Raw genomic sequence first — 461,373 nt, forward strand, 5'->3', positions numbered from 1 at the left:
AGGTAATACATCATTAGCTTTATACTTATCACGCTCTGCAATAAGATCGTATTGATTCCACAAAGCTGGACGCGGTCCGATTAGACTCATCTCACCTTTAAGAATATTGATTAACTGAGGAAGTTCGTCTAGACTTGTTTTTCTTAAAAAGCTGCCTACCGGAGTAATATAAGCATCTGGTTTATCTAATAGATGAGTAGGCATTTCTTTGGGTGCGTCTGTTTTCATCGTTCTGAACTTCAGAATATGAAATTCTTGCTTGCCTTTACCGATACGCTTTTGTTTAAAAAATACCGGACCTTTAGAATCCAACTTAATAATCAAGCATAAAATAAGAAAGATGATAGAAAGGCTAGCGAGAATTAGCAGTGAAAGTGTGAAATCTACAAAACGTTTTATTAATGAGAACATACCTCTCCCCCTTTCAATTCGAATTAGCTACTACTTGCTACTAGTTTTTTAGTTTCAACATTCTTGCGGTTAGCAAGTCCAACCAACAATTCTTTAAGTTCTATATCATCCATTTCATGCAACTTCTCCATGATATATTTGAGCTCAAGTTCAGCTACCGGGTTAGCTACACCGATGAAAATTTTCGGGAAAACTTGTTTGTCTTGAATTTCATCTGAATCGAGAAGTTCTTCATACATCTTCTCTCCAGGACGAATTCCTGAAAAGTTAATCTGAATATCTTCTTCTGAGTAACCTGATAAGCGAATGAGGTTTTTCGCTAAGTCCACGATTCTGACTGGATCTCCCATATCTAAAACGAATACTTCTCCACCACGTGCTAAAGTTCCAGCCTGAATCACTAAACGGGATGCTTCAGGTATCGTCATAAAATAGCGAGTCATATCTGGATGTGTTACTGTCACAGGGCCGCCTATTGCTATTTGTTTCTTGAATAAAGGAATAACCGATCCACGTGATCCAAGTACATTACCAAATCTAACTGCCACGAAAGTAGTTTCACTGCGCTTAGCCAAATTTTGAACTATCATCTCTGCAAAACGCTTCGAGGCTCCCATCACATTTGGTGGGTTGACCGCTTTATCAGTAGATACCATGACAAAGTTTTTCACTCCAGCCATATGCGATGCTTCTGCTACATTCTTAGTTCCGTATATATTGTTCTTCACAGCTTCCATCGGGTTCCCTTCCATTAAAGGAACATGCTTATGAGCTGCGGCGTGATAGACAACATCTGGTTTGTATTCATCCATGATTGCGATAATACGTTCACGGTCTTGAATGTCTGCAATCAAAGGAATAATTTCAGTTTCATTGCCTATAGCTTTCCTAAGCTCCATATCAATTAGGTAAATGGAGTTTTCACCATGTCCAAGTAATAGAAGTTGCTTTGGACCGAAACGCGCAATTTGACGGCAAATTTCAGATCCAATCGATCCTCCTGCCCCAGTCACCAATATGGTTTTACCAGTCAATTGATCGGCAATTTTATTCATGTCCAGTTTTACTTCTTCACGGCCAAGAAGATCTTCAATTTTCACGTCTTGAATATCTGTTACCGATACCTTGCCAGTCATGACATCTTCAATAAGTGGAATTGTCTGCGTTTTAATACCAGTATCCATACAATGCTTAATCAATTCCGCAGACTCTTGCTTACTGAGTGAAGGAATCGCGAGGATAATACGTTCGATCGCATTGTCTTTTGCAATGGCATTGATGTCTTTTGTCTCGCCATGCACGACCCGTACATCGTAAATATCTAAGCCATGTTTATTTTTATCATCGTCAACGAACAATACTGGTAAAAATCCGTTTTCTGGATTATTTAATAGTTGGCGTGCAACAAGCGTGCCGGCTTTCCCCGCCCCTACAATCATCGTTCGCTTCAGCTCTTGATCTGAAGATTTTAACTTAAAAGCTCTACCGCGCATCATGCGCCAGGAAAGCCGAGATCCACCGATTAAAAGTACGTGAAGCATCCATGTGATAACGAGTGCCCGAACTAGCACATCTTGGCGATCGATAAGTTGCACAACCGCAACTGCTACAACGGATAAAGTTACCGCTTTGACAATAGAAGAAAGTTCTCCGACCGAGGCATATTCCCACACCTTTCGATATAGGCCGAAGTACATAGCGAATACGTGGTGCGCGATGAAGATCGTTAAGGCGCTTGCTAAGAGAAATTGGTTCTGGAAGATGTCTACGTAAGGGTAGAGGATATAGTAGCCGACGAAGATGGAGAAGAAAACGATTAATGAATCGACTACTATGAGTAATGACATTCTGTTTTTCAGTGACAATATGGTCCACCCTTTCACTAGGCAATACTAAATACATACGTTTTGGAAATCCGTTGCTAATTTTAACATGTATTTCCCAGTAAAGATAGAGTATATATGTAAAATTAATACTATAATATTAGTTTTTACGCAAAGATATTCCACCACTTGCCCTTTTCTATGTCTTGTGGCTCAAGAACGTGCAAGTCTTGGTCTAGGATGATTCGTTCATTGTTCTCTAATAATATGTCGATCATATTGTGGTGTCTCTTTTTTTCCAGTACATCAAGTCCTGCGTTGAAATGGAAGGGGCGTACGTCTTCACTATGTACATCTGATCCATATACATGAATTAGGTTAGCGTCGATGAGCTGAAGGGCCGTCTTTTGGATGCTTTTGCCGAAGCTGCCCGACAAAGACCCTGCTGTCACTTGTGCCATCGCGCCGTGAATCAATAATTTCTTCAAGCGCTCAGGTTTTTGAATGATACCTTGGTTGCGCTCGGCATGGGCAATGATCGGGATATACCCACTGGTGATCAGTTGCTGGATGACCGGCACCGTGTAGACAGGAATACCTGATGATGGAAGTTCAAGTAGTACATAACGTGATTCTGCTAGGGTCAAGGCTTCGCCATTTGCGAGCCACTCTGGGAGCTTATCTGACAAACGACATTCCTGCCCACTGTAAATTTCTAGCGGCAATTGCGCTTGTTTCACATAGTCTTTTACTGCTTTTAACTGTATTTGAAGCGCTGCTATATCGGTCTTGAAGTTAGGATGATGTCCGTGAGGTGTAGCGATAATGCCAGTTAAATGCTCTTCGACAGCCATATCTAATAGCCGCTTCGTCTGTTCCATTGTTGCCGCGCCATCGTCTAGCGCCGGTAAAATATGTGCATGCGTATCAATCATTCATGGTTCCCCCTATGTATGAAACACTCATTTTCAGACCCAAGTATTTTTTCTATATTGAAGGAGTCTTATGTAAACTATACAACCTACATGGATATCCAATCATTCACTTTGAAAAAATTGGGTATCGGGTTTAAAAGAAAAAGCAAAAGGGGGACATTCCCCTTTTACTCAGCGGTGCCGTAGTATTGGTAATAATAGCTATCTTTAGCGAGCTCAAAATTGTTTAATACGGCACCGATCAATTTGCTATTGGACGCTTCGATTGCTTCTTTAGCTTTGGCTGCCATTTCTTTTTCAGTGCTGCCGGAGTTGATTACCATGATCGCTCCGTCGCATTTATTGGCTAGTACCTGGCCGTCAGTTACAGATAAGACGGGCGGCGCATCGAAGATGACCATATCATATCGTTTTTTCAAATCAGCAATAAGCATGGCCATTGCATTTGATGCTAATAGCTCTGCAGGGTTCGGTGGAATTGGACCGCAAGTCATCAAATCTAATCGCTCAATTTTCGTTGGGCGAATTGCATTTTCTACGGTAGTTTGACGCGTTAGAACGTTGGATAGGCCAATTGTGTTTGGCATATGGAAAGTGTAATGCGTGGTCGGCTTGCGCATATCGCCATCCACTAATAGGACTGTCTTTCCTTCTTGGGCGAAGACTGTTGCTAAGTTCGCTGATGTCGTCGATTTCCCTTCACCAGGCGCAGCGGATGTCACCACAATTGTTCGAAGATCCTTATCGGGTGATGCGAAATTGACATTTGTTCGCAAGGTACGAAATTGTTCTGAGACGATTGAGCGAGGAGTCGTATGCGTAACGACTTTACGCGCGGTTTCCTGCAGTTGTTTCTTCTTGGCCATTCAAATTCCCTCGCTTTCTTCTATTAGTAGATGGAGCTGACTGCATTTTTGCTTCTTCTTTGATTGGTGAGATCACACCTAGTAACGGTACACCTAGAATGTCTTCAATGTCTTGTTCTGTTTTCATCGAGGTATCGAGGTATTCACGCAAGAATGCAATACCCACGCCCAACATCAATCCGACTACTGCCGCAATCGCCATATTCAAAATTGGATTCGGTTCGACCGGACTTGGATTTTCTTTCAACACTGCGGGTGATAAAATTGATACGTTATCGACGTTCATCAACTCACGAACATCACTTTCAAACACTTCTGCTGTCGTATTGGCGATTTCAACCGCTTGGGCTGGATCTTCATCACGTACTATGACATTCACCACTTGCGAGTTTTCTGCTGTATTAACCGTAATTTTTTGTGTTAATGCTTCAGCACTTATATCCAAATTCATCTGTTCGATGACTTGATCAAGAATGGCAGGGCTTTTAATGATCACGGAATATGTATTGATGAGCTGGAGATCGGTTTGGATATTTTGGTTGGTCAGCTGTGATGCTTCAGTTTGTTCTTGGTTAACCAGTATTTGTGTTGAGTTTTCGTAAATCGGCGTCAAGAACAAGAACGAAACCGCCCCTGCAATTGTGATTGCAAGAATCGTCGTCAGGGCAATAATTCCTAGGTTCTTTTTTAATGTCTTGAACAAGTCCTGTAAGCTAATAGTCTCTTCCATGTAGTGTAATGGCTCCTTCTATTTCAATTTAATTATAGACAGTTTCAAACAACATAAGACAGTATATCACAGGAATATATCATTTGTACTTCCAATTTTAAAAAGTTTTGTAGGAACAAGGATGGATTTATGCTATCTTTAATTTATAGAAATGGCTATTTTTGAAAGGAGTAAAGTATGAAACTGTATAAATTAGGAGGGTTCGTTGCAGTCCTTGTCTGCCTAGGAATTCTTGTCTATTCTTACTTATCTTGGCAGGACAAACTACAAGGAGCAGGCACACCTGAACAGGTTTCAAGCACCACAACTGAAACCCCCAATACTAAAAATGAAACTACCCAAACTGAGTCAACTAGTGACAATTCTGTGAACATTGACTTAATCGCTAATATGGATGAATCAGTTCAAGACCTTTTTCTCCAAAAGAATTCAGACGGCGAGTCACTCCAATTGTTAATCGCCGGATCTGAGGCACTTGAATCAGGGGAACCCGGTTATGCGGAACGATTGAAGACGTCATTAGAGGAAACGTATGGTGATTCGATCGAAGTGACGATCGAATCTGTAACTGGAACTTCTGAGGCCCTCCAATATGTCGACCTGACTGCAGGCTACGACTTGGCATTGCTCGAACCGCTTACTTTGATGAATAATGATCGCCTTTCTATTGAAGAAGAACGCGAAGATGTACAAGCGTTCACGTCTCGACTAGAGCAAGAAAACCCAGACGCACTTGTCATTCTGCATGCTCCTCAGCCCATCTTTGGTGCTGGTTATTATCGTGCGCAAGTACAGGCACTCGAGGAGTTTGCCAATTTGTACGGCTACCCGTATATTGAACATTGGGATGCATGGCCGGATACAGATGATATCGCTTTGAAGGAACATTTGACTACCGATGCCGTCCCAAATAGTAAGGGCGCTGAAACTTGGGCAACCGAATTAAGCAATTACTTTATCGCGAACTAACGGAGGATAAACATGAAAAAGAAACGCAAATGGCCCAAGTACTTATTGATAGGCTTTTTACTGTTATTGCTTGTCGGGGGCGTTTATGCCTATAACGTCTACTCGAACTTCTCGACAACGCTTGATACCATCCATGAGCCAGTCGACCGCAAGACCCCATCCGTCAAACGGACAGACATCGTTGAGTTTGATGAGAAAGATCCGTTTTCGGTGTTGCTACTCGGTGTCGACGAACGAGAAGACGACCGCGGACGATCCGATACGATGGTTGTCATGACCATCAATCCGGCTACACAATCGACGAAGATGGTATCGATCCCGCGTGACACATATACTGAAATCGTAGGACGCGGCACAACAGACAAGATCAACCACGCCTATGCGTTCGGCGGCATTGAAATGTCGATGGACACGACAGAAAATCTTCTCGATATCCCAATTGACTATGTCGTCCAAGTCAATATGGAAGGTTTTGAAGATATCGTCGATGCAGTCGATGGTGTCACGGTGAACAACTCCCTGGCATTCGATGGCTTCCAGGAAGGCGAAATCGACTTGAACGGTGAAGAAGCATTGGATTTCGTCCGTATGCGCTACGAGGATCCACGTGGCGACTTCGGACGTCAAGATCGTCAAAAACAAGTAATCCAAGGCGTCATGAAAAAAGGCGTATCCATCAACAGTCTCTGGAACTACAAAGACATCTTTGATGCCCTCGGACAAAACGTTCGGACGAATATGACCTTCGATGACATGGTCGATGTCCAACGCAATTATCAGGATGCTGTCATGAACGTTGACCAGATGATCGTCGAAGACGGGTACGGCGAAACCATCAACGGCATTTGGTATTATATTATGGATGATGCAGAACTTGCGGAAATCCAATCGACGTTGAAAGAGCATCTGGAATTGAATGACGCCACCGAATAATAATGAAAACAGCTGCACCTATGCCTTATTTCAGGCTGGTGCAGCTGTTTTTTTATTACGCAGTGGATGTATCTCCCTGTTGCTAGCTCAAAAGAAGCGTAGTTTGCGCTTTGGCTTTACCTTTCGCGATCGCTTCCACTTCTCTGTGTTTCCTGTGGCAAGGTTCCTACCAACTCTACTGAAGTTTGTCATTCGCCAAATTAATAAAATCTCTCATCACGACATCAATCTCAAATTGACGCGCTTTGAACTTACAGCGCTCTGCTGTTTTTCGGTAAACATTTTCTGATACTAGCAAATTTTTCACCAACTCGCCTATTTCATACGTGTCCGGCGCTTCCCAATACGATTCGCCTACTTCATAAGGCGGCAGCTGGTAAAAAAAACCTTCTGATAAAGCTTCAGCGTCATTTGCCCGCGACGTGATTCCCGGAATCCCCAAACTGCAGGCTTGGATCATCACTGCTCCTGAACCGATAAAACAAAAACTGTCGCGCAGCACCTCTTCTAAGCGATCGGCATGGGGCTTCGAGTGAAGAAAGATGTGGTCTTTCGCTTCGGATTCCCGAATGCTTTTCCGTAACCGAGATTCGTCTGACCCGCTCCCGTATATATGGTAAGTGAACGCTGGATCGATTTGAATCAACTCTTCCATCAATTCAATGACTTGCGCATAATGGGTTGTAAACGCTTGAATGGCTCCGACTGAGACGATACGCCTTGAATGCGAACTGCCGTAATCCGATTCCGGTGCTGCTTGTTCAATTGGTGGTGGCATGAATTGTTCCGGTACTTCGGTCTCGAGTGCACGCGCAGTGTAGCGACGGACCGTTGGGTTCATGAACACCAATTTCTGATGGAAGTCCTTGTCGATTGTCTTTAACGCACGGATAATTTTCTTATTGCGTTCAAGCTTATACAATTCGGGCTGATAGACGCCTGATAAGCGGACGTGTGCCGGCAAGGCGTATGACAACAGCAAACTCGACGGACTGAACGAATAGGCCAAATCGTATTTCTCTGAACGTACGAGTTGGTTGAACACCGATAAGGCGAGCGGCGGTTCTTTGCCATTTTCACGGACAATGACTTTCAGCCCGTCGATTTGTTGGAGATGCTTTAATAGCGGGCCGCCGCCGCTATAGAGATAGACGCTTACTTGGTAGCCATTATCCGACAGCCACCGTGCCATGCGGACAATTAAGGCTTCAACGCCCCCCGCTTTCATATGTTTATGAATAAGGGCGATTTTTTGGAGCCGTCCGTTTGCTTTATACGTATTTGGTTGGTTAATCGCTTCATCTGAAATCATGGGACACCTCATGGCAACTGTCGTTTGTCTTGCGTGTCATACTACTTCCCAGATTCGTTTTTTGGAAAGCATCCACTCGATTGTTTCTTGGATTCCCCGATCAACATCGGTCTTAGGAGTAAACTCGAGTTGCTGATTCAATTTGTCAGCAACTACCGCAAAACGGTGAGGCGCCTTGCCCCCTCCTGCCGGTTCCACAAAGCGGATGCGGCTTCGGTAGCTATCATTTCCCGGGAAATGACGGTCGAGCGTTTTACAAAGGCGTTCAACAATTTCGAGTGTCTTGAGCGGAGTACCTGCCGCAAGATACGTTTCTCCCGCATTCCCTAAATGGAAAACAGTATCCGCCGCACGCCAAAAATCATCGATATATAGCCAGTCGTGGACGTCTTCGCCACCCGAATACACCGGAATGGTGCTGCCGGAGAGTGCTTTTTGCATAATAATCGGAATGAGCTTATCGTCTTGCTGATGAGGCCCAAACACATTCGTTGCCTGCAAAATGACCGTATCCATCCCGTAGCTTTCGTGGAATCCGCTAACCATCAGTTCCGAACTCGCCTTGCTTGCGGCATACGGGCTGATTGGGTCGTATTTATGCGTCTCATCTGCAAACCCCTCAGCTCTCGGCCCGTAGACTTGATCTGTCGAAATATGCAAAAAGCGTGAAGCGGCAAAACCGGCTTTCGATTCATAAGGACCGTTCATCCAATGCTTGCGAGCAGCATCAAGTACATGGAATGTGCCGAGTACATTGGTCTCTGCGAAGAGGCCCGGATTACGTTTCGATTCGCCGACATGCGTTTGGGCCGCAAAATGAGCGACCTCGCTAATATCGTACTGTTCGAATACTTGCTCGACCGCCTCGTTATTGCGGATATCAACCTGGTGAAACGCATAGCGTTTGCAAGCCAGCAATGGCCTTAATAACTCCGGGACACATTCCGCTTCGTGGTCAATCGCCACTATTTGATAGGCCGGATACTTAGTCAACAATTCATGGATAAAGCGCGAACCTAAAAAACCGTTCCCTCCCGTCACCAACATCGTTCTCATAGTTGATCGCTCTCCCTTTCCACTTTTTTGAAATTTCGAAACGATTCTCATCCCGCCTCACCTCTCCCGCCGTTTTCTCTATGTTAGTAGACGGAAGTTAAATTCAAGTTAAACTTGGATTTATAATAGTGGTTTGATTATACAGAATTTTTAGGTATTAAGAAATGATTTTTATAAATTTATATAGACTTTAGTTATAATTATCCTAAAATACTATCTAATTTAATGATAATTCGTTAATTTTTTTCGCTAAATATGCTCCTCAAAGTATAGTTCTTTTGTTTAAACTGTTTTTTGTATAAGAAATTAACTAAAAAGAATTAGAAAAGTGATAATCGGGCTGATTGATAATCGATCAATAATACAGAAGAAAGCCTAGTTAGATATGTTATGGTTGGTCAAAAGAAAGGGGCGTTGACGTATCGAATTATCGATTATTATGTTTATCCTGTTAGTAGGCGGCGCACTGATTACAGGGGCTTTGGCCGCCACCGTGTTTATGGGTGTTTACCGAAAGTCTAGACGCGGCGGCGTATTGGTAGGTACGCTGCTTGTTCTTTGGATTGTCTATCAGATGGTCACGCTGTCTACTATTACCGTGCCACTTACTGTGACGGTGTTTGTGATTTATCTCTTTTTCGGGGTCGCGACGTATTGGAAGTTGAGATCTGACGGGGTTATTGCTAAGGGATAGATCTCTTGTGGTTGCTATCTACTATAGATAGCTAGTTAGTTAGATGAGACCTGTTCGAGCTGGGGCGGCTGTTTGCGGAATAGCGGTGTTTGTTTGCAGAATCGTAGCGTTTGTTTGCGGAATTGTAGAGTTTGTTTGTGAAAGTGCAGCATTTGTTTGCGGAATCGTAGTGTCCACTTGGGATTGAGCTACTTTTGGATTTCACTGTCTTGAGAGAGACAGTCTGAATTCGATGACCATCTTACATCGGTGGGGTAGCTTGCTCAGTGCTTGTTGTTTACCCTAGATAGTTAGGTAGATAAGAACTATTCGAGTTGGGGTTCCGTTTGCGGAATCGCAGTCGCCGCTTGGGGTTGAGCTTTCGCAATAAGTCAGGAAGAACGACTGTCTTATGGCTTCGCTTCACCCTGGGCGCGGAACTACTTTTACTGAGCATTGTATTTATCGAATCAGACTGGATTTGTTCAGTCTGTTGCATCGACTGGGGAGGTCGCTTAGTTAGACAGGCTTATGTTACTTGCTAGGCGGGAATGGTCGATGCATATGCTGGTAGAGTCGCAGTCGCCGCTTAGGGTTGAGCTTTCGCCATAAGCCAGGAAGAACGCCTGTCTTATGGCTTCGCTTCACCCTTGGCGCGGAACTGCTTGGAGATTTCGCTGAGCATTGATAGTGAGGTGCGATTGGTTCGATAGTTTTCACACGCCTGTATCAACGCTTAGGTTTTGGTTGATTCTCTTAAATTCTTTCTTCCGCTGCAATTTATACCAATCACCTCTCCGCTATCATGATAGAGATGTAGCGAAAGGTGGTGACGCTGGAGGGATCAGGACGAGCTGAAGACCCTGGACTGAGCATAGCGAGGGAAGCAGCTGAAGCCGCACCCCTCAGCAAGCTTCCGCCTGCAGCGGAATCTCTCTGCTACCTCTTATAGAAAACAAAAAAACAGACCCGAGAAAAAATCTCGGGTCTGTTTTGCGTTTACTGGATCGTGTAGCCATATTTCGCGAAGCCGTTTTGTGTCACTGCGATATACTGGATCGCTGGCTCGCGTTCTGCCAAACTTTTCGCTGAGTTCGATGTTTCGAACACCAGGTTCGGGTTGCCTGCGACTGGCGCAAACTGCCAGTTGCCGTCTGCCGATGGGTCGATCGTGCCGGCATCCAAAATGTAGTCTTGGAGCACTTGGCGGTTCTCATACGCAAAGTCGATTGATTCCGTCGCATTGCGGACACCTGGGAAGTTGCCGCTCGCACGGTAGTTATTCGTCACGACCAGGAATTCCTGGTTCGGGTCAATTGCTGCCCCTTCGTATTGAAGGTTTTCGATGCGTTCAGCACTTCCGTTGACCACTGCGCCTTCCCCGTCATATTTCGCCGGTTTGGTAATGTTGATGTCGTACGTAACACCATCGATGACATCAAAATTATACGTGCGGTAGTTATCGTCGATGAATCGCTGTTCGCCTGTCGCAGCCGTGTCGATTTGCTTGAACTGGCCAGCTGACATTTCGAGCCATTCTTTGACGTCTGCGCCTGTCAGTTTCAAGACGAAGACGGTGTTGTCGTAGACGTAGAGGTCTGCGACGTTTTTAATGGCGATTTCGCCGGTTTCGATATTGGTGTAATAATCGCCGCCGTTACGCCCGCCAGCTTTAAATGGTGCCGCAGCGGACAGTAGTGGCAAATCGGCATTAGCCGTTCCAGCGATTTGCTGCTCGGCGTACCATAGTTGTGCGTTGTTGACGATCTGCACAGATGGGTCATCTTGCACGAGTGAGAAATAGCTATTAATCGGAGCTGTCGTTTCGCCGACAGGGCTGCGGATGTATTCCACTGTGCCTTCATGCGTTTCTTTCACTGCTTCGATTACTTGCTCTGCTACTTCATCCGTCGTGGAATCGATGGCGCGCAGTTCTGCTTCGCCATTCGTGATACGCCATTTCTTGCCGCGCGGCTCGAGCGTCAAATCGATGACGCCAAGATGGCTACCAAATTTACCAGGCATGACAACCGGGACACCGTTGATCGTGCCTTTTTCTTGGTCGACATTTTCAAGGTCGCCGAACGATCCCGGGAAGACGTCGTGGTTATGTCCGGTGATGATCGCATCCACGCCTTCCACTTCGGTCAATTGATACGTGATGTCGTCTTCTTTATCGGTATGGACTTCATCGCCCATTCCTGAGTGGGACAGGACGACCACCACATCCGCTCCCGCTTTTTTCACTTCCGGAATGAATTTCTCCACCGTATCCGCTGCATCTTCTGCAATGACTTCGCCTTCAAGATGCGCACGGTCCCAGCTCATGATGCCAGGCGCTACAACGCCGATGACGCCGACTTGAATCGTGTGCTTTTTGCCTTTACGGTCCGTCACCTTTTTGTCCATGATCGTATACGGCGTGAAACGGTTCTCACCTGTTTCTGCGTCATAGACATTGGCGTTGAGTACTGGGAAATCCGCTTCTTCTAATGCATTGTCGAGATAGTCGAGGCCGAAGTTGAACTCGTGATTGCCGAGTGTCGATGCATCAAAATCGAGCGATTCGAGTGCGGCGTATGCCGGATGCAATTCGTCGTCTTCTAACGGGTCGACGTTGACTTTGTAGCCGCCGAACGGAGTGCCTTGGATCAAGTCGCCGTTATCGAACAACAAACTGTTCGGGTTTTCTTCGCGTGCGTCTTCGATCAAAACGCCGGTTTTCGCAAGCGATAATGAATTGGATTTAGCGTCACGGTAGTAATCGTAGTTGACGAAGTTTGTATGTAAATCAGAGGTGCCGAGAATCTGTAGTTCTACTTCTTTCGGTTTGCCGCCATTCTTTTTCCATTTGTCCATGCGTTCTTTGTAGCTTTGCCCGTTGCCTTTCACGGTTTTGGGCACTTTGTCTTTCACCACTTCGTGATAATCCCCTGCAGCAATCGCCGGAGCCCCTGCTGTTAAACTGCCAAGCGCAAGCACCGAAGCGGCGAGCGTCAAGGATAGTTTCTTGCTCATCTGTCCATCTCCTCTTTGTTCATAATGGTCAAGCAGATTCATTATACTACTTCGGAATTCGGAATAGAATGCGTTTACATAAAATTGCATCAATTGTAATATGCTTTACCTTTTGGACAAGTTTTGAAGAAGTCATGAGGGACAATTGGTCATGCAGGCGGGGATAGTTATTTGATTCGTTTTGTGAGATGGATGGTTGTTGCTGGCTCTGGATAGTTACATGAGAAGGAGTTGAGGTTGGTGTGTGGTGGTGAAATCGCAGTGTCCGCTTGGGGTTGAGCTTTCGCCATAAGCCAGGAAGAGCGCTTGTCTTATGGCTTCGCTTCACCCTTGGCGCGGAACTGCTTATACAGATCATTGTATTAATCGAATAAGACTGGATTTGTTCAGTCTGTTGCATCGACTGGCTAGGTCGCTTAGTCGGACATGCTTATGTAACTTGCTGGGTGGAAATGGTCGGATGCATGTGCTTGTAGAGTCGCAGTGTCCGCTTGGAGATTCCATTGAGAAACAATAGTCACATGCGATAGGGTTTGTAGTTTTCATACTGCAGTCTCTAAGCTTATTTGTTTGGATGATTCGCTAAAGTTGTTTTCTTCCGCTGCACTATAGAAAGATGGTGTCCCCACTATATTGATAGAGATGTAGCGTAAGGCGGGGACGCTGGAGGGATCAGGACGAGCTGAAGACCCTGGACTGAAGCGTAGCGAAGGAAGCGGCTGAAGCCGGCCCCCTCAGCAAGCTTCCGCCTGCAGCGGAATCTCCACGCCCTAAAACTACTTTGAACAAAAATCTCCAAAACAAAAAGCCCTACAGAATGGTATTGCTCCCTTAAAGTTAGAGTTCACATCTAACTTTTGGGGTGCACTACCAATACGGGGCTTTTCTACATTCTCGCTATTTATAGATCTGTTTGTAAAATCTCTTTCAAATCTTGTGTCTGTTCGGCCGTTAGCCGGAAGAATTCTTGGTTTTCTTTATGGGATAGGACATTGCGTTCGTTGGACATGATGGCACGGCCGTTGTCGCGGTACCAGACGAAGCGGCGGACTTCCTGCACGCCGTCTTCGGGCCGATCGATCGTGAACACGGCTTGCGGTTCGATGGACAAGCGGTCGAATGACTCTACTTCGGTTTCGTTATGGAGGATGGAACGGAGTGTAACAATCGAAGCGCGGTCATTGATGTCTTTTTTGAACAAGACACCTTCCGTGATTCCGTCCGTGAACGGCACCCCGACGCGAATGACTTCGTTACTTGAACATGCCGATAAGAAAATCGCTATCGCTGCGATGATTCCCAGCACAATCGACTTTTTCATGTTATCACCCCTTCCTATCCATAATCCCGGTGCAACTTACAATTAAATACAGCTTATCATGATATCTTCACCAATACGACTCTTTCTATCAAATTCATCAAATTTTTAATTACCTATCAACCGTACACAATGACACATTAATCACTCTCTGCTTCACTAAAGGAGTTACATAGGTACAGACGACAAAAATCGACAATATCTTTTGTCCTAGTTTCATCGATTTCATTTAGTTAACCGGCTAGCTTATGGCACCAGTCGCCTGATGACAGGTGTTTTTTGCATAAGCCGAATGATGACATACGACAAGAGAAAGATGACGATCCACGACAAGGGCACGCCAATTCCCACATTGATCGTCGATTCGTTGAAATTAAATAAACGGTTCAAATAGGTCTGGATCAGTGGATGGATAATGTAGACGCCAAACGTAGCCGTACTGATACGCGTGATGAGCGGCGTCGATTTCAAGTTCTTGCCGATTTGTTGGAACGCCACAAAGACGAACAGCGACACGAATATCGCATGCGGGTAATAATGCTCGTAGAAAAAGTCATCGAAGTCACCTGCTTCGCGCCCCGTATTCGCGGAGACCGTTCCATATAAGGTTACGGCATAGCCGATGATTGCCAGCACGCCAAGGGTCGGGAGCCAACGCTTCGGCAAAGGATACATGACCAAATAGGCGCCGAGCAGGAAATAGCCGATATAAGGTGCAAACAGCTCTCCTGCAAATGCCACTTCATAACCTGTCGCCCTTGTGAAGATCGGCACCGCTGCCGAGAACAAAAACCAAAACGCAAAGAAATAATGGAACATCGTCTTGTCCATATGTTTCACAAGGATGCGCAAGAACGGTGCCATTAAATACAGCCCGGTGATGATGTAAAGAAACCACAAATGGTAATAGATATCGTCGGAGATGAACGCGCCAACCATTTCCATCGGCGTGTATTGCTCTTCTAATTGAAATATATTATAGGCCATGTAGACGGCACTCCAGAACACGAGCGGCAGCAATACCTTGCCAAGTCGCTTGCGCAAGAATTCACCGATGGGTTCTTTGGAGTCGCGCGTCAACAGCAGTGCGCCGCTGAGCATGAAGAAAATCGGCACGCACCAGCGCAATGCGCTATCAATTGCATTGGCGTAATGCCATTCCCAATCGCCAGTCGTATAATTATTGATGATTTTCGATGCGACGTGGACACCGACGACCGTGACGATTGCGACCACCCGCATCCAATCCATATAGCCGTATCTTCGCGCCATTGGGTTGACCTCTTTTCACTATGATTCCTCGCTTATTTTACCGAGCCCTTGCTGTCATTACCACGACAAACGCATTACACTTCGATGACAAGTCATAACAAGCGGCATAATTTATCGAGTTCGGCACTTTGGCTATCGATCATGCGCTTGGCGACTTTTCGCAGCCGGGCGAGGTTTTCCGGCGTTACGCGGTCGAGCTGTTCGATGCCGGAATCATCTGCCGGCAGCTTTTCCTGGAAGCGGTAATAACGCTGGTCCAGGCCATCTTCTTTTAATAAATGACGCAGTTGATGGTCGACCGAGTCCGAACTGCCGTCCATCATGACTTTCAATAGCGAGCGTGCCCAGCCGTAATGAAACCAGGCGCGCCAGCCGGTCACTTCCACTTCGCGCTGCGCTTCGCCGGTTCCGAGCGACACGAGCAAAAAGTCTTCCTCTTCGTCGCCGTACAATTCCAGTCCTTCGGCATAAGCGCTGAGCCCCGGATCGTTCGCGAATACACCGCCATCGATGAACGCCGAGTCGGGATAGTCCGGAATTTCTGCCGGTGCGAAATAACTGGGTGCCGCTGTGGCCGCACGGATGATGTGGCGAATTTCGCTGTCGGGTTGACGTTCGTTCAAATTGATGACGGTGCTTTTGAAGAAATGGGCATGCCGCCCGTGAATGTCGTAGCTCGGGATGACGGCTGGTTGCAGCAAGTCGGAGAGTTTTAAGTCACGGAAGTAATGTTTGAGCACTTGTTCGAATTCTTTGTGGCTGTACTGGGTGTGGAGAAAACGGCCGACGGCGCCGAATGTGCGGTGCAGAAAGGATTTCCGGAACATGCGCTCGGCTTCGGTTTCGTAGAGCTTGAGGATGTCGTTTGCGGTGTAGCGCGGCTTTTTGCCGTCGGGGACGAGGAGACCGAGAGCCAGGATCGCGCCGGTTGACGTGCCGACGAAGATGTCGAATTGTTCGGAGACGGGTTTGCCCGTCCGTTTTTCGAGTTCGCATAGCATCATGGCCGGCAAGATGCCCCGTATGCCCCCGCCATCGATCGATAGGATCTTCTTCATATAGACCGCCTCCTTCTATAGAAATGGGTTTTGTTTCTTCTATGAATTAATGAATGATAGATGAATTGAGAGCGCTGGAAGATGGGATTCTGCGACGCAGCGCTTGGCGCTTTGGGCATGGCTTTTGTGATGAGTCCGAAAAACCACCGGTCTCATCACTGCGCCTAGCCCTTGGACGCGCCGGTGCTTGGGTCAGGTCATTGTGACATGGGTGGATCGATATGATTTCACTGAGCTTTTGGTTGTGGTGGTACTCAGTGTGCGAGAGTGCTCCCAGCGCTTCACGCTGAGTCGCGGTGAGTGGTGGTTGTAACATTTGTCGTTTTTTATGCCTGGGCTGTGATGAGTTTTTGGTGGTTGCTTCGCTTAGCGCTTTGGGCATGGCTTTTGTGATAAGCCCGGAAAACTGCCGGTCTTATCACGTCGCCTAGCCCGTGGACGCGCCGGCGCTTAGTCAGTTCTTTGTGACATGGGTGGAACGATATGATTTCACTGAGCTTTTGGTTGTGGTGGTACTCGGTGTGCGAGAGTGCTCCCAGTGCTTCACGCTGAGTCGCGGTGAAAGGTAGTTGCAATGTTTGTTGTTTTTTATGTCTGGGCTGTAATGAGTTTTTGGTGGTTGCTTCGCTTAGCGCTTTGGGCATGGATTTTGTGATAAGCCCGGAAAACCGCCGGTCTTATCACGTCGCCTAGCCCTTGGACGCGCCGGCACTTGGTCAGCTCTTTGTGACATGGGTGGATCGATATGATTTCACTGAGTTTTTGGTTGTAATGATATTCAGTGTGCGAGATTGCTCCCAGCGCTTCACGCTGAGTCGCGGTTAGTTGTAAAAACGGTTAAGCACAGCTTTAAATGTAAGTTGTGATTTGTTAAACACCACTTTCTTCTATATAAGACTGCAGAATTTCAAATTCATAATGCATTATCTATTTAGCAATGTCTACATATCAATGAGATATGACACCTACTTACTCCTCTAGAAATAGAGATGAAGCGGAAATCGGCGACTCTGGGAGGATTAGCGAGACAATTGAGACCCTGCAGGAGCGTAGCGACGAAGCGGCTCAATGCGAGCCCTCCAGAAAGCGTCCGATTGCAGCGCAACCCCCCCCACTCTCCTATTACATTCCGTATACCCCCAACCCACAAAAATCAAGCAATGAATGGATTGTTACAATTGTGTAACAAAGGTTTATTAATATAATTTTTGATTTTTCTAATAAGTATATGATTAAATCGATTAAAAAACTGCTGTAAAAGCATTGAGAGTCCCGTATTGGGAATTACAGGAACTAAAAATCGACACATATTTTGTTTGAGTGTAATATTTTATCAATTCAAACACAAAAAAATCGCGCTTATTTCCCGATTCACAAAGAAATAAACATCAACTCCCAAAAATAACCAACACCTAAAACCCTTGCTGTGACTCGCTTTATGAGCCGTCATTCACCTGTAATATTGCTGTAACATAATTGAAACTCCACAGACATTGTTTTTGAAGGGGGCAGTCTATATAGTAAGTGGCAGAGCAAATTAATGATAATCTTTATATCCACATAACATAAATTTAAAAAAACTATCCTTCGGAGGTACTGACTAAATGAAAAAAGCATTCTTTACACTACTCGCAGCAGGCGCATTGGTCTTTTCTAGTTCAGCTACAGACGCACAAAATATTACACAAGCTCAAACACAAGCTCAAACAGCAGTTGCACAAGAAACAGCAGAGCCGGCAATCGTTCAAGTTTCAAGCAGCACTTATAAATTCAAATATGCTACAAACGTTCGCAGAGATGCTGGCACAAGCCACGGCGTCATCAAAGTTGCTCGTAAAGGCGCAACGGCAACGATCACTCGTACAGCTACAATCGGCAGCGGTACTTGGCACAAAGTCCGCACTGGCGGCACGCACGGTTGGGTACACGGATCATTGATCACAAAAGTTTCAGGATCTGGCGTTGTCCAAGCTTCATCTTCTTCATCAAGCGTTTCTTCTTCAGCAGTCGTTTCTAAAGCACTAGCGCTTAAAGGCATCCCGTACCGTTTCGGCGGCACGACGCCAGCTGGGTTTGACTGCTCAGGATTTGTACAATATGTATTCAAACAAGCAGGCAAAAGCGTATCACGCACAACGCTTTCTCAATATGCTCAGTCTTACAAAGTTTCAAGCCCACGCCCAGGAGACTTGGTCTTCTTCGCGAACACTTACCGCCCAGGGATCTCGCACGTTGGGATCTACATCGGCAACAACCAGTTCGTACACTCTGGCGGATCTAAATCCGAAGTGAAAAGCTTGAACGGCCCTTACTGGGGAGCTAAATTCCACAGCTTCAGACGTTTCTAAGCTAAATATGTGATTCAGGGAGCATCCGAAATCTCGGGTGCTCTTTTTTGCGCGCTTTTTTGCATGCACGTGGTTTCTCGAGAAGCAGCCTCTCTCTTCTATTGGAGTCTATTTTAGTTCATTCTAAATAAATAGAATTATTTATTCGATAAATGTTGAATATAAGGTTTCATTCATATAGAATAAAGAAAAAGTCTTAGGAGGTTGTTGATATGAAGATGATGGATGCGGCGTTAGCGGAAGAAACGATTCAATTGGCTGTGGAACAGTCAGCGGTGTGGGAATGGTCGGTCGGGATTGCGGGCTATACTCACGGGCAATTGCGCCATACGTTTGAGATGGACGAGGAGTGGCAGCGTGATGCAGAAACCATGCCTGCTTCTCTAGTGGAATCCTTAGAGAAGATGCAAGAGACCAATCTGTGGTATGGCTTGCTGTTGTTGCAAAATAAGTTCGGGGCTCGCTCTGTTGAGGAATTTGCGGAGCGGCTGGCAGAGATTTCGGATGAGCGGTTTTACGACATTTTGCTACCGTATCATTGCCGCGCTGCGGAAGCGTTGCGGGAACAGGCAGCGCAGAATCCAAGTGACGGTGGAGTATGGGGGCCGTATGCTGATTTGTTTGAAGGGCATGCTTACCTCGCCGGCTACGTGCGTCAACTTCGCAGTCATACGAGAGCACAGCTAAGCGAATTGTTTATCGACGTTTTGACGGAGTGGCAGGACTGGATGATGCAAAAGCCGTATATCGCAACATGGCTGCAGGCCCTTGCTTTTGAGGAAAAGCAGCATCGCGGGCTCGATCCAGCGAATGCCCAAAAAGAAATCGAGCGCGTGACAGGAGCCGACTATGCGCCCGAGCCTTCTATCTGGTCGGTCAAGCTAATTCCTCACGTGTCGTATCGCCCGTGGACGCTGACGATCCGGACGGCGGATGTGAAATTATTCTTCTATCCGGTCGACGAGCAGCAGTTACTCGATCCTGAAGTGCCGCCGAATGAATTGATCCAAGGGCATAAAGCGCTCGGCGATGGGCTGCGCTTGAACGTCTTGTATCAGTTGCGCCAGGCTCCCGCTTCCCTGCAAGATTTGAGTACTCAATTTCAAATGTCCAAGACGACGCTTCATCATCAATTGGCATTATTGAAGGCCGCGAAGTTTGTTCAAGTAGAGAAAGGCGTTTATTCGATTCGTTTAGAGAAACTCGAAGCCTTTTCTGAGCTCTTGAATCGTTATTTGAATCGGAGCTAGTGAGGAGTTTGTTTGATATCATTCGTAGCTTTCCAAGTGAAAAAGTCGAGAAACTCAGAAAATCGTATTTTTCGAAGCTTATCGCTCGCTTTCCGTGGGCTCGCGCCCAAGCCTCCTCAGTCACTCTGCTCCTTGCGGGGTCTCGGTCGTCTCGCTGATCCACTGGAGTCGAGCGAACACTTCGCCAAATACTTAGAGAAATCATTGATTGTTGAATGTAGAAAAAGGAGCCTCTTTTGTATTTGTGAACCATATATTTCTTTTACATTCTGAAAAACAGCACAGGCCATCTCCTGTGCTGTTTTTCTTTGCTACTGATCAGATAGTGTTGATGCTTCCTACATGAACAAAGAGTACAAAATAATACCAGTAATTATGCCGAGTACAAAAAAAGAATACCTTTTGTTGGTTTTTTCATGGGCTCTCTCCTCTTTTACACATGTTGTGTTTAGTTTATCAAACTTCAATGGAGAATTGTCATTTTTCCCTTTTTATGTAAAGGCGGAACTTGTTATTTTTAAAAATGCGTCAGTAAATCGAATATATTAAGGTGGGATCTACATGAGCAGCTTATTATTATCTAAGAAATTCATTGCTGGCTATTTTGTTGTTAGCTTTCTTTCCAGCTGGTTATTCCGATTTCTAAGAGCTTCCTGGATTGAAGTATTCCTTCTGACCTTCGGATGCTTTTTAGTCGGAACCCTTTCATTCATCGACAACTTTATCGTTTCGCTTGGTTTAAAAAGCATCTCCTAAAGCAATTGTGCATTAAAGGATTTCGCTCTTTTCCATCGAATAGTAATGGTGAGAAGCATAATCATTTTGTGATGGGGAGGAAAACCAATGATTTCTAAAATCGTACAGGTCATGGTGTATGTCCGCGACCAGGACGCCGCTGCCACGTTTTGGACAGAGAAGATGGGCTTTACGGTCCTGCAAGATCAAGACAATGATGGCATGCGGTGGATCGAAATTGCGCCGCGTGGCGATGCGGAGACGAGCATCGTGCTGCATGATAAGAACCTATTGGAGCAAATGGATACGGGCTTGAGTCTGGAAGCGCCGTCGCTATTGTTTTATGCGGACCATTTCGAGCAAATGCACAGCGAATTAGCTGAAAAAGGCGTGACGGTCGGCGATATTATCGACATGCCAACGGGCCGCACATTTAATTTTGCGGATACAGAAGACAATTATTTCGCGGTGCTCGAAACGCGTTAAGCCACGAAAAAAGAGCTTGGAGATTTTTCTCCAAGCTCTTTTCTATGCTATCTTATTTTAAGTTTTTGCGGATGTATGCAGCGATTTTGCGCAATTCTTTTGAATGCGGACGGCCGAATGGGCTCGTTTGTTGCTGCTGGTACATAAGCTTGCCTTCTTCGTCGAGCAAGTAATACGCTGGCTCGCCGTGAATGCCGTGGTCTTCGTACAATGCATCTTCCCCGTGATGATAGACGCCGTATTGTTTTAGGATGTCTTCTGTCGCATCTGCCAAAATTGGCGAGGCCAAGCCATGTTTTTCTTTCATTTCGTTAAGGTCTTGCTGGTTGTCTGTCGATACAAACGTGAAATGGATGTCCTTGCCTTCGAAGTACGATAGATTTTCTTGGATGTCCTGCAATTCCTCGTTGCAGACTGGGCACCATGAACCTCTGAAGAAAATGACGAAGCGCCAGCCTTTACGGTCGGATAGGTCTTGCTGAAGCGAGTAGTCTCCGCCTTCAGCGCGCGGCAATGTGAATGATGGGGCTAAATCCCCTAATTGTAGTCTATTCATGAATATGCCTCCTCTATTATACAAGTAGTTTACCCCGAATAATCGGCTTTAATCATTTATGCGTTTTATTTCCATTTGAGCAAGCCGTTTAAATCGTCAAATATATAATCTGGCTCCAGGCCAAGCTGTTCAATTGGTGCTTTTTTGCGGTTGATCCACGCCGTGCGGAAGCCAAAGTTTTTAGCTCCGGAGATGTCCCAGCCGTTGGAGGACATGAACAGCACTTCGTCGCGCGCAATGTCTAGTTGGTCTAACACATATTGGTACGCGGCGGGTGCTGGCTTGAACTGCTTGATCTCGTCGACACTGACCGCTTTATCGAGTAATTCCTTGATTCCGGCGTTTTCGATCAAAGGGTCGAGCATGTCGTGCGAGCCGTTTGATAATACGATGAGCTGGTGATCTTGCAATTGCTTTAATACCGCTTCTGATTCTTCATAAAGCGGCAAATGTAAATAGGCATCCATCAACTGCCGTTCGGTGTCGTCTGTCGTTTCGAGACCCTCGTCTTCCAGTGCGTATCTCAAGGCGCTGTGGGTGACATGGTATAAGGTGTCGTATTTCCCCATCAGCTGGCGCATCATGAAATATTCGACTTGCTTTGTGCGCCAAGTTTGGCTGATGGCATCACCGTGTCCGGGGAATGCCTCCTCGCATTGCTCTTTGATGGCGATGACGTCGAATAGGGTGCCGTACACATCGAAGACGAACGCTTTGATCGGTTTGTCCATGTGATAAATCCTCCTCTAATGTCGCTACTAAATTTCGCTGCTGTCCCTTGTATCCCCGTTTGAGCTAAAAAATAACGGCATAGAAAAAAAGCATCTTCAGGCAGATGCTTTAGGACGATGTTTAATTGTCTCGTTTTTTATCATTTTCAAAGTCTCTAATGAAACTTGCATCATTTTTCTTTTCGATGAAAGTCCAGACTGCAAAGATGAGTATAGAAATAACGAGCACAAGGATTGTGGCAAAGAAGACAAAATCGAAATCCATTTCTTTCACCATTTGGTCAACACCCGCCCTTTGGGTATGGTGCATCCAGCTGCTTTCATAGTCCATGAAAGTGAACGATAGGAGGAGTCCAAAAATGAGCCCACCAGCTGTGGATAGGAAAAACTTCTTCATTTATCTGCCTCCTCTATGATCAGTCAATCCATCGAGCAGATTTTCCGACGACAGATAGCTATAGAGTGCCTCGGCATCTTTTTCTTTTAACGTATAGAGCGCGTGAGTATCGGACTCGTCCATGACGGAACCTTGATCTTCTGATATCCATAAATAGAAGGTCTTTCCTCCGAAGTCCACTTGGAAATCCGGATCGATTACGTTCGCCACGCCCTGGAGTTTATCGGCACGCGAAATGGCATCGGCGAATAACTCAATCGTTTGTGCATCTGTCACTTCGGTACGTGTGTTTTCTTTCACTTCCCCGAAACGCTCCATTTGGTGCAAGACGAGTGTGTCAGCGTCGCGTTGTTCAGCGCCAATTAAGCCGTTCTGGCAGGCTGATAACGTGAACGCTGTCAACAAAAACATCATCACGACCAGCAGTTTTTTCATGAGTCTTCTCCCCTTGCAGCCAGTTCGCAGATTTTCGAAGTGGCGGCTTCTATTTGCTGTTCAGTTGCTACCGTAAACAAATGATTCGCTTCGCCTGGTGCCGGTGTCACGCCGGGATTGCCGAGTGATTCGGCTTGCTGCCCCTTGAGCACTTCGTGGAATGAAGAAACGGTGCGCAAGATGGAAGTGTCACGCCCGGCTCGATCAATTCTCGCTTCCAATACTTCGTCTGCCAAATCAAAGTTCACCACAATCGTAGTGAAACCTTTGTCTCGGTAAAACTCCAGCAGTTTCAAACGGCCTTTGCGGTTGCGGTTGGCGTTCGACAAAATGATGTGGCAATCGGTTTGATCGACTGCGTAGTCCACAATGGTCTGCGTCAACGCGTATTTGATGATATTCGCCCCTTGTTTTGGGACCAGCGCTGGATAATAGTTCCGCAAGATTTCTGCGTGATTGTCTTGGTCGATGACGATGGCATTCGCCAGCCGCCGCTCGAGTGCTTGGGCGAACGTCGTTTTGCCGCTATGGGTTTTGCCGACTGTGAGAACCGCTAGCCTGTTCATATGCGCCACTCCTCGTATAGATTCTGACTAATTAGAAGCTGCGCGATTCATGAACGCAATGAGGTGTTCTTGATCTTCCGGGTAATCGTGAAGCGCTTCTTTTAGTTCTGCCTCTGTTTGCCACGCAATTTCTTCGATTTCGTCGTCAGGGTCCTGATAACATAGATTGCCTGAGACCACTTTGCACAGAAAATAATGGCTGGTGACTTCGTACTGGCCGATTTGCACGTTTTTCGTGTGCAGCTGTTCTTTCACATCGATGCGAAAGCCCGTTTCTTCCCATACTTCCCTCACGCACGCTTGTTGCGGGGATTCGCCTGTTTCAATTTCTCCAGACGGGATGCTCCATTTGCCGGATGTCTTAGACTTCACCATGAGGAGCTTGCCGCTCTCGATGACCACTCCAGCTGCACCCCGCCATCTTTTTTGGGTGTCATTCACCATGCTAACCTCCGTAGTATTTTATCCACTTAGACGTAATCGAGAATTTTGATGTCCATTTCATCCAGTACGCCAATTTCTTCTTTTGTGTCCCATAGCTTCATTTCCGTTGTTTCCTCATTTGGAATAAAGGGCTGCAGCTTTTCTACAATTCCAAGAAAAACAGGATTGTATTTGATTTCTTGCGTATCCGTGTGCTGAAGTTTGAGCAAGCCTTTGAACTCCAAGTCCTCAAGTTGCTGACCTGATTCTTCGTATAACTCCCGGATGGCACACTCTTTTGAGGTTTCCTGTCCTTCTCTCGCGCCAGCCGGCAATTCCCATTGCTCCCGCCATTTGTTGTAGACCATGAGCGTTTTGCCGTTGCATTTAATAACCGCAAACGATCCTGCGATGGACTCAAACTGATGGATGTCTTGTTCTTCCACAAATAAAAAATCCAGAAATTGAAACCCATGGCTTCTCGTTGTGTTCATCAAAAACTCTCCTCTTTCAGCGTTCATTCTGTCGTTAAGGCAAATTCCTCAACGTGCCCGTCCCATTTGATCTCAACTTCCAACTCTTCGTCTTGCTGGATGTCCGTACAGCCTTCGCAGGCGCTCCTGTCGACCAGCACCTCGTCGTCATCAACCGAAACATTGCCGCTCGAGGCACCGGCAGTCGATCCGATGGAATAGATAATCGTTTCAGGCGCTGGGTCTTTACCGGTGTAGACGATTTTGCCGGTTGCTTCTTTGCTGTCTTCTGAAGTCACATCCACCGTGTAAAAGACATCCCAATTATCGCTGCTGCCATCGAAGTTGTAACGGTCCGCTTCCGAACAGCCGCTGAGCATGATCAATATCCCTAGAAATAATCCGGTTTTTTTCATGAAATAGGAACTCCTCTCCTGCTTAGTCGACATGAGTTAAGAACAATTCGAGCGTTTTTGTGTGCAAATCCGCTTGTTCGGCATGAACCAGATGAGACGCGAACGGGATGACCGAAGCGCGCACATGCTCATGCTTTCCTGAGTAATACAGGACGCTTTTCAGTTCGTTTGGGTTTCCTTCACCTGCCATGCATAGAACCGGTGCGTCAATAGCCGACAGGTCTTTCGTTTCTTCAAAAGGATACCAGTCTTCAGACTGCCCCATTTCGATGAACTTGCGCCAATCGGCTTTGTGCATTTGGTTGTAGTAGGTGACAGCTTCTTCGTAATGCAAAATTTGCTGCCATTTGTGAATTTCTTGCTTGTGCAATTCCAGCCAATTGTCTGGTTTCTCGGCAATCACGCCGGAGATTACTAGGCTTTTTACTTTCGCAGGGTACCGTTTCGCGAAAAATATACCGATCAAAGCTCCAAGTGAGGCGCCGACGATATGAGCAGATTCAATGCCTAAATGGTCGAAGGTTTCTGCTAAATCGGTCGCATTGTCTTCAAAAAAATGGTCCAGTTCGTCGCTGACCGATTCTCCATGCCCCCGTAAGTCGGGCAAAATAACCTGGTAACGATCTTTAAGATGATCTCGCTGAAACTCAAAATCAGTAAGCCCCGTTAATAAGCCATTATGTAAAAACACCAGTGGCTCGCCAGTTCCAAAGCTTTCGGTATGCAAGATCATGTCATCGCCCCTTTTCGTTAAATGAAATAGATGCGCAGATCATTATCGAGATTAGATATTATTGAAAATATGGGTAATTCTAGTATAACTTACTTTAATAGATTATTCAGTAATAAGCCTTATATTTTCATCCGTTCGAGTGGTCTAATAGCATCAATAGATAGAGTGCCACCTGTATCAAACTATAGATGAGGCAGATGCAATTCGGTTCACTTGCCCTACCCTACATACGTTACAATAAGTATGTAGGAGGAATCCGCATGTACAGAGCTTTTTTATACATACTCGTTTTATCTATCTTGGCATTTGTGATATGGGGCAGCTTTTTTGAGATCCAGTTGAAAATCACCTTAAGTTTAATCGTGTTGACGGTTTTGCCGTTCATTCGCAAAAAGCTCTACAACGACGAGGCACTCTTCCGAAAAGGCAAGGCCGCCCTATACGCTTCCGTTTTTTTGACGGCTTGCGGTTTGCTTATGATTATGGGTTCAATGCTGCTAGATAAAGGGATGGATTTCGCAGCGTTTGGATTTATTTTTTTCTTGTTTGTCATTTTCTTATTTGGAAGCGTCGTTTACGGGATTCCGGTTTCATCATTTTCTGATTTGGTAACTTCCCGTACAACACGCTACCGGCTCCCGCTCGCTTTTCTGATTCATTTGGGTTTCGGCCTGTTGTCTTACCTATTTCTCGGACCGCTCATGTATTTCGCGGTGATTGTGGCGGTGGTCTTTTTCGTGATTGATGAGATTTTGCGGAAAAAGGCATCTACCCAAATTGAAATGGGAGCTTAGCGTTTTTCGTTTATTTAATAATTAAACAGCTATAGAGCCAGCCGGAACATTTCCAGCTGGCTCTTTTGCGTTTTTATTCAACGTTGTTCAGCCATTTATAGCCGACGCCCCACACGGTGAGGAAATGCTTGTCGACCGGAAATCCGGACTGGCGGATTTTCTCTCGGACGTTGCGGACGTGTGAGTCGATCGTGCGCCCTTCCGTTTCCGAATCATAGCCCCAGATGAGCAGGATCAATTGGTCGCGGGAAAACACTTTGCCGGGATTTTTCACTAATTGCCCGACCATAAAGAATTCTTTTGGCGTCAGTTTAATCGGCGTGCCGCGGAACGTCAGCTCGAAGCGTTCTTCGTTCCATTTCAAGCCGCCCACTTCGATGATGTTTTTTGGCGCTTGCCGCCTGAGCAGCGCTTCAATGCGTGCGAGCAATTCTTCTTCGTTGAACGGCTTGGTGATGTAATCATCCGCACCGAGCTTGAGCCCTTTGACGATGTCTTCTTGCTGTTCGCGCGCCGTCAGCATAATAATCGGAACGTCGGAAAAGCTTCGGATTTTCGCACACAACTCAAAACCGCTCATCTCAGGCATCATGATATCAAGCAGGACGATGTCGAACGCCTGTGTTTCCACATAGCGCAGCGCTTCCTGTGCCCCTTGAGCTTTGGTGCAAGAATATTGATGGGGCGTTAAATACAGCGACAATAAATCGAGCATGCGCCGTTCGTCATCAACCAATAGGATTTTCTGCATCGCTCTCCTCCCTTTCCAATTGAATCGTCACCGTTGTTCCGGCATTTGGCTCGGAATCGATGCTGATGCGCCCGCCGTGGGATTCGACCAGCTCCTTGGCGATGGCGAGCCCAAGCCCACTGCCACCAGATATGCGAGACCTGGATTTGTCGACGCGGTATAAGCGGTCGAAGACAAACGGCAAGTCTTTTTCCGGAATGCCCTCGCCTTGGTCCGTCACACTAATAAAGATGGATCGTTCGTCTTGGCTCCCTTTCAAGGTTACGCTGGTGTTCGGCTCCGAGTGCTTGCGCGCATTGTCGAGAATATTGAGCAGCACTTGCTGAAAACGTGCTGGGTCGATCCAAGCGATAAGGTCTGGTTCGCATTCGACTGTGAGTGAAATGTTTTTTTCATCAAATGCTGGCCGCACAAGCGACGCCACGGTATGGCATAGGGCATCAATTGGCACTTGCTCCCGTTGAATGGAAAATTGGTTATGGTCCAGCTGAGCGAGTTCGAACAATTGCTTGATGAGTACTGTTAAATGGCCGGTTTCTTCTCGAATGATGGCAAGGTATTCCTGACGTTCTTGTTCTGATAGCCCCGGCCGGCTTGCGATATCGGCATAACCTTTCATATAAGTGAGCGGCGTACGAAGTTCATGCGAGATGCTTGCCAGAAAATCGTTGCGTTCTTGCTTTAAGCGGTCCAGGTCAGTCGACAGCTGGGTAATGGCGTTCGCGAGTTCTCCCAGTTCATCGTTGCGTTCGATATCAAGCGCCACTCCGCCTTGCACTTTGCCGAGTTGTTCGGTCGCTTTTTTGATGCGAATAAGCGGCAAAGTGATCAAACGCGACAAGAGGAAAATGGTGATAATCGTCAAAACGATCGAAATAAGGCCGCCGAGAATGAATTGGTTTCTCATGCGCTCGACCATTTCCTTGATTTGACTCGTCTCTGCGAACATCAGCACATGCCCTTCGTGTCTTCCTCCAATGGTGATGGGACTGTCGGTAGCGATAAAGCGTTCGTCTTGCCAATTGTCTTCGAGGATTTCTCCTTGTTCCGGAACTTCTTCGATATCGGTATGGCCGAGCACTTCACGCATTTCCGGTTCGATCTGGTCGGAATGAGTCAATTCCTCACCCGCTTCGTCCGTGATGATAACGATAAAATCCGATGACGATTCCATCATTGCCACGTGCGACAACGTGGTGTCATTGAAACTGTCCTCGAGCACCTCACTATGCGTATTGCCCCGCGCCAATAAATTCGACATCACTTCATCGACGCGTTCATTGACGAATGTGACATAAAGCGTCGAAAACAAAAACAATTCAATACTGACGATGAACACGAAAAATAATAAACCGATTTTTAATGCCAGTTTGTTTAACATAGACTCCCTCTTTCAATTATAGCGGTAGACGTGCGCATTCTTTGGTGTGCCTATTATCTTTACTATACGGGAAAGTTCTCGATTTTTTGTGCAGAAACAAAGAAAGAAAAGAATTTCCCCACGGTGGGCAACTAAATCAAATTGTCACGGTTTGTGCACAGTTTATGCAAACATTCGGGGTAGCTTACTTAAGAAGAGATAAAAGAAATGAGGAATTTAAAATGGCAAAGAACAAAATGACAATGGCTGCAGCTTCTGTTTTCGCTGCCCTGGCACTAAGCGCATGCCAAGCCGATCCCGCCCCAATGGATATGGATGAACAAATGGATGAAAACATGGGAGAGAACCACGAGAATATGGAAGAACAGATGGATGAGCAGATGGGGGATGAAGACGGCCATATGATGGACCATTCCAGCTCCGGTGAAGTTCCGGAAGATTTACAGGAAGCCCAAGATCCAACATACCCTACTGGATCCCAGGCCGTTATCACGACCGATCACATGAGCGGCATGAAAGATGCCGAGGCAACGATTGCTGGCGCTTATGATACCACCGTTTATGCGGTCAGCTATACACCAGAGGGCGGTGGAGAGCCGGTCGAGGATCATAAATGGGTCATCCATGAAGAGTTGGAGAATGCCGGAGACGCTCCGTTCCAGGAAGGCGATGAAGTCGTACTCGACGCGGAGCATATGCAAGGCATGGACGGTGTAACGGCGACGATTGATTCGGCACAACAGACGACGGTTTATATGGTTGATTTCACTGCCACCGATAGCGGCGAGCAAGTGACGAACCATAAATGGGTGACAGAAGATGAGTTGGCGCCTGTCGAATAATTTCCAACAAACCATAAAAAAGGAGAGCGTGTGATGAACAAGTATTTAAAATTTGGCATCATGATCGGAACTTCAACCTTCATTATGTATTGGCTGATGTATTTAAATGTTTTCCAGTTGGACCATGTTTTCTATAGTGAAACACGGCTCTATATGGCGCTCATCATGGGTTCAGTGATGGCGATTGTCATGCTGCTGTTCATGTGGCCGATGTACAAGAACAAGAAAGCGAATGCCGGGATTCTTGCTGGCAGTGCGCTCGTTTTTGCCCTCTCGCTGTATCTCGTGCGCAGCCAAGTGCTTATTGAAGATACCGGCTGGATGAAAGCGATGATCCCCCACCACTCGATCGCGATTTTGACGAGCGAACGCGCGAACATTTCGGACCCTCGCGTGAGACAGTTGGCGGATGAAATCATCGAAGCCCAGCGCAAGGAAATCGATGAAATGAAACAATTGATCGAAGACTTGGAAGAGGAAGAGTGAGCAAGCAACATACAAAGAAAACCTCGGGTAATCGTATTTTCCGAAGCTTATCGCTCGCTTTCCGTGGGCTCGCGCCCAAGCCTCCTCAGCCGCTATGCGTCTTCCGGGGTCTCGGTCGTCTCGCTGATCCACAGGAAAGATAAGGTCGACCTATGGGAGACATTATCTTTGCGAAAGTAATGCGTAGCATTATTGAGCAGAAGGTTTTACGAGCGAACGCTTCTCCAAATACTTAGAGAGGTCATTGATTGTTCAGTATAAATATAGGAGACCTCTCTCGTATATTGATTGCAAACCATAAAATTTTTCAACACCCTGAGAAAGACATGCCGGGTTTCGGCATGTCTTTCTTTTTTAGGTGGTCGGCTTTTCGCCTGTCAGGACAACTTCAGCTTCCCCACTTTCTTTGGATTGCTTAAAACTCATGGCCCATAGTACTAGCGAGATGCTGCACATGACGAGGACCGAGACAATTACCACCGGCTGCACGGTAACCTGTTCCGATGCCACGCCGATGACTGCCGTCGCCACAATCACAAGTAGCGCTTCCACCAGGCTCAAGGCGCTGACGGTTCTTCCCATAATGTCGACTGGGATATGGTTTTGCGTGAAAGTATGGAATCCGGTATTGGCGAAAGCGAGCGAAAACGCTAAGATAAAAAATCCAGCCGCTGCCCCGGCGAATGAGTCCGATAATGCATAGACTAGATAGCCAAGCGACATCATCACCGAGCCGCCGCCGATCAATGCGACGAGCCCTAGTTTTTTTGTGAAGATGGTATTAACGATCGCGCCGAAAATGATGCCCGCCCCCGCGACACTCACAAGAAATCCGTATTCACCGTCTGACAGGCCGAGCACGCGTTTCGAGAACGTCGCTTCCTGTGAATCGATGGCCGTCGCCATGACCATCATGCAGTTGAACAAAAAGAATACCGTCATAACGAGCCGAGCGCTTTTACTGAAATTCAGGACGAGTCGCCAGTCAGTCCGAATTATTTCCCAGGGCTTACGATTAGCCGTTTCTGTCGCGATTGCCGCTTTTTCGAGTTTTGGCATGGAACGAAGGATGGACGCGGAAAAAACTAGCGCGGCTGCATTTAAATAAATCGCGGTTTCCGGTGTCCCCATCATGAATAACACACCAGCAACAGCCGGGCCGATCAGAAACGCCCCATAATCGATGAGGCTGCGAAGCGCATTGAAACGCTGGCGATTTTTCTCAGGAATCAGTTTGGTGATATAGGTCATGGAGGCCGGCTCGAACATCGATCCCGCCATATTGATCAACAGCACGAATGCATAGATCAGCCATAACGACGCAGCGAATGGCAGGCAGGCGATGAGCACAGCGCGCAAGAGATCGAGCGTGATCATCAGGTTGCGCTGATTGACCCGGTCGATGACGCTGCCCGACCAGAAGTTCGTCAAGACCGTAGCAAGCGGTTTAACGATGTACAGTCCTGCGACTGCAAGCGCCGACCCAGTCATATCAAGTACGATTAAGTTCAAGGCGATCAAATACACCCACGCCCCGAAGTTTGCGATGCCGATGCCTGTGAGTAAAACTATCGGCTCCCGCCAATCTTTATCTTTCCACATCCCTTTCATCTCCGCCACCACTCTCTGTTTCTTCGAGGCAAAGAAAAAAATCCCGCCCCCAAGACAATTGTCTTGGGGACGAGATTCCGGTCGTGGTGCCACCCCTGTTCGCTCATATGTCGCCATATGCGCCTCATTCGGTACATTCGATCTATACCTAAGCTCTATAACGGGAGCAAACGCCGCATCATCCCCTAGGTTCCGACGCGGTGCTCAGAGGCTTGCTTCACTCGCGCCCTTTTGCCCCGTTCCACCACCCCGGAGCTCTCTAGAAAAAGGATTCGCCAGCTACTGTTCTCTTCATCGCACTGATTTTGATTTTTACTAGATTACCACGAGACAGCCCCATTGGTACATAACAAGTTTCTGCCGGCTTCGTCACGATTCATTCAACCGTAACCCTAGAGGCAAGAAAATAAGGAATGTCCGGTGTCGTGTCAAACGGTGTCACTTTGACGCGGTCGCCTTCTTTGAGTTCCTCGAACGAGCTTACCGCGCCGATGAATTCGGTATGGTCGGTCATGAAGATTTCTTCGGTCGGGGCTTGCCGTGCATCATCGGACTCGACTTCCAGGATAAAGCTCGCCTCGGTCATTTCCGATACGGTGCCTTGTAAACTTCCGCAACCTGCCAACAACATGGATGCCATGACGACTAAACCAAGCAGCTTTTTCATCTTTCCCACTCCTCTCGCCAGAATCATCACAACCGGCATGACAATTGACTTCATCGTTTCGACTCTAGAAATTTGATATAATGAATATGGATTTTATGGAAAATATTGATAAATAAATCCTATCATATATAATCTAGGTAGAATATAGTCAATCATGAGCAATTTCACATAATAAAATGAATAGGTCTATGGAACTTTTTGGAATGATTTGCGTATAATTAAATTAAGTTCATTTCTGTGACAGCTATCTATTGAGGGAGCGGATGCAAGTGAAGAAAAGGTGGTTCATCGTTTTCGTTTTGCTCTTCTTTCTATCTTATGCTACAGCGACTTATTTCCAGTACCACATCGATAATGTAACACTTCAAGAGGACTTAACAGAATGGATCTATAAAGAACAAGCGGACACAAAGAGTATTGAAATTTTAAGGACCACCCAAGTAGATCATACTTCGTCCCATATTATCCTTTTCGAACTGGAAAGCGGAGAAATCGCTTTTGCGCACATGATGCAAGGATGGAACGGAAAATTCAAGATCGTCGAATCCGGATGGGGACCTGCGATTACGTATCGTGATATTCAAACCAAAAGCGGGGGCTATGGCGTCATCTATGGCGACAATTCGAACCTAGAAATTGATTCGATACGCGCTGATTCCTTGGAAGTATCATTCGGCTTTTCAGCGGACGTATCGAATGAATTGTATTTTATAAAGTATACGAAACTGCCTGCTTCAATCCAGAAAGCTTTTCCAGTGGAGTTGCGTCTCTATGACAACAACGATAGAGAAATTGACAGAGTGAACTAAATTTAGAACCATCTCTTTTGCCATTTTTCAATAGGATACTTACCTTTAGGAGGAATTACTGTGCCCAAAAACAATAAATCCGAAGACCAGCGCGACCGTCTTCAGTTGAAAGATCAGAAAGAACACGCAGGCAGCAATGTCAACGACTCCACCAATCGCGCACAGAGCGGCATGCCGGATACGAGAGGAATGGGCTGGAAAGATATCGGTGGCGTGATTTTGCTGCTGGTGATTTTGTTAATTGCTTATAGTCTCTACCAAGTGTTTTTCAGTTAAGAAATTGGTTGGTCGGAAAGGAGTGCGAATTTGAATAAGAAGATTTTAATCACCGTAGTCACCTTAATGGTATTTGTAGTTCTAGTCGGCGGTACGGTGATGTTCTTGAAGAACAATCCACCGCTTGAAACGAACAGCTTGGCCTATACTGAGAGCGGCCATGCCGTGACAGTCGGGTTCGGCAATAAAGGATGGGGCGACTTCCAATTAACCAAAGTGGCAGTCAATAATTTTGAAGAGCCGCTAGAAGGCAAGATCCAACTGAGCAATCCGTTAAAAGGCTTTGTCGTTACAGATGATTTTGAATCTGACGAAGCCCAGGCTTATGATTTTACAGACCTTGATGAGGTGACGATTAAAACCGGCACTTCCCCCACTGGCCTTTTGGAAAAAGTGAACAACGGCACCGCTTCTGAAGATGACGAAGCATATGGACTCACCATCAAGCACGACGAAAAAATTCACACCGTTCATATCGAATACAGCTATTTCGGCATCACATTATTTGAACAAGTAGAGGTATCTTCTTGAAAAAAGAAAACGACACAGCCGCTGATAAATGGCTGTGTCGTTTTCGTTTGCATTCGTTCAAGCAGTCCCACACTCTTAATATCGCACTCGCGCTCACACTGAACTCAGCGCCTAGATCCGTTACGATATTTTCCGAAACACATAGTTTTCAGCAGCCGCGGTGTCTTTCAGCCCTTTCATTTTATCTTTGACCATCTTCAGGTCAATTGGCTTTTCCTTTGGGAGCTTGAAGTACCGCTCCAACTCACCCTGTTCAACTTCGTTGTTGCCACTGACGACACCGATCAACTCAAAGTCGTCATCGAACCTGGCCAACGTGGCATCGCCGTGGCTGTCATTGCATAATAAAATGCCGCCCGGTTTTAAGTATTGCTTGGTTTCCTGCCCAACAAACCCGGCGTATTGGGAAATGATTAAATCCACTTGCCCGATTTCAAGCGGCTCGGTATAGTCCTGGCCGATAAAGGAAATCTCGCAGGCTTGTGGATATTCCTTGTTTTGCTCTATGTAATCCTGGATGCCGTCCATTTGTTTAAAAAACCGAATGGCTCCTTTGAAATTATCGATATATATTACTTCAGGGATGACTAAGGACGGGGAGATATCGATGAAAGAGCCTGGATAAATCGCTTGTTGAACGCCATATGCCTTCGCGACAGCTTTGTACAATGCTTTCCTATCCCCTATTTTGCGGATATATTCTTTATATTCTTCAAGAAATCTCTTCTCCATCTGCGCCATCTCCTATTCCTGTATATGATATGCTTGAGTCATTAACAATTAATTGGCAACACGCTACTGAAAGGAGCTTGCGTCATGACTTCTGTATTTCTGACTGGATTGTTCACTTGGCTTTTACCAATCGTGCTAGTGATTGCGTTGGTGGTTCTATTCAAAAAGGTAAAACGATAATTGAAAAATCGATAAATAAGTCGTTTCAAAAACTTCAACTTATTGTTGAGTCTTTACGCACAAGTTACACGTGATTGACTTAAGCCCTAAAAAGCTTGGTCACTTTCAATTTATTAAGAGCAAATTTTTTATTCAAGATGCTTCCTCATCTAAAATGAACGTTTCTGTTTTCCCATTCCATACGATTTCAACTGTAATCTTCGTATGCTCTTGAATGATTCCACAATCTATGCAGCTTGTGTCTTGCAGTGTTGCTTTTCCATCTGTCACAGGAATACCCGTCGCCGATTGGCGTTGGGTAACCGTACTCATCGAATACTCGATCATTTCCGGCGCTGTTTCTGGTCCTATATAATTTAGCATCCCCTCAACTTGCTGGCTGCCGCTTTGTGCTTCGACTACTTGATAAGTAATCCTCCAACTCTCGCTTTTCCCCGAATAACGATATTCTTCTCCACCAAGACATCCACTTAACAAAAAAGCTGCGCATACGATCGTTATCAGTTTCTTCACCGGCATCGCCCCCATATTAGCTTGTTATTCCTCTTTCCGCTCGATCCGCCACGCGATAAATTTAACGATCTCGGCAATGAAAAAGGCGCCGAGCACCCACGGAATAAACGCATATCCTGCCCCGTCCGCCCAAATTCCCGAGACGATAATCGCTATGAAGGCACCTCCAAGAAATGAGAGATAATAAGCCCAGTTATCTTTCAGAAATTCTCTCATCCGCTTCACTCCCAACGAACATGCACTTATTTGACTATCGGCAATCCCGCCTTGTCCACCCAATCCCTGATAAAACGCTCTTGATGCGAATTGATTTTCGGCAGCTCGTCCGGCTTGAAGAAACGGTGCTCGTGGCTTTCCGCTCCTTCTTGCATGAGCTCGCCTGAAAACTCTTGTGTATGAAAAATAATTTGCACGCTGTACACCTGATCGCCGTTTTGGTATTCTGCATAGCCCTCTTCCCCGGAATACAGGCCAAATAACTGGAGGTTTTCTGTCCGCAAGCCCGTTTCTTCATAGGTTTCCCGGACGGCCGTCTCGAGAAATGTTTCGCCTGGCTCCATGACCCCACCCGGGATTCCCCAAACGTCGCGGTCTTTTCGATGCTGAAGCAAAATCTGACCATCTTGTTCAATGATGATTCCACAGCCGACCGTCATCAATAAATTCGAACCGATCAACTGGCGCATGTCTTGAATGTAATTCATGGTTATTCCCCCGTTAGTTATAGTTTCTCTGAATTGATAGTTTCCCCTCTAACTCTAGCAGTGAAAAAGATAAATTTTCTCTTTCCCTTTTTGTTAAACACAAAAAAATGCCCGTAATGGAAAGGCTAAATCATTAGCTGCTTCATTACGGGCGATGTCTTTGAGATTTTATTCGGACTTCTATTTTCAATCTGAACTGTTAAATGATTTTCGTATACCGTAGAGAAGTAAGGCAACAAGCACAATCGTAAAAACTAAAGCCCAACTGTTTCCTTCACCAAACAAGCCCGTCAGTACGACTTCAAAAGAGGGCAACCCTAATGCATACAAAAACGGCAATGCCAGTAATGTCGCTACAAAACCTAAGCCGAACACCAGAATAGCTGTTTTTCTGTTTTCACTCAAAAAAACACCTCCTGGCACCAGCTTATCATAAAATCTCAAATTGACTAATTATTGTAAATACCATCAACGATGATGGATTGCTTGTTTTGGCAGCAATACCCGGTCCAAAGTTTTCGCCGTCACAGGCATGATCGCATTCAAAATCACTCCACCAAAGCAAACTGTCAGCACGGCCCCGATGCCAATTGGTCCGCTGAACGCAATCGCTAAAACGAGAAACAGCAAATAGATAGCAGTTCTCGAGACGAACAGATTGGTCTTCGCGAGTTCTTTTACAAGTAGCGTCAGACGATCCACTGGAATCGGCGCAAAATTCGTGTGAAGGTAGATTGCTGAGCCCACCCCTACCGCTAATAGGCCTGCTGTAAAATAGAGCGTCTGGCTGGTGATATTTTCAGGGGCAACGACGGTGCTCAATGTATGAAGCCATAAATCGATGCCAATCCCGACGATGACGGCGGTCATGATGCCGAGAAGCTCTGGTCTTTGGCGGCCGAGCATGGCGTTTCCGACAATCATAATGGCGGCGATGATGATCTCCCAGCTCCCGACCGTCAATCCGACGTTGAAGCTGAGCCCGACAAGCAAAGCATCAAACGGGGACGTGCCGAGATCCGATAAAATGGTCAGCGCAATGCCAAGTGACAATAATAATAGACCTGAGACATAGAAGAAATATTTCATTTTTTCGCTCTCCCTTCTTGCATTGGCTGAATGGTTTTTGTACACTCAATATAATTCATTATTGTTGTAAATGCAACATAATAAGAGGAGCAATTCTATGATAGAAATTCTGCGTGAAATCGGCATGATTGCCCGTGCCCTAGATTCCATCAGCAATATCGAATTTAAAGAGCTCGAGCTGACGAAAGGGCAATACTTATATGTCGTCCGCATTTGCGAAAATCCTGGCATCATCCAAGAGCAATTGCTCGACTTGATTAAAGTTGACCGCTCAACCGCCACACGGGCCATCCAAAAATTAGAGATCAATGGCTTTGTTGAAAAACGCAATGACCCGGACAATAAGAAAATCCGAAAAATTTACCCGACCGAAAAAGCACGCCAGGCCTATCCTTTCATCCTCCGGGAAAACGACCATTCCAACGCGGTCGCACTCGATGGTTTTACAGAGCAAGAAGCGGCGGAAGTTGAGCGTTATTTGCGCCGCATCCGCCAGAACATCGAAGTCGATTTTGAAGCGGTCAAAAAAGGCCATAAACGCGATTATTAATCATTAAAAGGAGCGAATTTCCATGGCAAGCCTACGTAAATGTACAAAAGAAGACCTTCAGAAATTGCAGGAGATTAGCATTGTCACTTATAAGGAAACCTTCGATGAACACAATAGCGAAGAAAATATGATCGCCTATCTCGAAGCGGCTTATAACTTGCCGAAACTCGACAAAGAACTCGCCACCCCAGAGTCCCATTTCTATTTCGCCATGGTCGATGGCGAAGTGGCGGGTTACTTGAAGGTCAATACAGACGACGCGCAAACCGAGCCGATGGGCAGCGAAGCTTTGGAAGTGGAACGCATCTATATCAAGAAGAAGTTCCAGAAAAACGGCGCAGGAAAAGTGCTCATGAATCAGGCGTTTGAAATGGCGGACGAACTGGGAAAAGACAAAATCTGGCTTGGCGTCTGGGAGCATAATGACAATGCGCGCGCGTTCTACGACAAGAAAGGCTTTGTTGAAACCGGCAGCCATTCGTTTTTCATGGGCGACGATGAGCAGACGGATTTGATTTTGACGAAGACTTTGTAAAGTAGAGTAAATGAAGATATTACGCAAAACCGCTGCGCTTGCCGCGGGCGAGCGCTGAGCCGCTTCCCTCGCTGCGCTCAGTGTAGGGTCTCAGCTGTCTCGCTATCCCGCAGGAAAGGTATTGACCGAAGCTTGCGAGGTCAATACCTTTGCGACGCAGTGCACAGCGCTGTGGGATCAGTAAGGTTTTTCCGCAGTTTTGCTCCATATCTTTATTCAGTAGATAAAAGTTACACAAGCTATTCTATTCGAAGATAAGAAAATATTTTTAGATAAGGCGGTGTACTATGTATATCCCAAAATATTATCAAGTGACTGACCCGGAAGAGATTCGTGAATTTATCGAAGCCCATTCATTCGGCACGATCATTACCGCAGGAAAAGACCGGCCACTTGCGACCCACTTGCCTTTCCAGTTGAAAAAAGAAGCGGATGGATATGTATTGCGCGGCCACTTCGCACGCGGCAATCCGCAATGGCATACGATTGAAGACCCGGGTGAAGTATTGGTGACCTTCCAAGGGCCGCATTCCTACGTGACGTCTTCCTGGTACGAGGAAAAAGACATCCCCACGTGGAATTACCAGGCAGCGCATGTGTACGGCACAGGGCGCTTACTGACAGAAGATGAACTGCGTGAGGATTTGGTGACCTTGCTCCAAAAGCACGAACAGCATCGCGACGAGCCGGTTCTGTGGGACACACTCCCAAGCGCGCTGCTCGAAAAAGATATCAAAGGCATCGTCGGGTTCGAGCTCCGTATCACCGATATCCAAGCTGCATTCAAATTGAGCCAAAACCAATCTGCTCGAGACTATCAACATGTGATTGATGGCCTACGCACGGAACCAGACCCTTTGTCTGAAGAAGTCGCGGAGGTCATGGACAAAAGGCGCCCATCCTCTTAAGAACCCTTATTGCTTGAAGTCCATGTATATTTCTTATATAACTAGAAGTAATTGAATGACCAAAAAAAGTTTTCTAGGGTTCCGCAGCATAGCTGGCCTGGTCCGAGAGAAAACACACAGCCATCGCTGTGACACGGAGGGACAAAAGCCTGGGAGAAACTGTTTTCACAGTTCTCCCGGGCTTTTTATTTTTTGAAAAGTACTGGAGTTGCAACAGCAGACGCTTCATAAAAACTGCTGCGAACAACTCGCTTGGATTCATTTTACTTATTAACCCGGATGAAAAAGCGGAAGGTGGCGACTCCTGCGGGAATAGCATGAGTCTTGAGACCCCACAGGGAGCGAAGCGACCGAGGAGGCTCAAGCCATGCCCGCGGAAAGCGTCCACTTGCAGCGACTCCATCAACTGATCTACTTTTCATTTTATTACTTTATTTATTATTAGGAGGAATTCCAATGAATCTTCAATGGGGAAAAGTATTAATCGCGGCGTTATTTGAAGTCGCGTGGGTCGTCGGGTTAAAGCACGCAGATTCACTCGGCGAATGGCTGATTACGGTCGTGGCGATCGCTGTCAGCTTCACTTTGCTGATCGATGCCGGAAACAAACTGCCGGTCGGTACGGTGTATGCCGTGTTCGTTGGCCTCGGGACAGCCGGTACGGTATTGTCCGAAATCGTCTTGTTCAATGAGCCTGTCAGTACCGCAAAACTGGTGCTGGTCGGGATTTTACTGCTCGGTGTCATCGGCTTGAAACTGGTTACCGCAGATGCTGCACCTGAAAGGAGTGACGCGTAATGGCTTGGATTTCACTTATATTCGCAGGGATTTTTGAAATGACTGGCGTCGCCATGATCAATAAATGGCATCACGACCGTAAATGGCAGTCGCTCGCCATGCTCATCGGCGGTTTTGTCGCAAGCTTTTTGTTCTTATCCATCGCCATGGAAAGCTTGCCGATGGGGACGGCTTATGCCATCTGGACCGGCATCGGCGCTTCTGGCGGCGCGATCATTGGCATGCTGTTTTACAACGAATCGAAAGACTGGCGGCGCATCCTGTTCATTGCGATGGTGCTCGGGTCTGCTGTCGGATTGAAGCTGGTGTCTTAATAAACAATGGAAAAACGCTTCCGCTTCCCCTACTATGAGAAGTAGAGATTGTTGGCAGAAACATCCTTTTTTGCCAATACACCCAGACTTGCATCATCTATTCAAAGGGAGTGGGATGGAATGGATTTCAAGTATGTCACGGTCGCAGGAAGCGGCGTGTTGGGGAGCCAAATCGCTTTCCAATCGGCGTATCACGGATTCGAAGTCGCAGTCTACGATATCAATGAGGAAGCGTTGACTCGTGCAAAGGAGCGTTTCGAAGTGCTCAAAAAGCATTTCCGGAGAGATTTGAAAGCGACGGATGAAGACCTCGAGGCCGCTTATAATCGGCTGTCTTTCTATACCGATTTAGGGGAATCTGTAAAAAATGCCGATTTAATGATTGAAGCGGTGCCTGAAGTGCTCGATATTAAAAAGGAATTTTACACTTCTTTAGCGAAAGTCGCACCGGAACAGACAGTTTTTGCGACGAATACTTCGACGATGCTGCCCAGTACATTTGCCGAATTTACAGGACGGCCCGAAAAATTTTTGGCGCTTCATTTTGCCAACGATATTTGGCGCAGCAATACCGCGGAAATCATGGGACATGGCGGTACCGACGAAGCGGTCTTCAATGACGTTGTTGAATTCGCTCAAGCAATCGGCATGGTCGCGCTTCCGCTCCACAAAGAACAGCCGGGCTATATTTTGAATACCTTGCTCGTGCCGTTTTTGAATTCTGCCCAGTATTTAGTTGTCAACGGCATCTCGGACCCACATACGGTCGACAAGACTTGGATGATCGCAACCGGCGCGCCGAAAGGGCCTTTCGCGATACTCGACGTCATCGGCATCAATACGCCGTATCATTTGTCTGTTGCGAAAGCTAACGCTGGTGATGCGGAAGCTGCAAAAGTCGCCGAGTATTTGAAAACGGAATTTCTCGACAAAGGCCGTATGGGAATACAGAACGGCAAAGGCTTCTATGATTACCCGAACCCGCGTTATTTGGATAAGGATTTCTTGAAGGAATAAATTAGAAAACCCGCATGGCCATGTGTAAGTGAGCACTTGGCTTTGCGGGTTTTTCCCTTTTATTCTGTGATCCAATTGATTCTGCTTTTTAAAGATCTTTGTACATATAATAATGGGTAAATCCCTTCGGAAAATCGTCTAATTTCCCCATCACTTTAAATCCTAATTTCAGATAGAAATCCGGCGCTTGAAAACTGAAGGTTTCCAGCCTCATCAGGCGACATCCTTGTTCTCGCGCGTATGACTCTGCCGTTGCCAATAATTCTTGGCCTTTTCCCATCCCTCGTAAAGAATCGTCTACCCATAGAAGGTCTACGAAAAAACATTCCCAATCCGTATGTCCTACCAGACCGCCGACTATGTTCTCTTCTTCATTCTTTAACACAAAACTCATTTTTTCTTCTTCGGTATAAGCGACTTTTTCTTTGTTATGCCTTACTAAATGATAGCGGATAAATCCCGCTTCTTCTTCGTTGTATCCTGCATGCAGGCGAATATTCGACATCCAGTTCACTCCTTCTGAAAGACAACAGTAGTCTCCTGAGATTTTTTCAGCGTGAGTGCTTTAGCTCAGCAGTAAATCCGTTAAACATGTCGGGTACCCCGTAAATGTAGAAAACTGAACCTCACCTGTTTTCCCTGCTGCTTCAATTTCCACCGTATACGTTCGGTCCCGAGGCAGCCACAGATCGATAAATCCATTTTGTGGCGTTGTCATTACTTCATCCACGTGAACTTCTCCGGTTTCATCGGTAATAACGACATTCATTTCTTTTTCGGCCAGTTCTCCTTGGCAACCCGTCAAGCTATGGATTTCACAAGGATGCGTGAATGTTTCGTAAGGGGCAATCGAGATAAAAAACTCGTCCTCCGGTAATGGATAGACCGATTTTTCTCCTTCATCTTCTACTGTCAGGTTCTGATCATCAATGGACGCAGCACTGACCTTATCACTTCCGCTCAGGTCAGCTACCAACTCTTTTACTTCAGTCTGGCTCATCGCAGATTCATCTGCACACCCTACCAATAGGCCGGCGAATATGAACATGACAAAAACCAATGGCATTTTCATCTAACCTCTCCTCTCCTCCTTACTATATCAAATTCCATTTATGTTTTATTGGCTGAATTCGTACGACTTAATGAACCCGGGCCTTCCTGTTCACAGATGCCCGATGGGTGCACACTCAGCTATTGCGCCTCTTTTCGAATATCTGAAAGCGTAATGTGAACCCTTTCTTCAAAACAAAGCACCTCACAAACCAGCGTTTAAACGCTAATTTACGAAGTGCAGTCATTTTTTTCTCGGACAATGAACTAATGTGCGCGTAAGTCCACCAATTACGATTAACTCGCTGTGGTGGATTTCATCAACTCCAGCACTTGGTTTTTTGTGGGGAGAGCCGAAATGGCCCCTTTCCCGGTAGTAGCCAGCGCACCCCCCGCATTCGCAAACGCCAGCAATTCTTCGTGATGCTCACTAAGTAGGGCCTCTAAATTGTCTGGTTTCGCTCCCCAATTTAGCAATTGGTACAAAAAAGCACCGGTAAAGGCATCTCCTGCCCCGGTCGTGTCTTCGACTGCTACCAAATATCCCGCAGCTGAATACTTATGATTCTCCACGTACAGATCCGCACCTTTTGCGCCTTTCGTCAACACGACTGCCAAGACATTCCCTGCAAACAAAGAGGCTATAGCTGTTGACTCATCTGCAATGCCGGTGATGAACTCCAGTTCGTCATCGGAAACTTTGATGACATGCGCCGTTGAAATGAACTCTTGAATAGTCTCCCGGCATTGCTTCGGACTATCCCAGAGCGGCAAGCGTACATTGGGGTCAAAACTGATAATCGCGCCATTCTTATTAGCGGCTCCGATGGCTTTGATATGGGCTTTTTTCATCGGGCTGTCGATTAAGTCCACCGAACCAAAATGCAAAACGTCCCCTTGACCGAACCAGTCTTCGTTCACTTCTGAAGCTTTCAGAAGCAAATCCGCAGAAGGGTTCCGGTAAAAGGAAAAATCCCGTTCGCCGTCTTCGCGGAGCGACACAAAGGCAAGCCCAGTGTTCGCTTCTTTTGTCCGTGGAATCTTATCGATTTTCACTCCCGCCTCGGCAAGCCGCTCCAATAGAAAATCGCCAAAGGCATCCTGTCCTACTTTGGTGATCAGGGAAGCTGTTCCGCCTAACTTCGCAACCGCCGCTGCTACATTGGCAGGCGCTCCGCCCGGCACTCGCGTAAAAGATGCTACATCCTTTAAAGCGATGCCTTTTTGGTCGGGAATAAAATCGATCAATACTTCACCAATCGAGAACAACTCTCCCATTGAGCACCTCTCCTTCTCTGAACTATAATCGTCAATAATCCCATTTCACGGCTTTAAACGCAGTGCTGCCGCCTTTTGCAAAAAAGCGGATGTCCTGGCTTCTAATATCCGGAAAAATCCGGGCCGTAAACACTTCTTCTCCGTCGTTCACAAAAATCTCCACAGACGAGGAATCGACAAACAAATGGAATTTGTACACATCCGCATCCATCCGGCATTTTCGTTCGGTTCCGTGCTTGCTGCCAATTACTTTACCCGAGGATGTGCGGTCGAGTATCACTTTCCCTTGGGCTGCATCGTATTTGATCACGGTTTGTTCTTCCTCACTAACGCGGAATTCGATGCCATATTCCAAGGCGTCCCCTGGTTCGAACTCACAAATCAGCTCATATGTGACACCTGAAAATCCCTCGTATGATTTCTTTTCGTCGACCAGTTCCTCTTGTGCTTCGACTTTGTCTTTACGCAGCGACTGCAGTTCTGGAATCGGCTGTTGGATGATCTTCCCGTCCCGAAGCGACAATTCCCTCGGGATCGTCAGGCAGTTCGCCCAGCCATTGATATCGCTCGGATACTCTATTTCAGGCAGCCCCATCCACGCCACCATGAGCCGCCTGCCTGTTGGATCGTTCATCGTATGCGGTGCATAAAAATCAAAGCCGCGGTCGAGTTCCACAAAATCTCCGTGAGTCAATTGCCGGTTTTCTAAATCGATCTTGTCCCCCAGTACATAGCCGGCTTGATAAATATTTTGATAAAAGTCCCCTCTGCCTCGAGCCCTTGCGGAGAAAATACCAGAATGCCTTTGCCGTCCATTTCGAAATAATCCGGGCATTCCCACATAAACCCAAAATTATCCAAATTGGTAGCTAGTTCCCCTTCAAACTTCCATTCCAATAAATCAGTCGAACTCAATAAACACACAGTTCCCGTTTGATCGGTTCGCTGCGCGCCAATGACCGCATAATACTGGTCGTCCACTTTCCATAATTTCGGATCGCGGAAATGCTCGGTGTAGCCATCTGGCACTTTATCGAGAACCGATTTTTTCGATTTGATGATATTTCCCTCATCATCCATCAAAGCGATGCATAGATAAGGGCGTCTCACGAGATTCTCATCCCGTGTATTGCCGGTATAAAGCAAATACAATTTCCCTTCATGTTCCACTGCACTGCCTGAATACGCCCCGTGGCTATCAAAATACTCGTCCGGCTTAATAGCGATCCCGACATTCTCCCAGTTCACCAGATCTGTCGATTTCGTATGATACCAATACTTCAAGCCATGAAAAGGCCCGAGCGGATGCCACTGGTAATACAAATGATATTCGCCGTTATAAAAACAAAAGCCGTTCGGGTCATTGAGCAGACCGGACACCGGTTGGATATGATAGGTTTGCCGCCAGGAACAACTATTGACCCGTGAAATCAAGTTATCTATATCTTCTTGATTGATCTGCTCGAGCCGAATGTAACTTTTCCCCCTTGGTAATTCCATTGTCATCATTCTCCTTTTGTGAAAGCAGAATTTTTGTTGCGCCATTCTTTAAAGTTTTGTAAGCCTCACTCCCCTGATCCCCATGTAGATGCAATGACACCAGCACGATGCTACAGAAGGCCGTTTGTTTATTAAATTATATGATTTTCAGGATGTGTAATCAATGCTCCATCACTTATTAGTCAGAGTTTTCTGTAAATTTATGATGGAAATGTGTCTGTTTTTCTTATTCCTTCCGTCGTATTCAAAGCTCATTCTAATGTTTAAGCGCTAGATCCGTAGACCGCGCAATCTATAAGCGTAAATGGATGATTTCATTGACGAAATCAGTGTTTCTAATTTCCTTAATAAATAAGATCGAAACTAATTGCTATCTTTTTCAGCACATCCATGTTACCTTTAGGAAGAGTTATTTTTGTTCGGTTTCAGATTGAGAAAATATTTTGTTTTTCGTCTAAGGTATTTGAGCAAGGATAGTAACACATTGTGTGGAGATCCACACTAGGAGGCAACAATTATGGAACAAGGTACAGTGAAATGGTTTAATGCAGAAAAAGGTTTTGGTTTTATCGAGCGTGAAGCAGGAGATGACGTATTCGTACATTTCTCAGCTATCCAAAGCGACGGTTTCAAATCTTTAGACGAAGGTCAAACTGTAACATTTGATATCGAAGAAGGACAACGTGGCCTACAAGCTACAAACGTCACTAAAGCTTAATAATAGCTTGAAAAAAGACCCTATACTATATAGGGTCTTTTTTTGTATTCAAATTTGATTGGATCTGCCGTTGACCATTGCTGCTTCTTGTAAAATGAAATTTTTTTATAGATAGCAATAACAATATGAAGCTAACTCCATTCACATTGGGTTCCATTCACTTGGATTCTTCTAAGCTCCTAAAAAGCAAACTGGAGAAAATAAACGAAAGAATTACAATAGCAGGAAGAATCACAATCCCAGATATCAATTGAGTTTGAGTGTTCAAAGGGATATACGCATTTTCTAACCAAGCAACCATATTCAATAACAAAAAGAAAATACAAAAAGTTATTACATAAAAAATCACTTTCTTAGAGATATTTTTCAATGTGTGCCTCCCTTTTTAATTTGCTGGATGAAAGTTAACTGTGATGTGTGATTTACACTTATCTCAATTGCCGACCAGTTATGTTCACGTTCCTTCGCTTTAACTGAATGTAGTCTAATTTGCAATCCGTTCCAGTCAAAACTGATCATCATCAGTTTTTCGACACATTTCAAACTTGTTTGGCATCCCTCTTCTTCTCCGCAATCAAACCAATTCCAATTCCTATTGCTACGAATATGAGCGCAGTAGATAACCGAATCAAAAAGCTGTCTGTTAAAAATAAATGATGGACAATTCTTTCTAATACTGCGGCAAAAACCACGACCCATACTACAGTCCACTTTTTCATTAGTTATTCCCCTTCTCTTTGACCTCTTATATTCATGTCTATATCAAAACTATCAAGCTTATTTTTTGAAGTAAGATCGAGCATTTATATAAAACACGCTGCCAAGTAAAAAGAGCAACACATTCATCCAAGAAGCGATGCCTGAATACTCATCGTCAAACACAAAGACGCTTAGAAAATTGACTGCCATGAACAGAATTAGAACTATGTACATTCCTTTTACAAATTTCATATGGCTTCTTCCTTTCCTATCAGTGAACCTCTACTTTCGTTTATCTAGCTATAAGATAGCTAGAACCTCAAGCATTAAGGATGAATCCCTGTGCTGAAACGAAGAAGATAAACAGAGAAATCAGGACAAACATATATCCCCAAAATTCTTTTCGATCGCTTTGAATTTTTACGAATCCCGCGACCAACATAAACATTCCAAGCGTCAGCATAACGTATGGCATTAGCGTAAAGTTTTGCGTCCATAACACGTAAGCACTAAACCCAAGTGCGGCTAGTTGCAGGATGATTCTAAGTATTTTCATGATGGTGTTGCTCCTTTAGTAGATAATAGTTTTTTACGTCGTCATTAATTGGAGAAGATACTCTACTGAACTAAGAGTCAGACGATTTCGATTCCCTCAAGTCCGAAATGCCGATAATTGGAGAAATAATCAGTGCAGCTAATAATATCCAAGTAAGTATCCAGTTATCGCCCCATGAAGTAAGTAGATAAATTAAACTGTAAGCTGCAATAAGGAGCGACCCATACTTTTCTATAAACTTGATGTAAGCCTTGAACAAATAAATTCACTTCCCATCACACTAGTAATTATTTAAACTTGAAGTTCAAGCTACTTTGGCCGATCAGTTTTTCCCCGTCTCGCCATAAATATTGAATTGCGTGTTGTTTCCCAAAATCCTGTTCCACAATATCAATGGTGATTGAAGAACTGTCAGACGAGCCAATTTCTTCGCTTACTTCTTCGCCGTCGCTGTCTATCTCAATCATCACAACTTCGCTTGGCTGTGGCTCTATCATTTCCCAGTCAACTACAATACTGTCGCCCTCCTCTACATCTCCAGTGTGTACATCGGAGATATCATAGCCACTGTTGAAAGAACAATCATTCCAGCATACTTCGGAATAGATATGATCGAACACCACGCCGTTTGGATACTCGGAATTCACCTTCGTAATCGAGGGCATTTCCATAAAGCTGTACTTCGGAAGCTCCCCAGCCTTTTGCGCTGCTGTTTCTTCAATTACAATATTTCCTGCATATTGAGCTTTATTATCCCGGTCGATAAATTCTACCGTCAACGCATAATTCCCTTCTGTTTGCGGAAAGCGAAATTCTTTCGAGTCCGTGAGTTCAAGCTTGGTTTCTTGCCCGTCTTTCCATAAAGAAGCGGTGATTTCTGGATTTGTCCAAATATCTCCGCCGTTTTCTTCATTCTCTTCAAACTCCAAATAGGCAGGCTGATTTAGAGAAACTGTCGTAACTTCTTGTGACAAACCAAACTCTTCAACGTCCTGTATTGTTTCCGTCACTTCCCCACTAGAGGAAGTCCAACTTATATTAGCTTCTGTTAATTGCATGGGCCCGCTGCGTAAACTGTCATCCGCGTGCAAATATGCTCTTGGAACCCCTACGTCATAGTCCTCAGCAAGACACCCTGTCAGTACGAGCAAACTTAGCAAAATTGTAAGTCGCATCAAATTTTTTTTCATATTCAGACACTCCCGCTTCGTGACGGCTTTACGAAAAGCCGTTCAGTTCTATTTCAATAGGCTGCATATGTCTAATCACCCTTTCGGCGTAAACTTCATCACGGCGTTGAACAGGTCGGACGTCGATTCCTGGAATCTTCTCTCCTCGCTCTTAAAGCTGTCGAGTAATGTATAGCCGAAGACGAGTCCGGCGATTGTTTGGGCTGTGGTGCTACTGAACAGGATTAAACTGATTTGATTGTAGAATTCTGGATAGGGTAGATTTTCAAGTGGAAGAAAAGGCATAATTGACAACACGATTACTACAAAGGACAGAAGACCGACTGCCAAAAACTTGCTCCAATCAAATCCGCTGATCCGTTTCTCTTTTCGTTCTAGCATGAATTTAGGTGTACGTAACAGAATGCCGATAACGATTGGGAAAAGCGTGACGTAAATCCAATAAGGAACCAGGTTGAACGTTGTCTGCATTCTTTCTTTCAATAATTCTTGCAGTTGCAAACCGAGATACACAATCAATGCAATAGCGATGCTCCAAGCAAAATAATAGAAAAATCGTTTCATTCGTTTTCCTCCTTAGTTTTTATTCGTACTAATCTATACTGTTAAATACAGAAAAGCGTTTCATTTTTTTCCCAGCTTTCAATTACTAGTTCAAAATTTCCAGTATGCAGTCGTGTCTCCCACCTTAATAAAAATGAGGATCTCCCGCTTATCTTATTCCATAATTTAACTTTAACAGTTTTCTTCCAAAATCGATATACTCTTTATAGAGGTGATTTCTGATGAATCCTATTTGTATATGCCAAGAAGATTTTAATCCTGAAGATGAATATCCTGTATTTGATACTGACTCAGTTCCCGCGAAGCTATATGTATCCCCAGTTAATGATGAACATTACGATGCCGAGACGCAGCAGATTTTAATCCATTTCATTATCTCCCAGAACAGATTTCCTGTTCATTTAACTATTGAGCTACTCTCAGGAGTATCCGATGAACTCAAAACCAGTTTTCAGAAACAAGCGATCGACCATTCGATAACGAATGAAAAGAATGGACGCACAAAGATGGTTGTGCTTCGGGCAATATTAGAGAATCAGCATGCGGTAAACTTTGCGATAGCCAAAACTTTCTGGATTGCTTGTGCTAACCAATTTTACGTTCTATCTTGCCCAGATAGCTTGAGCTATTCTAAAGTGCAATCGACAGGCTGGTTCGGTAGAGAAAAACAGATATTGCGGCCATACTTCCCCACACTTTCTCACGCCTCCTTCATCGTCGTTTGGCACGACGGGCAGGGATTCAATCTTTATACTTCTGAAGAAAAATTCGCTACATCAGAAAATCTTGTGAGTCATTTCCCCTCAGATACACAATTTGAATTTTGATAAGCAGGTTAAAACAAAACAAACCCCAAACGCGCGCCGTCTCTTCGGCACTCATTTGGGGTTCGTTGCATTTCTATATGGTCATCCTTCAAACAAAGGACTGACGGGTTTTTCGTTATGCACGTGCTCGATTGCTTCTGCGAGCAGTGGCGCGATCGATAAGATGGTGATTTTCGGAATGCGTTTTTCTTTTGGTACATCGATCGTGTTGGTGACCACGAGTTCTGTCAACGCAGAGTCTTGGATGCGCTGGACGGAATCGCCGGACAAAACGGCATGCGTGCAGCATGCGTAGACGGCTTTGGCGCCGTTTTCCACAAGCAGGTCGGCCGCATCGGCGATGGTCGCTGCTGTGTCGACAATGTCGACGATGATGACAGCGTTTTTGCCTTGGATGTCCCCGACGATATTCATTGTGTCGGCTTCGCCCGGCTGCATTTTACGCTTGTCGATAAAGCCGATCGGCACGTCTAAGCGGTCCGCAAGTCTGCGGGCTCTGCTCAATCCGCCGTTATCCGGAGCGACGACGATGGCATCTTCGAGATTTTTATCGATGAAATGCTGGGACAATTCGGTAATGCCGAGCAATTGATCGACCGGAATATTGAAGAAACCTTGTACTTGCGGTGCGTGGAAATCCATCGTGATGATGTGGTCGACACCCGCTTTCACCAGCATGTTCGCGACAAGTTTCGCCGTGATTGGTTCACGCGAGCTCGCTTTGCGGTCTTGGCGCGCGTAGCCGTAATACGGGATGACCGCCGTGATGGAGTCTGCCGATGCACGCTTCAAGGCGTCGATCATGATCAATAATTCCATGACATGCTCATGCCCTGGCTGCGAAGTCGATTGGACGATATAAACTTCCGCCCCTCGTACGCTTTCCTCGATATGGATTTGGATTTCCCCATCGCTAAAATGGGTGATGGAGTTTTTGCCCAGTTCACAGCCAAGATGCTCTGCGATTTCCTGCGCTAGTTCCTGATTTGAATTCAACGAAAATATCTTGAAATTGTCTCTTAATTGATAAGCCACCGTTCAACTCCCCTTTCAGCAAAGTATAAGTTCGTAAATGAATAGCTGACTGTTTCCCATGAAAAAATCTCATCATGCGGTGTATATCAGTTGTTTTTATGATAGCTCTTTCTAGGGGCAAATGCCACCAAAGACGGAGAATCATGCCTCTGTTCACAAGCTTTTTAGAAAATCTGCCACAATATCGAGATTCCACATCAAAAAGATCAATGCGATGAGCGAAACCGCCATCAATAAACTGATTAAGCGGAAAGCTGCGAGCTGGCATCTTTTCGGGAAAAACTTCTCGCTGCACCAGGCTAGGAAAGTAAATAGCAGCGCAAGGATAAAAAATGGCCCCTCTCCGTGTGAAAACACTTCACCCAACTCTTGTTTCTCGCCGTCCTTCACTGGCTTGATGGCCATATATATATGTTGAATCGCGATGCCACCCAATAGCACCGATAGCGCAACTAGTATCCAGACTGACACGTCTCTTCTTCTCCTCCGCTGACTATTCTCTTAGTTCGAATCGTTCGCTTGCTGTCATTCAATTTAGAATGATACATAATTTTCTAATTTTTGAAACTATCTCTCCATTATACCGTACAGTATATTAAGGGATTAACATTTTTTCCAAAAATTCCAACTGGAGGTTCAGATGAAAAACATACTTATTGTCTCACTGACCATGCTCATGCTGACGCTTGGCAATTGGCTTGCGGCCTTTTTCACACCGCTCGGGTTTTTGGATATCGCCATTCCTTTTGCCGGACTCGCTGTCGTTCTCGTGTTTTTCTTTAAATCAAAAGGCGGCATGGCGAGCCGTCATTTGGATATGTCGATTCAAGGATCGACGGGCATTCGGATGGAACAGGCCGCTCCTGTCCATGAACGTTCGTATATTTTAATTGGCGCGATTTTGTACTTAGTCTTAATGGTCGGGCTGACGTTTTTCATGTACCGCGAGTATTTTCTGAACTAAGAAATCAGTTGCCATTTCGTTGCAAAGGAGGCATTTATGAAACAGTTTTGGACGATTAGTACGAAATTTATCTTCGGCGTAGTCGGCATCATGCTGATCAGCGCCACTCCTGCACTTTTTAACGGAGCTTCATTTCTCAATTTCCGTTCGTATGTGGAAGCGTTGCGGCTTATTTTCGCGGGGTTTACAACGCCATCTGAGTGGACCTTGAGTTATCAAATTCCGTTTTCTTTAGAGACAATTCCGGTGTCTTTTTCCAAATTTTTGAGCGGCCCTTACGTCTACTCGATGTCTATTTTCTTGATGGCATTGCTGCTTGCTGCCGTTTCAGCTTTTGTGCTTTCCTTTATGGTCATCTTATCGACAGGCGCCTTCAAGCGCTTGATGCTGGAACTTATCAAACTCCTGCAGTCTTTTCCCGATTTCGCTTACATATTCTTAATTCAAATCGGCGTCATCGCCATTTTTCAGCAAACCGGGTTCTTGCTCCTGAGCTTTTACAGCTTGGGCGGCGAGGAGATTTACTTGGCGCCTGTCGTATGTTTGGCGGTCGTGCCGGCGGTCTTGTTTTTAAAACTGTTTATTTTATTGTACGAAGACGAACAGCGACATCCTTACGTAGAACTCGCGCGTTCTAAAGGCTTGAGCCGGTTTGAGGTGCTGTGGAAGCATTGCACGTCCAATGTCTTGAAAAGTGCATTTTACCAGTCCAAGTCGATTGTGTGGCTCGCTCTTTCTGCGCTATTGATCATCGAATACCTCTTCGGTGTCGAAGGCATTTTGTATTATTTGCAAAATGACTTTAGCCCGAAAGGCATTGCGTTTATTTTATTGACTGTCTTTATCCCGTTCTTCGTTTTCTATACGGCAGTGGAATTGTGGCTCGGAACATACGAAATCGAACGCAACGCAGTATTTAGCAAATTCAATTTGCGCCTCCTGGACCTGAATGAAATCCGGGCAAGCCTGCGCTCGTTTTTTTCAAACCGAAAATCGGTGTCTGCGCGCATACCCCTTTATAAAAACCCGCGTCTCTTCATCCCGTCATCCATCGTGCTCGGCTTACTGACGGCGAGTGTTTTGTACGCTGTGTTCACGGGTGACGCCATTGCGCAAACGAATTATGTGTACGATGATGAGGGCAGCATCGAAAGCAGCGCACCTCATCCGCCGTCCCAAGACATTGTGTTTGGCACCGATCCATTCGGCTATTCAATCGCACAGCAATTAATGGTCGGCATGAAATACACCATTGTCTTGAGTTTATTGATCGCCAGTTTGCGCATCGTTTTCGGCTATTTGTTCGGTATCGTTTATACCTTCTTCTTTACAGACAAGCTGCGCCATTTCGTCAATTCTATTGCAGAAGGCATGCATTTTTTGCCGCTGACTTTGGTAACCTATCTTTTGTTGCGCCCGGTCCTTATCAGTTTCGGGGAATGGGATCTCAGTTTGGCAGAGCGATTGATCTTTCAAGTGCTGATCATGTCGCTTGTCGTATTGCCGATCACCACAAGCGCCATTGGCAATGAAATGAACGAAACCTTGAAGAAAGACTACGTCATCAGTTCGGTCTTGATGGGCGGATCGATGAGTTGGATCTTGTCGAAGCATATTCAGCCGGAGCTTTGGCCAAAACTCGTATTGATGTGGGTACAGCACATCATCCAAGTGCTCCAGATGTTCGTGCACTTGGGGATCTTAAACATTTTTGTTGGCGGCGCCTTGGCCCAATCCGATTATCCGAGGCTGGTCCCGGAAATTTACGAACTGTCCGGCATGATCGCTATTTCCCGGGAAGTGTTTTCAACCAATCAATTCTGGATGATTCTCCCGCCTTTAGCTGTGTTCATGATCCTGATTTATTGCTTTATCACGATTGCCGAAGGGCTGACCAAAAAGCAGTTACCTGTCGTGCAAGCTGAACAGGAAGATGCGCAAGATTTGAAAAAAAGTTCAGATGCTGCGCCTTCTTTTTCACGTATCCGCTATGCCGAAGCCAATGAAAAATGACAAGACTCGGCAAACGACTCAATCAAGAAAGGAGAATTAGATGTCATTTCTAAAATGGACGGCGTTTCAAGTGGCCGCTTTTGCAGGTTTGGTCGCACTGGCAATTCTCGCTGAATATTATTCGCTTAGCATTGGGCACGTACTTGCTTCTGGCACCACCAGCGGGATGCTTGTCGTGTTGACTTTCCTTTTGCTGAGCACCAGCATGATTCATTTGTTTTTCGTCTTCCACAGCAAAAAAAGTGAGCGCTTCTTGTCGCACCCTTTGTGGAATAAGATGAACGTATTGTCGGGGCTGTTGCTCGCCTTTTCTATTGCGGTGTTCATTGCCATTTCCGTCTTCACTTCTTTGAACGACTGGATTACGGACAATCGCTGGATTTTGTACGGAATCTTTTACTTCTTTATGTTTCTCTATAGCTTGTTCGTGTTATCCGTCGTACATAAAGTGAAGCGTGAAAGCGCAAAAGAAACAAAAATCGAAATCTCCTTTGGCGCCACTGTCGTCAGCTTATGTCTCTTGCTGTTTCTTCTTTAATGCCATCGAAAAAGCCTCCGGTCGCTCCCTTTCTAGGGCTCGATGCAGAGGCTTTTTTAGTTCAGATTGATTCTTTAGGGCCTTGTCGCTTTGGCATGACGCCAAGCTCGGCGACGAACATCATCAACAAGCAGTAGAATGCGGTCATGCTGGCGGCATTGGCCGTGCTATAAGGTTGTGGAAACGAGTAATTATAGACAATCAAATTCACAATTAGCGCCACGACAAATCCGACATATGACAACGAAAACAAATAATGTCCAACGATGAGTCGTTTATGGTTGGGCGAATCCCATGTCACCGATTTTACAACGGAAATGGATTCTTTGATTTGCTTAAAAGCTTCGCGGGCAAACAACCCGATAATTAGGACTGGAACGATATTGATCCACCATTCCATTTGAACACCTCCGAGTAAAAATTATGAATTCGTCCGTTCGGCTGCGCGACGCATCCACTTTGCATTATTGCGACACAGAATGATGAGCAGCGTTAAGATGCCAGACAGGCCGAAAAACGCGGAAAATAGGGTGAGCCCAACAGTCGGTGAATTAAGCAGCATGGCACTCATCAACAATAAGCCTACTGACATCAGCGATAGAAAAATGATATGCAGCGTTTTGCGCTCTCTCAATAGCCATCCCAATAACTGAAGGACGATGAATAGAAACGATGCCGCCATCAGGAGCGGAAACAGTGGTTCAAACTTTGCCGCATAAACGAAATGGTCGATCATCAAAATATCGCTCGCCTCGGTCACTGGCCCGTTCAACCAGGTCGAAAAGACCGCCGAATACTTCCATTCCCATGAAATATCGCGCAGTTGTCCACCCTCATACCAGCTAGCGAGTGTCGAGAAGATCAATACGAGAAATGCGCCGATCAAGTAAACGATGTGTTTGAATTTCATGCAATTCTCCTTTCGCAAGTTAAAGTCGCAATGCTCTTTTAAGCCTTACTATTCAATTCCTCTATTTCTCAATGGAAACCAGGATATTTATCGGTTCTATTTTACGTTAATCTTTTTCATGCCTACGCATCCATAGGGCAAACTAGGGTTACTTTTTAGTCCGTTTAATCGGATTGGCTCCAGCAAGATAAGAGAGGGCTTTTAGAATGGCCAGGAAACTTTTGACTACTATCTCGGGTAAATGCTTTTGTTTAAGTGCATCCATTAAAAAAACAAGCATCTTTTTATAAACCTTCACGAAGTTCCCTCTTTTTCCAAATTCATATAGTTTCTTACACTTCCAATATACTAGTAAAGAAAACTGATTTCTACATAATTTTGGAAATATCTTAAGCTTTTCATTCTCCTTACTTTTTCTTTTATTGCTTGTAAAATTCTTAGCGTAGGGACATATGTCCTTCCATCTATTTAAAATGCCCTTTATTCTTAAACTAAGAAAAGGCGGTGGACCGGATGAAAGGAATTCTTTTTGCGCTCGCTGGCGGATTTTTTCTGACTTTCCAAAGCGTGGCGAATGCGACCATTAGCGACCACATCGGCACTTGGCAGGCTGCGGCGATGACTCAGCTGACCGGATTTGTGCTGGCGATTTTCATCGTCTTGGCATTGAAAGACACATCGATCAAACAAATCAAGCAAGTTTCGCCTTTATATGCGGCGGGCGGCTTGCCCGCAGCATTTATCCTGTTCAGCAATATTACCGCTATCCATCGCATGGGCGTAACGCTGACCATTAGCGTATTTCTGATCGCGCAGCTGGTGGCGGCGATCGTCATCGATGGCAAAGGCTGGTTTCACATGGCGAAGAAAAATGTCGGGAAAACGCAAATTGCCGGTGTGGCATTGATGATTGCCGGCATTGTCGTCTTGAAATGGTAAGGAGGAACATCCATGCAGACAATTAATGATTATCTCCATCAGTATGAATTGGCGGATTTGTTCCCCCCTGCCGTCATCGTTTCTATGCATATCGAGCATCACGCGGCAGGGAGCCGGCTGTTTTCACAGGGCGATGCGGCGGAGCATTTGTACTTATTGGTTAAAGGCAAATTGAAAATTTCCATGCTGTCGCCAGAAGGCAAACGGCTGATTTTGGCTTTTAAAACGCCTTTTGATATTGTCGGCGATATCGAATACGTCCAGAAATGCCCATTCATCAATACGGTAGAAGCCGTGACCGACCTTGTCTTGCTGCGCATCCCCCATCATGCGCTGGACCATGAGATGAGCGGAAATTCTTTGTTCCAGCAGTTTTTACTCGAGACCATCACGCGCAAGTTCGTGACGAAAGCGCAGGAATTGAATTTCAATTTACTGTATGCAGTGGATGTCCGGGTGGCCAGTTATTTGCTGTCGATGACACCGGACAAGCCCAGGCTCGATTCGCCGTCGCTCGTCGACATGGCGGACTTGATCGGGACAAGTTACCGGCATTTGAACCGGGTGCTCCAAAAATTCGAGCAGGCCGGCTGGATTCAGCGCACCAATGGCAAAATCGATTTACTCGACCGCGACGCATTATTCAATCAAGCAGGTCATAATATATACGAATAGGAGGACCGTTCAATGGCTATCGGCATTTTACTGGCACTGTCAGGCGGCGTACTCGTCTGTCTGCAAAATATCTTTAACGCCAACGTCAAGCAGCATGTCAGCGTCTGGACGACAACCGCACTTGTGCTATTTCTCGGCTTTTTCGGATCCTTTGTGGCAGGGCTTGCGGTGAACGGCATGGACTTGTTCCGCTTCCAGGCCGAGCCGTGGTTTTGGTTTAGCGGCATACTCGGTGTCGGCGTCGTCGTCTGCGTCACACAAGGCGTTCAGTCAATGGGGCCGAGCCGTGCGATTTCCATCGTCATGGTCTCACAGATTTTCTTCGGGTTGATGTGGGATACCGCCGGCTGGTTCGGCCTCGAGCAAGTGCCGTTCACTTGGCAATCGCTCGCAGGCATCGTCTTGATCAGTGCGGGCATCGTATTATTCCAGCTCGGCCCCGCTCTTGAAGGCAAATCGTTCGTCCGAAAACGCAAAACCCAACACAGCCTCTAACACATGAATTGACGAAAAAAAGCTCTATCCAGCCATTATGGTCGGATAGAGTTTTTAAGTATTCAAGAAGTGTGCAATTTGCTATGAACAAAGCAGATTCACTTTATATTATTAAAATACAATGTTTTAGCTGAGTATTTGGAGAAGCGTTCGCTCGACTCCGGTGGATCAGCGAGACGACCGAGACCCCGGAAGAAATGAATGAGTGAAGCTTAGCTGAACACATTCATTTGCGACGCATCTGCTACGCAGATGTGGGAGCACAAGGGTTTCGAAGCGGCTGAGGAGGCTTGGGCGCGAGCCCACGGAAAGCGAGCGATAAGCTTCGGAAAATACAGTTTTCCAAGTTTCACAACAATCAAAAACGTTATCCAGCCGCCATGACCGGATAACGCTTTTTTTATGCAGTAAAGTTGCCGTCGTAGCTGAGCATGATGGCGGACTGGACGCCAGCGAGCTCTGAAATGCGGGTAATGAAGCCCATATCGGTATCTTTCACACGCACTTCATAAGTCACTTCGTAATCTCTGCCGCCTTGAACGGATTTAGATTTGATCAAGTGTTTGCGGACACTTGCCGATACCATCTGTTCAAGAGACTTTTCAATGGCGTTGTCTTCGTATTTCACAATGAGCAAATACGGATTTTCGATTTTGATTTTATTCACAAAGACGATTAATACAAGTCCGATCAACAGCGAGCCCAGAATGGCCAATAAGACAAAGCCGGCGCCGCACAGGATTCCGGAGATGATGGTCCAGAACAAGTACACCAAATCCATCGGGTCTTTAATCGGTGTCCGGAAGCGAACGATCGATAGCGCACCGACCATCCCGAGCGATAACAGCACATTTGTGGAAATCCCCATGATGATCAAAGCTGTCGCCATGGACATAATGATCAGGGAAATATTGAAGCTATGCGAATAAATGACGCCAGAGAAGGTTTTCTTATAGATGGTGTAGATGAATAGCCCGATGATAAATGCGACCACCAGCCCGATAAGTGAATCGATGAGCGAGAAGCTGCTTGTGTTTTCCAAAAAACTCGAATTAAAAATGTCGTTAAACGTTATGCTTTCCATTTGTTATTCCTCCAATAAGTTAATGCCGTGCTGGGGCTTACCCATACATCCGGCTGATTTGGTATTTCGAGTACGCTCCCGCCCGCAGATCGCTGACTTGCAGCAATTGGCGGATAACCCCGGGCAAAAATTCATCGTATTTGACTTCCAGCAACACCACGCCGGGTTCCGTATCGACCATGGTGATGTTCGGATTCAATACATCATTATTGCGCAAGCTCGTGCGGATCTTGCTGTCGAACGTGACGCGGACATTTCCGTATTTATAAATGAACACTTCTCTTTCGTAATCGACGACCGTCAGCGGTTTGAGCTGAAGCATGACCATCTGCCAATACAGATCCTGCATCAACGGCCGGCTGTCCGTTTCCATCCAGTCTATGTCTCCTGAGCGGATGCGCTCGTATTCCTGTGCATCAATCGGGCATTTCTGTTTATAGGTTAAATTATTGCGCTTGCTTTTTTTCTCCAGGTTCATAAAGCTCGTGTCGCCGTCATAATAGCGGACGCGGAATTTGTCGCGTTCGAAATTGCCTTCTTTTTTCTGGTTCATGACTTTATTGTCGAAGTTGTCGAAATAGACGCTGCGAATCTGGTACGTGCCGTTTGCTTTGGCATGGTCATCTACTTCCATATAATGCTTTAGCTTATTGCGTAATAAGTAGCATTCCAATTGAGTCATTTCGTGTTTGATTTCCCGGCGGCCCTGGACCCCGTTTAAACTCATCGCTTTCATCGTTTTCTCTCCTTTATGCTGTTGCCTGTGATGTGTGAAGTTCTTAATACCGAGTATGGGCCGCTTTCCTTAAACAAACCTTAAAATAAAAAAAGACCGCCAATTGGCGATCTTTATTTCGGTAATTTCACTTGGAATGTGGTGCCAGAGGGCGTATTGGCGAATGCCGTGATTGTGCCGCCGTGGCTTTCTACGATCCACTGGGCAATGGATAGGCCAAGCCCGATGCCCCCGGTTTCGCGTGACCGCGCTTTATCTTCACGGTAAAACCTATCGAAAATGTACGGCAGGTTGTCTTCTTTAATGCCTGCGCCTTCATCGCTCACTTCGATAACGGTATTGCGCTCTTCCATATAGCTTCGGATGCCGATGCGCTCTCCGGTATCGGTGTATTTGAGGGCGTTGTCTAGCAAGATCACCAATAATTGATGCAGCCGGCTGCGGTCCGCTTCCATGCTAACATCGGCCTGGAGATCAAGCCAGAATTCCTTATCTTGCGATTCCGCAATTTCCTCATAAGGCGCCAGTGCATGGCGGATGAACGGGTCCAGGTCAATGGTTTCTTTTTGCAACTGGATTTCCGAGGAATCCGCACGAGCCAGCGTCAAGAGGTCTGTCGTGAGTTTCGACAAGCGCCGGGTCTCGGATAGGCTCATCGCGATGTTCTCGAAACGGTCCATGATTTTCGCTTGCGGTGCCGTCAGCAGCAATTCCAATTTGTTTTGGATGACTGTCAAAGGCGTACGCAGTTCATGGGAGGCGTTTTCCACAAACTCGGCCTGCTTGTTCCACGACTGGACAATCGGCTTGACCATTTTCTTCGACAACACATAACTGGCCGAAATCGATAACACAATGAAGATGAGCGAGCAAATGGCCAATAGCCGGCCGAAGTTTTCGATAATGGTTTGTTCAGGATCGATATTGACTAGCAACTGGGTATAGGCGATGTCATCTGTCGGGTCATCGTCTTCAAATAGTAAAGAGCGGTAGTCAAAGGTCTCGTCGAAAGTCGTGTTGGTGATGACACCTTCACTTTCTGTGTCGAGCGTGAGATCTTCAAAGAAGTTTTCATATAGAAGCGTGCCGATTTGTTCTTCGTTGGCGATTTCGCCTTGCTCATTCCAAAAAAGGATGGTGACACGCGGGTTCGGATTCGCGCCACGGCTGGAAAAGTTAACATTTTGCGGGTCAGCCCCAGCCGGTCGAATGCGATCTTGAGGCGCCTCTTCCACAACTTTGCGCACCTGCATTAATTCCTCATCTGTCTGAGAAAACAAAGTCGTTTGCACTTGGTTAAAAATGATAATGCCAAATAGCGTAAAAATGACCGTAAATGCCAGCAGGTTCAAAAGCATGAAGCGGGTTTGCTGTTTTTTGACGATGGCGTCTCTATTCATGGCCCGCTCCCGCATCCGCAAGCATATATCCGAGGCCACGGAAGGTTTTGATATAGCCATCGTACTGGAAAGGCTTTAAGTTTTTGCGCAGGTTGCTGGCGTATACTTCGACCACCGTTGTCGAGGTATCGGATTCAAATCCCCAAATGCGGTCAAAGATCTGCTCTTTTGTCAGGATGATGTTTTGATTGGTCAATAAATACTCCAGCAGATCGAACTGCTTGCCGTTGAGCTTGACCGCTTCCCCGTCGATAGTGGCCGTTTTGGTTTTGATATTGAGTTTTAATTCCTTAAAGCTGAGGACGTGTTCCTTCAGTTCCCCGCCGGCTCTTCTGATGATCGCTTCGAGCCTTAACAATAGCTCTTCTCTATGAAACGGCTTCACTAAATAGTCATCCGCTCCTGATTTGAATCCTTCAATTTTGTCAGCAATGCCGTCTTTGGCGGTCAGCATGATGACCGGCGTGACGTTGCCTTTTGCGCGCAATTCTTTCAGTACTTCATAGCCGTTCATTTCCGGCATCATGATGTCTAAGATAATGCCGTCGAAAATATTCTGTTCGGCTAGGTACAAGCCTTCTTCCCCATTATAGGCCTGCTCGGTTTCGAATAATTCTTCTGTCGTTTGCTTGATCGTATCGGATAATTGCTTGTCGTCTTCTATAATTAACAGCTTCATTTCCCATGCCCCATCTCCCACGTGAATAATAGATTTGATTATAGAACGAAAAAAGAAAATTGCAACCGTCTTTTGATTTTAAGGTTTTATTAAGGTAGCCCTCCCATACTGAAATCAACAAGAGACAAGCTTTCCTCTTAATTCAGAAGGAGTGAAAAAAATGATCCATAAAAATATGTTCAAAATGGCCTCGGTCGCTTTATCTGCAAGCTTATTGTTTGCCTGCAGCAATACAGATCTAGAAGAAACTGCAGAGGCGAGTTCCCCAGCACAGGAAATCGTCGAGTCAGAAATCGATTCCGTGCTCACCTACACGGCAGGCGATGAATACGAAGAGATTGAGAACGCGGAGACGATTGAGCTAAGCGGCACCGAAGCGGACTACGCTTCCTCTGCAGCGGTACTCTTCGATGAAGGCACATTAACGATCAAGGCGGGCGGCACCTACGTACTGAGCGGCAGTTTGGATGGCCAAGTGGTGATCGATTCAGAAGACGATAACCCGGTCCGTCTCGTACTCGACGGCGTGAGCATCCAGTCCTCTGAAAGTTCAGCGATTTTCGTGGAAAAAGCGGAGAAAGCAATCATTTCGCTTGAAGAAGGCAGCGAAAACCGCGTCGCCGATGCAGCCAATTATTCGGACACCGATGATTCCGATGAACCGAACGCTGCTATTTTCAGTAAAAGCGATTTGACCATCAACGGCACAGGACAATTGGTTGTCGAAGGTAATTACAATAACGGCATCGCCAGCAAAGACTCCTTGAAAATCACGGGAGGCGACTTGACGATTTCTGCTGTGGATGACGCGTTAATGGGGCGCGATCTGGTAGCCGTGAAAGATGGCTCGATCACTATCGAAGCTGGCGATGACGGCATCAAGACGACCAATGATGAAGAAAACACCGGAACGATTGCCCTTGAAGGCGGTACGTATTCAATCGTTGCGGGAGGAGACGGCATCCAATCCTCTGCTGACGCTTATATTACTGGCGGCGATTACGCCATCACGTCCGGTGGCGGAAGCCCGGAAACCGTCAAAACGAATTCACCAGGCCCAACACAAGGAACGGCCACCACTGAAGAGACAGATGACACAAGTGCCAAGGGGCTGAAAACAGAAGGCGCTCTTTCTGTTACCGGCGGCAGTTTCACCGTCGATTCAGCGGATGACGCCGTCCACAGCAATGGCGATGTGGCGATCAGCGGCGGCGAGTGGAATTTATCCACAGGTGAAGACGGCATACACGCTGACCAAATGATGGTCTTGGATGACGGAACGTTCGATATCGCGAAGAGCTATGAAGCACTAGAAGCAGCTCAATTGGCTATCAACGGCGGCGAATACACCTTGTGGGCAAGCGACGATGGTATTAACGTCAGCAACGGCAGCGTGACGACCGAAACTGCTGAAACTGAGGAAGGTTCGGCGACAAGCGATGAAGCGCTGTTGACCATTACAGGCGGCTTCCTTTCTGTCGATGCCGGTGGAGACGGACTGGATGCCAATGGCTCGATCAACATGACAGGCGGCACGGTTCTGGTTAACGGGCCGGTCACGGATATGGAAGGTTCGATCGATTATGACAACACCTTCACGCAAGACGGCGGGCTATTGATTGCCGCAGGCAGCTCGGGCATGGTACAGAGCACATCCGAAGACTCCACACAATCTGCTGTCGTGATGACGTTCCCGGATATTCAGGAAGCCGGCACACTGACCCACCTTGAAGACAGTGCAGGCAATACGGTCGCGAGCTTCGCGCCGCAAAAAGATTATCAGGCGATCTACATCAGCTCCCCTGACTTGCAAGTCGGCTCAAGCTATACATTATCAGTCGGCGGGTCATCTACCGGTGAAGAAACGGAAGGCTTGTTTACAGGCGGCAGCTACGAAGGCGGTACCGAGGTCTTAAGCTTCGTCCAAGAAGAAACAGCTACTTGGCTTAACGAAGACGGCATCACAGAAGCTGCCCCTGAACATGCTGGCGGTGGCGCTGGCGGGGCTGGGGCTGCTGGCGGCGACCGTCAAGGCGGACCGCCTCAAGGCGCCAATCCGATGGAACAGCTAGATGAGGAAACTGCCCTTCAAGTTGAAGAAATCCTCGCGCAACTTGAAGCCGGCACCTTGACGGAAGAACAAGCGCAAGCCGCTATGGCGGAACTTGGCATTGAAGTGCCGATGCGCCCAGCAGAAGACACGGTCCCAGCACAATAAAATGACCAGACGCGCCCTATCGCGCAATTATATACTTTAAAAACCGGCAGCCTGTCCTAGGCTGTCGGTTTTTAGAATGTTGAAGAAGTCGATAATCCTCTATGAAGTAAATTGGCAACACCTTTTCGATATTCAAGAGTCAATGACCTCTCTAAGTATTTGGAGAAGCGTTCGCTCGTAAGCCCTTCTGCTCAATAATGCTGCGCATTACTTTCGCAAAGATAATGTCTCCCGTAGGTCGACCTTATCTTTCCTGTGGATCAGCGAGACGACCGAGACCCCGCAAGAAATGAATGAGTGAAGCTTAGCTGAACACATTCATTTGCGACGCATCTGCCACGCAGATGTGGGAGCACAAGGGTTTTGAAGCGGCTGAGGAGGCTTGGGCGCGAGCCCACGGAAAGCGAGCGATAAGCTTCGGAAAATACGGTTTCTTAACTTTTTCGATAGCCTGCCCTAGGCTGCCGATTTTCTCTATGGTCGAATCGTGCATATTTTTTTCACTTATTATATGATAAAGCGGTAAACGTATTTCAGGATAACTTACAATGCCCATTAAGCGAGGAGAAAACAGCATGTTCAAAAATAACGAGTTGCAAATTTTTTTGCGCGAAAAGTCTAAAGGGCTGACCGAACAATGGTATTCCACATTAGACAAAACCAGCGGCGGTGTCTACGCTGAAACCGAACCCCAAGCTATCGACAAACTAAAGCAGCAAAACCAGGATTTCCATCAATTGTTCTGTTCGGCATTCGGCAAAGACGAAGACGAGTGCATCGACATCTTCCGAGAATGGGTGCTCAGTGTCGCCAATGACGAAGCGCATTTATCCACGCCTTTCAATTCCGTTATCAGGGAATTTTTCCGCACGCAAAAGCAGTATTTGGAGCTCATTGAAGAGTTCGCTGTATTGCAAGAAGAAACTGTTTCCCACGCACAATTGACTGCTTGGAACCAAGCCGTTGTCGATACGACCAATACGATCATCCTCGAGTTCATCGACCAAAACACGAAAGCTGCAGAGCGCCGTTTGAATGCACAACAGGAAATGATCGTCGAGATGAGCGCACCGGTCATCTTGCTTTCCAAAGATAGCGGATTGCTTCCATTGATCGGCGAGATCAATACATACCGCGCCAAAATCGTCTTCGAAAAAGTTTTGCAGCAATGCCACGAAAAATCGATTGAGCGCCTATTCATCGACTTATCCGGCGTGCCGATCATCGATACGATGGTCGCCCACCAGATTTTCCAATTGATCGAAGGCTTGAAAATCATCGGCGTTCGTACGGCCATTGCGGGCATCAGCCCAGAGATCGCACAGACGGCTATCCAATTGGGCGTCAATTTCGGTGAAATCGATGTCTACAATAAATTAGACCAGGCTTTGCGCTATCATAAACTCGAATTTCACCAAAACTGAAAAACCTAAAAGAACATCCACTTGCACACGCGGCAGGTGGATGTTCTTTTGGGTTTATTTACGCTCAGCGATTTTCTGCGATGCGCTTCAGCTCTGCGGCGCGTGTCGACAGGAATTCCTCCATATGGCGTTCGAGAAATAATTTATCGGCGATCCTTCCGATGAACCCTAACGGCGCGCGGTAGACAAACCAATCTACCATCAAGGTGCCGCTGCCGCTTTCTGTGAATTCATGGGTATGATGGAAAGAATGAAAAGCGCCTTTGACCATTTCGTCGCTGAAACGATACGGCCGCTCCATTTCGGTGATTTTGGATGTGAGCTTTTGGCGGACACCCAGATGCGTCGCTTTCCACGTCACCCAGTCACCGAGTTCCATCATGCCGCTCGTGGTCCCGGCAATGGCGCGTTCATTCGTTTTCGAGACGGTTTCAATGTGTACTTCAATGCTCCTGGCCAAATCGAAACAGCGCTCGATCGGTGCTTCAATATACGTTTCATGGACTATCTTCGGCATGCCGTCCCCTCTTTTCCTTGCTGCTTACAGCTTATTACTTTTCAATACCCTTTGCCCGGGGCCATTATTCCTCACGGCCATCCACACAAGAAGGAATCGGCCAGCAGTTACGAGAATGATTAAAGAACAGGAGGGGTTTAAGTGAATATAGAAATTCTGAAACAAAACCGTACAAGCTGGGATACGGTCGCTGAACATTTCAACGGCGTCGATGCGCTGCCCCGCTACGGGCCATTCGCCCAGAGCGAAGAGGAACTGCGTCTTTTCGATTCTATTGACGGCAAAAACGTATTGGATATCGGCTGTGGCAGCGGCCATTCCTTGCTTTATATGAGCAAACAAGGCGCTAAAGACATTTGGGGCGTGGATTTATCCGATCGCCAAATCGAGCGTGCGCATGAGACCTTGACCGGGCTAGACGCCCAGCTCTATTGCGCCGCAATGGAAGAAGATATTGGGCTGCCGGAAGCCTATTTCGATATCGTCTACTCGATTTATGCGATCGGCTGGACGCTTGATCTCGACCGGACCTTCGAATTGATCTATTCCTATTTGCGGCCTGGCGGAACCTTCATCTTCAGTTGGGACCACCCGCTCTATGCCCATTTGAAAAACGGGGATGGGCACCTATCACTAGACAGCTCCTATCAGGACGAAGGCAGCGTCCATTACGCCAATTTCAAAGGCGAAGACGCACCGATGACGATTCCTAAGCGCAAATTCAGCACGTATTTGAATGCTCTGGTGAAAGCCGGGTTTTCCATCGAGCGAGTGGTCGAGCCGGATGTTCCGCATGACTTGAAGGATGCAGACGCGGAAGTATCAGACCGCTATTATTCGCTTTACAAAGCGCAAAAATTCCCAACGACTTTTATTATTAAAGCACGGAAATAAGGAAAGACCGTATTTGCGCCTTCGCGTAAACACGGTCTTTTCTTATAGCTCTACAATTTCGGGATTCTCCCCATCACTACAGTATCGTAATAGTTTCCATCCGCTAAGCGCTTGTCCATTTTCAGCGTGCCTTCCACTTTAAAGCCGCATTGTTTATACAGCTCTATCGCTTTTTCATTGCTTGCAAGCACTTTTAGGCTTATCTTCTTGATTCCTTGGCCATCCGCCCACTCGATCGATGACTCCAAGAGCTTGCGGCCGATACGATAACCCCAATACTGCTTGAGCACACCGACGCCGAACTCTACTTGATGTGAGGTTCGTTTTAATGGGCTGCCTTCGCATCTTGAAAATCCGACAATCTGGCCTTCTGCTTCGGCTACCAGAAATAAATTCCGGTCGCTTTGGGTATCTTCTTCGATGAGCTGCTCGAAAGCCGCTGCATCCAAATAGGCTTCCCCGCGCTCACGGTCCATATTTTCCGTCTCGCCATCAATTTGCAACCGCACTTTCTCCAGTTGGGCTGCATCATGTATCTCGGCACTTCGGATGGCATAATCCAAGCCTTTTGTGTGAAACAGCTGTTTTGCTAATTGCATCTTTATCTTCCCCTGACAGTTTTAGAGTCCCTTATTTCTACTGTGCTGACACATCTGAACTAAAGCGAATTTTCTTTTTCTGCTTCATTTGATAACAAGCGATCGTCGATAGCACAATCAATTCCGATAGAGGAATGGCCAGCCATGCGCCCGTCACGCCGAAAAATACCGGCAAGATGCTCAGTAAAATCAGCAACACGATGATTTCACGCGCTGCGGTGATCCATGTCGCCATGCGGATTTCACCAGTCGATTGATAATAAGTCATCATAACAAAATTCGTGCCCATGAACAGGTACGCAATAAAGAATAGCTGGATGCCGGAAGTTGCAAGCTCCACTACGGCATCCGGGAAATCTCCGAATACGCTGACGATACTTGCTGCAAAGAATTGCCCGAAGACAAAGAACAGTAAGCCTGCCACGAATGCCGTCCCGATTGCCAGTTGCAGCGTCTTCTTGATCTTCGCCTGATCTTTCGCCCCGCTATAATAACTGACCAGCGGCTGGATAGCTGAGCCCATGCCGAGAAATGCGAGCAGCATGACGCTGTGCACATAATTGAGGATCGCAAATGCCGCAACGCCTTCCGTTCCCGCCAGTCGCCCAAAGACATTATTATGCGAGATGGTGAACACCGACATGCCGACTTCTGCCAAGAAGCTCGGGAAGCCGATGACGAGAATCAGCAGGAGCAATTTACGGTCGGGCTTGAAACGCACAAAGCGCAATTGATTGCCCTTTTTGAAAAAATGCGTGCACAAGACCAGCATGCCAACAAATGCGGCGAGCAAAGTCGCAGCTGCCGCCCCTTTGACGCCAAAATCCAGAACGAACAAGAACAGGTAATTCAAGCCGATGTTAAATAAGGAAGTTGTGACAAGCGACACCATCGCAAGGTTCGGGCTGCCGTCATTGCGTACCATGATGCTGAGGGCATTTTCCATCGTGAAGACAAAGCCGAACAGCAGCATCAAGTACAGATAATCGGAAACGTATGGAAAGGTTTCTGCATTCGCCCCAAGCATATAAGCCAGTTCCGTTCGAAAAGGAAAGGCCACTAGCCCGATGATTAGCGTCACTGCAAAAATCGCCGCCATCGCATGTGAAAACACAATGCGTGCTTCGCCTTCCCGCTTTGCGCCCATCAGAGCTGAAAACCTCGTGGCGCCGCCGATGCCTAGCCATAGCGACATCGCGACGAATAAAGTATAGACCGGGGCTGCGATGCCGACACCGGCCAATGCGACCGGCCCCAAGCGGTTGCCGACCATGATGCCATCTGCGACAATATTGATCGCCATCAGCAGCATGCCAATGGTCGATGGCACCAAATAGCGGACGAATGCCTTGCCGACGGATTCCGTATCTAGACGATGAACGATTGCTTTTGCCATGTTGAACTACCTCCTAGCTTTCAAAACACTGAAAACCATTTTTGTTTTTTAAGTTTTATTAGTCCGAAGAAATACTGGCTTTTAGTAGCCAGCATTTTTCCTAATCGTTTTTGACGAATCCGTCCAATAATAATTCGCTCATCGTTTCGACCGCTTCCTTGATGGAGATGCTTTGCTCTGAGAAGAATTGCTGATCCAAGGAAATATTGACGACGTTCAAAATCATTTTCATCAATAAATCGATGTTTTGGCGTTTGATCAATCCGTTGTCCATGCCTTCTTCGAGCAATTGCTTCAAGTCATCCCATTGGTTCATTTCCCGGTCGACGCGCTGCCATTGTTCCGGGTAATAACGTCTCAACTGCTCCAGGACACGCAAATCGAAAAAGTCATTATGCGTCGGGATTAAGACGATGAGCTGATGGATTTTCTCCTGCAAATCGAGTGCCTCATCTTCACGGATCGCTTGCGCGCGGCTATTGTACTCGGAAAATGCCTGGTCGATGATCGTTTCCAGGATTTCCAGCTTGGATGAAAAGTTCTCATATAAGGTACGCTTGCTGATGCCGAGCCGTTTGGCCAAATCGTCCATGGTGAATTTAATCCCGTTGTTTCGGGTCTCTTCGATAAATGCTTGGATTATCCGGTTTTTCACAGCCGAACCCCCTTTATGAAAACTAATAATACTATAATCGTTTTATTAGTTCAAGCAGAGAGATTTATAGACGTAAATAAGAACCGGCTCATAAAGCCGATCCTTTTAGAATGTTGAAGGCGTCTATAATCCTCTATTGACAAAAAGAGTTTGACACTATTTCACAATGAAAAAACCAATGAATTGTCCTAGTATTTGGAGAAGCGTTCGCTCGTAAGCTCTTCTGCTCAATAATGCTGCGCATTACTTTCGCAAAGATAATGCCTCCCGTAGGTCGACCTTATCTTTCCTGTGGATCAGCGAGACGACCGAGACCCCGCAAGAAATGAATGAGTGAAGCTTAGCTGAACGCATTCATTTGCGACGCATCTGCCACGCAGATGTAGGAGCACAAGGGTTTCAAAGCGGCTGAGGAGGCTTGGGCGCGAGCCCACGGAAAGCGAGCGGTAAGCTTCGGAAAACACGGCTTTTTACTTTCTCGACAGCCTGACAAGAATCGGCTCATAAAGCCGCTCCTTGTTTGTCATGCCAATAACTTACTGCTTTTCGTTTTTTCTAAACGGTAGACCAGTATGACGCCGAGCACTGCCCCGCTGATGCTCGATACGAGAAACGGCGGCATGAAGAACAAGGCGCCGACTTCCGTTCCCATTAATACGCGTGCATATGGTACGGCGACCAGCGAGGCGAGGATGCCGGTGCCGAGAATTTCCCCGGTTGCCGCAAAACCGACTCGCCCGCTATAACGGTAAAAGACCCCGGCAAGCAAGGCGCCGATCATGCCGCCTGGAAATGCGAGCAAGGAGCCGGTCCCAGTCAAAACGCGAACCGCGCCGGTCAATAACGCAATGGCCACAGCGGGCCCCGGGCCGAAGATGACGGCCGCGATGACATTGATGGCATGCTGGACCGGATATGCTCGCGCAATGCCTGCCGGAAACCAAACGAACGCGGAACCGGCGACAGCGAGTGCCACGAACATCGCCATCAGTACCAGTTTTCTCGTATTCATCCGACGCGCCTCCCCGGAATTGATTGCTTGAATCGCTCGATTTGCCCTGCTACATCCTCAGCTTGCGCGATCGAGGAAATAATAGCGATGCCGGACACGCCTGCCCGCCATACCATTTCGGCATTGCCCGGTTCGATGCCCCCGATGCCGATGACTGGCACATTCGGATATTGTGTTTTCACTTTTATGATTTCAGCGACGCCGGCGGGCGGTTTTGCATCGCTTTTCGTGCGCGTCCCGAATATCGGCCCCATGCCAAGATAGGTCGCGCCGCAAGTCAGCGCTTCATTAGCCTCTTTGACGGAATGCACCGATACTCCAAGAGCCATCGATGCGCCAATCCGCTTTCTTACCTGGCCGCAGCCCATATCGTCCTGTCCGATATGGATGCCATCCGCTTCGATCGTACAGGCGAGCTCAACATCATCATTGATAAACATCGGGACATTGTATTCACCGCATAAGCTTTTGCAGTTGGCAGCGAATTCTACCAGTGCATCGCCCGTGAGCGCATCGTTCCCTTTTTCGCGCAGCTGAAAATGCGTGATGCCGCCTTGAAGCGCCTCTTTGAGAAGTGCGAGCGGCTCTTTAGTACCGGCGTTTGTCGTACCCATGAGAAAATAAATCGCTGGATTCCCGAACAAGATGGACCACTTCCTTTTCCTTTGATTCGTTATACGCCGCATGATGCGTCGGGCCGTGTCCATGGCCGATGCCGAGTGGATGCGCGAGCGCCGAGTGGATAAATTCCTTGGCTGTAAATAATGCTTCTTCCACCGGTTTGCCTTTGCCGAGTTCAGCTGTTAGCGCTGCTGAAAATGTACAGCCCGTGCCGTGCGTCTGTTTTGTCTGGAGGCGTTCCGAACGCAGCAGGATGATCATTCCTTGCTGGTCCATATAAAAGTCCTCCGCAACGTCAGGGTCCGTACTATGCCCACCTTTGATAATGACTGATGACGCACCAAGCGATAATATTGCTTCTGCCGCTTTTCTTCGCGACACCTCGTCGGTAATATCGATTCCACTCAAAGTTTCTGCTTCCGGAATATTGGGTGTAATAACAGAAGCGAGCGGCACTAGCAGTGATGTGATCGCTTCGACCGCTTCTTGCTGAAGCAAAGATGCACCACCTTTTGCGATCATGACAGGATCGATGACCAGCTGCTCCCACCCGTAGCGTTTGATGCCTTGTGCAGTTTCTTCGATAATTCCTGCATCAAACAACATGCCAGTCTTGACTGCTCGAATGTCAAAGTCTGTTCCGATTGCATCAAGCTGTTGCTTGACCGCTTGCCGATCCATTGGGTAAATGCCGTGGACACCTTGCGTATTTTGTGCAGTCACCGCTGTGATGGCGGAACAGCCAAATACGCCGAGCTCTTGAAAGGTTTTCAAGTCTGCCTGTATGCCCGCACCGCCGCCAGAATCGGATCCGGCAATCGTCAATACTTGGGCTTTAGTTTCCATGAACAAGCGCCTCCTGCCGTTTTGAGAGTTCATCCAAAAAGCTCATCTGGAATGCTCCAGGGTGCAAAGCAATTTTCGCCGCGCGGCTGCCTGCATTAGCATAAAGTTGCAAGCCAAAAGCGACCGCATCAAGCTGACCACTCTCTTTATCCGTCAAAAATGCGGCAAGCACCGCGCTAAGCAAACAACCCATCCCCGTGACCGATGCCATCAACGGATCTCCGCCTGCAATATACTCGGTGCGTTTTCCGTCTGTCACCAGATCGCGTGTTCCAGTGACAGCGACAATTGTTTGGTATTCATCAGCCACTTGTTTCGCGATAACTGCCAAATCGCCTTCGCCTTCTCCGGCATCAACGCCGCGCGCTTGCCAGTCGGCTCCTGCAATCGCCGCGAGCTCACCGGCGTTGCAGCGCAGGAGCGTAACATCAAGTTCAGTCAACAATCGCTTGACGGCTTCCAAACGATAGACGGTCGCCCCGGCACCGACTGGATCCAACACAATCGGAATGCCTTTTTTCATTGCAGCATGACCAGCCGTGAGCATGCTCTGGAAAGAACGTTCCGTAATGGTGCCGATATTAAGCGATAAGGCATCGGCGTGCCCTGTAAGTTCTGCCACTTCCTGTTGTTCGTCGCCCATCACTGGAGAGACGCCGAGCGCCAGCAAGCCGTTCGCTTGGAAATTCGAGACGACGTGATTGGTGATGCAATGAATCAACGGCTTTCGTGCACGCAACTCTCTAAGCATGATGGACACGCTCCTTTTTCTCGGGCAGTTCCCAGGTTTCCATCGTCCATGCTTGCTGCCAGAACTGCCATTCGTAATAGCTGCTTCTCATGAAACGCGTCTTCAATTCCTTGCGCCGCTCTTCCGGCAAGCCTTCTGCCAAGCGGTTCATGCGTTCGATCTGTTCATTCACCAGTTCCCCGAACCATTCAGAACCGTAAGTGCCGATCCATTTCTGGAAAATCGGTTCCTCAGGCGTTGCGGTCTTCAAGCGTTCGCCGATTTCGTAATATAGCCAATAGCATGGCAGCAAGGCCGCGAGCACATCCGCCAAATCGCCTTCCGCGGAACGGTACATATGCGAAACATACGCATAGGCATGCGGCGAAGGTTCGAATAGCTTCCAGTCTTCTTCTGTCACCCCGAGCAATTCCATAAACGATTCATGGAGTGCCAGTTCTGCGGCACAGGTCTGTTCCGCGTGGTGCGCAAAGGATTGCGTCGTCTTGAGGTCTTTCGCTTTTGTGGCACCGATTGCCTGGACTTTCGCGAAATGGGTCAAATAATAGGCGTCTTGCATTACATAAAATTTAAAAACATCTAGCGGCAAATCGCCTTTCGCGATGCCTTTGACGAATGGGTGTTCAAAACTGGCGTTCCATAGGTCTGCGCATTCCAACCGGATTTCTTTGCAAAATGTCATGTCGCTCTCTCCTTTTTTGGGCAAAATAAAACACCGCTTCCCAGGTAAGGAAGCGGCGATAAAGGTCAGCTGAAGAAATTGGAGAAAAGCTCACAATTCGCCCACTTCCCTACGCTGGTATAATCCAGATCAGGTTCAAAGGGTCCGGACTCTTGTCCGTCTCAGCCAACTTGGCTCCCCTAGTGGAATAGCGATATTTTTTTATTGTCGGCAATAGAATACCATAGATGGCTCATGAATTCAAAACTTTTTGAATTCGTGTTGCCCTCCTATTAAGTAAGCTAGAGCGTCATATCCTTATTAAGATGAGTCTGGATGAGTTATCCGTTCGATAAGGGAAGCTTCGCTGAAAGGGTATTGTTGATCTTGCCCGTAAGCGATCCATCAATGGCTTTATTAGCAATTACCAGTATCTCTTTCTGCATTACTTTCTTCCTTGGTTATTGGCCCCTTCCTGTATGCTGGGAAAAAGGAACAATCATCTTCCACATTTACTTTCATGCATAACGAATTATAAACTTCCAGATCCCATATTTTCTTGCCAGTGTAGTATTCAAGCTCTTGGCTCCGACCATATTTCTTCTTGTAGAGATATAATTTATCATCCGGATCGTTCGTCCGGCCGCTTCCGTGATGAATCAGTTTTACCCCATTTTCTATCCCCCAACAGAGCAAAGCATATTGAAGGATGATTGGCGCATGCAAGTGATGGTATTGTTCCAGACTTCCGGTTAAGTGGACATGGATTGCGCCGTTGCTAATAAAATTTAAGCTCATAGCGATGACATTCCCTTCCCACATCACTTCAACAACTAGCAACTGCGGCCCCAGTAAGCGGAGGCATTGATCAAAATAGTCGTCGGTAAAATAATAGAATGCATCCGCTTTATTCCGGTCCATCGTCTGGAAGTACAATTCTTTGAATCGGTCGAGATTGCTTGGATGGATAGACACTTTATACTCCACACCTTGCTCCAATGCTTTGCGGATGTATCGACGGATCGATGGCGTGTATTCAGTCATCAGTGGATCTTCTGTGTCATGCAATCTCGTCTGAATGGTGTTGCGCATAAAATCGATAGCGTACCATTCCTCAAAATCTGAGGCGTTTTTCAATATGGGATGAAAGCGAATAAATTCACTGACGATGTTTTCCGTTTGGCAATATTTGCGAAACTCACGAAAAAACAGTTGGCATAATTCTTTCTTATCGCTTGCGTCTTCAGCTTCAACGATTGGTCCTCCATATCCGTAGGGGGTGATCAAATCATAGTACGGTCCACTGCCCGATAAATCGATAGGAATTACCCTTTTGATAAATAAATAATGGACTGATCCTAGTTTGTGAAAGAGAGTGAACGACACACATTTTCCGTTTTCCATCTTTTCATAAAGCTTCCCGTATGCTTTGCTGAAATAAATATCCCTCACTGTTCTCACCTCATCTTTTTGGTTGCAAACGTTCAAAGTTGTATTCACGTTCTAACTTTAATGGCTTCCGGTTAAAGTGAGGTTAAGTAAGCAGCCTAGCAGTAAACTTTTCACGCCCTGTAAAAAAAGAGCCCCCACAATCGGAGGCTCTTACATTTCTTCTACATATTCAATTTGGTAATCCCCGTACTCATCGATTATCACGGTGTAACGCCGTTGATGGTCGATTGTGCCTGTCTCGCCGTCCGCTTCATGGTAATTGAATACGGCCCCGGCTTCGACATAGGCACGGTCGCCATCTATTTCGACGGCACTGACTTCCGGCACGACCGAATCAAACACCCGGCCATCTGAAGAATAGTCTTTGACGACGCTGTCGACCGCTTCAACCGCCTGGCTTCCCGGCACCAAATACGTGGAGTAGTAATTGAGCTCTTCTTCGTTCATGGAATACGGCAGCAAATCATAATAGGCTTCGATGAAACTCGACAGCAACGCTTCGTCAAAATAGGCATCCTTCACCGAAGGTTCAACCAATTGCGAAGCCGGAAGCGGATCTGGGTTCGCTGCCCAGCTGTCTAAAAGCTCTTTTTTCAAATACAGCGGAATCGCATAGCCGATCTCAGGATTGTCTTCGAGCATAACTGAATTGATGCCGAGCACATTTCCGGTACTTGCATCCAGCAGCGGTCCGCCACTTGAACCTCTTTTGATGAGGGCATTCATTTCATAGAGGTCATCGTAAACAAAGACTTCCGAAAAATCGACCCCCGTGTTGGTAATTTCGCCTTCTGTTGCTGTGTTCGCCGCATTTTCAGGGCTGCCGATGGCGATGACCGGCGTCCCGCTATCCACCGGTTCCAGTTCCTGTTCGAGCGGGTCTTTCCCTGCCAAATCTTCGACGCGCACAAGCGCCAAGTCTTCATCGAGCGATATGCCGATGACTTTCCCGGCGAACTCCTGCCCATCGCTATTGACGAGTGAAATAAACGTCGCATCGCGAACGACGTGGGCATTCGTCAAAATATCCCCTTCGTCATTGTACAAAAATCCTGATCCTTGTTCGAAATCGGTATAGATGGTGTAGACATGTGTTTTGGCATTCGCAATCATGGCGCCTTTTTCTTGTGCGACCGTATCAACCGGTGAATCTCCCTGTTCTGTTTCTGTCTCCGGCGGCGCTTCGGTATCGGTTCCTCCACAAGCCGCAAGGATCATCGCTGACAGAAAAACTACCAGCCATTGCATCATCCGTTTTTCCATCGTCTCAACCCGCTTCCGTTATTGTGAGTTCATTATAGCAACCCCCAATTCAAAAAGAAAAGGCTTGGAACCCTTGTTTTGATAAGTTTTTGGCAAGAACTTTTTTTTACACAAAAAGGCTGGGGGAGCAAATGCCCTCCCAGCCTTTAATCTGTTTACTTATCTTCTGTTTTTCACCAATCGCCCTCTGTTCGTGACGACCGTGTAATTGCCGAGCTCTTTGACTTCCAGTGTGAAGGTCGAGCCGTTTTTGCTGCCTTTCATGATTTGCCATCTGCCACGCTTGTCGACGTGTGAACCGAACTGGACTCGGACACTTGCATCAGTTGCGAATCTCAATTGCACCGTGTCGTCAAATTTCATATCCAGTTTCGTACCTGAAGCATTCAATACCGCGATATCAAACTGGCTAGTCAAAGTCGGGCGGAACCCAACCAGCTTGGCATCATCAGCCTCGAATGAAAGCGTCATGCCTTGAGGCGTTTTTTGTGCCAATTGTTTCAAGTTTTTCGGAGTCAAAGTCAAAATCATATCTTCCAATTCCACACGCAAATTCTTGCCGCTGTTTAGCACTTGCGTGAAAATGTCTTCCGTGAAATGGATATCCAGCTTGCCTTCTTCATCGAAGTCAGCTGCTTTCACGATCGCTGAAAACTCCGTGTATTCCGGTTTAGCTTGTTGCTGGCCCGGCACTTGTGGTTTATCAAATGTAATTTGTGCCAGAAGCGGGTCATGGTCTGATGCGCGTCCATGCTCTTCCATGAACATCGAGTTGATGTGGACCATATCCAGTTCTGTGTGCTCTGCCAAATTATTCGTTACGAGCAAGTGGTCAAGCACTTGCGTATTGCCTTGGTAATGATAAGAGAAACGGTCGTCTTCTGGCACATCGTTGACTTTGTTCGTCAAGATGTCGCCTTGAAGTGCTTCCAGTGCCGGAGTGAATTCAAAATCGTTCATATCGCCAGTGACGACGACATTCAGTTCCGGATTGATTTCGAGCCCTTGTTCGATAAAACCATTGATGGCGTGTGCCAATTCAATGCGTTCAACTTCTGATTTGAATTCTGGTGGCTGGTTTTGCCCCATCAAGCCTTGATCTCCGCCTTTGGAGTTCAAATGCGTCGCGATGACGACAATTTCTTCACCTTGGAATTCAAATTGTGCTGCGAGTGGTTTGCGCGTGCCAGGCATTGGGATTGGCTGGACACGTCCTGGGTTCAAGGCAAGGTCGCCTGATTCTGTCCACGAGTTGTCTTGTGTAGACGTTCCTTTTGTTCCTTCAGCAAGTGTCACGCGTTCTGGGTTGTATAAGAAACCAACGCGGATGTTCCCGCCTGGCTGCCCGCCGTCTTGGTTGTATTCCGGTGCGATGTCTGTCCAAGCGTACGTTGGGCCGCCTGCTGTTTGGATGTCTTTGATAAGACGCTCATAAGAAGCGGTAGCATCAGAGTTGCCAGATGCAATCGGTCCATCGCTGTCTTGAACTTCGATCATCGAGATGACATCCGGTGAGTTCAAATCATTAACGAATGATTCTGCAATGCGCTGTGCTTTTTCGTTTGTTGTATGGCTCGGGTCTGCAGAGAAGTTTTCGACGTTATAAGCCGCAACCGTCAATTTATCGTCTGCATTCTCGATCCATGTTTCTTCCGGTCGTGTGCCGCCGTCTACAATTGCCGGCACTTTCGTTATATCCGTCCAGATCTGGTAGTTGCCGAAGCCATATCCGAGAACGCCGACCGGCATTTCAGCGAAAGTATCGCCTGCTTTTGCGACGAGGTCTTCACTTGTTTGGATTTTTACGCGTTCCGGGTTGAAATCGTCTTCTTCAAGCAAGATTCCGCCTTGTTTATGGAATTCGTTGTTCGTTGCATTTTTCGATACGACAAACACTTCGCCGTAGTCTTGCGGTCCAACAATTTGTGCATCCGCTACACCGACACGCATCAATTCAAGGGATTCCCAGAAATCAATGCCGTCTTCTTCCGGCTGGAATTCCGTCAAGCCGTCGTTGTCGATGTTTTGCGTAGGCGGGAATACGTCTTCACCGATGACAATCGGTTCAGGAAGATCCGCTGTACCTGTTTTCGCCACATCTGTTGAACGGATGCGCGTGACAGGGAGATCGTTTTCTTTCATATCGGAATAGCCGCTATAGAACCATTCTTCCACTGTTCCTGCGACTGATACTACATCCCCGACAGCCAAGCTGCTCGACGCAGAGGATTTGTTGACGATAATTGCTTCTGATGTTGTCCAGTCGCCATCATCATCGGTATCTTGAATGACAAAATTCGAACCATTGTAGAAATGTGTGATGACCCCTGTTATTTCATTAACATTGGCATTTTCATAAGTTGAGTAATGCCCTTGCCCTTGAATGTCGCGGATTTTCAAGTCCTTAGTTTTCAGGACGGTATATTGGAATGAAAAGACATCTGATGTTTCGTCTGAGATAGCGATCGCTTTAATGACCGTATCTTTCGTCAAAAGGATTGGCTTTGTATAAACCGTGCTGTTTGCAGTCGGTGTTGAACCGTCTGTCGTGTAATGGATTACAGCATCGTCCCATCCGCTGGCAAGCGTGATTTCAGTTCCTTCCGAAACAACGCCCGGGAAGATGTCTGCGTACACAGCCGGTTTGTTGACAAGTTCAAAGCTGTCAAATCCAAGCGTCTTCACTTGGTACGTCGAATTGAATTTAGAAGCTATGCCTGATAGGTAAATCAAGTCGCCTTCTTTGTAGCGTTTGGTGAAGTCTTCGAACGTCAAACCGTTGCGGTTGTCGTTGCGAACGACGACTTGCTCATCGTTTTCAGCAACTGCCGTAAATTCGAACGTTCCATATGCGTTAACAGATTGTAAGTTAGTGATTTTGACGCGTTCAATCGAAATGCGTTCTCCTTGCGTGTCTTCATTGACGCCTGCTGGTGAAATCACTTGTGCTTTTGGCAATTCATTGCCAGAAGACAAGACTTCTACCGTATTCGGCTGTAATTGAAGCTCACCGCCATATTCGGACACAGTGCCTACCAAGCGAACCTTATCGCCTGCAGTAACTGTTGCGCTGGACGTATAAACATAAATCCCCGCTGTTTCGTCCTGAACGTAAAAAGCATTGCCGCCCCATAAACCAGTTTCCGTTGTGACAGTCGCTTCAACGGAAATCAAGCCTTCTGAACCGCGAGCTTCTTTGACATTCGCTACTGGCGTCGCTGTCGGTGGCTCTTCGCCTTCAGACAGGATCGTGAAAGCTGTTGGAGATTTCAAGCCTGCTGTTGAAAAATAAGCTTCCAGTGAACCCATGATCGTGACTTCGGCTTTAAAGTTAGACGGATTATCGACTAAGTTTAAGCCTGTACGAATCGCACCAGTAGGCAATTGAACTGGCAAAATTTTCGTCGGATCGGTTTCATCCGGTGAATCTGCCAACCCTAAATTGCTCGCTGTTGTGAAAGGTGCTTCTTGATCGTAGCTCGATTTGCTGCTAGCAGTGCCAACAATAAACCCTCTCACCGTTGCTGTGCCTGTATTGTTTTCTATGGCTTGTGCCACCGAAATGGTTTCGGCTGCATCGGCTGTCGCTGCATAAGGCAACACAGCGGATAAAGCCAATAGGAGACTCAAAAAGATTTTGCTGAACGCGCTTTTTGCCACTAACTTTCACTCCTCAGGTAATTTATTGTCATACGAAACCATTATACTAAAAAATTGTAAGCGTTTTATTAATAATTTGTAAATTCTAACTATTAATACCCGAAATACTCATAAAATTCCCTTTTTTAACCTTTTAAATAGTCTGATCATTCTTTTTGTTTGAATTGTTCTTTATTGCTTTTTCATTCACTTGGCGCAACGCCCCGGTTGTGAATTTTTCCGCAACATAATTCATTGAGAGACGTCTAAACAAGAGGATTCATGATAAGATAGGGAAATGGAATTGGGAGATTATTGCTCCTATATATAAGGAAAGAAATTGGTTTTGTTTTACCGCTTAACCATTTGAAGAAAGTAGGATTTTGTTTTGGGCAGAAAACTCGCACTTACCGGCATTTTGTTTGTCATTGCGTCGCTGTTTTTAAAAGTTTCCGGGCTACTCCGGGATATGGTGATTGCTTATCAATTTGGGGATTCCTATCAATCAGCTGCGTACTTTGCTGCATTCGCTTTGGCAAATACCTTTATTTTATTTTTCACTACCGGCATGAAGAACGCTTTCGTGCCAAGCTTTATCCACGCACAGGCAGACGGCAAAGGCCATCATCATTTTTCACAGATCATTCGTGGGACGATGGTTTTCGGATTGATTGTTGCTGTTATCGGTGCATTTGTCTCTCCCGTCCTGTTGCCTTTATTGTTTCAGTTCCCCAACCTGCAACCTGATGTGCGAGCTGAGGCAATTGAATTGAGTGTTGCCTTGGCGGTCATTTTCTTTATCGCTGTGTTCCTGGTGTCATTGAACGCAGTTTATGAGGCTTATCTTGACGCAGAAAGTAAATTCTCTCTGTCGGTCATCTCACAGACCATCGTCATCGGCAGCACCATTCTTAGTACGCTGTTGTTTGCAGACCAAATCGGCGCCTACTCCATGGCGTTTGGCTATTTGGCCGGTGCACTGTTATCGTATATTGCCAAACGGCTCTGGTTCGTCCCTAAAGACAGCCATAAAGTAATCGGCAAACTCGACTGGGAAGAAATTAAGCCCTTTTCGATCATTTTTATCCCAGTCGCTATTACCGTGATGGTCGGCCAAGTCAATCTGACAATCGATAATATCTTTGCCAGTTCGTTCAGTGATTCAGCAGTCAACTACGTGAACTACGCGAAGAACATCGTCCACTTCCCGCAAGCGATCATCGGTGTAACCATTGGGACGATCATTTTCCCGATTTTGGCGAAAGCGATTGCGAATGCCAATGAGAAAAGCTTCAAACAAGGCATCGAATACGGCTTGATGTTGACGCTTCTGGTTTTACTGCCGGCTGTAGCGGGAATGATGTGGCTGATGCAAGATCTCATCACGATCGTTTACGAACGCGGCGCCTTTACAGCAGACGCGACAACAGCTACTGCAAACGTCGGCTATCTGTACTTGGGATCAGTATTGTTCTTCAGTTTGCAAAACATCTTAAACAAAGCTTTCTATTCAAAAAAACAAGGACATGTCATTTTGCGCATTTCCTTATTCTCCATCGCGCTCAATGTCGGATTGAACTTCTTGTTCATCGCCTTGCTTGATTCGTATCTGGCAATTCCACTCGCTTCGTCCGTCATGGCGCTCGTTTATTTTGCGCTTAACTGGGTCGTCTTTAACCGGACGCAAGGCAAGCTCAACTCTCGCTTTATCATGAAAGACGCGGCGAAGATTTTTGCGGCGACCGCTGTCATGCTATTGGCTTTATGGCTCGCTTCAGGAATTCTCGAGGATCTCAATATTTATATCCGCTTCGGCCTGACTGCGATCGTCGGCGCCATTGTCTACGTCATCGCGGCACTCGCTTTGAAAACGGAAATTGCGCGCTTCCTCATCAGCAAGCTTAGAAAATCATAAGGAGTTTTTCATATTATGAAACAAGCATTAATGAAAAATGCCGCGCCGGTACTCAATCCGGCCATCAAAGCATCCTTGAAACGCTTTTATCAAGCGAGCAAACCGCTGACGCCGCTTGAACCGGCAAAGCGCGTGCTCGTATTTGCCCCACATATTGACGACGAAACAATTGGCCTCGGCGGAACGATTCGGCGCTATGCCGATTCCGGCGCACAAGTCACCATCGCCATCATCACCGATGGCAAAAACAGCAATGCCGCTCCCGTCGAAGCCGATGCGCTGGCCGAAACGCGCAAGCAGGAGTTGCGCTCGATCCAGGATTTGCTGGGCTTTACAGATGTGCGTTATCTGGATTATCCCGATAGTGAAATTAAGCATGTGGCATCAAGCGAACGTTTTGTGGAGCTGATCGACGAAATCCAGCCAGATACCGTTTATACGACCAGCTTGATCGACGCCCATCCAGATCATGTCTATAGTGCCCATTTGGTAGCGGATGCTCTGAAGCATACCGAACATCAGCCAAGCCTCGTCCGCGAATATGAGATCAATTGCCCTGTCCCGCCTGACGCGATCAATTGTATTATGGACATTAGCGATCAATTCCCACTGAAACAACGGGCGACAGAAGCATTCAAAAGCCAAGTCATCGCATTTGATGGATTTTTGGCGCTTGCTGAGATTAAAGCAGCTCAAACAAAAGAAAACCCACGTTATGTAGAAACTTTCATCGAGAACACACCGCAGCGATTCATCGAAGCGGCTGATCGCTTGAAAACTGGCGACCGCCAATACGAAAACCATTTCAAGCAAGCGAATCGTACCGTTACCTTGTGGTGGGCAATTTTCAAGAACTTGAAATTGAAAAAGGCGATTTATCAAAGCCGCTAATTATAAATGCATTTGGAGGATATTATGAACTTTTTTAAGAACGACAACGAAAAATGGTTTTGGCTCATCGCCTTGATCGCTATTATGTTAATCGCATACTCTGAACTGGCCATCATCGGCTATGCCGTCACACTGGTATTGTTCGCTTACGCATTCATCAATCCAAAACACGGCATCCTGTTGCTGTTTGTCTATATACCAGTGCGTGAATTTGTGACGCAATACAATCCGGCGCTCAGCTATTTGACGGAAGCCGTCGTATTCGGTGCGCTGCTCAAAGTGTTCTGGATGAATCGCAAAACCTTCGGCAAGTTATTCCATTTCAAGAATTTCGAATACGCTTATTTCGCTTTTCTTGCTATCGGTTCGATTTCCGCTCTCATCACGGGCATCAGTCCTGTTCTTATTGCAATGACATTGCGTCAGTTCCTGCTCTTTTACTTAGTCTATTATGTGGTCTATCGTCTTGGTATTACCCGCAAAGACTTGGTCAACCTCGTCTGGATTTTTGTTTGGACTGCGATTTTGGTCATCATCCAGGCTATGGCTGAAAAATTATCAATCCGCAACTTCTTCTTACCTGAATCTTGGCAAGCTATGGCATTATCTGCAAAGAACCGCGTGCGCATTTACGGCATGCTCGGCAATCCGAACGTGCTCGGCATCTACTTGATGTTTGCGTTCATCGCCTTCTATTATGCAAAGAATAAACTAAAAGAATTCAAACCGCTTTATATGGATATTTTGAATGTCCTGTTGGTGGGCATTCTTGTATTGACGTATTCACGCGGTACTTGGTTAGGATTTTTAATCGCCGCAGTCGCTTTCTTAATCATGACGCGCAAAATGAGCGTGCTCATCGACTTTGTGAAATACACGGTGATTGCACTTGTAATCGTCGTACTGCCACTTAACTTGCTGACGAACTTCATTGAAAGCACCGATGTCGGTTCTGAGAAAGTGACCAATATCCAGCAATTTGATGTTGGCGGCGAATCCGGATTCCGCGATCGCATCGGCAGTACGTTTAGCGAAGACACAGTCACTGGCAGCCAAAGTTCAGGCCGCTTGTTTATCGTCAAAACTGGATTTGAAGTTTTCAAAGACCACCCAATTATTGGGACTGGATTTGCCACGTTTGGCGATTCCACTACCCTATCGAACGGCTCCCCGATTTACCGGGAATACGAAATCGGCCATAAATTCTATTCCGATAACCAGTATATTCAAATCATCGTCCAAACCGGTGTACTTGGTGTCATTGCCTTTGCTGCTTTCTTATTGCTGATGCTTTGGCGTTACGCGAAAAAGCACAAAGAAAGCTACCTATATTCTCTTACTGCCAGCATCTTGCTCGGCGCATATTTCATGGGCCTTGTCTATAACCTATGGGAATCCGATATCTTCGGACTGGCATTCTTCGCGCTTCTCGCGGCTGCGTCTCGCCGTGAAGATTTCGGGTTGCAGGATGACGGTGACAGCATATGATTCGCCTATACCAAGCCGGGGATGAACTCGGTATCAACGAGCTTTACGAAAAAGTATTCGGTAAAAAACGCTCGCTTGCTGAATGGCAATGGAAGTTTGAAACCTTTCCTGAGAGCGCCACAATCGTTGTCTCGGAAGAAGATGGCCATATTAACGGCCATGCGGCTTTTCTGAAGCTTACGGCGCGCCAACAAGGCAAGGAACTTATGCTCGGTGAACGGGTCGACATCATGGTCGATCCAGAAGCACAGGGGCGTGGCATTTATAAACAGATCGTTTCTCGGATGATCCAGGAATGTAAGACTGAAGGGATCGACATCCTTTACGGCTTCCCTGCTGAGACAGCGAAACAAGTGTTCATGAAAGTTGCAGACGGCAAAGACCTTGGAAATGTCCCGCGCTTTTTAGCGGTCAACAAACCCGGCGCATTGCTTGCGGCTAAGGTCGGCAAGTTACAGGCGATTCAATCGCCGCTCGACAAAGCGTTCTCAGTCAGCATTCCGAAAAAGAGCACGCATCAATTGCGCGAGCTCGGCGATCGCTTGTCCGTAGCGGAGATGTTGTACGGGCGTTTTGAAAAACAGTACCCTCTCCACACGAAGCGAAGCGGTGGCTATCTCCAGCGACGGTTCTTGGACCATCCGACGAAGGATTACCAGGTGTATACGCTCGAGCAGAATGGCTATGCTGAAGGCTATTGTGTCTTGCATGAGGAGACAAAAGCGAACGGTGTCACCTTTACTACGATTGTTGATTTGTTTGGTCCGAACGATGAAGCGATTATTGCGGATCAATTGAAGGCCATTCGCCGTTTCACGAAAGCGGATGCGCTCAATTGTTGGGCGGTGCCGGATAGCCCGCGCTATCGTGCTTTGAAGAAAGCCGGCTTTTTCCATATCAATAGCCCGATGCCGTTTGTGATCAAGGATTTCACTGGCACTGGTTCCTATGACGAGCTGGCTGATTGGCATTTGTCGCAGTCGGATGTGGATTCTTATTAATTTTTGCCCTTTTTCCGGGATACCGGGAGAAGGGCTTTTTTTTGGTTTGTGGGGAATCGCTTTCTGGGTTGAATATGTAAGAAGCTAGTGGGATTTTATGTGTATACTTGGACATCGCTTCTTTTGTTGCTTCGACCGGTAGTCGCTGCCGGGCTTGGGGTTGGCCTTTCACAAGAAGCCGGGAAGAGCACCCGTCTTCTTGCTTCGGCTCACCCCTCTGCGCTGGGCAGCTTGGAGATTTCGTTGCTTGTGGTACGTACAAACAGATCTGCTTCTTTATTCAGTTGCCGGTTTTTGGGGGAATCACTTCCCGGGACTGGTGTGAAAGTAGATAGTGAGAGTTTGGGTGTCGACTTGTTTATTGCTTTTCTTTTTGCATCGGTTAGGTAGCCGCTGCCGAGCTTGGGGTTGGCCTCATGCAATAAGCCGGGAAGAGCACCCGTCTTAGTGCTTCGGCTCACCCCTCTGTGCTGGGCAGCTTGGAGATTTCGTTGCTTGTGGTATGTACAGACAGATCTGCTTCTTTATTCAGTTGCCGGCTTTTGGGGAAATCGCTTCCTGGGGCGAGTTTGCATGGCTTTGAGTGGGCAGTCGTTTTGAGCTTTGATTTTCGCTTCATGTTGGTAGTCGCTGCCGGGCTTGGGGTTGAGCTTTCGTAGTAAGCCAAGAAGAACGCTTGTCTTACTCCTTCGCTTCACCCCTCTGCGCTGGGCAGCTTGGAGATTTCGTTGCTTGTGGTGTGCACCGGCAGATTTGCTCCTTTATTAAGTTGCCGGCTTGTGGGAGAATCGCTTCCCTGGTCTTGTGATTGTGGGGATAGCTAATTCTTGGTTGTGAAGTTGTTATGAGATTTAGCTTTGTTCTGCTCTTGTAGGTGCTAGATTGCTCGGCTTTGTGGATTTGATGAAACTGTTTCGATTTTCTTCCGTATATATGATTATGGTAAAAAATTACACTTAACTTTCAGACCAAAACCTAATAGCAGAGGAGTGGTTGTATGGATTTTTTCATTAATTTTATTGTGATTACTTTGTTCATCTTCCCTTTTATTGCGCTAATACATGAAGCAGGGCATGCTTTTTTCTTGAAGTTATCTGGCGGTGAATTGGTTGAATTTAGTATTGGAAATGGCGAAGTTTTATGGAAGTACAAGCTGTTCTACCTGAGGGTGGCGTATTTTGCGGGAGGGCACGTGGTTGCAAAAGATATTGAAGCTCTGGGGAAGTTCCAGAGGAGTCTTTTCTACTTGGGCGGCGTCTTGTTCAATTTGGTCAGCGCGGTAATCTTGGATCTTGCGACGGGCTTTGAGCTTGGGGTTTTTCGAAATTACTTGGATAGCTTCATATTCGTTTCTTATTTGACTGTCGCGATCAACCTCCTCCCTATGACTACCCTTATCGGGGATAGCGACGGGAAGAAATTGGTCAATCTGTATCGTGAGCAAAAAGCTGCGCAATAGGTTTTCCGGCTGTGAAATTTCGATAATCAAAACCAGGCGCGAATGAACGCCTGGTTTCTTTACACGATATCTACTTCTTGTAAATAGGGCCTCTTGAATTTTGCCCTCCCCCTCGTCTTTGCACAACCATTGAATGAACATAAAAATACCCGGCTGCCTAAGCAGCCGGGTATAATTATTTCGCTCAGTCGTGCAAAGCTTTGATGACTTTTGGTGAAACGACTTGTGTACCGCCTGAAGTGAAGACAGTGCCGTAGTAGTGGGCACGTGTTTCGACTGTAGCGTTCACAGAGTCTTTTTTGACTAGAAGCATCGGTGCTTCATAAGCTGCAGCGAGTGCGTTTCCAGTCAAAGCATCTGGGAAGTTTTGGCCGTTAGCTGCCAAGCCTTCGCCAGCGTCTTCAAACAATAGCTCTGCTACTGCTGCAGACGTCAAGTAACGGTCTGCACCGCTGACACGTGTTGCATCCGGCATTGCATCTGCTACTTCTTCAGAAACGGCTTGAGATCCTCCGATGATCGTTGTTGTATCGTAGAATTCAAGTTCGTCTGCTGTTGCTGCAGGAATGTAATCTGGGCGTGTTAATAGGATTGGTTTGTCGTTAACAGCTGCATACGAACCAGCAGACAAGGCATCTGGGAAGTTCACGCCGCTTACGACGACTGCTTCAGTGCCATCTGTCTCAAGTTCATCTGCGATTGCCACAGCTGTATCATAGCGAGTGGCTCCGCCAATACGTTCTACATCAAGGTCAAGACCTTCTAGTTCAGCAAATACATCAGCTGAAACAGCTTGTGTGCCGCCAAGAACGATGGCGTTTGTTGCGCCAAGGCGTGCGATTTCTTCAGCAACACCAGAAGCAAGTGCTCCAGAGCGCGTCAATAGGATTGGCGCATCGTATTGATCAGCAAGTGGAGCTGCTGTCAAAGCGTCTGCATACTGGTCACCGCGTGCGATGACGACCGTGTCAGCAGATTCCCAGCCTTGTTTCGATACAGCGATTGCTGTTTCGTAACGGTTTTCACCAGACAAGCGCACTTGGTTGATGCGGCGCTCTTCGTATGGCTCTATGCCTTCGTCAGCGAAGGATTGTGCGTGCTCTTCGAACATTTCCCAGTCTGTGAAACCTGGCTCCGTTACACGGCCTTCAGCATAAGCTTTAGCGAACATGTCATAGCCGTCGCCGCCTTTAGCAGTGAAAGTATTCGTTGCGACTGTATATGTTTCTTCCATATCCAATTCTGTATATTCACCATCTCCTGTATCTACGAAAGCAGACAGGACACGTTCGCCGACTGGTGCTTTGGCATCATAGTTGAAGAACATACCGGATACGTGCAGGAATCCACCAAATTCTGGAATAGTTTTTTCACCCTCTGCAGGAGTCGCTTGGACACTACGCTCAAGTGCTTCTGTGAGTTCCTGGCCAGTGACTTCCATGATTGCCAAAGCGTTGCCGAATGGCAGGACAGTCAAGACCTCCCCATAAGTAATCGGTCCCTCATCGATAGAAGCACGGATGCCACCGCCATTTTGAAGCGCAATTGTCGTTTCAGGATTGATTGTTTTTGCTTTTGCGAGCATGCCATCAGTAATGAAGTTTCCAAGGTTTGTTTCACTTGAACGAATTCCGAATTCTCCGCGCGTGCCGTTTAGGAAGACATTTGCTTCAACTCCGATTTCTTTTTTCTTTAAGTCATCGATTTCATCTGCGAAAGGCTTGAGAATAGCTGCGGCCTCTTCGTCTGCATCAGCAAGCGCAACTTCATGATGCTCACCAACGAAGTTTGTTACGTTTCCAGCTTCATCGAAAGTGACATCCAGTTGACCTAGGAACTTATTGTATTCGTTCGCTTGAACAATGACTGTATCTTCTACTTGCACAGGTGGCAATAGTTTTGTGTGTGTATGTCCACCGACGATGACGTCGATGCCATCCACTTCTGCAGCTAGAGTGCGGTCGTTGTCCACTGCCACGTTGTCATTGTAGCCAATATGAGTCAAAGCAACGATTTTATTAACGTCTTGGTCCTCAAACCAAGTAACTGCTTCTTCGGCAGCCTCAAGATAATCCGTAAATTCTACATCTACTGGGCTTGAGATATCTGCTGTTTCAGCAGTGGTCAAACCGAAGATCCCGACTTCCTCGCCATTCACTTCTTGTACGACACCGCTATAGATTTGGCCATTGGCAGCAGTTTTGGTGAAAGCGTCTCCCGCTACAAGCGGTGACATCTTGTCATCTTTCGAGAAGTCCACGTTAGCCCCAAGCATTGGGAAGTCCGCATTTCCAACAAACTCAGCAAGTGCTCCGTGCCCATCTGCACTAGATCCCAAGTCGAATTCATGGTTTCCGAATACCATGGCGTCATAGCCCATGTAGTTCATGAGTTCTAGGTCAGCTTGCCCCTGGAATGAGTTGAAATACAGTGTTCCTGAGAAGACATCGCCTGCATCAAGCAATAGGTTGTTGGCATTCTCCGCTCGCAATTGCTTAACCAAAGTTGCGCGTTTCGGCGCATTGTCAAGATTTGCGTGCGTGTCATTCGTGTGCATGATCGTTAACTCGAAATCGCCTTCAGCTGCGTCCGCTTGTTGCGAATCGTAAATCCCAACGACTGTTAAAGCCAGTGTCGTCGCCATTACAGAAGTGAAAATCTTTTTCGGCATTTGTACACCATCCTATCAATTTTTTTGACGAACGTCTCTCAGGGCTGTATCTTTCAGACTATGTATCAAGACGTTTGTCCCTATTACCCATAATACTACAAAAGATTTCGAAGGTAAGTAAAATTTTGATAAATATTTCGATAACGCTTACATTTTTTCTTTTTCTCATTAGATACTTCATGAATATCCATATAAAGGGATTCAAAGTTACTACTTTTGACATTTAAGTATAGGATTTTTAACTTTCTACCCCTATTCCAATGAATGAGTTTCTTCTATATATAATGCAGTTAATTTAGTAAAACAAAAACGGAGCGCCCAAAGGCACCCCGTCTTCACTTATCTTATTTGTTGTTCAAGTACTCGTCCAATTGCTTCAAGATGTCATCGGATACGGCTTGTGATCCACCGATCACTTTCACGTACTCAACGCCATTCTTCTGCAAGTGTTCGCCAAGTTCTTTAGGTACGGATTTTCCTACCAAGTAGACGCCAGTGTCATCTTTCGCTGCCAGCGCGCCGCCTGCTAGAGCATCCGCATAAGACTTGCCTGTTGCGACATAAACTGTATCTGTTGGGCTACCGAAGTATTTCGCCACTTCAAGTGAAGTTTTGTAACGATCCGCGCCACTGATACGGAACGAGTTCGGAAGCTCAGAAGCTGCCTGCTCGCTGATCGCGCCAGTTCCACCGATGATCAAGCTGTTTTCCACGCCTAGTTTCACCAATGCCGCTTTCGTTGCGTTCGGCACTGAATCTGTACGGGAAAGCAAGATCGGTGTTCCTTCAGATCCAGCATAGCTAGCTACGCTTAGAGCATCCGGGAAGTTTGTTCCGCTAACGACGATTGCTGATTCAGATTTACCGAATTTCTCAGCAATTTTCGCAGCTGTTTCAAAACGATCAGCGCCGCTGATGCGTTCTACTGTGATGCCGTCAGATTTCAATTGCTTAACGACAGCGTCAGAGATCGCGCCAGTTCCACCAAGAACGTGGACTGTTTTCGCGCCAAGGCGTTTGATTTCTTCGTATGTGTCAGCAGGCAATTTCGCCGTGCGAGACAATAGAAGCGGTGCATCGTGCATCTTCGCAAGCGGTACGCCTGCTAGTGCATCTGCATAGTTGTCACCACGTGCAAGGACGACTGTATCGGAAGATTCCCAGCCTTCTTGGCTCAATTCAACTGCAGTGATGTAGCGGTCTGCGCCTGAAATGCGCTCTGCACGAAGGTCTGATTCAGAACGGTCAATCTTCACTTCTTTTTCAACTTTGTTGCCAGCGCCATCTTCAGCGACAACCATGAACGAGTTCATGCCATCTACCAAATCGACTTTCGCTGTTACCGTGTTGCTGATTGGGTCCGCAATTTTGATTTCATCGAACACATCTTGGTTGTAAAGGACATCTCCATCAAGTGATAGTTTCACTAGGTTGAAGTTGTCTTTCACCGTAATTTCGAATTCGACAGAATCTTGGTCTTGATCCACTACGCTCGGAGCGTCAATCGCAAGTGTCGGGTTCACCGTATCCACATAAATCGGGCGGATGATAGAAGACGTGTTGCCGTTGTAATCAGTCGCTTCGAATTTCACTTCTTGGCGTCCTGTTTCAAGTTCAATTGTCGTATCAAATGCGAAGCCGTCTTCCGTTTCAGTGAATGTTACTTCTTTGCCATTCACTTTCAAAGTCTTCAAGTTTTCTTCGACAACATACCCTTTGACCGGTACTGTATTCGTGTTATACAGGCCAAGCGCTGATGGGCCGTCTTCATCTACATAAATGACCGGTTTAACTGTGTCGTCTGCGTTAGAAATAGCGTAACCGCCGTTGAAGGCATGGTCATAGACAACGACTTCGATCAAGTCAGCTTCTGAAGCGTCTAAATCAAACTTATCCAAGTCGATTACTGTTTCATCTGCACCGAAGAACTCGTTTTCAGCCGGCAAGCTAGTGCCATCGACTTTCACTCGGAATTGTTTAACCCCAACCCCTTCATCAGATAAAGAAACTTCCAGCGTATTGTCTTCTTCGTTTACAGAGACTGACGCTTCGGGTGCGACTGTATCGATATAAACCGGCAAGGTCTTGCTCTGCCAATCTGCCTCTTCGTAGTCCACCTTCGCTTTTAATTCGTAATCATATAATCCGTCTGCAGCTACTTTTCCTTCGACTTTGCCGTCCCAAGCACGCGATCCGTTATAACTGAAGTAGCTACCGCTTCCACCGTTAAAGTAGTTTTTGCGAACATCTTTTTCGATATTCACTGTGCGCAATTTTTTGCCTTCGGCATTCCAGACATTTGTCTGGAGCTCATCAGCATTCCGCAGCAATGTCGGGATGCCGTTGATAGAATCGTTCAAGCCATCGTTGTTTGGAGAGACCGGATAAACCAGTTTTCCATCTACTTCAACCAAGTCCAAGAACTTAAGTCCATCGTATGCATCTCCGAAGCCATCTTCCGCTAGATAGTCTTCATAAAATCTCGGTTCGTCTTTTTCTTCAACGCCGAAGGAATCAATGATGTCCGGACGGTCCCATTCGCCGTAGAAGCTGATGTATGGCAAGACCAGATCAGGGTTTGCTGAACCTTCTTCAGCCATCAATTTCACAAAGCCTTCAACGAAGACATCTTCTTCAAGCGCTTTCGTAATTTCTTTGCCATCTTTGTCAAGTCCAGGCACTTGTCCTGCACTGATATCGATTGTAACTGTCACATCAGTCGTACCATTTGCCGGTACTGTCACTGTTTCAGGAGCTGTTACTTTTGCTCCTTGAAGTGCGCCTGATTTCAACAAGTTAGATGTTACGTCGCCATCTTCTTGGAACATATCCACAAGTACGGATGTGTCGACTGAATACGTTGCCGCTTCATCGGACATGTTTTCAGCTGTCAATGTGAATGTAAAGGAATCTTCTGTGAAGTCCTTGATGTTCACTTTTGCTTCATTTGTCGATTTTTCAGTCAAGATGACTGGCGTTGTAACAGCGCCGTTCAGCTGCATCATCCCTGCGCCTTGACGACGAGGAGAAATGGTATCGCCTGATTTACCATGCGTAATATCTGCTGTATTCAGCATCAATACTTTCGCTAGGCGAGTACGTTCTTCAACAGATAGGTTTTTGTACTCGTCATGGTTTTTCAAGTATTGCTGAACGAGTGCCGCGCCGCCTGCAACGTGTGGAGCTGCCATCGACGTTCCGCTCATGACGCCGTATTTGTCATTTTCAAGCGTTGACAAGATGTTTCCGCCTGGTGCAGACAATTCCGGTTTGAACTCAAGGTCCGGCGTTACGCCCCACGATGTGAAGTCTGTTGCACGACCGACTTCAGGTCCTTCTTCTTTATCTGTTTGTTCTACATTCGCACCAAGTTCACCGTCTGTAGCAAGTGCCGCTTCAAGTTCTGCGCCATCTTCCTGAGTGATCTTCATGAACGGAATATCCCAGCCGCCTTGGTCTTTGTAGAATACTGGGTTAGACGTATTGTATACGATAATGCCAGCAGCACCAGCTGCCGCTGCCCATTTCGTTTTATCAGCAAACGCGTAAGCGCCGCGCTCAACGACTACGACTTTGCCCGTAACGTCAATGCCTTCGTAATCAGCAGCTGCTCCTAATGCATTTGGTTTTCCTGAAAGTTCCTTCAAAGAAACGACTTCAAAATCATCGCCGTCTTCTTGGAAATCCGTCCAGTCATCCACACCGAAACCTTCTACTGAGAAATCACCGAAATCTACTTCGTGCGTGAAGTGGTTGACCAAGTTTCCAGTAGCTGCAACTTGGATTGTATCTTTGTTCAGCCCAGGAGATCCGACTAGACCGTAATCTGGGTTGTCGTAATGCGGGTTATCGTAGCCATAACCGATGTGGCCAGAGTTACCAGCTGAGACAGCTGAGACGATCCCGTTGTTCACAGCGTTTGTGATCGCTTTGTCTTCTGCGCTATCTGCATCGTAGAACGAAGAAGTAGAGCCAAGGCTCATGTTCAAAACGTCTGCGCCAAGTTTGACTGCATCGTCGATTGCTGCCAAGTAAACATCAGAGAACGTCGATGGGAAGTTGACATCATTCGAGAATACTTTCATGCCTAAGATTTGGGATTCAGGTGCTACCCCTTTCAAGCCGCCTGTGCTTTCGTCGCCGTTAGCGCCAACTGTTCCTGCAACGTGCATGCCGTGCATAGAAGCATCAGGGCCGTCATCTTGGATTTCGTTATTTTTATCATAATAGTTATACGCATAAGGAACTTTGACGTTTTGGTAAGCGCCTTTTAGTCCGTCTTTCGAAACAAGCCCTTCAACGTCTGATTTCGTCAAGTCAACTTTCGAATCATCCGTAATGTTGAAGTCTTTGTGATCTGGGTCAACTCCTGTATCGATGACCGCTACAACCATTCCTTCACCTTGGAATTTGCTATCAGCCCATACTTGGCGTGACTGGATGAAATCGTGGCTTGTTGTCATTTCTGGTGTCGCTTCTGGTCTTTCGTATTCGTTGGCGATGTAAACATTCTTAACGTTTGGCAAATCTTTGATTTTTTCAACGTCGCTGAATTTCACCATGCCGCTGAATCCGTTAAATGCTGTTGTATATTCGTATTGAGAGTTCAACTCTACGCCTTTAGAAGAAATCGTTTTCTTCACATTAGCATGTGATTTGACGAGCTGAGCTTCAATTTTTTCTTTTTCTGCCTTAGCAAGTGTTTTGTATTGGACACCTTGAGCAGATGCCACTTCAACTGCTGATTGGCCTTCAACTTCAACAATGACACGAACTTCTTCGTTCGGATCCAATGCATCTTTTTGAACCATCTCAGTATTTTCTTTTTTCTTAAGCTGCTTGATCAACTCCGCTTTGTCGTTGGAAAGAACGTTGATTGCCTGCAAATCCTTTTCATTGGCTGACTCTTTATCGCCAGATGTAGCGCTTGCAGTCATCATCCCGTTACTTGCAACTAAACCTGCGATCATGGCAACAGATACAAACTTTTTCCAAGTCTTTGAACCGTTTTGCACGATGTAGCCTCCCCTAATGTTTTTTCGAGGAAATTCGAAAAATATGTATGTTTCCAACTTCTGTATGTATTTCCTCACAAATAAAATAGTAACAATAGTCTTATAATTATGTCAATATGATATTTGAATATTCTTGTGAATTGAATTAATGGAATTTAATAGAAATCATATAAGTATAAAAGATGAGTAATGGAATAATATATTCCTGCGGATTGCATGTGCTGAATGAACCTTTTCGCGGAAACAAATTTTCGGCTTCCGAATTATAATAGGTATTTAGAATTACAAAACGAGTGTTTTGATCTTTATTTTTTTGTACTTCGAAACTTACTAGGTATAAACAACCTTTTTTCTAACAGGTACAGATTTTCGCATTCTTTTAATGGATTTAGTGAGCTGTTGTTATCATTTATCGGGTTTTTTGAAGCTGCTTGTTGATTTAAGCATATATTCGCAGGTAGTGAGGTTTGCTTGTCTGCTTGTGTTTTGGCTTCTGTTGGGTAGTCGCTGCCTTGCTTGGGGTTGGCCTTTCACAGTAAGCCGGGAAGAACACCCGTCTTGCTGCTTCGGCTCACCCCTCTGCGCTGGGCGGCTGGATGATTTCATTGATGTTGGTTTGTTTAAGTAAATCTGCTTCTTTACTCGGTTGCCGGCTTGTGGGGGAATCGCTTCTTGGGTTGGGTAGTGGATATGCAGATAGTGAGATGTTGCGTGTTGGCTTGTTCATTTCTTCTCTTCTTGCTTCAGTTGGATAGTCGCCGCCGGGCTTGGGGTTGAGCTTTCGTAGTAAGCCAAGAAGAGCGCTTGTCTTACTCCTTCGCTTCACCCCTCTGCGCTAGGCGGCTGGATTATTTTATTGATTTGGGTTTGTATAAGCGGATCTGCTCCACTATGAAGTTGCCGGCTTGTGGGGGAATCGCTTCTTGTTGAAAGAGAGCTGGAAGTTACAAGCTACGGCCTGGATTGTTTTACTAATTGCTGTTATTTCATTCGCACAAAAAAACCATCCGCCAAGTGAAGTGGCGGATGGTTTTTCGTTATTCGTTGTAGCTCACTAAAGCGACGACTGATTCCTGTTTGTCTTCACCGTTTGCGACTACTGTTTTTTCCTGGATGAATCCAAGACCTGGCGCAAAATAACGCGTCATCGTTGTGACTTGGTCGGATGATTCGGAAGCCAAGACTTGCTCGACAACCAATACGTCTTCGAACGTGCCCGCTTGTGTTTCCAAAGTTTCCTCATTCGAAGTAACGACCCATTCACCTTCAGTGCTATTGGCTTCGTCGATCATGACGACCGGCGCACTCATCGGCACTAAGCCTTCAATCGAAATGTCGCGCTCGCCTTCGAGTTCAGATGTTTCGATCAGCATGTTCATGGAGGACTCTGTCCACTCAGTCACTTCGATAGATGCCGCTTCGCCAAATGTGATTTCTTCGAGCACTTGGTTTCCTGATACTTCAAGCACTTCACGCGTCAATTCGAATTCGTCCACTTGGAAGTTCTTAACGAGGCCGAGTTCTGGCATATAGAGCTGAATGCCAGTTGGATCGGTTACTTCGATTGGTGCATTTTCTGATGCTTCGACTTCTGTTTCTGTTGTTTCTGTTTCCGCGGCTTCGGTTTCGGTTGTTTCTGTGCCGCCTGTGCCATTGACTTGATTGTCTTCGGCAGAGTCAGTCACAGCGGTGCCGCAGCCGCCAAGGAGGACGGCTGAGAGCAAAAGACCACTGAATTTCTTCATGTATATAACCACCTTATTATTTTTGCATTGCGTTGACTGTTGTTTTGATAGATGAGTTGATTGCTCCACCGATATAGTAAGTGCGGTTGATCAATTTCTCTGTGCTGTGTTGAGTCAATGAACCGGTTAAAGTTGATGGCATTGAACCGTCTGGCACCAAGAAGAGCGGTGCGTTGTAACGAGCGGAAACTGCTGAAGATACCAATGCATCCGGGTAGTTTGTTCCAGTCGAAACAATTAGGCGGTTTGAGACAAAGTCATCTGAGAAATAGTCAATCGCTGCTGTTCCTGTCTCGTAGCGAGTTTTGCCAGAAAGGCGAGTCACGCTGTCAGCTCCGATTTCACGTTTTATAGCAATCTCCAAGGAAGATGGCACGGCGGAAGTTCCGCCGATGATGACAACGTCGTCACCGAATGCTGTTTTCAAGCTGCTCGGTACGTCTAGTCCATCACGCACTAGAACGATCGGCCAGTTTTTCACTACGGCTACGCTTGCTGCAGTCAAGGCATCTGGATAATTGTCTCCAGCTGTAACGAAGACGCCGTCTGAAGATGGCAATTTCGCATTGATTTTTTCATTGGTCTCATAGCGGGTCTCGCCGGCAAGGCGCTCTGTGCTCATGCCCAGGCTCTTCAGCTTGCTTTCGACCGAAGCCGATAGTGCAGAAGTTCCGCCTACTAAAATGACATGTTTCGCTTTCAAGCGCTTCAATTCTTGTTCTACGTCTGTTGATAAAGCTTCTGATCTGCTCAACAGAATTGGCGCATTGCCGTAATGTGCCGCAAGCGGACCTGCCGACAAAGCGTCAGCATATTGGCCTGAAGTTGCGAGAACGACTGTTTTTTGTGATTTTGAAGATTCAAAACCGTTCGGGTAAAGCAATTTCGAAACAGCTACCGCCGTCTTCAAGCGGTCAGCGCCTTCGATATTTTGAGGTGTGTAAGAATACTTCGTTTTGTCTGTATTGGTAAAGATGACTTTTTGTGCCCATACATCAAAAAGTTCCGAATTAGGCCAGTTGCGCGCGTAGTCACGGGCTTCTTCACGGTTATAAAGATGGACCATCTCGCCTTTGTCTTTTGAACGCACGATAAAGTTTTTGCGTTTGAAATTCGACCAGACGATGTCGTCTTCTAGCGTGGAGTCATCGATAACGGACGCTTCAGGCAATTTCCCTGCGTAAGCGATAGCCGCTTCCTCCTGATAGAACCGTGTTACCGGTTTATCGCTGCCATCGAGCACAACGAATTTTTCATCAAGGTAATTCGACCAATGGACGATTCCGGTCGTCGTATGCACAACCCGTGTGTTCTTCCATTTTTTCGCTTCAGCGATGGCTTCTTGTTCAGTGCCGAATAGATTATCTTTCATTTTTACGGATGGATGATAAATGCCATAAACTAATGGACGATCAACCGGTTCCGGATCAGGTTTTGCTGCTCCGTCCACTTCGCCGGTTTTCTTATAGGTTACATAACTTCCTGAGATTGTTTTCGAATAATTCAATGCATCGGTTTTTGAGGTGTAATGTTTAAGTGCTCTGCCGTTTTTATCGTTTACGACATACACATCAAAGAAATCGTCTACCCCTTTAGCCACATTTGAGGCAATCTTTTGTTGGAACCAGGATTGCTTGATCATGGCTTCTTCTGTCGGATTAGACATATAGCCAACTTCTAGCAAGACTGAAGGCATATTCGCGGTGCGCGTTACATAAAGGCTGTTTGCGATGACGCCGCGGCCTTCCTTCACCCCTGAATTGATGACAGCGTTATGGGTTTTAATTGCCAAGCGGCCGCTTTCAGGTGAGTAATGGCGTTGCAATGTAGATGGTGGATAGGACGAGCTCGCGTAATCATTGTTGAAATAATACGTTTCGTACCCACCGTATGTAGGTGAACTTGTCGCATTGTGGTGCACGGAAATGAAAACGGTATTATCGTTATTTCCGTTTGCAATCATTCCGTTTGCGACTTTCATCCGTTCGACAAGGTCTTGGCCGGATGAGATGCGGGAAAATTGAGCATCGTTCGTTCTTGTCATCAGAACATTGAAACCTCTTTTTTCTAGCTCAGATTTCAACTTCAGTGACACTTCCAAATTGGCATGCTTTTCATAATACCCCGTTCGATTACCAGAGTATCCAGCCGTCCCACCGTATGTTCCCCCGTGTCCCGGGTCTAAAATAACAGTTGGTTTACCGGCAGCCGACGCAGTTCCAGCACCCATTCCAATGGCTAGCAGCAACAACAGCACAAACAAAAATTTCTTTTTCAATGCTACATTCCCCTCTTTCTGACCTAATACTACCGGGGAAAATTAGGAGAAACAAGAGAATTTTACAATATTTTCTTAAAATGATTCTTTATACAGCGTTTAAAACTGAATTTTAACGACACAAAGATAATAGTCCTATTAAAATTACGTAAAAACGCATTAACCAATACATAATTTAGGTATTTTTAATCAACATCTTTATATTGATTATGCATTTAATTTGCATTATAATCCGTAAATTTGAATTGACAAAAAAATCCAAAGAAGAGGATCAACTCCCTTCTTTGGATTTTTCATCTTCGTCTTCATCTAAGAAATTGCTTAGCAAGGCATCGGAATGATCTAAAATTTTCAAGGCATTTTCTTGTTGCTGTTCAATGACTTCTTTCTCCGGTTCAATTCGTTCCATCGTGTTGAAGTCGTAATAACGTTCCGGATACCTGGCGTTTTCCCCTAAGTACATATGATCGCTCGTGATGTAAGATCCTCCAGGCAAGTAATAGCGCACGGCAAGTAAGTTGTTCTCGTATTGCAGCATATTGTGGCCAATCATCGGGGCTTGCGGTTCGATGCCCATCAAATTCATGATTGTCGGCATCATATCGATTTGCCCGCCAAAGTTGGAGTTCACTTCGGATTCGACCAGTCCAGGAGCCGCAATAATGAACGGCAGCAAAAAGCGGTCTTTCAAAGAATATTTATGGCCAAGCAACTCAGCCATCAACTCATTGTCCGTTTCCGTCATCGGCCGTCCATGAAGTCCTGAATGATCGCCATTGATGACAATCAGAGACTCTTCGTATATGCCTTCCTCCTTCAGAAAGTCGATAAACTCCCCTACTGCTTCGTCGGTATAACGGATGGATTGCAGGTAATTTCCTGTGTAGGTATCCACATATTCTTCCGGCAACTCTAAGTACTTGTCTTGTTCACGCACTTCGAACGGCGTGTGGCTCGTCACGCCCATCAAGTTTGCATAGACTTTTTGGCCTGAGCGAATCTGCTCACGCACTTCCCCTTCAGCGAATTGGAACATCGTCCGGTCGGATGGCCATAAACCGATCCGGTCTTCATCCGGAATTTCTTTACTCGAGTAAGCATAATCAAAACCAAGTGACGGGTATAATTGCTCGCGGTTCCAATATTCGAGCTTATCCGCATGGTACGTTGTCGTGTAATAATCGCGGTCATTGAGCAGGTTAACCAGCGACGGCAATGGATTGCCATTCAAATAATTGACCGTTGGATCCAAGCCTTTTGGCATCAATGAAGTATGCAATAACCATTCGGCATCAGATGTATTGCCAGCCCCTATTTGCTGGAACATGCGGTCAAAATACAAGCTGTCGCCCAATAGCTCATTCAAGTTTGGCGTTAATTCCTGTCCATCGATCGATTGGTTGATGGCGAAATTTTGCAGCGATTCAATTTGAATGACGAATAGATGGCGGTCTTTTGCAATGCCAAAGCGGTCATGTTCGGTGTAAGGCACGAATTCGTTGCCTTTTAGTTTAGCCAGTTCTTCGTCCGATAATAAATTCATTTGCGCCGAGGCACTGTTTTGCTGTGTGGCTTGGACCAATTGCGTTTGAACAAAGCCTTGTTCTTTAGAGAATAAAGTCATATCCAAAATCGGTTTCTGCAAGGCCATCACTGTCGTCGCCACACTCAATACCACGAGCACCAAGGCAACCACACTGATTTTCTTGCGACTTTTCATTGTCAGCGGCCGATTCCAATACAGTACGAATAATGCAATGTAGAGCACGATGTCCGCAAAGAATAGGAAATCAAGCGGCATGTAGAGCAAACTTACTGTTTCCATGACCGATCCGGCTTGATCACCTTGCTGCAGATCGAAATAGCTCGGCACGGTCTGAAAATAGCGTTCATACCAGACAATCGATACGAGCAGCCCGGAGACGAATAGGTTGTAGATTAACGCAACGAGCGGACTGACTCGTCGCAGCACGACAAATAAGAGCACCGGCAAGAGCATGAAGACCGGAAAATCCACGGCAATTAGGCGCAGCCAGGAAACTTCACCATAAACCAGTGTACGGAATACCCCCAATTTTACGAGGAGAATGATAGACAAAATCACCAAAACCAGCAGCGGAGAGTTCAATTTTTTTGTTTTTTTCATAATAAACCCCTTGTAGTTAATGAATCCATCATAGCACTTTTATTACAATTATTACAATAGCGCCAATATTTCGTTAAGGGGAGATGTGATGATAATGGATGCGCTGCAAGCTGCTTAGTCCTTGTGCGGCAAGGGGTTTCTCGATTTTAAGAGAGATTGGAATTTTACGGAAAATTAATAAACGGGCTTGCTTTCGGGATCGAAGGTGCGTGGAATCGTTTTGGCTTTCTAGCGATGCTTCAGCTTTTTAGTCGCCGCCGGGCTTTGGGTTGGCCTCCCACCGTAAGCCAGGAAGAACGCCTGTCTTACGGCGTCGGCTCACCCTTTTGCGCTCGGCGGCTTGGTGATTTCATTGGTCGGAGAGTGTTTAGAGCGATCTGCTTCTTTATCCAGTTGCCGGCTAGCGGGGGAATCGCTTCCCGGAATGTGGTTGAAACAGCTAGCGAGAGTTAGCTTGTGGAATCGTTTTAGCTTTCTAGCGTTGCTTCAGCTTTTTAGTCGCCGCCGGGCTTTGGGTTGGCCTCTTGCCATAAGCCAGGAAGTACGCCTGTCTTACGGCATCGGCTCACCCCTATACGCTCGGCGGCTTGGTGATTTCATTGGTCGGAGAGTGTTTAGGGCGATCTGCTTCTTTATCCAGTTGCCGGCTTGTGGGGGAATCGCTTCCCGGAATGTGATTGAAGCAGCTAGCGAGAATTAGCTTGTGCAATCGTTTTGGCTTTCTAGCGTTGCTTCAGCTTTTTAGTCGCCGCCGGGCTTTGGGTTGGCCTCTTGCCGTAAGCCAGGAAGAACGCCTGTCTTACGGCGTCGGCTCACCCTTTTACGCTCGGCGGCTTGGTGATTTCATTGGTCGGAGAGTGTTTAGGACGATCTGCTTTTTTAGGTAGTTGCCGTCTATTGGGAAATTGCTTCTTGGGAGGTGGTATCTGAAAAAGTGCCTTGGAGCCTGAGCTTGTTTGGATGGAGCAGGATTCATTAGCTTCTGTCCATAGCTAAGGAACTTCGAGCGGACTGAAAAAACAATGACCTCCCACCTCTCTTCTTTTCTAATATTTCATCACATAAAAAAGCCGCCCTGGTGAGGACGGCTTTTGTCAGATCATCGATACTATTTATTTTACAAATTGGGAAGTGTGTTCGATCGATACGTTCTGGTAATAGAAGTTTAAGATTTGTTCGGCACTGTGTCCGGCTTTAGAGCGATAGTAGGAGCCCCATTGGCTCATGCCGATGCCGTGGCCGAAGCCACTGCCGTCCATGACGAAACGGTCTGCTGAGTCTACTACGTCAAAGTCGACACTTTTCAAATTAGCTGCTCCCATTAATGTCCGGAAGGCAGTTATGTTTGGCGATTTGCCTGCTTGGTAGGTGATGATTGCTTGGTGCTTTTTCAATGACGAACCGATGTATTCGTTGCTTGCTGTTTTCAAAGCAGATGGAATAACGGATTCGCCACCCAGGTAATAAGCTTGGTCTTTTGTCAGTTTGCTGATTTGTTCCATATGCTCAGCCGGCAAACGATCTGGGTCTGGGTGCAGCATCAGGATCGGCGAGTTTGTTTTCGCTGCAAGGACAGAGCCTGCAAGTGCATCAACGAATGAATGGGCATTGCCAACAACCAAGTTTTTGCCGTTCATTGGCAACAATCGATTGATTTCCAAACTGGTGGCCACGCGGTCTTTGCCGCTGATGCGGTTGCTGATGATGCCACGTTCGAATAATGCCGATTCGACCGCTTCTGGCACAACTGTCGTGCCCCCAATCAAGATGGCTTTTTCCGTAGACTGATTTTCCAAGAAGGACAGTGTCGATTCTGGACTCTTGTCACCCATGTGAATGATGATTGGCAATTGATGCGCGGCTGCATAAGCAGAGGCAGATAGGGCATCGGAAGAGTTGTTATTGCCTGTTGCGAATAGCACGGTTTGCATTTGTCCGATTTCCTGTGCGATCAATAGCGAAGTTTCTGAACGGTTTTTACCCGCCAGACGTTTGGTTTGGAATCCTTTTTGCTTTAATGTTTGTTCTACATTTTCAGAGATTGCCGAAGTTCCGCCAAGCAAATAAACTGTTGCTCCTTTGACGGTTTGTTGCTCCAGGAAGTTTTCAACTGATGCTGGCAAGCTGTCATTTCGGGTCAATAAGACGGGCGCGCTTTGTTTATGTGCAAGTACGGTTCCTGCTAGCGCATCGGCCGGAACATCGCCGCGGCCAAGAACGATGGCAGGTGCTTTTTCAGTACCGACTGTCTCTTTGGCGATTTCGACAGCTGTGTCGTAGCGGTTTTCTCCAGCTAGTGTTTTAGAGGCTGCACCAGCTGCCATATCAAAATTCAACGCATCGTTTTCGCGATGGCGAATGTAATAATCCATTTCCAGCGTGATGGATTGAACTTTTCCAGTGTTCGAGAAGTTTTCAGTTTGGATATTGTTGATGGAAGCGATTTTGATCGATTCGACTGTCGAATCTTGTGCTTTTGCTTTTGCCAATAAATCTTTTTTGAAGTTGGTGAACGCGGTTTTGCTTTCATTGCCGACTAGTGCGCTATTTAAGTTCAGTTCAGGCGTCGTATCCCACCATGTAGCCGGAGCCATCAAATCGGTAGTTGCCGGAAGCTGCTGTTTGAGCCAATTGAGTTTCCACAAAACGCTTGTCTTGTCGAACTCGTCTTTTTGCGTTGCAGATAGATAAGGCAGTTTGCCCGACCAGTATTGTTCAGGCAGTTCAGTTTGCCCGCCGTTACTTGATGAGAAATAGGCTGTGACAAAGCCCGTCTGGCCGCCCGACTTTTTGTAGGTAAGAATTTGGCCTTGGGTTTCATCGACTGCACGATTCGTATATTCATATGCTGATTTGTAATGAGGGGATAAAGGATCCCACATAAAGCCTTTGTACACTTGGAAAGTTGTCGTATCGTCGATTTCTAGCGTGCTTTGGCTCATTTTTGAGAATACATAGGACCGGGCGGCAATCGCTTGAGCTTTCAGCGATTCCATTCCGCCGCTGGCACCCCAACTCGCTGGGCTTTCAGATGGCACGACCCCTTTTAAATAATCTTCAAATTCCAAAGAATTCACCGGCTGTATTTTTGTTGTGCCGGACATCCGGAAGAGAATTGTCCCAAGATACGGATAGATCGTCTGAGATCCAGGTTTGTAAAGATGGACATTATTTGCCTTCGAATAGACGGACGGCTCAATCGTCACGGTGTTCAAGCCGCTCTTTAAGGTTTGACTGCCTTTTTTTAGTACCAGTTTCCCAGAGGATACTTGCACCTGGTAACGGACACCTTTTTCCAACTTTACAGTTTTGTCTTCTGTTAGTTGCGAACTGCCTTGTGGGACAAAATCAAAGCTGCTGTTGGTGCCCAAGCTATTAGTTAAACGAACTTTCACAGTGAAATCTTCTGCAGCAGAAGCATTTACCGCTCCCCCAGCAAGAACGCCGATGAACAATAGCATGGCCAAACCCTTTAATAAAATTCTCAATGCGGTTCCCCCTATTTACGATGTTTTAAATGCAAAATCGCTCTTTTTTAACAGTATATTCTAGATTTTTATTAAAAGGTACATAAATTTTCTAAATTTATGCAAATAATACCACCAATGAATTTCTCTATCCTTGTTCTTTGCCTTGATTTCTATCTTTACGGGCAAAAAAAAATGGCCGAAGCCATTTTTTAATCTGTGTACGAGCGGATTGTGACGATTTTCTTGTCCCAATGTCCCCAAGATGTGTCAAGAGCTGTAATCGCAACTCCTGTACTTGTCCCAGCATGGATGATTTTTCCATCCCCAATATAAATACCAGCATGGGTTGGACGCGTTGGTGTACTTCTCACCAAATCTAACAGGACAATATCGCCGACTTTCACGTTTGAATAGCTGACCGGCTTGCCGGATTCTGCCATCAATGCCGTTGTTCTTGGAATCGTGATTCCCTTTTTATTAAAGACATACATCAAATAACCTGAGCAATCAAACCCTGATGGCGTTGTTCCGCCCCAGCGATACGGTGTACCGATATATTTTCTCGCTTCTTCAATAATCTCATCGCGAATGTCTGCAGATGGTTTAACAACTGGAATGGCTGCGGGTTTTGGATTCGGGTTCAAGGCTTCTTTTGAAACAGCCGTTTCGCCTCCGATAACCGTTAGCTTGTCGACATTTTTATTGTTAATGATGTCTTTAGTAGAGGATGGTAAGTCAGCTTGACGAACTAACAGAACCGGTTTTTTTTGTTTCCCGCCAAGAGCAGAGCCCGTCAAGGCATCGGCAAACTGCTGCCCGGAAGCTACAAGTGAATCGTTAACTGTCGTTGGGTAAAGTTTTGCGACCACTGCTGCGGCAGTAGCATAGCGGTCTTTACCGGAAATGCGTGATACGGCTGCTGTTTCGTCGATTTTTTTGTAGACTTCGGAACTGACAGCACTTTCGCCGCCTACGACTGTGACAGTTTTATAATTTTTCACGGCTGCTGCGACTTCTTTTGACATGCCGTTTCCTGAAGTTAAGAGGATTGGCTTGCCTGTTTCAGCAGCATGTGAAGCGATTGACAAGGAATCGGCATAACCGGATCCACTAGCGACGACTGCTGACGTTCCGCCCACTTTCGCTGCGATTAATGCAGAGGTTTCAGAGCGGTTGCTGCCGGCGATGCGTTCGACAGTCATGCCCTGTTCTTTTAATTGGCTGACGACTTTATCGGAAATGACGCTTTCACCGCCAAGGATGGTAGCGTTCTTGGCCCCAAGGCGGCCGATTTCAGACATGATCGATGCAGGTACAGCATCTTTTTTCACCAATAGGATCGGCGCGTTCATTTTTTTAGCGAGCGGTGCTCCGGCAAGAGCATCCGGGTAGTTATCGCCAATAACGAGGACAACGTGATTCGTGCTGTGGTAGCCCCATCCTGCTCGTGCTACTTTGATGGATGTTTCGTAGCGGTCCGATCCTGAGATGCGGTCAAAGTTTTCAAAGACGCTTGCTTCCGAAGTGGAAGCGAAAGCAGTGATTGATAAAGCAGTTGCAGCGATCATTGTTCCAAACCATTTTGTCATTTTCATATGCTTCTGTTTCCCCCTGAGTTATATAGTCTGTATATTCTGTATGTATTAGGCAATTTTTATTTCTGAATAATTCAGAGTTTATCATTGAATTTATGAGAGTAATATTACATTTATATTACAGGGACAACGAAAAACCCCTTGAGACTGTGCTCAAGGGGTTGTTAAAACCGCGTCCTGTATAGGCTGAACGATATGTTTCATAAAATTTACAGTTTAAAATAAACAGGAGTAATTACCTAGTTTAGCTTCAAGACAGTTTCATAGATTTGGCGAATTTCTTGCTGTAATTTCTCGTTGGAAAAATTTTCTTTTGCAAAGCTCCGAAGCATGCTTCCCATTTCCTGTGTGTTTGCTTGCATCGCTTTTGCCATGACATGTTCGAGCGCGTCTACCCGCCCTGGTTCCACGATCCATCCGGTTTTTCCAGGATCGACGAGTGCTGGTACGCCGCCCACATTCGTCGCAATGACAGGCGTCGCCATATCTGCAGATTCCAACAGGACGAGCGGAAAGCTTTCGCTATGCGAAGTCAATAAGGAGACGTCGGCTGCATACAGTAATCGGTCCACATCCGTGCGTGCTCCCAAGAACTGGACGCGATTTTCGATGCCGAGTGCCGCTGCTTGATCACGTAATTTTTGGCTGCGATCACCGTCGCCGATTACCCATAGTTTACACGGCTGATTGATCTGTGCGAAAGCATTGAGCAGGATATCATGCCCTTTGACGGGATGGAGCCGTGCCACAATCGCGAAAACGAAATCGTCTTCTCCGGTACTAAGAGATTCACGAATTGCGCGCTTATCAAAATCCGGCAAAGTTTCATGGAAATTGATGCCGTTGAACACCGGCGTGATTCTGTTTGGCTTCACGCCCATTTGGACCAGCATATCCTTGAATTTCTCCGACACGGCAAACAAATGGTCTGCACGGCGCATCGCCCGCTGGTTCAAGATGGTGAATACCTTGGCGAGCGGTTTCGGCTGGTGGAGAAAGTCGAGTGTCGGGTCGCTATGGACCGTAATGAACCAAGGCATTCCCAGTTTTTTGTAGACGGAATCAATCAGGAAATTCGCCCGCGCCCCGTGGGTATGAACGATGGAGAATCTGCCTTTTTTCAAGACCAGCAAAATCTTCCTAGGCGCAGACCGGTCCAGGCGGCTATTTTGCTGAACGACCGTCACGGGAATCCCGGCTTTTCGTGCGTCTTCCGCAAAAGCGCCTTCAGTGAGTAATAGCAACTCTGCTTCTACAGGAGAGTTGGTTAATAGCTGCAATAAATGCTTTTTCGAGCCTCCCGTTTCGCCTCCGCTAATGACATGCAATACTTTCATCGGCGGCTGCCGCCTTTGTCGCGCACGGCTTTGATGAGGAATTGCGGGAGCGCCATTTGGCGTTTGATGCGCGTCGGCTGACTCGCCAAACGGTATAGCCATTCCGTTCCTGTGTTCAAAAACAGTTTCGGAGCGCGTTTGACATTGCCGCTATAGACATCGAAACTGCCGCCGACACCTTGGAAGATATTGACGTCCAATTGCTCCATGTTTTCACGGATGAAGAGCTCTTGTTTCGGACTGCCAAGTGCGACAAACAGGATTTGCGGCTGTGCGGCGTTGATGGTTTCGATGATTTTGGCCGGGTCTTTTTCGTAGCCATCCAATGTCCCAGCAACTACAAGGTTCGGGTATTTCGCTTGGATGTTTTGCGCAGCTAATTCAACCGTCGCTTTTTTCGCGCCGTACATAAAAATACGGTGGCCGTGTTGATGGGCGAGTCGAAGCAATGCATCCATCATGCCGATGCCTGTAACACGTTCGCGAATTTCGCCCCCGCGCATACGGGAAGCAATTTTAATGCCGACGCCATCTGGAATCTGATACGTCGATTCGTTCAAAAGCGTACGCAACGCCGGGTCTTTTGAAGCCATCATGACTTTTTCCGGGTTGATGGCGACAATGCGCGATTTCCGACCGAGTTCGATATCGGTTTGGATTTTGCCAAGCAATTGTTGTTCGGTTTCTTTATTGACGGTAACGCCTAAAATTTCTTCTTTCATGTAGTTCGTGCCTCCATGCAAAACCGCATTTCCAATGGTTTGAAAATGCGGCCGTGTATTTTAATTTTTTGGGTTGCCTTTGCCGTCGCCAAGACGGTAAACCGTGAATCCGGCTTGTTCATAGGTTTCGCGGCTGATGGCATTTTTTGTGTCAAAAATGGCTTGATGGCGCATCGTTCCGCCCATTGTTTTCGGATCGTATTCTTTAAATGCTTTGTGATCGGTCAAGATAACGATCAAGTCTGCACCTTCGACTGCTTCGTCGTAGCTTTGCGTCTGGAACGGCGCTTTGTTTTCTTTGACATGCGGGTCAAATGAAGCAATACGCAAGTTTTTAGCTTTTAAATGTTCCAGCACTTCCATTGACGGGCTCTCGCGGATGTCGTCGATATTGCCTTTAAAGGCCAAACCAAATACAGCGACTTTCGCATCGGCGACGTCTTTTAGGATGTCGTCGATTTTGTCAGCTGTGTATTGTGGCATGCCATCATTTGTCGTACGAGACAAATGGATGATTTTCGAAAGCTCCTGCTCTTTTTCCACTAAGAACCATGGATCGACAGCGATGCAATGCCCGCCGACGCCTGGGCCTGGCAAGTGGATATTGACGCGTGGATGGTGGTTCGCGAGGCGAATCGCTTCCCAAGCATCAACACCAACATTGTCCGAGATTTTCGCGATTTCATTCGCGAAAGCGATGTTGACATCACGGTAAGTGTTTTCCATGACCTTGACCATCTCAGCCGTAGTTGCATCAGTTAAAATAAATTCGCCTTTGACGAATGATTCGTAATAGACTTGTGTGCGTTTTGACGATTCCTCGTTTATGCCGCCAATAATGCGGTCATTTTTCACGAGCTCTTCAAATACTTTGCCAGGGATCACGCGTTCTGGTGAATGCGAGACAAATAGTTCTGTCCCGATTTCTAAATTGCTCTTCACGAGAATCGGCATCATGACATCAAGTACCGTACGCGGTGGCACAGTAGATTCCAATACGACCAAATCGCCTTTTTTAAGGTACGGCACGATCGATTCTGTCGCAGCACGGATGTAATCCATGTTTGCTGTTTTGTCTTCCGCGATTGGAGACGGGACAGCGATGATGAACATGTCTGCTTCCGCTGGTTTTGTTGAGACCGAGAAAGTCCCTTTTTCCAATGCTTTGTTCAAGTAATCCTGAAGAAACGGTTCTTCAATGTGGATTTGCCCATCAGACAGCATATCTACCGCTTTTTGATTGACGTCCACGCCGTGAACTTCATAACCATGGTTTGCAAACATGACCGCTGTTGGCAAGCCGATATATCCTAATCCCACTACACAGATTTTTTCCATTTCGTTAATTCTCCTCAATTGCCAGTAATTTTTATCGCCTGCTTTGCAAGCAGAGATTTGGTTCAATAGTTTTGCTAAATAAGTTGAACTAATACGTTGTCTTTAAGACTTCATTACATACGATATTCCGCAAAACAGCTGGCTTTCCTGGGGGCTTGCGCTGAACTAATTCGGGCTTACTGCCCGAATGGATTTCAGCACTTCGCTGATCCCCAAGGAGTCTGCGCTATTTTGCTCCATATCTATTGATATCCAGATATTAAGAGTGCAAGGCAGCGAAGGGCAAAAATATGCTCCAACATCGCTGCGCTACTGTGTCGCAAACGAATCGTGTCAAGCACGATTCGCTTCCTGCGGGAGCAGTGATGGAGCGCCGCGACGGAGCGACATGAGTCTTGAGACCCCACAGGAAGCGCAGCAACCGAGGAGGCTCAAGCCATGCCCGAGGAAAGCGTCTGCCTGTAACGATTACATCGCTCTCTTTGACTGGTTCATTTTTTGTTCAACTCACATATTATCAATAGTTCATTCTACCATAGCTAAGCCTTGGGCAGAAATCGTTTTGGTGTATTTTTCATTACGGTTTCGTTACAGGACGCGTGATGGGCTTGTGGGTTCCCAAAGAAAAGCCTCTTCCGCAAATGCGGAAGAGGCTAGAAGTTATTCGTCATGACGATGTGCTTCTTCTCCCCAGCATTCCGTATTTTTCAGGCCAGGTACATTTTTCGCATAGAATACCGGATTCTTGCCGGCTTTTCGTTGACCCATATAATCGTCGAGAACGCGGAAAGCGATCTTCCCGAGCAGGGCAATGACAATCAGGTTGATGACAGCCATCATTCCCATGAAGAGATCAGCCATATTCCAAACCAGTTGAACTTGCGCGATTGAACCGAACATGACCATCGCAAGGACGCCAAAACGATAAGCCGTCAACCATAAGCTATGCGCATTGATGAATTCGATATTCGTCTCGCCGTAATAATAGTTCCCGACAATCGAGCTGAAAGCGAAGAACGTGATGGCGATCGCCAGGAAATAAGGCGCCCATGCCCCGACATGCATCTCGAGGGAAGTTTGCGTCAGTAAGATGCCTTCCTGTTCACTTGTGCGGTACAAGTCCGCCAAAATGATGACGAACGCAGTCGCCGAACAAATGATGATCGTATCGAAAAACACGCCAAGACTTTGAACGAGTCCTTGTTTAGCAGGGTGCGAGACGTTCGCAGAAGCTGCAGCGTTTGGTACAGACCCCATGCCGGCTTCGTTCGAGAACAAGCCTCGGCGAATTCCTTGCATGATTGCAGCACCGATACCGCCGCCTACCACTTCCTCAAGTCCAAACGCATTTTGGATAATTAAAGTGAAGACTGCCGGAATTTCCGTGAAGTTTAGGATGGATATGTATCCTACAACAAGTAGATAAACAACCGCCATAACCGGCACCACCACTTGCGTGACACGCGCGATGCGGCGGACACCGCCGAAGATAACGATAGCAGACAGCACGACTAAGCTTGCGCCGACCACCCAATTCGGGATGTCTAATACCTCGCCGACTGATTGGGCTATGGTGTTCGACTGGACCGAGTTGAAAATAAAGCCGAATGCAAGCGTCAGGAGAATGGCAAAAACAATGCCCAATTTCCGTGTGCCAAGTGCTTTTTCCATATAATAAGCAGGGCCCCCACGGAATTGCTCGCCGTCTTTAATCTTGTAAACTTGAGCAAGCGTACTTTCGATAAAGGCAGTAGCCATTCCGATCAGAGCCACGACCCACATCCAAAACACCGCACCCGGGCCGCCAATGGCTATAGCCAAAGCAACACCGGTAATATTGCCGGTCCCGACGCGTGAAGCGGTCGAAATCGTAAAGGCCTGGAAAGCGGAAATCCCGCCGGTTCCATCTTTCTTTTCCGTGATAACACGGAACATCTCGCCAAATAAGCGCACTTGTACAAAACGTGTACGGATGGTGAAATATAAACCAAGACCGAGCAAGAGCCCGATCAATATGTATGTCCATAATAAGTTATTGCCTTCGTCGACGATCCACGTCAACCCGTTGAATATTGCATCCATATCGATGACCCCTTTAACATTTCTATAGTCTTTGCACTGTTCCCATACCCTAAAGGCCGTGCCCGAAAACTATCCCGGGCACATCCATGGCAAGCTGATTAAGCAAGGCGTAATGTTTCCGCTAAAACCCGCGCTCCAACATCAAGCGCTTCCCGGTTGAATTTCATATCCGGATGATGCAGCCCAGGCGTTAAATCGGCGCCGATTCCAAGCATTGCTGCTTTCAGGCCGGGCTGTTTGATCGTGTAAAAATGAAAATCATCCGCTCCGGTTGTCTGGATCGCTTCTGCGAATGCCTCGTCTCCGAGCACATTGCGAACCGCTTGTGAGGCAATTTCCATCGCTTCTTCCGACACTTCAGCAGCCGGTGTGTAATCGTCCCATTTCAAGTCGATTGTCACGCCGTGAAGTGCGGCAATCGCCCGCAAGCCTTCTTCTAAGCGAACTTTCATCGTGTCCATCAAGGCATTCGACTGCGAACGCACATCGAGCGCGAAAGTAGCGCTTCCCGGAATGATGTTCAAGCTTTCGCCGCCGGTCTGGATATTCGTCAGCTTAGCTGAATACGATTCGAATGGCGAGAAGTAAACCGTTTTCACAAATTGGTGGATCGCCGCGATAACATCGATGGCGTTTTTGCCTTGATGCGGCCGCGCCCCGTGAGCATCTTCGCCGGTAATTTTGCCTTTCAGGAAAATTCCCGAACCGTGATGAAGCGCTGGCGTCACTTTTCCAAAAGGCAGCTCTTCTTGGGGACGCAGATGAACACCAAACAAATGCGTCACTCCTTTCAAAGCGCCGCGCTCAATCATCGCAAGCGAACCGTTGCCTTGTTCTTCAGCTGGCTGGAAAATAAAGCGGATGCGTTTAGTCAATTTTTCATCCTTCAAACGCAGGAGCGCCCCAACACCATCGACATATTGGCATCATGGCCACAGGAATGATTGGCCTGCACTCGGCCGTTCACTTCCTGCCACAAGGCATCGATATCTGCCCGAACCGCGATTACTTCTCCCCCTTCACCGATTTCTGCAAACAATCCCGTGACATCGTCGAAGGTTCGGTATTTCACGCCAAGTTCTTCCATAATCTGCGCAAGCTTTCTCGTGGTCTCGACTTCTTTGAAGCTGACTTCCGGATGTGCATGGAAATGGTCAAAATACGATTCGGTCTGCTGTTTGAACTGCATACAAGATCCGCTCCTTTGCATTATTCATCTTGTTGAATTGTACCTGTCTTCTTGCTTCAAAACAAACTGGATTTCAAAAATCATTTTCTCTGAATGGCCTAGTTTGCCTGTTCCCCCATATGCAAAATCAAGCTAGCGATAATTTCCGGAATTTCTTCGAAAGCATTTTTCATATGGAGCCGTTCGGTGCGCTTATGCGGGTCTTTGCCGAAAGGGCCGATATTCAATACCGGTGCGTTGAGCTGCTGCATGGAACGGAACGGGATGCTGTATAGATCGCCGTAGACCGGCGTGTTGTTTTCATAGCTGATCCAACCGCTCGAGGTATCCCGGTAATTGACGTAGCTGAGATCGGAAATGCCATTGAAAAAATGTACTTGCTCGAGTTCCAAATTGAAACGTTCACGTGCGTGTTGGGTTACATATGCCACGCAGTCCTTGATGAACGAGTCTTCACTTGAATTGACCGCTGGGTAATAAGGCGGTGCGAACAATAAGACGATCCCAGGCGTCAGTTCCTGGCAATTGAGCAGCAAGATGTCCGCGATATGGAACGATTTGTCGCGAACATCGCGGTCTGGGTCCATCAAAGTATCACGTATCAACCGGTTGACATAATCGAGACCGAATTTTTCTTTGGCGTACTCGACCAGTTCTTCGTACCGAAGGACCCGGATTTCATCGAAACGCGGCGCCATGCCGACTTTTTGGCATAAAGAACGATAATCCCCCAAGCATTCCGCGGCGGATTCTTTCGCCAGGCCTTCGAAAATCCCCATGACGTCCTGTGCATTTCTTTCCATCGTAAACACATTATAAAGCGCTTTGGTGCGATACGGGGTTTGAACTGAATACTCTTCTTTCATATCCCCTTGCGTCAGGGTTACGGGAAGGGGCGTTTTTTCTCCGTGAACGGTTTCGGAAAACGCCGGATTCCATTCCATTTTGCGCGTCAAATACGTCGACAAAAAGCTTGAAGTCATGCCGGCAAGCGGCTCTCCTGCGTGTGTTTCTTTTCCGTAAAACAAGGCACTCGGCATGATTTTTCCGATGGATCCGGTATAGATGTATTGCGATTCATCTCCTGGTGATTTCGCAAAGACCGGTTCGCCGTTTAAAAACAGCACGTACTCGAGATCGTATTGACGTTCAAGATCCAGCAATTTCGAGACACCGTAACGCATGCCCGCTGAGTTGATTTCTTCATCCGGTACCGACATGAGGACGATATTGATTGGCCATTTTTCTAAACTGGCCCGTTCAATCAAAGACATATGAATAGCCAGTCCCGACTTCATGTCCATGATGCCCCGGCCGAATAAATAATCCCCGGATGCAAGATCTGCCTGCATTTCCGGCTTGAATTCGCTTTTGATCTTATGGAATGCCTTCTCCAGCTCGGCCGGATGATAGGCAAGCGGAGCTAGATCTCCGTATTCGTGCACAGCCACCGTATCGAAATGGCTGAGCAGCACAACGGTGCGCGAGGCTTGTTCATGCTTATACAAAGCGGTCACATAACGCCGTTCCTTATTGACCTCTCCCAAAGATACAAATTCTGGGTGTTGATGAAAATACGCTGTCTCCATTAACTTGGCTTGCAATTTTTCAGGGAATGTCACTTCCCCTTCTGTCAGCCCTTGCGACTCCCAGCCTACCAATTGTTCTGTCAGTTCGCGCACTTGTTGTGGTGTTGTCCATAGACCCGCCATGATATCGTCTCCTTTCGCTATTTCACTATAGAAAAAAACGGCTCATACGGGGAGCCGTTTCCTGCGTTTTCGAAGCAAATCTTCCGCAGCACCTGAGCCGAATAACACCCCGATGACGATGAGCACTAGACCGATCAAATGGCCGGATGTAATCGTCTCACCGAGTATGAGGCTTGCAGCTACAAGCGAAAACAAGGTATTCAAGTTCATGAAAATGGCCGCTTTTGTGGGGCCAGCTTGACCAATTGAGTAATTATACAACATATGTCCGACCGCTGTCCCAATCATTCCCGAAAAGAAGAAAGCCAGCCAGAACGACGACGGAACTTCCGCAAATGCCGCAATTTCTCCCGGCTCTTGGATAAGCGCGATGACAAATAAGACAATGGCCCTGTCACGAGCATGTATCCCGTCAATAAGCGCGGATCCAACGAACGGGCCGCATTTGCGATAACGATATAACTGAAGACTTGTGCCAATATCGAAATGAAGACCAATATATCCCCAAGACTTAAGCCCGAAGCTGAGTCACTTCCGACCATAACCGTTGTGGCGACGCCTGTAAAACCAATGAAGACTCCCAACCATTGCAGCCGAGAAGGCACCATGCGCATAATCAGCGAAACCAAAACCGCCGTGAGCATCGGCCCCGTTCCGAGAATCAAACCAGCGTTTGTTCCGGATGTAATCGCCAAGCCCTGAGACAGGAAATAATGGTGTGTCACTACATTGAGTAAAGCCCCCAGCAAGATGTATTTCCAATCACTGCGTTTGGGCCAGCGCATCATGCCGAGCGACGCCAAAATGATCAATACCGTCACCCCGGCGAGCAAAATCCGAAACGCCGTCAGCGTGACCGGATCAACAAATTCCAATAAATACTTTACTGCCGCGAGGTTGAATCCCCACACGACCATTACGGACGTTAAGATGCCGTAAATTTTCCATGGAGTCAAAAGTGCAGCCCTTCTTTCCTTTATTCCAGATATAGCCTATCATTTTACGCTTGTTTTTCATTTCTGTATAGAATGGCGTTGTAATCATATGCCTGCCTGTTGATCAGTAGGCTAAAGGCGATAAAGGCCACTAGCGACAGCAGGACCGGTACCGTCACGGTATGTACGCCAAACAAATTGCCGTTTTCGATATTATAGAAATGCAAGGCGATATAGCTAATGATTCCTGTCGCCATGCTCGCCACCGCTCCGTATTTATTGCCCCATTTCCAATAAAGCCCAAGCACAATCGGCCAGATGAATGCCGCTTCCAGGCCGCCGAATGCAAATAAATTAAGGAAAATCAGCAAATCAGGCGGATCGAGCGCCAGCAAGAAGACAATCGTTCCGAGCACTCCTGTGACCCCGAACGACATGCGCTTGATGGTTTTGAGGCTGGCGTCTGGTTTCACATAATTCAAGTAAACGTCTTTCACAATCGAAGAGCTGACCAAAAGCAGCAGTGAATCGACTGTCGACATGATCGCCGCCATCGGAGCAGCGAGGACAATTCCCGCAACCCACGGCGGCAAGGTTTCAAGCGCAATGAGCGGAATGACTTTGTCACCGACTTCGATGCCTGGCAGAATCGGGCGGGCAAACACGCCAATCAAATGCATATTAAGCATGATGAATCCGGTAACCACCGTTCCGATGATGAGCGCACGATGCATCGAGCGGGCGTTTTTATAAGACATTGCGCGCACCGCGATTTGCGGCAAGCCGACAACGCCGACGCCGACGAGAATCCAGAACGAGGAAACGTAAGCAGCACTAAGATTGCCTTCCGCTCCGTACGGCGTGACCAAATTCGGATTTTCGTTGATGAGATCTTGCATAATGTTCGAAACCCCACCGCCCGAAATGATAACGGCGATGAGCAAGACGAGCGTCCCGACGAGCATGACCGCCCCTTGTACCGCATCCGTCAAAGCGACAGCCCGGAAGCCGCCGATGGTCACGTAGACGAGGACGCTAACGGCAAATAAAAACAACGCTGATTGATAGCTGAGCCCCGTTAAGGATTCGATAAGACGCGCGCCGCCGATCCACTGTGCCGCCATTGCGGAAAACAAGAAAATGATGATGCTTAGCGCAGATAATAAAACGACTACTGTGCTATTGTAGCGGGCTTTTAAAAAATCGATCATTGTGACAGCGTTATAGCGCCGTGCCATGATAGCGTATTTTTTTCCGAGAATCATCAAGACAAAATAACCGGTGACCACTTGCGTCATCGCCAGCAGCACCCAGCCAAACCCCATCGTATACGCGGTTCCCGGACCACCAAGAAAACTCGAAGCGCTGCCGTATGTCGCAACCATCGTCATCGCCAGGACAAACCCGCCGAGTTCACGACCACCGAGAAAATAATCACTAATGAAGTTCGACGAGCTAGCCAGTTTCCTGCTCGACCAATAACCGATGAAAAAAATGATAATTAAAAAGACAAGCATGGGAATAAGAACGGAATAGTTCATCGGTGTTCCTCCTGTTCTTCGTCAAACGGCACATCGACAAAGAAGAATTTGACGATAACTGTGACGAGTACAACCATGACCAGGAAGCCGACGATGCAGCTATAGAAAAACCAATCAGGTAATCCGAGTATGTACGTATATTCTTCGACTGGCCGACTGCCTAGCCCGTAGGCGAAAGCAAACCACCAGACGAAGTTGAAGAGCGCAAGGCCGAGGCCAATCCAAGCTTCCCGGTGCGCGATACGAAAGCGCCAATCTGTTTCTTTCATGGGTATCTCTCCGATCCATGGCTATAATGTGTTGTGTCTATCGTACACCAATGGCCGCTGTAAATTAAGCACCAGTTTCTTCGCCACTTTTGGGCAAAAATAAAAATTGGTTTCCACATGGGCTTGTCCATAAAGAAAACCTCCGGAAGGCTCCGGAGGTTTTGCTTAGCGTGCCAATAAATATTCAACATAAGCGCGCCATTCGGTATTTTTTGCGTAAGTGAAGTCTGGCGCAAGACTCGGGAATGGCATGAAGAGCTTCGGCCGTCCCGGATAATCATGTAGTTGTTCTTCGTTAATCGCAATCTCTCCAGCTTGCATGCCACTCGTGAGAACGACGCGGCCATGCTGCGCGAAGGCAATTTCGACCGGCACTGTATTTGGGCGGCCATCGATATTCAAGGTATAGGTAGTTCCTTGGGTGTCGTCGTCATCGTAAACCCAGCCATCACGCAAGGCAATCGCATCTTGTGCTTCATTCAACGTAATTTCAGCGTTGACGTTGCTGCCATAAGGCACGGTGTCTTGCAACGGTGCTTCAGGCGCGATACGAACTTCGTAAAAGGCGATAGGGTTGTTTTGCTCGATGCGCCCGAGATCCCGATACGCTTCGAACCATTGCGATTCTTCCGCAGGAATTTCAGAAACGCTGCGGACCGTTCCAGCAATCGCGCCTTCGATGCCTGGCGCCTGGATAAATACGCGGTCTGCCTGTTCGACTTCGTGCCATTCATCTTCGAGCAGGTACGTGACAAATTCTCGTTCCGTATTGTAAATTTCAATGCTGAGCGGTGCAGAATCGCGATTGATGCTAGCGACCGTGCCATCGACCGGGCTAATAAGCGCCGGGTTCTCTTGGCTTTGAGCGAGTTGCGCTTCGACAACCGCAAGCTCGGAATCAATCGCCGCTAAGCGTTGCTGAGCCTGAGCGATGCCAGATGCATACGCGCCGTCTTCCGGTACTTCCACGCCGACTGAGACATTGACATCCATACGCAGCTCTTGCTCCATGTCTTCACCAAGCCCTGGATAGCTCGAGCTCGTGTTGGAATTCTCGTTCACGCTGCTGTCTTGAGACGACCGCGCTTGCGTCAATTCCTGCAAAGTCGACTGGACCTCACTGCGTTCTGCTTGCAGCGCGCTTTGCTCCGACTGCCAAATGGCACGCTGATCTTCCGACTCGCTTTCGTTCAAACGAGCAAGTTCAGTACCTGCTGTCACGGCGTCGCCTTCTTTGACGAGCCATTGCTCAAGCGCTTCATGGTCTTGCACGTAAATTTCCATCGTATCCTGCGGTGCCGTCAATGCTTCTTTCGGCAAAGTTTCCGTATACGTGTGGGTATATGCTTGCTCGTATTCACTGACATACAATTCTTTTGAAATGATGCTTTTTTCACCGAACAGCAATAAAAAGTTCGAGGTCAAAAACGCGACGACGGCAATGGACAAGCCGATAAAGAAAAAGCGGTTCATAGAATCGGCCCCCCTTGCATAAAGTCCCGAAGCATTTCATCAACCGGAATTTGGCTGAACAACGCGACAATCAATGCGGAAATCACATGAATAACGATCAGTGAAAGCAAGATAATTTTCGGTGACACACGCGAGAAATTTTTGATGAAGCGATACTGAATCGCAATGATCAATGACGTAAACAAGGTCAATTGGTTAAAGAAATAGATCAAATAGCTATTTTCCAGGAACGTCGCAGCAATTGGCCCGAATGAAAATGGCGAAAAGGCCATTGTGTAGCCGTTCCATGCGAATATTCCAAAGATCAAGCCTTTTTCAAGCACTAACAATGCCGTAACGTAAGCTTGCATCACAAGCATCGCCTTCCATGGGATGCCAATAATTCGGCCGTATAAATACGGGGCGATGTACAAGTGGAAACTTAAATACAAACCGCCCCACAGCAAAGTACCGACAAGCGATGTCCAACGCGCAAGCGTATAACCGTCAAACATGCCCGCCGCAAGCAATGGCGTCAACGATCCGGTGTTCATGCCCCAAATTTCAGGTAACGCAAAGACCAGCAAGCCGAGCACTAAGATAACGGCCAATCGCTTATTGATTTGCCTCATTTCGGTGTGTCGTAAATTATGTATGAGTTGGCCTTGGTTCAGGAAGAAATGCCAAAATTTAAAATCAGATATCATGCGCTTAAGTCCTTTCAGGCAAATGGCGTTCTGCTTAATTTTACTTTACCAAAAAACCAAGCGCTTTGAAACGAATTCCCTGCCACAATTTTCAATATTTGGTGGCTTTGAGACGAATGGCATAGGATTGTGGTGAATTTCAAATTAGTAAAGGGTGAAGTGGAGTGGAAGTAGGAGATGTTTAATGAAGAAAAGTGATGTGAAAGAAGTGAGCAGAAAAAGCTTACGCTTTTCGACTGCGTTGCAGGGGGCTGCTTGCCGTGGGGCGGGTGTTGAGCCAACGTGCCAAAAAGCGCGGCACGTTTGTCTCGCCAGCCCGCGCGGTCCCACAGGCGTCAGCCCCCCTCCACTCCGTCTTTAATTTTAGAGTGGAAGGAAACTTCTTCTCCTCACTCATTATTATGTGTGTGCTTGTTTCATGAATTATAGCTTATATCATTTGGAACAAAGATAATGCGATTGTGCGTGCTAATTCACCACAAGCTTTTCGATTCGAATAGCTCAGTACCAGATACCGCGTTCTGGGAAGCGATTTCCCCACTAGCCGGCAACTGAATACAGAAAGAAAGCTATGTAAACTAGCATTACCTAATGAAATCTCAAAGCCGCCTAGCGTAAAAGGGTGAGCCGATGCAATAAGACAAGTGTTTTTCTTGGCTTATTGCAAGAGGCCAACCCAAAGCCCGGCGGCGATTATCAACGCGAAACTTAAATGGAATATAGAAATATCTCCACATACAAACACTCGCTAACTTCACTTAATTCCACACAATGAAAAAACCTCCGCGGCTGCGGAGGCTTCGTTTATTGATCTGCGACAATCTTGTATTTCTTATGTGAAATTACGGTCATGTTGGAAGCAGCGCCGATTTCCTTGGCGTCTTCTGGTGAAATCTCGACGATCACCGAATTGTCCATAATTTTGAAGATGGTTCCGTTAACGTCCACGCCATTGCGGTTGAATGAGATCCATTCGCCGATTTTACGGGCCGCTACAAATTCAGATACTTCTTTTTCATGGGGTTGAAATGCCATCGTTATCCACGCCTCTCTATAATGAAAACATTATCTATCTATTATAGCATAAATTTATGGTAATTTCATCTGTTTCACTTACTCATACAAATGACAAGCGACGTAATGGCCGGGCTCTTTTTCCTGCCATGCCGGCTTTTTCTCTGCACAAATGCTCATGGCATGCGGACAGCGCGTCCGGAAGACACAGCCGCTCGGCGGATCGATGGGGCTCGGAAGTTCCCCTTCTAAAATCACGCGTTCGCGGGCTTCTTCGATATCTGGATCTGGAATCGGGATCGCTGACAGCAAAGCTTCCGTATACGGATGCAAAGGTTTGTCATACAACTGGTCGGCCGTCGTCAGTTCGACCATATGCCCCAAGTACATGACGCCGATGCGATCGGATATGTATTTGACCATGCTGAGGTCATGCGCAATGAATAAATACGTCAGTCCTTTTTCCTTTTGCAGCTTTTGCAGGAGCATGACGACTTGCGCTTGGACCGACACATCGAGTGCCGAGATCGGTTCGTCGGCGATAATGAAATCCGGGTCGAGCGATAAAGCCCGGGCGATGCCGATGCGCTGTCTTTGCCCACCGGAGAATTCATGTGGATAGCGATTGGCATGATCACGGTTCAACCCAACGTCTTCGAGCAATTGATAGACGCGCGCCTGCAACTCTTTTTTGTTCTTATACAAGCCATGTACTTGCATCGGTTCAGCAATAATCTCGAAAACGGTTGAACGCGGATTAAGAGATGCGTATGGATCCTGGAAAATCATTTGCATATTGCGCAAGTAATCGAAGCGGTCCTTATCAGACATCTTGTGGATATCGACGCCGTTGTATTCGACTTTGCCGTCTGTCGAGCTGTACAAGCCCATAATGGTCCGGCCGGCCGTCGATTTGCCGCAACCTGATTCTCCTACGAGCCCGAACGTTTCGCCGCGCTTGATATCAAAAGAAATGCCGTCGACTGCTTTTAAGGTCGTGTCTTTGCCGAGGTCGAAATGGCGCTTGAGTTCCTGTACGGACAGTAAAGTTTCGTTCGTCATGTAGTTTCCTCCTGAGTAAATCTGCGGACGGCACATAATTCTTTGTCGTAGACTGTGCCTTCGAGACGGATGATTTCAATCGCTTTTCCGGATGTGGGTGAATGAATCATCATGCCTTGCCCGTAGTAAATGCCGACATGATGAAGTTTTCCTTGTCCTTCTTCGTAGGCGAAGAATAATAAATCGCCTACTTGCCAAGCATCGGCATCAAATCGGTCCACTTCCACTCCTTCTGTCGACTGATCTCCCGCATCGCGTGATATGTATAAACCGTTTGCTTTTAGCATATGATGGGCGAGGCCGGAGCAGTCATAGCCGAAGCTCGACATGCCGCCCCAGAAATACTGCAAGCCCAAAAACCGCTCTGCCATACTGGCGATCGACGAGCCACTCCCCAATGGAATTTGTTCGGGCGATGGAACGAGTTGGATGTGCTGCGCTTCAATATGGGCATCGCCATCTGGCGTGGAGACTTGGACATGGGTTTCATTTGCATCGTAGACCGGCAACAAGCTATTGAACGGAATCGACATAAGCGGTAGGCGGTCCAGCGTCCATAACTGCGCTTTATCAGCGGTCACGCGCGCATAGCTTCGCCCTGAGAGTGAATCGGTTTCCTTTAGATGTGCTAGAGGCACCCACCCTGGATAGCCGCGCTCATCTTTATGGCTTGGCTGCCAAGGCGCGATGATCTTTGCCCATGCCCCGTCAATTTCTTCTATTAACACAGGCTCTCGGTATAGCAGCTGCGTTTGAAGGCGATTGCCCAAAGTGAGGTCTTTCGTTTGCTGTTGGTTCATCGCTTCACGCCATTTATTGATGTTCGGCATATCTGCAATAGCGTATGCATCCACTTCCCTAACTTTATCGGGATGAGTCCAGACGCTTGTCACGGGGACGCGGCAGACCCATTCCGTCGATTGTGTTTGTGGCATATTATCCTCTCCGTTCGCGTAAAGTTTCCAGGAACTGCTCCGCATCGATGCCAAGTCCTGGCTCATCTGAAAAGTGGATAGCTTTGCCACTATATTGGATGCCACCCGGCAATAGATCCTCTTTCAGCATGAGCGGCGCATCAAAGTCAAAACGCGTGACATTCGGCTGGCTCGCTGCGAAATGAGCAGCTGCCGTCAAGCCGAGTTTCGATTCAATCATGCTGCCGGTCATGCACCGCACGCCAAAAGCCTCAGCAAGCACATTGATTTTCAAAGCTTGGTGGATGCCGCCCGCTTTCATCAATTTAATATTAATCAAGTCAGCTGCGCGCAATTCTAAAACGCGTCTTGCATCAACTGGTGAAAACACGCTCTCGTCCGCCATGATTGGCGTTAAGGTGCGATCGGTGACGAATTTCAAGCCTTCAATATCATTGGCCAGCACCGGCTGCTCGATCAATTCGATATTGAATCCGGCATCTTCCATCCGAGTAATGATGCGCACCGCCGATTTTGGGTCCCATCCTTGGTTGGCATCTAAACGTAACGTAACTTTGTCGCCAACTCGCTTGCGGATCGCTTGGATTCTTTTGAAATCATTCTCCGCCTGGTCGATTCCGACTTTCACCTTCAAGACCGTAAAGCCCTGCTGCTCATAGTGTGCCGCATCTTCGGCCATTTCTTCCGGCGCATTGACCGACACCGTGTAATCGGTCTCGATCGATTCCCGGTAACCGCCAAGAAACTGGGTCAAGGACATACCCGCCTGTTGGGCAATCAAATCATAGAGCGCCATATCGACAGCGGCTTTGGCGCTCGTGTTGCCGACCAGCGTTTTATGGAGCTTGTCAAAAAGCTGGTCACGGCGCCGCAAGTCCATCCCGATCAATCCTGTGCCAATCAATTGGATTGCCTGTTCGATGGCATCCAGCGTATCGCCCGTAATAACGTGTGTCGGCGGTGCCTCCCCAAAACCGGAGCGTCCATCTTGTGTCGCGAGATGAACGATGACCGCCTCAGCTGCTTCTACTGTCCGGAGCGCAGTCTTGAACGGCTTTTTTAAAGGAACCGCTATCCGGTAGGTCTCGACAGACGCTACAACGGACATGTCACTCGACCCCCGGCAGGATGGTCAAAGTTTTCGCATCGGCATCGAGCCGCGCTTTTACGCCAAGCGGCAGAGAGAAATTCGGTTCGCAATGGCCGATCTTAAAGCCTTTGACGACTGGAATGTCCATGTCGCTAAAATAATCATTCAATACTTGGTCGAGCGTCCACGATTGCTCAGGCTTTTTCGGCTCGGCGTTTTTAAAATCGCCGATGACAATCCCAGCCACTTGTTCGAACTTGCGCGCCATTTTAAGCTGGTTTAGCATTTCATCAACTTGGTATGGCTCTTCTCCCGTATCTTCAATTAATAAGATCTTTTCTTTCGTGTCGATTTCGAATTTCGTCCCAAGAGTCCCGCGAATCAAGGATAAATTGCCCCCGACTAGTTCACCATCAGCCATGCCGCCCGATAAAGTTTCCAGTTCAGAGATGGTTTCATCGTAATGCAGTTCGAAAGGCTGAAACATTTGTCCGAACATGCGGCCGCTGCGCTCGTGAAATTCTGGCTTTCCAACGTCTGACGCCAACATCGGCCCGTGGAACGTCACCAGTTCTGCATACATTCCGATGGCATTATGTAAGAACGTCACATCTGAATAACCCCAGAAAATCTTCGGGTTTTCTTTGATCATGGCGTAGTCGATTCGGTCTGCGTAGCGAGCCGCTCCGTATCCCCCGCCAGCACAGATAATGGCTTTTACTTCTGGGTCTTCGAACATGGCGTGTAAATCCGCTAACCGCTCGTCATCGCTTCCAGCTAAATAACCATTTTTCGCTTCGACGGATTTGCCCATTTTCACGTTCAATCCCATTTCTTCTAAAAATGGCAAAGCTTTTTTCAAATTCTCTAAGTTCGGCGGGCTGGATGGAGAAATGATCCCCACCGTATCCCCTTTTTGCAATCGTTTTGGCATTGTGCGCATATTGCTCACTCCTCTTGTTTTCTGTTCTTCACTCATTAAAACTACCAGTTTTCCTCAGTGAAAAACAGAAAAGCGCGGCGCTTGGCCGCGCTTCTGTTTTTTCAAGTGATTACGACCGTTGATTAGGCGTAATCGCTTTTAGTTTTATCCAGCTCCTTGCCCCCAACTCCTCGGGTCGTAAGCCAACCCAGCATTGCGGCAAAGAGCGCCGCTTCGGGGAATTGTCTTATGCCTGTCGGGGGCCCGCCGGAAGCGGGTCAGCTAAGCGTTGCGACAGGACGTCGCGCACTTAGCTTAGCCTCGACTCGGGCGTGATCGCTTTTAGTTTTATCCAGCTCCTTGCCCCCAACTCCTCGGGTCGTAAGCCAACCCAGCATTGCGGCAAAGAGCGCCGCATTGCTGATCTGTCTTACGCCTGTCGGAGCTGAACGGGGGCAGTCGCTTTTAGTTTTTATCCGCTGTCTTAAGGTCGATGTACCCTACCGGATGGCGGAGGATGCCTTCGATGCCTTCTTTTTGCAGCTGGACTTGGTTATAGAAATGAATCGGGAAGATCGGCATTTCGTCCATCAGGATTTTTTCTGCTTCGATCAATGTTTCCCAGCGTGCGGCAGAGTCTGTTTCTGCTTTCGCTTCTGCGATGAGTTGGTCGAATTCTTCGTTGGACCATTGTGTGCGGTTCATGGAAGAGTCAGTGATGAAGCTTTCCAGCGCGTTGACTGGATCTGCGTAGTCATGGATGAATGAGCTGCGCGACAATTGGTATTTGAATTCTTTTTGCTCGGTCAAGAAGACGCTTGCCTCGACGTTTTGAAGTTCAACGTCTACATCCAAAGCAGTCTTGAACTGGTCTTGCAATGTTTCAGCAATGTTTTGATGAGATTCGCTCGTCGAGTAGGAAATCGTCACTGGCGGCAGTTCATCCCAGCCTTCTTCTTCCATACCTTCTTCAAGCAATTGCTTCGCTTTGTCAGCGTCGAATTTCACCAATTCGCCCGCTTCGTCGCGGAATTCCTGGCCGTTCGGTCCTTCAAATCCGTAAGAAACAAAGCCGTACGCCGGTTTTTCACCGTTTTTCGTGACGTATTGGACGATATCATCCTGGTTCACCGCGTAAGCGAATGCTTGGCGGACTTTTTTATTCGTGAATGGTTCTTCTTCTACATTATAGCGATAGAAATACGTACCTGCCTGGTCCATCGTGCCAAGTTCAGGGGAATCCTGCAATTGCTCGGACATTTCAGCTGGTACACTCGATACGTCCAGTTCGCCCGCTTCGTACATTTGGTATTCTGTGTTCGGATCGTTGACCATTGCCCAGTGGACTTTATCCAAGTTTACGTTTTCCGCGTCCCAATACTCTTCGTTCTTCTCAAAAACGAAATCTTCGTCATGGCTCCAAGAAGCCAAGTTGAACGGCCCGTTTCCGACAAAGCTGTCCGCTTCTGTATGCCAGTCCGGATTTTCCGTAGCGGTCGCTTCGTGGATCGGGAAGAAGCTTGGGTTGGTGATGATGTTCAAGAATGCTTCTGTCGGCTCTGTCAATTTCACGACAAACGTTTTGTCGTCTTCTGCAGAAATTGCCACGTCTTCTACAGCGCCTTCTCCGTTGTTATACGCTTCTGCGCCTTCAATGAAGTACGCAAGGAATGCGGCTGGAGAAGCTGTTTCCGGGTCCAGCATATGCTGCCAAGCGAATACGAAATCGCCAGCTGTGACCGGTTCGCCGTTCGACCAATTGGCCTCTTCACGGATGTTGAACGTGTAGGTCAAACCGTCTTCTGAGACGTCGATCGATTCAGCTGTCGCTTCGACTGGCTGAGACGATTCATCAAGACGTGTCAAACCTTCCATTAAGTTGTTCAAAGCACCCCATGATACTGCGTTAAAGCCGATCGATGGGTCGAATGAAGTCGGTTCTTCACCGTTATTCATAAATAGTGTTTTCTCTCCGCCGGAATCTGCGGTGCCTTCTTCGCCTGAATCACTGCCCGCGTCTTCGCTCGCTGTACAAGCGGCGAGAACGAATACGAACATTGCCATCAGAAATAATACGAGCCATTTCTTCATGTGTGTTCCCCCTAAAATTTTCTTGTGTATGTGAATGCGCAAATGCGCCCCCAGCCAAATTTATCTTGCAAAAGCCTGTTCATCGATCAATTTTTGAGCCCTTGGATCTTGCAGCCAGCAATCCACTTTATGCGTTTCTGACAAGGTCGTCACTTCCGGATAAACATTCGTGCAGACATCCATCGAAAAAGGGCAGCGGGCAGCGAATGCGCAGCCACTTGGCGGTGCGAATAGATCGGGCGGCGTGCCGTCGATCGGTTTCAGCTCCCCACCCGCGAGGTCGAGCCTTGGCACGGACGTCAATAAGCCCTTGGTGTATGGATGCTGCGGGTTGTAGAAAATCTCACGCTTGTCGCCAGTCTCAATGACTTTCCCGGCGTACATGACTGCGATGCGATCCGCGATTTTGGCAACCACACCGAGGTCGTGTGTGATCAAGATAATCGACACGCCGGTTTTTGCTTGAATTTCTTCGAATAGTTCCAGAATCTGCGCTTGGATCGTCACATCAAGCGCTGTTGTTGGCTCATCGGCAATCAAGAGTTCCGGTTCGCAGATCAAAGCAATCGCAATGACGATGCGCTGCCTCATGCCTCCTGAGAATTGGTGAGGGTATTGCTTGAGCCGTTCATCCGGATTCGGAATGCCGACCAGCTTGAGCATGTCGATCGCCCGCTCTTTCGCTTCTGCTTTGCTCAAGTTCTTGTGCTGTTTGACACCTTCCGTCAATTGTTCACCAATTGTTAAGGTCGGATTGAGCGCAGTCATCGGATCCTGGAAAATCATCGAGATGTCGACGCCCTGTATTTTGCGCATTTCTTTCTTCGATAATTTGGTGAGATCCTGTGTTTTGAAATGAACGCCTTTGGAACTGATTTTGCCCGGTGGCTGCTGAATCAAGCCCATGATGGCATTGGAAGTCACTGATTTTCCACACCCCGACTCCCCGACGATTGCTAAGGTCTCTCCTTTATACAAGTCGAAATTGACGCCGCGCACGGCTTGTACGGTTCCGCCATATGTATTGAAAGTCACATGCAAATCCTGCACGGACAAGATACGTTCGTCCGTGACAGTCTTGCGTTTTTTCGGTTTGACTATCTTTCCGCGTTGACCCGAGTGATCGACTGCATCGATATCCATCCCATCTTCTAAACGGGTGCGCGCCAATTCTTCAGCTATCTGCTTTCCTGTCATGTCATCACTTCCTCATCTTTGGATCGAGTGCATCTTGCAGCCCGTCTCCAAGTACGTTAAATGCGAACATCGTCAATGAAATAAATAATGCCGGGAAGAACAAGCGCCACCAATCGCCGGTAATGATGACTGGCAAAGCATCGTTCGCCATGACGCCCCAACTCGCAAACGGCGCCTGAATCCCGAGACCGAGGAAGCTCAAGAATGCTTCAGCGAAAATCGCACTCGGCACCGTTAAAGTCATTTGAACGATGATTGGCCCCATTGAGTTTGGGATCAAGTTTTTGCGAATGATGCGCGGTGTCTTTGCTCCAAATGATTTCGATGCCGTGACGAATTCATAGTTTTTCACTTGCAACACTTGTCCCCTGACAATACGCGCCATGCCGACCCAGCCCGTGATGGTGAGTGCCAGAATGATGGTCCATAAAGACGGTCCCATGACGACGAGCAATAAGATAACGACCAGCAAATACGGTAAGCCATAAAGGATTTCGATGATGCGCATCATAACAGCATCGATTTTTCCGCCTTTATAGCCGGCAATGCCGCCGTAAACGATGCCGATAACAAAATCGATCAACGCGGCCATCAAGCCGACGAATAGTGAAATGCGTGCCCCGTACCAAGTGCGGGTAAAAACGTCACGTCCTGCTTCATCCGTCCCAAACCAATGGGTCGCGCTCGGCGACTGGTTTTGATTCGGCAAATCTTGTGTTGTGACGGAATGCGGTGAAAATACAGGGCCGAATATCGCCATTACAGCGAGCAGTGCCAGGAAAATCAGTCCGAGCATCGCCAGTTTGTTTTGCTTCAGCCTGCGCCAGGCGTCTTTCCAATAGGAAAGCGACGGGCGCACGACGGCTTCTTTTTCATCTGTATGGTTGTCAGATGGACGGAACCAATCATTACGAACCTGCGTCATCACACATCACCTTCTTTCTTGTGCAGCTTGATGCGCGGATCCAAAATGCCGTAGACGATATCGACGAGAAACAGCATAAAAATCAAGAACGCACTGTAGAATACCGTTGTGCCCATGATGACCGGATAATCGCGGTTATTGATTGAATCGACAAAGTATTTGCCCATCCCCGGAATCGCGAAAATTTTCTCGATGACAAAGGTTCCGGTCAAAATGCCGGCAAGCAAGGTGCCCATGATCGTCACGACTGGCATCAAGGCATTGCGCAGTGCATGACGCCACACGATACGCATCGGTTTAATGCCCTTGGCGCGGGCCATTTTGATGTAATCCTGCGTCAGCACTTCAAGCATACTCGAACGTGTCAGCCGGGCAATGATCGCCATTGGCCCGGTCGCAAGCGCCAGTACCGGTAGCACCATATGCATCGGGCTGGTCCAGGTTGCGGGAGGGAAGATATTCCAGTTAACTGCGAGTTGCTGGATCAACACCGTTGCGAGGACAAAGTTCGGAATCGAGATCCCAATGACGGCAAAAGCCATGGCCGCGTAATCGATCATTTTGTTATGCCGCAGCGCAGCCATTGTCCCGAGAATAATTCCGGAGACGACCGCAACAAGAATGGTGATCATTCCAAGTTCGAAGGAAATCGGGAAGCCCCTGGCCAGTAGTTCATTGACCGTTCGGTTCGGGTCTTTGATCGACGGCCCGAAATCGAATGTGACGATCGATTGCATATAACTCAAGTATTGAATATGTAGAGGCTGATCGAGCTTATAGAAACGCTCCAGGTTCGCCTGTACCGTTTCGTTCGTGTTGCGGTCACTTTCAAGCGGCGACCCGGGAACGGCATGCATCAGGAAAAACGTCAATGTCGCAATGATGAAAATCGTCACGAGCATCATTAAAAATCGTTTGAGTATGTATTTGCCCATTATTTCTTCCTCCTAACAGAACCTCGCTTGCATCATCAACTAACGTATCATGATGTAAAATTCCCCTTTGTTTGTCTTATTCGGAATATTTTTGAAACTTCACGTCAATTAATATAGCAATATTGCAAGAATATTTCAATATAATTTTTTATTCTAAAAAATTCATCCTTATTCATTTCAACCGAAAAACATTCATCGACCCACTCACTTCCCACTAAAAATGGATTTTTTTCTGTATATATTCTGCATGAATGAGGCCATTGATTTTTCCCACTATAATTATTTGAGTTCAAAACGAGCCGAATTCCTTCATTTATTGGCTTGTCTTAAACCATACCGGTACTCTTGAACGAAAGGAGCTTCTATATTTATTTTAATTTTTAGAATATTTGGTAATTTAGACTCATGCATTTTCTTCCAATTCCTTTTAGACTGTAAACAAGTTATAAATAGTTCAACTGGACACTATAACTGGCAAACAGGGTTTCCCGACAATCACAAGAAGGAGCGGATCATCATGAATAATTTTGAAAAAGTACTCGAGATGCAATGGGGAGATCTTGCGCTGGGCGTAACAGGTTCTGCCGTTATCATGTTAGCCCTTAATTACTTCATGCTCATGTAGAAAGGAGCACCATATGATTTCCGAACATACGTAAAAGCCCTTTTCCGATCGACGGAAGAGGGCTTTTAGCATGTTTTTTCCCATATAAAAACGCCTGCTCTCGAATTCCCGGGCAGGCGTTGCTTATCCATAGGCTGTTTGTAAATGTATCATCATAGACCTCCATCAAGTACTTGTTTTTGCTCAGACAGCAGCTTCTCAAACAGTTCCTTATCCCCCGCGGCTAATGCCTGATCAATCATGCGGTTGAAGTTTTCCTGCTCCAGGAACTGGATTGCTTCGGTCGCTTCTTTCTTGGTTTGTTCGTTCACTTCGATCAATTCCGCCCTTTCTTCCTTCAAAATGCTCTGAAGGTGTGTGTGTATATCGGACACTAGCAACAATTGGTAGAGCGGCAAACGGATAAAGCGATTCCCTTTCTGGAATACAAAGACTTCGGAAAGATTCTCCACTTGGAACGTATTCAAGTTGACGATGATCTCTTTCCCTTCGACCGGAATGAAGTGAAACACTTCATCGTCTTTTAGAATCGAAAAATATTGATAGGCGAACACAAACTTGATGCGGTGCCCTTCTCTCTTTGTATAAAACGGCTTCATCAATTTTACATGCAACATCTGACTCCCCTCCTCATATTTCAGAATATTCTGCTTATATAAATCATACCATAAATTGGGCGAAACGGATAGAAAAAGATATGGACAAACAATGGCATTTGCGCTTCTTTTTCCTTCTTCGTTTACTGTATTGCCACAAATGCGTATAATAGAAGGAAATGTTTTTATTTGGGGCGATGCACATGGCTACGGTTTTATCCTTAGCGAAACAATACGAAGACACGATCCACAATTATATGGCTGCTATCGACAAGTCGCTTCATCCTACGCGTGCGCTGGATGAGGAAATGGTTCGAAAAGCAGTCTTTTTAGTGCGCCACGACGGCGTTCAGATTCATTCGTTCAATGAAGAGCGGCTACTGTTAGAAGCGAGCGTGAAAGATGCCCATTCGGTAAAAGTGGTGCTCAACTTCGGAAAACTTAGTGCCGTATGCGCTTGCCCACAGGAAACCAACTGCCGTCACCGCTTGGCGGTCATTTTTTCGCTTTACCAAAAAATTGACTCGCTTTCCGAATGGGTCGCGAAATGGCGTGATAAGGAGAATGAGAAATTGTCGACATTGACGAATAAACGCTCACCCGATCAATGGGAAGCACTGATCCGCAGCACGTGGCGTGAACCAATCAACGATTACGTCACACGTAATTATTTCTATTTTGAACAATTATACGAAGGGCGTTTGAAAAATGCCCTGTCCTTCATGCCACTCGAGCGTGAATGGAAAACTTTATATAAAACCTATGCCCACTTGATTTCATTGACAGAAGTGTGGAATACGTTCAGCGCGGGGACTAAAGAAGTGCACCACTCGTTCTTCAAAACTTGGTTTGCGGACGAATTGCATGCACTTCGTGATTTACTCGGCCAATTGCGCGGTCTGCACCGCACATTCGAATCGGATGCTTTTTTCACCCATTTACGGGAACTGGTTCGTGAATTTACGGAAACGAATGATGATTCTTTTTCCGAACGCTTTGACATTTACCAGCTGTTTTGGACTGAATTATTCATCACCAGGCGCGAACGGTTAAGTGGCCTTGAAGATTTTCGGCGTCCTGATGAGCGGGTTCAGGCATTTTTCGACATCCTGCTCGAAAACGAAGTTGCACCTGGCAATATTGCACCGGGCGCAGCAGCTGACTGGGTCAAACTGGCGGTGCTTGCGGAAGAAGAGGGCCATCAACAAGGGCTGTCTGCTATTCTAATAGCCCTCAAGCCGCACGTTCGGACTTTCCTGTTTGACGGATTGTTTACGCAATACCGCCACCACTACGTCCGTGTGTTAAGCCGACTGTATTCATTGATTGATTTGACCGAAGATGATTGGGAAGATTTGTTTACGCAGTTTGGCCATTACGGCTTGCCGGCCTATTCCGCTTATCTTGTCGAAAAAGGCATGTATAAGCAATGGGCAGAGCTTCACCAGCTGCATAACTCACCCCTGTATTTTGCTGAGGAATGCGGGTTGAAAGAAGTGCATAATGCCGCACCTGATTTCGCATTGCCACTTTACCACCGCTATGCGCTGCAACACCTTGAAGAACGCAGCCGCACCAGCTACAAGCAAGCTGTGCGCGTATGGAAGAAAATGAAGTCTGCTTGCAAAAAAAGCGGGCAATTGCCGTTTTGGAATGATTATATGAAAGAGATCCAACAACGCTATAAACGCTTGCGTGCACTCCAGGAAGAGATCGAGAAAGGAAAGCTATTATGAATCAATTCCAAACTGAAGGAAGCCGCACCTATTATTTAAAAATCGAGCAGTCGGACATGTTCCGGCTACAGGCCTATAACGACAGCGGAAACCGGATTCCTCCGGAAATTTGGTCGCCGTTCTTGTTTTTTGCTGACAAAGTAAGCTTTTTCGGCATGAATACCCAGACGGATGGCTTAGACCTGTTGTTGACACCAGCAGATTTTGTCCGCTTGTTCCAGCAGGCTCCCCACCATTACGTCCAATTTTCAGGACGCCGGTTGCAAGATGAAGCTTGGCTGAAACTTGCGCGCCGCGTCTCTGATTCCTTGAACGATTCTGCTTTATGGCAACATGTCCATGTCGAAGAAGGCACCATTTCCATCGACCCGGCCTATGGCGATGCAGAAATCCGTTCATTCTTGACCGATACAATCGAACATCAATTACGCCAAAAAGGGCTCACTTCCGAACAATTGCCGTACCTCTTGCACTTTGTCGAGCATGCCGGCTGGGATGGGCTCGAACCGGCGGATGATTTCGTGCTGGCCATGCAATTGACCGAACCGGACGACAGTGGCCTTTGGGCTTTCCGAACGGCGCTGCGTACGAAACGCGGCAGCGCATATTGGACACCGTCAAAACGTCGTGAAAACGAAGTGATTGAAAAAGTCCTGCCTGAAAAATGGCGTGCTCATGCGCGTGACATTCAAGAACGCCAAAGCTTGATCCTCAGCCTATGCCCTTCTGTCGAGCGCTATGAAGCCGATCAGATGTATATCGCCCGTTGGACCGATGCGGAAGTCCTGAGCTTCCTGCGCAACGATGCGGACCTACTGCAGGCATTCGGCGTGGAAGTGTCGATCCCTTCCTGGCTGCAAGCTGTTCAGGAATCGAAAGTCCGCGTCAAAGCAAACGTGACTTCACCGGCGAAAAAAGCTTCCGTCGTGGGATTGGACCAAATTATCAACTTTGACTGGAAGTTCTCACTCAATGGTCATGAATTGAGCATGCAGGATTTTGAGCAGTTGGTGACGGAAAACCGTGAATTTATCCGCGTCGGCAACGAGTGGGTACGCGTCGACTCCAATTTATTGATGCAGCTGCGCCAGATGATCGAAGAAGCGGAAGATGCTGATTGGACGCTGAAAGATATGCTGTTCCATAATGTACCGGATGTCATGCTCGAAGAACCCGGTGAGGAAGACGATCCGCTTGTCGAGTTTCATTTGAATAATTCTTTGAAAGTATTGCTCGATAAATTGCTGGATAAGCGTGACCTGCCGGAAACCCCATTACCGGAAAACTTGATGACCGAGCTGCGCCCTTACCAGAAGACCGGTTTCGATTATTTGGCGTTTATGCGCGAGGAAGGATTTGGCTTGTGTTTGGCCGATGATATGGGGCTCGGCAAGACCGTTCAATTGATCGCTTACTTGCTGCATGTACACAGCGAAAAACCGAAACAGCCATCGCTCATCATTTGCCCGACTTCAGTTCTCGGCAACTGGCAAAAAGAGTTGGAACGTTTTGCACCTGATTTAAAAGTCGCGACGCATTACGGCAGCAACCGTCCGAAAGGCCAGGCCTTCCTGGACTCGCTTGCATCGGAACAACCCGATGTGGTGCTGTCGACGTACGGCATCGCTTCTTCCGACAGCGTCGAAATCCAATCAATTACGTGGACGAGTATTACGCTCGATGAAGCCCAAAACATCAAAAATATGTACACGAAGCAATCGCGGACGATCCGCAAATTTAAAGGACAACATCATATTGCGCTCACTGGGACACCAATTGAGAACCGTTTGTCTGAACTATGGTCGATATTCGATTTCATCAATAAAGGCTACCTGTACCGCATCAAGCAGTTCCAGGAAGCCTTTATGGTGCCTATTGAGCGGGATGATTCCGAACAGGCTAAGGAAAAGCTGCGGCAGCGCATACAGCCATTTCTATTGCGCCGCACGAAAAAAGATCCCGAACTTCAGCTCAATTTACCGGAAAAACTGGAGCAATTGGAATATTGCCCATTGACGCCGGAACAAGCCGCGCTATATGAGGGGCTCGTTCAGGATACGGTGCAAAAGATGGGGACGCTCACAGGCTTCGAGAAAAAAGGCCTCGTCCTGAAAATGCTCAGCAAGCTGAAGCAGCTATGCAATCACCCGTCCCTTTACTTGAAAGAGCCGTATACGACCGCAGACGAGTTATTGCCCCGCTCTCAGAAACTTGAGCGTATCGTGACACTTGCGGGGGAAATCGCGGAACGCGGGGAACAGTGCTTGATCTTTACACAGTACATTGGAATGGGCCATCTGCTGCAGCAGGCGCTGAATGAATTATACGGGCATGAAGTGCCGTTCTTAACCGGCCATATGCCGAAAAACCAACGGGATTCACTTGTCGCTTCTTTCCAAAATGGCGAATTCCCGATATTCATCCTTTCCTTGAAAGCGGGCGGCACCGGCCTTAATTTAACGGCGGCTACGCATGTCTTGCATGCAGACCGCTGGTGGAACCCGGCCGTGGAAAATCAAGCGACCGACCGAGCATACCGCATCGGCCAAACGCAATTTGTCCACGTCCATAAATTCGTGACAATCGGGACAATCGAAGAAAAAATCGATTCACTGCTCACGCAGAAGCAATCGATGTCAGACCAGTTTATCCAATCCAGCCAGTGGATGACCGACCTATCCGATGACGAATTGAAAGAATTGTTCACTTATAGCTTTTAAAAAATCCGGCCAGGACCCCACCTGGCTGGATTTTTTTGGACAGCGATCATCAGTTTTTTTCGCCTGTGGCGAAGACCCGTTTCAGTTCTGACAGCTCCCGCTCCGCTTCAATCATGCGTTGCTGAAGCGAAGCGGTCAGTTTGATCAATTGCTCCATATGGACTTCCAACTGGAGCTGAAGTTCTTTCGGCATTCCACTTGCCTCCTTATGCATCAACTGTTCACCTGCTCAGTTTCGGGCGGCTGGAAATCGAATTCCGCACTAGGATCCGGATCCGTCCGCTTGGGGATGAGGTCATCTGAGGGCTTTCGTTTATCGAGGAAACGCACTTGGTCGCCGATGATTTCCGTTACATAGATGCGGGAGCCATCTTCCTTATCGTAATGGCGAGATTGGATCCTCCCTGTGATGGCCACTTGTGAACCTTTCATGCAATACTTGGCGACGTTTTGGGCAGTCCGCCCCCAAGTCGAGCACAGGACGTAATCGCTTTCGATTTCCCCTCGTTGATTTCTGAAATTGCGGGAAATCGCCACGACGAAGGTAGTATGTATACGCCCTTCTCCCAGCACCCGCATCGACGGGTCTTTCGTCAACCGCCCAACAATGCCTACTTGATTCATTGATTTCACCTCCTTGCCGGCAAGGTCAATTCAGCTGTTGATACACTGGCCTGCCGGTAATGAAAGCATACTAATATCACTATTTCCTTGGCAATGTGGCAAATCGCGAATTTGCAGGAATTTCGGGCATCATTTATTGAATTCTGAAATAGGCAAAAAAAATTTTCAGCCTTTTCGCAGCCAAAAATAAAGCAATTTTTTACCTCTTAGCTACAATGAAAAAAACTTCTTTCGAGTGTCTGGTTTTTTTCTCCAGACATTCACCGGGCAATTTCGTGCTATGCTATACTGAAACAAAGCTTTATCTGGAGGGAATTGCATGAAAACCTTTAAAATGCTGTCGCTCGCTGTAGTGGATGGTGAACAACTCATCAACTACCCGCTCCATGACGGCCTGATCATCAATCAGGAAAATTCCCAGCGTTCGTGGGTACTTGAGCTGCTGGTGGATGAGAAACACGAAGGCGTTTTTCTTGATATGAAGCAAAACGGCAAAGTCTATGATGTCAAAGTCGTCATTTCCTATCCTGGAAACGAACCAGCGACGTTCGAAGTGATCATCCATGCCGTTAAACCAATCGGCGGCCACGTTTCTGTGTTGATGAAAGGGACCTTAAAACGCGCTCGCCGCAAGTACGCCGAGACTTTATTGTCTGAGCTGTTAGAAGACGGTCTGGAAGGGCAAGATTTGCTCGACCGCTTTGAAACGGACATGAAGGAACGTCCCGTTTTGCGCAAAGATGAAAGCAGATCCACTTCATGAAAAAAACGCCTCCCGCGGCTGCGGGAGGCGTTTTTTGGTTATTTTTCTTGAACTGGCCCAAGCGCGAAGAGGATATCGCATTCACAAGCGATTTCTCCATCTACAGTCGCAATCGCATGGCCTTTGCCCATAGAACCGCGCAGACGCGTCAATTCCACTTCTAGGCGCAATTGATCGCCTGGGGTCACTTGGCGTTTAAAGCGGCAATTGTCAATGCCTGTGAAAAAGGCTAAGCGCCCTTTGTTTTCTTCCATCTGAAGAACAGCTGCTGCTCCGACCTGCGCCAGTGCTTCAACAATCAAAACACCTGGCATAACAGGATACCCTGGGAAATGGCCGTTAAAGAAATCTTCATTGGCGGTTACGTTTTTTAATCCGACCGCTTTTTTTCCTGCATCAATTTCAATAATCCGATCGACCATCAAAAATGGGTACCGGTGAGGCAAAATTGCCTGTACTTGTTCTGTCGTCAACATTTAGTCCATTCCCTTCTACACGTTCTGCTTGTCTCATTTAAGCGCTACCACTCATTGATTATGTGACCCCGCGCATGATGTCAAAGATATGTTGCCAAGTTTCCCATTTGAGTGCATCTCCAGCGCTGCCGTCTCCAATAACGCCATATCCAATCATCGCACCAAGTGCTGCCATCACAACGAGCAGCGCGATAACAAGAAGGATTCGCAGCCAGATCGGAAACATGCGAATTTGGACCCACCGCGTTTTTTTCTGTGGTTTATCGGCTTGCGGATTTGGTTTATCTGGCTGAGTAGAGCCAGTTTTAGGTGATTGTGCCATTGCTATGTCAACCTTTCTTCTTTAAATGCCTCATGCTAATCAAGTTTCTTCACTATCTGCCATTATACTAAAAAGTGGAGCTTATGGAACAATAATTTGAATATTATCTCCTCGCACGAAAAACATCCTGCTTCGCTTCAAGCATTTTCCCAGTACCAAGAGCCACGCATTCTTTCGGATGTTCCGCAATGCCAATCGGAATTTCTAGCCGTTCTGCCAGTAACCGGTCCAAACCTCCAAGTAAAGCGCCTCCACCGGTTAAAACCCCACCGCGGTCGATAATATCCGCTGCCAGCTCAGGAGGTGTCTGTTCGAGCACCATGCGTACGCCTTCTGCCACCAACTCAACAGATTCACGCAAAGCCTCCGTAATTTCCAGCGCCGTAAGCGTAATTGTCCGTGGGTAGCCTGTCAGCATATCCCGTCCACGAATCTCCATCGTCGCTTGTTGATCGCCACTGACCGTGCCAAACTCAACTTTTAGCTTTTCAGCAGTGCGTTCCCCAATCAATAGTTTGTACTTTCTCTTGATGTAATGGAGAATGTCCAAATCAAAATGATCCCCTGCAGTTTTTAATGTGACGCTTTTGACAATCTCCCCCATCGACAAGACGGCAATATCGGAAGTGCCACCGCCAATGTCGATAACGAGACTCGCATCCGCCTGGTAAATATCAAGCCCTGCTCCAATCGCTGCTACTTTCGGTTCCACTTCAACATAAACTTTTCGTGCGCCGGCTTTCTCGGCCACTTCACGAATGGCCTTTTGTTCGATACTCGTGATATTCGCCGGACAGCAGATGAGGATTCGCGGCTTCATCATAAAGCCTTTCAATTTCAAGACTTGCATAAAATGTTTGAGCATGAGCTCTGTAATGTCAAAATCATGGATGACGCCATCTTTTAACGGCCGGATGACTGCAATATGCTGAGGTGTCCGCCCCATCATCTTTTGGGCTTCCGTGCCAACTGCTATGAGTTCATTGGACTTCTTATCTACTGCTACAACGGACGGCTCATTTAAAATGATGCCCTTGCCTTTTACATAGATCAGCACATTGGCTGTTCCAAGATCGATACCGATATCTTTCGAAAACATGATGCCGTCCCCTTCCTTTACTTTACAAGCATGATTGAAGCTCAAATATTTAAACCAACTCCATATTGCAATCTTCCATATGCCGAATACGTCAAGATAACTTATCTAGTTGAAATTTTATCATAATCCTGCAATGACTGACAAAATTCCCCGAAAATACTTTCATCTTGTGTTTCTACGAAAAAAGCCTACCGCTCAATTGTGCGGCAGGCTTTGGATCTTATGAAGTATGAGTCCTGATGATTTAAACCATTTGCTCTTCTTTTACTTCGATTGTTTCTGTCGATACGCGTTCAATGTCAGCCCCTAGAGCTTCAAGTTTCAAATGGAAATCTACATAACCACGATCTAGATGATAGAGTTCGTGTACACGTGTAATGCCTTCAGCAGCAAGTCCAGCCAAGATCAATGCAGCTGCTGCACGAAGGTCTGTCGCTGATACTTGTGCGCCTTGTAATTTAGAAGGTCCCTCCATGATCACGGAACGTCCTTCAATCTTAACGGATGCATTCATGCGACGGAATTCTTCTACGTGCATGAAGCGGTTTTCAAAAACCGTTTCTGTCAAGATGCCGTTTCCTGTAGCTGTCAGCATCAATGACATCATTTGTGACTGCATGTCTGTTGGGAATCCTGGGTGCGGCATCGTTTTGATATCGATCGAACGGAGTGGGCGTGTCGAGCGGATCCGCAAGCCTTCATCCGTTTCTTGAATATCGACGCCCATTTCGCCCATTTTCGAAATCAATGCTGCCATATGTTCCGGCACGGCGTTCTCGATGATGACATCGCCTTCTGTGATAGCAGCTGCTACCATGAATGTTCCAGCTTCGACGCGGTCAGGAATGATTGAGTGATTCGAACCGTGAAGTGTTTCGACACCTTCGATGCGCATAGTGTCTGTCCCAGCGCCTTTGACGTTTCCGCCCATTTGGTTAATATAGTTCGCAAGGTCAACGATTTCTGGTTCTTTCGCTGCGTTTTCAATGATTGTTACGCCATCCGCAAGTGCTGCAGCGGACATAATGTTTTCAGTCGCTCCGACACTTGGGAAGTCGAGGTAGATTTTCGCGCCGCGCAAACGGCCATCTGTTTTCGCTTCTACAAAACCGTTGCCGAACGTAATGTTCGCGCCCATGGCTTCAAAGCCTTTCAAATGCTGGTCGATTGGGCGTGACCCAATGGCACAGCCGCCTGGCAAAGCTACGCGAGCAAAGCCGTTACGTGCAAGTACCGGCCCCATGACTAGAATCGATGCACGCATTTTGCGGACATATTCGAACTGTGCCTCACTTGATAGTTGTGAAGATGCATCGATGTGCATCTCGTTGTTTTCCGGGAAATATTCGATGTCGACGTTCAAGCTTCTCAATACTTCTTGAATAGTGTAGACATCAGCTAGATTCGGCACTTCCGTGATGATGCTTTTCCCTTCACTTGCAAGGAGCGCGCCTGCCAATACTGGCAATACTGCGTTCTTCGCGCCTTCTACACGTACTTTACCTGTTAATTTTTTTCCGCCTTTAACGATGATATGATCCAAAGCAAAACCCTCCATGTGTTTAATAATCCTTAATTTATACAGTTCTCACGTATATATCCCTATTTAATAGTCTTTATAAGTTATAGTAGTTTCAAATTGAAAACCTTATCTATAATACCTTGTTTTTTGATAAGAAACAAGCATTACAAGGCTTTCTTATCAAAAAGTCAATATACCCCAAAGTTGTTCGTATGCATAGGTATTTTTATGTCCGTAGCGAAAAAAGAAATATTACAAAATGATTACATTTAATTGTTTCCCCAACTCAATAGAAATAAACCCTTAGACAGTGAATATTTCCCGGGAAATAGTAAAACATTGCCGATTTGCCATAGAAACGGCATGCATCCGTATGACCATGGCAAATCGGCAATTAAAACAGGTATGGCAACTGCCTAGACCATGCCGAGATTTCCAAGAAGAAATTGGAGACAGATGTCCCAATTACAATGCTCAAAAAAATGTATAAAATTTGTGCCTGCAATACGTGGTGCTTTGCTATCCATTTATCGAACATCACAGCCCGCAATGCGTAAAAGGAAACGCCTGTGAAAAAAATGTGGCTGATGATTGAAATCAATGCTTGTTGACCGATGTACAACTCCACTTTACCTTCTCCTTTCGTCTCATATTCTACTAGTTGAAACTCCTATTGTAAGTATAGCTGAAATTATTTGTCATGCCATAAAATTCATGCGTATTTCTCATCGTGTTGCCCATTTCAATAAAAAAGACGGACAGAAGCAATCGCTTCCGCCCGTCCGACTTTATTAAATGTTACCCTCATAAACGTTGATACGATTCGTCGCACGTCTTAACGCCAACTCCGCGCGTTTGTAGTCGATCTCATCTTTTCTTGCCTGAAGAAGTGCTTCAGCACGTTTTGCAGATTCCTGCGCACGTGCCAAGTCGATCTCAGTCGCAGTTTCTGCTGATTGAGCAAGAATCGTCACTTTTTCAGGGCGGATTTCAAGGAACCCACCGCTTACAGCGACCAATTCCGTCGAGTTTTCTTTCTTTAACCGGACTGCGCCGATTCCAAGAGGAGCTACTGTCGGGATGTGACCAGGCAAAACGCCCATCTCACCGGTTGCTGTAACTGCAATCACCATAGAAACTTCTGAATCGTATACTGGGCCGTCGGGAGTGACAATATTGACTGTAATGGTCTTCATTTTTTTCCCTCCTGGTCCCTGATTTTAGACTTGTACGCCCATGCCTTTGGCTTTTTCGATAACTTCTTCGATGCGGCCGACTAGGCGGAAAGCATCTTCCGGAAGATGATCGTATTTGCCTGCAAGGATTTCCTGGAAGCCTTTGATCGTTTCCTGAACTGGAACATACGAGCCTTTTTGACCCGTGAACTGCTCAGCAACGTGGAAGTTTTGAGACAAGAAGTTTTGGACGCGGCGTGCACGGTTAACCGTCAGCTTGTCCTCATCGCTCAATTCGTCCATACCAAGGATGGCAATGATATCCTGAAGCTCTCTGTAGCGCTGCAAAGTTTCTTGAACCTGGCGTGAAACACCGTAGTGTTCAGTGCCAACGATTTCAGGAGACAATGCGCGTGAAGTAGAAGCAAGTGGATCCACCGCTGGGTAGATACCCATCTCAGAAAGTTTACGCTCAAGGTTAGTTGTTGCATCAAGGTGGGCAAACGTTGTTGCCGGAGCCGGATCCGTGTAGTCATCGGCTGGAACATAGATTGCCTGGATCGATGTTACAGAACCAGCGCTAGTTGTCGTGATACGCTCTTGCAATTGACCCATTTCCGTTGCAAGTGTTGGCTGGTAACCAACCGCTGATGGCATACGGCCAAGAAGGGCGGATACTTCAGAACCAGCTTGCGTGAAGCGGAAAATGTTATCGATGAACAATAGAACGTCTGCGCCTTGCTCATCACGGAAGTATTCAGCCATTGTCAAACCTGTCAAAGCAACACGCATACGTGCGCCAGGCGGCTCGTTCATCTGGCCGAAGACCATTGAAGTTTTCTTGATAACGCCGGATTCGCTCATCTCATGGAACAAGTCGTTTCCTTCGCGTGTACGCTCGCCAACACCAGCGAATACAGAAAGGCCGCCGTGTTCTTGTGCGATGTTATTGATCAATTCCTGGATCAAAACAGTTTTACCTACACCGGCACCACCGAAGAGGCCGATTTTACCGCCTTTGATGTAAGGGGCAAGCAAGTCAACAACTTTGATACCAGTTTCAAGAATTTCAACTTCAGTGGAAAGATGCTCAAACGTAGGAGCAGAACGGTGAATCGGGTCGCGACGTTCTGTTGCCGGAATTTCCTCACCCAAGTCGATTACTTCACCAAGTACGTTAAATACTCGGCCAAGTGTAACATCTCCGACAGGAACAGAAATTGCTCTGCCCAAGTCGGTTACTGCTGAACCGCGCTGTAATCCATCAGTGGATTCCATTGCGATGGTACGAACTGTGTCGTCGCCAAGGTGCAAAGCTACTTCAAGAGTCAAAGTAGTTGGCGCTTGGTTGGGACGATCGATTGTAACGGTTAGGGCGTTGTAGATCGCTGGAAGCTGTCCGTTAGAAAACTTAACGTCTACAACCGGACCCATAACCTGAAGAACGTGTCCTGTGTTCATGCTGTTCCCTCCTGTCTTACTTTTATTGAACCTATTTAAAGCTCATCGGGCCTAAACGGCCGTCTTCGCTTTTCTTATTGTCTAGTCTCCGGAAGCCAGATTCTCGGGTCATAAGCCAACTTCCCTGTGCGGCAGAAAGCGCCGCTTCGGGAATTCGTCTTATGCCTGCCGAATCTAGACGGCTTCCTTCGCTTTTCTTACTCTAATGCGGCAGCGCCGCCGACGATTTCTGTGATTTCCTGAGTGATCGCAGCTTGGCGTGCACGGTTGTAGACAAGCGTCAGATCGCCGATCAATTCTGATGCGTTGTCGGTTGCGCTCTTCATTGCTGTCATGGAAGCAGCATGCTCACTTGCTTTGCCATCCAGCAAGGCTCCAAAGATCAAGCTTTCCGCGTATTGTGGAAGAAGAACTTCCAGAATCGCTTCTGCTGATGGGTCGAACTCGTAAGAAGCAGTCGATCCAGTTGGCTGAATGTCAGTCAACGGCAGCACTTTCTTTTCGGTAACCTCCTGGGAGATGGCAGAAACATAATGGTTATAGTACATATACACTTCGTCATACGTACCTTCTGCGAACATACCAACAGCTTTGCGCGTTATTTCCTTGATATCCGCAAACGCTGGGTGGTCTGGAAGCCCGACTGAACTTTCAATGATGTTGTAGCCTTTCTTCGCAAAGAAGTCACGGCCTTTCCGCCCAACGCTGAGAATAACAAATTCGTCGCTTGACGTATGACGCTCGTTGATTTTCGCCATGACAGTACGCAAGATGTTACTGTTATAGCCGCCAACAAGGCCACGGTCAGAAGTAATGACCAAATATGCCGTTTTCTTTACAGGACGCGCCATCATCATAGGATTCGACACGTCGCTAGAACCGGCTGCGATCGAAGCGACCACATCCTGGATCTTTTCCATGTAAGGAACAAAAGCTTTTGCGCTCGTTTCCGCTTTATTTAACTTAGAAGCGGAAACCATCTGCATCGCTTTCGTGATTTGGCTTGTTTTCTTGGTTGACGTAATTCGTGTTTTTATATCGCGTAAAGATGCCACTGGTATTTCACCACCTTGTTATTTTTTCTTCCGATCCTGCCAGGGAGCTTATTCTGATTTTGCGAATGTGTGCTTGAATTCGTTGATTGCTGCACCGAATTCTTCATCAGATGGCAACCCTTTAGTTGAGCGGATGGTATCCAAAACGTTTGTGTGGTTAATATCCAACCAGCTAGTCAATTCAGCTTCGAAACGAGTGATGTCTTGTACAGGAATATCGTCGAGGAATCCACGAGTCAATGCGTAGAAGATAACAACTTGTTTTTCAACTTTAATTGGGCTGTTCAAGTCCTGCTTGAGAACTTCAACTGTACGTTTACCGCGCTCAAGTTTTGCAGCTGTCGCTGGGTCAAGGTCGGAACCGAACTGGGAGAATGACTCCAATTCACGGTAAGCAGCCAAGTCAAGACGCAAAGTACCGGCTACTTTCTTCATCGCTTTGATCTGTGCTGAACCACCTACACGGGATACAGAAAGACCTGCGTTGATCGCTGGGCGAACACCGGCGAAGAAAAGATCCGATTGAAGGAAGATTTGGCCATCCGTAATCGAAATTACGTTTGTTGGGATATAAGAAGAGATATCGCCTGCTTGCGTTTCAACAAACGGCAATGCAGTGATTGATCCCGATCCGAGTGATTCGTTCAACTTCGCTGCGCGCTCAAGAAGGCGTGAGTGAAGGTAGAAAACGTCACCTGGGTAAGCTTCACGGCCTGGAGGACGACGAAGCAAGAGTGAAAGTTCACGGTAAGCGGACGCTTGTTTTGTCAAATCATCATAGACGATCAAGACGTGCTTGCCATCGAACATAAAGTCTTCAGCCATTGTGATACCTGCATAAGGAGCTAGGTATAGAAGTGGAGCTGGTTGTGAAGCAGACGCTGTAACAACGATCGTGTAATCAAGCGCCCCGTTTTTACGGAACGTTTCAACTACGTTACGGACAGTCGACTCTTTTTGGCCGATTGCTACGTAAATACAGATCATGTCTTGGTCGCCTTGGTTTAAGATTGTATCGATTGCAACAGACGTTTTACCTGTCTGACGGTCACCGATGATCAATTCACGCTGCCCACGGCCGATTGGCACAAGAGCATCGATTGCTTTAATACCCGTTTGAAGCGGTTCGTGCACGGATTTACGTGCCATAACGCCTTGTGCTGGGCTTTCGATAGGACGAGATTTCGTTGTGTTGATCGGTCCAAGACCATCAACCGGTTGTCCTAGTGGATTGACTACGCGTCCGATAAGTTCTGGTCCTACCGGTACTTCCATAATACGGCCAGTTCGACGTACTTCATCGCCTTCTTTGATGTCTGCGAATGGCCCAAGGATGATGATACCAACGTTGTTGGCTTCCAAGTTTTGTGCCATACCCATTACACCATTTGAGAATTCTACAAGTTCTCCAGCCATGATGTTGTCGAGGCCATGAGCGCGAGCGATACCGTCACCAATCGTGATGACTGTACCGACTTCGTCAACTTTCATCTCTGATTGATAGTTTTCAATCTGTTGCTTAATCAGATTGCTGATTTCTTCAGCTTTGATGCTCATGTATTTCACCCTCTCATAATTTCATAAATTAGCCGATCAATTGACGTTGCAGGCGAGCAAGTTTCGTGCTGACGCTGCTGTCATAGATGCGGTTCCCGATTTGAAGGCGCAATCCACCAATCAAAGATGGGTCGATTACGTTTTCAATCCGTAAAGAATTCTTGCCGATGCTTTTCGCGAAAGCGGTGGAAAGAGATGCTGTTTCTTCTTCTGTCAACGGACGAGTCGAATAAACTACTGCATCTTCAATTCCTTGCTCTTCGTTGGAAAGCTTGATATAGCTTTGAGCCATATCACTGATTATGTTCATGCGTCTGCGTTCACCCAACATCTGTAGTGTATTGATCAAGTAGTGGTTAGCTCCTTGGAACACTTCGTTGATGAGGTTTGTGCGCTTATCCGCTGAAACTTTCGGAGAAACGATCAATTGGTATAGTTCAGGAGTCATCTTGAAAACTTTACGTACTTCACGAAGATCCTTTTCGATTTCCAAAGTCACATTGTGCTCTTTGGCAACCTGGAATAATGCCGATGCGTAGCGCTCAGCGACTTGGCTCATTGCACTTCGCCTGCCTTCGCAATCGTTTCGTTAATCAACTGACGGTTGTCTTCCTCAGAGATTTCCTTGTCGAGTACTTTCGTAGCTGCCAACAAAGTCAGAGCCACAACTTCTTCACGAACTGCTGCGATCGCTTTTTCACGCTCGTTAGCAATTTCTGCCACTGCGGATTCTTTCATGCGAGCAGATTCAGCACGTGCTGTCGTAATGATTTCCTCACGAGAAACTTCGCCTTGTTTCTTGGCGTTTTCAACGATTTCCTGTGCTTGGTTGCGGGCATCCTTCAAAAGGCTGCGTTGCTCTTCAAGCATTTGCTGTGATTCTTGACGGCTTTTTTCAGCAGTTTCGATCTCACTTGCGATCAGATCTTCACGCTGCTGCATAACGCCCATCAACGGACCCCAAGCAAATTTCTTCAACAGGGCCATTAGGAGCAAAAAGATGACCAATGTTGCGATGATGTCTCCAATATTCAAAAACTCCCCGGTTGCACCGAGTACGAGGTGATCAAAAAACACGATTGTTTCACTCCCTTCAAGAGCCTAAAATACTTTTCTTCTATTATATAAATCGTTAGATGTGCTGTCGAAATCCAAAATGCATCATACAAGCATAAATGGCGAAAAACATGCCGGAGCATTCTCGCCATTTAGCTTTTTACTCATAAATTGCTGTGCCTAGCTCTTCGGGACATAAGTCAACCCAGCTATGCGGCAAAGTACGCCTCTTCGCTGGTTCGCCTTATGCCTGTCAGAGCTGAACAGGCACTTTCGCTTTTCTTTATTAACGGTTCATTACGATGAACGCGATAACTACGGCGATGATCGGCAATGCCTCTACCAAAGCTACACCGATAAACATTGTTGTTTGAAGAACGCCGCGTGCTTCTGGCTGGCGAGCGATACCTTCAACTGTTTTTGAAACGATAAGTCCGTTACCGATACCTGCACCTAGTGCTGCTAGTCCTACTGCAATTGCTGCTGCTAATAAACCCATTTTAAAATGTCCTCCTCAGGATGATTGTTTTTTTGTTTTGCCCGAAGGCAGTTTATACTCAATGGTCTTCGCTGACTTTATGCGATAAATAAACCATCGTTAACATAACGAAAATAAACGCTTGGATAGCCCCGATAAAGATCGAGAATCCTTGCCATGCCATCATCGGCAAGATTGCACCGACAAATCCGAAGATACTTGCTGAAGCAAGACCTGCCAACAATGTAAGCAAAATCTCACCAGCGTAGATGTTACCGTAAAGACGCAGACCGAGTGTCAGCGTATTTGCAAATTCCTCAATGATTTTAAGCGGGAACAAGAACGGCATCGGTTTCAGGAAATCTGAACTGTAGCCTTTCAAGCCTTTCAGCTTAATACCATAATAATGGCTCAAGATGATGATTGTTGCAGCCAATGTCATTGTCACCACTGGATCCGCTGTTGGTGATTTCCACCAAAGGTCTCCGTTGACGACGACAGCAAATGGGAGCCCGAGCATGTTCGATACAAAGATGAACATAATCAGCGTAATTCCAAGAACATGGAATCGTCCACCATCCCGCCAGTCCATATTGCTTTTAATGATTCCTTTAACAAAGTCCATGACCCATTCCATGAAGTTCTGCATGCCAGTCGGCTTCAGCTTCAAGTTACGGGTAGCAAAGAATGCGATAAGGAACACAATAAGAGCGGCTACAAGTAGCATCATAACGTTCGAAAGGTTGAACCAAATTCCGAACACCTCGAGCATTGGAGCGCCGTGATCCACGATAAATTCACCTCTCTTTCCACTTTCTTTAATGGTGTTTCATGTGATAAACGATCCGCTCCACTAAAAGGAGACCATATGGGATCATCAACCCGATTACCGCACTGACCAAGTGTATGTGCTCAGCGAACAATATTGCAATCGCCACAACTGCTACACCTGATGCAAACCGTAATGCCGTTCCAAGAGAACGGACTTTTGAGCCTTCTTCTACCGCCCGGTCGAATTTTTCCATTCTCCGAACCAAGATCCACATATTATAAATGCCGAACAGAGATCCGACGATTAGGCCAGCGAATACTTCTGGATAAGGAGTGACCCCCCACCCTAAAACGAACGCTGCGAGAATGAAATACATCAGCCTCTTCAATCTTTTGTAGATCTCTTGAAGTCCATCCATTGTTCACATGTCTCCTGATTCGAATTTTCGGACGGTCTGAAGCATCGCCCATACCCCAGCACTCAGGCCGGTAAATAGGCAGATGATCAAAAAGAGCGGGGCGGTTCCGAATTGCTCATCAAGCCACATCCCTGTAAAGACCCCGATTAGTACGGACCCGACAAGTTGTGAGAGAATGACGGAATAAATCGCCATTGCTTGTAAGGGACTTTTTTTCGGGTGCATGATAAACCCCTCGAAATTCATAATGATTTGATATTCACGCCCATAAAAGAGCAGTCGCATCTGGCTTTCAATAGCACATCCATTATGTATGAAAACCCTCTCATGCAGACCCTTTGTAAGCATACAATAGGGGCAAAATCATGTCAATTGCATGTAGTGAAAAACTTCACAAGCGATATCCCACCGACATATGATTGACAAATTTGTTACAAGAAAAGCGGAGGCAGCCATTTAGACCCGACAAGCACAAGACGATTTGCTGACGCGGCGCCTTTTGCCGCATAAGCAAAGTGGCTTGTGACCTCGAGGGTCTGGCTGCTGGAGCTAGACACCAAGAAAAGCGAGAGCGCCTGATGGCGGAAGCTAAGCTAAGTGCGCGACGTCCTGTCGCAACGCTTAGCTGACCCACATCCTGTGGCCCTCCGACAGGCATAAGACGGATCAGCAATGCGGCGCCCTTTGCCGCAATGCTGGAACGGCTTATGACCCGAGGAGCTAGGCGCTCGAGCTAGACACAAAGAAAAGCGGAGGCAGCCGAAAGCAGAAGCTAAGCTAAGAACGCGACGTCCTGTCGCAATGCTTAGCTGACTCACATCCTGTGAGCCCTCCGACTCCCTCTACTCCCTACAACTCGCCGAAATACTTATGCAATGCTTCGACGATCCGCTGGGATGCTTTTCCGTCGCCGTATGGGTTCGATGCTTGCGACATCGCTTCATAGGCGGATGCATCTGTCAGCAATTCCTTGCCTAGGCGGTAGATTGTTTCTTCGTCCGTACCGGCAAGTTTCAAAGTGCCTGCATCGATGCCTTCTGGACGTTCCGTTGTATCACGCAACACCAAGACCGGCTTCCCAAGAGACGGCGCTTCTTCTTGCACTCCGCCCGAATCAGTCAGGATGAAATAAGACTGGGCTGCGAAGTTATGGAAATCCAAGACTTCGAGCGGTTCGATCAAGTGGATGCGCGGGTCGCGCCCGAGCACTTCGTCCGCGACTTCGCGGACAGCCGGATTCATGTGAACTGGGTACACGACTTGAATGTCATCATGCTCTTCAGTCAAGCGCTTGATGGCACGGAACATATTGCGCATCGGCTCGCCAAGATTTTCACGGCGATGGGCAGTTAACAAGATCATGCGGTCATCACCGATTTGATCGAGCACTGGGTGATGGTAATTGTCACGGACTGTCGTCTGCAAAGCATCGATAGCCGTATTGCCTGTAATATAGATGGTTTCTTCTTTTTTGTTCTCGTCACGTAAATTTTGCGCGGACTTTTCAGTTGGCGCAAAATGGATGTCCGCCATGACGCCTGTCAATTGACGATTCATCTCTTCCGGGAAAGGAGAGTACTTATTGTGGGTCCGGAGCCCAGCTTCTACATGCCCAATCGAGATTTGATTATACAAAGCAGCTAAACTTGCCGCGAATGTCGTTGTCGTATCTCCATGAACCAGTACGATATCCGGTTTCGCTTCTTTCATCACATCATCCAAGCCTTGCATGGCACGGACCGTTACATCACTTAAGGTTTGGCGGTCTTTCATGATGTTCAAATCAAAATCGGGTGTGATGCCGAATGTGTCGAGCACTTGGTCCAACATTTGACGGTGCTGGGCGGTCACGGTCACAAGGGCTTCAATCGTTTCTGGATGCTTTTGCAATTCCAAAACGAGCGGCGCCATTTTAATCGCTTCCGGGCGTGTACCGAAAATCGTCATCACTTTCCATTTTTTCGTCACTGCTGATCAACCCGCTTTCTTATTTTGTTCCGAACAAGCGATCTCCAGCATCGCCGAGACCAGGCACGATATAGCCTTTTTCATTGAGCTTTTCATCGAGTGCGGCAATATAGATATCCACTTCCGGATGTGCTTTCTGCAAAGCTTCCACACCTTCTGGAGCTGCAATGATGCACATGAATCTGATTTTAGTCGCGCCGCGTTTTTTCAAGGAATTGACGGCTTCAATTGCAGAACCGCCTGTTGCAAGCATCGGATCGACAACAATCAATTCACGTTCAGATACATCGGAAGGCATTTTAAAATAATATTCGACTGGTTGCAAAGTTTCTGGGTCGCGGTACAAGCCGATATGTCCAACTTTAGCTGCTGGGATCAACTTCAAGACACCATCGACCATTCCGATGCCTGCGCGCAGGATAGGCACGATGCCCAATTTCTTCCCGGCCAATACATTCGATTTGGCGACTTGTACTGGAGTCTCCACATCGATTTCCTGAAGCGGAAGCTCACGCGTGATTTCAAAAGCCATCAATGTTGAAATCTCATCAACCAATTCACGGAATTCTTTTGTCCCCGTCGATTTGTCGCGGATATACGTCAGTTTATGCTGGATCAGCGGATGATCAAAAACGAATACTTTTCCCACAGTGTATCTCTCCTTTTTCATACATTTTCCTAAACAGTATAACAGAAATGAACCAGTTTTAGAGCTTCACTCCTGCATTAGAATTATTCAGTCAACTTTTGCAGGCAAAATAAAAAACCGGGAGCAAATGCCCCGGTTAAAGAAGATGCGCTTCATCAAGCGGCATCGGTCGATGGAATAAAAATCCTTGGGCGATGGTGCAGCCCATGCCAAGCAATTGCGTGCGGTCTTCTTCTGTCTCGATGCCTTCCGCGACAGCGCGCAATCCTAAATTATCTGCGAGTTGAATGATGGTCCGAATGACAGCGCGCGTTCCGTGTTCATCCATATGAGAAACGAACGATCGATCGATTTTAATTTCTTCGACAGGAAGTTTTTGCAGATAGCTAAGCGAGGAATAGCCCGTCCCGAAATCATCGATCGAAGTCGCAAAGCCATAGTTCTTCAGCTGATCGAACACTTTGCTTGCCGTATCAATATCGACGACGCCGATACGCTCCGTAATCTCCAACTGAATCCATTTCGGATCTATGCCGAACTTACTCGTTACATCCACTAAATGAGGAATAAACGAATGGTGAAAGAAATGCTCGGCCGAAATATTGATCGCCACTTGACGCAGTCCCAAGCCCTGATCCTGGCGCTTTTTCAGCCAAGCTAAGACCTGTTCGATGACATGCTGCTCCAGTTGACGGATTTTGCCATTTTTTTCGGCGGCAGGTATGAAAATAGCAGGTGAAATGTCCCCAAGTTCTGGCGACTTCCAACGGGCCAACGCTTCAAATCCCACAATCTCTCTACTTTCAAGCGACACTTTCGGCTGTAAAAAGACGCTGATTTCCTTGCGCTTGAGCGCTGCCGTTAATGCATTGGCCACTCGTAAATCGCGCATCATCAGTTCGTCTTGCTCATTTTCGAAATAACAAACTGCTTCACCAATCCGCTCCTTCGCTTTCGACAAAGCGCTATCTGCACAACGCACCAATTCCTCCGCATTCTGTTGGGCAGGCGTAACAATTGCCACACCTACTTTGACTGTCAAAAACAGATCCAGTTCACCGATCGTTACCGGCTCCCGGAGACTTTTCAACACATCCTCCAAGAATTCAGGGGCGCGGATTAGCGGAACCGAGCTGTAAAGTGACAATCTGGCATCTGAAAAGCGGGCGACCAGTTTTCCCCCCGCTCCCCCCGCCAGAACAAGGCGGCGGCCGAGTTCTCGGCATAAATCATTTCCTGCCCGATGTCCATATTGATCGCTGATTTTGATAAATTCGTCTGCTGAAATAAAAGCAACTACGCCTTCTTTTCCATCCTTCAACAATTCTTTCAGCTCGGTACGGAAATAATGGCGGTTCGGCAGTCCAGATTCTTCATCGATATAGGCAAGGCGCAAAATTTCTTCTTGTTGGCTTGAAAATTTTACGGCCAGCGAAACGATTGACGAAATTTCTTCCATAAATGTTAAATCTTTTTTCGTTGGCTTGTACACTTGAGGAAAATAGATTCCAAACGTTCCGATTGCTTCATCTTTGCCGTTGAAAATTGGGACGGACCAAATCGCTTTGATGTTAAACTCCATAAGATCTCCGTGCTTGTCCGCCAATAGCTCACTTTCAAAAGCATTCTCCGCGACGACAGGTTCTTGACGAGAATATGCCGCTCCACACGGGCTAGAATCCGGTGATACTTCCACCCCGCTAATTTTTTTGAGGAAGTCGTCCGGCATTGATTTCCCCGCACCTATTTGGAAACGATTGGCCTCATCTACGAGCAGAACGGTACAGCGCACTCCATCAAGGAAAAACGATTCAGTCGTTCCGCAAATATTTTGCAGCAACATCCCGAGCGCATGGCCTTTTTCAATTCCTTTATACGTTTCTTTCTGCAAATCAATTAAAGTTTCCGCACGGCGGCGGTCGCTGATATCACGTTGCAGCATTAACGTATAGCGCAATGATTTTTCTGGAAATGCCAAGGGTTGGACGGTAATCTCATTCCAAAAAGGCGTACCGTCTTTGCGGTAATTGACGATTTCAAAGACTCCTGGCTTAGCAGAAGCTGTCGCCTCACGAATTTGACTGCCAATAGCTGCATCAGTCTTTGTGCCATGCAAAAATTTGCCGTTTTCGCCCACAACTTCCTCTTCCCTGTAACCGGTCATCTCAAAAAACGCGTCATTGGCATAGGCGATTGGATGGTCCGGAATTTCCGGATTCACGACCACAAAACTTGTATGGAATTCGAGCCCGAGACGGCGCAGCCAATCTATGATCACTTTCCGGTCTTCTTGGATTTCATATTGATGCATACGCGTCCCCCCGAATTTTTCTTACTATGTATGGTAAAAAAAAGCCGCCAATACATAAGGCGGCTTTATTCACTTCAGTATTCATCTAAATAGCCGACTGCTTACTTGTACAAAGCATGAGCAGCGGTCAATTTTGCTGTACGCTCAGCGGCTTCTTTCTTCACAGCTTCATCTTCCGAATTTTTCAGTAGAAGGGCCATGATGGAAGCAATCTCCTTCATTTCTTCTTCTTTAAAGCCGCGGGATGTTACGGCTGCTGTTCCAAGACGGATGCCAGATGTGACAAATGGGCTTTCAGGATCAAACGGAATGGTGTTTTTGTTCGTCGTAATACCGACTTCATCCAACACATGTTCCGCGACTTTCCCCGTCAAGTTAAGGGAACGGAGATCAAGTAGCAATAGATGGTTGTCTGTGCCGCCGGATACGATATTCACGCCTTCTGCCGTTAAACTATCAGCCAAGGCATTCGCATTTTTGACGACTTGGTCGATATAATCTTTGAACTCAGGCTGCTGGGCTTCGCCAAATGCCACAGCTTTTGCTGCGATGACGTGCATTAACGGGCCTCCCTGAATGCCTGGGAAAATGATTTTATCGATTTTCTTCGCAAATTCTTCTTTGCAAAGAATCAAACCGCCGCGAGGGCCGCGCAATGTTTTATGGGTAGTGGAAGTGACAAAATGTGCATGAGGCACTGGATTTGGATGGGCACCGGTTGCGACGAGCCCTGCAATATGCGCCATATCGACCATCAAGTAAGCATCGACTTCATCAGCGATTTCACGGAATTTCGCAAAATCCAATGTACGGGAATACGCACTGGCACCGGCAACGATCATTTTCGGCTTGTGCTCAAGAGCTGCCTGACGAACGGCTTCGTAATCAAGCAATTGCGTGTCTTTATCGACACCGTACTCAACAAAATTGTACTGCATGCCGCTGAAGTTGACTTTGCTGCCATGCGTCAAATGCCCGCCATGGTTCAAGTTCATGCCAAGGACCGTATCGCCTTGTTCAAGCATCGCTGTATACACAGCCATATTCGCTTGTGAACCGGAGTGTGGCTGGACGTTCGCATGGTCTGCACCGAAAATTTCTTTCAAGCGATCACGTGCGATGTTTTCCACTACGTCGACAAATTCACAACCGCCGTAATAGCGTTTGCCTGGATAGCCTTCTGCGTATTTATTGGTCAACACGGATCCTTGTGCATCCATCACTGCCTGAGATACAAAGTTTTCCGATGCGATTAACTCAATATTCGCTTCCTGGCGTTCTTTTTCCGCGTTCATTGCTTCATATACTGCCTGGTCCTGCGCCTTAATCAATTCCATCTGTCTTTCCCTCCCGTGATTGAAGTACCTGGCGATCGTAGCTTGCACGGGCACCGCCGATCAATTTCGGCCGTGTGGTCGCACTCGAGACGATCGCTTCCCCTACTAGTTTAACAGAAGTCCGCACCGGAACGGCGACTCTTTTTAAATGCATGCCAATCATCGTCTGCCCAATGTCCACTCCGGCGTGGGCAGCAATTTCTTCGACGACGACCGGGTCTGTCATATTCATGTAAGCGTAAGCGCTCATTGAACCACCTGCTTTTGCTACCGGTACTACCGATACCGGTTCCAAGCCATAGCGTTCGGCAGCTGCCCGCTCGATGGTCAACGCGCGGTTGATGTGCTCACAACCTTGAAAAGCTAGAAACAAGCCATGGCGTTCGGCAAACACGCGCAGCGGTTCAAACAAACTTTCTGCAATATCAAGCCCGCCACCTGTACCGATACGCTCACCGGCCACTTCTGATGTGGAACAGCCAATGACGAATACCTGGCCTTCCTTGAATGCAATCTGTTGCTCCAATTCTGAGAGAACCTCTTCAAGCTGCAACTGCCACAAGCTTTGCATGCTTACTCCTCCTTAGTTTTCGAGTGCACTGATTTTCTGGACGCGGTTTTCATGACGGCCGCCTTCAAAATCAGTCGTCAGCCATGTTCTCGCAATTTCTTTCGCGAGTCCTGGTCCAATGACACGTTCGCCCATCGCCAAGACATTCGAATCGTTATGCTCACGGGTTGCTTTTGCACTGAACACATCGTGAACTAACGCACAGCGAATGCCTTTTACTTTATTGGCGGAAATCGACATGCCAATACCTGTGCCACAAATCAAAATGCCTTTATCAAATTCTCCGTTTGCCACACCTTCCGCTACCGGTTGTGCATAGTCCGGATAGTCGACAGAATCGTCCGTTTGTGGTCCGAAGTCTTTATATTCAATCCCCAGTTCGTTTAATAAGTTGACAATCTCCTTGCGCAAATTATTGCCGCCGTGGTCTGATGAAATTGCTATTTTCATAATTAACCCTCTTTTCGTTTTCATTTAGCGGGCAACCTGTAAATCAGTGCCGGCGCTTTTATTCAATTCTAACATTTTTGAACAGTTCCATGTTACTTCCCCGTACCCGCTTTCTGCAACTAAAATCCTCGCGAGCCAGCCATTAAAAAGAGCTGTCCGCTAGCACATGCATTTAGGCTCTTGGACAGCTCTTTCCCGCTACTTTTCATCGAATTGACTTGCCATCTTGTCGATTAATTGCTCCAGCTCTTTATAAGTTCTCCGGTATTCATCCAAAGAGCCGCCGTAAGGATCGCTGACATCGCCAGTAGAACCTTCTGCAAATTCTTTTACGGTGTGCAGTCTAGTTGCCACTTCAGGATAAATTTGCATGAGCATCATCTTATGTGAATACGTCATGGTCAAAATCAACTCCGCCCATTCCACGTCACGCGGGTTCAGCGGCTTCGAGGTATGGTCAAATTCAATGGACTGTTCGCTCAGAACGGTTTGTGCATTTGCCGACAATGGTGCTTGCCCTGCGTAGATCCCTGCCGAGCGCGCTTCCATTCCCTCGATATTGCGGGTGTGCACAATTGCTTCTGCCATTGGGCTGCGGCATGTATTGCCTGTGCAGACGAATAAAATCTTCATCTAATCCCCCCTTGTTTTGCTTTTCTCTGTCATCATCTTTCCGTTCATTGCATTTATGGGATGATGTGTCTCTAAGTTCTATTATAACGTACTTTATCAAGCTATTGTATGGATGCGGATTGGGCTTGAATGTGTAGAAGTTATTGTGGAAAGCTGGACTTGATAGTGAGGTGAATCCTTCGTTGATTCGTTCATCGCGAAGCAGTCGCCTTCCGCTTGGGGCTGGCCTTTCGCACTGAGCCCTGGTGCGCAGTTCGGCTTTAGGTTTCATTGGGTGTTGTGTGCGAGTAGGTATCACCGTTTATTGTTTTCATCCGCTGGTGGGGACTCTTAGCTGGTCTTGATAGTGAGATGAATTATTCGTTGATTGTTTTGTCACGAAGCAGTCGCTTCCCGCTTTGGGCTGGCCTCCTGCCATAAGCCGAGAAGGACGCTCGTCTTATGGCTTCGGCTCGCCCTTGTGCGCGGTTCGGCTTTAGATTTCATTGGGTGTTGTGTGCGAGGGGCTATCGCCGTTTATTGCTTTCATCCGCCGGCGGGGACGCTTAGCTGGGCTTAATAGTCAGATGAATCGGCCATTGGTTAGTTCATCTCGAAGCAGCCGCCTCCCCGCTTTGGGCTGGCCTCCTGCCATAAGCCAAGAAGAACGCTTGTCTTATGGCTTCGGCTCGCCCGTGGACGCGGTTTGGCTTTAGATTTCATTGGGTGTTGCGTGTGAGGGGCTATCGCCGTTTATTGCTTTCATCCGCTGGCGGGGACGCTTAGCTAGACTTGATGGTTACGAAGTTGCCGTGGCGGCTATTCAATTTGAACTTACAAAGCTGAACAAAGCTATTCAAATTAATTTTATTGCCAGATGCATTTAATTTATTTTCTAAAACTAGAGATGAAGCGGAAAGGGGCGAATGGATGGCGAGGGAAGCCGAGTCCATTCATTTGCGAAGCTTGAGCATAGCGAAAGTTGAGCAACGCTTTTCATATGATGTCCGATTATAGAGAAACTAGGTACTCTGGATTGAGCACTAGTGAGGGAAGCGGCTCAACTCCCGCCCCATTCACAGGCAGCTGAAAGCGCGACGTCCTGTCGTATCAGCTGCATGACTCGTATCCTGCAGGCCCCAAGTGTTCCCTTTGCAACGGAGCCTCACCTCTCTGACTTAATTTTAAACACAAAAAGCCACTGGAATTTTCCCAGTGGCTTTACATACTGTCATTCAATTCGTTTGCCGGCGTCAGCTGAACCATTTATGATCCGCAGCTTTTTCCAGGCGGTTCATCAGGGCAGCGTCTTCGTTTTCCGGCAACACGCAAGCGAGAATCAGATCGGCATCCGTCTGGTCGCATCGGCGCAGGCTGTCGTACAACTTATCCACAGCCAGCGGGAAGCAATAATCTGCAGCTACGAAATCTTCGCGGCTCAGTACCGCGATTTTTTTCTTTTTACCATGGATGTGGTCGATTGCTTTTTCGATGAGCTTGCTATTGTGCTCGATTAGATAAAGCGGTGCTTGCGGCGCGTAATGGGCGTATTTCATGCCGGGAGCTTTGGGTGTGTTGCCTTTTGTTTCAGAAGACAAACGGACTGTGCCGATCACTTCTTCCAACTGCTCTTTTGTTACTTGACCAGGACGTAAAATGACTGGCGGTGCGCAAGTCATATCCAACACAGTGGATTCGATCCCGACTTGTGTCGGTCCGCCATCCAAAATGAGTGGAATCTTTCCGTTCATATCAAAGTAAACATGTTCAGCCAAAGTCGGGCTCGGTTTTCCGCTCGTATTGGCGCTCGGCGCTGCAACTGGCCGCTTTAATTGCTTCAATAAGTTTAACGCAACTGGATGATTCGGTACGCGAATGCCTACTGTTGGCAAGCCAGCGGTTACGTTAGAAGCAAAGATATCTGGTTTCGCCTGCATGATTAAAGTCAGTGCCCCTGGCCAAAAAGCATCCATGCATTGCAGCGCTTTTTCAGGAACTTCTTCAACATACTCCAAGGCGGTTTCTTTGGAATCCACGTGAACAATCAACGGGTTATCAGTCGGACGGCCTTTTGCTTCAAAGATCTTATCGACCGCTTCAGCGTTCATGGCATCCGCTCCGAGGCCGTATACGGTTTCGGTGGGAAATGCCACAACTTCCCCTCTGCGAATGTTATCCACAGCTTGTGTATAATTTTCGTCATTGTTCACATGTTCATCCACAAGAATCGTTTTTGTTTCCACCTAAACATCTCCAGTACAATAAGGTTTTGGTGACAGTATCCACATTTTGTGGATAACACCCCTTAACAACAGGTAATTTGTGCACAATTTACTCTAAAATACAAAATACCATGCGGTCGTGTTTGTTGATATCTTTTTTACAGTAAACGTGGGCTTCCGGCAAAGCTTTTTGGAACAAAGCAACGACTGCAGCACCTTGGCTATTGCCTATTTCGAGACCGATGACACCAGGGCGGCTGATCAATTGAGGTACTTGTTCAGCCAAAGTTTCATAAGCTGCAAGTCCTTCGCGGTCAGCGAATAAAGCCTGATGCGGCTCGTATTCACGAACTGTATCAGATAAACCAGATGCTTCGTGATGAGCGATATATGGCGGATTGGAGAGAATTATATCCCATTTTCTCCCTGCAAGCGGTGACGCCAGATCCCCTTTTGTGAAATGGACGTCTGCATTCAAGGCTTCTGCATTGCGCTCAGCCACAAACAAAGCTTCTTCAGAAATATCCGTAGCCATTACTTCTACTTCTGGCAATTCACGTTTCAAAGTAATTGCAATAACTCCACTGCCTGTGCCAATGTCTGCTGCTTGAACTTCATCAGTGCCAAATAGCTCACGCTTCAACTTTAAGGTCTCTTCGATAAGTTCTTCTGTTTCCGGACGCGGAATAAGCACAGCAGGCGATACTTGAAAAGTTCTTCCGTAAAATTGTTCAACACCCGTTAAATGTTGGACGGGTACACCCTCAACCAACTCTTCAACATTTGCCCAAAAGGCTTCAAATTGACGATCTTCGATTTTGTCGCGCATTGCTGCGACTAATTCGGAGTAATCCATCCCCAGTTCATGCTGCAATAAAATGCGGGCTGGTGTTTCTTCACGTCCGTTTTGCTTTAAATAGCTAGTTGCTTGCTCCAAGGCTTCGTAGACAAATTCCACTGTCGTTAAGGTATTAACTTTGTTCATTATTTAAGCTCTCCATCCTCGTTGATTGTTCATCGATCACCAGGGCGTCAACAATTTCATCCATTTTGCCTTGCAAGATTTGGTCTAGCTTCTGGATGGTCAAACCAATTCGATGGTCCGTCACTCGGTTTTGCGGGAAGTTATAAGTGCGGATACGCTCTGAACGGTCACCCGTACCGACAGCGGATTTACGTACGGAATCATATTCTGCTTGTGCTTCTTGCTGGAACTTTTCATATACGCGGGCACGCAATACTTTCATCGCGCTCGCTTTGTTTTTAATCTGTGATTTTTCATCTTGGCATGTAACAACGATATTGGTCGGTAAATGCGTCAAACGTACAGCGGACATCGTCGTGTTGACTGATTGTCCTCCTGCACCTGATGATGCGTACGTATCGACGCGGATGTCATTGTCGTGTATATCAACTTCGACTTCTTCTACTTCTGGCAAACAAGCGACCGTTGCTGTCGACGTATGGATGCGCCCGCCCGATTCAGTTTCAGGAACACGCTGTACACGATGCGCGCCGTTTTCATATTTAAGTTTGGAATAAGCGCCTTTGCCGGCTACCATAAAGACCAATTCTTTAAATCCACCGATTTCCGTCGTGTTCGAGTCCATGATCTGCACTTTCCAGCCATTTGCTTCTGCAAAACGGGAATACATCTTGAACAAATCGCCTGCGAACAAGGCAGCTTCGTCGCCGCCAGCTGCGCCACGGATTTCCATGATAACGTTTTTGTCATCATTCGGGTCTTTTGGAATCAATAGGATGTGAAGGCGTTCTTCTAATTCTTTTGAACGGCCTTCGAGTTCCGCAACTTCTTCTTTAACCATTTCACGCATGTCGGCATCCATTTTTTCTTCAAACATCGCTTTGGAATCCGCCAGTTGTGTTTGGACATCTTTGTATTCACGGTAGGTTTCCACCGTTTCCTGCAAATCGGATTGTTCTTTGGAGTAATCGCGCAGCTTATTCGTATCGCTGACAATATCCGGGTCACTCAACATTTCGTTGAGACGGTCGTATCTGTCTTCGACAGACTGTAAACGGTCAAACATTGTTTTCACCTCTAGTTTCTTCTATATAAAGTCGATAATTCTGTGCATAGAATTTCATTGTTCCCGAAATTGGTTCTTATTCTGTAACGGTAACGCCAGCCGGAACTTCGTGGTGATGGCGGCAGCGTGGTTCGTAGGCTTCGGATGCGCCAACTAGAATAATCGGGTCATCCGAACCGGCTGGCTTGCCGTCGATCAGGCGTTGTGTGCGGCTCGCGGGTGATCCGCAGACGGTGCAAACAGCCTGCAATTTCGTTACTTGTTCTGCAATCGATAGTAAGGAAGGCATCGGACCGAACGGCACGCCGCGGAAATCCTGGTCGAGACCTGCGACGATAACACGGAATCCATGGTCTGCTAATTGCTGAACGTGATCAATAATTTCCATATCAAAAAATTGCGCTTCGTCGATTGCGATAATATCAAATTCATCGTTTATATATTCTTTCATCTCGCCGGAATGGCCGATTGGCAACGCGATGACCGTAGTCCCGTTATGAGAAACCACTGCCTCTTCACTATAGCGATTGTCCAATTTCGGCTTGAATACTGCAATTTTCTGCTTGGCGAATTGCGCACGGCGGATACGGCGGATCAATTCTTCCGATTTTCCCGAAAACATGCTTCCGCAGATCAACTCGACCCATCCAGTCTGTTTCATGACGTACATAGTGGAGACCCCTTTCAAACATTCACTGTTAGTATCATACCAAAAATGTTGGTAATGCCTATCATTTTTTTGCTATGTAATTGATTTTTTCCGTTATACGGCGAAAAAAAATACCCATCCGGCGTTTTCGCGACGGACGGGTATAATGGTGACTTAGTTGTTGATTTCTTCTTTGAGACCGTATTTTTTGTTGAAACGGTCTACGCGGCCATCTGCAGCTGCGAATTTTTGACGTCCAGTATAGAATGGATGACATTCTGAGCAAAGCTCAACGTTAATGTTCTCTTTTACTGAACCTGTTTCGAATGAGTTGCCGCATGAGCAAGTCACCGTTGCTTTTTTGTACTCTGGGTGAATACCTGTTTTCATAATGTTTTCTCCTCCCGCCCTGAACCATCTGGAACAGAGTTTAATCTATTTAGCCTATTGCCTTACACGGCTCGTTAGGTCGTATATGCAATAGTACTGTTTTGTTTCACTCTTATAATCATAGCAAAACTTAACTGCTTTTGCAAGCAATCAAATCGGCTTTCGCGTTGTGCGTGATGCTTTGCCGTCTCTTGGCAATTGACTGAAAAACTCTTCATTCGTTTTCGAATGGCTGAGCTTTTTCATGAAACGCTCTGTAAAGTCCGGCGTATCCGAAAAGGTTTTGCGGATAGTCCATAGTTTATCAAGTTGTTCCGGTTTCATCAACAATTCTTCCTTGCGGGTTCCTGAGCGGCGGATATCAAGCGCCGGGAAAATGCGGCGTTCCGCCAAACTGCGATCTAAATGCAGCTCCATATTGCCGGTGCCCTTGAACTCTTCGTAAATGACTTCATCCATGCGGGAACCTGTATCAACGAGTGCCGTTGCGAGAATCGTCAAACTGCCACCTTCTTCGATATTACGCGCGGCGCCGAAAAAGCGCTTCGGGCGATGAAATGCAGCAGGGTCAATCCCTCCGGACAACGTACGCCCACTTGGTGGGATCACCAAATTATAGGCACGCGCCAAACGAGTGATAGAGTCCATCAAAATGACGACATCGCGCTTATGTTCAACAAGACGCATCGCACGTTCGAGAACCAGCTCGGCCACTTTGACATGATTTTCAGGAACTTCATCGAAAGTTGAAGATACCACATCAGCGTCAACCGAACGTTCGATATCCGTCACTTCTTCTGGCCGTTCATCGATTAACAGGACAATCAATTCCGCTTCCGGATGGTTTGTCGTTACAGCATTGGCAATTTCTTTTAAGAGCATCGTTTTTCCGGCTTTCGGCGGCGCCACAATCAATCCGCGCTGGCCGAATCCGACAGGTGAGATGAGATCCATAATGCGCGTAGATAAATGTTCCGGCCCAGTCTCTAATAAGATATGACGATCCGGATACAATGGTGTCAGGCCTGGAAAATGGACGCGCTCTTTCGCGACTTCTGGGTCTTCACCGTTTACTGCTTCTACTTGAAGCAGCCCAAAATAACGTTCGTTTTCTTTAGGTGGCCGAACCTTGCCGGATACTTTATCTCCATTTCTAAGGTCGAAACGGCGGATCTGGGAAGCAGAGATGTAAATGTCCTGCGAACTTGGTGAATAGTTGATTGGGCGAAGGAAACCGAAACCTTCCGATTGAATGATTTCCAAAACACCTTCCATGAAAAAGAAGCCTTCCTGTTCTGCACGGGTTTTGAGAATGGCGAAAATCAATTCTTTTTTTGTCAGTTTGCTGTAATTATTTAATTTGTATTCTTTCGCCAAGTTATAAAGTTCTTTGAGCGTCATATTTTCCAAAGCGGAAATTGTCATCGTTGCCATCTAGTTGGACACCACACTTATCATTAGTTTCGATTTTTTTGGGGAATTTCGATTGTTCTGGAGTCATTAAAGAAGGAGCCCGGCATAAAGCCGGACTCAGGTTTGGAGTATAGAAATTAATCTTTCATGACAAGATCCGGTTTTTTCTTAAGGCTATGGCGCCCCTCGACAAAACGAACCGTGCCGGATTTCGCGCGCATGACCAAGGTATGGCTTTCTGCAAAAGCACCTTTCAGTTGGACACCACGAAGAAGTTCTCCGTCTGTAATCCCGGTTGCTGCAAAGATCGCATCGTCGCCTTTAACTAGGTCATCCATCATCAACACTTTATCGACTTCAAGGCCCATATCCAGGCAGCGTTGTCTTTCCTCTTCGTCCTGAGGCATCAGTTTCCCTTGAAATTCTCCTCCGAGACATTTCAAGCCAACTGCTGATATAACCCCTTCCGGAGCTCCGCCTATCCCGAATAGGATATCGACACCCGTTTGGTCGAAAGCTGTATTGATAGCGCCGGCAATATCACCGTCTGTAATCAATTTGATACGAGCTCCCGCTTCACGGATTTCCTTGATGATCTGTGCATGGCGCGGACGATCGATAATCGTTGCGACAACGTCCTCGATGTCCTTGTTTTTCGCTTTGGCTACTGCGCGTAAATTGTCGATGACCGGGGCATTGATGTCAATTGTGCCGACAGCTTCAGGGCCGACCGCAATTTTGTCCATATACATATCCGGTGCATTGAGTAAATTTCCGCGGTCCGCAATCGCCAATACGGCAATCGCATTCCAGCCGCCGGCAGCGACAATATTCGTGCCTTCTACCGGGTCAACCGCCACGTCCACTTCAGGGCCGTCGCCTGAACCAAGTTTTTCGCCGATATAGAGCATCGGAGCTTCGTCCATTTCGCCTTCGCCGATAACAACGGTTCCGCGCATCGGGATCGTGTCGAATACAGTGCGCATCGCTTCCGTAGCCGCATCATCTGCTTCATTTTTCAAGCCGCGGCCCATCCATTTAGAAGAAGCGATTGCTGCCGCCTCTGTAATCCGCACTAATTCCATCGAAAGACTTCGTTCCATAATTCATTTCCTCCGTTCACTCTTTAAATATGCCATTTATATTGTAGCATATATAGAACACTCATTAGAGAGTCAATTCACGTCTGAACTGAGGTCGGACGACTTGCCGCTTGCTACCGGGTCAATTGTTTCACGGCGAATGTCAGCGCCTAGGCCACGCAGTTTTTCAATGATGTTTGAATAGCCGCGTTCAATGTGATAAATCTCACGCACTTCCGTTTCACCTTCAGCAAGCAAGCCTGCGATAACTAGTGCAGCGCCTGCACGCAAATCGGAAGCAACAACGGTCGCTGCAGTCAATGGCGTCGGCCCAGTAACGACAGCAGCACGTCCTTCGACACGTCCAACCGCATTCATGCGGCGCAGCTCATCGATATGCTTGAAGCGTGCCGAATAAATGGTATCGGTGATCATCGAAGATCCGTGTGCTTGTGTCATCAAGACCGAGAACGGCTGCTGCAAATCGGTCGCAAACCCTGGATACACCAAAGTTTTCACATCGATTGGCTGCAAGTTTTCGGTTTTCGGAATGTGGATCGATTCCTCGTCTTCTTGTACTTCGACGCCCATTTCACGGAGCTTCGCAGTTAATGCTTCCATATGGAAAGGAATAACGTTATCAATCGTTACCCCGTCACCAGCAGCTGCCGCCATAATCATGAAAGTCCCGGCTTCGATGCGGTCTGGAATGATGGTGTGATTGGTACCATGAAGTTCATCGACACCTTCGATACGGATGACATTGGTACCGGCACCTTTGATTTTCGCGCCCATATTGGTGAGAAGCGTCGCGACATCGATGATTTCCGGCTCTTTCGCCGCGTTTTCAATCACCGTCTGCCCTTTCGCCCGAACCGCTGCAAGCATGATATTAATCGTTGCGCCTACGCTAACAACATCTAGATAAATCTTTGCGCCGCGGAGTTCATCAGCACGCAAATAAATCGCACCGTGCTCGTTGGTTACTTTTGCACCTAGCGCTTCGAAACCTTTAATATGCTGGTCGATTGGACGCGGCCCGAGGAAACAGCCTCCTGGCAGTCCGATCGCAGCGTGCTTGAAACGTCCGAGCATTGCGCCCATCATATAGTAGGAAGCCCGCAATTTTTTGACGTTGCCGTTTGGCAAAGGCATGTCGACCATTTCTGTCGGATCGATTTGCATGACGCCGTCTTCAAATGTGACGGAGCCTCCGATTTCTTCCAAAATATTTTTCAATGTCCAAACATCGGAAATTTCCGGCAAGCCTTCAATCGAAACCGGCGAATTCGCCAAGATCGAAGCCGGGATGAGTGCTACGGCGCTATTTTTGGCGCCGTTGACTTTAATCGTCCCAGATAGGCGTTTGCCGCCTGTTATTTTATAAACGTCCATTGTATTTCTCCTTTTCCCTGTCAGCCTTATTTCACAGAGCGTGTTTCCCAGTCGGCTAGGAATGCTTCGATGCCTTTATCCGTCAACGGATGTTTGAACATCATTTCAAGCACTTTCATCGGCATTGTGCCGATATGCGCGCCGTTAAGAGCGGCTTCTGTTACGTGTTGCGGGTGACGGATTGAAGCGGCGATGATTTCTGAATCAATTTCGTGGATTGCAAAAATCTCAGCAATTTGTGCAATTAAATCCATGCCGTTATGTCCAATATCATCTAGGCGGCCAAGGAATGGAGAAACATAAGCTGCTCCAGCACGTGCTGCAAGAAGTGCTTGGTTGGCGCTAAAGATCAATGTAACGTTGACTTTTTTGCCTTCTCCAGCAAGAACTGCACATGCTTTCAAGCCTTCTGGAGTCATCGGCAATTTTACTGTGATATTTGGCGCAAGTTCAGCCAATTCGCGGCCTTCTTTGATCATGCCTTCTGAATCAAGGGCGATGACTTCGCCACTGATCGAACCATCGACAAGATCGGCGATTTCTTTCAGGCGGTCGTGAAATGAGACATCTTTTTCTTTTGCAACAAGCGATGGGTTAGTTGTGACACCAGAAAGAATCCCCCAAGCGTGCGCTTCTTTAATTTCGTCAAAATTTGCTGTATCAATAAAAAATTTCATGAATGATTTCCTCCTATATGTGGAAAAAGAGACGGATCCGCCTCTCTCCCAAAGTTTTTATGAATTTGCTTGTTGTGAACTACCGAAATCGCGCATTTTGCCGATGACAGTCGCTTTGATAGCATCACGTGCTGGCGTCAAGTACTTACGTGGGTCGTAGACGTCTGCATCAGATGCCAATTTTTCACGGATGGCTTTTGATGCCGCCAATTGGCTTTCCGTGTTGACGTTGATTTTTGATGTACCAAGGGATACTGCACGTTGAACATCTTTCAATGGGATGCCTGTTCCGCCGTGTAAGACAAGCGGCACGTCACAAAGTTGTGAAATTTCTTCCATTTCAGCAAATCCAAGGTTTGGTTCGCCTTTATATGGCCCGTGGACCGATCCAAGCGCTGGCGCTAGGCAATCGATGCCTGTTTGTTCTACGAGTGTTTGGCATTCTTTCGGGTCAGCATAGATGACGCCTTCTGCGATAACATCGTCTTCTTGGCCGCCTACTATGCCGAGTTCTGCTTCCACAGAAACGCCTTTAGCGTGTGCGTACTCAACCACCTTGCGTGTAATTTCAATGTTTTCTTCAAATGGATGATGCGATGCATCGATCATCACTGATGTGAAACCTGCATCGATCGCTTCTTTACATTTTTCGAAACTGGAACCGTGATCTAAATGGATAGCGACCGGAACGGTAATATTGTAATCATGCATTAGGCCTTTCACCATATGTACGACAGTCGTGAATCCACCCATATAGCGTGCTGCACCTTCTGAGACGCCGCAGATGACTGGAGATTTTTCTTCCTCCGCCGCCTGCAGGATCGCTTGTGTAAATTCCAGGTTGTTCAGGTTAAATTGCCCGATGGCATAACCTTCCTGCTTACCTTTTATCATCATTTCTTTCATTGAAACTAATGGCATTATTATTTTCCTCCTCAGGGTAGGCGCAAGCCCAATATCTTTTTCACTATATCAAAAATGGCGCCATTTCGCCACTCGCTGGCGATTTAATCGCTAATCAGTTCACCAACAGCATCGCGCAGCTCGAAAACATCGAAAGGTTTGGTGAAATAACGCACCACTCCCCAATTCATCGACTCCTCAATCACGCCCATTTCACCGTAAGCCGTCATCATGATCACTTTGCAATCATGCTGCCTTTGCTTCAGTTGCTTAAGTAATTCGATGCCATCCATACCGGGCATCTTCATATCCATCAGCACAATATCAGGGCACGCCTCTTCCGTCAGTTCCAACGCTTCTCTGCCACTGCCTGCAATCCACGTCTCGTATCCCTCACGTTCAAACACTTCTTTCAATAAAAGGCGGATGCCTTGTTGGTCATCTACTATCAGAATCCTTTTCACTTCAGCCACTCCTTTTCCCCCTTTATGGTGAACCTATTTGAAAATATTGATGACACCAGTGACGAGCCGCAAAAAGCCTTCCCTAAAAATAGGGAAGGCTTTTGCCATCTGAACGATGTCGGCCTTCCAGGAAATGAAGAGGCTTTTCACATGCTAATTACTGGTTATTCAATGATGCGCGAATAAATTCACGGAATAATGGTTGCGGACGGTTCGGGCGCGAGATGAATTCCGGGTGGAACTGGCACGCGACGAACCACGGATGATCGGTAACTTCGATGATTTCAACCAAGCGGCCATCCGGGCTTGTGCCTGTGAATTTAAATCCGGCTTTTTCAAACTGCTCACGGAATTCATTGTTGAACTCGTAGCGATGACGGTGTCTTTCGTAAACAAGTTCTTCGCCGTATGCTTCATAAGCTTTCGAAGTCTTGTCGAGCTTCGCTGGGTATAGGCCGAGACGCAAAGTCCCTCCCAAGTCTTCGACGTCTTTTTGCTCTGGCAGCAGGTCGATAACCGGATACAAAGTTTTCGGATCGAGTTCAGACGAATGCGCGCCGTCCAAATTCATGATATTGCGCGCAAATTCGACAGAAGCAAGCTGCATCCCGAGACAGATACCGAAGAATGGCACTTGGTTTTCACGCGCATATTGCGTAGCAAGGACTTTTCCTTCTACACCGCGGTCGCCGAAGCCACCAGGTACGAGGATTCCGTCGCAGTCCTGAAGCGTTTCCGCTACATTTTCTGCGTTGACGTGCTCCGCATTGATCCAGTCGACTTCAATATCGGAGTCGAAAGCGAAACCAGCGTGCTTCAAGGATTCCACGACAGAGATATAAGCATCTTGAAGTTCTACGTATTTACCGACAAGGCCAATCTTCACGGATTTCTTCAAAGACTTCACTTTCTCGACAAGTTCGTTCCATTCTGTCATGTCCGCTTCCGGTGCTTCGATGCCGAAATGATCCAGAACGATTTGGTCCATGTGCTGCTCCTGCAAACGAAGCGGCATTTCATAGATGACATCGACGTCGCGCGACTCGATGACTTCTTCAGACTTGATATCGCAGAACAAGGCGATTTTATCTTTCATGTCCTGTGGTACAGGGTGTTCTGTACGCACGACGATCAAGTTCGGCTGAATGCCGAGGCTGCGAAGTTCTTTCACGCTGTGCTGTGTCGGTTTCGTTTTCATTTCTTTGGCTGCCCCGAGATAAGGAATCAGTGTGCAGTGGATGTACATGACTTCATCACGGCCGAGGTCCGAACGCATTTGGCGAATGGCTTCAAGGAATGGCAACGATTCAATATCGCCGACCGTTCCGCCGATTTCCGTGATGACGACATCAGCTTGAGCCGTTTTCGCTGCACGCAACAAGCGGTCTTTGATTTCATTGGTGATGTGCGGGATGACTTGGACTGTTCCGCCCAAATAATCACCACGGCGTTCTTTCTGGATGACCGTCGAGTAAACTTTACCTGTCGTCACGTTCGAATATTTGTTCAAGTTGATGTCGATAAAGCGCTCGTAATGGCCCAAGTCCAAATCCGTTTCCGCGCCGTCGTCCGTCACAAACACTTCCCCGTGCTGGTAAGGGCTCATCGTGCCTGGGTCAATATTGATGTATGGATCGAATTTCTGGATCGTTACGCTAAGTCCGCGGTTTTTCAGCAAGCGGCCAAGAGAGGCAGCCGTGATCCCTTTTCCTAATGATGAAACCACTCCACCTGTTACGAATATATACTTTGTCATGCTCTGTTTCCTCCTCGAGTAATGAAATAAAATGTGATCGTTCCACGTCATGCAATCCCGAATCGCGTTCAGCCAGAAAAAGCTTCAGCCATCCAAAAAGGCGGATGGCACGTTGATTTGCCGCCAGATAGCGGCATTAAAAAATAAAAAGCGCCCCTCCTGCAAAGCGTGCAGGGGGAGCGCGTTAGCTATACGAATCATCTCTCCTATTTTAAGGAGCCCAATAAAATCTTATCCTGTACAGCCGTTTCCGTCAAGGTGAAAAAAAGTTCAGACTACTTGAGTCCATCCTCTTCTTCTTCTTCGTCGTCGTCATCGTCATCTTCTTCGTCGATGATGTTGCCATCAAGGTCTTCTACAAGGACGCCGACATCTTCCACTTCGTCGTCGTCATCATTGGTTGAATCAAAATCAAGATCAGCGACCGGTGCTTTGACCGCCACTTCATCGTCATCGTCATCATCGTCGTCATCAGAAGAAACCTCGCCATCATCTTCACCGAAGTCTTCAAAGTCAAGTTCATCTTCCAATTCAAGATCCATATCGTCGAAGTCATCATCTGTCGATTTCGATTTCTTTTTCTTGCGGGCTTTAACCGTCGGTGCAGATTCTTCTTCGATCTGCTCAACCGGGTACCACTCGCGAAGGCCCCAGCGGTTTTCGCCTAGGATTAGAAAACGGCCATCGATGTTCATGTCAGTGTAATACTGTGCAAGATGCGCCTTCATTTCTTCTTCAGAAAGTCCGATTAACTGTTGCAATTCAGCAACCAGCTCAGAAAAAGTCTTCGTTTCTTTTGTTTCTTCCAAAATGGCATATGTTAAGTCGACGAACGACTCTTCTAGCAATTCTTCTTTCGTTAATTCACGGATGTTCATTCGTGCACGTCCCTTCTTGTATCGTAACTCTATCCATTATATACAAAGTCTTTGCTGTCCGCTACCGAGATTTCTTTTTTCTGCGCGCAAGCTGAACCCAGCCAAAATAAAAAAAGTAGGCAGACAGGATTAAAAATGGGATCGAACCGAGCGCTTTATTGTATAAAACAATCAGCAACACGACCGCGACCATAATGATGGCGTAATGGGCAGCTTTGGGCATGGCGTCATCCAGCTCTTTTCTTTAGAGTTTCAACTTCTCCTATTATAACGGACTTGTCCCATCAAATCGACCGAAGTGCTGGATGAGGTTTGAGTTGTCAATACAACTAAGTTTGTAGAGTAAATGTATGTGGGGAGGTTTCGCTCCAATGGCTGCTTTCCGGTGGGCGGGTGTTGAGCCAATGTGCCAAAATGCGCGGCACATTTGTCTCGCCAGCCCGCTCGGTCCCCCAGGAGTCAGCCATTTACGCTCCACCTCTAAGTATAGAGTGGAAATGAAATTCATCTGTCATTGAAATTAGCATGAACAGTTTTGGACAGCTTTGAATATACAAATTGAATAGACACTAAGCATCTTCGTATCTATCAAGTCCAACTAAGCGTCACCCACCAGTGGATGAGACGATAAACAGAAATACTGCGTCACGTAAAAACTTCAACGAAATCTATCAGCCAAACCGCGCACAAGGGCGAGCCGAAGCCATAAGACAAGCGTTCTTCTTGGCTTATGGCGGGAGGCAAGCCCCAAGCGGGAGGCGACGACTTACAGATGAAATAAACAACGATCAACACATCTCGCTATCCAGTTCAATTAAGCGTCACCACCAGCGGATAAAAACAATTAACAGCGACACTTCCCCGCATGCAACATCCAATGGAATCTAAAAGCCGAACCGCGCACAAGGGCGTGCCGAAGCCATAAGACAAGTGTTCTTCTTGGCTTATGGCGGGAGGCCAGCCCCAAGCGGAAGGCGACGACTTACAGATGAAATAAACAACGATCAACACATCTCGCTATCAAGTCCAATTAAGCGTCGCCCCCCCAGTGGATGAAAACGACAAACAGAAATACTGCGTCACGTAAAAACTTCAACGAAATCTATAAGCCGAACCGCGCACAAGGGCGTGCCGAAGCCATAAGACAAGCGCTCTTCTTGGCTTATGGCAAGAGGCCAGCCCCAAGCGGGAGGCGACGACTTACAGATGAAAGAAACAACGATCGACACATCTCGCTATCAAGTCCAACTAAGCGTCACCACCAGCGGATGAAGTTAACTAACAGTGACACTTCCTCGCATGCAGTATCCAATGAAATCTAAAAGCCAAACCGCGCACAAGGGCGTGCCGAAGCCATAAGACAAGCGCTCTTCTTGGCTTATGGCGGGAGGCCAGCCCCAAGCGGGAGGCGGCTCATTCGTGATGAAAGGATCAACGAACCGCCCATCTCGATCACTTCTTTACACTCCAGTCTAGCTAAGCACAAATGAAAGCTCATGCTGAAACATTACAAAAAATCCCCTCGCCCGTTTCCAGGCAAGGGGATGAAAGCTTACATATTTCTGCGGTACTGGCCGCCTACTTCGTAGAGCGCTGACGTGATCTGGCCAAGACTTGCGACTTTGACCGTCTCCATCAGTTCTTCGAAGATATTGCCGCCTTCTTTCGCCACTTGTTTCAAACGCTGCAACGCTTCATCTGAAGGATTGCGCTCCTGGAACGCACGCAAATTGTTAATTTGCGTCTCTTTTTCTTCTTTCGTTGCACGGGCGATTTCCATCGCGTTGATGTCATCGTCCGATTGCGGATTCGGATTCAAATACGTATTGACTCCAATAATCGGCAATTCGCCGGTATGCTTCTTCATTTCGTAATGCATGGATTCTTCTTGGATCTTGCCGCGCTGGTACTGCGTCTCCATCGCGCCAAGAACGCCGCCGCGGTCGTTGATGCGGTCGAATTCGGTCATGACGGCCTCTTCAACCAATTGCGTCAACTCTTCCACGACGAATGCGCCTTGTAATGGGTTTTCGTTTTTCGACAAGCCATGCTCTTTCGTGATGATCATCTGGATGGCCATCGCGCGGCGCACAGATTCTTCCGTCGGCGTTGTAATCGCTTCGTCATAAGCATTGGTGTGAAGCGAGTTGCAGTTGTCCTGAAGCGCCATCAATGCTTGCAGCGTCGTGCGGATATCGTTAAAGTCAATTTCCTGCGCATGCAAGCTGCGGCCAGACGTCTGGACGTGGTATTTCAGTTTTTGGCTGCGTTCGTTTGCGCCATATTTATCACGCATAACGATTGCCCAAATGCGGCGAGCAACGCGCCCGATGACCGTGTATTCCGGATCCAAACCGTTCGAGAAAAAGAACGATAAGTTCGGTGCGAAATCATCGATGTTCATGCCGCGGCTCAAATAATACTCCACGTAGGTGAAGCCATTCGACAAGGTAAACGCCAATTGTGAAATCGGGTTCGCGCCCGCTTCCGCAATATGGTAGCCCGAGATTGACACTGAATAGTAATTGCGCACTTTATGGTCGATAAAGTATTGCTGGATATCACCCATCATGCGCAGCGCAAATTCTGTCGAGAAGATGCACGTGTTCTGTCCTTGGTCTTCTTTCAGAATATCTGCTTGAACCGTTCCACGCACGACCTGCAAAGTACCTTCACGCACTTCGGTGAATTCTTCGACCGTTAATGTGCGGCCGAGCTCTTCTTCTTGTTTTTTCACTTGTTGGTCGATAGCCGTGTTCATGAACATTGCCAGGATAATCGGCGCTGGCCCGTTAATGGTCATCGACACGGAAGTAGAAGGTGCACAAAGATCGAAACCGTCATATAGTTTCTTCATGTCTTCTAATGTACAGATGGAAACGCCAGACTCGCCGACTTTCCCGTAAATATCCGGGCGGTGATCCGGATCTTCGCCATAAAGTGTCACGGAATCAAATGCTGTGGACAAGCGTTTCGCATCGTCACCTTTTGACAAATAATGGAATCTTCTATTCGTTCGTTCCGGTGTTCCTTCTCCGGCAAACTGGCGTTTTGGATCTTCTCCCGCACGTTTGAACGGGAACACGCCTGCTGTATAAGGGAACGCCCCCGGTACGTTTTCTGCATAGACCCAGCGCAAAATTTCGCCGTAGTCCTTGAATTTCGGCAATGCGACTCTTGGCACTTTGATGCCGGACAAACTTTCTGTCCGCAGCAATGTCCGCAGTTCTTTATCACGGACTTTTGTGACCAATTCATCGCCTGCGTAATCTTCTTGAAGCGAATTCCAGTTATCAAGGATGCGCTTCGATTCAGCCGTCAATTCATCACGAACGCCTGTGGCGAGAGATTCTAACGACTGGACAAGTGCGTCATCCGGCGCGTTTTTCTGAACTTCTTCAATCGCGCCTTCTAGCTGGAACAAACGGCGTGCGAAACCAGCTTGTTCTGCACTCTTCGCATGATAACCGCGAACCGAATCCGTAATTTCCCGCAAATAATAGCGGCGGTCGTTCGGGATGATGAGGTTTTCTTTTTGTGTTTTAGCAAAAGCTTCGTAGCTTGTTTCCCAGTCCATGTCGCATTTTTCATTGACAGTTGCCACGAGTGCTGCAAACAAGGCATTGGTGCCTTTATCGTTAAACTGGCTAGCGATCGTGCCGTAGACCGGCATATCATCCAGCTCGTTTTCCCATAGCAAGTGGCTGCGCTGATATTGTTTTTGGACTTGGCGCAGTGCATCTTCAGAGCCTTTGCGTTCGAATTTATTGATAACAATTAAATCGGCGTAATCGATCATGTCGATTTTTTCGAGCTGTGTCGGCGCACCGAACTCACTCGTCATGACATACATCGAGACATCGGAAATGCCGGCGATTTCAGCATCGCCTTGCCCAATGCCGCTCGTTTCCACGACGATCAAATCAAATCCTGCCGCTTTCACGACATCGAGCACATCGCCGATTGCTGCGGACAGTTCCGTTCTAGAGCCGCGTGTTGCGAGGCTTCTCATGAAGACGCGCTTATTGAAGATGGCGTTCATCCGGATGCGGTCGCCAAGAAGCGCCCCGCCTGTCTTTTGTTTCGTCGGGTCAATCGACAAGATGGCTATTTTTTTGTCCGGAAGTTCAGTGAGGAAACGGCGGATCAACTCGTCTGTCAATGAGCTTTTCCCTGCCCCGCCCGTTCCGGTAATCCCAAGAACCGGCGTGTTTTTCGATTTATCGCGAACCGCTTTCATCAAATCGCCTGTATCGAGGTTTCGCGTATGCGCTTCTTCTGCAGTCGTGATGACATTGGCAAGCGCTACCGGGTTTTCAGCCGTTAACCCGTCTAGCGAAACGTCTTCTTTTGCGGTCGAGAAATCGCATTCTTCAACGATTTCTGCAATCATGCCTTGCAAGCCTTTTTTGCGCCCGTCTTCAGGCGAAAAAATGCCGGCGATCCCGTAGTCTTCCAGTTCACGGATTTCACGCGGCAAGATGACCCCGCCGCCGCCTCCGTAGATGTGGATATGCCCCGCTCCGCGTTCTTGAAGCAAATCATGCATGTATTTGAAATATTCCACGTGGCCGCCCTGGTAAGAAGAAATGGCGATTCCCTGGACATCTTCCTGGATTGCCGCATTGACGACTTCTTCAACTGAACGGTTATGCCCCAAATGGATAACCTCGACGCCGTTTGCCTGTAAAATCCGGCGCATGATATTGATCGATGCATCGTGCCCATCGAAAAGACTCGATGCCGTCACGAACCGGATGTGGTGCTTCGGCTGATAAGTCGTGTTTTCTTGTATAGTAGCCAATATGGTCAAGCCCCCTGTATGGTGATTTTTTCCCCTGCCATCCCCTGCAGCAGAAACTTCGTTTGCATATCGATAAATTCCCCAACGGTATAATCATCCAGCGCCCAGCGCCTGAACGCCCACATTTGCCCTTGTACGAACAAATGATGGGAAGCCAGGACGATTTCTTTCGGCGTCAAGGACAATTCCCCTGTGGCCGTACATTTTTCCAGCAGCCGTTCGAACAAAGCCGTCATTTCGAGCTCCTTGTTCAATACATAGCCCAGCGCGTCTTTTGGCAAGGATTTGGATTCCTGGTACATGACGACAAATTCATCCTGCATGTCATCGATCAATGTATAGTATTGCTCGAGCGCTTTCACCAGCGTCTCAAGCGAGCCTTCCTCCAAATCGAGCCGGTCCAGCCGGGCGTTGACCTCATCGTAAATCGAGTCGCACACGAGATAGAGCACATCTTCTTTTGTGCGGATGTATTCGTACAATGTGCCGATGCTGAAACCAGCCGCTTTAGCAATTTCTCTTGTCGTCGTCCGGTGAAAGCCCTTTTCTTTAAAAAGCGTGACAGCACCGTGAATCATTTGTTCACGGCGCTTTACAATCAGGCTTTCGTCTTTCACGGAGGACTGAATTTCACGCTTTTTCGTCATGGGCCGACCCTCCGTTTATTTAGTGACCATACGGGAAATGACCAAACGCTGGACTTCCTGTGTGCCTTCGTAAATTTGCGTAATTTTCGCATCGCGCATGAAACGCTCAACCGGATAATCTTTCGTGTAGCCATAGCCACCGAACACTTGAACCGCTTCTGTCGTCACTTTCATCGCTGTGTCGCCAGCCATCAATTTCGCCATCGCCGATTCTTTACTATAAGACAATTTGTTCGACTCGAGCCAAGCCGCCTGGTACGTCAATAGGCGAGATGCTTCGATGCCTGTCGCCATATCCGCAAGCTTGAACGAGATGCCTTGGTTCGCTGCGATCGGTTTGCCGAACTGCTCGCGCTCTTTTGCGTAATCGACTGCTGCGTCCATTGCGCCTTGCGCGATTCCGACAGCTTGTGCTGCGATGCCGTTACGCCCGCCATCAAGTGTCTGCATGGCGATTTTAAAGCCTTGTCCCAGTTCGCCGAGAACGTTTTCTTTTGGTACACGACAATTGTCGAAGATGATTTCTGTCGTCGGGCTTGAGCGGATGCCGAGTTTCTTCTCTTTTTTACCTACCGAGAAGCCTTCGAAATCTTTTTCGACGATGAATGCTGTCGTGCCTTTATGTTTCGAATCTGGGTCTGTCACGGCGAAAACGACATAAATGTCAGCGATGCCGCCGTTCGTGATGAAGATTTTCGATCCGTTTAGGATGTAATGGTCGCCGTCTTCTTTCGCGCTCGTTTTCATGCTTCCTGCATCCGATCCTGCAGATGGTTCAGTAAGGCCGTAAGCACCGACTTTTGTGCCTTCAGCCATCGGGCGCAAATATTTCTGCTTTTGCTCTTCTGTGCCGAATGTGTAGACCGGCCATCCAGCAAGCGAGGTGTGGGCAGACAAGATAACACCGACCGAGCCATCGACGCGTGACAATTCTTCCACCGCGATGCAATACGCCAAGTAATCTGAACCGATTCCGCCGTACTCTTCTGGCCACGGAATGCCCGTTAGGCCAAGTTCCGCCATTTGATGGAAAATTTTCATATCAAAGCTTTCGTCTTCGTCGCGCTGTTCTGCTGTCGGTGCCACTTCGTTTTTCGCGAAGTCGCGAACCATTTTGCGGATCATTTTATGTTCCTCAGAAAGTTGAAAGTTCATTGTATTGTTTCCCCCAATTATTTTAATAGTTGCTTGCTGATAACGATGCGCTGAATTTCACTTGTGCCTTCGTAAATTTCAGTGACTTTAGCGTCGCGGAATAGGCGCTCGACCGGATAGTCTTTCGTATAGCCGTAGCCGCCGTAAACTTGAATAGCTTCGGTCGTGATATCCATCGCTGCTTTCGAAGCGAACAGCTTCGCCATCGACGATTCCTTATTGCACTCGATGCCTTTTGCGTACATATCCGCCGCATTATAGACTAACAGTTTGGCTGCTTCGACTTGAGTTGCCATATCGGCAAGCTTGAATCCGATGCCTTGCTGCTGGGCGATTGGTTTGCCGAACTGCTCGCGCTCTTTCGCATAAGCGACCGCGTATTCGTAAGCTGATTCTGCGATACCTAAAGCTTGTGCTGCGATGCCGATGCGCCCGGCGTTCAAGTTCGCCATGGCGATTGAAAAGCCTTTGCCTTCTTCGCCAAGCAAGTTTTCAGCTGGCACTTCCATGTTCTCGAACGTTAATTGTACTGTCCGCGAACCATGTAGCCCCATTTTTCGTTCGTCTTTGCCGACCACAAACCCTGGGAAATCTTTTTCCACGATAAAGGCAGAAATTCCACGAGGGCCAGCTTCAGGATTAGTCGAGGCGAATACGATGTAAGTGTCTGCTTCGCCGCCATTTGTGATATAAACTTTCGATCCGTTCAAGACGTAATGGCCGTCTTTTTTTACAGCACGCGTTTTCAATGCTGCTGCATCCGAGCCTGCAGAAGGTTCCGTCAAACAGAAAGCGCCTAAATATTCACCCGTTGCCAGTTTTGGCACGTATTTCGCGATTTGCTGTTCTGTCCCGAAATTGATGATCGGGTTGGTGCCGACCGATGTATGGACCGAGAGAATGACGCCGATAACGCCACTCGCTTTGGATAGTTCATGTATAGCAGTGATGTACGAAGTGAAATCCATTTCCGAGCCGCCGTATTTTTCAGGTGCGGTAATGCCCATCAATCCGAGCCCGCCCATCTTTTTCAGGATCTCAGTCGGGAATTCGCCTTCTTCCATGCGTTCGATAAAAGGCATGATTTCTTCTTTGGCAAAATCGCGCACCATATTGCGCATCATTAATTGTTCATCTGTAAAATGCAGTTCCATTACGGCTCCTCCTAATTCTTAGTTGTATTCGTAGAAACCGCGTCCGGTCTTTTTGCCGAGCCAGCCGGCTTTTACGTATTGGCGCAAGAGCGGGCTTGGGCGGTATTTGCTGTCGCCAAAACCTTCGTGCAGCACTTCCATGATGTAAAGGCATGTATCAAGACCGATAAAGTCTGCGAGTTGCAGCGGCCCCATCGGATGGTTCATGCCGAGCTTCATCACTTCGTCAATCGCTTCTTTCGTTGCAACACCTTCTTGCAGCGTAAAGATCGCTTCATTGATCATCGGCATTAAAATACGATTTGAAACGAATCCAGGGAAGTCATTGACTTCAACCGGCGTTTTCGACAGTTTTACCGTCATGTCTTCAACCGCCTGATATACTTCGTCCGTTGTCGCCAAGCCGCGGATGATTTCAACCAGCTTCATGACCGGTACAGGGTTCATGAAATGCATGCCGATGACTTGTTCCGGGCGGTTCGTCGCTGCTGCGATTTCCGTAATTGGAAGTGAAGAAGTGTTGGATGCAAGAATGGCATGCTTTGGCGCCACTTCGTCCAATGTTTTGAAGATCGTTGATTTGATTTCCATGTTCTCGACAGCAGCTTCGATAACGATATCGACATCATGCGCATCTTTCAGATCCAAAGAAGATTGGATACGGCCGATTACTTGTGCTTTTTCGTCTTCTGTCATGCGGCCTTTTTCGACGTTGCGTGACAAGTTTTTCGAAATGTTCGCGATCCCGCGTTCATATGCTTCTTGCTTCATATCGTTGAGTTTTACGTTAAATCCAGCTTGTGCACATACTTGTGCGATACCAGAGCCCATTTGGCCGGCTCCGATGACCATGACGTTTTGAATAGACATGCTTAGTTTTCCTCCTTTGGAACTTGGATCATTACTGCGTCGCCTTGCCCGCCGCCTGAACAGATGGCTGCGATTCCAATTCCGCCTCCGCGGCGTTTCAACTCGTAAGCCAGTGTCAGAACAATGCGTGCTCCGCTCGCTCCGATTGGGTGACCAAGTGCAACAGATCCACCGTTAACATTGACTTTTTCTTCATCAAGGCCTGCAATTTTCGAGCTTGCCAGCGCTACCGCCGCAAATGCTTCGTTGATTTCAAAAAGATCGATTTCTTCTAAAGTTTTGCCGGTTTTTTTCAATAATTCGTTGATGACAAGCCCTGGCGTTTCTGGGAATCGGTGCGGTTCGACCGCCACTTCTGTATGTCCTAGAACATGAGCCAATACGGATTTCCCGTCTTTCTGTGCACGTTCTTCACTCATCAAGACGAGTGCTGCCGCTCCGTCGTTAATTCCAGGTGCATTCCCTGCCGTAATCGTGCCGTCTTTGCCGAATGCCGGACGCAATTTCGCCAGCACTTCAGCCGTTGTGCCATCACGCGGTGCTTCGTCTTGATCGACAGTGATCGGATCGCCTTTACGCTGCGGCACTTCCATCGCTGTAATTTCTTCGGCGAAATGAGCACGTGCTCCAATTGCGCGTTCATGGGAACGGGCTGCCCATTCGTCTTGTCTTTCGCGTGTCAGTTCGAAAGTTTCTGCCGTTGAATTGCCGTAGGTGCCCATATGCACTTTGTCCGGGTGGAATGAGCATGACAGGCCATCGTGGACCATTCCGTCAATTACTTGCGAATCGCCCATGCGAAGTCCGAAGCGTGCTTTTGGCAAATAATAAGGCGCGTTCGACATCGATTCCATGCCGCCTGCAACGATCAATTCTTCGTCACCTAAGCGGATAATCTGATCAGCCATCGTGACTGACCGCAAGCCGGATGCACACACTTTATTGATCGTTTCGGATTTCACGTGATAAGGGATTCCCGCTTTATGCGCTGCTTGGCGCGAAGGAATTTGCCCTTGCCCTGCCTGCAAAACATTGCCCATGATGACTTCTTGTACATCTTCTGGATTTACTTGCGCGCGTTGAAGCGCTTCCTTAATAGCCGCTGCTCCAAGGTCGCTAGCTGTAAAAGAGCTAAGTGATCCGCCAAATTTTCCGAATGCTGTGCGTGCCCCATCAATGATGACCGTTTTTGCCATTTCATTTTCCTCCTCGTGTTTTGGAAACGTTTTCATAAGAACTAAAATTTTTTCAGCCCTGATCGGCTGATTTTGCTTTTCTTGGTTGACTGAACGCTCGCTCGACTTGTTTACATAAGAAAAGGGAGTGTAGCACTCCCTTCCATTCTTTCTCTATGCTATTATTCTACTCAATTTTCTGTCAGTTGGCAAATCTATTTATTGGACGATTTCCTCAACTGGCGGTGCATCTTTGCCGAGAACGGCCATCTCTAGAAGCTCAGCGACATCGTATGTGCCGACTTGCTCTTCAACTTCTTTTGCTTTCGTTCCATCTGACAGCATCGTTAAGCAGTACGGGCATCCGGATGAGATCATCGTCGGAGTTACTTCAAGCGCCTGCTCGGTGCGGGCAACGTTGACGCGGTGTCCGGCGTCTTCTTCCATCCACATAAGTCCACCACCAGCTCCACAGCACATGCCGTCTTGTCGATTGCGTTTCATCTCGACGAGTTCAACGCCTTCGATTGCTTTGAGGATTTCACGCGGTGCATCGTATACATCGTTGTAGCGGCCGAGGTAGCAGGAATCATGGAACGTGATTTTCTCGTTCACTGCATGCTGCGGCGTTAGTTTGCCTTGTTGCACAAGGTCAAAGAGCATTTCCGTATGGTGATAGACTTCTGCTTCAAAGCCGAAATCCGGGTATTCGTTTTTAAAGATATTGTAAGCATGCGGGTCAATCGTGACAATCTTGCTAACACCCGCTTTTTCAAATTCTTTAATATTGGCAGTTGCGAGTTCCTGGAATAGGAATTCATTGCCGAGACGGCGCGGTGTATCGCCGGAGTTCTTTTCTTTGTTGCCGAGAATCGCGAATTTGATGCCCGCTTCGTTCATCAAACGAGCAAACGACAGCGCTATTTTTTGAGAACGGTTGTCGAATGAGCCCATCGAGCCGACCCAGAACAAGTACTCAAATTCTTCTCCAGCTTTGCTGACTTCTTTGACCGTCGGAATCGAGATATCTGGACGAGCGTCTCTCCAGTTTTCTTTTTCCTTGCGGTTCAAGCCCCATGGATTGCCTTGTTTTTCGATGTTGGTCATCGCGCGTTGTGCATCTTTATCCATCTTGCCTTCCGTCATGACAAGATAACGGCGAAGGTCGATGATTTTGTCGACGTGTTCGTTCATGACCGGGCATTGGTCTTCACAGTTGCGGCATGTTGTACAAGCCCAAATTTCTTCTTCTGTGATGACATCGCCGATCAAGCTCGGGCTGTATAGTTCATCAATAGAGATACCTTCAGCACCAGCAGCCATCGCCAATTGGTTTCCTTGTGTATTGTTGAATGCCAACGCTGGCACCCATGGTTTTTTCTGGGTCATGACAGCACCCGTGTTCGTCAAATTATCGCGGAGCTTCGTGATCAAATCCATCGGAGACAGCATTTTGCCGGTTCCGGTAGCTGGACACATGTTCGTGCAACGTCCGCATTCGACGCATGCGTAGAAATCGATCATTTGGGCTTGCGTAAAATCCGTGATTTTTCCGACACCGAATGTTGGCATCGCATCAGGATCTTCTTCATTTTCTTCTTCCATGTCTTCAAAATTGATTGGCTTCAAGCGGCCGACATGATCCAAACGGTGGAACCAAGTATTAACTGGCCCGAAGATCAAGTGGGCGTGCTTGGATTGCGGGACATAGACCAAGAACGTCAATAGGAACAAGAGATGCGCCCACCACATGACGTAGAAGATGGTGACTGCAGCCGCTTCCGGGAGCCAAGCAAATGCTGCGGCGATGACGCTTGCAACTGGCTCTGTCCAAGCACCTTCGTGCCCATGCCAGATCATGCCCATGCCGTTGCCGACAAGAACTGTCACCATCAAACCGCCGATGAAAATCAAGACAAGCCCTGATTTCCAGCCGCGCTTTAGGCGAACTAGCTTTTCGATATAACGTCTATAGAATGCCCAGATGACCGCGACCAAAATGGTCAAGGTCACGAATTCCTGAAACAGCGTAAATGCCGGATACAATGGGCCAAGCGGTAAATGCGAATCTGGTGATAAACCTTTAATGATGAAATCGATGGCGCTCGCCTGTACGAGCAGGAAGCCATAGAAGAACATCACGTGTATCGCGCCGCTTTTTTTATCTTTCAATAGTTTCTTCTGGCCAAATACGTTGACCATTACTTTGCGGACGCGTTCATTGAAGTTTTCTTCAAATTCCACTTTTTTGCCGAGCTTGATATATTCATAGCGCGACTTCAGCAAGTAGATAAACAAGTAAACAGCGTAAGCGGTTACAAGTATAAATAAAATCCAGTTAGCGATGAGCAAAAACTCCATCGTGTAGTCCCCCTTGTTGAATGTGTAATCCCCTATTCTTATCCAAAGTGTACGTGAACTGCGGCAGAATGTCGATACTATGTTCTAGTTTAAAAGTGAATGAGCATTCAGTCAATAGAAATCTGCAAGCTTGCTGAAATATAATTTCCAAATACTGATATTTCATGTACTTGTGTCGTTTCCCTGAAAGTTCGAGTGAATTTAGGCACCTCCTTCGCACTTCTACCTGCCCTCTTTTTACTAGACAGCACGTCTCGTGATCCGTTTTCCTCCATAAAAAATAGCCGCTTTACCGGCGGCTGTCGGGTTCCTCGCTTAATGGTTTAAAATATTTTCCGAATACGCGCAGCGCTTCTTGCACTTTGGCTGGTTTCACTCCGATTAGCAGGCAAGTGGCCGGTCCGCCTGACGCTTTTTTAGTAATCCATGAGGCAATCGGCGTTTTTTGACCGAATAGTTTTTCTGCTTCATGTTCGATTCCCTGGGACCCAACTGGCCAGATGCGTTCAATCAGCTTGCCCTCGAGTGCGGCATGAACGATTCGCAAATCGGCGATCCTATCCGTATGTGTCAAGACCGCTTCCCCGGTAAGTGGTTCCCCGTATACGAACCATTGCAGTTCGCGAGCTTCATAGAGTACATGCACTTTTCGACCGATCATGGTCACCGCTAGCGCCGATTGCAATGTCTCCATATTGCTTTCCGTGCTGCCAGTCACGTGCGGCATTTTCATCCCCAATTCGGAAAACAATTCCTCAATTCCAGAAATATAGCGCGGCCAGTGCAGTTCCCCGCTGAAATTATGAAGCAGGATCGCAGAGACTTGGCCTCCAGCCGCCCATTGTTCAGCCAATGCGACGCGCGCGGCAAACTTTGCAGCCACTCGATCCGGCACATTCACTTGATCGAGTGCTTTCTCCCCGATAGCTGCAGCATTATCTGTCGTGATGATTAATCCGTCCATAACCATTTCATTGCGCATTAAACAAATCTCCTCGCAGCTTGTGTGACAAACGGTATAGCTAATCCAGCAATTGCAGCATTAACGGAAGCGGCCAACAATAAGCCCGGGACAGAGGCATAAAAAAAAGCAGGCGATAACAAAAAGTAAAACGGCACAGCCGCCACCACACCGTTGCCGACAATAAATGCTGCCCATTTCAACCAGGTCTTGCCGTTTCGATGCAGCGTCGCGAACAGCCAGACAACCGCAAACATCTCCAGCGCGATCAATAGATGAAAAGGTCCGAGCGGCATACCGCTAAATAACGCTGACAATACATGGCCTGCCGCGGCGACAAAACCAGCAAGCGGTGCCGCAAGAAATAGCGCTGCAACGAGCGCTGGCATCGAATCCAATGCAATCGACGCAATGCCAAGCGGAATCTTTACCATGCCGCCGATAGCAGACAAGCTGATAAAAACCGCGGCCAAAGCAATCTGCTGCGTCTTCAATGTCATTCCTCCCGTTTTTTCGAGCGTCCGCCATCCTTGAAGACTTTGGCGCTGCGCACGTATTCGTTATCGGCTACTTTCATTCTTGAATTGGCGACGCGTGCTGCAGCAAATAAATAATCCGACAAGCGGTTCAAATAGCGCTGAACGACCGTAGGAAATTCTTCACCAGCTTTCGCCAAACTGACGGTCTGCCGTTCCGCCCGGCGTGTAATCGTTCGTGCGATATGCAAAGTCGCTGCCGCTGGTGTGCCACCAGGAAGGATAAAACGCTCTAGAAGCGGCGGCTCATCCATCAACACATCGATACGGCGCTCCAGCTGCTCAACCGATTCTTCATTGGTTTTGTACTGTGGTGTGTTGCGGACATCCGCCAAGTCACCGCCGCAATCGAATAATTCATTTTGGATCGTTTGCAAGTCTTCCAATAAATCGGCGAACACTTCACGGTCGAGTTCCGTCATGGCTTTTCCGATAAATGAATTCACTTCGTCGATTGTACCGTATGCTTCTACGCGCGGGTTGTCTTTGTCTGTCCGTCCCCCGATCAATCCTGTTTGCCCTTTATCGCCGGTTTTCGTGTAAATGTTCATCTCGCCCATCTCCTTTGAGTGTTTGTGGAATGCCGTACCAAATGCGTGTAATGCGCTGAGCCTGCCCGAATAAATACTGATAGCTTCTGCCGGTGACATCGCGCCATTCACGCTCAAGCGGATCGATTGGCACAATGCCACGGCTGATATCGGTCAAAATCCAGATGCGTTCACCTGTGCTGTTGGCCAAGGTACTAATTGCCCCTAGTATCTCTTGTTCGGAATGATCTTGTTCCAATTGTGCGCGAATCCAATGTTCGAGTCCGGCGATTACCGCATCACCACCCGGTTCGGGCAGCTCGCCTTCAAACCAAACGATGGATTCAACTTCCATATGCTCTTTCACATATTGGCGTTTGCCGTTAAAGGCTCCGCCGAAAATGATATGCATGCTTGTCCCTCCTTATACGCCGACTTGCTCGCCCATGCGACGGTATAGCATTGCCCGTGGGCTGCTTGTTGGGAAAAGAATTCTCCACCGTTCGCTTTAGCTAAAAGATAGCGGATTGGCCCGCCATGAGTGACAAGTGTAAAATCTCCTTTTTCGGGGAAAGCTCCGATCGATCGGTCTACCCGTTCAGCCAATTGTTGAAAACTTTCCCCATTCGGTGGCTGCACCACTTGAGGATCATCAATCCACTTGCGGTAATGATCATTCGATTGCAACTCGCTATAGGTCATTCCTTCCCAATCCCCAAAATTCAATTCCCGTAAATTAGCATCCGCTTCATAACGCGCATTCGGAAATAGCAACTGAGCTGTTTGCCTACAGCGCAGCAAATCACTGCCGAAAACGAGCTGGGCCGCATGAGTGGCTAGGGCTTCGAACGGCAAGATCGGTTCATCGGTCCAGCCGATATACGCTTTTCGCCTATTCCCGGCAGTCGGTGCGTGGCGGATCAAACGAAGAACAAAAGCATTCCCCATAGTATCAGCTCCATTCCTTCCACGTATGCCCCGAGCAAATCGCCCGTTACACCGCCAAAATTCTTGTCACACCATTTTTTATAGCCGATGGTCGCTAGGATCGCTACTAGTAAAAAGGCGAAGGCCACTGCCCATCCACAGAACACCCATAAGGCCAAGAGCATAACGAGTGACCAGGCGAACATCGCTGACAAAATCGTTCTGCGATCGATCAAGCGCTGAAAATAAGCAGCGAGCCCATCCGTTTTTGCCGGCTTTGCAAAGAGCGATAACACCGATAGCCCAATCCGGCTGACGACAGGAACTGCCGCAATGGCAAACAACGATACAGAAGAGACCAATTCCGCAAGCACAATCATCTTCCCAACAATCGCGAAAATCAATACCATGGCTCCAAAAGCACCAATCCGTGGGTCGCCCATAATTTCAAGGCGCTTGTCCCGGCTTTGGTAAGAAAAATAAGAGTCGCCTGTGTCCGCAAGCCCGTCCAAATGCAAGCCACCGGTAAGTGCCCATAATAAAAACGTAAGCAAAAACGCAATCGTTAACGGGCCGACATCAGTTGTCTGGTGAATGAACCAGATGGCTACTGACATCATCGTCCCCATCATTAATCCGACTATCGGCAACAAACTGTACATCGCTGTCACTTGCGGCTTTTTCACCGGAATCTCTTGATGTACTGGGATCGATGAAAAGAATTGGAATGCGAGCAATAAGCCTCCAAGCGTTCGATTCGCCATCCGCATCACCTTCACTTTCTTCGGATTGCCAGGCCGTTGTCCATTTCAAACGCCTGGTCTGCGCGACTTGCGAGCCATTGGTGGATCGTCCCGAGCCATCGCTGATACGCAGGGGCGACTAGTGGTTCATCTAGTAACTCATTGGACACGATGACAATAGTGTGAGCTTGTTCACGCATCGCATCGATGGTGTTTTTCAGCTCCTGCCATTTCTGCTCCATACAGCCAGGCCGATCTGCGCATAAACCGCCCTCTTCGAAACCATCATATAATTCATTGGCAAGCCAAGTTGTCACACAGTCCCAAAGAATCGCGTCATGTTCACGAATGAGCGGCAAGACTTGTGATAATTGCCTGGGCTGTTCAATGGTCCACCAGCCATCTTGCGCGCGATCTTTTCGGTGTCGGCCAATACGTTCAGCCATTTCCTGGTCGCGCGCGACACCGCTCGCAATATAGACATTGCGCTTGGCGCTCACTTGGCGAACAAGCGTTTCCGCATACGTGCTTTTGCCGCTGCGCACGCCTCCCGATACAAATATTAATTGTCCCGGAACCATTGATGCATCTCCTTTCTCAGCCGTTCCATTGCCGAGGCACTTTTCATGCCGATGCGGAACCATTGCCCATCCATTCCTTTGAAAGAATAAGTATGGCGCAAGACGACTCCTGCTTTTAGCATCGCTTGGAAAAACGGTTCCGACAGCTGCGGATTCGGCAATTGAAAACAAAGAAAGTTGGCGGCTGATGGGATGAACGTACAGCCTGTCGCCTCCAGGTAAGCTTCCATTTTCACGCGTTCACTGGTTGCAGCAGCAATCACCCGCTTGCGGTACGTTTCTTCAGAAAAGCAACGCGCGCCGGCTGCCGCTGCTAAGCCGTTAACATTCCAATGGGCTGCGCTGTCCGTCAATTCGCTTATCATATCAGCTGTGGCAATCGTGTAGCCGAGCCGCAGACCCGCAAGCGCATACATTTTCGTCATCGAACGAACGATGATCACATGAGGATAGCTGTCTAGCATCGGAATGAACGACGCGTGTTCTCCGACAAAATCGATAAACGCCTCGTCGATCACCAATTCGCACTTTCCTTTGCAGAGCTCAGCGATTTTCATCAGCATAGGAACATCAAGTAAGCGGCCGGTGGGGTTGTGCGGATTGCACAGATAAAAGGCGTCGCAATGCGTTAGCTGTTTTTCGACTTCGTCGAGCTGCAATTGCCAGCTATTTTTAGGATTTAAATCATTTTCCATTATATGGGCATTTTCAGCATATAAAGTACCCCGATATTCAGAAAACGCAGGTTCCACTAGCAACACCCGCTTGTTGCGGTAACGTTTGGCCAACCACGTGAAAATTTCAGCTGCGCCGTTTCCAACCGCGATTTGCTGTTTTTCAACGCCATGGTAGATGGCCGCTTGCGACTTGAACGGCTCCGCCTGAGGATCTGGATACGAAGTCACTAAACCGAAGAAATTTGCCCATTGTTCTTTCACAAAATCAGGCGGTCCGAAAGGATGAACATTTTCACTGAAATCGATGATGTCTGAAGGCGGCTTTTGCCCAGCTTGTTCATAGAGGCGATGTGGATTGGCTCCGTGTTCAGGCAATTTCAAGCAAGATTCCCCCTAGTGCAATCAGCGCAAAAAAACTGATTGTCGCTATATTCATTTGGCTGATGGCACAGTTAATATGTCTAGCTTCAAGTTGGAACAAAGGTTTCCCCATTTTAGCGCGAATCGACTGGACGCCGCCGTAAGAGTTCACGCCGCCGAGTTCAATGCCGAGTTGCACAGCCGTTGCGGCTTCTAACCACCCACTGTTTGGGCTCGGATGTTTCCTAGCATCGCGCAGCCAGATCGACAGGCGTTTTTTCAACGGCATGCCACTTTCATTTCGGGTGAATAACACGATCAACAAGCCGGTCACACGGCTCGGAACATAATTCAACACATCGTCGAATTTTGCGGAAGCAAAACCGAAAGCGCGGAATTCTTTATTCTGATAGCCGACCATCGAGTCGCATGTATTGACCGCTTTGTAGATCCATAGCCCTGGCGCACCAAACAACAGCGCCCAAAACATCGGTGCGGTAATGCCATCGCTGGTGTTTTCAGAAACCGTTTCGACAACGCCGCGGGTAATCTCGCTTTCCCCTAAGGTTTCGGTGTCGCGCCCGACAATCCACGACAATCTTTCCCGTGCCAGCGTAAGATCCCCCTGGATAAGCGGCGTGTAAACATCTTCTGCAGCTTGCTTCAAACTTTTCTGCGACAATCCGGAAGCGATCAACAACGCTTCCACTAACATTCCGATCATGGGATTAAACGAGTAAGCAATAGCAACGACAGCTATCGTTACTGAAGCGACAATCAGCAAGACACTAAACAGCATTACAAACCCGTTGCGAAAAGCATATTGTGGGACATTGAGGCGTTTTTTCAACGCCTGGATCAATGACCCGATCCAGCGAACGGGATGCGGCCACGTTGGTGGGTCTCCGATAAGGCGATCCAGCCATAAGCCGATGCCGATTGCCAACACATGATGGATCATAATTTTTTCGCCTCGCGGTAAAGGTGTATCGCTTCGACTGTGCATTCAAAAACACCCGTACCGATCAGTTTCCCAACCTTGGTGATGGGCCCTGCATATGGCAGTGCTTGTCCTTGCTGAGTGGCGGCGACCAGACAGCTATCTGTAGAAGTGCCTGTTGCGATCGTCCCGGTTAAGGGATCAATCACTTCTTCGTGCTGCAGCGCTTTCGTTTTCGCTTCAGTTGCTGTGATCATCGCTTGAATAAACGCTTCATCCGATAAGATGCCGTTGACCATAATCCACGTATTGATGGTGCCAACGCGCTGCTCGCGTGCCACTGCCTGCGACACGTCGACGCCGTTACCGACACCTGCTGTCACTGCTACGACGATGCTTCCGAATTCCGACTCGTATTCGCGGACAATCGCATGTTCAGTTCGGACAGCAGTCATCATCGCTACAGTATCTGTCGCTTTCAAGCCACTGCCTTCGATATACTCGACCATTTCCTCGAAACTATTATCGATATTGTAAGTAGCATCCACATGCCTGTTGAGAAAATTACGGAACCAGCCAGACCCAGCATTGACCACTGCCGACGACACAGTTTTTAGCGGAAGTTCGCTTTGGTAAACAACAAATTCGGGCGTCACGAGAAAATCTTCGGCTGATACTTGCTGATGTGCCGATTCTCTGCGCACTCCTGGCAATAGCGTGATTTGTGGCTTTGGCAATTCCGGATGAGGATGGTTGCTGACACGGGTCTTATAAACGGACTCGACGTCATATGTCCTGACGACTTCATGCGGTTCGCCTTTTCGCACAATGCTTCCTTCGTCCATCAACAATAGTTCATCGCAATACATGGAGGCGAGATTGATGTCATGGAAAATGGAAATGACCGTCAATTCTTTTTCGATCGCCTGTTTTTTGATGGTATCCAATAATTCTTTCTGGTGATTGATGTCGAGATGGTTGGTCGGTTCATCCAGCAGCAAGACCGCTGCGTTTTGTGCCAGCGCTTGCGCGACAAAAACGCGTTGCTGTTCACCGCCGGACATCTCTTCGAGTAAAGTCGATTCGTAATGGCTAATATCCATGAGCTTCATCGCTTCCTGAACCGCCGCTTCATCTTCTGCAGACCAAGATGAAAACCAGCCGCTTTGATGCGGGTATCTACCGAGCGAAATCGTTTCACGGACGGTATGCGAAAAAGCATGCGCATGAAGCTGCGGCAAGACCGCCATCTTCCGCGCCAATTCCTTGGCCGGAAAATCACGGATTGGCCTGCTATCAACTCGGACAACGCCGGCTGTCGGCTCCAGCACGCCGCTGATTAATTTCATCAAGGTCGATTTGCCGCTGCCGTTCGGCCCTAGAATGCCGAGCATGCGGCCTTTTCCAACTTCAAATGAGATATCCTTGACGATTTTTTTGTCGCCATAGCCACCGGACAGATTTTCGATTTGCAACATTTACAGCCCTCCTCTGCGCTGGCGGAAAAAGATAAATGCAAAGACCGGTGCCCCGATAAATGCGGTGATGACCCCAATCGGCAATTCCGTCGGCGAAATGATCGTCCGTGCCACCAAGTCACAAACAATTAACAGTGCAGCTCCGTTGATGAACGATAAGGGCAAGACATGGCGATGATCAGATCCCCACACGAGACGTGTCATATGCGGAACGACCAAGCCAACAAATCCAATTGTCCCGGAAACGGCAACAGCGGATCCGGTCAAGACCGAACCGCCGATCAAAATTGCCATTTTGCTTCGTTTGACGTCGACGCCAAGATGCTGAGCACGTTCTTCGCCAAACAGCATCGCATTTAATTCGCGGCGGTAAAGCCATAAGACGAACGAGCCCACCAGCACAAACGGCAGCGCCATTTGCACATAAGGCCAACCGCGCATCGATACGCTGCCAAGCAGCCAGCCAATGATTTGCCGTAATTCTTCACCGGTCAATGCAATCATTAAAGACATGATCGACCCCAGGAATGAGCTGAAGATGATGCCGGTCAAAATAACCGTCTCCATCTTCATCGAGCGATCAACCAACCGCGCAAAGCCCATAACGGCAAGCATCGTGATCAAAGCACCGATCATGCTGATGACTGGCAAGGTGAATAGGCCGAGAAACGGAATGGAGATGCCGAAAAAAAGTGTCATCACAGCACCGACAGCGGCACCAGACGACACTCCCAACGTGTATGGATCCGCGAGCGGGTTTTTCAGCAAGCCTTGAAAAGCTGCGCCCGCAATCGCCAGTGCCGCACCGACCAGTCCCGCAAGCACTACTCTCGGCATGCGGATATTCCATAAAATATTGGCCGCCGCTTCGTCTGAAGCAGGATTCCAAATAACTGACGGGGAAATCGGCACGGTTCCCACCGTCACACCGAGCACTACCGCCCCGCCCAATAAAATCAGGGAGACTAAATAGGCAAGTGCCGATTTACTCACTGAAAGTCTCCGGATAAATCACTTCCGCCAAAGTCATCAAACCTTCCGTCAAACGCGGGCCTGGGCGTGTAACAGTATCAGGGTTCAATTCGTAGATGGCATCTTCCTGCACAGCCGTCAGCTCTGCATAACCACTGCGCTCTTTGATCAATTCGGCAGCATTTTCGATATAACCGCCTTCTGTCGTGATGATAATATCAGGATTTGCGGCAACAACCGCTTCCGGATCCATGCTGATCCAACCCTCTTCACCGCCAGCGACATTTTCCGCTTGAATCATCGTTAGCATTTCATGGATGAATGTTCCGGTTCCAGCTGTATACAGTTCCGGTTCACTGCCAATTTCTACAAATACTGATTTCGATTCCTCGACGTTCGCTGCCAGTTCTTCAATTTCTGCTACTTGTACTTCCATTTCCTCGATCAAGCCATCTGCTGCCTCTACGGCGCCGGATACTTGGCCAATCGTGGAAATCGTTTCGTATACTTCGTCAAAGGTTTCGGCATTTTCTACGACAAAGACATTCAAACCAGCATCGCGCAATTGCTGGTATCCATCAGTTCCCATGCCAAGCCCTGATTCATGAGCCAATACGACATCCGGTTGCAGGCTGATGATTTTCTCTACATTAAATTCTTGGCCACCAATTTTCTCAAGATCCGCTACTGCCTCCGGATAATTATCGAAATCCGATACGCCGACTAGTTTTTCTCCCAACCCTAGCTCGTAAGCGATTTCCGTATTTGAAGGAATCATTGAAACAAATGTTTCCGGTTCTTCTTCAATAACCACTTCATCACCCATTGCGTCGACTAAGGTCACTGGAAATTCCACTTCTGTTGCTTCTGTAGGCGGTTCCGCTGGTGTTTCTGTTTCTTGATCTTCAACCGGTGCCGCTTCTTCGTCGCCACATCCAGCCAGTACAATGGCAGCCATTCCTGCAGCTGCTCCGAATTTCCATATTTTCTCCATGTTCATTCCCCCTGATGTTTTCATGTTTTCCCTACCAAGCGCTCGCTCGGAGGCTCACAGGATTTGAGTCAGCTAAGCGTTGCGACAGGACGTCGCGCACTTAGCTTAGCTTCCACTCAGCCGCTTCCGCTTTTCTTGTTGTCTAGACTCCAGTGCCCAACTCCTCGGGTCATAAGCCATTCTGGCTGTGCGGCAAAAAGCGCCGCTTCGCCAGACTATCTTATGCCTGTCGGAGCTGAACGGGCACTTACGCTTTTCTTCTTGTCTAGCTCCAGCGGCTTGCCTCTCGGGTCGTAAGCCGACTGCCCTGTGCGGCAAAGAGCGCCGCTTCGGCCACCCGTCTTACGCCTGTCGAGGCAGAACAGCCGCTTCCGCTTTTCTATTAAAAAAGTCCCCCGCAGTAAAACTGCGGGGGACTTACAGGACGATTCGCAAAAACAAGCGCGTCCGGCCTGTCCTCGCAAGCTTTCGGTTCGGTGTTCAAGAAGGCAGGTCTCCTGGCTTGTGGTCATTGCTCGCTGCGCCTTCCCGGAGTTTCCAGTGGCATTGCAGTTTGCTCTCACATACAGTGGCGGGACCGCGCCGGAATTGCACCGGCTTCCCTTTTAACTCATGTTCTTAGACATAAGCACCTTCATGATGGCTATTCAGTTGATTTGATGACTCCATTATACACCGAAAGCTTTAGTTGTCTTCTACATTTTTTCAGGTGCTTGGACGCCGACTGTCTTCAAGGCGTTCGCAAGCGTTGTTTTGACCCCTTCGATCAAGGCTAAGCGCGCACGCGTCATGTCTTCGTTGCTGGCATCCAGTACTTTATTGGCGTTATAGAAGCTGTGGAAATTTGATGCCAATTCATGGATGTACGTTGTCACGCGGTGAGGCGCGCGAAGTTTTGCAGCATCTGCTATAACTTGCGGGAAATCGCCGATTTTCTTCAAGACTTCGATTTCTTTTTCATCCGTCAATAACTCCAAGTGCTCAGTGGAAGCGGTAAAGTTCTGTTCCGCTGCCTGGCGCAGAATTGAGCAGATACGAGCATGTGCGTATTGTGAATAATAAACCGGATTTTCATTAGACTGGGAAACGGCCAAATCCAAGTCGAAATCCATATGCGAATCGCCAGAGCGCATCGCGAAGAAATAACGAACCGCATCCAGGCCGACCAACTCGACCAATTCACGCATAGTGACGGCTTTACCGGTCCGTTTGCTCATCTTCATCTTTTCGCCGTCTTTATACAATTGCACCATTTGAATGACGCTCACTTCAAGCGTATCGCGGTCATATCCGAGTGCTTCGATGGCTGCTTTCATACGCGGGATATACCCATGGTGGTCAGCTCCCCAAATATTGATGAGCTTATCGAAGCCGCGCTGAATCTTGTCTTCGTGGTAAGCGACATCCGGCGTCAAATACGTATACGTGCCATCGTTTTTGATGAGCACACGGTCTTTGTCGTCACCGAATGTTGTCGAACGGAACCAAGTCGCGCCGTCTTCTTCATAAATATGGCCATTGTCGTGCAGTTTTTTCAGTGCCGCATCGATCTTGCCATTTTCGTATAGGGACGTTTCCGAATACCACACATCGAAGTGAACGCGGAAATCTGCCAAGTCTTTCTGCAATTTCGCAAGCTCTACTTTTAAGCCGTGCTCACGGAATGCTTTATAGCGTTCTTGCTCTGTCATCTGCAGGAATTTATCGCCGTGCTCTTCTACGAGCGCTGCTGCGATATCGATGATGTCCTGTCCGCGGTAGCCATCTTCTGGCATGCTTTCGCCTTTGCCCAAGGCTTCGAAATAACGTCCTTCAATCGACAAAGCCAAATTATTGATTTGGTTTCCGGCATCGTTGATGTAATACTCACGGGACACATCATAGCCAGCAAGGTCCAAGATATTGCACATCGAGTCGCCGACAGAAGAACCGCGGGCATGGCCTAGGTGCAGGTCGCCTGTCGGGTTTGCTGAAACAAACTCGACTTGGATGCGTTGGCTGTTGCCGGCATTCGAGCGGCCGTATTCTGCGCCTTGCTCGAGTACCGTTTTAATGACATCGTTCAAGTAATCTTTTTGGATAACGATGTTAATGAAGCCAGGGCCAGCGATTTCGACTTTTTCGATATTCGCTGATTGTGTATCCAAGTTTTCCACGATCGCTTCTGCAATCGCACGCGGCGGCTTTTTCGCAAGGCGTGTCAATTGCATTGCCACGTTCGTCGCGTAATCGCCGTTCGCTTTATCTCTCGGTGATTCCAATTGGACCTGAATCGGTTCTTCTGTAAGACCCGCTTTTTGGACCGCTTCGGCAATCGCCTGTTTAATGTTTTGCTGTACTTGTTCTACTGCGTTCATTTGGTTCCCTCCGTAAACTGTATTTCCATTTCGTATTCGCCAGCAAAATCGTTGCCGAGCGCTAGATCGTATCTTACTTTGAAACGATCTGCTGTCATGATGAGTTCATGCGCTTTTGTCGTCAGCATGAACGATTCCTCGCCATGGCGCAAATTGCCGGTCTGCTCTTTATTCAGCAGGAATGGCAAGCGCATTTGCAAGCCTCCGCTGCGCATCACGACCGCGTCGGTTTCGCCGAGTTTGACCGTTGTCCGGATATCAAGATCGTCTTGCCGCTCATCGTATTGCAAATAGCGGCGCCCGTTTTTCTCGGTCAAGACACCTTCTGAACGCAGTTCCATCACTTGATCTTCGGCATCCGGCTGGCGGATGATCGTCGTCAATTTGATATTCACTGATTTTTTCATATGCATCCGCCTCTCCGTTTGTTGATAACCGTTCCATTATAGCCCGAATTGACGGTTGTTTTCAATTAAGTTTCAATTTCGACATTATGCAAAAGAAGCAATAGGATCAAGTGTCAGGTGTCTTGCAGAATTCCATAAGAGCAGCAAACATTTCATCAGCATACACAAAAGAAGTCACTCCTTTTTACTTCCATAAAAAAACTGGCTTGATTTCTCAAGCCAGTTTACAGAGTGTTGAAGAAGTCTATTATCCTCAATTAATGAAAAGAGTGGGAGACTATTTCACAATGAAAAATCAACAAACTCTCTAAGTATTTGGAGAAGCGTACGCTCGACTCCAGTGGTAAAGCGAGACGACCGAGACCCCGCAGGACGCGAAGCGGCTGAGGAGGCTTGGGCGCGAGCCCACGGAGTCGTGCGATAAGCTTCGGAAAATGCGGCTTCTTAACTTTCTCAACAACCTAAAAACTGGCTTGATTTCTCAAGCCAGTTTGCTTAGTGAGTATTTTCTTCTGAAACTTTCTCTTTTAGTCCTAATTTGCCGATCAGCGGTTTGATCGTTAGCCCTTGGACGATTAAGGAAAACAGCACGACGGAAAACGTTAACAGCAAGATGGTTTCTCTTCCTTCGAAGCTAGACGGAAGGCTGAGAGCTAAAGCAATCGATAAACTGCCCTTTAGTCCGCCCCAGTTTAATAAAATTCGTTCTTTCCTATTCAAACTTTTCGCCGGCATCGTACTGATGAACAGCGCAATAATTCTCGCGACGATGACAATGACAATCGCTAAGGCAATGATGCCCCATTGACCCATGAAATCGATATTGCGAATTTCGAGGCCCACAATGAGGAAGATAAGTGAATTGGCAATCAGCGTGATGACGTCCCAGAAGGAATTGATATTTCGTTCAGTCGTTTTCGACATGCCGATTTTTCCGCCATAATCACCAAACACGAAGCCTCCCGCAACTACCGCAATTACACCGGATACGTGGAGATGCTCTGCGATAAAATAACTGCCGAAGAACAAAAGTGCAGAGACAGCGATTTCAAACGGGTAATCGTCGTAAAATCGGATAACTTGAGAAAAGATGAAGCCAAGCACTAATCCGACCAATACCCCGCCTACTGCAAATCTTAAAAACATCCACACGCCGCTCCCTACACCGGCCCATCCCATTTCTATATACGTCAGCAGATAAATAGAGGAAATTTGGAAAAGGACGATGGCGATGCCGTCATTGAACAAAGATTCCCCTTCCATGATAGTCGACAGCTTTTGTGAAACCCCTGCAGATTTAAAGATCGACAGGACGCTGATTGGGTCTGTCGCACTCATCAAGGCCGCAAAGGTAAAGGCTACGGCAATAGGGAGGCCCAGTAGATAATGTGCTGCAAATCCAATCAGCAAAAATGACAGAAACGTCCCGCCAAGCGCCATTCCAATGACTGTGTTTTTCTGCTGATACAAATGATGAAAGGGCAATTTCAGCGTTGCATCCCCAAGTAAAATCGGCAGAAACAAGGAAATGATAATGACTTGAAACACTTCTGACTGGGTGATGAATGCTTCAGCCTGGTCAATCAGAGGAAACGGCAAATTGACAACGCCCAGGAACAAGCCGACCAACACAAGTGCGATCGTATCAGGTTGCCCGACTTTTTTCGCCACCCCGACCACCGCAATGGCAATCGCCAGGAGAATCAATATTTGTATGAAGACTTCATTAAAATCATGCATCGCACAGCATCCCCCTTTTATTTCTTTTCTTACCCATTTCTCTAAAAGCGATTGCGTAAACATCTATCTCGGGAAAAAGACCTCTTCCTCTTCACAATCTATAAAAAAAAGAAACAGCCGACCTGTTGGATGCCAGGCCGGCTGTTTCGTTTTCATGTTTAGCTATATGGCAAAAAGCGCCGCTTCTCCAGATCGTCTTACGCCTGTCGAGGGCTCACAGGATGTGAGTCAGCTAAGCGTTGCGACAGGACATCGCGCACTTAGCTTAGCCTCCATAAAGCCGCTTTCGCTTTTCTTCTTGTCCAGTTGCAGCGCCTAGCTCCTCGGGTCATAAGCCATTCTGGCTGTGCGGCAAAGAGCGCCGCTTCGCCAGATTGTCTTATGCCCGTCGAGGGCCCACAGGATGTGGGTCAGCTAAGCGTTGCGACAGGACGTCGCGCACTTAGCTTAGCTTCCACGTGGGCGCTTCCGCTTTTCTTCTGTCTAGCTTCAGCGGCTTGCCTCTCGGGTCGTAAGCCGACTGCCCTGTGCGGCTGAAAAGCGCCGCTTCGGCCATCCGTCTTACGCCTGTCGAGGCAGGACAGCCGCTTCAGCATTTCTTATTTAACCCACCCAAGTATCATTTCTCTGATGAGTTTGCTTGCGGTGTTGGCGGTTTGATCGGAATGGTCGTAGACTGGTGCTAGTTCGACCAAATCGAAGCCGACGACGTTTACGCCGGATGCTGCGATTGCATGGATCGATGCGAGCAGTTCACGCGATGTGATGCCACCTGCATCGACTGTGCCGGTTCCTGGCGCGTGTGCCGGGTCGAGCACGTCCATATCGATGGTGATATAAACCGGACGTCCTTCAAGTGTCGGAAGCACTTGCTTCAAGGGCTCGAGCACTTCGAATTTATACAAATGCATGCCTTGTTCTTTCGCCCATTCGAATTCTTCTTTCATGCCGGAACGGATACCAAACGAATAAACGTTTTTCGGGCCGATATGATCAGCGATTTTGCGGATCGGCGTCGAATGCGAATATTCTTCGCCTTCGTAGTTTTCACGCAGGTCGGTATGCGCATCGAAATGAATGATGGCCAGGTCGTCGTATTTGCTGGCGACCGCTTTCATGACCGGTAACGAGACAAGATGCTCTCCGCCCATGCCCATCGGAATTTTATTGTCTTTCAATAAAGTATGGACATACGTTTCGATCTCGAGCAATGATTTTTCCGGATTGCCGAATGGCAATGGAATATCTCCAGCGTCGAAGAATTTCACATCTTCTAATTCACGATCTAAATACGGACTGTACTCTTCCAGTCCGATGGAGACTTCACGGATTTTGTTCGGGCCAAAACGTGAGCCTGGACGGTAGCTGACGGTCCAGTCCATCGGCATGCCGTAAAGAACTGCTTTTGATTCTTCATAATTCGGATGGCTTTTGATGAATACTTTTCCTGAATAAGTTTCGTCAAAACGCATCTTATTCACCCGTCAAATCTTTCACAAATTTCGGCAACACGAATGCTGCGTTGTGTAATTCCGGCGTGTAATATTTGGTGTCGATGTCGTGGAAACGTTCAGCCGGAACTTCCAGCGGGTTGTATTTTTTCGAGCCGATTGTAAACGACCACAAGCCGCTTGGGTATGTTGGGATGTTCGCAAGATAAAGTTTCGTAATCGGGAAAATCTCCTTCACGTCACTTTGGACTTGTTTGATCAAATCCGGCGTGAACCACGGGTTGTCCGATTGCGCGACAAAAATGCCATCTTCTTTCAAGGCTTTCGAAATACCTGCATAAAAGCCTTTTGAGAACAAGTTTACGGCCGGTCCGACCGGTTCTGTTGAGTCGACCATAATGACGTCGAATTCGTTTTCCGACTCCGCGATGTGCATGAAACCGTCACCGACGATCACTTCTACGCGTGCATCTTCTAAGCCGGATGCAATCGATGGCAAGAATTTTTTCGAGTATTCGATGACTTTTCCGTCAATATCGACGAGCGTCGCTTTTTTCACAGATGGGTGTTTCAGAATTTCACGGATGACACCGCCATCTCCGCCGCCAACGACCAATACGTTTTCTGGGTTCGGGTGAGTGAATAGTGGCACGTGCGCAACCATTTCGTGGTAGACGAATTCGTCTTTTTCAGAAGTCATGACCATGCCGTCCAAAAACAACATATTGCCCCATTCCGCTGTTTCAGCCATCTCCAAATATTGGAAATCGGTTTGTTCTGTATGAAGCGTTTTATTGATTTTCATTGTAATGCCAAAGTTTTCGGTTTGTTTTTCGGTATACCAGAATCCTGCCATGTATAATCAAACTCCTTTATTTATCAGATTGAAATCACTTTACAAAGTATAAGTGTTTTCCGCAAAAGTGCAATACTCTTTTCCGCCACTATTCTTTACCCGAACAGGCGTGGACTATGCAATGGAATGAGTTTCAAACGCTTTTGGCCACTGTGCCTTCATTGCATACAAAAAGGCTTTCTGCAAAGGGAATCCATTCCCTGCACAGAAAACCTTTTTGGCCTGATGGGCGCGGAGAAAGTGACATGAGGCATTGGGCTTGGGTTTGTCGCAATGGCTCACAGCACTTGCCCGCTATCAGGTGTCCTAGCTTTCTAGTTGAAAAGCTGTACTCTCAGTTTACTTTTTTTTCGGCTCAACTTCAACTGCCTGAAGGACCGAATTTCAGGTTTCACATTCTGTTCAAGAATCTAACTTTATTGTGACAAATCACTATGCAATTGTTCTTCGCTGCGCTCCCACATTTCTGGGTTATGGGTTTTCAAATAATCAGCGAGTACTTTTTTCGATGGCGCATCCATATGGTCAACAATGATTTTGCGTTTCATTGACTTATCCATCAAATTAACGTGGTCCGCCAAAATTTTATAGCCACGGCGCTTTTCCCGGTTGACCACCATTTCACAAGACGTAACACCAGCGTAATATGGTCCTGCTGGATTAAAGTCAATGGTAATCCAGACGAGCCAATAATTTTTTCCGCCCTCAGAATCTTCGCGGTTGGTCGTGAATTTAATGCCACGTTCCGTCTGGCTTCTTGCGTGCATCGCGCCAATATCAAGTACCGCATCTTGTTCTTCGACGTCGATGATGAGCGGTGAAACGTTCTCGAGCGACAAGGAACCGATGCCGTAGCCTTTATGCCCGTCTGTCGGATCGTCTTTTATAATGGTGAATCCCAATTTCTTTTTGGGCTTTTCTTCATTTGCCATTTGTACAATTCCTCCATTCTGTATATGATTAGCCTAACATTCAATGAAAAGGAGCTGCATCCATTATGCCATACGTAACTGTAAAAATGCTTGAAGGCCGCACAGATGAACAAAAACGCGCACTCGTTGAAAAAGTGACAGCCGCTGTTTCTGAAACGACTGGTGCACCAACCGAAAAAGTTGTCGTCTTCCTCGAAGACTTAAAGAAAAGCGAATACGCGGTCAACGGCAAGCTATTAAGCGAAGAGTAGACAAAAACTCCCCTCGGGGAGTTTTTTTATGCGCAAATGAATGGGCTCATCACACTGCACCTTCCGCTCAGTCTCTAGGTTGACAGCGGAACAGACATTTCGACGATTTCTCAACTGAAGATATGGAAATAGTTTCTGTCTTGGCTCAGCATGTTGGCCAGGTTAAGCCTAGCCCGGTCACAAGTATGCAGGTCTGTCAGTCTTCTCAAAAGTTAAATCACGTAATAGCCAGCTGATGTCAGTTTTAACCCTGTCGCATCTGCTCATTTTTTATTCAATGAACCGGTATAGCAGCCGCGCGAATACGGGTGAAGCGAAGCAATGAGACAGGTGGTTTTCCTGGCTTATTGCGGGAGCTCAACCCCAAGCGCGGCTGCGGTTCACAACAAGAGGCTACAATCAAAGGGGAGCCTTTTGAACAAGCACCATCCCTCTCGAAATACGCTTAATCAAAGAGGACACAAGTTACGCAAGCTTTAATTGTGCCAGTTCATCGAGAAAGCGGTAGGCTTCTTCGATTTCAGTTTCGGTGAAGTTCAGTTTGCCTTTTACACTATGCAATTTGGCGATCTGTTCTTCACGCTCGAGATGGTCAAAATACAGAAGAGTCGAAGCCAGTTCAAGAAAGCGTGCGCTTTTGGCATTGAGCAAAGCGGCGGCTTCAGGGTTTTTCGGGATCGATGCCGCAACGGCTTGTCGGAATTCCATGCCTTCTTCCGTGACCGCGTATTTATATTGAACATAGGAACCTTTGTCTTCCAATGCTTCTGAAATAAAGCCCATATCGCATAATTCCTCAATGCGCGCCGTCAATTCTTCCGAATAGGGCCCGTAGATATGAAATTCATATTTCTCTCTGAACGGGACATTGAGCTTTTTCATAATATAGACCATTTTCTGCAGTTTCTTTCGGCCGGTTACTCCTTCGGCCGTCGCGATAAAATCAACGATTCTTGCATGTTCTTGGAGCAACTAAACCCCTCCTTCTCTGAGCATCTCCAGGATTTGCTGCTTAATGGCTTTTTTCTTGCCATCGATAAGCAATTCCGCTGGAAAATATAATTTATAATCGGTTCGGCGTTTGCCAGATATGGCGTCTACAATCTGGGATAACCTGGATAGTTCTTTAATGTCGCCGTTTGGCATCAATAATTGGATCGGCAGGCGTTCTTCCTCTTCCCCCGGGCGATAGAAATCATAAGGCAAATCGGAAGTGGAGTCATCGATTAAATAATATTCAGGATCGATGCCCGCTTTTTTGAACAACGCTGATAGTTCCCCGAGTTTCTTATAGTCCGTGCCGGGATCGAAATCGACGTATTGGAACAGGCGGCGGTTGACGAAACGCTCGCACAAATCGGCGAGGATCGGGTCGCGCTCATTGATCCAAAGCTGGAAATAAGTCATCAAGACCCCTTCATCGAGCGCCAAATAATCGGCTAGCGTAAAGCTGCGGTCGAAAAAGGCCAGGAAATGGGTCGGCGGCTGCTGGAATTCATAGCCGTTTTCGCTCAATTCCTTTGCCCGTTGCAAGATTTTCCGCAAAATGACTTCTGCACTTCTTGCAACTGGATGGAAATACACTTGCCAGTACATCTGGTAGCGGCTCATGATATAGTCTTCGACCGCGTGCATGCCGCTCGACTTGATGACGACTTGGTCATCTAATGGCCGCATGACCCGCAGGATGCGCTCCATATCAAAATGACCATAGGAAACACCCGTATAATAGGCATCGCGCTGCAAATAATCCATCCGGTCAGCGTCGATCTGGCTGGAAATGAGCGAGACGACTTGTTTATTGGAATAGGTTTTGGCAATGACTTCTGCAACATCTGCAGGAAAATCAGGCGCAACTTTTTGCAAGATGCTGTTCACTTCCGTATCACCGGTCAAGATGGCACGCGTGAATTCTTCATGATCCACATCAAATACTTTTTCAAATGAATGTGAAAACGGGCCATGCCCGAGGTCGTGAAGAAGTGCGGCACACAACACCGTCAAACGCTCGCCTTCATCCCATTCCGGGCGGCCGTGAAACACATCGTCCGAAATGCGCCGGACGATTTCATAGACGCCAAGCGAATGGTTAAACCGGCTATGCTCTGCGCCGTGAAAAACGAGGTAGGATGTCCCGAGTTGTTTGATACGGCGCAAGCGTTGGAACTCTTTTGAATTGACGAGGTCCCAAATCACTTGGTCGCGTACGTGGATATACCGGTGAACCGGATCTTTGAACACTTTTTCTTCAGCTAATTTCTGTGTGGCGTAGCTCACGGGCGCTCCTCCTCGAATCGTACTGGTTATTTTACACGAATCATGCGCTCATTCAAGCGTCCATTCGAGCATTTTTTCATTGCGGTCAAGTACCCGTTTTAAATAAAACGAATACAATTCAAATTCCTCTTCTTGAAGCGGCATTGGGTTCGGCGAGCCGAGAAGTGCATTTAAATCGACTACCACTTCAGGCACCGTGATGTCACGGCCAAGCAATTCGCTAAGCGAGGCCATTACTTCCGGCTGGATTTCGGGGTAACTGAATTTTGTTTCTTCGCCCCCTCTGCCCGCTTCGTAAAATTCGCGAATCACTTCCGCCCGTTCCGCGCCGCTTCCTTCGATGCACAAATACACTTGCACCGCTATACCGCGGCGAATGCGCCGCTGGGAAATGCCGGCAAATTTCTTGCCGCCGATGCTTAAATCGTAGCTGCCCGGGCAGTAGGAACCGACGATTTCGTAGGCATCGATTGTCGCTTCCGGAAACAAAGCCTCCACCAGTTCGACCATGATATCGTAGCCTTGCGGAATATCGATGGCACCTTCTTTTTCCGATAGAACGACGGAAATATTCAAGACGCCGGAATCGAGCACCACGGCAAGGCCGCCGGAATTCCGGACGATTCCCTGATAGCCGTTGTCTTCTAGTACTGCCATCGCTTTATCGATATGGGGCAAGCGATGGTCTTGGATGCCAAGTACGACCGTGTCATCGTGCACCCAGGTTCTGACAGTCGCCGGACTTTTCTGGGAACCAACCAGTTCACAAAGCGTGTCGTCGGCTGCGAACGATTCGAGCGCAGAACGGTTGCGCGCGCTCAAGGACTGGTCCCAAAAGCGCCATTTTTTATCTTCCATAAATAAAGCCATGCTGTCATTCTCCTCTTTTTGATTCACTCTTCTCAGTTTACCCTTTTCAATGCGGGCTGAAAAGGCGCTGCGCCCATGGCAAATTCGTGACAGGCCGCATTCGAATAGGAACTTCGCTTGCGCGTGTGATAAACTGGGAAAGAGATTTATATAAAAGGAGTGTTCTACTGATGAATGAAGCAGCAATCACATTAGACGGCTGGTACGTGCTCCACGATTTCCGTTCGATGGACTGGGTCGCGTGGAAAATGCTCGACGACGAAGAGCGCCAATTCGCAATCGACGAGTTCAACAATTTCATGGAAAAAGTTAACCAAGCTGATGACAATAAAACCGGTGCCCACGCCCTTTATTCCATCATCGGGCAAAAAGCAGATCTTATGCTTATGCTCTTGCGCGAAACGATGGATGAATTGCGCGAGCTCGAAACCGAATACAATAAATTGACTTTGATCGCTTATACAGTACCGACGTATTCTTACGTATCCGTTGTGGAATTGTCGAACTACCTGTCAGGCGACAGCGATGAAGACCCTTACCAAAACCCGCATGTCCGTTCGCGTCTGTACCCTGAGCTGCAACGCTCCCAGTACATCTGCTTCTATCCAATGGACAAGCGTCGCGAAGGCAACGACAACTGGTACATGTTGCCGATGCAAGAGCGCAAAGATTTGATGCTGTCTCACGGCAAGATCGGTCGCAGCTATGCTGGTAAGGTCAAACAAATCATTTCCGGCTCTGTCGGATTCGATGATTACGAATGGGGCGTCACGCTTTTCGCGGAAGACGTTCTCCAGTTCAAGAAACTCGTCTATGAAATGCGTTTCGATGAAGTTTCCGCTCGCTACGGCGAATTTGGTTCATTCTACGTCGGCACGATTCTCGACAAAGAAAAAACCGTGAAATTCCTCGAAGTATAAATTTCTGATAAACGCCGCCTCCTTTCATCAGGAAGCGGCGTTTTTTTCGTCTTCACTGATAGTTGGCGGCGCAATCATCGAAGAAGTACCAGATTCAGCGAAACAACATAAAAAAGTTGCCTGCGTGTGCCGGCAACTTTTTTTATGTCATTTACGCTTCCTTTAACTCTTTGTTCTCGTTCTTTGCAGCGGGCTTGACCGTTTTGACAGAAGGAACGGTCAAGATAACGCGGCCAAATGGCAGTTTCTGTACCAGCAAAATGATGCCAATCGTAATGGCCATGACCACTACGTACCATAATGGAAACAGGGATAGCCGCCATACACCCTCAGGCATATTGCGCTGCAGCATATTGATGACAAATGGGTGGATCAAATAGATTCCCATAGACATCGCGCCTAGCTTCGAAGCGACTGTATGGAGCAGTGGATTTCGCCCGACCTTCTCGGCAATCGCCATGATAAACAAAATGAGGATCGGCAAATTGATGATGTTGGATACGCGGTTGGATCCTATGTAACGTCCCCATTCGTATTCAACTGCCGCAAAGTAAAGGATTAGCAGCACCCCAACAAACAAACCGACTCTCCATTTATACGCCCATTGCTTCGCCGTTTCCCAGTTGTAGGCGAGAAATCCGCCAAAGATGAAGAAGAAAATCCACTTCGGCAAAAAGGCTCGCTGCTCGACGATTCTGGCAAGCAGTCCGTCAAATTGCGAAGGATCCATGTATTTCATTGCATAAACGTGAATGGCAGCAGATACCACCAAGGCAATCATCCAAGCCGCTTTGCTTCTGATCAATTGCAGCAAAGGGAAAATCAAATAGAACTGCAAAACGATAGAGATGAAATAAAGGTGGGAATACGTTTCTCCGAACGCTACCTCAAACAAAAATCGTTTGATTCCCGAGTCCAACGGGTTGGCCCCAAAGACGATCCATAAATAAAACAAGTAAAACGCGGTCCAGAACAAGAACGGAATGACGATTTTCTGCAGGCGCGACGAGAAAAAGCGCTGAAAGAAAAATCCCTTATTCCTCACTTGCAAGAACAATAACAGTCCGCTGACAATGGCGAAAATCGGTGTCCCGAAACGGCTTGCCTGGTTGAGGAATAAAATAACATCCTGCCAATCGCCATGCTGAACATAATATAATGCGGAGACATGAACGAGCACGACCATCAAACAGCCTACTGCCCTCATGACATGTATATCAAAAATATGTGCTTGCTGTTTCATATACCTACATCCTTATCCGTTGATAAACCCTCATTCATTGTATGTCTACCTGCAATAGAGATACAACATATTTACAGAAACTTAACGTAATCCAGTAATATTTCCATTCTTCTGATCAATGGCAATGTTTCGTCAGACACATAAAAAAACAGCCTGCACACGCTGTGCAGGCTGTTTCTTGTCACTCATTATAAAGCTTTTGCTGCGGCAACCATCAACATGACCCATCCTGCGATGAATGCGACGCCTCCGATTGGCGTGATCGCCCCAAGTACACTGATGCCCGTTAAACTTAGAACATACAAGCTGCCTGAGAAAATCACGATTCCCGCAAGCATCAAGTACCCTGCCCAACTGAGTGAGCTGAGCGGCCCGATGAGCGCGGAACTCATCAATATGGCGACGGCGATCAATCCGATCGAGTGGAACATTTGGTATTGCACGGCGGTCTGCCATGTATCCAAGTATTTATCCGCTACGCGGCCTTCGAGCAAATGTGCCCCGAATGCCCCGAAAGCGACGGCAAGCAACCCATTGACCGCTCCTGCTATCAAGAAAAATTTCATTGGTTTCGTCCTCTTTCCATTTAAAATTCAAACAGCGAATCGCCGTTCGCTCCTTCTTCTTGCATTCTTTCAGCCGTAGGAACAGTCTGCGGCCGGTTCACCGTTTCCGTTGAAGCAAGCGGCATAGCACGAGGTTTTTTAGGTGCTTGCATACCGTCTTCAAGAAGCAGGTCGCATAAAGCCCGGATCGCAGCCAGCGATTCCCGAATTTTTTCAGGTTCGCCTTGCCGTGCACGGGCCGTGTGCTTATCGATTTCATCTAAAATACGTGTCGTTTCGATGCCCATGAATCATGGCCCCTCTCGCTGTTAGTCCCATTCAGTTTAACACGCGCCTGCCGGATTCGTCAGTCCAGGCAGAAGTCGATCGGTGCCTCTCCACGCGATTGTAACAGCTTGTTCACTTTTGAGAATGGCTTGCTGCCGAAAAAGCCGCGATGCGCACTGAGCGGGCTCGGGTGTGGTGCTTCAATAATGGCATGGCGTTCGGTATCGATCAGGCGTTTTTTCATCTGTGCCGGCTTGCCCCATAAAATAAATATGACGGGTTCTTCACGTGCCGACAGTTTCCGGATCACTTCGTCCGTGAATGATTCCCACCCTTTCTTCTGATGCGAATGCGCTTGACCTTGCCTAACCGTCAGAACCGTGTTCAGCATCAAGACGCCTTGATCAGCCCATTTCGTTAAGGTTCCATCCACCGGCTTAGGACAGCCGATATCACTCTCCAGCTCTTTGAAGATATTGCGCAGGCTCGGTGGATGGGCGATACCTGGTTGGACAGAAAAGCTCAAGCCATGCGCTTGATTCGCGCCATGATAAGGGTCTTGCCCGAGAATAACGGCTTTGACATCCCGGTACGCTGTATGTTCAAAAGCGTTCCAAATATCTTCTTTCACTGGATAAACCATTTCCTCGGCATATTCTTCTTTGAGGAATTCCCTTAATTCCTGGTAATAGCTCTTGCCAAATTCTTCTCCTAAGATTTCCTGCCAGTCATTGCTGAAAATTTGTTTAGTCATGATATTCATTCCTCCAATAAACGGCTTTTATTTTCCATGCCATTTTTTCTTAAGTTCACTCTGGTGCAAGCGCTTCAGTTCGCCACTGTTGCGTGTTACGATGGGAAAAAGGGGCTGAACACATATGGCGGATTGGCGGCAAAAAGTTTCCGATATTTCCAAAACGAAAGGCGATAGTGCACCCGAAAGCGCAAAACGCGCCGGCATGGGCTGCTTGATCGGCTTGATCGTGACAGCAGCCATTTTAACATTGGTGATGGCAATCGGCCTATTCACTAGCGGCCATTGGGTCATCGGGGGCTTTACCTTGTTGTTTTCTCTCGCTTCCATTGCGACAGTGCTCGCAGTGGCTTGGCCTCACAGGCCCAAACCGTTGTAAATCGCAAGGAATTTCTATAAAATTAGCTCAATGACTAAATAGCTTAAAGGAGATTGACTTATGACACTCAAAAAGACACTCACCATTGCAGGATCGGATACTTCCGGCGGCGCTGGCATCCAGGCCGACTTGAAGACGTTCCAAGAACACGGCACATATGGCATGAACGCACTTACAGTCATTGTCACTATGGACCCGGACAACCATTGGAGCCACGGCATTCATCCGATCGCGCTCGATACACTTGATGCCCAATTGAAAACAGCTTTCTCGACTGGCATCGACTCATTGAAAACTGGCATGCTGCCGACCGTCGACATTATCGAGATGGCTGGCAAGGCGATCGAAGCATCCGGCATTACCGATGTCGTCATCGATCCGGTCATGGCATGCAAAGGCGAAAACGAAGTGCTATTCCCAGAAAACGTCGATGCAATGGTCAAATACTTGTTGCCGCACGCAAAAGTTGTCACGCCGAACTTGGTCGAAGCTGGCCAATTATCTGGACTCGGCGCGCTTCACACAGTGGAAGACTTGCAAAAAGCGGCAGAAAAGATTCATTCTCACGGAACGAAATTTGTCGTCATCAAAGGCGGTAAGCAATTGAAACACGAAAAAGCGGCCGACCTTCTATACGACGGAGAAAAACATTACCTCTTAACAGCCGAGAAAACCGACACGACTTATAACCACGGCGCAGGCTGTACTTTCGCTGCGGCGATCACGGCGAACCTTGCAAATGGTCAATCGGTCAAAGACGCGGTCTACAACGCTAAGATTTTTGTATCCACAGCGATTGCACACGGCTGGAAGCTGAACGAATACGTTGGCCCTGTTATGCACGGTGCTGCGAATAAATTCCACAAAGCAGAAGTCGACGTAGTCGAACTATAATTTCACAAGTAGAAAAGGAGGGCGCAAATGCGCCCTCCTTTTCGTTATGCCGTTATACGCTTGAAATCATTTATTTGTCTTCTGGAAACTCCTTGGTTCGGCAGCCTCATTTAGGCTGGTTTTCATTTTTTAAGCGCACCATTTTCTCACGCAGCTGCTCTCGGTTCCACTCGACTACCGGATCTTCTTGCGGTTGTCGGCGGACTTTCTTGATTTTAGGATTTTTCGACCGTAAATAGCCTTCCATCATCAGCGACACTGAAAAAATTGCGAGCCCGATGCATATTACAGGGGCAAGTGGCAGCCAAGGAGCGCTTTGCAAGTAGCGGAAGCTTGAACCGAACAGTCCCGCCCACTCATAAGAAATTGACATCGGGGGATCCCCAAACATGGGGTCGTAGCTGACTTTTGTTCCGCCCAAAAACAAATCCAGCAGTCCAAGATGTGCCAGGATGATAAAGGTCTCCATAACTTGCTGGCCATACAAGACAGCGATTTTCTCGCGCATTTGCGGATAGAGATGCTTTCGGATAATCCGAAAACGTCCCGCGCCAAGGGTTTTCGCAGCAAGGATATACTCCTTATCCCGAAGCAAAGCAGCTTCATTGGCAACCAAAACCGAGACGATTGGAACGGTTAACAGCGCCATTATGATCACCTGTACCGAAATCCGCTCCGAAAGTGTGCTCGAAAATCCATTTTCCGGCATCCACAACAACGGCGTTAACACATAAGCCGCGAACAAGGTCAGTGGAATATAATGCATCGAGTCGGCAAAACTGGACATCCATTTGCGTTGTTTATCGAAATAAGTTCCGAATAAGTATCCGATCGGCACCGCAATTGCCATCCGGACCGCCGCTACTGCTAGTGCAGCCAAGATGGTGTATTTCGCCCCGAGCATCAATTTCCCCAGTAAGTCATAGCCATATTGGTCAGTTCCCAGCGGATGCTGCCAGTTGGGGGATATGGGGGCCGCTTCCACTGCACGGCCATCTTCCATTAGGTAATGAGTTTGTGCCGGGACATCGCCCCATACCCATTCGTACACAAAACTGCCAGCGAGGAAAAAACTCAAAATAAAGAATCCAAAAATAAAGTACGGTTGGCGCCACATTTATGCCACCGCCTTGTTCTGCCGGCGTGATACGAAAAACCATTCCCCAAAGCTATATAAGATGAACATCGGCAAGAAAAAGCTGAAAATGGTCACCAGAAAACCGAGTGGGTGCATATTTCCTCTGAGAAATAGCATGATTCCTGGAAGATTAAACATCAACTCGAGTACAAACAAGTTCGACAGCATGAACCACATCGTTCTCTTGGACTGAAAAAATACGCTAATGATGGCATTGCGAAACATATGGATGAGCACGATGTAGACTTTGGAAAATCCTAGTGCGTGGGCGAGTTCTACATACATCTGGCGCTCTTCCTCTTGAAATGTCAGCATGGATAAGCGATAAAGTTGGATGGTCGGCAAAACTGCCAGACACAATACAGGCAGCCAGTAAATGCGATCGTCCCCGGCCACAGCAATTTTTGAAATCAACACGCCGGTTTCTTTAAAGAAAAAAATAACACTGAGCTGCGCCAGCATAATAATCAATAAATCCGGGACCGATTCCAAAAAATAAAGCCTCATTTTTACCCGTTCCCGTATATTGTCAGACAGTAACATAGTAACTATTGTGAAAGTTAATGAGGTTATAATGGCTACCAGCAAAGCCAAAAATAGAATTTCGAGTGAATACACAATATAGGCGAAAATATTCGGGAATAGCGGCATCTCTTGCCCCGCTCGGTAATTGAGAAACGCAATTTCTCCGATGGGCCAAAGCCCTTCCAATGTCTCGCGTATCGATTCCACATACAATCGCCATCTCCATTCGCCTTCTACCCACCCCCTGATGAGAATCGGCAAACTGCCCGCCAGGATGATCCCAGTAATGGCGATACAGAAATTAGTTAAAAACTTCAAACCTTTCACCCCTTTTGGAAAATTCTCTCTTTTTTTAATTTTATCATCCATTTTTTCTGTTGCAAGCGTACTAATCGCATTCGGCTGCAGAGTTCCTTATACTATTAGAATACCGATTTAATTAGGAGGAACACCATGGAACTAGTAGAAGTCAACCAACTCCAAGCGGCGATCGATTCGTTCGTAGGCAAGGATGTCTACCTTCACTTGGAAACGACAAATGGCAGCTATGCCAGCCATTTCAATGAAGGCTTTTTCAATGCCGGCGCGTTCATCCGCAATGTTGTCATCAATTTTGAACTTGGCAAAGTCGTCGGCGACAGCCCACACCGTGTCGGGCTAAAACTTCCGCAAGGTTGGGTTTACGCACAAGGCATTACTCATTTTGAACTCGATGAAGAAGGCCGCTTGCTGCTCGCCGGCCATGACGGAACCGGAAAATTGGCGGTGGCGCTGCAACTCAGCGAAACACCGTTCAGCTATTAAGGAGGAAATATAATGACCATCCCGAAAGAACGACATGTACTGGTCATCTTCCCTCACCCCGACGACGAAGCGTTCGGAGTGTCGGGAACGATCACGACCCATATCCAACAAGGAACACCGGTGACATACGCCTGCTTAACGCTTGGCGAAATGGGCCGCAATCTTGGCAACCCGCCATTTGCAACACGTGAATCCTTGCCAGCGATCCGCAAGAAAGAACTGCTCGCCTCAGCGGAAGCGATGGGATTGACGGACCTGCGCATGATGGGCCTACGCGACAAGACTATTGAATTCGAAGATGACGAGAAAATGGTGCGCATGATGGAAGAATTGATTGAAGAAACCAATCCTTCTTTGATTATCACCTTCTATCCGGACTTCGCCGTACATCCAGACCATGAGGCAACGGCGCGTGCTGTCGTTCGTGCCGTGCGCCGCATGGAAGATCGTCCAAAACTCCATTGCGTAGCCTTCGCCAACAATACGCTCGATGTGCTCGGGGAGCCTGACGTTGTCTACGACATCAAACCTGTTCGTGAACACAAGATGAACTCGATGAAAGCCCATATCTCGCAAACTGCATGGATGCTCGAGGAAATGGAGCATAAACTGCAAAATGGCGATACTGAAACCGAAAACTGGTTAACGATGGAACGCTTCTATACTTATCGCTGGGATCAAGATTTCGAATAAACCTTGAACATCCTCCTGTCCTGCATATCATTTCGATGTGCAGGACAGGAGGTTTTTTTCATTTTCCAAAGCCTGGATGCGACAATTCCCCTCACTTAATGCGAGTCATATGGTCTGGATTCCACCCCGCTTTTATGGCTCACTATATTCAAAAGCCTGTAGCGCAAACACCACTCCAATATTATCCATATTCAGCAATAAGATTTTCTTTCTAAAAATACTATTATTTTCGCTTGTTTTCAGATAATATAAACATTACTAATGACAGCGGTTCCAAAGCGGAAAGTGTTGTATAATTAGTATACTTTGCGTTTATTCATACAATAAAATGAAAAGGGGAATACTATTTTGAAAAAGTTTTCAGCTTCTACATGGTTATTATTCCTGATTCCGTCTTTATTGGGAATCCTATTGTTCCTCATTCCGATTCCGACAGAGGACGGATGGAAAGTCACAATCGCAGTGCTCGCAAGTCTTATGGCCGGAGCAATCGAATCGTTCGTTCCTTGGATCGTTCTCGCCATCTTGGTAGTCGCCGCAGTTGGCTCTTTGGCTTTTATCGCCAAGAAAGAGAACACTTCTGATTCCGTTCCATTTTTCGAGAAATTGTTCAACGTCAACTTGTTCTGGACATTGACGCGTGTTATCGCCGCTGTCTTTGCATTTATGGTGTTATTCCAAGTCGGCCCAGAGCCAGTTTGGAACGAGAATACCGGCGGCTTGCTATTATCAGGAAGCGGCTTACTATCCTTCTTGTTCACGATTTTCCTATTCGCGGGCTTGTTCTTACCGCTTCTCATGAACTTCGGCTTGCTGGAATTTTTCGGTACGATGATGGTTAAAATCATGCGCCCATTGTTCCGCCTGCCTGGCCGATCTTCTATCGACGCACTGGCTTCTTGGGTGGGCGATGGTACGATCGGTGTCCTGCTCACGAGTAAGCAATACGAAGACAATAAGTACACGCAGCGTGAAGCGGCGATTATCGGAACGACTTTCTCTGTCGTCTCAATTACTTTCGCCATTGTCGTCATTGAAGAAATTGGGCTTGGCTCTTATTTCCTTCCGTATTACGGCACAGTCATTCTCGCCGGCGTGATTTTAGCACTGATCATGCCGCGCATCTATCCGCTCGCACAGAAAAAGACAGAGTTTATAGACGGCTCCCCGCAGGAATCGCTTTCTGAAGACGTGCCGAACGGTCAAGGTCTTGCCTCTCACGGACTTGGTAAAGCACTTGAAAAAGCGGATCGCAACCGCTCTGTCGCCGAGTTCTTTAAAGATGGCATGAAAAACGTGCTCGATATGTGGATTGGCGTTGCGCCAGTCGTTATGGCGTTCGGTACAATTGCCTTGATTCTTGCGGAATACACCTCGACTTTCGCTATTCTCGGAGCACCGTTTGAACCGTATTTGAATCTACTCGGTGTTCCTGAAGCTGCAGAAGCTGCACAATTAATGGTCGTTGGTTTCGCCGATATGTTCTTGCCAGCGATACTTGGTGCAGGCATTGAATCCGAAATGACGCGTTTTGTCGTTGCAACTATGTCGGTTACGCAATTGATTTACATGTCTGAAGTCGGTGGCTTGCTGCTCGGCTCGAAAATTCCGGTCAATATTTTCGATTTGATCGTCGTTTTCCTCTTGCGCACAGTTATTGCCTTGCCGATCATTGTCGGTGTCGCACACTTATTATTTTAATCAAACAATAAAAAGGCGCTTTCCGGAATTCGGAAAGCGCCTTTTTATTATGCTTGTTGAAATTTTTGCTTTAGTTTTTCCAGCATGTCTGCTGTCATGGCATCTAAGTCATACGAGGTTGTGAAGTTCCATTCGTCTTTTGCCGCACTGGCGTCGATGTTATCCGGCCAGCTGGCAGCGATTGCCTGGCGCGCCGGGTCGACATCGTAGTTCATCTTGAAATCCGGGAGATGCTTGCGGATCGAAGCGGCAATCTCTTCCGGTTCAAAGCTCATCGCCGTCACATTGAACGCATTGCGATGCACTAGCTTATCCGCATCGGCTTCCATCAAATCGACAATCGCCTGCAGCGCATCCGGCATATACATCATGTCCATGCGGGTGCCTTGCGCGATATAGGAAGTGTAGCTGCCATTTTCAATCGCTTTGTAATAAATATCTACGGCATAATCCGTCGTTCCGCCACCTGGAAGCGCAACATTGGAGATCAAGCCGGGGAAGCGAAGGCCGCGGGTATCGACGCCGAATTTCGTGAAGTAATAATCACACAGCAATTCTCCTGCTACTTTATTGACACCGTACATTGTGGTCGGACGCTGAAGCGTGTCTTGCGGAGTGTCATTTTTGGGCGTTGAAGGTCCGAATGCACCAATCGAACTTGGCGTGAAAAATTGCATACCGAGTTCACGGGCCGCTTCAAGGGCATTTACTAATCCGCCCATATTCAAATTCCATGCCAGTAGCGGCTTTTCTTCTGCAGTCGCAGACAATAGCGCTGCCATATGGATCATTGTGTCGGCATTGAAATCCCGTGCCAAAGTTAACATCCGTTCCGCATCTGTCACGTCCAAAATTTCGAAAGGTCCGTCCTGATTTTCAGATGGTCGGATATCTGTCGCCAATACGTTTTCTGCACCATATTCCTTACGCAATTTGCCCACTAATTCCGAGCCGATTTGCCCTAAAGCTCCAGTCACCATGATTCGTTTCATTTTTCATACACTCCTTTTCCCTAAAACATTTGTCCGCTGTATAAACACATTTTATTCTTTCAAAATGCTTTCATATCAAGCTTTACGTTAGAGCCATTATAAATTGTTCTCTTTAAAAAAACAATGGCTTTTACGTATTTTCCTCTTCCGATTAAACCTACTATACAGGTAAGGTTTATTATGTTTAAATAGAACAACAACGCCATGAAGGCAAAAATTTAATGAAATGGGGAACCACCGATGAAGAAACAATGGGCATTTCTGCCGATCAGCGCAGCTGCATTATTTCTAGCAGCTTGCGGATCTTCCGACAGCGCAGACAACACAGATTCAAACAACACAGAAGGCGAAACGGACTTGCTCGCCGAAATCCAAGAAGAAGGAACTTTGGTCATCGGGACTGAAGGAACATACCCTCCTTTCACATTCCATGACGACAGCGGAGAATTGACAGGCTTTGACGTGGAAATTGCCCGTGAAGTCGCGGACCGTCTCGGTGTCGAAGCGGAATTCCTTGAAACGCAATGGGATGCGATGTTCGCGGGTCTCGATGCTGAGCGTTTTGATATGGTCGCCAACCAAGTAGGCATCAATGAAGAACGTCAGGAAAGCTACGATTTCTCAGATCCGTACATCACTTCTACTGCCGTTCTCGTTGTAGCTGAAGGCAATGAAGAAATCCAAAGCTTTGATGATTTGGAAGGCAAGCTCTCTGCACAGTCACTGACTAGTAATTACGCGGAAACAGCTACTTCCTACGGCGCGGAGCTTGAAAGTGTCGAAGGTTTTAACCAGGCAATCGAGTTATTGGTATCGGGCCGTGTCGATTCGACGATCAATGATAACTTGACGGTCTTAGACTTCCAGAACCAACGCCCGGATGCAGGCATCAAAGTCGTCGATAAATCTGACGATGCGGCGCAAAGTGCGTTATTGTTCAGAAAAGGCAACGAAACATTCGTCGAAGCAGCAAATGAGGCGCTTGCTGAAATGATCGAAGACGGTACGTACGAAGAAATCTCCAATAAGTGGTTCGGCGAAAATGTACTTGAATAGTATTTTCTCAAACCCTGAACGGTTGGAGCGGCTCGGCGACATCGCCCAGTCCTCCTTCCTGCCATTGATCGAAGCGGCTGTGCAATTTACGTTGCCGCTTTCGGTCATTTCTTTTATCCTCGGGCTGTTCCTGGCGGTCGTCACTGCACTTGCCCGCATTTCCACCGTCCGGATTTTTCAATGGATTGCGCGCGTCTACGTCTCGATCATCCGTGGCACGCCACTGCTCGTTCAATTATTTATCCTGTTTTACGGCTTGCCGACGGTTGGTGTCACGATTGATCCCTTCCCGGCTGCCGTTATCGGATTCTCCTTGAATGTCGGCGCCTATGCCTCTGAGGTCATCCGTGCAGCAATCCTATCGATCCCGAAAGGCCAATGGGAAGCAGCCGATACGATCGGCATGTCTTATTCCCAAACCTTGCGCCGCGTGATTTTGCCTCAAGCTTCACGTGTCTCGGTGCCGCCACTATCCAATACGTTCATCAGCCTCGTCAAGGATACTTCCCTTGCTGCATTGATCTTGGTAACGGAAATGTTCCGCGTTGCCCAGCAAATCGCCGCGACCAATTATGAATTCCTGCTGCTTTACGGGCAGGCAGCCTTGATCTACTGGATTATTTGTTTCTTGCTGTCGCTCGTTCAAGGCCGTTTGGAAAATCGTTTTGATCGCTATGTTTCCCGTTAAATCCACATTGATCTACAGATAGGAGTTTATTATGATTTCAATAAAAAATTTGCATAAAAGCTTCGGCGAGCTGGAAGTGCTGAAAGGCATCGACCTCGATGTCGAAAAAGGGCAAACGATTGTTGTCATCGGCCCTTCCGGCTCCGGAAAAACTACGTTTCTTCGCTGCCTTAATATTTTGGAGAAGCCAAGTGATGGAACCGTAGAAATCGGCGGCCTTGTCGCTGACTTTTCAAAGCCGATGTCGAAAAAACAAATCATGGCCTTCCGCAAGCAATCCGCGATGGTCTTCCAGCATTACAATCTATTTCCGCACATGACCGCACTGGATAATATTTTGGAAGGCCCGCTCACTGTTCAGAAAAAGGACAAAGCGGAAGCAAAAAAGAAAGCATTGGCATTGCTCGAGAAAGTTGGTCTGTCGGACAAAGCCGATTCGTACCCACACCAGTTATCAGGCGGTCAGCAACAACGCGTCGGCATCGCCCGTGCGCTCGCACTCGAACCGAAAGTGATGCTATTTGATGAGCCGACTTCAGCTCTCGACCCGGAGCTTGTCGGAGAGGTGCTTCAAGTCATGAAAGATTTGGCGCAAGAGGGCATGACGATGGTCGTTGTCACGCACGAAATGCGTTTTGCCAAAGGAGCCGCTGATGAAGTGCTGTTCATGGACAGCGGACGCATTGTCGAACGCGGCACACCGGATGCTGTATTCAACCATCCGCAGGAAGAACGCACGCAACGCTTTTTAAATTTAATTCAAGACACGGATACCATTTAAACAATAAAAATCCCCAGTGCATTTTGCACTGGGGATTTTCAGAGTGCTGAAAAATTCCATAGTTCGCTATCAATTAGGAAAGAGAGAACCTTTTTCTATATCCAACAATCAATGACCTAGCTAAGTATTTGGAGAAGCATTCGCTCGACTCCGGTGGATCAGCGAGACGACCGAGACCCCGCAAGGCGCACAGCGGCTGAGGAGGCTTGGGCGCGAGTCCACGGAAAGCGAGCGATAAGCTTCGGAAAATACGGCTTCTTAACTTTCTCGACAGCCTGAAAATCCCCAGTGCATTTGGCACTGGGGATTTTTTTCTTTACGAAACGCCGATTGTGACGGCGACGACGAGTGCGACAAGTGCGATGACGAGCCAGCCCACGATGAGTTTCCAAACGAACTTTACCCATTTGTCATACGGAATGCCGGCAACGGCCAGATAGCCCATCAATGCGGCAGAAGTCGGAATGATGGAGTTCGTGATGCCATCGCCGTATTGATACGCCAATACTGCGACTTGGCGCTCAATGGCCAACAAATCCGAAAGCGGCGTCATAATCGGCATTGTAGTCGCCGCTTGCCCACTGCCGGACGGGATGAAGAAATTGATGACGACTTGCGTGAAAAACATGCCGATGACAGTCAAAGCATTTGGCAAACCACTGATGACACTGGATAAACCGTTGATCATCGTATCCATGATGACTCCTTGTTCCATGATGACCAAAATCGCCCGGGCAAACCCGACGATCAAGGCACCGAAGACGACTAGTTTCATGCCATCGATGAACGCATCGAACATGCGGTTGATGCCAAGGTTCCCGACCAATCCCGCTGCAAAGCCAATGATGATAAAAGAAGCGGCAAGTTCAGTCAAGTACCAGCCCCATTCGAAGACTCCGTAGACATTGATACCAAGGCCAATCGCAAGGAAGAGAAAGACCATTCCATGGCGCCAGTTGAAGGCACCCAATAGCTCTGCCTGGTCTTTAGTCGACGATTTCTTCGCGCGTTTCTCGATTTCGTAAATCACGCTTTGCGTCGGGTCTTTTTTCACTTTCGCCGCATAGCGCATCACATACCAAATCGCAAAAGTAAGGAAGAAAATATAGGCGCCAAAGCGAAATCCGATGCCTGAGAATACTTGCAGTTCAGCAATGCCTTGTGCAACCCCTACCGTAAAGGGATTGAGCATCCCGCCGATAAAACCGGATGCTGCCCCGAGTGAAACCATCGCCGTACCGGTCATGGCATCAAAACCGATCGCGCGTGCTACCGCAATGCCGATGGGCACAAAAATGATGACTTCCTCGGCCATGCCGATCGTTGCGCCCAAAATGGAAAATAGGACCATCACAATTGGAATCAGAAACTTTTCTTGCCTCTCGAGCTTATCGACCACTTTGGCGATGCCCGATTCGATTGCGCCTGTTGCACGGATGATACCGAATGCACCACCCACTAGGAAAATATAAAAAATGATATTCGACGCTTCTGACATTCCCGTCGGTATCGCTTTAAATAAGTCGAAGAATCCAACCGGGCTTTGCTCTACTTGGGTATAGGAATTATCGACAACGACCGTTCGGTTCTCCACTTCTTCCCGCTCATATTGCCCCGCTGGAATCAAATACGACGCCACCATCGCCGCAATCATGATCAAAAACAAAATAGCATATGTATGCGGAACTTTGGATCCGCTCTTCTTTAACTTCTGTGGTTTTTCTGTCATTCGGCATTGCCTCCCACTGCACACGATTTAACTGTCAATTTTTCTAATTGAACCAAGTCGATTTCAATGCCCAGTCCAGGCTTTCCACTTAACAGTACATATGGGTGCTCATACCTTAAATCGCCAATTTCTTCGCTATACAACAGCGGTCCCGTCAATTCCGTACTTTCAATATTCACTCGTGACATTGCGGCATGATAGCCAGCACTTGAAGCGACTGACGATTCCACCATCGAGCCGATTTGGCAAAGCATGCCCGCCGCTTCTGCTGTTTTCGCCATTTGCACCGCGTGGAAAATGCCGCCACATTTCATTAATTTGATGTTAATGACATCCGCTGCATCGAGACGAATAATTTCAAGCAAATCTTCCATCGACTGCACTGTCTCATCCGCCATGATCGGCACTGCTGTTTTCTTTCGCACTTCAGCCAAGCCCCGAATATCCCCCATCCGGATCGGCTGTTCAATCCAGCTGATGCCTGCCGTTTCCAGTTGACGAATCGCAGCAACCGCCGTTCCGACCGATTTCCATCCTTGATTGACATCGACACGAATCGGCATATCTGGGCCGACTTTCTCACGCACCGCCAAGATACGATCCACATCGAGTTGTGCATTGCCTGCCCCAACTTTCAATTTCAGCGAACCATAACCCGCTTCAACGGCCTGTTGCGCTTTTTCCGCCATGACTTCAGGCGACTCGATGCTTAAGACGCGCGGATAGGACAGATGCTCTTTCGACTGCCCGCCCAGCAAATTATAGACCGGCTGCCCCGAAGCTTTGCCCATCAAGTCATAGCAAGCGATGTCGACTGCGGCTTTCGCTGCCGGATTGCCTGCCAAAATACCGTTCATCTTATAATGGATCGCTTCAATATCGAACGGGTTCATGCCGATGACAGCTGGCAGGAATAATTCCTTCAGCACTTCGTAGCTTGCTGTAAAATACTCGCCTGTTACATGCTCATCCGGTACAGCCTCTCCGTATCCGACCAAACCGTTATCCGTCTCCAGTTCAAGAATCAAAGACGGCATATCCGGATAGGTCGCATAGGAGATAATGAATGGTTCATGCAAAGGAAAACGCACTGCATGCAATCGTGCTTGTATAATTTTCATAATGAAGCCCCCCATTTATAAGTAGTCGTGTATGATTATACTATAAAAGTTTTATAAATAGCGCAATAATTTTGAAGCTTGCTAAAATACGGCGTATAATGGCGTCAGTGTAATTTAAAATTTTTGTAGTATAAAGGAGTTTGCCGAAAATGAATTTACTAAATCAAACCGACACATTGATCGATTCCTTGCAACAGGACATGGTGGATATTCGCCGCCATCTGCATATGCACCCCGAACTATCCCACCAGGAAGTCGAAACGCCTGCCTACATTGCGGAACGTTTAGAGGAAATGGGTGTTGAAGTGCGTCGAGGCGTTGGCGGACGGGGCGTCGTTGGGACCATCCGTGGCGGCAAACCTGGCAAGACGATCGCTTTTCGTGCAGATTTTGATGCGTTGCCGATTGATGACCAAAAAGATGTACCTTACAAATCGATGGTCCCAGGCGTCATGCATGCTTGTGGACACGATGGCCATACTGCTGGTCTCTTGGGATTTGCAAAAGCGATGATGGCGATAAAAGACGAACTGCCCGGGACGATTGTGCTGATCCACCAATTCGGTGAAGAACTGTCTCCGGGCGGGGCACGCGCGATGATTGAAGACGGTTGCCTCGATGGGGTGGATTTGGTATTCGGTGCGCATCTCCAAAGCAAGATGGAGTCCGGCAAAGTTTATCTTCGCGACGGCTATTTGCAGGCCTCAGAAGACGCTATTAAAATCAATGTCTATGGCTCCGGAACCCATGGCGCTGAACCGCATACAGGCATCGATCCGATTCTTGCTGCGAGCCATATCATGGTCGCCTTGCAATCGGTCGTCAGCCGCAACGCTGACCCGTTGAAAGAACTCGTCGTGTCGATTGGCAAATTCCATGCTGGTGATGCGGATAATGTCATCCCGAGCAAAGCCGTCATGGAAGGCACCATCCGCGTGTTCGACCCTGAACTGCGCAAGCTCGCCAGCGAACGCGTTCGCTCAGTCGCTGAAAACGTCGCTGCTGCCATGGGCGCTCGTGCAGAAGTGATTGTCGAGACCGGCTACGATTCGCTGTGGAACCACCCGGAAGCGGCAGAAATCGTCCGCACTTCTGCACGGCCTGTTGTTGGTGAGGACAATGTCATCGATATTGCCCCCGTTATGCCGGTGGAGGATTTTTCCTATTATACACAAGCGAGACCAGGCGCATTCTTTTTCGTCGGCGCGAAAATGGCAGATGAAACGCTCGTTTATCCGCACCATCACGAAAATTTCGACTTCAATGAAGATGCGATGAATACGACGGTAAAAGTGTTTGCTTCCATCTATTTTAACGCCCAGCAAGCAGAGACCGATTCTGCAGAATAATAAAGCATATCCCCCTTCAGCTGATTGCTGGAGGGGGATTTTATTGTAAGCTAACCTGAATACAGTGCTAGTGAGACGGGTGAGCGAGGTATATTGTCCATTGGTTGTTTCATCTTCAAGCAGTCGCCTACCGCTTTGGGCTGGCCTTCCGTAATAAGCCAAGAAGAGCACTTGTCTTATGGCTTCGGCTCGCCCTTGTGCGCGGTTCGGCTGTTAGATTTCATTGGATTTTTTGAGTGAATAAATATCGCCGTTGATCGACTTCATCCGCTGATGGAAACGCCTAGTTAGACTTGATAGTGAGATGAATCGCCTCTTGATCAGTTCATCGTGAAGCAGCCGCCTCCCGCTTTGGGCTGGCCTTCCGCAATAAGCCAAGAAGAGCACTTGTCTTATGGCTTCGGCTCGCCCTTGTGCGCGGTTCGGCTGTTAGATTTCATTGGATTTTTTGAGTGAATAAATATCGCCGTTGATCGACTTCATCCGCTGATGGAAACGCTTAGTTAGACTTGATAGTGAGATGAATCGCCTCTTAATCAGTTCATCGTGAAGCAGCCGCCTCCCGCTTTGGGCTGGCCTTCCGCAATAAGCCAAGAAGAGCACTTGTCTTATGGCTTCGGCTCGCCCTTGTGCGCGGTTCGGCTGTTAGATTTCATTGGATTTCTTAAGTGATGAAGCATCTCTTTTTCACATGTTCATCCGCTGGTGGATGATACTTATTTAGACTTGTGAGTGAGAAGAATGGTTTGTCGATCTTTTCATCACGACGCAGTCGCCTCCCGCTTTGGGCTGGCCTCCCGCAATAAGCCAAGAAGAGCACTTGTCTTATTGCTCCGGCTCGCCCTTGTGCGCGGTTCGGCTGTTAGATTTCATTGGATATTAGGTGCTAGAAAGTATCGCTGTTGATTGACTTCATCCACAGATGGAGATGCTAAGCTGGACTTGATATTTGTGAGATGTTTTACCTGCTGTATGATTTGAAAGTTTGAAACCAACCAATGCTTCTCACTTTTTTATCAGTGCAAGAAGAATTATATTTCATCTCTAAAACTAAAGATGAAGCGGAAAGGGGCGAATGGATGGCGAGGGGAAGCCGAGTCCATTCATTTGCGACGCATCTGCTTGCAGATGTGGGAGCAACGCTTTTCATGCGATGCTCGAATACAGTGAGAGTTGAGTACTAACGTTTAGCCCTCCGGAAAGCGTCCCCTTGAAGCGAAATCTATTCCACTTTTTTTACTATTCACGCTCAAAAAAACCCGCACAACTCCATGAGCTGTGCGGGTTTGGTCTTATTTGATGACGTTTAGTTCTTTGCCGACTTTTGCGTAGATCTCGATCGCTTCGTCGAGCATTTCTTTTGTATGTGCCGCTGTTGGCATATTGCGGACACGGCCTGTGCCGCGTGGGACTGTCGGGAAGACGATGGATTTCGCGTAGACGCCTTCTTCAAACAAACGTTTCGAGAATTGCTGTGTCAACTTTTCGTCGCCGATGATGCATGGCGTAATTGGCGTAGCAGAATCGCCGATATCAAAGCCAAGCTCTTTCAAGCCTTTTTTCAAATAATCGCCGTTGTCCCATAGCTTGTCGTGCAGTTCTGTTGAATCGATGATCTTCTGAACCGCAGCTGTTGTCGCTGCCACGTCTCCTGGTGTTACCGCTGTCGAGAACAAGAACGGACGGGAGCGCACGCGCAACCAGTCGATCAATTGCTTCTTACCAGCTACGTAACCGCCGACAACGCCGACTGCTTTCGAAAGTGTGCCCATCTGCATATCGACTTCTTTTTCCAAGCCGAAATGTTTCACGGTGCCTTTCCCTTTGCCTGTGACGCCTGAACCGTGCGCGTCGTCCACGTAAGTGATCAGGTCGAATTCTTTTGCGATTTCCACGATTTCCGGAAGTTTCGCGATGTCACCATCCATAGAGAAGACGCCGTCTGTGATAACCATGACTTTATTGTATTGGCCGGATTCAGTCGCTTCTTTCGCTTTCTGGCGAAGATCTTCCATATCCGAGTGTTTGAACGCGATGATTTTCGCTTTTGACAAGCGGCAGCCGTCGATGATCGAAGCGTGGTTCAATTGATCAGACAAGATCGCATCATTTTTGTCCATGACTGCAGAAATCGCCGCCATATTGCAATTGAAGCCAGACTGGAATGAAATTGCAGCTTCTGTTCCTTTGAACTCAGCCAATTTTTCTTCCAATTGTACGTGAAGGTCGAGCGTTCCGTTGATGGTACGAACTGCACCTGCCCCGACTCCGTATTTTTCGATTGCTTCGATCGCTACTTTTTTCAAGCCTTCGTCTGTCGCAAGTCCCAAATAGTTATTCGAGGACAAGTTAATCAAGTCCTTGCCGCCGATTTTAATAACCGCTCCGTTCGGGCCTTCTACCGGATCGATTTCATTATATAAGCCTTGGTCTTTCAATTCCGTTAAGTTTTCTTCCAAAAACGCATCTAATTTTTTCGACACAGTCCTCTTCCTTTCAAAAACAAATTCTGACTCCATCTTATCACACCGCCATTTTTTCCAAAAGAAAAAGCGGGCCTTAGACGCCCACTCTTCTTTACGCAGCTTCAGTTACTGTTCTTTGTTCTTTCTGGAACCGGAAATAATAGACGCCTCCGAGTAGTAATATCATGACTAATAATACAACTACCAAAATCCACAGCGCCTGGTCGAACGGGACGTTTCCTTCAAAACCAAAAATGGATTCCCTCAACGCTTTGATTGCATAGGTCATTGGAGAATACGGGTGGACGGCTTGGAAAAAGCCATTCGTCAATTGGATGGGAAACGTTCCTTCGCTGGCACCGAGCTGCAAGACCAATAGTAAAATTCCTAGGAAGTTTCCAACTTTATCGAAAGCGGCGACCAAAAAGGACAAGATGAAGATCCACGTGTTGGAGATCACAAAGAGAATCAGCAGGAAAGAGCCTATGTTTTCGACAGGTATTTCCAACACCTTCAAAATAAAAACAGCTAATAAAGCCGCCTGAAATGTTCCTTGCGCCAAAATGACCGACAGCTTACTGCCCCACCATCTCAGCAGCGTGGTCGACTCCCGGTCACGCGTCCGGAAAGGATAAATCGTGGAAAAAGCGATCGCCCCGACAAACAAACTGAGCGCAATAATATAAGGCGCAAAGCTCTGTCCATAGTTTTCGACTTCCGTAACTGTTTCTTTATTGACTTTGACAGGCTCGCTGATCAGCTTGGCATTTGCGGTTTCAAAAGCATAAGCGGAAACTTCTTCTGAAGCGGCAGACAGCTCCTCGCTCAAATTCGTCGAGCCGTTGCCCAATTCGTCGATGCCTTCGCTTATCTGCTTATTGCCTTCTATCAGTTTAGCGAGTTCTGTCGCAAGCGGTGAAGGTGCCTGGCCGGCAAGGGCCTTCATTCCTTCTCCAATTTGTCCCGTGGAGGCTGCTAATTGGTCCGACCCATCCGCCAACTCATTAGCGCCCGACGAAGCTTCTTGATACCCATCGTTCATCTCGTTTACTGTTTCGAATACTTTTTCGGTATACAACTCCCGAACTTCAGATGCCACCGCCGTCTCTACAGCCAAAATGCTTTGGTCGGCAATCGACTTCCCGGAATAGCTATAGCCTGGATTGGTTTCGACATCCAAAGTCATTTCCATCGGCTCCTCGCTTAATAGAGAGGACGCGTTAGCAGAAAAGTCTTGCGGCAAAGTGATCGAAGCATAATAATCCCCTTTCACTACGCCTGCGTGTGCTTCATCGCTTCCGACGAAATGCCATTCAAAATCGTCGTTGTCTTTTAGCTCTTCCACGATTTCCTCACCGATTTGTATGCTCTCCCCATCGAGTTCGGCTGTTTGGTCTTCATTGACGACGGCAATCGGAAGATCTTCTGTTTTTCCATATGGATCCCACATCGATGTCAAAAACGAAGCGCTGTAAATCACCGGCAAAAACATGACCGCGATTAGCGAGATAATGAGCATTTTTTTCGAGAAAATTGTTTTCAATTCATGAATCATTTATTGTCGCCGTCCTTTTCCATTTTCAAGCAATGAACGATTTCATCCAATTGGCTCGTGAATTTTATGATTTCGTCACCCGTAAAGCGTTCAGCCAGCAAATCGTTTAGATTTTCAAAAATGACTGTCTCACTTACCACCAATAGTTCAGTTCCTTTTTGAGTAATTGAAATGGCTTTTTTGCGCAAATCCTGATTCGTTAATATGGCAATTAAGCCATCTTGTTCCAACTTTTTAATACGATTAGAAATCGCTGTCTTAAAGACTCCTTGAATATCCGCTATTTCACTTTGGGAAATGGACGGATTTTTTTTGATGATCCGCAAAGTCTGCAATTGTTGCGGAGAATAGGCTTTCAATTCTTCATGATTGGCAAATACATCCGCTACATAGGCATTCACTTCCAAAATCGCTTCGCTGAATTTCGAGTAGGCTGTGAATAATTCTTGAGACATTAGTATACCCCTGTACTTAATTTCTTTTTATATAGTACACCCGCTGTACTATATATTCAAGTGATTCCCCTCTTTTTTTGTACAGTAGCCGCATTCCTTAAAAGTCCAAAAAAAAAGAGCGGGCAACTGCCCGCTCTTACCTATCACTTCACTTACTTTTTGCTATTTCCGTTTTTCTTGCCTTTGCTTTTATCTTCTTTGTACAGCACTTCATACGTAAATTCTTTCGCTTGTTTTTGGTCTGGCGCTGCTGCATAAGAAGTGATCATTTTCAGGTTGCCTTCACGCAGCACTTGCTGCAAGTCGAGCGCTTGTTTTTCCGTTACATTGTACGGATCGACATTGAATACACGCTGCTTGCCGTTTTTCTTCGTTTGGATAAATGTTGTCGTGAAGTCGACATACTCACCTTTCAATTGGCCAAGTGACTGGAACGGCTCTGTAGAAGTTCCATCTGCCGAGAAATCACCCAATTGGATATTTTTGATGAACCAACCGGCTTCATTCGAGCCCCAGTCCGTCATGTTGCGGAACGATACCAATACATCTTGCCCTGCATATTCAGATAAATCGAATGTTTCCGTAGACCAATTCGTTTTCTCGCCTGTGAACCCTGGAACATTCTCCTTGATCGTTGGGTAGCCTTCTTCCACTACGTCTGAGCGTGTGTTATCGTTCTCGAGTGATTTCCACGTTTCGCCGTTATCCGTAGACACTTGGACGGCTGCGAAATCCCATTGCTCTTCGATATGATAATAATGCTCAAAGCTCAAAGTCGGGTTGGCAGTAGGAACTGTTGCCCCAAAGATCAAGGCTTGGTCTGCTTCGTCGCCGTTGTTCGCATGAAGCACTTGTTCAGAAGCGTCAAGTGGATTAGCCGCTGTGTCCCATTGCAATGGCAGGAAGTCCACACCGTCGAACTTCATGCCGCGCACTGTGCGGTCCAAGTTGAATTCCTTAAAGTCTCCGCCCCATGCCGGAACGCCTTCTTTTTCGAAAGTTTTTGCTTTCTCGAAATCAACGGTCTTGCCACGTACGCCATCACCGACTGGCAGTTCACGCAAATCGATGCTATCGAATTTGTAATCCTTGCTGACCGTGTCGTCATCGAGCGTCAACGCTGTCATGAAATCCTGATATAGTTCAGTGAATGTTTTATTTGTGCCGTAGTCTTCGAGGACTTTGTCGACACTCGCCATGCCTTGAGTCGTGCCATCTGTCGCAAGTTCACGAATAAATTCCTGGCCGAATTTATCGTACATATACAGTGTGAACAAATACACTTGGCCATAGTCTGCAATCGTTTCTGGACCAGTGGCCGCTGTTCCGTGCTCATCCCAGTTGACGAGTGAGTTTTCCGGGTGGTCCAAATAGAAGTTGATTGATCCTTCACCATGACCATAGCCACCGAGGAATTCAGAGAATGTCGACATGCCTTCATTGAGCCACGTTTCTTCTGCACCGTCATTATCGGCTTGGATCAAATGCTGAAGCTCATGGATTGTTGTACCGAAGAATGTGCTCTCTAAGCGCGTTTCCCATGAATTCGTATCAATCGTAACAATATTACGGTCTGTATAGTTTTCGAGAGTCTGCCAGAAGAAGCCGGCTACGAAAAACGGATAGGATGGATTGTCCCAGCCCTCGTCTTGGACGTTATCAACAAGCATGATCACTTTATCGGATCCTTCATAATATCCTTCCGGAAGGCCAACCATGCCAGGAAGCGGCGACTTTGAGCCGTCCAGCGAATCAGGGGTGCCAAAGAATTCGGTTGCTTTCGGATAGATATTGCCGTCAAACTCATCTCTTAATTTATCTACTTGCGCTTGCGTAACGATATCTGCAGGTTTCGGGTTGTTTGGTCCATATGCTAAATCATTGGCGACCCAGATTTCCACGTTATCGCCGACGCTGCGAAGTGTAAAATCCTTAAATGACAAATTACGATTCAAGAACTTTTTCGTGCCGCCATCATAGGTGAAATGTTCGCTTGCCTTAGCTCCTTTACCATTGTCTACTGTTTCATCATTCAATGCTCCAGCTTGGTCTTTGATGCGCTGCTCTGCTTCTTTTTGGAACGACTCATCATTCGTTAACCGGTTTAGTTCTTGGTCGATATCGATGCGTTCGCCATAGCGATCCTCATCCCAAGCCCCAAGCGATGGCAACTCCTCGACTGGTGCAGCACTCGCTGCTGGGGAATAAAGGGAAAGCGCCAATGCGCTCGCTGATAATATAGGGAACCACTTGCTTTTTTTCATGAATATGTATCTCCTTCCAGAAATATCAGAATATTTTTTCTTTCTAAAGATTACCACTTCTTTCGTGCTGGCTGAATAGGGTAAATTATGTATTTCGTCAACCGAAATACAGGTGTTTTGTCTTGCTAGAAACGTATATTAAGTAGGTAAATTACATCAATATTCTGATTTAACAGTCTTTTCATTTTAATAAAAACTATAGAACTCCATTAAAAAAAGCGGACAAATGTCCGCTTTTTTCTATTATCCTAATGCTTGTTGTAAATCTTCCATCAAATCTTCTACATCTTCAATGCCAACTGAAATGCGCACCAAGCCATCTGTAATACCAAGCTCTGCACGACGTTCTGCCGGAATCGAGGCATGCGTCATCTGTGCAGGAACCGAGATCAAACTTTCCACTGCCCCTAAGCTTTCAGCTAAAGTGAAATACTTCAGCTTGGCAAGCAATTCGTCCGCTTTTTCCTTACTGCCGACATCAAATGAAATCATTCCGCCGAAGCCGCGTGCCTGTTTTTCCATCAGGGCTTTGCCCGTATGGCTGTCGAGCCCAGGGTAAATGACTGCTTTAACTGCCTCATGCCCGTCCAGGAATTCAGCGATTTGCTGGGCATTGGTATTGGTTTCTTCCATACGGATACCAAGCGTTTTCAGACCGCGCATCAATAACCAAGAATCTTGCGGTCCAAGGATCGCGCCCACTGAATTTTGAACGAAATGCAACTCCTCAGCTAACTGCGCCGTGTTCACGACAACAAGGCCTGCTACAACGTCGCTATGGCCGCCGATGTATTTCGTTGCGCTATGCAAGACGATATCCGCACCAAGAGCAATCGGGTTTTGGAAATAAGGCGTCATGAACGTGTTATCGACAATCGTCAACAGCCCATTCCCTTTCGCAAAAGTCGCCACTGTTTCAATGTCTGTTACTTTCAAGAGTGGGTTGGTCGGTGTTTCGATAAAGATCGCTTTTGTGTTTTCCTGTACCGCCGCTTTTACTTGTTCCAAATCACCCGTGTCGACAAAGGTAAATTCGAGACCGAAGCGGTTCAGTACTTTATTGATGACGCGGTAAGTTCCGCCGTATACATCGTCTGTCAAAATGACGTGGTCGCCTGCTGAAAACAGCATCATGACAGACGAAATAGCCGCCATTCCAGAACCGAAGGCAAATCCGGCATGTCCGTATTCCACATCGGCAATCAATTCTTCGAGCGCGTGGCGCGTCGGATTGCCGGTCCGTGAATATTCATAGCCCTTGAACTTGCCTACCGCTTCTTGCTTGTACGTACTCACTTGGTATATCGGTGTCGAGACAGCGCCGGTCGCCTCGTCTCCGAAAATACCGCCGTGAATTAATCTAGTCTTTGGTTTCATTGTTGTTCCTCCTCTAAAAAAGCTCCGTAAATATCCTGGCTCAAATAGCGTTCACTTGAATCGGCGAACACGGTAACGATATGACTGCCCGGCTTCGCTGTTTGCGCTTCACGCAATGCGGCCACAAATGCGGCACCAGAAGAACTACCGACGAGTAGACCCTCGTTCTGCGCAAGCTGACGCACAGCATCGAACGCTTCTCGATCTGTGATGGTGTGGATGGCATCAAAATACTGCGTATCCATAAATGGAGGAAGCAATTCCATGCCGATGCCTTCCGTTTTGTGCGGTCCGGATTCTCCGCCGTTTAAAATAGATCCTTCCGGTTCCACGATAACGGTCTTGATCGCCTGATTTTGCGCTTTTAGAAACTGCGATGTTCCCATGAACGTGCCCCCGGATCCTGCTCCAGCAACAAAGACATCGATAGCCCCGTCCAGTTGGTCCCATAGTTCTGGCCCAAGCGTCTGGATATACGTTTCCGGGTTTGCAGCATTGGAAAATTGCGCAGGCATGAACGCACCTTCTTGCCGAGCGATTTCCTCCGCTTTTTGAATTGCGCCTTTGATGCCATCAGCAGTTGGCGTATTAATCACTTCGGCACCTAAAGCACGCATAAGTGTTTGTTTTTCCATACTGAATTTTTGAGGAACGACCAGTTTCAATTGATAGCCTTTTCCAATAGCGGCAATCGCTAGCCCAATGCCCGTGTTGCCGGCAGTGGGCTCAACAATCGTTCCGCCTGGCTTAAGCTCGCCGCGTTTTTCTGCATCAGCGATCAATGCCACCCCGAGGCGGTCTTTGACACTGCCGCCGGGATTGAAAAACTCTAGCTTAGCAAATATACGGCAATTATTCGGAATCGTACTATGCGTCAATTCCAGGACCGGCGTGCGGCCGATCAATTGCTGAATCTCTGTTGCGTAATCCATGCTGAGTCTCCTTATGCCGTTTCTTCTTTGAAGATTTGGTTCCACTCATCTTTTTTGGACAGCATTTCTTTGGCAATTTCGTGTGCGCCTTCTAAGCTATGGCTCGCTGCCCACCCGCATTGAACTTCGTTGCAAGCTGGCACTTCGTCCGCTGCAATGACGTCTTTCAAAGTGGCTTCTAAAATTCTTAAAATATCATCATAGCTATCGTGGTTGATCATTGAGATATAAAATCCAGTTTGGCAACCCATTGGCCCGATGTCGATAATTTGATCTGAATGGTTGCGGCTATGCTCGGCCATCATGTGCTCAAGCGAGTGAAGGCCTGGCATGTCCATATGTTCTTTGTTTGGCTGTTTGAAACGAATATCGTATTTCTTAATAACGTCTCCGTTGGCGCCCGTCTTTTCTCCGGCTAGACGGACGTAAGGTGCGGCTACTTTTGTATGGTCTAGGTTAAAGCTTTCTACGTTCATTTTTTTCATGATAATCTCCCTTTCATCGTTTAGTTGCGTCCATTAAGAACACATAGTCGTTTAGGCGTGTGAAGGTTACATCAAAACCATTTTGCTGAAACAAGCTTTCTAGCACAGGCACTGTCGTATAGTGTTCACGCTTCAAGTCTTCCACAAGATTTTTGTGGCCCTCGCCTTCTTCGTAAACAATGCGTCCTTGTTTTGCTTCTTCCGATTCGAAAACCGTATCCGCGAAAACGACTTTCCCGCCGCTTGGCAAGAGCGACGCGTAAAGCTTGATTGCCTGCTCTTTCTCTTTATCTGTTAAGTGGTGGAAAGCATAGCTGCTGACAAAACTGCCAACTGCTTCTGGGAGGTCGAATTCCAAGAAGTCCCCATCTAGCAGCGTCATTTCCGGGAATTTGCTCTCGGTAGCTTGGCGCATCGCAGCATTAGGTTCAATGCCGGTCACGTGAAACCCTCTACTTAAGAGAGCAGCTGTAAGATTGCCTGTCCCTGTTCCGAATTCAACTACAGGGCTTACCGCTTTCTTCGCGACTGCCTCCAGAATATCCTTGTAGTTTTCAAAAACTGCTGCATATTCCGGATCTTCTCCACCGACTGAGGCATCATAGGTATGCACCCACTCATCAAAGATCTCGACAAATTCTCTTCCCATAATTACACTCCCACTCTCTCAAATGTTATTATACACAAAACCAATAGTTTTACTTGGTTTTATTTATAACATATGCAGTTGCCTAGTTCAAGTTAAGGCGGCTGGCTGTTTCCATAAAAAAAGACCCGGCATGCGCCGGATCCCAGGTTCTCATACTTTTAAAATAGGCGGCAATTCCGCTTGATGCTTCAAAATAAGCCGTTTTAATAAGGATTCGCTTTGGACGAGCGATACTTGGACCACTCGGCCGACCAATAAGGCAATAACGATTGTTCCAATGCCGACCGGTCCCCCGAGCATCCAGCCGATTAACGCCACCGCCACTTCAATAGAGGTCCGAATCGTGCTGACGCTAAACCCTGTTTGCTGAACCAAAATCAGCATCAAATCATCCCGTGGGCCAGCCCCCATTTTCGGCGCCACATATACGCCCACGCCATAGCCCATGACGATAATGCCAGCTGTGAAAATTAGTATTTGGCCGGCCAGGGAATGAATATCCGGAATGAGGTAATTGAATAAATCAATAAACAATCCGATTAACAGCATATTTAGCCAGGTTCCGAACTGTGGCCATTTTCGCCTGACAAGTGAAGTGGTGCTGATCAGTATAAATCCAGCAATGATTGACCACGAGCCGATCGTCAGGCCGAAATTTTCGTATAAGCCGACATGCAGAACATCCCAAGGCCCAATTCCTAGACGGTCGCCTTTGATGGTCATTGAAATGCCCAGTCCAAGCAGCATCATGCCGAACAGGAAAAACAGCCAACGATAATACATAGAAACTTTCATTCTCTTTCCTTCTTTCTTATGAACCTTGAACGCTCTCAAAGTAGCAGTGACTCTTATGACTTTGCTGTCAATTCCGCGAGCTCCCCTTTTGTTGCCTTCAGTAAATCTTCGGGTGCCATTTTCAACTGCGCACCGATTTTCCCAGCAGAAACGATTATTTCATTCAATTCCGAGGCTTGATTGGCGACGAATGTCCGAAGCGGCTTTTTCATGCCGAACGGAGAGCAGCCGCCGCGCACGTATCCCGTCAGCGGCAAAATTTCTTTGACCGGAACCATGTCGACTTTCTTTTCTCCACAGGCTTTCGCGGCCAGCTTTAAATCCAACTCTTCTGCAACCGGAACGAGAAAGACGTAATGATTTTTAGAAGAGCCTGCAGCGACGAGTGTCTTATACACCGCTTCAACAGGCGCACCGATTTTCGACGCTACCGATACACCGTCGATTTTCCCGTCATCGGTACTGTACTGGAGCGACTCATAATCGATTTTTTCGCGATCTAAAATTCGTGCGGCATTGGTCTTTGCTGCTTTTTTCGCCACCTTGCCCCCTCCTATTCAGTCGTTTTGCTCGAGCATTTTCTTCAAAGCATCCGCCATTGCTGTATTTTGTGGCGGCTCATCTTGTTTTTTCAAGTACTTATTGACGTCTTTCTTATTCGCCTTTGATTGTCCTGCTTTTTTGCGTTTTTCAAATGCCGATAGTTTTTCACGGTGTCCGCATTTGCAAACGAACATTTTATTATCTCCATCACCGACCATGTCCATGCGTTTGTGGCAGTTTGGACAGCGGGCATTGGTCTGCATTGAGACGTTTTTCTTGAACCCGCATTCACGGTCCTGGCACACGTGCATCTTGCCGCGTTTGCCGTTTACTTCAAGCAAAGGCTTGCCGCAGTCCGGGCACATTTTGCCGGTGATGTTATCGTGCTTGAATTTCTTGTCGCTTGATTTGATCTCCGCTACTGATTTTTTCGAAAACGCGACCATTTCTTTCATGAATTGCTCTTTCTTCAATTGGCCTTTGGCGATTTTCGTCAATTGAGTTTCCCAATCAGCCGTCAATTTTGGCGATTTCAAATCTTCTGGAACAAGTTCCAAAAGCTGGCGGCCTTTCGATGTAATCGTCAGGTCCTTGCCTTTTTTCTCGATCAGGAAGCTATTGAACAATTTATCGATAATGTCCGCACGCGTGGCAACGGTACCAAGACCGCCAGTTTCCCCAAGTGTCTGGATGAGCGCTTTCGATTCGCCCGCCATGAACTGAGCTGGATTTTCCATTGCTCCGAGCAAGGTTCCTTCATTGAAAAACGCCGGTGGCTTTGTTTTGCCTTCTGTCAGCGTGATGCCTTTCAATTCCACAGACTGTCCTTGCTCGAAGGGTGCGAGTGTCGACTCGCCTTCCTCACCGGCGTCTTTGTAGACACGCTTCCAGCCTTCGTTGCGAATCGTATTGCCTTTCGCCTGGAAGGTTTCGCCGGAAACGTCGAGCGTGACGGTCGTCCGGTCGTACTCATGCTGTGGCAGGAAGACAGCGAGGAAGCGGCGAACGATCATATCGTATAGTTTGTATTCTTTGTCGCTGAGTTCGTGAAGCATCGGTGTTTCTTCTGTCGGGATGATGGCGTGGTGATCCGACACTTTCGCATCGTCGATGACGCCTTTTTGCGGAACGCCTGCACTTTTCAAAGCAGAGTTCGCAAGCGAACGGTACTCGCCGACCTGCACCGCTTTGATGTGCTCTTTCAAGGTTCCTTTCATATCACTCGTCAAATGCTTCGAGTCTGTACGTGGGTACGTGACGATTTTGTAGCGCTCGTACAGGTTCTGCAACGTGTTGAGCGTTTCTTTCGCAGACCAGCTGTAACGCTTGTACGCTTCTTTTTGCAATTCCGTCAAATCAAATAATGGCGGCGCCGGTTGTTTTTTCGGCGCAATCTTCACGTCCGTTACCTTGCCTTGATGTGCCGCGTCGAGCTTGGCGAATAACTGGTCGATTTTATCTTTATCGAAGCTCTGAGTTGTTTGGCCGTCTGTCCAGGTAAATGACGCCTTGTCGCTGATTGCCTGAAGGCCGTAATAAGGCTTCGGCTGGAAGTTGCGGATGTCTTGTTCGCGCTGTGCAATCATTGCTAAAGTAGGTGTCTGTACGCGTCCCGTCGATAATTGGGCATTGTGCTTCACTGTCAAGGCACGCGTCGCGTTAATCCCGACAACCCAGTCAGCTTCTGCGCGGGCGACCGCCGCCTGGAATAAGCTTTCGTACGCTTTGCCGTCTTTCAAGTTTTGGAAGCCATCTTTGATCGCCTTATCAGTAACTGAGGAGATCCATAGACGTTTGACTGGCTTGTTGACTTTGGCTTGTTCTAAAATCCAGCGAGCCACCAGTTCCCCTTCGCGCCCTGCATCGGTCGCGATGATGACGTCTTTTACATCTCCGCGATTCAGCTGCGCTTTGACCGCATTGTATTGCTTCATGGTCTGTTTGATCGGCACCAATTTGAATGGCTCCGGAAGAATTGGCAAGCTTTCCATCTTCCATTCTTTTAAATCGTTATTGTATTGTTCCGGCTGTGCATGCGTCACCAAATGGCCAAGTGCCCAAGTGACGATATATTGTTTGCCTTCTAAAAAGCCGTTCCCTTTTTGAGAGCATCCGAGCACTCGCGCAATGTCGCGCGCAACGGATGGCTTTTCTGCAAGAACTACTGATTTCATAAGTTAAAACCCCTTTTCTACAGCGTCTAGTATAGCATCTTCTCTCCCTTCTTGTGCAGGCAGAGCTGCTGGCTCGTGATTGCGAACAAGCTTCTTGTTTGGGACATAAATAATCTATTACTCTTCTATGAATTAGAATTGTGAAATACTTTAAATATTAAAAAATTAATGATCTATTTAAGTATTTGGAGAAGCGTTCGCTCGACTCCTGTGGATCAGCGAGACGACCGAGACCCCGCAAGGAGCTCAGCGACTGAGGAGGCTTGGGCGCGAGCCCACGGAAAGCGAGCGATAAGCTTCGGAAAATACAGCTTCTTAACTTTCTACACAAGCTAAAAAAACCTCCCGAGGGAGGTTTTTTTCAATGGTCATCAATATCGAGTGTTTCTTTCGATAAATGAGTGCTCATTTTAGCGTATTGGTTGAACACGCGTGCGAGTTCACGCAGACGGTCATGAACATCGTCATTGATGATCGCATTTGTATCATCAAAATGGCTTGTATGCGTATAGACGTAATTCGGTGTCACCAAGCAGCGGAAATAATCAAGAATCGGTTTCAGCTGATTTTCAATAACTAGGTGATGCTGGTACGTACCGCCGTTTGCAACGATTGATACGGGCTTATAGCGCATGGTCCGCGGGTGAAGCATGTCGAAGGCGTTTTTCAACACGCCAGGAATCGATCCTTGAAAAATCGGGGAAGCAATGATGTAACCATCTGCTTCTTCAAAGCGCCGCACCATTTCACGCATGCTGTCGTTGTATTCAGCATTTGGACGGCCATCTACGAATTGATGTTCATACTCGCTCATGCTCAAAATGCTCAATTCCATCGATGGGTCTATTTGTTCCAGATAGACTTTGACCTGTTCCAACACAGCGCCTGTTTTGCGCCCTAAAATTGTCCCATCCACTAATAATATTTTCATTCTCCTGAATCCTCCTTGACTCCGTATAAGCAGGCATCGAAACTGAGACTGCTTGTTGCTATTGATTAACTGGTGCAGTGTATAACTGCAACGATAAGTTAATCATAGCAAAGACAGATTCCCTGTGCGCGCCTATAGGGCTTATAATGAAAGATTTCATTCTTTAGTCTGAGAATCCTTTTTGTTGCGCTTACTTTCCAAACGCTCTTGGATTCGATCGGAATCACGTTCGGGACCTGTGAAACTGATGATGGTATCGCCTTGTTTCGGCTCTAAAACTTTATCGGACGTAAAGAATTCAATATTCCCTTGCGCCGTTTCAACGAACAAAGGAATCGTATTGGCAGACCATCTTTGATTGAACTCTTCGTATGTGAAACGTTCCGTCAATTTCGTCGAACGAATGGCATAGCCTCGTTCTTCCTTATCGTCGAGTGCATGAATGTTCCAGTCTTCAGTAAATAGGATACGCCCGCTTAAAGATGAATGGAAATCAGCTGGGTCTCCTTGATGGAGCGCTGTTTGGTACAAATTGATGCGGCCCATTTCAGGCACAAAGTTATTGACGACCAGTGCATTGAACGAATCCGTTTCAGAAGCGACAATCATTTTTTCGTATGGCGTCAAATCCACTTCGTATTCGGTATGTTCGGAAAGGATGTTCCCGACATAGGTCTTGATGCCGATTTGGCGTGCTTTTTGCAGGCGCCCCCAGGAATCATCGACGAGCAGTACATTCTTTTCCATATCGTAAAGGGCTTTCGCCAGTACAGTCGTAAATCTGCTGGCCCCGATGATAATAATCCCCGGATCTTCTGAGGAAGCAAGGCCCAGTTTTCGACCGACCCACGTAATGGAAAAACCATGCGCGACAACCGTGGAAAACACGAGTGCAAAGGTTAACGCCGTCAGAAGTTCCGCATCTTCAAATCCGGCATCCAATAAGACATTGGCAAAATAGCCGGACACTGTCAGTGCGACAATGCCGCGAGGGGCGATCCACCCAATTAAGGCTTTTTCCCGCCAATTCAAGTCCGTGCCAATGGTCGATAGCCAAATGGAAAGTGGCCGGACAATGAAAAGCATAGCCAGGACAAACAAAATAATGGACCAATTGAAGATTTCGAACAACACATCCATGCTGAGAGAAGCAGTTAGCATCATGAAGACACTTGAAATCAGTAGGATGGACATCGTTTCTTTAAAGTGCCTCATGTCATTGATGGAAGTGATGTTCATATTGGCCATGACCATCCCCATCGCTGTAACTGCAAGTAACCCGGTTTCGTGCATGACAATATCGGAGATGACAAAAGTCAACAACACCACACCGAAAACCATTGGCGATTTGAGGAATTCAGGAATCTGCCCGCGTTCGAACATCGCCCCCATCCCAAAGCCTGCCACTGCACCCAAGATAATCGCAAAAAGCGCTGCAAGGAAAAACAATCCGAATGCAGCCGCAGTCACTTCTCCTTCGGCAAATAATACAAATTGGAAAGCGAACAGCGCGAGCAAGGCGCCGAACGGGTCGACGATAATACCTTCCCATTTCAATAATGCGGCTGGCCGAGCTTTTAACTTAGCCTGGCGAAGCAGCGGCATGATCACGGTCGGGCCTGTGACGATAAACAAACCGCCAATGACAAATGATACGGCCCATGACAGCCCAGCCACATAATGAGAAGCCAAGGTACCGCCACCCCAGGCAAGCAAGGCACCGAACGTAACGATGCGCCACACAGGCTTACTGAAACCGCGGATTTCTTTGAAATTCAAGTTCAAGCTGCCTTCGAATAAGATAATCGCAACAGCAAGCGACACTAGTGGCCTGAATAAATCCCCAAAACTTTCATCCGGGGAGATGACATTAAAAATCGGGCCAATCAATAACCCGGCAATGGACATCAACACAATCGCAGGAAGGCGGAGACGCCAGGCGATCCACTGTGACAGAACGCCGAGGAAAATAATTAACATAATATCGAACAATAAGCTGTCGATGGCATCTCACTTCCTTTTTTCGTTTTTTGTTATTATATAGGAGTAGTAGTGCGCAATGAAAGCGAGAAGCGCCAAGCGTATGGATTTAAATTTTCTCTATTTGTGGTACAATACAGAGAAAAACTAGGGTGATTTGGTTGAACAAGCAGGAAATTGAATACGCAATCGCCGAATTGAAGAGCGATTACGTACGCCAACAGGGTGATATTGAAAAACTAGAAACGACCGGCCACACAAAAATGGTCGACAAAGCCGAAGAACGGCTTGAAAAAATGGAACAGCGTCTTGCGGAATTAAACAAAAAACTCGCGGAACTTTAACCGCGGTTTTTTTTATGGAAAGTGGAGGAACACATAAATGAGTTTATTAACAGTAGAAAACCTAAGCCACACATTCGGTGACCGTACTTTATTCAATGACATTTCGTTTCGGTTAGTCGAAGGAGAACATGTCGGACTCGTCGGGGCAAACGGCGTCGGCAAATCGACATTGATGAATATTTTGACAGGCAAACAAATTCACGATGGCGGCAAAGTCGAATGGCAGCCGAAGACCCACTACGGCTATTTGGACCAGCATACGCAACTCGCACCTGGCCGTACCATCCGTCAAACTTTGCAAGATGCCTTCTTGCCACTTTACGAAAAAGAAAAAGAATTGAATGACATCGCCATGCAAATGGGCGAAGCCGATCCTGAGCAACTCGAATCATTGCTCGAACAAATGGCTGAAGTACAAGATGCACTCGATGCCGGCGATTTTTATACCTTGGATGTCAAAGTGGACGAAATCGCACGTGGGCTTGGGCTCGATGCTATCGGTCTTGAGCGCAACGTGGAATCTCTCTCCGGCGGCCAGCGGACCAAACTTCTTTTGGCCAAACTATTGCTGGAAAAACCGAAAGTATTACTTCTGGATGAGCCGACCAACTATTTGGATGAAGAACATATCCAATGGCTCGTCAATTACTTGAAAAACTATCCGCATGCTTTCCTTTTGATTTCGCATGATACGGAATTCATGAGTTCAGTAACCGGCGTTATTTTCCACCTGGAATTCTCCCGACTGAACCGTTACACTGCTTCTTATGAGAAATTCATCGAGCTTGCGGAACTGGCGAAAAAGCAACACCTTGAAGCATACGAAAAACAAGAAGATATGATCAAGAAAACCGAGACCTTCATTGCGAAAAACAAAGCCCGTGCTTCGACGACTGGACGCGCAAAATCCCGTCAGAAGCAGTTGGACCGTATGGACCGCATTGAAAAACCGGAAATGGCCGCGAAGCCGCAATTCGCCTTCAAGGAAACGCGCAGCCCAAGCCGTTACGTTGTTGAAGCAGAAGCGCTCCGCATCGGTTACGACAAGCCGCTGTTGCCGCCGTTGTCGTTCATGATTGAACGCGGTGAAAAAATTGCGCTTGTCGGCATGAACGGAGTCGGGAAATCGACTTTGCTAAAGACAATGCTTGGCAAGATCAAGCCGCTTGATGGCGACGTCATCCGCGGGGAATACTTGACGCCTAGCTATTTCGAGCAGGAAGTCAAAGCACCTACCCACCGGCCGATCGATGAAATCTGGGATGCGTATCCTTCGATGGATCAGGGACAAGTGCGCGGTGCTCTTGCCCGCACCGGCTTGAAGAGCGAACACATCGGCCGCCCGATGAACCAATTGAGCGGTGGCGAGCAAGCGAAAGTGCGCTTGTGTAAGTTGATGCTGGAAGAAAGCAACTGGCTGATCTTCGATGAACCGACGAATCACTTGGATATCGATGCGAAAGCCGAACTCAAGCGTGCGATGCAAGCTTATAAAGGCACGATCGTGCTCGTCAGCCACGAACCGGATTTTTACGACGGCTTGGCGACGAAAGTATGGAATGTTGAAGACTGGATCGAAGCCGGCAAGCAAACAGAAGCATAAGTTGAAAACCCGCTGTACACGACGTTTTACGTGTGCAGCGGGTTTTTATTAGATATAAGCAGGTTATGGGAAAACTCTGCGCGATTGAGTAGTAGATAAAGAGAGAGAGAGTTTGATTGTGGAATCGTTCTCACATTCTATTCATGCTTCATCTTACTAGTCGCCGCCTGGCTTTGGGTTGGCCTTTTGCAATAAGCCAAGAAAACCACTTGTCTTATTGCGTCGGCTCACCCCTTGACGCTTGGCGGCTTGAAAATTTCATTGGTTCAGGTACGTTTAACTAGATCTGCTTCTTTATACGTTGCCGGCTAGTGGGGGAATCGCTTCCCGGGTCTAGTTTTAATTAGGATAGTTAAGCTTTGATTGCGGCACCGGTTTTGTGTTCGATTGATGCTTCGTGTGGGTAGTCGCCGCCGGGCTTTGGGTTGGCCTCTTGCAATAAGCCAGGAAAAGCACCTGTCTTATTGCGTCGGCTCACCCCTTTACGCTTGGCGGCTGAGTGATTCCGTTGCACGTAAATTGTTAAGTAGAGCCTCTTCTTTACACGTTGCCGGCTAGCGGGGGAATCGCTTCCCGGGTCTAGTTTTAATTAGGATAGTTAAGCTTTGATTGCGGCACCGGTTTTGTGTTCGATTGATGCTTTGTGTGGGTAGTCGTCGCCTCGCTTTGGGTTGGCCTCTTGCAATAAGCCAGGAAAAGCACCTGTCTTATTGCGTTGGCTCACCCCTCTACGCTTGGCGGCTGAGTGATTCCGTTGCACGTAAATTGTTTAAGTAGATCTGCTTCTTTACACGTTGCCGGCTAGTGGGGAAATCGCTTCCCGGGATGCAGTATCTGGTCATGTGGTGCTTGAACCAAATATCTTGTTAGAAGTTTGGGGCTAAAACCTCATTTTCTTTGATGTAAACGATATGAGCTACAAAAGGTGACGCATTTACCCATTTTCTATCGAGTAGATAGAAGAAAGTTTCTTCCATTCGAAAAATAGAGACGGAGTGGAAGGGGTGAATGGATGGCGTGGGGAAGCTGAGTCCATTCATTTGCGACGCATTTGCGCAGCAGATGTTTTCGTGCGATGCCCGAACATAGTGAGGGTTGAGCAGATGTGGGAGCCACGCGTATCAAGCGATGCTCGAACACCGAGAAATTTGGCACATTGGCTAGGCACCCGCCCCATCTCCGGGCAGCTGAAAGCGCGACGTCCTGTCGCATCAGCTGCATGACTCGCATCCTGCGAGCCCCAAGCGTGTCCCTGCACGCAGGCGACTGGTGAGAGCTACTACACTTGCTTTGTCATGTCTTTTTACTCCCCTTTAGTAAGTCGTCAGCTTGAAGAGTTTTTGGAAGTTGTAGATGCCGCGCTGCCAGAAGGTGAACCCGTCTTGATATTCTTCTAGGTCGAGTGTGTACAAAGCGTCTTCATTATTCCACAGCCGATCGAAATACGTATCCAGTTCGACGACCAAATCGCTGTCGGTCGGTGCTTTGATCAGGATGTCCGACTCGAGATTATAGTCCATTAACGTCCGCTCGGTCATATTTGCGGACCCTCCCATAATAATCGTTTCTTCGCCGCTTTGAATCATGATGGTCTTTGTGTGGAATTGCCCGACTACCGGATTGTACCAACGGACTTCTAAGGAATCGCCCGCTGCATCGACCATGCCATTCACCGCCGGACGATTCGGCAAACCGGTCTTCTCATTGCCGAATGCATTTTCATTTGGATCGAGTACGAGCTGTACTTCGACACCGCGTTTCGACGCCTCTTCCAAGCTCTTGACTACACTCGTCTCAGATAAGTAGAACATAGCCATCTGAATGCTATCGCCTTTTTCAGTGCTGTCCAAGTGCTTCAACAACTCCTCCAATATTTGCCTCTCGGTCAGGTATTGCACTTCATAATCGCCTGTTTGTTCGGGCATTTCTGCTCTTGGGAAATCAGGGCCTCCGGACAATTTCGAGACGGCTTCTTCGGCTTCTAGAATATCGTCAAGCACGGGCCCACTAACACGAAATGCCATATTGCCGTGCAAACCGCTCGCATTGTGTGGATTGGCTGAACTGACGATTGCTTCGTGTTCTGAAACGACCGTCTTCCGGTGGTTTGCTTTGATGTTCATTAATTGCATATATGATGACAGAGTCATATCGGGCGCGTCGCTCGACATCGCGTTTGCTATCCAGCCTTCTCCATCGTTATCGAACCATTGAAAGATTACTCGGTAGAGTCCTGAATATAGAGGCATTGAATCGCGCAATTTGTCGAGGTCGGTGATGATCACTTCCACCCCTTCCGCCTCCAAGGTTTCCAACAGCAAGCTTTCGTAGGATCCGTAGCCAAGGTTCAGCGGGTCGGTGATGAAATAGATCGGAAAATCAGGGTTTTCCCGCTTTTTCTCAACGATGTGATCGGCTAGGCGCTCAGCGATGGCTGGATAAGCCGTATCGGTATCGTTGTAATTATCGAATAGAAACAAATCGAGCACGAGAAATTCTTCTGCTTCATCAATCAGTTCGTAAATTTCATCAAAAATTCGCAGTTCGCTTTCTAAACCCGTTCCTTCTTTATCCTGCGCGTAGCTGAGGTCGTAAATCATTTCCACCTGTTCGACACCATGCAGGTCGCCAGCAAATGAAACGCCTTCCGGCAAGGGTTTAAATGTATGCCATATTATGACCATGATGTACAAAGCAGCAAGTACACCTACAACACCCATGATGATACGCCTGCGCTTGCTGTAATTCTTGATTCGTTTCATTTTCTCCCACTCCTTTGCTTCATTATAAGCGGAAGGATATCAAAAAAATATAAGTTATTATTTCCCATATAAAAACCCCAGCCGTTCATTGGCTGGGGTTGGCTTCATATTAGGCAATTACTACGTATTCGCGTGTTCTTACATCTTCTATCAGCATGTCTTTCAGGCGTTGCTTGCCACGATGCAAGCGAGATTTTACGGTACCGATCGAGACCTTCATCGCTTCAGCAATTTCCACGAGTGAATACTGGTGGACATAAAAATAAACGATGGTGGTTCGGTAAATCGCATCCAACTCGGAAATCTTATGGCGGATCATGACTGATACGTCTTGTTTTTCCAATAGTTCTGCCGTTCCGGTTTCATCGGTTGGGATCAAATCCAAAAGGGAGACATCGAGCCCTTCCGGCTGATTGGCGATGTGCTTGCTGCGGCGTACATTTTTACGATAACGGTCGCGGAATGTATTCATACAGATCGTCGTCAGCCAAGCTTTAGCGTGATCGACTTCTGCGATTGAGGATTCATAGCGTACGACTTTCAGCCAAACTTCCTGCATCAAGTCTTCCGCTTCAGCTTTATTGCGGGTAAGTTTCAGGCATAGATGATAGATATAGCGGTTATATTCGGCATATAGCTCTTCCATCGGTGTTACCTCCGTCCGGTGATCTTATGCCTTAATTGTGCCTGAGATTCAGCTTACGCTCTATCGTTCCCTCTTTCAGTCTCCTTACAATGTTGTAAGAAACGAAAAAGCCGGCCTAGGTTCAGGCCGGCTTTCTATTACTGTCTTTTAACCGAGTTTTCGCTAACGGCTTCCGGTTCTTCGGGTTCAGCAATTTTCGTAATGGTTAAACGCTCGATGCGGTTTCTATCCATTTCGTTGACGATCACATGCAAGTTCTCGTAAGTAAATTCCTCGCCGGCCTCTGGCACATGGCCGAGTTGCTGCATGACAAAGCCTGCAATCGTATCATGGTCTTCTGGCACTTCAATCCCGAACATTTCGTTGACATCTTCGATTTCCAGGCGGCCATGACAAGACAATTGGCTCTCATTGATTTCAAAAACCAATTCGTCATCTTCATCGTCTGTCTCATCTTCAATATCCTGTCCAATCATTTCCTCGATAATGTCTTCGTGCGTGACAATCCCGAGCGTTCCACCGTATTCATCCAGAATGACAGCCATGTGTTTTTTCTTCGCCATCATCAATTTAAACACTTTCTCAACACTCACTGACTGCACGACGAACAACGGATTATCATCCATCAATTCTACCAGGTTCAAGTTCGGGTTCATCGACCACTCAATCAGCTTTTTAGAATAAAACAGGCCAACGACATTGTCCATGCTTTCTTCGTAGACTGGGTAACGCGTATACGAGGAATCCAAAATCAAGTCACGGACTTCTTCGTAGGTCATCTCGATGGAAATGCCGACGGTGTCCGTACGGTGTGTCGACATAACGTCCGATACGTCTTTATGCGGAAAATCGAGAACGCCTTTGATGCGCTCTGATTCGTCTGCTTCAAACGTCCCTTCAGTCGACGCGATATCGACCATCGTGCGCAGTTCCTCTTTGGTCATCGTCGCTTCCTTGACGCTGCCTTTGGAAATGATGCGGATGAAGATATTCGTGAACTGGGCAAGCAACCATGTCAGTGGTTTAAAGAGCACGACCAAAAAACCGATAACCGGCGCTACAATATAAGCAATTTTATCTGCGAACGTCGCCGCAATGGTTTTTGGCAACACTTCCCCGAAAATAATCAGGATAATCGTCAAGATGGCTGTCGCGAGCCCGACTTCCCATCCTTCTGTGATGGCAATCGTCGTGACAAGCGTAGGCAGCATGATATTGGATATATTATTACCGATCAAAATAGTCGTAATCATCCGGTCCGGCTTCGCGATTAATTTCTCAAGCTTCTGGGCTTTGACGTCCCCTTGCTCCGCGCGAAGATGGACCTTCATCCTATTAACTGCCGTGAGTGCCGTTTCGCTTCCCGACAGGAAAAACGACATGATCAGAAATAATACCAATGCGATAAACAAATTTACTTCCTCCAGTAAAATACATATAAAATTTTTTCGAACTGTTTCCGTATTATCCATAATACCACAGCAATTTTCCTCTTGTCGAAAAGGACAACTTAGCTATGCTATAATTTCCACATACTAAAAATACTGGAAAGCAGGGATTTTATGAACGCCACTCAAATCGATAAGTACTTCAAAGATCACCGCCAGGCCCATCTCGAAGAATTGAAAAGCTTTTTGCGCATTCCATCGGTCAGCTCTTTGTCTGAACACAAAGCCGACATGCAAAAAGGCGCAGAATGGCTGATCAAATCATTGACTAAAGCGGGCCTTGAAAATGCCAGCATCGACGAAACTGACGGCCATCCGGTAGTCTACGCCGACTGGCTCCACGCTGAGGGCAAGCCGACGATTTTGGTCTACGGCCATTACGATGTTCAACCGGTCGATCCGCTTCATTTATGGGAAACGCCCCCTTTCGACCCGCACGTCCGGGACAATAAATTGTATGCACGCGGCGCAAGCGACGATAAAGGCCAAGTGTTCATGCATGTGAAAGCTGTGGAAGCTTTGCTCAATTTAAATGGCGAACTTCCCGTCAATATTAAATTCATCCTTGAAGGCGAAGAGGAAATCGGCAGCCCAAGCTTGCCGAAATACGTCGAAGACAATAAAGAAAAACTCGATGCCGACATCATCGTCATTTCCGATACGGGCATGCAAGGCCCTGGGCGTCCGGCAGTCTGTTACGGCCTGCGCGGGCTTGCGGGCATCCAAATCGACGTCAACGGACCTAAAGGCGACTTGCACTCCGGCCTTTACGGCGGTGCTGTCCAGAACCCGCTGCACGCCATTGTGGAAATTTTAGAATCGTTCCGCGATAAAGAAGGCGTCATTCAAGTGGAAGGCTTCTATGACGATGTGCGTCCGGTTTCTGATGAGGAACGCGCAGAGTTCGCCGCACTCGATTTTGACTTGGAAAACGAAAAGCAGGCAATCGGCATTGCAGAAGATTTCGGTGAGCAAGGCTATTCATTCGTCGAACGTACGTGGATTCGCCCGACACTCGAAGTCAACGGCATCACCGGCGGATTTTCCGGCGAAGGCATTAAGACTGTCCTGCCAGCGGAAGCCAGCTCGAAAATCACGTGCCGCCTCGTCCCTGACCAGGACCCGGATGACATCATCGCCAAACTGAAAGCGCACGTTGAAGCGCATAAGCCAGCAGGCGTCACGGTCAACATCACCGAATTCGATAAAGGCAAGCCATTCTTGACACCTTACGACCATCCGGCCATTCAGGCGGCGGGCCGTTCATACGAAAAAGTGTATCAAGTGCCGACAGCGTTTACACGCATGGGCGGCTCCATCCCGATTGTTGCGGCGTTCGATGAAATTCTCGGATTCCCTGTCGTCTTGATGGGCTTCGGGCTGGCATCGGAAAATTTCCATGCGCCGAATGAGCATTTTCATTTGGAGAATTTCGATAAAGGGCTTCGCGTTATCAGCGATTACTTATTTGAAGCATCCGCACTAGGCCAATAATCTTCATAGCCTCCCCCAAGTTGGGGAGGCTATTATTTTTATGGAATTGCATTTTTTGTTGGAGGGATACGATGGTTATTTTGTATTGGATAGGTGCTTATTTGCTTGGCTCCGTTTTGACCGCCCTATGGATAGGGAAATGGAAAGGTGTAGACTTGGCTTCTTCTGGCAGCGGCAATCCAGGTGCCCGCAATGCCTTAGCCGTGCTTGGGCGTAGGGCGTCATTTTTGGTGTTTCTTGGCGATTTCTTAAAAGGTTCGATCGTCGTATGGGCAGGGCTTTGGCTGGAGTTTTCTTTAGTGGCCGTAGCTGTGGCCGGATTGCTTGCGGTCGTCGGCCATATTTACCCGCTATGGCACAAAGCCCGCGGCGGAAAAGGGATTTCGACCTTTGCCGGTGTTGCATTCTGGCTGACACCTGATTTGTTTTTAGCGATGCTCGTCTTGTCGTTCGCTTTTTACCCGTGGCTGAAAAGTGCCACTTTGTCGATGCTCGCTGGCTTTAGCGCGTTTTTCGCTGTCGCTTTTGCCTTTCAAGTACAATCGGTCGTATGGCCGCTGTTTCTGGCTATTATTATTATTGTAATTCGCCATAAAGAAAACTTGAAAGTTTCACTGGAAAAACGTTTTCCTGCCAATAAAGCCTGATTTCCTGGTTTTACAGTTTTTTATTGAAGAAAGCTAGGACCATATTATTATCCATGTTATAGTTTTATTATTCAAAATACTCGATAGATAGGGGTTTTTAGATGAAAAAACCAATTGCATGGATCATGGATACAACCGGCTATGTCACAGATGATTTCAAATCACACCCTGATGTCTATATTGTCCCGCTGAATATCCACTTCGGCTCGGAAGAATTTATCGACGACGGCATCGACTTGTCCAATGACGAATTATATGCACGCATGAAAAGCTCAAAAGATTTCCCGAAAACTTCACAGCCCTCTGCAGGAAAATTCGCGGAACTTTATGAAAAACTGAAAGAAGAATACGAATGTGCCGTTGCTGTTCATGCCTCGGCTAAATTGAGTGGCACAATCGCTTCTTCCATGACCGGTGCTGAAATGACGGAGTTCAAAGTGTATACCGTCGACTCCCTCGCCTTGTCCTATGGTCTCTCCGGCCTTCTTGAGCGGGGGCTTGAGCTCCAGGGCGAAGGGTTTTCCGCAGAAGAAATCACCCAGCGCCTTGAGCGGGAAACGACTGATTTCCGCAATTTCATTCTGATCGGCAATTTAAGCCAATTGTATAAAGGCGGCCGAATGAGCGGGGCGCAGTATTACATCGGCAGCGTCTTAAAAATCAAACCGATCGTCCAGATTACCGAAAAAGGTGAACTCGAACCGATCGACAAAGTGCGTTCACACAAGAAAGCGCTAGCTTATCTTCTAGAACGCGCCAAAGCTGATCATGAAAAATACGGAATTCCCTATTTTCAAATCATGCATGGCCATATCCCTGAGCAGGCAGAGGAATTGAAGGCAGAGCTACTGAAGTTTGCGCCTGAAGCGGATGTGCTGATCGGCAACCTCAGCTCCTCGCTCGCCGTCCATGCCGGAGAAGGCACGCTCGCATTCATGTGGAGAAGACCTCCTGCCTCTATAGAATAGAACCTTAGTCTTTGGTCCTGTTTCGTAGTATTTTTCCGGGAAAATGCGGGAATTTCTGATACACTAAGGGCATATGAAGACAACGAGGTGGATTCAATGCAACACGTCGAACGGGAACTTACTGAATACGTAAAACTATGCGATGCGAAAGGCCAATTGAATCCTAACGCCATTGGATACGCTAAAAAACCAATCTTCGAGTGCAATTTAAAAGGCAATTTTATGCGCAAGAAAAAATGGAACTATTGGTGCGTGTTTGGAGACGAAATCGTCTTTTCAGCCACCATCTGCCATCTGGATTATGCCGCGCTTTGCTTTGTATATTTCCTTAATTACGAAACGCAGCGGTTTTTTGAAAAGACCGTCATGGTGCCTTATTCCAGGAATTTACGCTTATCGGAAAGCGTACTGGACCACTCTCTCTTCCAAAATCAGGAAGTGTCTGTCCACGCTGTCTACGAAGATGGCAAGACTCGTCTGGCAGTAAGCATTCCAGATTTTGATGGGGAAAAGCTATCCGCCTCACTGACCATCGCTCATCCAGCTGAAATGGAATCATTGAATGTCGTCATTCCATGGAATCGGCAGACCTTCCAATTCACGGCGAAGCATCATGCGCTGCCGACTAACGGGACGGTCCAAATCGGGACAGCGCGTTATGATTTTGACGAAATGGATAGCTTTTCCGTTTTGGACTACGGACGGGGCGTATGGCCACGCACTGCTGTCTGGAACTGGGGCATGGCCTCCCAACGTTCGCACGGAAAAGTGATCGGGCTGAATTTTGGGGGCAAATGGACGGACGGTACGGGGATGACGGAGAATGCCTTTTTTGTTAATGGCCGCATGACCAAGATCAGCGAAGACGTCATTTTCCGCTACGATGAAAAAGATTTTAAGAAACCGTGGCTGATTCACACAAAGTTGACCGATGACGTTCAGCTGACATTCACTCCTTTTTACGAGCGGGTCTCAAAATCAGACGCGCGGCTCGTGAAATCGGAAATTCACCAATTGTTCGGATATTATAATGGCTATGTCCGTTATGCAGATGGCAAGAAGTTAAAAATCCACCAATTGCTTGGCTCTGCAGAAGAGCATTACGCAAAATGGTAATCAAACCAAAACCGCCCGGTGGCTGTCTAGTCGACAGCCACCGGGCGGTTTCTTATTATGACTTATCTGTGTCCCTCAATAAATGGCTATACCACGGCTCGCCAATAAAGAATACAGGCACGAGCAACAATGCGGTAACGAGTGGCCAGCTTGCCAGATCAGTGAATCCCAAAGCGAGTGCAGCAAGAATCCAGATAACGAGCGCCGTCTGTTTCAAACTAATTCCACCAACAGTTTCTCCGGGTAATCCGTAAAGATGCCGTTTACCCCGATGTCCCGCAATTGTTCAGCATAATCCAGCCGATTAACCGTGTACACATAGACCTCACAGCCTTTCCCGACTAGTTCCGCACCGTGGCGAAGCGCAAATGGCAAGGACAGATGAAGCCGTTTCGTCCCGACAGTGTCAGCATAAGCCGCCATGTCTACTAAAATATTGGAAGCCAAAATAGCCCCTGTGACATTATGTTGCCCGGTCGCTTCCTGGACATCCAAGTGATTGAAAGAAGAAATGACCAGCCGATTTTCTAGGCCGTGGCTTACGGCAAGCTCGACCACTTTTTTCACCGCTCCTGGATAAGGGAAAACATCGGTTTTGAGCTCGACATTCAGGTCATGCCACGTTTCTGCAAACACTTCAAACACTTCGGCCAATGTGGGGATGGCAGTTCCAGTCCATTCGTCTGCTTTCCAGCTCCCCGCGTCCAGCTGTTTCAGTTCAGCAAGTGTCATGTCTTTGACATAGCCTTTACCGTTCGTGGTGCGGTTCACTTTTTCATCATGAATTACAACAAGTTCCCCGTCTTTTGATAAATGGACGTCCAATTCTATTCCATGAACCGGCAATGCTGCCGCTTCCCTAAAAGCAGGCAGTGTGTTTTCCGGATGTGTGCCTGAACTTCCACGATGTGCAAAAATCTCCATGAGCCAACCTCCTGCTTTTAAACGTCTGTCCGGATTTGCCAAAGTTCCGGGAAGAAATATTGATCCAATACTTTCTTCAAATAATTAACCCCTGACGATCCGCCTGTACCTGGCTTGAAGCCAATGATGCGTTCGACTGTTTTCATATGGCGAAAACGCCATTGCTGCAGCCAGTCTTCGATATCGACCAATTTCTCAGCCAATTGATACAATTCCCAATGCTCGTCAACGTTACGGTAAACTTCCTTCCATGCTTCTCGGACGCTGTCATTCGACTCGTAAACGGTGCTGACGTCGCGCGCTAACACACTATCATCAATCTCGAAACCACTGCGCGCCAATTTTTGGATTGCTGCATCATATAACCCCGGCGCGTAGAAGGCTTTGGTTAATTGCTCGTGCAAAGCAGGGTCTTTTTCGTAAATGCTTAAGACATGCTCTGTTTTGTAACCGAGAGCGAATTCGATCATCCGGTATTGGTAGGATTGAAAACCACTCGCATTGCCAAGGTCGTCGCGGAATTCCAAGTATTCGGCAGGCGTCAAAGTCGACAACACATCCCAGCCTTGAATGATCTGGGATTGGATGCGTGATACGCGCGCCAATTGCTTGAAGGCCGTTTGCAAATCGTCCGCTTCGATATGGCGGATAGCCGCCGACAATTCGTGCAAGATCAGCTTCATCCATAGCTCAGAAACTTGATGAATGATGATGAAAAGCGATTCGTCATGATGGCCGCTGGCGCTATGTTGTGCCGACAATATTTTATCGAGATGCAAGTATTCACCATAGGTCATGCTTTCCTTGAAGTCCGTGCGGATATTTTGTTCTTCGGCTGCGGCGACGTTCTGCCCATTTTTGTATTGATCCATGTAAAAAGCTCCATTCAAACTCAGCTTGTGCTCGACTCTTCTTTTACTAAACGTGGTGTAAAACGTTTTACGTGTTGCATTGCTTATCTCCCATAAATTCGGGAATAGAACCATAAATACTTAAAATTGAAAGGGAGTTTTTATATCATGTTGAAAAACAAAAAGTTCATCTTCCCGGCTCTTATTATGTCCTCAGCACTGGCTCTGGCTGCTTGCGGCGACGACGAGGAAGTCACCCAACCTGTCACCGATGAGGCCGCTGAAGAGACGCCAGCGCCAGAAGCCGAATCGACTGAAGATGCTGCTCCAAGCGGCGAGGCGGAAGGAACTGCAGACGGCAAAACTTACGGATTCACCGATCTGTCTGTTGAGGTCGATATGCCAGATCAGGATGAGGCCTTAGATTTTAGCTATGAAGAAGAGCGTGGTCAGGTAGAGGCCGAATATGAGAACAAAACCGACGGCGTTGACCTGACAGGCGACGATGCTTTCAATGAAATGGAACAAGGCTTGTCCCAGTTGAATTTAACGCCTGACACACCGGATGATGAAGTCATCAAACAAGTTGTCGAAGCTTTCGGCATCGACGCTAGCTTCAAGAAAATCGAAATTGAAATAGATTATGCAGACGGGTCCGATAAAAATTACGAACAAACAAACCAATAAGCTTAATACTTAACTGTCCCACGGATTCACCGTTGGACGGTTTTTTATTGCACTATGCGTTGCCAATAGGAAATGGTCAAGACTCTTATAAAGCCCGCTTTCTCATAAACTGGCCAAGCCATATTGTCAGTATCTACTTCGACCAGCACTCGTGACAAGTTTTTCTGATGCGCTAATTGACGCGCCCACTTCAAAAAGGCTTGCCCATGACCTGATCGTTGACTATCCGGTGAGACCGCAAGCGATGTCAGCCATAAAGCCCCGTCTTCGCTGCTCAATGTGGCGGTTGCCACAAGTTTGTCTTCCTGGCGCATTAAATAGATGTGGCGTTCCGGGTCCTCCAAATTATGCTCGAGCACCGGAAGAACCGATTCGTCAAATGCCGCACGCAGCAAATTGACCAATTCCTCTAAATCCTTTTTTTGATAGGGTTGAATATCGATAGTTTCGGCAAGCTGATATGCAGAAAGCGGCTGCGCTTCAAACTGCAGTTCTTGGAAAGAACGGCCATAGCCAAGGCTCTCTAACCAGCTATCTGACGCAATATGTTCTGTGAATGCCGCAAGTTCGCTTTCTGCTCCACGCTGTTTGAGCGAATGCTGAACACCATCAGCCAATGCTGTTGCCAACCCAAGCCGGCGGTAATCTGGCGAGACAAATGCCGACCATTCATAATGATGCAAGCCAACCAGGTCCGCTGCTGCCGCATAAGCGACCAAGTCCCCGCTATCGGTATAGGCGAGCACCGCGAACCCTTTTGCAAACGGTTTTTTCCATAATTCATTTTGCAGCAACATCCGGCAATGTTCCGGTTCACCGTCAATCAGCTGCTCCATTTCCCCTGCAGTTTCCGCATCAATCGGAAACGACGCAATCGACAGGGACAATTCCATTTCCATCCCGCCTTTCTTTTTCTTTTAATCATAACCGCCCACAGCGCTTGCCGCCACCCGACTCCTGAAATTTGGGTTGCCTTCGCTGCCTATTCACGAATAACGAAAAGCAGAAGCCGGGATTCCCCCCGTCTCCTGCTTAAGTTTTACTATAATTTGGCATCTGCTAGCATTGTGGCGTACAAACCACCTTTTTTCAGCAGTTCGTCCTGGCTGCCTGCTTCGACCAATTTGCCGAGTTCCATGACGTAAACAGAGTCTGCCTTTCTCACCGTATTCAAACGGTGGGCAATGACGAAGCTTGTGCGCCCTTCCATCAGGCGTTCAAGCGCTTCCTGGATTTTCAATTCGGTCACAGTATCAATCGAGCTCGTCGCCTCGTCAAGCAGTAAAATGACCGGGTCGGCAATAAGCGCGCGGGCAATCGACAACAGCTGCTTCTGTCCTTGGCTGATCATAGACCCGTCGCCAGACAATACCGTGTCATAGCCTTTTGGCAACTTGGAGATGAATTCATGGGCATTGGCTTGCTTCGCCGCTTCCATTACTTCTTCATCGCTTGCATCGAGCTTGCCGTAACGGATATTGTCGCTGACCGTCGCCTCAAATAAAAATGGATCCTGCAAGACAAAAGCTATCTGCTTGCGCAAAGTCTCTCTTGGCATCGCACCGATCGGCGTGCCATCAATGCGAATTTCGCCTTCATTGACATCATAAAACCTGGCCAATAGCTGCATGACGGTCGTTTTGCCGGCACCTGTCGCACCGACGAAGGCGGCCGTCTGTCCGGTTTCGACCGTGAAGCTTAATTCACGAATGGTCCATTCCTCTTCGGCTCCTTCATATTTGAAAGACACCTTATCGAATTCGACTTTGCCGTCAAGGCGTTTGTCGGCATTGCGTTTCGTATCGTCTGCTTCCTCTGCTTCGTCCATGATGGCAAATACGCGTTCAGCCCCTGCAATGGCAGATAACACCGTATTGAATTGGTTTGCCAAATCATTTAATGGACGCGTAAACTGGCGCGAATACTCGGTGAAAATGACGATGACGCCGATTGTGACGGAACCGTTCAAGGCGAGCAATCCCCCAACACCTGCAACGAGTGCAAAACTGCCGTTATTCAAAAAGTTCATCACTTTGGGAATAAACCCCGCATATGTCCAAGCCCAGAAGCCGGTTCGGCGAAGACGCTCGCTTTTTTCGAGAAATTCATCCATGACACGGTCTTCTTGGGAAAAGGCTTTGACGATTTTTTGCCCTGAAATGGTTTCCTCGATCATGCCGTTCAAGTCTCCGACCGCTTTTTGCTGTTCTTTGTACAAACGACCTGTTCGCTTGGTGATCCAACGAACCGACACGTACATAAGCGGGATGATGATGAACGTCAATAGGGTGAGCATTGGGCTTAGCATCACCATCACGACCGCCGTCCCGACCAAAGTCAGGATGCTCGAGAACACTTGGATGAATGACGTATTAAGTGTCGATGAAACGTTTTCGATGTCGTTGGTCACACGGCTCATCAATTCGCCATGTTGGCGCTTATCAAAAAACGACACTGGCAAGCGCTGCAAATGGCCGAATAATCCTGTGCGCATTTGGTAGATGACTTGCTGGGCGATGCCGACCATCCAATAGTTCTGCAAGTACAAGGAAACGGAGTGAAGGACGTAAACGACGATGAGCCAGCCGATGATTAAGCCCATCCCTTCAAAAGCGCCTGGTACGATGTAAGTATCAATGATATAGCCGATCAAAAATGGACCGAGCAATGCCATCGCTGAACTTATGAATACTAGTGCTAAGACAACGATCAATAACGTACGCTGCTCGTCTACCAACTTCCAAATTCTCAGCAAGGTGGATTTCCAATTTTTTGCGCGTTCATTCTTTTTATCTGGTGATTTCTTTAAATCTTCCTTGGTTAAGACGGGCTCATAGCCGAAAGGCCGGCAGATGGCATCAAACATATTCCCCCACCTCCTCTGCTTGTTGGGACAATGCGATTTCACGGTATAAAGAAGAGCTCTTCAATAGTTCCCCGTGAGTGCCGTAAGCTGAAGCGACGCCGTCTTCTAACAGCAGGATCCGATCTGCACGCATCGCTGTCCTCACTTTTTGGGTCACAAGCAATGTTGTCGCCTGTTCTTTATCGAGCTCTGCCCATAATGAGGATTCGGTTTTGACGTCAAGCGCACTCGTGCTATCGTCCAAAATCAAAATCGATGGTTTGCGGACCAATGCACGGGCGATGGACAATCGTTGTTTCTGGCCTCCGGATAAATTAACGCCCTTTTGGCCGACGCGTGTGTCGTAGCCTTTCGGGAAGCGCTGAACCGTCTCATCAATTTGGGCTTTTTCCGCAGCTCCTTGAAGTTCTGGAAGTTCGGCCTGTTCGTTGCCCCAAGACAAATTGTCGGAAATACTGCCGGTGAAGAGCATCGACTGTTGCGGCACAAGTCCGATCGTCTTGCGCAACTCCTGCAAGTCCCATTCCTTAATGTCTCGGCCATGAACCGATACGCGTCCTTCTGTTGCCTCGTAAAATCTCGGGATCAATTGCAAAAGCGAGGTCTTGCCGGAACCTGTAGCACCCATGATAGCCAGTTTTTCACGCGGGGCCAGCTCGAAACTGATATTCTGCAGCACCGGACGCGAAGTGCCAGGGTACGTAAATGACACCTTGTCAAAACTGACGGTCCCTTCCTCGATCGGTACAGTCTTCCCTTGAGCCACCTCATCGCCATCATGCGCCAAAAGAATTTCTTCTATTCGGTCAGAAGATGCCTTAGCGCGCGCAAATGCCATGATGATGAATGAAAACATCGAAAACGCACCCGTCATCCGCATTGCATAGTTGACAATCGCGACTAATTCACCGATTTGCGCATCGCCACTGCGAATATCAAAAGCTCCGAACCAAATGACTGCGAGCAGCGACACGTTCATGCCGAACAGCAAGATCGGCAAAATGATTTCCATGATGCGGAACGCTTTGACCGTGTCTGTCTTCAGTGCACCTGCTACTTCCGAAAAGCGGTTTGCTTCATACTTGCCGCGCAAATACGCTTTGATCAACCGAACCGCCTGCAAGTTTTCCTGCACGAGACGGTTGACCTTATCCAGTCGCTGCTGGACAAAACTGAAATAGACGACGCCTTTTCGAACCATTACGTACAAAAATGCTAGCAGGACCGGAAAGACGATGATCAAGTAAATCGCCAATTGTGCATTGACGACAAACGCCATGATCATGCTACCGATGACCAAAAGCGGCGCACGCAGCATGATGCGCAAACTCATATACAGCACTTGCTGGATCAATTGAACATCACTCGTCAGCCGCGTGATGAGGCCAGATGCCGGAAATTTATTGAACATTGCGAGTGAGAAGCCTTGCACTCGTTTGTACACTTCTTGCCTGACATCAAACGAAAAGCTGTGTGACACGTGGGAAGCGAAATACGAGTTGGCAACCCCTGACACAAAAGCGACCAATGACAAGGCCATGAGCACAAGCCCGAGGCGAATGATTGTGTCCTGGTCTCCTGCCACGATACCGTCGTCGATGATGCTCGCAATGACTAAGGGCTGCAAGAGCTCGAGCACCACTTCCAATAGCATCAAGAACAAAGCGATGCCTATTAGCAATGAATAGGGTTTGGTATAAGAAAAAACAGTTTTCATAAAGGTGCCTCCTGAACATTTCGAAACTCGAACTTTATATCATTTAGTATGCCATAATTTTCAGTTATCAGGTAGAGAAATCCTTTTTTTGTCATGCTCTCAAAATCAGACGGGTTTATAGGCAACAAAAAAGCATACAGCGTGTTGCTGTATGCTTTCGGGCTGTCGAGAAAGTGATAAAGCCGTATTTTCCGAAGCTTATCGCTCGCTTTCCGTGGGCTCGCGCCCAAGCCTCCTCAGTCGCTTTGCGCCTTGCGGGGTCTCGGTCGTCTCGCTGATCCACAGGAAAGATAAGGTCGACCCACGGGAGACATTATCTTTGCGAAAGTAATGCGCAGCATTATTGAGCAGAAGGGGTTACGAGCGAACGCTTCTCCAAACACTTGGACTGGTTTTCGATTGGTGAATGTAGAATAAAGCGATCTCTTTCATGTTTGAGATCGAACTATAGACTTCTTCAACACTTCGGAAGCATACAGCGTGTTGCTGTATGCTTTGCTAGCTATCCTTCGTCAATAAGCTTTTTTTCGTTGCCGGCAAAAGACAGCCATGTGACGAAAACCAACATAAGAAAGGCGCCGCCAATTTGCAATGGCGACAGAAAATGACCAAACCAAACGAGCGAGATAAGCATCGCGGTCAAAGGTTCCATGGCCGATAGAATACTCGTCTCTACCGCCGAAATAAAGCGCATGCTGCTCAAGAACAAGACGAACGCCATCGTTCCGACCAGGATAATCGCGATGATCGCCAAGACCAGCAACGGATCCAACAAGACTCCCCACTCGTCTGACAGAAAAATCGGATTGATCAAGCCGAGAAAGATTCCGCCGAACAGCATCGACCAGCCAACGACCAGCAAGACCCCCCATTCCTGCATGAGCCTAGCCGGATACAGCGTATAGAACGTAAACGCCAAGCCGACAAGAATGCCCCAAAACAAAGCTTCCCCACTAATGACAAGGGAATCCATTCGCCCGTCCGTCAATAATAGGAACAATCCAGCAAGCGTACCAAGCATACCCAGCACCTGATAAACCGGCGGCCATTTTCGCAAGCGCATAGAAACGAAAATGATGACATATACAGGAGCCAAAAATTGCATCAGCGTAGCAAAAACAGCATTACTCGTATCGATTGCTGCGACGAAACTATATTGGACCCCAAGCATGCCCGCGACAGAAAAAATCAATAACGGACGTGTCCATATTTTTTGGCGGAAAATGGAGGTGACCTGAACCTGTTTCATTTTCAAAAACAACAGCAGCACGATGCCAGCTACGATAAGCCGGATGGTCAATAAAAATGAAACAGAAATAGGGTAGACATCGAGTGTCCACTCCATCAGCGGGCCGGTCGCCCCCCAAAGCATCGCTCCTATCAATATCATGGAAACTCCTTTAAGACGTTCCAATCCCAGCACCCCTTCACTTCAAAATAACGAATCTGTGATGAATTACCTAATTTTTCTTTTACAGTCGCTTTAACCAGTCGAAATCGGGACATTTTAAGTGATTCCCTCAATTTTCAATCGAATCATGCCTATTCTCTCATGAAGGGGTAAAAAAAGGTAGTAGCATTTCTATGCTAAAATTCCCGTGTTATATTTTTGTAAAGTGGTGACGAAAGACCTTTTCTTCTTTATAATGAAAGTACAAAACGGTTAAGGAGCGTCAGTTTATGAGTGAAAAGCAGGAGTTTTTGGCACAGAGCCTAGCATATAACCACATTCCCTTTCCCATCATCATTTTCGACCAACAAGGGCTCATCACTTGGTTCAACGGGCACGCCGAGCGCATCTTTCAACTAAATACAGAAATAGCTATAGGTCATCCCTTTTCCTATATGAATCCAGAACAAGCATCGCTCCACAAGCAGCCTTGGGAAACGCTGCTAGAAAGCACGGATCCGGTCCGATTTGAAAACATGGAAATAGGACTCGGCAGTACTGGCCAAAGCTATTCCACGATCGTTACGAAAGCGTTCACATCACATGGCGAGCGTTTTCTTCTGACGATCTACGAAGTTGATGATAGCGTAAGCGCAGATTCGACAGCAAGAGAACTGAGTCATCTTCGCCACGGGCTGGACGATTCATTTATGATGACTTATTTCGACCAAGAGTTCCTGATCACCTACGCGAACCCCCATTTCCTCAAACTCAGTAAATGGACCCCGAAGCGCGTACTTGGCAAACCTGTATGGCAAATGTTTCACGACGGCGAAGAAGATCTTGAATTTGTCGACTCCATCTTAGAAAGTCTAAAAAACGGTCAAGTTTGGAACGGCGAGGCGAAAAAAGCAACCAAAGACGGGGAAACGTATTGGGTTGATCTAACAGCGATTCCGATGCAATTATCTAAGGAAGATGCGTATTATATTTTCCTTGAAAAAGACATAACGGAAACTAAGAATGCTCAAAAACACCTCGAGGAAATTGCTTTCATTGATCCAATTACAGGACTTGCGAATCGCCACCGCCTTGAACAAGCGGTTGCTGAACATGTAAAAGAAGGACGTCATTTCTCTTTCCTGTTTCTCGATATTGACCGTTTCTACACTTTACGTGATGTATCAGATACGGATACGGAAAATGAATTGCTCATCGAATTCACCAAACGCTTGCGCATGTATTTTTCCGATTCGTTGATCACGCGCGCAGGGCTTCATGAATTCGCATTGATTACGCCTTTGCCGAACTGGTTTATCGAAGGTTTCTTACCGTATTTACAGCAGCACCCAATCTATATCCGCGGTACAGCAGTGCCTTTGACTGTCAGCGGCGCCATCACAAAATATCCGGAAGATCAGCAAAGCTTCGTCCACTTGATCAAAGCATCTTATGCGACCATCAAGAAAGTCAAAGACCGCGGCGGCAGTGCCATTTCCACTTTGACAGCAGACGACCACGAACGCTTGAACCGCAAAGCGCTTATTGAAAAGCGACTTGTCCATGCACTCGACCGGAAAAATCTGCAATTATTGTACCAGCCGCAAGTAAATCTTTTGACTGGCAACGTTGAAAGCGTAGAAGCGCTTGTCCGGTGGAATGACGATGAAATCGGCGTCGTCACGCCTGATGAACTCATTCCGATTGCTGAAGAAAGCGGCATGATTCACGAGATCGGCAGCTTTGTGGTAGAAACGGCCTGTTCTCAATTGAGAGATTGGAAAGCAAAAGGCATCAATATGCGCATCAGCATCAACTCTTCCATCCGTGAATTTCGTGATAAAGATATGGCCAGCAAATTGATCGAGCAAATCAAAGCGACTAATTGCGACCCTCAATCCCTGATCATCGAAATTACGGAGAAGTTTGCGCTTGAAGCTGAAGCCGAACGCCCGATTATGCAGCAAATGAATCGTCTGAACCAACAAGGCGTGCAATTTGCGTTGGACGATTTCGGAACAGGCTATGCCTCTTTCCGTTACATGCTGCTATTGCCGATTTCTTCTTTGAAGATCGATCGTACCATTATCCAATCGATTACCAAGCAAGAGAAGATGCAGAAGATGATCAACGGCATGATCCAATTTGGCAAGTCGCTCGATTTCCAAGTAACTGCTGAAGGGGTTGAAACGAACGATCAGCTTGAGCTGCTCCGGGTAATGGGATGCAATAGCATCCAAGGCTATATCGTTAGCCATCCGATGAACACTGAAGAACTTGAAAGATGGTTAAAATAGTGATGGTTGTCCCAAACTGCGGAGTTTCCGCGGTTTGGGTTTTTTATTGCGCTGAGGTTGATAGCGACGATTGGATAGCCGCCTTCTCGCTTTGGGTTGAGCTTTCGTGAGAAGCCAGGAAGACCGCCTGTCTTCTCACTTCGCTTCACACTGGGCGCGGATCGGCTTTTAGAGTTCTTTGAGAGTTCGGTGTCCATTTGTTTGTGCTTCTAGAGTGCGCATCAGCCAGTGGGGAAATCGCTTCCTTCGGCTAGGCGGAAGGTGATGAATTGGAAGGTGGCGTCGCTTGGATAGCCGCCTCCCCGCTTGGGGTTGAGCTTTCGTGAGAAGCCAGGAAGACCGCCTGTCTTCTCACTTCGCTTCACCCTGGGCGCGGATCGGCTTTTGTATTTCTTTGAGAGTTTGGTGTCCATTTGTTTGTGCTTCTGGAAGGTGCATCAGCTAGCGGGGGAATCGCTTCCTTCGACTAGGTGGAAGGTGATGAATTGGAAGGTGGCGTCGCTTGGATAGCCGCCTCCCCGCTTGGGGTTGAGCTTTCGTGAGAAGCCAGGAAAACCGCCTGTCTTCTCACTTCGCTTCACCCTGGGCGCGGATCGGCTCTTAGAGTTCTTTGAGAGTTTGGTGTCCATTTGTTTGTGCTTCTGGAAGGTGCATCAACCAGCGGGGGAATCGCTTCCTTCGGCTAGGCGGAAGGTGCAGAGTTGAATATGGGAGGTGGTGTCGTTTGGATAGCCGCCTCCCCACTTGGGGTTGAGCTTTCGTGAGAAGCCAGAAAAACCGCCTGTCTTCTCACTTCGCTTCACCCTGGGCGCGGATCGGCTTTTGTATTTCGTTGAGAGTACGGTGTCCATTTGTTTGTGCTTCTGGAAGGTGCATCAGCTAGCGGGGAAATCGCTTCCTTCGACTAGGCGAAAGGTGATAAATTGGAGGGTGGCGTCGCTTGGATAGCCGCCTTTTTAGGGTTAATGTCATCGGTTTCATCTCTTGCATATATTATTCCAACCAAAAAAACCGCCCGCAAAGCAGGCAGCCTGTTTGTTGATAATTTATTCCTGGGTGAACCCCATTTTCTTCTGTGTTCGTTTTGCCTGATATTTAAAATACAATTGCATGATGACTTCTGCGAAAACCAAGCCCATGGCGATGGCACCTGAAATCATTAATGCCTGCACGGCAAAATCGACCGCTTCCATGTAATCATTTTCTACGATATTGCGCATCGCATTGTACGCACGGCTCCCGGGAACAAGCGGGATGATACCGGCGACACTGAAGATAATCATTGGCATTTTAAAAGTCTTCGCCAAAATGTGTGCAACAATGGCGACAATAAAGGCACCGGCGAATGTCGCTTGGATCGGGTCGTCGAACAAGAGGAAATAAGTTCTGTAAAAAAGCCAGCCGCTCATTCCTACTAATCCACAACTAATCAGCGTCTTTCGCGGGATATTGAAAATGATGCCGAATGCGCCGGCTGCCAAAAAACTTAGAAACGCTTCTAAAGGCCAGTTCATTCGATCTCCTCCTTAAAATGACAATACAATGGCGATGCCAGCCCCGATAGCGAATGCTGTCAGAAACGCTTCCGCCCCCATCGATAAGCCAGATACAAAATGGCCAGCCATCATGTCGCGCACTGCATTGGTGATCAGCAATCCTGGAACAAGCGGCATGACCGAACCGATGATGATGGTATCGGGGTCATTTCCGAATCCGCTATGGACTACTAGTACTGCCAAGGTACCTATGGCGACGGCTCCTATAAATTCCGCAAAAAATTTGACCCTTGTTTTTATGAGTACCATTTCCACAATATAAAAGCCGATTCCCCCGATCACGAAAGCGAACGGAATGTCTGCCCAGCCACCGCCCATCAAGATCAAGAAACAGGCACTGGCAACTGCTGCTGCGAGAATTTGCAGCCATAATGGAAACAAGTAATGGTTTTTCTCGATTTCTGTCATTTCTTCATACGCCTGTTGCAAAGTCAATTGGCCAGCAACAAGGCGCCTCGAAACGGCATTGACGCGTGCTACCCGTTCAAGGTCGGTGCGGCGTCCGTGTATGCGCACAAAGCGCGTCGGCAAATCATTGCTCGGGGAAAACATGATGCCCGCTGGAGTCACAAAGCAATGGGAATCCATCATGTTTTGCGAAACCGCCATCCGGATCATCGTGTCTTCCACCCGGTAGGTTTCTGCGCCGCTTTCCATCATGACTTTTCCAGCCAAGAGAAAACAATCCAGCGCAAGTTCTCTTCTGACTTCCGATATTTCGGTCATCTGGTCTCCCCCCTTTTTCTTCTGTACCATCATACCGCAGAGAGGGCAAAATGAAAACGCTCCGGTTACCGGAGCGTTTGGTCGGTATCTTTATGGCTTCAAAATGACCTTGGTGCATTCGTCTTCGTGGTCATTGAAAATTTGGTATGCTTCACTTGCCTGTTCGAGCGGCACGATATGAGAGATGATCTCGCGCGGATCGAATTCGCCTTTTTCAATTTTGTCGAGGAGCATTGGCATCAAGTGTACGACTGGCGCTTGACCCATCTTCAGCGTTACATTGCGCTCGAATAGATTGCCGAGCGGGAATTGGTTATAGGTCAATCCGTAGACGCCGGTCAATTGGATGGTGCCAAATTTACTGACGGCATCTTTCGCGATATCGATGGCACTCAAGGTTCCGCCTTGCAGCATCAATTTTTGCTGAACCGCTTCAGCAGTCGATTTTTTCCCATCCATCCCAACACAATCAATAACGACTCGGGCTCCGCCTTTCGTCAATTCATGGATCAATGCCCCGGTATTGTCATGTTGGCTAAAGTCGACAATTTCCACATTGTTCATTTTTTTCGCTTTTTCCATCCGGTACGGCAATTCATCCACTGCAATAACCCGCGCCGCGCCTTTCATCCAGGCAAACTTTTGGGCCATGAGCCCAATTGGCCCGCAACCGAGTACGACGACTGTGTCGCCTTCTTTGACGCCAGCGTGTTCAACGCTCCACCAGGCGGTCGGCAATACATCTGACAGAAACAAAACTTGTTCGTCTTCGAGTTCTGAAGACTCCGGGATCACGAGTGGCATAAAATTGGCGTACGGTACGCGCAAATATTCCGCTTGCCCGCCCGAATAGTCGCCATAGCGTTCCGTCAAACCGAAATAGGCTCCCGTATCAAAATGGGGATTGCCGTTTGAATTGTCGCATTGGCTTTCCATTTCATGTGAGCAATAGAAGCAGTGGCCGCAACTGATATTAAAAGGTAGAACAATACGGTCGCCTTTTTTTACTTTGGTAACATCTGGCCCCGCCTCTTCAACAATCCCCATCGGTTCGTGGCCAATGACGGTGTTTTTGGTAGTCGGCAAGGCTCCTTGGTAAATGTGCAGGTCTGTGCCGCAAATGGCGGTAGATGTTATTTTGACAATAATGTCATCGCGCTTTTGGAGCTCCGGGTCTTTGACTTCTTTGACTTGCATATCCTTCGTCCCTTGGAATGTTACGGCCTTCATGTTTTTCCCTCCTATTTCGATTTCAGAATATTTTTGTTATTCCCGTTTTCTGTCAATACAAACTTTGTTTTTCTTCTTTCAATTATTTGGCGCAAAGAAAAAGCGGACCCCCAAAGGAGATCCGCTTTCATTTGTATGCTTATCGTAAAGGCAAGGTATCAAGTGGTTCAAAATCCGATAAGCGATAGCTCTTGACTTCACTATTCGCTACTGTGTATAACGCGTCTTTTGCGTAGGCCATGCGCTGGACCGAAGTATTCCAATCTTCATAAGGCTGATCGGATGCTTGCGTCAAATCAGCTGATAGCTCGATCCCTTCTGCTGTGATCGAATACACCAAAGCCCCTTCTGCCTCGAATTCGATATATTCCATTCCATCTCCTTGATAGATCGATATTGGAAAACCGAATAAGCTCTGCTGCTCATGACGGAATAACGCTTTGTGGTCGTATTGCAAGGCAGAATAAGTGCCTGGCCCGCCGATGATTTCCGTATCGGTTTCCTTCGGGTTGCTCATATCGCTGACATCAAATAGTGAAAGCTTCATCCCGCCGGTCACTATGCGCGGCTCGCCGCCACCTTTGACAGGTTCAATTTTCGTTTCATAGCCGAAGCCGATCAAATGAGTTTCATCGAGTGGATGCAAGTAGTTGGAAAATCCAGGTATCTTCAATTCCCCCAACACTTGTGGCGCGGACGGGTTCGACACATCGATGGCAAACAAGGGATCGGTTTCCCGGAACGTCACCATATACGCTTTCTTGCCCATAAATCGAACCGAATAGATGCGTTCACTCGGGGCTAAGTTTTCTACAGAACCGACTTGCTCCAATTGTTCATTCAAAATGAATAAATGGTTTTTCGGTTGTGAAGCCGGCTGCCATGCGACTCCTTCGGTCGTCGCCAGACGGAAATGCCCTTCGAATTCATCCATCGAAAATTGATTCAAAAGCGTTCCTTGCACTCGAGCTGACGCGATAAATTCTACAGAGACACCATCCAAGCCGAATTTAAAGATTTCCGTATCCGCTTGTTGCGGCACCCAAAGCGAAGTATTTCCGAACTCCCCTTCAGCCGTCTCGTAAGCCGATGCTGTCAAATAGAGATGCTGTTCGTTCATATACAATTGTTCATTGCCGCCTAAAAAACCTTTTGTCGAGAGCTCATTTGTTGCCGGCGCCTCGAGGTTAAGGGAGTTGATGACACTATAACTTCCTTCCATCGTTCCCGGCAGGATGGTCAAGTCTTCATAAGGCAAAGGTTCGAACTCCCCGCCTTGCTTCGAATCGAAGAAATTTGGCCGCAACTCAATATCGGGACGATCTTCCAAAATCCAATAATTCGGGAATACATTGCTGACATAATGAAGAATGCCGTTTGTTAAGCGTGCATTATTGAAGGAACCTTCATTGCCAAATTCGCGGACGAGTTTTGGGTTATCGGGCGAGCTTACGTCATAAAGAGAGACAACGGTGATGCCTGAATAGGGCATGAAACTCTCCATTTCCGCTTCATCGTCTGTTTCCATAAGCGAAAAGCGGCTTGAAATGACGGCAAGTGTATCATTTGATAAAAACAATTTTTCCGGATATGTTTCCTTATCAAACTTCACTATTGCTGCGAGCTCCATGTTTTTCGGATCGCGAATATCGGAAATCGTCACACGCGATTCGCTGACAGAATACAAATAATCTCCATCGGTTTGCACGATATCCCCTTCATCAATACCTTCCACCTGATTATTGGTAGATGAGTGTTCGTTGCTGCCCCCGATCCCTCCTGCATCACTAGAAGCGCTGTCTTCTGCTTCCTCTACCCCTTCACCAAATCCCCGATAGAAAGGATTGTCTTTTTGAAGCTTTAACAACCGCGTGAAATACGTACGCAGCTCGTCTTCTCCAGCCAGGTTCTGGACTTCATCTTGTATCGTGAACTCGAGTTGATTTATCGAAAGGCTTTTCAGAAAACTGTTCGACAAGGCAGCTTTGGTGACATGAAGTTTATAGTTTCCGCTAGTAATGTCAGGGACTTCGAGTGTCCTCCCCCCATTGGCCAATTGCATATCGAGTTGAAGTTTTTTTCCAGTCGCATCCGTAAGATAGACCGCTCCTTTTTCGATCGCGTCGGTATCCAGCGGCGTTGAGAAATTTGCCCGCCAACCCGATTCTGAAAGGGCAGTGGATGAACCGCTGATTGCCACATTTTCTGTTAATAAGACAAACGCTGCGCCCGAAAATACCAAGAGAATCACCGCTAGCCACCACGCTCTGCTCCATTTCATGAAAATCACGACCTTTCCCGTGCATTTATCCATTAGACTTTTAATGGCACGAAAAAGTTACAGTCTGTGCTCAGTCATTCGCATGAATTTCGCTGAAAATCTCCCGGAAGCGTTCAAATGGTGCAGTTGTATTGCCTCCGCCTTGTGCAAGCGCAGGAGTTCCGCCTCCCTTGCCATCTGTTTCAGCAAGCAGACGCTTCAAAGTCTCTCTCATATCGGCCTCAGATTCCTCACCGCGGCCACAGACAAAGCGAATGCTGTCTGCTTTTTGCGCCGCAAACAATGCGCAAGTCGATGGATATTGTTGTGTCACCAACCTCGCCAATTGCTGCAGTTCCTTAACAGGGCGGTCAGTAAAGTTCTGGATGATGACGCCTTTTTCTGGAGACATGGCTTTTGATTCAAATAGCAATAATTGCTTTTTCAACTCCACAAGTTCTTTGTCAGCTGCGCTTTTTTCGGCCAATAAATTATCGGTGGCTTGGGTTAATTCTGCAAGTGGCGCATTCAGTTTTCCGATCAGCGCATCGCTGACATCGCTTAATTTCCCAAAATGCTCCAGCGCACGCTCCCCGCATAGAAAATAAAGACGCGTGCCGCCTTTTGCTTTTTCCGTCCCCAGAATCTTCAGCATCCCAATGCCTGCCGTATTATCCGGATGCGTACCGCCACAGGCATTCAAATCGATGCCTTCCATGTCCACTAAGCGGATTTCTCCACTGACAGCAGGCGGCTTACGTAAGCGCAATTGCTCCAGCTGCTGTTCGTCCACAAAACGCGTATGGATTTGCAAATGGCGCTGGATAATCCGGTTGGCTTCCAGTTCCACGTGCCGCAAAGTTTCCTGGTCGATCGAGGCTTGATGCAAGTCAATCGATACCCGCTCCTGCCCCAAATGGAAGCTGATTGTTTTGTAGCCGTGGTGATCTTCCAATAATGCGCTTAAAAGATGCTGGCCGGCATGCTGCTGCATATGGTCCCATCTTCTCTGCCAATCCAGCACTGCCACGTATTTGCCTGGTTCTAGCTGCCGGTCTAGATAATGGCGGATTTCCCCTTCAATGGTTTGGACATCCGTCACATCCGCCGCGCCAATCAAGCCACGGTCTGCAGGCTGCCCTCCACCTTCTGGATAAAAGCAAGTCTGGTCCAGAATGACATATGGCCCGTGTTCATCAGCTGATGATTCGTTCACTTGAACTGTTGTTTCCATCAAATAAGGATCTTCGTAATACAATTTTTTCGTCATAAGAGCACTCCTTTTCACGGAATTCCGCTGATGCGTTTACTTGCCCTCCATAAGTGGAATGGTTGAGTAATGAGAAAGAATGGAGGACTTACGCATGGCCGGATTCACGCATTCCGTATTATTGTATAATGCCAAGGCAGGTGCGTCCACGTTAGATGCGGTGATGGGACAGGCAGTGCCGCATCTCGCCGCATCGTCTAAAACATTAGAGCTGATCAAGACGGATTCCCCTGAAGAGATGGAATCCGCCTGTCGTTCTGCCGCTGAACGTGCCGATGCCCTTTTCGTTGCGGGCGGCGACGGCACGGTTCACTTGGCAGCACGGGTACTCAGTTCGATCGACAACCCGCCGCCACTTGGCATCTTGCCGAGTGGTACGTGCAACGACTTTGCCCGCACGATGAATATCCCTTTATATTTGGATGAAGCAGCGAGCAAGTTAAGCCAAGGCCAGCTGCAGGAAGTTGATACCGCAACTATCAACGACGGCACCTTCCTGAACTTTGCCGGCATTGGTTTGATTACTGACGCTTCTGTTAATATCGACCCACATTTAAAAGAACGCTATGGCAAACTCAGCTATTTCATGAGCGCAATGCAAACGATGAGACAGTCAGAGCCGTTTAATGTGTCGTTAACGATCGATGGCCAGTCTTACGAAGAAGAAGCCGTCTTGGTTCTGGCCATGAACGGTAAATCCATCGGCACCCATCTGTTCCCGATGCAAAATATTGATCCGGCTGATGGCTTATTGGATGTGTTCATCATTCAAAGTTCGTCGTTTGCCGCAATACGCGAGTGGTTTTCTTTATCCAAACCGCATCTCACGGCAGAAGACCTTGAGCACATCATCCACCTGCAAGGGCGCGATATCGACATCCGCACAAATGCGCCGATGGATATCGATACAGACGGGGAAATCTATATGCAGACGCCGGCTTCGATTCGCGTCCAGCCCGGTAAGCTCAATTTGCTCGTGCCAAAGGAAGAAGATATTTTCACATAAAAAAAGAACGGGCTCGATGCCCGTTCTTTTTTTATGGTCTCTTTTAAGCAAAAGTCGATTTCATTCAAATGGCCAGGCAGGCAGCATGCGGTTCAATTCCCTATCTTTGCGTTTGCCGAGCACATAGTCCGCTTGCATGATCGTATGGATTTCACGGGTCCCTTCGTAAATGACCGGTGCTTTGGAGTTGCGCAAATAACGGGCAACCGGATAGTCATCGGAATAGCCATAGGCGCCGTGGATTTGTATCGCGTCATCTGCCGCTTGGTTGGCAAAATCACACGCCTGCCATTTGGCGAGTGAAGTTTCACGTGTGTTGCGCTTGCCGCTGTTCTTCAATTCTCCCGCCCGGTAGACAAGCAAGCGGCTCATCTGATAGCCTGCTTCCATCCGAGCAAGCATTTGCTGCACCAATTGATGTTCTCCAATCGGCTTCCCGAAAGTTGTGCGTATCTTGCAATAATCGAGACTGGCTTCAAGGCAGGCCATCATTAATCCGCACGCGCCGGCAGCAACGGTAAAACGGCCGTTGTCGAGTGACGCCATAGCGATTTTAAATCCTTCCCCTTCTTCGCCGAGACGGTTATCTACCGGAATGCGGACATCTTCCATGAACAACTCGCCCGTATTGCCTGCGCGTATGCCATACTTGCCTTTGATCGCCTTGGAAGAAAAGCCCGCGCGCTCCCGTTCCACGATAAAAGCGCTAATGCCTTTATGTCCTTGTTGTTTATCGGTATAGGCAAAAATGAGAAAGTGATCTGCTTGATCGCATAAGGAGATCCATGTCTTTTGCCCATTTAATACATAGTCATCGCCATCGCGTTTAGCACTTGTCGTAAGGGCCGCGACGTCCGACCCAGCTCCCGGTTCCGTCAATCCGAACGCGCCGATCTTCTCACCTTTTGCCTGAGGAACCAAAAACTTTTGCTTCTGCTCTTCCGTGCCCCATTGCAGAAGCGACAAAGAATTCAGACCGGTATGGACCGAAACCGCTGTACGAAACGTGGTATCACCGCGCTCTAATTCTTCACAGACGATAGCCAGCGAATTATAATCCATTCCGCTTCCGCCGTAAGCTTGTGGAATGCACACGCCCATTAAGCCAAGATCAGCCAAGCGCTGCCAGATCTCTTGCGGAAAACTCCCGTTTGTATCCCAGTCTTTGATATGAGGCATGATTTCTTCATCGACAAACTTCCGGACGGTTTTGCGCAGCATCACTTGCTCTTCGCTATATTCAAAATCCATGCCGACCCCTCCTAGTTCTGATGCGTTGCCCGTTGAACCGCTTCTTCAATGGTTACGCCGCGCCGCTTCATCTCGGCGATGTATTCTGCTCCCGGCACAACCTGTTCCGGCGGGTACACCCCGCGGTTATCGATGCGTCCATCCGCGATCATTTGTGCCACTACAGAAATGCTATAAGCTGTAGCCTGCGCCATCGCGGTGACGCCAGTCGATTCATCTCGGATCGTCACCATTTCATACTGATATGTGCATTCCTCCTGCTGTTTCAAACCCGAAACCCTCACGCGCAGCAGTACTGCATCTTTCTCATCTCCAAGCTCCGTAATCGGCTCGAGCACTTTTAATAGCACTTCACGAAGCGAAACTTCATGTCCGCCCGCTACCACTTTTCCTTCACGGCTCGTCAAACCTAATTCGACAAGCAAGCGGAATTTATCAGCATGCCCACTATAGCGAATCGTTTTATATTCCAACGAATCAACATTTCGGAAGGTTTCCGTTAACGTCGATGTGCCGCCTGATGTGTGAAACGCTTCTAATTCGCCAAAGCCCTCAAATGCGATCGGTTCAATTTCCGATAGCGACGAGACTTGCTTTAATTCGCCACTGCGGATGACGTGAGACGGATCGGTATAATGGTCAAAAACGCCTTCGAGTGAAAACACGTGCTTGTACTCAATCGGTGGTTCCGGATGGAGCGGAATGCCACCGACATAAATGCGGATTGATTTGACCTCATCCAATTGACTGGCGCCATAGCCCGTTAAAATATTGATCATGCCCGGCGCCACACCAAGGTCGGGGATGATCGTCACGCCTTGTGTTTCCGCTTGGTCATTCATGGCGAGCACTTTATCTGTTGCGCCGCCGATATGACCGCCGAGATCGACAGAATGAACACCGCATTCGATGGCGATCTCCGCTACTTTTTCATTGAATGTATAAAACAGCGCATTGATGACAACATCTGCTTGCGAGATGACTTGTTTCAATTGTTCATCGTGGCTTGCATCCATCTGAGCAATTTCCAGACGCGGATCGTTCAATTGTTGCCGGAAAGCTTCTGCCTTTTCAGTCGTCCGGTCCGCCAGTATCACTTTTTCTACATGCTTGTTGCCAAGTAAATCACGCGCCGCTTGTTTTCCCATCAACCCTGCTCCGAGTACCGCAAATTTCATCTCCGCCGCCCCCTTTATGCTTCGTTGTCGATCTGTGCCCGTTGCAATTTTCCGCTGAAATCTACATAGATGCTTTTCCATTCCGTAAAGACATCAAGCGCCGCCACGCCTGAATCACGGTGGCCGTTGCCAGTGCCTTTTGTCCCGCCGAACGGCAAGTGGATTTCGGCTCCTGTTGTTCCGGCATTGATGTAGACAATGCCAGTATCGAGGTCGCGTTGTGCTTTGAACGCCCGGTTGACATCAGCTGTGAAAATCGAGCTAGATAAGCCGTAAATGACGCCGTTATTTACTTCAATCGCTTCTTCAAAACTTGCCACTTCAATCAAGGAAATGACCGGGCCGAAAATTTCTTCCTGGGCAATACGCATCTCCGGTGTGACCCCCGCAAACAATGTCGGTGCGTAATAGTTCCCTTTGTCGTAATGGCCGCCTGTTAATATTTCACCGCCCCTAACGAGTTCTGCGCCTTCTTGTTTGCCAATTTCAATATAGGAATGAATTTTCTTAAGCGCCTTCTTATTGATCACTGGGCCGATTTTGACCGTCTCATCCATGCCGTCACCAATCGTCAATTTATCCATCTTATCAAGCAGGCGCTGCTGCAAGGACTCTTTCGCATCCTTATGAACGATAACGCGGCTACAAGCTGTACAACGCTGTCCAGCCGTGCCGAATGCACTCCACAAAATGCCATCGACCGCAAGATCCAAATCCGCATCGTCCATGACAATAACTGCATTTTTCCCGCCCATCTCAAGCGATACTTTCTTCAAATGGCGGCCGCCAAGCTCTGCTACTTTACGCCCGGTATCCGTTGAACCGGTAAATGAGATCACCCGGATATCCCGATGTTCGATCATTGCTGTCCCGACTTCTGAACCGGAACCAAAAACGATATTCGCGACGCCATCTGGCAAACCCGCTTCTTTGAAAATCTTGGCCATTTCATAAGCCATCATCGGTGTTTCAGTAGCCGGTTTCCAGATGAAAGTGTTGCCTGCTACAATTGCCGGAAACGACTTCCAAGTAGCGATAGCCACCGGAAAATTCCAAGGAGTGATCAGCCCAACGACTCCAATCGGCGCGCGCACGCTCATTGCAAATTTATCAGCTAGCTCCGAAGGGGTCGTCTCACCAAATAATCTTCTGCCTTCCCCTGCCATATAAAAGGCCATATCAATTCCTTCCTGAACTTCGCCGCGCCCTTCTTCGATCACTTTCCCCATCTCTTTTGTCAGCACCGAGGCCAAGTGTTCTTTACGTTCTTTCATCAAGCGTCCGATTTCATAAAGATAATCCGCGCGTTTCGGCGCAGGCACAAGCGCCCATTTTTTTTGCGCAGCCTTCGCTGCTTTCACCGCTTCCTCTACGTCAGCAGCAGTTGAACGCTGGACTTCCGCAAGCTCTTCTCCTGTTGCCGGGTTAACGACTGGCACAAAATCAGCGTTATGCCCTTCCTGAAATCCCCCATTTACAAAATTCGTCAGTTTCATCGAATTACCCCTTTCCACAGTAAATGTAAACGCTTTCACTATTTACTCTATTCCCTACAAAACAGAAAACTCCTACACGCTTTTCTAACTTCCTCCTATAACTTTTAAAAGCTAGGGATATTTGTTCAACTTTGCATGAAAATTACTAAGAAACGGTTGACACTGACCATTCGTCATAGTCTAATCAAGAGTAGAGGTGATTGAAATGTACAAAGTACAAGAAGTGGCAAAAATCGCGGGCGTCAGTGTGCGTACGCTGCATCATTACGATAGCATCGATTTAATGAAACCGAGCAATAAAGGCTCAAACCGATACCGCTATTACAGCGATGAAGATTTAAAATTGCTTCAGCAAATCCTATTCCTTAAAGAACTTGGGTTTTCGCTGAAGAAAATTCAGGAAATTATTAAAAACGGCTATGACGCTGAATACGCGATGGCGCGCCATATCGAATTGCTTGAGCAGAAAAAGTATCGCATCGAGCAATTGATCGACAATGCGCGCATGACTCGAGAGGAATTTTCATCTGGGAAATCCTTGAGTAATGAACAGCGGTTTTCCGCTTTCTCGATCCGCCATACACCGGACCGCATCGATTTGTACCAGAAACCGGAGATTGAGGTATCTGTTAAAGAAGACCTTGAAAACATTAAAGACGAGACAAGCGTTCTCGATGACTCAGCTTCTGAAACTGCTAAACCTGAAAAAGAAGCGGAAAACCTGGAAGAAATCGACCGTGAAGCGAACCGTATTTATAGCGCTGTTGCAAGTTTAATGCATTTACCGGCCGACGCATTAGCAGTCCAGAAAGAAATGGCCGCTTATTATCATTTACTTGATCGTTTCTATGAATGTACACCGAAAATGTTCCGCAACTTAGCGAACCTTTACGCAAATGATAGCCGCTTCTCCCGGACCATCGATCAACACGGAGAGGGCTTATCCGATTATTTGAAAGACGCGATGCACGTGCACGCGGATGCATTGCAACATGCATGAGCTCATCGGCCCTTGCAGCAATTGCGGCAAAGAAGTCTATTGCCGTGATGGATTTTTGGACGGCGTCTATATCGACGGCGAATTAATTTGCCATGATTGTGCAGAAGAACTCGACAATTGATCCATAAAAAAAGCCTGAACGGGAATGCCGTTCAGGCTTTTTCCAAGCTGTCGAGAAAGGGATAAAACCGTATTTTCCGAAGCTTATCGCTCGCTTTCCGCGGGCTCGCGCCCAAGCCTCCTCAGCCGCTTCGCGTCTTGCGGGGTCTCGGTCGTCTCGCTAATCCACTGGAGTCGAGCGAACGCTTCTCCAAATACTTAGAGAGGTTATTGAATGTTGAATATAGAAAAAGGTTCTCTCTTTCATAATTGAGAGCGAACTATGGACTTCTTCAACACTCTGAAAAAAGCCTGAACGGGAATGCCGTTCAGGCTTTTTCAATTGCTTACGATTGTGAAGTTTCTTTTAACGCATCAAGACGCTGTTGTACTTCCGCGCCTGTCAAGCCATGCTCAAAAGCATAGCGGTTGCGTGGATGTTCACGGCATTCGTCTGAACATGAGCGCATGTACTTGTGCTCGTTTTCTTCTGAAGACAATATTTTCGCGTTGCATTCAGGGTTCGCGCAGTTAACATAGCGTTCACAAGGTTCGCCTGTGAAATGGTCTTTCCCGACAATCGTGTGTTCAACGCGATTGACCGGTACAGCGATGCGCTCATCAAAGACGTATAACTGTCCGTCCCAAAGCTTGCCTTGAACTTCCGGGTCTTTGCCGTAAGTGACGATGCCGCCGTGAAGTTGGTTGACATCATCGAAGCCTTCGCGTTTCATCCAGCCTGAGAATTTTTCACAGCGGATTCCGCCCGTGCAATACGTCAAAATTTTCTTGCCTTCAAACTGCTCTTTGTTTTCGCGGATCCATTCTGGCAAATCGCGGAAAGTTTCAACGTCTGGACGCACCGCGCCGCGGAAATGTCCCAAATCGTATTCATAGTCATTGCGTGCATCGATGACTACCGTATCCTGATCTTGCATCAATTTATAAAATTCTTCCGGCTCCAAATAATTGCCGGTCAATTCATTCGGGTTAATATCTTCTTCAAGTCCAAGGTGAACGATTTCTTTTTTCGCACGAACATGCATTTTTTTGAAAGCATGGCCATCCGCTTCATCGATTTTAAAAACGATGTCGGCAAAGCGCGAATCGTTCTTCATCATTTCCATATATTGTTCAGTTTGCTCGATCGTGCCGGAGCATGTGCCGTTGATTCCTTCGTCTGATACGAGAATGCGGCCTTTCAATCCCAATTCTTTGCAGGCGGCCAAATGCTCAGCTGCGAAATCTTCCGGATTCTCGATTGGGGTATATAGGTAATACAGTAAAACGTTATGTGTATGATTTTGCATGAATCATACCTCCTGATTTTCGATTTGGCCCGTTCCCTTAATGCAGGAAAAACCTAGCCTATTTTACCCCAGTACGCCAAAAAATTCAACTTCTCCTAACGCTTCGTCTTAGCAGACAATGAAAAACAGCCCCGGTGGCCGGGACTGCCTATCTCAGCATACTCTATTCTTGATGGGCTTGCTGTTCGCGCACGCCAGTAATGCTTTTTTGTTCAGTTCCATCATGGCGTAGCGTGTCTGAACGGTGGCGCTGCCGATATGCGGCGTGACCGTCAAATTAGGGAGTGTCTGAAGCGGATGGTCAAGCGGCAAGGGTTCTTGCTCGAATACATCGAGCCCCGCTCCCCAAATCGCTTTACTGTTCAACGCTTTATAAAGGGCTTGTTCATCAACAATTCCGCCCCTGCCACAGTTGATAAGAATCGCGGTGTCTTTCATCAGAGCCAGTTCACGTTCGCCGATTATGCCTTTTGTCTGTTCTGTCAGAGGAGCAAGGATCACAACAAAATCAGAACGCTTCAATAAATCATCGAGTTCCGCATAGTCTGCGTCTTCCAAATTTTTGCGAGTTCGGTTGTGATAAATCACTTCCATATTGAAGCCTTGCGCACGACGGCACACTGCTTCTCCAATCCGCCCCATGCCTATGATGCCGACCGTTGAACCGTGTACATTCTGCCCAGTCATTCCCATCGGTGTCCAGGCTTGCCATTCGCCTGTTCTGACCATTCTCTCCGCTTCGACCAGGCGCCGGGCTGTCGCCAGCATTAGCGCAAATGTTAAGTCAGCCGTTGTTTCTGTCAAAACGTCTGGCGTATTCGTCACGATCACGTTATGTTCTCGCGCTGCATCAAGATCCACATTATTATAACCGACCGCCAAATTGACGACGATTTTCAAATGCGGCGCCGACTCGAACAGCTCACGGTCGATTTGGTCGCCTAGCATCGTCCACAGCGCCTGCGCTTCTTTCGCTTCTTCCAGTAGTTTTTCACGTGGTGCATTGCGTTCCTCTTCTGGCCACATGCGCACCTCGTAGACGTCGTGCAACTCAGCCACTGCCTCTGTTGGCAATTTTTGGGTAATGAATAAAATCGGTTTCATTAAACTCCTCCACCCTTCTCCTGAATAACTTCCTTATTCCATAAGCCTATCGCTCAGTACTGCGGCTTTTTTTAAACATCCACAACCCAATCACCACACCCACAAAAAGCAAGGCATAGACAAGGTTTGAATAGACGCTTAATTGCTGCAGGATTGCTTCTTGGTTGTCTCCGACAGCCCGCCCGGCATAAACGAGCACCGTGTTCCAGATTAAGGTGCCCGCTGTCGTAAATGTCAGGAAAAGTACGAATTTCATATTGGACATGCCTGCCGGGATTGAGATGAGGCTACGGATAAGTGGGATTAGCCGCCCAATAAATACGGCGAATCCCCCGAAACGATCAAACCAGCGATCCGCTTTATAGAGATCCGCTTTTTTCAGGCGCAGCCACCGGCCATGTTTATCGATAATCCGCTCAAGCCGTTCTACATCCAGCAAAAGCCCAAGCCCATAAAGCACAGCAGCCCCTGCAACCGATCCAGCCGTAGCAGATAAAATAACTCCCCATATCGTCAAACTGGTGGTCGAGGTCATGAATCCACCAGCCGTCAGAACCACTTCCGATGGGACGGGTGGAAACACATTCTCTAACAGAATCAGCAGAAAAATCCCGAAATATCCGTAATTTTCCATAACCGATGTCATCCATTGTTCCATAAGAGACCTCCTCTAAACGCACCGATGCCTGCACTGTTTACATGTCCATCTTCTATATATTGACGAAACCATTCAAACTTAAACAGCTTAAAAAAAGCCGCGCTTGTGCCAGCGCGGCTTGCTAGTTATGCCTTCATTTTACGCAATTCTACACGGCGGATCTTTCCGGAAGTTGTTTTTGGCAGTTCCTTCAGAAACTCGATAACACGCGGGTATTTATAAGGGGCAGTGATGCCTTTGACATGGTCCTGCAATTCCTTAACCATTTCCTCGTCCTGTCTGCCACTCTCTCTTAATACAACAAACGCCTTAACGATATTGCCGCGAATTTCATCGGGCGCCGCCACTACTGCACATTCCTGTACGGCCGGGTGCTTCATAAGCGCATCTTCCACTTCGAATGGCCCGATTGTGTAGCCGGAAGAAATGATGATGTCGTCGCTACGGCCTTCAAACCAGAAATAACCGTCTTCATCGCGTGAAGCTTGGTCTCCCGTTAAATACCAATCACCGCGGAAAGATGCTTTTGTCCGCTCCGGATCCCGGTAATATTCTCGGAACAAGGCAGGGCAGCTTTTGTGTACAGCAATATCGCCCACTTCCCCAGCTGCCGCCGGCTGTCCGTCTTCGTTAATAATATCCACTGGATTTCCCGGAGTCGGTTTCCCCATTGAACCAGGTTTCATATCCATGTCCTGTAAGATGCACACGAGCAAAGTATTCTCCGTCTGCCCGTAGCCATCTCGGACATTTAACTGGAAGGCCTCCTGGAAAGCATCAATTACTTGTCGGTTAAGCGGCTCCCCGGCAGAAACGGCACTGCGCAGATTAGGTAATTTATAATCGTTCAAGTTTTCGACCTTGGCCATGATGCGGTATTCCGTAGGCGTACAGCACAACACGTTAACGTTTTCTTCCTTGAGGATGTCCAAATATTTCAGCGCATCGAAACCGCCATTGTAGACGAGCGCGGTCGCACCGAGCGTAATGGTCGAAAGAAACGGGCTCCAAATCCACTTTTGCCAGCCTGGTGCTGCTGTTGCCCAGACGATATCGCCGCTTTGCACGCCAAGCCATTCAGTCGCTGCCGTCCGGACGTGCGCATAGCCCCACCCGTGTACGTGGACGACACCTTTCGGATTGCCGGTTGTTCCAGATGTATACGATAAAAATGCCGTATCCTCCCGCTTCGTATTGACCGCTTCGAACTCTTCCGATTGTGCATCAGCTAGCTGTTCCAGCGACTTCCATCCTTGTTCAGTTCCGCCTACAATCAATTTATTGTTCAATGCATCGTACTTTTCTTCAATGGAATTCGTTTCAGCTGTCGTCTTATAGTGCGCGATAATCGCCTTTGCACCTGAATGCTCCATGCGGTAGCTCAAATCTTTTTTGCGCAGCATTTCAGAACAAGGAATTGCAACAAGGCCTGCACGCAAGCATGCCAAATATGTCATGTATGCTTCCGGAATCCGCGGCAGAATAATGAGGACGCGGTCTCCTTTTTCAAGCCCTAGTTCGATGAGGGCTTGTGCATATTGGTTCATTTTGGAAAAAAGATCTTGATAAGACAATTCGATACGCTGATTGTCTGCGTCAAACCAGCGCACCGCAATTCGTTCCGCATCATTTTTGTACACTTCCAACTCAGAAGTAATATTGTATTGTTCAGGTGCAATCAATTGTTCGACATTCATATCATTTCCTCCATTTCGTATTTAACTCGCAGGGATGATCAAATAATAAATACTCGCCAAAAACAAGAACGCCATCATAACCGATAGATACGCTTTTTTCGCCGTGAACCCTTGAACCGTCTGAATAATTTTCACACTGACCAAATACATCCACACGACACCGATTATAAGAAAAAGACTTACCCACCAAGCCCCATTGCCCACCCCCGTTAAATAGGGCGTACCGAGCAATCCTGGAAGTAGTGCAACTGGAGCCACTAAGCTGATGGCACGGTATTTCGCCGTGCCGCCAAGCGCCTTTGATCCAGCCCACAGCAGTGCTGCCATACCGACTTTTGTGATAAGCGCCGTCAAGATGCCAAAAACGATGAAGATGGCCGGAACAAGAAAATTCTGCAATAACCCGGAATCAAAACTGCTTATGTATGAGGCTTGCGACGCGATTGAAATCGCGCCGTAGCCTAGTCCCACGATGAGCAATAACAGCCGGCTCACCGTTTCGGTTTTCGGTAATTCCAGGAATGACCGGTAAGATGGATCATCCAGGCTTATCATTTTTCCAACCAACTTTGCCACTCCCTTTACCATTTACATTCCCCAAGGCATTAACGCCCAAATTGCGACAGCGGCAGAAACGACAACTGTGATGCCTGCGCCGATCGTGCTGTTATAACGATACGCCTTGATATCTTTCCAACCGTGTATCCGTTCGATTAACTCGATATCGGCTTGCTTCGTCAATTTTCCAGATAGTGCTGGCATGCGGTTCGTAATATAAGAAACTACAATCAGCAAGATAAAACTGATCGGCACTGCAAGCATGGCACCGGAAAGCCCCATGCCATCTGTGACAGCATGACCCGTTAGTACGATGCTCGGGAACACAAAAGGTGACACGATGATATAGATAGCACCAGCAACTACAGATGCTGCAATGGCACCAAATTTATTCGCTTCTTTCCACCAGACGCCAACGATGATCAGCGGCGCATTGGTGACACCTGCCAAGCCAAATGCCCAGAGAATACTGACGACCAGGAATGCTGGCGGGTTAATGGCAAGCAGGATACTCGCAATCCCTCCTGCAAAAATTGCAATAAAGCCGATGCGCAAGTTCAAACGCTGCGAGATGTTCGGTTTCAATGTAGAGATGATGTCCTGTGAGATCAAAGCGCCAATTGCCAGCAAGTTTCCGCTCAATGTTGAAAGACCCGCCGAAATTGCACCGGCAATCACAAGCGCCGTTACCCATTCAGGGTTATAGACCATGTTCAAAATGATCGTTAATTTGTCTGCATCGCCGTCGGAAATTGTCACGCCTTGTGTGGTTGTTGCAAAAACCCCAACAAAGCCCATGGCATACGTTGCAGAGAACACTAAACCGAGAATAAAGGCGAACCAGACCATCGCGGAACGCGCACTTTTCAATGAAGAAGCCGTGTAAACGCGCATCGCCAAATGAGGCAATCCAAGAGCACCAATTGTCAGCGCTGGGATAATGGAGAAATACCATTTGGGCGAGAATTGATAATCAAAGAACGATGGCAACGCGTCCATCATTGCGGGCACCATATCCGAATACAATAATGGCGGGAAGTACCAACCTGAGGCGCCGATTGCTTTCATGATTGCTGCAAGCGGCACGATGAACATCAAGGCGATGATGACCATCTGGATCGCCGCGTTATTCGTTGCCCCTGCCATGCCACCAATCGTGATGTAGCCGACAATCAAGATACCGAAGATAAACAGCCCCGTAATGTAAGGGATGCCAAGCAAGGTTTCAAAGGTAATCGCGATGCCGATCATTTGGCCGAGCGCATACATAATCGACACAAGAATCATGAACAAAGCGGCGATGATGGAAGCCGTCGTGCCATAGCGGTCACGAATAAAATGAGTCGGCGAAAATGCTCCCATACGCCGTAAACTCGTTCCGTAAATGATCGTAATCAACGGAATAGCCAAAATCAATTGAATCCACAACATGATAAAAGGAACCTGCAATTGCAGGATAAGGGCAGTAATGCCTAAAAACGTTGCCAAACTCATATATGTAGAGGCCATCGCCAAGCCGTTCGTAATCGCTCCAACATTCGATCCGCCTACGTACAACTCTTTAGCTGATTTGCTTTGGCGGTTCGATATGAAACCGACGATATAAAACAATACAAACGTTGCACCTACGACGATCAGTCCCAGGATTGGATTGTCCAGTTGCCAACTTTGCTCCATCGTTTACACTTCCTTTGCTTCGTCGGCGTGGCCGATCGTTTCGTTTTCTCTTTCAATCTCATCATCGATTCGGTTGCCGATTCTCCCCGCTATAAGCGTCAACAAGAAAACACCGAACCATCCCATCAAGATGGGCACAATATACATGACTGGAAAGCCGAATAGCATGGCATCAACTGGGAAAATCGAAAAGATCAAGCCGACGTTCCCTACTAGGATAAATGCTGCCGTCATCCAAATCGTAAACTGGACTTCTTTTTTATAAGCCTTCATGAGGTCTCCTCCCTTTTGCATAAATTTTCTCTTCATACACCCCAGACTGAGCGTTCGCTCAGAATTTGCTCATGCGCCTCCCCCCGAAATTATGGTCTTAATAGCTCCTTCGATTGTAACCGCTTGCATAAATGCCCGTCAACAGAATTTTTATAAAATTTAAACAATTATATTAGTAGGCCTTTAGTTCAAATTAGCTCTTTAATATCACTTTATATAAGCTAATTATCATAGGCTCTACTCTACAAAAACACTTTCCTAAAAATCTCAGAGATACTTAAATGATATATTAGAATAGAGATTTCAAACTCTATAGAAACTTTCCTTTTTTATACAATATGTATAAAATTGACTAATTATTCACTTTACATAGAAGGCTATCCCTATCACTCGACATAATAAGCGCAAAAAAACTGCGCCTTGGCATCAGCCAGGCGCAGTGGAGCATTACTTACAAATTCGGTTTTTCGTCTTCTTCTTTTATTTTCTTTTCCATTTTCGCTAATTGGTTTTTCGCAAAATCGCGGCCGCCAATTCCGAAAGCGATAGCAAAGGCAACAGCCAGACCTGCAATGATGAATAGGAAGGCCAGATTGACAATGTTCGAAGCGAAGTTCAATTGATCAAGCGTCATGAAGATCGCGATAATGAAAATCGCATACTTGACGATGCCGCCGAACAATCGATTGCCGGAAGCTCGTGTAATATAATTTCCGAGCATGCTGCCACCGATAAGCCCGAGGCCGAGGATGATCAAGGAACTAATCAATAGCGGCAAGTACGCAATAATCGCGCTGCCGATGGAATTCAGCACATCGAGTTGCAGCACATTCATCGCTTCAACCACGAAGAAGATAATGATGATCGCCTGAACGATTTTGCCGATGATTTGAGCAATATCAAATGATGGCTCTTTGTTCTTGTCAGGGCTCAAATAAGAAGAGAAACGATTGATCCCCGTGCCATTCAATAGGCCAATCAATAGGTCCGCAACGAATTTCGCGATGAAGACACCTGCAAGGATTAAAATGATGCCGACAAAGATGTTCGGAATCATGCCTAGCACTTGATTGAGCATCAATACGATCGGTTGCGAAATCGATTCGATGTTCAAGGTTTCAAGCGCTACCGTGACAATCGGGATCAGTACGATGACGAAAACAACATTCGCCAATACTTTGGCTAGCGTATTTTGATCGCTCGACGCCACACGCTCGTTTACGCCAGACTTATTGGTCATTTTATTGAACCATTTATCAATATTCATCGTGGCTAGTAAACTCTCCACCAATTTCTTAACGAATTTCGCGATAAAGTAGCCAATAACCAAAATCAGGATCGCCATGAACAGATTCGGCAGGAATGCCAGGAACTTGTCCATCATGTTCGAGATTGGCTGGGCGACATTATTCATGTCGAGCGCTTGCAAAACACTTGGAATAAACAGGATAAAGATTAAGTAATAAAGAATTTTTCCGATAGAGTCCAGTTTGTCATCTGCGTCTTCCTTTGTTTTAGCCATATGTCCTTTTACCATGGCATTGTCAACGCCTGCTTTTTTTAGCCCTTTCGAGAAAATAGCTCTAACGATTGTAGCAACGAGCCACGCAACGACAAGCAGCAACAGGGCACCGAGAATGTTCGGGATATAATTGATAATTGTGTTCCCAACATTCTGGAATGAATTGGTTACATCGTTCAACTGTATCATCTCCTTTACAATTTAATAGTTCATTTTAAGTATTCCCCCTTATATTTTTCCTAAACGCAATGCGTCTCCCGGACGACATTAAAGCAGGATTGTTTTTACTCGAATGCTTTTGACGGATGCCGAAACCCGCGAGCCAAGAATTTGGCTCGCGGGTTTTATTGATCTTATTCACATTGTTCAGGAAGTGTTCGAAAAGTTTCTGACTTGCTGCTTCGATCCTCCACAATGGATTCCCATCCCTCTTTAACTTAAGGATAAAGTGAAATTCTGAAGGAATCCTTAAATGTTGCTAGTCTTTCCGAAAGCAAGTAGTGCAATGCCGCCGATCAACAATGCCACCCCGAGCCAAGACTGCCCGCTCAATGCTTCACCAACGACCGCCACTCCCAAAACAGAAGCTGTCAGCGGCTCTGCTAGCGACAAGGTGACCGCAGAGGAGGAAGGAATGGTTTTTAGTCCACTCGAGAATAATAAATATGCGAGGCTTGTCGTGGCAAGGCCCAAGTAAGCCACAATCATCAAGTTTTGTGGGTCCGCTAAATAGCCGGTGTCCAGGAAAAACAGGAACGGCAATAGGCCAAGGCCGCTGAGCGAAAAGATCATAGCCACTGCGGGTACTACTTCCATAAAGCTTAAGACATTTTTGCTGAACATGGCATATCCTGCAAATGCCAAACCAGCTAGCAGCCCGAGCATCACGCCGAGCGGGTCAACGATATAACTATCACGGTTCGCAAAAAGCAAAATACAGCCTGCAACGGACAAGAAACTCGAAAACATCCAGACACGTTCAGGTTTGCGTTTCATAACGAACGCTTCCAGTATTCCTGAAAAAGCTGGAGCACTGCCAATTGCTACAACCGTTCCGATTGCGACTCCCGTTAACTGCACAGAAGAAAAAAAGAAAGGTTGAAACAAGGCCATGCACAAGGCGGAAAGCCCGACCCATCGCCACGGAACCTTCACGCCTTTTAGATTTCCTGAAATCCACACAAATATTAAAAGCCCAAAACCGCCGATTGCAAGGCGCGCGGCTCCGATTGTTAAAGGATGGGCCGGACCTGTGAGGAAAGTTTGCGCTGTTCCGGTCGTCCCCCAAAGCATCGCCGCAAATACTACCCATATGTATGCTTTCATTTGCATCGGTTCTCCACCACTCTCTTAATCATTTCGATATCATTAAAGTCGCGTCGTTAAACAAGAAAACTTATTCTAGATTATGGAAAATTCATTCTTACTCCCTAAAGATACCACGGCACGAATGGTTTGAGATAGGATTGAAATAAGATTATAATAGAAGAAAAGAGGAGGCGATCACATGTATATGACAGTCTCGGAAACTGCTACTTTTTTGTCGATGCCGGAAGAACAAGTCAATCGCTATATACTTGAAGGCCGCATTCGCGCAGTCCATGACGGAACCCAATACTTGATCAACACCTCCCAATTCGATAGCCATTTCCGCCAAATGGAAATCGCCAGACTGGAACTGGAAGAATGGCGCGCGACGCCGATCCCCGATGATGTCGATGTGAAAGACGAGGATTGAGCGAACGGCAAAAAAAGATCGAAGCTTAAATGGCTTCGATCTTTTTTGATGAGCGGATTTACGCTAATACATGGCTTTTGGCATTCACCGTTTTCTGCAATTGGGCTTGTATGTGATGTGCCCAATTTTCAAATTCTACTAAAAATCCGTCATGGCCAAAATCCGTCTCGATTTTTTCCCATTTGGCATTCGCTTGGTTTTCGACCCAAGGAATCATCAGCTCTCCTGGATACAACAAGTCATGGCTATAAGAGATCGATAACAGCTCAGCAGATAATTCTACATCCTCCACATCGTGTGTGTTCATCGATTTCAATAAAACCAAGTAACTGTTCGGGTCGAAGCGTCCTGCAAGTTTGCGTCCTTGGTAATCCAAGTAAGACTGGACTTCAAAGTCATTTCCGCTGCGTGCACGACCGAAACGCCCGTTGAATAATTGGCTGCTTCGGTACGTCACCATACCAGCCATGCGGGCGATTTCAAATCCTTTTAGCCGCGTTCCCAGCGGATAATTACCGGCTTGGAACTCAGGGTCATTTTCGATTGCCTGGATGCCAATATGGTTGAACGCCACTCCATAGTCTCCGTAATAAGGCGTGACCGCGAGCGTGATGGCCGTATCCAAAAAGTCCGGATAAAGCCGCGCCCATTCCAAAGTTTTCATACCGCCGAGAGAGCCGCCAATGACTGCCGTGAGATGGTCGATACCTAATAGTTCCAATGCTTGGCGCTCTGCTTTGACCATGTCACGGATCGTCAATTCCGGAAAGGTGCCGCGGTAAGGCTTCCCGGTTTCTGGATTGATGGACAGCGGCCCTGTCGACCCATTGCAGCCGCCGAGCACATTGAATGTGATGACTTGGAATTGTTCAGTATCCACCGCTTTTCCAGAACCGATCAGACCCGCCCACCAGCCTGGTTGATCCGCAGTTCCTACTGCGTATTGATCACCTGTCAATGCGTGGCAAACCAGAATCGCAGGTGCAGAACTTTCCCCGACACGTTCATACGCCAATTCTACTTCAGGCAATAGTTGGCCTGATTCAAGTGTTAGCTGGCCGATGGATACTGTGCTCATCCCAATCCCCTCCTTACGCGTTCTCGAGTACTGCCGCTTGAATGGCTTGCTCTAAATCAGCGATTAAATCTTCATGGTTTTCCAATCCTACAGACAAGCGAATCAACTCTTCCGTAACGCCAGTGTTTTTCAGCTCTTCTGCCGTCAATTGCTGGTGAGTCGTTGAAGCCGGATGGATGATCAATGATTTGGCGTCGCCAACATTCGCGACATGCGACCATAAATGAACGCCATCGATGACTTTGCGTCCTGCTTCTCTTCCGCCTTTGATGCCGAAATTGACGATCGACCCGTAGCTGTCTTTCAAATATTTATCAGCAAGTGTTTTCGATGGATGGCCTTCGAGACCCAGGTAATTGACCCACTCGACTTGCGGATGGCCTTTTAAGTATTCTGCAACTTTTTGCGCATTCGTCGCATGGCGCGGAATCCGCAGATGCAAGGTTTCAAGTCCCTGCAACAAGGCATGGGCGCTGTCCGCGCTGAGCGATGGGCCGAAATCACGCAATAGCTGGACGCGCAATTTGGTAGCGAACGCCGCTTCCGGCACGTCGATGCCAAAACGGATGCCGTGGTAGCTTTCGTCCGGCTCGGTATAGTTCGGGAAGCGTGGATTGTCCCAGTTAAAGCGCCCCGCATCGACCGCTACGCCGCCGATTGTCGTCCCGTGCCCGCCGATCCATTTCGTGGCGGAATGGATCACTACGTCTGCTCCAAATTCGATCGGATTGCTGACGAAAGGAGAAGCGAATGTGTTATCGATCAATAATGGAACTCCATTTTCGTGGGCGATATCCGCGACTCGTTCCACATCGAATACGTTCAAACTAGGATTTCCAATGATTTCGCCAAACAAGGCTTTCGTCTTGTCTGTAATCGCTGCACGGAAATTTTCAGGGTCGGTCGCATCAACGAATTTTACGTTAATGCCATAACGCGGCAAGGTATTGGCGAAGAGATTATACGTACCTCCATATAGGTTGCTGTCCGCAATAATTTCATCTCCCGCTTCAGCGATATTCAATACAGAGAATGCAATGGCGGCCATTCCGGAAGACAAAGCAACCGCTGCCGTTCCGCCTTCAAGTAATGCGACGCGTTGTTCGAATACATCGACTGTTGGGTTCATGATCCGCGAATAAATATTGCCCGCTTCTTTCAAGCCGAATAGGTTTTGTGCGTGCTCTGTATCTTTGAATACATAAGAAGTCGTTTTATGGACCGGTACGCCGCGTGCCCCTGTTACTGGATCGGGTTCTTGGCCGCCGTGTAAAAGTAGAGTTTCTGGTTTAAAGTTTGTCATTGTTCATTCCTCCTGTTTTTGTGATCGGTTATTCGGATTTGAGGAGGACAGAAAAAGACCCTCTTCAGAAAGAAGAGGGCCGTTAGTTACGGATTTGCCTCCTCTTATCTTTCAGCGACGCAAATGCGCACTGTAGGATTTAGCACCTTTCCAGACATGAGCCTGTTGGTTGCCGGGCATCGTAGGGCCTATTCCCTCCGCCTCTCGTGATAAGAGTATTTAGTTTTTTTTTTGCTTGTGGAACAGTATAGAGTGCAGCGATACTTAAAGTCAAGTGTATTTTTCTAAAAATTTAAACTACTATATAAACGAAATTTCCCCCAAAAAAATTTTAACAAACATGTTGACTTTTTCGCTATTTCAAAATAGAGTAGGAATCACGAATTGAATAGCTTACATCACTTTCTTATCCAGAGAAACCGAGGGACAGGCCCTATGACGTTTCGGCAGCAGATTCGCAAACCAGCGAAAACTGTGCTAATTCCTGCAAATGCTCTAGCATTTGGAAGATGAGAATGAGATGGTTTCATATTTTGGAGCCCTCTTTTTTCTTGCGCATAAGAAAAAAGAGGGCTTTTTGTTGTTATTTCAAGAAAGTGTTCGTTTGCACTCATTCGAATCGTTATTTGCAGCCACAGGAGGGACACCATGATTCAATTTGAAGCAGTCAAGAAAACTTATGTATCCGGAAAACAGCAAGTCCATGCACTCAATGGCATCGACTTGACCGTTGAGACCGGAGAAATTTACGGCGTCATCGGATTCAGCGGCGCTGGAAAAAGCTCGTTGATCCGCACCGTGAATTTGCTCGAACGCCCATCAACAGGGCGCGTGCTGATCCACGGAGAGGATATTTCCACGTTGAGCGCACGCAAAATTCGCGACACACGAAAAGACATCGGCATGATCTTCCAGCATTTCAATTTGCTGAATTCAAAAACCGTGCATCATAATATCGCGATGCCACTGCTTTTGGCCAAGACACCAAAAGCGGAAATCGATCGGAAAGTAGCTGAGCTTTTGGAATTTGTCGGACTCGCCGACCAGGCCAAAAAATACCCGGATCAATTATCCGGCGGTCAAAAGCAGCGCATCGGCATCGCTAGAGCCTTGGCGACCAACCCGTCCATTCTTCTTTGCGACGAAGCAACGTCTGCACTCGATCCGCAGACGACCCAGTCTATCTTGGATCTACTGCGCCGGATCAACAAAGAATACAATATCACCATCTTGCTCATCACCCATGAGATGGGCGTTATCCGTGAAATCTGTGACAAAGTGGCCGTCTTGGAAGAAGGACGCGTCATCGAGCAAGGCAGCGTGTTTGAAGTATTCACCAATCCACAGCACGCGACGACAAAGCGCTTTGTTCGTTCTGTCATGAATGACGAGCTGCCCGATTCGTTGCTCGAACAGATTCGCCAAAACGACGGCACTCGGCCCATTTATCGTGTGCAGTTTACCGGAAATTCAGTCGGCCAGCCGTTCATGTCAAGAGTATCGCGTGAGTTTCAGCTTGATTTGAATGTGTTGTTTGGCAATATTACAGAACTTCAGGGCATTCCATACGGCAATTTGATCGTTGAATTCGATGGCGCTCTTGCAGAGATCGACCGCGCCCTCGCTTCGATTCGTAAAGATAAGATTCAAGTAGAGGAGGTCCAACAATATGCAGGTTGATCAATCACAAATTTTAGAAGCTTTATGGGAAACGCTTTATATGACCGGCGCATCCTTCGTATTCTCCCTTGTCATCGGCTTGCCGCTTGGTATCTTGCTGGTCGTTACAAGAAAGGGCCATCTACTCGAAAACGAAGCTGTATTTAACGTATTGAACATTGTCATCAATATTTTCCGCTCAGTGCCATTCATCATTTTGATGGTTGCCATCATTCCGCTGACACGCATCATCGTTGGTACATCAATCGGTACAGCGGCAGCCATCGTCCCGTTGGTATTTTACGCCGGGCCATACATCGCCCGACTCATCGAAAACTCTTTGCTCGAAGTCGATAAAGGCGTCATCGAAGCCGCCCAGGCGATGGGTGCTTCTCCCGGACAAATCATTTTCCGATTCCTGATCCCGGAAGCGCTCAGTTCACTTGTTTTGGCGTTGACGATCGCTATCGTCGGCTTGATCGGCGCATCCGCCATGGCAGGTGCCATTGGTGGCGGCGGGCTTGGCGACTTGGCCATCACTTACGGCTATCAGCGATTCGACACAGTGGTCATGCTGTTGACGGTCGCCATTCTCGTTGTCTTAGTCCAAGGCGTCCAATCACTCGGCAACTTGATGTCCCGCAGAGTTCGACGTAGTTAATTTTATTCTCACCAAGTTCTACATCTATCAAATCAACTATCATAAAACCAATTGGAGGATTTCATTATGAAAAAAATAACAGCACTTTTAGCCACAGCCGGATTAGCTACACTTCTTACCGCTTGCGGAGACGACAGTTCAGCTGACGAAACAACGAAAGTGACACTCGGCATCAGTGGATCAGATACGACGATTTGGGATTACGTCGGGGACAAAGCCGCCAAAGAAGGCATCGAGCTCGACATCATCACGTTCTCGGATTACGTAGCCCCGAACTTGGCACTCGCTGAAGGCGAACTCGACTTAAACGCATTCCAGACGATTTCTTATTTCGATGAATTTGTTGAAGAACATAATGTCGACATCGTGCCGATTGGCTCTACTGTTATCGCGCCGATGGGCTTGTATTCGGACAAATACGAATCGATTGAAGAACTTCCTGATGGCGCTCAAATCGCTTTGCCGAATGAAGCGACCAATATGGGCCGTGCACTCCTCTTACTCGATGAATCGGGGCTTATCACCTTGTCCGACGATGCCGGATTGACGGGCACAGCAGAAGACATCATCGACAACCCGAAAAACATCGAAATCGTCCCGATGACTTCGGCACACACACCGCGTGCGATGGCTGATGTTGCAGCATCCATCGTTAATAATGGCATTGCTGTGGACGCTGGATTGAACCCGACAGAAGATCCGATTGCGAGAGAAAGTGATACGGCAAAACCATATATTAACTTGATTGCCGCACAAGCTGGCGAAGAGGACAACGAAGCCTATCAGCGCATCGTTGAATTGTACCAAGAAGAAGATACCGCTGAATTTGTCATCGAGCACACAGAAGGCGCTCAAATCCCAACTTTCGTTTCAGTTGAAGAATTAGTCGATTATCAATAAACAACAGACCCAGCAGATCGTTCATACACGATATTCCAAGGGGGACCTCACATGACAACCATTACCGAAGCACGTGAAACCATTACCGGATCGATTGAAAAGAATCGCGCCCACTACCTGCGCATCAGCCATGCCATCCATGAAAATCCAGAAATCGGCAATGAAGAAGTCTTTGCGAGCGGGCTGTTGACCGGTTTACTCGAAGAAGCCGGATTTCAGGTGGAAGATGGTGTCGCTGGCCATCAGACGGCTTTTTACGCAGTCCGCGACAGCCAAAAACCAGGGCCGACCATCGCTTTTCTAGCTGAGTACGACGCCTTGCCTGGAATTGGTCATGCATGTGGACACAATATTATTGGCACGACCAGTGTCGCAGCCGCGATAGCGCTCAGTAAAACCTTGGAATTGACCGGTGGGCGTGTCGTCGTCCTTGGCACACCCGCTGAGGAAGGCGGACCACACGGCAGCGCGAAAGGCAGCTTCGTCAAACACGGCCTGCTTGAAAAAATCGATGCTGCATTGATGCTTCATCCATCAGGAAATTCGGCGGTTACCGGCCCTTCGCTTGCCGTCGATCCCTTAAGTTTTCATTTTTACGGCAAGCCAGCCCATGCTGCAGGCTCTCCTGAAAAAGGCATTAATGCGCTCGATGCCGTGCTTCAACTGTTTAATGGCATCAACGCCCTTCGCCAGCAATTGCCAGATGATGCACGGGTTCATGGCATCATCACGCACGGAGGCGATGCACCGAATATTATTCCGGAGTACGCCTCCGCCCGTTTCTATATTCGCGGCGACTCCTGGAAGAAAACCGCTGAGACGGCGAAAAAAATACGTGCCATCGCTGAAGGTGCTGCCCTTGCGACAGGGGCACGTGTCGAAATCGAGCGTTTCCAAAATGAAGTGAAAGATCTTGTCGTGACGCCTGAACTCGATAAAATTCTTAAAGCGGAGCTTGAAACTTTGGGCGACAACGTAGCCGACTCGCGCATTTCTGGGCTCGGGTCGACCGATGCCGGCAATATCAGCTATGAAGTGCCGACTGCCCATGGTTATATCAAAATCGGTCCTGAGAGCCTTATTGCCCATACCGAGGAATTCCGGGAAGCCGCCCGCTCCAAAGCAGGCGATGAGGCTTTGATCAGAGGCGCAAAAGCATTGGCACAAACCGGGTACCGCTTGCTGACGGAACATGCTTTATTGGCTCAAGTCAAACAAGCCCATGTCCGCTCACTGTCCGCCAAACAACAAGCTTAAAAACCAGCGCCCCGGCGCTGGTTTTTCTGTTTATTTCGAGTTTCGTGCTAAAATGGAGACATTACCTACATAGGAGGCTTTACCATGATCGAAAAGTTAATCGAACGTCTGATTCGCTACGCCAAAATCGACACGCAATCCGATTTTGAAAAGGATGCAACGCCCTCAACACCCGGCCAGTGGGATCTCCTCGCTGAACTGGAAAAAGAAATGAAAAGCGTCGGCTTAAAAGAAGTTGAAGTCGATGAGCACGGCTATTTATTCGGCACCTTGCCGGCTACTACTACTGAACAGCGACCGGTCATTGGTTTTTTGGCACATGTCGATACCGCGACCGACTTTACCGGCAAAGGCGTCAATCCACAGCGCATTGAAAAATACGACGGCAAAGACATCCCATTAAACGGCAAAGTGACGATGAAAACGGCTGATTTCCCGGCTCTGCAAAATTACATCGGCCATACTTTAATCACAACAGATGGCACGACCTTACTTGGTGCCGACAACAAGGCAGGCATTGCTGAAATCATGACAGCGATGGAATACTTGATCGAACATCCGGAAATCGAGCACGGTAGGATTCGCGTCGGCTTCACGCCGGATGAGGAAATCGGCCGTGGCCCGCATAAATTTGATGTTGCCCGTTTCGGTGCCGATTATGCATATACGATGGACGGCGGTCCGCTTGGCGAACTTCAATACGAGAGCTTTAATGCCGCAAGCGCTAAACTGACCGTCCACGGAACGAGCGTCCATCCAGGTTCGGCAAAAGACAAAATGGTCAATGCCATCACGGTGGCCACCCGCTTCCAAGCGAAAATGCCTGCCGATGAAGTACCCGAGAAAACAGAAGGCTATGAAGGTTTTATCCATTTGAATAATTTCAACGGTTCTGTCGAGCAAGCAGTGCTCCAGTACCTTGTGCGCGATTTCGATAAAGGCAAATTCGAAGCGAAAAAACGCCATATGGAACAAGTAGCGGCTGAATTGCAAGAAGAGTTCGGGAAAGAAGCAATCGAACTCGTGCTCGAAGACCAATACTATAATATGCGCGAGAAAATCGAGCCAGTTATAGAAATCGTCGACCAGGCAGAACAAGCGATGAAGACAGTGGCAATTTCACCTGATATCCTGCCTATTCGAGGCGGCACAGATGGGTCCCAACTATCTTATATGGGCTTGCCAACGCCGAATATCTTTACGGGCGGCGAAAACTATCATGGTAAATTCGAGTTCATCTCTGCAGAGAACATGGAAAAAGCCACTCAAGTCATTGTGGAAGTCGCAAAAACTGCAAAATAATTGGCTTTCCCCTGAGCATTTCCCAGGAAATATTCAATAAGACTCCATAAAAAAGCAGCGGCCTGTGCCGCTGCTTTTGTGTGTACAGAATGTATCTCTCTGTTCGCCTAGTGCCATCACTCTTCTCAGAACTCGATACGATCGATTTTTGCGCCTGTCGATTCGACGCCTTTCATGTATTTGATGCGTTTCTGGACAGCGGTTTCGTTCACTTGCTCATCCGCATGGTAAGACGAACGCACCATCGGGCCGGCCTCGCAATGCTTAAAGCCTTTGGCGAGTGCGATTTCTTTTAATTCCTGGAATTCGTCCGGATGGTAATAACGGACCACATCCAAATGCTTCAATGTCGGCTGCAAATACTGGCCAATCGTCATGATGTCGACTTTGTGCGCCAACAGGTCATCCATCGCCTCGATGATCTCTTCTTTCGTTTCCCCGAGTCCCACCATAATGCTCGACTTGGTCGGCACATGCGGCGCGATTTCCTTGACACGCAATAACAATTCCAGCGAACGGTCGTAGGTTGCTCTTGCACGGACACGTTTTGTCAGGCGGCGCACCGTTTCGATGTTGTGGTTAAAAATATCGGGTTCGCTGCTCATGAGCATGTGCAGGCTTTCGTAATCGCCTTTCATATCGGACGGTAAAATCTCGACTGTGGTTTCCGGCATTTTCCGGTGGATCGCGCGCACTGTTTCTGCAAAAACTGCTGCGCCTCCGTCCTTCAAGTCATCTCGGGCAACTGCTGTAACCACCACATGTTTCAAGTTCATAATTTCCGTCGATTCCGCGACGCGCTCTGGCTCGCCCCAATCGAGTTCATTCGGAAGCCCAGTTTTCACGGCGCAGAATCGGCACGCACGTGTACAAGTGTCGCCCAAAATCATGAACGTCGCGGTACGGCGTTCGCTCCAGCATTCATGGATATTCGGGCATTTCGCCTCCTCGCACACTGTGTTCAAGTTTTTCTCGCGCATCAATTTCTTTAAATCGTTATACGTTTCGTTCGTATTTAATTTTACCTTTAGCCATTCGGGTTTACGTTCACGCTGCTTTGTCTTTGTCATCGCATAAGTTCCCCTTTCTCTTCTCGTCTGTGGTTCCATTGTTCACTTGCGTATTTGGCTTCGAGCATGCGTACTTCTTCCAGCAATTCAGCAGGCGGTTCGAATTTTTCCAAGCGTATGCCAAGTCCTTTTCCAAACCCACTCTTGAAAGCATTCTGGGCTACTTCTAAACTTATTGGTTCCCCCATCAGCTCATTGATCGCAACGGCGCGTGACCGGAACGCTCGGCGCGCTTTTTCTTTCACGGCTTCGTTCGGATAGACAAATAGTTCAAACAAACGGTTCTCATCCAGCTCGAGTGGAATCGATCCGTGCTGCAAAATGATGCCTTGTTTTCTTGTCTGTGCGCTGCCGGCTGCTTTGCGCCCATCAACCGTCAATTCATGCCAAGACGGTTCTTCGAAACAGACTGCTGACGCTTGTTTCGAACGCTTTGTTTCTGCCGCAAGCTGTGCCTCGATTCCCAAATTGCGATAGCCTTCAATCAATCCGCGTGAAATGACCAAATACGCTTCTTTCACTGATTTTGGCATGGACGGATGCTGCTCTGGAATCACCACGCTATAGGTGAGTTCTTGGTCGTGAAGTACAGCTTTGCCGCCTGTCTGTCTCCTGACCAAAGGAATTCCCAATTGTGCAGCACGTTCAAGATCAATACTGCCATTCAGTTTCTGGAAGAATCCCACTGAAATTCCGGCTGGCGCCCAAGCATAAAATCTAAGGACTGGTTTCATGCCAGTCTTGCGCTGCCAATTCATCAAGGCTTCATCCATTGCCATATTGTAGGCCGGCGTGCAAACTCCCGACTCCATATAGCCCCATGTTTCATCCAAAATATCTCAACTCCTCTCAGCTTATGCATGACTCCCGAGTGCATAAAAAAACACCGCTTTCCCATGGGAAAGCGGTGTATGCAGGCAAAAGAAAGCATACGTACCACTTCCCTCCGCTGGCATGGTCCAGATCAGGTTCAAGGGGTCCAAGCATTCGCTCGTCTCAGCCAGTCAGTTCCGGCTCCCCCAGTGGTCAGCTATGTATAGTTCTCCTAGAGTTTACCATTCTCGCGAAAAAATCACAATATACAAAATAGTTTTTTCTTTATCAATTTAAGGATTTTATGGACTCGCTTTTATACAAAAAGAAACTCTCCCATTTCCGATATCCAGGAGAAGGGAGAGTTGCTTTAGATAATGGTTTTACCCTTTTGCGCCAGTGCAAAATGGATACTGTGCTGGAGCGTGCGGAAGCAGTCGTAACTTGAAAGGTCTACGCCTGCTTCTGTAATCGTCATGCTAGTATGCGGCGAAATGCCTGCTAGTATAGTCTTTGTACCAATTAAAGAAGCCGCAGAGCCCAATTTTTCAATCAGCATCGCTGTATGTTGGTTAAAGCTTTCATTCAGCCCCGTCAAATCGAGCAGCAAATAATGGGCTTTGTATTTCGGCAGGTTCTCAAGTGTTTTGACCAATAGTTCCTCAGCACGCGCTTCATCGTACCGGCCAAGAAGCGGGACGACGACAATATCTTCTAGTACCGGGATGAGCGGCGAGGAAATTTCACTGATCATGGCGTGAAGATCTGCTGTCTTTTCATCTACGAGCTGCTCCAGTTCACGGATTTTTTCTGATTCCTTGCGGCGTGCGAGCGTATGAATATTCTTTTCAATCGTTTCGTCCGATGGAAAATAACGAATTAAGCATTCGTCGTGCCCTTCGATTTGCGAATGGACGACATCGTACCATATACTGCGCCCTAAAAGAGAGCTAAAGATGCCGGCATAATGAGCCGGCAAAAAACTGCCACCGGTCTTTTTGCCTTGTGCGAGATTAATTTGGTATTCCCAGCTGTCTTTCAACATTACTTCCAATGTTCCTGCCGATTCATCCAAATTGTGAATAGATGCTACTCCCCAGCCAGCTGATGCATATGTATTAGTAATGAGTTCAGATGCTTTCATTGCAGATATGCCACCCATGTTATGGAAATAGGCTCCCACTACTTGGCCTTGGCGAAATCCTGTTGACTCTAAAACGACAGCAGCCGCATCTTCACCCGAAATTTCTTCGATAGAATCGAAAAACATTTTCATTGCTGTCGATGTCCAAAACAGCACGGAATTCTGTCCTTCAAACAGAAAACGCCCTCGCGAAAGGTCCCATTCAAAATCCAGCCCGCCCACATTTATCTTCGGTTGTTGCGTCATTGTATAGCCAGCCTCCTTATTTTGAACTATTAAATTATCATACGCCAGCCGACGATCTCCAGCAAGTTCTAATGTTTTAAAGCATGCCGATTAAGGAATAGAAGGAGAAGAACGCTAAAGGAGAGGTGCTAACGATGGCAGAAGAAAAACGTTTCAACGAAAAGGAACGCAAATCAAGCGACGGGGCTCCAATGGATAATCCTGAGCAAATCAAGACGGACAAAGAAACCATGACCGAAATGCATGAAGAAGAAATGAACGTGGACTCCATTCCTTTAGAAGACTTGAAACAGGATATGGAAAACGAAAAAAATCCGCGCGACACTAAAGATGATTCAGCCAGCGAGGAAAAACATCCAGAATGATCTACCCTCACGGCTTTTAAAGACAGTATTTTAAAAGACTTACCTTAAAGGAGAGATAGAAATGGCACAAGAAGAACTAAAACAGCAAGCATTAAAAATCATGGAAGACAGCATGATTGGGACCTTGGCGACCATCAAAGAAAATAAGCCGCATTCCCGTTACATGACCTTCTTCAACGATGAGTTTACTTTATACACCGCGACTAGCAAGCAAACACAAAAAGTGGATGAGCTGGAACAAAACCCGAACGCCCATATCCTGCTTGGCTATGAAGGTGAAGGCATCGGCGATAGCTTCCTTGAAATCGAGGGACAGATGTCGTTGCGAGATGACCAAGAATTGATTGATAAAGTATGGAATGAACATTTAAACGGTTGGTTCGACGGTCCTGAAGACCCGAACTTAATTATCTTAGCAATTACACCAACACGTGTCCGTTTGATGAACCGTAAAGGCAAAGATCCACAAACGATTGAACTGTAAACAAAAGCCTCCAATCATGGAGGCTTTTTTACGTGCGCAGCAAGTCGCGCAATCCTTCTTTATTGAACAGCAAATCTTGCAGGCTGTATTCATCCAATACGGCTAAATAAGCATTCAATGCCTTGCCTAGAACACCACGAAGCCCACAGATTGGCGAGATTGGACATGTATTGGTCTCAGGATTGAAGCATTCCACCAAGTGAAAATCCTCTTCCATCCGCCGGACAACCGCCCCGACATTAATATTCTCGGGGAGATCTGCGAGACGCATGCCCCCGCCTCTACCTCTTACCGTTTCGATGAATCCCGCTTTGCCAAGTTCAAACGTGACTTTCATCAAATGATTTTTCGATATATGGTAAGCATCCGAAATTTCCTGAATGGTAGTCAGTTTGCTTTCTTCTTTTGTTCCCAAATAAATGAGGACACGCAATGAATAATCCGTATACATCGTTAATTTCATCGGTCTCACCTTCCCTGTTTGTCTATTATACGCGCCGCTATAATTCCTGAAAAGAAAACGCGCCCACAGAATCCCAGCTTTTTTAACTGTTATTACGTGTGTGACTTTTCTGTGAAATGAAATGTGTCTAAATTTTAAAGATGTATTTTAAATATATCTTTAAATAATTTTTCGGTTTATAGTGTGGTTATAGAAAACAAAAGGAGAGATTGACTATGTTATCAGAACAAACAAGAACCATCGTCAAATCCACTGCCCCTGTATTAGCTGAACACGGAAAAACCATTACCACTGTTTTTTACCATAATATGTTCAACGCGCATCCGGAACTTTTAAATATTTTTAACCAAGCCAACCAAAAACAAGGCCGCCAGCAAACGGCGCTAGCCAACACTGTTTATGCGGCCGCTGTCCATATCGATAATCTCGAAGCCATTCTTCCAGCAGTTGTTCAGATTGCGAACAAACACGTTAGTCTTGGCGTTAAAGCTGAGCATTATCCAATTGTTGGCGAATACTTGTTGAAGGCGATTGAAGAAGTGCTTGGCGATGCGGCGACGGATGAAATTATCAATGCCTGGGCAGAAGCATACGGCGTTATTGCCGATGTCTTCATCAGCATCGAGAATGGCATGTATGAAAAATCAGAAACACAAGAAAATGGCTGGAGTTTCTTCAAAGACTTCACGATCGCACGAAAAGTGAAAGAAAGCGACAACATCACTTCCTTCTATTTAAAACCCGCAGACGGAAACAATGTGCCTAGTTATGATGCTGGCCAGTACATTACAGTTCGACTGGCGATTCCCGGAGAAGAATTCCTGTTTAACCGCCAATATAGCCTGTCCCAAGCATCTCGCCCTGATGAGTTCCGCATTTCCGTCAAACGCGAAGCCGATAACGACCCGAACGGTCTAGTTTCTGTTTATTTACATGAGCAAATGGAAGAAGGCGACACCATTGAAGTGAGCGCACCTGCCGGCGAATTCGTGCTTGATGTAAAGCGCGACACACCTGTCGCCTTCGTCAGCGGCGGCGTGGGGATCACCCCGATGATGAGCATGTTCGAAACTGTTGCCACACAAACGCCAGAACGCCCGGTTTCGTTCCTGCACGCAGCACGCAACGAAACCGTGCATGCTTTCGATAAGGATATCCAACAATACGTCGCGACGATGGACAATGCTAAATACAAAACTTTGTATTCCGATGATCCGCAAGGCTATATCACGCGTGAATTATTGGAAGACATGATCGATGTAAACGGTGAAGTCTACGTTTGCGGGCCAGTACCTTTCATGGAAAAAATGATCAGCGAATTGCGCGTCATCGGCATGACCGATGCGCAGATCCATTACGAGTTTTTCGGCCCCGCAATCACGCTTCAAACGGTTTAACTGCCAAAAGAACGCTTCGCTGATGAGCGAAGCGTTTTTTTATTGTGGCTTGGCAGTTTTACGCTCTTCCGGTAGCATGGTGAGAAAAGGGGGAATCGTGATGCACTTGCCTATGGCCGCTAAGCACTCACTTCAAATGCAATCGGTCATCGTCGACCGCCTTCCTGCCCATCCCTTATCTTCAAACTCCCAGCTGTTGATAGAAGAGTTAAAAGAGTGGTGTGGAACGGAGAACAACGGAGTCGCAGTCTCCTATTTCTTTCGCCAATTCGCTTTGTTCGTGACAGCCCAATTCAACTTAATCCACCAGTACGGTGGCTATTTCAAGACAGCTCCTGAAAACCTGCGCTTTGGCAAAATACATAATTACGGCTTGCCGCTCATTTCGTTTCACGTAAGTGCTGCTGATTTTGTCGAAATACCGGCTGAACAACGACACGAGGCTTTCCAATATGTATTAATCGGGCAGACGGACGCGCTGCTCCAACAATTGCGCCGCCAGGCAAAAATCTCTGCTATTACATGTTGGGAAAATGTACTGGGTTCACTTGCCTGGCATTACGCTACACTTCAGAGGCAATATCCACGCACCGTCGCTGAAGATATCGACTGGCTGATGGATGATCACAACTGGAAACCGCTGCGCAAGTCGCAGTGGCAAACTTTCATCGGCACCGTACCGCTTGAACGGGCTGTTTCCGAGCCGATGCGTAAAACCTGCTGTCTGTACAAAGAGTTGGATTCATTTGAAACCTGTACTTTCTGCCCCCAACCCCATTAAAAAAAGCTCTGGCATCAGCGCCAGAGCTTTTTGTTATTTTTCAAATACTTCGTGCAAAATTTTATCCGCACTGTTGTTAATAAAGTTTTTATGGATGCAGCTGTTCGGCTTTTGGTGGAGCACTTTAGCAAACGACTGAGCGTGCTCAGCTTCTCCAATGATATGGATTTCTTCCCAACGCCGTTCTTTTTTCAGCTTCTCAATCTTCGAGCCCATGTCTTTGTAAAAACGGTCTAAATTTTCTTTCAAGCGGTGGTCCAGTTCGTCGGTCGGGCTTCCTCCGCCGCTGCCACCGATGACCGGGCTGTTTCCACCAGCAGCCCCGCCGCCAGTCGATCCAGCGCCGCTGCGTCCTTGAATGCGCCCAGAGCTTCTGACGCCTTTTTGTTCTGTCCAGACTTCAAGGCCTGCGTCAAATTCATAATAGACTTCTTCATTAACGATGCCAACGGATGTATCGAGCACACGGATGCCTTTAAAGCTCGGCAAGATCACGCCCGCGTACGGATATGCTTTGTAAATATAGCGCAATTGGTCGAGCGCTGGTTTGCTTTCCCATTGGAAGTCGGTTTTGACGGAAATCTGCAAATGCTTGACCCAGAATAAATCGTCTTGAGTGGATGCAAAAATAACGACACCCTTTTGGAGGTCGCCTTGATTGTCCGTTATTTCCTTTTCTACTTTCTTGCGTAATTCTTTGTACGCTTTCAGTTCTTTTTCGTCTTTAGAGGCGGTCAAATACTCATCAATGCGCTTTAGTCCATTCTTCAACTGAATCTTCCAGGCCCCGTTTTGTGCTTCACGGTCAGCCGGGTTGGTATTGAGATATACACTCAACACACAGCGGTCTTCGCACTCGAATTGTTTCAGTTCTTGGATTTCGTCGTATAATGTCATTCACCCATCATCCTCCTTTAATCCGTACTTGTTATCTCAATACCCCAACCGCTCTCGCTTAAACGGAAGCCGCTGTTTCTTTTTTTAATATTCGAACGTTTAGAAGCTTTTTATAGTGGTAAACATTGAGTAGCAACAAAAATGACGAGGAGTGAATCATTCATGGAAAACGTTGATAAAAAAGTCGAAGAGAAATTGAGCAATACCGATAACAAAAAGAAAGAACAAATTTTGGCTGAGTTTTCAACTTTCATCGACTATTTAGGCAATAAAGTCGAGATGGGCGAAAAAATGGGCTTGAGCGAAGAACGCTTAGCACAATTGGCAACGAAAGTCGGCGATCATCTTTCTAAAAAAGAAGAACCGAAAAATAGCGAAGAGTACCTCTTGCAGCGCTTATGGCAAGTAGGCGACAAAGAAGAGCAGCACATGCTCGCGCATATGCTAGTCAAATTGGCTAAAGACCAAAACTAATCACACAAAAAGCCTGAGCTTAACCGCTCAGGCTTTTTTTATGTGTTGAAGAAGTCTATGGTTTGCACCCAATTATGAAAAAAGAGGATCTTTTTCCATTTTCAACAGTCAATGGCTTCTCCAAGTATTTGGAGAAGCGTTCGCTCGACTCCGGTGGACCAGCGAGACGACCGAGACCCCGCAAGGCGCAAAGCGACTGAGGAGGCTTGGGCGCGAGCCCACGGAAAGCGAGCGATAAGCTTCGGAAAATACGACTTTCAACTTTCTCGATAACCTGAAAAAGCCTGAGCTTAACCGCTCAGGCTTTTTTTATATGTTCGCAACCGTTCTTTTATCATATAAATGGAACATCCACAGGTAAACGAAACCGCTCAATACCGCAAAGCTGCCGAGAATGATAAATGTCCAACCAAATCCAAACCAGGCAGTCATCGGAATCGAAATCGGCGCAATCATCCGCCCGATTGTATAGCGCAGGCTGGCCGCCGCAAAATACTGTCCGCGCATGGACTCCGGCGCCAGTTTAGAAATGAAACTTTGCTGAAGCCCGACTACCATCAATTCGGCAAATGTGAAAACTGCCATCGCTACGAAGAAAATCCAGAACCAGGAAGTCATCGGGAAAATCGCCATCGACAAGCCGAATAGTAAAGCAGAAAAGAAAAACACCCATTTTTCTGGAAACTTAGTCATCCAACGAGTGATAACCACTGTTAATAGAGCAACAATCAAGCCGTTTTCTGCCAGTAAAATACCAAAAGACGTTTCCCCGGTCACGGACCATTCACGCCCTAAAAAATCGAGGATTGTTTGGCGATCGATCGTTTCCTTTAAATAAACTGGAATAACGAGATCCAATTGCATGAAAGTCTGCGCCCCCAAAATCCCCGCGATAACAAACAGTAAAAAGACACGGTCTTTTAAAATGATGCCGTAATCTTTCACTTGCGTCAGCAGCGCGCCTCGCCAGCCAGTTGCATTGCCTTCTTTCCACTTCTCGAGAACTTCGGCCGATAAAGTCTCCTCTGTATAAAAGCGTAATAACAGCCCGAGCAGCACCGAAATGATGGCGACTGTTAAAAGTAGTTCAAAGCGGTACGAGAAAAACAATACTGCACCAAACAAAGGCCCGATAACAACAGCAATATTCAATGTTGTATAAAAGACCGCGAACACATCGCTCCGGTATTTTTCAGGAATGACATCGGCAATCATTGCTTGGCTCGCTGGCCAGTAAAGCGAGCCGCACATGCCAGCCAGTGTAAATGCCACGAAACTGAGCTCTGGTGAAGTGAGCCATGGCGAGTTTGCCAAAGCAAACAGCAAGAAGGCGAAACCTTGCGCTACAGCAGCAGATACCAGCATCCGCTTGCGCCCGAACCGGTCAGCAAAATAGCCGCCAAATAAATTGGCAGCCACGGAAAAGATTTGGGAGATGATCAGCAACATCCCCGCCAGCCCTTTTCCGAATTCTTCCGCAAAATAAATCGCTAAGAACGGGAACACCATCCAAAAGCTTGTATTCATGAAAAACTCGCCCACTAGCCGGACTTTCAGGCTGCGGTTCCAATCCTTGATCTTCATCTATATTGCCTCACTTTTCTACCCTTCTTATATCAGTTCCAGCAATTGATATTGCAGGCAAATTTCCAATAGAAATTCTTTATGGGCTTTGGCGAACTGGATGCCAACTTTTTCTTCATCCAACTCTGTGATCTGCCCGTTTCCAAAGACACGGTGACGAATGTTTGCACCTACCTGCAGTTCATCAATAGAACGGACCGCATCTGGATTGTCTGGTACGGCAATTTTCGTTTTCGGAGAACTTGGCGCGGAAGTTTTTGTTGCTTCCGTCTGCTTTGTTTTGGGCAAGGCAATGCGCCGGACTTCTTCTACAAAACGCGATTCCTGGTCATAGCTGAGCAATTCCAGATGGCGTTTCGCACGTGTCATCCCAACATAGAACAAACGCCGGGCTTCTTCTAGTAAAGCCGGGTCATCCGCATCTTCCTCTGTCGGAACAATCCCTTCGACCAAATCGATCAAATACACTCGGTCGAACTCCAATCCTTTTGAGCTGTGCATCGTAGACAAAGTCAGCATATCATCCGTTTTTTCAGTTTTCGCCTGCTTCGTCACTTCTTCTAGCTGTTTCAAACGTTTCGCAAAATCCATCATTGTCGGAAGCGGCTCGGCAATTTGCTCGAGCGTGCTGAGGATCTGCTGTAAATAATCGAGCTTCATGCCGAATTTCTCTGCACGGCTTTTGAGCATTTGATCATAGCCTATATCGCGGCGTATGGCTTTGATTACATTTAACGGCGGCATGTCTTTCAGTGCGTCCACCGTTTTGCGCTGTTCTGCGATAATCCGCAACTGGTAATCCTTCATCGTGACAGCCAAAGTGATTTCCTCAAAAGCATGTTGCTTGCTCGGCTGCATACGACCGAGTTGCTTGAGCTGTGCGGCCGACCAGTAAGCATTGGTTTTCGAAGCGACTTTAGCGTATAAATCGATCCGCTCCGGGCGCAAACTGAAGCGCATAAAATTTAAGATGTCCTGAACAATCCAATGGCTGAAAAAGCGGTTGTCCGCATCTTTCATATAAAACGGGATACCAAGCCGATCCAGTTCATCCATCAATAAGGTCGACGAGGAGTTATTGCGGTATAAAATCGCCACATTGCCATAGTCCTCTAAATCCCCTAACTCTTTCAAGAGATATTTTAGCTGCGCTTCCTGTGAGGCGAGACGGCGAATGACAATCGGTCCGCCCTCTGGCCTGTCAGTGAACATATTTTTATCGTGGCGCAATTTATTCGTTTTGATAAATCGATTCGCCGTACTGACAATCGTGCCGGATGAACGGTAATTGCGCTCCATTTTCATGATATAGGCGTCCGGGTACACTTGCCGGAATTTGAGCAGATAGCTCGGTTCGGCTGCACGCCACGTATAAATGGACTGGTCATCATCTGCCACGACACACAAATTACGGTGTTTCTCAACTAATTTTTCAACGAGGGCATGCTGAACCATTGAGGTGTCCTGGCTTTCGTCTGTCATCACATAATCCCAGCGCTGCTGGTATTTCAACAACAGTTTTCGGTCAGCGCTCAAGGCTTCGAATGCGATAGTCAGCATATCATCGAAATCTACGAGCCTCGGTTCGTGGTTTTCTTTGAAATCTTCGTAAATCGACAAAATATCGATGGCGCCAGGAAAAGGTTCATCAAGTGTTTTCCATTTTCTCTTTTGCACCATTTTGTTTTTCACGAAACTGATAAATGAGACCAATTCCTCGAGTAGATCATCGGTAATCGGCTCATCGTTTTCACGCGCGTATATCTCTCTCAAGAGGCGTTTCTTATTAAGGCGATTGGAATCACTTCCTTCGATCATCACATAATCGTCCGCTGACAAATAATCTCTAGTAATTTGGAAGGCCAAACTGTGGATCGTTGAAAAATCCACCGGGGCTAGACCAGGAAAGAATCGGGCATAGCGTTCGAGCATATCGGTCGCTGATGCTTTACTAAAGGTAATTGCTTTGATGCGTTTTGGCTGGATGGATTTTTCTTCGATTAAATAACCAATGCGCATAATCATAGTGGTTGTTTTGCCAGAGCCCGGACAGGCAAGAAGCAATAACGGTCCTTCTGTTTTGGTAACGGCTTTTTTCTGTATTTTATTCAGCTCGACACCGAGCTCTTGTTTTTTTCGTTCAAAAAAATCGCTCATGATAGACTCCTTTTTTACGTTAGCAATCTCTTTCATAATAGCACAAAAGCAGGCCCTTTTAAGCGGCCTGCTTTTGTTCAGATAAAATTGCGTTCTTGCGGTTTGGCGGGGTCGCCTGTTGGGCGTTTGTCTTTTCTCATAGCCAAATCCTCGTGGATACGTTCTTTTTCATCCTGCTCTTTGCTCGTGCGATTGGCCCCGATTCTTCTCGGGTCAGATGATTGCAGGTCGTCTTGCTTGTGCTGATCCATGCAAATCCCGTCCTTTCACTTGCAGCTAAGAATTTCGCAGACACGGCCAACTTGCCCGTCCTCAAGACGCACTTTAATGCCATGAGGATGCGTCGCTGAATTCGTCAGCAAATCCTTGACAACACCTTGCGTTTTTTTGCCTGTCCGTTGGTCTTTTTTCAAGATTACGTTCACTTCGAGCCCTGGCTTTACATCGCTTCTTTTCTTTCCGTCCATCTTCATCCCTCCAAGCTTGTTTCCATTATAATCGAATTGTGATGCGCATACAAAAAAGCGGAGGAGCCCCTCCGCTTTTGATGCTTGATGCTTATCATTTGTCGCGATCTGTACGGTCTTTGCGATCAAACTCGTCTTCTTTAACTGTACGATTGTGCCCTGTCACGTCATCCGTGAAATTCGTTGTCGCACGATGGTCTGTCGCGTCTGCATTATCAGCCGAACGCTCTTCATTTTCAAGCCCGAAACCAGTGCCGCTGTCGCCGTCGACGCCGGCCGTTTCAGAACCCAAGGAATCACGCTCTGTATTGAATGCAACGTTGTTTTCCTCATTCGTATCGACTGTCAGACCGTCGCGTGCTACAGCTGAGTTATCGACTTTGATACCACTTGTCGTGCTATCGACTGCTTCTGAACTTACGGCACTGCTGGCGTTGCTGTAGCTGTTGTTATCAGACGCTGCATCTCCTTCATAGTTCGCACCAAATTCATGGTCGACGAACAGCAGAATTTTGCCGTTTTGAACGTCATTGTAATAACGATCCGCTTCTGATTGATCTACACCCATATTCGAGAAGGCTTCACGCGTTGGTTCGTTGCCGGATAGGAAGCCCATGAATTTATCCATCCAATTGCCTTCGGACGATTTATAATCCACATCTGTACGCCCACGAACCATAGAAATTTGGTCTTCGTTGCGCGCCATGACATACATGTCTTCCTCACGTGAGCCTTGCGCTTTCATGTCTTCGATCTTCTTCAGTACTTCCGTTTCTGTGTCGAATGTAGCCATGAATTTATCGTTAGCCATATCAAATTCCTCCATTTTCCAAGAGGTCTTTTCATTTCGAAATGTCGAAATTACCCCTCAGGTGTATTATCAAAGCTTTTCAGTTTGGACTATCGCAAAACTTTGCTTTCCCGCCAATTTATGATTACACTTCACGATTCCAATGGCGGTGTGCCGCAATGGCCTCAACAAAATCGTCTGCAAAAGCTGTCATGGAATCTCCTGTGATAACCCCTGGCTCTCCAGTGTAACCATTGGCATCCAACCATTTCTTGCCTTCATGCGTAGCGCCAATTGGCTTGAAGTGATTAAAGGCTTCCGTAACGTAATAGGCGGCATTGCGCGCAAATTTTTTGCTGATTTCCGGGCCACCGACAGCGTAAATAGCATCAAATAACACCGGATCTGCCGTTGTGAAGGTATGGTCAATCATGACTTGCTTGCCATTTCCGACTTCGAGTTTCCCTTGCTTCTCACTGATGATTTCGTATTGCAGCCCTTTTGATTCCAATTGATCCAATACTTCCATAACTTCCTTGGAATTGAAATCAGGCGATACGATAACGCCTACTTTACGCGTTTTGGCCGTTTTGATGGTATTTTCCTGGCTTAACGCCGGCGATTTTTTACTTGTATCCGTATTGCCGGTTTGAGGCGCTTTGACCCCGATATTTTCTGCAATTTCCTGTGCAAGTTTTAAGTTGACATTGGCGTACATGTCTACGACTTGCTGGCGGATGTCGATGCTGTCGCATTTACCTAGCTCGAAGCTGAATGCTGCAATAATGTGCTGTTGCTCTGCGTCGCTCATGCTGTTCCAGAACATGGTTGCTTGTGAGAAGTGATCTTTAAAGCTGTCGCTGCGCTTACGCACTTTGCGCCCTTCCACTTTCTCCTGGTAATGGGCATAGCCGCCGTCCTCTTCACTGACAGGTGCTGGTGTATGGTTAGTGAATGAACTCTTCTGGTACGCAACTTTCCCTTTATTGATCGTCTGGCGGCCGTATCCATCGCGCTGGTTGTTATGGAACGGACAAGCGGGACGATTAATTGGAAGCTCATGGAAATTTGGCCCGCCAAGGCGAATCAATTGCGTATCGGTATAGGAGAACAAGCGCCCTTGGAGCAATGGATCGTTTGAGAAATCGATTCCTGGCACTACATGTCCTGGGTGGAATGCCACTTGCTCTGTTTCCGCAAACACGTTATCGACGTTGCGGTTCAAGGTCATCTTGCCGACGATGTGGATTGGAATTTCTTCCTGCGGCCACATTTTCGTTGCATCCAACAGATCGAAATCAAATTTATGCTCATCTTCTTCTGCAACAATCTGGACGCCTAGTTCATATTCTGGATAGTCTCCGTTTTCGATCGATTCATGCAGATCGGCGCGATGGAAATCCGGGTTTTTTCCGTTTATCTTCTGCGCTTCGTCCCATACGAGGGAATGAACGCCGAGCGTTGATTTCCAAGTGAATTTCACAAAATGTGATTTCCCTTCCGCATTTACGAAACGGAAGGCATGGACGCCGAACCCATCCATTGTCCGCAAGCTTCTCGGAATGGCGCGATCAGACATCGTCCACATGACCATATGTGCCGATTCCTGATTATTGGCGACAAAATCCCAAAATGTATCGTGGGCTGTCGCCGCTTGAGGAATTTCATTATGTGGCTCTGGCTTGATGGCATGCACCAAATCCGGGAACTTAATAGCATCTTGGATGAAAAATACCGGGATATTATTTCCGACTAGGTCATAATTTCCTTCCTCGGTATAAAATTTAGTTGAAAATCCGCGCGCATCACGGACGGTCTCTGCTGAACCACGCGATCCGGCAACTGTAGAAAAGCGCACGAAGACTGGCGTTTTCTTGCCCTTTTTCGACAGGAATTTCGCTTTCGTCAAATGTTCCAACGATTCATACGCTTCAAATTCACCATGTGCTGCAAATCCACGTGCATGGACCACACGTTCTGGAATGCGCTCATGGTCGAAATGAGTCATTTTTTCGCGGAAATGAAAGTCTTCCATTAAAGTCGGCCCGCGTTCACCCGCTTTTAAGGAAAACTCATCCTCTGATAATTTCAAGCCTTGATTCGTCGTCAAATCCTTGCCGCTATCGTCTGAACGAAACTGCTCTAATTGTTCGTTCTTGCTGTTTTCATCGACTTTCTTCGAATCTTTTGCCATTTTTCCACTCCTCGTTTCTTTATGTATTGCCTTAGTCTTTCTGTACCCCCTCTCCTAGACTAAAAACAATAAAATGGAAAAAATTAAAACCTTGCGAAAAAGACCTTGCAGTGAAAGAGATTCACTGCAAGGTCTTGTCCGATTTTATTCTGTTTATCAAAAAATGCTTAAATCCCACTCTTTTGAAATTTGGCGAAGCATCATTGTGCCGGCAGCGCTATTGCCTTGCACGTCGATTGCCGGCCCGTAAACGCCAATGCCCGCCCCTGCGCGGAATTCATAAGTTTGCGAGTGGAGCTTTGGCGGAACAGCGGCCATGATACCGCCTGAAACACCACTTTTCGCTGGAATGCCGACATGCGCCGCAAAATTGCCGGATGAATTGTACATGCCGCAAGTGACCATCAATACTTTCGTTACTTGCGCGATTTCTTCCGAGAAATGTTTGACTTTAGTGATTGGGTTATAGCCATCGTAAGCGAGGATCAAGCCAAGCAGCGCCAGGTCCTTCACAGAAATCTTGATCGCGCATTGGCTAATGTAGATGTCGAGCGCTTCTTCCACTTCAAGCTCAAGGAAATTCGCTTCTTTTAAGTAATACGCGAGTGCCCGGTTACGGTGTGATGTCGCCCATTCGGAATCGTAAACTTCCTTGTCGATTTCAATGGGATGGCCGAGCAGTTCTTCTAAGAATCCTTTTAAAAACTCAAATTTCTTTTGCCCGTTCCGGCCAGGTAGCAGCGAGGAAATCGTAATGGCTCCTGCGTTGATAAATGGATTGAACGGCTTGTTCGGCCGGTGAATTTCAAAGGGTACGATCGAATTGAACGCTTCGCCCGTCGGCTCGACATCCACCCGCTCTAAGACGAAGTCCAATCCATAATGACAGCTGAGTGCAACGAATGTCAGCGCCTTGGATATACTTTGCAATGTGAACTCTTTGTCTGTATCTCCTGCACAATAATAATGGCCATCTTCGTCGATCATGCAAATCCCAAGTTTACCTGGGTCCACTTTCCCTAAGGCCGGTATGTACTGGGCTGTGGTGCCCAGAACGGCATGCCCTCTGTTTTCTTTCACCCAAGCTTCAAGCTGCTCGGTGATGCGCGGATTATTTTGCACCGTCATCCCTCCTCCAGTTCGTTTTTATTAATCATGACCGAAGCAGGACATGATTGTCAAAGCATGCGGAAAAGAAATCGTGCCGAAAGAAAAGCTCCCCCATAACGGAGGAGCTTTGTTCACCCTTTTTCATACCAAGCTTTGGCGGCAACCAATTCATCCATCGTCAGCTGATGTCCATTGTGTTCCCAATGCAGTTCAACTGCGGCTCCCGCTTTGCTCAGTAGTTTTTCGAGATCTTCCGATTCCACCTTCGGACAAATCGGGTCGTTCGTTCCTGCGGCGATAAAGACACGGGTTTCTTCAAGATTCGGCAATACCTTATCGCGGTCCGGCACCATCGGATGATGCAAGATGGCCGCTTTCAATGAATCTTCATATGAAAACAATAGGTTCGCGGCAATGTTCGCCCCGTTCGAATAACCGAGCGCAATAACATTGGTCCGGTCGAAGCCGTATTCTTCAGCTGCCTGGCCAATAAATGCATGCAGCTCCTCGGTACGTTCGCGCAAATCTTCCATATCAAATACGCCCTCAGACAAGCGCTTGAAAAAACGCGGCATGCCATTTTCTGATACATTCCCACGGACACTTAATACGCCAGCTTCCGGATCGATATGCCCCGCTGCTGGCAGCAAATCCGTTTCTGTGCCCCCAGTTCCGTGCAGTAAAAGAAACGTCGGCTTGGATGCGTCCGCTGGTGGATTGTAAATATGTTTCATCATGAAAACAACCTCCCTAGTTAATTATCTTTAATTCGAGATAATAAAATCATACCATATCCCACATACGCTTCCAAGTTAAAAAGCCTGAGGAGAACCTCAGGCTTTTTGCAGACTGTCACGAAAGTTAAGAAGTCGTATTTTTCGAAGCTTATCGCTCGCTTTCCGTGGGCTCGCGCCCAAGCCTCCTCAGCCGCTTTGCGTCTTGCGGGGTCTCGGTCGTCTCGCTGATCCACAGGAAAGATAAGGTCGACCTACGGGAGACCTTATCTTTGCGAAAGTAATGCGCAGCATTATTGAGCAGAAGGGGTTACGAGCGAACGCTTCTTCAAATACTTAGAATCGTCTTTGATTATTGAATGTTGAAAAAAGTGGTCTCTTTCGTATTTGATAACAAACTTTAGACTTTTTCAACCCTCTCAAAGAGCCCGAGGAGAACCTCAGGCTTTTGTGAACTTAGGAGAGCATTTCCTGTAATTGGCCTTTCGAGAAAACGTAAGTCTCATTGCAGAAATGGCATTGTGCTTCTGCTTGCCCTTCTGTTTCAATGATGTCTTCGATTTCTGCCGGCCCTAGCCCTTGAATCGCGTTATGGATACGCTCGCGGGAACATTGGCATTGGAAATTCACCGGCATTTTATCAAGTGCTTTGACATTTTCTTTCCCCAATACTTCATCCAGAATATCCTCAGGCGTCAAACCGGCACGCACCATATTGGAAATGGTCGGAATTTCGGTGAGGCGCTGTTCGAGCTGGTTGATCACTTTTTCGTCTGTACCTGGCATCAATTGGATTAAAAACCCGCCCGAAGCCAAGATGGTATTGTCTGGATTGACGATGACGCCGACACCTACGGAAGACGGTGTCTGTTCGGATGTTACGATATAGTGCGTGAAATCATCGCCCAATTCGCCGGAGACGATAGGCACTTGGCCAACGTAAGGATGCTGCAACCCGATATCTTTAGAGACAGTCAGTGTCCCTTCTGTCCCGACTGCCCGGCGGACATCAAGTTTGCCTTGTTCGTTCAGATCGAAATGGGTTTGTGGATTGGACACATACCCGCGCACTTCGCCTTTTGCGTTAGCGTCGACCAAGATCGTGCCAAGCGGGCCGCCTCCGTTGATTTTAATGGTCAGTTTTTCTTCACCTTTCAGCATCGCGCCAAGCATGACGCTCGCTGTCATCGAACGGCCGAGTGCCGCGGATGCGGTCGGCCAGGTGTAATGGCGTCGTTGCGCCTCATTTACTGTTTCGGTCGTGCGCGCAGCAAAGGCACGGATTTGGCCGTCATACGCCAAAGCTTTCACTAAATAATCGTTCATTTATGTTCTTCCTCTCTCGAATCGTTTAAGTTTCTTCTCTTATTTCAAGTCTTTGATTTTGCTTGGCGTAACATCGGCACCAAGCGGATCAATGACCGTTACATTCGTTACTGTCGACTCGACTTGGCCACGGATTTCCTGGAGATACTCGCGGCGCAGTACTTGCTGCTCTCGGATTTCCTCATAGCTCAGTCCGTAATCGCGTTCTTTATGCGCCAGTTCATTAATGCGCGGCAAGATTTTGATCATCTGAATCGCACTCCTTTCTGTGCGGACAGGGACATATCCACTTCCTTCATTTTATATTATCTCGAATTAAAAATAAATAAATGTGCCTGCAACTTATCCATCATCAAAAAAGCCTGCTGCCCTGAAAATTCTGGGCGGCAGGCTGTTATCTGACCAGACGGAATTGAGTGCACGTCACGCCTGGTGCAACCTCAAAGATTTCTTCTTCCCGAAAACCGAACGATTCATACAGTTTTCGGGCCGGCACATTCGCGCTTCCGGTGCTGACGATAAATTCCATTTCCTTATGTTGCTCGAGAAGATGGCCGACCAAACTTCGGGCAATGCCTTGCCGAAACTGAAGCGGGTCCACTACAAGCCTATAAATATCAATGACATTGCCTTCTTTTTTATAGGAAATAAACCCTTTCAAATATGTTTCCTGATACCCGAGAAAAGTCTCTTCGCTTTGCTGGATTTCTTCAATCGTTTCGGAGAGATGGGGAATGTCATGGAACCCCATCAGTTCTGCTTCTATCCGGTAAGCTGGCCGCTGGATCGACTGGATGTCGCGTGCGTTTTTTTCGTTTGTCTGATCTATTTGAGCAATCATCACAAACTCCTTTCTGCATTGACTATCTGTTGTGCTTGAATGAACTTTCGAATCCGCGGCACCATCAACTCTGCATCCCGGTAACCCTGGACATATAAAGCTGCAAGCCGCTCCTGATCTCGCTCGATGCCACGCAGCTTATGCAAATTGCGCGGCCGGATAATCATCGCCTGTTCCTGCGCTTCAAGCGCCTCTATGTGCGCCAATGATTCATTGTAAACACGCTGCCGTTCTTCCAAAGCCCGTGCAAGCCCTGGATACTGGCGGGCGAAAGCAGGGGCCAGGCGCATAAGGGGTGTCTGGCGCTTCCTATAATGCCGCTCCCTTGTCATTATAACAATCGGCTTGGTCACGCCATCTGACAAAGCTTGCTTGATCGGCAGCGGATCGGCGAGGCTTCCGTCCATCAAAAAGCGTCCACCGAATTCCACGGGGCGTGCCATGAACGGCAACGAACTGGATGCCCGAACCACTGCAAGCAGTTCGTCAGGAGGCAAGGGCTTACGATAGTAGATGGCTTCCCCCGTCATGCAATCAGTGGTCCCGACGACAAATTCTTCCGCCGCTTTATCGAATCTTTCATAATCAAATGGCACGAGCCGATTCGGAATGTCATCGAAAATCAAATTCATGCCGAACAATTCTCGGTTTTTCAGCAAATTTTTCATGGAAATATAATCGGGGTGTGTGACGTAATCAATCATCACTGTGCGGTTCCTGCCGCTTTGCCGCGACAGGTAGGAGACGGCATTGCACGCGCCGGCTGAGACCCCAATAACATACTCCATAAATAAGTTCTCTTCCATAAGCTTCTGCAGTACACCCGCTGTGTAGACGCCTCGCATGCCGCCGCCTTCCAAAATCAACCCGCTTTTCATCATGACCCTCCCCTTCTCTTGAAAGTGCGATCATCCGATTTTCCGAATCAATTCCTGTCCATTATTTTTTGGCGAATTGACTGCGCCTGATACCTCGTACGCTTCCAACTCCTCCTCTTGGTAAGGTTTAATGAGTTCGTTCAATAGCTCAGGATCTTGAATGTTCGGATCGAGCCAAACCTTCTCGTCCCCCTTCGACAAAATCACCGGCATCCGGTCATGGATCCCCGCCATCAACGCATTCGGCTGCGTTGTTAAAATCGTACAACTATGAACCACTTCCCCGTCCGGTGCTTCCCACGACTCCCAAAGCCCCGCAAACGCAAACAATTCGTCACTCTCCAAATGGATGAGCATCGGCGTTTTGCCGCCCTCCGCTTTTTTCCATTCGTAAAATGCCGTTGCTGGGATCAAACAGCGCTTTTTCTTAAAAGCCGTTCGGAAACTTGGCTTTTCTGCCGCTGTCTCTGCTCGGGCGTTGATCATCTTGTAGCCGATTTTCTGATCTTTTGCCCAAGATGGGATAAGTCCCCAACGGAATGTCCCCAGCCGATTCTGCTTGCCGTCATTGATGACTGCAGCAATCTGCTGGGAAGGGGCCACATTGTAATTTTTTTCGTAAAGATCTTGCGCGAGGGCAGCTTCTTCTATATCAAAACGCTCAAGCAGCGCCTCGTAATCTGCATATAATGCAAACCTTCCGCACACAGAAATTCCCCCCTTGCGTATAAGTGAATTGGTTTATTTTAAATATAACAGATTTTTCAAAATACTTCAGCAATCCATTGCTCTCCTCTTTAGTCGTGCCTCTTCAGCGTTCAAGCGAAAAGAATGTTATAATAGAAAGACTATAAGGAAATGAGGAGGAATTGCATGGCTACTGCGCGCGAAATGAATTTGGTCAATAAGGATCTTTTGGTTGAGGAATTGGGCCTCAAGCAATTCGGCAACTCGAATGTTTTTTACAATGAGGACTTTTTTGTCCTTTCTCCGTCTGTTCAACGCTATGAAAAAGGCTTTGACGTAAGTGAATACAATCTCTCAAAATATGACCCAGAAAAGCATCAAGGGTTTGTTATCGTCCGCTATATGGATACGTTCTTAATGGCTAAACTTGAAAGTTTCACTGACAAGATGATGCCGCCTGAACTGCAATTGAAGAAAAAGAACGTGAAGCCGCATTGGAAGTTTACGGTTGTCGAAAACCCGGCCTATCATCTCGTGAATACCCAAAATAAGGAATTGCGCTATCGCCTGCAAGAACCTTCCCGTAAACAAATCCTCGCGTATTTCAATAAGCTATAAGGTTTAGCCCGCATTTTTCTTGCGGGCTTTTTTTTTCGCCTTTTTCCACTGGGTATATTTGGTTCATGAGTGGTAGAATAAACCACATTAGCCTTTATGAAACGGAAGTGATTGGCGCCTATGGAAAAACGCAAATACACGGTACGCGACCGCAATTTCTGGAAAATCATCGCCAGCTTGTTGCTGGCTTCATTGTTTATTTTCGCCAATATATATGCCGTTCAGCCTTTGCTGCCGGTATTTGTCGCCGATTTCGGGATATCGGTTTCCACTTCCAGCCTGTCTTTGTCGCTGACTATCGTCGGGTTGATTGTTGGCCTGATCGTTCTCGGGTTTTTTTCAGACCGCAACGGCCGGCGTTCCTATATCATCTGGTCGCTGGCCGGTTCTGCCATCCCATTTTTCATCTTGCCGTTTGTCGAATCCTTTAGCATTTTTCTCCTGCTGCGCTTGATTCAGGGCTTCGCACTGGCAGGAGTTCCTGCCGCTGCACTCGCTTATATCAGTGAAGAGATCGACCGTAAGAATATTGCTTATGCTACTGCTTTATACATATCGAGCAATGCTCTTGGCGGCATGCTCGGACGCGTCCTGACCGGATTTTTGACCGATGCGCTTTCCTGGCAGCTGACATTTTTGGGATTTGGCGCAACTGGCTTTGCTTTATTTATTGCTGTGTTTTTGCTACTGCCGCCCTCTCATCATTTTGAACCGAGCGAACTGAGCTTTTCAAAAGACATCGAAGGCTTTCTGTTCCATTTAAAAAACCCGTCATTGCTCGTGGTATTCGGGCTTGGGGCCATTCTCCAAATCGCCTTTACCGGAGTCTGGACGTATTTACCGTTCCATCTTGAAAAACCGCCCTTCTCCATGTCGCTGCAGGCGATTTCTTATCTATTCTTCGCTTATGGCATCGGGGTCATCGGTTCGCCGCTTGCTGGCCGCGTCGCCGAAGTGTTCGGCTTACGGCGTGTCCGCATCATCGGCGTGTTCATTTTTTCGGCTGGTATCTTAATGACACTCTCCCCAGTGCTATGGATGGTAGCCGTGGGTTTATGTGTGGCATGTCTCGGTTTTTTCACCGCCCACTCGCTGACTGCCGCTTCTGTCGGCCAGCAAGCTACGCACCATAAAGGCAGCGCCTCCAGCCTTTATCTTGTGTCTTACTATATTGGCGTCGCTGCCGGAAGTTCGTTGCTCAGCCCGATTTGGACTCGTTTCGGATGGAATACATTGATCTTGCTATGCGCCATCATGCCGGCCTGCTATGTATTGCTCGTCTCTTGGTACAGAAAAAGAGCCGCCTCAGTTATGTGAGGCGGCTCTTTGCAGAGAGTTGAAGAAGTCTATGGTTCGCTCTCAACTATCAAAAAAAGTGTCTTTTTCTGTTTTCAACAGTCAATAACCTCTCTAAGTATTTGTAGAAGCGTTCGCTCGACTCCGGTGGATCAGCGAGACGACCGAGACCCCGCAAGACGCGAAGCGGCTGAGGAGGCTTGGGCGCGAGCCCACGGAAAGCGAGCGGTAAGCTTCGGAAAATACGGCTTCTTAACTTTCTCGACAACCCGAAAAGAGCCGCCCCAGTTGTCTGAGGCGGCTCTTTGCTTTTATTCAAGAAATTTTGCCGGCGTGCTCAATAAGTCGATACCCCAGACAAGCGGCAGGAAGTAATAGACAGCAAGGCCAACAAAAACAATCCCGAAGATGTTCAAAATAAACCCGGCTCTCGCCATATCAATAATTTTTAAATAGCCCGAGCCGAAAACAACTGCATTCGGCGGTGTTGCGACCGGCAACATAAAGGCGCAGGATGCTGTGACAGCAGCTGTCACCATAAGCGCATACGGGTGGATGCCGAGTGCTACCGCCAGCGAAGCCATAATCGGGAACATCATCGATGCTGTAGCGGTATTCGAAGTGATTTCTGTCAAAAACAAAACAAACGCCGCCACAACAAGGACGATGATCAGCACATGGATGCCTTGCAGGCCGATCAATTGGCCGCCCACCCATTCAGAAAGACCAGATTGAGTAAAGCCTGCGGCAATCGCCAAACCGCCGCCAAAGAGCAGTAAGATGCCCCATGGCAATTTGACGGCCGTCGACCAGTCCAACAAATGATCGCCTTGACGATTTTTTGACGGAATCGCGAATAATATCAAGGCAGCGATCAATCCAACCATGGCGTCGTTCAGGCCCGGTAAAAATTCCACTAGTAAGAACGAACGGGTAATCCATGAAAAAGCTGCTAATAGGAAAATCGCGAAAACGATTTTTTCTTCGTAGGAAGCCTTGCCCAACGCCGTCTTCTGTTCTTTGATGACGGCGCTGCCACCCGGCAATTCCTTCAACTTCAATGGAAAGGCAATCTTGATCAAATAAAACCAAGCCACAAAAATAAAGATCCAGGCGAGCGGTACACCGAACAGCATCCATTCAGCAAACGTGATTTCGATGCCGTAAATTTCATTGACCGCACCGGCAAGCAAGGTATTCGGCGGCGTCCCAATCAAAGTCGCAATTCCGCCAAGAGACGCGGAATAGGCGATGCCGAGCATGAGCGCTTTCCCGAAACTGAAATTCTCCCGGGAAGTGTCCATGGAATCATCGTGCTTCAGCGCTTCCGACACTTGATAAATAATCGCCAGGCCGATCGGCACCATCATCATGGCTGTGGCCGTATTGGAAATCCACATCGACAAGAATCCGGTTGCCACCATAAATCCGAGTATGATCCGTTCGGTATTCGTGCCGATTAGGGAAATGATGGTCAAAGCGATACGTTTATGCAAATTCCATTTTTCCATCGTCAAGGCAATCATAAATCCGCCCATAAACAGGAAAATCGTATCATTCCCATAAGCGGACGTGGTCGCCCCCACATCCAAGCCTTCGGTTAAAGGAAACAACACAATCGGCAAAAGCGACGTCGCAGGAATCGGAATCGCTTCGGTGATCCACCACGTCGCGATCCAAATAGTGCTGGCAAGTACCGCTTTGGCATCCGGCGTCAAGCCTTCCGGGTTTACGAACAGCAAAGTTAAAGCAAACAGCAAAGGACCGAGAATCAGCCCAATCAGCTGCGGCTTGTTGTAGCTTTTCTTTTTGAAACGTTCATCGTATGTACCTGCATCTTCTGCACGATCCGGGTCATCCCCTTGAGGAACCGAACCAGGCTTAGCGAAAAACCGCATCATATCCTTTACTTGGTCGTGCTTTTCCCACATCCAGCCCCACGTTGTCGAAAACATACTATCCCTCCATTTTACAGCAATGAATTTCTTGATTATTCCATTTCTCCCAGTGTATCCGTTTTCATTTTGCAGAACAAGCGCTGTCGGACAAACTGATTCAAAAGCAGTCCTAGTTTTTTTACAAATGACCTTATTTCGAGTTGTTTCGTTCCAGCTACGGGGTCTTGCTAAAGTTTACGCAATAAAAGGAAGCTGCCTGTGATCCCCGCAGCTTCCTTTTCAATGAAATTTGTTATTTTTCTTCCGACTCGTCGATTGGATTCCGCTCGTCACCGACCCCGGTATCGCTGTGGCCGCTTTGCTTTCTCAGTTTCTCGCCATCTTCCTGCGATTCACGGTCGATTCCTTCAAACTCTTCACGTTTCCTGCGGTTCGTCTCTCTTGGCGGATTAGCGTCTTTGGAAAATTCGTCTCTAGGCATGATGTTTCCTCCTCTTGAGCTATTTTCCTCTCCTATTCCCTAAGAGAACTGCTTAAAACGTCTCAAGAAAAGGTGAACAGACTATACCCGAAATAAACGGACAATAGCGACAAAGCCGCAAATACGACATATTCCGTAAAGCTCCCCGTGGATGTTGTCAGCGGCAAGCGCACCGTCATGCGTAATGGAAACAAAAGTTTGATACCTCGTTTGGTCGCCATATCCAGCAGCAAATGGCTGACCATCCCAACAATGATTCCTGTCGCCAGTGCTTCATTCAACCCAACGGCTTCAAACAGCGCCATTGTCAAAAACAAAAAAACAAGGCTATGTGTAAACGTCCGGTGGCCAAAAAGAGCGCTGATGATTTTCGATAAAAATGGCAATGCCCTGCCGATCGTGCTCGAACCATGGCAAATGTCCGGGATCAATGCACCGGCCACGCCGCCAATCAATAGAATAGCCGGTTCGTAAGGGGATATTTGCGCAAATGCCAGACTTGCTGCGATGCCGCCCGTGATGTGTGTTTTTCCTGTCATAGCTGTTTGTGCTCCTTTATCAATAAAATGGCTCATTGATTTCTATTATAACGTTTTTCGGGTATGCTGAAGACAAGGAAATCAGCAAAAAGGAGTCGTTTTTCATGGGAATTCACCGTTTTTTTACCTCATTAAATGATTTGGAGCGAATCAATCGTGCACCAGGACGCTTTAAATTCGAAGAGCATAATGTTGCTGCGCATTCTTGGAAAGTCAGCCAGTATGCCATGTTCTTCGCCACTATCGAAGAACGCGAAGGCCATCCTGTTGATTGGAAATCGCTTTACGAGCGGACCATCAACCACGATTTTGCGGAAGTCTTCATTGGCGACATCAAAACCCCTGTGAAATACGCTTCACCAGAACTAAAGGAAATCCTCGCAAAAGTCGAGGAAGGCATGATGGAGAAATTTATCCTGAAAGAAATTCCGGAAGAATTCCAGGAAGTGTTTTTTGACCGCATGAAAGAAGGCAAAGACGAATCGCTTGAAGGCCGTCTATTGGAATTCGCCGATAAGCTCGACCAATTCTACGAAGCTTTCGCTGAATTGAAGCGCGGCAATACCGATAAGGAATTTCTGAAAATGTACCGGATTGCGCTCAGCAAACTTCTCGACCTTCCGCTTACAGCAAGCGTCGACTATTTCCGTAACGTCATCCTCGATGACATCATGACGGAAGACACAGCTATCGACATTCGTAAAATCACCAAGCGCGTACTCGAAGCCCATTAATGAGTTTTTTGGGCAGAGTTCGCTGACTTGTGATAAATTAGAAGAAACTATCTCGGAGGTGAATCCCTTATTTAAGGGAATTTATTGGACCCCATACTTTTATTGAATTTAGCTCTTCTCGTTTTACTCATTGCATTAACCGCATTTTTCGTCGGTGCCGAATTTGCCGTCGTCAAAGTCCGCATGTCACGCATCGAACAATTGATCGAAGAAGGCAATAAACAAGCCGTCACGGTCAAAAAAGTCGTCAGCGACCTGGACTATTATTTGTCCGCCTGCCAGCTCGGCATTACAGTGACCGCCCTTGGCCTTGGTTGGCTCGGGGAACCGACAGTCGAGCGCCTTCTTCATCCGCTGTTCGACTGGTTCGGTGTTCCTTCAGCCGTGTCGACGATCGTCTCGTTTGCCTTTGCTTTTGCACTGGTGACATTCTTACACGTCGTTATCGGGGAATTGGCCCCGAAATCGCTGGCTCTGCAATTCGCGGAACGCATGACCTTATCGCTGGCCCCTGCGCTTTATATTTTCGGCAAAATCATGTATCCGTTCATCTTTGTATTGAATGGCTCTGCCCGCTTGTTGCTCCGCATGTTCGGAGTCGAACCCGCAGGTGAACAGCAAGCCCATTCAGAAGAAGAACTGAAAATCATCATGGCACAGAGTTTCCAGAGCGGCGAGATCAACCAGACGGAACTGTCCTATATGCAGAACATCTTTGCCTTTGATGAGCGCAGCGCCAAGGATGTCATGATCCCGCGTACGCAAATGGTCGCTTTTCCAGACGATTTATCTACGGATGAATTGCTCGCGGAACTACGGGAGCATCGCTTTACGCGCTACCCGATTGCACGCGATGGCGACAAAGACGATTTGGTTGGCTTTATCAATGCCAAAGAAGTGTTGACCCATTATGCGATTAACCAAGATGTTCAAATGACGCAACTTATCCATGACCTGCCGTATTTTCACGAGACCACGCCTTTGCAGATGGCACTCGTAAAAATGCAGAAAGACCGTACCCACATCGCATTAGTCATCGACGAATATGGCGGCACGTCTGGGTTAATCACGATGGAAGATATCCTCGAAGAAATTGTCGGGGAAATCCGTGATGAGTTCGATGAAGAAGAAGAAGCTGAAATCGTAAGAGAAAGCGACACTCGCTATGTAGTAAATGGCCGTGTCCTGTTGAAGGATTTAGAAGAGCGGTTCAGCTTGAAATTTGCAGACAGCGACGAAATCGACACCATTGCCGGTTGGATGCAGCATCAGCTTATTGAAGCCGAAGCTGGGGATGTATTCGAAAAAGGCGGCTACCAATGGGAAATTGTCGCCATGGAAAACCACCACATCCTAAAAATCGCTTTCGAGAAAATCGAAGAATCGGAAATCGACGCATAAAAGGGCTGCCCACGGGCTGCTCTTTTTTTTTGGAAAAATAAGCAATTGACCGTTAGCCTTTCTTTCTATACGATAAGAACAAATGTTCTTATTCTTAAGAAAGGAGTGGTTGAGATGAAAAAGAATCAGCATTTGACCGTTAAAGGGAATGTAATGGACAGAGGGCAATTAAAATGGGGGGCGCTGATGCTGCCGGAGCATGTCCGCATGCTGCGGGAATGGCGGGACGATGAACCTGCTAAGCATAAGCCTCATCTCGATGAAGAAGAACTCGGTTTGCTGCAGGAAGAAATCGGCCTTGCTCACCAGCGGCAATGCCTGGCAGAACTGCGCTATTGGAGCGATGGGCTCGCTACCCTATCAGGCGTCGTTGTTTCGATCGACCTGTTTAGCCGAACTGTACAAGTTTTGACCGCAACTGAAGCTGTCCGGATTGGATTTGACGACCTTCTTGGCATTCGTCTCATCGATTGAAGCGATCTGCAGGGCTGCAAAATGGATATTTTTCTTTTTTAAGGTTAATGCCTGGCCGTACAGGGCATATACATAATAACTTTACAAAAGAAAATGGAGGTACGAAGTTATGAGCAAAGTGACGTCTTACGCCAAAGAACTTGGTCAAGAATTTAAAAAAGATCACGCGACGACACTTGCGGCAGCCCAAGCTTATTATTATCTACTAGCAATTGTCCCCTTATTGATTTTACTGCTGGCCATTCTGCCATATTTGCAGATTGACCCGCAGCGGGCTGTCGATTTTATCGGCACTATCCTTCCAGGCGAAGTCGCCAATACATTTGAAGACACCATTGTCAGTGTGATCACGACACCATCTGGTGGCCTATTGACTTTCGGTATTCTCGGTACGCTTTGGTCTGCATCAAACGCAATGACCGCTTTCATGGAAGCGACCAACCAAGCCTACGATGTAGAAGAAACCCGTTCTTTCTTCGTGAAAAAAGGATTGGCGATCATCTTGACGCTGTTCATGCTGATTGCGGTTATCGTTGCACTCGTTCTACCCATCTTTGGCGGTACAATCATCAATGTCATCAGTGAGTTCCTGAGCCTGCCTGAGCAGACGGAAATCATTTTCCAAGTTCTTCGTTGGGTCATCTCCATTGTTGTCATGAGCTTGGTGCTGGCGATGCTTTATAAATTCGCGCCAAACAAGAACTTCCCGTTCAAGGAAGTCATCATCGGCGCCGTTATCGCTACTGTTTTGTGGCAACTGGTATCCATTGGCTTTTCGTTCTATGTATCGAATTTCGGAAGCTATTCGGCCACATACGGCAGCCTCGGCGGATTAATCATCTTGATGTTGTGGTTCTTCCTAACAGGCTTGATCTTGGTCGTCGGAGCTGAAATCAATGCGATTTTGCATCGTCATCGGCATGCCAAGAGCGATTCGGAAGAAAGCAAATTGCAAACCGCTGAATCCGGTAATACAGAATCCTCAATGAACAAATATTAAGGCCAAAAGCCATCCGCTTGAATTAGCGGATGGCTTTTTACGTCTTGCTATAGGTTGTCCCCATACCAGGACGATGCGCAAGGAAATTTCGGAATGCGAATCCTTCCACTTGTGCTTCCGAATAACGTTTTTGCAAGGCCTCGATTAAATTTGGATAAGCCGATGCGTCTTCAAGTTTCGCGACATGAGCGGAAATGCCATCAAAATCGGAGCCCAAGCCGATGTGGCGTTCTCCACCGAGCCCACAAAGATGATCGATATGGCGCAGTAAATCCTCGATCGTCGCCTGCTGGCTTGCGGGATTGATGAATTCCGGACAGAACACGACATCAATCAATCCATTACGTAAAAACATGGCTTCGATTTGCTCATCATCCAGATTCCGGGGATGGTCGCATAATTTCCGTGCATTAGAATGACTGGCTATTGGGTAATCGGCCAGTTCCATCACTTCCCAAAATGCTGCACGCGACAAATGGGACACATCCGTGAAAACTTGGTGTTCGTTGTTCAACTCCACCACTTGCTTGCCAAGCATCGTCAATCCTCCACCTCTAGGCTCCCCGACACCGTCGGCACAAAGGTTGGCAAAATTCCACGTCAACCCAAGCGATAGGACGCCGAGCCTGTAAAGATGGCGCAGCTTCATAAGGTCATTCCCAAAAGCATCTGCTCCTTCAAGCGTAAGCACAGCTCCGATCTCATCCGGGCCCAGCGTGTCGATGTCTTCCCAATTGCGAATGTGTTTCACGAGCGGCTGCCCAATCACTTCGCTGTAAAACACATCGACTTGCTCCAAACAATGCTGCCATTTTTCATTGTCCGGCAGTTCCGGGTGTACGAAGACTGCGAAAAACTGCACTTTGACGCCACCTTGCTGCAAGCGCAGGAAATTGGTGTCGAGTTCTGCCCCGTCGAGAAAGCGTAACGCTTTTCCTTGAAACAATTCATTGCGCTTTGCCACTTGAAGCTTCAATAGGGCATCGCAATGTGTATCGATGATATGCACTACTCATCCCCTTCTTCCGTACAAGCACGCACAAAACCTTCAAAAATGCGCAGAGATGCTGTGTCTCCTGCACGCGCCATATTTTCTGGATGCCATTGCAACCCAAGTGCGAAACCATGCGCTTTGCTTTCAATTGCTTCTATGACTCCATCACTCGCGATTCCGGACACAAGATAATGATCTGGTACGTGGCGGTTCGATTGATGGTGGCGGCTATTGACCTTGAGCTTCAGAGAATCCGTTAGCCGGTGCAATAACGAACCGGCCTTAACCTCGACGAAATGAGAGCCGTGCTCTCTTGGTGCCCGCTGCTGGTGTTGCAGCAAGTTACCAGACAGTTGAGATGGCGTATCCTGATACATATCTCCGCCCGCTGCGATATTCAAAATTTGCGCGCCTCGGCAAATCGCCAACACCGGCTTGTTTTTTGCCAATACTTTTTCCAGCAACTCCAGTTCAAATCGGTCGCGTGATGGGATGATGGCGCCAAGACCTGGATGCGGTTCTTCACCGAATAAAGTCGGGTCAATATCCCAGCCGCCCGCCAGGAACAAGCCATCGATGTGCTCGGCGAGTTCTTCCAGTTCTTCCTGCCCTTCAATATACGGCAACATGATCGGCAAGCCACCCGCACGCACAACAGCCTCTGTATCCGCAAGCTCTACATTATACTCGTCTTTCCCTAATTCTTTCGATGCGGTAATGCCGATAATCGGTCTCATGCCTTCACTCCTAAATTATTCGAATTCTCAATACATTCACCATACAGAAGTTGTTGCTGGATGAACAGAGTCATTTCATTCTCGCTATCAAAATGGCGAAAGCTTACCCATTACTCGGCCCGGTATCCAGCAATCGCTTCAGCAATCGCATTTTCCACAGGCGTTACATTGGTGAGATCGTTGTTTAGGATGATGGCAAAGATCAGCCGTTCTCCGTCTCGTGTCGTTGCATATCCTGCAAGAGATGAGACCGAGGACAAGCTTCCCGTTTTCGCCTGGACACTGCCTTCTGCCGCGGTCCCTTTCATGCGGTAGCGCAACGTCCCGCCGACCAGTCGTTCCGAAGCCCCTGCGATCGGCAAAGAGTCGAGAAAAGTAGCAAACCAGGGTGCGTCCTGTGCTCCTGCCAATAGCTGTGAAATCTCATTCGCTGGAATTAAATTGACATGAGACATGCCGGATGCGTCACGCAGATGAATCGTGCTTGTATCGACCCCCAGCTTTTCAGCCGTTGCCTCCATCACTGCAAGTCCTGACTCCCAGCTACCATCTCCGTTCACCACACGGCCCATTTGTTTCGCTAACGCTTCGCCGTGACCGTTATTGCTGAGTTTCATAAAGGGAATTGATAGTTCTGTAAGTGTCATCGATTGATGTTCCAATAGCATATCGCTGCCTTCAGGGGTGATGCCCATTTTTGTTTCGGAATTGCCGATCAGCTCGATGCCTTCATTGCCCAGCGTTTTTTCGAACAGGCTGAGTGCATAGCCGGATGGTTCGTCGACAGCTATCCACTCACGGGTCCGTGTCCCCTGTTCTGGGATATTGCCTTCGACGATGATTTCATTTGTGCCGTGATCTCGAGTGATGCGAAGCGTTTTCGGTTCCCCGGCAGCTACCGTTTGGGCTTTATTGGTGATGGTCATGTAGTCTGTTTCCGGAGTTAAGCTGACCTTTACCGCCGCTCCTGCTGCTATGCCAGCATTCGCTTCTACAATGATCGATCCCGCGTCGTAATCAGTGTTCGGCGAAGCAGTCAACGCGGATACTTGTGCTCCGACATAATATACTTCGTTTTTCCAGGTCATGTCTTCTGATAAGCGCTCATCGTCAAACCAGCTATCGTCACCGATCAAATCGCCTTTTACCTTATGTATACCTTGTGCTTTCAGTTCTTTCGCAAAGCGTTCAAAATCTTCCTCAAGCAATGTGGGGTCGCCTTTGCCTTTCAAGTAAAGATTGCCTTGCAGCATTTTGCCCTTCAGTTTTCCATCTGTATGGATTTCTGTCGAAAATCGGTGATCTTCTCCTAAAGTTTCAAGTGCTGCTGCCAAAGTAAACAGCTTCATATTAGAAGCTGGCTTCAAGCGGATGTCGCCGAAATGATCGTAGATTCGTTCTCCGCTGTCCGCTTTTCGGATGCTGACGCCAGCCAGCGCACCCTCCAAACTTTCATCTTGGAGAATGTCGTTCACTTGTGCTGTCAATCCTGCATAATCCCCGTCTGCCCCTGCCATCTTTACATCACTCCCCATTTTCAATGGCGATGCCGCCAAAGCCCCTGCTACTAGGAACAACCCTGCTGTTCTCCATCGGTTCCGTTTCATCTTCACCATGTCGTCTTCCCCTCCACTTGTTTTACAAAAATGTACCACAAAGGAAGTATGAATTTTCTGATAGAAAGATAATCAGAACTAATGACTTACTACTATTTTATATTACTAGTAAAAAAATCCAAATCAAATCTTCATTTTTCTTCAAATTCTTTCTCTTCACGTTCTTTCCGCCTAGCCAAACGAAAAAACCGCACTGGCAAATTGCCAGTGCGGTTTCTGCTTTATTAAGGCTGGATCAATTCCAATTCTACTGGAATCGATGCTTCGACTTCTTCGCCGTCCAAGTGCTGGACCGCTGTTTCGACTGCCATTTCACCGATCAATTCGGGTTTTTGGGCAATAGTTCCGTCCAGGCGGCCTTCTTCAACTGCAGCAACCGCATCGTTTGTGGCGTCAAATCCAACAACCGCAACATCTTTACCTGCAGCTTCAATTGCTTCAAGCGCGCCAAGGGCCATTTCATCGTTGTGCGCAAACACTCCCGTTACATCAGGGTTAGCTTGCAGGATGTTTTCCATGACCGACAAGCCTTCTGCACGGTTGAAGTTCGCCGTTTGCTTCGCTACAACGTCCAAGCTCTCTGTTGCAACTTTGTTGAATCCTTCTCCGCGCTCGCGTGCTGCAGAAGATCCTGGCACTCCTTCAAGTTCCGCGACTTGTGCATTGTCGCCAACAAGTGATAGCAAGTATTCACCGGCCATTTCGCCACCCGCTACGTTATCCGAAGCGATGTGGGAAACCACTTCTCCGCCTTCTGCGCTGCGGTCAACAGTGATCACTGGGATATTGGCATTGTTTGCAGATTCCACTGCAGAAGCTACCGCTTCCGAGTCAACTGGGTTGATCAGAATCATGTCTACGCCTTGCTGGATCAAGTCCTCTACATCACTCGCCTGTTTCGATGCATCGTCTTGCGCATCGACTACCGATAAACTTGCGCCCAGTTCAGAAGCTTTAGCTTCTGCGCCTTCGCTCAAAGTGACGAAGAACGGGTTGTTCAATGTCGAGATTGAGAAGCCGATTGTGTAATCGCCACTCGCTTCTTCGCCGCCTGTTGTATCTTCTGAATCCGAACCTGGTGCTTCCATCGAACACGCAGCCAAAACCATCATTGCCAAAAGGACGAACATCAATAGCATTTTCTTCATTTCTACCACTCCTTATGTTGTTTTTTTACGGTCTAGCAGTACTGCAAGCAATATAACGGCACCCTTCACCACTTGCTGGAAGAAGGAGGAAACCCCAATTAAATTCAAGCCATTGTTCAAGACACCGATGATCAAAGCTCCGATCAATGTGCCGACGATCCAGCCACGGCCGCCAGTTAAACTTGTTCCGCCGAGTACGACGGCTGCGATGGCATCGAGTTCAAACATCTGCCCCGCTGTCGGCTGAGCTGAATTCAAACGTGAAGTCAAGATCAGTGAAGCCAGTGCAGCCAGCGCCCCGACTAAGGAATATACGTAAATCTTAATACGGTCAGCATTGATACCGGACAATACGGAAGCTTCTTCGTTGCCACCGACTGCGTAAACACGTCGGCCAAATGTCGTTTTCTTCAAAATGAAATATAAAATTCCGAAACTGACAAGCATCGTGACAACCGGAATCGGAATGCCAAGGAAATAACCTTTTCCAAGCATTTGGAAAGCCATGCTGTCACCAAGCCCAGAAATCGGGCGGCCTTCTGTGTAGACGAGCGTCAATCCCCGATAAATGGTCATTGTCGCGAGCGTTGCAATAAATGGTGCCACTTTGCCTTTCGCAATGATGACACCGTTGATAGCGCCAAGAACTGCCCCAAGGAACAAACCCAAGAGCATCGCAAGGATTGGGTCAACCCCTGAAGCCATCATGCCGGCCGTTACAGCCCCCGTCAGCGCCAAAATCGATCCAACCGACAAGTCGATCCCACCGGTCAAGATGACGAAGGTCATGCCGAAGGCGATCAAGGCATTGATCGACACTTGCCGGAGGACGTTCAAGATATTGCTCATGGATAGAAAACTCGGATTTATTGCGGTAATGATGATAATGATCAAAATCAACCCGATAAACGGTGCGATTTTTTGGAACAAGCTTGTATTAGCGGATTTCAGCTTCAAGTTTCCCACCTCCTGTTGCGTAATGCATAATCGTTTCTTGCGTCATTTCCTGTTTTGGCACATCTGCCGTTAATTTGCCTTCGTGCATGACCAGTACGCGGTCAGCCATACCGATTACTTCTGGCAGTTCGGATGAAATCATCAAGATGGCAACGCCACGAGCTGCCAATTCATTAATAATCGAATAAATTTCTTTTTTGGCGCCGACATCAACTCCGCGCGTTGGCTCATCGAGTATGAGCACATCTGGTTCGATGCCAAGCCACTTCGCGATAACGACTTTTTGCTGGTTGCCGCCGCTTAGTGATTTTGCTGCCTGATTAGGTCCTGCTGTCCGGATGCCCAGACGTTTCACCATCCGGTCGTAAAGGCCGCGTTCTTTGTCTTTTGACAACAAGCCCTTTTTTGAAATAGAGTTAAAGTTTGCCATGCTGATATTTTCTTCTATAGTGAAATCAACAATCAGGCCTTCGGTTTTGCGGTCTTCTGTCACATAGCCGATGCCAAGTTCTTTCGCTTTTTGAGGATTGTCGATCTTCACGAGCTTGCCATCAAGTTCCACCGTTCCTGAATCCGCTTTCTTGTAACCAAATAAAGACTGCGCTACTTCTGTGCGCCCTGCCCCCATCAAACCAGCAATTGAGACAATTTCTCCTTTGTGAATATCAAAGGAGACGTCTTCAAAGCATCCTTTGCGAGACAAGCCTTTAACCGCTAATTTCACTTCTCCGAGCGCCGAGCTGCGTTCCGGGAAACGATCGCCGAGTTCACGGCCAACCATCAACTGGACAATTTCTTCGAAGCTCGTTTCGCTGATCTTGCGTTCGCCGACAAATTCGCCGTCCCGCAAGATGGTGATGCGGTCACAAAGTGAAAAAATTTCTTCCATGCGGTGGGAGATGTAGACGAAAGATACGCTGCGCTTTTGCAGCTCGCGAATCGTCACGAATAAAGTTTCAATTTCCCGGTCCGTCAACGCCGCGGTCGGTTCATCCATAATGATCATTTCCGCTTCCATCGACAAAGCCTTACCGATTTCCACTAATTGTTGCTGGCCTACTGACAACGTACTCGCTGGAAGGGATGGGTCGATATCGAGTCCTAAATCCCCTAAGATTTTTTTCGTTTTGCGTTCCATCTCTTTTGTCTTCAAAATCCCTGTACGCCCGACCGTTTCTTCGCGGCCGAGAAACAGGTTATCCGCTATCGACAAATGCGGCAGGATATTCAATTCCTGGTGGATAACGGCGATGCCTTTCGCTTCCGCTTGCTTCGGTGAAGTAAATTGGACTTGCTCGCCTTTCACTTCTACTGTTCCTGAGTCTCGTGTATAGATGCCGGACATGATTTTCATCAAGGTCGATTTACCGGCGCCGTTCTCACCCATCAAGGCATGAATTTCACCTTTTTGCAGTGAGAAATGGACGTTTTTCAAGACGGCATTGCCGCTGAATGATTTACAAATATCGGTCATATTGATCATCTCGGTCATTTCGTTCACCTGCCCCATTAAAAGATGACGCCCGACTGAAGAATGACATTCGCATAAGGGCTTGCTTCCCCCGTGCGGATGATCAGTTTGGCGTTATGGCTCATCGCCTTTAGTTCTTCGTGGCTTATGTATCGGCAATCCAGTTGCTCTTGCATGTCAGCTTCCAAGTCTTTATTGTGGTCGCTTATTTCTTGGGCAATATAGGCCGCTTCTGCTTCAAAGTCTTCAAGCACGGCATCCAGCACCGTTTGAAAAGACGGCTCTCCAATGCGGTACGAAAGATCGACGCATGGCACATGCTCCGGCACCGGCAACCCGCAATCTGCAATGACAAGCAAGTCCGTATGACCGAATTTTGCCAAGTGCCCGGCAATATCGCGATTGATTATGCCTTGTTTTTTCATTGTACTGCCTCCATCCGGGAAACGACTTCCTGGCGGTTCGGCATGCCGCCTTGTGCGCCGAATTTTTCTACTGATAAAGAGGCTGCGGCGTTGGCGAAACGTACGGCTTCTTTGAAATCGCTGCCCTCTGATAATGCCACTGCCAATGCACCGTTAAATGTATCTCCAGCACCTGTCGTATCGATTGCCGTTGTCGGAAACCCTTCGACCGTGACGTGTTTATCGCCGTCAAAATAGCGTGCCCCATTTTTGCCGAGTGTCACAACCATGCGGTTTGGATAGCGTTCCAGCTCCAGTTCCCAGTTCGTGCCGAACAACTCTTCAGCTTCGGTTTCATTCGGTGTTAAAAAGTCTGCCTGTTTCATCGCTTCAGTGAATCCGGCGGCTGGTGCTGGATTCAAGATAGCCGGAACGCCGAGCTCCTTAGCGACTTGCAATGTGTATTCCACTACCGAAATCGGCAACTCCAATTGCAAAATGACCATCGAACTCTTTTTTATCGTAGCTTTTTGGGCATCGATGTCGGCATTCGCCAACTCATGATTAGCGCCTGGTACGACGATGATTCGATTATCGCCTTCCGATAGCAGGATATTGGCGATGCCGCTCACCCCATCGGTTTTTTTTACGCCTCGTGTATCGATTTGTTCTTTTTCCAAGCCATCAAGAAGCTGAATTCCGAATGCATCGTTGCCGACTGCGCCGACCATGTGGACTTGATCACCAAGCCTTGCTGCGGCGACTGCCTGGTTGGCGCCTTTTCCGCCAGGGACTGTCGTATATAAATTACCTAACACCGTTTCGCCTTGCTTCGGGAATCGGTCCGTCCCGACCACAAGATCCATATTGATGCTCCCTATTACTGTAATCATCATTCCACACTCCTTGTTGTACCGCGTAAGACGAGCTTGACCGGTATCTCGTAGAAGCTTTCCTCTACCGGTTTGTTCTCGATTCGCTTGATCAAAACGCGTGTTGCAATGGCGCCCATTTTGTAGACATCCTGCGCGACCGTCGAAAGCCCTGGCGACAGCATTTCACCCATTGCAATGCCATCAAAGCCGACAATCTGCAAATCATCCGGCACGTTTCTGCCGAGCAGGACCGCCGCTTTCAGAGCACCGGCTGCCGATACGTCACTTGAAGCGAAAATACCGTCGATCGCCGGATCGCTCTGTAATTCTTGTTGGACAATTTTTTGCGAATCGGCATAATGGAACGGGCAAGTGACAACTCGGTAATCGACACCCGCTTTTTCGATTGCTTCCATAAATCCGGCATAGCGGTCATTCGCGGGATTCAGCGCTTCCGGCCCTCTCAGGAACAAGATGTTTTGACAGCCACGCTCGAGTAGCGCATTCGTCCCAAGCATTGCGCCTTCTTTGTTATTCGATGAGACAACTGGGATCTTTTCATTGATCTCCCGGTCCAATGCCACAATCGGAAGCTTCGTATTGGCATAATGCGGAGCGTCCAGCTGATTGGAGGTGACAATGAAACCTGCAATGTATTTTTTCTTTAAGGTTTCGATATAATTTTTCTCTTTTTTGGGATCTTCATCAGAGTTGCATAAAATTACCGTGTAACCGTAGCTCAATGCTACATCTTCCACAGCACGCGCGAGTTCCGGAAAGAAAGGGTTCGTGATATCCGGCAAAATGAGCCCAATCAAATTGGAACGTTTCGTGTTCAAAGAACGGGCCACCGGATTCAATTCATATTCCAATTCCTCGACCGCTTCTGTCACCGCCTTGGCAGCATCAGCACTGACATAGCCGCTGCCATTCATAAAACGTGAAACCGTCGCAACGGAAACGCCTGCTTTTTTCGCTACATCTCTGATCGTTGTCATCGTTTTTCTCCGTTCTCAGGTTTTGTGTAACCGGTTACACATACTATAAGACTTCCTTTTCCTGTTGTCAACGCGCTTTTTCATTTCATCCTGCGTGAGTGCCCGTAAAAAAACACCCCGACAATGATGTCGGGGTGTTGAAGAAGTCTATTAATCCATTACGAATTAGAATGAAGTCGTTTTTCTACATTCAATAATCAATGATCTTTCTAAGTATTTGGAGAAGCGTTCGCTCGACTCCTGCGGGATCAGCGGGTTTGAGAGACCCCGCAGGAACGAAGTGACGAGGAGGCTCGATTCCCGCCCCGAGGAAAGCGAGCGATAAGCTTTGGAAAATACGATTTCTTACCTTTCTCGACAAACTGAAACACCCCGACAATGGTGTCGGGGTGTTCAGAATCAATATGCCAGCGTACGCTCGCCGCAATCTTCCTCGGTTAAGCTGTAGCTGATAATGTTTTTGCCTTTTTTCCGCAACAGGCGGACAGCCATATTCTTTTCCATTTCATCAGATGCGACAATATGGATCGGGCGGTCCGGTATTTCTTCGTAGCTGCGGATGAAATAAGCGATCGGGAGTTCGAATGCGCCTTCAATAGGATCTTTATAGGAAATATTATAAGCTCTCACATCCAGCACGAGAATATCGCTATTTCCTTTCAACTCGTCTGCACAGCCGTGCTCGACGCCTTTGGCCGTGACATAACGTTTATAGAAACTGTTGGAGCCGGCAAGCAGCAATAGCGCAATCGGAATAGCTATACTCATTGTTTCAATCTTTCCCTTCTGGATTGAGTTTTTCAAAGGAATATCGCCAAAGTCAAAGCTTTAGCGCTTGTCTCCCTATTATTGTTTCACGGCTGCGACATCTTGTTGCCATTTGTTGTAGCCGCCTGTCATATTCACTAAATTGTCGATGCCGTTCGCTTTTAAGACACTCGCTGCGATAGCGGAGCGGGCACCGGCCTGGCATTGGACGATGATTGTTTTGTCTGTATCGATTTCATCCAAGCGGTTTTTCAAGGTACCGACCATAATGTGCCGAGCGTTATCGATATGCCCTTCGTCAAACTCTGTTTGATTGCGGACATCGAGCACATAAGCTTGGCCTTTTTCGGCCATTTCTTGCGCTTCGATTGGCGACACATTGTCGTAAGAAGCCAAGTTTTCTGCTTGTGACACGATATTTTCCGCTTCTGCAAATCCGTAAACTTCATCAATCCCCACCGAACGCAGGGCAGTCAAGGCTTCATCAAGCTTTGCTGTATCCAGCAACACATAGAGCGGCTTGTCGTAATCAACAATCCAGCCTGCCCAGTTCGCGAAGGATTTATTGAACGGAATGTTAATGGTCCCTTGAATATGGCCTTTACTATAGGCATCTGCCGGGCGCATATCGAGGACTTGCTTGCCTTCTGCAAGAAGTGCTTCGATAGCTGTTGCTGATGCGATTTCTTTCGGTTCCGGCAAGTCTTTGATCAATTGCGGCCCGACTTTATTGACCGATTTCATCACCGCGAAATAATACGGCGGTTCCGGCTGGCCTTCGAGCAAAGCCTTCTTGAAGGCAGCTTCATCGTCAAACTGCATCGCCCAGTTAAAGGCTTTTTCATAACCGACCGTTGTCGATGGAACTGCGCCAAGTGATTTACCGCAAGCGGAACCGGCACCATGCGCTGGCCAAACTTGCAGATAATCCGCAAGCGCCTTAAAGCGTTCGAGTGATTTGTACATCTGGCTTGCACCTGCTTCAGAAGTACCTTGAACACCTGCTGCTTTTTCGAGCAAGTCCGGGCGCCCGACATCACCGACAAAGACGAAGTCACCTGTAAAAATGCCCATTGGTTTGTCCGCAGCGCCACCTTTATCCGTCAGCAGGAAGGAAATGCTCTCCGGGGTATGGCCTGGCGTATGCATCACGTCGAAAACTAGATTGCCAATCATAAACTGGTCGCCGTCTTTTACTAATTGATGGCTGATTTCATCCAGGTTCTGATATTTCCAATCGGCATCGCCTTCATCCGAAATATAAAGCTTCGTGCCGAAACGATCATTCAGTTCACGTGAACCGGATACAAAGTCAGCATGGATATGCGTCTCAAGTGCGCCGACAATAGTCAAATTCTCTTTTTCCGCCAGTTCTTCGTAGGCTGCAACATCGCGCATCGGGTCAACGACTACGGCTTCGCCTGTTTTCTGGCACCCTACCACATAAGATGCGTGAGCTAATTTTTCGTCATAGAAATATCGTAATAACATGGAATCAATCTCCTTTTGCTTGTTGTCGTTTTCTTAACCTTAATATACCCCTCAGGGTATTAACTGTAAACCTATCTGCTTGCCATTTCTTTCGTTAATATAAAAAGCCCGAAGAACGCAGCAACTGCGCACTTCGGGCTTAAGGTCATTTCATGTTTTTTCTTTGAAGAAATCAGGCAGTTCGCTCGCTTTCATCGGAAACTCGGCTTTGCGCTTGTCGACAAAAGCTTGTATGCCCTCGTCCGCATCCGCGTTATGTCCTGCCCAATGAAGAAACTTCGATTCTGTGATATGTGATTCATAAGGATGATCTGCCCCAAGCATTTTCCATAGTAATTGTCTCGTGAAGCTATTTGAGGTGGCGGCGGTATTATCCACGATCCCGCGGGCAATTTCGTAGGCTTTTTCAAGCGGATCGTCCGACTCGTATTGCATAAGCCCAGCATCCACCGCTTCAGCCGTTGGAATATAGCGGCCCGTCAATGTCCATTCGAGCGCTTTGCCGATCCCGACGATACGCGGCAAAAACCAGCCTGAGGAAGCTTCCGGACCGATGCCACGGCGTCCAAAGACAAAACCGATTTTCGCATCCTTTTTGACGATGCGAATATCCATCGGCAAAGTCATCGTCAGGCCGATGCCCACCGCGGGGCCATTAATTGCAGCAATGATCGGTTTTTTCACTTCATAGATTTGATTACTGACTTGTCCGCCAAGGTCCCGGTAGTCCTCTGCGCTTTGTTCAGAAGCGAAGGTCGAACCGCCTTCGGACAAATCCATGCCAGCACAAAACGCTCGTCCTGCTCCAGTAACTACGATGACACGTACATCATCGTCCGCATCGACGTTGCGATAGAAGTCCAAAAGCTCTGCATTCATTTGTTCTGTGTAAGCATTCATTTTATTTGGGCGATTTAAAGTCAATGTAAGGATTCCGTCCGATAAATCGGTTTTAATGGTTTCGTACAAGCGCGCCCACTCCTTCAGCATACTCTTGTTCGAGCTGCTCGACTACTTGCTTCACCGTCTCGCGCTTCGTCACCGTCGTGACCCCATGTCCCGCCGACCAAATATCACGCCACGCCTTGGCGTTGACGAGATGGGACAAGTCGACTTCCTTTTTAGGCTTGAGGGTTTTGGGATCGATGCCTTGTTTTTCGAGACTCGGCACTAGGACGTTCACCGGAACACCGCTGAATGAATCGGTGTAAAGAATGTCTTCGATCGAGGAATCGATGACCATCTGCTTATACTCTTCCGGTGCGCTGCTTTCTTCAACCGCTAAAAAGCGTGTACCCATATAGGCATAATCTGCTCCCATCAACAAAGCCGCTGCCACGTCTTGTCCGGTCGATAAAGAACCCGATAGAATGATTGTGCCGTCAAAAAACTCCTTGACCGCCGCGATAAAAGCGAAAGGATTGAGTGTGCCGCCGTGCCCACCCGCTCCTGCGCACACCAAAATCAATCCATCGACACCGCTTTGCGCAGCTTTTTTGGCGTGCCTGGCATTTGCTACATCGGAGTAAACCAGACCGCCGTAAGCGTGAACGATTTCAAGCACTTCTGCAGGAGAGCCGAGCGAAGTAATAACGATCGGCGGCTGATGCTCACGAATCAACTCAACATCTTCGTCGTAACGTTTGTTCGACCCCCGATGGCTGATGAAATTGACCGCCCACGGAATATCGCCAAGTGCTTCTTTCACTTCAACGAGCCATTTCGCGCATTCTTCGGCAGGACGCGCATTCAATAATGGAAATGAACCGATGGCGCCCGCCCGACCCGATTCAATCACCATTTGAGGTGTCGATACAAGAAACATCGGCGCCACGATAACCGGCAGTTTAGGCATGTTCAATCACCACCGCAATCCCTTGTCCCCCGCCAATGCATAGACTCGCCACTGCATATTTGCCGCCGCGGCGCTTCAATTCATAAGCTGCCGATAGCAAGACACGCGCTCCACTCGCGCCGACCGGATGCCCCAGTGCAATCGCCCCGCCGTTGACGTTTACTTTCGAACGGTCCAGCCCGAGCTCTTTTTCCACCGCCAAATACTGCGCGGCGAACGCTTCATTCACTTCGACTAAATCCATGTCGTCAATCGTCAGATCCGCTTTTTCGAGTGCCCGGCGGATGGCCGGAACCGGGCCGATGCCCATGATGGTTGGGTCGACGCCTGCCACATGCCAAGACATGATGCGGGCAACAGGCGACAAGCCATGCTTGTTGACTGCATCTTCTCCTGCCACGACAAGAGACGCCGCCCCATCATTAATGCCTGAAGCATTGCCTGCTGTTACAGAGCCGTCTTTTTTAAACGATGGGCGCAGTTTCGACAAGCCCTCTGCATTAGCATCCGGTTTGATGTGTTCATCTTTATCGACCAAAACTGTGCCTTTGCGCGTTTTCACTTCGACACCGACGATTTCTTCATCAAACTGTCCGCCCGTTGCCGCTTTTGCCGCCCGTTGATTTGATTCGACCGCAAACGCATCTTGTGCTTCACGGGAAATATCGTATTGCTCCGCCAGTTTCTCGGCGGTCATTCCCATGCCGCTTCCCGTATATTGATCGGTCAGCGTCGCAAGAAGCATATCTTCAAATTGCATTGGCCCCATCTTCGCTTTACTGAAACGCTGCGTGAAATTCGCATAAGGCGACATCGACATATTCTCCGCGCCGCCGGCCAAGACAATATCCGCTTCTCCGAGCAGGATGTGCTGCGCTGCAGAAACGACTGCCTGTGCTCCAGATCCGCATAGACGGTTCAAGGTCAAAGCCGGCACTTCCTGAGGGACGCCAGCATTTAAGCCGATGTGGCGGGCGAGATACGCCGCGTTGGTATTCGACTGGATGACGTTTCCGTAAATGACATGATCCACATTTTCCGCTTTAACGTTCGCGCGTTTCAACGCCTCTACCGCTGTCGCTGTGCCAAGCTCTGTCGCATCCGTATTGGCAAAGCCCCCGCCGAATGCACCGAATGCTGTTCTGGCACCATCTACTAGATATACTTGTTTCATTTTCCTAGCTCCTTTTCTCGCCCCAATTGAAAGGGCTTACATATTTTCACGCGATGACCAGGAGATCAATCTCCCATCTTGCCGCATCGTTCAGCAAGCATATTCATGAAATTTTTCAGTGACGCAATAGCTGGTTATATTAGTTCAAAGCTCCCCATAAGTTTACCTGTTCCTGAAGCGTCTTTAATTTGCAATTCCCCGGTAGTATCCGTCGTCAGCATGCCTTCGATGACGAACGCTTCACCTGCGTGAGCCATGCCGATAAAACGCACGGTGAATTTCGCCAATTTCCTGTCTGGCAGCCACTCTTCTATCGCCTCTGCTGCCCAGCCCATCAATAACATGCCATGGGCGATCGGTTCCTTGAGGCCTTTTTGGCGCGCCACTTTCGGTACTGTGTGAATTTCGTTAAAATCGCCGGATGCACCTGAATAGCGCACCATATCGATCGGTGCGAGTGCGTCTTTATGAATGTTCGGCAATTTCTGCGCCATGCTGTTCCCGCCTTTCGATTAAGGTTGCCCGCCCGATACGGACCACTTCACAGTTTTGGTTGCGGTAGGTTGTTTCAAACTGGTAAAAACGCTTGTCTTTCTTATCAAATTGGTCAGTCAGCACGGCTTTCGCTGTAATGACATCCCCGCTGATAATATCCTCTCCATATTCGAAACTTTGCTCGCCGTGCAGCATATCATTCGGGTCTAATCCCCATTGACTGAACAATTGGTAAAAGTCTCGTTCATTCCAGAAATCGATGACTGTCGTGTATGTAGGTGGGGCGGGGATATCCCGGTATCCCGCATCCAATGCTGCTTGCCTGTCAAAATAAACCGGATTCTGCAAGCCGAGTGCCCGTGCAAATTCCCGTACCTTGCCGGCTTCTACGCGAAACGGCGCGTAGTGAAATTCTTGCTCCATTGCTTTTCCCTCCTCTTTTTACACTTCCATTAGCAAGACGCCTGCTATAGTACTTCGCCCCTGCGCGTCCGGTTGGCCATATCTATTAGATTCGCGACCGCTTTGTTTAAATGGCGGAAACGTTCATCTTCGATTTCGCCATTTTTCCAGCGGTAATAGATTTGTTGCAAAATCCCGGCCAATTTGTAAAACCCGAACGCTAGGTAATAGTTGATATTCGATACATCGCGTCCGCTTTGCTTTGCATACTCTTCCACGAACTCCTTGCGGCTGTAAAAGCCCGGTTGACTCGAGATGACGTGGATGCCGATATCCGCATCTTCCGCTTGTCCCCAATAGGCTAAAGTCGATCCGACATCGCTGAGCGGATCGCCGATTGTCGACAATTCCCAATCGAGAACGCCTGTTGCAAGGCCCGGACTTTCTTCATCAATCACCATATTGTTTAACTTAAAATCATTATGGACGATCGTCGTTTCCCCGTTAACCGGAATATTCTCCGTGAGCCAGCGTTCCAGCTCTTCAAGCCCGGCGATATCATCAGTTTTGGAGTGATGGTGGCGCTTGATCCACCCTTTTACTTGGCGCTCCATGAAGCCCTCGGGTTTGCCCATCTCAGCAAGTCCGGCTTTTTTGTAATCGATCGCCTGTAACTGAACCAATGTTGAAATAACATTCTTGGAGATGACTGGCCCTACTTGTTCCGAGCTTCCAAATACTTCAGGGAGTTCTTGATCGATGACGAGTCCCTGTTTTTTCTCCATCACGTAAAAATGCTTATCCATCACTTCAGGATCTTCGCAATACACATAAGGTTCGGGTGCCAATGGGAAAACCGGATGCACTTTTTCGAGCATCTTGAATTCGCGCTCCATATCATGCGCTTTCGGGGGAATCTCCCCAAAAGGCGGGCGTCTCAAGACCCCTTCCCAGTCTCCAATTTCCAGCAAATACGTAAGGTTCGAATAGCCTTCTGAAAATTGACGGACGGTCATTTCGCCTTCTGGCAAATTCGGCATTGCAGTTCTTAAGAAATTTTCGACTTTTTGCCAATCTACTTTCTGTGTTTTTTTCGCATTCGGTATTGCGTCACTCATAGTAAATCTCTCCAAGTCATTCGTATTTGATAATCCTTTGATCGGTTTGTTGCGGAGCTTACTGGCCAGCACATATCTTATCGATCAATGTGCCGCTTAATATTTGAAAAACTATCGATATTTATGCGCTAGTGAATTTACTGTCGCAATTCATTCGCTTTCAACTGTTCACGTAATTCCATTCGCCCAACGTCGCGTAAATGGACTTGGTCTGGACCGTCGACAAGGCGAAGCGTCCGTGCATTTGCGTAATGTTCGGCAAGCGGGAAATCTTCTGTCAGTCCGGCACCGCCAAATACTTGCATCGCGCGATCAATCACATTGATCGAGACACGGGGGACAGCAATCTTGATCATGGCGATTTCCTTTCGCGCCGCTTTTGCGCCGTGTTCGTCAATCTTATGGGCAGCGTTCAAAGTCAATAGTCGCGCCTGTTCGATTTCGATGCGGCTCTCAGCAATGATTTCCTTGATGACATCTTTTTCCGCTAGTGTTGAGCCGAAAGCAACTCGGCTTTCCGCTCGTCTGCACAAGAGTTCAAGTGCACGTTCAGCAGCCCCGATAGCCCGCATGCAGTGGTGGATACGACCCGGTCCAAGACGGCCTTGTGCAATCTCGAACCCTCGTCCTTCTCCGAGCAGCATATTGCTCGCTGGGACGCGGACATTTTCGTAATGAACTTCTGCATGCCCTTGCGGCGCATCATCATATCCAAACACAGTGAGCGGGCGGACTATTTTGACACCTGGCGTATCGAATGGCACGAGAATCATCGATTGCTGCTTATGCTTTTCGGCATCAGGATCGGTTTTCCCCATAACGATTGCAATGCTGCAGCGCGGATCCATGGCTCCTGTCGTCCACCATTTTCTGGCGTTGATCACGTATTCATCGCCGTCACGTACAATGCTGCTTTGAATATTGGTGGCATCGGATGAAGCGACATCGGGTTCTGTCATGGAAAAACACGAGCGAATGTCGCCATTCAATAAAGGCTCAAGCCATTGTTTTTTCTGTTCATCCGTGCCGTATTTCACGAACACTTCCATATTGCCGGTATCCGGCGCGTTGCAATTGAAAATTTCCGGAGCAATCAGAGAGCGCCCCATGATTTCACACAGGTGGGAATACTCGTAATTCGATAAACCAGCTCCATATTCCGGATGATCTAAAAATAAGTTCCATAAGCCTTGCGCTTTCGCTTTTTGCTTTAGCTCTTCAATAATCGGTGGAATTGTCCAGCGGTCGCTTGCGTTTTCTTTGTATTCCTTTACGGACTGTTCAGCTGCGTAAACGTAGTCATCCATGAATTTCAGCAGTTCTTGGCGTAATTGTTCCGCTTTTGGCGATAATTCCTTAAGCATTTGATCGGCCTCCTATTTCTTTTAACGTATTTTTCGATATCTTTCTGGACACATAACTGTCCAGCTTTCCAGTAGAGAAATTGTTCGGTCAATTTGAAGTGGATAGTTCTGTGATAACTACATTGATATCTTGACTAGGGACTATTCCATTATTTCTATGACTAATAATAAAAACTCTGTTCCAAAAGAGTAAAAGCGCTTACATATTATTTCAAAAAAACAAAACACCTGAACCTTTAGTAAACTATATTCAAAAAAAGTATATCTTTTCCTTTTTTGAATTACAAGTTTACTTTTAAATTATTTCAAATATTCTTTTTATTAATTATCACAAAAAAACTTCTGCCCAGGATCGGACAGAAGTTGGGGATTGTATGAACGTTCTTAAGCTAAATCGACATTATGGTAAACTTGCTGAACGTCTTCAAGGTCTTCGATAGCATCGACCATCTTTTCGAATTGCGCTTGGTCTTCTTCTGACAACGGCAACTCGTTTTGCGGCAGCATCGTTAATTCAGCGACTGTGAAGTCCGTTACGCCGTCTGCTTTAAATGCTTCTTGCACTAAGTGGAATTGATCCGGTTCTGCATAGACGATGACCGTGTCTTCTTCTTCGAGGATGTCGCGCACGTCGATATCCGCTTCCATCAACAATTCAAGCGCCTCATCAGCCGTTTTGCCTTCTACGCCAATCACCGCCGTATGGTCGAACATATAGGCTACCGATCCGCTGACGCCCATATTGCCGCCATTTTTACCGAATGCTGCACGCACGTCCGACGCGGTGCGGTTAACGTTGTTGGTCAAAGTATCGACGATGACCATCGAGCCGTTCGGTCCGAATCCTTCGTAACGCAACTCGTCGTAGTTCTCTTCCGATCCGCCTTTGGCTTTTTCGACGGCACGGTCGATGATGGCTCTCGGCACGTTATAAGTTTTGGCGCGTTCGAGTACGACTTTCAAGGCTTGGTTCGATTCCGGATCCGGTTCGCCCTGCTTGGCAGCTACATATATTTCACGGCCGAATTTTGCATAGATCCGGCTAGTGTTGGCATCTTTGGAAGCTTTTTTCTCTTTAATATTATTCCATTTGCGTCCCATTGTTATTCCTTCTTTCTGAAATTACTTACGATGAAGAACATCATTTCACTCTATTATAATACAACACCTTCCGCTCTATCGACCTTCAGCCTAAAAAAACAGTCTTCCCATCGCCTATTTTCACTTTTTCCCGTTAAAAATCGCCTTGGCTTTACCGGCTGTCAACAGTTCTAGCAGGTCAGTCAAGGCGATTTCGTCTTCATTTAACGTACGGGGCCGGCTGATAAAAATAATTCGGTTTAACTATGTCATTTTTATACGGCTTGTGGAAAATATGCGTTGTGGCCGGCGACACTGGCGGGATCAGCCACGCCCAATTACCGGTGACTTTGCGCCCTTCCCGTTCTTCGATTTTTTCGAAATTCTTGAATTGCTTGGCGGCAGTATGATGGTCGACAATCGTCACTCCTGCACTGGCAAATGACTCAAGCACCGCCACATTTAATTCAATGAGCGCTTTATCTTTCCACAGTGTCCGTTGCGAACTCGTGTTGAGCCCCATAATGTTTGCCATTTGGGGCAACAAGTTATAGCGGTCTTCATCCGCTAGATTGCGTGCGCCGATTTCCGTTCCCATATACCAACCATTGAAAGGCGCCATGGCGTATTCAATACCCCCAATTTCGAGTTTCATATCGGAGATGAGCGGCACCGCATACCATTTCACCCCGAGCTCCGCCATTTCTGGCCAATCCGGATGACTAATTGAGACTTCAGGCTTAGCATCAGCCGGCAGCTCAAACCATTTGGGCTCTTTGCCGGCTTCGCCAATCACCACGGGCAACAGGTCGAAATCACTGCCCGCACCTCGCCATCCAAGCGCTTCGCATTGTTTGGTAAATGCTAGAGACGAGGAATCACCGATGATGCGGCCGTCCCGTTCATACCCTGCATAGCGTAATAATTGATGGTTCCAGATACGCATCCCGCTTTTGTCGGACTGCTTGAAAATTGTAATAGCCGGGCGGATTTGCCCTCCGTTGAATGCAAAGCGCAAATGGCGGACGATGGCCGAAAATACATGTTCTTCCGTTTCCGCTTCGCGCTCATCAAAAATCTCCAGTGTTTGCCAAAACAAGCGCCCGATGCAGCGATTGTTATTGCGCCACGCCATGCGCGCCCCGTGCTGTAATTCTTCTATTGTATGCAAATAGCTGCCGGTAGTGTCGATTTGCTGTTCAATCTCGTCTACACGGCGGCGGATTTCTTGTTCACTTTTTCCCAGTTCCAAATAGCAAGTTTCGATGAAATGCGCAGCCTCTTCCATCAGAAGAGCCTGTTCTGCAAGCTTTTCCATAGTTTCACTCCTTTCCGTACATCGTACCACCGGAACTGGCCGGCAGTCGCCAGATTTGTGACAACTCTTTGATTTTCAACTACGCTTTAGTACACTAATAGAAAACATTGAGGGGGCAGCTTAATATGGTGAAAGCAATTTTCTTTGATTTGGATGACACGTTATTGTGGGATCAGCAAAGCGTAAAAGAAGCCTTCCGCGAAACATGCGAATGGGCAGACGGGCAGACGGACGCTGATTGCAGCGGGTTAGAACAAGCCGTTCGGGAAGAAGCACGTAAATTGTACGCGGAATATCCGACATATGCCTTTACGCAAATGATCGGCATCAATCCGTTCGAAGGCCTGTGGGGGCGTTTTGATGATTCGGGTGATGATTTTCAACAACTTAAAGCTATCGCCCCGGCCTATCAGCAAGAAGCATGGACGCTCGGGCTGAAACGCCTCGGCATCGATAACCCAGCATTAGGGAAACAGCTCGCTGAGTATTTCCCGGAAGCCAGAAAACGCCACCCCATTCTCTACGAAGATAGCTTAGAAGTACTCGAGCAATTGACAGGCCGCTTCGACTTATTGTTGTTGACTAACGGGTCGCCAAGCCTTCAGCAAATCAAGCTCGACATCACCCCGGAAATCGCACCGTATTTCGACCATATCCTAGTATCTGGCGCTTTCGGGCGTGGCAAGCCTGACGCCTCCATTTTCGAATATGCCTTAGCGAAGGTCGGCTGCGCCCCAGAAGATGTATTGATGGTCGGCGATAATCCGCTGACCGATATTCTCGGCGCTGAGCGTGCCGGCATTCCGTCCGTCTGGTTGAACCGAGAGCAGAAAGCTGCTCATGAGACAGTAGCCGCTACACACGAAATTAACAACCTGAAAGAACTATTGCCGTTGCTCGACAAACTAGAAACCACCTCTTCATAAGAAAAGCGCCTGTTCCGATTGAGTCGGAACGGGCGCTTTTTTTACAAATCGATCGCCGTGACGCTTTCGATTTCTTCAAGTTTTTTTAATCCTTCTAAATCTTCCGGATCGGCATGCTTATCGATCGACAGCATCATGATGGCATCGCCACCGACGTTCGAACGCCCAACCTGCATCGTCGCGATATTGATGTCTTCTGCCCCAAGTAAGGTGCCGACGCGTCCAATAACTCCCGGACGGTCATTATGGCGAATGAACAATAAGTGGCCATTCGGCAAGAAGTCGACGATGTAATCGTCCACTTTGACGATACGTGCACCTTGGCCGTTCAAGAGCGTTCCGGATGCTTTCCGCGTACCGCTCTGCGTTTTCACTTCTACCGTAATGAGGTTTGTAAAGCCGCGTGATTCGGTCGATTTATGCTCGTTGACATGGATGCCTTTTTGGTTGGCGATATACATCGCGTTGACGTCGTTGACATGCTTGCCGAGATGGCGCTTAAGCATCCCTTTAAGCATATTGCGCGTCAACGGGCCGACTTCGAGATTGGCGAGCTCTCCTGAATAATAGACGTTTACTTCTTCCGCCGTTTCGCCGGTCAGATCGGTAAGGAATGTGCCGATGCGCTCTGCCAAATCGAAATACGGCTCGATACGCTTCATGATTTCTTTCGGTACAGACGGCAAGTTGACGGAATTGCGGACGGTGCCATATTTGACGAAGCTGACGACGTCTTGGCTGACGTCGACTGCGACGCTTTCTTGCGCTTCGAATGTGCTTGCACCGAGGTGAGGCGTTGCGATGATTTCCGGCAATTCCAGCAAGCGGAAATCGACCATCGGCTCTTGTTCAAACACGTCGAGTGCGGCACCCGCCACTTTGCCGGACTTCACGGCGTTGTACAAAGCGCTTTCGTCGATGATGCCGCCGCGTGCACAGTTGATGATCTGGACGCCGTCTTTCATGACATTGAAAGCTTCTGCATTGATTAAATGCTTTGTTTCTTTCAACAGCGGCGTATGGACTGTGACAAAGTCAGCCACTTTCAAGACATCTTCTACGGAACCAAAGTCAACGCCGAGCTTTTCCGCTTTTTCAGCAGTCAAAAACGGGTCATAAGCAATGATGTTCATGCGTTGTCCCTTGGCACGAGCTGCGACTTCCTGTCCGATGCGGCCGAAGCCGACGACACCAAGCGTCTTGTTTTTCAGTTCGACGCCGACATAGGATTTGCGGTCCCATTTGCCGAGCTTCAAGGAATTATAAGCTTGTGGAATTTTGCGCGCCATGCCCATGAGCATCGCCATTGTATGTTCAGCAGCGGAATTGGTATTGCCATCCGGTGCGTTAACGACGATAATGCCGTGCTCGGTTGCCGCTGCCAAATCGATGTTATCGACCCCGACACCTGCACGCCCGATAATTTTCAAGTTGGACGCTTTTTCGATCAGCTCACGCGTCACTTGCGTCTGGCTCCGGACCAGCAACGCGTCGAACCCGTCAATCCGTTCAGCAAGTTCAGTTTCAGTTAAATTGGTCTCCATAACAATATTGATGCCGTCTGCATGGCGCAGTGGATATACGCCTTCTTCTGATAGTGGGTCACTGATCAATACGTGAAATGTCATTACTTATCCTTCCCTTCCAAAAAAACTTGCTGCGCGGCTGCGATGCCTGCGCCCAGTGTGATGTCTTGCCCAATCTTTTTCAAAACGATTTCCGATGCAGCGAGCGCTTGCAGCACTTCTGATGGAGAGCAGTAGCCCATATGCCCAATGCGGAAAATGCTTTTCGCGAGATGCTGCTGACCGCCGGCAAACTCAATGGCAAAGTCCTCTTTCAGTACTTTGCGGAATTGTTCTGCGTCAAAATGTTCTGGATAAACAGCTGTCACAGTCGGCGAAGCATCCTCATCGCTCGTAAGCAAACGGACATCAAGCGCTTTGAAAGCCGCACGTGTCATATCGCGCATCAAACGGTGTCGGCGGTAAACGTTCTCCAGACCTTCTTCTTCCAATAAATTCAGCACTTGCTGTAGGCCGTATAGAATGGAGATAGCCGGCGTGAACGGCGTCGTGTCTTTTTCGATGCTGTCGCGGTGCTTTTTAAGATCTAAATAAAAGCGGGGTTGCGGATTCGCTTCGATTTTCTCCCATGCCCGCTTGCTCGCGGCGATAAATGCGAGCCCCGCTGGCAGCATGAATGCTTTTTGAGAACCCGTAACGACAATATCGACGCCCCATTTATCCATTTCCGTTTCTGTCCCCGCTACGCATGACACACCATCGACGACAATCAAGGCGTCCGATACTTGTTTCACTGTTTCGGCCAGCTCTTGAACAGGGTTCAAGACGCCCGTTGAAGTTTCACAAAACGTTGAGAAAATGACACGGATTTCCGGATGTTCACCGAGGAAATTTTTGACGGCTTCCGGATCCACTGCTTGGCCCCATTCCACATTGAAAACATGTGTCGCGATTCCGTAGGCCTGGCAGATTTTAGCGAAACGGTCTCCAAATGCTCCAGTGACAAGAACCAATACTTCGTCGCCGGGCGCCACCGTATTGACCACTGCGCTTTCGAGTGCGGAAGTTCCGCTGCCCGTTAAAATCATCACTTCTTCATTGGTGCCAAATACTTTTTTCAATTTCGGGCGGATATCTCTGATCAAAGAATACGTACTTTCCCCGCGGTGGCCGATCATCGGCTGTGCCATGGCACGCCCTACGCTCGGTGGAATCGGTGTCGGTCCTGGAATTCGCAAAATTTGTTGATCTGTCAGCATGATCATGTCCCCTTTCGATTGGAAAAAATTATTCTGGAAATTTGGATACAAAAAAGACTCTTCTCCCCACATCCAAGATGCAAGGGGCGAAGAGTCTCTAATCGCGGTACCACCCTAATTCACTGCCCCTTGTGCAGGCAGCCTCATTAATATCATGCATAACGGGCATGAAGCGGATGGGCCTACTGAAGTTTCAGCACATCTATTCGGGAGTGCTGCCGCATGCCGGAACCACTGATTCGCACCACCCATCAGCTCTCTTTTGGATCCCTCTGCATACGGCCTATCTCCGTCGCAATAGTTAGTCGATATAATTGAATTGAGTTCATCATATATACGAAAAAAGCTATTGTCAATATATAAAAAATATTTAGATTTCTTTGCAAGCGTTTCCAATGGCGCTAGCTCTGCAAGCATTGAGATTTAAAAAAATCCTGTCCCCGCCACTCTATTCAGAGAATTCCGCATTCCAGGGTAATTCAATTGTAATAGCCTTGACATGTCAACAAAGCGTATTTTGCGTATAATGAATGGAGCTTCCCTTTTCCGTCTTAGCATTTCCCAGGAATAATGTTCTGAACAAATGGGTAAATGGATTTTCAGGGAAGATTACGAATGCCCATTGAAAGGAGAACACTATCATGAAGCTGATCTCTATTATTGTGCCGGCTTACAATGAAGAAGCGAACATCGCTTCGATGTACAAGACTTTGGTGCAAGAACTTGAGCCGCTTCCTTATCTGTATGAAATCATGTTTATCAATGACGGCAGCAGTGACGGAACTTTAGATGAAATACTCAAACTCGCCAATGAACACGAAACCGTAAAATACATTTCGCTGTCACGCAATTTCGGCAAAGAATCTGCCATGTTCGCAGGGATGAAGCGTATCAAGGGAGATGCTGTCATCTTGATGGACAGCGATATGCAGCACCCTCCCACTTTAATCTGCGAAATGATCCAAGGCTATGAGGATGGCTTCCATCAAGTGGTCGCCAAACGTTCGCGCACGGGCGATTCAAAACTGCGCAGCGCCTTATCGTCCCTCTATTATAAAATAGTTAATTCAGTAACAGACGTCAGTTTCGAAGACGGCGAAGGCGATTTTCGATTGCTGACACGCAAAGCCATCAATTCAATTCTGGCACTCAGTGAAAGCAACCGCTTTTCCAAAGGCATCTACTCTTGGATCGGTCTCAGTAAAAAAACCATCAGCTATGAAAACGTCGTGCGTGCAGAAGGCGATTCCAAATGGTCTTTCGCAAGCCTCGTCAACTACGGCATCGACGGAATCATTTCGTTCAATATGAAACCATTGCGTATCTGCTTTTACACCGGATTTCTCGTATTGTTCCTGTCCTTGCTCTATATCGCTTTTACGTTCTATGAGATCATGGCGCGCGGAGTCATCGCGCCTGGTTATTTCACGACCATCACGGCGATCCTGCTACTTGGCGGCATTCAATTGATCAGCCTCGGCGTCATCGGAGAATACGTCGGCAGGATCTATAACGAGACCAAACAACGGCCGCATTTCTTGGTCGAGATGAGCAATGTGGATGAATACGATGAATCTTAAACGCTTGAATACGGAGTTCACACGCTTTGTTTTCGTTGGGGTCGTCAACACGCTCAGCTATTACTCCATCTACTTGTTTTTGCATAATGTGCTCGACTGGGCCTATATGCTATCCCATATTATCGGGTTTTTGATCAGCTTGAATATTTCCTTTTTCTTAAACACTTACGTAACGTATCGTGTGAAACCAACTTTGAAGAAGTATTTGTATTTCCCGCTGACGCAAGTCGTCAATATGTCGGTTTCTACATTCCTGATTTTCATATTTGTGGAATTTCTTCATATCAACAGCAATATTGCACCGTTCGCCGCAGTGATTTTTACCATTCCCGTGACGTTTATCGTCTCCGGAAAAATTCTTAAAGCGCCGGCGCAATCCAAATAATTATAAAGACGGTGGCATTATGCGTTCTTTTCGTCCCTATCTTCTACTAACAGTTGCATTTCTAGCCATGGCCATTATTGGCCATGGCGTCTTTCTGTTTCAATGGACCCAAAATCAATACATGGCGGGGCCGAACGATGGCCTAGCCCAGATGATGCCATTTAAGCATTTGCTGTACGACCACTATACGCAAGGTGAGTTTTTCTATTCCTTCGATTTCGGTCTTGGCGCTGGCATATTCAGCGAGCTATCGTATTATTTTTCCACATCATTCGTTTACCTCTCGACACTCATTATCGTTTATTTGCTTGAGTCCCTTAAGTTGATAGGAGTTCCCGACGTTCTCTTTTGGGCCAATGCTTCGGTCTTTATCAGCATCGCTAGGCTAACCATCGTATTGATCGCCACTTACACTTTGTTCCGCTATATGCGCATCACGCGCTTATCAGCAGTTGTCGGGGCAAGCATTTATGGACTGTCCGGAATGTACTTCCGCCATGCAGCTTTTTGGGAGTTTTTCGCAGATGCCTTCATTTGGTTGCCCTTGTTAATTTTCGGGGCAGAGAAAATTTTCCGTGAACAGAAGCCCGGTTGGTTTATGTTCGCCGTTGCGATCGCGATGATCGACAATTTCTATTTTGCTTATATCAACTTTCTCCTGACTGGCATTTACATTGTATTCCGCCTGTTCATTCCGCTCGAGAAGACAGAAACGAAGTGGAAGCAAGCCATTCTATGGTTCTTGATGGCCGGATCGCTCGGCGCTGGCATATCCATGGTATCTTTCATCCCTTCTGTCTATGCATTCTTGAACAATCATCGCCCAGCATTCCAGCAAGATATTCTATGGTTCGAGGAAACGGAAAACCTCCTGTTCATGAGCCGTTACATCCTGTTACCGGCGTTGTTTATGCTATTTTTATTCATTCCATCCCTGTATAAGCTCCATCGCTTCAGGCTTTTCGCATTGCTCGGCCTCCTGGCGATGGTGCTGTATCACAGTCCGATGGCCGGCAGTATTTTCAACGGCTTTTCTGCACCTCAGCACCGCTGGGAATATTTTTTATCGCTTATGGCTGCAGGTGCTATTGCCAGCGGCTTGGATCATTTCCATAAGCTGAAATTGAAAGAAATAGTCGCCACTTCAATCATGACTGCTCTCTTTTACTGGTGGTTCGCCTGGAGAGATGAAGCGCTTGAGTTCACTACGCTGTATCCGCGCCTGGCACTGATAGGCCTCGTAGTGAGCTTAGCAGCCGTTTTAGCAGCACCTGTCATCCGACAGCATTGGCAAAAACCATTGCTCGCTGCGGTTCTGCTTGTTTTGGTATTGGCCACCGCTAATAGCTACCAAAGCGAAAAACTGCTGGAAAACGCCGATATCGAGGATGTCGATGAAGATCTGATTACCGGGGATGATTACGATGACGCCGAAGTCCGCGCGTTGATCGACGAAATTCAGGAACGCGAAACGAGCGAGATGTACCGCATCGATTGGATGGAAGGCGTGCGCAATAATACGCCGATTGTCCAGGACTTCCAGGGACTCAGCGCTTATTCCAGCATTCTGAACAAGAATTTGCTGTATTTTTACTTATACGATTTGGAGATTGATATGCAGCGCGAAAGTGTCAGCCGTTATGCAACACTTGGCAACCGCAGCAATCTCCATAGCCTATTGCAGGGCAATTATGCGATTCGGGAAAAAGACGACCCGAATGTGCCGTTCGGCTTCCGTAAGTTCGCCGCGACCGAGAATTTCATCGCCTATCAAAATCGCTATCCGCTGCCTTTTGCACGACCCGCTTTCCAAGTGTATCAAGAATCCCAGCTCGCCGATGAGCCCCCTTTACTGCGCGAACACGCCATGCTCAGCGGAATCGTTTTGGATGAAACAACAGAAACTGAGCCTCTTCCCGATCGCTTTCCCGGGAAAGCAGATTACGAAATCGAGGAAGTGGGCTCGAGCTATGAGGAAGGCTTACTCGACATTGCCGAGGAATCTGGCGGTCTGGATTTGCTGCTCGATGAAGTTCCAGAAGAAGGCGATTTGTATATCTCCTTCCATTTGGAAAACACCGCAGCGGACCAAGGATTCCCACTCGAAATCAACGAATACCGGACGACCCGCAAGTCCAATCAATCGATCTACAAGACCTTCGTCGATGACTTGACGATTCGAATCGAGGCAGCCCAAAAAATCGAAATCCGCCTTCCCGAAGGAACGTACAAACTCACCGATATCGAAATTGTGAAAGAGCCTTATGTACTCTTAAGAGAGCAAAATGCTTTGGCGGACCGCACCAGCGACTTGAAGATCGATGGCAGCAAAGTGGACGTGACGTACGATAACCAAGAAGGAGCTCCGTTCCTGAATTTGTCGATTCCTTATGAAAGAGGTTGGCAGGCGACCATCAACGGTGAACCGGTCGATGTGCTGAAAGCCAATTATGCGTTTTTAGCGGTGCCTCTTGGAGACGGCATGAACGACATTGAATTGCGTTACCGCCCGCCGTTCTTTTTGCCTTCCCTGTTCATTAGTCTGTTATCGCTCGCTACCGGCTTGTTCTGGCTTCGTCGCCGCAAAAGAAACGAGCTTCACAAGTATGCGCCAAAAGACTCTATGCCGAATTGATGGGTTTAACTCTCCTCCTAACTGTGTAAGGAATGGTAATAACAATTTTTAGGAGGAAGGAGTAGATTTGATGAGATCATGGTTGGCGCTTGTGCTTTTAGGCCTTTTGCTGTTGCTCGCGGCATGTGGAGACGACACGACAGAACCTCCGACAGAAACGGACGGAGCCGAAATGCAAGAAGAGGAAGTAGCTGAACAAGAAGGTGAGCCGCAGGATGGTTCTGGAGGCGATGCGGAAGGAGCTAGCGAAGTTCAATTATTGACAGTTGAATTCCTCAATGCAGACGGTGATGCTACCGGCACTGCTGAATTGACGGAAGAGGACAACGGAGTCATGGTCACATTGGATGTAGAGGGATTAGAAGCTGGCATGCATGGTATTCATTTCCATGAAGAAGGCATGTGTGAAGCACCTGATTTCGAATCAGCTGGCGGGCATTTCAATCCGACTGGCACAAGCCATGGACTTGATAGTCAGGACGGTCCTCACGCAGGCGACCTGCCTAATATCGAAGTAGCTGATGATGGCACTTCCACGGACGAATTGACAGCAGAAAATGTTACGTTGCAAATCGGCGAGGATCACTCACTGTTAAAAGAAGGTGGAACGGCACTCGTCATCCATGCTTCAGAAGATGACGGACAGACCGATCCTTCCGGTGATTCCGGTGAACGCGTCGCTTGCGGCGTCGTAACAGCAGAATAAAGACTAAAACAGCCAGTGAAATTTTGCTGGCTGTTTTTTGATTGTGCCAGTGAAATTTATCCTCCGGGCAAAAGATTTCCTGGCGTTTAACCGGAATTGAAACGGGAATAACTACCCTATATTCATACCGAGGAGGACGTTTGCATGTCAAAAGATAAATATGAAAAGATCCATGACCAAATCGATCCGCAAGAGCAAGACCACCAACCCGGGGTGGAAAGCGAAATGTCCCCGGAGCCGATATACGATGATGAAGATTATCAAGGGGCGGGCAAGCTCACAGGTAAAGTCGCCTTGATCACCGGAGGCGACAGCGGAATCGGGCGCGCCGTTGCGATCGCTTACGCCAAGGAAGGCGCAACTATCGCGATCGCCTATTTGAATGAACACGGAGACGCAGATCAAACACTCGAAGCCGTGAAAGCTTACGGTGCAGAAGCGCAGAAATTCGCTACGGATGTGAGCCAAGTGGAAAACTGCCACCAGTTAATCGTCGATGTCATCGCTGAGTTCGGGCAATTAAATATACTCGTCAACAATGCGGGCAAGCAATTTCCAACAGAAGATTTTCTCGATATCAGCCCGCAGCAATTGCATGAAACCTTCGAGACGAATATTTACAGCATGTTTTATTTATCCCAAGCCGCCATGCCGCATCTCTCTAAAGGAGACAGCATCATCAACACCTCATCCGTGACGGCTTATCGTGGCTCGCCGGCACTCATCGACTATTCATCGACGAAAGGCGCAATTACCAGCTTCACGCGCTCATTGGCTGCCAATGTCAGCGAACAGGGCATACGCGTCAACTCAGTCGCCCCTGGCCCGATCTGGACGCCGCTAATCCCTGCCACATTCGACGCTGAAAAATCTGGAAAACAAGGCGAAAGCACACCACTAGAACGCCGAGGGCAGCCGGCTGAACTGGCGCCGGCATATGTGTACCTGGCTTCTACAGACTCCACATATGTGACCGGACAAGCCATCCACGTAAACGGTGGAGATTTCATCACTTCTTAATATTCGATACAAAGAAAGCCGGCCATACAAAATGGCCGGCTTTTCTATAGTATTGAAGAAGTCTATGGTTCGCTCTCAACTACCAAAAAAGAATGTCTTTTTCTAGTTTCAACAGTCAAATGACCTCTCTAAGTGTTTGGAGAAGTTCTCGCTCGACAGCATATTCTACTCGTTAATGTCAGCTAAAGCCTTCTCAATGCTCGAATAGGTCTTCAACATATTATTCCGGTCTAAGTCCCGCACCAGTTCAGTTGCCGCTTGAGGCGTGACTCCCGTGATGTACATATGGCTTCCCATGATGCGGAGCGCTTCACAAATCTGGGTGAACCAATGGAGCGGAGATTCCTCGTTCCATGTCAATCCTGTAATGTCGAGAAGCGCATGTTCAATCCGATGCTCGCTGACGTATTCGCATAACTTCACTTTCAATGCCTCAAAACGCTGCAAGCTCATCGTACCGACCAGTGCTACTGTGGCAACGTTCGGCTGAATCGATAAAATTGGCAACATCAACCGCTCTATTTCGCTTTCGTGTGCCGTGATCGCTTGTTCTTGCATTTGTTCGACCGTGATGTCTGTTTGAGTACCGATAAAATAGAGCTTCTCTTTCACAAAGACCGGAGCAATTGCCAGGCGGTTCCAAAACGGCGTCCCGTCTTTTCGGTAATTACGCAAAATTACGGTCGTTTTCTCTTGATTCTTGATGGCTTGACGAAGTTGATCGACCGCCTCAGGATCTGTCTCTGAGCCTTGTAAAAAGCGGCAGTTTTGACCGAAAAGTTCTTCTTTGGCATAGCCGGTCATTTCCGTGAATGTCTGATTCGCATAAATGATTGGATTGTCTTCTTTCGCAGGATCCGTGACGATGGTGCCGACTTGACTGCCATCTAGCATCGCTTCTAGCAGTTGAATCTGTGTATCCACTTCCATTTTTTCCATATAAATTAGTTCACCTCAAATTTTTCCTTATATTATTTTAGCACAGCTTGGCATACAGCTAAAACCAGGAACTCCCGAAGTTTCAGGAACCGGTCAAAGGGTACATGTACATCAAGAGCTTTCTAATGAAATGGAGAGGATACCCAAATGGCAAAAGTATTGGCAGTATTATCAAGCGGCTATTCCAATGAAGAACATAATTACGTAACCGGCTGGTGGGCTGAAGAATTATTCGAGCCCTTATCGGAACTTGAAAAAGCAGGACATTCCGTGGGATTGGCTTCGATTAACGGCGGCAAACCAGTTGTCGACCCGCTAAGCCTCGATTCCGCTTATGATCCAGCGGGCAAATACAAAGAATTATATGATTCTGGTCTTGCAGACAAAACGACGCCGGTCGTCGATGTCAGGGCAAGCGATTACGACGCCATCATGATTGTCGGCGGCCATGGCGCCATGTTCGACTTGGCACACGACGAAAATCTTCACGCCATCATTAACGTTGTCCATGAAACAGGCGGTATCGTTTCCGCTGTCTGTCACGGACCGGCTCCGCTCGTTTTCACGAAAACCAAAAACGGTAAGCCTTTATTGCAAGGCTTAAAAGTGACAGGATATCCGAATGATATGGAACCAGAGGAAGTTGATGCGTTATTGCCGTTCAGCCTTGAAGATGAAATGGCAAAGATTGCACAATACGATAAAGGCCAAGGACAAGACGAATACTTTGTTTGGGGAAGCGATCGCCTCCTGACTGGTCGCGATCCCGGTTCTTCACAAGCATTCGGCCGCGAATTGGCGAAAAAACTTACCGAATTAGAAGAGCATCAGCTCGATAAAAATTTAAACTGAACACGGGTTTGAGCCTATCAACTGCACAACGATAGCTATTATTGGAGGAGGAATTAGAATGGATAACAATAACAATCAGACGGATAAAGACAGGGAGCAGGAATACATGAAAACAAGCGAGCAGGAACTTAACAACAAGCCCCCTACAGAAAAAAAGGGATTGGAAGAGCCAAAGAAAACGGGCTATCCGCCTTTGCAACTGGGCTTGATCGTTTTTGGGATCGCCGTTCTCGTGATTGTCGGATTTGCCATTGGGTTTGACTGGTTCGGCCTATTCGGTAATTAATTTTTCCTTTTTCACATAAAAAAGGCGGACAGGGTTTACTGTCCGCCTTTTTGTTTGTCCATTTAAATCTGTTCGCTCAACTGGACTTCAAATGTTTTTAATTCGCCATCGCGGTATGCTTTCACCGTCACGGTCCCTTCTTGTTCCACTTCTGTATACAGGTATTGTCGAAGTTCCAAGACAGAAGAAATTGCTTGGCCGTTCAATTCGACGATGGTATCTTTCGCTTCAATCCCTGCTTTTTCTGCACTTGAGCCTTCCTGTACCGATTGGACCACAATGCCATCTTCCACCGTCTCCGGCAAGTTCAATTCTGCATTTTTGATCTCTGCAGGAATCTGCTCGAGCTCAAGCAACGCGACGCCTAGAGACGGCCGAGACACTTCTCCTTCTCCTTCAAGTTCGGAAATGATTGGGATCGCCGAATTGATCGGAATGGCCAGGCCGATTCCTTCCACTGCATCTTGTGCGATTTTCATCGAGTTGATGCCGATGACTTGGCCTTGGGCATTCAATAATGCGCCGCCGCTATTGCCGGGATTGATTGCGGCATCGGTTTGAAGCACTTCGGACTGCCAATCTTCCTGGCCGTCTTGATTGACATCAATTGGAATCGAGCGTTCTGTCCCTGAGATGACCCCCGTTGTCACCGACCCTGAAAATTGTAGGCCAAGTGGGTTGCCGATTGCTATGACTGGCTCACCAGATTTCAGTACCGAAGAGTCGCCAAACTCTGCGACCGTTTCAATCTGTGCACCTGGTACTTTCAGAACAGCTAGATCGGTCCAGACGTCTGAACCGAGCACTTCCGCTTCGAGTTCCTCGCCATTCGCCAAAGTCACAACGACTTCTTTAGCGTCTTCTACAACGTGGTGGTTTGTAACGATGAACGCATCGTCCCCTTGTTTTTTATAAATGACACCGGATCCCGCGCCTGCTTCTTGTGTTGATGTTTGGGCAAATGGATTATTGCCCGCTTGCAGGTTGGATACGCCAACCACTGCTTCTGCCGTAGCGTCAACGGTTTCGGTGACGTCTGTCGTGACAACCGCCGATTCGCTTTGCAGCTCGCTGCTTTGGATACCCGCAGTCGCAGATTCGGTTTCACCTGAATCCGTCCCGGTGATCATCGTGCCAACTAGCAACGCGCCCGCCAAGACACCTCCGAAACTGGAAGCCATATAGCGTTTCCACGAACTTTTTTGCTTAGCCGGTGCCGTATTGTAATAGCCCATTATATTTCCATCCCCTTTAATAATTAGTTGTTGTTTGCCTTCAGGCTGTTGATATTCTTATCATACAAAGCAGATATGAAAAAAGTATGACCAAACATGCAACAGACATGTAAAGTTTTTGAGCTGGGAAGACGCTAAAAAGCCTGCCGGAGCAACCGGCAGGCTTTCGATTTTCTATTTATTTTTCTGATTGTTTATGAGGTAAGCGGATGGTGAATTTGGTTCCCTTGCCTTTTTCACTTTCTACCGATATTTCTCCCTCGTGCAAGTTGACTAGCTGGCGGACGATGGAAAGGCCGAGTCCAAATTGGCCGCTTCCACGGGACATGTCCGCTTTATAAAAGCGGCGCCATATCATCTCCAGTTCATCAACTTCGATGCCATCTCCGGTATCTTCTACTTCCAGCACAGATACGCCGGATTCTGCGTAGGCACGCAGGTAGATATCACCGTTTTCAGTAAATTGGATACTGTTTTTGACGATGTTCACCAGGATTTGGATTAATCGGTCCATATCCCCGTAGATCAGCTCATCCGGCTCCGTTTCAATCAACAGGCGATCGCCTTTCTCGGCTGCTTGCAATTGCAGCTGTTCTTGGATAATTTCCAAAAGCTCGGCTGCTTCGATTTCTTCTTTCATCAGCGTCACTTGATTCGATCGGATTTTCTCGTAATCCAGATTTTCATTGACGAGGCGCATCAGCCGCTTGGTCTCATCGCTCACCAGGCGAATGCCTTTTTCGCGCTGCTGTTCTTCGATCATGCCACTCTTCAAACCTTCAATGATGCCGGCAATGGTCGTCAAAGGCGTTCTCATTTCATGCGATACATCTGCCATGAAGCGACGCCTACGGTTTTCGAGCTGTTCGATCTCTTCGTTCGAACGCTGCAGCTTATCCGCCATGACATTAAAATCATGGGCCAGGTCCCCAAATTCATCAAAATTCGATTCTGGCAAATTGACTTGGTAATGTCCTTCGCTGATCATCGACGCCGCTTTTTGCATGCGCTGTAGCCGCGTCACGTGAATTTTAGCCAACAGCAGGCTCAGCAGCAAAGCGAACGGCAAAGCAATGGCAATAACGACAATGAGTGTGCGGTTCAAATCCGCCACCATTTCACGGATCCCGCTTACAGGAGAAGCCAATAACACCCCACCAGCAAGCGTATTGCCCTCAACATAAGGCAGCGCAACGAAAGTCATCGATCGTTCAAAACGTTCGACATCCCGATAAACAGTGAGAGTTTCTCCGCGCTCAATGACATTCCACTCTTCAGTCGTCAGTTCGACCGATGGAAAATTGCCATTGATCGGATACAGGATCCGGCTTTGCTGGTCGAAGACGATAAAGTTGATGTTTTGCGCTTCGAGCACCGTTACATAGGATTGCAAGTCTGTCCCTGGGCGTGCTTGTTCCAATTCCTCGAGAATTTGTTCGCCGTAACGCTCCAATTCTTCCGCTTTGTCCGAATACGCGACCCGCTCTCCATAAAAAATGAACAGCGTGCTTAAAATGGCTACCGCAAACAGCAAAACGCCCATATGGCTTGCGATCAATTGATAGAAATACTTAACCCGCAAGTTCTTCAAATTTATAGCCCACTCCCCATACTGTATGGAAGAGCTGGTCGCCTTCCGGAATTTTCTTGCGCAGCCGTTTAATGTGGACGTCTACCGTCCGTTCGTCGCCGTAAAATTGGTAGCCCCACACTTGTTCGAGCAATTGCTCGCGGCTGAACACTTGCTTGGGATGCTGCAGGAAAAAGACCAGCAGATCGAATTCCTTCGGCGTGAGGTTGTCAATCGCTTGCCCGTCTTTTACGACTTCGCGCGTTTCTTTCCTGACATGAAAATGGGCTGTGCGGATGCCGTCATCGGACGCTTCGCCTTTTCGCGCCCTTCTGGTCACCGCTTTGATGCGCGCCATCAAGGTCAAGGGGCTGAAAGGCTTGGTCACATAATCATCTGCGCCCATTTCAAAGCCAATCACTTGGTCGGATTCACTGTCTTTTGCTGTCAGCATGATAATCGGCACCTCGCTTCCCGTCTCACGGATTTTCCGGCATAAAGCGATGCCTTCCATTCCCGGCAGCATCCAGTCCAGGATCAACAAGTCGAATTCCCCTTCTTGAAATTTGCGATATCCTTCGAGTCCATCTCCAGCAAATTCCCCTTCAAGCCCTTCTTTCGAAAAAAACAATTCCAGCATTGAACTAACACTCGGGTTATCTTCTACTACTAAGATTTTCATATTCCCACCTCCTGATGGCCGTTCAAGGTATGTGAAAACTCAAAAGCCGCCCTGAAGTTGGGGACGGCCGCATGGTTTAAGCATTCTTTTCTTTCTTTTTCAGCTTATCGTAAAGGCTGCCGATCATTTCATAATCAATGGCCATATTGTTTTCGTATGCATATTTCACTCCGTAGCCCAGCGCCAACGTCATAGAACTCGCGACCGTTCCACCAATGATGGAGCCTGCACCCGGGACGAATTTCAATGCTTGGCGATAAAGCGTATGTCCGATCGTCTGCGTTGCCGTAATGACGATCATGTCTTTCGCAGCTTTTTTCGTCAATGGTTTATCGTATAGATTCGACAATTTGACGATGAGTCCGACCTGCAATGTCGTTAGCGGCAGCACATCTGACCCCGGAATTGGAGATGCGCCGATGATTCCTGCTGAAACTCCGGCTCCGACGATCCAACGCGTAGCGGCAGATGATTTCCCTTTCATGCTTTTGGCGAAGAGCAGGTCTTTCCCCTTCTTTTCCAGCAACAACAAAATTTCCTTTTTTAGCAAATCCAAATTCTCTTCCGTTTTCGAAGACACTGGGATTACTTTGTATTTATTGTTCGTATGGCCTTTGATAAATTTAATGATTGAGGGAATGTCTTCTGCTGCATCGATTTTATTCAAGACGATGAGAATGTCTTTATTATGCTTTTCAATTTCGGCGAATTTTTGTTTTTCGCTATCTGAAAAGACCGTACCGGCAGCGTTTAGGAAAAACAGCACGACGTCTGATTGTTGGACGAATTCCAAGGTCTTTTTCGGATTTTCGTCATTCGGGTCGTTAAGTCCAGGCGTATCCATAAACTTGATGTTCTCTAAGCCACGAATATTATAAGGGTCCACGCTGACCGTTTCCCCAGGCATTGGATTGGTGCTGGCAATATCCTCACCGATGATTTTATTCACTGTCGTCGATTTACCGGCATTAACTTCACCAATCAATGAAATCAGCAAATCCTGTTCGAGCGTATCGCTCACCTTTTTCATCTCATCTTCAAACACTTTGTCCATCGCACGCATGACTTCATCTTCGAATTCCTTAACCATTGGCCCGACTCCTCCTTCAAGTTCCTTATCCTCATTATAATGGCTTCTAGTGTTTGCGACCATTTTCAGCCACTCTCCACGCTCGCCACCAACTTCTTTTCATAGTAGCATAAAAGAAATCAGTAAATTCACAAGGAGTGTTTATCTATGTGTGCTCGCCCACAGGTCCTCGGGCTCGACGTCGATCCTGAAACCCGCTGCCGCCATTACCATTCGGAAAACGACCGGATCGCTATCCGCTTCTACTGCTGCGGAAATTATTTTTCTTGCTATGAATGCCATGAAGCAGCCGGCTGCAACAACCCTTCCGTCTGGCCGAAAGAGCAGTTCCGCGAAAAAGTGATTTTATGCGGGGCATGCGGGACTGAACTGTCCATCCGCGAATACCTCGATTGCGCTTCTGCCTGTCCGCATTGCGCAGCCGCCTTCAATCCCGGCTGCAGCCTTCACAAGCACTTGTATTTTGAAGTTTGAATACTTTGCTGGCTTTCGATACGGGTAAAGTCGATTCAAGCTTTTTTTATGACTTTCGTTCCGCTCAGCCAATCATAGAGTGTGCGTTTGTCTTTCGACAGAACAGCGGTCAACACGTATAAAAACAGCAGTCCGTAAATTCCTGCGCCCAACCACATCCATATGGCAGGGATGTTCCCTTCTCCATTCCCAACTAAACGGTACACCAGAAAATGAGACAGTTCCCAAGGTGTAAATTTCAAGGCTATGCGAACGGCCGAACGCATCAGGTTAACTGCTTTTCCGTTGCTGTCGACTACTTGAATCTTCATTTTCACTTTGCCGAAGCTTCCGTTGAAATGTTTCGAATCGAAAACGGCAAAATACAGCGAAACCGGCACCGTGACTAGCAGAAAGCCAGCCAACTGCGCCACCGCTAGAGAGCCCTGAAATAAATCTTGAATATCCGGAACGACAAAGACCGCGACTAAGGCGAGCAGCACTAAATAAAGGCTTATCCACAAGTAATCCCATAGGAAAGCTCTTGCACGGATCCACACGCCTGCGGCCATCTTCCCCGCCCCCTTTTCCTTTCTTAGTGTTATTCTTCAACTTATGCATTGTTCCTTTATGGTACAAAAACCCCCCTTCCAGAAACCGTTGACTAATGGTTTCCGAAAAGGGGGCTTTTCATTTCACTTTCAAGCACATCGCGAATTGCTCGCCTTTTTTTCCCATGACTCTTCTGCCAGTATCTTCAAACCCCGCTTTTTGATAGAGCTTTTGCGCGGCGAGGTTGCGCGCATTGACGCCAAGCACGATTTCGTCAAAAGCTGCGAACTCGTGTTGCAAGAAAGCAGGCAAGGCTTCAAGAGAACCTGTTGCGATGCCGCGTCCTTGAAATTTCGGGTTGACGGAATAGCCGCGCAGTAGCAAAGCTTTCGGGTTATCGGAATAACGTTTTCGGTCTTCTGATTCATCCAGCTCGAAAAAACCGGCCACTTCGCCGCGCGCGCGAATGACGACCAAATGCTTCTCAGGATTCCCTTCATCTCGCTTGATCAAATCTTGCGGCATCATGGTGAATTCCTGTTGATCCATAGGAAGTTCATAAGAGACATTTGTTTTTTGAGTATAGCTATGCAAGCTCACTTCACTTTTTCTGATCACAAAAATCGGTCCCCCTAAACGAGTTATTCATTCTCTAGCGTTACGACTACGACTTCGGGAAAATTGAAAATACGCAGCGGAAACCCGCTATTTCCAAGCCCACGGCTCAACACAAGCTGCGTGTCGCTTGATTCGAAGATGCCTTCTGTCATGCTTGGGAACCAGCCTTGCCCTGGGGCGATCAAGCCACCAAGCCCAGGTATCCGAATCTGGCCGCCGTGTGCGTGTCCAGCAAAAACTACATCGATGCCTTCGCTCGCATAAGTCTCCAAATGTTCCGGCCGATGGGCAAGCATTAAAGTGAAAGCGTCGGTAAGCCCCGCTTCTGCAATGCTGTTGCGTGTGAATTCCGCTTCATGCAGATTGACATCCATCAACGGATCGTCGATGCCTGCAATTTGGATCGCTTCTCCATCTTCTTCCCATATAACAGAACGATTGCGCAGCACTTGGACGCCGCGTTCTTCGAGAGCCGGAACGATTTCATCCTCCAACTTATTGGAAGACACTTCGTGATTGCCGATGACATAATAGACTTCGCTCATCTCTACAAGCCCGTCGACAGCCTTCATGCTTCTCTCCAAATCGTAGCGGTCGCTGTCGATTAAATCTCCGGTAATGAAAATGACGTCCGGATTCGCCTCTTCGACTTTGTCCACTAGCGCTTGTTGGCCGTCTCCAAACTCAGCATTGTGAAGATCCGATACCTGGACAATGCGCTTGCCAGCAAATGCATCTGGCACTTTTTCCGATTCGACCGTATATTCGGTCGTGACGATCCAGTTATTATTAACCCAAGCAAAACCTATCAGAAACAATGCCACAAAGATCCATGCAATTAGTTTTTTCATGTTCTATTCCTCAATTCATTAGATGGCCTGTGCATGCAATAGATTTGCACAAGTCTCATTTCAGCAGCTGATTGCACCTATATTAAAGGAGTACATCGAATAATAAAGCCGCTTTAGCAGGAAAGTTATCCCTTATGCCGCCAAATCCTGTTCTTATTCTAACAGCATTCCCCCAAAAGAAAAGCAATCAGCTAACGCAGCTGATTGCTTCTAAACTTTCGTTTTTGCACGGTTTTTCTTCGCGAACCAAATACCCATTGCCGCAAGGACTATTAAGCAGACAAGCGAGATGACGAAAGTCCAGCTTATCGCGACTGCATCTGGTCCGATATCCAGGAATGACGCCGCATAATTTGGAAGCCGAAACGGCGACCAGTCCCACTGGCTGCCAAACAGGCTATGGACAAGCTGCAAAATCAATAATGCTGCAAGGGTCAATCCAGCAGCTAAGCCCCCATTTGGCATAGAGGCACTCGCGAATAACACCAAAGTCACGACCAGCACTATCCAGACACTATATGTCGCCGCAAATGCCAGGAAGTCACCGAATGGTACCGCTGAAAAGAGCACTGCCGTATAATAATACCCCGCTAAAAAGCCAGCCCATACGCTGAGTAACGCTACAATGGAAGCTACCAGCCATTTACTAAGAAAATAGGAAGTATACGATAGCGGCCGTACATATAAAAGCGTCGCCGTTCCGTTCCTGCGCTCGCCAGCAATGCTGCCCATATAAGCGAGAACGAGGACGAGCATGCCGATCAATTGGAATTGTCCCATGACTGCCACCATCAATTGTTCAGGTTCAGGATCCGGCAGTTCGATGACGGCGCCTTCTGGCAATCCGCCTGTTGCATCGAGAATTTGAGGAAGATAATAATTCGACAACGGCTCTGTGACACCCAATAGGATAAAGACCACAGGAATCCAAAACAATTTGTAATTGCGCAGATTCTCACGCCATTCTTTTAATAAGAGTGCTGAGAATTGTTTCATTTTCCTGCCACCACCTTCAAGAAAATATCTTCTAGGCTGGCAGTCTCATGTTCGACCCCGATAACAGGGAAACTCTTCACCGATAAAAATCGGAAGACATCCTGTATGGCCGGCCCTTCCGCTTTCACCGGAATAACAGCTGCTGTGCCTTTAACCGAAGTTGGCCAAGGCGCTTCACGCATAAACCATTCCGCAGCGTCAGTGTTTTCGAAGCGCACACGAATATGCGGGTCCTCATAACGGCGGCGCACTTGGCTAAGGGAACCTTGTTCCACTAATCGGCCATTTTTCAAAAATAAGAGTTGATCGGTCATTTCTTCGGCATCATTTAAAATATGAGTAGAATAAAGAACCGTTGTTTGCCCGAGTAACGACTTTAATAACTCCATCACTTCTCTTCGCCCAGTTGGATCCAAGGAAGAAATCGGTTCATCTAAAAGCAACACACTCGGCTGGTGGACAATCGCTTGTGCCAGTCCGAGCCGTTGCTTCATGCCTCCTGAAAACCCACCGATCTTTTTATGGGCCACTTGGTGAAGACCGACAAACCCTAGCGTCCGTTCAGATTGCTGGCGGGCTTTCTTGGCATCGACGCCGCTTAGCTTAGCGGCCATTTCCGTAAACTCCAAAGCACTCAGCCATGGAAAAAAACGCGGATATTGCGGCAAAAAGCCAATCGTTAAATTTTTCTTGCGCTGGATCTCCCCGTCCGTTGCTTCCAACAGCCCTGCAAGCATCGACAGCGTCGTTGTCTTTCCTGCACCGTTTGGCCCAATCAATGCCGTCGCACTGCCCTCTGCCAATTCAAAACTTATCCCATCAACTGCCTGTTCGTTTCCAAAACGCTTTGACAACGACTTAACTTCCAATAGGTTCAATAATTTCGCCTCCCTATCACAAAGTATAGAATCGGCCCGATCAGATTCAGCAAGACAATGATCGCCGCCCACATCCATTTCGGTCCATTGGGATTTGGATTTCTAATCAAATCCACTATTGCGAAGATCATCAAGGCGATTTGCAACACCAAAATGGGCAGCACTAATAGAATGGTGCGTTCATCCAGCATGTTCGTATTCCTCCCCTGCACTTCTTGTTCCTCTACTGTTATTTCGCTCCATAGCCCTGCTCTCCCTGCTTATGCATTAAAAAAGGGGCAGTCCCTTTTCGTCTTCTAAAGAAAAGGCTGATGTCCATTTCGACGGACGCTTTCCGCGGGCACGGCCTTAGCCGCTTCCCTCGCTCCGCTCAGTCCAGGGTCTTCGGCTCGCGTCGCTCCTTCGCTTAGCTCAGTCACTGCTCCCGCTGGAGTCGCCGTCTCCATTCCCATCAGCCGGTTTAAAAAGAAAAAATGAAAAACAGACGGAGAAAGAGAAATTCTTTTTCTCCATCTGTTTTATTTTAGGGGATTGTGGGACAGCCCCTTGAATATTCAGTGAATCACCATTTCAGCTCTAGTAAGACTTGCCGAAGAAGTGCTCGATATTTATCAGCAATCGGCCATTCACCGATCTCTTCTAGCAATTGTTGGCGGCTGCCGAAGCCTTTGACAAATCCGTTCAGCCGCGCAGCAAAAGTCGACCTAGTCAATAAGCTGGCATCAGGATAAAGTTCAGCCAATTGATCGAGCGCTTTAGGATAGCGCTTCAAATAATATTTCTGGTGGCGCTCCTCCGCTTCGGTAAATCCATCGAACGGCCGGATTTCGGTTTCAACCGGTTCGTTCAACTGCTGTTCCTTTTCTTTTTTCAACTTCTCAAGGCTGAGCCGTTGTGCTTCCGATTGCCAAAATATCAAGGAAATGTATTGACGCTCTTTATAAGCATCACGATTCGGGTAATGGCTGCGCCAAAATTCCCTGACGATTTCTTCAAAGTGAATTTGTCCGGGATCAAATTCCACTTGGATGGTTTCTGTATGGTCCCCCATTTGGCGGTAAGTGGGACTATTCGAAGTGCCGCCTGCATAGCCGGTCCGTGTCCGAATCACTCCAGACAATGAACCAAATTGCGCATCCGGGCTCCAAAAGCAACCCATCCCGAAAGTTGCGGTTTCAAGTACCGCTGTATCTGGCAATTCCCGTTCAAGTGTTGAGATTATTGTTGTCACTATATCCAGCTCCTTTCCTCAATAGCCCTCCTTTGTGCTCAGGGCTATTTTTCATTATGATAGTAACAAGCAAGCTGATCGATAAATCACTGGAAAGCAGGTGCTTTTTCATGACTGCTCGCAGACAGGACATCGTCGATTATTTCCACTCACTCGACAGACGGTCGTTCATGGATCGCCACCAGCAAGATGCCGGGCGCGACGAAGCCTTGCCGATTGGATATGGCCAGACGATTTCGCAGCCTTCACTCGTTTTGCAAATGACCATTGCCCTCGATCTCGAAAAACACCACAAAGTGCTGGAAATCGGCACAGGTTCCGGTTTCCAAACAGCGCTGCTGGCAAGATTTTCAAATGAAGTGTATACAATCGAAAACATTCCCCAGCTAGCGGAGAGCGTCCAAAAACGGCTCGAAGCGAAAGGATTTAGCAACATTTCTTTCTTTCTGGGCGATGGCAGCCTCGGCTGGCCGGAACATGCACCGTATGACCGGATCATTGTCACTGCGGCCGCTTCGGACATTCCGAAAGAGTTGATCGATCAATTATCTCCCGGCGGACGCATGATTATTCCAGTCGGCAAGCAGAACAGCCAAGATCTTCTGGCCATCGACAAATCAAGCGATGGAAAATTAGAAAAGACAGCTCTCGAAGCTGTCCGTTTTGTCCCGTTGAAGGGAAAGTATGAAAACTAGAGAATAGAATAATGGAGAGGCATTAATCGTCCTCTTTGGAAGCATTGCGCAAAACTGACCAACCAAGTAAAAACAAGAAAGCGGCTGTCCCAAGCCATAGCGATTCATAGAATACGGGGTCACCTATGTCCCGAACGGTATGAAGATTTAGCAGCAGCCGGAACACCAGACTGTCGACGATCAACAATATGCCGCCACCGATCAAGGCGCTTCCTAAAAAGCGTGCTGGCCAAAAGGCTTTTCGCCTGGCCAAGTCGGCAGCAACTGATAGCGACAAAACCGTCATTGCCCAGCCACTGACCTGGTAGATTCCTTCACCTGTCAAAATCGCTTGGGGGCCATTGCCTTCGTAGAAATGATGCCATTGTAAAAAGAAATGGAAAATGCTTTGTTCGAGCACTGAAAACATTCCAGCTCCGAACAGTACGCCCGCCCAAAAATTCCGGGACATGTGGACGCGCCGGTTTCTTGCCGTTGTAAGATCCGTCTTTCGTTCCGCCGAAACCATTCGATCCACCCCTTTTGGATTCCGTGCATGTCCGTTTTTCCATTTATACCCGCTCCATGGGCCAATTAATCGTGATTACCTGTTCCGCCTAACGTACACTTAAAAAAATTAACCATATCCTACTCGGTATGCATATCTCATTATTCAAGGAGGCGAACCCTGTGCAAAATTCCAAGACCATGCAAAGCGAAATTGGAGGCTATATTTCAACTCTCATCCGCGAACACTTCGGGAAAGGCCCCACTTCTGTATTCGCTATTGTGCAACCACCATTTGTTATCATACATGTCAGAGGCTTTTTAAGTCCCACGGAAAAAATACTGCTCCAGAAGAATGAAATCAGACGCGTGTTGGAAATTCGTGAGTTGCTCTTTGAAGAATTGAAGCCGGATATTTGCAGTGCTTTATCAAAGATTGCTGGAAAAGAAGTGGAAACTTTTTATTACGACTGGCATCTCGAAAGCCAGACCGGCATGCTCCTCGGTGTTATGGACCACCGGGATGCCACAGCCAATTTTGACTGGCTGTCCGATGCTGACCCGGAAACACTTCAGAAATCGGTAGTAGAGGCAAGCCGAAAAGCCGAGAAAAAACCCGAAAGCACAGAGCTATTTTGGCTGAATGACCGCACTTTATTGATCAAACGAGTTGGTTTTCTTGTCGAGATTGAACGCGAACTGATTTACAATGGACTCGTCAAAGAACTTAAGCAGGTTAAACGCCCACTCGAGAAACGATTGCTGCTTAAAGAAACGTCGTTTCCAGGACTTCTCGGCCGGGATGTTAAAGAAATTTTTCTAGACTGGGAGTTCTCAATAGATACCAGCTACATTCTGGTATTACTCGAACCTAAAAAATGAAATTCAATAAAAAAGCCGCCAACTGGGCGGCTTTTTTCACGTTATTTAATCTACCCCACAGTGGATTGAGCAGTTTGGCAATGGGGACAATGTTCATACTCCTTGTCCGACAAGCCCTCCACATACTCCACTTTATCTGTAAATTCCCTTTGTTCAATGGGTGTTTGCAAAAAGCCACAACTATCTCCTGCAAATTGGCTATGATGGATTTTTTTCGTTCGGTGATCTATAAAATAACCCATTCTTGCTTCCCCCCTATAAAAAAAAGCCGAAAAGGACCCTCTTCCTATCGAGAGAGATCTTTTCGGCTTTGCCTCCGGCGCTATAGTCCGCGGCATTTGACCTGCTATATACAGTTATTGCTTATCAACGTTCCCTATTGTACATGAACATATACTAGGTGACAAAGAAATCACTCCACGTGAAAGCCTGCTTCTTTGACGAGACGGATAATTTGGCTTTCTTTAACCTGCGTTTCATCCAGCTCCAGTTTGACTTCGCCGTCTCCCACGTCAATCAATGCCCGCTCAACGCCTGGCTCTTTTAACAGCAGATCCTCCAGTTCGTGAATCGGACGGTCTGATTTTGCTTCTTCTACATACATTGTCATTTTTCTCATTATCATTATCTCTCCTTTCTGTGTATTTCCCGGGAAATGTTAAAACTTCATTTTCAACTTCCCTTCTTCTAATTCCAGGCTAGCATTGAACTTCTTGCCATTCTTCGAAACGAAGCCTTTGATGACCGGCGTTTTGCCCCTCGTACACAAGTATTCGATATGTTTAGCTGTCAGTCTTTTTTTCAAAAACACCGCTGGGAAAGATTGCTTGCAGCCATTGGCATGTTCGGTACAGCCATATGAGCCTTTACGTGAGATGATCGAGCCTTTTTTACAACGCGGGCATATCGCAATTTCGCTTCCTTGCAATAACGGCATTTCATCCGGCATTCCATTGCTGCGCAATTGCTCCGGCACGTCCTGCAGCAACTTCTCGATGAACTTTCCAATAGTGGCAAGAAACACTTCCGACGAGCCTTCGCCTTTGCCGATTTTCTTCAAATAGCTTTCCCATTTGGCGGTCATCGATGGGCTCGACAGCAAATTGCCTTCAATCGCTTGGCACAGCATGCGTCCTTTCTCAGTGACTGAAACAATGTTTCTCTTGACCTCGATATAATTATGGCGCTTGATCGTTTCAATGATACCGCTGCGCGTCGCTTCCGTTCCGAGACCTTCGACTTCCTTGAGGATTTCGCTGTCCGCTACGTCTTCCGCGAACTTCCCGCAAGTTTTCATCATAGCAATCAATTGCCCTTCCGTATAAGGCTTTGGCGCAGTCGTCATGCCCTCGGCAATAGCGATTGCTGCCGCTACTTGTTCTTGTACGGTCAATTCTGGAAGCGGCGGATCCTGTTTCGCTTCTTTGGCAGTCGGAAATAAAGACTTCCAGCCTTTGTCGAGCTCTGTCCGGCCGGTCGTATGGAATTCAAGCCCTTTGACATCGGTCACGACTTTTGTTTCGGCGTAACGGTAATCTCGGTGGAACATGCCGAGCGTCGTGCGCATCACTTCTTCGTATAAATTTCGCTCATCTTGTGGCAAGCCTTCAATTTTTCGAGCTGTCGGCAAACTTTTCGTCGGGATGATTGCATAGTGCTCCTGTACTTTCGTGTTGTCGACGAAACGCTTTTTCGGTGTTTTTGTTGCGATCGCAAACGGGGCATCGATGAGCTTTTGGTAACTCTCCACTTGGGCAGACAAATAGCCGAATTCTGCAGAGGTGATATGGCGCGAATCGGTCCGCGGATAACTGACGAGTTTCTTCTCATAGAGTTTTTGCATGGCTGATAGCACTTTTTGAGGGCTGTATTTCCATTTGCGGTTGGCAGCTGCCTGCAGGCTGGATAAAGAATGCAAAGGCTGCGGCGGAATGTGCTTTTCTGCCGTCTTTAATTGTTTAATAAAGCCTTGTGCTTTCCCTTCGATCAACTCGTGGGAAGCGAGAAGCTCTTGGGCTTTTTGGCGCTCTTTCGCTTTCAGTTTGGCTTTTCCTTTATAGCTGCCTTTCGCCGCTTTGAACTTCCCTTCGATTTCATAAAACGGTTCCGGCTTGAAGGCCTCAATTTCCTTTTGGCGCTGATAGATCAAAAAGACAGTTGGTGTTTGGACACGTCCAATTGCAAACACTTCGTGTATGCCGCGTTCTTGGAGCAGCAGGGAATACAGTCTCGAACCGTTCATGCCAACGAGCCAGTCGCTGATTTGGCGCGCCCGTGCTTCTTCGTAAAGACGCAGGTCTTCTTTGTTGTCGCGCAAATTGCGGAAGCCTTCTCGCACTTCGTCGACTTCGAGTGAATTGATCCACAGCCGTTTGATGTGTTTGCCGCGCACGCCGGTCTGCCGGTAGATGCTATAGAAGATATTCGAGCCTTCGCGGTCCACATCGCAGGCATTGATAACGGTATCGGTTTCTCTCAAGAGTTTTTTGATGATATTGAATTGAGTTGATTTGCCCCGCGCTACTTGGAATTGGTATTCGTTTGGCAAAATCGGCAAGGACGCGAGCGACCATTTGCCCCATTTCGGGTCGTAGGCTTTTGGCTCTTTCAGTTCAACGAGGTGGCCAATTCCCCAGGTAATGTAGGCGCCTTCCGGGAAGATCGGATTTGCCGCCATTTCCATATAGCCTTCCCGTTTCACCGTTTTGAATGCGTCGCCATAGGCTTTTGCCTGACTCGGCTTTTCGGCTATAATTACTGGTTTCATGCTGTTCTTCCTTTCCCGTGTTCTTTATTTCATTGTACTCTTTCCGCTGAGAAATCCAAATGAAAGCTGATTGGTATTTCCGTAGTTAAATGCTTTATCAGGCGGGTTTAAATGAAGAGAGTGAAGGTTTGCTCGTGGACATGTTTTTGAAGTTGAGTCGGGCTTCGTCTTGGTATTCGCCGCCCGGCTTTGGGTTGGCCTCTTGCAATAAGCCAGAAAGAACATCTGTCTTATTGCGTCGGCTCACCCTGTGCGCTGGGCAGCTTAGAGATTTCTTTGTGTGAAGTTTGTTTAGGCAGGTCTGCTTCTGTATTTAGTTGCCGGCTAGTGGGGGGAATCGCTTCCTGGATCTAGTGTAGAACTAGAGAATGAGGGGTTGCTTGCGGACATGTTCCTAGAGTTGAGTCGGGCTTCGTCTTGGTATTCGCTGCCCGGCTTTGGGTTGGCCTCTTGCAATAAGCCAGAAAGAGCATCTGTCTTATTGCGTCAGCTCACCCTGTGCGCTGGGCAGCTTAGAGATTTCGTTGTGTGAAGTTTGTTTAGGCAGGTCTGCTTCTGTATTTAGTTGCCGGTTAGTGGGGAAATCGCTTCCTGGGTCTAGTGTAGAACTAGAGAATGGGGGGTTGCTTGTGGACATGTTTTTGAAGTTGAGTCGGGCTTCGTTTTGGTATTCGCTGCCCGGCTTTGGGTTGGCCTTTTGCAATAAGCCAGAAAGAGCATCTGTCTTATTGCGTCGGCTCACCCTTTTACGCCGGGCGGCTTGGAGATTTCGTTGTGTGAAGACTGTTCAAACGGATCTGCTTTTGTATTCAGTTACCGGCTAGTGGGGAAATCGCTTCCTGGGACAAGACATTAGACGAACCTTTTCTCGAATTGTGACTATTGCTGCCATAAAAGATAAAAAAAGCTTCCGGCAGCTGCCGGAAGCTTTCGTTTTTTACAGAATATCGAGCCAGATTTTAATGGCTGTCCCTAGGATCAATAGCGATAAAATCCACTGTAATACTTTAGTGTTCGCTTTTTGTCCTATTTTTGCGCCTAATGGAGCAGCGAGAATACTCGCAACAATCATCACAGCAGCCGGTCCGTATAAAATCTGATCGGTCACAATTTTACCAACCGTGGCACCGATAGATGAAATGAACGTGATTGCCAATGACGTTGCGATGGTCATGCGAGTTGGGATCCGCAAGACCACGAGCATAATTGGCACTAGAATGAAGGCGCCTGCTGCACCGACGATCCCTGCCGCAATTCCTACGACAAAAGCCAGTCCAGCGGCAAGCCATTTATTGAAAGTCACTTGATCTGCCGGAATATCATCTAAGCCTTTTTTAGGGATGAACATCATAATGACTGCAATGGTCGCGAGGACAGCATAGACAATATTGATAGCGGCCTCAGACAAGAGAGTCGAGCCGTATCCGCCGATAAAACTCCCGACGAGAATCGCGCCACCCATATAAGTGATAAGAGACTTATTCAAATACCCGCTTCCGCGGTATGCCCACACCCCAGCGATGGTTGCGAAAAACACTTGAATGGCACTAATGCCGGATACTTCATGGGCTGAAAATGCTGTATATCCCAGCATAACTGGGATATATAACAGCATCGGGTACTTGATAATAGAGCCGCCAATTCCGACCATCCCAGAGATGAAGGAACCGACAAAGCCGATCAAGAAAATAACAATCATAAAATCAATACTCATAAAACCCCACCTTCCCTGGAAAGCAATTCCACTTACAATTCTATTTTAATGGGCTGGGTTTCAGCCTTTTTTAATCCAGAACTTCAGTACGTCGCCATCAATTTGCTCTTCCAAGAGGTCGTGACCGCCTGATTTAGCCCAAGCTGTCAAATCTGCTGAAGCGCCTTTGTCTGTTGCTTGGATTTCCAATACTTGTCCAGACTCCATAGCTTTCATTTCTTTTCTTGTTTTTACGATTGGCATTGGGCAAGCCAAGCCTTTTGCGTCTAGTACTTTATCTGCGTTCATCAAAATCTCTCCTTTAAAATTGGGTTTTATTGTGACTTGCTGTTAGATCAAATTAGCGTACGGCACAGCGGTTCGGGCCGATTTCCATTTCACGCTGCATTTCGTCTTCTGGCGTGATTTGGCCCATATTGGTTTTGCGGATATCTTCGTAAGCGTTTGGCTGCGGGGGCAAGTTTTTCGTGACCATATCACGGAATTCCTGCTCATCCGCAATGTTTAAGCCGTGGTTTTCTTTAAATAAATCGCCTAATTTTTTCGCGACACTGCCGTCTTCATTCAGTTCATCCATAATCATGAAATGCGCCGGCAATACGGTCAATTCATTAGCAAGAGCTTGGTAGCGCTCGTAAAGAGATTCACGTAAATCGCCAACCCAGTCTTCCGCAAGCCCAGCAAGGTCTGGACGGCCGATCGAGTCGATGAACAGGATATCGCCTGTCATCAAGTATTGGTCATCCACGATAAACGAAGTTGAGCCAATGGTATGGCCTGGTGTATAAAGGGCTTCGACTTTCGAACTGCCGATGCCTGCTTCAAATCCACTTTCAAGAGCCGTGTAATCGAACGTCACGCCATTGGCATCAGCCGGCGGCAAGTAATAAACTGCGCCAGTAGCTTCCGCAATGTGGCGTCCTCCTGAAATATGGTCTGCGTGAAGATGTGTATCAAATACATGCTTGATCGTTGCGCCTTTTTCCTGCGCGAAGTTCAAGAAGACATCCGTCATACGAGTTGCGTCGATAATTGCCGCTTCCCCGTTCGAAATTGCCATGTAAGACAAGCACCCTTTGCCGACGCGAACGAATTGATAAAGTTCTCCGCCATCTTTTAGATTGCTGACTTTAACGGGCTCTAAATGCTCGCTCCATGCTTTCATGCCGCCTGACAGATAGGCTGTCTCTACGCCTTCCTCTGCAAGCATGTCTGCGACCATGATGGAAGATCCCTCTTTGGCACAGACGACCAAAATATCACGGTCATTTGGCAATTGATCGATGACTTCTTCAACGCCGTCCAATAAATCAAAATAGGGAATGTTCAAGTACTGGATATTGCCGCCTTCAATTTTCCAATCGGCAAATGCGTCGCCGTTGCGGACATCCAGAATGAACAATGGTTTGTTATCAATTACTTTGCGGGCTACTTGCGCCGCTGTCATTGCTGTTACTGACATACACCAATTACCTCCCGGGGTATTATTATTAGTAAAAAAAATATGCTGGATCCTAAAGTATAATGGCCGGCTTGGCGCCAAGGACTGGCCCGATTACTCGGTTTTGCCAGTCCAATCACGCATACCAGGTACTACGTTATACAGATTTTCAAATCCTTTTTTCGCCATCATGTCTCCCGCTGTTGCACTTCTACGGCCAGAATAGCAGATGATGTAGATTTCTTTATCTTTCTCCAATTCGTTCATGTGGGCTTCCACTTCACCAAGCGGAATGTGTTTGACGCCAGGAATATGCGCTTCATCGTATTCTTCTTGTTCGCGGACATCCAAAATGTTCAGCGAATCCCCCTTTTCCACGCGCGCTTGGAACTCGGCAAGCGAGACTTCAGGGATTTCGATTGTCTCTTCCACATTGTTTACGCCATCTTTGCGCAAATAATGAAGCAATACGTCTCCTTCAGTTTCTGTACCGATATACTCATGGCCTGAGCTCTTCGCCCATGCCTGTAAATCAGCTGTAGAGCCTTTATCGGTCGCTTGGATTTCCAGCACATCGCCGGAGCTCAAGTCTTTCATCGCTTTTTTCGTTTTCACGATCGGCATTGGGCATGCCAGCCCTTTAGCGTCTAATACTCTATCAATTTGAACCATTACTCTTTCTCCTCCTTTTACAGATCCATGCCTTTTATATGCAGATTACTCCGTGTCGCCTTCCCAGTTCATCATGCCGCCGTCCATGTTGATAACGTTATAGCCGCGGTCTTCGAGAAAACGTGTTGCTTGCCCACTGCGGTTACCCGAACGGCAGACCATGATGTGCTCTTTTGATTTATCGATATCTTGCAAACGGAATTCCAACAAACCTAATGGGATGTGCTCAGCTCCTGGAATTTTTCCTGCAGCGACTTCTTCCGTCTCGCGTACATCGATGAGTGACGCCTCGGGGTTGTTTTTCATATATTCTTGAACTTCTTGTGTAGTCATGCTTTTCATGGTAAATTCCTCCTCTAATTATGCGCGGTAACTATTCATGCCGCCTCTGATATTCACTATATGGGTAAATCCATTTTTCTTCAATAATTGGCTCGCTCTGCTGCTGCGCATGCCGCTTTGGCAAATAACCAATGTTTCTTTATCCTTCGACAGCTCATTCACACGCTTTGGCAACTCATTCAATGGAATGTTCTTGAAGCCTTTAATATGGTTTGCTTTAAACTCTACCGGCGTCCGGACATCAATATACTGCTTATCTTTCTTGCCTAGTACAGGTTTTAGTTCATCAATAGACATTGTCTTAATTCCTTTAGTTGGTGCAGTAAAGCGGGAGATTGCGATATAAGCAAGAATCCCGATTGCAATCCAGAGCAACCATTCCATATACTTCATCCTTTCCACGTTTGGGAGTTAGATAAACAAGTTCACATTGCCGTCTTCTGCATCGCCAAGGTAAGCCGCGACTCCTGCATAGACGATATCATCGAGCAACTCTTCCTTCTGTAAGCCTAAAAGATCCATGGTCATTGTGCAGGCAACCAATTTTATATCTTGCTCTTGAGCCATGTCGATCAAGTCCGGCAAAGGCATAGCGTTGTGTTTTTTCATCACTTTTTTAATCAGTTTCGGCCCCATGCCCCCGAATTGCATATTGGAAAGCCCTAATTTGTCCGCTCCACGCGGCATCATTTTTGAGAACATCGCTTCAAGGCGCCCTTTTTTGACTGCTGGCGGATTTTCTTTGCGAAGTGCGTTCAATCCCCAGAATGTGTGGAAAATGGTGACTTCGTGATCATAAGCTGCTGCGCCGTTTGCAATGATATAAGCGGCCATTGCTTTGTCGTAATCTCCGCTAAAAAGTACGATGGTGGTTTTCTTTTGTTCTGCCATTCTGTAAACTCCTCCAGTAATTACCCCTATGGGTATAATTTTCTCCAAAAAAAAGAACGTTTTATAGTGGCGCCGCACTCTTTCTGATACCCTATAGGGTATATTAAAGCATCTATGCTATTAAGTCAACAGCTAAAGTCTTTTTTCTTCTATCCTGCCTTAACGGCTCTTCACGAGAAGCTCGACTGCTTCTTTGACGACGTCTTCTGTGCTTTCGCCTTTTTCTAAACTATCGCGTACACAAGTCTGCAAGTTTTCACTGACAATGACGCCGATCGTCCGGTCCACTGCACTTCTAACTGCTGACAGCTGAGTCACTACATCGCGGCACTCGCCATCTGCTTCGACCATTTTGATGACTCCGCGCAACTGGCCTTCAATACGCTTGAGGCGGTTTTCAATCTTTTTATCGTATTCCATCAGACAAGCCTCCTGTTCAAAATATATAATGAAGTTGTTATGCTCTACAATATACCCCTTAGGGTATGATGTCAAACGAAAAACTCACTAGCTTTTTTCGCTTTACTTGAGGGTATTTTATCATGAAAAGCCCCTGCCAATATAGCAGGGACTCTTGTATAGCCAGCATTCCTTAGACCGCGCAGTTGTTTGGGCCGGTTTCCATTTCTTTTTGTTCGTCTTCGGATGGGGTAACTTTCCCCATATTGGTCTTGCGGATATCTTCATAAGCATTTGGCTGCTCTTTTAAGTTTTCCGTCACGCGCTTAATAAAGCGCTCTTCTCCGTCAATATTCAAGCCATCATTTTGGTCATACAAATCACTGAGTTTTTTATGGACACTGCCGTCTTCGTTCATTTCTTCAATATCGCCGTAATGGGCGGGCAAGACAATCAACTCTTTCGACAAATCGCCATAGCGCTCATGGAGTGTTTCGTACAGGTCTTGCGCCCAGTCAGTCGCTTTCCCTGCTAGGTCTGGCCGTCCGATGGATTCGATGAATAGGATATCGCCTGTAAGCAAATACTCATCATCGACAATAAAGGAAGTACTGCCGATCGTATGGCCCGGCGAGTAAAATGCCTTGATCTTAGTGTTTCCTATTTCTACAGTTGCTCCATCTTTAGCAGATTCATAATCGAATACCACTTCGTCTGCATCATCCGGCGGCAAGTGATACTGCGCGCCGAATTGTTCGGCCAGTTTTCGGCCACCAGAAATATGGTCCGCGTGAAGATGCGTATCCAGCACGTGGCTAATTTTCGCCGAATGCTCTTTGGCGAAAGTTTCATACGGCTCGGTCATCCGAGCCGCATCAATTACCGCTGCTTCGCCGTTCGACTCGATCAAGTAAGACAAGCAGCCTTTGCCGACACGGACAAATTGGTAAATCGCTCCGCCACTTTTCAAGTCACCGATCTTCACGGGCTCTACCTGTTCGCTCCAAGAAGCCATTCCACCTTCGATCGAAATAACGTTTTCAAATCCTTGATTTTGCAAGTATTCTGCCGCTTTCTTCGAGGTATTGCCTTTCGCACACATCGTATAAAGCGGCTTTTCTTTCGGCAGCTTATTGATTTCTTCGCTACTTTCTTCTATTTTATTGAACGGAATATTATGAAGCTCAACATGGCTGCCTTCTACATGCCAATTCTCCACATCTTCTGTGCTACGGACATCAAGAATGGCAACAGGTTCGTTGTTCATTACTTTTTCGGCGATTTTTTTAGCAGATGTAAATTGGACTGTCATACAGAAATCCCTCCATCAGTATTTTCGAAATTTATGCAGTCTGGTCAATGCATTTGATTAAGCGGTTTTCGATATCCGTAGCCACTTCAGTCAATTTCCCGCCATCTTCAGCCATACCAATCAGCGAAGTCGGCTTCGGCATGCCAATCTTTGTTTCTGTCCCGTCTTTATAAACAACAATTTTACATGGCAAGAAATAACCGACCATCAAGTTTTCAGAGAGTACAGTATTCGCTTCTTTTGGGTTGCACACTTCTAGAATCTTGTACGCCGTATCGAAGTCTTGGCCTTTTTCCTGCAGTTTTGCAGTCAAGTCGAAGTTCCACAAGACACCGAACTGCTCTTCTTTCAAATTCTCCTCAAGCGATGCCACTGCTTCATCCACTGATTTGCTAGTCGTTACGGTATAATCAAACATTTTTCTGCCTCCTCTAGTTTAAATTGCTTCTAGAATTACCCTACCCCCTATTTTTCCACCTAAACATAAGGGCTCGTTGCAGACAAAAAGCCATCCTTCTTGTGAAGGGTGGCTTTGGCAATTATAAATTAATTCCATCACCAGATGAAAACCGCAAAAAAGATGGCAATTGCCGTGATGACAACACTTGAAAAGCTGCCAATGAGCAATTGTTCACGCTGGGAAAACGCCCCTTTTTGGAATGCCAGAAAAGTGGTCGGTGAATGGATTGGCAATATGGTGACGCCCCCGATGATCATGATCAATAAAAACGCTATCGGCAAAATCGGCAAGCCCAGCATTTCCGCAAAGCTGACGATGATTGGAAAAATGACAATCATCGATGTGGAAGGCACGACAAACAAGAAGCGCAATAAGAAAATGAGACAAGCAATAAAGAGAATATTTACCCCCGTGCCCATTCCTACTGGCAGCAATTGAATCAGTTGGCTCGCCAAAACACCAGCCGTTCCGTTTTCTTCTATTAAATAACCAAGTGAAAAGGAGGCACCAAGCAATAGGAAAGTTTCCCAATCGTAATCCCGGACAAGTCGGTCGTCGACAAGCCCAATCATCGGCAACGCATAATACGCGAGCAACAGAAACGGTGCCACGATGAGTGGAATCTGTTCCTGGTCGATGACGATCCAACTGATGATCATGGCAAAAAAAGGGATAATCACCCACCAGAAATGTTCCGGCAAGCGGGCCGCAGGAGTGAATTCCATCTGCTCCATCTTAAGTCCGGCACCGCTGCGGCGTTTGAAAAAGAACCAGACACCGAAACTGACGAATAGTAGTGCCAGCCAAAGCGCCGGTGCGATGCGCACAAACCAGCCAAGCCAGGAGATTTGGATCCCCCCGAAATCGCTCAGCAATTGAGCCGCTAAAATCGGGAATCCGCCTCCCGTGAAGACAACCATCGTCGAATTTTGGTTCATCATGCCGATGACATAAAAGCTGAACTGTCGGAAAAGGCTTCTCTTGCCGAGCGCGAAACGATCGTTCACTTGCTCGATGATCGGTTCTAAAATCCGGAACCTGGCGACAGCAGAAGGCAGCAGGATGGGCAAAAAAACGATCAATAGCGGCAAGCCGACCAACAGCCGCTGGACTTTGCCTTTGCTCATTTTCAACAACACGCCGACAAATACTTGATCGGCTTCCGCTTTCACCAACACCTTGGAAATCAACGTCAGTGCCAGGATAAAATAAAGCGCATCCGACAGAAAACCGGCAAAAGCCTGCTCCGGCTTTTCCGTCAGACGGAAAAGCAGCAGCAGGCCAAGTACCAGAAGACTCGAAGCGGAGAGCGGCATGGCGCTTACCGTCCACAAACCGATAGCGATGCCAAGCAAGAGCAGCGTCAGTTTCTGGTCATCTGTATAAGCATCCAATAAGCCCGACATCCATAAAAGAGCAAAGCCAGCAGCCAACAGAAAAGCAAGAACACGCGGCATTAGCTTAAAGTTTCTCACTTTCCCACCCCTTAATTTTGTTTATATGCCAGCCTATTGCTTCTCCATTTCAGGAATGCCGGAACCAATAGTGAAATCAATGCAACTAGCAGCAAAGATAGTGGTAACGGGCTATCGACAAAAATGCTCAAGCTACCATTAGAGATGGTCATGGACTGGCGGAACGCCTGCTCCATCATGCCTCCAAGGATAAATGCCAAGATGAATGGCGGTGCGGGGAATGAAAAGATCCGCATCGCAAATCCTAATGCGCCAAATACCAGCAGCATGTATAGGTCAAAGACATTGAAGCTGATCGAATAGACGCCGATCAAACTGAACATAATGACGAGTGAAATAAGCAAGGGACGCGGAATGCTCAAGATTTTCGCCAAGTATGGAATCAGCGGCAAGTTCAAAATTAAGAGGAAGACGTTCCCGAGATACATGGAAGCGATGATGCCCCAGAAGATTTCTGGACGGTCAGTCATCAACAGCGGACCTGGCTGTACGCCGAGCACAAGGAACGCGCCTAACATGACAGCCGTTGTTCCTGAACCCGGAATCCCCAAGCTCAAAAGCGGAACGAACGCACCGCTTGTCGCGGCATTATTGGAACTTTCCGGTGCTGCGAGCCCTTTGATGGACCCTTTCCCGAACTCTTCAGGATTTTTGGCAATGCGTTTTTCAAAAATATAACTGATGAAAGAAGCGATTGTTGCCCCTGCACCCGGCAAAACACCAAGCAAAAAGCCAACAAACGACTGGCGGCTGACGGGCCCGCTCATTTCTTTCAGATCCGCTTTCGATAACTTCAAGCTGCCCAGTTTCTGGTCGTCGCTCAAGCTGCGGTTTTTGCGGTTCAAGATGAGCATGCAGACTTCCGCGACCGCAAAGAGGCCAAGCGCGATAATCAAAAAGTCGAATCCGTCGAACAAGTTGACGTTCCCGAATGTAAAGCGCTGTGTCCCTGTCTGCGGGTCAATGCCAATTGTTACGACCATAAAGCCTGCGACGGCTGCGATCATGGCTTTGATCGTCGATCCTTCAGATAAACTGGAAATTGCGGTTAATCCCATGAACATTAAAGCAAAATACGCTGGCGGCCCGAAGGAAATCGCTACGCTGGACAATGCTGGGGCGAGCAACATCAACAGGACAACCGAGACGGTTCCACCGATGAACGAAGAAATCGCCGCAATAGCTAACGCCTTTCCGGCCTTTCCTTGCTGGGCCATCGGATAGCCGTCAAAAGCTGTAGCGACAGTTCCGGAAATTCCCGGGGCGTTCAACAGGATTGAAGAAGTCGAACCGCCGAACACTGCCCCGTAATAGACGCCCGCCATCATGACGAGTGCCGGCGCCGGGTCCATTCCGTATGTAATCGGAATCATGATCGCAATGGCACTGATCGGGCCGAGCCCTGGCATCATCCCGATTAACGTACCGACAATGACGCCAATCAGCACGAACATAATCCCTTCTAGACTTAAGGCAACTTGAAAACCGGTCAATAGACCTTGAAATGCATCCATATGGAAACTCCCTCCTTAAAATGGCAAGATGCCGCGCGGCAATACAATCCCCAGCGCGAAAACGAAAATAGCATACATAACAATCGGGAATAGAAGAGAGACCAATATATTTGTCTTCCATGCTCTATAACCTAAAAACCACGAACAAAAGAAAATGAATAACGACGTTGTGATGATGAAGCCGATCGTTTCAAACAACAGAATGTAGACAAAAATCATGGCAAATACTGCGGCAATGACCCCTAGTTCTGTTTTCGGGATATCGCGCTTTGCCTTTTCCGCATCCGTTTCCACTGCGCGGGAAAAAAATAGGAAGACGGATAGCACTAATAACAAAATGCCTAAGCCCTTCGGAATAACATCCGCATCGATCGGGGCATATTGGTAATTGGGCAATTGAAAACTTAAATATAAATAGACGGCCGCTACAATGAAAATCAACAGCCCCAACTTTCGGTTTATGCTTGCAAGCAAACGAAACCCCTCCTTTTAACTGAAAAGAGAGAAACCGAATACCAAAGATTCGGTTTCACTTCTTCCTTTTGAGCTGTCTGAACAGCTATAATTTCTTTGTTACTAAGCTTTTTTATTGTCCTAATCCGATTTCCTCAAGCAATGCGGCAATTTCTTCTTTCTCGCCTTCAAGGAATTCGCTATATTCTTCGCTGTTCATATACATTTCGTTCCAGCCATATTTTTCACGAACTTCCGCAAATTCTTCCGATTCGCTCAACTCCTGGAATTTGGCTTCGTAATAGTCGACCGCTGCCTGGTCCATGCCTGGAGGCCCAAAGAATCCACGCCAGTTGACGAAGCTCTCATCGATGCCCTGCTCGATCGCTGTTGGGAATTCGGACAGCACTTCCCCTTCCATGCGCTCTTCTGCCGTTACACCCAATACTTTAATATTGCCGGCACGCACTTGCTCGATCGTTTCGCCGACACCTGTGGAGAAGACATCTACCGAGCCGTTCAGAACCGCTGTCAAAGCGCCGCCTTCTTGATCAGAAACGTATTTGATCTTAGTTGGGTCTACGCCCGCAGCTTTGGCGATGCGGACAAATTGCATATGGTCCATGCTTCCGGGAGCGGAAGTACCGATCACCGTTACGCTTTCCGGATCGTCTTTCATCTGGTCAAATAGATCGTTCAAATCTTCAAACTCGCTGTCTTCACGAACAGCAAATGCGCCGTAATCAGCAATCATGTTGGCAAGTGGCGTAAAGTCTTCATGGCCGTGTTCTGATTGGCCGTTTAGCGGTACGAACATCAAGGGCGGTGAAGCAACGAACATGCTATGGGCATCGCCTTCTTTTCCGTGGACATACGCCCAACCGATCGCTCCGCCTCCGCCTTCCCGGTTGATGACAGTCATATTTTCATCGATAATTTCGGTTTCGCCGAATACACGGGCAACTTCACGGGCAGTCGTATCCCAGCCACCACCCGATCCGGCCGGTGCCACCACTTCGATCGTTTTTGATGGTTCAAAGTTTCCATCTGCTCCCGCTGTGTTTGCCGCGTCGTCAGATCCACAACCGGCAAATGTTAGAGCGCTCACACTCAAAATCCCAGCAAAAATCGTTTTTCTCATTTTATTTCCCCCTCAGTTCGTATAGTTTTCTTATGAGTTGAAGTATAACTATGAATTTTCAGAATGTAACCGTTTTCAAAATAAGCTGTATAAAGGATTTTTTGATCATTTTGTTCATAAAGTTCACCAGGATTCTTTATTTTAAGTATATTTCACTTATAGGGAATAATAGGAAATTGTGATAAACTAAAGATGACATAAACTTAATTTAAAGGAGGCCGACAATGCGACGTTTCTCGGCTATAACTCCTGGCGCCTGGACTTTTATCCTCGGCGCCATATTAATTCTCAGCATTGGAAGCGCCATTGCGGCACAGAGCTATTTTAGCTATGTAGAAGTAACTGAAGCCGCTAATCGCTGTTACGAATTAGGCGGATTTCCTGAAATCGAGAAAAACGGTTGGCAAATGACTCATTTCGAATGCCACCTAGACTGATTGCCAAAAACAAAACGACAGCGCGAAAAAGCAACTTCCCAGTTTAGGGAAGTTGCTTTTTTTAGGCTGTCGAGAAACTCTTAAAACTCGTATTTGCCGAAGCTTATCAGTCGTTTTCACTTCATTTCACAAAATATTTCCGTTCTGGCCTGCCGACGATTCCGTATCCGAGCTCGGCGTAACAATCATCTGTCGACACCAAATATTCCAGGTAGCGCCTCGCGGTTGTGCGAGAAGCGCCCATTTCTTCGCCCATTTTCTCAGCTGTCACGCCTTCTTCATACTGCCCCAACAACTTCTGCACTTTTCGCATCGTCAGCGGGTCTATCCCTTTGACCGTTGGCGCTTCTTTTTTGATTGCCTTGACACCAAACAGTTCATCCAAATACTGCTGGTCGACGGTTTCTTGGCTCGACAGTTTTTCTCTGTCTTTACGATATTTCTCGATTGTGGCAGTAAACTGGCCAAGTTCTGCCGGTTTTAAGATGATGCCTTTTACACCTTTGCGTAGCGCCGTTTCGATATACTCCCGTTCGTTTGCTGCCGAGACAAGGATGATGTCGGTCGCTGGGCTTTCTTTCCGTAACTCATCGATCAGCTCGATGCCGAGCCCGTCTGGCATATAATTATCCAATAGCACCAAATCTGGCCGCTCTTGCTTCACTGCCGCCACCGTTTCGGCGCAGTCTTTCGCTTTCGCCGCCAGTTCTACTTGCTTTATCTTCGCTAAAAATTTCTCGTGTACTTGTGCGACACGAAAATCATCTTCTGCAATTACTACCCGCAGCATTATGCCACCTCCGTCGTTTTTTTCGGGATAAAGACGCTGAATATCGTTCCGTAGTGTGGCGTTGAGTCCACTTCAATCCAGCCATCCAAGTCTTCAACCGCTTGTTTGACGATCGCTAAACCGTAGCCTCTATCCGCTTTCTCCATTTTTGTGGAGAACCCTTGCGTAAAAAATTGGTCAAGGTTGCCGGTTTCGATTCCGCGCCCACTGTCTTGAACTTCGATAACCAAGTCGTTGCCGATATCGGTGATAAAAAAAGACACTTCTTTCCTATCGCTCGATTCAACTTCTTCAATGGCATTGTCAATCAGATTTCCGACTATGTGAATGACTTTAGAAATATCCACATGGTCAGGTAATTTGGCGAGTGAACTGTTTTCGTCTACCGATAGCTCAACTTTCGCTTCAGACGCTTTTCCCATTTTGCCGAGCAGAATCGCCTGGACTTTTTTATCTTCAATATGGTTCAGTGTATGCTTCGTCTGCTTTTCATGATGATGGGTCTCTTGTTGGATCAACCGGACTGCTTCCTCAGTCTCTTCTAATTGCAGAAGCCCGGATATGGCATACAACTTATTCGCATATTCATGCGTTTGCGCCCGCAGGCTTTCTGAGTATTGACGGATTTCCGATAGGGTTTCTAACACTTCCTGTACTTCCGTTTTTTCACGGAATGTCGAAACGGCGCCGATTATGTCACCTTCTGCCCAAATCGGCTTTTGATTGACAATAAAAACCGTCCCACCAATCAAGATTTCTTTATTCTTCCATGAATTTCCTGTCGTCAAGGTTTCGCCCATTCTCAGTTCCGGCAATATCTCATCGGACAAGGTGTGTAGAAAGCTTTGGTCCATAGCAAGCATCTTTTCTGCGGAACTGTTCAACTCCGTGATGCGCCCATCCTTATCTATGGCGATAACCCCTTCAATAATCGACGATAGCAAAGCTTCCCGGTCCTGGTACAAGCGAGCAATTTCCCGGGGTTCAAGCCCCAGCGTGTCTTTTCTGATATTCCGAGCGAGCAAGATGCTGCCCAACACGCCGATGACCAGCGTCAATAGAGCCAGCGCCATGACATCCATAATATTGCCGAAAATGATCGCTTCAATGTCTTCGATCATATACCCTACCGAGACCACACCTATGATGCGACCGTCGCCGTCATAAATTGGCGCTTTGCCGCGCAGGCTTCTGCCGAGCGACCCGAATGCTTCGGACACATAGACTTTGCCTTCTTGGAGGGCACGTTCGTTATCACCGCCGACCATTTGTTCGCCGATTTTTTCTGGATCTGGATGTGAATAACGAACGCTCTCCCTATTGCCGATGACGATGAACTCAGCGCCTACTTGCTTGCGCAAATACTCAGCAATCGGCTGGATTTGCAACGCTGGTTCTTCATCGTCCATCGCTTCGACTATCGTCGGCATGGCAGAGATTCCGATCGCCGTTTCCTGTGCCCGTTGACCGATGTTCTCTTTGATTTCTGCGATCTCCTGATAGCTCAAAATCCCGCCAAAGACGACTGTTGTTAAAAGCACAAGAGAAGTCGTCAGCAGGATAATTTTAGTTTGCAAGGATAATTTTTTCATGGCACCCGTCCTCTACATCGCCCATTTTTCATTAGCTGTAGTCTACCATATTCAGAAACGGACAAAAGAAAATTATGAGAATTCTCCAAAATCATTTTTTCTGCATCAAAAAACCCTGTTCTCCAAAATAGAAAAACAGGGCTTCGCATTATGCAACCGTAATATCGGCTTCAAGTTCGACTGCAACATTGCCTTTAATAGCGCGTGTGATCATGCAGGATGATTCGGCTTTTTCCGCGAGCTTGTGCGCAAGCTTGAGTTCTTTTTCGCTGGCCTCAGCCGATAAGACGACTTTCGGGCGGTGGATAATTTTTTTATAAGTGATAACGCCATTCTCGACTTCCACGATGCCTTCCGACTCCATCGTCAGCGACTCTTTTGCCAGTTTGCTGCGCTCCATCATGGCGGCGAGTGTGATGATATAGCAGGTCGCTGCCGCACCAAGCAGCATCTCGTCCGGATTCGTGCCGGCTCCAGGGCCGTCCATTTCCGGGGGAATCGAGATCTGTGTCTTCAAATTCCCCGTTTCAATAGTCCCGACATCGTTGCGATTGCCGGGCCAGTCTGCTGTTAAATGAAAACTATGCATGGCCATTGCTGCTTCCTCCTCTTCTATTCCCAATCTTCCATATCTTCGCTTCGGGGCATCGCTGTGATGGCGCCTGCCCGTGTTGCACAAAGCGCTCCCAGCTTATTGCCGAAGCCAGCACAAGCAACCAGTTGTTGCTGGTTTTTTGGCATGCCATTTAAATGGACATGGCGGATGATGCCTGCCATAAACGCATCTCCAGCACCCGTCGTATCGACAGGCTGGACCGGTACGACCGGCACATGGATGGTCTCTTCCTGAAAAACCGCATGCGTGCCATGTTCTCCATCCGTGACGAAAACTACCGGCAGGCGGTATTTTTTCAAACTTTCGATGCCCGCTTCCAATGAATCAGCTTCCATCAGGAACAATAGCTCTTCCACTGTCAGTTTTAAAATATCCGCCTGCGGCAAGAAGCGCAGGACGGTCTGTCGACACAACTCCTCGCTTTCCCAGCGCAAAGGCCGGATATTGACGTCATATGAACAAATCACATCGTGGGATTTAGCCAACTCCAAAGCCTGCGCCGTCGTTTCACGCGCTTCCGGATGAAACAAGGTGCCTGAGCAAAAATGGAACAGGCTGGCCGATTCAAAGGCTTCCCCTGCGAGTTCGTCCGCTGTAACTTGCAAATCGGGCGTCTCATTATCATAAGAAGCGAAGACGCGATCGTTCGCTTCCGTTAAATGAATATAAACTCCGCTGATGCGTTTTTCCGGGCGTTTGATTGAATGCGTCAAATCGACACCTTCCGCCTGGAGCGCCTGGCAGAAAAACGATGAAATTTCATCATCCCCAGTGATGGTGATAAATGCCGAGGGGACTCCAAGCCGGCTGACGCCGGCAGAGACGTTGACGGTAGCGCCTCCGAGATATAGATCAAACGAGTCGTTATCTTTGGTAGTGGCGATATAGTCGACAAACGCGTCGCCATAAGTCAGGACGTGCCTGTTAGCTTCCATAATTCTCTCCCCTTCTCCAAAGAACCTTCACATGCTGCTTTTCTCTCAGCAACTTGTTAAATTCACTTTCCCTATTATTTCAACAGAAAACGGGCAGGGCAAGAGAAAAGCTTTAAACGCGCGGTATCATGGGTTTTTGGCATAAAAAAACCGGAGAAAAATTTTCTCCGGCGGGCTTATCTTATTATTCAGCCATCCACTCCGGTTTGCCGAAGCCTACGAATTGCTCATCAATGACCACTTCGAATTCTTCCGACTCGACGATTTCGACCAGATCCGCTGCCAATTCGCTATCTTCATTGTCTGCTGAAACCGCTACGACATTGCGGTACTGGTCAGGCATGTCTTCAAGCGCCAAAGCGTCAAGCAAGTCCATGTCCGCTGCGAGGGCGTAGTTGCCCGGAACGGCGGCAAGGTCTGTTCCTTCCACTGAACGCGGCAATTGGCCCGCTTCAATCGGCTGGAACACCAGGTTTTTTGGATTTTCCGTTACATCGCGCTCGGAAACTTTGAGCACTTCCGCATCCGGGTCTAGTTCAACCAAGCCTTCATCCTGCAGGATCAATAATGCCCGTGCACCGTTGACGGGATCGTTCGGAATCGCGATAGTCGCGCCTTCCTCTATTGCCTCTATCGAATCGAATTCATTCGAGTAGATGCCCATCGGCGCGGTCGGGACTGTGATCAATGCACTCAAATCCATATTGTTTTCCGTTTCGAAGTTTTCTAGGTAAACCGTGTGCTGGAACAAGTTGGCGTCGATCTCCCCGTTGTTCAACGCATTATTCGGCTGGATATAATCACTGAATTCGATTGTTTCCACCGTGTAGCCCTTTTCTTCAAGTGACGGCACAATGGCCGCGTTCAGCATATCGCTATAAGGGCCGGCTGTCGCGCCTAGTTTGATGTCTTTCGACGCTTCGCCGCCTTCAGTTCCTGAATCTGTTTCTTCTCCGCCGCACGCGGCTAGTGCAAGTGCGCTCGCTGCCAATATCCATGTAAGTTTTTTCATGTCTTTCTCTCCTTATCGTTTATCCAGTTTTTTGGCTGTAAAGTCGCCGGCTTGTTGAATCAATTGAACGAGCACGATCAAGATGACCACTGTCACAACCATGATTGTATTGTCATATCGGTAATAACCGAAACGGATGGCCAAATCGCCGATACCGCCGCCGCCGACTACGCCCGCCATCGCTGAATAGGCGATTAGGCTGATGACCGTCAGCGTAACGCCTTGGATCAGGCTCGCTTTTGCTTCCGGTAAGAGTACGTCTTTAATGATCATCCACGGCGTGGCACCGACGGCGATCGCCGCTTCGATGACGCCTTTATCGATATCCCGAAGCGCCGTTTCCACAATGCGTGCGAAAAACGGAATCGCTGCAACCGATAAGGAAACGCTCGCTGCAATCGGCCCGATCGTTGTACCCGTGATCAATTGCGTCAATGGAATGAGCGCTACCAGCAAAATGATGAAAGGGATCGAGCGGACGATATTGACGATAAACCCGATGACCGAATTGACCGGCCGGTTTTCCCAGAACAAGCCCCGGTCTGTGATGAATAGCAAGATGCCAAGAGGCAAGCCGATGATCAATGCCACGGCCAATGAAATGCCGATCATGATCAGGGTCTGATAAAACGCTACTTGGATCTCCGGCCACAAATCAATAATTCTTTCCCATTCAATCCCCATGCTTCATCACCTCCGCAATTGCATTGCGTTGTTCTAGATACCTAATTGCCTCGCCTACTTGCGCTTGGCCGCCTTTCAGTTCCATGACAAAAATTCCAAGCGGCAGCTCCTGTATGTATTCAATCGCACCGTGCAGGAAATTGCCTTTGACCGGATAGCTTTGCAGCATGTCCGAAATAATCCCTTCCCCGGCGACTTCACCTTTGAACAATACTTTGACAATCGTGCCGTCGCAGCGTGCAAGAATTTCTTCCGGCACATTAAATGACACGACGCTCGAGATAAATTCTTTTGTCAAAGCCGTTTTCGGATCGGCGAAGATATCGTAGACGCGCCCTTCTTCGATGACGCGCCCTCCTTGCATGACCGCCATACGGTCGCAAATTTCCTTGACGACGTTCATTTCATGGGTGATCAGCACAATCGTGATATTGAGCTTGCGATTGATGTCTTTCAATAAACGCAAAATCGATAAGGTCGTGTTCGGGTCAAGTGCAGAAGTCGCTTCATCGCATAACAGCACGGCCGGTTCATTGGCGAGTGCTCGGGCGATGCCGACACGCTGCTTTTGCCCGCCGCTCAGCTGTGCGGGATAGACATCGCGTTTATCCGACAAGCCGACCATTTCCAGCAGCTCATCGACGCGCGTGCCGATTTTCTTGCTCGGCGTGCCCGCTGCGCGCAGGGCGAAGGAAATGTTTTCCGCAACTGTTTTTTGGCTGATTAGATAAAAGTGCTGGAAAATCATGCCGATTTTCAGGCGCGCTTTGCGCAATCCGTCACCGCTCAGCTTCGTTAAATCCTGCCCATCAACTCTCACCGTCCCGGATGTCGGGCGTTCGAGCAAATTGATGCAGCGAATCAGCGAGCTCTTGCCCGCTCCCGAATAGCCGACAATGCCGAAAATCTCCCCGGTCTTCACTTCTAAGCTGACATCGTCCACGCCATTGACCGTACCGTGCTTGGTTTGATAAGTTTTGCTCAATTGTTCGATTTGAATCATGCTGTCCACTCCCCCAGGCAAATAAAAAATGTCTCTTTTTTTATCAAAAAGAGACATCGAAAATGAAAATTCCGACTTATCTTTCAGAATGGCATCCATTCTGCAGGAATTGGCACCTTCCCATTATATGGGGGTTGCCGGACGTCATAGGGCCTTACCCTCGGTCTCTCTTGATAAGCGTGCGTATTTGGTTGTTTTCCATACTACCTGCACGGGGACAGTATTGTCAATGCGATTTTTCAAACTTTTTGTATAACTCGACGCGCCGGTCATCGAATACCGGGATACGGCCCCGTACTTCGTCGACTTCTAACAGGTCGATTTCAGTGTAGCCGATGCCTTCGTCTTGCCCCATGTCCATCCGCACTTCCCCCCACGGTGCAATGACCATCGAATGGCCGCCGAACTCATTTTTCGGGTCACTGCCGATGCGGTTTACGGCGATGATGAAGCATTGGTTTTCGATCGCTCGCGCCTGCAGCAGAATACGCCAATGGTCGATTCGCGCTGCCGGCCATTCAGCTGGCACGAAAATTGCCTTCGCCCCGTTCAGCGCTTGTGCGCGCAACCATTCCGGGAAACGGATGTCGTAACAGATGACGCCGCCATAGGTTTCGCCATCCAACTTGAATGTGCCGAGCGATCCGCCTTCTTCGAGATGGATATGTTCATCCATCAAGCCAAAGCGATGCGCTTTATCGTATTCCGAGACGAGTTCTCCAGTCGAATCGGCTACATACATCGTGTTGTAAAAACCGCCGTCTTTCTTAGTCGAAACCGAACCCCCGACGATATGGACGTCCCGTTCTTTCGCAAATTGCTGCAACAATTTCATGGTTCGGCCATCACGGTCCGCAAGCTCCTCAAGCTGTGTCAATGCGTATCCCGTGTTCCACATTTCAGGCAACACGATGATTTCCGCCCCGTTTTCTGCGGCTTCTTCCAAATAATCTTTCACACGTTGAAAATTCGTTTCCGGGTCGCCAAACGCGATATTCATCTGCACACAAGCGATTTTCATGTTCTCTCCCCCTGTAGACAGTTTAGATTAAACTCTATAAGATTTGATGTAGATGTGCAATTATTTAGAAAACAAGGAGGATTCCATGGACTTTTCAAATCGCTTACACAATCTTCCAGATCAATTTTTCGCTACGCTCGTTGCGAAAGCTTCAAAAGCGATCGAAGAAGGGCGCGACGTCATCAATCTGGGCCAGGGAAATCCTGACCAGCCGACACCGCCGCATATCGTCAAGGCTATGCAAACAGCAGTAGCCGATCCGAAAACACACCGTTACTCACCATTTCGCGGGCTTGGTACATTACGAAAAGCCGCTGCCGATTTTTATAAACGGGAATACGGCGTCGACATCGATCCGGATTTGGAAGTCGCTATTCTTTCCGGCACAAAAATCGGCTTTGTCGAATTGCCGATTGCCCTTCTGAACCCTGGCGACTCTCTCTTACTGCCCGATCCAGGCTATCCGGATTATTTATCTGGCGCACCGCTTGCTGATATCACACTTGATTTGATGAAGCTCGAGCAGGCCAATAGCTATCTGCCCAACTATAACGATGTGTCAGAGTCGGTCCGAGAGCGCGCCAAACTGCTGTATTTGAACTACCCAAACAACCCGACCGGTGCTACTGCCGATCAGGCTTTTTTTGACGAGACCATTGAGTTCGCCAAACAGAACGACATTGCCGTCGTGCATGACTTTGCCTACGGGGGTATCGGTTTTGAAGGCCAAAAACCGGTGAGCTTCTTACAATCTGAAGGAGCCAAAGATGTCGGCATTGAAATGTACACCTTATCGAAAACCTATAATATGGCAGGCTGGCGCATCGGCTTTGCAGTCGGTAATTCCAAGATGATCGAGGCCTTGAATACAGTCCAGGATCATTTGTTTGCAGGCATCTTCCCGGCGGTTCAGCTCGCCGCAGCCGAAGCCCTAACTGCAAGCCAGCAATGTGTCGATGAGCTGGTTGAACTGTACGAAAACAGGCGCCGCGTACTGATGGATGAATGCCGCCGGATCGGCTGGGATGTCGAGGCACCTAAAGGCTCGTTCTTCGCCTGGCTGCCGGTCCCTGAAGGCTTCACAAGCATCGCATTTTCCGATTACCTGCTCGACAAAGCGGACATCGCCGTGGCGGCAGGAAGCGGCTTTGGCTCTGCAGGCGAAGGCTTTGTCCGCGTCGGCTTGCTGGTGGACGAACAGCGCATCAAAGAAGCGATCCAGCGCATCGAGAAACTGGGCATTTTCACTAAGTAAGCAAAATAAAAAAGAAGGCGCAATGCCTTCTTTTTTTTATTTTGTATTAACTACCATTTCCATATCCCAATACAAATCAGAACTGAAGCGGTCGTCTTGATGCACTTGGGCAGCCATTACATTGTCGCCGTCTTTCAAATGGCTTAGAACTTCTTCATCCAAGTAAATGCGCTCAATCCGGTCTTCGCTTACAAGATCTTCGTCACTCACTTCTTGCTGATAATCCTCAAAGCCAAATTCGCCTGTCTCCGGCATATTAAAACGTAGAATTTCTGCTCCGTTCAAATACAAGATGACCGCATCGTCGACACTGAACTCCACGTATCCCAAATCGCCGATTGCTTCCACATCTTCGACTTCAAAATTTGTTCTGAAATAGGTCAGAGCAATTTTGTCGATTTCATCCCCTCCGTAGCCGATAAGCGTTTTGACAGTACCGAATTCCGGCCGTTCTTCATCTTTCGGATAACCGAGCGGGCCCGCTCCTTGTGCCCATTTGCTATCATCGTAATCCACTTCAAGCCAAGCTCTTTTCTGGTCGCTGCCATCGTCCAAATAACGCCACTCGCTAGCCGCTTCGAGCAACTCAATTTCTTCATGTTCGACCAAGTCGACTTGAATCGTGTTGCTTTCAAATATTCGTTCGCCATCGTTTACTTCTGCATAAATTTCGATTTCCCCCGGAGCCCCATTTTCTGCTGACAGGATTTTCCCGTCCTTTATTTCGATGGCTTTACTGCTTGTGTGGTATGTGACCGACTCAGGTGAAATATCGTATTGCCCGCCTTCGACATTTTGTCCCGAAAGCTTGAGTTCCGCTTGTGGGTAAAAGGAATTCTCTTCTGTGGCAAGTACGGTGCTACTCGCTTCGAGTTCTACTTTCTCGAGCGCAGGCACAATCGTTTCGATGGACGGGTCTTTAATGATCTCGTATTCGTCGACCCGTTTTTCCGTGTCTGTCCGGTACGTTTCAAAGCGCAAACGCGTCGGCTCGACTTGGATCGTCATATACGTCGGCACCCCCCATTGTTCGCGCACTGCCGAATACGGTTCGCGTTCGGGCTGCATGCCGTAGAATTTACTGCCGCTCGCCGTGTTTCCGGTGAGATAGACCGTACCTTCGGGATTGACCGGCGCATCGCCATCCATCATATGATTTCTCAAGGGCTGGAAATTTTCCATTTGATAGGTCCTCACATAAGAATGGTCATGCCCCATCAAAACCGCGTCAAATCCGAGTTTATCAATCGTCGGGACGAGCTGGTCTCGCAAATTCAGCACCATTTCGCTTTGGGAATGGGCAGCGGCGCTATAAATCGAATGATGGAAGACGAGTATCTTCCATTTCCAGTCTCTGCCGGCGGTCGCTTCAGCCGTTTCCTCCATGAATTGAACATGTTCTTCCAGATTCAGGCTATTGGAATTCAAATTCATGAACAAGGTATCCCCGTAGGAAAAATAATAATCGCCACCGGAGTTGTCATAATTGCCGAGTTCCCAGTTTTCATTCGGGACATTGAAATGATAGGCGTAATGGTAAGTATCGTCATGGTTGCCAATGGTGGTCGCCGCTGGATAATTGCGCAGTGGTTCCGGCGCGAAATATGCCGCGTATTCTTTTTCGGAATAGCGGGCATCGACTTGGTCGCCAGCAGACAGGATAAAGCTCGACTCCGGGCTGCGCGCGATTGCTTGTTGCAAAGTTTTTTCCCAGCCACGTTGATCTTCTGCAATATCGCCAGATGCCCCGATTTGCGGATCGGCGATCATCAGGAATTCATAGGAAGAGGGGTCCTGGGTTTTGAAATGAAAAGCTTGCGTCCAATTGCCGCGGCCGTCCCCCAGACGATACAAATAGTCCGTTTCGTTTTCGAGCCCGGCAATCACCGCTTCATGGGCGGAATAGCCGTAGGTGGCATTTTTCAATGCGGCATCGATGGTCATTGCAACGTGTTCTGGGAATTCTTCACTACCAGGGGATGCTTTCGCGTATTGCACTTGGCCCGCCTGTGCGGTACTCGGTGCATACCAGGAAAAGTTCATCTCCGATTCATCGCTGCCGGGCGCGAACGCGATATGCGAGGCCGGATATGCATCCTCTTCTTCACTAGTGATGCCCCGGTCCATGAATAACAGCGAACTGGAAAGATGCATTTGAAACGCATTGCGCTGCCCTTCCATTAAATTCGCGGCCGCGATGTCAAAAGTGCTTGCTGCTGCTTGTCCTTCTCCCAAGTGAAGGGCCGCGCCGCCCGCAATTGCCGCGATGAGCAAATACTGTCCTGTCTTGCGCCATATTGCCTCCATTTCCCCACCCCTTTATCAATCGCTCTTTTTTCAAATATTCAGTAATTTAATTTTATCATAATTCTATTGAACTAAAAAGAAATAAAATATGATTATTTGGAACTATTTAGGCGTTCTTTTGACACCTATAACCTTCCCGTGCACAGGAAAATCCATGATTACGGGCAAATAAAAAAGCTTCTTCCACAGAGCGCATGCCCCATAGAAAAAGCTTTACTTGTAGCCAGTTGGCTCATTCGACAAACCCAAAATCCCTAAAAGGCGCAAAGCGAAATTTCACTTCACCGACCACGTCTTGTTTGCGGATAAACCCAAGAACGCGGGAATCCGTGCTATTGCCGCGATTATCCCCTAAGACATAGTAGCAGTCCGGGGGCACGGAAAACTCACTGGCCAATTGAGAGTCTGCCAACCTGTCCTTCGCGCCTTGATCCAAGTACGGCTCATCCAGCAGTTTACCATTCAGGATAATCTCTCCACCCGACATCAGGATATGGTCGCCCGGAATGCCGATGACACGCTTGATAAAACGGCTGCCATCAGGCGCGATGAATACGATCGTATCGAAGTTGGCGATCGTGGTCGCTTTGCTCAACACCAATTTATCGTTTTCGTAATAACTTGGCTGCATCGACCCGCCTTCGACGATGACGGGCTCGAACAGGAATTGCCGGACGCCAAGAATGATGAATGCCGTCAACAGCAGCACTTTCATCCATAACAGCATTTCTTTGACTGGATCTTCGTTCAAGGTCTCTCCCCCGCCTCGCTTTTTCTTTAGTTTACTATAGCGCTTCCCGCCTTGCACTCGGAGATTTCTTGCTCGATAATGAAATATGCGAGTTGAATGAATTATCAGACACGCAATTTTGAACTTAATCCAAAAGGAGTGGGATAGATGAAGACCTTACCTGCACAAGATGTCATTTACGCGTTTTCCAACAAACATGAACCGAGCCTGCGGGCAGCAGCCGGTGATACAGTAAAGATCGACACATTCGATTGTTTCAAGAACCAAATCCAATCGGCCAGCCAAGAAGTCGCTGGCATCGATTGGGACCAAGTAAACCCAGCTACAGGGCCGATCTTCGTTGAAGGCGCCGAGGTCGGCGATGTCTTGAAAGTGGAGATCAAAGACCTTGAAATCGGTGAACAGGGCGTCATGGTCACAGGGCCGGACCTCGGTGTGATGGGCCACCGGATGGAAGCAATGGAATCGAAAATCATCCCCATACAAAATGGCAAGGCCGTCTTCAACGACCGGCTGCAGCTGCCGCTGAATCCCATGATCGGCGTTATCGGTGTCGCACCGGAAGGCGAGCCCGTCTCCTGCGGCACCCCTGGGTCGCATGGCGGCAATATGGATACGAAGCTGATCACAAAAGGCGCAACGCTTTATTTTCCTGTAGCGGTTAAAGGCGCATTGTTTGCACTCGGTGATTTCCATGCCGCGATGGGCGACGGGGAAATCAGTGTTTCCGGCATTGAAGTGCCCGGCAGCGCTACCGTCCAATTCGATGTCATCAAAGGCAGCCACCTGAAGCATCCATTGCTCGAAAACGAAGAGGGCCTGGCGTTTCTCGTATCGGCGATGACTTTAGACGAAGCTGTCTCTACTGCAGTGGAAGAGATGATCGATCTATTGCTCTCCCAATCCAATTTATCCGTCAGCGAAATGACCATGCTCATGAGCGCTGCCGGTGAAGCACAGATCAGTCAAGTGGTCGATCCCCTTGTGACGGCCAGATTTTTTGTTCCTCGCCATGTACTAGAAGGCTTGAACTTCCATTTATTTGCTTAATATAGGAAATTCAAGGGGATATGAGCTTGTTTATAGGTCTGAATCGTCAGACTTTTGAGCGCCGAAAGATTTTATGTTACACTCAAGAAAAAATGTAGGTGATTAGAATGGTAGGAAGAAATGATCCGTGTCCATGTGGCAGCGGAAAGAAATATAAGAAATGTCACGGGAAACAACAGACAGTTTCCATCAACGATTTGGTGAACGAAGAGCTGTTCCAAGTCAGACAGCAGTTCTTCTCGGAAAACCCAAACCGTGACCAGCTAACGGATTTCCGCGAGCTCCAACAAGATTGGCAGCCGCGCTTAATGAAATCGATGGCCGAAAACGATGCACAGGCTTTTGTCATCGAAAACTTCTTGTTCATGCAAAAACCGGAACTATGGCAAAACTTCCTGTCTAAGCAAATCGAACAAACGCAGCGCCCAACAACGAAAGAAGTGTTGGAGCAATGGCCAAACTTCCGTGTCTTCCTCGGCCAATTGGTTTCAGGCGATACAGAAAAAGCCGAGTTGAAAGATGCCTTTACTGGCGAAACTTACGTCATGGCGGACCAGCCGCCGACAGATATGGAAGAAAACCAAGGGCTTCTTGCGATTCTTTTGCCGGATGCACGCGCTGGTGAACAAGGCATCTTGTTCTTGAACGGCTATTTGACGATTGTCGGCAAATTTGCACCGTTCTTTGAACAGTTGCAAAAACGCATCGAAGAAAAAGGCGCTTCTGCGAACGAAGACTATCTTCGCGAGCATTACCTGGAAGTGGTCGAGCATATCGTCCAATATTCAACAGGTGCTGTCGAAGAAAGCATCGAGCTTTCTCCGGAACACCAATCGGTTATGGATGAATTAAAAAAACACATTGATGCAGCGGATTTCGATGAAGAAACCGTGACGAATGTAACAAGTATCCTCAACAGCTACCTGGTCAGCCAGCAGCCGACCGTCCAGAAACCAGAGGCACTTGTTGCCGGCTACTGGCGCTTCTTGCAAGACCACGAATTGATTCAAGGGCCAATGCTTTCTGCTAAAGACTTGAGCGAAAAATTCGGCGTCTCGTCTAGCACGATCCTAAAACGCTCTAAAGAATTCGGTTCTTATTTTGAAGAATTGTTAGCTAAAAAATAATTGAGAACAGCACCGGGTTATTCCGGTGCTTTTTTTAATCTCCTTTTCTTCTTCTGAAGGTAATCAAGATATACATCAGAATGCCAGAAACCGCGAAAAATAAATACACACGCCAAAACGAACCCGTTAACCAATCTATTGAGGCAAAGTTAAACCAATTGTTCAAGACTGTCACTAAAAACAAGGCAGTGCTTAAGAAAAACAGCGTCATGCCTAAAAAACGGAAAAAATTTAGAACGCCCTCCATCTTTTTCATTCCTCCTCACTTCTCTTATTCCTTATTCCCGAATTTGCTTTATTTGAACAACAAGCGTACAGACAGGGTTTACCTAATGCCGTTGGATGTTGTCTTCGTATGAAACTATCCACATAATCTGGTTTTACGTCCAATATTCGAGGGAAAGCCCTTAATAAGTACGAAAAAACGGTAGTTATGCACAATAATTAACAAAATTCCGTGGGTTATGTGGGTAAATATCTAAATTTACAGTCGATTTCTAATGAAAATGGACTTATCCACATGTTGATAAGAAAATCTTATCTTTCCGCATTCGAAAGGAGAAATAGCCGCATGTTTGATATGAGTTGGGACAGTTTTATCCGGATTGTCACAGTAGGCGTTCTGGCGTATATTGGTTTACTGGCGTTTTTAAGAACTTCAGGAAAACGGACTTTAACGAAACTTAACGCCTTCGACCTCGTTGTCACCGTCGCACTTGGCTCCACCTTGGCGACGATTCTTCTCGACAGCAAACTAAGCTTATGGGAAGGCCTTACTGCGTTTGCCGTCTTGATTGCTTTGCAGTATTTGATCACTTTCACGGCAGTACGTTCGAAAAGCTTCAATAAGCTGATCAAATCAGAACCACGGCTGTTGTTTTCAGAAGGTGAATTCTTGAAACAGGCCATGCGCGATGAACGCATCAAGGATATTGAAATCATGCAGGCGGTGCGCAATTCAGGAGAAGGCGACCTGCAAAATATCAAAGCCGTCATCCTTGAAACTGATGGCAGCATGTCGGTCATTACGAACCAACCAGGCAGTGCGCTTGCCAATGTCAAAGAGAACGTAAAAAAGGATCCCTTGTAGGATCCTTTTTTATCTAGGTGTTTTTGCGCGTTGTTTGCGGTGTTCCCGGCGCGCTGGCGCTGATTCGAAAAACAGCTTCTCGCCTGCCGTCTCCGGATAGACAGCGGGCACCGGTGTTGGCTTCCCGTCATCGCCGATCGCGACCAAAGTCAAAAACGATTCGGTCGTCAATCGTTCTTCTCCGGTTTCTAAGTTCTTCGATTTAACGCGCACATACACTTCCATCGAAGTTCTGCCGGTTGAAGTAACATTCGCCTCCAACTCCAGGACGTCACCCACTTTGGCAGACGACAAAAAGTCCACCGAGTCGATCGATGCTGTTACCACAATGTGGCGGCTCGCATGCTTCATTGCCGAAATTCCGGCAATTTCATCGATATAGGCAAGCACTTTTCCGCCGAAAATCGATTCCATGTGATTCGTATCTGGCGGCAACACCAGCTTTGTCTGTATCGTGCGTGATTCACGCATCGGTCTCGCTTCCATACATACTCCTCCTTATCTTCATTACGGCTATTCCCGTTGCAGAAAAAATTCAATCCGAAACAAGTTTACACTATTTAAAAAACAAAAACCGGCATATCGCCTTATGGTAAAGTGGAAAAAAGGAGGAATTGCACCGATGTCTGATCTTTTTCAAATTCTAAATACCCCCGATTTCCAATCCAAAGATTCATTGAAGCAACAACTACTCGAACTGGGAATTGCAGCCGGTGACCATTTAATCGTCCATTCTTCGTTAAAGTCGATCGGCTGGGTTGCCGGAGGCGCTCAGGCAGTCGTTGAAGCATTGATGGAAATCCTTACTCCTGAAGGGACACTAGTCATGCCTTCACAGTCTGCCGATAATTCTGACCCAAGTTATTGGATGGCACCGCCGATCCCCGAGAATTGGCATCAGCCGACGCGCGATCATATGCCGGCATACGACCCTGCCCTGACGAATATGCGTGGCATGGGCAAAATACCAGAATGCCTCCATCGCCACCCGGCAACCATCCGCAGCCCTCATCCAAGTCATTCATTTATCGCCTGGGGGCGGTTTGCCGCTGAATGGATGGCGGAACAGCCGCTCGAAGATTCGTTTGGCAAGACATCGCCACTTGGAAAAATGATGGAGCACCCAGTCAAAATCTTGTTGATCGGCACGGGATTCGATTCGTGCACGGCGCTTCATTACGCGGAATTCATTCAACCGGCTCCTAGCCGTTCGCCACAGGGCGCAGCGATGTACATTAACGGCGTTCGGCACTGGGCCACCTATGATTGCATCGATATGGATTCAGACCGCTTTCCTGGAATCGCTAAGGACTTTCCAGGTATTATCGCCAAAGGAGTCCTGGGGCAAGCCGAAACCCAGCTCACCGACATGCGCCCGCTCGTGGAATTTGCTTCGGCCTGGCTCCAACGAAACCCCGCGCCCCGCGAACAAGAAAACTAAACAGAACAGGCTGAAACGGCAGATCATCTGCCGTCTCAGCCTGTTTTTTTCAGCATGCGCCTGGTTAGCACATTCAAGTGATGATTTCCGAAAGTAACGCTTCCAACCGCTCATTGTCTTTATTAAAAGAATCCACAAACGCATTGATGATATGAGCGGGTTCTTCCATCTTCGTCCAATCCAGCCGGTAGCCGGCATTCAAGGCGAGCTGGCGGGCAAATTCTCGTACTGCCCGACCGTTGCCTTCACGAAAAGGATGGAGTGCGTTCAATTCCGCTAAATAATGGGCGAGGCGCTGGATAAAAACATCTTTGCTCAAACCCTTCAAATAAGCCTCTTCAGCCAATTCATCGAAAAGCTGCTTTAACTGGCCAGCTAAGTGTTTAGGATGGGCGAACGTCGAACTGCCTTTTGACGTCATTTCCTCGCGCAGCTTGCCGGCGAACGGATAGACATCCTGCAGCAAGCAGTGATGGATAGCCAAGAACACTTTAAGATCGGAGGGGTCTTGCGGCTTTTTTAATTGCAGTTCCGACAAGCGATAAAGCGCATAGACTGTCTCTAATTCCTTTAGCTTGTCCTCGTCCCGGAGATCGAACGCATTTACCAGCACGTCTGTTCCAGGGTAACAGTACATGGACGCATGTTGATATTTAGACATCGAAACGTGCTTTGATGGCCTGGTGGAATTGAGCTTCCGTGCGTTCTCCAGTCAAGACAGAACGGACAAAATTCCGGTCTTCATGGGTCACATCAAACCCTTCCGTTACAAGAGAGTGTGCGGCACAGGAAATCGCGTGATTTGCTTGTTCATGGGATACCCGGTTGGCTAAATTCGTCACATGGATGACCACCTTTCATTCTGCTATTATACCATTTTAAGGCCTGTGTTTCCACGATTGCCCCTCTTTTGAAGCTGTTGCATCAGCACTGAAGATGCTTTTTCGCACTCTTGCTTTCCGTTTTTTTAACAGCTGATACATTTAAAAATCCCGGATGCCATGCATCCGGGATTTCTGTAAATTAATTTTGCAGCTCTTTGGATTCTTCTGCTGTGAAAACACGAGATCGAGTCAAGAAACGCTTGCCTTCTGCGCCTTCAAGAGAAAACATCCCGCCACGCCCCGGCACCACATCAATAATCAGTTGCGTGTGGCTCCAGTATTCAAATTGACTTTTGTGCATATAAAACTCGCTGTCGCCAATGATCCCCATCAAGACGTCCTGATCGCCAACCATTAAATCTCCTTTTGGGTAGCACATCGGCGAACTGCCATCGCAGCAGCCTCCCGATTGATGAAACATCAATGGGCCGTGCTTTTCCTGCAAAGCGTCGATCAACTCTAAGGCGGCGTCTGTGGCGATTACCCGTTCTGTCATGGCTAGCCCTTCTTTCTGATCAGAAGAACCCAAGCTTGTCTTCGCTGTAGCTGACGAGCATGTTCTTCGTGTTCTGGTAATGGCTGAGCATCATCAAATGGTTTTCACGGCCGAAACCGGACATTTTGTAGCCGCCGAATGCTGCGTGGGCCGGATACTGGTGGTAGCAGTTTGTCCAGACACGCCCTGCTTGGATGCCGCGCCCGAAACGGTAAGCTGTGTTCGTATCGCGCGTCCAGATGCCCGCACCTAAGCCGTATAACGTGTCGTTGGCAATTTCCATCGCTTCTTCTTTGGTTTTGAATGTCGCAACTGCAAGTACTGGCCCGAAAATTTCTTCCTGGAAAATACGCATGTTGTTATCGCCTTTGAAGACTGTTGGCTGGATATAGAAACCTTCTGAGAGATCGCCTTCTAAGTGGTTGCGGTCGCCTCCTGCCAAGACTTCTGCCCCTTCTTGCTTACCGATTTCCAAGTAAGATTGGATTTTCTCCAATTGTTCCGTCGATGCCTGGGCGCCCATCATCGTAGCTGGGTCAAGCGGATTACCGGTCTTGATTTCTTCTACGCGTTTGATGGCGCGCTTCATAAATTCTTCGTAAATGTCTTCCTGGATCAAAGCACGCGATGGACATGTACAAACTTCGCCTTGGTTCAAAGCAAACATGACGAATCCTTCCACCGCTTTATCAAGGAAGGCATCATCCTGGTCCATGACGTCCTTGAAGAAAATATTCGGCGATTTTCCGCCGAGCTCGAGTGTCACCGGAATCAAGTTTTGCGACGCATACTGCATGATCATGCGGCCAGTCGTCGTTTCACCTGTAAAGGCGATTTTGCTGATGCGCGGGCTAGAAGCAAGCGGTTTACCCGTTTCGATCCCGAATCCGTTGACGATATTGAGAACGCCTGGCGGCAGCAAGTCGCCAATCAATTCAGCCCATACGAGAATGCTTACAGGTGTTTGTTCAGCTGGCTTGATGACGACACAGTTTCCAGCTGCTAGCGCTGGAGCGAGTTTCCAAACCGCCATAAGCAGCGGGAAATTCCAAGGAATAATTTGGCCGACAACACCCAGCGGCTCATGAAAATGGTAAGCGACCGTATCATTGTCAATTTGGCTAATGCCGCCTTCTTGTGCACGGATAGCTCCTGCGAAATAGCGGAAATGATCAATCGCAAGCGGCAAATCGGCATTCAATGTTTCACGGACCGCTTTTCCGTTATCCCAAGTTTCTGCCACTGCCAGCATCTCCAGATTCGCTTCCATGCGGTCAGCGATTTTCAACAGAATATTGCCACGTTCAGTCGTGGAGGTTTTTCCCCATGCCTCTTTTGCAGCGTGCGCCGCATCCAAAGCCGATTCGACATCCTCTGCGCTTGAACGCGCCACTTTTGTAAACACTTTGCCGTTTACAGGCGACAAATTCTCAAAATACTGGCCATTTTTAGGCGCTTGCCACGTGCCATTTATAAAATTATCATATTGCTCTTTAAAGTTTACTTTTGCACCGTCTGTGTTTGGAACTGCATATACCATCCTAGATCTCCCCTTTGTTTGGTTTAGCCCCAATATGTATCCGCTTTCAAGAATCATTAAGCGCATCCTTCGCGTCGGGGCTCGCCTCTTTATATTGTCAAATAAATCGGAAGATTGCAACTGTTATCCTACAAATTTTTTTCTTATGAGGGACATCTGGAGTATAATGAGACCAGACAGTGGAAATATACAACCGAAAGGATTTTTTTATGCGAATCAATAAATTCCTCAGCGAAACAGGCATCACATCCCGTCGTGGAGCCGATAAGTTTATCGATGCCGGACGCGTCGAAATCAACGGCCAAAAAGCGGAGCTCGGCAGTAAAGTTGAACCGGACGACGAAGTGCGGGTTGACGGCAAACTGGTCCAGCAACCGGAGCGCGCATACGTGTATTTAGCGCTCAACAAACCGGTCGGCATTACCAGTACGACAGAACGCCATATCGAAGGCAATATTGTCGACTTTATCAACCATCCTGAACGCATCTTCCATATAGGACGCCTAGATAAAGATTCAGAAGGACTCATCCTGATGACCAATGACGGCGATATTGTCAATGAGATCCTGCGGGCCGAGCACGAACACGAAAAAGAATACATCGTGACGGTCGACAAGCCGGTCACGGACGATTTTTTGAAACACATGGCAAGCGGCGTTGAGATTCTCGACACGACCACATTGCCAGCAAAAGCTGAGCGCGTCGCCAAACACGTATTCAAATTGACGCTTCAACAAGGACTTAACCGCCAAATCCGCCGAATGTGTTCTGCGCTTGGCTACGAGGTAAAGCGCCTGCAACGCATCCGCATCATGAATATCCGACTCGGCAATATGAAAGCGGGCGAATGGCGCGACCTGACACAAGAAGAAAAGCAGGAACTGTTCCGGCAACTGGATTACCAACCGAAACGCTAAGGAGGCATTTTATGTTGAGCATGAAAACGACGCCGAACCATACAGGCGTCAAAATCAGCGGCGATTATTTCGATTTGGATGAACTGAACCAAGCCATCTATCAAGTAATCGGCAAAGAAGGCGAGTACCATGGCTATGAAGGATCGCGCTTGCGGATACTGGGCGTCTCTTATGAAATTCGCCATGCTGCTCAAGGCGACCGCAATGTCGAATCCGTCTTTAACGGTTTGCACGAACATACGAAAAAACAGCACGGCTTTATCGCACCTGACAAAAATATTTATTTTTCGGCGGAAGTATTATGGCCGGAACTGTTGTATGCAGCCTATGCCCTTCGTGATTTTGTCCGGCTTTATGCAGACAAGCGCGGCGATTTGTTGGCTGATACCCATGCGCCTGTGATCGCTAAATTCCAGGCGCTCATCCTTGAATGCCTGCAAGGCCATGTCCCCAACGAAGAATATGCAGCCATTTTAGAAGCGTTCCGTAAATCGCCTTCAGTCAATGATTACGCCATCCAATATGTGGACCTGTTAAATCTGAAGTATATCGATATGACTAAACAGCAGCGCGAAAAAAGCCTGTCGACTATTGCTATGAAATTGGCGCTTCAAGACCCCGAGTACCAAGCCTTCCGCAAGCAAGTCATCGATGCGGCAACTCCCGGGAAGCTGCCTATCCACGAAATTGGCATACAAGCTGAATACCCCGAGCAAGTGGAATGGTAAAAAAACCTCTCGAGCAATTGCTCGAGAGATTTTTATCTACCGTCGTGGTTTGGCTGGCTCAGAAACCTTTTCAAGTGCCGTTTCCGCTTCACCGGGCGTCTTGCCCCTAACGGCGATATCACCGAGCGAGACAATGCCGACGACTTGCTCTTTATGGACAATCGGCAAGCGTCGGATTTGGTGTCTGGCCATTAACGACGCCGCTTCCTCAACCAACATCTCTTCTGTCCCAGTAATCAAGGTTTCCGAAAAAATTTCCGAAATGGGCGCATCCGTCTCAAGCTCTTCCGCAATGCCCCTCAGGACGATGTCACGGTCTGTGACGATGCCGATAATCTTCCCTTCTTCACAAATCGGAATCGAACCGACATTAATCTCGCGCATCTTGGCCGCTATGTCCTGGATTGTTACGTTCGGCGGACAAGTTTCTACATCCGTTGTCATTATCTCCGCTATCTTCATGCCGTCTCCTCCTCGAATTCTTTCTATTAATAGTCTTTATCCTCTTTTAGAAGCTGAAAACGTCTTTTGTAAAAAGAATAGGTATTTTCGACCTTTTGATTTACCTGTCCATCAACTCTCGAGGGTTTTGGCTTTCCATTAAATTAACGCCTATGCTACACTACCGGACATTATGCGTTGGAAGGAGAATGAAAATGATCAAAAAATGGTTTTTAGGATTATCCCTTGGTACATCACTTCTCGTCTTATCAGCATGCGGCGGTGCCGATGAATCTGCAGAAAACGAAAACGCGCAACCTGAAACGCAAGAGCAAGCCCCTAGCGGCGAAGAAAATGCCGCACAACCAGAAATGCCCGAGCCCGACCTCGAAGGCATTCCTGAAGTCGTTGCACAAGTAAACGGCGAAGAAGTCAGCAAAGAAGATTTTGAAGCAGCATATACAGGCCAATTCCAACAAGCGGCCATGCAAGCCCAAATGTCCGGCCAGGAAATTGACCAGGATCAATTAAAGAATCAATTGGCAGAAAGCATGGTCGGCCAGAAACTGCTCATCCAGGAAGCGGAAAATCAAAAATTGGCCGCTTCTGATGAAAAAGTAAACCAAACTTTGGAGCAGCTAGCACAACAAAACGGCCTCGAAACCACAGATGAATTTCTGAAAGCTTTGGACGAACAGGGCATGAAAGAAGAAGAAGTTAGATCGCAAGTCGCCACACAAGTGAAGGTAGATCAGCTGATCGCTGAGTCTGCAGGAGATACCACTCCTAGTGATGAAGAGGTAGAAGCCGCCTATGAGCAAATGAAAGAACAACAAGAGCAAATGGGCAGCGAAGAAGAACTCCCGGCTTTTGAAGAACTAAAACCGGATCTTGAAGAACAAGTCAAGACGCAAAAAGAAAACGAAGCCACTCAAACACTCGTGGCAGAACTGCGTGAAAAAGCAGACGTGACCATTAACCTTTAATGCAAAAAACCAGATCCGGTTCTCCGGATCTGGTTTTTTCATGCGTTTATACGTTTCAATGGAGCAAACGCTTTGTAGCCTTATTCAACCAATTGGATAAATTGGCGTGTCCGTTCATGCTGCGGGTTTTCAAAGAAGGTTTTCGGATCCGCCGATTCGATGATGGTTCCTTGGTCGATCATGATGATACGGTCCGCCACTTCTTTGGCGAACTTCATCTCGTGCGTCACGACGACCATCGTCATGCCTTCTTCCGCGAGCTGCTTCATAACCTGCAGCACTTCTCCAACAAGTTCCGGGTCAAGCGCTGAGGTCGGCTCATCGAAGAGCATCACTTTCGGTTCCATCGCAAGTGAACGCGCGATGGCGACGCGCTGCTTCTGTCCGCCCGACAATTTACTCGGGTAGACGTCCGCCTTATCGCTCAAGCCGACTTTGTCCAATAGCTCAAGACCCAGCTTTTTGGCTTTATCCTTATTCATTTTCTTGACCGTGATCGGTGCCTCGATGACATTTTCGAGCACCGTCTTATGCGGGAACAAATTGAAATGCTGGAAGACCATGCCGACTTCGGCGCGGATCTTCGTCAGATTGTCTTTTTTCGCATCGACTTTCTTGCCATCAATCGTGATGGATCCTTCATTGATCATCTCCAGGAAATTGAAGCATCTGAGCAGCGTACTTTTGCCGGATCCACTGACCCCGACCAGAACAACCACCTCTTGGGGCTGGACGTGGAGATCCACGCCCTTCAACACCTCGAGATCACCAAAGGATTTGTGTATATTTTCTCCAATAATCATAATTGCTCCTCCTTAGGTTTTGTCCACATCAAGCCGGTTCTCATACCAGCGCAGCAAGTACGTGAAGATCATGACGAGCACCAAGTAATAAAGCGCAACGACAATGAACGATTCAAACGGCTGGAATGATTGGGCCGCTTCCCGGTTGGCGAGGGAGAAAATCTCCGCCACGCCGATAATATAGACAAGCGACGAATCTTTTAGCGTAATGATGAACTGGTTGCCAAGCGGCGGGATCGAACGGCGCAGCGCTTGCGGAAAGACGATCCGCTGCATCGTCTGCTTGCGGTTCATCCCTAGCGACATACTCGCTTCGCGCTGTCCCGGGTCTACGCCTTGAATTGCCCCGCGGAAAATCTCCGCGATGTAAGCCCCGTTATGGACACCGAGTGCGATGGCGCCTGCCCAGAAATTCGACATGGTATAAATTTCTACGATTCCAAAGTACAAGAACATGATCTGTACGATCAGCGGTGTACCTCGGATGATCGTAATATAAACATTCGCAATGCCTCGCAAAATCTTGGATCCAGAAATTTTCATCAAGGCAAACACCAAGCCGATTACCGTACCTAAAACAACACCGATTGCCGTTAATTGAAGCGTAACGACCGTAGCTTCAAGGAAGCCCGGATATGTCCGCATGAATACTTCAAAAACTGTTCCAAATAATTCAAACATAGTCGAATCTCCCTTCTATTCCCAGCAAATTTTTAGTTGAGAATTTCGACGCCTTCAAGATCGACATCAAGGAGATCGCGTCCAAACCATTTTTCCGAAATCTCTGTATAGGTTCCATTTTCAATGATAGTTGCCAAAGCTTCGTTGATCGCTTCAAGCAGCGCCTCATCTTCTGGGCGCACTGCTACAGCAGCTTGCTCGATCCATAGTGGATCCCCGACCATTTCGATTTCAAGTCCAGCATTCTGTGCTTCAAAGCCGACAACATCTGCTGTAATGACGGCATCCAAACGGCCTTCAACCGTCAAATCTTGTAGAGCGACAACATCACTATTGTAGTATTGGATGTCATCTGTGTATTTTTGTGCCGCTGTATCATACGTACTTTGTCCGACTACGCCAATGGTCGCGCCTTCTAGGTCTGCTTCCGACTGGATTTCGGTATTGCCTTCACGAACGAAAATCACGCCGCCAGAGTAGTAGTAAGGATCTGAGAAAGAAACTTGTTCTTGACGCTCTTCGGTAATAGCCATCGATCCCAAAATCGCGTCAAAGCGATCAGTCGTCAATCCTTGGATGATCGTTTCCCATGGTGTTGTGACCGGATTTGGTTCGAGTCCCATTTCTTCTGCGATGGCATTGCCGATCTCAATATCGAAGCCAGTTAAATTGCCGCCTTCTTCGTAGTTGAACGGCTTGTACAAACCGCTTGATGCAGTTGTGAATTTGCCTTCTTCCATAAGATTCAAATCACTTCCTGCTGCCCCTTCGCTTGATCCTTCCGAGCCGGTGGTGGAGTCATCCGATCCACAGGCTGCCAAAAGCATGCCTGCTGTTAAAATTACGCCTGCTGTTGTAAATTTTTTATTCATCTTGCTCTCCCCTTTTCGTATGAGTTTGACCAAAACGCCGGAGCGATTCGGGACGTGCCTGCGATGGGTGTTGTTATATGAAGATGTCCTGGTCGGTGTAAGCCGCTTCGAGCTGTGCGAGCTTTTCCTTCACCTTGGCATGTTCTTTGACGTACAAAAAACGCATGACCGAAGTCAATAATGCATGGACCGCCGTATAGGAATCGATATTCAAATTCGCGTTGACCGATACAGCCAGTACGAGATCGGCGTGTTTAGCGGCCGGCGAATCTTCTCTGTCGGTCAAGACGATGACTATCGCTCCTTTGCGTTTCGCTTGCTTCAATGTATCCATCAAGGTCCTCGTGTAGCGCGGGAATGCGAAAGCGATCACCGTGTCTTGCGGACCGAGTTCCCCGATCTGCCCATAATAAGCTGCAGTTCCAGGCTGCATCATCGTTGTATTCCCCAGTGCACTGCCGAGCCATCCCCCAAACCATTCGGCTAAGCCGAAATCGAAGAAATTGCCCGTGACATAGCGCTTGTCAGACTTGCTGATGCAATCGACCGCTTGCAGCAGATTTTCTTCGTTAATCGTTTCTTTAAGCTTCAGGATGCTGGTGATGTCCGCATCCAGCAGGTTTTCAAGAAACGACTGATCCGCAGCAGCAGGTTGCTCTTGCCGCGCAGTATTCAGACGCTCTTCTGCCAATTTACGCTGAAGCGTATGCTGAAACTCTGTATACCCTTTATAACCGAGCTTCTGCGTCCACCGAATGACGGTCGATTCGCTAACCTCCACACGCTTGCCTACTTCTAAGGCAGATGAAAAAGCGATAAATATCGGCTCGCGGAAAAAGAGATCGGCTATTTTTTTTTGCCCGGAACTAAATTCTTTATACGAAGCTGATACATTTCGCATTAAATCCTGCATATTCATACCCCCATCGCAAGAACACGCTTAGTTGCTTGTCAATTAGTATATACTTTTGCAGGATTCCCTGCAATATTTTACTGAAAATTCTGCTAGCTTTTATGACATTTTCCTCATAAATATACCGTCACATCAGCCTTTCCAGCAGAAATCCATAAACTAACTTTTTTTCGCCGTCCTCTGATTTTGCCACCCTGCCCTTTTCTTTCGTCTTTGCCAGCGATTGTTGTACACTATTTGTATAACTAATTTGGATGAGGTGCTGCACGTGAAATGGGAAAATCGGATTTTCAAGTTATTCATTTTTTGGTATATCTGCGGCGTCATCTTATTGAGCTTTGATTTATTGCCTCCTTGGCTCGAATGGGCCAATGCTTTCTTCCTGATTCTTGCAGGAACGCTGAGCTTCTTTTATTTATGGAGGCGCTTTGGCCCGGCAATTGGCGGGTCGATTGGCGTACTCATTTTCTTTTCGACGTTCATCGTTGAATGGGCAGGTGCTGACAGCGGTTTCTTGTTCGGATCATACGACTATACGGATCGATTTGCACCAAATGTCTTCGGTGTGCCGATAGCGATTGGGTTCGCTTGGCTTATGGTCATGGCGACAAGCCACGTCATCGCGCGCTGGATTGTGCCTGGCGGCGGCATTCTATATGCGGCCGTTGGCGGTATCGCGGCAGTCATCATTGATTTGATCATCGATCCGGTCGCCTATAAAGTGAAAGGCTATTGGCTATGGGAAGACACCGGCATCTATTATGAAATTCCATGGACCAATTTCACCGGGTGGTTTATCGTGGCGTTCGTCCTTCACTTGATACTCGATGCAGCGTTCAAAAAACAAGGACTCGAAGTGTCAGCTCGCCAGGCAGAAAAGCGTATGGCGTTGTTGTATGTGCTGATGATTGCCTTGTTTGTGTTGCTCGGTTTGATTGGCGGTCTATGGCTTGCGGCTGCTTTGACCTCTGTCCTGACAGCAGCAATTGTTGCTTTGGCATGGAAGAGGCGCCCCCAATGATCCAAGCCAAAAAGTCAGCGCTCTTTGAACGCGCATTCGCCACATATTTGATGCCATCGATTCGCAGGTCTTTTTCGCGTCTCTACGCCAGAAACATTCGCCAACCTAAAGGGCCGGCATTAATCATTTCTAATCACAGTTCTTGGTGGGACGGGCTATTGTTCTTTTTCCTGAACCGGCGCGTCTGGAATTTGGATGTCCACATTATGATGCACGAGCGAGGGCTAAAAGAATTTCCTTTTTTCCGCCGGCTCGGTGCCTTTTCAATCGACCGCAGTAACCCGAAAGACATTCTCGCTTCACTGCGTTATGCCGAAAATTTGCTAAAGCAAGGCAAAACGGTCATCTTGTTTCCGCAAGGCGATGAATTTCATTTGGAAACGCGCCCTTTGGAATTTCATACAGGGCTTGTTTATTTACTGGAAAAATGTCCAGAAATCCCACTTGTGCCGGTTCATTATTATTACTCGATGAGACGGGAAAAACATCCCGAAGTATGGGTCGACCAAGGCGATAGCTTGACGCTTAGCGATTTTCCGGAAGGTTCGCGGCATGAACGGACGGTTTGGCTTCAAGAGCGCGAAACTGCCGCGCTCGACCGGCTAAAAACAGACGTGCTTGAAGAGAATTACGGAGAGTTCCAGGAGATGCTGAAAAGGAGGCGCAAGTCATGATTACAGCTTTGATTGTCGTTCACATCGCCTTTTTCTTTTGGATCGCGGTCAACCGGCTGTTCCTCCCAGCATTGCCAAAACAGCCGGCAGTAAAAGCCAATCCTTTAGTATCCATTCTCGTCCCGATGCGCAATGAAGAGCGCAATGTGCCAACAATCATACGGTCGTTAAAAGAGACCGATTGGGAACGGGCAGAGTTCATCATCTTGAATGACCAGTCAACGGATGGCACCCAAGCGGCACTCGACCGGGAAATTGCCGGTGATAAGCGATTTACCGTCTTACAAGGTGTCGAACTGCCAACTGGATGGGTTGGCAAGGTCCACGCCTGCCATCAATTGCAAAAGCATGCATCCGGCGATTACTTGTTTTTTGTCGATGCTGACGTGCGCTTCCGCAAGCAAGCGGTACGGCAGACCCTTGGCTTGATGCAAAAACACCGTGCTGCCCTGCTATCAGGATTTCCCGCTTTTGAAGTGCCCGTGTTCTTAAGTAAATTGCTCGTACCGATGTTGCATTTCGTCATTTTATTCCACTTGCCATTAGCGCTCGCGAATTACGCGAAATTCCCAGCGGCCACTGCAGCGAACGGCATGTGGATGGCGTTTGAGCGCAAGGCATATGAGGCGATCGGCGGCCACGAAGCCGTGCGAACATCGCTTGTGGAAGATGTCCACATTGCGCGGACTTTGAAGCAAGGCGGCCATAAAGTGTTGCTCGCCAACATCACCGCTTCGGTCAAATGCCGCATGTACGAGACGCCTGCCGAAGTATGGGAAGGCTTTTTGAAAAACAGCTATACCGGCATCGGCCGTTCGCCACTGATTGCCGTTTTCTTAACTGTGTTTTACAGCATCTTTTACATATTCCCGCTATTTCTCGCAGCAGCCGGTGCCATTATGGGCAATTGGATTTGGATCGTGCCGTATGCCCTGACTGTTTTGCAACGCTGGTATGTTGACATGGTCACCAATCAACGCTGGTATTTGGCGTTTCTCATTCCCTTACAAGCTGCAGCGATGCTCGCGGTTATGCTAACTGCCATGAAAAAATCGCTGAAAAAAGAGTCCTATACATGGAAAGGCAGGCATTATTCATGAAACGACCACATATCGCTATTGTTGGCGGCGGGCTTGGGGGGTTGGCGGCAGCCATCACACTGGCAAACGCCGGGATGCGTGTTAGCCTATTCGAAAAGAACAGCCATTTCGGCGGCAAGTTAATGCCAGTGGAACTGGGCAGTTATCGATTCGACTTCGGACCGAACACGATCACTATGCCCCATATCTTCCGACAAGTCATCGAACAAACCGGACGCGACCCTGAACAGTATTTCCAGCTCGAAAAGCTCGCCGTCCATACGCGCAACCATTTCGCTGATGGCAGCCACATCGACTTTAGCGCAGACCGACAAGAGATGATTCGCCAACTCGAAACGCTGGATCCTTTCGCAGCAGAGAAATATGATGCATTCTTAGCTGAAGTGGCTCGTCTGTACCATTCGTCCGAAAAACATTTCTTCCCATTGAGTTTTCAGTCCTTGCGTGATTATTTATCCCCTTCACTAGGTGCCGCCATGCTGAAAGTACGCCCGCTTGAATCGATGGATCATTTCTTCAGCCGCTATTTCAAACATGCCGGCTTGCGCCAAGCGGTCGGACGCTATGCTACTTATATCGGCTCTTCTCCTTATAAAGCGCCGGCAACATTTGCGATGATCGCCCACCTCGAGCTTGCGCAAGGCGTCTTTTACGCAAAAGGTGGAAACACCAGCATTGCCCGGGGATTTGCCGAGGTCGCAGCGGAATGCGGCGTCGAACTGCATCCGGAAACAGCCGTCACCCGCATACTGACCGAGCGCGGGAAAGCGACAGGCGTCGAGCTTACGGACGGCGAACAAATTTCCGCAGATGCGGTTATCTTGAACGGCGACTTATTGTCTGCTTTCCCTAATTTGGTCGACGAAGCAGAACGTCCTTCATTCCGCAACGCGAAACGCGATCGATTCGAGCCATCAATTTCTGCTTTCGTCATTACGGCGGGTCTCGATATCCGCTTGCCGGAATTAAAACATCATAATGTCTTTTTTTCAGCCGACTATCCGCGTGAATTTCGCGAGCTGTTTACCGATAAGCAATACAGCGGCGAGCCAACCATCTACATCAGCAACTCGTCGCATTCCGACCCGTCTGTTTCGCCGCTTGGGGATAATTTGTTCATTCTCGTGAACGCCCCCGCTCTCACTGCACAAGGCGCTTTGCAAATTGATCCTGAACAGTATAAAGAACGAATTTATGATGTATTGGAACATCACGGGATTAATATACGTGCCCATTTAAAAGAAGAACGCATCTTCACCCCTGAATTTATCCGGGACAAATTCGGCTCTCACCGGGGCGCTTTATACGGGCCGTCTTCTAACCACCCTAAGGACGCTTTCTTGCGTCCGTCAAATGCCAGCCGCGATATCCAGAATTTGTTCTTTGTCGGTGGCAGCGTCCACCCAGGCGGCGGCTCCCCGATGGTCACATTGAGCGGTTTGAATGTGGCAGAGCGCCTGATCAAACGCTATCCGCCAAAATAAAAAAGCTGTTTCCATCCGTCACAGATGACGGATGGAAACAGCTTTTTTTAGTTATAAGCATTGCAAGATGGACTGTTTGGAATCGTCCGTGACGTAATGCTTTTCATGAAATACCGTATATTCTTTTGAGCGGATCGTCGATAGGATTTCCCGGTAAACGAGTGCAGCCCCTTTAACCGGTACGCGAGACGATAAAGGATAATCGTTGATCGTTTCGAATGCGCGCTCGTAATGGGATTCGGCGATGCTCGCCAGTTCTTCCCATACTTGAATGAATGATTCAGAAACCGTGCCGCTGCCAAGTGCTTCCTCCGCCAAGCCATACTTCCGCATGATCTCCTGTGGCAAATAAATGCGGCCCCTCGACAAATCTTCCCCGATATCCCGCAGAATATTAGTGATTTGCATCGCATAGCCCAGTGAAATTGCACCGTCTTTTAATAGCGCTGTACGCCCCGGAGCGAGGATCGGCAACAGCATCAAGCCGACCGTACTTGCCACATGATAGCTGTAATCCAGTAACTCATCAAGCGTCCGGTAACGATTGATCGTCAAATCCATTTCCTGTCCTTTGATCAATCCATAAAACGCACTGGCGTCCATATCGTAGCTTTCGAAGACATCTTCAAGCGCCAGCCACATCGGGTCGTCCCATTTAATGGAACCTGCAAGAAATTCATCGAACTCTTTACGGAATGCCCTCAATTCAGGCTCTGGATGGCTGCCCTCGTCAACGATATCGTCGACTTTTCGGCAGAAGGCGTAGACCGCCCATACGGCTTTGCGTTTCTCTTTAGGCAACAGGGAAAATGCTTTGTAAAAGCTCTTTGAATTGTCGGCGATAATGCGTTCGCAATAGCTATAGGCTTGCTTCAATTCCATCATGAACCGCCCCTTTCTTTCAAATCGCCGTGGATTCTGTCGGCCAACAATTTCGCTCCTTGCATAACGATTGGTATGCCGCCGCCCGGGTGGACAGAAGCTCCCACTGCATACAAATTATCGGTGTCATCCGGTTTGACCTGAGGACGAAAGACGCCGGATTGCCGCAAGGTCGGGCCAATTCCAAAGCTGCCGCCCTTGAACAAGCCGAATGCTTCTGCCTCTTTTGGCGTACGCACATCCATCCATTCAATCGATTTCCGGAGATTCGGAAACGACAATGTCTCCATGCGGTCCAAAATACGCCCGATCCATTCTTCGTCTTGCTTCCAGTCAATTTCTGTACCTGAAGGGACCGGCACTAGTACGTACAACACCGATTTGCCTTCAGGAGCCAGAGAATCGTCAATAACAGAAGGATGGAATGTGTAGAATGCGGGGTTTTCGGTTTTTTGCCCTCTGACAAACACATCTTCCATATGTTCTTTATAATCATCACCGATAAAGAATTGGTGAACATTGACGTCTTTGTACACCTTGTCCAACCCAAAGTACAAAAGCACACAACCCGATGAAGGCGTGTATTCTTTCTGTTTCTTCATCGGCGCCAATTGATTCATTCCAGGGAAATCGCCGTTGTAGACAATGGCATCGTATTGTTCTGTACCTTGTGCCGTTTCGACCGCTGTCGCACGGCCATTTTCTTTTACGATACGTTGGACTGGCGTTTCAAGCCGGATATCGGTACCGCGGCTTCGCAATTCATCTTCCATGACTGGAATGATGCTTGCATAGCCACCTTTCACATAATAGACACCGTGCTCATGCTCGCTGAATGGCACGAGTGAATACATTGCGGGTGCGCGGTAAGGATCTCCACCGATATACAAGGCCTGAAGAGAATAGGCCAGCTGCAGCCGTTCGTCCCTGAAATAATTTTCCATCAAGCGATGGACAGATTGCTGGGGTTTCAACTTCATCAAATTGCGGATATTGCGGAAGGTCCAAAAATCCGCTTTCCGGACAAAATCGTGTTCCAGAAAAGCTGGCTTGCCGATATCGAACCGCTTTTGCCCTTCGTCCATAAAACGGATAAACCCTTCTTTATCGTCCGGGAACTGTTCTTCAACTTCTTGTAATTGACGCTCACGCCCAGGATATTTCGTGTACACTTTGCCGTCTGTAAAACGAATTGTGTAAAGTGGGTCGCATAATAACAATTCGATGCTTTCAGGGTCGATTCCTGCCTGCGCAAATAAATCACGGAACATTTCAGGCAATAATACAATCGTCGGGCCTTCATCGATTCGGAAGCCGTCCCGTTCCACAAAGGCCATCCTGCCGCCAAGCTTATGTTCTTTTTCATAAATCGTGACCTCGTAGCCGAGCTTTGTTAAATAGAGCGCGCCCATCAAACCGCCGATGCCGCCTCCGATCATCGCTATTTTCATACATACCCCTCCACTTTTGGAAGCGGGCCGATCGGAATTCCGGATTTGCCGTCTTCTTTCAAAATGCCGTTCGCTGTAATGCGGGCTGATTCTAAGATGGTTGGCAAACCGCTGCCAGGATGCGTACCGCCGCCAACCAGCCAGCAATTGTCGAGCTCTTCGAATTTATTGTGCGGACGGAAAACCATCATTTGCGATAATTGATGTCCCAGATTGAACGTAGCGCCGCGGTACACGGAGTAATCCGATTCCCAACCGAATGGTGTCAGCATCTTCTCTACTTCGATATGGTCGCGCAAATCTTTGAAATCGGTTTTTTCTTCGATAATGTCCAGTACCAGTTCACGGAATGCTTCCTGCTCGTTTTCCCAGCCGATATCGCTGAAATTATTCGGCACTGGCGCCAGTATATAAAGTGCCGACTTGCCTTCTGGTGCCAAGGTCGGATCCGTCACGCTGGCGTTTTGGACGTAAATCGAAGGATCTGCCGACAAGATGCGCGACTTGGTCATTTCTTCGACGTTCCGCTTATAGTCTTTGGAGAAAACGATGGTGTGATGCGATAAATCGTATTTCTTGTCGAGCCCTAAATAAAGCATGAATGTCGAACAGGAATATTTTTTCTTATCGAGCTTTTGAGGAGTGTATTTTTTCAAAATACCAGGCTCTACTAGATGAGTCATGACATGGGCAAAATCGCCATTGATTACCACTTCATCCGCTGCTTCGCGGCTGCCATCGTATAGATCGACCCCTTTTACTGTCCGGTCCTCAATCCACAGTTTCTGTACGCCTTTATTGAGATGGATGCGGCCACCCATTTCCTTGACCGCCTTGGCCATTGCTGCAGACAATTGGTTGACGCCGCCAATTGGATGATAGATGCCGTATGCATGTTCCATATAAGACAGGATTGTGAAAGCCCCTGGGCATTCCCAAGGCGACATCCCTAAGTATTTGGACTGGAATGCAAATGCCATTTTCAAACGTTCGTCTTTAAAGTAACGGGATAGCACATCGTAAAGAGTCTTGCCTACTTCAAGTTCCGGAAGTGCTTTAATCACTTTCGGCTGCATCAGGTCCGTCATGCGGTCCATTTTCGTTTGCAGCAATGGAGACATCGCTTCGAGCTTCTTGCCTGTGTCGTTCATAAAACGCACATAACCGTCCCCATCGCCTTTGAAGTTTTCATCAATTTGTTTGCGCATTTCTTCCGGGTTGCGCGTCATCACCAAGTTCTGGTCTTCAAAGCGCAATTCGTACATCGGGTCCAGTTCGACCGCTTCCATATAATCATGGACATTGCGTCCAGTCGTTTCAAACAATTCCTCTACTAGATGAAGCATGCTCAAAAACGTTGGGCCTGTATCAAATGTGAAATCGCCTAAGGTTAATGCAGCATTGCGTCCGCCGATGCGGTCATTTTTTTCATAAATGTCGACTTGGTACCCTTTGCTGGCTAAAAGCATTCCTGCTGCCAAGCCGCCTGGGCCCGCTCCTATAATGATCATTCGTTTTGCCATTGCGTAAGCCCCCGTTTCGCTTGTTAAAAGTTATACAATATCTATACAAACAGTATATACATCTCTTCCCTAAAAGACTAATTATTTAACCTCTATACGGGACTTGTTTTCATATTCTTGGGTTCTGGTGAATAAAATTGCTGTATTGGATGGATCGTTGCTGTGAGCATGAAGCTCAGTGCCGTTTTCTATTGGAAATGGTAGAAGCACTTCACGTAGTAGGAGTTTAATAAAGATAGCGTGAGATTTTGTGTGTATTTGTTTCGGTTGCTGGATTGAGTTTCTGCTTGAGAGTCGCCGGCCGGCTTTGGGTTGGCCTCTTGCCGTAAGCCAGGAAGTGCGCCTGTCTTACGGCGTCGGCTCACCCTTTTGCGCTCGCCGGCTGAGTGATTTCGTTGATCACTGTGTGTTTAAGTAGATCTGCTTTTTTACCCAGTTGTCGGCTAGTGGGGGAATCGCTTCCCGGCATCCGGTATGTGTGAAGATAGTGAGAGTTTGTTTGTGAAATTTTTTCGGGGCTTGGCAATGAAGTTTCTTTTGGTTATTCGCCGCCTTGCTTGGGGTTGGCCTTTGGCAGTAAGCCAAGAAGACCATTTGTCTTACTGCGTCGGCTCACCCTGGGCGCTCGCCGGCTGAGAGATCTCGTTGATCGATGTGTGTTTAAGTAGATTTGCTTTTTTACCTAGTTGCCGGCTAGTGGGGGAATCGCTTCTTGGATGGTGGCTTGTCTTGTGGTGTTTATGCTGATAGCTGTCTGCAATAGGCATGCGCTGATTTATGGTATAGGGTTTTTCAGAAGCAGCCCTGTGAAAAAACGCCATAGAAAAAACCCGGCAGCTGAATCTGCCGGGTTTTGCTTATTTTAGGATTTTGATTTTCACGTTTTTGCGTCCCCATTTAAGCGCTTGGCTTTGAGTTGGGATGAAGACGTCGATTTTATTGCCTTTGATTGCGCCGCCCGTATCGCCAGCGACGGCGTAGCCGTATCCTTCCACCCATACTTTCGTACCGAGCGGGATGACTTTCGGGTCGACTGCGATGACTTTAGCTCCTGGGTTCTTCTTTAGGTTAATACCGGTTCTTGTAATACCTGAGCACCCTTTGCAATAAGCTGTATACGCTGTGGACGAAACCGTGAATTCCTTCACTACTTGATCCTTGCTTGAAGATGGAGTGGACGGCTTAGAGATGGTTTGAGCTGTTGTTTTTTTCAACTTTAATTGTTGTTTTGGGAAAATCAAGTTCGATTTCAAACCATTCCATGACTTTAAGTTGTTGACGGAAACTTTCGTTTGTTGGGAAATTTTATAAAGCGTATCGCCGCTTTTCACTGTATATACATTTGATGCTGCCGAAGTTGTAACTGAAGTTCCAATCAATAAGAGCAATGCCATTCCTAAAGCCGCCAATAATTTTTTCAAGTTCCTATCCCCTTCGCGTATCGGATAATTGCGCCTTGCGTAAATCGTCTGAAAGCTTTCTAGTAAAAATAAAATAGCACGGCAAGGTTACAATCATGTGACAGACTTAGGCATTTTTGATTACAGTTTCGATTTATTTCGTGACAAAAGAACTTATCTCTAAAAAAGACATGTGTAGTCATAGAAAAAAGACCCAATCCCGAGTGGTAAGTCTCAGGATTGGGTCTCTTCTTATTTTTTCGCTTTATGCACTTTTAAGGTTTTGCCTTTGACGGTTTTTTCTTTCATTGCCTTCAAAACATGCAGCCCTTTGCCATTCAAAATATCGATATACGTAACCGTGTCTTGGATTTTGATGATGCCGATATCTTCCGCCGTGATGCCCGGTATGCTGGTCAGTGTCCCGACAAAATCGACGGCGCGGAGCTTTTTCTTTTTGCCCCCATTGAAATACAGCTTCATGATGTCTTGGTTCAGTGCCGCCGCTTTATGTTTTTTCGGTTTCTGGCGGCTCTCGATTTTATCTTCGAATGCTGGTTTCGCTAAGGCAACCTGCTCTCTCGACGGCCGTTCTACGCGCGTAATCTCAAATCCTAAATAGTCTTCTGTTTCCTTCAAGAATTTGTCTTCGAATGGCGTGACGAATGAAATCGCCTTGCCGCTCTTGCCAGCGCGTCCTGTACGCCCCGCGCGGTGGACGTAGCTTTCCTTCTCGAGCGGGAAATCATAATTGATGACATGGGTGATGCCATCGATATCGATGCCGCGCGCTGCAACGTCTGTCGCCACCAAATAACGGAACTCACCGCGGCGAAAATCATCCATGACGCCGAAACGGTCTTCCTGGGTCATGCCGCCGTGTAATTGGTCGCTCGTATAGAACAAGCGCTCAAGCCCTTCCGATACAGCATCCACCTGGTCTTTCGTACGGCAGAAAACGATGCAGCTATCTGGATTTTCCACAACGGTGACGTCGCGCAGCAACTGAAATTTATCCTGTTCCTTGACAATTACAAGTGAATGTTCTATGCGTTCTTCCAAAGTATCAGCGGCCTGAATCCCGATATAGCGGGGAGAACGCATGAAATCACGCTGCAGTTTCTCCAGATGGCCTGGAAATGTCGCTGAGAACAGCATGGTCGTTCGTTGTTTCGGAAGCTGCTTAATGATCGATTCCACTTGTTCGATAAAACCCATATTGAGCATTTCATCAGCTTCATCGAGCACCAGGTACTCAATTTTGTCGAGCTTCAACGTGCCTTTTTCGATATGGTCGAGTACGCGTCCCGGCGTACCAACGACAATATGGCATTTTTGCTTCAATTCTTCCTTTTGATACGCAAATGGATGCTTGCCATAAATAGCGGCAGCTTTGATGCGCTTGAAGCGGCCGATATGGGTGATATCTTCTTTCACTTGATCGGCAAGTTCGCGCGTTGGAGTCAGGACCAGTACCTGCGGCTTGTTTTCATCCCAATCGACCAGTTCGCACAGTGGAATGCCGAATGCCGCGGTCTTGCCGCTGCCCGTTTGCGATTTGACAGTCAAATCTTGTTTTCCAAGAGCCGCCGGGATGACTTGCTGTTGGACTTCAGTTGGTTCTTGATAGCCCAATCCTGCCAGCGCTTTTACAATCGGTTCGCTGATACCGTAATCTTTGAATTGTTTCGTGTTCATAAGTTCTCCTTCTCCGTTCATCTGTCTTATCCTTTCATTATGGCACGGATCGGGAAGTTTTGCAGTTGAGCGATTATTGGCATTATTGGTCGAGCAAACTAACCGACACTTTCACATCGAGCGACTGGCTGCCACCTCTATAGACGCCTTGCAACGGGCTGACGTCGTTGTAATCGCGGCCAACGCCAACGCGGATATGGTTTTCCAGCGCTTCGACATTATTGGTTGGATCGAGCCCGACCCAGCCGATGCCAGGCACCATGAACTCTACCCACGCATGACTTGCTGCATCGCCGACAAGCGCGGAATCTTCGCCAACGTACAGATAGCCACTAACGTAACGTGCCGGGATATTCTTATTGCGTAAAATCCCGAGCATGACGTGTGTAATATCCTGGCATACGCCTTTTTTCAAATCGAACGATTCGCTTGCTTTGGTCGTGACGGTCGTCGATTCCCCGTCGTAAGTGAAATGTTCGAATACATATTCGGTGACATCGATTGCGTATTGAACAGGGTTGTTCATGGTCCCAAGTTCTCGGTCAACCAATTCCATTTGTTCAGGCGTGATATACGTATAAGCGGTATTGCTTAAAAACGCCATATAATGTTCGGCGAATAATTGGGAATGGAAGATGATGTTCATCTCTGGTGAATAGTCGATACGATGAATGAACGGGCTCTTTTGAATACTGACAATAGACGTTGATTTCACTTCCAGATGCTGATGGTGTTCGGCGATAAAAAAGGTCTCGACGTTATTGCCGAAAATATCCACGTGCTCTTTCGTCAAAGTAGCCGGTGTAATATCCGCTCGATACGATAGCAGGCGCTGACATTCATCGGTTCTTGGCTTCAGGCGGATCGTGTTCATACTTTGGTCAACAATGGTTTCGTAATCAAAAATATTGGTGTGCTCGATTTTGTATTTCATTGAAGTTATTCCTTTCATATCCATCCCTTGGGATTGGAAGGCCATCGCCGTTTCCGCTTCCGGATCGGTTAAATAATAAGTGCTGGAGAAAATTCGGCTGATTTCATTGCAGCCATCCTGGAAACGGTTCAAAAACTGCATCAACTCATCCGAATCAAGAGATCCGATATCGGTTTCACTAAACGAGGTCCGGACTTCATCGAGTTTGGCATATAACTCCCATGAATAATGGGACACTTTTCCGCCTTCTAGTTCTTCGACGGCATCGCGGACATGATCGAGGCAGTAACGAATCGATCTCGGAAAGTTTTTATCCGAAATCAAGAAAGCCAATACGTTCTTCGGTTCCATGCGTGGCGGGTTGCTTTTCAGGTAGGCATTATAGCCGTTAGTCATTCTAAGTGCAGCCAGCCAAAAATAATAATCATCTGTTTTCTCTTTCCTTATACGCTCGCGCGTACGTTCACAGACGACATTCAAAATACGCGCAGTCTTTTCCGCCCGTTCGAGCCATTTGGCAATTTTGATCATTTGATACGCCACGCCGCGAGACATCGAAGACTCAACAATCCCCTGCGAAATTAGCGTAGTCGTTTTGATATTTTCCAAAAATGATCTCATATCACGGACCGAACTGTTTTTTAAATCCATGTCGGTGAGAGCTAAGTACGAGCGGTTCCATGTTTCCCAATAATCATCAGGGATGTGGTCTCGGCTAATGCGGGCATTTTCACGGACGACCATCGCACAACTTGCGACAGAATTGGAATTCTCTTGCGCCATCGCCAAATACTGAACCAATTCCGATTCTTCATAGCTCGGGTTGGCTTTGATGCGGCGCATCGTCTCCGTTGAATCGCAGATCTCAAAAATCAATCGCCAATCTGAGTCTCGCACGAGTTCTTCATCGGCTGCTTCGATCATCTGCAGCAATTGCACATCGAGGATGCGCGCATTGTTCTCCGCTCGCTCCACATTCCGTGACATCCAATACAGTGAATTTGCAACACGGCTTAACATTTACGCATCCTCCCCTTCTTCTTTCTTTTTGAACACCCATGTGTCTTTTCCGCCGCCGCCTTGCGACGAGTTCACGACAAGCGAGCCTTCTTTCAGCGCGACACGAGACAGCCCGCCAGGCAGCACATGTGTCGTTTCGCCTCTCATGACGAATACCCTAAGGTCTACATGGCACGGATAGAATTTGTCTCCTTGATAAGCGGGCGCACGCGACAGCTTGATCGTCGGTTGTGCAATGTATTGATGAGGTGTTTCGATAATTTTCTCCCTGAATTTTTCGATCAGTTCCTTCGAGGCATGCGGACCGACAAGCATATCATAACCTCCGGAGGCTCCTACGTTTTTGACGACGAGCTCTTCAAGATGTTCGAGTACCCATTCCCGATCTTCAGGTTTATCAAGCAAATACGTTTTGACATTATCGATGATCGGTTCTTCCTTCAAATAGTAGCGGATCATGTCCGGAACATATGCATAAATTGCCTTATCATCCGCCACGCCATTGCCGACAGCGTTCAAAATGGCGACATTGCCCTTTTGATAGGCTTCCATGACGCCCCGTACTCCAAGTGCGGAATCTTCACGGAATGCTTCCGGATCCAAAAAATCGTCATCAATGCGGCGGTAGATAATGTCGACACGCTTTAATCCACGAATCGATTTCATATAAACAATGTTATTCCGGACGACAAGGTCGCGTCCTTCCACAAGATCCATGCCCATTTGCTGGGCCAGGAAAACGTGGTCGTAATAAGCTGAGTTATACATGCCCGGCGTTAACAGCACGGCAAACGGTTTTTCCTTTCTTCCTGTCGGGGCATGATCCAAAATGGCATCGTGCAAAAAGCTCATCTGATGCTCCAGTGTCCTCACCGAATGGTTGACGAAAAACTCTGGGTACACTTGCCTCATGACGTAGCGGTTCTGATATACATACGATAAACCAGACGGATTGCGCAAATTGTCTTCGAGGACGTGGTACTTTCCATTCTCATCACGAATCAAATCGATTCCTGCTAGAAAGATATGATTGTTAAGCGGAATCGTAACGTCTTGCATCTGCTTTTTGTAATAGTAGGGATTGTCCTCAACCAAATGCTTTGGCACAATGCCTGCTTCAATAATTTTTTGCTCGTGATAGACATCATCTAAAAAGCGGTTTAACGCTTCCGCTCGCTGCGTCATTCCTTTTTCGACGACTTCCCATTCTTCTGGAGGAATGATGATGGGGACAAAGTCGAATGGCATCGTCCGCTCGGTACCGACATTGTTATGATAGACCGTGAACGTGATTCCTTGCCGAAGAAACGACAATTGTGCCGTCTCATGCTTTTCCTTTAGTTCGTCATTCGAAAATCGCTTGATCACTTCATGGAACATTTCGTAATGGGCTTTCGGTTTTCCATCAGGCGTGAACATTTCATCAAAAAACGGACTGGTTTGATAGTCTTTAAACACGTGGCCGAACCCCCTCTGTTAGAATACCGCCAGTAAATTCCGGTGTTTTTTAAAAGATATGAATTTTCTGTCTACTGGAGGGAAAGAAAAAGCCATGCCCATGCCCATGCTCGGCATAGCTGTTCTTTGTTCTATTATAACCGAAGTTATTTTTTCATGTTTTATCATTTGAATTTTTGTCAGAACTTGCCTCTTTTTCCGGATGCTTTTTTAATGATTCGGTATAGTTTGTGCTGCCGCCGAACGCGCCGCCGCTTGGTCTGTCAGAATCCAGAGAAGAATGACTCGCTGAAGAAGTAGTTTTGCTGTCTGAAGAAGCTGATTGGCCTGTTTGCGGACTAGAGCCTTTTGTGTCACCGACTTCCTCTTGAACAGTTTGATTCGCTTGATCGAGTGCATCTTTTTCCTTATCCATCATTTGCTGCTGTTTTTCAATGGTCGTCTTGACCGTATCTACCGCTTTATTGATGTGCGGCTTGACTTTATCGACCATTCCGCCCGATTGTTCATTAAAGCGGTCTAAGTTTTTCTTGATGTTTTCTTTGATATCGGCTGTGCTCGTCGAAGAACTGCGTGTGTTCTGGGTACTGCCAGTTTCCGACTTTTTCTGTGTCATTGCCGCCCCGATCGCCGCTCCTACGCCAAGTAATACGAGCTTGCTGAAAAATCCACCTGATTTTCTTGCCATGTAATAATCTCCTCCTTCATTTGATAGAACTTAGTGTAGTAAGTATAGACGGAATGGCCCACTTTTAAACATCTCTTTATCTCCAATAAAAAAGGCCACCCTTATTAAAGAGCGCCCTTTATACCATCTCTATTAATTTGCCTTCTTCAATCAACATTTGCTTGAATGCTTTCACAACTTCTTCCTCGTATTGAATACCGATCAACCGCTCGAGCTCATCCATCGCATACTCGGCCGTAAATGCAGAACGATAGGCGCGATCTTCCGTCATCGCATCAAAAGTGTCACACACTCCGATGATTTTTGCCTCGTCGAGAATCTCGTCCCCTTTTAAGCCAAACGGATATCCTCGCCCGTTCACTCGCTCATGATGCTGCTCAACAATGTCGGCGATATCTTTATAGGGGGTGTCGCGAATCATATCAGCGCCATCTCCTGGGTGTTTCTTAATGAGCGCAAACTCTTCGTCCGTCAACTTCGACGGCTTTTTGAGAACTTCTTCAGGTACATTGATTTTGCCGATATCGTGGAGCATGGAGGCCAGGAATAACGATTCCATTCGTTCTCTTGAAAGTTTCATCTTAGCCGCCGTCTTTACCGCATAATTGGCTACTCTCGAACTATGGTTATAAGTGTAGCGGTCTTTCTCTTCTACTTTTTTGCCGATCTTCCGCAGTTCTCCGATCATTTCACTAACATAGTGAAAAATCGGCATAGTAGAGACCGATAATAAAGTAACTGTTTCAACTACGGTGAAGGAAACTGGGCTTTCGAGATCTTTGCACGAAAAGAAATCATCCGCTTCCAGCCGAATGGGACGCTCATCGATATCCGTTTGTATGGCTCCATCGACGATGTAGTAAAACTCTTGCGCTTCCGCAGCTTCACTCGGAATCAGGATAAAAGTTTTGTCTTTTTGGATTGATTGCTTCATCAATTCCAAACCGCTCCCTGTCGCTAATAGGGAAAGTGTTGTTGATCCATTTTCTATTGTTTCCAGATGTTTTCCTTTTAAAATGTCCAAGCCCTTCACGTGTTCACTTCCTTCCCCATAAAAAAATGAGAGTAGATTATCTCTACCCCCATTCTACTATTTATCGCAAATATCTACAATACGATTACCAGCCTACAACAATAATTGGATCGATTTTTGCGTTTCTATCGCCAAACAACGTGTCGACGAAAGCGATTTCGGATTGGATACCTGCTGCATTAGAGCGTTCAATGCCCGCTAGTGTGATTTGCTGCGCTGTTAACTGCAGCTGTGAAATCAAGCTTGTAATTTCAGTTTCATACTGTGCTGTCAATTGTGCTTTCGCAGCAGCATTTTCCTCAGCTGCCAAATTGCTTTGGTAGTTTGCGTAAAGCGTTGCAGCCGCCGCTTGTGCAGCTGTGATTTCCGCTTCGATTTGAGCGTTTACTCGGTTGACGTCTGCGATCGCTACTTGAATTTCCTCGCTCATGCCAGTTTCAACTTCGTAGTATGGCATTTCTTCTACTACTGTTAAATCTTCTGCAAAACCGCCCGTCGCCATCGATAAGATCATCACGAACATTAAGATGAACATTGTCATGCTTTTCTTGAACATTTGAACTCCTCCTAAAATTTTTTATAAAAAATACATCAGAAACCTAGTCGATATGACATCTTCGACCAATGATAACCTCAGCATCCTTAGTATATACAAACTAGGACTTACGCACAATCTCTCCTGAAATAATTTACATTAATAAATTATTTCCCTATTCAGAAAAAACGTTTAGAAAAAGGCTGTCTCACTCTTTCGCTTTTTGCCGGAAACCTTCGCGCATAAATCATACTTCGTGAACGCAGAAAAACTGCCCAAATGCTTTTGGACAGTTTTTCTGAATCAACATATTAAGGTAAAACGGTCGCGCCCATCAAATAACGATCGCACTCCCTCGCCGCTTCACGGCCTTCATTGATCGCCCAAACGATCAAGCTCTGGCCTCTGCGCATATCGCCAGCTGCGAAGATGCCTTCGACGTTTGTGCGGTAATCGCCGTATTCCGCTTTGACGCGTGAATTGGCGTGCGTTTCCACATTCAACTGATCGATTAGCATTTGTTCTGGTCCGCTGAAGCCGATAGCGATTAAGATCAGATCTGCTTTCCATACTTTTTCCGTTCCTGGGATTTCTTCACGGATGCGGTTTCCTTGCTCATCGATTTTCAGTTTGACGTTGACGGTATGGACTTCTTTCACATGCCCGTTTTCGTCACCGACGAATTTCTTCGTCATGACCGCATAAGCACGCGGATCGTCACCGAACGTTGCGGCCGCTTCTTTATGGCCATATTCTACACGGTGCACTTTTGGATATTGCGGCCATGGATTGCCCTTTTCGTCGCGGATTGCGCCTTTTTGGTCATAGACATCGAATTGCACGAGGCTCTTGCAGCCATGGCGGACAGAGGTTGCGAGACAGTCGGTTCCTGTATCACCGCCGCCAATAACGATAACGTCTTTGCCTTTGGCTGAAATATAATTGCCATCTTCCAAATCGGAATCGAGCAAACTCTTCGTGCTGGCGTGCAGGAAATCCATGGCGAAATGAACGCCTTCTAAGTCACGCCCTTCGACATCGATATTACGGTGGACCGTCGCGCCGGTCGCCATAATAACCGAATCGAAATTATCGCGCAATTCCGTTGCAGGATAGTTTTTGCCGACTTCGACATTCGTCACGAACGTGATGCCTTCCTGTTCAAGGATTTTGACGCGGCGCATAACCATATCGTACGGCAGTTTCATCTCCGGAATGCCATAAGTCAACAATCCGCCAATCCGATCGCTTTTTTCGAAGACCGTCACGGTATGGCCTGCTTTATTCAATTGCGCCGCTGCTGCAAGACCTGCTGGACCTGAACCCACCACAGCTATTTTTTTACCGGTACGCTGTTTTGGCGGCTCTGGAACGACCCAGCCTTCCGCAAATCCGCGTTCGATGATGGACCTCTCAACCGTACGGATCGCAACAGAAGGTTCGTTGATCCCGAGCACGCATGCCCCTTCACACGGCGCTGGACAAGCGACACCGGTGAATTCCGGGAAATTATTCTTTAAATGCTCGCGGTGAAGCGCCTCTTTCCATTGGCCGCGGTAAACGAGATCATTCCATTCAGGAATCAAGTGATTAACCGGGCATCCAGTCGTACCATTGTCGAGATCCATACCAGTCTGGCAAGTAGGGACGCCGCAATCCATGCAGCGGGCCCCTTGTTTTTGTACTTCTTGCTCAGATAGCGGAATCGTATAATCTTTCCAGTCATGCGTTCGCTGTGCCGGGTCACGTTCTTTTACAGTCTGACGGTCATATTCCATAAATCCGGTTATCTTCCCCATCGTTTCCCTCCAGTTCGCGTATTTGCCAAGCTTTTCTCGCTCTTCACGCTATTACTTGCCGGCATTCGCCATTTTGCTTTCTTCAAATGCAGCCATTTCAGCATCGAATTTCGCCATGCCGCTGTCTTGTAGCTTGCTGATGCGCTCATTGATCTTCAAATAAGCTTTTGGAATGACGCGGACGAATTTAGCAGACAAAATCTCCCAATGCGTCAATACACGTTTGCCATTCAAGCTTCCTGTATAGTGAACATGATTTTCGATCATTTCTTTCAATTCCGCTATTTCAACCGGGTCTGCGAGCGGCTGCATATGCACCATTTCAGGGTTGCAGCGTTCACTGAATGTCTCTTCTTCATCTAGAACATAGGCGACACCGCCGGACATGCCCGCTGCAAAGTTTTTGCCGGTATCTCCAAGAATGACAACGCGGCCGCCAGTCATGTATTCACAACCGTGGTCGCCGACACCTTCGACGACGATTTTCGCGCCTGAATTTCGGACCGCGAAACGCTCACCTGCCATACCGTGGATATAAGCTTCCCCTGCTGAAGCGCCGTAAAATGATACGTTACCGATGATAATGTTCTTCTCAGGAAGGAATGTCGAATCCACCGCCGGCTTCACAATGATCTTGCCGCCCGACAGTCCTTTTCCGACAAAGTCGTTGGAATCGCCGATCAGTTTCAAAGTCATGCCTTTCGGGATGAATGCACCAAAGCTTTGACCAGCAGAACCTTGGAAATTGAACGTAATCGTGTCTTCCGGCAAGCCTTCCGCCCCGTATTTACGGGAAATGGCACTGCCGATAATCGTTCCGGTCGCACGGTGGATATTGCGGATCGCTGTTGATACTTCAACAGGCTCTCCCGTTTCAATCGCATTGCGGCAGCGAGGCAAGAGCTCCTGCACGTCTAGCGTATGCTTCAAGCCATGATCTTGCTTGATCATTGCATAGCGGCCGACTTTATCCGGAAGGTCCGGCTGATAAAGAAGCTGCGTCAAATCCAAACCTTCCGCTTTCCAATGCTTGATGGCTTTATTTGTTTCCAGTACATCGGTGCGTCCGATCATTTCATTGATGGTGCGGAATCCGAGCTCCGCCATCAATTCGCGTGCTTCCATGGCGATAAAGCGCATGAAGTTCGCAACATGGTCTGCTTCGCCTGTATATTTTTTGCGCAGTTCCGGGTTTTGTGTCGCAATCCCAACTGGGCATGTATCCAAATGACAGACGCGCATCATGACGCATCCAAGGACGACGAGCGGTGCTGTCGAGAAGCCGTATTCTTCTGCTCCGAGTAGCGCTGCCGTGACGACATCGCGCCCAGTCATCATTTTGCCGTCTGTTTCGACGACGATGCGGTCGCGCAGGCCGTTCAATAGCAATGTCTGATGCGTTTCAGCAAGGCCAATTTCCCACGGCAAGCCCGTATGCTTCAAGCTCGTTTTCGGTGCAGCACCTGTGCCGCCATCATAGCCGCTGATCAAGACGAGATCTGCACGGCCTTTCGCAACTCCTGCTGCGATCGTGCCGACACCAACTGCCGACACCAATTTTACGCTGATGCGCGCATGCGGATTGGCGTTTTTCAAGTTGAAAATCAGCTCTGCTAAATCTTCAATCGAATAGATATCGTGATGAGGAGGCGGTGAAATCAATTCAACGCCAGTCGTCGAACCGCGTACTTCCGCAATCCATGGGTATACTTTCTTGCCTGGCAAATGACCGCCCTCACCAGGTTTTGCCCCTTGTGCGACCTTGATCTGGATTTCGTCGGCATTGACCAAATAATGGCTCGTGACGCCGAAGCGGCCGGATGCGACTTGCTTAATGGCGCTTCTGCGGCTGTCGCCGTTATCGTCCGGGATAAAGCGCGAAACTTCCTCTCCGCCTTCTCCGGAGTTGCTGCGGCCGCCGATTTTATTCATCGCGATCGCCAATGCTTCATGGGCTTCTTTACTGATCGACCCGTAGGACATCGCACCGGTTTTAAAGCGTGCGCAAATTTCTTCGACCGTTTCGACTTCTTCAATCGGAATCGGCGTGCGCTCTTTGAACTTCAGCAAGCCGCGCAAGGACTGGAGATTGGCTTTTTCATCCGTTAATAGCTTTGAGTACTTGCGGAAGGTATCGAAATTATTCGTTCGGCACGCCTGTTGAAGCGTGTGGATGGTCATCGGGTTGTACTGATGGTCTTCGCCGTTTTCACGATATTGATACTCATCGCCTGACTCAAGTGCCGGGTTCGCTCCCTCGCGTTCCGGATAAGCAGACGCGTGGCGAAGCAAGACTTCCTTGGCAATGATATCGAGTCCAATACCGCCAAGACGTGAAGATGTCCGTGTAAAGTATTTGTCGATGACATCCATATGAATGCCGATTGCTTCGAAAATTTGTGCACCGCGGTAACTTTGAATCGTTGAAATGCCCATTTTAGACAAGATCTTGATAATTCCATCTGTTACAGCTTGAACATAACTCGCTTCGGCTTGCACCGCGTCCATGCCATGGATATCGTCTTTCGCCACCAAGTCTTCAATCGATTCGAATGCTAGGTAAGGGTTAATCCCCTCTGCTCCGTACCCAATCAACATGGCAAAATGATGCACTTCGCGCGGCTCTGCGGATTCTAACAGAATGCTCATACGCGTGCGGGTGCCTTGACGGATCAAATGGTGATGCAATCCTGATACCGCGAGCAGTGCAGGAATTGCCGCATGTGTGCTGTCGACGCCACGATCGGACAAGATGACCAGCGTCGCGCCTTTTTCGATAGCTTCGTCCGCTTCTGCAAATACAGCTTCTAAGCGCGCTTCCATTGCCTCGGCGCCTCCGTCTGCGTCAAATAAAATCGGCAAAGTGACAGCCTTGAATTCTGGCAAGTTCTGCTGGCGCAGCTTTTCGAGCTCTGCGTTCAATAAAACTGGCGTTTCCAAGCGAATATGGCGTGCACTTTCCGGTTTCGGGTCCACTAGATTGCCTTCTGCCCCAATCGTTGTGCGTGCCGCTGTGATGATTTGCTCACGAATGGCATCAATCGGCGGATTGGTAACTTGTGCGAATAATTGCTTGAAGTAGTTATACAAAAGCTGTGGTTTTTTCGACAATACCGCAAGCGGTGAATCGTAGCCCATAGAACCAACCGGGTCTTTTCCATCGGATGCCAGCGGTTTGATAATTTTCTGAACTTCTTCTTGTGTATAGCCAAATGCCAGCTGCTGCTTTAATAAGCCTTCACTGTTTGGATGCACCACATCTTTCGGTTCCGGTAAATCCTCTAAATCGAATAAATTGTTTTCGACCCAGTCTTTGTACGGAAGCTCGGATGCAATCTGTGTTTTGATTTCATCATCCGGAATGATCTTGCCGGCTTCAAGGTCGACCAAAAGCATCTTCCCTGGGCGCAGGCGATCTTTGTAGATGATGTCATCCGAAAAGATATCGAGCGCTCCGACTTCTGAGCCGAGAACGATCATGCCGCTTTTCGTGATGTAGTAGCGCGCTGGGCGCAAGCCGTTGCGGTCAAGGCAAGCGGCAATCTGACGGCCATCTGTAAAGACGAGCGCCGCCGGGCCGTCCCACGGCTCCATAAGCGTGCTGTGGTATTCGTAGAAATCACGTTTTTTCTTATCGATTGATGTATCGTTGACCCATGGCTCCGGCACCATCATCATCGCCGTATGCGCAAGCGAACGGCCGGATAGGTGAAGGAACTCAAAGCAATTGTCGAACATCGACGAATCGCTGCCTGTCTCATCGATGACTGGCAAGACTTTTTGAAGGTCCTGGTCATTGAAATAAGGAGAGTTGCAAGCGAGCTGGCGGGCTCTCATCCAATTGACGTTGCCGCGAAGTGTGTTGAATTCGCCGTTATGGATGGAGTAGCGGTTCGGGTGGGAACGCTGCCAGCTCGGGAAGGTATTTGTACTGAACCGTGAGTGGACGAGTGCCAAAGCCGATTTGAATTCGGGATGGTTGAGGTCAATATAAAACGAATCTAGTTGTTCCGGGATAAGCATGCCTTTATAGACAATTGTTCCGGCTGACAAGCTGCTGAAGTAGACGTCTTTAAATTCTTCCAAACCGCCCATTTCCTGCTCAATTCGTTTACGGATAATGTACAAGCGGCGCTCTAGATCCATGCGCGTCTCAAGTTCTGCTGATGCGCCGATGAAGATTTGGCGAATGACCGGCTTGGTTTTCGCCGCGACATTGCCGACAAAAGAATCATTTACAGGCACCGGGCGCCAGCCGAGTGATTCTTGGCCTTCTTCTTCGACGATGCGCTGAATGATTTCTTTCGCTTTCATGCGAATATCGTAATCTTGAGGCATGAAAATCATGCCGATTCCGTATTTTCCTTCATCCGGAAGGGCGATGCCTTCTTTTTCACATTGCTTCAGGAAAAAACGGTGCGGAATTTGCGTCAAGATACCAGCGCCGTCTCCCGTGCTCGTATCAGATGATTGGCCGCCGCGGTGCTCTAAGTTACAGAGAATGTTCACCGCGTTCTGTACAATACTATGCGATTTTCTGCCATCTATATTAGCGATCATCCCAATACCGCAAGCTTCATGTTCCTGGTCAGGGTGATACAGTCCTTGTGCGATCGGATACTCTTTCTTACTCAATTGAACCGCCTCCTTTTACGCGCTAATTTGTCATAATATTATGATAGTATATCATATAACTGAATATATATACAATTGCATTTTGTGAAAAATTTAGCAAGTGCATGAAGATTCATTGAAAACGCAAGGGATTTAAGTGAAAACGCTTTCAAATAACGGCTTATAAGGATTCTTCTTTATTCGCAATTTGTGTATATTGATACAGTATTTTTTTTACGGACCAGTCCAAGGTGGATTTTTTCCCAATTAATAGACAAATCAATAAAAGATTCGCCTATTTTTTCGCGCTGATTTTTTTCTCAAATTCTTTTTTAAGGAAAATCATCCCATAAGAAAAGAGCGTGGAAAACGACTCGTTTCCCATGCTCTTTTCTTATATCAATAAAGTTTTCTTGATTTATCCATTTTTATGTGCACATTTTTAAGGCCAATGGATCTGACTGGGCAACTAAATCGCTACGAATTATTCACCGTTTCATACATTCGAATCGCTTCAAGAAAATATTCTCCGTATTTCTCCAACTTATTCGCACCGACTCCGCTGACTTCAAGAAAAGCCTCTTCGTCTTTCGGTTTGCGTGCCACCATGTCCTGCAAACTCTTATCCGAGAAGATGACAAACGGCGGAACTCCCGCCTCGTCTGCCAATTTCTTGCGGACTATACGCAATTCCTCAAACAACGGATCGTTAGTGGCGATGCGCTTCGTGACGACAGCGCCTTTTCTCATGACACGGCGTTTTCCAAGCAGGACATCGCGTCCTCCATCCGGAACGAAAATAGTGGGGAAACTGCCTTGCTCAACAGCTAACAGTTCCTGTGAAATCATAAATTCGATGAGGTTTGACACTTCCTTCGAATTCATATGCTTCAATACTCCATAAGTCGACAGTTGATCAAAGCGAAAATCGAGCACTTTTTTGTTGCGCGAACCCGTCAACACTTGGGCGGTCATCGTCTTGCCAAATTTCTGGCCCATGCGGATAACACATGACAGCACTTTTTGGACATCTTCCGTGACATCCTGACCTTCCCGTTCGTCCACACAATTTCCGCAATGGCCGCACGGAGCCGCATTTTCGTCGCCGAAGTAATGGACGATGAATTGCTGGAGGCAATTTTCCGTATGGCAATAATCGACCATCCCCTGGAGCTTTTTCAACTCTCCTGGAATACGCGATGGATCTTGCGCCTGGTCGATTAAAAAGCGCTGTGTCTGAACATCTTGTGACGCATAAAGCACGATACACTCACTCGGCAATCCGTCGCGCCCTGCACGCCCGGCTTCTTGGTAATAACTTTCCATATTCTTCGGCAACTGGTAATGGATCACGTACCGGATATTGGATTTATCGATGCCCATCCCAAATGCATTGGTCGCCACCATCACGGTCACTTCATCGTTCAAAAAGCGTTCTTGTCCGAGACGTCGTTCATCATCTGGCATGCCGGCATGGTATTTCGCTGCCTTGACACCGCGTTTAATGAGCGCTTCATAGACCGAATCAACCGTTTTGCGCGTCGCAGCATAAATGATGCCAGCTTCGTTATCATTTTTCTGGACATAATCGCGGATAAAGCGCTCACGGTCCTGCCCTTGGATCACCGAAAAGCTCAAGTTCGCCCGTTCAAAGCCAGTGATGACGGTGTGTTGCTCTTCGATAGCCAAAATGCGGCAAATGTCTTCCCGTACTTGAGGCGTCGCTGTGGCTGTCAACGCAAGCACAGTCGGATTGTCTGGAAAAATATCCAGCATGCGGCTGATCAAGCGGTAGCTCGGCCGGAAATCATGCCCCCATTGCGAGATGCAATGCGCTTCATCGACTGCGATGAGCGGAACCTTGACACCTTGCAGGCCATCCAAGAACATTTCCGAGTCGAGGCGTTCTGGCGCGATATACAATAATTTGATAATGCCCATTTGAACTTCGTGAAGAATTTCGCGGACTTCATAGACATCGAGTGAACTATTAATAGAAGCAGCTGGAATTCCAGCTGCCTGCAAAGAGTCAACTTGGTCTTTCATCAGGGAGATCAGCGGAGAGACGACAATGGTCGTCCCTTCCATGGCAAGCGCAGGAATCTGGTAGCACATCGATTTCCCGCCGCCTGTCGGCATGACGCAAATCGTATTTTGGCCATCGAAAACTTGAGTGATGGCCTGCTCCTGGCCCGTCCGGAAGCTGTCGTACCCGAAATGCGACTGCAGTAATTTTCTTGCTTGTTCCAACACCTTTGAACACTCCCCAACCTGTTTTACTATGAACGTAGCTTACCATATTTGAGCGCGTTTTTCTTTTTTCGCATACGAAAAGCCACACCAGAAAATCGTTTTTTCCGGTGTGGCTGAAATGACTATTCACATTAAATCTCTAGTTCCCAATGCTTCGCTTCTTCGTCTTTCATCTGCTGCTCGGTTTCTTCAGGGTACGCTGTACGGAACTTATGTGAATCCTGTGGAATGATTTCCACCATCTTATCGATCATGTCCTGCGGATCGAATTGGTCTTCTAAGCCTTTCTCCATTTCCTTCATGTCTTCTGGGCGCGTGAAATGTATTTTTTCGTCAAACCATTTCCATTTCGCTTCTGCGCTGCGGTCGTTGAAACCGGTAGCGAATGCGCCCGGATTGATCGTCGCCACTTGCACGCCGAACTCCGCCATTTCCTTGCGCAATGTTTTCGCAATCGCTTCGATCGCATGCTTCGTCGCCGTATACGGACCGACATAAGGCGTCGACATGATACCTGCCATGGAAGATAGGAAAATAATCTTTCCTTGGCCTTTTTCGACGAATTGACGCGCTGCGATTTGCGCCGTTTCAAGCGTCTGGAAGACATTCACTTCAAACAATTCACGGAAGTTCGCCATCGGCACTTCACCGAGCGCGCCGCCTTCATTGACAGCAGCATTCGCCACGAAGATATCAAAATCATATTCAAGCATCTGTGCCAAATCCTGCGGGTTTTTAATGTCCATCTTAAACGTCGTCAGTTCAACTCCAGCGGATGCTGCCGCTTCCCGGAGTGATGTTACCTGCGGGGCCGTTTCGACTGGTGCGATTACTTTATGCCCTTTTGCCGCGAGGCCGAGTGCCGTGCCTTTCCCGAGTCCACTTCCTGCACCTGTAATAAAAATCGTTTTGTTCATGTTTTCTCCTCCTGTTTCTGTAAGCTGCTATCATTTGTCTTCCCCCTAGCAAACAGAATAAACAGGTTTAATTGAGCCACCATTCTCTCCGTTCCATTTCCTCCGCAAAATCAGCGTATTCAGCGAGAGTGTCTTCCAATACTTTTTCACTGCGGGCAAGCATGCGCTCTCTCGCTTTTTTACGTTTAAAACGGCGTCCATATGCCGCTTGTAATTCATCATAGGAGGCTTTCAGTTCCCGAAAACTCGAAGCAATAATATCATCTTCGTTCGATAGTAAAGACGCCAACATCCCAATTTTTCTATATAGCTCTTCCACGGTATAACGTTCACGGTCTTTGTAAAGTAATCCCGCCACAATCGAGGCCGGCAGTTCTTCATCTACGCCTCTGGCCAAATCCGTCAGTAATTCGATCATGATGCGGCGGTTGCTCGCGAGCGATAGAACATAAAAAACATGAGGAATCTGATCAATTGGTGTCTCTTCGATATATTCATCGATTTGCCTGATCAAGTCTTCCGTTTTCAAATGGTCGATGAGAATGCCTAATCGGTAAGTTTCGTACATGATGTATCTCCTCAAATTCTCACCGCCATTTCCTTAAGTATCTTTTTATTTTGACAGATTATTCTGTCAAAAACAATTCTTCACTTGCTCATGCGCATAAAAAATCCTGCTCACCCTTTATATTAGGAGAACAGGATCAAGATTTCACATAAGCATTCATCAAGTCGCCAACCCGTAGCTGCCCATACGGCGTTTTACTTGAATAAAAGAAGCCGCCTCAGCGAGTTCCGCTTCGTTCAATGGCTGGTCATCGAGCATCACTGTATATTCGTTCAAGAAATTCATATTTTGAAGATCGATATTAATCGTACGCTCATTGCGGTCCAGTAAGCTGTCCATTGAGATCTCAAAGAAATCGGCAAGACGTTCCAAATGCACCACCGAGACTTGTTTTTTCCCGCTTTCGTATGCCCATACCGTACTTTTCGCAAACCCTAGGTGATCTGCAAGCTGTTCCGCGGACAAGCCTCTCGCTTCTCTTAAATCTTTTATATTTTTGCTTAGCTGTTTCATAGCTGATTCCTGCTTTCTTTAATAAATTTCTAATTATTTTAAATATACTGCAATTAAAGTGAATGGGCAATCATTTTTTGGATAATATTTTAAAATAGAATGAATATTTAGTGAACAGTATGTATTTTATATAATAATTGGAAACAGAGCAGGTCATAACACATATAAAAATTAAAAAAATCCTATTCTTTTATAATTAACCCTAACTTTTGGGCAAACAGCAAGGCTTGATCTGTAGATACTTTGCACCCCGATAATAATTCAGTGCTTAATTGCAGTTCCTCGAATCGGCTGGTACTGAAATCTACTCCTTTTAGAGAAGTTCCTGTGAAGTTGGCTTCGTCTAATTCGCAATCAAGAAATTGTGTGTTGTTTAAATCCACTTCATAGAAATCGCCTTGCCGCAGGACACTTCGTTCGAAGCTTACGTCATTTATATGCGAAAATCCGAACACCGCATAATCGATTCGGCATTCTTGGAAGTGCGTAAAGCGGATGCTTGCTTCTGTAAAGTCCGTGCCAAGCAATCGGCAATTTTCGAATTTGACTCGGTGAAAGACTGCACGGCTCATATCGGCATTTGATAAATCGCAATTGACGAACACCACATCCGCAAACTCACTGCGTTCCCATTCGCCGTCCAAAAAACGGACGTTTTCAAACAATACACGATCAAAATGGATTTTTTCTGCCTCTATTTCTTCGGAAACAATCCGGCAGTCATGGACATATCCATCATCTAATGCTTCAATAAAAGAAATTGTTTCTAATTCCTGGGGGAGCATTGGTTCGTTCTTCTTGTTCTTTTTCATCATAATTCCTCCTGCCTGTGTTTGTTCTTCCTACATCTTAACGACAATCCAGTTTCTTGTCCCATCCGCCGTGCGAGTTGCATCAAGCCAAATCCACTGTAAAGGAGATGCTGCATGGAAAATGTCAAAAGTACGTTGAAAGAAGTCGCATCTGCCATTCTTCCGGTCACGCTTGTCGTCGTCTTGCTTCAAGTGCTGATCATCCGCTTGCCAATCGAAGCCTTGCTGCAGTTTTTGATTGGTGTTGCCTTTGTCGGCACAGGCTTTTTCCTGTTTCTGCTCGGTGTCAATGCCGGGCTTTTGCCGATTGGTGAGTTGATCGGCAAAAAGCTGCCACTAACCCGCAAGCCTTGGCTGATTATCGCAACAGGCCTGGTGCTCGGACTCGCCGTGACCATTGCCGAACCGGATGTCCGGGTATTGGCCAATCAAATCGAAGAAGTTTCGGGAGGAGATATTTCAAGAAACATCCTTATCTTGTCTGTCTCAATCGGCTTGGCGATTTTCGTCGGCTTGTCCATGGTTCGAACGCTGTTCAGCATACCGATCCACTATATGCTGATTGGCGGGTATACCGTAGTCTTTCTATTTTCCTTCTTTGTTCCGGATGCATTCATTCCGATTTCGTTTGATGCGGGAGGCGTGACGACCGGCCCAATGGCAGTGCCATTTATCTTAGCGCTGGGTATCGGCGTCGCATCTGTCCTGCGCTCCGACAAGCCAAGCAGTGGTGAAGGCTTCGGCTTGATCGGGCTTGCCTCGATCGGCCCGATTCTCGCTGTCATGCTGCTGGGGGTGTTGTACCGGTGAATGTGCATATTTTTCACGGTTTCGGGGAAATTCTAGTTGAAGTCAGCTTAGCTCTCCTTCCGCTCGTCCTCTTCTTTAGCGTCTTTCAATTATTCATGCTTAAATTGCCGAAAGAACGCGTACTACAAACTGGGCTCGGATTTATTTTGACATTTTTCGGACTAGCCTTTTTCTTGCAAGGGGTCCATATCGGCTTTATGCCTTTTGGGGAATTGATGGGGGCGGCTTTGGGCGATTGGGAGTATCGCTGGGGCATCATCCCAATCGGCTTTATACTCGGCTTTGTGGCGACATTCGCCGAACCGGCTGTCCGCATCATGAACGAGGAAGTCGACCGTGAAACCGGCGGGTATATCTCCTCGAAAATCATGCTTTATACCTTATCGACGGGCGTCGGCTTATCCATCGCTTTGTCGATGCTGCGCATTTTGACAGGCTGGTCTATCTGGTATTTTCTCTTGCCGGGGTATGCACTCGCCTTGATCTTGATTTTCTTCTCCACCCGCACATTTATTGCCATTGCCTTCGACTCAGGCGGTGTCGCTACTGGGCCGATGACGGTCACATTTATCGTCTCTGTGGCAGTCGGGATTGCTTCTGTCACAGAAGGACGAGATCCCCTTGTCGATGGCTTCGGCATGATTGCGCTTGTCGCATTGACACCGATTATCGCGGTACTGGTTGTCGGCTTACTCTTTAACCGAAAGGCGGGAAATCCTAACCATGAACCTAAATCATAGACTGATGATTGCCATCGTAAAGCGCGGCGCTTCCAGAGACGTTATTGCGGCCGCAAAAGAAGCCGGTGCTGATGGGGCGACAGTGCTTTACGGGGAAGGCATTGGAAGAAATGAAAAACCTACATTCCTCGGGTTGCCTGCGACGCATGAAAAAGACGTTATCTTTATCGCTGTTGATGGCGGAATCGAATTGGCCGTTGCCGAAGCGATCAGCCATGCCGGAAAATTGGGGAAATCCGGTTACGGCCTCGGTTTTTCCGTGCACTTGAGCCAATTGCTTGGAGTCCCCCATCTCGATGACCGCGAAGATGACCGAAAACAAAAGCGAGGAGTGGAACTGATGCCAGAACCGAAAGATTTCCAACTAATCGTCACCATTGTCAACTCCGGGGATTCCGGACAAGTCGTCAAGGCGGCCGCAAAAGCTGGCGCTGAAGGTGGTACCATCCTAGAAGGACGAGGCACTGGAGTCAACGAACAGAAAAAATTCATGAACTTTACGATTGATCCGGAAAAAGATGTCGTTCTGACATTGGTGCCGGCTGCCTTTGCAGAAAAAGTCGTTGCGAGCATCGAGCAGGCAGTTGACCTTGATGCTCCTGGAAAAGGCATCGCTTTCCTGATAGATGTAGAAAATGTATTTGGCGTCAATCACTCTTCTTTAAACCAATCCTAAAAATAGCCCTAAGCCATATATGCCGCTAAAAACTAGACGGTATTCAAATCGGGGCTGTCCCATAAGCCCCTAAAATAAAACAGACGGAGAAAAAGAATTTCTTTTTCTCCGTCTGTTTTTCATTTTTTCTTTTTAACCCGGCTGATGGGAATGGAGACGGCGACTCCAGCGGGGACAGCGCTTGACTTAATTCACATTAAACGCTGGACTGAGCGGAGCGAGGGAAGCGGCTAAGGCCGTGCCCGCGGAAAGCGTCCGTCGAAATGGACATCAGCCTTTTCTTTAGAAGACGAAAAGGCTTATCGAAAAGCGCTAATATTCTATTTAATCTCACTCTGTATATATCCCCCTCCCTCCTCCCTCTTGGAATAGACAAATCTTGCTGAATATGAAAAACTAGAATGGAATCGACTAACAGAAAGCAGGGCTGGAAATGAGCGTTACCTTGAAAGAAAAAGGGAGATGGGACCCTTTGAAAGTTTTTTTGAAAGTATCAACAGCCTTTGTTCTCTCCCGGTTTTACCGAAATGCAAAAGGACCAAAAATCGCTTTGGTGGGCGGAAACCTCGGAGAGAAATATGAAGACAATGCTTCTGTTTTCCATAAATACTTGGTGAATAACCACACGGAGCAAGTCACAGCATATTGGATGTATGACCCGTCGACCGATTATGCAAAAAACGGGCAGATTCCAAACGCCGTGCCACTCGGCAGCTTCCGGAATTACTTGCTGTTTTTCCGCGCTGATTACACATTCCATGGGCATTCCTTGCTCTATGATATTGTGCCCTCAGCCGATAAATTTTTGAATTTAAACCGCCGGACAATCATTACGCATGTTAGCCACGGGATCGAAGGCTTCAAGAAAATCCTCATTCAAAAAGAGGATGTACCGCTCCTCAAGCGGACAGATTATTTCAACTGTGCCTCACAGTATGAATACGAGCTAAAACGCGATAAATGGAATATTCCTGAAGAAAAACTTGTCATTACCGGGTTCCCCCGTTTTGACCGTTATTTGCCAAACCAGCCGCCAAAAGAAATGAAACGCATCCTTATGATGATGACTTGGCGTGAATGGCTGTTCGATCTGTCAAAGGAAGAATTTCTCGAAAGCAATTACTTCCGCAGCACAATCGGCTTATTGGAACACAAAGGGATTCGCGAACTTCTGAAGTCCAACGGCATCCAACTTCAAATCGCGCTTCACCCATTCATGAAACGCTTTGAAGAACATTTCTTTCCACTTGCCGACCAGGCTTACGGCATTGAATTTTTGGATTTCAACCATGCCTCCATTGAGCGCTCGATTGAAGAAAACGACATGCTTTTGACAGACATCACAAGCGTTTCTTGGGACTTCCTGTATTTAAACAAACCGATTATTTTCTTCATGTTCGACCAACAGGAATACACGGAAAGACGGGGTTCGTACCTCGACCTTGATAAGGACCTGTACGGCTATAAATCATCGACAATAGAAGATGTCTACCAAACGCTTTCCTATATGCTTGAACACAATATCACGCATAACGAGTGGTATGGAAAAGCTGATGAGTTTATCGATTATTTTGACCAGGACAATTGCAAACGCCTGGCACAACGCGTCATGGGCGTTTGAATGTTTCACGTGGAACTCTTGTGAGACAGAAAAACCGGCAAGTCTGAATGCACTTCAGGCTTGCCGGTTTTATTTGGTTCAACTAATAAATTGCTTGAATAATTCCTTATGCCGATACATCGTTCAATTGCAGTTCCACAGGACAATGATCCGAACCATACACATCTGTATGAATCGACGCACTTCTCATGTTGCCGGCGAGACGGCGTGAGGCGATGAAATAATCGATGCGCCAGCCAACATTCTTCTCGCGGCAATTAGAGCGGTAAGACCACCATGAATAATGACCACCCTCTTCTGGATGGAAATGGCGGAATGTGTCCACGAAACCGCTGTCGAGAAAGCGATCAATCTTCCCTCGCTCTTCCGGCGTGAAACCGGAATTCTTTTTATTGGCTTTCGGGTTTTTCAAATCGATTTCCTGATGCGCCACATTCAAATCCCCGCATAAAACAACCGGTTTTTTCATGTCCAATTGTTGAATATGTGAAAGCAATTGATCTTCCCATAGCAGGCGGTACGCAAGGCGCAGCAGTCCATGCTGGGAATTCGGCGTGTAGCTATTGACCAAGTAAAAATCAGCAAACTCCAGTGTGATGAGCCTGCCTTCTGAATCGTGTTCTTTGAGGCCGACTCCATACTGCACACTCAATGGACGCTGCTTGGTGAAAACGGCTGTTCCTGAATAACCTTTTTTCTCGGCATAATTCCAATATGTATGATAACCCGGAAGTTCCAAGTCAATTTGGCCTTCCTGCAATTTGATCTCCTGGACGCACAGTATATCAGCATCCACCTTTTCAAAGAAATCCATAAATCCTTTTTTCACCACGGCCCGCAAGCCATTTACATTCCACGACACCAACTTCATCCCATTCACTCACTTTCTCTCCTCAGTTTAGCTGAATAAAGACCGTGCCTCAAACAGCATGCTTCGTGTTATGCTTTTTATTCATTGTAAAATTTCAGCAAATATTCAGTCAAAAACACCTTTTTTTGGAGACTGTCTTGTACAATAGACTTAATAAAAAGGAGGCTTTCGGCTATGGCGAAGTTTACGAAACCGGAAAAAAGCTGGGCATTTTATGATTGGGGCAGCTCCGCCTATTCCATTATTATTACGACCGCAGTCTTCCCGCTGTTCTATAAAGCAGCCGCAACAGATGCCGGTGTGGAACTTGCGGATTCAACCGCCTATTTAAGTTACACGATCGCTATATTCACATTCATCCTGGCGATGCTCGGCCCGCTTCTCGGCACGATCGCCGATTACGAAGGGATGAAAAAGAAATTTTTCACCGTGTTCTTTTTGCTCGGCACCATTTCGACAGCAATGCTCGCGTTTGTTCCGGAAGGCCAGTGGCTTTGGCTCCTAATCTGCTACGTCTTCGCTGCCCTTGGAGCGACAGGGGCGAACCTCTTCTATGACGCCTTTATTGTCGACATCACAACTGAAAAGCGCATGAACCGCGTTTCCGCATTTGGTTATGGGCTTGGCTATATCGGTTCGACCATTCCCTTTGCACTCGCCATCCTGATCATTTTGCTTGCTCAAAACGAAGTATTGCCACTGTCTGTCACCAATGCCAGCCGGCTTGCGTTTTTGATCACTGCGGCTTGGTGGATTGTGTTCTCCATTCCGCTGTTCCGTCATGTAAAACAAAAGCATTTTATCAAACGCGAAGCGAGTCCCGTTGTTCAAAGCTTCCGCCGGCTCAATAAAACCATCCGGGAAATCCGCCAATATCGCGCCTTGTTTCTATTCTTGATTGCTTATTTTTTCTATATTGATGGGGTTGGCACAATCATTTCATTGTCCACAGCTTACGGAACAGACCTTGGATTGAGTGCCACCAGCTTATTGATTGTGTTGTTCGCGACACAAGTCGTGGCGGCTCCTTTTGCAATTCTTTACGGCAAGCTGTCGGATCGATTTACTGGCAAAAAAATGCTTTATGTCGGCATTTGCGTCTATATTATTGTTTGTGTTTATGCAGTCTTCATCGAAACCATCGTAGATTTTTGGATTCTGGCGATGTTGGTCGCTACTAGCCAAGGCGGTATTCAAGCTTTGAGCCGCTCTTATTTCGGCAAGCTGGTGCCCAAGCAAAATGCCAATGAGTTTTTTGGTTTTTACAATATTTTTGGCAAGTTCGCCGCGATTACGGGACCTTTACTTGTTGGGGTCACTTCCCAACTCACTGGCAACTCCAGTTTAGGCGTTTTGAGTTTGGTCGTACTCTTTATCATCGGTCTGGTCGTCCTGATTTTTGTACCAGAACCTGCGCCGCATGACCCTGTCGATGAAATTGCAGTTGAATAACCTTGCCATACGAAAGGCCTCCCGCCTAAGCAGCGGGAGGCCTTTTCAGGCTGTCGAGAAAGGTAAAAAGTCGCATTTTCCGAAGCTTATCGCTCGCTTTCCGTGAGCTCGCGCCCAAGCCTCCTCAGTCGCTTTGCGCCTTGCGGGGTCTCGGTCATCTCGCTGATCCACAGGAGTCGAGCGAACGCTTTTCCAAATACTAAGACATTTCGTCAATTTGTTCATTGTGGAATAGTGTCACATTCTTTTTATTAATAGATGATTATAGACTTCTTCAACACTCTGGAAAGGCCTCCCGCGTGATGCGGGAGGCCTTTTATCAGTCATTAGTTATTCTTTTTAGCGTCTGTTGGCTCGACCTTGATCTCGCCATCTGAATTTTTGCCGAGCGATGATTCGCCAAATTCTACGACGTCAACGCCGCCTGCATCTTTTTCAGCTTTTTTGATTTCTTTTTCTACTTTCTTTTCAGCCTTTTCGTGCTCTTTCTCGGCCTTTTCTTCTTTTTTCTCTTCTTTTTCTTCAGCTTTTTCCTGTTGCTTTACTTCTTTTTCAATCGCTTTTTCTTGCTTTTTCACTTCTTTTTCTTCTTTTTTCTCTTCACGCTTCGTTTTCAATTCGTCAGCTTTCACTTTCGCCTGCTCGATTGACGTGTTTACTTTTTCACTGGAATCTGCAGTTTTTGTTTTGACTTGCTCCTGCAATTCCTTGCCGCTTTTAGGCGCGAGCAAAAGACCTGCTGCTGCACCGATTAAAGCACCTGTAACCGCGCCTGCGACGAAGCTTCCGCCACCGCCTGATTCAGAATCGTTTTCCGGTGCCATCGGTGTTGGAGATTGGATTTTCCCTTGACGTACGAGACGTTCTTCGACTTCTTCAACAATTTCAAATAACGTGCGCCCTCTTGCTTCAACTAATGAGACGCTCATGTGGAAATCCGTCAAATCTTCCTGGTCACGGACGACCACTACGTCATAATCTGTCGCATCTGTTTTCTTTTCAAGCATTTCTGCGTTGTACCCTTTTTGTACTAACGCGTCACGTACGGATGTAAATGGATGTTCGACTGCAATTTTTACCATTCTGTGTCCACTCCTTTTTTTGAAAACTCTATGTTAAGTTGTTTTCCCCTAATTGTTCGCTCTAAACGTATCGTTTGTGAACCCCTCCATTTTTTTCAAATTTTCACGCTTTCATTGACTGCTGAATAGGCTATTCATAGAACTGGTTTTGGTTCCAACTTATTAGTCGCCTCCCGGCTTGGGGTTGGCCTTTCACCATAAGCCAAAAAGGACATTTGTCTTATGGTTTCGGCTCACCCTTTTGCGCCGGGCGGCTTTGGGATTTCATTGAAACTTGTGTGGATATCTGGCTGAACTTTTACCATTCATCTGGTGAGGGGGAATCGCTTCCTGCTTTTTGATTGAAAGTGTTGCCTGTGATTTTCGGTTTTGGCTTCAACTTATTAGTCGCCGCCCGACTCAGGGTTGGTCTTTCACCATAAGCCAATGAATTGGCGAAAGGAAGTTGAGCCGATTCATTTGCGATGCATTTGCTTGCAAATGTAGGAGCAAAGGGTTCGACCTGATGCTTGAATAAAACTTTTATCTTATTGCGCCGGGCGGCTTCGTGATTTCATTGGAAATTGGGTGTGTAGATGGTTGGGTGTTTCATTATTCATCCGCCGATGGGGGAATCGCTTCCTGCTTTTTCATAGAAGGTGTCGCCTTTGGTTGTTGGTTTTGTGTCAGCTAACTAGTCGCTGTCTGGCTTCGGAAAGGATGGCGGATATGTTCAAGTGGAAGTGATAAATATCCGTTCAGGCATCCGATATTGATTTTTTCTTTCTCCCTATTTTTCTCCGCCCAAACAAAAACTCCCGTCCAACTTTTTCAGATGGACGGGGTCTTTAAATTTATACAGTTACTGCTGCTCGTTCTGTAGCTTTGATGCGCGAACCTGATTCCGCGTCGAAGAAATGGACGTGCGTCATGTCGAAGGCGAGTGTCGCTTGATGCCCTGCTTCGATCGAAGTGGCGGCATCGACACGGGCGATGAAGTCTTGGTCTTCATAGACTGCATGGAGAATGGTCTCCGCACCCGTCAGCTCAGATACGGTGATGGTTGCCTCGAATTCGCTTGCTGGGATTTTAGATAGGTCTTCGTTGTTAACATGGATATGTTCCGGGCGGATGCCGAGAGTGATTGGCTTGTTGTCGTAGCCTTCTGCTTTCAGTACATCCAATAGTTTAGAAGGAATCGTCATCTTTTTAGTGCCGACAGCAAAAGAGTCATCGACCAGCTGTCCTTCAAAGAAGTTCATCGCTGGCGAACCGATAAATCCTCCAACAAAGCGGTTTTCCGGGAAATCATACACTTCTTTTGGCGTGCCGACTTGCTGGATCACGCCATCTTTCAATATCACGATGCGGGTAGCCATCGTCATGGCTTCCGTTTGGTCGTGCGTTACATAAATCGTGGTCGTTTTCAGGCGGTTATGCAATTTGGAAATTTCGGCGCGCATTTGCACTCGCAATTTCGCATCCAAATTCGACAAGGGTTCGTCCATCAAAAATACTTTGGCATCGCGGACAATCGCGCGTCCAAGTGCCACACGCTGGCGCTGTCCGCCTGAGAGCGCTTTCGGTTTTCTGTTCAGGTATTCTTCCAAGCCAAGAATTGCAGCTGCCTCGTCGACACGTTTTTTGATTTCCGATTTTTTGAACTTTCTCAGTTTCAAACCGAACGCCATATTTTCATAGACCGTCATATGCGGATACAAAGCATAGTTTTGGAACACCATGGCGATGTCGCGCTCTTTCGGCTCTACATCGTTCATGCGTTTTCCATCAATGAAGAATTCACCTTCTGAGATTTCTTCTAATCCTGCAATCATGCGCAAGGTTGTCGATTTCCCACACCCCGAAGGACCGACAAACACGATGAACTCTTCATCTTTTATATGTAAATTGAAATCACTGACTGCCAGTGCCCCTTTATCGTAACGTTTGCCTAATTGCTCGATTTTAATTTCAGCCATTCCCATTCTCCTCTTAAGCGTTTTCTTTCATTATAGAGAATTTGCAGTAAATTACAAATACATTTGTGCAAACGTTTGCGTAATTTCGGGTCATACACAGCAAATCCAGTACTGCCATAGGGTTATCCGCTTTTTATTTTTTTTACAATCACCTTAATTTTATCATTTCCAACAGCATATAAGACTGTCCACAAGAGCGCGCCAGGTTGATTTCGATTTCGATCATACAAAAAGCCCCCGAAAAAAATTCGGGGGCTTGCTGTCTGACATGAGATTAGACCGTTGCTGGTTTTTTCTCTTTTTTGATTTGCTTGCTGCGAAGTTGTCCGCAGGCAGCGTCGATATCTGCACCTTGTTCGTGGCGAACGCCGCAGTTAATGCCTTTTTTCTTCAATGCATCATAGAATGCACTGATGGCTTCAGGCGTGCTTTGCTGATATTGGTCGTGCTCATCAACCGAGTTATAAGGAATCAAGTTGACGTAAGACAAATGGCGCTTGTTTTCAAGCAATTTCGCCAGCTTGTTCGCTTCTTCAACATGGTCGTTGACGTCGCGCAGCATAATATATTCAAAAGTGATGCGGCGATTCGATTTTTCCAAGTAGTAATCGATAGACTCCATCAATTTTTCAACTGGGTACGCTTTGTTGATCTTCATAATGCGTGAACGCAATTCATTCGTCGGGGCGTGAATAGAAATCGCCAAGTTGACTTGCAAGCCTTCATCCGCATAATCGTAAATTTTCGGTACGATACCGCTTGTTGAAACCGTGATGTGGCGCGCTCCGATTGCCAACCCTTTTTGTGAGTTTACAACGTGGAGGAAATCCATCAAGTTCGTGTAGTTATCGAATGGTTCGCCGATACCCATAACAACGATGTGGCTGACGCGCTCTTCTTTTTGCTCTGCGTCGAAATGTGCTTGTACTTGCATGATCTGTTCAACGATTTCGCCTGCGTTCAAGTCACGGCTCTTCTTCAAGAGACCACTAGCGCAGAAACTGCAGCCAATGTTACATCCGACTTGTGTCGTTACACAGACCGAGTTGCCGTATTTAAAGCGCATGAGAACCGTTTCGATCAAGTTGCCGTCCTGCAAACGGAAAAGGAATTTGATCGTGCCATCAGACGATTCTTGCTTGACTGCCTGGTCTAATGTACGGATCGCAAAATTGTTTTCCAAAAGCTCGATGCAATCCTTCGATAAGTTCTTCATCTCCGAGAATTCAGTGACACGTTTAATATAAAGCCAATCCCACACTTGTTCTGCGCGGTATTTCTTCTGGCCATTTTCTACAAACCAATCTTTTAATTGTTCTATCGTCAATCCATAGATGGAATTTTTCATATTAGGACCCTCATTTCAGAATTTCACAATTGCTTATTATAATACTAAAAATCCAGTCTGGCAACAACTATTTTCGACTAATCGCTCAAACAATGCTCTATTGCTGCATATTTCCACCTGTAGAAGGGTACAGAATCAGTACAGAAAAAAGGAGGAGAATCATCATGGCAGCAATTACGCATGTGGGGCTCGCGGTCCCCGATTTAGATAAAGCGATTAAATGGTACCGAAAAGTTTTTGATTTTCATATTTTGGCGGGCCCCTTCGACTTTGATGCAGAAACAGAAGGCCCCGAATCGATGACAAATGATTTACAGGGGCCGGAGATTCGCAAAATGCGCAATGTCCATCTCATGTCCTCCGACGGCTTTGGCATCGAGCTATTCGAATTTCAAGACCCTTCTTTTTCTGAAGCGCCGCCGCGGCATGCAGGATTTTTCCATATTGCCCTAGTAGTAGATGATATCGTCGAAACGATTGAACGCATCGTCCAGCACGGCGGCCTTCAGCGGAGCAAAATGTGGAACATCAATAAAGGCAAACCGCATTATCTCGTCTACACCGAGGACCCATTCGGCAATATTATCGAATTGTATTCCCGCAATACTTCAGAAATGTATGGCAATCGTTGAACAAAAAGAACCGGACAGCCACGTGGCTTCAAGGTTTAAAAGTGTTGAAGGAGACTGTTGATCATCTATGAGTTAAGATGGGAATTTTTTAACTTTAAACAATCAATGGGCTATTTAAGTATTTGAAGAAGCGTTCGCTCGACTCCAGTGGATCAGCGAGACGACCGAGACCCCGCAAGGCGCAAAGCGACTGAGGAGGCTTGGGCGCGAGCCCACGGAAAGCGAGCGATAAGCTTCGGAAAATACGGGTTACCTGAATTTCTCGACAGCACAAAAACCGGACAGCCCACGTGGCTGTCCGGTTTTGTTTTAGACCAATTGCTCTTTTTTCAAAAGCATTGTGCCGTTTTTAGCTAATGATTCGTGCCAAGAGAAAGCTTTCTCTAAGACATGCGGCGTTTGGCCTCCGCGTGTCAATGCTTCTTCGTAATACTCGCGCATTTGCGGACGATAATCCGGATGCACGCAGTTTTCGATGATGACTTCCACGCGCTGACGAGGCGCTAGCCCGCGAAGGTCGGCATAGCCTTGCTCGGTGACCACTACATCGACATCATGCTCAGTATGGTCGACATGCGCTGCGAATGGCACGACGCTTGAGATTTTGCCGTCTTTTGCGGTAGATTTCGTCACGAAGATAGCAAGACGCGCATTGCGGGCAAAATCGCCCGATCCGCCGATGCCATTCATCATTTTCGTGCCGGAAACGTGTGTAGAGTTGACGTTTCCGTACATATCAAATTCCAATGCCGTGTTGATCGCGATCAAGCCGAGTCGACGAACGACTTCCGGATGATTCGAGATTTCTTGTGGACGCATAATAATTTTGTCGCGATACTGGTCAAATTCACTGAAAACCTGCTCCATCTTCGGCTCGGACAAGGTAATCGAGCAGCAAGAAGCAAAATCGACTTTGCCCGCATCCATCAAATCAAATACCGCGTCTTGCAAGACTTCCGAATAGACTTCCAAGTGCTCAAACTCTGAATCGATCATGCCGTGCAGCACTGCGTTGGCCACCGTACCGATCCCTGATTGAAGCGGAGCCAATTTTTCCGTCAACCGTCCAGCTTCAATTTCGCTGCGGAAAAAATTCAATAGATGATCAGCGATGATTTTGGTGTCTAGGTCCGGTGCCATAATGGTCGAAGGAGAATCGTCCTGATGGTTAAAGACGATGCCGCGTACACGTTCCATATCCACTGGAATGCCTTTTGTCCCGATGCGCTGGTCAACTGAAGTCAACGGGATTGGGTCACGCTCACCTTGTGTGCCGGCATCATAAATATCATGAATGCCCTCAAATGTTTCAGGCTGCGCTGTATTGATTTCCACAATGATATTTTTGGCGTGTTTCACGAATATGGAAGAGTTTCCGACAGAGGTCGTTGGAATGATCATCCCGTCTTCTGTAATGGAAAGAGCCTCGACGATCGCGAAATCGATCGGTTCAATGGCGCCCGTCCGAATCCATTCGGCCGTGTGGGATAAATGATGGTCCAAAAAGTACATATCCCCTGCGTTAATCGCTTTACGCATCGCCGGGTCTGCTTGGAAAGGCAAACGCTTGTTAACGATTCCCGCTTCCGCAAACAATCGGTCGACATCAGAGCCAAGAGAAGCTCCAGTAAAGACGTTAACTTTGAAGTTTTCAGTTTTCGCACGTTCCACTAGTGCGTATGAGACCGCTTTTACATCGCCCGCTCTTGTAAATCCGCTAAGCCCCAGTGTCATGCCATCTTGAATCCACGCAGCCGCTTCTTGCGCTGTGACTACACGATCCTGCAATTCCGTCGCTTTGATCCGCTCGAGGTTCTTTTCCATTCCATCCACTCTCTCTTTCTATCTATTTTTATCTAATTATCAGTTATTTTTTGAAGCGTTTTCATAATACTAAACAGTTTTGCGGTGCTTCTATAGGTTGAAAATAGGATACAGAGCACCCAATTTACTTGTGTGACCACTATTAATGATAACGCGCAGCGGAGCGAAGCAGGAAATATTGGGATGAAAAAGTAAATACCTTGGGTCAAATAGAAAAACGGCTACCCGAGGCAGCATTTTCATGCGTCCTCAGAAGCCGAGTAGTTTGCGGAAATAACTAGAATACGATTGGCTGACAGGCAGGCGTTCCCCGTTGTCCATCTCTAGCACGAATGTCGAATGGGTATCAGGATAAATTTCTTCAATATGATGGACATTAACGATAAACGACCGGTGGCAGCGAATAAATGAATCTCTCGGCAGCAAATATTCGAATTCCTGCAGGGAGTTTTTATTGGTGCCGGAAAAATCGGCAGCATGGACATGCGTCTTGCGGTCTTTTACTTCCAGATACCGCACGTCAGTAAACGAAATGGGCCTCCAACCATCGGGGCTTTTCACGGTCACGACCGATTTGCCTTCTGTGTAGGCCGGGTAAATCGCCATCACGCAGCCTGCAAGCTCTCCGTCTTCTTCAAATGGCACTGCCATGCCATGATAGGGCACGCCAAACACTTCCCGGTTGATAAATTCGGATGCCTTGTGGCCAGTTGTCAGCGCTTTGTGAGCGATGGTGCCTTCACGCACTTTATCTCCTGGCTTAATTTTTAAATCGATGCGTTTGCTTGGGCGATAATAGGTGTATTCATCCATATTCGATACCGCTATCGAGATTTCATCTGAGAATAGTTCCCCCATCACATCCAATAGCGGGCCGGGTGTTATTTTTTCCATCGCGCATGGGCCTCCAGTAGGGTTCAAATGATATTAGTATACCTGACTTCCAAACAACAGAAAAGACAAGCAGGTGCTTCTGTCTTTTCTTCACGTCCATTACTGCGCTTTTTTAATCATCGTGCCTTCGCGTGTGTACAGTTCATGCCAAGACAACGCTTCTCCTAGAACATGCGGCGTATGGCCGCCTTGAGCCATCGCTCGGTTGAAATAATCTTGCAGTTGCGGGCGGTAATCCGGATGAACGCAATTCGCAATGATCCGTTCTGCCCGCTCGCGAGGCGCCAGATTACGGATATCGGCAAATCCGTACTCCGTGACCAATACGTCCACATCGTGCTCTGTGTGGTCAATATGGGAAGCGAAGGGCACGACACAGGAGATCCGGCCGTTTTTGGCAGTGGATTTAGTGACGAAAATAGCCAGCTGTGCATTGCGCCCGAAATCTCCCGACCCGCCAATGCCGTTCATCATCTTGGTTCCAGCCACGTGTGTGGAATTGACATTGCCGTACATATCAAATTCCAATGCGGTGTTGATGGAAAGGAGTCCGAGGCGCCGGATGATTTCGGGGTGATTGGAAATTTCCTGCGGCCGCAGCACCAACCGGTCTCGGTATTGGCTGAAATTACGATAGATTCTTTCCATATAATCTGCGGATAAAGTAATCGCTGAAGCTGAAGCAAATGATGCCTTGCCCGAATCGAGCAAGTCGAATACGGCATCCTGCAGCACTTCCGAATACAGCTCAAGTCCTTCGAATTCCGAATCGATCAGACCGTGCAATACCGCATTTGCGACAGAGCCGACACCGGATTGAATAGGCGGCAATTTTTCGCTCAATCGTCCGGCCTGCACTTCGCCACGCAAAAAATCGAGCAAATGGTCAGCCATGATATTCGTATCGGCATCGGGTGGTTCGATCGGCGAAGGTGAATCCGGCTGATCGTTCCAGACGATGCCTTTGACTTTCGCTGGATCGATTGGGATGCCTTTTGTGCCGATGCGGTCTCTCGGCGAAACGAGCGGAATCGGCTGGCGCACTCCAAGCGCTTGCGGTTCGTAGCAATCGTGTATTCCTTCGAGTTCCATCGGCTGTGCCGTATTGATTTCGATAATGAGCTTATCCGCATGATGGGCGAATACCATCGAGTTGCCGACAGAAGTCGTCGGGATCAGCAAGCCCTCCTCGGTAATGCCGAGCGCTTCAATGACGGCGAAATCCAAAGGCCCCGTCACGCCTCCGCGCACCCATTCGGCCGTCTGGGATAAATGGTGGTCCACAAACTGCACCTCCCCAGAATTAATCGAAGCGCGCATCAAAGAATCGGATTGATAAGGCACACGTTTCCGAACGATGCCTGACTGTGCAAAACGGCCGTCGATTCCGCACCCCAGCGAAGCACCACTATAGACATCGATTCGAAACGGCGCTTTCTCTCCGCGTTCCACCAGAGCATTCGGCACTGCCTTGGCGTCTCCTGCGCGCGTGAAGCCACTGAGGCCAATCGCCATGCCATCCGTTATCCAAGAAGCTGCTTGTTGCGCGCTGACAATCCGCTCGCGTAAAGCCGGTAGTTGGATTCTTTCCAGTCGTTGATCCATACGCATCCCCTTCCCCGTAGTCGATCTTAGATATTACCTTATACCCGAGAATCGCGATGGCTCAACCCGTTTCATTTTGCGCGACTGCCCCTCTTGGATTTGCACTTAAAATAAAATCCACATCCAACTTGCAAAGTCATTGACAAGCATTGGAAGTATACATAATATGGGGAAGTCAATATAACTGTCCTGCGTATGTATATATAAGAAAGAAGGCACACCCATGTCCAAAGACCAACGCAAAAAAATCCTGATTTTAATGATCAATATGTTCATCGCCATCGCCAGTTTCGGCATCATCATTCCGATTCTGCCATCGTATCTTGTCTCCATCGATCAAGGCGGCATGGCGGCCGGTTTGATGATCGCCATCTTCGCCGCTGCCCAATTCCTGTTCTCGCCGATCGCCGGTAAATGGGCCGACCAATACGGGCGACGCATCATGATCATCTGGGGTCTGGCAGGGCTGACCTTATCGATGTTCATTTTCTATGCTTCCGACTTTATTTGGGTGCTGTACTTCTCACGCGTCGTCGGAGGCATTGGCGCGGCGATGCTCGTACCAGCCATTTTCGCTTATATCGCTGATATCACAACATTCGATCAACGCGCCAAAGGCACAAGCCTGGTATCAGCTGCGATGTCACTCGGCATCGTCATTGGCCCGGGGATTGGTGGATTTCTTGCCGACTTCAGCCTGAAGCTGCCGTTTCTCGTGTCAGCGCTCGTGTCGCTCGCAGCCGTTCTCTTCTCTGTCTTTGTCTTAAAAGACAGCGACGCCGAAAAAGCGGATCCGAATCTCGCTTTAACGATGACCCAGTCCGAATCGATGTTTAAGAAAATCGCCCGCTCCACTTCAGTGCCATATTTTTTGCCGCTAGTCATCACGCTGGTCATGAGTTTTGGCTTGCTCGCATATGAGTCTGTCCTCGGGCTTTATCTCGACAACCAATTCAACTCCACCGCAAAAGACATTGCCTTTATGATTACCGCTACCGGAACGGTGAGTGTCATCGTTCAATTGTTTGTCGTCGATCGCATCGTTTCGCGCTTCGGGGAAATCGGTGTCTTAATCACCTTCCTTGGCGTTGCCGCGGGCGGCTTTCTGGCCTCGTTATTTGCCAGCAGCTACGTCATGTTCTTCGGAGTATCGCTGATCATCTTCCTGGCGACCTCTATTCTGCGCCCTGTATTGAATACATTGATTTCAAAACTTGCAGAAGGCGAAGTCGGCTTTGCAATGGGCATGAATAACGCCTATATGAGTATTGGAAATGTTATGGGGCCACTTCTCGCAGGGATTTTATTCGATATCAATATCATTTTTCCGTTTATCCTCGGCTTGATACTATTATTGGCTACACTTACCATTACGGTGGGGTGGCAGCGTTCAAGATCTGCCAAACGCATACGTACAATCGAACAACAATAAGCACCCCAAATCTGAGTCATTTACAGATTTTGTATCAGTTTTATACTCCCTTATAGACAGTGCCGCCCATAAAGCGCACTGTCTTTTTCCATGTTAAGGATTTATCGCGGCGCTATGCACTAAATAGCCCGTTTCTTTCTTTAAGGATTTGTTTTTTCTTGCTCTTTTCTGCTGACAATAAAGCCAATAACTTTACGCTTGAGATAGTTGGTTGTATAATATTTGTATAACAAAAAACTACGGAATGAAGGTCATGCTATGTACAATATCAAAGCTGCTGCTAAACTACTCGACATGCCCAAAGTGACCATCCGTTCTTGGGAAACGCGCTACAATGCCATCACGCCTGCGCGCACAGAATCGGGCCACCGGCTGTATTCTGATCAAAACTTGGAAGATTTGAAATGGCTGAAAATCCAAGTTCAGGAAAATGGCATGAAAATCAGCGAAGCCGTCAAGTTATTGCATACTTCGAGAAAACAGTTCTATCACCCTGAAGTTACCGATCACAAGGAACCGATTGAGTACGCGAAGCAAATTGAAGAACTGTATCAGGCCGCTGTAGAAATAGACATTGACCGGTTTAATTATTTGCTCGACTTGAAATTCTCGTTGTTCCATCACCAAACCGTTTTCTTTCACATCATCGCGCCACTCATGGTACGAATTGGCGCCGAATGGGAAAACGGCCAAATTAGCGTGGCACATGAACACATGATCACCAATATCATCCAACAGCGCTTTAACCAATTTTTCCGCATCTTCCCGGTTGCGCCTCATTTGCCGAAAGTGTTAGCACTTAGCCCGAGCGGCGAGCATCATCAGCTCGGCCTGTTATTGTTCTCCCTGTTCCTTCGGGAGAACGGCTTCCACGTAGTTTATACAGGTCCTGACACACCACTTGATGGCCTGGCAGAAATGGTGGCCAAGCAGGATTTTCAAATCGTCTGCATGTCTGTTATGACACCCAAAAGCCGTCCTGTTGCAGAACAATATATCAAAGAGCTTTCCGAAACAATTCCGAACCTCCACTTTTTGCTTGGCGGCCAAGGCATCGATTGTGATGACCAAAAGATTAACCGCTATTGCATCGGCACCACACTTGAATCCTGGCAGCAATGGCTCGAGGAATTCAAAACTGCCCGTACATCTTAACCGAATAGAAAAGCCATGAGCGAAGGATTCCCTCGCTCATGGCTTTTTTTACTGATTATCGATTTCTTGATATTGCTTCATGAAAGGGCCGCTGTCCGCCACTTCTGAGTGGTAAAGCGCTTTTAATGCAAAGCTTTTTTCAAGCTCCATTTCTTTCATCAACACTTTCAACCGTTGTTTTAGTTCCGGCTCCTGGCTGACCAGTTTTTCCATATTCGATTTAAAATAGCGCATCGTGATCCGCTCCTTTTCTATTATTATAACATGCCCAAATAAGCAAAAAGCGCATCCATCGACCGGATGCGCTTTTTCACATGTCTGGATTCTTGAATCATGTTTTCCGAAGCTTGAACCGCCCGCTTTCCGTGGGCTCGCGCCCAAGCCTCCTCGGTTTGCGATACTTTCGCTACGCTTAAGTATCGCAAATGAATGAACTCGGCATGCCTCGCTCATTCATGCCCTGCGGGGTCTCGGTCGTCTCGCTGATCCACAGGAGTCGGGCGGACGCTTCTACAAACACTTAGAAAGTTTACAAACTATTCGTTGTGTAACATTACTTGCTTTTTAATTTCAGTGACATATTCTAAGTATTTAAAAAATATGCGTTTTTTTAGCCGATTACGTGAAAGACGTAATTGACGAAAAACAGACAAGCAATCACATAAAGTGCAGGAGACACTTCACGCCATTTGCCGATTGCCACTTTTAGCACCGGATACAGGATAAACCCGATCGCGATGCCGTCCGCGATACTGTACGTAAACGGAATGAGCGCTACAATCAACAATGCCGGAAAGGTCTCGCTCATGTCCTTCATGTCGAGATTCTTGATGTTTTGAAGCATCAACCCACCGATAATGATTAAAATCGGCGCAATTGCGCTATCGGGAATGATCTTGATCAGTGGAATGAAGAATGCTGCACCTATAAACAAAAATCCTGCCGTCAACGAAGTTAATCCAGTGCGACCGCCAGCAGCCATCGCCGCTGCGCTTTCCACACTGGCCACCGTCGGGCTTGTGCCCAGAAATCCTGAAGCCATCGTCGAAACCGACGTCGCCTGGAACGCACGCGAATACTTTTCCGGGCGGCCGATAAAATTCACCTGTCCGTGGACAAGGCCGATGTTTTCAAACACCAGCACCATCGTCAAGGAAAAGACCGCTACCCAGAACGTCGTCGACAAGAAACCTGCAAACGACATCGAGCCGAACACCGCAAATGCTTCTGCCGGATTGACGCCTGGCTCGCTCACTTGGCTGAGGTCGATCATGCCGAAGAAATACGCAATGACCGTTCCGAGTACAATCGTGATCAAAAAATTCCCCGGCACATTGCGGATGAATAAAATGATCGCGAGCAAGAACGTCACAATCGTCGACAGCACCAGTGGATCCGATAGCGAACCGAGCGAAAGAATCGCCCCGTCGCCAGGACCCACAAGGCCGCCTTTCTCCAGACCTAACAGCATCAGAAATAGCCCAAGCCCAACCGTAATCGCTTCTTTCAGCGAATTTGGAACAGCCTCGCTGAGCATTTTCGAAAAGCGCGTAAACGCGACAAAGACGAAAATAAACCCTGAGACGAACACAACGGCAAGTGCTTCCTGCCAGCTAAGCCCCATCGACTGGACGAGCGTATACGAGAACAATGCATTGATCCCCATGCCCGGAATGAGCAAGATGGGCGCATTGCCCCAAAAGCCCATTAATAACGCTCCAACGACAGAAGCGGCAATGGTCCCGATAATGGCGTACTCGATCGGCATGCCGGACTCCGATAAAATCAGTGAGTTGACGGCGATGATGTAGACCACGGTGAAAAATCCGATCAAGCCGGCTGTCATTTCCCGCTTGATGGTCGTCCCGTTTTCGTTAAGACCGAAAAATCGGTCCATCCAATTTGCCATAAGACATACCTTCTATGAAATTAGCCCTCTCCCTACCCGCTCTGCCTGAAAAATCAGGTAAGCCAAGATTGAAGTGTAATCCTAAAAAAAGCCGCTGTCAAGGCTTTCTTCTTGAAAGGCAGCTGGCAGCATGCAGAAGCCGATGAAGCTTGCAATAAAGAAAAAAACCACCTGTTCCCTTGTCCATCTCATTAGATGAACAAGGAAACGAGTGGTTTTGATTTGCTCAAACAACGAGCGCTTGCTTAAACGAACATCCCAGCGATTGCTGCACTCAATAGAGACGCAAGCATACCGGCTGCAATGGCGCGCATGCCAAGGCGCGCAATTTCCGGGCGACGGCTTGGCGCCATTGCACCAAGACCGCCGAGAAGGATAGCGAGTGAGCTGAAGTTGGCGAATCCACAAAGCGCGAAGCTGACGATGATGACCGTCTTCGGAGACAAATTCGCGATTTCCGGAGCGAATGCCGTGTAAGCGACAAACTCGTTCAAGACGAGCTTCTGTCCGATAAAGCTACCGGCTTGCACAGCTTCTTCCCATGGGACGCCGATTGCAAACGCGAGCGGCGCGAAGATATAGCCAAGAATGCCTTGGATGGTGATGTTTTCAGCACCGAACCAGCCGCCGATGCCGCCAAGGACACCGTTTGCCAATGCGATCAACGCGATAAACGCAAGAAGCATCGCCCCGACGTTCAAGGCCAGCTGGAGGCCGTCTGAAGCCCCGCGTGCAGCTGCATCGACAACGTTGACTGATTGCTTGTCTTTTTCCATGACAAACTCTTTTTCTTCCACTTTTTCTTGTTCCGGGATCATGATTTTCGCCATGATCAAGCCGGCAGGTGCCGCCATGAAACTCGCAGCGAGCAAGTATTCAAGTGGAACACCGAGAAGCGCGTACCCTGCGAGCGTAGAACCTGCGACTGAGGCAAGCCCACCGGTCATGACCGCGAACAATTCGGACTTGGTCATATTCGGCAGGAACGGGCGGACGACTAGCGGCGCTTCCGTCTGGCCGACGAAGATATTGGCCGCTGCGGAAATTGATTCCGCTTTACTCGTGCCGAGCAATTTCGCCAAAGCCCCACCGAGCAAGCGGATAATGAATTGCATGATGTTCAAGTAATAAAGCACCGAAATCAAAGACGAGAAGAAAATGATGATCGTCAGCACTTGGAACGCGAAGACGAAACCAAAGTTTTGCGTATCAGCTGCAGGACCGAATACAAACGCGATCCCTTCACCGGCGTAATTGATGATGTTTTGCACGCCTTGCGACAATTTGAGCAAAGCTTGTCTGCCAAGTTCCCATTCCAGTACCATAAACGCAAACGTAAGCTGTATGGCCAAACCGCCGAGAATCGTCCGTGGCTTGATGGATTTTTTGCCATCAGAGAACAAGAAAGCGATTCCAAGAACGACGATGATACCGAAGATGCCCCATAGTAAATTCACAACTTCACCTCATTAAAAGTAGTTTTATCAGAAATTGAACAAATCATTCTTATTCATTGTCTGTCGTCAGACATCTTACCAAATCTGATAGAAGAAGTAAATGCACATATTGTGACATCTTCCGGTTATCACTTGCCTTGTTCCTGGGCCTTTGGATTTTTCATAAAAAATGCTAAAACGATGCCAATGGCACTCAAAACGCCTGTCACCATAAAGGACATATTGACCCCTCGAATCAAGCCCTCAACGCCGTAGCGCCCCGGATCGAGCGCGGCGCTGGTCATGATCGTTACCAGCAATGCCGTACCGATAGACCCCGACACTTGGCGCATCGTATTGCTCATCGCCGTGCCATGAGGGATAAGGTGATCCGGTAATTGGTTGAGCCCAGCTGTGGTTACCGGCATCATGACAAGTGCAACCCCTAACATGCGGATGGCATGCATAACAGCCAAATAGACGAATGTTGTTTCAGAAGTCAGGACTGTAAACTGAAAAGTTGAGCCGGTCACAATCGACAAGCCCGCGACTGCCAGCCATTTGCCGCCCACTTTGTCGAAGATGCGCCCGGCAATTGGGTTCATGAGCCCCATGATGATCGCTCCTGGCAATAATGCCAATCCCGATTCAAGTGCCGTAAACCCATGCATATCCTGCATATAGATCGGCAAAATCGTCGCACTGCCGATCATCGTGACGAACACGATAATGCTGAGTATCGTCGATAAAGTAAATATGCCATATTTAAAGACACGGAATTCCAAAATCGGCTGTTTGAGCCTGCCCTGCCGACGGATGAAAAACACTAAAGCCAGCATGCCGACACCGATTGTGGCAATTACGGACATACTGCCCCATCCGGCTGCCCCAGCACTTGAGAAGCCATAAAGCAATCCACCGAATCCTAACGTCGACAACATAATCGAGACGATATCGATTTTTGGGAAAGTCCGCTCCGTTACATTGCGTAAGAAGAAATACGCCAACGCTAAGTCAATGAGCGCAATCGGAATGACGATATAAAATAATGACCGCCATGGATACTGGCCGACCAAATAACCAGACAAAGTTGGCCCGATCGCCGGCGCGAAGGAAATGATCAATCCGAACATGCCCATTGCCTGTCCTCGTTTTTCAATCGGGAAGATGACGAACAGCACAGTTTGCGCGAGCGGTATCATGATGCCTGCCCCTGATGCTTGAACGATGCGCCCAACCATCAAAGTTGCAAAGCCAGGCGCCAGTGCACAAATAATCGTTCCGGCCGCAAATAAACCCATCGCAGCAAAGAATAGATGGCGTGTCGTATATTTATTGATTAAAAAAGCAGTGATCGGTATCATGACGCCGTTGACGAGCATGAACACCGTCGTCAGCCATTGTGCCGTATTGGCAGTGATATCGAGATCTCTCATAATATGCGGCAAAGCGGTGGCGAGCAGCGTTTGGTTCAGGATCGCTACAAATACGCCAGCCATCAATACCGCGAGCAACGGTTTTCTATATTTTTCTTCTAAGTCCAAAGTCCGCAAACGCATCGTCCCCTTTTCAAAAATTGCCCTTTCTCTCCTGCTTACCCCATCACGCAAGCTTTACTCTGCCTACAAACAACAAAAAGCTGCAAAGTCCGAAGACCTTGCAGCTTTTCATCAGGCAGTTGTTTTCTCGCCTTTACGGTTGAACAGATAATACAAGGCAGGAATCATGACGAGCGTGAAGATTCCTGAGAACATGAGACCCGCAATGATCGTCACGGCCAGCGGTTCAAACAATGGATCGCCAGAAAGTGCAACCGGCAACAACGCCACGATCGACGTCAAAGAGGTCAACACGATCGGCTTGATGCGCGCATAGCCAGACTCGATGATTGCTTCTTTAATATTGAAATCTCCTGTCAGGCGTCGCACTTCGACAAAGTCGATTAGTACCACTGCGTTTCGAACGACAATCCCCGTCAAGGAGACGATTCCCATGACGCCTAGGAAGCTGAGCGGCGTCTGCGTCAGGAACAAGCCCAAGATAGCGCCTGAGATGCCGAGGTATACAGCAATCAGGACAAGGAATGGCAGGCCAAACGACTTGAACTGGAAGGCGATGACAAGATAAACCAGCAATAGGACGACTAAGAACAAGATGCCGATTTCAGCGAAGAATGCTTCCTGATCGGAATTCTCGCCGCCTGTCGACAATTCGTAGCCGGCCGGTAAATCGGCGCGAGCGTTGTCGACGATTTCAAGCATTTGCGCTTCAAAGTCATCGGCTTCACCGAACGCACGAAGCGTGATGGCACGGTCTCCGGATTGATGCGGCACTTGTGCAAGTGTCGTCGTCTCCTGTGCCGTGAGTAGTTCGTCTAATGCGATCAGTTCAGGCGGACCTGGCTGTGCGGCAGCTGGGGGCCCCGCTTCACCGTCTTGCGCTTCTTCATCGCTTGCGGCAGACGAGGCCGGCAAGCTGAACGCAGAGAGGTCGATGGTTTCGCCTTCTGTAATACCCGCTTGTTTCAAGATGACTTGATAAGGGGTCTGGCCTTCATACAAGGTATAAAGCGGCACGCCTTGCGTCAATAGCTGCAATTGATTGGTAACGGTCGATAAGGCGATGCCGTTGTCTTCAAGCATTTGCTGTTCCGGCACATATTCAATCGCCGGTACCGCAGCCCCGAGGTTATCAGTTACAACACTCGCACCGTTTGCGAGCATCTCTTCTTCAAGCGTGTCACGGAGTGCGGCGAGTTCGTTGATGTCTTCACCTGTCGCCGTTACGGTCACTGGTGCGCCGACTGGCGGGCCTTGGACAATCGTATCGAGGAAGATTTCCGCATCCGGGTAACGTTCGCGAAGCTCTGGCTGCCATTTATCGATAAACGCAGAAGCGGAAGTCGCTTCACGGTCGATACGGAATGCCACTTGGCCCGTATTAGCGCCTGTGTTGTCCATGGACGCGGCAAAGAGATTTGGCAAGCCTTCCCCTGTGAAGACAGCCGTTTCGTTGACATCCGCGTCTTCAGAAGCGACTTCTTCAGTCACTTCCTGAATGAATGCATCGGTTTCTTCAATAGTTGTGCCTTCTGCGAGACGGACATTCATTGTCACTTCTTCGCGATCTGCTTCAGGGAAAAATTCGAACGGCGTGAACAGTGCCAGTGATAGCAAGGCTGTCGCAATGACCAATCCGCCAACCCCTGTCAGCCAAGGATGTTTTAAAACACCCTTTAATACTTTTTCGGAATACACTTGCGCCAGTTTTTCAAGCGGCTTGCCCAGGAAGCCTGGGGTATCCGAAATTTTGCGTTTTTTGCGCTTCGTGCGCAGATATTGCATCATCGGCACGAGTGTAATCGATAAGACCGTCGAAGCTAATATAGTCGTGATCAAGACACTCGGCAAGGCTTTGATGAACGCACCATTTCCTCCCGATAGCAATAATAGTGGAGAAAACGTCACAACAATGGCTAAACTCGACGACACGATCGACGGATAGACTTCTTTCACCCCGTTGATGGCCCCCGTTAGCGCATTATCGCCAAGCTTGTAGCGCCGCTGGATGTTGTCGTTGACCACAATGCTGTCATCGACCAATATCCCGATGGCAATGATCAAGCCAATAACCGAGATTTGGTTCAAATCGACGCCGAGCGATGGGATCGGAATCAGCCCAATCAAGACCGATGCCAGGACCGTTAACGCTACGGCAAATGCGCCGTACAGCGTAAGTCCTGCAGTTGTCACGATCAAGACCGCGAGTACCGCAATTAATAGGGAAATATAAAGCGTGCTGAAAATTTCATTGACGTTTTCTGCTTGAGACACATAACGTTCAGCTGAAATGCCAGCAGGCAAGTCTTCGTTAAAGCCATCAATCACTTCGCTGACGCGATCATCGACAGATGGCACATCTTGTCCAGTTTGCAAAAAGACTGTATAAGAAACGGACGACTCGCCTTCAAAGGTGACAATATCGTCAGCCTGCACTTCAGTCAGTTCGACCGACGCCACGTCTGCAAGCGGCACGGCAGTCTGGCCGACCTGCAGTTCGCGCAGTTTCTCAATGCCTTGACCTTGCTGGACGGTCAAGACGAATTGCTGCTCGCCGTCGCTATGGGTGCCAAGCGATAAAGGTTGATTGGCCTGCTGCAGGCTTTGTAGCACTTCAAATGGCTGCAATTGGTTTTCCGCCAATGCGTCACCATCTAGTTCAATGACGACTTGCTCTCCGTTTAAGCCTTTTACTTGCGTACCGGCTACACCGGATACTGCTTCTACTTCATCGGATAGCTTGGCAAGCGGCTCTTCGAGTTCAGCCAATTCCGCTTCATCCCCGGAGAACATGTAGGAGACCAGCGGGAAAGTCAGATCCAGCTTCTCGACACTGATGTCCTGCGCCTGGTCCGGGAAACTGCCGGCAGCGCGCTGTGCCTGTTGTTGAATTGAATTGATTAAGCCATCCGGTTCGATGCCATCTTCAATTTCCAGCGTGATAATAGAAGCCGAATTCGCTGAGATGGAATTCATCGACGCGATGCCATCGATGCTTTGCAATTGCCTCTCAATCGGGTTGGTAATGCTTGTTTCCACTTCTTCCGGCTCTGCGCCAGGCAAAATGGTGGAAATCAGCACGAGCCCTGGAGGCGTTTCGGGAATTTCTCGCTGTGGCAGTGTAAGAAATGTATAAACACCGACCAACATGAGGATCAGAATCAAGAAAATGAATAATTTACTGCGTTCAAGTATGTAGTGCATAAGGATTCTCTCCCTCCGATTATTGTATAACTATTGTATAACCGAAGAGTAGAAAGTACCACTTTAAACACTTGAAAACCGGCCGATTTTTTTCGGCCGGTTTTCGTTCACACTTTTTCAGGTCGGCGCTGTTTAAAGAAGTACGCCCCGATAAACATCAGAAGAGGCGGCACGATGCTCAATTTGAACACCCAGCTGTCATCTCCCATAAAGATTAAGCCCATCGGCAAAAGTGACGCAACCCCTCCCCAAAACAACGCTTTCCATGATCTTTTCCAAACGCCGTACAATCCGAGCAGCAATGCGGCAATGACCAGTGACCACAACAAGATTCCCATCAGCAGGAAATCCATCTCCATGCGCCTCCGTTCGGTTTTATACTTTAGTTATACTCCTTTTTATGATAAAAATCACTCATCAAGAGTGCTTTTTTACATTTTTATGCGAATATCCGGAAATAAAAAGCTTCCGCGGGATGTCCCGCAGAAGCTCTAAAAATCCAATTATAAGTTTTCGAAAAACAAACGCAGCACGTCGGCTCCGCCGATAAATGTGCCGAGTGAACTGCCGAGGTTGGTCAAGACGATGACCAGCAATACGCGGGTCACTTTATTGTCCCAAAAGCCTTTCACCGTGAAGACGTCCTTCGACAAAGTATCGAAATCGCCGACATTCGGGCGGCGCACAAACGCTTGTGTCAGCCCGGAAAACCAACCGGCCGCAACGAGCGGATTGAGCGAGGAGATCGGCGCGGCGACAAAGGCGGTGAGAATCGCGAGCGGATGGCCGAATGCGACCGCAGAACCGATGGCAGCCAGCGTGCCGTTCCAAAGAATCCAGCTGATGGCTTGGTCAAAGCCCGCTGCCGGGTTGGCATAGAACGTATAGGCAATAATCGACAAGATCATTATCGGAATCGCCCAGCCGATGATTTTCGGCCAGTTCGATTTTTTCGGCACTTCATTGAGTGCTTTCAAATCTTGATCACGGTAAATTTCTTGCGTAATGCCCGGAATATGCGCCGCCCCAAGTACCGCCACTATCTTTTGGCCGGGAGCCTCTTTGATTTTTTGCGCCAAATACTGGTCGCGTTCATCGATGAGCGGCTTTTTGATTCGCGGAAAGGCTTTGGTGAAATCGTCCATGACGGCATTCAAGGTATCTTGCTGTTTCATCTTTTCGAGTTCTTCTTCAGAGATCGATTCCTTGCTGAAAATGCTGAAAAACACTGAAGAAATCAGCTGGACCTTGCCCATCAACCCAATACCGCCCCAGATGCGGGAAAACGTCACTTGGATATTGCGGTCAGCGAGCACGAGTTCCGCCCCGGTTTCTTCTGCTGAACGGATACCTTGGATCATTTCAGACCCAGGCTTGATGCCGAACTGGTCAGCCAGGCGATTCTGAAACGAGGAAATCGCCAAGTTCATCAACAGCAAACTGGCTTTCTTGTCTTTGATGATCTTGAAAATATCGGTCTCTTTCCATTTCTTATCCTGCGTTACCGATTCATAGCGCTGCGCATCGAGTTCAATGCACACTGAATCCGGACGTTCGCGCTCGACCACTTCTTTTACTTGCTCAGCACTCCGCTTGGATACGTGCGCAGTGCCGATCAAAATCACTTGCTTGCCGTCCACTTCAAGACGGGTAATATTGTCTTCTGTCATTAGCTCTTCTGTCATGAGTGTACTTCCTTCATAGAATAGGATTTCTTCTTCATTTTTTCATGATGAAAAAGACTGTCTATTCTTTATAATGAATCACTAAGCGCAAAATATCAATCTTTTCGAAAGCTTATAATTCCGGGGCGTCAAAGGTATTGCCGCTATTGAGATCACCTGCTTGAAAGCCTTTATAGAACCATTCTTTGCGCTGCTCCGAAGTACCGTGCGTAAAGCTTTCCGGAACGGCATAGCCGCGCGTCCGCTTCTGGATCGTATCATCGCCAACTGCACTCGCTGCAGTCAAGGCTTCTTCTAGATCGCCTTCTTCCAAATAGCCCATGCCTTGAGCATGATGTGCCCAGACGCCCGATAAATAATCCGCCTGCAACTCCAGACGCACTTGCAATTGGTTGTATTCCGTCTCGCTTAGCTGATTACGCGCCTGCTGCACGTCTCCAAGCACACCGAGCAGATTCTGCACATGGTGGCCGACTTCATGTGCTACGACATACGCCATCGCAAAATCACCGGGCGCATTGAACTGGCGCTCTAATTCGTCATAAAAACTTAAGTCGATATACAATTTGGAATCCGCCGGGCAATAAAACGGCCCTGTCGCAGCACCTGCCATGCCACAAGCTGACTGGACACTCCCAGAAAACAGCACCAAAGTCGGCTCGACATACTCCATGCCTTCTTCAGCAAATACTTCTGCCCAAACCTCTTCTGTATCCGCGAGAACGACCGATACGAAATCGGCAAGTTCTTCTTCCCGCTCACTCGCCACATATGGTTCGGAGTTAGAATCCCCTCCGCCCTCGCCGCCAAGGATCGCCCCCGGGTCACCCCCGAGAAATGTGATCAACAAGACAATCAGCAAGCCGCCAATTCCGCCGCCGGCAAGAACCGGTCCGCC

Annotated in this window: 437 protein-coding genes, 2 pseudogenes, 7 riboswitches and 2 other annotated features (2 of these 448 cut by a window edge); of the genes and pseudogenes, 107 read left to right on the forward strand and 332 right to left on the reverse strand. The window is 47.5% G+C overall.

The features are described 5' to 3' along the window. The 5 genes from BBI11_RS12255 to BBI11_RS12275 all read right to left on the reverse strand — a co-directional run. Positions 1–411, reverse strand: the 5' portion of a protein-coding gene (locus tag BBI11_RS12255; protein ID WP_068463764.1) for a sugar transferase. Its footprint begins 192 nt before the window's first position; 411 of the gene's 603 nt are visible here — the first part of the coding sequence; it begins with the start codon at positions 409–411; its stop codon lies off the left edge, out of view. Positions 412–434: 23 nt separating this feature from the next. Then, a complete protein-coding gene (locus BBI11_RS12260; RefSeq protein ID WP_068463767.1) occupies positions 435–2,276 on the reverse strand; it encodes a polysaccharide biosynthesis protein in 1,842 nt (613 codons plus the stop codon). 125 nt (positions 2,277–2,401) lie between these two features. Continuing rightward, a complete protein-coding gene (locus BBI11_RS12265; protein ID WP_068463771.1) occupies positions 2,402–3,169 on the reverse strand; it encodes a tyrosine-protein phosphatase in 768 nt (255 codons plus the stop codon). A gap of 167 nt (positions 3,170–3,336) precedes the next feature. After that, a complete protein-coding gene (locus BBI11_RS12270; protein WP_068463775.1) occupies positions 3,337–4,035 on the reverse strand; it encodes a CpsD/CapB family tyrosine-protein kinase in 699 nt (232 codons plus the stop codon). Further along, the gene (locus BBI11_RS12275; protein ID WP_068463777.1) at positions 3,998–4,765 is read right to left on the reverse strand and encodes a YveK family protein; all 768 of its coding nucleotides are present in this window, start codon (positions 4,763–4,765) and stop codon (positions 3,998–4,000) included. Before BBI11_RS12275 ends, BBI11_RS12270 begins: the two co-directional genes overlap by 38 nt. Positions 4,766–4,942: 177 nt before the next feature. On the opposite strand from BBI11_RS12275, the gene BBI11_RS12280 reads away from it, so the two are divergent. Continuing rightward, positions 4,943–5,734 carry an SGNH/GDSL hydrolase family protein gene (locus tag BBI11_RS12280; protein WP_068463780.1) on the forward strand — a complete coding sequence of 264 codons (792 nt, stop codon included), beginning with the start codon at positions 4,943–4,945 and terminating at the stop codon, positions 5,732–5,734. 12 nt (positions 5,735–5,746) lie between these two features. Beyond that, positions 5,747–6,667 (forward strand): LCP family glycopolymer transferase, encoded by a 921-nt coding sequence (locus tag BBI11_RS12285; protein ID WP_068463783.1) that lies wholly within the window; start codon positions 5,747–5,749, stop codon positions 6,665–6,667. A 175-nt stretch (positions 6,668–6,842) separates the two neighbouring features. Here BBI11_RS12285 and BBI11_RS12290 read toward each other — a convergent pair whose 3' ends face one another. The 6 genes from BBI11_RS12290 to BBI11_RS12320 form a co-directional block, all read right to left on the reverse strand. After that, entirely contained in the window at positions 6,843–7,979 is a 1,137-nt protein-coding gene (locus BBI11_RS12290) for a glycosyltransferase (RefSeq protein WP_068463785.1), read from the reverse strand. Positions 7,980–8,015: 36 nt separating this feature from the next. Continuing rightward, positions 8,016–9,035 (reverse strand): dTDP-glucose 4,6-dehydratase, encoded by a 1,020-nt coding sequence (locus BBI11_RS12295; protein WP_068463788.1) that lies wholly within the window; start codon positions 9,033–9,035, stop codon positions 8,016–8,018. A 1,672-nt stretch (positions 9,036–10,707) separates the two neighbouring features. Beyond that, entirely contained in the window at positions 10,708–12,726 is a 2,019-nt protein-coding gene (locus BBI11_RS12305; protein ID WP_068463794.1) for a bifunctional 2',3'-cyclic-nucleotide 2'-phosphodiesterase/3'-nucleotidase, read from the reverse strand. Between the two features lie 901 nt (positions 12,727–13,627). After that, on the reverse strand, positions 13,628–14,047 hold the full coding sequence (locus BBI11_RS12310) for a putative periplasmic lipoprotein (protein ID WP_068463797.1): 420 nt from the start codon (positions 14,045–14,047) through the stop codon (positions 13,628–13,630). Positions 14,048–14,290: 243 nt separating this feature from the next. Then, a complete protein-coding gene (locus BBI11_RS12315) occupies positions 14,291–15,316 on the reverse strand; it encodes an acyltransferase (protein ID WP_068463799.1) in 1,026 nt (341 codons plus the stop codon). Between the two features lie 92 nt (positions 15,317–15,408). Beyond that, on the reverse strand, positions 15,409–16,374 hold the full coding sequence (locus BBI11_RS12320; RefSeq protein ID WP_068463802.1) for a patatin-like phospholipase family protein: 966 nt from the start codon (positions 16,372–16,374) through the stop codon (positions 15,409–15,411). Positions 16,375–17,978: 1,604 nt separating this feature from the next. Here BBI11_RS12320 and BBI11_RS12325 point away from each other — a divergent pair. From BBI11_RS12325 to BBI11_RS12340, 3 genes are all read left to right on the forward strand, one after another. After that, positions 17,979–18,722, forward strand: coding sequence for a C40 family peptidase (locus BBI11_RS12325; protein ID WP_068463805.1), 744 nt, complete (start codon positions 17,979–17,981; stop codon positions 18,720–18,722). 212 nt (positions 18,723–18,934) lie between these two features. After that, entirely contained in the window at positions 18,935–19,972 is a 1,038-nt protein-coding gene (locus tag BBI11_RS12330; RefSeq protein WP_068463807.1) for an ArsR/SmtB family transcription factor, read from the forward strand. Positions 19,973–20,815: 843 nt separating this feature from the next. Next, complete coding sequence (locus BBI11_RS12340; protein WP_068463813.1) at positions 20,816–21,193, forward strand: VOC family protein; 378 nt, start codon at positions 20,816–20,818, stop codon at positions 21,191–21,193. A gap of 52 nt (positions 21,194–21,245) precedes the next feature. Here BBI11_RS12340 and BBI11_RS12345 read toward each other — a convergent pair whose 3' ends face one another. From BBI11_RS12345 to BBI11_RS12385, 9 genes are all read right to left on the reverse strand, one after another. Then, a complete protein-coding gene (locus BBI11_RS12345; RefSeq protein ID WP_068463819.1) occupies positions 21,246–21,749 on the reverse strand; it encodes a peroxiredoxin family protein in 504 nt (167 codons plus the stop codon). Positions 21,750–21,814: 65 nt separating this feature from the next. Then, positions 21,815–22,480: a haloacid dehalogenase type II gene (locus BBI11_RS12350; RefSeq protein WP_068463822.1), complete on the reverse strand. Its 666-nt coding sequence runs from the start codon at positions 22,478–22,480 to the stop codon at positions 21,815–21,817. A gap of 121 nt (positions 22,481–22,601) precedes the next feature. After that, complete coding sequence (locus tag BBI11_RS12355; protein WP_068463825.1) at positions 22,602–22,877, reverse strand: hypothetical protein; 276 nt, start codon at positions 22,875–22,877, stop codon at positions 22,602–22,604. Continuing rightward, positions 22,878–23,312 carry an LptM family lipoprotein gene (locus tag BBI11_RS12360; RefSeq protein WP_068463828.1) on the reverse strand — a complete coding sequence of 145 codons (435 nt, stop codon included), beginning with the start codon at positions 23,310–23,312 and terminating at the stop codon, positions 22,878–22,880. It lies immediately after the preceding gene. Further along, on the reverse strand, positions 23,309–23,878 hold the full coding sequence (locus tag BBI11_RS12365) for an AAA family ATPase (RefSeq protein ID WP_068463831.1): 570 nt from the start codon (positions 23,876–23,878) through the stop codon (positions 23,309–23,311). Before BBI11_RS12365 ends, BBI11_RS12360 begins: the two co-directional genes overlap by 4 nt. A gap of 27 nt (positions 23,879–23,905) precedes the next feature. Then, positions 23,906–24,322, reverse strand: coding sequence for an NUDIX hydrolase (locus tag BBI11_RS12370; protein WP_068463834.1), 417 nt, complete (start codon positions 24,320–24,322; stop codon positions 23,906–23,908). 26 nt (positions 24,323–24,348) lie between these two features. Then, on the reverse strand, positions 24,349–24,795 hold the full coding sequence (locus BBI11_RS12375; protein WP_068463837.1) for an NUDIX domain-containing protein: 447 nt from the start codon (positions 24,793–24,795) through the stop codon (positions 24,349–24,351). A 23-nt stretch (positions 24,796–24,818) separates the two neighbouring features. Further along, positions 24,819–25,190: a membrane lipoprotein lipid attachment site-containing protein gene (locus BBI11_RS12380; protein ID WP_068463840.1), complete on the reverse strand. Its 372-nt coding sequence runs from the start codon at positions 25,188–25,190 to the stop codon at positions 24,819–24,821. A gap of 22 nt (positions 25,191–25,212) precedes the next feature. After that, positions 25,213–25,923, reverse strand: coding sequence for an alpha/beta fold hydrolase (locus tag BBI11_RS12385; protein ID WP_068463844.1), 711 nt, complete (start codon positions 25,921–25,923; stop codon positions 25,213–25,215). A gap of 260 nt (positions 25,924–26,183) precedes the next feature. Between BBI11_RS12385 and BBI11_RS12390 the strand changes: the two genes are divergently transcribed. Continuing rightward, on the forward strand, positions 26,184–26,717 hold the full coding sequence (locus BBI11_RS12390) for a hypothetical protein (protein ID WP_068463847.1): 534 nt from the start codon (positions 26,184–26,186) through the stop codon (positions 26,715–26,717). A 73-nt stretch (positions 26,718–26,790) separates the two neighbouring features. Here the strand turns inward: BBI11_RS12390 and BBI11_RS12395 are convergent, their stop codons facing one another. Further along, a complete protein-coding gene (locus BBI11_RS12395) occupies positions 26,791–27,468 on the reverse strand; it encodes a response regulator transcription factor (RefSeq protein WP_068463850.1) in 678 nt (225 codons plus the stop codon). Continuing rightward, entirely contained in the window at positions 27,446–28,849 is a 1,404-nt protein-coding gene (locus tag BBI11_RS12400) for a sensor histidine kinase (protein ID WP_068463853.1), read from the reverse strand. Before BBI11_RS12400 ends, BBI11_RS12395 begins: the two co-directional genes overlap by 23 nt. 221 nt (positions 28,850–29,070) lie before the next feature. Here BBI11_RS12400 and BBI11_RS12405 point away from each other — a divergent pair, with 221 nt between their 5' ends. Together BBI11_RS12405 and BBI11_RS12410 are read left to right on the forward strand one after the other, a co-directional pair. After that, positions 29,071–29,691 (forward strand): YdhK family protein, encoded by a 621-nt coding sequence (locus tag BBI11_RS12405; protein WP_068463856.1) that lies wholly within the window; start codon positions 29,071–29,073, stop codon positions 29,689–29,691. Positions 29,692–29,724: 33 nt separating this feature from the next. Next, the gene (locus BBI11_RS12410; RefSeq protein WP_068463859.1) at positions 29,725–30,177 is read left to right on the forward strand and encodes a DUF305 domain-containing protein; all 453 of its coding nucleotides are present in this window, start codon (positions 29,725–29,727) and stop codon (positions 30,175–30,177) included. Positions 30,178–30,531: 354 nt separating this feature from the next. Here BBI11_RS12410 and BBI11_RS12415 read toward each other — a convergent pair whose 3' ends face one another. Next, on the reverse strand, positions 30,532–31,779 hold the full coding sequence (locus tag BBI11_RS12415) for an MFS transporter (RefSeq protein WP_237150273.1): 1,248 nt from the start codon (positions 31,777–31,779) through the stop codon (positions 30,532–30,534). Between the two features lie 71 nt (positions 31,780–31,850). Continuing rightward, positions 31,851–32,092, reverse strand: a binding site (T-box leader). Between the two features lie 72 nt (positions 32,093–32,164). Continuing rightward, positions 32,165–32,455 carry a hypothetical protein gene (locus tag BBI11_RS12420; protein ID WP_068463865.1) on the reverse strand — a complete coding sequence of 97 codons (291 nt, stop codon included), beginning with the start codon at positions 32,453–32,455 and terminating at the stop codon, positions 32,165–32,167. A 269-nt stretch (positions 32,456–32,724) separates the two neighbouring features. Here BBI11_RS12420 and BBI11_RS12425 point away from each other — a divergent pair, with 269 nt between their 5' ends. From BBI11_RS12425 to BBI11_RS12435, 3 genes are read left to right on the forward strand one after another with little or no spacing between them, the layout of a single operon-like run. Continuing rightward, positions 32,725–33,264 (forward strand): hypothetical protein, encoded by a 540-nt coding sequence (locus BBI11_RS12425; RefSeq protein ID WP_156889072.1) that lies wholly within the window; start codon positions 32,725–32,727, stop codon positions 33,262–33,264. Positions 33,265–33,324: 60 nt separating this feature from the next. Further along, complete coding sequence (locus BBI11_RS12430; RefSeq protein ID WP_068463870.1) at positions 33,325–33,540, forward strand: DUF6366 family protein; 216 nt, start codon at positions 33,325–33,327, stop codon at positions 33,538–33,540. Between the two features lie 30 nt (positions 33,541–33,570). After that, positions 33,571–34,071 carry a hypothetical protein gene (locus BBI11_RS12435; RefSeq protein ID WP_083389100.1) on the forward strand — a complete coding sequence of 167 codons (501 nt, stop codon included), beginning with the start codon at positions 33,571–33,573 and terminating at the stop codon, positions 34,069–34,071. Positions 34,072–34,191: 120 nt separating this feature from the next. On the opposite strand, the gene BBI11_RS12440 is transcribed toward BBI11_RS12435, so the two are convergent. The 6 genes from BBI11_RS12440 to BBI11_RS12465 all read right to left on the reverse strand — a co-directional run bounded on the left by BBI11_RS12440 (position 34,192) and on the right by BBI11_RS12465 (position 37,289). Next, complete coding sequence (locus BBI11_RS12440; RefSeq protein WP_068463873.1) at positions 34,192–34,803, reverse strand: hypothetical protein; 612 nt, start codon at positions 34,801–34,803, stop codon at positions 34,192–34,194. A gap of 312 nt (positions 34,804–35,115) precedes the next feature. After that, the gene (locus tag BBI11_RS12445; RefSeq protein WP_068465764.1) at positions 35,116–35,496 is read right to left on the reverse strand and encodes a hypothetical protein; all 381 of its coding nucleotides are present in this window, start codon (positions 35,494–35,496) and stop codon (positions 35,116–35,118) included. 24 nt (positions 35,497–35,520) lie between these two features. Beyond that, positions 35,521–35,712, reverse strand: a complete 192-nt coding sequence (locus BBI11_RS12450) for a hypothetical protein (RefSeq protein ID WP_068463875.1) — start codon at positions 35,710–35,712, stop codon at positions 35,521–35,523. 26 nt (positions 35,713–35,738) lie between these two features. Then, entirely contained in the window at positions 35,739–36,200 is a 462-nt protein-coding gene (locus tag BBI11_RS12455) for an NUDIX hydrolase (RefSeq protein ID WP_068463878.1), read from the reverse strand. Positions 36,201–36,386: 186 nt separating this feature from the next. After that, positions 36,387–36,605 (reverse strand): hypothetical protein, encoded by a 219-nt coding sequence (locus tag BBI11_RS12460; RefSeq protein ID WP_068463881.1) that lies wholly within the window; start codon positions 36,603–36,605, stop codon positions 36,387–36,389. A 63-nt stretch (positions 36,606–36,668) separates the two neighbouring features. Then, a complete protein-coding gene (locus BBI11_RS12465) occupies positions 36,669–37,289 on the reverse strand; it encodes a YczE/YyaS/YitT family protein (RefSeq protein WP_068463884.1) in 621 nt (206 codons plus the stop codon). A 97-nt stretch (positions 37,290–37,386) separates the two neighbouring features. On the opposite strand from BBI11_RS12465, the gene BBI11_RS12470 reads away from it, so the two are divergent. The 6 genes from BBI11_RS12470 to BBI11_RS12500 all read left to right on the forward strand — a co-directional run bounded on the left by BBI11_RS12470 (position 37,387) and on the right by BBI11_RS12500 (position 41,411). Then, positions 37,387–37,839, forward strand: coding sequence for a MarR family winged helix-turn-helix transcriptional regulator (locus BBI11_RS12470; RefSeq protein WP_068463888.1), 453 nt, complete (start codon positions 37,387–37,389; stop codon positions 37,837–37,839). A 22-nt stretch (positions 37,840–37,861) separates the two neighbouring features. Next, positions 37,862–38,374, forward strand: a complete 513-nt coding sequence (gene paiA / locus BBI11_RS12475; RefSeq protein ID WP_068463893.1) for a spermidine/spermine N(1)-acetyltransferase — start codon at positions 37,862–37,864, stop codon at positions 38,372–38,374. Between the two features lie 287 nt (positions 38,375–38,661). After that, positions 38,662–39,282 (forward strand): FMN-binding negative transcriptional regulator, encoded by a 621-nt coding sequence (locus tag BBI11_RS12480; RefSeq protein ID WP_068463896.1) that lies wholly within the window; start codon positions 38,662–38,664, stop codon positions 39,280–39,282. A 62-nt stretch (positions 39,283–39,344) separates the two neighbouring features. After that, a riboswitch (guanidine-I (ykkC/yxkD leader) is annotated at positions 39,345–39,440 on the forward strand. A 298-nt stretch (positions 39,441–39,738) separates the two neighbouring features. Further along, the gene (locus tag BBI11_RS12490) at positions 39,739–40,080 is read left to right on the forward strand and encodes a DMT family transporter (protein WP_068463901.1); all 342 of its coding nucleotides are present in this window, start codon (positions 39,739–39,741) and stop codon (positions 40,078–40,080) included. After that, a complete protein-coding gene (locus BBI11_RS12495; protein ID WP_068463905.1) occupies positions 40,080–40,394 on the forward strand; it encodes a DMT family transporter in 315 nt (104 codons plus the stop codon). Before BBI11_RS12490 ends, BBI11_RS12495 begins: the two co-directional genes overlap by 1 nt. Positions 40,395–40,514: 120 nt before the next feature. Further along, positions 40,515–41,411 carry a 3-hydroxyacyl-CoA dehydrogenase gene (locus BBI11_RS12500; protein ID WP_068463908.1) on the forward strand — a complete coding sequence of 299 codons (897 nt, stop codon included), beginning with the start codon at positions 40,515–40,517 and terminating at the stop codon, positions 41,409–41,411. Between the two features lie 88 nt (positions 41,412–41,499). Here BBI11_RS12500 and BBI11_RS12505 read toward each other — a convergent pair whose 3' ends face one another. The 4 genes and pseudogenes from BBI11_RS12505 to BBI11_RS12520 all read right to left on the reverse strand — a co-directional run bounded on the left by BBI11_RS12505 (position 41,500) and on the right by BBI11_RS12520 (position 45,239). Continuing rightward, complete coding sequence (locus tag BBI11_RS12505) at positions 41,500–41,916, reverse strand: GNAT family N-acetyltransferase (RefSeq protein WP_068463911.1); 417 nt, start codon at positions 41,914–41,916, stop codon at positions 41,500–41,502. Between the two features lie 60 nt (positions 41,917–41,976). Then, positions 41,977–42,483 carry a CueP family metal-binding protein gene (locus tag BBI11_RS12510; protein ID WP_068463913.1) on the reverse strand — a complete coding sequence of 169 codons (507 nt, stop codon included), beginning with the start codon at positions 42,481–42,483 and terminating at the stop codon, positions 41,977–41,979. Between the two features lie 275 nt (positions 42,484–42,758). Then, the gene (locus BBI11_RS12515; protein WP_068463916.1) at positions 42,759–43,739 is read right to left on the reverse strand and encodes a carbohydrate kinase family protein; all 981 of its coding nucleotides are present in this window, start codon (positions 43,737–43,739) and stop codon (positions 42,759–42,761) included. 31 nt (positions 43,740–43,770) lie between these two features. After that, positions 43,771–45,239, reverse strand: a pseudogene (locus BBI11_RS12520) (glycoside hydrolase family 32 protein). Between the two features lie 517 nt (positions 45,240–45,756). Between BBI11_RS12520 and BBI11_RS12525 the strand changes: the two are divergent. After that, positions 45,757–45,957, forward strand: coding sequence for a cold-shock protein (locus tag BBI11_RS12525; protein WP_058383049.1), 201 nt, complete (start codon positions 45,757–45,759; stop codon positions 45,955–45,957). A 539-nt stretch (positions 45,958–46,496) separates the two neighbouring features. Here BBI11_RS12525 and BBI11_RS12535 read toward each other — a convergent pair. From BBI11_RS12535 to BBI11_RS12550, 5 genes are all read right to left on the reverse strand, one after another. Beyond that, complete coding sequence (locus BBI11_RS12535; protein WP_068463923.1) at positions 46,497–46,676, reverse strand: ABC transporter permease; 180 nt, start codon at positions 46,674–46,676, stop codon at positions 46,497–46,499. A 58-nt stretch (positions 46,677–46,734) separates the two neighbouring features. Continuing rightward, positions 46,735–46,866, reverse strand: a complete 132-nt coding sequence (locus BBI11_RS16690; RefSeq protein WP_257785552.1) for a hypothetical protein — start codon at positions 46,864–46,866, stop codon at positions 46,735–46,737. 109 nt (positions 46,867–46,975) lie between these two features. Continuing rightward, positions 46,976–47,212 carry a hypothetical protein gene (locus tag BBI11_RS12540; RefSeq protein WP_068463925.1) on the reverse strand — a complete coding sequence of 79 codons (237 nt, stop codon included), beginning with the start codon at positions 47,210–47,212 and terminating at the stop codon, positions 46,976–46,978. 287 nt (positions 47,213–47,499) lie between these two features. Beyond that, positions 47,500–48,402, reverse strand: a complete 903-nt coding sequence (locus BBI11_RS16570; protein WP_068463928.1) for a hypothetical protein — start codon at positions 48,400–48,402, stop codon at positions 47,500–47,502. A 75-nt stretch (positions 48,403–48,477) separates the two neighbouring features. Further along, complete coding sequence (locus tag BBI11_RS12550; protein ID WP_068463929.1) at positions 48,478–48,966, reverse strand: hypothetical protein; 489 nt, start codon at positions 48,964–48,966, stop codon at positions 48,478–48,480. 221 nt (positions 48,967–49,187) lie between these two features. Between BBI11_RS12550 and BBI11_RS12555 the strand changes: the two genes are divergently transcribed. Beyond that, on the forward strand, positions 49,188–49,793 hold the full coding sequence (locus BBI11_RS12555) for a hypothetical protein (protein ID WP_068463932.1): 606 nt from the start codon (positions 49,188–49,190) through the stop codon (positions 49,791–49,793). Positions 49,794–49,874: 81 nt separating this feature from the next. On the opposite strand, the gene BBI11_RS12560 is transcribed toward BBI11_RS12555, so the two are convergent. Continuing rightward, positions 49,875–50,828: a ribose-phosphate diphosphokinase gene (locus tag BBI11_RS12560; RefSeq protein ID WP_068463937.1), complete on the reverse strand. Its 954-nt coding sequence runs from the start codon at positions 50,826–50,828 to the stop codon at positions 49,875–49,877. Between the two features lie 153 nt (positions 50,829–50,981). Beyond that, positions 50,982–51,299 carry a hypothetical protein gene (locus BBI11_RS12565; protein WP_068463940.1) on the reverse strand — a complete coding sequence of 106 codons (318 nt, stop codon included), beginning with the start codon at positions 51,297–51,299 and terminating at the stop codon, positions 50,982–50,984. A 169-nt stretch (positions 51,300–51,468) separates the two neighbouring features. Here BBI11_RS12565 and BBI11_RS12570 point away from each other — a divergent pair, with 169 nt between their 5' ends. From BBI11_RS12570 to BBI11_RS12580, 3 genes are read left to right on the forward strand one after another with little or no spacing between them, the layout of a single operon-like run. After that, positions 51,469–51,792: a hypothetical protein gene (locus tag BBI11_RS12570; RefSeq protein WP_068463944.1), complete on the forward strand. Its 324-nt coding sequence runs from the start codon at positions 51,469–51,471 to the stop codon at positions 51,790–51,792. 36 nt (positions 51,793–51,828) lie between these two features. Further along, the gene (locus BBI11_RS12575) at positions 51,829–53,805 is read left to right on the forward strand and encodes an ABC transporter permease subunit (protein WP_068463949.1); all 1,977 of its coding nucleotides are present in this window, start codon (positions 51,829–51,831) and stop codon (positions 53,803–53,805) included. 40 nt (positions 53,806–53,845) lie between these two features. Further along, positions 53,846–54,343 carry a hypothetical protein gene (locus tag BBI11_RS12580; protein WP_068463952.1) on the forward strand — a complete coding sequence of 166 codons (498 nt, stop codon included), beginning with the start codon at positions 53,846–53,848 and terminating at the stop codon, positions 54,341–54,343. Between the two features lie 61 nt (positions 54,344–54,404). On the opposite strand, the gene BBI11_RS12585 is transcribed toward BBI11_RS12580, so the two are convergent. The 3 genes from BBI11_RS12585 to BBI11_RS16395 form a co-directional block, all read right to left on the reverse strand. Next, on the reverse strand, positions 54,405–54,743 hold the full coding sequence (locus tag BBI11_RS12585; RefSeq protein WP_068463955.1) for a hypothetical protein: 339 nt from the start codon (positions 54,741–54,743) through the stop codon (positions 54,405–54,407). Between the two features lie 21 nt (positions 54,744–54,764). Further along, positions 54,765–55,253: a DUF4306 domain-containing protein gene (locus BBI11_RS12590; RefSeq protein WP_068463958.1), complete on the reverse strand. Its 489-nt coding sequence runs from the start codon at positions 55,251–55,253 to the stop codon at positions 54,765–54,767. 148 nt (positions 55,254–55,401) lie between these two features. After that, on the reverse strand, positions 55,402–55,551 hold the full coding sequence (locus BBI11_RS16395) for a hypothetical protein (protein WP_156889073.1): 150 nt from the start codon (positions 55,549–55,551) through the stop codon (positions 55,402–55,404). A gap of 215 nt (positions 55,552–55,766) precedes the next feature. Here BBI11_RS16395 and BBI11_RS12595 point away from each other — a divergent pair, with 215 nt between their 5' ends. Genes BBI11_RS12595 through BBI11_RS12605 form a run of 3 tightly spaced genes read left to right on the forward strand, consistent with a single transcriptional unit; the run spans position 55,767 to position 57,362 of the window. Further along, the gene (locus BBI11_RS12595; protein ID WP_068463961.1) at positions 55,767–56,192 is read left to right on the forward strand and encodes a DMT family transporter; all 426 of its coding nucleotides are present in this window, start codon (positions 55,767–55,769) and stop codon (positions 56,190–56,192) included. A gap of 12 nt (positions 56,193–56,204) precedes the next feature. Beyond that, entirely contained in the window at positions 56,205–56,867 is a 663-nt protein-coding gene (locus tag BBI11_RS12600; RefSeq protein WP_068463964.1) for a Crp/Fnr family transcriptional regulator, read from the forward strand. A gap of 12 nt (positions 56,868–56,879) precedes the next feature. Continuing rightward, the gene (locus BBI11_RS12605) at positions 56,880–57,362 is read left to right on the forward strand and encodes a DMT family transporter (protein WP_068463966.1); all 483 of its coding nucleotides are present in this window, start codon (positions 56,880–56,882) and stop codon (positions 57,360–57,362) included. A gap of 400 nt (positions 57,363–57,762) precedes the next feature. On the opposite strand, the gene BBI11_RS12610 is transcribed toward BBI11_RS12605, so the two are convergent. From BBI11_RS12610 to BBI11_RS12625, 4 genes are all read right to left on the reverse strand, one after another. After that, complete coding sequence (locus tag BBI11_RS12610; RefSeq protein ID WP_068463969.1) at positions 57,763–58,446, reverse strand: DUF4956 domain-containing protein; 684 nt, start codon at positions 58,444–58,446, stop codon at positions 57,763–57,765. Positions 58,447–58,483: 37 nt separating this feature from the next. Then, positions 58,484–59,182, reverse strand: coding sequence for a polyphosphate polymerase domain-containing protein (locus BBI11_RS12615; protein ID WP_068463973.1), 699 nt, complete (start codon positions 59,180–59,182; stop codon positions 58,484–58,486). 113 nt (positions 59,183–59,295) lie between these two features. Beyond that, on the reverse strand, positions 59,296–60,582 hold the full coding sequence (locus BBI11_RS12620; RefSeq protein ID WP_068463975.1) for a sensor histidine kinase: 1,287 nt from the start codon (positions 60,580–60,582) through the stop codon (positions 59,296–59,298). Further along, positions 60,575–61,261, reverse strand: a complete 687-nt coding sequence (locus tag BBI11_RS12625) for a response regulator transcription factor (protein WP_068463979.1) — start codon at positions 61,259–61,261, stop codon at positions 60,575–60,577. The genes BBI11_RS12620 and BBI11_RS12625 overlap by 8 nt, the downstream gene beginning before the upstream one ends. A 160-nt stretch (positions 61,262–61,421) precedes the next feature. Here BBI11_RS12625 and BBI11_RS12630 point away from each other — a divergent pair, with 160 nt between their 5' ends. Together BBI11_RS12630 and BBI11_RS12640 are read left to right on the forward strand one after the other, a co-directional pair. Continuing rightward, complete coding sequence (locus BBI11_RS12630; RefSeq protein WP_068463982.1) at positions 61,422–63,479, forward strand: carbohydrate-binding domain-containing protein; 2,058 nt, start codon at positions 61,422–61,424, stop codon at positions 63,477–63,479. 575 nt (positions 63,480–64,054) lie between these two features. Beyond that, positions 64,055–64,903 carry an STAS domain-containing protein gene (locus BBI11_RS12640; RefSeq protein WP_068463988.1) on the forward strand — a complete coding sequence of 283 codons (849 nt, stop codon included), beginning with the start codon at positions 64,055–64,057 and terminating at the stop codon, positions 64,901–64,903. A gap of 64 nt (positions 64,904–64,967) precedes the next feature. Here the strand turns inward: BBI11_RS12640 and BBI11_RS12645 are convergent, their stop codons facing one another. Then, positions 64,968–65,420 (reverse strand): SRPBCC family protein, encoded by a 453-nt coding sequence (locus tag BBI11_RS12645; protein ID WP_068463990.1) that lies wholly within the window; start codon positions 65,418–65,420, stop codon positions 64,968–64,970. Positions 65,421–65,561: 141 nt separating this feature from the next. Here BBI11_RS12645 and BBI11_RS12650 point away from each other — a divergent pair, with 141 nt between their 5' ends. Then, entirely contained in the window at positions 65,562–66,314 is a 753-nt protein-coding gene (locus BBI11_RS12650) for a class I SAM-dependent methyltransferase (protein ID WP_068463992.1), read from the forward strand. A gap of 50 nt (positions 66,315–66,364) precedes the next feature. Here BBI11_RS12650 and BBI11_RS12655 read toward each other — a convergent pair whose 3' ends face one another. From BBI11_RS12655 to BBI11_RS12705, 11 genes are all read right to left on the reverse strand, one after another. Next, positions 66,365–66,913 (reverse strand): GNAT family N-acetyltransferase, encoded by a 549-nt coding sequence (locus BBI11_RS12655; protein ID WP_068463995.1) that lies wholly within the window; start codon positions 66,911–66,913, stop codon positions 66,365–66,367. A 37-nt stretch (positions 66,914–66,950) separates the two neighbouring features. Continuing rightward, a complete protein-coding gene (locus tag BBI11_RS12660; protein ID WP_068463998.1) occupies positions 66,951–68,309 on the reverse strand; it encodes an MATE family efflux transporter in 1,359 nt (452 codons plus the stop codon). A gap of 100 nt (positions 68,310–68,409) precedes the next feature. Further along, positions 68,410–68,964: a TetR/AcrR family transcriptional regulator gene (locus tag BBI11_RS12665; protein ID WP_068464002.1), complete on the reverse strand. Its 555-nt coding sequence runs from the start codon at positions 68,962–68,964 to the stop codon at positions 68,410–68,412. A 523-nt stretch (positions 68,965–69,487) separates the two neighbouring features. Continuing rightward, on the reverse strand, positions 69,488–69,976 hold the full coding sequence (gene thiW / locus BBI11_RS12670) for an energy coupling factor transporter S component ThiW (RefSeq protein WP_068464003.1): 489 nt from the start codon (positions 69,974–69,976) through the stop codon (positions 69,488–69,490). Next, positions 69,973–70,590 (reverse strand): thiamine phosphate synthase, encoded by a 618-nt coding sequence (thiE, locus tag BBI11_RS12675; protein ID WP_237150274.1) that lies wholly within the window; start codon positions 70,588–70,590, stop codon positions 69,973–69,975. The genes thiW and thiE overlap by 4 nt, the downstream gene beginning before the upstream one ends. Continuing rightward, complete coding sequence (gene thiD, locus BBI11_RS12680; protein ID WP_068464008.1) at positions 70,565–71,443, reverse strand: bifunctional hydroxymethylpyrimidine kinase/phosphomethylpyrimidine kinase; 879 nt, start codon at positions 71,441–71,443, stop codon at positions 70,565–70,567. Before thiD (BBI11_RS12680) ends, thiE begins: the two co-directional genes overlap by 26 nt. Continuing rightward, positions 71,433–72,194: a hydroxyethylthiazole kinase gene (gene thiM, locus BBI11_RS12685; RefSeq protein WP_083389103.1), complete on the reverse strand. Its 762-nt coding sequence runs from the start codon at positions 72,192–72,194 to the stop codon at positions 71,433–71,435. The genes thiD (BBI11_RS12680) and thiM overlap by 11 nt, the downstream gene beginning before the upstream one ends. Continuing rightward, a complete protein-coding gene (gene tenA / locus BBI11_RS12690) occupies positions 72,187–72,876 on the reverse strand; it encodes a thiaminase II (RefSeq protein WP_068464014.1) in 690 nt (229 codons plus the stop codon). Before tenA ends, thiM begins: the two co-directional genes overlap by 8 nt. A gap of 89 nt (positions 72,877–72,965) precedes the next feature. After that, positions 72,966–73,067, reverse strand: a riboswitch (TPP riboswitch). Between the two features lie 205 nt (positions 73,068–73,272). Further along, positions 73,273–74,259: a GNAT family N-acetyltransferase gene (locus tag BBI11_RS12695; RefSeq protein ID WP_156889110.1), complete on the reverse strand. Its 987-nt coding sequence runs from the start codon at positions 74,257–74,259 to the stop codon at positions 73,273–73,275. Between the two features lie 198 nt (positions 74,260–74,457). Continuing rightward, a complete protein-coding gene (locus tag BBI11_RS12700) occupies positions 74,458–75,570 on the reverse strand; it encodes a S1C family serine protease (RefSeq protein ID WP_068464021.1) in 1,113 nt (370 codons plus the stop codon). A 159-nt stretch (positions 75,571–75,729) separates the two neighbouring features. After that, entirely contained in the window at positions 75,730–79,230 is a 3,501-nt protein-coding gene (locus BBI11_RS12705; protein ID WP_068464024.1) for a DUF6359 domain-containing protein, read from the reverse strand. A gap of 367 nt (positions 79,231–79,597) precedes the next feature. Here BBI11_RS12705 and murJ point away from each other — a divergent pair, with 367 nt between their 5' ends. The 5 genes from murJ to BBI11_RS12730 all read left to right on the forward strand — a co-directional run bounded on the left by murJ (position 79,598) and on the right by BBI11_RS12730 (position 85,963). Continuing rightward, the gene (murJ, locus tag BBI11_RS12710; protein WP_068464026.1) at positions 79,598–81,124 is read left to right on the forward strand and encodes a murein biosynthesis integral membrane protein MurJ; all 1,527 of its coding nucleotides are present in this window, start codon (positions 79,598–79,600) and stop codon (positions 81,122–81,124) included. A gap of 15 nt (positions 81,125–81,139) precedes the next feature. Beyond that, positions 81,140–82,015, forward strand: a complete 876-nt coding sequence (locus tag BBI11_RS12715) for a PIG-L deacetylase family protein (RefSeq protein WP_068464028.1) — start codon at positions 81,140–81,142, stop codon at positions 82,013–82,015. Positions 82,016–82,039: 24 nt separating this feature from the next. After that, the gene (locus BBI11_RS12720) at positions 82,040–83,503 is read left to right on the forward strand and encodes an O-antigen ligase family protein (RefSeq protein WP_068464031.1); all 1,464 of its coding nucleotides are present in this window, start codon (positions 82,040–82,042) and stop codon (positions 83,501–83,503) included. Continuing rightward, entirely contained in the window at positions 83,500–84,504 is a 1,005-nt protein-coding gene (locus BBI11_RS12725; protein ID WP_068464034.1) for a GNAT family N-acetyltransferase, read from the forward strand. The genes BBI11_RS12720 and BBI11_RS12725 overlap by 4 nt, the downstream gene beginning before the upstream one ends. A gap of 997 nt (positions 84,505–85,501) precedes the next feature. Then, positions 85,502–85,963, forward strand: coding sequence for a site-2 protease family protein (locus BBI11_RS12730; protein ID WP_068464037.1), 462 nt, complete (start codon positions 85,502–85,504; stop codon positions 85,961–85,963). Positions 85,964–86,147: 184 nt separating this feature from the next. Here the strand turns inward: BBI11_RS12730 and BBI11_RS12735 are convergent, their stop codons facing one another. From BBI11_RS12735 to BBI11_RS12870, 29 genes and pseudogenes are all read right to left on the reverse strand, one after another. Continuing rightward, complete coding sequence (locus tag BBI11_RS12735) at positions 86,148–88,634, reverse strand: cell wall-binding repeat-containing protein (protein WP_068464040.1); 2,487 nt, start codon at positions 88,632–88,634, stop codon at positions 86,148–86,150. 344 nt (positions 88,635–88,978) lie between these two features. Beyond that, the gene (locus tag BBI11_RS16705; protein ID WP_068464043.1) at positions 88,979–93,649 is read right to left on the reverse strand and encodes a cell wall-binding repeat-containing protein; all 4,671 of its coding nucleotides are present in this window, start codon (positions 93,647–93,649) and stop codon (positions 88,979–88,981) included. Positions 93,650–94,686: 1,037 nt separating this feature from the next. Continuing rightward, positions 94,687–95,394 (reverse strand): hypothetical protein, encoded by a 708-nt coding sequence (locus BBI11_RS12745; protein ID WP_068464046.1) that lies wholly within the window; start codon positions 95,392–95,394, stop codon positions 94,687–94,689. A gap of 16 nt (positions 95,395–95,410) precedes the next feature. After that, a complete protein-coding gene (locus BBI11_RS12750; protein ID WP_083389104.1) occupies positions 95,411–97,672 on the reverse strand; it encodes a cell wall-binding repeat-containing protein in 2,262 nt (753 codons plus the stop codon). A 271-nt stretch (positions 97,673–97,943) separates the two neighbouring features. Further along, the gene (locus BBI11_RS12755) at positions 97,944–99,818 is read right to left on the reverse strand and encodes an LTA synthase family protein (protein WP_068464048.1); all 1,875 of its coding nucleotides are present in this window, start codon (positions 99,816–99,818) and stop codon (positions 97,944–97,946) included. A 1,112-nt stretch (positions 99,819–100,930) separates the two neighbouring features. After that, positions 100,931–103,306: a SpoIID/LytB domain-containing protein gene (locus BBI11_RS12760; RefSeq protein ID WP_068464051.1), complete on the reverse strand. Its 2,376-nt coding sequence runs from the start codon at positions 103,304–103,306 to the stop codon at positions 100,931–100,933. 191 nt (positions 103,307–103,497) lie between these two features. Next, the gene (locus tag BBI11_RS12765; RefSeq protein WP_068464054.1) at positions 103,498–104,883 is read right to left on the reverse strand and encodes a cell wall-binding repeat-containing protein; all 1,386 of its coding nucleotides are present in this window, start codon (positions 104,881–104,883) and stop codon (positions 103,498–103,500) included. A gap of 239 nt (positions 104,884–105,122) precedes the next feature. Further along, positions 105,123–106,220, reverse strand: a complete 1,098-nt coding sequence (locus BBI11_RS12770) for a glycosyltransferase (protein ID WP_068464057.1) — start codon at positions 106,218–106,220, stop codon at positions 105,123–105,125. Next, positions 106,217–106,942, reverse strand: coding sequence for a WecB/TagA/CpsF family glycosyltransferase (locus tag BBI11_RS12775; protein ID WP_068464060.1), 726 nt, complete (start codon positions 106,940–106,942; stop codon positions 106,217–106,219). Before BBI11_RS12775 ends, BBI11_RS12770 begins: the two co-directional genes overlap by 4 nt. 60 nt (positions 106,943–107,002) lie before the next feature. After that, the gene (locus BBI11_RS12780; RefSeq protein ID WP_068464062.1) at positions 107,003–108,280 is read right to left on the reverse strand and encodes a nucleotide sugar dehydrogenase; all 1,278 of its coding nucleotides are present in this window, start codon (positions 108,278–108,280) and stop codon (positions 107,003–107,005) included. Between the two features lie 660 nt (positions 108,281–108,940). Then, positions 108,941–110,362 carry an alanine/glycine:cation symporter family protein gene (locus BBI11_RS12785; protein ID WP_068464065.1) on the reverse strand — a complete coding sequence of 474 codons (1,422 nt, stop codon included), beginning with the start codon at positions 110,360–110,362 and terminating at the stop codon, positions 108,941–108,943. 98 nt (positions 110,363–110,460) lie between these two features. Then, a pseudogene (locus tag BBI11_RS12790) lies at positions 110,461–111,551 on the reverse strand (amidohydrolase). A 98-nt stretch (positions 111,552–111,649) separates the two neighbouring features. Beyond that, positions 111,650–113,263 carry a M20/M25/M40 family metallo-hydrolase gene (locus BBI11_RS12795; protein ID WP_068464068.1) on the reverse strand — a complete coding sequence of 538 codons (1,614 nt, stop codon included), beginning with the start codon at positions 113,261–113,263 and terminating at the stop codon, positions 111,650–111,652. A 42-nt stretch (positions 113,264–113,305) separates the two neighbouring features. After that, positions 113,306–113,650: an EamA family transporter gene (locus BBI11_RS16735; protein ID WP_335645556.1), complete on the reverse strand. Its 345-nt coding sequence runs from the start codon at positions 113,648–113,650 to the stop codon at positions 113,306–113,308. Then, on the reverse strand, positions 113,548–114,219 hold the full coding sequence (locus BBI11_RS12800; RefSeq protein WP_335645514.1) for a DMT family transporter: 672 nt from the start codon (positions 114,217–114,219) through the stop codon (positions 113,548–113,550). The genes BBI11_RS16735 and BBI11_RS12800 overlap by 103 nt, the downstream gene beginning before the upstream one ends. A gap of 44 nt (positions 114,220–114,263) precedes the next feature. Continuing rightward, positions 114,264–115,739: a sodium/pantothenate symporter gene (gene panF / locus BBI11_RS12805; RefSeq protein ID WP_068464070.1), complete on the reverse strand. Its 1,476-nt coding sequence runs from the start codon at positions 115,737–115,739 to the stop codon at positions 114,264–114,266. Beyond that, complete coding sequence (locus BBI11_RS12810; RefSeq protein ID WP_068464073.1) at positions 115,736–116,008, reverse strand: YhdT family protein; 273 nt, start codon at positions 116,006–116,008, stop codon at positions 115,736–115,738. Before BBI11_RS12810 ends, panF begins: the two co-directional genes overlap by 4 nt. 165 nt (positions 116,009–116,173) lie before the next feature. Beyond that, positions 116,174–117,481 (reverse strand): efflux RND transporter periplasmic adaptor subunit, encoded by a 1,308-nt coding sequence (locus BBI11_RS12815; RefSeq protein ID WP_068464076.1) that lies wholly within the window; start codon positions 117,479–117,481, stop codon positions 116,174–116,176. Then, entirely contained in the window at positions 117,478–118,092 is a 615-nt protein-coding gene (locus tag BBI11_RS12820; RefSeq protein WP_083389151.1) for a hypothetical protein, read from the reverse strand. The genes BBI11_RS12815 and BBI11_RS12820 overlap by 4 nt, the downstream gene beginning before the upstream one ends. Positions 118,093–118,971: 879 nt before the next feature. Continuing rightward, a complete protein-coding gene (locus BBI11_RS12825) occupies positions 118,972–119,202 on the reverse strand; it encodes a DUF2187 family protein (protein WP_068464082.1) in 231 nt (76 codons plus the stop codon). Between the two features lie 78 nt (positions 119,203–119,280). After that, positions 119,281–120,243: an ABC transporter ATP-binding protein gene (locus BBI11_RS12830; protein WP_068464086.1), complete on the reverse strand. Its 963-nt coding sequence runs from the start codon at positions 120,241–120,243 to the stop codon at positions 119,281–119,283. After that, complete coding sequence (locus BBI11_RS12835; protein ID WP_068464089.1) at positions 120,240–121,178, reverse strand: C40 family peptidase; 939 nt, start codon at positions 121,176–121,178, stop codon at positions 120,240–120,242. The genes BBI11_RS12830 and BBI11_RS12835 overlap by 4 nt, the downstream gene beginning before the upstream one ends. 1 nt (position 121,179) lies before the next feature. After that, positions 121,180–122,286 (reverse strand): dipeptide epimerase, encoded by a 1,107-nt coding sequence (locus BBI11_RS12840; RefSeq protein ID WP_068464092.1) that lies wholly within the window; start codon positions 122,284–122,286, stop codon positions 121,180–121,182. Between the two features lies 1 nt (position 122,287). Then, entirely contained in the window at positions 122,288–123,211 is a 924-nt protein-coding gene (locus tag BBI11_RS12845; protein WP_068464095.1) for a S66 peptidase family protein, read from the reverse strand. A 444-nt stretch (positions 123,212–123,655) separates the two neighbouring features. Further along, on the reverse strand, positions 123,656–125,281 hold the full coding sequence (locus BBI11_RS12850) for a peptide ABC transporter substrate-binding protein (RefSeq protein WP_068464098.1): 1,626 nt from the start codon (positions 125,279–125,281) through the stop codon (positions 123,656–123,658). Between the two features lie 60 nt (positions 125,282–125,341). Next, positions 125,342–126,478 carry an ABC transporter ATP-binding protein gene (locus tag BBI11_RS12855; protein ID WP_083389105.1) on the reverse strand — a complete coding sequence of 379 codons (1,137 nt, stop codon included), beginning with the start codon at positions 126,476–126,478 and terminating at the stop codon, positions 125,342–125,344. A gap of 4 nt (positions 126,479–126,482) precedes the next feature. Continuing rightward, positions 126,483–127,403, reverse strand: coding sequence for an ABC transporter permease (locus BBI11_RS12860; protein ID WP_068464101.1), 921 nt, complete (start codon positions 127,401–127,403; stop codon positions 126,483–126,485). Beyond that, positions 127,403–128,338, reverse strand: coding sequence for an ABC transporter permease (locus BBI11_RS12865; protein ID WP_068464104.1), 936 nt, complete (start codon positions 128,336–128,338; stop codon positions 127,403–127,405). Before BBI11_RS12865 ends, BBI11_RS12860 begins: the two co-directional genes overlap by 1 nt. Positions 128,339–129,115: 777 nt before the next feature. Then, positions 129,116–129,580, reverse strand: coding sequence for an IDEAL domain-containing protein (locus BBI11_RS12870; protein ID WP_068464106.1), 465 nt, complete (start codon positions 129,578–129,580; stop codon positions 129,116–129,118). A 182-nt stretch (positions 129,581–129,762) separates the two neighbouring features. On the opposite strand from BBI11_RS12870, the gene BBI11_RS12875 reads away from it, so the two are divergent. Further along, the gene (locus BBI11_RS12875) at positions 129,763–131,295 is read left to right on the forward strand and encodes a hypothetical protein (RefSeq protein ID WP_068465769.1); all 1,533 of its coding nucleotides are present in this window, start codon (positions 129,763–129,765) and stop codon (positions 131,293–131,295) included. Then, positions 131,292–134,015, forward strand: a complete 2,724-nt coding sequence (locus BBI11_RS12880) for a DEAD/DEAH box helicase (RefSeq protein ID WP_068464109.1) — start codon at positions 131,292–131,294, stop codon at positions 134,013–134,015. Before BBI11_RS12875 ends, BBI11_RS12880 begins: the two co-directional genes overlap by 4 nt. Positions 134,016–134,064: 49 nt before the next feature. Here the strand turns inward: BBI11_RS12880 and BBI11_RS16520 are convergent, their stop codons facing one another. Together BBI11_RS16520 and BBI11_RS12885 are read right to left on the reverse strand one after the other, a co-directional pair. Then, a complete protein-coding gene (locus BBI11_RS16520) occupies positions 134,065–134,208 on the reverse strand; it encodes a hypothetical protein (RefSeq protein WP_167358171.1) in 144 nt (47 codons plus the stop codon). A 20-nt stretch (positions 134,209–134,228) separates the two neighbouring features. Further along, positions 134,229–134,639, reverse strand: coding sequence for a single-stranded DNA-binding protein (locus BBI11_RS12885; RefSeq protein WP_068464111.1), 411 nt, complete (start codon positions 134,637–134,639; stop codon positions 134,229–134,231). Positions 134,640–134,958: 319 nt separating this feature from the next. Here BBI11_RS12885 and BBI11_RS12890 point away from each other — a divergent pair, with 319 nt between their 5' ends. Then, the gene (locus tag BBI11_RS12890; RefSeq protein ID WP_068464114.1) at positions 134,959–135,402 is read left to right on the forward strand and encodes a YwpF family protein; all 444 of its coding nucleotides are present in this window, start codon (positions 134,959–134,961) and stop codon (positions 135,400–135,402) included. A gap of 38 nt (positions 135,403–135,440) precedes the next feature. On the opposite strand, the gene fabZ is transcribed toward BBI11_RS12890, so the two are convergent. The 61 genes from fabZ to BBI11_RS13195 form a co-directional block, all read right to left on the reverse strand. Continuing rightward, positions 135,441–135,878 (reverse strand): 3-hydroxyacyl-ACP dehydratase FabZ, encoded by a 438-nt coding sequence (fabZ, locus tag BBI11_RS12895; RefSeq protein ID WP_068464117.1) that lies wholly within the window; start codon positions 135,876–135,878, stop codon positions 135,441–135,443. Positions 135,879–135,936: 58 nt separating this feature from the next. Next, positions 135,937–136,200, reverse strand: a complete 264-nt coding sequence (locus BBI11_RS12900) for a DNA-directed RNA polymerase subunit beta (protein ID WP_068464120.1) — start codon at positions 136,198–136,200, stop codon at positions 135,937–135,939. Between the two features lie 103 nt (positions 136,201–136,303). Next, the gene (gene mreB, locus BBI11_RS12905) at positions 136,304–137,299 is read right to left on the reverse strand and encodes a rod shape-determining protein MreB (protein ID WP_068464124.1); all 996 of its coding nucleotides are present in this window, start codon (positions 137,297–137,299) and stop codon (positions 136,304–136,306) included. A 244-nt stretch (positions 137,300–137,543) separates the two neighbouring features. Further along, positions 137,544–138,842 carry a UDP-N-acetylglucosamine 1-carboxyvinyltransferase gene (murA, locus tag BBI11_RS12910; protein ID WP_068464127.1) on the reverse strand — a complete coding sequence of 433 codons (1,299 nt, stop codon included), beginning with the start codon at positions 138,840–138,842 and terminating at the stop codon, positions 137,544–137,546. A gap of 373 nt (positions 138,843–139,215) precedes the next feature. Next, the gene (locus BBI11_RS12915; protein WP_058382972.1) at positions 139,216–139,449 is read right to left on the reverse strand and encodes a DUF1146 family protein; all 234 of its coding nucleotides are present in this window, start codon (positions 139,447–139,449) and stop codon (positions 139,216–139,218) included. Between the two features lie 163 nt (positions 139,450–139,612). Next, positions 139,613–140,017, reverse strand: coding sequence for a F0F1 ATP synthase subunit epsilon (locus BBI11_RS12920; RefSeq protein ID WP_068464131.1), 405 nt, complete (start codon positions 140,015–140,017; stop codon positions 139,613–139,615). Between the two features lie 24 nt (positions 140,018–140,041). Next, positions 140,042–141,457, reverse strand: coding sequence for a F0F1 ATP synthase subunit beta (gene atpD / locus BBI11_RS12925; protein WP_068464133.1), 1,416 nt, complete (start codon positions 141,455–141,457; stop codon positions 140,042–140,044). 197 nt (positions 141,458–141,654) lie between these two features. Next, positions 141,655–142,512 carry an ATP synthase F1 subunit gamma gene (gene atpG, locus BBI11_RS12930; protein ID WP_068464136.1) on the reverse strand — a complete coding sequence of 286 codons (858 nt, stop codon included), beginning with the start codon at positions 142,510–142,512 and terminating at the stop codon, positions 141,655–141,657. Positions 142,513–142,560: 48 nt separating this feature from the next. Beyond that, positions 142,561–144,069 carry a F0F1 ATP synthase subunit alpha gene (atpA, locus tag BBI11_RS12935; protein WP_068464138.1) on the reverse strand — a complete coding sequence of 503 codons (1,509 nt, stop codon included), beginning with the start codon at positions 144,067–144,069 and terminating at the stop codon, positions 142,561–142,563. Positions 144,070–144,097: 28 nt separating this feature from the next. Then, entirely contained in the window at positions 144,098–144,628 is a 531-nt protein-coding gene (locus BBI11_RS12940) for a F0F1 ATP synthase subunit delta (RefSeq protein ID WP_068464143.1), read from the reverse strand. After that, entirely contained in the window at positions 144,625–145,146 is a 522-nt protein-coding gene (gene atpF, locus BBI11_RS12945) for a F0F1 ATP synthase subunit B (protein WP_068464145.1), read from the reverse strand. The genes BBI11_RS12940 and atpF overlap by 4 nt, the downstream gene beginning before the upstream one ends. 265 nt (positions 145,147–145,411) lie before the next feature. Beyond that, positions 145,412–145,624 carry a F0F1 ATP synthase subunit C gene (atpE, locus tag BBI11_RS12950; RefSeq protein WP_008433003.1) on the reverse strand — a complete coding sequence of 71 codons (213 nt, stop codon included), beginning with the start codon at positions 145,622–145,624 and terminating at the stop codon, positions 145,412–145,414. A gap of 58 nt (positions 145,625–145,682) precedes the next feature. Next, the gene (atpB, locus tag BBI11_RS12955) at positions 145,683–146,393 is read right to left on the reverse strand and encodes a F0F1 ATP synthase subunit A (RefSeq protein WP_058382965.1); all 711 of its coding nucleotides are present in this window, start codon (positions 146,391–146,393) and stop codon (positions 145,683–145,685) included. A 28-nt stretch (positions 146,394–146,421) separates the two neighbouring features. Next, entirely contained in the window at positions 146,422–146,793 is a 372-nt protein-coding gene (locus BBI11_RS12960; RefSeq protein WP_068464148.1) for an ATP synthase subunit I, read from the reverse strand. Between the two features lie 3 nt (positions 146,794–146,796). After that, positions 146,797–147,018 (reverse strand): AtpZ/AtpI family protein, encoded by a 222-nt coding sequence (locus BBI11_RS12965; protein ID WP_068464151.1) that lies wholly within the window; start codon positions 147,016–147,018, stop codon positions 146,797–146,799. Between the two features lie 624 nt (positions 147,019–147,642). Continuing rightward, positions 147,643–148,761: a non-hydrolyzing UDP-N-acetylglucosamine 2-epimerase gene (gene wecB / locus BBI11_RS12970; protein WP_068464154.1), complete on the reverse strand. Its 1,119-nt coding sequence runs from the start codon at positions 148,759–148,761 to the stop codon at positions 147,643–147,645. A gap of 19 nt (positions 148,762–148,780) precedes the next feature. Further along, on the reverse strand, positions 148,781–149,410 hold the full coding sequence (gene upp / locus BBI11_RS12975; protein WP_068464157.1) for a uracil phosphoribosyltransferase: 630 nt from the start codon (positions 149,408–149,410) through the stop codon (positions 148,781–148,783). 136 nt (positions 149,411–149,546) lie between these two features. After that, the gene (locus BBI11_RS12980) at positions 149,547–151,721 is read right to left on the reverse strand and encodes a bifunctional diguanylate cyclase/phosphodiesterase (protein ID WP_068464160.1); all 2,175 of its coding nucleotides are present in this window, start codon (positions 151,719–151,721) and stop codon (positions 149,547–149,549) included. A 101-nt stretch (positions 151,722–151,822) separates the two neighbouring features. Next, a complete protein-coding gene (locus BBI11_RS12985; RefSeq protein ID WP_068464162.1) occupies positions 151,823–153,058 on the reverse strand; it encodes a serine hydroxymethyltransferase in 1,236 nt (411 codons plus the stop codon). After that, entirely contained in the window at positions 153,045–153,629 is a 585-nt protein-coding gene (locus tag BBI11_RS12990) for a TIGR01440 family protein (protein WP_068464165.1), read from the reverse strand. The genes BBI11_RS12985 and BBI11_RS12990 overlap by 14 nt, the downstream gene beginning before the upstream one ends. 12 nt (positions 153,630–153,641) lie before the next feature. Next, complete coding sequence (gene rpiB / locus BBI11_RS12995) at positions 153,642–154,079, reverse strand: ribose 5-phosphate isomerase B (protein ID WP_068464168.1); 438 nt, start codon at positions 154,077–154,079, stop codon at positions 153,642–153,644. A gap of 198 nt (positions 154,080–154,277) precedes the next feature. Next, the gene (locus tag BBI11_RS13000) at positions 154,278–154,712 is read right to left on the reverse strand and encodes a low molecular weight protein arginine phosphatase (RefSeq protein ID WP_068464171.1); all 435 of its coding nucleotides are present in this window, start codon (positions 154,710–154,712) and stop codon (positions 154,278–154,280) included. A 1,232-nt stretch (positions 154,713–155,944) separates the two neighbouring features. Next, positions 155,945–156,934, reverse strand: a complete 990-nt coding sequence (locus BBI11_RS13005; RefSeq protein WP_068464174.1) for an L-threonylcarbamoyladenylate synthase — start codon at positions 156,932–156,934, stop codon at positions 155,945–155,947. A gap of 88 nt (positions 156,935–157,022) precedes the next feature. Further along, complete coding sequence (prmC, locus tag BBI11_RS13010; RefSeq protein ID WP_068464179.1) at positions 157,023–157,898, reverse strand: peptide chain release factor N(5)-glutamine methyltransferase; 876 nt, start codon at positions 157,896–157,898, stop codon at positions 157,023–157,025. Continuing rightward, complete coding sequence (gene prfA, locus BBI11_RS13015) at positions 157,885–158,964, reverse strand: peptide chain release factor 1 (protein ID WP_068464182.1); 1,080 nt, start codon at positions 158,962–158,964, stop codon at positions 157,885–157,887. Before prfA ends, prmC begins: the two co-directional genes overlap by 14 nt. Before the next feature lie 76 nt (positions 158,965–159,040). Next, positions 159,041–159,634, reverse strand: coding sequence for a thymidine kinase (locus tag BBI11_RS13020; protein ID WP_068464185.1), 594 nt, complete (start codon positions 159,632–159,634; stop codon positions 159,041–159,043). Between the two features lie 153 nt (positions 159,635–159,787). Next, a complete protein-coding gene (rpmE, locus tag BBI11_RS13025; protein ID WP_058382951.1) occupies positions 159,788–160,003 on the reverse strand; it encodes a 50S ribosomal protein L31 in 216 nt (71 codons plus the stop codon). 150 nt (positions 160,004–160,153) lie between these two features. After that, on the reverse strand, positions 160,154–161,437 hold the full coding sequence (gene rho, locus BBI11_RS13030) for a transcription termination factor Rho (protein WP_068464188.1): 1,284 nt from the start codon (positions 161,435–161,437) through the stop codon (positions 160,154–160,156). A gap of 116 nt (positions 161,438–161,553) precedes the next feature. Further along, on the reverse strand, positions 161,554–162,519 hold the full coding sequence (gene glpX / locus BBI11_RS13035; RefSeq protein ID WP_068464191.1) for a class II fructose-bisphosphatase: 966 nt from the start codon (positions 162,517–162,519) through the stop codon (positions 161,554–161,556). Between the two features lie 72 nt (positions 162,520–162,591). Next, entirely contained in the window at positions 162,592–163,893 is a 1,302-nt protein-coding gene (locus tag BBI11_RS13040; protein WP_068464194.1) for a UDP-N-acetylglucosamine 1-carboxyvinyltransferase, read from the reverse strand. Positions 163,894–163,919: 26 nt separating this feature from the next. After that, positions 163,920–164,570, reverse strand: a complete 651-nt coding sequence (fsa, locus tag BBI11_RS13045) for a fructose-6-phosphate aldolase (protein ID WP_068464197.1) — start codon at positions 164,568–164,570, stop codon at positions 163,920–163,922. Between the two features lie 57 nt (positions 164,571–164,627). Beyond that, complete coding sequence (locus BBI11_RS13050; RefSeq protein WP_068464199.1) at positions 164,628–165,491, reverse strand: class II fructose-bisphosphate aldolase; 864 nt, start codon at positions 165,489–165,491, stop codon at positions 164,628–164,630. A gap of 86 nt (positions 165,492–165,577) precedes the next feature. Then, positions 165,578–165,937 carry a response regulator gene (locus tag BBI11_RS13055; RefSeq protein WP_068465771.1) on the reverse strand — a complete coding sequence of 120 codons (360 nt, stop codon included), beginning with the start codon at positions 165,935–165,937 and terminating at the stop codon, positions 165,578–165,580. A gap of 157 nt (positions 165,938–166,094) precedes the next feature. Beyond that, positions 166,095–167,693, reverse strand: a complete 1,599-nt coding sequence (locus BBI11_RS13060) for a CTP synthase (protein ID WP_068464203.1) — start codon at positions 167,691–167,693, stop codon at positions 166,095–166,097. 275 nt (positions 167,694–167,968) lie between these two features. Continuing rightward, a complete protein-coding gene (gene rpoE, locus BBI11_RS13065; protein WP_068464205.1) occupies positions 167,969–168,571 on the reverse strand; it encodes a DNA-directed RNA polymerase subunit delta in 603 nt (200 codons plus the stop codon). Positions 168,572–168,632: 61 nt separating this feature from the next. Continuing rightward, complete coding sequence (locus tag BBI11_RS16525) at positions 168,633–168,794, reverse strand: hypothetical protein (RefSeq protein WP_167358172.1); 162 nt, start codon at positions 168,792–168,794, stop codon at positions 168,633–168,635. A 1,329-nt stretch (positions 168,795–170,123) separates the two neighbouring features. Continuing rightward, positions 170,124–173,375, reverse strand: coding sequence for a fused isobutyryl-CoA mutase/GTPase IcmF (gene icmF / locus BBI11_RS13070; protein ID WP_083389106.1), 3,252 nt, complete (start codon positions 173,373–173,375; stop codon positions 170,124–170,126). Between the two features lie 5 nt (positions 173,376–173,380). After that, a complete protein-coding gene (locus tag BBI11_RS13075) occupies positions 173,381–174,022 on the reverse strand; it encodes a TetR/AcrR family transcriptional regulator (protein ID WP_068464208.1) in 642 nt (213 codons plus the stop codon). A gap of 15 nt (positions 174,023–174,037) precedes the next feature. Further along, a complete protein-coding gene (locus tag BBI11_RS13080; protein ID WP_068464212.1) occupies positions 174,038–175,177 on the reverse strand; it encodes an acyl-CoA dehydrogenase in 1,140 nt (379 codons plus the stop codon). A gap of 17 nt (positions 175,178–175,194) precedes the next feature. Further along, positions 175,195–176,331, reverse strand: a complete 1,137-nt coding sequence (locus BBI11_RS13085; protein WP_068464215.1) for an acyl-CoA dehydrogenase — start codon at positions 176,329–176,331, stop codon at positions 175,195–175,197. Positions 176,332–176,349: 18 nt separating this feature from the next. Beyond that, entirely contained in the window at positions 176,350–177,201 is an 852-nt protein-coding gene (locus BBI11_RS13090; protein ID WP_068464218.1) for a 3-hydroxybutyryl-CoA dehydrogenase, read from the reverse strand. Between the two features lie 2 nt (positions 177,202–177,203). Beyond that, positions 177,204–178,397 carry an acetyl-CoA C-acetyltransferase gene (locus BBI11_RS13095; RefSeq protein ID WP_068464221.1) on the reverse strand — a complete coding sequence of 398 codons (1,194 nt, stop codon included), beginning with the start codon at positions 178,395–178,397 and terminating at the stop codon, positions 177,204–177,206. 198 nt (positions 178,398–178,595) lie between these two features. Further along, the gene (locus BBI11_RS13100) at positions 178,596–180,737 is read right to left on the reverse strand and encodes a (Fe-S)-binding protein (RefSeq protein WP_068464223.1); all 2,142 of its coding nucleotides are present in this window, start codon (positions 180,735–180,737) and stop codon (positions 178,596–178,598) included. Between the two features lie 289 nt (positions 180,738–181,026). Beyond that, positions 181,027–181,719 carry a hypothetical protein gene (locus BBI11_RS13105; RefSeq protein ID WP_068464226.1) on the reverse strand — a complete coding sequence of 231 codons (693 nt, stop codon included), beginning with the start codon at positions 181,717–181,719 and terminating at the stop codon, positions 181,027–181,029. Beyond that, on the reverse strand, positions 181,719–182,198 hold the full coding sequence (locus tag BBI11_RS13110; RefSeq protein WP_418312505.1) for an ECF transporter S component: 480 nt from the start codon (positions 182,196–182,198) through the stop codon (positions 181,719–181,721). Before BBI11_RS13110 ends, BBI11_RS13105 begins: the two co-directional genes overlap by 1 nt. Then, positions 182,195–182,785: a cob(I)yrinic acid a,c-diamide adenosyltransferase gene (locus BBI11_RS13115; RefSeq protein ID WP_068464232.1), complete on the reverse strand. Its 591-nt coding sequence runs from the start codon at positions 182,783–182,785 to the stop codon at positions 182,195–182,197. The genes BBI11_RS13110 and BBI11_RS13115 overlap by 4 nt, the downstream gene beginning before the upstream one ends. Next, a complete protein-coding gene (locus BBI11_RS13120) occupies positions 182,757–183,176 on the reverse strand; it encodes a bifunctional adenosylcobinamide kinase/adenosylcobinamide-phosphate guanylyltransferase (protein ID WP_068464236.1) in 420 nt (139 codons plus the stop codon). The genes BBI11_RS13115 and BBI11_RS13120 overlap by 29 nt, the downstream gene beginning before the upstream one ends. Further along, on the reverse strand, positions 183,128–183,712 hold the full coding sequence (locus BBI11_RS13125; RefSeq protein ID WP_068464239.1) for a histidine phosphatase family protein: 585 nt from the start codon (positions 183,710–183,712) through the stop codon (positions 183,128–183,130). The genes BBI11_RS13120 and BBI11_RS13125 overlap by 49 nt, the downstream gene beginning before the upstream one ends. After that, positions 183,685–184,455, reverse strand: coding sequence for an adenosylcobinamide-GDP ribazoletransferase (cobS, locus tag BBI11_RS13130; protein WP_068464242.1), 771 nt, complete (start codon positions 184,453–184,455; stop codon positions 183,685–183,687). Before cobS ends, BBI11_RS13125 begins: the two co-directional genes overlap by 28 nt. Positions 184,456–184,466: 11 nt before the next feature. Continuing rightward, entirely contained in the window at positions 184,467–185,015 is a 549-nt protein-coding gene (locus tag BBI11_RS13135) for a bifunctional adenosylcobinamide kinase/adenosylcobinamide-phosphate guanylyltransferase (protein ID WP_068464245.1), read from the reverse strand. After that, positions 184,997–186,073 carry a pyridoxal phosphate-dependent aminotransferase gene (locus tag BBI11_RS13140; RefSeq protein WP_068464247.1) on the reverse strand — a complete coding sequence of 359 codons (1,077 nt, stop codon included), beginning with the start codon at positions 186,071–186,073 and terminating at the stop codon, positions 184,997–184,999. The genes BBI11_RS13135 and BBI11_RS13140 overlap by 19 nt, the downstream gene beginning before the upstream one ends. Beyond that, the gene (gene cbiB, locus BBI11_RS13145; RefSeq protein WP_068464250.1) at positions 186,060–187,013 is read right to left on the reverse strand and encodes an adenosylcobinamide-phosphate synthase CbiB; all 954 of its coding nucleotides are present in this window, start codon (positions 187,011–187,013) and stop codon (positions 186,060–186,062) included. Before cbiB ends, BBI11_RS13140 begins: the two co-directional genes overlap by 14 nt. Continuing rightward, positions 187,010–188,470 carry an adenosylcobinamide amidohydrolase gene (locus BBI11_RS13150; protein WP_068464253.1) on the reverse strand — a complete coding sequence of 487 codons (1,461 nt, stop codon included), beginning with the start codon at positions 188,468–188,470 and terminating at the stop codon, positions 187,010–187,012. Before BBI11_RS13150 ends, cbiB begins: the two co-directional genes overlap by 4 nt. Next, positions 188,471–189,463 carry a FecCD family ABC transporter permease gene (locus BBI11_RS13155; protein WP_068464257.1) on the reverse strand — a complete coding sequence of 331 codons (993 nt, stop codon included), beginning with the start codon at positions 189,461–189,463 and terminating at the stop codon, positions 188,471–188,473. Next, positions 189,456–190,436 (reverse strand): ABC transporter substrate-binding protein, encoded by a 981-nt coding sequence (locus tag BBI11_RS13160; protein WP_068464261.1) that lies wholly within the window; start codon positions 190,434–190,436, stop codon positions 189,456–189,458. The genes BBI11_RS13155 and BBI11_RS13160 overlap by 8 nt, the downstream gene beginning before the upstream one ends. A gap of 470 nt (positions 190,437–190,906) precedes the next feature. After that, a riboswitch (cobalamin riboswitch) is annotated at positions 190,907–191,087 on the reverse strand. A gap of 44 nt (positions 191,088–191,131) precedes the next feature. Next, a complete protein-coding gene (argS, locus tag BBI11_RS13165; protein WP_068464264.1) occupies positions 191,132–192,793 on the reverse strand; it encodes an arginine--tRNA ligase in 1,662 nt (553 codons plus the stop codon). After that, positions 192,790–193,200: a YwiB family protein gene (locus BBI11_RS13170; protein WP_068464267.1), complete on the reverse strand. Its 411-nt coding sequence runs from the start codon at positions 193,198–193,200 to the stop codon at positions 192,790–192,792. The genes argS and BBI11_RS13170 overlap by 4 nt, the downstream gene beginning before the upstream one ends. A 495-nt stretch (positions 193,201–193,695) precedes the next feature. Continuing rightward, the gene (locus BBI11_RS13175; RefSeq protein WP_068464271.1) at positions 193,696–194,940 is read right to left on the reverse strand and encodes a cation:proton antiporter; all 1,245 of its coding nucleotides are present in this window, start codon (positions 194,938–194,940) and stop codon (positions 193,696–193,698) included. 599 nt (positions 194,941–195,539) lie between these two features. After that, a complete protein-coding gene (gene speB, locus BBI11_RS13180; protein ID WP_068464274.1) occupies positions 195,540–196,412 on the reverse strand; it encodes an agmatinase in 873 nt (290 codons plus the stop codon). A 1-nt stretch (position 196,413) separates the two neighbouring features. Further along, complete coding sequence (gene speE / locus BBI11_RS13185) at positions 196,414–197,247, reverse strand: spermidine synthase (RefSeq protein WP_068464277.1); 834 nt, start codon at positions 197,245–197,247, stop codon at positions 196,414–196,416. A gap of 416 nt (positions 197,248–197,663) precedes the next feature. Beyond that, entirely contained in the window at positions 197,664–198,179 is a 516-nt protein-coding gene (locus BBI11_RS13195) for a YwhD family protein (protein WP_068464283.1), read from the reverse strand. A gap of 65 nt (positions 198,180–198,244) precedes the next feature. Between BBI11_RS13195 and BBI11_RS13200 the strand changes: the two genes are divergently transcribed. Continuing rightward, positions 198,245–198,430, forward strand: coding sequence for a 2-hydroxymuconate tautomerase (locus tag BBI11_RS13200; protein WP_068464286.1), 186 nt, complete (start codon positions 198,245–198,247; stop codon positions 198,428–198,430). A gap of 465 nt (positions 198,431–198,895) precedes the next feature. Here BBI11_RS13200 and BBI11_RS13205 read toward each other — a convergent pair whose 3' ends face one another. The 3 genes from BBI11_RS13205 to lipL are packed head-to-tail and all read right to left on the reverse strand — an operon-like array spanning position 198,896 to position 201,577. Then, the gene (locus tag BBI11_RS13205; protein WP_068464288.1) at positions 198,896–199,402 is read right to left on the reverse strand and encodes a YwgA family protein; all 507 of its coding nucleotides are present in this window, start codon (positions 199,400–199,402) and stop codon (positions 198,896–198,898) included. Beyond that, on the reverse strand, positions 199,403–200,707 hold the full coding sequence (locus BBI11_RS13210) for an HD domain-containing protein (RefSeq protein WP_068464291.1): 1,305 nt from the start codon (positions 200,705–200,707) through the stop codon (positions 199,403–199,405). 48 nt (positions 200,708–200,755) lie between these two features. Continuing rightward, entirely contained in the window at positions 200,756–201,577 is an 822-nt protein-coding gene (gene lipL, locus BBI11_RS13215; RefSeq protein WP_068464294.1) for an octanoyl-[GcvH]:protein N-octanoyltransferase, read from the reverse strand. 170 nt (positions 201,578–201,747) lie between these two features. On the opposite strand from lipL, the gene hemQ reads away from it, so the two are divergent. After that, on the forward strand, positions 201,748–202,497 hold the full coding sequence (gene hemQ / locus BBI11_RS13220) for a hydrogen peroxide-dependent heme synthase (RefSeq protein WP_068464297.1): 750 nt from the start codon (positions 201,748–201,750) through the stop codon (positions 202,495–202,497). 151 nt (positions 202,498–202,648) lie between these two features. On the opposite strand, the gene BBI11_RS13225 is transcribed toward hemQ, so the two are convergent. The 4 genes from BBI11_RS13225 to BBI11_RS13240 all read right to left on the reverse strand — a co-directional run bounded on the left by BBI11_RS13225 (position 202,649) and on the right by BBI11_RS13240 (position 205,327). Then, positions 202,649–203,740, reverse strand: coding sequence for an acyltransferase (locus tag BBI11_RS13225; RefSeq protein ID WP_068464300.1), 1,092 nt, complete (start codon positions 203,738–203,740; stop codon positions 202,649–202,651). 188 nt (positions 203,741–203,928) lie between these two features. Then, positions 203,929–204,306 carry a DUF423 domain-containing protein gene (locus tag BBI11_RS13230; protein WP_068464303.1) on the reverse strand — a complete coding sequence of 126 codons (378 nt, stop codon included), beginning with the start codon at positions 204,304–204,306 and terminating at the stop codon, positions 203,929–203,931. A gap of 20 nt (positions 204,307–204,326) precedes the next feature. Then, on the reverse strand, positions 204,327–204,593 hold the full coding sequence (locus BBI11_RS13235; RefSeq protein ID WP_068464306.1) for a YwdI family protein: 267 nt from the start codon (positions 204,591–204,593) through the stop codon (positions 204,327–204,329). Positions 204,594–204,652: 59 nt separating this feature from the next. Then, on the reverse strand, positions 204,653–205,327 hold the full coding sequence (locus tag BBI11_RS13240; protein WP_068464309.1) for a uracil-DNA glycosylase: 675 nt from the start codon (positions 205,325–205,327) through the stop codon (positions 204,653–204,655). 124 nt (positions 205,328–205,451) lie between these two features. Here BBI11_RS13240 and BBI11_RS13245 point away from each other — a divergent pair, with 124 nt between their 5' ends. Together BBI11_RS13245 and thiD (BBI11_RS13250) are read left to right on the forward strand one after the other, a co-directional pair. Further along, a complete protein-coding gene (locus BBI11_RS13245; RefSeq protein ID WP_068464310.1) occupies positions 205,452–205,706 on the forward strand; it encodes a hypothetical protein in 255 nt (84 codons plus the stop codon). 60 nt (positions 205,707–205,766) lie between these two features. After that, on the forward strand, positions 205,767–206,600 hold the full coding sequence (gene thiD / locus BBI11_RS13250) for a bifunctional hydroxymethylpyrimidine kinase/phosphomethylpyrimidine kinase (protein WP_068464313.1): 834 nt from the start codon (positions 205,767–205,769) through the stop codon (positions 206,598–206,600). A gap of 106 nt (positions 206,601–206,706) precedes the next feature. On the opposite strand, the gene BBI11_RS13255 is transcribed toward thiD (BBI11_RS13250), so the two are convergent. Together BBI11_RS13255 and BBI11_RS13260 are read right to left on the reverse strand one after the other, a co-directional pair. After that, on the reverse strand, positions 206,707–207,717 hold the full coding sequence (locus tag BBI11_RS13255) for an ABC transporter permease (RefSeq protein WP_068464316.1): 1,011 nt from the start codon (positions 207,715–207,717) through the stop codon (positions 206,707–206,709). Then, on the reverse strand, positions 207,718–208,632 hold the full coding sequence (locus tag BBI11_RS13260) for an ABC transporter permease subunit (RefSeq protein WP_237150275.1): 915 nt from the start codon (positions 208,630–208,632) through the stop codon (positions 207,718–207,720). It abuts the gene before it with no gap. An 84-nt stretch (positions 208,633–208,716) separates the two neighbouring features. On the opposite strand from BBI11_RS13260, the gene BBI11_RS13265 reads away from it, so the two are divergent. The 3 genes from BBI11_RS13265 to BBI11_RS13275 all read left to right on the forward strand — a co-directional run bounded on the left by BBI11_RS13265 (position 208,717) and on the right by BBI11_RS13275 (position 211,461). After that, positions 208,717–209,067 carry a YojF family protein gene (locus tag BBI11_RS13265; RefSeq protein ID WP_068464320.1) on the forward strand — a complete coding sequence of 117 codons (351 nt, stop codon included), beginning with the start codon at positions 208,717–208,719 and terminating at the stop codon, positions 209,065–209,067. Between the two features lie 12 nt (positions 209,068–209,079). Beyond that, positions 209,080–209,760 carry a bacillithiol biosynthesis deacetylase BshB2 gene (bshB2, locus tag BBI11_RS13270; protein ID WP_068464323.1) on the forward strand — a complete coding sequence of 227 codons (681 nt, stop codon included), beginning with the start codon at positions 209,080–209,082 and terminating at the stop codon, positions 209,758–209,760. A gap of 348 nt (positions 209,761–210,108) precedes the next feature. Then, on the forward strand, positions 210,109–211,461 hold the full coding sequence (locus BBI11_RS13275) for a YjiH family protein (RefSeq protein ID WP_068464326.1): 1,353 nt from the start codon (positions 210,109–210,111) through the stop codon (positions 211,459–211,461). A gap of 47 nt (positions 211,462–211,508) precedes the next feature. Here the strand turns inward: BBI11_RS13275 and BBI11_RS13280 are convergent, their stop codons facing one another. Then, complete coding sequence (locus BBI11_RS13280; protein WP_068464330.1) at positions 211,509–212,453, reverse strand: L-threonine 3-dehydrogenase; 945 nt, start codon at positions 212,451–212,453, stop codon at positions 211,509–211,511. Positions 212,454–212,693: 240 nt separating this feature from the next. Between BBI11_RS13280 and BBI11_RS13285 the strand changes: the two genes are divergently transcribed. From BBI11_RS13285 to BBI11_RS13295, 3 genes are read left to right on the forward strand one after another with little or no spacing between them, the layout of a single operon-like run. Next, entirely contained in the window at positions 212,694–213,509 is an 816-nt protein-coding gene (locus BBI11_RS13285; protein WP_068464334.1) for an amino acid ABC transporter substrate-binding protein, read from the forward strand. Next, positions 213,496–214,197: an amino acid ABC transporter permease gene (locus BBI11_RS13290; protein ID WP_068464337.1), complete on the forward strand. Its 702-nt coding sequence runs from the start codon at positions 213,496–213,498 to the stop codon at positions 214,195–214,197. Before BBI11_RS13285 ends, BBI11_RS13290 begins: the two co-directional genes overlap by 14 nt. 31 nt (positions 214,198–214,228) lie before the next feature. Then, a complete protein-coding gene (locus BBI11_RS13295; protein WP_068464340.1) occupies positions 214,229–214,978 on the forward strand; it encodes an amino acid ABC transporter ATP-binding protein in 750 nt (249 codons plus the stop codon). Between the two features lie 316 nt (positions 214,979–215,294). On the opposite strand, the gene BBI11_RS13300 is transcribed toward BBI11_RS13295, so the two are convergent. Next, positions 215,295–216,707, reverse strand: coding sequence for a YfcC family protein (locus BBI11_RS13300; protein ID WP_068464344.1), 1,413 nt, complete (start codon positions 216,705–216,707; stop codon positions 215,295–215,297). After that, on the reverse strand, positions 216,704–217,828 hold the full coding sequence (locus tag BBI11_RS13305) for a mandelate racemase/muconate lactonizing enzyme family protein (protein ID WP_068464346.1): 1,125 nt from the start codon (positions 217,826–217,828) through the stop codon (positions 216,704–216,706). Before BBI11_RS13305 ends, BBI11_RS13300 begins: the two co-directional genes overlap by 4 nt. A gap of 149 nt (positions 217,829–217,977) precedes the next feature. On the opposite strand from BBI11_RS13305, the gene BBI11_RS13310 reads away from it, so the two are divergent. After that, entirely contained in the window at positions 217,978–219,177 is a 1,200-nt protein-coding gene (locus BBI11_RS13310; protein ID WP_068464350.1) for a M20 metallopeptidase family protein, read from the forward strand. A gap of 1,292 nt (positions 219,178–220,469) precedes the next feature. Here BBI11_RS13310 and BBI11_RS13315 read toward each other — a convergent pair. The 13 genes from BBI11_RS13315 to BBI11_RS13375 all read right to left on the reverse strand — a co-directional run bounded on the left by BBI11_RS13315 (position 220,470) and on the right by BBI11_RS13375 (position 235,782). After that, positions 220,470–221,660: a glycine C-acetyltransferase gene (locus BBI11_RS13315; RefSeq protein ID WP_068464353.1), complete on the reverse strand. Its 1,191-nt coding sequence runs from the start codon at positions 221,658–221,660 to the stop codon at positions 220,470–220,472. A 94-nt stretch (positions 221,661–221,754) separates the two neighbouring features. Further along, positions 221,755–223,197, reverse strand: coding sequence for a YhgE/Pip family protein (locus BBI11_RS13320; RefSeq protein ID WP_068464364.1), 1,443 nt, complete (start codon positions 223,195–223,197; stop codon positions 221,755–221,757). Next, positions 223,194–223,652 (reverse strand): MarR family winged helix-turn-helix transcriptional regulator, encoded by a 459-nt coding sequence (locus tag BBI11_RS13325; protein WP_068464366.1) that lies wholly within the window; start codon positions 223,650–223,652, stop codon positions 223,194–223,196. The genes BBI11_RS13320 and BBI11_RS13325 overlap by 4 nt, the downstream gene beginning before the upstream one ends. Before the next feature lie 152 nt (positions 223,653–223,804). Beyond that, positions 223,805–225,916 (reverse strand): immune inhibitor A domain-containing protein, encoded by a 2,112-nt coding sequence (locus BBI11_RS13330; RefSeq protein ID WP_068464371.1) that lies wholly within the window; start codon positions 225,914–225,916, stop codon positions 223,805–223,807. Positions 225,917–226,159: 243 nt separating this feature from the next. Then, a complete protein-coding gene (locus BBI11_RS13335) occupies positions 226,160–227,293 on the reverse strand; it encodes a bifunctional cystathionine gamma-lyase/homocysteine desulfhydrase (RefSeq protein WP_068464374.1) in 1,134 nt (377 codons plus the stop codon). Then, on the reverse strand, positions 227,290–228,225 hold the full coding sequence (locus BBI11_RS13340) for a PLP-dependent cysteine synthase family protein (RefSeq protein WP_068464383.1): 936 nt from the start codon (positions 228,223–228,225) through the stop codon (positions 227,290–227,292). The genes BBI11_RS13335 and BBI11_RS13340 overlap by 4 nt, the downstream gene beginning before the upstream one ends. 11 nt (positions 228,226–228,236) lie before the next feature. Next, positions 228,237–228,710 carry an S-ribosylhomocysteine lyase gene (locus tag BBI11_RS13345; protein WP_068464385.1) on the reverse strand — a complete coding sequence of 158 codons (474 nt, stop codon included), beginning with the start codon at positions 228,708–228,710 and terminating at the stop codon, positions 228,237–228,239. A gap of 13 nt (positions 228,711–228,723) precedes the next feature. Beyond that, positions 228,724–229,359 carry a class I SAM-dependent methyltransferase gene (locus tag BBI11_RS13350; protein ID WP_068464386.1) on the reverse strand — a complete coding sequence of 212 codons (636 nt, stop codon included), beginning with the start codon at positions 229,357–229,359 and terminating at the stop codon, positions 228,724–228,726. 150 nt (positions 229,360–229,509) lie between these two features. Continuing rightward, on the reverse strand, positions 229,510–230,154 hold the full coding sequence (locus BBI11_RS13355; protein ID WP_068464388.1) for a YczE/YyaS/YitT family protein: 645 nt from the start codon (positions 230,152–230,154) through the stop codon (positions 229,510–229,512). Between the two features lie 53 nt (positions 230,155–230,207). Beyond that, positions 230,208–230,696 (reverse strand): Cys-tRNA(Pro) deacylase, encoded by a 489-nt coding sequence (ybaK, locus tag BBI11_RS13360; protein WP_068464390.1) that lies wholly within the window; start codon positions 230,694–230,696, stop codon positions 230,208–230,210. Positions 230,697–230,711: 15 nt separating this feature from the next. Next, positions 230,712–232,871: a DNA topoisomerase III gene (locus tag BBI11_RS13365; protein WP_068464393.1), complete on the reverse strand. Its 2,160-nt coding sequence runs from the start codon at positions 232,869–232,871 to the stop codon at positions 230,712–230,714. A 361-nt stretch (positions 232,872–233,232) separates the two neighbouring features. After that, positions 233,233–233,802: an NADPH-dependent FMN reductase gene (locus tag BBI11_RS13370; protein WP_068464397.1), complete on the reverse strand. Its 570-nt coding sequence runs from the start codon at positions 233,800–233,802 to the stop codon at positions 233,233–233,235. 156 nt (positions 233,803–233,958) lie between these two features. Continuing rightward, entirely contained in the window at positions 233,959–235,782 is a 1,824-nt protein-coding gene (locus BBI11_RS13375) for a cation:proton antiporter (RefSeq protein ID WP_068464400.1), read from the reverse strand. Between the two features lie 161 nt (positions 235,783–235,943). On the opposite strand from BBI11_RS13375, the gene BBI11_RS13380 reads away from it, so the two are divergent. Both BBI11_RS13380 and BBI11_RS13385 read left to right on the forward strand, forming a co-directional pair. Beyond that, the gene (locus BBI11_RS13380; protein ID WP_068465777.1) at positions 235,944–236,126 is read left to right on the forward strand and encodes an SE1832 family protein; all 183 of its coding nucleotides are present in this window, start codon (positions 235,944–235,946) and stop codon (positions 236,124–236,126) included. A gap of 37 nt (positions 236,127–236,163) precedes the next feature. After that, positions 236,164–237,729 carry an ABC-F family ATP-binding cassette domain-containing protein gene (locus BBI11_RS13385; protein ID WP_068464402.1) on the forward strand — a complete coding sequence of 522 codons (1,566 nt, stop codon included), beginning with the start codon at positions 236,164–236,166 and terminating at the stop codon, positions 237,727–237,729. Positions 237,730–238,081: 352 nt separating this feature from the next. On the opposite strand, the gene BBI11_RS16530 is transcribed toward BBI11_RS13385, so the two are convergent. From BBI11_RS16530 to BBI11_RS13400, 4 genes are all read right to left on the reverse strand, one after another. After that, on the reverse strand, positions 238,082–238,243 hold the full coding sequence (locus tag BBI11_RS16530; RefSeq protein WP_167358173.1) for a hypothetical protein: 162 nt from the start codon (positions 238,241–238,243) through the stop codon (positions 238,082–238,084). A 799-nt stretch (positions 238,244–239,042) separates the two neighbouring features. Continuing rightward, positions 239,043–240,491, reverse strand: a complete 1,449-nt coding sequence (locus BBI11_RS13390; protein WP_068464404.1) for a phospholipase D-like domain-containing protein — start codon at positions 240,489–240,491, stop codon at positions 239,043–239,045. Between the two features lie 109 nt (positions 240,492–240,600). Continuing rightward, entirely contained in the window at positions 240,601–241,137 is a 537-nt protein-coding gene (locus BBI11_RS13395; RefSeq protein ID WP_068464407.1) for an RNA polymerase sigma factor, read from the reverse strand. 137 nt (positions 241,138–241,274) lie between these two features. Next, complete coding sequence (locus tag BBI11_RS13400; protein ID WP_068464411.1) at positions 241,275–242,549, reverse strand: hemolysin family protein; 1,275 nt, start codon at positions 242,547–242,549, stop codon at positions 241,275–241,277. A 150-nt stretch (positions 242,550–242,699) separates the two neighbouring features. Here BBI11_RS13400 and BBI11_RS13405 point away from each other — a divergent pair, with 150 nt between their 5' ends. From BBI11_RS13405 to BBI11_RS13420, 4 genes are all read left to right on the forward strand, one after another. Continuing rightward, positions 242,700–244,079 carry a dipeptidase gene (locus BBI11_RS13405; RefSeq protein WP_068464414.1) on the forward strand — a complete coding sequence of 460 codons (1,380 nt, stop codon included), beginning with the start codon at positions 242,700–242,702 and terminating at the stop codon, positions 244,077–244,079. A gap of 71 nt (positions 244,080–244,150) precedes the next feature. Beyond that, positions 244,151–244,726: a glycerol-3-phosphate acyltransferase gene (locus BBI11_RS13410; protein WP_083389107.1), complete on the forward strand. Its 576-nt coding sequence runs from the start codon at positions 244,151–244,153 to the stop codon at positions 244,724–244,726. Positions 244,727–244,827: 101 nt separating this feature from the next. Then, positions 244,828–245,694 (forward strand): DegV family protein, encoded by an 867-nt coding sequence (locus BBI11_RS13415; RefSeq protein ID WP_068464418.1) that lies wholly within the window; start codon positions 244,828–244,830, stop codon positions 245,692–245,694. Positions 245,695–245,790: 96 nt separating this feature from the next. Further along, positions 245,791–246,810 (forward strand): DUF2804 domain-containing protein, encoded by a 1,020-nt coding sequence (locus BBI11_RS13420; RefSeq protein WP_068464419.1) that lies wholly within the window; start codon positions 245,791–245,793, stop codon positions 246,808–246,810. Positions 246,811–246,865: 55 nt separating this feature from the next. Here BBI11_RS13420 and BBI11_RS16400 read toward each other — a convergent pair whose 3' ends face one another. The 3 genes from BBI11_RS16400 to kynA are packed head-to-tail and all read right to left on the reverse strand — an operon-like array spanning position 246,866 to position 248,606. After that, positions 246,866–247,027: a hypothetical protein gene (locus tag BBI11_RS16400; RefSeq protein ID WP_156889074.1), complete on the reverse strand. Its 162-nt coding sequence runs from the start codon at positions 247,025–247,027 to the stop codon at positions 246,866–246,868. Beyond that, positions 247,024–247,734 (reverse strand): glycerophosphodiester phosphodiesterase family protein, encoded by a 711-nt coding sequence (locus BBI11_RS13425; RefSeq protein WP_068464421.1) that lies wholly within the window; start codon positions 247,732–247,734, stop codon positions 247,024–247,026. Before BBI11_RS13425 ends, BBI11_RS16400 begins: the two co-directional genes overlap by 4 nt. A gap of 17 nt (positions 247,735–247,751) precedes the next feature. After that, positions 247,752–248,606: a tryptophan 2,3-dioxygenase gene (gene kynA / locus BBI11_RS13430; RefSeq protein WP_068464423.1), complete on the reverse strand. Its 855-nt coding sequence runs from the start codon at positions 248,604–248,606 to the stop codon at positions 247,752–247,754. A gap of 147 nt (positions 248,607–248,753) precedes the next feature. On the opposite strand from kynA, the gene BBI11_RS13435 reads away from it, so the two are divergent. Further along, a complete protein-coding gene (locus tag BBI11_RS13435) occupies positions 248,754–249,272 on the forward strand; it encodes a YusW family protein (protein WP_068464428.1) in 519 nt (172 codons plus the stop codon). 44 nt (positions 249,273–249,316) lie between these two features. Here the strand turns inward: BBI11_RS13435 and BBI11_RS13440 are convergent, their stop codons facing one another. From BBI11_RS13440 to BBI11_RS13460, 4 genes are all read right to left on the reverse strand, one after another. Continuing rightward, positions 249,317–250,171 carry a GNAT family N-acetyltransferase gene (locus BBI11_RS13440; protein ID WP_237150276.1) on the reverse strand — a complete coding sequence of 285 codons (855 nt, stop codon included), beginning with the start codon at positions 250,169–250,171 and terminating at the stop codon, positions 249,317–249,319. A 143-nt stretch (positions 250,172–250,314) separates the two neighbouring features. Next, positions 250,315–252,138 carry an ABC transporter ATP-binding protein gene (locus BBI11_RS13445; RefSeq protein WP_068464431.1) on the reverse strand — a complete coding sequence of 608 codons (1,824 nt, stop codon included), beginning with the start codon at positions 252,136–252,138 and terminating at the stop codon, positions 250,315–250,317. After that, positions 252,131–253,855 (reverse strand): ABC transporter ATP-binding protein, encoded by a 1,725-nt coding sequence (locus BBI11_RS13450; RefSeq protein ID WP_068464433.1) that lies wholly within the window; start codon positions 253,853–253,855, stop codon positions 252,131–252,133. The genes BBI11_RS13445 and BBI11_RS13450 overlap by 8 nt, the downstream gene beginning before the upstream one ends. A 502-nt stretch (positions 253,856–254,357) precedes the next feature. Further along, positions 254,358–255,269, reverse strand: a complete 912-nt coding sequence (locus tag BBI11_RS13460) for a DMT family transporter (RefSeq protein ID WP_068464438.1) — start codon at positions 255,267–255,269, stop codon at positions 254,358–254,360. Between the two features lie 266 nt (positions 255,270–255,535). Between BBI11_RS13460 and BBI11_RS13465 the strand changes: the two genes are divergently transcribed. Beyond that, positions 255,536–257,542 (forward strand): putative bifunctional diguanylate cyclase/phosphodiesterase, encoded by a 2,007-nt coding sequence (locus BBI11_RS13465; RefSeq protein WP_068464441.1) that lies wholly within the window; start codon positions 255,536–255,538, stop codon positions 257,540–257,542. Positions 257,543–258,588: 1,046 nt separating this feature from the next. On the opposite strand, the gene BBI11_RS13475 is transcribed toward BBI11_RS13465, so the two are convergent. The 5 genes from BBI11_RS13475 to BBI11_RS13495 form a co-directional block, all read right to left on the reverse strand. After that, a complete protein-coding gene (locus tag BBI11_RS13475; protein ID WP_068464446.1) occupies positions 258,589–259,056 on the reverse strand; it encodes a threonine/serine exporter family protein in 468 nt (155 codons plus the stop codon). 12 nt (positions 259,057–259,068) lie between these two features. Beyond that, positions 259,069–259,824: a threonine/serine exporter family protein gene (locus BBI11_RS13480; protein ID WP_068464450.1), complete on the reverse strand. Its 756-nt coding sequence runs from the start codon at positions 259,822–259,824 to the stop codon at positions 259,069–259,071. 90 nt (positions 259,825–259,914) lie between these two features. Continuing rightward, a complete protein-coding gene (locus BBI11_RS13485; protein WP_068464453.1) occupies positions 259,915–261,054 on the reverse strand; it encodes a zinc-dependent alcohol dehydrogenase in 1,140 nt (379 codons plus the stop codon). A gap of 139 nt (positions 261,055–261,193) precedes the next feature. Next, positions 261,194–263,335 carry a beta-propeller domain-containing protein gene (locus BBI11_RS13490; protein WP_068464454.1) on the reverse strand — a complete coding sequence of 714 codons (2,142 nt, stop codon included), beginning with the start codon at positions 263,333–263,335 and terminating at the stop codon, positions 261,194–261,196. Between the two features lie 70 nt (positions 263,336–263,405). Continuing rightward, entirely contained in the window at positions 263,406–264,584 is a 1,179-nt protein-coding gene (locus BBI11_RS13495; protein WP_068464457.1) for an alanyl-tRNA editing protein, read from the reverse strand. A gap of 79 nt (positions 264,585–264,663) precedes the next feature. Between BBI11_RS13495 and BBI11_RS13500 the strand changes: the two genes are divergently transcribed. After that, positions 264,664–265,590, forward strand: coding sequence for a diacylglycerol/lipid kinase family protein (locus BBI11_RS13500; protein ID WP_237150277.1), 927 nt, complete (start codon positions 264,664–264,666; stop codon positions 265,588–265,590). 60 nt (positions 265,591–265,650) lie between these two features. Here the strand turns inward: BBI11_RS13500 and BBI11_RS13505 are convergent, their stop codons facing one another. Genes BBI11_RS13505 through BBI11_RS13515 form a run of 3 tightly spaced genes read right to left on the reverse strand, consistent with a single transcriptional unit; the run spans position 265,651 to position 269,515 of the window. Next, entirely contained in the window at positions 265,651–266,841 is a 1,191-nt protein-coding gene (locus tag BBI11_RS13505; RefSeq protein ID WP_068464463.1) for an acyl-CoA dehydrogenase family protein, read from the reverse strand. Between the two features lie 11 nt (positions 266,842–266,852). Next, complete coding sequence (locus BBI11_RS13510) at positions 266,853–268,100, reverse strand: saccharopine dehydrogenase family protein (RefSeq protein ID WP_156889075.1); 1,248 nt, start codon at positions 268,098–268,100, stop codon at positions 266,853–266,855. Further along, positions 268,034–269,515 (reverse strand): aldehyde dehydrogenase family protein, encoded by a 1,482-nt coding sequence (locus BBI11_RS13515; protein WP_068464470.1) that lies wholly within the window; start codon positions 269,513–269,515, stop codon positions 268,034–268,036. The genes BBI11_RS13510 and BBI11_RS13515 overlap by 67 nt, the downstream gene beginning before the upstream one ends. A 205-nt stretch (positions 269,516–269,720) precedes the next feature. Between BBI11_RS13515 and BBI11_RS13520 the strand changes: the two genes are divergently transcribed. Together BBI11_RS13520 and BBI11_RS16695 are read left to right on the forward strand one after the other, a co-directional pair. Beyond that, positions 269,721–270,515: a MerR family transcriptional regulator gene (locus tag BBI11_RS13520; RefSeq protein WP_068464473.1), complete on the forward strand. Its 795-nt coding sequence runs from the start codon at positions 269,721–269,723 to the stop codon at positions 270,513–270,515. Next, positions 270,508–270,636 carry a hypothetical protein gene (locus BBI11_RS16695; protein WP_257785553.1) on the forward strand — a complete coding sequence of 43 codons (129 nt, stop codon included), beginning with the start codon at positions 270,508–270,510 and terminating at the stop codon, positions 270,634–270,636. The genes BBI11_RS13520 and BBI11_RS16695 overlap by 8 nt, the downstream gene beginning before the upstream one ends. A gap of 325 nt (positions 270,637–270,961) precedes the next feature. On the opposite strand, the gene trhO is transcribed toward BBI11_RS16695, so the two are convergent. From trhO to BBI11_RS13570, 9 genes are all read right to left on the reverse strand, one after another. After that, a complete protein-coding gene (trhO, locus tag BBI11_RS13525) occupies positions 270,962–271,924 on the reverse strand; it encodes an oxygen-dependent tRNA uridine(34) hydroxylase TrhO (protein WP_068464475.1) in 963 nt (320 codons plus the stop codon). Positions 271,925–272,077: 153 nt separating this feature from the next. After that, positions 272,078–273,028 (reverse strand): 2-hydroxyacid dehydrogenase, encoded by a 951-nt coding sequence (locus BBI11_RS13530; protein WP_068464477.1) that lies wholly within the window; start codon positions 273,026–273,028, stop codon positions 272,078–272,080. A gap of 46 nt (positions 273,029–273,074) precedes the next feature. Then, on the reverse strand, positions 273,075–273,686 hold the full coding sequence (locus tag BBI11_RS13535) for a DedA family protein (RefSeq protein ID WP_068464480.1): 612 nt from the start codon (positions 273,684–273,686) through the stop codon (positions 273,075–273,077). A 125-nt stretch (positions 273,687–273,811) separates the two neighbouring features. Then, a complete protein-coding gene (mbcS, locus tag BBI11_RS13540; RefSeq protein ID WP_068464483.1) occupies positions 273,812–275,383 on the reverse strand; it encodes an acyl-CoA synthetase MbcS in 1,572 nt (523 codons plus the stop codon). Positions 275,384–275,404: 21 nt separating this feature from the next. Further along, complete coding sequence (locus tag BBI11_RS13545; protein ID WP_237150278.1) at positions 275,405–275,938, reverse strand: hypothetical protein; 534 nt, start codon at positions 275,936–275,938, stop codon at positions 275,405–275,407. A gap of 33 nt (positions 275,939–275,971) precedes the next feature. Then, the gene (locus BBI11_RS13550) at positions 275,972–277,618 is read right to left on the reverse strand and encodes a solute symporter family protein (protein ID WP_068464488.1); all 1,647 of its coding nucleotides are present in this window, start codon (positions 277,616–277,618) and stop codon (positions 275,972–275,974) included. A gap of 3 nt (positions 277,619–277,621) precedes the next feature. Continuing rightward, positions 277,622–277,891: a hypothetical protein gene (locus tag BBI11_RS13555; protein WP_068464491.1), complete on the reverse strand. Its 270-nt coding sequence runs from the start codon at positions 277,889–277,891 to the stop codon at positions 277,622–277,624. 451 nt (positions 277,892–278,342) lie between these two features. Beyond that, on the reverse strand, positions 278,343–279,593 hold the full coding sequence (locus BBI11_RS13560) for a mechanosensitive ion channel (RefSeq protein ID WP_068464494.1): 1,251 nt from the start codon (positions 279,591–279,593) through the stop codon (positions 278,343–278,345). A 288-nt stretch (positions 279,594–279,881) separates the two neighbouring features. After that, on the reverse strand, positions 279,882–280,745 hold the full coding sequence (locus BBI11_RS13570; RefSeq protein ID WP_068464501.1) for a DMT family transporter: 864 nt from the start codon (positions 280,743–280,745) through the stop codon (positions 279,882–279,884). A 175-nt stretch (positions 280,746–280,920) separates the two neighbouring features. Here BBI11_RS13570 and BBI11_RS13575 point away from each other — a divergent pair, with 175 nt between their 5' ends. Further along, a complete protein-coding gene (locus tag BBI11_RS13575; protein ID WP_068464504.1) occupies positions 280,921–281,151 on the forward strand; it encodes an excisionase family DNA-binding protein in 231 nt (76 codons plus the stop codon). A 58-nt stretch (positions 281,152–281,209) separates the two neighbouring features. Here the strand turns inward: BBI11_RS13575 and metX are convergent, their stop codons facing one another. Together metX and BBI11_RS13585 are read right to left on the reverse strand one after the other, a co-directional pair. Then, the gene (gene metX, locus BBI11_RS13580; protein WP_068464507.1) at positions 281,210–282,229 is read right to left on the reverse strand and encodes a homoserine O-acetyltransferase MetX; all 1,020 of its coding nucleotides are present in this window, start codon (positions 282,227–282,229) and stop codon (positions 281,210–281,212) included. 13 nt (positions 282,230–282,242) lie between these two features. Then, positions 282,243–283,532: an O-acetylhomoserine aminocarboxypropyltransferase/cysteine synthase family protein gene (locus BBI11_RS13585; protein ID WP_068464510.1), complete on the reverse strand. Its 1,290-nt coding sequence runs from the start codon at positions 283,530–283,532 to the stop codon at positions 282,243–282,245. 101 nt (positions 283,533–283,633) lie between these two features. Continuing rightward, positions 283,634–283,748, reverse strand: a riboswitch (SAM riboswitch). A gap of 187 nt (positions 283,749–283,935) precedes the next feature. Then, a riboswitch (SAM riboswitch) is annotated at positions 283,936–284,048 on the forward strand. A gap of 132 nt (positions 284,049–284,180) precedes the next feature. On the opposite strand from BBI11_RS13585, the gene BBI11_RS13590 reads away from it, so the two are divergent. From BBI11_RS13590 to pepT, 5 genes are all read left to right on the forward strand, one after another. Continuing rightward, the gene (locus BBI11_RS13590) at positions 284,181–285,212 is read left to right on the forward strand and encodes a methionine ABC transporter ATP-binding protein (protein ID WP_068464518.1); all 1,032 of its coding nucleotides are present in this window, start codon (positions 284,181–284,183) and stop codon (positions 285,210–285,212) included. Continuing rightward, entirely contained in the window at positions 285,202–285,852 is a 651-nt protein-coding gene (locus BBI11_RS13595; protein ID WP_068464523.1) for a methionine ABC transporter permease, read from the forward strand. Before BBI11_RS13590 ends, BBI11_RS13595 begins: the two co-directional genes overlap by 11 nt. Positions 285,853–285,918: 66 nt before the next feature. Beyond that, positions 285,919–286,752, forward strand: a complete 834-nt coding sequence (locus BBI11_RS13600) for a MetQ/NlpA family ABC transporter substrate-binding protein (RefSeq protein WP_068464526.1) — start codon at positions 285,919–285,921, stop codon at positions 286,750–286,752. Positions 286,753–286,803: 51 nt separating this feature from the next. Next, positions 286,804–288,009: a M20 family metallopeptidase gene (locus BBI11_RS13605; RefSeq protein WP_068464530.1), complete on the forward strand. Its 1,206-nt coding sequence runs from the start codon at positions 286,804–286,806 to the stop codon at positions 288,007–288,009. 84 nt (positions 288,010–288,093) lie between these two features. Next, the gene (gene pepT, locus BBI11_RS13610; RefSeq protein ID WP_068464533.1) at positions 288,094–289,311 is read left to right on the forward strand and encodes a peptidase T; all 1,218 of its coding nucleotides are present in this window, start codon (positions 288,094–288,096) and stop codon (positions 289,309–289,311) included. Between the two features lie 125 nt (positions 289,312–289,436). On the opposite strand, the gene lipA is transcribed toward pepT, so the two are convergent. The 3 genes from lipA to BBI11_RS13625 all read right to left on the reverse strand — a co-directional run bounded on the left by lipA (position 289,437) and on the right by BBI11_RS13625 (position 292,584). Further along, positions 289,437–290,381 (reverse strand): lipoyl synthase, encoded by a 945-nt coding sequence (gene lipA, locus BBI11_RS13615; RefSeq protein WP_068464538.1) that lies wholly within the window; start codon positions 290,379–290,381, stop codon positions 289,437–289,439. Next, the gene (locus BBI11_RS13620) at positions 290,378–291,217 is read right to left on the reverse strand and encodes a lipoate--protein ligase family protein (RefSeq protein WP_156889076.1); all 840 of its coding nucleotides are present in this window, start codon (positions 291,215–291,217) and stop codon (positions 290,378–290,380) included. Before BBI11_RS13620 ends, lipA begins: the two co-directional genes overlap by 4 nt. 88 nt (positions 291,218–291,305) lie before the next feature. Further along, positions 291,306–291,412: riboswitch (TPP riboswitch) on the reverse strand. 152 nt (positions 291,413–291,564) lie between these two features. Continuing rightward, the gene (locus tag BBI11_RS13625; RefSeq protein WP_068464542.1) at positions 291,565–292,584 is read right to left on the reverse strand and encodes an STAS domain-containing protein; all 1,020 of its coding nucleotides are present in this window, start codon (positions 292,582–292,584) and stop codon (positions 291,565–291,567) included. A 134-nt stretch (positions 292,585–292,718) separates the two neighbouring features. Between BBI11_RS13625 and BBI11_RS13630 the strand changes: the two genes are divergently transcribed. Beyond that, complete coding sequence (locus BBI11_RS13630; RefSeq protein WP_068464545.1) at positions 292,719–292,949, forward strand: hypothetical protein; 231 nt, start codon at positions 292,719–292,721, stop codon at positions 292,947–292,949. A 61-nt stretch (positions 292,950–293,010) separates the two neighbouring features. Beyond that, positions 293,011–293,433, forward strand: a complete 423-nt coding sequence (locus BBI11_RS13635; protein WP_068464548.1) for a pyridoxamine 5'-phosphate oxidase family protein — start codon at positions 293,011–293,013, stop codon at positions 293,431–293,433. A 28-nt stretch (positions 293,434–293,461) separates the two neighbouring features. Here BBI11_RS13635 and BBI11_RS13640 read toward each other — a convergent pair whose 3' ends face one another. Beyond that, positions 293,462–293,896, reverse strand: a complete 435-nt coding sequence (locus BBI11_RS13640; RefSeq protein WP_068464551.1) for an RrF2 family transcriptional regulator — start codon at positions 293,894–293,896, stop codon at positions 293,462–293,464. A gap of 215 nt (positions 293,897–294,111) precedes the next feature. Between BBI11_RS13640 and hmpA the strand changes: the two genes are divergently transcribed. Beyond that, positions 294,112–295,293, forward strand: coding sequence for an NO-inducible flavohemoprotein (hmpA, locus tag BBI11_RS13645; RefSeq protein ID WP_068464553.1), 1,182 nt, complete (start codon positions 294,112–294,114; stop codon positions 295,291–295,293). A 100-nt stretch (positions 295,294–295,393) separates the two neighbouring features. Continuing rightward, positions 295,394–296,074: a (2Fe-2S)-binding protein gene (locus tag BBI11_RS13650; protein ID WP_068464557.1), complete on the forward strand. Its 681-nt coding sequence runs from the start codon at positions 295,394–295,396 to the stop codon at positions 296,072–296,074. A 33-nt stretch (positions 296,075–296,107) separates the two neighbouring features. Here the strand turns inward: BBI11_RS13650 and BBI11_RS13655 are convergent, their stop codons facing one another. Then, positions 296,108–296,971, reverse strand: a complete 864-nt coding sequence (locus BBI11_RS13655) for a VLRF1 family aeRF1-type release factor (RefSeq protein WP_068464561.1) — start codon at positions 296,969–296,971, stop codon at positions 296,108–296,110. Between the two features lie 162 nt (positions 296,972–297,133). Between BBI11_RS13655 and BBI11_RS13660 the strand changes: the two genes are divergently transcribed. After that, a complete protein-coding gene (locus BBI11_RS13660; RefSeq protein ID WP_068464564.1) occupies positions 297,134–297,445 on the forward strand; it encodes a DUF3243 domain-containing protein in 312 nt (103 codons plus the stop codon). A 309-nt stretch (positions 297,446–297,754) separates the two neighbouring features. Here the strand turns inward: BBI11_RS13660 and mdrP are convergent, their stop codons facing one another. The 13 genes from mdrP to BBI11_RS13720 all read right to left on the reverse strand — a co-directional run bounded on the left by mdrP (position 297,755) and on the right by BBI11_RS13720 (position 310,234). Then, on the reverse strand, positions 297,755–299,029 hold the full coding sequence (gene mdrP, locus BBI11_RS13665; RefSeq protein WP_068464567.1) for a multidrug efflux MFS transporter MdrP: 1,275 nt from the start codon (positions 299,027–299,029) through the stop codon (positions 297,755–297,757). A gap of 27 nt (positions 299,030–299,056) precedes the next feature. After that, positions 299,057–301,186, reverse strand: a complete 2,130-nt coding sequence (locus BBI11_RS13670) for an ATP-dependent helicase (RefSeq protein ID WP_068464572.1) — start codon at positions 301,184–301,186, stop codon at positions 299,057–299,059. 77 nt (positions 301,187–301,263) lie between these two features. Then, complete coding sequence (locus BBI11_RS16405; RefSeq protein WP_156889077.1) at positions 301,264–301,437, reverse strand: hypothetical protein; 174 nt, start codon at positions 301,435–301,437, stop codon at positions 301,264–301,266. A 15-nt stretch (positions 301,438–301,452) separates the two neighbouring features. Then, on the reverse strand, positions 301,453–301,653 hold the full coding sequence (locus BBI11_RS13675) for a YwbE family protein (RefSeq protein WP_068464574.1): 201 nt from the start codon (positions 301,651–301,653) through the stop codon (positions 301,453–301,455). 94 nt (positions 301,654–301,747) lie between these two features. Next, positions 301,748–302,464: a YflT domain-containing protein gene (locus BBI11_RS13680; RefSeq protein ID WP_068464578.1), complete on the reverse strand. Its 717-nt coding sequence runs from the start codon at positions 302,462–302,464 to the stop codon at positions 301,748–301,750. A 124-nt stretch (positions 302,465–302,588) separates the two neighbouring features. Further along, a complete protein-coding gene (locus tag BBI11_RS13685; RefSeq protein WP_068464580.1) occupies positions 302,589–304,637 on the reverse strand; it encodes a catalase in 2,049 nt (682 codons plus the stop codon). 156 nt (positions 304,638–304,793) lie between these two features. After that, a complete protein-coding gene (gene glsA, locus BBI11_RS13690; RefSeq protein WP_068464583.1) occupies positions 304,794–305,765 on the reverse strand; it encodes a glutaminase A in 972 nt (323 codons plus the stop codon). Between the two features lie 113 nt (positions 305,766–305,878). Continuing rightward, on the reverse strand, positions 305,879–306,481 hold the full coding sequence (locus BBI11_RS13695) for an alpha/beta hydrolase (protein ID WP_068465784.1): 603 nt from the start codon (positions 306,479–306,481) through the stop codon (positions 305,879–305,881). Positions 306,482–306,937: 456 nt separating this feature from the next. Beyond that, on the reverse strand, positions 306,938–307,807 hold the full coding sequence (gene hslO / locus BBI11_RS13700) for an Hsp33 family molecular chaperone HslO (protein WP_068464586.1): 870 nt from the start codon (positions 307,805–307,807) through the stop codon (positions 306,938–306,940). 39 nt (positions 307,808–307,846) lie between these two features. Next, entirely contained in the window at positions 307,847–308,056 is a 210-nt protein-coding gene (locus BBI11_RS13705; protein WP_171900909.1) for a DUF896 domain-containing protein, read from the reverse strand. Positions 308,057–308,201: 145 nt separating this feature from the next. Further along, positions 308,202–308,648: a GNAT family N-acetyltransferase gene (locus BBI11_RS13710; RefSeq protein WP_068464589.1), complete on the reverse strand. Its 447-nt coding sequence runs from the start codon at positions 308,646–308,648 to the stop codon at positions 308,202–308,204. Then, positions 308,648–309,529, reverse strand: a complete 882-nt coding sequence (locus BBI11_RS13715) for a patatin-like phospholipase family protein (protein ID WP_418312506.1) — start codon at positions 309,527–309,529, stop codon at positions 308,648–308,650. The genes BBI11_RS13710 and BBI11_RS13715 overlap by 1 nt, the downstream gene beginning before the upstream one ends. Positions 309,530–309,556: 27 nt before the next feature. Next, complete coding sequence (locus tag BBI11_RS13720; protein ID WP_068464592.1) at positions 309,557–310,234, reverse strand: SOS response-associated peptidase; 678 nt, start codon at positions 310,232–310,234, stop codon at positions 309,557–309,559. A gap of 165 nt (positions 310,235–310,399) precedes the next feature. On the opposite strand from BBI11_RS13720, the gene BBI11_RS13725 reads away from it, so the two are divergent. Together BBI11_RS13725 and BBI11_RS13730 are read left to right on the forward strand one after the other, a co-directional pair. Beyond that, a complete protein-coding gene (locus BBI11_RS13725) occupies positions 310,400–310,831 on the forward strand; it encodes a hypothetical protein (RefSeq protein WP_068464595.1) in 432 nt (143 codons plus the stop codon). Positions 310,832–310,951: 120 nt separating this feature from the next. Then, a complete protein-coding gene (locus BBI11_RS13730; protein WP_068464597.1) occupies positions 310,952–312,148 on the forward strand; it encodes an MFS transporter in 1,197 nt (398 codons plus the stop codon). 290 nt (positions 312,149–312,438) lie between these two features. On the opposite strand, the gene BBI11_RS13735 is transcribed toward BBI11_RS13730, so the two are convergent. The 3 genes from BBI11_RS13735 to BBI11_RS13745 all read right to left on the reverse strand — a co-directional run bounded on the left by BBI11_RS13735 (position 312,439) and on the right by BBI11_RS13745 (position 315,045). Next, on the reverse strand, positions 312,439–314,082 hold the full coding sequence (locus tag BBI11_RS13735; RefSeq protein WP_068464599.1) for an SLC13 family permease: 1,644 nt from the start codon (positions 314,080–314,082) through the stop codon (positions 312,439–312,441). 235 nt (positions 314,083–314,317) lie between these two features. Beyond that, complete coding sequence (locus tag BBI11_RS13740; RefSeq protein WP_068464602.1) at positions 314,318–314,506, reverse strand: hypothetical protein; 189 nt, start codon at positions 314,504–314,506, stop codon at positions 314,318–314,320. Positions 314,507–314,568: 62 nt separating this feature from the next. Next, on the reverse strand, positions 314,569–315,045 hold the full coding sequence (locus tag BBI11_RS13745) for a metal-dependent hydrolase (RefSeq protein ID WP_068464607.1): 477 nt from the start codon (positions 315,043–315,045) through the stop codon (positions 314,569–314,571). A 104-nt stretch (positions 315,046–315,149) separates the two neighbouring features. Here BBI11_RS13745 and BBI11_RS13750 point away from each other — a divergent pair, with 104 nt between their 5' ends. The 4 genes from BBI11_RS13750 (at position 315,150) to BBI11_RS13765 (ending at position 318,654) form a co-directional block, all read left to right on the forward strand. Further along, entirely contained in the window at positions 315,150–315,779 is a 630-nt protein-coding gene (locus BBI11_RS13750; RefSeq protein WP_068464611.1) for a YfbR-like 5'-deoxynucleotidase, read from the forward strand. A gap of 102 nt (positions 315,780–315,881) precedes the next feature. Continuing rightward, positions 315,882–317,180, forward strand: coding sequence for a hemolysin family protein (locus BBI11_RS13755; RefSeq protein ID WP_083389154.1), 1,299 nt, complete (start codon positions 315,882–315,884; stop codon positions 317,178–317,180). A gap of 114 nt (positions 317,181–317,294) precedes the next feature. Next, a complete protein-coding gene (locus BBI11_RS13760) occupies positions 317,295–317,654 on the forward strand; it encodes a YolD-like family protein (protein ID WP_068464617.1) in 360 nt (119 codons plus the stop codon). Between the two features lie 109 nt (positions 317,655–317,763). Then, positions 317,764–318,654 carry a YihY/virulence factor BrkB family protein gene (locus tag BBI11_RS13765; protein ID WP_068464620.1) on the forward strand — a complete coding sequence of 297 codons (891 nt, stop codon included), beginning with the start codon at positions 317,764–317,766 and terminating at the stop codon, positions 318,652–318,654. Between the two features lie 37 nt (positions 318,655–318,691). On the opposite strand, the gene BBI11_RS13770 is transcribed toward BBI11_RS13765, so the two are convergent. The 20 genes from BBI11_RS13770 to BBI11_RS13865 form a co-directional block, all read right to left on the reverse strand. Beyond that, entirely contained in the window at positions 318,692–319,663 is a 972-nt protein-coding gene (locus BBI11_RS13770; protein ID WP_068464622.1) for a dipeptidase, read from the reverse strand. Next, entirely contained in the window at positions 319,663–320,385 is a 723-nt protein-coding gene (locus tag BBI11_RS13775; protein WP_068464623.1) for a gamma-glutamyl-gamma-aminobutyrate hydrolase family protein, read from the reverse strand. The genes BBI11_RS13770 and BBI11_RS13775 overlap by 1 nt, the downstream gene beginning before the upstream one ends. A 110-nt stretch (positions 320,386–320,495) precedes the next feature. Continuing rightward, positions 320,496–322,001 (reverse strand): D-alanyl-D-alanine carboxypeptidase/D-alanyl-D-alanine endopeptidase, encoded by a 1,506-nt coding sequence (dacB, locus tag BBI11_RS13780; RefSeq protein ID WP_237150280.1) that lies wholly within the window; start codon positions 321,999–322,001, stop codon positions 320,496–320,498. 224 nt (positions 322,002–322,225) lie between these two features. After that, a complete protein-coding gene (rbsB, locus tag BBI11_RS13785; RefSeq protein ID WP_068464626.1) occupies positions 322,226–323,149 on the reverse strand; it encodes a ribose ABC transporter substrate-binding protein RbsB in 924 nt (307 codons plus the stop codon). A gap of 12 nt (positions 323,150–323,161) precedes the next feature. Then, positions 323,162–324,106 (reverse strand): ABC transporter permease subunit, encoded by a 945-nt coding sequence (locus tag BBI11_RS13790; RefSeq protein ID WP_068464628.1) that lies wholly within the window; start codon positions 324,104–324,106, stop codon positions 323,162–323,164. Further along, a complete protein-coding gene (locus BBI11_RS13795; protein WP_068465793.1) occupies positions 324,087–325,589 on the reverse strand; it encodes a sugar ABC transporter ATP-binding protein in 1,503 nt (500 codons plus the stop codon). The genes BBI11_RS13790 and BBI11_RS13795 overlap by 20 nt, the downstream gene beginning before the upstream one ends. A 26-nt stretch (positions 325,590–325,615) precedes the next feature. Continuing rightward, positions 325,616–326,002, reverse strand: coding sequence for a D-ribose pyranase (gene rbsD, locus BBI11_RS13800; protein ID WP_068464629.1), 387 nt, complete (start codon positions 326,000–326,002; stop codon positions 325,616–325,618). Then, the gene (gene rbsK, locus BBI11_RS13805) at positions 325,999–326,874 is read right to left on the reverse strand and encodes a ribokinase (RefSeq protein ID WP_068464633.1); all 876 of its coding nucleotides are present in this window, start codon (positions 326,872–326,874) and stop codon (positions 325,999–326,001) included. Before rbsK ends, rbsD begins: the two co-directional genes overlap by 4 nt. Beyond that, positions 326,874–327,854, reverse strand: a complete 981-nt coding sequence (locus BBI11_RS13810) for a LacI family DNA-binding transcriptional regulator (protein WP_068464636.1) — start codon at positions 327,852–327,854, stop codon at positions 326,874–326,876. Before BBI11_RS13810 ends, rbsK begins: the two co-directional genes overlap by 1 nt. Positions 327,855–328,253: 399 nt before the next feature. Next, positions 328,254–328,622, reverse strand: coding sequence for a hypothetical protein (locus tag BBI11_RS13815; protein WP_068464638.1), 369 nt, complete (start codon positions 328,620–328,622; stop codon positions 328,254–328,256). A gap of 78 nt (positions 328,623–328,700) precedes the next feature. Further along, complete coding sequence (locus BBI11_RS13820) at positions 328,701–330,113, reverse strand: MBL fold metallo-hydrolase (RefSeq protein ID WP_068464641.1); 1,413 nt, start codon at positions 330,111–330,113, stop codon at positions 328,701–328,703. Positions 330,114–330,263: 150 nt separating this feature from the next. Further along, on the reverse strand, positions 330,264–331,082 hold the full coding sequence (locus BBI11_RS13825; protein ID WP_156889078.1) for an enoyl-CoA hydratase-related protein: 819 nt from the start codon (positions 331,080–331,082) through the stop codon (positions 330,264–330,266). Further along, on the reverse strand, positions 331,066–331,968 hold the full coding sequence (locus tag BBI11_RS13830) for an NAD(P)H-dependent flavin oxidoreductase (RefSeq protein WP_068464647.1): 903 nt from the start codon (positions 331,966–331,968) through the stop codon (positions 331,066–331,068). Before BBI11_RS13830 ends, BBI11_RS13825 begins: the two co-directional genes overlap by 17 nt. After that, positions 331,961–333,142 carry an acetyl-CoA C-acetyltransferase gene (locus tag BBI11_RS13835; protein ID WP_068464650.1) on the reverse strand — a complete coding sequence of 394 codons (1,182 nt, stop codon included), beginning with the start codon at positions 333,140–333,142 and terminating at the stop codon, positions 331,961–331,963. Before BBI11_RS13835 ends, BBI11_RS13830 begins: the two co-directional genes overlap by 8 nt. 134 nt (positions 333,143–333,276) lie before the next feature. Continuing rightward, entirely contained in the window at positions 333,277–333,636 is a 360-nt protein-coding gene (locus BBI11_RS13840; RefSeq protein WP_068464652.1) for a MaoC/PaaZ C-terminal domain-containing protein, read from the reverse strand. Then, positions 333,608–334,060, reverse strand: coding sequence for an FAS1-like dehydratase domain-containing protein (locus tag BBI11_RS13845; protein WP_068464655.1), 453 nt, complete (start codon positions 334,058–334,060; stop codon positions 333,608–333,610). The genes BBI11_RS13840 and BBI11_RS13845 overlap by 29 nt, the downstream gene beginning before the upstream one ends. Before the next feature lie 44 nt (positions 334,061–334,104). Then, positions 334,105–335,157 carry a phosphotransferase family protein gene (locus tag BBI11_RS13850; protein WP_068464658.1) on the reverse strand — a complete coding sequence of 351 codons (1,053 nt, stop codon included), beginning with the start codon at positions 335,155–335,157 and terminating at the stop codon, positions 334,105–334,107. A 137-nt stretch (positions 335,158–335,294) separates the two neighbouring features. Then, positions 335,295–336,521: an acyl-CoA dehydrogenase family protein gene (locus tag BBI11_RS13855; protein WP_068464663.1), complete on the reverse strand. Its 1,227-nt coding sequence runs from the start codon at positions 336,519–336,521 to the stop codon at positions 335,295–335,297. A 384-nt stretch (positions 336,522–336,905) separates the two neighbouring features. Then, positions 336,906–337,622, reverse strand: a complete 717-nt coding sequence (locus BBI11_RS13860; RefSeq protein ID WP_068464667.1) for a YebC/PmpR family DNA-binding transcriptional regulator — start codon at positions 337,620–337,622, stop codon at positions 336,906–336,908. 199 nt (positions 337,623–337,821) lie between these two features. Then, the gene (locus BBI11_RS13865; protein ID WP_068464670.1) at positions 337,822–338,919 is read right to left on the reverse strand and encodes a nitric oxide synthase oxygenase; all 1,098 of its coding nucleotides are present in this window, start codon (positions 338,917–338,919) and stop codon (positions 337,822–337,824) included. 125 nt (positions 338,920–339,044) lie between these two features. Here BBI11_RS13865 and BBI11_RS13870 point away from each other — a divergent pair, with 125 nt between their 5' ends. Further along, entirely contained in the window at positions 339,045–339,845 is an 801-nt protein-coding gene (locus BBI11_RS13870; protein ID WP_068464674.1) for an HAD family hydrolase, read from the forward strand. A 41-nt stretch (positions 339,846–339,886) separates the two neighbouring features. On the opposite strand, the gene serA is transcribed toward BBI11_RS13870, so the two are convergent. After that, complete coding sequence (gene serA, locus BBI11_RS13875; protein WP_068464675.1) at positions 339,887–341,473, reverse strand: phosphoglycerate dehydrogenase; 1,587 nt, start codon at positions 341,471–341,473, stop codon at positions 339,887–339,889. Next, positions 341,473–342,630 (reverse strand): pyridoxal-phosphate-dependent aminotransferase family protein, encoded by a 1,158-nt coding sequence (locus BBI11_RS13880; RefSeq protein WP_068465795.1) that lies wholly within the window; start codon positions 342,628–342,630, stop codon positions 341,473–341,475. The genes serA and BBI11_RS13880 overlap by 1 nt, the downstream gene beginning before the upstream one ends. 79 nt (positions 342,631–342,709) lie before the next feature. After that, positions 342,710–342,935: a binding site (T-box leader), on the reverse strand. A gap of 336 nt (positions 342,936–343,271) precedes the next feature. On the opposite strand from BBI11_RS13880, the gene BBI11_RS13885 reads away from it, so the two are divergent. The 5 genes from BBI11_RS13885 to BBI11_RS13905 all read left to right on the forward strand — a co-directional run bounded on the left by BBI11_RS13885 (position 343,272) and on the right by BBI11_RS13905 (position 348,956). After that, a complete protein-coding gene (locus BBI11_RS13885; RefSeq protein ID WP_068464679.1) occupies positions 343,272–344,210 on the forward strand; it encodes a glycosyltransferase family 2 protein in 939 nt (312 codons plus the stop codon). Continuing rightward, a complete protein-coding gene (locus BBI11_RS13890; RefSeq protein WP_068465797.1) occupies positions 344,200–344,595 on the forward strand; it encodes a GtrA family protein in 396 nt (131 codons plus the stop codon). The genes BBI11_RS13885 and BBI11_RS13890 overlap by 11 nt, the downstream gene beginning before the upstream one ends. A 19-nt stretch (positions 344,596–344,614) precedes the next feature. Beyond that, the gene (locus BBI11_RS13895) at positions 344,615–347,230 is read left to right on the forward strand and encodes a YfhO family protein (protein ID WP_068464681.1); all 2,616 of its coding nucleotides are present in this window, start codon (positions 344,615–344,617) and stop codon (positions 347,228–347,230) included. Between the two features lie 70 nt (positions 347,231–347,300). Beyond that, complete coding sequence (locus tag BBI11_RS13900; RefSeq protein WP_068464684.1) at positions 347,301–347,936, forward strand: superoxide dismutase family protein; 636 nt, start codon at positions 347,301–347,303, stop codon at positions 347,934–347,936. 144 nt (positions 347,937–348,080) lie between these two features. Next, positions 348,081–348,956 (forward strand): SDR family oxidoreductase, encoded by an 876-nt coding sequence (locus tag BBI11_RS13905; RefSeq protein ID WP_068464686.1) that lies wholly within the window; start codon positions 348,081–348,083, stop codon positions 348,954–348,956. 165 nt (positions 348,957–349,121) lie between these two features. On the opposite strand, the gene ytvA is transcribed toward BBI11_RS13905, so the two are convergent. Continuing rightward, the gene (ytvA, locus tag BBI11_RS13910) at positions 349,122–349,895 is read right to left on the reverse strand and encodes a YtvA family blue-light photoreceptor (RefSeq protein WP_083389108.1); all 774 of its coding nucleotides are present in this window, start codon (positions 349,893–349,895) and stop codon (positions 349,122–349,124) included. A 147-nt stretch (positions 349,896–350,042) separates the two neighbouring features. Here ytvA and BBI11_RS13915 point away from each other — a divergent pair, with 147 nt between their 5' ends. Together BBI11_RS13915 and BBI11_RS13920 are read left to right on the forward strand one after the other, a co-directional pair. Next, positions 350,043–350,747 (forward strand): type 1 glutamine amidotransferase domain-containing protein, encoded by a 705-nt coding sequence (locus BBI11_RS13915; protein ID WP_068464687.1) that lies wholly within the window; start codon positions 350,043–350,045, stop codon positions 350,745–350,747. A gap of 58 nt (positions 350,748–350,805) precedes the next feature. After that, entirely contained in the window at positions 350,806–351,033 is a 228-nt protein-coding gene (locus tag BBI11_RS13920; RefSeq protein ID WP_068464690.1) for a hypothetical protein, read from the forward strand. Between the two features lie 62 nt (positions 351,034–351,095). On the opposite strand, the gene BBI11_RS13925 is transcribed toward BBI11_RS13920, so the two are convergent. From BBI11_RS13925 to BBI11_RS13940, 4 genes are all read right to left on the reverse strand, one after another. After that, a complete protein-coding gene (locus BBI11_RS13925; RefSeq protein WP_068464692.1) occupies positions 351,096–352,268 on the reverse strand; it encodes a S1C family serine protease in 1,173 nt (390 codons plus the stop codon). Between the two features lie 178 nt (positions 352,269–352,446). Next, complete coding sequence (locus BBI11_RS13930; protein WP_068465801.1) at positions 352,447–353,850, reverse strand: sensor histidine kinase; 1,404 nt, start codon at positions 353,848–353,850, stop codon at positions 352,447–352,449. Next, positions 353,840–354,520, reverse strand: coding sequence for a response regulator transcription factor (locus BBI11_RS13935; RefSeq protein ID WP_068464693.1), 681 nt, complete (start codon positions 354,518–354,520; stop codon positions 353,840–353,842). Before BBI11_RS13935 ends, BBI11_RS13930 begins: the two co-directional genes overlap by 11 nt. 76 nt (positions 354,521–354,596) lie before the next feature. Next, on the reverse strand, positions 354,597–355,610 hold the full coding sequence (locus BBI11_RS13940) for a GTPase (protein ID WP_068464698.1): 1,014 nt from the start codon (positions 355,608–355,610) through the stop codon (positions 354,597–354,599). Positions 355,611–355,757: 147 nt separating this feature from the next. Here BBI11_RS13940 and BBI11_RS13945 point away from each other — a divergent pair, with 147 nt between their 5' ends. After that, a complete protein-coding gene (locus BBI11_RS13945; RefSeq protein ID WP_068464701.1) occupies positions 355,758–356,084 on the forward strand; it encodes a CHY zinc finger protein in 327 nt (108 codons plus the stop codon). Positions 356,085–356,119: 35 nt separating this feature from the next. On the opposite strand, the gene BBI11_RS13950 is transcribed toward BBI11_RS13945, so the two are convergent. The 7 genes from BBI11_RS13950 to BBI11_RS13980 form a co-directional block, all read right to left on the reverse strand. Then, on the reverse strand, positions 356,120–356,635 hold the full coding sequence (locus BBI11_RS13950) for an RDD family protein (RefSeq protein WP_068464704.1): 516 nt from the start codon (positions 356,633–356,635) through the stop codon (positions 356,120–356,122). Between the two features lie 118 nt (positions 356,636–356,753). Then, positions 356,754–357,233, reverse strand: coding sequence for a GNAT family N-acetyltransferase (locus BBI11_RS13955; RefSeq protein WP_068464707.1), 480 nt, complete (start codon positions 357,231–357,233; stop codon positions 356,754–356,756). A gap of 23 nt (positions 357,234–357,256) precedes the next feature. Then, on the reverse strand, positions 357,257–358,084 hold the full coding sequence (locus BBI11_RS13960; protein WP_068464710.1) for a metallophosphoesterase: 828 nt from the start codon (positions 358,082–358,084) through the stop codon (positions 357,257–357,259). Between the two features lie 210 nt (positions 358,085–358,294). After that, on the reverse strand, positions 358,295–359,080 hold the full coding sequence (locus tag BBI11_RS13965; protein ID WP_068464715.1) for an ABC transporter permease: 786 nt from the start codon (positions 359,078–359,080) through the stop codon (positions 358,295–358,297). After that, positions 359,077–359,958 (reverse strand): ABC transporter ATP-binding protein, encoded by an 882-nt coding sequence (locus BBI11_RS13970; protein WP_068464717.1) that lies wholly within the window; start codon positions 359,956–359,958, stop codon positions 359,077–359,079. The genes BBI11_RS13965 and BBI11_RS13970 overlap by 4 nt, the downstream gene beginning before the upstream one ends. Then, positions 359,955–360,149 carry a PLD nuclease N-terminal domain-containing protein gene (locus tag BBI11_RS13975; protein WP_208597154.1) on the reverse strand — a complete coding sequence of 65 codons (195 nt, stop codon included), beginning with the start codon at positions 360,147–360,149 and terminating at the stop codon, positions 359,955–359,957. Before BBI11_RS13975 ends, BBI11_RS13970 begins: the two co-directional genes overlap by 4 nt. 371 nt (positions 360,150–360,520) lie before the next feature. Beyond that, positions 360,521–361,189: a peptide-methionine (S)-S-oxide reductase MsrA gene (locus BBI11_RS13980; RefSeq protein ID WP_237150281.1), complete on the reverse strand. Its 669-nt coding sequence runs from the start codon at positions 361,187–361,189 to the stop codon at positions 360,521–360,523. A gap of 56 nt (positions 361,190–361,245) precedes the next feature. Between BBI11_RS13980 and BBI11_RS13985 the strand changes: the two genes are divergently transcribed. After that, positions 361,246–361,884, forward strand: a complete 639-nt coding sequence (locus BBI11_RS13985; protein WP_083389110.1) for a protein-L-isoaspartate(D-aspartate) O-methyltransferase — start codon at positions 361,246–361,248, stop codon at positions 361,882–361,884. Positions 361,885–361,906: 22 nt separating this feature from the next. Here BBI11_RS13985 and BBI11_RS13990 read toward each other — a convergent pair whose 3' ends face one another. Continuing rightward, positions 361,907–362,392 (reverse strand): DUF2243 domain-containing protein, encoded by a 486-nt coding sequence (locus tag BBI11_RS13990; RefSeq protein WP_068464724.1) that lies wholly within the window; start codon positions 362,390–362,392, stop codon positions 361,907–361,909. 161 nt (positions 362,393–362,553) lie between these two features. Between BBI11_RS13990 and BBI11_RS13995 the strand changes: the two genes are divergently transcribed. Continuing rightward, complete coding sequence (locus tag BBI11_RS13995) at positions 362,554–363,252, forward strand: Na-translocating system protein MpsC family protein (RefSeq protein ID WP_068464726.1); 699 nt, start codon at positions 362,554–362,556, stop codon at positions 363,250–363,252. A 412-nt stretch (positions 363,253–363,664) separates the two neighbouring features. Here the strand turns inward: BBI11_RS13995 and BBI11_RS14005 are convergent, their stop codons facing one another. The 16 genes from BBI11_RS14005 to BBI11_RS14080 form a co-directional block, all read right to left on the reverse strand. Beyond that, complete coding sequence (locus BBI11_RS14005; RefSeq protein ID WP_068464732.1) at positions 363,665–363,871, reverse strand: heavy-metal-associated domain-containing protein; 207 nt, start codon at positions 363,869–363,871, stop codon at positions 363,665–363,667. A 39-nt stretch (positions 363,872–363,910) separates the two neighbouring features. After that, the gene (locus BBI11_RS14010) at positions 363,911–366,019 is read right to left on the reverse strand and encodes a type IA DNA topoisomerase (RefSeq protein WP_068464735.1); all 2,109 of its coding nucleotides are present in this window, start codon (positions 366,017–366,019) and stop codon (positions 363,911–363,913) included. A gap of 937 nt (positions 366,020–366,956) precedes the next feature. Further along, positions 366,957–367,733 (reverse strand): sulfite exporter TauE/SafE family protein, encoded by a 777-nt coding sequence (locus tag BBI11_RS14015; RefSeq protein WP_068464737.1) that lies wholly within the window; start codon positions 367,731–367,733, stop codon positions 366,957–366,959. Positions 367,734–367,793: 60 nt separating this feature from the next. Next, complete coding sequence (locus BBI11_RS14020) at positions 367,794–368,021, reverse strand: sulfurtransferase TusA family protein (protein ID WP_068464740.1); 228 nt, start codon at positions 368,019–368,021, stop codon at positions 367,794–367,796. A gap of 52 nt (positions 368,022–368,073) precedes the next feature. Further along, positions 368,074–369,195 carry an MBL fold metallo-hydrolase gene (locus BBI11_RS14025; protein WP_068464743.1) on the reverse strand — a complete coding sequence of 374 codons (1,122 nt, stop codon included), beginning with the start codon at positions 369,193–369,195 and terminating at the stop codon, positions 368,074–368,076. A 93-nt stretch (positions 369,196–369,288) separates the two neighbouring features. Then, entirely contained in the window at positions 369,289–369,846 is a 558-nt protein-coding gene (locus BBI11_RS14030) for a sulfurtransferase TusA family protein (protein ID WP_068464746.1), read from the reverse strand. 45 nt (positions 369,847–369,891) lie between these two features. Then, positions 369,892–370,188, reverse strand: a complete 297-nt coding sequence (locus tag BBI11_RS14035; protein ID WP_068464749.1) for a rhodanese-like domain-containing protein — start codon at positions 370,186–370,188, stop codon at positions 369,892–369,894. Between the two features lie 18 nt (positions 370,189–370,206). Beyond that, positions 370,207–370,572, reverse strand: coding sequence for a rhodanese-like domain-containing protein (locus BBI11_RS14040; RefSeq protein ID WP_068464752.1), 366 nt, complete (start codon positions 370,570–370,572; stop codon positions 370,207–370,209). A gap of 27 nt (positions 370,573–370,599) precedes the next feature. Further along, the gene (locus BBI11_RS14045; protein WP_068464756.1) at positions 370,600–371,079 is read right to left on the reverse strand and encodes a DsrE/DsrF/DrsH-like family protein; all 480 of its coding nucleotides are present in this window, start codon (positions 371,077–371,079) and stop codon (positions 370,600–370,602) included. 159 nt (positions 371,080–371,238) lie between these two features. Continuing rightward, positions 371,239–371,499: a metal-sensitive transcriptional regulator gene (locus BBI11_RS14050; protein ID WP_068464762.1), complete on the reverse strand. Its 261-nt coding sequence runs from the start codon at positions 371,497–371,499 to the stop codon at positions 371,239–371,241. A gap of 172 nt (positions 371,500–371,671) precedes the next feature. Next, on the reverse strand, positions 371,672–372,790 hold the full coding sequence (locus BBI11_RS14055) for an MBL fold metallo-hydrolase (protein WP_068464767.1): 1,119 nt from the start codon (positions 372,788–372,790) through the stop codon (positions 371,672–371,674). A 31-nt stretch (positions 372,791–372,821) separates the two neighbouring features. Next, positions 372,822–373,208: a DUF302 domain-containing protein gene (locus tag BBI11_RS14060; protein ID WP_068464770.1), complete on the reverse strand. Its 387-nt coding sequence runs from the start codon at positions 373,206–373,208 to the stop codon at positions 372,822–372,824. A 137-nt stretch (positions 373,209–373,345) separates the two neighbouring features. After that, positions 373,346–374,725, reverse strand: a complete 1,380-nt coding sequence (locus tag BBI11_RS14065; RefSeq protein ID WP_237150283.1) for an SLC13 family permease — start codon at positions 374,723–374,725, stop codon at positions 373,346–373,348. 11 nt (positions 374,726–374,736) lie between these two features. Further along, positions 374,737–376,239, reverse strand: coding sequence for a tripartite tricarboxylate transporter permease (locus BBI11_RS14070; RefSeq protein WP_068464779.1), 1,503 nt, complete (start codon positions 376,237–376,239; stop codon positions 374,737–374,739). 15 nt (positions 376,240–376,254) lie between these two features. Then, positions 376,255–376,713: a tripartite tricarboxylate transporter TctB family protein gene (locus tag BBI11_RS14075; RefSeq protein ID WP_068464782.1), complete on the reverse strand. Its 459-nt coding sequence runs from the start codon at positions 376,711–376,713 to the stop codon at positions 376,255–376,257. Positions 376,714–376,825: 112 nt separating this feature from the next. Continuing rightward, positions 376,826–377,833, reverse strand: a complete 1,008-nt coding sequence (locus tag BBI11_RS14080) for a tripartite tricarboxylate transporter substrate binding protein (RefSeq protein WP_068464785.1) — start codon at positions 377,831–377,833, stop codon at positions 376,826–376,828. Positions 377,834–378,057: 224 nt separating this feature from the next. On the opposite strand from BBI11_RS14080, the gene BBI11_RS14085 reads away from it, so the two are divergent. Continuing rightward, on the forward strand, positions 378,058–378,270 hold the full coding sequence (locus BBI11_RS14085; RefSeq protein ID WP_068464789.1) for a hypothetical protein: 213 nt from the start codon (positions 378,058–378,060) through the stop codon (positions 378,268–378,270). 121 nt (positions 378,271–378,391) lie between these two features. Here the strand turns inward: BBI11_RS14085 and BBI11_RS14090 are convergent, their stop codons facing one another. From BBI11_RS14090 to BBI11_RS14125, 8 genes are all read right to left on the reverse strand, one after another. Next, positions 378,392–379,060, reverse strand: coding sequence for a response regulator (locus tag BBI11_RS14090; protein ID WP_068464791.1), 669 nt, complete (start codon positions 379,058–379,060; stop codon positions 378,392–378,394). Beyond that, positions 379,060–380,652 (reverse strand): ATP-binding protein, encoded by a 1,593-nt coding sequence (locus BBI11_RS14095; RefSeq protein ID WP_068464794.1) that lies wholly within the window; start codon positions 380,650–380,652, stop codon positions 379,060–379,062. The genes BBI11_RS14090 and BBI11_RS14095 overlap by 1 nt, the downstream gene beginning before the upstream one ends. 148 nt (positions 380,653–380,800) lie before the next feature. After that, positions 380,801–381,247, reverse strand: coding sequence for an OsmC family protein (locus tag BBI11_RS14100; RefSeq protein ID WP_068464797.1), 447 nt, complete (start codon positions 381,245–381,247; stop codon positions 380,801–380,803). Between the two features lie 17 nt (positions 381,248–381,264). Further along, the gene (locus BBI11_RS14105; protein ID WP_083389111.1) at positions 381,265–382,203 is read right to left on the reverse strand and encodes a carbohydrate kinase family protein; all 939 of its coding nucleotides are present in this window, start codon (positions 382,201–382,203) and stop codon (positions 381,265–381,267) included. A 184-nt stretch (positions 382,204–382,387) separates the two neighbouring features. Next, positions 382,388–383,215 (reverse strand): MetQ/NlpA family ABC transporter substrate-binding protein, encoded by an 828-nt coding sequence (locus BBI11_RS14110; RefSeq protein WP_068464802.1) that lies wholly within the window; start codon positions 383,213–383,215, stop codon positions 382,388–382,390. 12 nt (positions 383,216–383,227) lie between these two features. After that, positions 383,228–383,899: a methionine ABC transporter permease gene (locus BBI11_RS14115; RefSeq protein WP_068464807.1), complete on the reverse strand. Its 672-nt coding sequence runs from the start codon at positions 383,897–383,899 to the stop codon at positions 383,228–383,230. Continuing rightward, the gene (locus BBI11_RS14120) at positions 383,889–384,902 is read right to left on the reverse strand and encodes a methionine ABC transporter ATP-binding protein (protein ID WP_068465807.1); all 1,014 of its coding nucleotides are present in this window, start codon (positions 384,900–384,902) and stop codon (positions 383,889–383,891) included. Before BBI11_RS14120 ends, BBI11_RS14115 begins: the two co-directional genes overlap by 11 nt. A gap of 73 nt (positions 384,903–384,975) precedes the next feature. After that, positions 384,976–385,082, reverse strand: a riboswitch (SAM riboswitch). A gap of 46 nt (positions 385,083–385,128) precedes the next feature. Further along, complete coding sequence (locus BBI11_RS14125; RefSeq protein WP_068464810.1) at positions 385,129–385,923, reverse strand: carbon-nitrogen family hydrolase; 795 nt, start codon at positions 385,921–385,923, stop codon at positions 385,129–385,131. Positions 385,924–386,008: 85 nt separating this feature from the next. Here BBI11_RS14125 and BBI11_RS14130 point away from each other — a divergent pair, with 85 nt between their 5' ends. Further along, positions 386,009–387,178, forward strand: a complete 1,170-nt coding sequence (locus tag BBI11_RS14130) for a pyridoxal phosphate-dependent aminotransferase (RefSeq protein WP_068464812.1) — start codon at positions 386,009–386,011, stop codon at positions 387,176–387,178. 36 nt (positions 387,179–387,214) lie between these two features. Here the strand turns inward: BBI11_RS14130 and BBI11_RS14135 are convergent, their stop codons facing one another. Both BBI11_RS14135 and lepB read right to left on the reverse strand, forming a co-directional pair. Continuing rightward, positions 387,215–389,485, reverse strand: a complete 2,271-nt coding sequence (locus BBI11_RS14135; protein ID WP_068464815.1) for a purple acid phosphatase family protein — start codon at positions 389,483–389,485, stop codon at positions 387,215–387,217. 232 nt (positions 389,486–389,717) lie between these two features. Next, entirely contained in the window at positions 389,718–390,236 is a 519-nt protein-coding gene (gene lepB, locus BBI11_RS14140) for a signal peptidase I (protein WP_156889079.1), read from the reverse strand. Positions 390,237–390,383: 147 nt separating this feature from the next. Between lepB and BBI11_RS14145 the strand changes: the two genes are divergently transcribed. Next, complete coding sequence (locus BBI11_RS14145) at positions 390,384–391,286, forward strand: acetamidase/formamidase family protein (RefSeq protein ID WP_068464818.1); 903 nt, start codon at positions 390,384–390,386, stop codon at positions 391,284–391,286. 107 nt (positions 391,287–391,393) lie between these two features. Continuing rightward, positions 391,394–392,413, forward strand: coding sequence for an SEC-C metal-binding domain-containing protein (locus BBI11_RS14150; RefSeq protein ID WP_068464824.1), 1,020 nt, complete (start codon positions 391,394–391,396; stop codon positions 392,411–392,413). Positions 392,414–392,447: 34 nt separating this feature from the next. Here the strand turns inward: BBI11_RS14150 and BBI11_RS14155 are convergent, their stop codons facing one another. Continuing rightward, on the reverse strand, positions 392,448–392,669 hold the full coding sequence (locus tag BBI11_RS14155; protein WP_156889080.1) for a hypothetical protein: 222 nt from the start codon (positions 392,667–392,669) through the stop codon (positions 392,448–392,450). Positions 392,670–392,984: 315 nt separating this feature from the next. On the opposite strand from BBI11_RS14155, the gene BBI11_RS14160 reads away from it, so the two are divergent. After that, positions 392,985–393,503, forward strand: a complete 519-nt coding sequence (locus BBI11_RS14160) for a DUF421 domain-containing protein (protein WP_068464830.1) — start codon at positions 392,985–392,987, stop codon at positions 393,501–393,503. A gap of 9 nt (positions 393,504–393,512) precedes the next feature. Here BBI11_RS14160 and BBI11_RS14165 read toward each other — a convergent pair whose 3' ends face one another. Beyond that, positions 393,513–393,989, reverse strand: coding sequence for an acyl-CoA thioesterase (locus BBI11_RS14165; RefSeq protein WP_068464833.1), 477 nt, complete (start codon positions 393,987–393,989; stop codon positions 393,513–393,515). Positions 393,990–394,125: 136 nt separating this feature from the next. Between BBI11_RS14165 and BBI11_RS14170 the strand changes: the two genes are divergently transcribed. Then, positions 394,126–394,944, forward strand: a complete 819-nt coding sequence (locus BBI11_RS14170; protein WP_068464837.1) for an AAC(3) family N-acetyltransferase — start codon at positions 394,126–394,128, stop codon at positions 394,942–394,944. 73 nt (positions 394,945–395,017) lie between these two features. Here BBI11_RS14170 and BBI11_RS14175 read toward each other — a convergent pair whose 3' ends face one another. The 4 genes from BBI11_RS14175 to adh all read right to left on the reverse strand — a co-directional run bounded on the left by BBI11_RS14175 (position 395,018) and on the right by adh (position 397,864). Next, positions 395,018–395,605, reverse strand: a complete 588-nt coding sequence (locus tag BBI11_RS14175; protein WP_068464840.1) for a Fic/DOC family protein — start codon at positions 395,603–395,605, stop codon at positions 395,018–395,020. Continuing rightward, complete coding sequence (locus BBI11_RS14180) at positions 395,598–395,786, reverse strand: hypothetical protein (RefSeq protein ID WP_058382723.1); 189 nt, start codon at positions 395,784–395,786, stop codon at positions 395,598–395,600. Before BBI11_RS14180 ends, BBI11_RS14175 begins: the two co-directional genes overlap by 8 nt. A gap of 181 nt (positions 395,787–395,967) precedes the next feature. Then, positions 395,968–396,324: a DUF779 domain-containing protein gene (locus BBI11_RS14185; RefSeq protein ID WP_068464842.1), complete on the reverse strand. Its 357-nt coding sequence runs from the start codon at positions 396,322–396,324 to the stop codon at positions 395,968–395,970. Positions 396,325–396,343: 19 nt separating this feature from the next. Continuing rightward, positions 396,344–397,864 (reverse strand): aldehyde dehydrogenase, encoded by a 1,521-nt coding sequence (gene adh, locus BBI11_RS14190; RefSeq protein WP_068464844.1) that lies wholly within the window; start codon positions 397,862–397,864, stop codon positions 396,344–396,346. A 209-nt stretch (positions 397,865–398,073) separates the two neighbouring features. Here adh and rluF point away from each other — a divergent pair, with 209 nt between their 5' ends. Then, complete coding sequence (rluF, locus tag BBI11_RS14195; RefSeq protein WP_068465812.1) at positions 398,074–398,781, forward strand: 23S rRNA pseudouridine(2604) synthase RluF; 708 nt, start codon at positions 398,074–398,076, stop codon at positions 398,779–398,781. 11 nt (positions 398,782–398,792) lie between these two features. After that, on the forward strand, positions 398,793–399,509 hold the full coding sequence (locus BBI11_RS14200; protein WP_068464847.1) for a DUF6904 family protein: 717 nt from the start codon (positions 398,793–398,795) through the stop codon (positions 399,507–399,509). A gap of 36 nt (positions 399,510–399,545) precedes the next feature. Here BBI11_RS14200 and BBI11_RS14205 read toward each other — a convergent pair whose 3' ends face one another. Further along, complete coding sequence (locus BBI11_RS14205; protein WP_068464850.1) at positions 399,546–399,971, reverse strand: CBS domain-containing protein; 426 nt, start codon at positions 399,969–399,971, stop codon at positions 399,546–399,548. Positions 399,972–400,165: 194 nt separating this feature from the next. Between BBI11_RS14205 and BBI11_RS14210 the strand changes: the two genes are divergently transcribed. Then, a complete protein-coding gene (locus BBI11_RS14210; protein ID WP_068464853.1) occupies positions 400,166–400,936 on the forward strand; it encodes a SurA N-terminal domain-containing protein in 771 nt (256 codons plus the stop codon). Between the two features lie 80 nt (positions 400,937–401,016). On the opposite strand, the gene BBI11_RS14215 is transcribed toward BBI11_RS14210, so the two are convergent. From BBI11_RS14215 to BBI11_RS14230, 4 genes are all read right to left on the reverse strand, one after another. Then, complete coding sequence (locus BBI11_RS14215; protein ID WP_068464856.1) at positions 401,017–401,739, reverse strand: amino acid ABC transporter ATP-binding protein; 723 nt, start codon at positions 401,737–401,739, stop codon at positions 401,017–401,019. Positions 401,740–401,751: 12 nt separating this feature from the next. Next, positions 401,752–402,420, reverse strand: coding sequence for an amino acid ABC transporter permease (locus tag BBI11_RS14220; protein WP_068464859.1), 669 nt, complete (start codon positions 402,418–402,420; stop codon positions 401,752–401,754). Positions 402,421–402,452: 32 nt separating this feature from the next. Then, positions 402,453–403,292 (reverse strand): transporter substrate-binding domain-containing protein, encoded by an 840-nt coding sequence (locus tag BBI11_RS14225; protein ID WP_068464861.1) that lies wholly within the window; start codon positions 403,290–403,292, stop codon positions 402,453–402,455. 73 nt (positions 403,293–403,365) lie between these two features. Next, on the reverse strand, positions 403,366–404,205 hold the full coding sequence (locus tag BBI11_RS14230; protein ID WP_068464864.1) for a MurR/RpiR family transcriptional regulator: 840 nt from the start codon (positions 404,203–404,205) through the stop codon (positions 403,366–403,368). A 268-nt stretch (positions 404,206–404,473) separates the two neighbouring features. On the opposite strand from BBI11_RS14230, the gene BBI11_RS14235 reads away from it, so the two are divergent. Genes BBI11_RS14235 through BBI11_RS14250 form a run of 4 tightly spaced genes read left to right on the forward strand, consistent with a single transcriptional unit; the run spans position 404,474 to position 408,484 of the window. After that, entirely contained in the window at positions 404,474–405,226 is a 753-nt protein-coding gene (locus BBI11_RS14235; RefSeq protein ID WP_068464866.1) for a carotenoid biosynthesis protein, read from the forward strand. Beyond that, on the forward strand, positions 405,223–405,900 hold the full coding sequence (locus BBI11_RS14240; protein WP_068464871.1) for a lysophospholipid acyltransferase family protein: 678 nt from the start codon (positions 405,223–405,225) through the stop codon (positions 405,898–405,900). Before BBI11_RS14235 ends, BBI11_RS14240 begins: the two co-directional genes overlap by 4 nt. Continuing rightward, positions 405,897–407,000 carry a glycosyltransferase family 2 protein gene (locus BBI11_RS14245; protein ID WP_083389112.1) on the forward strand — a complete coding sequence of 368 codons (1,104 nt, stop codon included), beginning with the start codon at positions 405,897–405,899 and terminating at the stop codon, positions 406,998–407,000. Before BBI11_RS14240 ends, BBI11_RS14245 begins: the two co-directional genes overlap by 4 nt. Further along, on the forward strand, positions 406,997–408,484 hold the full coding sequence (locus BBI11_RS14250; protein WP_068465816.1) for a phytoene desaturase family protein: 1,488 nt from the start codon (positions 406,997–406,999) through the stop codon (positions 408,482–408,484). Before BBI11_RS14245 ends, BBI11_RS14250 begins: the two co-directional genes overlap by 4 nt. Positions 408,485–408,535: 51 nt before the next feature. Here the strand turns inward: BBI11_RS14250 and BBI11_RS14255 are convergent, their stop codons facing one another. The 17 genes from BBI11_RS14255 to BBI11_RS14335 form a co-directional block, all read right to left on the reverse strand. Further along, the gene (locus tag BBI11_RS14255; protein WP_068465818.1) at positions 408,536–409,366 is read right to left on the reverse strand and encodes a phytoene/squalene synthase family protein; all 831 of its coding nucleotides are present in this window, start codon (positions 409,364–409,366) and stop codon (positions 408,536–408,538) included. Beyond that, on the reverse strand, positions 409,366–410,817 hold the full coding sequence (locus BBI11_RS14260) for a phytoene desaturase family protein (RefSeq protein ID WP_068464874.1): 1,452 nt from the start codon (positions 410,815–410,817) through the stop codon (positions 409,366–409,368). The genes BBI11_RS14255 and BBI11_RS14260 overlap by 1 nt, the downstream gene beginning before the upstream one ends. Then, positions 410,814–412,340, reverse strand: a complete 1,527-nt coding sequence (locus tag BBI11_RS14265) for a phytoene desaturase family protein (RefSeq protein ID WP_068464877.1) — start codon at positions 412,338–412,340, stop codon at positions 410,814–410,816. The genes BBI11_RS14260 and BBI11_RS14265 overlap by 4 nt, the downstream gene beginning before the upstream one ends. A gap of 857 nt (positions 412,341–413,197) precedes the next feature. Further along, entirely contained in the window at positions 413,198–413,761 is a 564-nt protein-coding gene (locus BBI11_RS14270; RefSeq protein WP_068464879.1) for a 3D domain-containing protein, read from the reverse strand. A gap of 231 nt (positions 413,762–413,992) precedes the next feature. Beyond that, positions 413,993–415,438, reverse strand: coding sequence for a DEAD/DEAH box helicase (locus tag BBI11_RS14275; protein ID WP_068464882.1), 1,446 nt, complete (start codon positions 415,436–415,438; stop codon positions 413,993–413,995). Positions 415,439–415,520: 82 nt separating this feature from the next. Next, a complete protein-coding gene (locus BBI11_RS14280) occupies positions 415,521–417,392 on the reverse strand; it encodes an alpha-E domain-containing protein (protein ID WP_068464887.1) in 1,872 nt (623 codons plus the stop codon). Further along, positions 417,393–418,850 (reverse strand): circularly permuted type 2 ATP-grasp protein, encoded by a 1,458-nt coding sequence (locus tag BBI11_RS14285; protein WP_156889081.1) that lies wholly within the window; start codon positions 418,848–418,850, stop codon positions 417,393–417,395. Positions 418,851–419,004: 154 nt separating this feature from the next. Continuing rightward, positions 419,005–419,538 (reverse strand): hypothetical protein, encoded by a 534-nt coding sequence (locus tag BBI11_RS14290; protein WP_068464888.1) that lies wholly within the window; start codon positions 419,536–419,538, stop codon positions 419,005–419,007. A 118-nt stretch (positions 419,539–419,656) separates the two neighbouring features. Next, a complete protein-coding gene (locus BBI11_RS14295) occupies positions 419,657–420,571 on the reverse strand; it encodes an HD-GYP domain-containing protein (protein WP_068464892.1) in 915 nt (304 codons plus the stop codon). 85 nt (positions 420,572–420,656) lie between these two features. Further along, positions 420,657–421,127, reverse strand: coding sequence for a hypothetical protein (locus BBI11_RS14300; protein WP_068464895.1), 471 nt, complete (start codon positions 421,125–421,127; stop codon positions 420,657–420,659). A 290-nt stretch (positions 421,128–421,417) separates the two neighbouring features. After that, positions 421,418–422,905 (reverse strand): glutamate synthase subunit beta, encoded by a 1,488-nt coding sequence (locus tag BBI11_RS14305; protein ID WP_068464898.1) that lies wholly within the window; start codon positions 422,903–422,905, stop codon positions 421,418–421,420. Between the two features lie 51 nt (positions 422,906–422,956). Beyond that, entirely contained in the window at positions 422,957–427,540 is a 4,584-nt protein-coding gene (gene gltB, locus BBI11_RS14310; protein WP_068464901.1) for a glutamate synthase large subunit, read from the reverse strand. A 456-nt stretch (positions 427,541–427,996) separates the two neighbouring features. Continuing rightward, positions 427,997–429,772 carry a DNA helicase RecQ gene (gene recQ, locus BBI11_RS14315; RefSeq protein ID WP_068464905.1) on the reverse strand — a complete coding sequence of 592 codons (1,776 nt, stop codon included), beginning with the start codon at positions 429,770–429,772 and terminating at the stop codon, positions 427,997–427,999. Between the two features lie 131 nt (positions 429,773–429,903). Then, positions 429,904–430,689 carry an SDR family oxidoreductase gene (locus BBI11_RS14320; RefSeq protein ID WP_068464908.1) on the reverse strand — a complete coding sequence of 262 codons (786 nt, stop codon included), beginning with the start codon at positions 430,687–430,689 and terminating at the stop codon, positions 429,904–429,906. A 67-nt stretch (positions 430,690–430,756) separates the two neighbouring features. Continuing rightward, entirely contained in the window at positions 430,757–431,257 is a 501-nt protein-coding gene (locus tag BBI11_RS14325) for a hypothetical protein (RefSeq protein ID WP_068464911.1), read from the reverse strand. A 159-nt stretch (positions 431,258–431,416) separates the two neighbouring features. Continuing rightward, positions 431,417–431,770, reverse strand: a complete 354-nt coding sequence (locus tag BBI11_RS14330; RefSeq protein ID WP_068464914.1) for a helix-turn-helix domain-containing protein — start codon at positions 431,768–431,770, stop codon at positions 431,417–431,419. A 182-nt stretch (positions 431,771–431,952) separates the two neighbouring features. Continuing rightward, positions 431,953–432,585, reverse strand: a complete 633-nt coding sequence (locus BBI11_RS14335) for a pentapeptide repeat-containing protein (RefSeq protein WP_068464917.1) — start codon at positions 432,583–432,585, stop codon at positions 431,953–431,955. 111 nt (positions 432,586–432,696) lie between these two features. Between BBI11_RS14335 and BBI11_RS14340 the strand changes: the two genes are divergently transcribed. The 4 genes from BBI11_RS14340 to BBI11_RS14355 all read left to right on the forward strand — a co-directional run bounded on the left by BBI11_RS14340 (position 432,697) and on the right by BBI11_RS14355 (position 436,429). Continuing rightward, positions 432,697–433,392 carry a DUF1538 domain-containing protein gene (locus BBI11_RS14340; protein ID WP_068464920.1) on the forward strand — a complete coding sequence of 232 codons (696 nt, stop codon included), beginning with the start codon at positions 432,697–432,699 and terminating at the stop codon, positions 433,390–433,392. Next, the gene (locus BBI11_RS14345) at positions 433,389–434,132 is read left to right on the forward strand and encodes a DUF1538 domain-containing protein (protein WP_068464923.1); all 744 of its coding nucleotides are present in this window, start codon (positions 433,389–433,391) and stop codon (positions 434,130–434,132) included. The genes BBI11_RS14340 and BBI11_RS14345 overlap by 4 nt, the downstream gene beginning before the upstream one ends. A 4-nt stretch (positions 434,133–434,136) precedes the next feature. Then, positions 434,137–434,808: a P-II family nitrogen regulator gene (locus BBI11_RS14350; protein ID WP_237150284.1), complete on the forward strand. Its 672-nt coding sequence runs from the start codon at positions 434,137–434,139 to the stop codon at positions 434,806–434,808. Between the two features lie 472 nt (positions 434,809–435,280). After that, a complete protein-coding gene (locus tag BBI11_RS14355; protein ID WP_237150285.1) occupies positions 435,281–436,429 on the forward strand; it encodes a CDP-glycerol glycerophosphotransferase family protein in 1,149 nt (382 codons plus the stop codon). A 106-nt stretch (positions 436,430–436,535) separates the two neighbouring features. Here the strand turns inward: BBI11_RS14355 and BBI11_RS14360 are convergent, their stop codons facing one another. Next, positions 436,536–437,300: an exodeoxyribonuclease III gene (locus BBI11_RS14360; protein WP_068465823.1), complete on the reverse strand. Its 765-nt coding sequence runs from the start codon at positions 437,298–437,300 to the stop codon at positions 436,536–436,538. Positions 437,301–437,474: 174 nt separating this feature from the next. On the opposite strand from BBI11_RS14360, the gene BBI11_RS14365 reads away from it, so the two are divergent. Beyond that, positions 437,475–438,752 (forward strand): MFS transporter, encoded by a 1,278-nt coding sequence (locus BBI11_RS14365; protein ID WP_068464933.1) that lies wholly within the window; start codon positions 437,475–437,477, stop codon positions 438,750–438,752. 326 nt (positions 438,753–439,078) lie between these two features. Here the strand turns inward: BBI11_RS14365 and BBI11_RS14370 are convergent, their stop codons facing one another. From BBI11_RS14370 to rlmN, 3 genes are all read right to left on the reverse strand, one after another. Next, the gene (locus BBI11_RS14370; RefSeq protein WP_068464936.1) at positions 439,079–439,834 is read right to left on the reverse strand and encodes a YkuS family protein; all 756 of its coding nucleotides are present in this window, start codon (positions 439,832–439,834) and stop codon (positions 439,079–439,081) included. 833 nt (positions 439,835–440,667) lie between these two features. Beyond that, positions 440,668–441,792 (reverse strand): ABC transporter ATP-binding protein, encoded by a 1,125-nt coding sequence (locus BBI11_RS14375; RefSeq protein WP_068464939.1) that lies wholly within the window; start codon positions 441,790–441,792, stop codon positions 440,668–440,670. 274 nt (positions 441,793–442,066) lie between these two features. Continuing rightward, complete coding sequence (gene rlmN / locus BBI11_RS14380) at positions 442,067–443,140, reverse strand: dual-specificity RNA methyltransferase RlmN (RefSeq protein ID WP_068464943.1); 1,074 nt, start codon at positions 443,138–443,140, stop codon at positions 442,067–442,069. Between the two features lie 164 nt (positions 443,141–443,304). Here rlmN and BBI11_RS14385 point away from each other — a divergent pair, with 164 nt between their 5' ends. Further along, positions 443,305–443,772 (forward strand): VOC family protein, encoded by a 468-nt coding sequence (locus tag BBI11_RS14385; protein ID WP_068464946.1) that lies wholly within the window; start codon positions 443,305–443,307, stop codon positions 443,770–443,772. A 309-nt stretch (positions 443,773–444,081) separates the two neighbouring features. Here BBI11_RS14385 and BBI11_RS14390 read toward each other — a convergent pair whose 3' ends face one another. The 3 genes from BBI11_RS14390 to BBI11_RS14400 all read right to left on the reverse strand — a co-directional run bounded on the left by BBI11_RS14390 (position 444,082) and on the right by BBI11_RS14400 (position 448,095). After that, positions 444,082–445,596: a succinyl-CoA:acetate CoA-transferase ScpC gene (locus BBI11_RS14390; RefSeq protein ID WP_068464949.1), complete on the reverse strand. Its 1,515-nt coding sequence runs from the start codon at positions 445,594–445,596 to the stop codon at positions 444,082–444,084. Positions 445,597–445,845: 249 nt separating this feature from the next. Next, entirely contained in the window at positions 445,846–446,490 is a 645-nt protein-coding gene (locus BBI11_RS14395) for a LytTR family DNA-binding domain-containing protein (RefSeq protein ID WP_068464951.1), read from the reverse strand. A gap of 99 nt (positions 446,491–446,589) precedes the next feature. Then, entirely contained in the window at positions 446,590–448,095 is a 1,506-nt protein-coding gene (locus BBI11_RS14400; RefSeq protein WP_068464954.1) for a succinyl-CoA:acetate CoA-transferase ScpC, read from the reverse strand. Positions 448,096–448,318: 223 nt separating this feature from the next. Here BBI11_RS14400 and BBI11_RS14405 point away from each other — a divergent pair, with 223 nt between their 5' ends. Both BBI11_RS14405 and BBI11_RS14410 read left to right on the forward strand, forming a co-directional pair. Next, a complete protein-coding gene (locus tag BBI11_RS14405; RefSeq protein ID WP_068464956.1) occupies positions 448,319–449,527 on the forward strand; it encodes an MFS transporter in 1,209 nt (402 codons plus the stop codon). 258 nt (positions 449,528–449,785) lie between these two features. Continuing rightward, positions 449,786–450,682: a MerR family transcriptional regulator gene (locus tag BBI11_RS14410; RefSeq protein WP_068464959.1), complete on the forward strand. Its 897-nt coding sequence runs from the start codon at positions 449,786–449,788 to the stop codon at positions 450,680–450,682. A 48-nt stretch (positions 450,683–450,730) separates the two neighbouring features. Here BBI11_RS14410 and BBI11_RS14415 read toward each other — a convergent pair whose 3' ends face one another. The 8 genes from BBI11_RS14415 to ypfJ form a co-directional block, all read right to left on the reverse strand. Then, positions 450,731–450,916: a hypothetical protein gene (locus tag BBI11_RS14415; RefSeq protein WP_068464962.1), complete on the reverse strand. Its 186-nt coding sequence runs from the start codon at positions 450,914–450,916 to the stop codon at positions 450,731–450,733. 376 nt (positions 450,917–451,292) lie between these two features. Next, positions 451,293–452,591, reverse strand: a complete 1,299-nt coding sequence (locus BBI11_RS14420) for an NCS2 family permease (RefSeq protein WP_068464964.1) — start codon at positions 452,589–452,591, stop codon at positions 451,293–451,295. Positions 452,592–452,836: 245 nt separating this feature from the next. Next, on the reverse strand, positions 452,837–454,048 hold the full coding sequence (locus BBI11_RS14425) for a NupC/NupG family nucleoside CNT transporter (protein WP_068464967.1): 1,212 nt from the start codon (positions 454,046–454,048) through the stop codon (positions 452,837–452,839). A 128-nt stretch (positions 454,049–454,176) separates the two neighbouring features. Continuing rightward, positions 454,177–455,526 (reverse strand): DHA2 family efflux MFS transporter permease subunit, encoded by a 1,350-nt coding sequence (locus BBI11_RS14430; RefSeq protein ID WP_237150353.1) that lies wholly within the window; start codon positions 455,524–455,526, stop codon positions 454,177–454,179. Positions 455,527–455,697: 171 nt separating this feature from the next. Next, the gene (locus BBI11_RS14435) at positions 455,698–458,790 is read right to left on the reverse strand and encodes an efflux RND transporter permease subunit (protein WP_068464974.1); all 3,093 of its coding nucleotides are present in this window, start codon (positions 458,788–458,790) and stop codon (positions 455,698–455,700) included. A gap of 107 nt (positions 458,791–458,897) precedes the next feature. After that, complete coding sequence (locus BBI11_RS14440; protein WP_068464976.1) at positions 458,898–459,143, reverse strand: hypothetical protein; 246 nt, start codon at positions 459,141–459,143, stop codon at positions 458,898–458,900. 150 nt (positions 459,144–459,293) lie between these two features. Continuing rightward, a complete protein-coding gene (locus BBI11_RS14445; RefSeq protein WP_068465825.1) occupies positions 459,294–460,460 on the reverse strand; it encodes a TraB/GumN family protein in 1,167 nt (388 codons plus the stop codon). Between the two features lie 127 nt (positions 460,461–460,587). Continuing rightward, positions 460,588–461,373 carry the 3' portion of a KPN_02809 family neutral zinc metallopeptidase gene (gene ypfJ / locus BBI11_RS14450; protein WP_068464980.1) on the reverse strand. It continues 60 nt past the right edge of the window, so only the last 786 of its 846 coding nucleotides appear in the window; the start codon falls outside the window, past its right edge; its stop codon occupies positions 460,588–460,590.

Origin of the sequence: Planococcus maritimus, assembly GCF_001687625.2 — a bacterium.
GTDB lineage: Bacteria > Bacillota > Bacilli > Bacillales_A > Planococcaceae > Planococcus > Planococcus maritimus.

Excerpts from the sequence above, each read along its gene's own strand:
- BBI11_RS13300 (WP_068464344.1), bottom strand. The coding sequence starts at position 216,707 with ATGACAGAAAAACCACAGAAGTTAAAGAAGAGCGGATCCAAAGTTCCG.
- BBI11_RS12870 (WP_068464106.1), bottom strand. The coding sequence starts at position 129,580 with ATGTTGCATGTAAAATTGATGAAGCCGTTTTATACAAAGAGAGAAGGG.
- BBI11_RS14350 (WP_237150284.1), top strand. The coding sequence starts at position 434,137 with ATGATTGCCATCGTAAAGCGCGGCGCTTCCAGAGACGTTATTGCGGCC.
- BBI11_RS14305 (WP_068464898.1), bottom strand. The coding sequence starts at position 422,905 with ATGGGGAAGATAACCGGATTTATGGAATATGACCGTCAGACTGTAAAA.
- BBI11_RS14280 (WP_068464887.1), bottom strand. The coding sequence starts at position 417,392 with ATGTTAAGCCGTGTTGCAAATTCACTGTATTGGATGTCACGGAATGTG.
- BBI11_RS12695 (WP_156889110.1), bottom strand. The coding sequence starts at position 74,259 with ATGGAAAACGGAAAATGTGTGTCGTTCACTCTCTTTCACAAACTAGGA.
- BBI11_RS12835 (WP_068464089.1), bottom strand. The coding sequence starts at position 121,178 with ATGCCACAAACACAATCGACGGAATGGGTCTGCCGCGTCCCCGTGACA.
- BBI11_RS13515 (WP_068464470.1), bottom strand. The coding sequence starts at position 269,515 with ATGAAACTGACGAATTTTGTAAATGGGGGATTTCAGGAAGGGCATAAC.
- hemQ (WP_068464297.1), top strand. The coding sequence starts at position 201,748 with ATGAATGAAGCAGCAATCACATTAGACGGCTGGTACGTGCTCCACGAT.
- BBI11_RS13115 (WP_068464232.1), bottom strand. The coding sequence starts at position 182,785 with ATGAACATTTACACGAAAACCGGCGATAAAGGGCAAACAGGATTGATC.
- BBI11_RS13905 (WP_068464686.1), top strand. The coding sequence starts at position 348,081 with ATGTCAAAAGATAAATATGAAAAGATCCATGACCAAATCGATCCGCAA.
- atpA (WP_068464138.1), bottom strand. The coding sequence starts at position 144,069 with ATGAGCATCAAAGCTGAAGAAATCAGCAATCTGATTAAGCAACAGATT.
- BBI11_RS13050 (WP_068464199.1), bottom strand. The coding sequence starts at position 165,491 with ATGCCATTAGTTTCAATGAAAGAAATGATGATAAAAGGTAAGCAGGAA.
- BBI11_RS13310 (WP_068464350.1), top strand. The coding sequence starts at position 217,978 with ATGAATTTACTAAATCAAACCGACACATTGATCGATTCCTTGCAACAG.
- BBI11_RS13265 (WP_068464320.1), top strand. The coding sequence starts at position 208,717 with ATGGAACTAGTAGAAGTCAACCAACTCCAAGCGGCGATCGATTCGTTC.
- BBI11_RS12730 (WP_068464037.1), top strand. The coding sequence starts at position 85,502 with ATGGATTTTTTCATTAATTTTATTGTGATTACTTTGTTCATCTTCCCT.
- BBI11_RS14385 (WP_068464946.1), top strand. The coding sequence starts at position 443,305 with ATGGCAGCAATTACGCATGTGGGGCTCGCGGTCCCCGATTTAGATAAA.
- BBI11_RS12770 (WP_068464057.1), bottom strand. The coding sequence starts at position 106,220 with ATGAAAGTATTGCATGTCATTAGCGGAGGCGAAACGGGAGGCTCGAAA.
- BBI11_RS13870 (WP_068464674.1), top strand. The coding sequence starts at position 339,045 with ATGGTGAAAGCAATTTTCTTTGATTTGGATGACACGTTATTGTGGGAT.
- BBI11_RS13845 (WP_068464655.1), bottom strand. The coding sequence starts at position 334,060 with ATGGAGCAAGAATTTCACTACGCGCCGTTTCGCGTAGAAGCCGGCAAG.
- rpoE (WP_068464205.1), bottom strand. The coding sequence starts at position 168,571 with ATGAACATCCGTGAATTAACGAAAGAAGAATTGCTAGAAGAGTCGTTC.
- BBI11_RS13175 (WP_068464271.1), bottom strand. The coding sequence starts at position 194,940 with ATGCATGATTTTAATGAAGTCTTCATACAAATATTGATTCTCCTGGCG.
- BBI11_RS13810 (WP_068464636.1), bottom strand. The coding sequence starts at position 327,854 with ATGACAACGATCAGAGATGTAGCGAAAAAAGCAGGCGTTTCCGTTGCG.
- BBI11_RS12325 (WP_068463805.1), top strand. The coding sequence starts at position 17,979 with ATGAAAAAAGCATTCTTTACACTACTCGCAGCAGGCGCATTGGTCTTT.
- BBI11_RS13595 (WP_068464523.1), top strand. The coding sequence starts at position 285,202 with ATGCAGGTTGATCAATCACAAATTTTAGAAGCTTTATGGGAAACGCTT.
- glsA (WP_068464583.1), bottom strand. The coding sequence starts at position 305,765 with ATGACGGTGCAAAATAATCCGCGCATCACCGAGCAGCTTGAAGCTTGG.
- BBI11_RS13950 (WP_068464704.1), bottom strand. The coding sequence starts at position 356,635 with ATGGCCGCAGGCGTGTGGATCCGTGCAAGAGCTTTCCTATGGGATTAC.
- BBI11_RS13335 (WP_068464374.1), bottom strand. The coding sequence starts at position 227,293 with ATGAAACCAAAGACTAGATTAATTCACGGCGGTATTTTCGGAGACGAG.
- prfA (WP_068464182.1), bottom strand. The coding sequence starts at position 158,964 with ATGTTTGACCGTTTACAGTCTGTCGAAGACAGATACGACCGTCTCAAC.
- BBI11_RS12270 (WP_068463775.1), bottom strand. The coding sequence starts at position 4,035 with ATGGCCAAGAAGAAACAACTGCAGGAAACCGCGCGTAAAGTCGTTACG.
- BBI11_RS13490 (WP_068464454.1), bottom strand. The coding sequence starts at position 263,335 with ATGAAATGGAGCAGAGCGTGGTGGCTAGCGGTGATTCTCTTGGTATTT.
- BBI11_RS14435 (WP_068464974.1), bottom strand. The coding sequence starts at position 458,790 with ATGCACTACATACTTGAACGCAGTAAATTATTCATTTTCTTGATTCTG.
- BBI11_RS13225 (WP_068464300.1), bottom strand. The coding sequence starts at position 203,740 with ATGAAACAGCAAGCACATATTTTTGATATACATGTCATGAGGGCAGTA.
- BBI11_RS13305 (WP_068464346.1), bottom strand. The coding sequence starts at position 217,828 with ATGAAAATTATACAAGCACGATTGCATGCAGTGCGTTTTCCTTTGCAT.
- adh (WP_068464844.1), bottom strand. The coding sequence starts at position 397,864 with ATGGTATATGCAGTTCCAAACACAGACGGTGCAAAAGTAAACTTTAAA.
- BBI11_RS13365 (WP_068464393.1), bottom strand. The coding sequence starts at position 232,871 with ATGAAATCAGTAGTTCTTGCAGAAAAGCCATCCGTTGCGCGCGACATT.
- dacB (WP_237150280.1), bottom strand. The coding sequence starts at position 322,001 with ATGGTGAAGATGAAACGGAACCGATGGAGAACAGCAGGGTTGTTCCTA.
- BBI11_RS12590 (WP_068463958.1), bottom strand. The coding sequence starts at position 55,253 with ATGAAATTCAAACACATCGTTTACTTGATCGGCGCATTTCTCGTATTG.
- BBI11_RS14100 (WP_068464797.1), bottom strand. The coding sequence starts at position 381,247 with ATGGCCATGCATAGTTTTCATTTAACAGCAGACTGGCCCGGCAATCGC.
- BBI11_RS14320 (WP_068464908.1), bottom strand. The coding sequence starts at position 430,689 with ATGAACAAAACGATTTTTATTACAGGTGCAGGAAGTGGACTCGGGAAA.
- mbcS (WP_068464483.1), bottom strand. The coding sequence starts at position 275,383 with ATGAATGTCGAACAATTGATTGCACCTGAACAATACAATATTACTTCT.
- BBI11_RS13090 (WP_068464218.1), bottom strand. The coding sequence starts at position 177,201 with ATGTCTATTCAAAACGTCATGGTCATCGGAGCCGGCCAAATGGGCTCT.
- BBI11_RS16525 (WP_167358172.1), bottom strand. The coding sequence starts at position 168,794 with ATGCCCAAAGCTGCCCATTACGCCATCATTATGGTCGCGGTCGTGTTG.
- BBI11_RS13420 (WP_068464419.1), top strand. The coding sequence starts at position 245,791 with ATGCAACACGTCGAACGGGAACTTACTGAATACGTAAAACTATGCGAT.
- BBI11_RS13135 (WP_068464245.1), bottom strand. The coding sequence starts at position 185,015 with ATGGTTCCGGGACAATTAATATTTGTATCGGGAGGCGTGCGCAGCGGC.
- metX (WP_068464507.1), bottom strand. The coding sequence starts at position 282,229 with ATGAGCACAGTATCCATCGGCCAGCTAACACTTGAATCAGGCCAACTA.
- BBI11_RS13940 (WP_068464698.1), bottom strand. The coding sequence starts at position 355,610 with ATGGTTAAGGAATTCGAAGATGAAGTCATGCGTGCGATGGACAAAGTG.
- BBI11_RS14130 (WP_068464812.1), top strand. The coding sequence starts at position 386,009 with ATGGACTTTTCAAATCGCTTACACAATCTTCCAGATCAATTTTTCGCT.
- BBI11_RS13320 (WP_068464364.1), bottom strand. The coding sequence starts at position 223,197 with ATGATTCATGAATTGAAAACAATTTTCTCGAAAAAAATGCTCATTATC.
- BBI11_RS12320 (WP_068463802.1), bottom strand. The coding sequence starts at position 16,374 with ATGAAGAAGATCCTATCGATCGATGGCGGGGGCATACGGGGCATCTTG.
- BBI11_RS12810 (WP_068464073.1), bottom strand. The coding sequence starts at position 116,008 with ATGAAAGAAACAGATTGGCGCTTTCGTATCGCGCACCGGGAAGCTTGG.
- BBI11_RS14260 (WP_068464874.1), bottom strand. The coding sequence starts at position 410,817 with ATGAAAATAGCGATGATCGGAGGCGGCATCGGCGGTTTGATGGGCGCG.
- BBI11_RS12745 (WP_068464046.1), bottom strand. The coding sequence starts at position 95,394 with ATGAAGAAATTCAGTGGTCTTTTGCTCTCAGCCGTCCTCCTTGGCGGC.
- BBI11_RS13535 (WP_068464480.1), bottom strand. The coding sequence starts at position 273,686 with ATGGAACAATGGATGACATCGGTTATGGAAAATTACGGATATTTCGGG.
- BBI11_RS13080 (WP_068464212.1), bottom strand. The coding sequence starts at position 175,177 with ATGAACTTTCAACTTTCTGAGGAACATAAAATGATCCGCAAAATGGTT.
- BBI11_RS12780 (WP_068464062.1), bottom strand. The coding sequence starts at position 108,280 with ATGGAAAAAATCTGTGTAGTGGGATTAGGATATATCGGCTTGCCAACA.
- BBI11_RS12875 (WP_068465769.1), top strand. The coding sequence starts at position 129,763 with ATGGCTACGGTTTTATCCTTAGCGAAACAATACGAAGACACGATCCAC.
- BBI11_RS13475 (WP_068464446.1), bottom strand. The coding sequence starts at position 259,056 with ATGAACTGGCCTTTAGAAGCGTTTCTAAGTTTTTTGGCAGCCGGCGCA.
- BBI11_RS14060 (WP_068464770.1), bottom strand. The coding sequence starts at position 373,208 with ATGTTTGATTATACCGTAACGACTAGCAAATCAGTGGATGAAGCAGTG.
- BBI11_RS12840 (WP_068464092.1), bottom strand. The coding sequence starts at position 122,286 with ATGTCCGTTGTAGCGTCTGTCGAGACCTACCGGATAGCGGTTCCTTTA.
- BBI11_RS13745 (WP_068464607.1), bottom strand. The coding sequence starts at position 315,045 with ATGACAGGAAAAACACACATCACGGGCGGCATCGCAGCAAGTCTGGCA.
- BBI11_RS12450 (WP_068463875.1), bottom strand. The coding sequence starts at position 35,712 with ATGAGAGAATTTCTGAAAGATAACTGGGCTTATTATCTCTCATTTCTT.
- BBI11_RS14330 (WP_068464914.1), bottom strand. The coding sequence starts at position 431,770 with ATGAAACAGCTAAGCAAAAATATAAAAGATTTAAGAGAAGCGAGAGGC.
- BBI11_RS13395 (WP_068464407.1), bottom strand. The coding sequence starts at position 241,137 with ATGGAAGAGCTATATGCCGAATATAACCGCTATATCTATCATCTATGC.
- BBI11_RS13200 (WP_068464286.1), top strand. The coding sequence starts at position 198,245 with ATGCCATACGTAACTGTAAAAATGCTTGAAGGCCGCACAGATGAACAA.
- BBI11_RS12785 (WP_068464065.1), bottom strand. The coding sequence starts at position 110,362 with ATGGATGCAATATTCAACGGGTTGACGTGGATCGTCGACGAAGGCAAT.
- BBI11_RS13500 (WP_237150277.1), top strand. The coding sequence starts at position 264,664 with ATGGAGGACTTACGCATGGCCGGATTCACGCATTCCGTATTATTGTAT.
- BBI11_RS12980 (WP_068464160.1), bottom strand. The coding sequence starts at position 151,721 with ATGCATCAATATGAAATCCAAGAAGACCGGAAAGTGATCATAGATTGG.
- BBI11_RS12505 (WP_068463911.1), bottom strand. The coding sequence starts at position 41,916 with ATGTCGAATATTCGCCTGCATGCAGGATACAACGAAGAAGAAGCGGGA.
- BBI11_RS14030 (WP_068464746.1), bottom strand. The coding sequence starts at position 369,846 with ATGGTTCAAATTGATAGAGTATTAGACGCTAAAGGGCTGGCATGCCCA.
- BBI11_RS12920 (WP_068464131.1), bottom strand. The coding sequence starts at position 140,017 with ATGAAGACCATTACAGTCAATATTGTCACTCCCGACGGCCCAGTATAC.
- BBI11_RS14240 (WP_068464871.1), top strand. The coding sequence starts at position 405,223 with ATGATCCAAGCCAAAAAGTCAGCGCTCTTTGAACGCGCATTCGCCACA.
- BBI11_RS12965 (WP_068464151.1), bottom strand. The coding sequence starts at position 147,018 with ATGCACCCGAAAAAAAGTCCCTTACAAGCAATGGCGATTTATTCCGTC.
- BBI11_RS12440 (WP_068463873.1), bottom strand. The coding sequence starts at position 34,803 with ATGGAGAAGAGATTTCTTGAAGAATATAAAGAATATATCCGCAAAATA.
- BBI11_RS12330 (WP_068463807.1), top strand. The coding sequence starts at position 18,935 with ATGAAGATGATGGATGCGGCGTTAGCGGAAGAAACGATTCAATTGGCT.
- BBI11_RS13715 (WP_418312506.1), bottom strand. The coding sequence starts at position 309,529 with ATGATGAAAAGCGGGTTGATTTTGGAAGGCGGCGGCATGCGAGGCGTC.
- BBI11_RS14250 (WP_068465816.1), top strand. The coding sequence starts at position 406,997 with ATGAAACGACCACATATCGCTATTGTTGGCGGCGGGCTTGGGGGGTTG.
- BBI11_RS13040 (WP_068464194.1), bottom strand. The coding sequence starts at position 163,893 with ATGGACGTTTATAAAATAACAGGCGGCAAACGCCTATCTGGGACGATT.
- BBI11_RS14390 (WP_068464949.1), bottom strand. The coding sequence starts at position 445,596 with ATGGAAAAGAACCTCGAGCGGATCAAAGCGACGGAATTGCAGGATCGT.
- BBI11_RS13860 (WP_068464667.1), bottom strand. The coding sequence starts at position 337,622 with ATGGGACGCAAATGGAATAATATTAAAGAGAAAAAAGCTTCCAAAGAT.
- BBI11_RS14445 (WP_068465825.1), bottom strand. The coding sequence starts at position 460,460 with ATGACAGAAGACAATATTACCCGTCTTGAAGTGGACGGCAAGCAAGTG.
- BBI11_RS14085 (WP_068464789.1), top strand. The coding sequence starts at position 378,058 with ATGCGACGTTTCTCGGCTATAACTCCTGGCGCCTGGACTTTTATCCTC.
- BBI11_RS12470 (WP_068463888.1), top strand. The coding sequence starts at position 37,387 with ATGATAGAAATTCTGCGTGAAATCGGCATGATTGCCCGTGCCCTAGAT.
- BBI11_RS13920 (WP_068464690.1), top strand. The coding sequence starts at position 350,806 with ATGGATAACAATAACAATCAGACGGATAAAGACAGGGAGCAGGAATAC.
- BBI11_RS12860 (WP_068464101.1), bottom strand. The coding sequence starts at position 127,403 with ATGACGCAGGTTCGTAATGATTGGTTCCGTCCATCTGACAACCATACA.
- BBI11_RS13965 (WP_068464715.1), bottom strand. The coding sequence starts at position 359,080 with ATGAAACAATTCTCAGCACTCTTATTAAAAGAATGGCGTGAGAATCTG.
- BBI11_RS13125 (WP_068464239.1), bottom strand. The coding sequence starts at position 183,712 with ATGGGGAATGCTTTTGTTCTTCGTTTGATCCGCCACGCACCGACTGCC.
- BBI11_RS12410 (WP_068463859.1), top strand. The coding sequence starts at position 29,725 with ATGAACAAGTATTTAAAATTTGGCATCATGATCGGAACTTCAACCTTC.
- hmpA (WP_068464553.1), top strand. The coding sequence starts at position 294,112 with ATGTTATCAGAACAAACAAGAACCATCGTCAAATCCACTGCCCCTGTA.
- BBI11_RS13630 (WP_068464545.1), top strand. The coding sequence starts at position 292,719 with ATGGCAGAAGAAAAACGTTTCAACGAAAAGGAACGCAAATCAAGCGAC.
- pepT (WP_068464533.1), top strand. The coding sequence starts at position 288,094 with ATGATCGAAAAGTTAATCGAACGTCTGATTCGCTACGCCAAAATCGAC.
- BBI11_RS13650 (WP_068464557.1), top strand. The coding sequence starts at position 295,394 with ATGCACTTGCCTATGGCCGCTAAGCACTCACTTCAAATGCAATCGGTC.
- BBI11_RS12515 (WP_068463916.1), bottom strand. The coding sequence starts at position 43,739 with ATGGGAGAGTTGTTCTCGATTGGTGAAGTATTGATCGATTTTATTCCC.
- tenA (WP_068464014.1), bottom strand. The coding sequence starts at position 72,876 with ATGACATTTTGCAAAGAAATCCGGTTGGAATGCGCAGACCTATGGAAC.
- BBI11_RS12535 (WP_068463923.1), bottom strand. The coding sequence starts at position 46,676 with ATGAAAAAGTGGACTGTAGTATGGGTCGTGGTTTTTGCCGCAGTATTA.
- BBI11_RS14245 (WP_083389112.1), top strand. The coding sequence starts at position 405,897 with ATGATTACAGCTTTGATTGTCGTTCACATCGCCTTTTTCTTTTGGATC.
- BBI11_RS13855 (WP_068464663.1), bottom strand. The coding sequence starts at position 336,521 with ATGCTTAAGGAATTATCGCCAAAAGCGGAACAATTACGCCAAGAACTG.
- BBI11_RS14420 (WP_068464964.1), bottom strand. The coding sequence starts at position 452,591 with ATGGCAAATTGGATGGACCGATTTTTCGGTCTTAACGAAAACGGGACG.
- BBI11_RS14335 (WP_068464917.1), bottom strand. The coding sequence starts at position 432,585 with ATGATGAAAAAGAACAAGAAGAACGAACCAATGCTCCCCCAGGAATTA.
- BBI11_RS13345 (WP_068464385.1), bottom strand. The coding sequence starts at position 228,710 with ATGAAAAAAATGAACGTAGAAAGCTTTAACCTAGACCATACAAAAGTA.
- BBI11_RS14325 (WP_068464911.1), bottom strand. The coding sequence starts at position 431,257 with ATGTACGAAACTTACCGATTAGGCATTCTCATCGACCATTTGAAAACG.
- BBI11_RS13385 (WP_068464402.1), top strand. The coding sequence starts at position 236,164 with ATGAGTTTATTAACAGTAGAAAACCTAAGCCACACATTCGGTGACCGT.
- BBI11_RS13735 (WP_068464599.1), bottom strand. The coding sequence starts at position 314,082 with ATGTTTTCGACAACGTGGGGCTGGATGTGGGAAAAGCACGACCAAGTA.
- BBI11_RS12355 (WP_068463825.1), bottom strand. The coding sequence starts at position 22,877 with ATGAAGAAGTTTTTCCTATCCACAGCTGGTGGGCTCATTTTTGGACTC.
- BBI11_RS13730 (WP_068464597.1), top strand. The coding sequence starts at position 310,952 with ATGGAAAAACGCAAATACACGGTACGCGACCGCAATTTCTGGAAAATC.
- BBI11_RS12815 (WP_068464076.1), bottom strand. The coding sequence starts at position 117,481 with ATGAACCGCTTTTTCTTTATCGGCTTGTCCATTGCCGTCGTCGCGTTT.
- BBI11_RS14020 (WP_068464740.1), bottom strand. The coding sequence starts at position 368,021 with ATGAACGCAGATAAAGTACTAGACGCAAAAGGCTTGGCTTGCCCAATG.
- BBI11_RS13585 (WP_068464510.1), bottom strand. The coding sequence starts at position 283,532 with ATGACAAACTTTAAACCAGAAACTCTACTTTTACACGGCGGCCAAGAA.
- BBI11_RS13835 (WP_068464650.1), bottom strand. The coding sequence starts at position 333,142 with ATGAAACAAGTATATCTAGTAGATGGTGCCAGAACAGCATTCGGTGCA.
- BBI11_RS14275 (WP_068464882.1), bottom strand. The coding sequence starts at position 415,438 with ATGAACACGAAACAATTCAAAGATTACGGTATCAGCGAACCGATTGTA.
- BBI11_RS14375 (WP_068464939.1), bottom strand. The coding sequence starts at position 441,792 with ATGGCTGAAATTAAAATCGAGCAATTAGGCAAACGTTACGATAAAGGG.
- BBI11_RS12830 (WP_068464086.1), bottom strand. The coding sequence starts at position 120,243 with ATGACGAACGAAACTTTACTGTCCGTACAGGAACTCAAGCGCCATTTC.
- BBI11_RS12395 (WP_068463850.1), bottom strand. The coding sequence starts at position 27,468 with ATGCAGAAAATCCTATTGGTTGATGACGAACGGCGCATGCTCGATTTA.
- BBI11_RS13550 (WP_068464488.1), bottom strand. The coding sequence starts at position 277,618 with ATGGAGCAAAGTTGGCAACTGGACAATCCAATCCTGGGACTGATCGTC.
- BBI11_RS14055 (WP_068464767.1), bottom strand. The coding sequence starts at position 372,790 with ATGACAGTCCAATTTACATCTGCTAAAAAAATCGCCGAAAAAGTAATG.
- BBI11_RS13815 (WP_068464638.1), bottom strand. The coding sequence starts at position 328,622 with ATGAGTATAGCTATTCCGATTGCGCTATTGCTGCTTGCCGGCTCCAAC.
- thiE (WP_237150274.1), bottom strand. The coding sequence starts at position 70,590 with ATGGGTACGACAAACGCCGGTACTAAAGAGCCGCTCGCACTTCTCAAA.
- BBI11_RS13235 (WP_068464306.1), bottom strand. The coding sequence starts at position 204,593 with ATGGGCATCGAAACGACACGTATTTTAGATGAAATCGATAAGCACACG.
- BBI11_RS12540 (WP_068463925.1), bottom strand. The coding sequence starts at position 47,212 with ATGAAAATACTTAGAATCATCCTGCAACTAGCCGCACTTGGGTTTAGT.
- BBI11_RS12985 (WP_068464162.1), bottom strand. The coding sequence starts at position 153,058 with ATGGAATTGATTAAGGCGCAGGACCAGGCAGTATATGAAGCAATGAAC.
- BBI11_RS14395 (WP_068464951.1), bottom strand. The coding sequence starts at position 446,490 with ATGGAAAAAATAACACCCGGCCCGCTATTGGATGTGATGGGGGAACTA.
- BBI11_RS14110 (WP_068464802.1), bottom strand. The coding sequence starts at position 383,215 with ATGAAAAAACTTACATGGATATTGGCAGCGAGCGCACTTGCACTAGCC.
- BBI11_RS12845 (WP_068464095.1), bottom strand. The coding sequence starts at position 123,211 with ATGCGCACAATGCCAAAACGATTGCAAAAAGGGGATACGGTGGGGATC.
- BBI11_RS13230 (WP_068464303.1), bottom strand. The coding sequence starts at position 204,306 with ATGAAATTTTTCTTGATAGCAGGAGCGGTCAATGGGTTGCTTGCCGTC.
- lipA (WP_068464538.1), bottom strand. The coding sequence starts at position 290,381 with ATGACAAAGACAAAGCAGCGTGAACGTAAACCCGAATGGCTAAAGGTA.
- BBI11_RS12550 (WP_068463929.1), bottom strand. The coding sequence starts at position 48,966 with ATGAAACGATTTTTCTATTATTTTGCTTGGAGCATCGCTATTGCATTG.
- BBI11_RS12365 (WP_068463831.1), bottom strand. The coding sequence starts at position 23,878 with ATGAACAGGCTAGCGGTTCTCACAGTCGGCAAAACCCATAGCGGCAAA.
- BBI11_RS13095 (WP_068464221.1), bottom strand. The coding sequence starts at position 178,397 with ATGGCAAAAACGGTCATCATTGATGGGGCACGCACAGCATTCGGAAAA.
- BBI11_RS13100 (WP_068464223.1), bottom strand. The coding sequence starts at position 180,737 with ATGGAGTTTTTGCTCATCGCTAACTGGATTTTATTTATACTTGTAACC.
- BBI11_RS12600 (WP_068463964.1), top strand. The coding sequence starts at position 56,205 with ATGCAGACAATTAATGATTATCTCCATCAGTATGAATTGGCGGATTTG.
- BBI11_RS13375 (WP_068464400.1), bottom strand. The coding sequence starts at position 235,782 with ATGTTAATTATTTTCCTCGGCGTTCTGTCACAGTGGATCGCCTGGCGT.
- BBI11_RS16520 (WP_167358171.1), bottom strand. The coding sequence starts at position 134,208 with ATGCCGAAAGAACTTCAGCTCCAGTTGGAAGTCCATATGGAGCAATTG.
- BBI11_RS14120 (WP_068465807.1), bottom strand. The coding sequence starts at position 384,902 with ATGATTCAAATCGAACAATTGAGCAAAACTTATCAAACCAAGCACGGT.
- BBI11_RS12285 (WP_068463783.1), top strand. The coding sequence starts at position 5,747 with ATGAAAAAGAAACGCAAATGGCCCAAGTACTTATTGATAGGCTTTTTA.
- fabZ (WP_068464117.1), bottom strand. The coding sequence starts at position 135,878 with ATGTTGACGACAGAACAAGTACAGGCAATTTTGCCTCACCGGTACCCA.
- hslO (WP_068464586.1), bottom strand. The coding sequence starts at position 307,807 with ATGAACGATTATTTAGTGAAAGCTTTGGCGTATGACGGCCAAATCCGT.
- BBI11_RS12575 (WP_068463949.1), top strand. The coding sequence starts at position 51,829 with ATGAAACAGTTTTGGACGATTAGTACGAAATTTATCTTCGGCGTAGTC.
- BBI11_RS13075 (WP_068464208.1), bottom strand. The coding sequence starts at position 174,022 with ATGACGAAAAAGCGTGAAATTCAGTCCTCCGTGAAAGACGAAAGCCTG.
- BBI11_RS12620 (WP_068463975.1), bottom strand. The coding sequence starts at position 60,582 with ATGAATAGAGACGCCATCGTCAAAAAACAGCAAACCCGCTTCATGCTT.
- BBI11_RS13990 (WP_068464724.1), bottom strand. The coding sequence starts at position 362,392 with ATGGTTTCGGCGGAACGAAAGACGGATCTTACAACGGCAAGAAACCGG.
- BBI11_RS14370 (WP_068464936.1), bottom strand. The coding sequence starts at position 439,834 with ATGGTAAAAATTGCAGTCGAACATCCATTTACATCCGTACGTGACGCG.
- BBI11_RS13880 (WP_068465795.1), bottom strand. The coding sequence starts at position 342,630 with ATGCTGACAGATCAACAAATTTTGCGAATTCCAGGACCGACACCGATT.
- trhO (WP_068464475.1), bottom strand. The coding sequence starts at position 271,924 with ATGCAAAATCATACACATAACGTTTTACTGTATTACCTATATACCCCA.
- BBI11_RS14105 (WP_083389111.1), bottom strand. The coding sequence starts at position 382,203 with ATGGAAGCTAACAGGCACGTCCTGACTTATGGCGACGCGTTTGTCGAC.
- BBI11_RS14225 (WP_068464861.1), bottom strand. The coding sequence starts at position 403,292 with ATGAATAAAAAATTTACAACAGCAGGCGTAATTTTAACAGCAGGCATG.
- BBI11_RS13680 (WP_068464578.1), bottom strand. The coding sequence starts at position 302,464 with ATGGCTAACGATAAATTCATGGCTACATTCGACACAGAAACGGAAGTA.
- BBI11_RS13975 (WP_208597154.1), bottom strand. The coding sequence starts at position 360,149 with ATGCTGGATGAACGCACCATTCTATTAGTGCTGCCCATTTTGGTGTTG.
- BBI11_RS12295 (WP_068463788.1), bottom strand. The coding sequence starts at position 9,035 with ATGAGAACGATGTTGGTGACGGGAGGGAACGGTTTTTTAGGTTCGCGC.
- BBI11_RS12315 (WP_068463799.1), bottom strand. The coding sequence starts at position 15,316 with ATGGCGCGAAGATACGGCTATATGGATTGGATGCGGGTGGTCGCAATC.
- rbsD (WP_068464629.1), bottom strand. The coding sequence starts at position 326,002 with ATGAAAAAACAAGGCATAATCAATCGCGATATTGCCGGGCACTTGGCA.
- BBI11_RS12610 (WP_068463969.1), bottom strand. The coding sequence starts at position 58,446 with ATGGAAAGCATAACGTTTAACGACATTTTTAATTCGAGTTTTTTGGAA.
- BBI11_RS12350 (WP_068463822.1), bottom strand. The coding sequence starts at position 22,480 with ATGGACAAACCGATCAAAGCGTTCGTCTTCGATGTGTACGGCACCCTA.
- BBI11_RS13660 (WP_068464564.1), top strand. The coding sequence starts at position 297,134 with ATGGAAAACGTTGATAAAAAAGTCGAAGAGAAATTGAGCAATACCGAT.
- BBI11_RS13510 (WP_156889075.1), bottom strand. The coding sequence starts at position 268,100 with ATGGAAAAGCATCTATGTAGATTTCAGCGGAAAATTGCAACGGGCACA.
- BBI11_RS12375 (WP_068463837.1), bottom strand. The coding sequence starts at position 24,795 with ATGAACACAACGAGAAGCCATGGGTTTCAATTTCTGGATTTTTTATTT.
- BBI11_RS14115 (WP_068464807.1), bottom strand. The coding sequence starts at position 383,899 with ATGGGGATTGAATGGGAAAGAATTATTGATTTGTGGCCGGAGATCCAA.
- BBI11_RS13625 (WP_068464542.1), bottom strand. The coding sequence starts at position 292,584 with ATGACGCAACAACCGAAGATAAATGTGGGCGGGCTGGATTTTGAATGG.
- thiD (WP_068464008.1), bottom strand. The coding sequence starts at position 71,443 with ATGGAAACTAAAGCCCAAGTATTGACGATTGCCGGATCCGATTCTGGC.
- BBI11_RS13795 (WP_068465793.1), bottom strand. The coding sequence starts at position 325,589 with ATGATCAATATGACCGATATTTGTAAATCATTCAGCGGCAATGCCGTC.
- BBI11_RS12865 (WP_068464104.1), bottom strand. The coding sequence starts at position 128,338 with ATGGGCAAATACATACTCAAACGATTTTTAATGATGCTCGTGACGATT.
- BBI11_RS14175 (WP_068464840.1), bottom strand. The coding sequence starts at position 395,605 with ATGTCTAAATATCAACATGCGTCCATGTACTGTTACCCTGGAACAGAC.
- BBI11_RS12775 (WP_068464060.1), bottom strand. The coding sequence starts at position 106,942 with ATGAAAGAAGAAATTTTAGGCGTTACCGTCAATAAAGAAACCGAACAA.
- fsa (WP_068464197.1), bottom strand. The coding sequence starts at position 164,570 with ATGAAATTTTTTATTGATACAGCAAATTTTGACGAAATTAAAGAAGCG.
- BBI11_RS13685 (WP_068464580.1), bottom strand. The coding sequence starts at position 304,637 with ATGGCAAAAGATTCGAAGAAAGTCGATGAAAACAGCAAGAACGAACAA.
- BBI11_RS13830 (WP_068464647.1), bottom strand. The coding sequence starts at position 331,968 with ATGCCTAAACTGCCGGTTATCGTGGCGCCGATGTTTCTTGTATCGACA.
- BBI11_RS13105 (WP_068464226.1), bottom strand. The coding sequence starts at position 181,719 with ATGCGCAATGAAATGGTTATGGACGGATTAATCATCACGACAGATAAT.
- BBI11_RS13865 (WP_068464670.1), bottom strand. The coding sequence starts at position 338,919 with ATGGAAAAGCTTGCAGAACAGGCTCTTCTGATGGAAGAGGCTGCGCAT.
- BBI11_RS13410 (WP_083389107.1), top strand. The coding sequence starts at position 244,151 with ATGGTTATTTTGTATTGGATAGGTGCTTATTTGCTTGGCTCCGTTTTG.
- BBI11_RS13710 (WP_068464589.1), bottom strand. The coding sequence starts at position 308,648 with ATGATTGCTCAAATAGATCAGACAAACGAAAAAAACGCACGCGACATC.
- BBI11_RS13330 (WP_068464371.1), bottom strand. The coding sequence starts at position 225,916 with ATGAAAAAAAGCAAGTGGTTCCCTATATTATCAGCGAGCGCATTGGCG.
- cobS (WP_068464242.1), bottom strand. The coding sequence starts at position 184,455 with ATGGCGAATCGAACGCTTGGAGGCTTATTGCTCGCATTCCAATTCTTT.
- BBI11_RS13750 (WP_068464611.1), top strand. The coding sequence starts at position 315,150 with ATGGGAATTCACCGTTTTTTTACCTCATTAAATGATTTGGAGCGAATC.
- BBI11_RS12465 (WP_068463884.1), bottom strand. The coding sequence starts at position 37,289 with ATGAAATATTTCTTCTATGTCTCAGGTCTATTATTATTGTCACTTGGC.
- BBI11_RS12940 (WP_068464143.1), bottom strand. The coding sequence starts at position 144,628 with ATGAGCCAAGTCGCTGAGCGCTACGCATCGGCATTATTCCAGGTTGCC.
- BBI11_RS12660 (WP_068463998.1), bottom strand. The coding sequence starts at position 68,309 with ATGGCAAAAGCAATCGTTCATCGTCTAGATACGGAATCCGTCGGCAAG.
- BBI11_RS12645 (WP_068463990.1), bottom strand. The coding sequence starts at position 65,420 with ATGCCGAAGATAGTCCATGAAACGTATATTGAAGCACCGATCGAGCGC.
- BBI11_RS14230 (WP_068464864.1), bottom strand. The coding sequence starts at position 404,205 with ATGCAGGATTTAATGCGAAATGTATCAGCTTCGTATAAAGAATTTAGT.
- rluF (WP_068465812.1), top strand. The coding sequence starts at position 398,074 with ATGCGAATCAATAAATTCCTCAGCGAAACAGGCATCACATCCCGTCGT.
- BBI11_RS12490 (WP_068463901.1), top strand. The coding sequence starts at position 39,739 with ATGAATCTTCAATGGGGAAAAGTATTAATCGCGGCGTTATTTGAAGTC.
- kynA (WP_068464423.1), bottom strand. The coding sequence starts at position 248,606 with ATGGATCAATACAAAAATGGGCAGAACGTCGCCGCAGCCGAAGAACAA.
- BBI11_RS13240 (WP_068464309.1), bottom strand. The coding sequence starts at position 205,327 with ATGACTAAACAAATTTTCAGCAATGACTGGCAGGAAATCTTAGGAGAA.
- BBI11_RS13355 (WP_068464388.1), bottom strand. The coding sequence starts at position 230,154 with ATGAAAGTTTCTATGTATTATCGTTGGCTGTTTTTCCTGTTCGGCATG.
- BBI11_RS13260 (WP_237150275.1), bottom strand. The coding sequence starts at position 208,632 with ATGGATGATAAAATTAAAAAAAGAGAGAATTTTCCAAAAGGGGTGAAA.
- serA (WP_068464675.1), bottom strand. The coding sequence starts at position 341,473 with ATGACATTTCACGTATTGATCAGTGACCCACTATCAGAAGAAGGCGTA.
- BBI11_RS13435 (WP_068464428.1), top strand. The coding sequence starts at position 248,754 with ATGTTGAAAAACAAAAAGTTCATCTTCCCGGCTCTTATTATGTCCTCA.
- BBI11_RS14150 (WP_068464824.1), top strand. The coding sequence starts at position 391,394 with ATGGTAGGAAGAAATGATCCGTGTCCATGTGGCAGCGGAAAGAAATAT.
- BBI11_RS13480 (WP_068464450.1), bottom strand. The coding sequence starts at position 259,824 with ATGACCGAAATATCGGAAGTCAGAAGAGAACTTGCGCTGGATTGTTTT.
- BBI11_RS13440 (WP_237150276.1), bottom strand. The coding sequence starts at position 250,171 with ATGGAAATGGAATTGTCCCTGTCGATTGCGTCGTTTCCGATTGATGCG.
- BBI11_RS13020 (WP_068464185.1), bottom strand. The coding sequence starts at position 159,634 with ATGTACGTCATGAAACAGACTGGATGGGTCGAGTTGATCTGCGGAAGC.
- BBI11_RS13505 (WP_068464463.1), bottom strand. The coding sequence starts at position 266,841 with ATGGATTTTGAATATAGCGAAGAGCAAGTGATGCTGCGCAAAACCGTC.
- BBI11_RS12345 (WP_068463819.1), bottom strand. The coding sequence starts at position 21,749 with ATGAATAGACTACAATTAGGGGATTTAGCCCCATCATTCACATTGCCG.
- BBI11_RS13820 (WP_068464641.1), bottom strand. The coding sequence starts at position 330,113 with ATGTTATTACGATATTTCTATGACGAAAAATTAGCTCACGCATCTTAT.
- BBI11_RS13195 (WP_068464283.1), bottom strand. The coding sequence starts at position 198,179 with ATGGCAAATGAAGAAAAGCCCAAAAAGAAATTGGGATTCACCATTATA.
- BBI11_RS13445 (WP_068464431.1), bottom strand. The coding sequence starts at position 252,138 with ATGTTTGATGCCATCTGCCGGCCTTTCGGCTATGAGCCCGTCTTAACC.
- BBI11_RS12850 (WP_068464098.1), bottom strand. The coding sequence starts at position 125,281 with ATGAAGAAATGGCTCGTATTATTTCTGATGGCAATGTTCGTATTCGTT.
- BBI11_RS12755 (WP_068464048.1), bottom strand. The coding sequence starts at position 99,818 with ATGAAAAAAACAAAAAAATTGAACTCTCCGCTGCTGGTTTTGGTGATT.
- BBI11_RS13370 (WP_068464397.1), bottom strand. The coding sequence starts at position 233,802 with ATGAAAATATTATTAGTGGATGGGACAATTTTAGGGCGCAAAACAGGC.
- BBI11_RS13895 (WP_068464681.1), top strand. The coding sequence starts at position 344,615 with ATGCGTTCTTTTCGTCCCTATCTTCTACTAACAGTTGCATTTCTAGCC.
- BBI11_RS14025 (WP_068464743.1), bottom strand. The coding sequence starts at position 369,195 with ATGTCAGTAACAGCAATGACAGCGGCGCAAGTAGCCCGCAAAGTAATT.
- BBI11_RS13570 (WP_068464501.1), bottom strand. The coding sequence starts at position 280,745 with ATGCAAATGAAAGCATACATATGGGTAGTATTTGCGGCGATGCTTTGG.
- BBI11_RS14210 (WP_068464853.1), top strand. The coding sequence starts at position 400,166 with ATGATCAAAAAATGGTTTTTAGGATTATCCCTTGGTACATCACTTCTC.
- BBI11_RS12990 (WP_068464165.1), bottom strand. The coding sequence starts at position 153,629 with ATGCAAAGCTTGTGGCAGTTGCAGCTTGAAGAGGTTCTCTCAGAATTG.
- BBI11_RS13245 (WP_068464310.1), top strand. The coding sequence starts at position 205,452 with ATGGCGGATTGGCGGCAAAAAGTTTCCGATATTTCCAAAACGAAAGGC.
- BBI11_RS12625 (WP_068463979.1), bottom strand. The coding sequence starts at position 61,261 with ATGAAGCTGTTAATTATAGAAGACGACAAGCAATTATCCGATACGATC.
- BBI11_RS14135 (WP_068464815.1), bottom strand. The coding sequence starts at position 389,485 with ATGGAGGCAATATGGCGCAAGACAGGACAGTATTTGCTCATCGCGGCA.
- BBI11_RS13740 (WP_068464602.1), bottom strand. The coding sequence starts at position 314,506 with ATGCCTAGAGACGAATTTTCCAAAGACGCTAATCCGCCAAGAGAGACG.
- BBI11_RS13900 (WP_068464684.1), top strand. The coding sequence starts at position 347,301 with ATGAGATCATGGTTGGCGCTTGTGCTTTTAGGCCTTTTGCTGTTGCTC.
- rpmE (WP_058382951.1), bottom strand. The coding sequence starts at position 160,003 with ATGAAAACAGGTATTCACCCAGAGTACAAAAAAGCAACGGTGACTTGC.
- rbsB (WP_068464626.1), bottom strand. The coding sequence starts at position 323,149 with ATGAAGAAAATGCTATTGATGTTCGTCCTTTTGGCAATGATGGTTTTG.
- BBI11_RS13925 (WP_068464692.1), bottom strand. The coding sequence starts at position 352,268 with ATGGGCTATTACAATACGGCACCGGCTAAGCAAAAAAGTTCGTGGAAA.
- BBI11_RS14010 (WP_068464735.1), bottom strand. The coding sequence starts at position 366,019 with ATGAAACCAGTAATTATAGCCGAAAAGCCGAGTCAGGCAAAAGCCTAT.
- BBI11_RS13655 (WP_068464561.1), bottom strand. The coding sequence starts at position 296,971 with ATGACATTATACGACGAAATCCAAGAACTGAAACAATTCGAGTGCGAA.
- BBI11_RS12795 (WP_068464068.1), bottom strand. The coding sequence starts at position 113,263 with ATGGCGGGTCTATGGACAACACCACAACAAGTGCGCGAACTGACAGAA.
- BBI11_RS12500 (WP_068463908.1), top strand. The coding sequence starts at position 40,515 with ATGGATTTCAAGTATGTCACGGTCGCAGGAAGCGGCGTGTTGGGGAGC.
- BBI11_RS12265 (WP_068463771.1), bottom strand. The coding sequence starts at position 3,169 with ATGATTGATACGCATGCACATATTTTACCGGCGCTAGACGATGGCGCG.
- BBI11_RS12380 (WP_068463840.1), bottom strand. The coding sequence starts at position 25,190 with ATGAAAAAAACCGGATTATTTCTAGGGATATTGATCATGCTCAGCGGC.
- BBI11_RS13390 (WP_068464404.1), bottom strand. The coding sequence starts at position 240,491 with ATGAAACGAATCAAGAATTACAGCAAGCGCAGGCGTATCATCATGGGT.
- BBI11_RS13590 (WP_068464518.1), top strand. The coding sequence starts at position 284,181 with ATGATTCAATTTGAAGCAGTCAAGAAAACTTATGTATCCGGAAAACAG.
- BBI11_RS12720 (WP_068464031.1), top strand. The coding sequence starts at position 82,040 with ATGAACTTTTTTAAGAACGACAACGAAAAATGGTTTTGGCTCATCGCC.
- BBI11_RS12630 (WP_068463982.1), top strand. The coding sequence starts at position 61,422 with ATGATCCATAAAAATATGTTCAAAATGGCCTCGGTCGCTTTATCTGCA.
- BBI11_RS12725 (WP_068464034.1), top strand. The coding sequence starts at position 83,500 with ATGATTCGCCTATACCAAGCCGGGGATGAACTCGGTATCAACGAGCTT.
- BBI11_RS13340 (WP_068464383.1), bottom strand. The coding sequence starts at position 228,225 with ATGGATTACGCAACAGAGATTCAGCAATTGATCGGCCGCACGCCGGTC.
- BBI11_RS14185 (WP_068464842.1), bottom strand. The coding sequence starts at position 396,324 with ATGACAGAACGGGTAATCGCCACAGACGCCGCCTTAGAGTTGATCGAC.
- BBI11_RS14340 (WP_068464920.1), top strand. The coding sequence starts at position 432,697 with ATGGAAAATGTCAAAAGTACGTTGAAAGAAGTCGCATCTGCCATTCTT.
- BBI11_RS13945 (WP_068464701.1), top strand. The coding sequence starts at position 355,758 with ATGTGTGCTCGCCCACAGGTCCTCGGGCTCGACGTCGATCCTGAAACC.
- BBI11_RS13775 (WP_068464623.1), bottom strand. The coding sequence starts at position 320,385 with ATGAGACCGATTATCGGCATTACCGCATCGAAAGAATTAGGGAAAGAC.
- BBI11_RS14125 (WP_068464810.1), bottom strand. The coding sequence starts at position 385,923 with ATGAAAATCGCTTGTGTGCAGATGAATATCGCGTTTGGCGACCCGGAA.
- thiW (WP_068464003.1), bottom strand. The coding sequence starts at position 69,976 with ATGAATACGAGAAAACTGGTACTGATGGCGATGTTCGTGGCACTCGCT.
- BBI11_RS13000 (WP_068464171.1), bottom strand. The coding sequence starts at position 154,712 with ATGAAGATTTTATTCGTCTGCACAGGCAATACATGCCGCAGCCCAATG.
- BBI11_RS13725 (WP_068464595.1), top strand. The coding sequence starts at position 310,400 with ATGGCTACTGCGCGCGAAATGAATTTGGTCAATAAGGATCTTTTGGTT.
- BBI11_RS12310 (WP_068463797.1), bottom strand. The coding sequence starts at position 14,047 with ATGAAAAAGTCGATTGTGCTGGGAATCATCGCAGCGATAGCGATTTTC.
- BBI11_RS12570 (WP_068463944.1), top strand. The coding sequence starts at position 51,469 with ATGAAAAACATACTTATTGTCTCACTGACCATGCTCATGCTGACGCTT.
- BBI11_RS13575 (WP_068464504.1), top strand. The coding sequence starts at position 280,921 with ATGTATATGACAGTCTCGGAAACTGCTACTTTTTTGTCGATGCCGGAA.
- BBI11_RS12275 (WP_068463777.1), bottom strand. The coding sequence starts at position 4,765 with ATGGAAGAGACTATTAGCTTACAGGACTTGTTCAAGACATTAAAAAAG.
- BBI11_RS14300 (WP_068464895.1), bottom strand. The coding sequence starts at position 421,127 with ATGTTCAAGAAAAGCATGACAATGTTCATCTTAATGTTCGTGATGATC.
- BBI11_RS12890 (WP_068464114.1), top strand. The coding sequence starts at position 134,959 with ATGAAAACCTTTAAAATGCTGTCGCTCGCTGTAGTGGATGGTGAACAA.
- BBI11_RS12340 (WP_068463813.1), top strand. The coding sequence starts at position 20,816 with ATGATTTCTAAAATCGTACAGGTCATGGTGTATGTCCGCGACCAGGAC.
- BBI11_RS12900 (WP_068464120.1), bottom strand. The coding sequence starts at position 136,200 with ATGGCACAATCACCTAAAACTGGCTCTACTCAGCCAGATAAACCAAAT.
- BBI11_RS14220 (WP_068464859.1), bottom strand. The coding sequence starts at position 402,420 with ATGTTTGAATTATTTGGAACAGTTTTTGAAGTATTCATGCGGACATAT.
- BBI11_RS12585 (WP_068463955.1), bottom strand. The coding sequence starts at position 54,743 with ATGGAATGGTGGATCAATATCGTTCCAGTCCTAATTATCGGGTTGTTT.
- BBI11_RS12385 (WP_068463844.1), bottom strand. The coding sequence starts at position 25,923 with ATGATCTTGCATACCGAAAGCTTTGGAACTGGCGAGCCACTGGTGTTT.
- argS (WP_068464264.1), bottom strand. The coding sequence starts at position 192,793 with ATGAACGCAGTAGAACAAGTACAGCAAAACATTAAACAGGCGATTGCC.
- atpD (WP_068464133.1), bottom strand. The coding sequence starts at position 141,457 with ATGAACACAGGACACGTTCTTCAGGTTATGGGTCCGGTTGTAGACGTT.
- rlmN (WP_068464943.1), bottom strand. The coding sequence starts at position 443,140 with ATGAAAAATTCCATCTATGGATTGACGATAGAACAATTAAAAGATTGG.
- BBI11_RS14070 (WP_068464779.1), bottom strand. The coding sequence starts at position 376,239 with ATGGATGCATTTCAAGGTCTATTGACCGGTTTTCAAGTTGCCTTAAGT.
- BBI11_RS12480 (WP_068463896.1), top strand. The coding sequence starts at position 38,662 with ATGTATATCCCAAAATATTATCAAGTGACTGACCCGGAAGAGATTCGT.
- BBI11_RS14200 (WP_068464847.1), top strand. The coding sequence starts at position 398,793 with ATGTTGAGCATGAAAACGACGCCGAACCATACAGGCGTCAAAATCAGC.
- BBI11_RS14170 (WP_068464837.1), top strand. The coding sequence starts at position 394,126 with ATGTCTGATCTTTTTCAAATTCTAAATACCCCCGATTTCCAATCCAAA.
- BBI11_RS13285 (WP_068464334.1), top strand. The coding sequence starts at position 212,694 with ATGAAGAAACAATGGGCATTTCTGCCGATCAGCGCAGCTGCATTATTT.
- BBI11_RS12880 (WP_068464109.1), top strand. The coding sequence starts at position 131,292 with ATGAATCAATTCCAAACTGAAGGAAGCCGCACCTATTATTTAAAAATC.
- BBI11_RS16695 (WP_257785553.1), top strand. The coding sequence starts at position 270,508 with ATGCATGAGCTCATCGGCCCTTGCAGCAATTGCGGCAAAGAAGTCTAT.
- BBI11_RS14415 (WP_068464962.1), bottom strand. The coding sequence starts at position 450,916 with ATGCGCTATTTTAAATCGAATATGGAAAAACTGGTCAGCCAGGAGCCG.
- BBI11_RS12370 (WP_068463834.1), bottom strand. The coding sequence starts at position 24,322 with ATGGTGAATGACACCCAAAAAAGATGGCGGGGTGCAGCTGGAGTGGTC.
- BBI11_RS12305 (WP_068463794.1), bottom strand. The coding sequence starts at position 12,726 with ATGAGCAAGAAACTATCCTTGACGCTCGCCGCTTCGGTGCTTGCGCTT.
- paiA (WP_068463893.1), top strand. The coding sequence starts at position 37,862 with ATGGCAAGCCTACGTAAATGTACAAAAGAAGACCTTCAGAAATTGCAG.
- BBI11_RS14045 (WP_068464756.1), bottom strand. The coding sequence starts at position 371,079 with ATGGCAGAACAAAAGAAAACCACCATCGTACTTTTTAGCGGAGATTAC.
- BBI11_RS12960 (WP_068464148.1), bottom strand. The coding sequence starts at position 146,793 with ATGGATGGACTTCAAGAGATCTACAAAAGATTGAAGAGGCTGATGTAT.
- BBI11_RS14040 (WP_068464752.1), bottom strand. The coding sequence starts at position 370,572 with ATGGAATGGTTGCTCTGGATTGCAATCGGGATTCTTGCTTATATCGCA.
- BBI11_RS12825 (WP_068464082.1), bottom strand. The coding sequence starts at position 119,202 with ATGGCATTTCAACCCCATGAAAAAGAAGTATCTGAATTTGTAGCGGCC.
- BBI11_RS13960 (WP_068464710.1), bottom strand. The coding sequence starts at position 358,084 with ATGAAAAAACTAATTGCATGGATCTTTGTGGCATTGTTTCTGATAGGT.
- BBI11_RS13325 (WP_068464366.1), bottom strand. The coding sequence starts at position 223,652 with ATGTCTCAAGAATTATTCACAGCCTACTCGAAATTCAGCGAAGCGATT.
- BBI11_RS13160 (WP_068464261.1), bottom strand. The coding sequence starts at position 190,436 with ATGGAGAAAATATGGAAATTCGGAGCAGCTGCAGGAATGGCTGCCATT.
- BBI11_RS12390 (WP_068463847.1), top strand. The coding sequence starts at position 26,184 with ATGTACAGAGCTTTTTTATACATACTCGTTTTATCTATCTTGGCATTT.
- BBI11_RS13890 (WP_068465797.1), top strand. The coding sequence starts at position 344,200 with ATGAATCTTAAACGCTTGAATACGGAGTTCACACGCTTTGTTTTCGTT.
- BBI11_RS12735 (WP_068464040.1), bottom strand. The coding sequence starts at position 88,634 with ATGCCGAAAAAGATTTTCACTTCTGTAATGGCGACGACACTGGCTTTA.
- BBI11_RS12595 (WP_068463961.1), top strand. The coding sequence starts at position 55,767 with ATGAAAGGAATTCTTTTTGCGCTCGCTGGCGGATTTTTTCTGACTTTC.
- BBI11_RS12525 (WP_058383049.1), top strand. The coding sequence starts at position 45,757 with ATGGAACAAGGTACAGTGAAATGGTTTAATGCAGAAAAAGGTTTTGGT.
- BBI11_RS14440 (WP_068464976.1), bottom strand. The coding sequence starts at position 459,143 with ATGGATTTCCTGCTGATGGGAATCTTGTTGTGGTCACTGGTCATTGCC.
- BBI11_RS13935 (WP_068464693.1), bottom strand. The coding sequence starts at position 354,520 with ATGAAAATCTTAGTAGTAGAAGATAACCCGAGTGTTAGTTCAATGCTG.
- BBI11_RS13760 (WP_068464617.1), top strand. The coding sequence starts at position 317,295 with ATGAAAAAGAATCAGCATTTGACCGTTAAAGGGAATGTAATGGACAGA.
- BBI11_RS14400 (WP_068464954.1), bottom strand. The coding sequence starts at position 448,095 with ATGGATCAACGACTGGAAAGAATCCAACTACCGGCTTTACGCGAGCGG.
- BBI11_RS14155 (WP_156889080.1), bottom strand. The coding sequence starts at position 392,669 with ATGAAAAAGATGGAGGGCGTTCTAAATTTTTTCCGTTTTTTAGGCATG.
- BBI11_RS13840 (WP_068464652.1), bottom strand. The coding sequence starts at position 333,636 with ATGGCGCAGAAATTGCCGAACATTCATAAAGACGCACTCGCACCGATC.
- rpiB (WP_068464168.1), bottom strand. The coding sequence starts at position 154,079 with ATGAAAATAGCAATTTCATCAGACCACGGCGGCAATAATTTGCGCAAG.
- BBI11_RS13555 (WP_068464491.1), bottom strand. The coding sequence starts at position 277,891 with ATGAAGGCTTATAAAAAAGAAGTCCAGTTTACGATTTGGATGACGGCA.
- rbsK (WP_068464633.1), bottom strand. The coding sequence starts at position 326,874 with ATGATTACAGTAATAGGGAGCATCAATATGGATCTTGTGGTCGGGACG.
- BBI11_RS12290 (WP_068463785.1), bottom strand. The coding sequence starts at position 7,979 with ATGATTTCAGATGAAGCGATTAACCAACCAAATACGTATAAAGCAAAC.
- BBI11_RS12765 (WP_068464054.1), bottom strand. The coding sequence starts at position 104,883 with ATGAAAATGACAAAATGGTTTGGAACAATGATCGCTGCAACTGCTTTA.
- atpE (WP_008433003.1), bottom strand. The coding sequence starts at position 145,624 with ATGGGTTTATTAGCAGCAGCAATTGCAGTAGGACTAGCAGCACTAGGT.
- BBI11_RS12640 (WP_068463988.1), top strand. The coding sequence starts at position 64,055 with ATGTTCAAAAATAACGAGTTGCAAATTTTTTTGCGCGAAAAGTCTAAA.
- BBI11_RS14215 (WP_068464856.1), bottom strand. The coding sequence starts at position 401,739 with ATGATTATTGGAGAAAATATACACAAATCCTTTGGTGATCTCGAGGTG.
- BBI11_RS14095 (WP_068464794.1), bottom strand. The coding sequence starts at position 380,652 with ATGAAAAAATTATCCTTGCAAACTAAAATTATCCTGCTGACGACTTCT.
- BBI11_RS13405 (WP_068464414.1), top strand. The coding sequence starts at position 242,700 with ATGAACGCCACTCAAATCGATAAGTACTTCAAAGATCACCGCCAGGCC.
- BBI11_RS13415 (WP_068464418.1), top strand. The coding sequence starts at position 244,828 with ATGAAAAAACCAATTGCATGGATCATGGATACAACCGGCTATGTCACA.
- BBI11_RS13060 (WP_068464203.1), bottom strand. The coding sequence starts at position 167,693 with ATGACAAAGTATATATTCGTAACAGGTGGAGTGGTTTCATCATTAGGA.
- BBI11_RS16690 (WP_257785552.1), bottom strand. The coding sequence starts at position 46,866 with ATGGCAGTCAATTTTCTAAGCGTCTTTGTGTTTGACGATGAGTATTCA.
- BBI11_RS13985 (WP_083389110.1), top strand. The coding sequence starts at position 361,246 with ATGATAGTAACAAGCAAGCTGATCGATAAATCACTGGAAAGCAGGTGC.
- cbiB (WP_068464250.1), bottom strand. The coding sequence starts at position 187,013 with ATGATCCATCATGTGTTGGCAATCGGCATCGGCTTATGGCTGGATCGC.
- BBI11_RS13495 (WP_068464457.1), bottom strand. The coding sequence starts at position 264,584 with ATGACGAAAAAATTGTATTACGAAGATCCTTATTTGATGGAAACAACA.
- BBI11_RS13465 (WP_068464441.1), top strand. The coding sequence starts at position 255,536 with ATGAGTGAAAAGCAGGAGTTTTTGGCACAGAGCCTAGCATATAACCAC.
- speB (WP_068464274.1), bottom strand. The coding sequence starts at position 196,412 with ATGCGTTTTGACGAAACTTATTCAGGAAAAGTATTCATCAAAAGCCAT.
- BBI11_RS14090 (WP_068464791.1), bottom strand. The coding sequence starts at position 379,060 with ATGCTGCGGGTAGTAATTGCAGAAGATGATTTTCGTGTCGCACAAGTA.
- BBI11_RS12455 (WP_068463878.1), bottom strand. The coding sequence starts at position 36,200 with ATGAATTACATTCAAGACATGCGCCAGTTGATCGGTTCGAATTTATTG.
- BBI11_RS12280 (WP_068463780.1), top strand. The coding sequence starts at position 4,943 with ATGAAACTGTATAAATTAGGAGGGTTCGTTGCAGTCCTTGTCTGCCTA.
- BBI11_RS16405 (WP_156889077.1), bottom strand. The coding sequence starts at position 301,437 with ATGGATCAGCACAAGCAAGACGACCTGCAATCATCTGACCCGAGAAGA.
- BBI11_RS12360 (WP_068463828.1), bottom strand. The coding sequence starts at position 23,312 with ATGAAAAAACTGCTGGTCGTGATGATGTTTTTGTTGACAGCGTTCACG.
- BBI11_RS12510 (WP_068463913.1), bottom strand. The coding sequence starts at position 42,483 with ATGAAAATGCCATTGGTTTTTGTCATGTTCATATTCGCCGGCCTATTG.
- BBI11_RS14145 (WP_068464818.1), top strand. The coding sequence starts at position 390,384 with ATGAAGACCTTACCTGCACAAGATGTCATTTACGCGTTTTCCAACAAA.
- thiD (WP_068464313.1), top strand. The coding sequence starts at position 205,767 with ATGACACTCAAAAAGACACTCACCATTGCAGGATCGGATACTTCCGGC.
- BBI11_RS12420 (WP_068463865.1), bottom strand. The coding sequence starts at position 32,455 with ATGAAAAAGCTGCTTGGTTTAGTCGTCATGGCATCCATGTTGTTGGCA.
- BBI11_RS13915 (WP_068464687.1), top strand. The coding sequence starts at position 350,043 with ATGGCAAAAGTATTGGCAGTATTATCAAGCGGCTATTCCAATGAAGAA.
- BBI11_RS12580 (WP_068463952.1), top strand. The coding sequence starts at position 53,846 with ATGTCATTTCTAAAATGGACGGCGTTTCAAGTGGCCGCTTTTGCAGGT.
- BBI11_RS13605 (WP_068464530.1), top strand. The coding sequence starts at position 286,804 with ATGACAACCATTACCGAAGCACGTGAAACCATTACCGGATCGATTGAA.
- bshB2 (WP_068464323.1), top strand. The coding sequence starts at position 209,080 with ATGACCATCCCGAAAGAACGACATGTACTGGTCATCTTCCCTCACCCC.
- BBI11_RS14080 (WP_068464785.1), bottom strand. The coding sequence starts at position 377,833 with ATGAGAAAAACGATTTTTGCTGGGATTTTGAGTGTGAGCGCTCTAACA.
- BBI11_RS14255 (WP_068465818.1), bottom strand. The coding sequence starts at position 409,366 with ATGGAATTGAAGCAAGCCTATAGCTATTGCGAACGCATTATCGCCGAC.
- panF (WP_068464070.1), bottom strand. The coding sequence starts at position 115,739 with ATGAACTATTCCGTTCTTATTCCCATGCTTGTCTTTTTAATTATCATT.
- BBI11_RS14035 (WP_068464749.1), bottom strand. The coding sequence starts at position 370,188 with ATGAAAAGCATGACTACACAAGAAGTTCAAGAATATATGAAAAACAAC.
- BBI11_RS12605 (WP_068463966.1), top strand. The coding sequence starts at position 56,880 with ATGGCTATCGGCATTTTACTGGCACTGTCAGGCGGCGTACTCGTCTGT.
- BBI11_RS14410 (WP_068464959.1), top strand. The coding sequence starts at position 449,786 with ATGTACAATATCAAAGCTGCTGCTAAACTACTCGACATGCCCAAAGTG.
- prmC (WP_068464179.1), bottom strand. The coding sequence starts at position 157,898 with ATGAACAAAGTTAATACCTTAACGACAGTGGAATTTGTCTACGAAGCC.
- BBI11_RS12405 (WP_068463856.1), top strand. The coding sequence starts at position 29,071 with ATGGCAAAGAACAAAATGACAATGGCTGCAGCTTCTGTTTTCGCTGCC.
- BBI11_RS14160 (WP_068464830.1), top strand. The coding sequence starts at position 392,985 with ATGTTTGATATGAGTTGGGACAGTTTTATCCGGATTGTCACAGTAGGC.
- thiM (WP_083389103.1), bottom strand. The coding sequence starts at position 72,194 with ATGCTTAGAGAGTTGCGTGCACGAAAGCCGTTGATTCATTGCATCACC.
- glpX (WP_068464191.1), bottom strand. The coding sequence starts at position 162,519 with ATGGAACGAAGTCTTTCGATGGAATTAGTGCGGATTACAGAGGCGGCA.
- BBI11_RS14015 (WP_068464737.1), bottom strand. The coding sequence starts at position 367,733 with ATGAGTATTGATTTTATGATTGTTATTTTCTTGATCGGCTTTGTCGGT.
- BBI11_RS12715 (WP_068464028.1), top strand. The coding sequence starts at position 81,140 with ATGAAACAAGCATTAATGAAAAATGCCGCGCCGGTACTCAATCCGGCC.
- BBI11_RS12495 (WP_068463905.1), top strand. The coding sequence starts at position 40,080 with ATGGCTTGGATTTCACTTATATTCGCAGGGATTTTTGAAATGACTGGC.
- BBI11_RS13425 (WP_068464421.1), bottom strand. The coding sequence starts at position 247,734 with ATGGAGATTTTTGCACATCGTGGAAGTTCAGGCACACATCCGGAAAAC.
- BBI11_RS14430 (WP_237150353.1), bottom strand. The coding sequence starts at position 455,526 with ATGGCTGGCGTATTTGTAGCGATCCTGAACCAAACGCTGCTCGCCACC.
- BBI11_RS13885 (WP_068464679.1), top strand. The coding sequence starts at position 343,272 with ATGAAGCTGATCTCTATTATTGTGCCGGCTTACAATGAAGAAGCGAAC.
- BBI11_RS12655 (WP_068463995.1), bottom strand. The coding sequence starts at position 66,913 with ATGCAATTAGCAAAACAGCTGTTTCACACAAAAGGCTTGGATTATGCC.
- rho (WP_068464188.1), bottom strand. The coding sequence starts at position 161,437 with ATGGCAACGATGACAATTTCCGCTTTGGAAAATATGACGCTCAAAGAA.
- BBI11_RS12555 (WP_068463932.1), top strand. The coding sequence starts at position 49,188 with ATGAATCCTATTTGTATATGCCAAGAAGATTTTAATCCTGAAGATGAA.
- BBI11_RS13640 (WP_068464551.1), bottom strand. The coding sequence starts at position 293,896 with ATGAAATTAACGATGTATACGGATTATTCATTGCGTGTCCTCATTTAT.
- BBI11_RS13670 (WP_068464572.1), bottom strand. The coding sequence starts at position 301,186 with ATGAGCGATTTTTTTGAACGAAAAAAACAAGAGCTCGGTGTCGAGCTG.
- BBI11_RS13110 (WP_418312505.1), bottom strand. The coding sequence starts at position 182,198 with ATGACATTGAAGACGCAGCAGATTGCTTTGGCCGCGGTTTTTATCAGC.
- BBI11_RS12615 (WP_068463973.1), bottom strand. The coding sequence starts at position 59,182 with ATGAAAGCGATGAGTTTAAACGGGGTCCAGGGCCGCCGGGAAATCAAA.
- BBI11_RS13450 (WP_068464433.1), bottom strand. The coding sequence starts at position 253,855 with ATGAAAACTGTTTTTTCTTATACCAAACCCTATTCATTGCTAATAGGC.
- BBI11_RS14005 (WP_068464732.1), bottom strand. The coding sequence starts at position 363,871 with ATGAGAAAAATGACAATGTATGTAGAAGAAGCAAAATCAGACCGTCCG.
- BBI11_RS13850 (WP_068464658.1), bottom strand. The coding sequence starts at position 335,157 with ATGAGTGACGCAATACCGAATGCGAAAAAAACACAGAAAGTAGATTGG.
- ytvA (WP_083389108.1), bottom strand. The coding sequence starts at position 349,895 with ATGGAAAAAATGGAAGTGGATACACAGATTCAACTGCTAGAAGCGATG.
- BBI11_RS12885 (WP_068464111.1), bottom strand. The coding sequence starts at position 134,639 with ATGAATCAAGTAGGCATTGTTGGGCGGTTGACGAAAGACCCGTCGATG.
- BBI11_RS13485 (WP_068464453.1), bottom strand. The coding sequence starts at position 261,054 with ATGAAGGCCGTAACATTCCAAGGGACGAAGGATATGCAAGTCAAAGAA.
- BBI11_RS12855 (WP_083389105.1), bottom strand. The coding sequence starts at position 126,478 with ATGACAGGAAAGCAGATAGCTGAAGAATTGGCGCGCACCCGTTTAGAA.
- BBI11_RS14290 (WP_068464888.1), bottom strand. The coding sequence starts at position 419,538 with ATGGCAAGAAAATCAGGTGGATTTTTCAGCAAGCTCGTATTACTTGGC.
- BBI11_RS13295 (WP_068464340.1), top strand. The coding sequence starts at position 214,229 with ATGATTTCAATAAAAAATTTGCATAAAAGCTTCGGCGAGCTGGAAGTG.
- BBI11_RS12415 (WP_237150273.1), bottom strand. The coding sequence starts at position 31,779 with ATGTGGAAAGATAAAGATTGGCGGGAGCCGATAGTTTTACTCACAGGC.
- BBI11_RS14165 (WP_068464833.1), bottom strand. The coding sequence starts at position 393,989 with ATGGAAGCGAGACCGATGCGTGAATCACGCACGATACAGACAAAGCTG.
- BBI11_RS13170 (WP_068464267.1), bottom strand. The coding sequence starts at position 193,200 with ATGAAAAAATCAGTGAATATCAAATTGACGACGATCATCCGCCAGCCG.
- BBI11_RS12400 (WP_068463853.1), bottom strand. The coding sequence starts at position 28,849 with ATGTTAAACAAACTGGCATTAAAAATCGGTTTATTATTTTTCGTGTTC.
- speE (WP_068464277.1), bottom strand. The coding sequence starts at position 197,247 with ATGGCAGGATTCTGGTATACCGAAAAACAAACCGAAAACTTTGGCATT.
- lipL (WP_068464294.1), bottom strand. The coding sequence starts at position 201,577 with ATGGCTTTATTTATGGAAGATAAAAAATGGCGCTTTTGGGACCAGTCC.
- BBI11_RS14265 (WP_068464877.1), bottom strand. The coding sequence starts at position 412,340 with ATGGCAAAACGAATGATCATTATAGGAGCGGGCCCAGGCGGCTTGGCA.
- BBI11_RS13520 (WP_068464473.1), top strand. The coding sequence starts at position 269,721 with ATGTACAAAGTACAAGAAGTGGCAAAAATCGCGGGCGTCAGTGTGCGT.
- BBI11_RS13765 (WP_068464620.1), top strand. The coding sequence starts at position 317,764 with ATGAGCAAAGTGACGTCTTACGCCAAAGAACTTGGTCAAGAATTTAAA.
- BBI11_RS13085 (WP_068464215.1), bottom strand. The coding sequence starts at position 176,331 with ATGGAACTGCATTTTACAGATGAACAATTAATGATGCGCAATATGGTG.
- BBI11_RS14365 (WP_068464933.1), top strand. The coding sequence starts at position 437,475 with ATGGCGAAGTTTACGAAACCGGAAAAAAGCTGGGCATTTTATGATTGG.
- BBI11_RS13150 (WP_068464253.1), bottom strand. The coding sequence starts at position 188,470 with ATGTTGCAAATCGAAAATCTGTCCGGTGGCTATGGCGACAAAAAAATC.
- BBI11_RS13280 (WP_068464330.1), bottom strand. The coding sequence starts at position 212,453 with ATGAAACGAATCATGGTGACTGGAGCTTTAGGGCAAATCGGCTCGGAA.
- BBI11_RS13675 (WP_068464574.1), bottom strand. The coding sequence starts at position 301,653 with ATGGACGGAAAGAAAAGAAGCGATGTAAAGCCAGGGCTCGAAGTGAAC.
- BBI11_RS13530 (WP_068464477.1), bottom strand. The coding sequence starts at position 273,028 with ATGAAACCGATTTTATTCATTACCCAAAAATTGCCAACAGAGGCAGTG.
- BBI11_RS13255 (WP_068464316.1), bottom strand. The coding sequence starts at position 207,717 with ATGTGGCGCCAACCGTACTTTATTTTTGGATTCTTTATTTTGAGTTTT.
- BBI11_RS13600 (WP_068464526.1), top strand. The coding sequence starts at position 285,919 with ATGAAAAAAATAACAGCACTTTTAGCCACAGCCGGATTAGCTACACTT.
- BBI11_RS14360 (WP_068465823.1), bottom strand. The coding sequence starts at position 437,300 with ATGAAGTTGGTGTCGTGGAATGTAAATGGCTTGCGGGCCGTGGTGAAA.
- BBI11_RS13705 (WP_171900909.1), bottom strand. The coding sequence starts at position 308,056 with ATGATCAAAATCTTGCCGCGCATTAATGAACTGGCGCATAAAGAACGC.
- BBI11_RS12700 (WP_068464021.1), bottom strand. The coding sequence starts at position 75,570 with ATGGAAAAACGGATGATGCAATGGCTGGTAGTTTTTCTGTCAGCGATG.
- mdrP (WP_068464567.1), bottom strand. The coding sequence starts at position 299,029 with ATGAAGATCAAGGATTGGAACCGCAGCCTGAAAGTCCGGCTAGTGGGC.
- BBI11_RS14205 (WP_068464850.1), bottom strand. The coding sequence starts at position 399,971 with ATGAAGATAGCGGAGATAATGACAACGGATGTAGAAACTTGTCCGCCG.
- BBI11_RS13350 (WP_068464386.1), bottom strand. The coding sequence starts at position 229,359 with ATGGGAAGAGAATTTGTCGAGATCTTTGATGAGTGGGTGCATACCTAT.
- BBI11_RS13290 (WP_068464337.1), top strand. The coding sequence starts at position 213,496 with ATGTACTTGAATAGTATTTTCTCAAACCCTGAACGGTTGGAGCGGCTC.
- BBI11_RS14050 (WP_068464762.1), bottom strand. The coding sequence starts at position 371,499 with ATGGAATACGATAAAAAGATTGAAAACCGCCTCAAGCGTATTGAAGGC.
- BBI11_RS13120 (WP_068464236.1), bottom strand. The coding sequence starts at position 183,176 with ATGCATATCATTTTCGGCGGAGCCTTTAACGGCAAACGCCAATATGTG.
- BBI11_RS13635 (WP_068464548.1), top strand. The coding sequence starts at position 293,011 with ATGGCACAAGAAGAACTAAAACAGCAAGCATTAAAAATCATGGAAGAC.
- mreB (WP_068464124.1), bottom strand. The coding sequence starts at position 137,299 with ATGTTTTCGAAAGATATCGGTATCGATCTTGGAACAGCCAATGTGCTG.
- BBI11_RS13545 (WP_237150278.1), bottom strand. The coding sequence starts at position 275,938 with ATGATAAGCCTGGATGATCCATCTTACCGGTCATTCCTGGAATTACCG.
- BBI11_RS14405 (WP_068464956.1), top strand. The coding sequence starts at position 448,319 with ATGTCCAAAGACCAACGCAAAAAAATCCTGATTTTAATGATCAATATG.
- BBI11_RS16570 (WP_068463928.1), bottom strand. The coding sequence starts at position 48,402 with ATGAAAAAAAATTTGATGCGACTTACAATTTTGCTAAGTTTGCTCGTA.
- BBI11_RS12820 (WP_083389151.1), bottom strand. The coding sequence starts at position 118,092 with ATGAGGCAAATCAATAAGCGATTGGCCGTTATCTTAGTGCTCGGCTTG.
- BBI11_RS13695 (WP_068465784.1), bottom strand. The coding sequence starts at position 306,481 with ATGAAACATATTTACAATCCACCAGCGGACGCATCCAAGCCGACGTTT.